Here is a 459,366-nt window from a genome sequence, read left to right on the forward strand (position 1 = left end):
GCTTGAGGCGGCTGCGGCTGCGGTCGTCGCTGCCCAGGCGCGCCTTCAGGGCCGCGTTCTCCTTCTCCAGCGCGGCGAGCCGGTCGTGCCGTTCACCGGAGTCGCGGATGGCGGAGACCGCGTTGCCGACCGGGTCGACCGCGGCCGAGACGCCGCTCTCGATCGGGCCGAAGACCGTCGCCGCGCCCTGCCGGGCCCCGTCGACGGGCGAGTCCTCCCCGCCGCGGATGTCCACCGTGATCAACGCGAACGCGATGGCGATCAGCAGCACCAGGAGCAGCCGGCTCTCTCGTGTGTCCCTCACGTGCGGCGGCCGTGCCCTTCCTCATAGGAATTCGGGAAGCCCCAGGGAAACCCGAGGGGCTGCTTTGTGGGAGCTTATGCATCTATATCAACGATCCGCCGCACGAGAGGAGATCGTCCCGTACGGCGGAATCGAAGAGTTATGTCATCTGCGTGGCTGGGCGTCCAGAACCTGCTGGAGCGCCTCGAACTCCTCGACGCACTTTCCGGATCCGAGCGCCACGCTGTCCAGCGGGTCCTCGGCGATGTGGATCGGCATGCCGGTCTCCCGGCGCAGCCGCTCGTCGAGACCGCGCAGCAGCGCCCCGCCGCCGGTCAGAACGATTCCTCGGTCCATGATGTCGCCGGACAGCTCCGGCGGGCACTTGTCGAGGGTCGTCTTGACGGCGTCGACGATCGCGTTGACCGGCTCCTCGATCGCCTTGCGGACTTCGGCGGCGGAGATGACGACGGTCTTCGGCAGCCCGGACACCAGGTCCCGGCCGCGGATTTCGGTGTGCTCGTCGGAGTCGAGGTCGTACGCCGAACCGATCGTGATCTTGATCTGCTCGGCCGTGCGCTCACCCAGCAGGAGGGAGTACTCCTTCTTGATGTGCTGGATGATCGCGTTGTCCAGTTCGTCGCCCGCGACACGGATGGACTGGGCGGTGACGATGCCGCCGAGGGAGATGACCGCGACCTCCGTGGTGCCGCCGCCGATGTCGACCACCATGTTGCCCGTGGCCTCGTGGACCGGCAGGCCGGAACCGATGGCCGCGGCCATGGGCTCCTCGATGATGTGCACCTGACGGGCGCCGGCCTGGGACGACGCCTCGATGACGGCGCGGCGCTCGACGCCCGTGATGCCCGAGGGCACACAGACGACGACCCGCGGACGAGCCAGATACCGCCGCTTGTGGATCTTCAGGATGAAGTAGCGGAGCATCCGCTCGGTGATCTCGAAGTCGGCGATCACGCCGTCCTTCAGCGGGCGGACGGCAACGATGTTGCCCGGCGTGCGCCCGATCATCTTCTTCGCTTCGGCGCCGACCGCGAGGATGCCACCGGTGTTGGTGTTGATCGCGACGACGGACGGCTCGTTGAGTACGATCCCGCGACCCCTGACGTACACCAGCGTGTTGGCGGTCCCGAGGTCGACAGCCATGTCACGGCCGATGAACGACATTGAGTTCCCCATCAGGATTCGTCTGGCCTTCCCACTAGCTTTTGAGGGCTTTTCAGGTAGGCAAAGGTGGGTGCTGTGACGTGAAGGCTTCCATCGTAGACGCGCCTTCGCGAACACTGCGGGAGGGTCTCCGCCATTGTCAGCAGATGCCGTCCGCATTCGCTTCTGGAGACGGGCGTTCGGGGACCATCGTTCCCTCGATCGCCACGCATATGCCGCAAAGTCCGGGGACCATGGCCCCCGGACCTGCCGTATGTGCTGGTGAGGTGCGGACGCTACGCCCGGCCGGGGAAGAAAATCTTCACCTCGCGCTCGGCGGACTCCTCGGAGTCGGAGGCGTGGATCAGGTTCTCCCGGACGATGACGCCGTAGTCGCCGCGGATGGAGCCGGGCGCCGCGGCGATCGGGTCGGTCGGGCCGGCGAGCGCGCGCACGCCCTCGATGACCCGCTCACCCTCGACGATCAGCGCCACGACCGGGCCGGAAGCCATGAAGTCCACCAGCGGCTCGTAGAAGGGCTTGCCCTTGTGCTCGCCGTAGTGCTGCTCCAGGGTGTCCTGGTCCAGGGTGCGCAGCTCCAGCGCGGTGATCGTCCAGCCCGCCTTGCGCTCGATGCGGCTGATGATCTCGCCGGTCAGGCCTCGACGGACGGCGTCGGGCTTGAGGAGGACGAGGGTGCGCTGGCTCACTACGGGCTCCTAGTACGTAAAGGTTTTGCGGTGGGACGAGATTACCCGGCGTGTCGGGGCGGGCGTCACGCAGCGTCAGGTGTGGAGGAACCCGCCTGGGCCGCGAATCTGGCCTTCGCCTCGTCCACCTTCCGGCCGTAGTGCACCGACGCCCACCACAGGGCCGCGAAGACGGCCCCCAGGAAGTACATGGTCGGCACGATGAACCCCGAGGCGATGAGCGCGATCTGCAGCGCCCAGCCGAGGGCCACCCCGCCCGGGCGCGTCACCAGGCCGCACAGCACCAGACACAGGAACATCGCGATGCCGCTGACCGTCCACACGGTCGTCATGGACAGGTCGGGGTCCTTCATGGCGACCAGACCGGCGAACCCGATGACGAAGAACTCGCCGATCAGGGTCGAAGAACAGAGCGTGCGCACGGGACTCAGCCCCTCCCCAGGAGCAGTCGGGCCTCGCCGACGGTGATGACGGAACCGGTGACGAGCACACCGCCGCCGGAGAACTCGCCCTCCTCCTCGGCCAGCGTGATGGCGGCCTCCAGGGCGTCGGGCAGCCGCGGCTCGACCTGGACGCGCTCCTCGCCGAACACCTCCACGGCGATGCCGGCGAGCTCGTCGGCGTCCATCGCGCGGTGGCTGGAGTTCTGCGTGACCACGACCTCGGCGAACACCGGCTCGAAGGCCTCCAGCAGCTCCCGGACGTTCTTGTCGCCGCTCGCGCCGACCACGCCGATGAGACGGCTGAACTGGAACGCCTCCCCGATCGCCTCGGCTGCCGCCCGGGCACCGGCCGGGTTGTGGGCGGCGTCCAGCACGACCGTCGGCGACCGGCGCACAACCTCCAGCCGGCCCGGCGAGGCGACGGCCGCGAAGGCCTTGCGGACCGTGTCCAGATCCAGTGCGTCGGCCCGCTGCGCGCCGACGCCGAAGAACGCCTCGACGGCGGCGAGCGCGACGGCCGCGTTGTGCGCCTGGTGCGCGCCGTGCAGCGGCAGATACACCTCGGGGTACTCGCCGCCCAGCCCGCGCAGCGTCACGAGCTGTCCGCCGACGGCCACCTGCCGCTCGACGACACCGAACTCCAGCCCCTCCCGGGCCACCGTCGCGTCCACCTCGACGGCCTTCTTCAGCAGCACCTGCGCCGCGTCGACCGGCTGCTGCGCCATGATGACCGTCGCACCCTGCTTGATGATGCCGGCCTTCTCCGTGGCGATCTCGGCGTGTGTGGTGCCCAGCCGGTCGGTGTGGTCGAGGTCTATGGGCGTGACGACGGCGACGTCCCCGTCGATCACGTTCGTCGCGTCCCAGGAGCCGCCCATGCCGACCTCGACGACGGCCACGTCGGCGGGGGCGTCGGCGAACGCCGCGTACGCCATGCCGGTGAGCACCTCGAAGAAGGACAGCCGGTACTCCTGGGAGGCGTCGACCATCTCCACGTACGGCTTGATGTCCTGGTACGTCTCGATGAACCGCTCGGGCGCCATGGGCGCGCCGTCGAGGCTGATGCGCTCGGTGATCGACTGCACGTGGGGCGAGGTGTAGCGGCCGGTGCGCAGCTCGAAGGCGCCGAGCAGGGCCTCGATCATGCGGGCCGTGGAGGTCTTGCCGTTCGTCCCCGTGATGTGGATCGACGGGTACGACCGCTGCGGCTCCCCCAGCACGTCCATCAGCGCGGCGATACGGCTGACGGAGGGCTCCAGCTTGGTCTCGCCCCACCGGGTGGCGAGCTCGGTCTCGACCTCGCGCAGGGCCTTGTCGACCTCGGGGTCGGCGGGGCGCGCGGGGATGTCGGCGTCCGGGGGGCCGCCCTGGGTGCGGAGGGTCCGGCTGCCGGCTTCGATGACCGCGAGGTCGGGGTCGCGGTCGGTCTCCTCCGCGATGATCTCGTCGAAGGGGTCGAGGGGGTCGGGCTGGTCGTCGGCGTCGTGGTCTGGAGGGAGCTCGCTCACGGGGCCCAGTCTACGGAGACCGACTGACATTGTTCGCGGTGGCTTGCGTCCCTGGGCGGCCTCGGGTCCGTGGGGGGCGCTCGCCCAGTTCCCCGCGCCCCTGAACAGCGGGGACGTGCCCCCGGGGCATGCGTGAGGCCCCCGGGCCCGACGGCTCCGGGGGCCTCACCCACCGTATGAACCCTTAACCCTGCGGCAGCCTCTCCAGCTGGGCCTGGATGCGGGCGATGTCCTCCTCCGCCTTGGCGAGGCGGGTGCGGATCTTGTCGACGACGTGGTCGGGGGCCTTGGCCAGGAACGCCTCGTTGCCGAGCTTGCCGTTGGCCTGGGACTTCTCCTTCTCCGCCGCGGCGAGGTCCTTCGCGAGGCGCTTGCGCTCGGCGGCGACGTCGATGGTGCCGGACAGGTCGAGGGCGACCTCGGCGCCGGCGACCGGGAGGGTCGCCGTGGCCGTGAAGGCGTCGCCCTCCGGCTGGAGGCGGAGCAGCTGGCGGATGGCGGCCTCGTGAGGGGCGAACCGGGTGCCGTCCAGGGTCAGCCGGGCCGGGACCCGCTGGCCGGGCTGGAGGCCCTGGTCGGCGCGGAAGCGGCGGACCTCGGTGATGACCGACTGGAGGGACTCGATCTCGCGCTCGGCGTCGGCGTCCCGGAAGCCACTGTCATTGGGCCAGTCGGCGATGACGACCGACTCGCCGCCGGTGAGCGTGGTCCACAGGGTCTCGGTGACGAAGGGGACCACCGGGTGCAGCAGCTTCAGCGTGACGTCGAGGACCTCACCGAGGACGCGCTTGGAGACCTCGGCCGCCTCGCCGCCCGCCTGGAACGTCGTCTTGGACAGCTCGACGTACCAGTCGAAGACCTCGTCCCACGCGAAGTGGAACAGGGCGTCGGAGAGCTTCGCGAACTGGTAGTCCTCGTAGAACGCGTCGACCTCGGCGACCACCGAGTTGAGGCGGGAGAGGATCCAGCGGTCGGTCGAGGACAACTTCGAGGCGTCGGGCAGCGGACCCTCGATCGTGGCGCCGTTCATCATCGCGAAGCGCGTCGCGTTCCAGATCTTGTTGGCGAAGTTGCGGGACCCCTGGACCCAGTCCTCGCCGATCGGGACGTCGACGCCCGGGTTGGCACCGCGGGCGAGGGTGAAGCGGAGGGCGTCGCTGCCGTACTTGTCCATCCAGTCCAGCGGGTTGACCGCGTTGCCGAAGGACTTCGACATCTTCTTGCCGAACTGGTCGCGGACCATGCCGTGCAGGGCGATGGTGTGGAACGGCGGGGTGCCGTCCATCGCGTACAGGCCGAACATCATCATCCGGGCGACCCAGAAGAAGAGGATGTCGTAGCCGGTGACGAGGACCGAGTTCGGGTAGAACTTCGCGAGCGACTCGGTCTGTTCGGGCCAGCCGAGCGTGGAGAACGGCCACAGGCCGGAGGAGAACCAGGTGTCGAGGACGTCGGTGTCCTGACGCCAGCCCTCACCGCTCGGCGGCTCCTCGTCGGGGCCGACGCAGACGACCTCGCCGTTCGGGCCGTACCAGACCGGGATGCGGTGGCCCCACCACAACTGCCGCGAGATGCACCAGTCGTGGAGGTTGTCGACCCAGTCGAAGTAGCGCTTCTCCATCTCCTGCGGATGGATCTTGACCTTGCCGTCGCGGACGGCGTCACCGGCCGCCTTCGCGAGCGGGCCGACCTTGACCCACCACTGCATCGACAGGCGGGGCTCGATGGTGGTCTTGCAGCGCGAGCAGTGGCCGACGCTGTGGACGTAGGGCCGCTTCTCGGCGACGATCCGGCCCTCGGCGCGCAGCGCGGCGACGATCGCGGAGCGGGCCTCCAGCCGGTCCAGGCCCTGGAAGGGGCCATGGGCGGTGATGACGGCGTGCTCGTCCATGACCGCGATGGCCGGCAGGTCGTGCCGCTGGCCGATCTCGAAGTCGTTCGGGTCGTGCGCCGGGGTCACCTTGACGGCACCGGTGCCGAACTCGGGGTCGACGTGCTCGTCCGCGACGACCGGGATGGAGCGGTCGGTCAGCGGCAGCTTGACCAGCTTGCCGATCAGGTGCTTGTACCGCTCGTCGCCGGGGTGGACGGCGACGGCCGTGTCACCGAGCATCGTCTCGGCACGGGTGGTGGCGACGACGATGGTGTCGTCCCCGTCGCCGTACTTCATGGAGACGAGCTCGCCGTCGTCGTCCTGGTACTCGACCTCGATGTCCGAGATGGCCGTCAGACAGCGGGGGCACCAGTTGATGATGCGCTCGGCGCGGTAGATGAGCTCGTCGTCGTAGAGCCGCTTGAAGATGGTCTGGACGGCCTGCGACAGGCCCTCGTCCATCGTGAAGCGCTCGCGGGACCAGGCGACACCGTCGCCCAGCCGGCGCATCTGGCCGCTGATCTGCCCGCCGGACTCGCCCTTCCACTGCCAGACGCGCTCGACGAACGCCTCACGGCCCAGGTCGTGGCGGGACTTGCCCTCCTTGGCGAGCTCCCGCTCGACGACGTTCTGCGTGGCGATGCCGGCGTGGTCCATGCCGGGCTGCCACAGCGTCTCGTAGCCCTGCATGCGCTTGCGGCGGGTCAGGGCGTCGATGAGCGTGTGCTCGAAGGCGTGCCCCAGGTGGAGCGAGCCCGTGACGTTCGGCGGCGGAATGACGATGGTGTACGGCGGCTTGTCGCTCTTGGCGTCCGCCTCGAAGTAACCCCGCTCTACCCAGCGCTCGTACAGCGGCCCCTCTACGTCGGCCGGCGCGTACTGGGTCGGCAGGTCGGTGCTGGGCGCTGGTGGCTGCTGCTGAGCGTTCTCGGTCACGGGGGTCAGTTTAGAGGTGTCACCGACCGGTCCCGAAACGCGTTTCGTTTGTAACGGTGGCGGCCCCGATGCCATGCACACGGCGGGTCTGCGCCAGGATGTCCCGAACACATAAGCATCTGGAGGGGAACCCAGACCATGAGTTACAACCAGCCGGGCCCGTACGGCGGGCAGCCCCAGCAGCCCGGTCCGTACGGCCAGCCGGGCCCGTACGGCCAGCCGCCGCAGGCGCCCCAGCCCGGTTACGGCTACCCCCAGCAGGCCCCTCCGCCCCAGCCCGGCTACGGCTACCCCCAGCAGGCCCCGCAGGGCGTCCCGCCCCAGCAGGCGCCGTACGGCCAGCAGCCCCCGTACGGCCAGCAGCCGCCCTACGGCCAGGCCCCGTACGGCGTGCCCCAGCCGCCCGCGCCCGGCGGTGGCAAGAAGAAGACCGGCATCATCGTCGGCGCGGTCGCGGTTGTGGCGGCGATCGGCGTCGGCGCGTACTTCGTGATCGGCGGGGGCGGCGGCGCGGGCGCCCTGGAGGACGACGGGCCGCACAAGCTGGCTACGCCGGCGAAGGTGCTGAGCGAGTACAACCGCATCACCAAGGACGGGGCGACCGCCGGCGACTCCACCAAGGAGCTGGAGAAGAGCGGCGTCAAGGACGGCAAGTCCGTGCTGGGCTCCTACTCCACGGTGGACCCCACCAAGTACGACCCCTCCGACCCGTCCTCGGCCGCCGCGATGGCAACGGCCAAGAGTGTCCAGTTCTTCGGTGTCTACGGAGAGGTCTCCGACCCGGAGGCCTCCCTGGACACGTTCTTCGCCAACTTCAAGAAGTCGGCCGAGAAGGACTCCTCCAGCAGCAGCGGCAGCAAGACCGAGCTGCTCGGCGAGCCGGAGGAGGCGGACCTCGACGGCGCGGTCATGAAGTGCCAGGCGGTCAAGGGCCAGAACGTCATGACCAAGAAGGAGCAGACCAACTGGTTCTGCGCCTGGGCCGACTACAGCACCATCGCCGTGGTCTCCTCCGGCACTGCCGCCGGGGACACGTCCAAGGACACGGCCATCGACATGGCGACCAAGATCCGCCCGGAGATCCGAGTGAAGGCCTGACGACGCCGAAGGCACAAAGGGAAGGGGCCCCGGTCGATGACCGGGGCCCCTTCCCTGTACGTCTGTGTCACGCCGTCTTCTGCTCGCCCGGCCCCCGCCCCCGCGCATCCCGCGGGATCAGGGTCGGGTTGACGTTCGACTGGACGACGTCCGCCGTGATGACGACCCGGGCCACGTCCTTGCGGGACGGGACCTCGTACATCACGCCCTGGAGGACCTCCTCCATGATGGCGCGCAGGCCGCGCGCGCCGGTCTGGCGGAGGATGGCCTGGTCGGCGATGGCTTCGAGGGCCTCGCGCTCGAAGTCCAGCTCCACGCCGTCGAGTTCGAAGAGGCGCTGGTACTGCTTGACGAGCGCGTTGCGCGGCTCGACGAGGATCTGGAGCAGGGCCTCGCGGTCGAGGTTGTGGACCGAGGTGATGACCGGGAGACGGCCGATGAACTCGGGGATCATGCCGAACTTGACCAGGTCCTCCGGCATGACCTCCTGGAACTGGTCCTTGGACTCCATCTCGCGCTTGGAGCGGATCTGCGCGCCGAAGCCGATGCCCTTGGCGCCCGCCCGGGACTCGATGATCTTCTCGAGACCGGCGAACGCACCGCCCACGATGAACAGCACGTTCGTCGTGTCGATCTGGATGAACTCCTGGTGGGGGTGCTTGCGGCCGCCCTGCGGCGGGACCGAGGCCGTGGTGCCCTCGAGGATCTTCAGCAGGGCCTGCTGGACGCCCTCGCCCGAGACGTCGCGGGTGATGGAGGGGTTCTCACTCTTCCTCGCGACCTTGTCGATCTCGTCGATGTAGATGATCCCGGTCTCGGCCTTCTTGACGTCGTAGTCGGCCGCCTGGATCAGCTTGAGCAGGATGTTCTCCACGTCCTCGCCGACGTAACCGGCCTCCGTGAGCGCCGTGGCGTCGGCGATCGCGAAGGGGACGTTGAGCATGCGCGCGAGGGTCTGCGCGAGGAGGGTCTTGCCGGAGCCCGTGGGACCGAGGAGCAGGATGTTGGACTTCGCCAACTCGATGCCGTCGTCACGGCCGTTCGCCCCGCCGTTCTCGCCGGCCTGGACTCGCTTGTAGTGGTTGTACACCGCTACGGAGAGGGCCTTCTTGGCGGCTTCCTGGCCGACCACGTAGCCCTCGAGGAACTCGTAGATCTCGCGGGGCTTCGGGAGTTCCTCCCAGCGCACCTCGCTGGTCTCCGCGAGCTCTTCCTCGATGATCTCGTTGCAGAGGTCGATGCACTCGTCGCAGATGTACACACCGGGCCCTGCGATGAGCTTCTTGACCTGCTTCTGGCTCTTGCCGCAGAACGAGCACTTGAGCAGATCGCCGCCGTCACCGATGCGTGCCACGGTGTGCTTCCCCTTCGCCTGGGAGACTCCTGGACGCCGACGTCCAGCGGACTCCTGGTGCTGCCTTATGTCCGACGGTACCTTGCCGGGCCCCCCGTTCGGGCCCCCCTTGGCGCGGTTCGCTTTGACGTGAACCGAGTCAAACCGTGCCAAGGGGCGGCAGACCTCACTGCCTCTCGCCTCAGCGCAGGCTCGAGTTGTCCATCTTCCGGGTGGTGATGATCTGGTCGATCAGGCCGTAGCTCAGCGCGTCCTCGGCCGTGAGGATCTTGTCGCGCTCGATGTCCTCGCGGATCTTCTCGACCGGCGTGGTGGAGTGCTTGGCCAGCATCTCCTCCAGCTGCGAGCGCATCCGGAGGATCTCGTTCGCGGCGATCTCCAGGTCGGAGACCTGACCGCGGCCGGTCTCGCTGTACGGCTGGTGGATCAGGACGCGCGCGTTCGGCAGGGCCATGCGCTTGCCCGGTGTACCGGCGGCCAGCAGGACGGCGGCGGCGGAGGCGGCCTGGCCCATGCAGACCGTCTGGATGTCCGGCTTCACGTACTGCATCGTGTCGTAGATCGCGGTGAGCGCCGTGAAGGAGCCGCCGGGGCTGTTGATGTAGACCGAGATGTCACGGTCGGGGTCCATCGACTCCAGGCACAGCAGCTGCGCCATGACGTCGTTGGCGGAGGCGTCGTCGATCTGGACGCCGAGGAAGATCACGCGCTCCTCGAAGAGCTTCGCGTACGGGTCGTACTCGCGGATGCCCTGGGAAGTGCGCTCGACGAAGCGCGGAATGACGTAGCGGGACTCGGCCTGCGGGCCGGTGTAGCGGCCCTGGGAGGCGCTCATGTCCTGCACGGCGTGCATACGGTCGTAGATCCCACTGCCGGGGAACTGGTTCACGGTGTCTCCTGAAAAGGGCTGAGGCGGTCGGCTGGGGCTGTCTGGGGTCGCTGGGGCCCGGGAGGGCTCCGTGGGCCTCACGGGGCGCCACAGGCCCCGTGGGGACCGCTCAGGCCCCGGTGCCGCCGCCGCCCGGCATGCCGGCGGCCGTGGGGATGACGTCGTCGATGAGGCCGTACTCCTTGGCCTCGAAGGCGTCGAACCAGCGGTCGCGGTCCGAGTCGCGGGTGATCTGCTCGATCGTCTGGCCGGTGTGCTGCGAGGTCAGCTCGGCCATGCGCTTCTTGGTGTGCAGCAGCCGCTCGGCGTGGATCTTGATGTCCGAGGCCGAACCGGCGAGGCCGGCGGAGGGCTGGTGGATCAGGATCTCGGCGTTCGGCAGCGCGAAGCGCTTGCCGGGGGTGCCGGCGCTGAGCAGGAACTGGCCCATCGAGGCCGCGAGGCCCATGGCGATGGTGACCACGTCGTTCTTGATGAACTGCATGGTGTCGTAGATCGCCATGCCGGCCGTGATGGAACCGCCGGGGCTGTTGATGTACAGGTAGATGTCCTTGTCCGGGTCGGCGGCAAGGAGCAGCAGCTGCGCGGTGATCTTGTTCGCGATGTCGTCGTCGACCGGCTGGCCGAGGAAGATGATCCGCTCGTTGAGCAGCCGGTTGTAGACCTGGTCGCCGAGGCCACCACCGATGGAAGGCTCGCCGGCGGCTGAGGGCATCAGATTCGTCACGTATCCACCTGCTCGTCTTACGACGGCGCCGGGCCGTCTCACGTTTCCCTAGGGGCTAGGAGCCGTTCGGGGACTCCACTGCCCTCGTATTCATGGACCCTAACGCGCGGGTCCCTTCGGGGAATCCCGGAGATGGGAGTGTTCGCCGGGGGCGTAGCGCGGTGGGCTCCGCCGGTGGGGCCGTGCCGTCTCGCCGTGGGCGGATCTTCCGGTGGGCGGCCGCGGGCGCGTGGGGGCTTGTCGCGCGGTTCCCCGCGCCCCTGGAGGCGGGCTGCCCTCGCGGGTGGCAAGAAGGCCCCGGGGCTGCACGCCCCGGGGCCTTCTCACGAACTCACCGCGACCGGGGCTCAGCCCTCGGTCTTCTCCTCGGCGGACTCGGCCGGGGTCTCCTCGGCGGAGGCCTCGGCGGACTCGGTCTCGTCCTCTTCGTCGTCGAGGTCGATGATCTCGCCGTTGGTGTCCTTGACCGTGGCCTTCTCGACCACGACGGCCAGGGCCTTGCCGCGGGCGACCTCGCCGACCAGGAGCGGAACCTGGCCGCCCTCGACGACCGCCTGGGCGAACTGGTCGGGGGACATGCCGGAGGAGGCCGCACGGCGCATGAGGTGCTCGGTGAGCTCCTCCTGGTTGACGTTCAGCTTCTCCTGCTTGACGAGCTCGTCGAGCACGAACTGGGTCTTGATGCCCTTGACCGCGGCTTCCTTGGTCTCGGCGTCGAACTCCTCCTCGCTCTTGCCCTGGATCTCCAGGTACTTCGCGAGGTCGAGGCCCATCTGGCCGAGCTGGTGGTGCTCGAGGTTGTGCTTGCGGGTGTTGATCTCGTCCTCGAGCAGTTTCTCGGGGACCGGGACCTCGACCAGCTCGAGCAGCTTCTCCAGGACGCGCTCCTGGGCCTGCGTGGCCTGGTCGTACTGCTTCATGTTCTCGAGGCGCTTGCGGCTGTCCGCGCGGAGCTCCTCGATGGTGTCGAACTCGGAGGCGAGCTGCGCGAACTCGTCGTCCAGCTCGGGCAGTTCACGCTTGGCGACCTGGGTGACCTTGACGGTGACCTCGGCCTCCTTGCCGGCGGCGGAGCCGCCCTTGAGCTCGGAGGTGAAGGTGGCCTCGCCACCGGCCTCCACGCCCTTCACGGCGTCGTCGATGCCGTCCAGCAGCTCGCCGGAGCCGATGGTGTAGGAGACGCCGTCGGCGACCCCGTCCTCCAGGACCTCGCCGTCGACCTTGGCCTGCAGGTCGATCGTGACGACGTCGCCGTCCTCGGCGGCACGCTCGACGGGGGCGGTGGAGGCGAAGCGCTCGCGCAGCTCCTCGACGGCCTTGTCGACGTCCTCGTCGGTGACCTCGACCGCGTCGACCTCGACCTCGATGCCGGAGAAGTCCGGGATCTCGATGGAGGGGCGGATGTCGACCTCGGCGGTGAAGTTCAGCGTCTCGCCGTCCTTCAGCTCCGTGATGTCGACCTCGGGCTGGCCCAGCACGCTGAGCTCGGCCTCGTTGACCGCGTCGGTGTAGAACTTGGGAAGCGCGTCGTTGACCGCCTCCTCCAGCACCGCACCGCGGCCGAAGCGCTGGTCGATGACACGGGCAGGGATCTTGCCCTTGCGGAAGCCCTTCACCGTGACCTGCTGGTTGATCTTCTTGTACGCCGCGTCGAGGCTGTCCTTGAGCTCCTCGAAGGGCACCTCGACAGTCAGCCGAACCCGGGTCGGGTTCAGGGTCTCCACGGCGCTCTTCACGGTTCGGTCTCCTTGTGGCTGACTTCTTGGTTTCTGCCGGGGCCAGAACGGCCCGGCGGATTTCGCCGCCCGGAGACTTCAGACGCTGAGACACACGGGCGTGCAGCTTGCATAGTAACGGCAGCGACTGCACCGCCCAAAAGGCGATCACGCGAGTGATCGGATGGGCGATCACGCGAGATGATCGGATGGCTGGTCGGGGTGGCGGGATTTGAACCCACGGCCTTCCGCTCCCAAAGCGGACGCGCTACCAAGCTGCGCCACACCCCGTCTGGTGCGAGACGTAGGGTACATGCCGACCGGCGGTGTGGCCGCCGCATTTCCCCAGGGTCCGCGCCGCGTCCGCTCCGGCGGGAATGCGGTGTGCGACGCAGGGGGCCGACCCGCTACGATGCCTTCAGTGCCGCGGTCACCCGACCTGCGGCGCGTGCTGTGCGGGCGTAGCTCAATGGTAGAGCCCTAGTCTTCCAAACTAGCTACGCGGGTTCGATTCCCGTCGCCCGCTCCATTCGGCTCAGGGCCGGGTCGGAGAATTACTTCTCCGACCCGGCCCTGAGTCGTGTGCGGGGGCAGCTCGGTGTCAGAGGTCGCGTACGTCGACGGTGTAGACGGAGCGGACGCCGTAGGGGATGTAGAGGGCGTCGCCGACGAGGAGGAACCGCGCCCCGGAGGTGACGAGCAGGCTGTCGACCCGGCCGCCGTCGTCGCGGCCGTCCCTCGTGTCCTCGACCTTGCCGCTGCGCGTGTTCAGGGCGACGCGAAGTGCACATGGGTGGCGGAGGCCGTCGGCGGCCCCTGCCGCTCCAGGGTGGTGTTGGATTCCCACAGCGTGCGCCCGGTGCGCGGCGAGACGGCGCGGACGCCGCCGCTGGTGCGCGTGAAGTAGACGGTGCCGCGGACCAGGTACGCCCTCGACGCCTCAACCGGCTCACCGTGCGACGGCTGGCGCGAGGCGGCGTCGATCAGGGTGAGGCCGCGGGTCATGGACACGCCGTCCGTGAACACCAGGTGTCCGCCCTGTCGGCCGAGCATCTGCAGGGAGCCCTCGGCCTCGACGATCCAGCGGGGCTTCCCGGTGGCCGGGTCGATCTCGGAGACGCTGGTCTCGGTGGTTTTCCCGGCCTGCGGCTCGGCCGTGCAGATCAGGTAGGCGCGGTCGGCCGCCGAGTCCAGGACGCAGTCGCCCTGGTCGCCCTGTGATCCGTAGAAGGTGACGACGCCCTCGGACATGCCCATGACGCGGCCGGTCTGGGTGAGGACGTCGGAGGCGGCGAACTCGGCGGCGCGGGAGATGCCGAAGTCGATGACGCGGGGGCCGTCCTCGGCGAGCATCACGTTGGCCGGCTTCTGGTCGCGGTGGACGACTCCGGCCCGGTGGATGTCGCGCAGGGCCTCGGCGAGGCCGCGCAGTCGGGGCAGCGGGAGCGGGCCGTGCTCGCGGACGTGGGTGCCGAGGTCCGCGCCCGGTATGTAGAGGGTGGCCATCCAGGGACGCGCGGCGTCGGCGTCGGCGTCCACGACGGGGGCCGTGAAGGCGCCGCTGACCTGCCGGGCGGCGGCCACCTCGCGTCGGAAGCGGGTGCGGAACTTGTTGTTGTCGGTGTAGCGGTTGTGCACGACCTTGATCGCGAGGCGCCGGCCCGAGGCCGAGCGGGCCAGGTAGACCACACCCATGCCGCCGCAGCCGAGGCGGTCCTCGATGCGGTGGCCGCCCACCTCCGCCGGGTCGGAATCGCGCCCCCGTCACGCACCGTCCTGTGGTCGGGGCGAGCGTGACCCGCCCCTCACCGGGCCCGCGGCGCGGGGCTCGGCAGGGGCGCTCGCGGACCGGTCAGAAGCTGATGGAGTTGATGGTGTCCGCTATCGAGTTGAGGAACCGGTTGATGGACGGGGCCATACCGGTCGAGGCGAGGAAGAAGCCGAAGAGGATCGCCACGATCGCCGGCCCCGCCTTGATGGATCCCCCTCTCAGCAACACCACAAGGATGATCGCCAACAGCAGCACCACAGACAGTGAAATGGCCACAACTGATCACACCCTCGGTCGGTCCGCTCTCCCGGCCCGGGGACGCGACCCCGCGCACCCCCGCCAGAACCATCGTGCCACCAACACGCCCGGGCTATGCGGCCGGTGACGCATCGACCACACGCGTGTCGCCGCCCCGCATGTGCCCCGCCCGCGCGCGGGCACCCAACAGCGTGGCGTCGCACGGCAATTCGACGGGCCACCCGCACAGGGAATTCGGCCGAACCGTTTCCGTCTCCACACAATGCGTTCGCAGCGAATTCGAATTGCTGCCACAAGCCCGGCAACAGCCCTGCGAATGAGGGGGCGAAGAGTGCTGAAGCGGACATTCCGCTGGAGTCGCCTGCTGGTCTTATGCGTCGCTTAGTCCGGAAGTATCATGACAAGCGAGGCCCAGTCGGTGCACACAATCCGCCATCGGACGATGTGTTGGCCATCACGCCGACAGCGCCGTCAACTACCCGCAATCCGGGGTACCCGCAGCGAATAGCCAGGAATCACTTCCGGCGTTTTACGAATAGCTGTCGGGAACGCTAGGGTGCCTCAGATGTTCCACGCTGCCTCGTCCCCCGCACGCGCAGCGAGGTCCCGGATCGTCTCCCCGAGCTCCTGGTGGGAGGGTCTGTGACGAACTCGCTGCGACCGAACGGCGACCGCAGGGCGCCACTTCCCCCGGCACAGTCGCCGGCGGACGGAGTGCCGAGCCCGCGCTCGCCGCAGAGCACGCAGAAGAAGAAGCAGAACGGCAAGCAGCGCGACGCGTTCTTCGACAACGCGAAGTACCTCGCGATCGTGCTGGTGGCCATGGGCCACGCCTGGGAGCCGCTCAAGAGCGACAGCCGGATACTCGAGGCGGCGTACCAGCTCGTCTACGCGTTCCACATGCCGGCGTTCATCATCATCTCCGGCTACTTCTCCCGCAGTTTCGACATGCGGCCCGACCGGCTGAAGCGACTGATCACCGGCGTCGCCGTGCCGTACATCATCTTCGAGACGGCCTATCCCCTGTTCAAGCGGGTCATCGACAACGACCCGCACCAGGAGATCAGCCTCCTCGACCCCTGGTACCTGACCTGGTTCCTGGTCGCGCTGTTCGTCTGGCGGCTGACCACCCCCATCTGGAACCTGGTGCGCCGGCCGCTGCCGCTCGCGCTGGGGCTCGCCATGCTGGCGACCGTCACCCCGGAGATCGGCGACGACCTGGACCTGCAGCGCGTCCTGCAGTTCCTGCCGTTCTTCGTGCTCGGCCTGGTCATGAAGCCCGAGCACTTCCACATGGTGCGCACCAATGCGGTGCGGATCGCCTCGGTGCCCGTGTTCGCCGTCGCCCTGGCCTTCAGCTGGTGGGCGGTGCCGCGCATGAACACCGCGTGGTTCTACCACCGGGACTCCGCGCAGGAGCTGGGCGCCCCGTGGTGGACCGGCCCGGTCATGGTGCTCGCCATGTTCGGCTGCTCCCTGGTGCTGACCGCCTGCTTCTTCGCCTGGGTGCCGCGCCGCCACATGTGGTTCACCGCCCTCGGCGCCGGCACGCTCTACGGCTACCTGCTGCACGGCTTCCTGGTGAAGGCCGGCGACTACCGCGGCTGGTTCGAGGCGTCCTGGCTGCACCACCCGGCCGGTGAGATCGCCGTGACCGCCCTCGCGGCCGCCGTGGTGACGGTGCTGTGCACCAAGCCGGTGCAGCGCGTCTTCCGGTTCGCGATGGAGCCGAAGATGGCCTGGGCCTTCAAGCGGGACGCGGCCGAGCTGGCCCGCGAACGCCAGAACGCCGAGCGCCGCGCACGCGAAAGTGAGCGTGAACGCGAGAAGGTCAACGCCTGACCCTCCGAGCGGGATTCATCCGACGAGACCGAGAAGCGCGCGCATCCGTGCGTACTTCTCGGTCAGTCGTTTCCGGGTCGCCTCGTCGAGGACCGCGAGCCGGGCCGGGTCCGCGTTGTGCGCCAGGTCCGACTCCTTCACCAGCAGCGCGCCGGGCGTGGCGAGGATCCGCGCGGCGTACGCCTCCGGCGGCTCCCCGGCCCGTTTGGTGACCGCGAGCACGATGTCCTTGGTACGGCTGCTCAAGCCGGCCCCGCGCAGCCACTGCGCGGAGAGGGCGTCGTCCTCGACCGCGTCGTGCAGCCAGGCCGCCGCGATCTGCTCCTCGTCGCCGCCCCGCGCCCGTACGCCCTCCGCCACGGCACTGAGGTGTTCGGCGTAGGGCCGTCCCGCCTTGTCGGTCTGGCCGGTGTGAGCGGCGCGGGCGGTGGCTTCGACCTGGGCCAGGGTCATCCGGGATGTCTCGGTCACCGCTCCAGTGTCTCCCCGCACGGCGCCGCCCGGGCCGGCAGGGTGGCCGCGGCCGTGCCGAGGACGGAGGACGAGGACGACGACGACGAGGATCGCGGCGGCGGGCGAGCCGTGGCCTGGCCAGGAGGACGGCCGCCGAACCCACGTGCGGAAAGCCCACCTCAGCGGGTCGCGTTGGCCGTCGGGCCCTCTCGGCAGATCAGCAGCAGGGCCCGGTCGTCGTTGACGTCCTTGGCCACGGCCTCGATGAGGTGCCAGGCGGCGCCGTGGAAGCCGCCGGCCACGTAGCGGTCGGCCTCGCCGGTGAGGCGGTCGATGCCCTCGACGATGTCACGGTCGGAGGTCTCCACCAGGCCGTCCGTGAACAGCATCAGCACGTCCCCGGGCCGCAGTGAGCCCTTCACCGGGTCGAACTGGGCGCCGTCGTACACCCCGAGCAGGGGCCCCTCGGCGGTCTTCTCCTCCCAGCGGCCGCTGCCGGCGCTGAGCTGGAGGCCCGGCGGGTGGCCCGCGGAGTAGAGCTCGTAGTCGCCGGAGTCCAGGTCGAGGACCAGGTGGATGGAGGTGGCGAAGCCCTCGTCCCAGTCCTGGCGCAGGAGGTAGCCGTTGGCGGCCGGGAGGAAGGCGTGCGGCGGGAGGGAGCCGAGCAGACCGCCGAACGCGCCGGACAGCAGCAGGGCGCGGGAGCCCGCGTCCATGCCCTTGCCGGAGACGTCGGTGAGGACGACCTCGAGCGTACGGCCGCCGTTGGTGCGCGCCGCGACCACGAAGTCGCCCGAGAAGGACTGGCCGCCCGCCGGGCGCAGCGCCATCTCGCGGTGCCAGCCGTCCGGCAGGTCGGGCAGCTCGCTCTGCACCCGGATGCGTTCGCGCAGGTCGAACAGCATGGTGCCGCCGCGCCTCCAGGGCACACCGACCCGGCTGCGGAACTGGGCCAGGAGCAGTCCGAAGAAGCCGCAGGCCGCGACCACGAGCACGACGCCGGGGGTGACCCTCGACGGGCCCTCCGTGTACGGGCCGAGCTGCACCGACTCCACGATGAGCGCCGTGGCCGCCGCCGCGTACAGGCCGAGCAGGCTGGCCGGGCGCAGCAGCAGGCCGCCCACGACGACGGGCAGGACCAGTGCGGCCGGTGAGAACCACACCGAGTTCGCCAGTGTCGCCGACGCGATCACGGGAACCGTCAGGAGCAGACCGCCCAGGGCGATCCAGTCCGAGCCGTTGCCGCGGAAGTAGTCCACGGCGGCGCGGCGCACGCCGACGCGGGCCCGGTGCCACTGCTTCTTCAACCGGGCCGTGAACGTCTCGGCTTCCGCGCGCCGCTCTCGTCCTGATGCCATTAGTTCGGGACCCTATCCATCGGACCAGCCGCTTGGCACGGGAGGTCCCACTTGTCCCCCGTCCGAGGGCCGACATCACAGTGAACTTCACAGCGCGCGGCCCTGCCGCCACCCGGGAGAAATTCCCTCGCTCGTCCCGCATTGCCCTGGTAGGCATGGCTCATGGGAACCGACGCGAACGGTCTTTTGCCCGACTTGCGAGTGCTTCAGAAGGATGATTGGGACAAGTGGTACGACACCCTGATCCGGGGCTTCGGAGGGGTGCCCGAGTCCGCCGAGGAGCGGGAGTTGTGGAACTCGCTGACCGAGTTCGACCGTTCGCTGGGTGTCTGGGACGGGGACGAGTGCGTGGGGACGGCCGGGGCGTTCAGCTTCCGGCTGACCGTGCCCGGCGGCGCGTCCCTGCCGGTGGCGGGCGTCACGATGGTCAGCGTGGCCGCCACGCATCGCCGGCGCGGCCTGCTGACGTCGATGATGCGGCGGCAGCTGGACGACGTACGCGCCTGGGGTGAGCCGCTGGCCGTGCTCACCGCGTCCGAGCCCGCGATCTACGGGCGCTTCGGGTACGGCAACGCGGCCGTGTCGCTGACCGCCGAGATCGACACGACCCGGGTCGGGCTGTCGGTGCCGGACGGTACGGATGACGTACGGGTGCGGTACGCGGTGCCGGCCGATGTGCTCGACGTGTGTGAGGCGGTGTACGCCCGGCTGGTTCCGGTACGGCCCGGGATGCTGGCCCGGCAGCCCGGCTGGGAGCGGCTCGGGGTGCTCGATCCGGAGAGCGACCGGGAGGGGGCGTCGCCCCTGCAGTGCGTGCTCGCCGAGCGGGACGGGGAGACGGTGGGGTACGCGCGGTATCGCGTCAAGCCCGAGTGGGAGCTGTCCGGGTCCAACGGCACGGTGATCGTGGAGGAGTTGGCGGGTCTTGAGCCCGCGGCGGACGCGGCGTTGTGGCGGTTCCTGTTCGGGATCGACCTGACGTCGAAGGTGACCGTGCGGGGGCGTCCGGTGGACGACGCGTGGCAGTACCTGGTGACCGACCCGCGGCGGTGCCATCCGCGGGTGCGGGACTCGCTGTACGTGCGGCCGGTGGAGGTGGGGGCGGCGCTGGCGGCGCGGACCTATCAGACGCCGGTGGATGTGGTGTTCGAGGTGGAGGACGCGTTCTGCCCCTGGAACGCCGGGCGTTGGCGGTTGAGCGGGGACGCGAAGGGCGCGTCCTGCGAGCGTACGGCGGATGCGGCGGATGTCGCCCTGTCGGTACGGGAGTTGGGTGCCGCGTATCTCGGGGGTGTGTCGCTGGCCTCGCTGGGGGCGGCCGGGCGGGTGCGGGAGCTTCGGCCGGGGGCGCTGGCGGAGGCGTCGCTCGGGTTCGGGGTGGGGGTGCCGCCGTGGCTGCCGCACGGGTTCTGACGCCCCGGGGTTGTTGAGGAGCGCCCGGGCTTTTCAGGGGCGTTGGCAGGCCGGGCACCAGAAGAGGTTGCGGGCGGCGAGGTCGGCGGTGCGGATCTCGCCGCCGCAGATGTGGCAGGGCAGGTTGGCCCTGCGGTAGACGTACACCTCACCGCCGTGGTCGTCCACGCGGGGCGGGCGGCCCATCGCCTCCGGGGTGTGCTCCGGGCGGACGGTGTCGATGCGGTTGTTGCGGACGCCCTCGTGCATGAGGTCGACGAGGTCGGTCCAGATCGCGTGCCACTCGGTGGGGGTGATGTCCTTGCCGGCGCGGTACGGGTCGATGCGGTGCCGGAAGAGGACCTCCGCGCGGTAGACGTTTCCGACGCCGGCGATGACCTTCTGGTCCATGAGGAGGGCTGCGATCGTCGTACGGCTGCGGGTGATGCGGCGGTACGCGGTGTCCGGGTCGGCGTCGTCGCGGAGGGGGTCGGGGCCGAGGCGGTCGTGTATCGCCTGCTTCTCCGGGGGTGTGATGAGGGCGCAGGTGGTGGGGCCGCGGAGGTCCACGTAGGTGGTGTCGTTCGCGACGCGGAGGCGGACGGTGTCGGTGGGGGGCGGTTCGGGGGCCGGACCGAAGGTGACCTTGCCGAAGAGGCCGAGGTGGATGTGGATCCAGTCGGTGTCGCGGAAGCCGAGGAAGAGGTGCTTGCCGTGGGCTTCGGTGTGGGTGAGTTCCGTGCCGGTGAGGAGGGCGGCGGCGGGGGTGAACTTGCCCTGGGGGCTGGTGGTGCGGGGTTTCGTGCCGAGGAAGGCGGCGGCGTAGTCCTGGGCGAGGCGGTGGATGGTGTGGCCTTCCGGCACGGGTTCTCCCTGTGATCGTTGCCCTGCTTGCCCACGTGCCTGGGCTGGTCGGTTGTTCAGGAGGCCGGGGTGGGGTTGGCTCGGGGCCTTGCCCGCCCGCCCACCCGACTCGGTTGTTCAAGAAGCTGAGGCCGAAAGGATCCGGGGCTCCGCCCCGGGCCCCGGCGGGGACTGCGTCCCCTGCACCCCTCTGGGGGCTGCGCCCTCGATCCCGGCAAGGCTTCCTACCGGACCCCCGCAGGGCTTCCTCCGCCTCGCTGGGCTTTGCCCGAGCCCCCGCAGAGCCTCCTCCCGACCCCTCACGGGGCCCGTCCCCACGGCCTCCACAGACGGCACAAGGCGGGTCCCCTGCTGGGGGACTGCGTTCCGAGGCAGGCTCGGCGGCGGGGCCGCCGGCGCCTGCTGGCCGACCGGGCGGCCCCTGCCTGCGTGCCGCGTCCGGGGGCAAGGCTCGGGTGGCCGGCGCCCACACGGGGGCGGGCCACCCGGCCCCCTGGGAAGCGCGCGGCGGCCCGGTCGCCCGGAGGGCTACTGCTGCGGGTGGTGGGGCGGGATGGGGGGCAGGTCGCCGGTCTTTTCGTAGGCCGACAGCATGTCGATCCGACGGATGTGACGTTCGTCACCGGAGAACGGCGTCGCGAGGAACGTCTCCACGAACTTCGTCGCCTCGTCCTGCGAGTGCATGCGCGCGCCCACCGCGACGACGTTCGCGTTGTTGTGCTGGCGGCCCAGGGACGCCGTCTCCTCGCTCCACGCGAGGGCCGCACGGACGCCCTTGACCTTGTTCGCGGCGATCTGCTCGCCGTTGCCCGAGCCGCCGATGACGACGCCGAGGGCCTCGGGGTCCGCGGCCGTGCGCTCCGCCGCCCGGAGGCAGAAGGGCGGGTAGTCGTCCTGGGCGTCGTAGATGTGCGGGCCGCAGTCGACGGGGTCGTGACCCGCCGCCGTCAGCCACTCGACGAGGTAATTCTTGAGTTCGTAGCCCGCATGGTCCGAGCCGAGGTACACGCGCATGGGACGAGTGTGACACGGGTGCTTCGGGGAAGGCGCGCGGGGTGGCGCTCATGAAAACCCTGGGCGAATGTGAGCCGCATTACTGAACCTCAGGAAAACCTCAAGTAACAATCTGGATTCAAAGGTTCTCCTATTCATTCGCCTCCGTTTCACTGGACCGGCTCGTACACCGCTCGTACGAGCCCCCCGTACCCCGTCATGCCGCGAAACACCCCGTTCGTGCGGCTCGCGCGGTTCCGTACGGAAGTACAACTCCCCGGCGCAAAGGAAATCCGTTCCATGACCTCGCAGCCGACCATGAACAAGACCGGAAACGAACCCGGAGGGCCCGGAGAACCCGGAGCCGAGGGATCCGGACTGCAGGCCGGGCTCAAGAACCGGCATCTCTCCATGATCGCCATCGGCGGTGTCATCGGAGCCGGACTCTTCGTCGGGTCCAGCTCCGGTATCGCCACCGCCGGGCCCGGCATCCTGCTGTCGTACGCCCTCGTCGGCACGCTCGTGGTGCTGGTGATGCGGATGCTCGGCGAGATGTCGGCCGCGAACCCGACCTCGGGTTCCTTCTCCGCGCACGCCGACCGGGCCCTGGGGTCCTGGGCCGGTTTCTCCATCGGCTGGCTGTACTGGTTCTTCTGGGTCGTCGTGCTCGCGGTCGAGGCGACCGCCGGCGCCGTGATCCTTGAGGGCTGGATACCGGCCGTGCCGCAGTGGGGCTGGGCCCTGATCGTGATGCTGGTGCTGACGGCCACCAACCTGGTCTCCGTCGGCTCCTACGGCGAGTTCGAGTTCTGGTTCGCGGGTATCAAGGTCGTCGCCATCGCCGCGTTCATCATCATCGGCGGGCTGGCCGTCTTCGGGCTTCTGCCGGGTGTGGACAGCGAGCAGGCCGGACTGAGCAACCTCACCGCGCACGGCGGCTTCCTGCCCAACGGGGCCGGCGCCATCCTCACCGGTGTGCTGCTCGTCGTCTTCTCCTTCATGGGCAGCGAGATCGCCACCCTGGCCGCAGGTGAGTCGGAGAACCCGCGGCAGGCCGTCACCAAGGCCACCAACAGCATCATCTGGCGTGTCGCCGTCTTCTACCTCGGCTCGATCGCCGTCGTCGTGTCCCTGCTCCCCTGGGACAGCAAGTCCATCGCCAAGGACGGCTCCTACGTCGCCGCGCTCGACTCCCTCGGCATCGCGCACGCCGGTCAGATCATGAACTTCATCGTGCTGACCTCGGTGCTGTCCTGTCTCAACTCCGGCCTCTACACCGCCTCCCGCATGGCCTTCTCCCTCGGCCAGCGCGGCGACGCGCCGAAGGCCTTCGCCCGCACGACCTCCAACGGCGTGCCGCGCACGGCGATCCTCGCCTCCGTCGCCTTCGGTTTCGTGGCCGTCTTCTTCAACTACAAGTTCCCGGACTCCGTCTTCCTCTTCCTCGTGAACTCCAGCGGCGCGGTCGCCCTGTTCGTGTGGCTGGTGATCTGCTTCTCCCAGCTGCGCATGCGGAAGATCATCAAGGCCGAGTCGCCCGAGAAGCTCGTCGTGAAGATGTGGCTGTACCCGTACCTGACCTGGGCGACCGCCGCGCTGATCGTCTTCATCCTCGGCTACATGCTCACCGACACCGAGCACGACGGGCGTCAGACCATCCTGCTGTCGCTGCTCGTCGCCGCCGTGGTGCTCGTCATCGCCTTCGTGAAGAACGGGATCCGTGGCCGGCGTCCGGCCGCGGACGCCGCGCAGGTCAAGGATGAGGAGCGCAGCGAGGTGTCGGCGGGCTGATCCTCCGGCCGCTCGCCGTTCGTGGTGAACGGGGGCCTGTGGTGCGTGCATCGGCACGCACCACAGGCCCCTTTTCCGTTCCCTGCCGAGCTGCCTACAGGACCGTGAAACTGTCCTTGACCTTCTCGTAGGTGGCGAGCGCCTCCTGCTCGATCTCCTCCTCGTACCACGTGTTGACCTGGTACGACTTGCCGGCCACGTTGAAGCCGAGCAGCCGGGCGTGCCAGTGGACGCCCTTCAGCGTGAACGTGTACTCCCAGACCACCGCCGGGTGGCCGCGGAACGTCGTCTCCTCCAGACGGATCTTGCGGTAGTCCTGGCCCTGGTGGGCGTTGCGCTCGGAGGTCTGCCAGGTCTCCAGCAGGTCGCCGCGGGCCAGGGAGGACTTGCCGACCAGCTCCTGGGAGCCGTCCGGGGAGGTGTAGTGCACCTCCGCCCCCGTCTTCACGTCCCGCCGCCAGCCGTCGGGCGTCGCCCAGGCGAACCCGCCCGCCTCCCGGTGCGTGCCGGGCGGCAGCGTCCGCGGCCTGGCGGTGCCCTCGACGGTCGGCCCGGGGGTGGTGCCCCCCGTGGAGTCTGCGGTGGTGGCCGGCGCGGACGCCGAGGAACCCGCGCGCGGAGTGTCGTTCCCGCCCGGCGAGCCCGATGTCGTGGCCAGCAGGATTCCCACGACCGTTCCGGCCGTGGCGAGGGTGGCCGCAGCGGCGGTGAGCACCGTACGGCGACGGGGGCGGGGTGGTCGGGGTGCGGCCGGGGCGGGTGGCCCGGGGAGTTCGCCGGGGGGCATCGGCAGGGGTGCGGGGTGGGGGCGGTGCTCGGTCTCCGCCTGGGCGCGGGTGAGGGAGACGGGGCTCGGGGGGTGGGTGGTGCCGCCGGCCCGGCTTCCGGAACGGGCCGCCACCGGCTGGACTTTCGGGGTTTTCGGGGTGGCTTCCCCGGGTGCGGTGGGTTCGAGGGGTGCGGCGGGTGTGGTGGATGTGACGGGTGTCGCGGGTGTGTGGGTGACGGGGTGGTGTGGGTCCGGGGCCGGGGCAGGGGCGGGCCTGCGAGGGTCGCGAGGCGCCGTGGGGAGGGGAGCCGGGAGGGGTGCGGGGAGGGGTGACTCCTGCGGGGGTGCGGAGACGGACGCCCGCGACCGGGATTCCGGCTCCGGGAGCGGCTGTCGCCCTCCGCGGGTCTCCGGCAGGTCGAGGGCGGGCGCGGGCTCCAAGCGCGGGCCGCACTCGCCGTCCGGCACGAACTCCGGTCCCGGCTCCTCCTCCCGCTCCTCCCCCCGCCCCGGTTCCGCATCCCCCAGCCCCACCGCGACCGTGGGTGTCGGTGCCGGATACGCCACCGGCTCCAGCGCCGTTTCCAGCGCCTCCAGGTCCGGGCGAGCCGACGGCTCCTTTGCCAGCAGGGACGTCAGGATGTCCCGCAACGGGCCCGACGCGGCGGGGAGTTCGGGCTCCTCGTACAGGACCGCGTGCAGGGTCGCCAGCGTGGTGTCGCGGGCGAACGGGGAGCGGCCGCCCAGGGCAGCGCAGAGGGTCGCGCCGAGGGACCAGATGTCGGACGGCGGGCCCTGGGGGCGGCCGGAGATGCGCTCGGGGGCCATGTAGTCGGGCGAGCCGACCAGCATGCCGACCATTGTGAGCGCCTTGGCGTCCTGGATCGCGGCGATGCCGAAGTCGGTGAGGACGACGCGCCGCCCGTGGCCGGAACCGTTGCCGTTGCCGCGTAGGGATCCGGCCATGCCGTCCGCGTGTTCCACGAGCACGTTTCCGGGCTTGATGTCGCGGTGCAGTACGCCGCGTTCATGCACCTGTCGTAGCGCGGCGACCAGACCGAGTCCGATGCGGGCCGTCTCGCCGGGGCTCAGCGGGCCCGACTCCGCGAGGATCCGTTCGAGGGAGCGGCCCGCCACCAACTCGATGACGATCCACAGGCGTTCGCCTTCGTCGACCACGTCGTAGACCCGGACGACGTTGGGGTGGTCGATCCGGGCCGTGGCCCTGGCCTCGCGCAGGGTCCGTTCGCGGCGGGTCCTGCTGTCCTCCGCGTCGAGACCGTCGATCCGCATTTCCTTGACGGCGACCTGCCGGTCGAGTATTTCGTCGGCGGCTCGCCACACCCGCCCCATTCCCCCCTGGCCGATACTTTCGACCAACCGATAGCGTCCCGTCACCAATATCCCTGGAACACCGCCACTGTTCGTATTCCCCGGCAATCCGCTGCACCCCCTCCACGACGCCGCGACCGTCTCCAGTGAAACACAACGGTCACACTTCGCGCCGTACCAGGATAGTGCGGTGAAATCTTGTGGTACCTCTTTCAGTGCTGCGAATTCAGGCGCAGCCCAGGGGGACGCAAGGGGGGACGAACATGAGTTCTCGTCGTACGCCAGTGGTCGCCGGATCGCTGGTCATGGCATCTTTCTCGGCGGTCTTGATCCTTTCCGGCCCGGCCGGGGCGGAGGACGAAGGGCCCGCAAGCGGCAAGGGGGGAAAGGCGGTTGACGCGGCACCGGCCGGGGTGAAGCTCACCACGACGCTGCCCGGGAAGATCTCGGTCGACAACGATTCCGAAAAGACGGCGATTACCGCCACGGTGAAGAACGAGGGGAGCAAGGACAGCGGGAAGATCAGGCTGTTGGTCGTCGGTTTCGACGGGATGGTCGTCAAGGGAGTCGAAGGGTGTTCGGCGATACCCGAGAACGGACTTCCGGAGGGCTCGAACAGCGGATTCGCCTGCCCGATCGACAATCTCGCGGCGGGTAAGTCGAAGTCGTACGCCGTCGACGCGACGTTCGACCTCGGCAAGACCGGGAAGATCTGTCTGCCCGTGCAGACGAGCGACGGCAAGAAGACCTTCTGGCAGCAGGGGCCGGTGCCGTTCGGCACGAGCAACCCGTCGCCGGACGCCCCGGCCACACCCCTGCTGCTCGGTACCGACAACGAGCCGGCGGGCCCGGGTGGGAAGGAACTGCCGAAGACCGGTCCGGCCCGTGATCTGCTGCCGTTGGGCGCGGCCGGTGCGTCGCTGCTCGCGGCGGGCGTGGCCGGAATGTGGTGGTCGCAGCGGCGGCGGCCGGGGGTTCGGGAGAGCTGAATCGGCCTCCTGTCGCGTCCCTTACGCAAGGAGGCCCGCCGGGGGCGGTTCGCCCCCGGCGGGCCTGACGGCAACGCCTGCGGTGTCAGCGCTTGTTCGCGAACTTCCAGGCCGTCGGCAGGGCGCCCATGGCCAGCGCGGCCTTCACCGCGTCGCCGATGAGGAACGGCGTGAGGCCGGCCGCGATCGCCGCGGTGGCGGACATGCCGGTGGCGAGGGCCAGGTAGGGCACGCCGACGGCGTAGATGATCGCCTCGCCGACCAGCATGGTGCCGGCCGTGCGCAGCACCGAGCGGTCGGCGCCGCGGCGGGCCAGGGCGCCGACGACGGTGGAGGCGAGGATCATGCCGAGGATGTAACCGAAGGAGGGGGCGACGCCCGAGGTGCCCTGCGCGAACCACGGCACGCCCGCGATGCCCGCCACGGCGTACAGCGCGAGCGCCAGGAAGCCGCGGCCGGCGCCGAGGGACGTGCCGACGAGCAGCGCGGCGAAGGTCTGGCCGGTCACCGGCACCGGGGAGCCCGGCACGGGCACGGAGATCTGGGCGGCGAGGCCGGTGAGCGCGGCGCCGCCGAGCACGAGGGCCGCGTCCCGCACTCGGGTGGGGGCACCGCCCTGCTCGAGCGCCGCCGAGAGCTTGGGGGAGGGGAGCAGGTCGGCGAGGACCTGTCCGGTGCGGGACGGTGTGGCGGCAGCGGTGCTCATGGGGACTCCGCGAGGGTGAGGGCCGGTCGGGACACCGTGACGCTATCCCAGTGCCCTCGTCGCGATCACCGTCAGCCGTCCACAAAGGCCGGGACCGGCCATTGGTCGGCTTCGAACAAAGGATGCGGGTTACAGCGAGTCAGGCGTGATGCCCGTCACGGTGATGAGGTGCCATGCGACACGGGAGCGGGAAACCGGGCCTCTGTAGGTTTCCCCCAAAGGCGCCGGGGCGGCCGTCTCGCCCGTCGGTCGCCGTCTGGGCAGTGCGGGGCCGTTTTGCTAGCGTCGCGAACATGGTTGCCCAGGCCCGGTACTTCTCGTCGCGTCGCTATGTCGACCTGCGACGCCAGGGCACGGCCACCTGTCGCCGCCTTCGGTGAGGCGGGGCGGAGGGATCCGGCCCGCCGATCGAGACGGCGCAGTGTCGGACCGGCCTCCAGGAAGATTCCCATGCCCCGTACCGCGGCTCCCCTTCTGACGTCCCCCATCCCCCGTGTCGCCGACAGCGACCGGCGCCGCACCAGCGCGAGCGTCGTCCTGCGGTCCGTGCTGGAGCACGGGCCGGTCGCGCGCAGCACCATCGCCCGGCTGACCGGCCTGTCGCCGGCGTCGGTGACCGACTACTGCGCCCGCTTCAGCGAGTTGGGCCTCATCCGCGAGTCCGCCGTGCTGCGGCGGTCCAAGGGCGTGGGGCGGCCGCATCTGCCGGTCGACCTGGACGACACCCGGTTCGTGGTGGGCGGGGTGCATGTGGCGGTGCCGTACACCACGGTCGCGCTGCTGGACCTGCGCGGACGGGTGGTGGCCCGCGGCGAGTTCAAGCACGAGGGCACCGACCCCGCCCGGGTGCTGGCCCGGGCGGCCGACGCGCTGGCGGCGCTGCTCGCCGGTGTGCCCGGCAGCAGGGCGCTGGGGGTCGGGTTCGCGGCGGGCGGCTGGGTGGACCGGGACTCGGGCACCGTCGTGGAGCATCCGCTGCTGGGCTGGCGTGAGGTGCCGGTGCGGGAGCTGCTCGGGGCGCGCACCGGCCTGCCGGTCCATGTGGACGGGCACGCGCGGGCGTTGGTGAACGCGGAGCGGCTGTTCGGGCGCGCGCGGGGCAGCGGCAGTGTGCTGCATCTGTTCGCGGGCAATGTGGTCGACGCGGCGTTCACCACCCATGACGAGGTGCACCACGGGCCGCGCTCCCAGGCGGGGGCGATCGCCCATCTGCCGGTGCCGGGCGGCACGGAGCCCTGCGACTGCGGCCGGGTGGGCTGCCTCCAGGTCGAGCTGAGCGAGCGCACCCTGTGCCGGCGGGCCCGTGCGGCGGGCATCGTCGACGGGGTGAACCCGATGCACGTGGTCGGTGCCGCGGCGGCCGGTGACCCGGTCGCGGTGCGGCTGCTGCGGGAGCGGTCGCGGCGGGTGGGCCGTGCGGTGGGGTTGCTGCTCGATGTGCTCAACCCGGAACAGGTGGTCGTGACGGAGATCGGGGCCATGTACCGGGAGGACTGCCTGACGGCGCTGCGGGAAGAGGTCGGTGCGGAGCGCGCCGCGACCGTATCGCCGATCAGTTTCCCGGATTCCGTGCTGGCGGTGGCCGGTGGTTCGGTGGCGCTCGACGTCCTCTACCGGGATCCGCTGGCCGCGTCACCTGAGGCGATTTAATTCAGAAACTCGGAATGTTGACAGGCCGGGCCGCCGACCAGGAACATCCTGTTCATGAACCCGCTCACGAGCTGTCGCACTCTCTGTTGCTGACCCGTTGACGCGCCCCCGGCGCCCCTTCACGGAGCGCCTTCTCCTTCCTTTGTGACATTCGCGTGAATTCCCTTGGCGGGCCTTTTCCCGCCCGGAATTCCGCTCGCTGTGCCTTCTTCCATACCCAGGGAGCCCTGCCATGCCCTCGTCCTCCGTTTCCGGTCCAGACCGGCGCCTGTTCCTGACCTCTCTGCTCGGCGTGACGGCCGCGGCGGCCGGACTGAGCGGCTGCGCCGACAGCAGCGTGGCGGCCGACGAGGCGGCCTCCGACGCTCCCCTGGCCTCCAAGGTCCCCGCGGGGACGAGCCTGAAGATCGCCTCGTACCAGAACGCGCAGCAACTCCAGTTCAAGCTGGCCGGGTTCCGTGATCTGCCGTTCAAGGTGTCCAACTGGCTGAACATCGGCGCGGGCCCCGATGTCATCAACGCCTTCCGCGCGAAGTCCCTGGAGGTGGCCAACAACGCCGGGATCCCGCCGATCCAGGCGCACTACCAGGGCTTCGACGCGAAGATCGTGGCGCTCAACATCACACGCAAGCCCAACTACCTCTTCGCCACCAAACCCGGCAGCGACATCCGCCGGGTCTCCGAGTTCCGCGGCAAGCGGCTCGCCTTCTCCCAGGGGCAGGCGCAGGGCGTCGTCCTGCTGCGGGCGCTGAAGAAGGCCGGGCTGACGTACGACGAGGTGGAGCTGGTGCCGCTGACCAGCAACCAGTTCCTCACCGCCCTGCAGTCCGGGCAGGTGGACATCGCCCCGCTCGGCAACACCCAGGCGCCCGCGTACCTGACGCAGTACAAGACCGCCCGCACCATCACCACGGACGTGGTGGATCTGCTGAACCTGCTGTGGGCGCCGGTGTCGGTGCTGAACGACCGGGCGAAGGCCGCCGCGGTCGCCGCGTACGTGCCGTACTGGGCGAAGAGCCAGGTGTGGACGTACGAGCACCCCGACGAGTGGAACGAGCAGTTCTACGTCGGGACGCAGAACCTGACCCTCGCGCAGGCGAAGGGGGTCACCGCGCTGGCCAACAAGCCGCTGTTCCCGCCCCGCTGGGACGAGGCGATCGCCTGGGAGCAGGAGACCGCCGATCTCCTCGCGGAGGGCGGTTTCGTGAAGAAGTTCGACGTCTCGGAGCTGTTCGACCACCGCTTCGAGTCCCTCGCGGCCAAGGCCGTGCCCGCGGAGTACCGGAGGTGACCGCCGTGACCACGACCACGCACACGACGAGCACGAGCCCGTCCGCACCGCTCGCTCCCCTCGCCGAGGAGGAGACGCGCCAGGTGCGCAGGCGCCGGCGGCTGGCTCCCGGCAAACGGCTGCCCGCCACCCGGCTCGTGGGGCCGGCCGCGGTCCTCGCGCTGTGGAGCGCCGCCTCCGCCGCCGGGCTGCTCGACCCGGGCGCGATCCCGGCTCCCTGGACGGTGCTGGAGACGGGCAGCCGGCTGTGGAGCGCCGGCACGCTGCCGGACGACATCCTGACCTCGCTCCAGCGCGCGGCCACCGGCTTCTCGATCGGCCTGGTCGTGGGGGTCCTGCTCGCGCTGGCCTCCGGGCTGACCCGGACCGGGGAAGCGCTGATCGACGGGACGGTCAATCTCAACCGGGCGATCCCCACCCTGGGTCTGATCCCGCTGTTCATCCTCTGGCTGGGCATCGGCGAGACCTTCAAGATCGCCATCATCGCGATCGTCGTCTACATCCCGATCTACCTCAACACGCACGCCGCGCTGTCCGGCATCGACAGCCGCTTCGTCGAACTCGCCGAGGTGCAGGGCCTGTCGAAGCTCCGGTTCATCCGGCAGGTCGTGATCCCCGGCGCTCTGCCCGGCTTCTTCGTCGGCCTGCGGCTCGGGGTCACCGGCTCCTGGCTGGGTCTGGTGGTGCTGGAGCAGATCAACGCCACCAGCGGCCTCGGCTACATGATGTTCCAGGCGCAGAACTACGGCCAGACGGACGTCATCCTCGTCGGCCTGGTCGTCTACGGCATCTTCGGCCTCATCTCCGACAGCGCGGTCCGTATCGTCGAACGGAGGGTGCTGTCATGGCGCCGCACACTGAGCAGCTGACCCGTCCCGCCGTACAACTGCGCGGGCTGACCCGGTCGTTCGAGGGACGCACGGTCCTCGACGGCATCGACCTCGATCTGCCCGCCGGGCAGCTGACGGCCCTCCTCGGGCACAGCGGCTCCGGCAAGAGCACCCTGCTGCGGGCGATCGCCGGACTCGACCACGGCGTCACGGGCTCCGGGCAGCTGACCGCGCCCGAGCGGGTGTCGGTGGTCTTCCAGGACTCCCGGCTGCTGCCCTGGCGGCGGGTCCTCGACAACGTGCTGCTCGGCGCGGAGGGCAAGGACGCCGGCCGCAGGGGCCGCGCGGCCCTGGAGGAGGTGGGGCTGAAGGGCCGCGAGCGGGCCTGGCCCGGCGAGCTGTCCGGCGGGGAGGCCCAGCGCGCCGCCCTGGCCCGGTCCCTGGTCCGCGAGCCGGAACTGCTGCTGGCCGACGAGCCGTTCGGGGCGCTGGACGCGCTCACCCGGATCCGGATGCACGGTCTGCTGAGGGAGCTGTGGGAGCGGCACCGGCCGTCGGTGCTGCTGGTCACCCATGACGTGGACGAGGCGATCGTGCTCGCCGACCGGGTGCTCGTCCTGGAGAAGGGCCGGATCGGCCTCGACCTCACCATCGACCGCGCGCACCCGCGGTCGTACCGCGACCCCCTGCTCGGCGAGTACCGGGAGCGGCTGCTGGCCGCGCTCGGTGTCACGGAGGACCATCGATGACCCACAGACAGCTGCACCTCAACGCGTTCCTGATGAACACCGGCCACCACGAGGCGTCGTGGCGGCTGCCGGAGAGCGACCCGTACGCGAGTGTCGACCTGGCCCACTACGTACGGCTCGCCCGGATCGCCGAGCGCGGCACGTTCGACTCGCTGTTCCTCGCCGACGGCCCGCAGCTGTGGAGCAGCGTGGGCCAGCGGCCCGCCGGGGCGCTGGAGCCGATCACGCTGCTGACCGCGCTGGCGACGGCGACCGAGCACATCGGCCTGATCGCCACGGCCTCCACCTCGTACAACTCGCCGTACAACCTGGCCCGCAAGTTCGCCACGCTGGACCACCTCAGCGGCGGCCGGGCGGGCTGGAACATCGTCACCACCGCCGGCGCCGAGGCCGCCCGGAACTTCGGTCTGGACGCCGAACCGGCACACGCCGAGCGGTACGCGCGGGCCGCCGAGTTCCTCGACGTCGCGCTGAAGCTGTGGGACAGCTGGGAGGACGACGCGATCGTCGCCGACAAGGCGGCGGGGGTGTGGGGCGACGACGCGAAGATCCACCCGCCCCGGCACCAGGGGCGCTTCTTCAGCGTGGAAGGGGCGCTCAACGTGCCCCGCTCGCCCCAGGGTTACCCGCTGCTCGTGCAGGCCGGCTCCTCCGAGGACGGCAAGCGGTTCGCCGCGCGCTACGCGGAGGCCGTGTTCACCGCCCAGCAGACCATCGAGGACGCGCGGGCCTTCTACGCCGACCTCAAGGCCCGGACGGTCGCGGCCGGCCGGGACGCCGACCACGTCAAGGTGCTGCCGGGCATCGTCCCGGTGATCGGCTCCACGGAGGCCGAGGCGCTGGCGAAGGAGCGGGTCCTGGAGGACCACATCGTGCACGCGCACGGAGTGCGCCATCTGGAGCGGCTGCTGCACCTGGAGCCCGGCACCCTCGACCTGGACGGTCAGCTCCCCTCCGACCTGCCGCCGGAGAGCGCCATCGAGGGCGCCAAGAGCCGCTACACGCTCATCGTCGAGCTGGCCCGGCGCGAGCGGCTCACCGTCCGGCAGCTGATCGGGCGGCTGGGCGGCGGGCGCGGGCACCTCACCTTCGCCGGCACGCCCGAGCAGGTCGCCGACACCATCGAGCTCTGGTTCGAGTCGGGCGCCGCGGACGGCTTCAACATCATGCCCGCCGTACTGCCGTCCGGCCTGGAGACCTTCGTCGACCACGTCGTCCCCATCCTGCGCGCCCGCGGGCTGCTGCGCACCGGGTACGGCGACGCCGGCCGCACCCTGCGGGAGCGCTACGGCCTCCCCCGCCCCGCCAACCAGCACGTCGCCGCCCCGGCTCTCGTCTGATCCACCCCCGTCCGGAAGGAACCCGTCATGACCATCGAGATCCACAAGGTCACCGCGAACATCGGCGCCCGTGTCGAGGGCGTCGACCTCACCCGGCCCCTCGGCCAGGAGACCTCCGCCGCCCTGCGCGAGGCGCTCAACGCCCACAAGGCCCTGGTCTTCGACGCGGAAGGCCTGGACGACGCCGGCCAGCAGGCCTTCGTCCGCCACTTCGGTGACATCACCACCGCCCATCCGACGGTGTCCGCCGTCGACGGCGCCCCGAACGTGCTGCCCGTCGACAGCGAGGGCGGACGGGCCGCCAACCACTGGCACACCGACGTCACCTTCGTGCTGAACCCGCCGCAGGCCACCAGTCTGCGCAGCGTCACCGTGCCGCCCTACGGCGGCGAGACGCTGATCGCCAGCTCGGCCGCCGCCTACCGCAACCTGCCGGAGTCGCTGCGGAGCCTCGCCGACACCCTGTGGGCCGAGCACACCAACGACTACGACTACGCCGTCCCCGAGGAGGACGTCGACGAGGAGCAGGCCGCCCGGCGCGCCCAGTTCACCTCGATCAAGTACCGCACGGTCCACCCCGTGGTGCGCGTCCACCCGCTGACCGGCGAGCGCGGGCTGTTCATCGGCGGCTTCGCCCAGCGGATCGTGGGGCTCTCGCCCGGCGAGTCCCGCAAGATCCTCGACCTGCTCCAGGCGTACGTCACCCGGCCGGAGAACATCCTGCGCCACCGTTGGTCGCCGAACCAGCTCGTCCTGTTCGACAACCGCATCACCCAGCACTACGCCGTCGACAACTACGACGGGCGGCCCCGGCGCCTGCACCGGGTGACCGTGGCCGGGGACATCCCCGTGGGGGTCGAGGGGAAGGAGAGCTACGTCATCGAGGGCGACGCCTCGCACTACTCACCGGTCGCCGCCTAGCCACACAGAGCGACGCGACTGTCCGGATGGTGGGATGCCTCTCCGTGTGAGCGGAGAGGCATCCGAGACTGGCGGCGTTTTTGCCTCGTACGTCTCTCACGCATAGGACGAGCCGCGCCCATGCCCAGCAGCACCACCACGGGGACTCCGCCCAGTACGGACGGCACCTCCCTGTCCCACGGCCTGAAGCAGCGCCACCTGTCGATGATCGCCCTCGGCGGGGTGATCGGAGCCGGTCTGTTCGTCGGCTCCGGTGCCGGTATCGCCGCGGCCGGTCCGTCCATCGTGGTCGCCTACGCCCTCTCCGGTGTCCTCGTGATGCTGGTGATGCGGATGCTCGGCGAGATGTCGGCCGCGTATCCGTCGTCGGGGTCGTTCTCGGCGCACGCGGAGCGGGCGATCGGCCCCTGGGCCGGCTTCACCGCCGGCTGGTCCTTCTGGGTGCTGCTCTGCACGGCCGTCGGCCTGGAGGGCATCGGCGCAGCGAAGATCGTCAGCGGCTGGCTGCCGGGCACGCCGGAGTGGGCGTGGGTCGCGCTGTTCATGGTCGTCTTCTGCGGCACGAACCTCGCGGCCGTGAAGAACTTCGGCGAGTTCGAGTTCTGGTTCGCGGCGCTGAAGGTCGGCGCGATCACCCTGTTCCTGGTGCTCGGCGTCCTGGCGATCCTCGGGATCCTGCCCGGCACGGACTCCCCCGGCGCGAGCCACCTCACGGACTTCATGCCGAACGGCGGCGAGGGCCTGGTCATCGGCCTGCTCGCGTCGGTCTTCGCCTACGGCGGCCTGGAGACGGTCACCATCGCGGCGGCCGAGTCGGAGAACCCCGTCAAGGGCGTCGCGAGCGCGGTCCGCACCGCGATGTGGCGCATCGCGCTGTTCTACATCGGCTCGATGGCCGTCATCGTCACGCTGGTGCCGTGGGACTCCAAGGAGGTCGTGGAGAAGGGACCGTACGTCGCCGCCCTCGACGAGCTCGGCATCCCGGGCGCCGGCCAGATGATGAACGTGGTCGTCCTGGTCGCCCTGCTGTCCGCGATGAACGCCAACATCTACGGCGCCTCCCGCATCGCCTACTCCCTCGTCGACCGCGGCCAGGGCCCCAAGGGGCTGGGCCGGGTCTCGGGCGGGGTGCCGCGGATCGCCGTGCTGGCGTCCTCCGTCTTCGGGTTCCTGTGCGTGCTGCTGAGCTACTGGCGGCCCGACGACGTCTTCGCCTGGCTGCTGAACATGATCGGCGCGGTCATCCTGGTCGTCTGGATCCTCATCGCCGTCTCGCAGCTGCGCCTGCGCCGCCGCCTGGAGCGCGAGGCGCCCGAGAAGCTGGCCGTGCGCATGTGGGCGTTCCCGTGGCTGACGTGGGTCGCCCTGGCCGGCATGGCCGCGGTCTTCGTCCTGATGGCCCGGGAGCCGGACACGCGGGTGCAGCTGTACTCGACGGGCGCGATGATCCTGGTCCTGGCGGCCGTGGGCTATGCCTGGCAGAAGGCACGCGCCAGGGTCCGGAGCTGATCAGCCCCGGGCCTCGGCCTGCCAGGCGGCGACCCAGGCCCGGTCAGCGGCGGCGAACGGGTGCTCGTGGCCGAGCACCCGCGCCCGGTGTTCGGACAGCTCCTTCATGATCCCGATGGCCTCGTCGGTCCTGCCCAGGCCGTGGGCGACGCGGGCGGTGAGGGAGGTGGCCGACAGGGTGAGGGGATGGTCCGGGCCCTGGAGCCGGTTCCGGTCCGCCAGCACCTGGCGGGCCATGGGTTCGGCCTCCTCATGGCGGCCGAACATGAACAGGCCGCCCGCGTAGTCGTGCCGGGCCAGCACCGTCGTGGGATGGTCCGGGCCCAGGGCACGCTCCGCAGCCTCGACCAGCGCGGGGCCCTCCTCCTCGAACTCCCTTTCCTTGCCGAGCTGGGGCAGGATCTCGATCAGCCCGCACCAGATGAACAGCGCCTCCGCGCTCTCCTCTCCGAGCACCCGCCGGTAGCCGTCCAGCGCCCGCCTGCCCCAGCTTTCGGCCTCCTCGTCCCGGTCGAGCAGATCGAGCGCCTGGGAGAGCGCGGCACAGCTGTGGAGCGTGTCCACGTCCTCGGCACCCAGCAGAGTCTCCCGGCGTTCCAGTACCTCGCGGTGTGTCGCCTCGGCCTCGGCGAACCGTCCCATCCGGAACAGTGCCGTGCCCTGAAGGTGCTGGGCGTTCAGAACCAGCCTGTGCTCAGCGCCGAGGACGCCCCGCACGGCTTCGACGACCGTGGGCGCGAGCGCCAGTGCCGCCGCGTAGTCCCCCGAGTCGTAGACCTGCCGAAGGATCCGCACCCCGAGGGTTGCGGTCCGTTCGTCCGCGGCCACCGCGAGCAGTCTCGTCGCGTGCGGGGCCAGCAGCGCGAGCCGGCTGCGGCTCTCGGGCGAGTCGGCACCCTCCTCGGGCAGGGCGGCCTCCAGGAGGGAAGCCGCCGCTTCCGCGACGGCCGCCCGCCGGTCGTCCGGCACTCCCGCGGCAACGCTGTCGAGCAGCACTCCGTGGGCCAGTACGCAGCGCGCCCCGTCCACGTTGACCAGTTCGGTCAGCGAATGGTCGATCAGCCCTTTCAGTGCTGGTTCCAACTGCTGTGCCCCGACGGCGGGTTCCAGTCCGTCGAGGGTCACCTCCCCACGGGCGACCGGCAGCAGCACGCTCAGCGGCACGGGGTCCGCCGCCAGGAACGACAGCAGCCGCAAGAGCGTCGTCGCCTCGGGAAGCCCCTGTCCGGCCAGCGCGTCCAGCGACAACTGCCAGGTGCGGCCCACCAGTTGGCGGGACTGGCTGCCGCCCCGCCCGGCCGCGCCCCGGTCGACGATCACCGTCGACTCCTCGCCGAGCTTGCGGTCGTACTCGTCCATGGACCACGACTCCAGAAGTTGGTGGGCAAGGTGGGACCCGGCGAGTGTGAGCGCGAGGGGCAGGCGGCCCAGGCGCTCGGCGACCTTCCGTGCCGACTCCACATCGCCCGCGTCCGGCGCCAGGTCGCACAGCACCTGGGCCGCCTCCTCCAGCGGCAGGAGGCCCAGGGCATGCCGGTGCACGCCCGGCCCCCGCCACAGCGGCGACGTGGCATGGCGGGTCGTGACCAGTACGGTGCCGCGACCGCTGGTCCGGAGCCACGCGCCGCTCTCCAGGACCGTCGGATCGTCGGCGTTGTCCAGGACGAGAAGCCAGGGGTCGGCGGAGTGGTCGAGGTAGTGCCAGACGAGGTCGGCGGCAGCGCGCCGGCCCGCCGCGGCGGCTGCGAGCTCACCGGCCTCCGCACCACGGTCGCCGGCCACCGCCAGCATCCCGGCGCGCAGCGACATCAGCTCGGAGGCGTTGACCCAGAAGCCGACACGGCCGTGCTCGCGTACCGCCTCGTTGAAGAGCCAGTACGCCAGCGCGGTCTTGCCGCAGCCGCCCATGCCGTACACGACGTGGACGTCACCGCCGGCTCCGGCAACCGCCGCGCCGAGCTTCTCGCGGAGTTCTTCCCGGTCGCGGAGGATGCCTGGCGCCCGGCCGACCAGGGGCATCCGCACCGAGTCCGGGGCGGCCTGCCCGGCCCCGGCCGAGGGCACGACTTGGCGTCCGAAGAGCGGTCCGCCCGCCCCGGCGCCGTAGTGATGATGATGTTCCTCGATGTACTGATCACCGGACGTCTGGAAGATCCGCCCCTGCCCCGAGGCCCGGGCGCCGAGTTCGCTCATCGTTCGGTGATGTGCTGGTCGCGGCCGGCCTGGTAGACCCGGCCGCTGCCGGAGGCCTCGGCGCGCAGCCGGACCTCCACCGTCGTGTGGGCCGGGGAGAGCTCGGGGTTCAACTCGGCGAGGATCCGGCGGAGTTCGCCGGCCACCTCGGGCCGGGCCACCAGGAGGCGGCGCAGCCTCGCCTGCCATTCGGCGGTGAGCTCGGCCTCGGTGTCGGTGTCTCCCGACTCGCGGGCGAGCAGCAGGTCCTCGCGAGTGGCCTCGAGTTCACCGCCCACGGTCTCGGCCCGGTCGGGCTGGAAGCGCCGCCAGAGGGTGAGAACTCCCTCGCGGGCCGACTCCCAGGCCTGGCCGGCCATCAGCGTCACCATCGTCGTACCCGCGGTTCTGGCGAGTTCGGCGATCTCGGGCCCCATGGCCGCCCCCCTTTCCTACGAGACCCGATAGTAGGTCGCCCTCGGTCCACTGCGCACTGCCCTTCTGCGCGCCTACCGCACCGTGACACTCTTGCTGCTAGCGTGTACTTGCAAGTTCATTGCAATAAGAGGTCCGGAGGGGATCCCGCCCATGCCCGTCTACACGTTGCCCGAGCTCCCGTACGACTACTCCACGCTCGCCCCCGTGATCAGCCCCGAGATCATCGAGCTGCACCACGACAAGCACCACGCGGCCTATGTGAAGGGTGCCAACGACACGCTGGAGCAGCTCGCGGAGGCGCGGGACAAGGAGGCGTGGGGGGCGATCAACGGGCTGGAGAAGAACCTGGCCTTCCACCTGTCCGGGCACATCCTGCACAGCATCTACTGGCAGAACATGACCGGCCCGAAGGACGGTGGCGGGGAGCCGCTGGCCGCCGACGGTGTGGGGGAGCTCGCCGACGCCATCGTCGAGTCGTTCGGGTCGTTCGCCGGCTTCAAGGCGCAGCTGACCAAGGCCGCCGCGACCACGCAGGGCTCGGGCTGGGGCGTGCTCGCCCATGAGCCGCTGAGCGGGCGGCTGATCGTGGAGCAGGTCTACGACCACCAGGGCAACGTCGGCCAGGGCGCCACCCCGATCCTGGTCTTCGACGCCTGGGAGCACGCCTTCTACCTGCAGTACAAGAACCAGAAGGTCGACTTCATCGAGGCGATGTGGCAGGTCGTCAACTGGCAGGACGTGGCGCGCCGTTACGAGGCCGCCAAGTCCCGGACGGACGTGCTGCTGCTGGCTCCCTGAGGCCGCTAGGAGCGTCCTGCCTCGTGATCGTCTTCTCACCCTTCACGGAGGCGGGCGGAAAGAAGGAGGCCCCCGCGAGGACGTGACTCGCGGGGGCCTTCCCGTGTGGGGGGTGCCCCTATGACTTTGGTCAAGGGGTGGTCGGGGTTGGTGGTTGGTAGAAGGTGCCGTCGCGGAGCATCGCGAAGAGCACGTCGGCTCGGCGTCGGGCGAGGCAGAGGATGGCCTGGGTGTGGTGCTTTCCCTGGGCGATCTTCTTGTCGTAGTAGGTGCGGGAGGCCGGGTCGGCCAGTGCGGCGAACGCGGAGAGGAAGAAGGCGCGTTTGAGCTGCTTGTTTCCTCTCCGTGAGGGCTGTTCCCCGCGGATGGAGGACCCGGAGGTCCGGGTCGCCGGAGCGAGGCCGGCGTAGGCGGCGAGGTGGGCGGCGGACGGGAACGCGGTGCCGTCACCGACGTCGATGAGGATGCGGGCTCCGGTCCTGATGCCGATGCCGGGCATGGACATCAGGACCTTGGAAAGAGGGTGGGCCTCCAGGAGTTCCTCGATCCGGTGGGCCAGCAGTTTGCGCTGGTCGAGCACGGCCTGGAGCGAGGAGGCGAGGCTGGGGACGATCAGCGCGGCCGCATCCGTGCCCGGGACGACGACGGTCTGTTCGTCCAGCGCGGAGAACACGTCGTCGATCAGCCGTTCGGCCATCCTGGGCGCCTTCGGCCGGATCAGGGTGACGAGCCGTCGGCGTCCGGCCTTGCGGATCTGGGCCGGCGAGCCGAACTGGTCCAGCAGCCTGAGCACGGCCGGGTGCTGCATGCGCGGGCCCAGGACCCGTTCCAGATGCGGGTGGATCTGCGTGAACAGGCCCCGCAGCCGGTTGGACAGGCGAGTCGCTTCGGCGGCGAGGTCGTCGTCGAAGCCGACGAGCATCTGCAGCTCGGCGATCGTCTCGTCGTCGAGGTCGACCGACCGCAGCGTGTGAGGCATTGCCCGGGCGGCGTCGGCGATGATGAACGCGTCCTTCGCGTCGGTCTTTGCCTCGCCGGGGTAGAGGTCGGCGATCCGCCGCATGGTCAGGCCGGGCAGATAGGCGACATGGCAGCCGAGCTCGCGGGCGACGGTCAGCGGCAGGGCGCCGATGGAGGCGACCTGGTCGACGATGACGAGAACGGTGCCGTGCTTGGCCTGCAGTTTGGCGAAGACCTCGCGGAGTTTGGGTTCGCTGTTGGGCAGTCTACGGTCGAAGGTCTTCTTCCCGGCCGGGGTGAGCGCGGTGGCGTGGTGTTCGCCCTTGCCGACGTCCAGGCCGAGGTAGACGTCGATGTCGCCGGTGTCGATCACGTGCGGTGTCCTCCGGTCGTACTCGTCCGGCCCTGCCACGGCACTGATCGCCACATCCACATTACGAAGAGCCTCCCGACCTGCGAAGAAGTCGGTGGTCATGCCCCTAATCAGCGGTCTGTCAGTGCCTCCGGAGCTGGTGACACCACCCCCCAGGCCATGCACTCGACAAGGGGAGGTAGTCATGCCAACTCCGAAGGCCGGTAACCCCGTTGCGGGGCTACGAAGACGGTAATGGGGGGGCCGGCGGCCCAAGCCGCCGCGCTGGGCCCCTTCGTGCTAGGGCGCATCGCTCTCGCACGGCACATTGAGTGAGAGGAGTGCGGCGGAACCGTCTGGGTTCATGCGCAGTTCGCTGATCGCCGCGTTCCGCAGCCTCGGGAGCACTCTGCGGTACTCGCCGACCGGGATCGACAGCAGCGTGCACAGCACCAGGCGCAGCAGGGTGTTGTGGGCGACGACCAGGACGCGTTCGCCGGGGTGGGCGGCGGCGATGTCCCGCAGGGCGCGCACCCCGCGGGCCGCCGCCGCCAGCGGGTCCTCGGCGCCCGGGAAGGAGTGCGCCACCGGATCGGACCGGTAGGCCGCGACCCACTCCGGGTCCTCGGCCTCGAACTCGGCGAGCGTACGGCCTTCGAGCACACCGAAGTCGCATTCCCGCAGGTGGGGTTCGCTCTGGGAGGTGAGGCCGAGGGCACGGCAGGCGGGCTCGGCGGTGGCGACGGCGCGGGACAGCGGGGACGTCCAGATCGCGTCGACGGGATGGGCACCGGCCCAGCGGCCGAGGGCCTCGGCCTGGGTGCGGCCGGTGTCGGTCAGGTCGATGTCGCTGATGCCGGCGTAGCGGTTCTCCGCGTGCCAGACGGTCTGTCCATGGCGGACCAGCAGGAGGGTCGTACTCATGACGCGGAAGTATCCCGGCTCAGCCGGCTGTGTGCGTGCGCGGCGACCGGCGCGGGCAGCCAGCCGCGGTCCCGCAAGGCGTCCACGAGACGCGCGTACGGCTCCGCGAAGGCGGCCGTGCGGCCGGGGCGGGGTTCGACGACGGTCCGGACGCGGACCATGCGCTCGGCGACGTCCGCGAGCGCCCCGGCCCCCGACGCCCCGTACGCGGCGAGCGCCGCCATGCCCAGGGCCGGTTCCGTCTGCTCGGGGACACGCGCCGGGCGGCCCAGGATGTCGGCGCGCAGCTGGTTCCAGTAGGGGCTGCGGGCGCCGCCGCCCGTGAAGGTGAGCGGGCCGTCGAGGGGAGCGCCGAGGTGGTGCAGGTAGTCCAGGCACAGGCGTTCGGCGAAGCCGACGCCCTGGAGGAGCGCGGCCCACAGGTCGGCGTCCTCCGCGGGGTCGCCCAGGATCAGCGGGGTCGCCTCCGGTGCCCGGAAGGGGAACCGCTCGCCCGGTGACACCAGCGGGTAGGCGACCGCACGGGACGGCTCGTAGGCGGCCGCCCGCGCGTCCATGCCGGGCGGGTCGGCGCCGGGGAAGCGCGCCGCGAGTGCCCCGGCCCCGACGCTCGACGCCCCGCCGGGCAGCCAGGTGCCGTCCGGGGCACGGTGGTTGTAGACCACGCCGGTGGGGTCGCGGACCGGGTCGCGGGCGGCGCCCTTCAGCACGAGTGTGGTGCCGAGCACGGAGTTCCAGGAGCCGGGCCGCAGCGCGCCCGACGCGATCTGGGCCGCGCAGCCGTCGGTCATGCCGGCGAGCACGGGTGTGCCGGCGGGGATGCCGGTGGCGTCCGCGGCGGCCGGGCCGACCTCGCCGAGGCGCGTCCCCGGGTGGACGACGTCCGGCAGCAGGGTTTCCGGAACACCCAGTTCGGCCAGGGCCGCCTCCGGCCAGTGGTCGCCGTCGAGGTCGTAGCCCGTCTTCAGGGCGTGGCTGGAATCGGCCGGGGGCGGCTCGCCCGTGAGGCGGGAGACGATCAGGTCGGGCTGGTGCGCCAGGCGCAGCGCGCCGCCGCCGTACTCCCCGAGCAGCCACAACGCCTTCGGCAGCGCCCAGGTGTCCTGGACGGCGAGCCCCGCCTGCCGGGCCCGCGCGGCCTCGGCCTTGGCCCGCCCGTCGTCGTACATCAGCGCGGGGCTCACCGGACGGCCGAAGCCGTCGGTCAGCAGGACCGTGCCGGAGGTGCCGCACACCGCGAGCCCGCCGACCGGCAGGTCCGGGGGCGCCGAGCCGAGGGCCGCCCGGGACGCCGTGCACAGCGCCGCCCACCAGCGCAGCGGGTCCTGCTCGTGCCGCACCCCGTCCCGCCGGCCGGTCAGCGGGGCCGAGCCGCTGCCGAGGACCGTGCCGTCGGCGGTGACGAGCAGCACCCGGACGCTCTGTGTGCCGAGGTCGATTCCCAGCCATCCCGCGCCCTCGTCCACCATCCGGAACCTCCCGTGCCGTCGCAGCCGGATCTGTGAACTTCTCACTGTGCCCCGATATTTTCCCGTGCGCGAGGGATTGACGCTCAACTTCAGCCGTTCCACCCTCTGTTAACGAGTCGACTCGACGTGTTAACCAGGCTCCACGCGGAGGTACGGATGGACACGCACGTGCACGACCGCCGGCGCTTCCTCGCCCTCGCCGCCGGAGCGGCGGCGGCCCCGTTACTGACGGCCTGCGGCGCCGGTTTCGGCGGGAACGACGACAAGAGCGACGGCTCGGCGGCGGACGACGTCACCGGTTCCTTCGACTGGAAGCGGGAGAAGGGCACCACCGTCAAGGCGCTGCTGAACAAGCACCCGTACACGGACGCCCTGATAGCCGACCTGAAGTCGTTCACCGAGAAGACCGGCATCAAGGTCGAGTACGACGTCTTCCCCGAGGACAACTACTTCGACAAGCTCACCGTGGACCTGTCCAGCGGGCGTGCCTCCTACGACGTCTTCATGCTCGGCGCGTACATGGTGTGGCAGTACGGGCCGCCGAACTGGCTGGAGGACCTCGGCCCCTGGATGCGCAACTCCTCGGCGACGGGCGCCGAATGGGACCAGGCGGACTTCTTCCCGAACCTGCTCCAGGCCGACCAGTGGTCCCTGAAGGCGGGCGCACCGCTCGGCCAGGGCGGGCAGTACGCGCTGCCGTGGGGCTGGGAGACGAACGTCGTCGCGTACAACACCGAGCTGTTCAGGAAGCTCGGCGTGAAGCCGGCCGAGACGTTCGACGAGCTGACCGAACTCGCCGGGACCATCAAGCGCAAGGCGCCGGGCGCCGGTTTCGACGGGATGTACGGAATCGCCGTACGCGGATCCAGGAGCTGGGCCACCATCCACCCGGGCTTCATGACGATGTACGCCCGCAACGGGCTGAAGGACTTCACCGTCGACGGCGGGAAGCTCACCCCCGCCATGAACAGCCCCGAGGCCGTCGCCTTCACCGAGGACTGGGCCCGCATGGTCAAACAGGGCGGGCCGCCGTCCTGGACGTCGTACACCTGGTACCAGTGCTCCAGCGATCTGGGTGCGAAGAAGGCCGGGATGCTGTTCGACGCCGACACGGCCGCCTACTTCCAGGCGGTGAAGGGCGCCAGCCCCGCCTCCGGGAAGATCGCCTTCCACCCGGGGCCGAAGGGGCCCGGCGGGTCGCTGGCCACCAACATGTGGATCTGGTCGCTCGGGCTGAACGCCAAGAGCAAGAAGAAGAGCGCCAGTTGGCTGTTCCTTCAGTGGGCGACCGGCAAGGAGCACCTGCGCAGGAGCGCGATCACCCACAACCACATCGACCCGGTGCGCAAGTCCGTCGCCGACGACGCCGCGTACAAGGACAAAATGCGGCATCTGCCGGGCTTCCTGGAGACCTTCGAGACGGTCGTCGACCAGACGAAGATCCAGTTCACCCCGCAGGCGCAGTTCTTCGACGCGACGACCAGCTGGGCGGCGGCCCTCCAGGAGATCTACGGCGGCAAGGCCGCGAAGCCGGTCCTGGACGGGCTGGCGGACGACCTCGCCGGCAAGGTGGGCTAGCCGTGCGGCTCGCGTTGCGGCCGTACCTCCTGATCGTCCCCGCCCTGCTGCTGACCTGCGGGATCCTCTACCCCTTCGGGCTCGGGCTGTACTACACGCTGTTCGACTTCTCGGCGAGCAAGCCGCAGCCGGACATGGTGCGGTTCGAGAACTACACGGCCGTCTTCACCCAGGAGGCGTTCTGGAACTCGGCGTGGGTGACGGTGCTGTACGCGGTGGGGGCGGCCCTCACCGAGACCGTGCTCGGCGTGGCCGTCGCCCTGCTCCTGCACCGCTCGTCCCTGCTGGGCCGGATCCTGGAGAAGATCCTGATCCTGCCGCTGATGATCGCCCCGGTGATCGCGGCGATCATCTGGAAGCTGATGCTCCAGCCGTCGGTCGGGGTGGTCAACCACCTGCTGAGGCCCTTCGGACTGGGCGGGGTGCAGTGGACCGACACCCCGACGGGCGCACTGCTGTCGTCGATCGCCGTGGACGTGTGGGTGTACACCCCGTTCGTGGCGATCCTCGCCCTCGCCGGTCTGCGGTCGCTGCCCACCTCCCCGTTCGAGGCGGCGGCCGTGGACGGCGCGGGGTGGTGGTACACCTTCCGCCGCCTGACCCTGCCGATGCTGTGGCCGTACGTCCTGGTCGCGGTGATCTTCCGGTTCATGGACTCGCTGAAGGTGTTCGACATCATCTACGCGCTCACGGAGGGCGGTCCGGGCGACTCGACGGTCGTGCTGCAGATCCGGGCGTACCTGGAGGCCATCCGCTTCCAACGCTACTCCTTCGGGATCTCCTACACGATCGTGCTGTGGGCCGTGGTGTACCTGGCCGCGATGGTGCTGGTGAAGCACCTGGGGAAGATCCAGCGGAAGGCCGCGGAGGTCACCACATGAGGAAACGCCTGGTGGGGTGGGTGTGCGACGCCGCCCTCGTCCTCTACTTCGTCTTCGCGCTGTTCCCGATCGCCTGGATGGTGATCCTCTCGCTGAAGCCGGCCGACCAGCTCTTCTCCACCTACTTCTCCTTCTCCCCCACCCTGGACGGCTACCGGACGGTCCTCGGCGACAGCGAGGGCATCCCGTTCGTGCGGTTCTTCGTCAACAGCCTCGTGGTGTCGGTCGGGGCGGTCGCGCTGTCGCTGGTGGTGGGGCTGCCGGCGGCGTACGCCTCGGCGCGGTGGCGGTTCAAGGGCTCCGAGAACCTGATGTTCACGCTGCTGTCGTTCCGCTTCGCACCCGAACTGACCGTGATCATCCCGCTGTTCGTGCTCTACCAGAAGCTCGGGCTGTTCGACACGTACGTCGGCATGGTGTGGGTGCTGCAGCTGGTCACGCTGCCGCTGATCGTGTGGATCATGCGGTCCTACTTCGCCGATCTGACACCGGAGCTGGAGCAGGCGGCCCTGCTGGACGGCTACACCCGCAAGCAGGCGTTCTTCAAGGTGGCGCTCCCGCTGGTCAAGCCGGGCATCGCGGCCGTGTCGCTGCTGGCCTTCATCTTCGCCTGGAACAACTTCGTCTTCCCGCTGATCCTCACCTCCAACGAGGCCCAGACGGTGACCGTCGGCGCCCTGTCCTTCCTCGGCGGGGACCGGCCCAAGTACAACCTCACGGCCGCCGCCGCGCTGGTGTCCGTCGTACCGCCCCTGCTGCTGGCGCTGACGATCCAGCGGTACCTGGTGCGGGGCCTGTCGTTCGGGGCGGTGAAGTCTTGATCCGGTTGAGCGGGATACGCAAGGCGTACGGGAAGACCCTCGCCCTCGACGAACTCGAACTGGAGGTCCGGGAAGGCGAGTTCTTCTGCCTGCTGGGCCCGTCGGGAGCCGGCAAGACCACGACCCTGAAAACCGTCGCCGGGCTCGAACAGCCCGACTCCGGCACGGTCGTGCTCGACGGGGAGGACATGCGGGGGGTCGAGCCGTACGACCGGGGCGTGGCGATGTGCTTCGAGAGCTACGCCCTCTACCCGCACCGCTCGGCCTACGACAACCTCGCCTCGCCGCTGCGCTCCCCCCGGCACCGGCTGCCCGCCGGCGAGGCCCGGCAGCGGATCGGCGCGATCGCCGAACTGCTCGGCATCTCGGCGCTGCTGGACCGGCCCGTGGGCCAGTTGTCCAACGGCCAGCGGCAGCGGGTCGCCCTGGGCCGGGTGCTGGTCCGCCCCGCCCGGGCCTTCCTGCTCGACGAGCCGCTCTCCCACCTCGACGCCAAGCTCCGCCAGCAGATGCGGGCCGAGCTGAAGGCGATCGGGGCCGTGCAGCACACCACCACGCTGTACGTCACGCACGACTCCGTCGAGGCGCTGGCGCTCGGCGACCGGATCGGGGTCATCCGCCAGGGGCGGATCGTGCAGACGGGGACGCGGGAGGAGATCTGGTACCGGCCTCAGGACACCGAGGTCGCGCGGGCCTTCGGCCGGCCCCGGATCAACCTGCTGCCGGGCGTGGTGACGGAGAGCGGCGTGCGCTCGGACGGCGGTGTGGAACTGCCGGTCCGGGCCCGGGCCGCACCGGGCACGGAGGTGCTGGTGGGCCTGCGTCCCCGGGACATCGCCCTGCACGGCGGTGAGGGCCATGAACTGACCGGGACCGTGTACGTCACGGAGGTGCTCGGCCGGTCCGTCGAGGTCACCGTGCGGCTCGGGTCCGGGGAGCGGCGGGTGTCGCTGGTGGCGCCCAGGGCGGACGCGGCGCGCCTTCGTGCGGACGATCCGGTGCGGCTCGTGGTCCGGCCTGAGAACCTGCTGCTGTTCGAGGCCGACCGGCCGGAGCGACCGGGACGACGGATAGAGACACAGCCATGAGCGGCAACAGCAGTGGTGGACAGCAGGGGCCCGCGGTGCGGCAGGCCGCCATGGCCGAGCAGGTGCTGGCCGACGGCTCGGCGACGGCGGCGGAGCTCGCCGAGCGGTTCGGGGTGAGCCTGATGACCATCCACCGGGACCTGGACGAGCTGGAACGGCAGGGCATCGTACGGAAGTTCCGGGGCGGGGTGACCGCGCAGCCGTCGGGGGTCTTCGAGTCGAACGTGCAGTACCGGCTGAAGAGCATGCGGGCCGAGAAGGCGGCCGTCGCCGAGCACGCGCTGCGGATGGTGGAGCCCGGGATGGCGATCCTGCTGGACGACTCCACGTCCACCCTGGAGATAGCCAGGCGGCTGCGCACGGCCGAGGTCACGCCGCTGACGGTCGTCACCAATTTCCTGGAGGCCATCAACCTGCTCTCCGGCCGGCGCGGCATCCACCTGATGGCGCTGGGCGGCGACTACGACCCGCTGCACTCCTCGTTCCTCGGGGTGTCGTGCGTGGAGGCGGTCCAGCAGCTCCGGGTGGACGTGTGCTTCGCGTCGACGTCGGCCGTGCACGGGGGTTACGCCTACCACCAGGAGCAGCACATCGTGTCGGTGAAGCGGGCGATGCTCGACGCGGCGGAGCGCAACGTCCTGCTGATCGACCACACCAAGCTCGGCCGGGTCGCCCTGCACCGGGTCGTCCCGCTGTCCCGCTTCGACACGCTCCTCGTGGACGACGGGGCGTCGCCGGAGGCACTGCGGGACCTGGACGAGCACAAGGTCCGTTACGAGGTTTGCGCGACGCCCGCGAGGGAGCCGTAGGGGCGCGCCGGTGTCGAGACCGCGAGCGCGCGGAGGCCCGAAGGGTCGAGCACGGTCGCGGTCTCGACACCGGCTGAAAGCGCCCTGGAGGCGAACGAGCCATAAAAAGGGGACGGTCATGACGGCAACGGGACTGGAGCTTCGTGAGCTGCGGAAGACCTACCGGTCGCGGGGGCGGCCTTCCGTGGACGCCGTCCGCGGGATCGACCTGACCCTGCGGTCCGGGGAGCTGCTCGGGCTGCTCGGGCCGTCCGGGTGCGGCAAGTCGACCACCCTGCGGATGATCGCCGGGCTGGAGTCCGTCACCGGCGGGGACATCCTGGTCGGCGGGGCGTCGGTCGTCGAACGGCCCGCCCAGCAGCGGAACATCGGGGTCGCGTTCGAGAACTACGCGCTGTATCCGCCGCTGTCGGTCGCGGAGAACCTGGCGTTCGGGCTGAAGGCCCGGCGCGGCGCCGCCCGCGGTGCCCGGGGTGACGTCGAGCGCAAGGTGAAGGACATCGCCGAACGGGTCGGCCTGACCGACCTCCTCGGTGCCCGCCCGGCCGGTCTCTCCAGCGGCCAGAAACAGCGCGTCTCCCTGGCCCGGGCCCTGATCCGCGAACCGGACGTGCTGCTCCTCGACGAGCCCCTGTCCCACCTGGACGCGGCCCAGCGCGACTCCACCCGCAGGGAACTCAAGCGCATCCAGAAGGACCTGGGCCACACCACGATCCTGGTCACCCACGACCAGGAGGAGGCCCTCTCCCTCGCCGACCGGATCGCCGTGATGAAGGACGGCGTCATCCAGCAGCTCGGCACGCCGTATGAGATCTACGACAGTCCGGCCAACGTGTTCGTCGCGGACTTCGTCGGCGAGCCGGCGATCACCCTGCTGCCCGGCATCGCCGGCGACGGGCACGCCCGGCTCTCCGACACGGTGCGGATCGCGCTGCCCGTGCCGGTGGGCGAGGGCCGGAAGGTGGTGGTCGGCATCCGCCCCGAGGACGTCCGCCTCACCGCCGAGGGCGGTCTGCCCGCCCGGGTCGTCGCCCATGAACCGCTCCTGGAGTCGGGCCTGGCGACTCTCGCCCTGGACGGTGTGGAACGGCATCTGGTCGTCCTCACCGATCCCGAGGTGCGGCTCGCGCACGACGAGCGGGTCCGGGTCGCCGCCGACCCCCGGCACACCCATGTCTTCGACGCCGAGACGGGAGCTTCCTTGCGATGACTGACGGAAACAGCGTGCGTGTCGTGGCCGCCGGTGACCACTTCGTCCTGCCGGCGCTGATCACGCGGGCGGTGGAGCACGAGGTGGAGCGGGCGGACGTCCGGGAGCTGAGACTGGGCTGGCCGCTGGAGCCGTTCGGGCCGGTCGCCGAGGTGCAGGAGGCCAGTGACGCCGAGGACGCGATGATCGAGGCGCTGGCCGGGGCGGAGGTCCTGGTCACGCAGATGGGCCCGGTCACCGCGAAGGTCCTCGCCGCCTGCCCGGATCTGCGGCTGGTCGTGGTCTGCCGGGGCGGGCCGGTCAACGTCAACCTGGACGCGGCCAAGGACCATGACGTGCGGGTGTGTTTCGCGCCGGGCCGCAACGCCGCGGCCACCGCCGAGTTCACCGTGGGGATGATGCTGGCCGCCCTGCGCCGCATCCCCCAGGCCCACGACCCGCTCGTCCGGCAGGGCAGCTGGGAGGGGGCGACGTACTACACCTACGAGCAAAGCGGACTGGAGCTGGAGGACCTGCCCGTCGGTCTGGTCGGGTACGGGGCCGTCGGCAGCCGGGTCGCGCGGGTGCTGTGCGCGTTCGGGGCCCGGGTGATGGTCCACGACCCGTATGTGCACGGCGAGATCCACGGCCTGCGCGTGACCTCGCTCGACGACCTCCTGCGCCGCTCCCAGGTGATCACCCTGCACGCCCGGCTGACCCCCGAGACGCGGGGGCTGATCGGCGCCCGCGAGCTGGGGCTGCTGCCGCCCGGCGCGGTCGTGGTGAACGTGGCCCGGGGCCCGCTGCTGGACGAGGGCGCGCTGTGTGACGCGCTGGAGAGCGGGCGGGTGTCGGCGGCTGCCCTGGACACCTATGAGCGGGAGCCGCTGCCGGCTCAGTCCCGGCTGCTGGGACTGGCCGAACGCGTCGTCCTCACCCCCCACTTGGGCGGGGCGTCGCGGGCGGTCGCGGAGAAGGCCGCCCGGATCGCCGCCGAAGAGGTGGGCCGCTGGGTGCGCGGGGAGCCGCTCGCACACTGTCTGACCTGAGGACCCGGAGGAGAGCCGCATGTACGTCGGTATCGATGTGGGCACGTCCATGGTCAAGGCGGCGGCCTTCGACGCCACGGGCCGTGAACTCGCCGTGGCGTCCCGCCCGGTGGAGCTCGCCCTGCACGGCGGGGTCGTCGAGCAGGACATGGAGGAGGTGTACGGGGCGGTCGTCGCGGTGCTCGGGGAGGTCACGGGGCGGGTCCCGGAGCCGGTCGAGCTGGCCGGTCTCACCGGGCAGGGCGACGGGGTGTGGCTGGTCGACGGCGAGGGCCTGCCGGTGCGGGCCGCCGCCTCCTGGATGGACGGGCGGGCGCACGAGCTGGTCGACCGGTGGCTGGCGGACGGCACGTTCGAGAAGGTGTTCCGGCGCACGGGCAGCGCGATGTTCCCGGGCTGTCCGGGCCCGCTGCTGGGGTGGCTGGACCGGCACGAGCCGAAGGCGCTGGACGCCGCGAAGGCGGCCCTGTACTGCAAGGACATGGTGTTCCAGCGGCTGACGGGGGCCGGTCCGGCGACGGATGTGTCGGACGCGTCGATGCCGTTCCTGGACCCGCGGACCCGGACGTACGACAACCGGGTCGTCGAACTGCTGGGGCTGGCGCACCGCCGGGATCTGCTCGCCCCGGTCAGTGACCCGGTCGCGACCGCGGAGGCGCGGGGCGAGGGCCTGCCGTCCGGGACGCCGGTGGCGAACGGCCCCTACGATCTGCCGGCCTGCGCGCTGGGCGCCGGGGTGACGTCCCCGGGGGACGGTCTGCTGATCGTCGGCACCTGTCTGGCCAGCCTGGTCGCCACCACCGAGCTCGATCTGAGCGGCGAACCGGCCGGTCTGTACATCTCCACCGACCGGCCCGGGCACTGGCTGCGCGCCATGCCCGCGATGGTCGGCACGGCGGCGCTGGACTGGGTGCTGTCGACGACCGGCGTGCGGCACGACGAGGTGGACGGCCTGCTGGCCGGGACGCCGCCTGGTGCGCACGGCGTCCGGGTGCTGCCGTACTTCGCGCCCTCCGGGGAGCGCGCGCCCTTCGTGGAACCCCGACTGCGCGCCGAACTCACCGGTGTCTGTCTGGAGTCGACCCGGGGCGATCTGGTCCGCGCCACCTGCGAGGGCATCGGGTACGCGGCCCGGCACTGCCTGGAGGCGGCGGGCCTCACCGGGAGCCTGGCCGTCTGCGGCGGCGGCACCCGCAGCTCCGCCTGGATGCGGCTGCTGGCCGATGTGCTCGGGCGGCCGCTGCGGATCGTGGAGGGCGAGGTCGGCGCCCGGGGCGCGGTCCTGGCGGCGGCCGAGCGGTACGGGGTCGGGCTGGACGCGCGGGCCTGGACGAAACCCACGGCGGTCGTCGAGCCGGACCCGGACCGGGCCGCCTTCTACGCGAGCGGCTACGCCGAGCACCTGGACCGGCTGGCGCAGGCCCGGGACCGGGCCCGCAAGTGAACCTGTCTTCGACAAAGGGGAGTTGCATGCAGCTCGGACGGAGATCCCTCCTGCTCGCGGCGGCCGCGGGGACCGCCGCCGCCACCACGGCCGCCCCGGCGGGCGCCGCACCCCGCGAGGGCGGCGGACCGGTCGTCATCGGCCACCGCGGCGCGGCCGGCTGGCGCCCGGAGCACACGGCGGCGTCGTACACGTATGCCGTGCAGACCGGGGCCGACTGGATCGAACCGGATCTGGTGCCGACGAAGGACCACGTGCTGGTGGTGCGGCACGAGAACGAGATCTCCCAGACGACCGACGTGGCCCGCCGGCCGGAGTTCGAGGGCCGCCGTACGACGAAGACGGTCGACGGACGGGCCGTCACCGGCTGGTTCACGGAGGACTTCACACTGGCCGAGCTGAAGACGCTGCGGGCGGTGGAGCGGCTGCCCGCGGTCCGCAACCGCAACACCGTCTTCGACGGGCGGGAAGAGGTCATGACCTTCCAGGAGGTCGTGGATCTGGCGCGGCGGCTGTCGCGGGAGCACGGCCGGACCATCGCGGTCTTCCCGGAGACCAAGCATCCGACGTACTTCCGCTCGATCGGCCTGCCGCTCGAGCCGGAACTGGCGGCCGTGATCCGCCGCAACCGGCTCGGCCGACGCGAGTGCGTCGTGCAGTCCTTCGAGCCGACGAGTCTGAAGCGGATCGCGGCGGAGCGGCTGGGCGTGCCGCTGTGGCAGGCGCTGGGCACGACGGGCGGGCCGTACGACCTGGTCGCGGCCGGTGATCCGACGACGTACCGGGACATGATGAGCCCCGCGGGACTGGCGCGGATCGCCGCGTACGCGGACTGGATCGGCCCGGACAAGGCCTCGCTCGTCGGCACGTCGCTCGTCGCGGACGCGCACGCGGCGGGGCTGCGGATCGGGCCGTACACCTTCCGCGCGGAGAACCAGTTCCTGCCGGAGCGGTTCCGGCGCGGCGGCGGAGCGAACGATTTCGGGGACGCGTTCGCGGAATACGCGCTGTACTACCGCATGGGGGTCGATGCGGTCGTAACCGACTTCCCGGACTTGGCAGTGATCGCGAGGAGGGGCTGATGACGGTGAGCCGGGCGTGCCGGACCTGCAACACCATGCAGGAGTTCCGGATGCTCAACGCCGCCGAGCGGGCGGCCGTCCGGGCGGAGAAGGGAGCCGGGCACTTCGTGGACGACTACTGGCGCTGCACCGCGGCCGGCTGCCGGTGGTACCAGCGCTATCTCAACCGTGGCGAGGACGGGCTGCTCCCGGAGGAGCTCAGGATCCAGCCCGCCCCCGCCGGGTGAGGCACAGGGGGCTTCTGATGGATCTCCGCAGTCGCGACGCTGCGGAGATCCATCGGCAGCCGCCTAAAGGTTGGAGAAGTCCGGGCCCTTGGTGCGGGTGCGCTTGATCTCGTAGAAGCCGGGCACCGAGGCCACGGCGAGGGTGCCGTCCCACAGGCGGCCGGCCTCCTCGCCCTGCGGGGCCGGGGTGACGACCGGGCCGAAGAAGGCGATCTGCTCGCCGTCGGAGCCGGGCACGGCGATGACCGGGGTGCCGACGTCCTGGCCGACCTTGTCGATGCCCTCCTGGTGAGAGGCGCGCAGCTCCGGCTCGTAGGGAGTGGAGTCCCAGTGGTCCAGGAGGGAGTCGGGCAGGCCGGCGTCCTTCAGGGCGGCGGCGACCGTCTCCTTGCCGGGGCCCTCGTCCCGGTTGTGGATGCGGGTGCCGAGCGCGGTGTAGAAGTCGCCGAGGACCTCGGGGCCCTTCTCCTGCTGGGCGGCGATGACGACCCGGACGGGGCCCCACGCCTTGGTCGCCAGCATGTCGCGGTATTCCTCGGGCAGCTCGTCCAGCCGGTTCTCGTTCAGGACGGCGAGGCTCATGACGTGCCAGCGCACCTCGATGTCCCTGACCTTCTCCACCTCCAGCACCCAGCGGGAGGTCATCCAGGCCCAGGGGCACAGCGGGTCGAACCAGAAGTCGACGGGGGTCTTGTCCGACATGTCTCTCCTCACGAGGAAACCGTTTCTCCGGCAACGCCGGTACGCGCTGCCGTCATTCCCGGCTGCCCCGCGTCAGGGGCACATGGCAGGATCGGTCCTGTTCAGCCGTACCCCACGACACTTGAGGAGTGCCGCCCGTGCCCGGTGAGAATCTGTCCCGCGACGAGGCCCGGGAGCGGGCCGCCCTGCTGAGCGTCGACGGGTACGAGGTGTCCCTCGACCTGCGGTCCGCGGTCGGCGAGGACCCCGGGGACGGGCCCCGCACGTTCCGCTCGGTCACGACGGTCCGCTTCCGCTGCAACGAGCCCGGGGCGAGCACCTTCGCGGACCTGATCGCGCCGAGTGTGACGGCCGTCTCACTCAACGGCCGTGATCTGGACCCCGGTGAGGTCTTCGACGGCTCCCGGATCACGCTGGAGGACCTGGCCGCGGACAACGAGCTGGTGGTCGACGCCCAGTGCGCCTACTCCCGCACCGGCGAGGGCATGCACCGCTTCGTCGACCCCGAGGACGGCGAGGTGTACCTGTACACGCAGTACGAGCCGGCCGACTCGCGCCGCGTCTTCGCGAACTTCGAGCAGCCCGACCTGAAGGCCCCGTACCGCTTCGAGGTGCGGGCACCCGAGGGCTGGACGGTGTGGAGCAACGGGGCCGGTGAGCAGACCGACGGGGTGTGGCGGTTCGCCGAGACCAAGCCGATCTCGACGTACATCACGTGCGTGGTGGCGGGCCCGTACCACTACGTGACGGACTCCTACACGCGTACCTTCGCCGACGGCACGACGCTGGAGATCCCGCTCGGCGCCCTGTGCCGCAAGGGCCTCGCGCCCCACTTCGACGCCGACGACGTGTTCCTGGTCACCAAGCAGGGCCTGGACTTCTTCCACGACCACTTCGACTACCCGTACCCGTTCGGGAAGTACGACCAGGCGTTCGTGCCCGAGTACAACCTGGGCGCGATGGAGAACCCGGGCCTGGTGACGTTCCGTGAGGAGTTCATCTTCCGCGGGAAGGTGACGCAGGCGTCCTACGAGGGCCGGGCCAACGTCGTCCTGCACGAGATGGCGCACATGTGGTTCGGCGACCTGGTCACCATGGAGTGGTGGGACGACCTGTGGCTGAAGGAGTCCTTCGCGGACTTCATGGGTGCGTTCGCCCTGGTCCGCGCGACCCGGTTCGTCAACGGCTGGGTCACCTTCGCCAACCGCCGCAAGGCCTGGGCCTACCGCGCCGACCAGCTGCCCTCCACGCACCCGATCACGGCCGACATCCGCGACCTCCAGGACGCCAAGCTCAACTTCGACGGCATCACGTACGCCAAGGGCGCGTCGGTGCTGAAGCAGCTCGTGGCGTACGTCGGCGAGGAGGCGTTCCTGGAGGGCGCCCGGCGCTACTTCAAGCGGCACGCCTACGGCAACACGCGCCTCGGTGACCTGCTGTCGGTGCTGGAGGAGACCAGCGGCCGGGACATGAGCGCCTGGTCGCGGTCCTGGCTCGAGACGGCCGGGGTGAACTCGCTGACCCCGCAGGTGCTGCTGGACCCGGACGGCCGGATCGAGGAGCTGGCGGTGGTGCAGGAGGCCGCCGAGTCCCACCCGGAACTGCGTCCGCACCGGGTGGCGGTGGGCCTGTACCGGGTGACGGACGGCGGTGCGCTGGAGCGGTACGCGCGCGTGGAGACCGACGTCGACGGTGCCCGTACGGTCGTGGCGGATCTGGCCGGCGCCGAGGCCCCCGACCTGGTCCTGGTCAACGACGACGACCTGACCTACTGCAAGATCCGCTTCGACGAGACCTCCCTGGCGACGCTGCGCGAGCACCTGGGCGCGATCACCGACCCGCTGGCGCGTGCCCTGTGCTGGTCGGCGCTGTGGAACATGACCCGTGACGCGCTGCTGCCGGCCCGGGAGTTCGTCGATCTGGTGCTGCGCTTCGGCGGGCGCGAGTCCGAGATCGGCGTCGTGCAGATGCTGCACGCGTGGGCGGAGTCGGCGGTCACGCACTACACGGCGCCCGCCCGGCGGGAGACGGCCGCGCGGCTGCTCGCCGAGGGCGCCCGGCGCGAGCTGTACGCGGCCGGGCCGGGCAGCGAGCACCAGCTCGCCTGGGCGCGCTTCTTCGCCCGGACGGCCGCCGCCGAGGCCGACTTCGCGCTGCTGCGGGACCTGCTCGCCGGCACGGCGGCGGTCGAGGGCCTCGACCTGGACCAGGAGCTGCGCTGGGCGTTCCTGGAGCCGCTGGCCGCGCACGGGATCGTCGACGAGAAGGCGCTGGCCGAAGAACTGACCCGGGACGACACGGCGTCCGGCAAGCGCCACCAGGTGCGCTGTCTGGCCGCCCGCCCGTCCGAGGCGGTCAAGGCGCAGGCGTGGGCGCAGGTGGTGGAGTCAGACGCGCTGTCCAACGCCATGGTGGAGGCGACCATCTCCGGCTTCTCCCAGGGCTCGCAGCGGGAGCTGATCGCGCCGTACGCGGCGAAGTACTTCGCGGCGATCGAGCGGGTGTGGTCCGAGCGGTCGATCCAGATCGGCATGCACGTGGTGCAGGGCCTGTTCCCGTCGCTCCAGCAGTCGCGGGAGACGCTGGACGCCACCGACGCCTGGCTGGACGCCCACAAGGAGGCGGCCCCGGCGCTGCGCCGGCTGGTGCTGGAATCCCGTGACGACCTGGCACGGGCGTTGCGTGGACAGGCGTGCGACGAGGCCTCTGACCATTGACTTGCACCTCGGGTGAAGCCCGAGGTTCTGGCCTTCTCCACCGGTTGCTGTGCCGCTACGCGGCACGGCTTCCGGCGGGGAGTCCATGGCTTCCTGTTTCTTCGCGCTGTGCCGGGACTGCTCCCGGTCTTACCGACGCTCCGCAGGCCGATACCGCCAGTCCGGCGGCCGTCTTCACATTGATCGCGGCGTTGGTGTCCCGGTCGTGGACAGTACCGCAGGCGGTACAGGTCCACTCCCGCACGTTCAGAGGTTTGGGTCCGTCCACGGCTCCGCAGGTGGAGCAGGTCTGGGAGGTCGGTTCGAACCGGCCGATCTTCACCAGGGTGCGGCCGTACCGGGCGGCCTTGTACTCCAGCATGTTCACGAACGACGACCAGCCCGCGTCATGAACGGACTTGGCCAGCTTCGTGCGGGCCAGTCCCGCCACCGACAGGTCCTCCACGGAGATCCCTTGGTTCTCGGAGATCAGCCTGGTGGAGAGCTGGTGGTGGAACTCACGGCGTGCGTCGGCAACTGTGGCGTGGGCACGGGCGACCTTCAGACGGGCCTTGGCTCGGTTCTTCGAGCCTTTCTGTTTGCGGGACAGCTCCCGCTGGGTCTTCTTCAGTTTCTTCTCCGCGCGCCGCAGGAAGCGCGGGGAGTCGATCTTCGTGCCGTCGGAGAGGACCGCGAAGTGCGTGAGGCCGAGATCGATGCCGATGGTGCGTTCGGTATCGGGCATCCGGGCGTCGTCGGCGACGGGGTCGGTGTCAATGACGAAGGAGGCGAAAAATCTGCCAGCCGCGTCCTTGATGACGGTGACGGAGGTGGGAGCGGCGGGCAGCGTGCGGGACCATTTCACCTTCACTGCGCCGATCTTCGGCAGGTTCAACCGCCCTTGGCCGGTGATGCTCCAGCGGGCGTTGGCGGTGAACCGGATCGACTGCCGCGTGTTCTTACGGGACTTCAATCGTGGTGCTCTCATCTTCGGTCCCTCGCGCGTGCCCTTGAGGGAACGGAAGAAGTTGCGGTACGCGGCCTCGGCGTCCCGCAGGGACTGCTGGAGCACCACCACGGAGACCTCGCCGAGCCAGGACCGTTCGACTGTCCGTTTCGCCTCGGTGATCAGCTTCCGTGACAGCTGACCGGCCGTCGGGAACGGCTGCCCGGCCTTACGGGCGTCCTCGCGAGCACGCACGGCGTCGTTGAACACGACGCGAGCGCACCCGAACGCCCTGGCCAACGCGGCCTGCTGAGCGGTGTCGGGGTACAACCTGAAGGCGTACCGGAGCTGCATGACGATCACAGTAGGCACGTCGAACCCACGTCGCCATCGGGAACATGCGAACGATGCGTCACCGTCACGAGCGGGGGCCCAGCTCCGCCACACGACAACGTGACACGGCCACAAGGTTCGTTTCACCTCCGGCCCGAAGGCCGGAGCGCTGCGCATGATGTCCAGAAATTCTGACCTGAGATCCGGGCGTTCTTCCATCGTTACGAGACGAGTGCCCTCTGAGCCGTAACCCCTGGTCCGCACCCGAACGGACCAGGGGCTTTCGGCATCCGAACACTCGTCCTTTAGCGCTGGGTTATCCGTATTTGTCGACGGACCTGTAACAGCGGTTCAAGAAGGCCCGGAGCACGGGAAATTGCGGGTCATGACCCACAACACCCCGCTCTCCCCCCGCCTCCCGCACGACCTGTCCGGCGGTGGCCGCCCCCGTGTGATGACGACCGCCCAGCTCCGCTCACACGGCGTCTCCACGGCCGAGACGAACGGGCAGTGCCGCGCGGGCGGCCCCTGGCAGCAGCTCCTCCCCGGCGTCGTCCTGCTCCACCCGGGCCCGCCGACCAGCGAGGAGCGGCTGCACGCGGTGCTGATGTACGCGGCGCGGGAACGCGGCAGCGGGGTGCCCGCCCAGCCCGGCGCGGGCCGGGCGCACGCCCCCGCCTATCCCGAGGTGATGATCACGGGCCTGGCCGCGCTGACGCTGCACGGCTTCTCCTCCACTCCCCCGCTGCCGTCCCTGGACGCCATCGACGTCCTGGTCCCGCGGCTGCGGCGGCTGCGCTCCACGGGCTGCGCGCGCATCGTCCGCACACCCGTCATGCCCGCGCCCGAGCAGGTCACGGGGGTGCCGGTGGCGCCGGTCGCCCGCGCGCTGGCCGACGCGGTGGCCGAACTGGCGGACGCCGGCGTCGTCCGCCGGCTGCTCACGGAGGCGGTCCGCGGTGGGCACTGCGACCCGACGGCGGTGGTCCGCGAGCTGAACCAGGCCCGGCTGCTGAGCCGCCCGCACGTGGTGGACGCGGTGGAGTCCCTGCTCGCCGAGGGCCGGGCACGGGCGGAGGACCGTCTGTACCGGATGGTCCACGAGTACGGCCTGCCCGACCCGGTCTGGAACGTCGACCTGCGCCTGCCCGGCGGCCCCTACCTGGGCGGCCTCGACGCGTACTGGCCCGAACAGGCGGTGGCCGTGGAGCTCGACACCCGGGCGCCCCGCCAGGACGACGACGCCCTGTGGTCCGAGTACGCCCGCAAGCGCGAGCACCTGGAGCGGCTCGGCATCACGGTCGTCCACATCACGCCGCGCAAGCTCCGCGACTCCCCGGAGCAGCAGGCGACGGTGCTCCGCACGGCCCTGATGGCCTCAGCCGACCGCGAACCGGCCGCGTACGTCGTGGTGCTGCCCCGTTAGGGAAGGACGCGGGGGCAGGACCAGGAGGGGAGAGGAGGGGCCGCCGGGCGTTCGCCGGCGGCCTCTGCTCGGCGGTCTTCCCATCGCCGGCTTCAAGGCAAATGGCGGGACCGCCTGCTCCTTTGCCGATTTCGTGCTTTCAGAAGCCGGGCAAAGGGCGCTACATGCAAGCACCACCTCGTTCTTGCGCAGGTGCACCGTGAGGATGTCAGTCACCGAAGGGAATTCGGTCATCGAAGTCAGCGTCATCTGGGAACACAGGCGGTAGCCATCCTCGTGAGCTAGCAAGCTTGAGTAGCTCTTCAGGCACCTGAACCCGGTACTTTTCGACGTAGTACGGATATGAGCTGGGCCAGAACCAAACCCCGTCCGTTTGAACACTGAGTTCCGCGACGAACGGCCTGTCAGGGTCGACTTCGTCATACACTCCGACGCCAGAAACCGTAATCTGATGCGCGTTCCGAAGGTACGAAGCGATGGATTCCACGGGGCCCGCATATTTGCCGCGGGAGTCGGCAAGCGTCGGCTGGCCAGGTTCCCCGAATTCCGTGTCGCTGTAAAACCCAGCCGGTCGGAGCTTTTCGCTCATCCTTTGTTCCCTCCCGGTTGAAACAACTTCCACTCGCCAGTCTTTCCGTACGGCTTTGGAGAGACACGCAAAACGCCGTTACCCTTGGCCCAGACTATTTCGGTCGGAGCCAACACCTTGACGCCCAGGGAGTTCGACAGGTTTTGCGCGGAAGTAGCTCCGCACGATCCCGTATTGCAGGCAATCAGGCGGATCGGCGAACCGTCCCATCCCGGGTCTTTCCTGACGAGGTTCGCAACAGTCCGGTGGCTGACGCGCTCCGCCGACCCTGATACGAAGGCAAAATTGTCCTTGGCGCCATGGATGATCACGTCATAGTAACCCTCCTTGGACAAGGCCTTCGATGCGTTGACTCCGAACTGGTCGGTGGCGAGTACGAGCTTGCCGCTCCCTGCGGACGCGGCGCCCCTTGCGGCCGCTCGGCTCCCTTCGGCGCCTCCAGCCACGCTGCCGATTCTGAGCGCGCCCCAAGCAGGCTTGATCAGATTACCCAAACCGCCAGTCAGCGCTCCGACGAGCAGGTCGGTAGGTGTCGTCGGCTGGCACTGCGCGGTGTTGATGGCCCATGTGAGCCCCATGCCAATGGCCGCGTCGGTGACAACGGCAACGCCGAGAGCTCGTCCGCCCTGCAGCCCCAGCTGTGTGGCCAGCGCGGTGCCGGCCGGGGCGAGGAAACCGCCGACTGCTCCGACGACTGCGCCTTGTCCCGTAGCGGCAGCGAAGTCGCCCCAGTCGAAGTCGTCCCTGTGGCTGAGGGCGTAGACCCCACCGCCGACGACACCGCCGATAAGAGCGCCAACGCACATCGGGCACTGGCCGGACGGATCTGACAGGTTGGCTGGGTCGTTGTCGGCGTAGTTGTACGGGGACTGGTTGGGGTTGTCCGCGGCGGACGGGATCGGGTCCTGGGTGGTGAAGCGGCGCTGGGCGGTGTCGTAGGAGCGGGCCCGGAGCTGGAGACGGTCGGGGAGGTACTGGTCCTTGTACTGGCCGGTGTAGCCGAAGGGGCTGGTTTGGCCGCCGGTGATGGTGGCTTTGCCGGTCGGGGAGCCCCAGGCGCTGTAGGTGTAGCGGTAGTTGTCCGTGCCTGCTGCGTCGTATACCGCGCTGGTGGAGTTCTGGCGGTCCTGGGTGAAGTAGTAGGTGCCGGCGGTGCGGTCCATGGAGCGGGCCGTGCCGTCGGGGTCGTAGTGGTAGTCCGCGAGCAGGGCGCCGGCTGCGTTGGTGTCGGTGGCGAGCTGCGGGAGCGGGTTGTTGATGTCCCAGCGGGATGTTCCGGCGAGCGCGTTGTTCTTGTTGACCGTGGTGCGGTTGCCGTCGGCGTCGTAGGTGAACCCGTACGTGTTGGTGCCGATGGTCGCGGACTTAAGGCGGCCCGATGGGTCGTACGCGTACGTGCCGTCGTCGTCCTTGGTCTGATTGCCGTCGTCGTCGTAACCGAAGCTCGTGGTCGTTGTGCCGCTCGTCGTCGACTGCAACCGGTCGCCGTCGTCGTAGGCGTAGGTGGTCGTGGAGCTTGAGCTCGCTGCCGTCTTGAGGTTGCCGACCTTGTCGTAGCCGTACGAGGTGCCGGCGGCGCCTGTGAGGCACGACGTGGCGGATGTGTCGGTGCACACGCGGGTCATGCGACCGGCGTCGTCGTACGCGTAGCGGGTCGGGTAGCCCGTGCCGGGCTTGTCGCCGACCAGACGGTTGTTCTCGTCATAGGTGAAGGTGTTGCTGACGGTGGGCGAGGTCAGCGTTGCCAGGCGTCCGGCCTCGTCGTACGCGCGCGTCTCGCTGCGGGCCGTGGTGGTGGGCAGGGTGACCGAGGTGAGGTTTCCCGCCTTGTCGTAGCCGTAGGAGACGGCCTTGGAGTTGGTCGTCCGGGTCTTGGTACGACCGACCTTGTCGTAGCCGTAACTTGTGGTCCGACCGTCCGGGTAGGCACGGGACTTGAGGGTGTCGTCGGTGTTCCAGACGTAGGTGAACGGCTTCGTCGCGCCCGGTGACGTGATCGTCTGGATCTTGTCGTCGTCGTCGTACGTCAGCGTGCGGCTGCCGGTGGCGTCGGTGACGGTCTTCAGGCGGCTCGCGTCGTCATAGCCGTACGTCTGAGCCGCGGTGCCGTCGGAGTACGTGATCTTCGTCGGCAGGTTGCGCGCGTCGACCGTGGTGGTGATGGTCTGCGCGCGGGCGTTGGTGTACTTGGTGCGGTTGCCGTCGAGGTCGTACTCATAGGCGACCGTCTTGCCCAGCGGGTTCTTGACCGACGTCAGCTGGCCTTCGTCGTTGTAGCCGTAGGTGCTGGTGTGCGTGTTGGCGTCGGTGCTGGTCTCGAGGAAGCCGGCCTTGTTGTAGGTGAAGGCGATCGCTCCGGTGTCCGGGGCTGTGACCTTCTTCGGTCGGTTGAGCTCGTCGTACTCGTAGACAGTCTGCTTGTTGCGGGCGTCGGTGACAGAGCCGACGTTGCCGACGGCGTCGTAGCCGGTCTTGCGCTGGTGGCCGAGCGGGTCGGTGGAAGACGTGGGATTGCCGGCCGCGTCGTAGCCGTACTTCCAGGTGTACTTCGCCGGGTCGGCGCCGGTGACGTTGCCGCGCGGGTCGACGGTGGTGGCGTGGTTGCCGTCGTCGTCGTAGGTGTAGGTGGTGCGCTCGGCTTCGGGGGAGACTTCGGCGGCCAGGTGGCTGTCGTCGTCGTACTCGTAGGTGGTGAGGTAGCCGGCCCAGGTCTTCGACGATTTCAGTCGGTTGTTGTCGTCGTAGTCCAGCGTCATGCCGTGGCCGAGGCCGTCGGTGGTCTTCACGACGCTGCCGTTGTCGTCGTAGGTGACGCTGCGGGTGTGGCTGAGTGGATCGGTGACCGACAGCGGCCGGTTGTCCGCGTCCCAGGTGAAGGCGGTGGTCTTGCCGAGCGGGTCGGTCACGGTCTTGCGGTTGCCGACCTTGTCGTATCCGACCTTCCAGGTGTACTGCTTCGGGTCGGCACCCGTGGCGTTGCCGCGGGCGGTCACCACCTGAATCTGGTTGCCGGCCTTGTCGTACGCGTAGGTGACGGTCGCGCCCCGACGGTTGGTCTCCTTGCCGAGCCTCCCGACCGGGTCATAGTCCAGGACCGTCTGCTTCAGCGCCGGGTCCGTGATCGTCTTCAGGCGGCCCGCGTCGTTGTAGGTGTAGGCCGTGACGCGCTTGGCGGCATCCGTGACCGTGCGAAGGTTGCCGAGCTCGTCGTAGTCGTAGGACGTGGTGTTGCCACGCGCGTCGGTGACTGTCTTGACACGGTTCGCGGGGTCGTACGTGTAGGCGGTCGTGTACTTGGCCGGGTCCGCGCCGGTGAGGTTGCCACGAGGGTCGACGACCGTCTTCACCTGTCCCGATGGGAAGTAGGTGTAGGTGGTCCTGTTGCCCTTCGGGGTAGTGACCGACGTCAGGTTGCCGTCGGTGTCATAGCCGTACTTCGTGGTCTTGCCACGCGGTGTGGTGACGGTTTCCAGTAGCCCCGTGGTGGCGTTGTAGCCGTACGTCGTCGTCTTGCCGAGCGGGTCCTTGACGGTGCTGACCTGGTTGGCCGTGGTGTAGCCGAAGATGTAGTCGTTGTACTCGCCGTCCGTGTAGGTGGCCACGTTGCCCTTGGCGTCGTACGTCCACTCCTCATCCGACGAGGCATTGGACCGGCTCTTCAGACGCCCCTGGGTGTCGTACTCCCACTTGGTCTCGCGGATCTCCGCATCGATCGTGCTCGTGCGGTTGAAGAATTTGTCATAGCGGTAGTAACTCTTGTTGTTCAGCGGGTCGATCTGCGTGAACAGGACGTTCTTGTAGTAGACGTCCGTCCACACGCCGCCGTCCGGAGCTGTGACGTCGACCTGGTCGAAGACACCGTTCCTCGAGTAGGTGAACTTCGTGTCGTGCCCCAAGGCGTCCGTCTGGGATGCGACCCGGCCCTGCGTGTCGTACGTGTTGAACGTGACTTGCTTGTTCCGGGCGTTCGTCACCTTGTTGACCCGGCCAGAGGCGTCGTACCCGTAGGACTCCGTCTCGCCGTCCAGGGCTGTCACGCCGGTCAGCCGGTCGCCCGTGTAGCTGTAGTCGACCACCCGGCCGTCGGACAGCGTCACCGTGTCCAGCCGGTCACCCGCATAAGCGAGTTTGGCTGCTCGGCCGACCGCGTCCGTGATGGTGGTGGGCTTGCCGCCCGTGTACGTCAGGGACAGGCCGCGGCCAGTGCGGTCCTTGACTGCGGTCAACTGGCCATTGGCATTGAAGGCGTACGTCGACTGCTCGGCGGTCGTCAGCGTGTAGCCGCTGCCATCGGTTGCCAGCTTGGAGCGGGCCTGACCTGGGGCGGTGAAGGCTCCACCAGACTTCTTGATGTACGTGTGCCGGGTGCCGCCCTCCCCGACCAACACCGCATCACCGTCGGCCTCGATCTTCAGCCGCGTTTCCCACGGCACCTGCCAGCCCTTGCCGAGCGCTCCGGTTTCGGTGTTGTCGGACGAGTAGACGCGTCCGAGCTGCAACGGAACGCCGGGAGCCGGGACCTCGGCGTCGGTGAACACCTCCGTGAAGGCGCCGGTAGCCGTATTCACGGGGTCGGCACGCATCACCGTCGTACCGGCGGCACCACTGGCGTCACCGCACACCGCGGCACATGCCGCGCCCTCGGGCAGGGACGGCACGATGTAGAACATGTTGTACGAGCCGCAGGACTCGGTGTCCGTGGGGTCGTCCGTCACGGTCGTGCAAGCCCAGATGGTGAAGCTGGGGACCTGCTGAGTGCACTCCGTGGTGGGCACGGTGAAAGACGCGTTCACCACCGGGAACACCTTGTCGGTGTTCAAGGTCGGCGCCTGGACCGTCTGCCCGAAGTCGACGAACTGAACGTCGTCGTTGCTCAGGCGACAGCCGTAGTAGTCCACCTTCCAGCGCACCTTCACCGGGTGCACCTCGGTGTCCGCGCCTCCGGACTGCCAGATCGCCGCGGAGACCTGCAAGGGCTCGCCCGGCACAGCCGCACCGATGTGGTTGCCGAGTGCCATCAGCCAACCGCCTTGCTGCGCGGCGGCGTTACCGAACGGGTCGGCCGTCACCTGATACAGGGCACCGCTGGAGTACGAAGCCGCGTCGCTGCCGGCGGCGAACGAGGCCTGGTCGATGCTGCCGCCAGGACTGCGGCGGGTGGCCGGAACACGCGAGGACATGAGTCCTGGCTTTCGCAGTTGCCGCTGATTCTGCTTCAGCAGCTTGATCTGCGCTGCCGTGGCCGGTTTGCTCTTCGTCGTCGGCAGGGCCCGCGCCCTGCTCGGCTTGGCCCGGTCCTTCGTCTGCGCCCGCCGCTCCTGCGGCGTGACGGGCTTGTGGTGCGCGGCGGGCTGCGGGCCCCGGTATCGGGCCTCGTTACTGGCACCAACGCTGGCGGTGCTGTCGGTGGCCACCTTGATCAGCCAACCGCCACCCGCCACAACGGACAGCACCAGCAGCACAATCAGCGACCGCACCCGTGCAGACGAAAACGTCAGCACTCCCCCACCCCTATCACGAAAACCACATAAGACGACACGCCTCACACACAAGTGCAAGATCATGTACGCCCCATGGTTCGACCGGCAAGAGGCAGCTGCCACTTTGGCTGATTGGCATGCACCGTACATAAGGCGCGGACTCCGGCAACTCCTGTACCGAGCCGAAGAGTTCGCAGGTGCATCCACGCCAGGCGGATCCCGCACATACAGTCCGTCCTGGCTCGATCCGGTCACTCGCGCGGACGGCACCTGTACCGGCAGGTGGGGAGGACCGGTCAACCAGGTGGCACCTCGGAGAGCCTCGGCATCCACACCCCCAGGGGGCGAGTGCGATCCAGACGCTCTTCAGCCAGATCCGATTCGTGCCGCGCCTGCGCTCTTCGGCCCAGGCCCGACGCCAGTCACCCAGTCCAGGAGCGACGGTCGGAGTGGTGAGACCTGACGTCCCTTCCGCTACCCCACTGCAGCAAGGGGGCGCATTTTCAGCCATTGGCATCGCGGCATCTTTACAGCGAAGCCCGCGCCATCGATGATCTTCCTTGCTGTTTCAGTGAACCTTACTTATGGGGTCCGGGCGCGCTGTTCAGCCAGTTCATGAGGCTTCGAGCCGCGCCAGGGCGCCGGTGACCTCGTCGACCCAGGGTCAGCGCCTTACCCCTTCCGATGATCATCGTTTGGAATCCTGTTCGAGTGGACAGCAATCCATGCTTCATACCCAATTTGGTGAATTGGGTAATATCCGTGCGGGGCCCTCGCCGGTTTATCCGGTGCTGTGATCTCCAATCGTGCGCCCATATTCGAGCGAAAAAGAGAGAAGAATGGTTAACCTCAGGCAAGGGACCGCCCTTACGCTGGCGCTAGCTGCATTGACTGTGTCCGCGCCGGCGTTTGCGATCAACGCTTCGACTGATGGCGCATATGCCTACACGTCTGGTTCCGACCACTACGCAAACGTCAAGGACACGGCGAAGGATGGTCACCCGGTAAAGGCTCAGTATTCACGAAACTTCCCGCAGGATGACGTGTCCACTCTGTGGGAGAAGCGCGGGTACGGGCATACCGCGAAGAGCGGATACGGGGGGAAGATCTGGCAGATCCGCGCCTGCGAGTACATCGACAACTGGCCTGACGACTGTAGCGCCTGGGACAACGACTGACGCAACCCAGCTTTTATACACTTCGCAGGACTCAATTAATGCACTCTGAAAATCGAGTACAGGGAAGGTTTTCGTTGAAAATCAAGAAAGTGGCGGCCGGTCTGATCGCGGCGGCGGCGCTCACCGCGTCCACGCCTGCATTTGCCGGTGAGATCGACGCAGCGACCGACGGGGCCCACGCCTTTACGTCAAGCCAACAACACTACGCAAACATCTCCGACATCAAGGCCGATGGCCACCCCGTAAAGGCTCAGTACAGCTATCCGTTCTTCGCCGAAGACGTCTACAACTTGTGGGAGAAGCGAGGCAAGGGGTACTCGAACAAGAGCGCGTACAAGACCAACCAAATATGGCGCATAAAGGCCTGCGAGTACATCAACCGTTGGCCGGATGATTGCAGCGCCTGGGACAACGACTGATGTAATGACTTTCCATGGAGTCGCGCGAAGTGTGCGTCAGCACCTCTTCGCGCGACTCTCTCTATCTAAATTGCAATGTCCGAAAGTGGAGAAGTTGAACGCGAAAGGCGAGGTACTGGAGATCTCTGATCTCGAGTACAAAGCAGGAGACCGACTGATACTTCAGGGCGTTGACTTGCGAGTCAACCCTGGAGAATCTGTCGCAATATCCGGACCCAGCGGCAGCGGTAAGTCAACCCTCCTCATGTGCATCATGGGATTGATCAGACCGGACAACGGGTCTGTGGCGCTGTGCGGCAAGAAGCTGGAGCGGCTGTCCGGCCGTAAAATGCTCCGGCACCGTCGCGAATCGGTGGGCATGGTGTTTCAGGCGGGCGAACTTCTACCGGAACTCACTCCCACGGAGAATGTTGCAATCGCAGGGATGCTCGCCGGCCTGCCGAGAGCGGAAGCATTCTCACGAGCAGCGGAGCTCTTGGACGAACTGAACGTCGGGGATACGACTGTGGGGACGGAGTCGTTGTCGGGCGGCGAAAGGCAACGTGTTGCGGTGGCTCGCGCACTGATCAACCGCCCCGCCTTGCTGCTCGCGGATGAGCCGACCGGTGCGCTGGACTCGACCAATCGGCAGATTGTCGCGGAGTTGCTTTACAGCCTGCCGGAACGTCGGCATTGCGGCCTCGTCATAGTGACGCATGACAACTTTGTTGCCGCACGGGCGCAGCGACAACTGCTTCTTCAGGACGGAGCGCTCACGCCAAGCACGGTCCAGGCGACGGGAGTTCCCGCGTGAAGCGCCGGGCCCTTGCCATTCAGCTGTTGAGCGCCGGGCGTACATCGGCGTTGTCCACCGAAAATGGGCGTATCCGATTCTGGGGAATCTTCCTGGCTGCCGGCCTGATGATGCTCGCACTGAGCGGACTGGTCCTGGCGTACGCGACGTACGAGGGCCGGGATATCCGAGGCACCTCCCGCACCCCCCATATCATTCAACCGGGCTCGGGCGACAAAGCGGTGGCGCTGTGGGCATGGGGCAGTGACGATGTGGCAGGACGTCAGCACTCTGTCACGTACATCGAACCGCTCGTTCGCGATGCTCCGTTGCCGCCTGGCCTGAGCAAGTGGCCCGAGCCAGGTGAAGCCGTACTTTCACCCGCTCTCATCAGGGCAGGGGCGCAGGAGGGGGTCAAGACCCGGTACGGGAAGCTGGCGGGCACGATCGGAAAGGCGGGATTGCAGGCTCCAGAAGAGCGCTTTGCCTATGTGCGGCCTCGAGCGAAGTTGCTCGACCGGCAGGACATGCTCCCGCTTGCGGGATTCGGTGTGCCTGCAGGATCGGCCACCGGCGTGGGAGAGAGCATGTCGGTTCCGGACCTCTCGGTCCTCACGGCCGGAGTAGCCGGATTCGTGCTGCTGCCGGCCGGTGCGCTGGTCGTGGTCAGCGCCCGCGTTGGTTCAGCGGCCCGCGAGCGCAGACTGGCCCTCTTCGAAGCGATGGGCGCGAGCCGACGTGCCAGAGCCATCTATACCCTAGGGGAAGCAGGAGTTCCAGCCACTCTTGGGGCCGTTGTCGCGGCTTCGCTGCTGCTCCCTGCATTGGTTCTCGACATCCCCTTTCCTTTGGTCGACTTCACCCTCAGCGCAGAAGACGTACAGCGTTGTGCAGCGTGGTTCGCAGGGGTCGGCATCGCCGCGGTTGTCGTCGTGCTGACGGTTGCGGTACTCCTCCATTTCAAAGGACGGAAGTCGACGAGGGCCGTCAGGCCAACAGCAGGATCTCAGCGCTTGCCTGCATGGTGGCCCTGGGTATTTCCATTCGCGTTCCTCTTCACCGTGCGCGGACCCGAGTTGGCCGGTGACGACCTTCGGCTTCCGGTCTATGCCCTGGGCGTGGCAGCTGTGCTGGCAACGCTGCCAGCCGTCATCGGCGCGCTCTGCGGTTGGCTCGGCGGTCGGCTTGCCAATGCGGGCGGGCGGTTGGGGTTCCCAGGTCTGCTGATTGCCGGACGGAGGATGTCCGCCAAACCCCGCGGAACGGTCCGCTTTGTGACCGCTTTGATCGTCATGATCGGGTTGGTTGCACAAGTACATCTGTGGACTGGGTTGTTGGGTCAGAACGCGACGCTCGCCAAGCACACCCAGGACCGGATCGGATCGACTCTGCTTTCCGTCGCTCCCTACGCTGACGCTGAACGGGTAAGAGACTTCGCTGCAGGAATGCCGGCGGACACTGAGCTGCTCCTCGTGCGGCAGACACCACCAACTGATGAGTCACCTGGGAGGATCACTCTCAGCGGGACGTGTGATGCCCTTCGCGCGCTTGAGCTGCCCTGCGAGAGTTCTCAGTTCCACCCCTCCCGTAGCGGCCTCGACCCCAGAGTCCGGGAACTCGCGCGGTGGAGCCTGGCCGGGAGCGACGGCATCGTGACCATTGCCCGGGGGCCGGTGTATGGAGCCACGGCGCGAGCAGAAGAGTCCCTCTCGCTCGTCGCGGTCTCCAATCCTGGAGAGAGCCTCTCTCTCCCTCTCCTTCGGGAACTGGCGCGAACACACCTGGCCGCGGATGCCAGTGCCGATCCACTGGGTCACAGCTGGCTGCTCGGCTCCAATGACCTTGCCTCCTCGGCCGCGTGGGTGCGACTGCTGGGTCTGATCGGAGCCTGCCTGACCGTACTGGCCATCGGCATCAGCGCACTGGCCGAGCTCCTGCGTTTCAGCCGCGAGATGGCTCCCCTGTCCGTGCTGGCCGGGGATACCAGGATCAACGGTTCCGTCGTCGCCTGGTCCTTGCTGTTCCCCGCGCTACTGGCGGCCGCGTTGGGGAGCGTCATCTCAATGTGGCTCACCACGCCCATAACCGTCGAAGGCGGGGCTCCGGTTCCAGGGAGTACATATGTCCTTCTTGGTGTCGGAGCCGGAGTGTGTGCCGTCGCACTGTGTGCTTGGGGTTGGCGATCCACGAACGAGGCCGCGCTGCGCTGGCGGCCGACCTTGGACTGATCTTGACCTGTCGGGGATCTGTCCCGAGGTCACCTGGCCCAGCGGGAGCTGGGGAGAAGCCCACCAGATCTCGGGGCTCACGGAACCAGGCCGGCCGCCCCGGGCCGTGCTAGACCCTGCCGTTCCTCAGCGCTCGCCGCAGAACTCCGCCTCGATGATCGCGTCGGTGCTCCCCGACCAGTCGCCGTTGAAGTTGACGGCGAGGGAGTGGCGGCCGTTCGCGGTGGTCACCGCGTCCGAGTTCGAGCCGTAGATCCCGCCGTCGTGGCCCCAGACGTGGACGCCGCAGCTGAGCTTGCGGTCGACCAGGCCCAGGCCGTAGCGGCTGGTGTCCCGGCTGGACTCGACCGTGGTCTTCATCTCCTTCAGCTGCTCGGGCGGGAGCAGCCGGCCGCGCAGGAGCGCCGAGTAGAAGCGGGTCAGGTCGGCGGAGCTGGAGACCATCTGGCCGGAGCCGTAGGCCAGGCGGGGGTTCAGTTCCGTGACGTCGTACGTCGGGCCCGTCGTCTCCCTGGCCAGTTGGGAGTAGCCCCGGCTGCTGGGACGGGGCAGCGTCACGCGGGTGGTGGGGACGGACGTGGAGGTCAGGTGCAGGGGGGCGATGATCCGGCGGTCGATCTCGGCGCCGTAGTCGTTGCCGGTGGCCTTCTCGATCACCCGGGCGGCCAGGAGGTAGTTGGTGTTGGAGTAGGCGAACGACGCGCCGGGCTCGAAGTACGGCCGGTTCTTCATCGCGATGGCGAGCAGGTCCTCGGGGGCCGCCTCGTCGAAGCGGTGCTTCATGAAGCCGTCCGGGGTCATGTAGGTCTGCTGGAAGCCCGGGTCCTCCAGGTAGTCGAAGATGCCGCTGGTGTGGTTCAGGAGCTGCCGGATGGTGATGCGGCCGCCGTCGTTGCCGTTGCCCCGGACCGCGCCCGGCAGCCACGTCTCCACCGTGTCGTCGAGCGACAGCCGTCCCTCCGCCTCCAGTTGGAGGACGACCGTGGCGACGAACGTCTTGGTGATGCTGGCGATGCGGTAGTGGTCCCGGGCCGAACGCGGCTTGCCCGTCTTCGGGTTGCCCACCCCGGCCGTGGCCGCCCAGGTGCCGTGGCCCCGCCGTACCGTCACCGTCACGCCCGGGACGCCGTCGGCGACCGCCGCCCGGACGGCCCGCCCGGTCGCGTCGTGGCCACCGTGTGCGGCGGCCGGGCCCGCGGCCACCGCCGGAGCCGTGAGGGCCGCCGCCAGTGCCACCGCCGTCGCCGCCGTCAGGGCCGCCGTACGCGCGCGTCTGTTCATGTCCCCGTTTCCCCCTGTCACGTCATATCGAGTTGTGTCGGGGGAGGGGACTCCGGCCGCCCTGCCGGGGGTTGACCGGCGCGGGGCGGTTGAGCGGGTTTCAGTCCTTCTTGAGCACCAGTTCGGTGTTGCGGTCCTTCGGGTCGCCGCCGAGGGTCGTGCTCGCGCCGGGGGCGTTGAGGGACAGCTCGCGGTAGAGGGCCGCGAGGCCGGTCTGGGAGAGGTCGGAGAAGTCCGTGCGGTGCGGGGCCGAGGATTCCACCAGCGTCGTGAACAGGGACATCGTGCCGTCCTTGTTGTCGGCCAGCTCAATGACCCGGGCCAGCTGCGGGAAGTCGACGTGGGAGGCGGTGGAGATCTCCCAGAAGGAGCGGCCGCCGGACGCGGAGTGCGGGGTGATGACGTTCTTGTGGATGTGGCCGTTCACCCAGGCGAGCACCCTGGGGTGGCCGCCGAGCAGGGCGAGGACCTCCTGGCCGTTGTGGCGGCGCTCGTTCGGCCTCGCCGGGTCGGTGCGCAGGTTCGTCATCGTCTTGCTGGTGTGATGGCTGAAGATCACCGCGTAGGAGTCCTCGTTGTCCCGCAGTGTCCTGTCGAGCCACGTCAGCTGGGCCGTGCCGATGGATCCCTCGTAGTGGCCGCCGGAGTCGGTGGTGTCCAGGCTGATACCGATGACGTCGTCGGAGATGCGGAAGGCGTAGTACTGGGTGCCCGTGTCCAGGTTGGCGGAGGAGTAGCCGTGGCCGGCCGGGCCGACGCCGCGGTGGGCCGGGTCCAGGTGGGCCTTCAGGTACTCGGCCCGCGTGAAGGGGGCGCGCCGCTCATCGGGGGTGACCGGACGCATGGAGCGGGCGTGGGACTTGAGGAAGTCGTGGTAGCGGACGCCTTGGGGGTCTCTGGCCTTCTTGATCTGTGCCTGGAGCTGCTGTGCCTCGGCCGCCGTCACGTTCATCAGCTTCTTGCCGCCGACGGCCAGTTCGGTGAGGTAGGAGTCGCCGTGCGAGGCGTAACAGCCCATCGGCAGCGAGTCGTGGTTGCCGACCGTGGAATACCAGGGCAGGTTGAGGCCGGGGCTGCGGACCTCCCGGATGGCGGCCTTCAGGAAGCCGTCGAGGTGCGGGAACCCGGCCTGCTTGTCGCTGTCGCGGACGGCGGCGTCGGGCTGCCAGTACTGCCTGAGGCCGCTGTTCTGGACACCCTCGTACCGGCGCGGATCACCGGAGTTGGGCGTGATGCGCCCACCGCTCATGATCTTCAGGAACCAGTCCAGCTCGGACTTGGCGTTGTTGTCCGTGTTGTCGCCGGTGGTCATGGCGAAGTGCAGCGGGGCGCCGGTGACGGGGGCGCCGCGCAGCGCGTTGATCCGCTCCACGAGCGCGATCGCGCCCTGCACGGTCAGCGCCTCGTGCGGCCGCCAGGCGTGGATGTCGGCCGAGCGCAGGTACTCCAGGCGCAGCGGATGCTGGGCGTCGATGATGTGCAGGTCGGTGAGCTGCACGAACGCGGCGAGCGCGGTACGGCGCCCGGCGCGGCCGGACTGGGGCGCGGCCAGGTCGGAGCGGACGACCCGCTGCCAGCCGGGCCCGTCGCCCAGGCGCCGGTAGCCGGAACCGGCGCGCGGGGTGGCGACGGAGGCGAGGGTGGTGCCCTTGGTGTAGGGGGCCGGCGGCGCGGCCGGTGCGCGGCGCGAGGAGGCGGCGACGGCCCCGGTGGCCTCCCCGGCGGTGGCGGCCTGGCTGTCGCTGGGCCGCAGGGCGTAGCCGACGCCCGCGGAGAGGGCGACCGCGCCGGTGGCGGCGAGGACGGAACGACGGTGGATGCCCTGGCCGGAGCCGGCGACTGAGCGTGTGCGCGACATGCGCTTCTCTCCCCGAGTGCGAACGCGTCGGCAGTGGTCACGGGGCGTTCACGACGTGAACACCCCGCTCGTACTGGATCGTTGGCACCGGGAATGACCTGCGCGTGAACGAGGCGGCAACGCGCGGCGCCGATCACCGAACGTGGATCTCGGACTGCCCTGCGCGTCGTCGCCCGCTCCGGATCCGGCCCGCGACCGGTCACGCGGCGTTCATCTTCCGGGGTACCGCACCTGGACCACCGTGCGGTCAGGCCCTACTCCAGGGCGTCGGCCAGCCGTCCGGTGACCGGGCGTTCGCGCCACATCCGCAGGGCGATGTCGACCATCGAGATCCGCACCAGCCCGGGCACGGCGTCCAGGTCCTGCCAGGCGGCGAGGTCCGTGGAACCGTTCACCTCGTTGCGCAGTTCGCCGCCGATGATGCGGGCCTCGTAGACGAACCGGACGCCGTGATGGTCGACGGGAGGTCCGAAGCCGTTGCGGAAGACGCGGTGCGAGGAGTTCACCCCGAGCAGTCCGGTCACCTCGACGCGGTACCCGGTCTCCTCCTCCACCTCCCGCCGGACGGTGTCGTAGGGATCCTCGCCGTGCTCCATGCCGCCGCCCGGCAGGACCCACTCGGGCGTGCCGTCCCAGGCGGGCGAGCGGGCGAGGAGGATCTGTCCGTCCCGGACGCATATGGCGTAGGCCGCCACCCTCAACTTCTGTCTCACTTGGGGACGTTAACCGATTTCTTCGCCACCTTCAGGACTGATGCTCACAAATCGCATCGCGGGTTTTCCCCATACATCCATTTCGTTTCGGTCAACCCTCCCCAAAGGAGTTCCCCTTGCGTAAGGCTGTGCGATCGTCCGGGCTTGCCGTTCGGGCCGTGCGCGACCACGGCCGATCGGGCCCCGGTCGCTTCCCGCTCGTTCCTTTACCTACAAGGGATGCCGATGACCCCTCCCACCCAGCGCGATCAGATATCGGGCCCGAGACGCGTGGCCCGCATCGCCGTGGCCGCCGGTCTCGTGGCCGCGCTCTCCGCGGCCGGGCCGATCCCGATGGCCTTCTCCGCCGACGGGCCGGGCACGGACGCCCCGGCGGACCCGAGCGTCAAGTCCGCGCACGCCAAGCTCGGTTCGGACGACGCCGACCTGCTCGCGGAGGCCAAGGCCGACGGCGACAAGACCGTCACGATGATGATCGCCACCGCACCCGGGAAGACCGAGCAGGTCGCCGGGCAGCTGGACGCGGTCAAGGGCGGCTCGGTGGGCCGGGCCGACGACAAGCTGGGCTACGTCCGCGCCACCGTCCCGACGGCCAAGGCGGACTCGGCGATCGCGGCCGCCGCCAAGCTGTCCTCCGTGCACGGCATCGACCTGCGCGAGGAGATCCCGCTGGACGACCCGACGCCGAGCGCGGACACCGCCAAGGGCGCCCAGGCCGCGAAGGGCACGTACCCCGCGCCGGGCAGGAAGACCCCGGCGGAGAACCCGTACAACCCGTCCTTCGAGACGGGCGCGGTCGACTTCGTCGAGGACCACCCGAAGGCGGACGGCCGCGGCGTCACCATCGGCATCCTCGACTCCGGCGTGGACCTCGGCCACCCGGCGCTGCAGAAGACGACGACCGGTGAGCGGAAGATCGTCGACTGGGTGACGGCGACCGACCCGATCATCGACGGCGACAGCACCTGGCGCCCGATGGTCACGGCCGTGTCCGGCCCGGCCTTCACCTACCAGGGCCAGTCGTACAAGGCGCCGGCCGGTTCGTACGCCGTCAGCCTCTTCAGGGAGTCGTACACCACCGGCGGCGACGCCAAGGGCGACGCCAACCGCGACGGCGACACCACCGACGTCTGGGGCGTGCTGTACGACGCCGCGACCGGCACGGTGCGGGTCGACCTGAACAACAACAACGACTTCGGCGACGACGCCCCGATGAAGCCGTACAAGGACGGCCACCAGGTCGGGTACTTCGGCACCGACAACCCGGCCACCGACATCGCCGAGCGGCAGCCGTTCGTCGTGGAGATCCGCAAGGACGTGCCCATGGACCCGCTGGGCGGCTCCTGGGTCGGAAGGAAGTCGGACTTCGTCAACATCGGCGTCATCGAGTCCGAGCACGGCACGCACGTCGCCGGCATCACCGCCGCCAACGGCCTGTTCGGCGGGAAGATGAACGGCGCGGCCCCCGGCGCCAAGCTGGTCTCCTCGCGCGCCTGCACCTGGTCCGGCGGCTGCACCAACGTCGCGCTGACCGAGGGCATGATCGACCTCGTCACCAAGCGCGGCGTCGACATCGTCAACATGTCGATCGGCGGCCTGCCCGCCCTGAACGACGGCAACAACGCGCGCAGCGAGCTGTACACGCGCCTCATCGACACCTACGGCGTCCAGCTGGTGATCTCCGCGGGCAACTCCGGCCCCGGCGCCAACACCATCGGCGACCCGGCCCTGGCCGACAAGGTCATCTCGGTCGGCGCGTCCGTCTCCAAGGAGACCTGGGCCGCCAACTACGGCTCGGTCGTGGAGAAGAAGTACGCGATGATGCCGTTCTCCTCGCGCGGCCCGCGTGAGGACGGCGGCTTCACGCCGACCCTGGCCGCCCCGGGCGCGGCGATCAACACCACGCAGACCTGGCTGCCGGGCGGCCCGGTCGCCGAGGCGGGCTACACCCTGCCGGCCGGTTACTCGATGCTCCAGGGCACCTCGATGGCCTCCCCGCAGGCCACCGGTGCCTCGGCGCTGCTGATCTCGGCCGCCAAGCAGAAGAAGATCGACCTCACGCCGGCGACCCTGCGCACGGCCCTCACCTCCACCGCCGACCACATCAAGGGTGTGCAGGCGTACGAGGAGGGCGCGGGCCTGATCAACATCCCCGACGCCTGGGACTCGATCCGCGACGACGCCACCGCCCACACCTACACGGTCAAGGCGCCGGTCGACACCGCGATCGACCAGTTCCTGAAGACCCCGGGCTTCGGCACGGGCCTCTACGACCGTGAGGGCGGCCTGAAGGCCGGCCAGAAGAAGACGTACGAGATCACCCTGACCCGTACGTCCGGCGCCGACAAGGCGATCCGGCACGAGCTGCACTTCGAGAACAACGCGGGCGGCACGTTCCGCGTCGTCGGCTCCGACGAGGTGAAGCTGCCGCTGAACCAGCCGGTGACCGTCAAGGTCCAGGCCGCGCCGAGGTCCGCGGGTCTCAAGAGCGCGATCCTCGAGGTCGACGACCCGAAGACCGAAGGCATCGACCGCCAGGTCCTCAGCACGGTCGTGGTCTCCACGCCGCTGAAGTTCACGACCTCCGCGAAGGACTCGGTGCAGCGCAACAGCTCGCACCACTACTTCGTCACCGTCCCCGAGGGCGCCAAGACCCTCGAGGTCGCGATGAGCGGGCTGAAGGACAAGAGCCAGACGCGGTTCATCTCGATCCACCCGTACGGCGTGCCGTCGGACCCGACGTCGACGATCAACTGCTACCCGAACTACAGCAACCCGGCCAACACCTGCCGCCCGGACGTGCGTTCCTACGCCGACCCGCAGCCGGGCGTCTGGGAGATCGAGGTCGAGTCGCGCCGTACGTCGCCGCTGCTGGACAACCCGTACCAGCTGGACGTCGCCGTGCTCGGCGCTGCCTTCGACCCGGAGACCGTGACCGTGCCCGAGGCGAAGGTCGGCACCCCGGCCGCCGCCTCCTGGAAGGTGACGAACGGCTTCGCCGCGCTCGACGGCAAGCTGGTCGGCGGCCCGCTCGGCTCGGCCAAGGCGGCCCGCCCCGCCATCAAGCAGGGCGAGACGCAGACCACGACGGTCGAGGTGCCCGCGGGCGCCAAGTCGCTGGACGTCGCCATCGGCGGTGTCTCGGACAACGCCGCGGACCTGGACCTCGCCGTGTACGACGCGTCGGGCACACAGGTCGGCAGCTCCGCCGACGGCGACTCGGAGGAGTCGGTCTCCATCCCCTCCCCGGCCGCCGGAAAGTACTCGATCGAGGTCGTCGGCTACTCGGTGCCCGCCGGCACCACGGAGTACGACTACCAGGACGTGTTCTTCTCCGCCTCCCTCGGCAGCGTCACCGTCGACGGGTCGGCTCCGGTGAAGCTCGGCACGGGCGACTCCGCCACGGTCTCGGGCAGCGTCACCGCCGCGGCGGCCGCTCCCGAGGGGCGTGAGTTCTTCGGCCAGGTCCAGCTGGTCAACGCGCGCGGCACGGTCGCGGGCGTGGGCAGCGTGAAGATCGAGACGGTTGTGCCGTAGCGGTACCGCGGCAGCTGTGGGGCGGGCGTCCGTGAGGGCGCCCGCCCTTTGCGCTGTCACGGGCGTGGGAAGGTGCGCGCCGTCATGGGCACGGAATGGTGCGCGAGGCGGGCAGGGCCTCGGTGATCCACGCCCGGTCGCGGGCGATCTCCTTCTCCCCCGTGGTCCACAGGTCCGGCACGGCCTGGTCGCCGGAGATTCCTACCAACACGTGGTCACCGGCCCGGAGCGAAGGCTCGACGCCGGTCTCCATCGGGAAGGTGATCCGCTTGCCGCCCTTGTCGGGCTTGTAGGAGCGCGCGACGTCGAGGGTGATCCGGTCCTGGCCGGTGCCGGGAACGGTCTCGACCTCGGCGACGGTGCCCTCGGCGACGATCCGGGCACAGGCGAGGTACCCGGCATGGCCGAGCTTGGCGTCCTCTTCGGTCCGTGGCCGGCCGGCGGAGCTGTCGGCGGCGGCCGACCCGCCCTGGTCGTCTCCGGCGCTCATGCCGTCGCTCTGCACGACGAGCCAGCCCATGCCGATCACGAGACCGGCCCCGACGGCCGCGACGAGGCCCTTCAGCGCGAGGGCCAGGGGCTCGGGCCGCTTACGCCGGACGGCCAGCGGGGTCACGGAGGCGCCGCCGGTCTCGGGTTCCGGTGCCTCCGAGGGCTCGGCGAGTGCCTGCCCGATGAGCCCCAGCTGCTCGCGCAGCAGCGCCACGTCCGCGGTCGCGGACCGGTACCCGTCCATGAAGGCGTCGCTCGCGCGGGCCTCGGGCGGTGGCTCCTCGCCGGTGATCGCCGCCATCAGCGCCGCCTCGTCGTGCCCGTCCTTGTCGTACCCGGCGGTCACGTCACACCACCTCGTCCTCGTGCAGGCGGGCGCGCAGGGCCCGTACGGCCGTGTGCAGCCGGCTCTTGACGGTGCCCTCCGGAACGCCGAGCTGCTCGGCGATGGACCGGACCGGCAGATCGGCGTAGAAGCGCAGGACGACGACCTGCCGCTGGGCGTCGGGCAGCTCGTCCAGGCCCTGGGCGACGGCGACGGACAGCACGCTGCTGTCCTCGCCGGAGGGGTGCGCCGGCTGGCGCAGGGCGGCCAGCCGCTCCCCGAGCCGCTCCTGGCGGCGCTTGGCCCGGTGCCAGTCCATGGCCAGGTTGGAGGCGACGACCGCCGCCCACGCCGACACGTCCCGCGGCGCCTCCCGGCCGCCGGCGGCCCGCTCCAGCAGCCGCAGTCGGACCTGCTGCACCCCGTCCGGCAGGTCCGACTGCGGCACCCCGCCGAGCGCGAGCACGGCCCGCACCCGGCGCTCCTGTGCCGCGTCCAGCGGATCGGCCCCGTCCCCCGGGTCGCCGCCGGCCGCCGCGTGCGCCTCCCGGCCGCGCCGTGGCCTTCCGCGCAACAGCACAAGCCACCCCCCTCACGTCGTTTCTCCTACGACGCCGGCACGCCCCGGAACGTTCGCTCACCGCGCGGCGAGTTCGGCCGGGACGGCAGAGGCGTACATCACACTTCCGTGTGGCCGGGAACGACATGGGCAGGCGAGCTTGCGGCGCACGACCCCTGTCGGACGAATTCCTCCAGCTCAGCGGGGTCGACACCGCAGGTCCGCCCCCGCAGAGTGGGACAGGCCGTCCCACTCTCCGGGCAGACCGGGGAAAGAAGTGGACAGGCGGGCCGTGGTCGGCCGCATGATGGAAAAGCCTCGGCCAAGCAACGAGTACGTGAAGAGACGCAGGAGAGGGAGTCACCGTGAGGGTCGGAATCGTCGGAGCCACCGGACAGGTGGGCACGGTCATGCGCAGGATCCTCAAGGAGCGGAACTTCCCGGTCACCGAGCTGCGCCTGTTCGCCTCGGCCCGCTCCGCCGGATCGCAGCTGGACGGCGTGACGGTGGAGGACGCGGCGACCGCCGACTACACCGGCCTGGACATCGTCCTGTTCTCGGCGGGCGGTGCCACGTCCAAGGCACTGGCCGAAAAGGTCGCCTCCCAGGGCGCCGTCGTGATCGACAACTCCTCCGCGTGGCGCAAGCACCCGGAGGTGCCGCTGGTCGTCTCCGAGGTCAACCCGCACGCGATCAAGGACCGCCCCAAGGGCATCATCGCGAACCCGAACTGCACGACCATGGCCGCGATGCCGGTCCTGCGTCCGCTGCACGACGAGGCGGGCCTTCAGGCCCTGGTCGTCGCCACGTACCAGGCGGTCTCCGGCTCCGGCCTCGCGGGCGTGGCCGAGCTGCACGGCCAGACGCAGAAGGTCGTCGCCGACGCCGACAAGCTCACCCACGACGGTGAGGCGGTCGACTTCCCCGAGCCGGGCGTCTACAAGCGCCCCATCGCCTTCAACGTGCTGCCGCTCGCGGGCAGCATCGTCGACGACGGCCTGAACGAGACCGACGAGGAGCAGAAGCTCCGCAACGAGTCCCGCAAGATCCTGGAGATCCCCGAGCTGAAGGTCTCCGGCACCTGCGTGCGCGTCCCGGTCTTCTCCGGCCACTCCCTCCAGGTCAACGCCCGCTTCGCCCGGCCGATCAGCCCCGAGCGCGCGACCGAGCTGCTGGCGGACGCCCCGGGCGTCGTCGTCACCGACATCCCCACCCCCCTCCAGGCCGCCGGCAAGGACCCGTCCTACGTGGGCCGCATCCGCCGCGACGAGACGGTGGACAACGGCCTGGCCCTCTTCGTCTCCAACGACAACCTCCGCAAGGGCGCGGCCCTGAACGCGATCCAGATCGCGGAGCTGGTGGCGGCGGAGCTCTCCGCCCGGTAGGCGGACGGCACACCCCGGCCGGGGCGGTCACCTCCCAGGGAGCGTGGCCGCCCCGGCCGTTTTCCGGTCGGGAGGAATCCGGCCCGTCCGGGCCTGCGCACCCTCGCCGCCAGAGGGGTATCCCTCGATGACGCCCCGGTCGTCGCCCGATGCGGAGCCGCCGTGGAAAGATGGCGCAACCCACCCATAACGAGGAGATGACCGCGTGCCTGGCACAAACCTGACCCGCGAAGAGGCGCAGCGGCGGGCGCAGCTGCTCACCGTCGAGTCGTACGAGATCGAACTCGATCTCTCGGGCGCGCAGGAGGGCGGCACCTACCGGTCCGTGACCACGGTGCGCTTCGACGTGACGGACGGCAACGGCGCGGAGTCGTTCATCGACCTGGTGGCGCCGGCCGTGCACGAGGTGACCCTGAACGGGGACTCCCTCGACCCGGCCGAGGTCTTCGCGGACTCCCGTATCGCCCTGCCCGGCCTGCTCCGGGGCCGCAACATCCTCCGGGTCGTCGCCGACTGCGCGTACACCAACACCGGCGAGGGCCTGCACCGGTTCGTCGACCCGGTCGACGACCAGGCCTACCTCTACACCCAGTTCGAGGTCCCGGACGCCCGCCGGGTGTTCGCGAGCTTCGAGCAGCCGGACCTCAAGGCGACCTTCCAGTTCACGGTGACGGCCCCCGAGGGCTGGACGGTCATCTCCAACTCCCCGACGCCCGAACCCCAGGGCAACGTCTGGGCCTTCGAGCCGACGCCGCGCATCTCGACGTACATCACGGCGCTGATCGTCGGCCCGTACCACTCGGTGCACAGCGTGTACGAGAAGGACGGCCAGTCCGTCCCGCTCGGCATCTACTGCCGTCCCTCGCTCGCCGAGTACCTCGACTCGGACGCCATCTTCGAGGTGACCCGGCAGGGCTTCGAGTGGTTCCAGGAGAAGTTCGACTACGCGTACCCGTTCGAGAAGTACGACCAGCTGTTCGTGCCGGAGTTCAACGCGGGCGCGATGGAGAACGCGGGCGCGGTGACCATCCGTGACCAGTACGTGTTCCGCTCGAAGGTGACGGACGCGGCGTACGAGGTGCGCGCGGAGACCATCCTGCACGAGCTGGCCCACATGTGGTTCGGCGACCTCGTGACCATGGAGTGGTGGAACGACCTGTGGCTGAACGAGTCGTTCGCCACGTACACGTCGATCGCCTGCCAGGCGGCCCACCCCGAGTCGCGCTGGCCGCACTCCTGGACCACGTTCGCCAACTCCATGAAGACGTGGGCGTACCGCCAGGACCAGCTGCCGTCGACGCACCCGATCATGGCCGAGATCAACGACCTCGACGACGTGCTCGTCAACTTCGACGGCATCACGTACGCCAAGGGCGCGAGCGTGCTCAAGCAGCTCGTCGCGTACGTCGGCGAGGACGAGTTCTTCCGGGGCGTGCAGGCGTACTTCAAGGCGCACGCGTTCGGCAACACGCGCCTGTCGGACCTGCTGGGCGCCCTGGAGGAGACCTCGGGGCGTGATCTGAAGTCGTGGTCGAAGGCCTGGCTGGAGACGGCCGGCATCAACGTGCTGCGCCCGGAGATCGAGACGGACGCCGACGGGGTCGTCACGTCCTTCGCCATCCGCCAGGAGGCCCCGCCCCTGCCGGCCGGCGCCAAGGGCGAGCCGACGCTGCGCCCGCACCGCATCGCCGTCGGTCTGTACGACCTCGACGAGGCGAGCGGCAAGGTGGTCCGCAAGGAGCGCATCGAGCTGGACGTGGACGGCGAGCTGACGGCCGTGCCGCAGCTGGTGGGGCAGCACCGCCGGGCCGTGATCCTGCTCAACGACGACGACCTGTCGTACGCGAAGGTCCGCCTGGACGAGCAGTCGCTGGCCTTCGTCACGGAGCACCTCGGCGACTTCGAGTCCTCCCTGCCGCGCGCCCTGTGCTGGGCGTCGGCCTGGGACATGACGCGCGACGGCGAGCTGGCGGCCCGCGACTACCTGTCGCTGGTGCTGTCCGGCATCGGCAAGGAGTCGGACATCGGCGTGGTGCAGTCGCTCCACCGGCAGGTGAAGCTGGCGATCGACCTGTACGCCGACCCGGCCGCCCGCGAGGCGCTGCTGGCCCGCTGGACCGACGCGACGCTGGCGCACCTGCGGGCGGCGGCGCCGGGCAGCGACCACCAGCTGGCGTGGGCGCGCGCGTTCGCGGCGACGGCCCGCACGCCGGAGCAGCTCGATCTGCTGGAGGCGCTGCTGGACGGTTCGCAGACGATCGAGGGCCTGGCCGTCGACACGGAGCTGCGGTGGGCGTTCGTGCAGCGGCTCGCCGCGGTCGGCCGGTTCGACGAGGCGGAGATCGCGGGCGAGTACGAGCGTGACCGCACGGCCGCGGGTGAGCGCCACGCGACCACGGCCCGGGCGGCCCGTCCGACGGCGGAGGCCAAGGCGGAGGCGTGGGCGTCGGTCGTCGAGTCCGACAAGCTGCCGAACGCCGTGCAGGAGGCGGTCATCGCCGGCTTCGTCCAGACCGACCAGCGTGAGGTGCTCGCCCCGTACGCGGAGCGGTACTTCGAGGTGGTCAAGGACATCTGGGAGTCCCGCTCCCACGAGATGGCCCAGCAGATCGCCGTCGGCCTCTACCCGACCGTGCAGGTCTCCCAGGAGACCCTGGACCGGACGGACGCCTGGCTGGCCTCCGCCGAGCCGACCGCGGCCCTGCGCCGTCTGGTCTCGGAGTCCCGTGCCGGTGTGGAGCGCGCCCTGCGGGCCCAGCGGGCGGACGCGGCGGCCGCCGGGGAGTAGCCCGGCTGCTTAGCGGCCCGCGGAAGGGGCGTCCGGCCTGTGCCGGACGCCCCTTCGTCCGTCCTCGGCCCGGCGGTATCAGGCCTACCGCCGGGGCGCCCCGGCGCGCAGGTCCTTCGGCTCGGCGGCGGCGTTCCTCCCGGTGACGCCGGCGGTGCGCGCCGGCCGGGCGACGAACTGCCCCGCCACGGTCGCCCCGAGCGCCAGCCCCATGCCGACCAGTTGCACCGGCGTCAGCGCCTGCCCGAGCGCCGCCCAGCCGACGACGGCCGCGGTCAGCGGGGAGAGCGGGCCGAGGAAGGTGACCTGGGTGGCGGTCATGCGGCCGATGCCGCGGAACCACAGCCAGTACGCGACGGCCGTGTTCGCGACGGCGAGGTAGAGGTAGCCGCCGGCCGCCCGGCCGTCCAGCGCCGGAGGGGCGCCCTCGGCCAGGAAGGCGAGCGGCGCGATGAGCAGGCCGCCCGCGGTGAGCTGCCAGCCGGTCAGTGCCAGCGGCCCGACCCCCTCGGGGCGGCCCCAGCGCTGGGTGAGCACGGTGCCGGTCGACATCGACGCCGTGGAGGCCACGGCCGCCAGCAGGCCGAGCGTGTCCAGCGCCCCGGCCGCCCGCAGGACGACGAGGCTGACGCCGAACGCGGCCACGGCCCCGGTCACCAGCGTGCGCGCCGACGGCCGCTGCCCGAGCAGCAGCGCCGAGAGGCCGGCCACGAACAGCGGACCGGCGGAGCCGACGACCGCCGCCAGACCGCCGGGCAGCCGGTACGCGGAGAGGAACAGCAGCGGGAAGAAGGCGCCGATGTTCAGCGCGCCGAGCACCACCGCCTTCCACCACCAGGCACCGCGCGGCAGCACCCGGGCGAGGGCGAGCAGCAGCAGACCGGCGGGCAGGGCGCGCACCAGGGCGGTGAACAGGGGGCGGTCGGGCGGGAGGAACTCGGTGGTGACCGCGTAGGTCGTGCCCCAGGAGACGGGCGCGAGGGCGGTGAGGGTGATGAGGGCCGGGCGGGAGAGGGCCATGGAGGACACCCTTCGGAGTAGGTCAGCAGAAAGTAGCTTACCGCTAAGCAACTTTCGTTCAAGCTACTTTCTTGCGGGGGACCGAGAAGCGGCTGATACTCGGGCCATGAGCGAACGCCCCGAGCAGCGCAAGGACCCCGTCGACGCGATCATCGACCAGTGGGCGACGGCCCGGCCCGACCTCGACACCACCGCCATGGAGGTCTTCGGCCGGATCAACCGGCTCTCCCACGCGATCGGGGAGCGGGTGGGGCAGGCGTACGCGAAGTTCGGCATCTCCCGCGGGGAGTTCGACGTCCTGGCGACCCTGCGCCGCTCCGGCGAGCCCTACACGCTCTCCCCCCGGCAGCTCTCCGCGACGCTGATGCTCACCACCGGCGGTATGACGGGGCGCCTGGACAAGCTGGAGCGGGCGGGTCTGCTGCGCCGCTCCCCCGATCCGCACGACCGGCGCGGGCTGCACGTCACGCTCACCGACGAGGGACTCGGACTGGTCGACGAGGCGGTCGGGGCGGGGCTGGCGGTGCAGACGGAGGCGCTCTCCGCCCTGGGCGCGCAGCGGGCCGGGCAGCTCGCCGACCTGCTGCGGGACCTGCTGGCGGGCACGGACCGGCCCTGACATGGCGAGGGCGCCGCCGCGGTCATCGCGACGGCGCCCTCGATGAGGAACGCGGGTCAGGCCTTGGCTTCGCTCTTCGCGTCGGCCTTGGTGGTGACGTTGGAGCTGGTCGGGTCCTTCTTCTGGTGCGTCTTGTCCGCGATCGTCACCAGAACGTGGATGACCAGGTAGAGCACGATGGGGGCCGCGACGAAGAGGCCCAGCGTCTCGATGACGCTCAGGCCCTGACCGGGGTCGTCACCGTCGTCGCGGGTGAGCGCGCTCGCGGGGGACGACATGAGCAGCATCATCAGCGTCGTACCGGCTGCCAGGGCGCCGGCGCGCAGGGCGTTCTTCTTGTCCACGGTGTCAAAATATCCAACGCCGACCGGGGGCGCGCGCCCGGGGTGCCGTAAGAGCCCCGGACCTCATGCGCCGCCCTCCCTGAGCACCTCCATCAGCGCGTGCAGCCGCGGTGAGGCCGCCAGGTCCTCCAGGGTCACCGGCCGCCCCTGCGCGTCCGCGATCGGCAGGCGCCAGTTCGGGTACTGGTCCCATGTCCCCGGCAGGTTCTGCGGGCGGCGGTCGCCGACGCCGTCCGGCAGCCAGACGCCGACCATGCGGGCCGGGGTGCGCAGCAGGAAGCGGTGGACGGCCTGGATCTGGGCCTCCTCCGACGAGGTGTCACCGCCGCCGCCCGTGCCGTGCAGCAGGCCGAGCCGGGAGAGCAGGGCGAGCCACTCCCCGGCGTCGGCGGCGGCCTCGGCGCGCTCATCCTCCAGGGGCCGGGTCAGCAGGCCCAGGCCGTCGCGCAGCTCGACGTGCTCACCGGTGAGGCGGGCGGCGGTGGAGGGCAGGTCGTGGGTGGTGGCGGTGGCCAGGCAGTCGGCGCGCCAGCCGTCGGGAGGCAGGGGGCGGCCGTCGCCGTCCCAGTCGCGCTCGAACCACAGCACGGAGGTGCCCAGCACGCCGCGTTCGCGCAGCGCCTCGCGCACGCCCGGCTCCACGGTGCCGAGGTCCTCGCCGATGACCGGCGCCCCGGCCCGGGAGGCCTCCAGGACGAGGACGGCGAGCATGGCCTCGGCGTCGTAGCGGACGTAGGTGCCCTCGGTGGGCGGGTGGCCCTGCGGGACCCACCAGAGGCGGAACAGGCCCATGACGTGGTCGATGCGCAGGGCTCCGGCGTAGCGGAACAGGGCGCGCAGCAGGTCGCGGAACGGGGCGTAGCCGGATGCGGCGAGGCGGTCGGGGCGCCAGGGCGGCAGGCCCCAGTCCTGGCCGCGGGCGTTGAAGGCGTCCGGCGGGGCGCCGACCGACATGCCGGCGGCGAAGTGCTCCTGCTGCGCCCAGGCGTCGGCGCCGGCGGGGTGCACGCCGACCGCGAGGTCGTGCACGATCCCGACGGGCATCCCGGCCTCGGTCCCGGCGCGCTGCGCGGCGGTGAGCTGGGTGTCGGTGAGCCAGGCGAGCCGGGACCAGAAGTCGACCCGGTCCATGAGGCCGTTGCGGGCCCGGGCCGTCTCGGCCGACCGCGGATCGCGCAGGCCCGTCGGCCAGCGGTGCCAGTCGGAGCCGTGCACCTCGGCGAGGGCGCACCAGGTGGCGTGGTCCTCCAGGGCCTGGCCCTGCTCGGCGAGGAAGTCGCAGTAGGCGGCGCGCCGGCCGGGACCGAGGGGGACCTCGCCGACCAGCTCCAGCGCCTCCCGCTTGAGCTCCCACACGGCGTCCCGGTCGATCAACGCGCCCTTGTGCAGCACCGCTTCGCGCAGTCGGCCCGCTCTGTCCAGCAGGGCGCGCAGGCGTTCGGGGTCGTCGACGTACGCGGCTTCCGGGATGTCCTCGACGCGCAGGTGCACGGGGTCGGGGAAGCGGCGGGAGGAGGGGCGGTACGGGGAGGGGTCGGTGGGGGCTCCGGGCACGGCCGCGTGCAGCGGGTTGACCTGGACGAATCCGGCGCCGAGGGACCGCCCGGCCCAGCCGGCCAGCTCGGCGAGGTCACCGAGGTCGCCCATGCCCCAGGAGCGGCGGGACAGCAGGGAGTAGAGCTGGACGAGGAGTCCGTGGGTGCGTCCCGCGGGGGTGGGCAGGCGAGGCGGGGCGATGATCAGGTGGGCGGTGGCCGTGCGGCCGACGGGGGTGGTGGCGGTCAGCCGGTGCACGCCGGGCGGGAGGCCGTCGGCGCCGGCGCGGCTCTCGCCCTGCTCGGTGTCGATCCGCAGCCGGGTCCCCTCGGGGAGCGCCGCCAGGGCGGCCGGGGGGCTGCCGCTCCAGCCGACGACGGTCGGGGGCAGCAGCCGTTCGCCCAGTTCCCTCTCGCGGGCCGCGAGCGCGGCGCGGATCGCGCCGGGCGTGCTCGCGTCCACGCCGAGGGCGGCCAGGGTCATGGTGACCGCGGTGGCCGAGGCCGCGACCGAGCGGTCCGGGGACGGACTGTAGGAAGTGGCGACGCCGTGCAGAACGGCGAGGCGGGACAGTTCCTCGGAGGGCGGGTCGGCCGGCCGGGGTGCGGTCATCTACATCCTCGAGTGGTCCGGGACGAAGGCCGGGGGCTCGCTGGTCAGGGGAGCGGCTTCGGCGAGCGGCGGCTCGCTGGTGAGGGGCTCGGCGTCGGGCAGCGGGGGCTCGCTGGTCAGCGGCAGTTCGGTGTGGGTGCTCTCGGAGCTGAAGACGCAGTAGCGGGGGTCGGCGTAGTGGGGGTCGTCGAGGTCGGCGGACGGGTCCGCCACGGGTTTGGACGGGGCCGGGAGCGGAAGGAAAGTCATCGCAGCCACGGGGGCCTCCTTTTCGGGTACGGCTTTCAACGGGTCATCGCAGCCCTACCCAGTCGGCGCGAAGGCAGACGCCCCGGGCCCAACATCGTGCTTCTGGTCACATTCCGCTTCCCTCCACACACTCAAGATTCCGGCATTTCACCCACACCGGCCACTCTCGTTGACACGTTCACCGGGCGGGTGGTGGGCTCGTCGTGCCGGTCGGACGCACCTGGAGGGGCCTGTGGGACTGCGGCGTGGGAAGCGGGCCGCGGCCCTCGCGGTCGCCGTCGTCGCCGGGAGCCTCGCGGCCCCGCCCGCCGCGACGGCGGCTCCGTCTCCACCCGGCACGACCGCGACGACCCCGACCCCCAACAGCGCCGGAGCCGGCCTCTCCGTCTGGCCGCGCCCCCAGTCGCTGCGCGCGAACGGCGCCCCCGTCGCGGTGCCCGACGAGGTCGCCCTGATCACCGACGCGCAGGCGGACCCCGCCGCGGTCGACGCCCTGCGCGAGCTGCTGCGACAGGCCGGGGCCCGCCGGATCACGGACGCGGCCGGGCCGGGCGCCCTGGTCGTGCGCGCGCGGACGGAGCCCGTACGGCGGGACGACCGCCGCGCCCTGCCCGCCGGGGGATACGAGCTGTCGGTGGGCGCGGGCGGCGTCTCCCTCACCGGCACCGGCGAGGACGGCCTCTTCCACGCCGTGCAGACACTGCGGCAGCTCCTGCGCGGCGACGGCACGATCGCGGCGGCCGTCGTCCGCGACTGGCCCGGCACCGCCGTACGCGGCATCACCGAGGGCTTCTACGGCACCGCCTGGACGCACGGGCAGCGGCTGGCGCAGCTGGACTTCATGGGGCGCACCAAGCAGAACCGCTACCTGTACGCCCCCGGCGACGACCTCTACCGGCAGGCCCGCTGGCGCGAGCCCTACCCGGCGCAGGCCCGGGCCAGGTTCCGGGAGCTGGCCGGGCGGGCGCGGGCCAACCACGTCTCGCTCGGCTGGGCGGTGGCCCCGGGCCAGGCGATGTGCTTCGCGTCGGACGACGACGTGCGGGCGCTCACGCGCAAGCTGGACGCGATGTGGGCGCTGGGCTTCCGGGCGTTCCAGCTCCAGTTCCAGGACGTCAGCTACAGCGAGTGGCACTGCGGGGCGGACGCCGACCGGTTCGGCTCCGGCCCCGAGGCGGCGGCGCGGGCCCAGGCCCGGGTGGCGAACGCGGTGGCCTGCCATCTGGCGGCGCGGCACCCCGGCGCCGCCGCACTGTCCCTGATGCCGACCGAGTACTACGAGGACGGCACGACCGACTACCGCCGGGCGCTGGCGAGCGAGCTGGCCGACGGGATCGAGGTGGCGTGGACGGGCGTGGGGGTGGTGCCCCGCACCATCACGGGCGGCGAACTGGCCGACGCACGGCGGGCGTTCGGGCATCCGCTGGTCACGATGGACAACTACCCGGTCAACGACTACGACCCCGGCCGCATCCATCTCGGCCCCTACCAGGGCCGCGATCCGGCCGTCGCGACCGGCTCGGCCGCCCTGCTGGCCAACGCCATGCAGCAGCCGGAGGCGTCCCGCATCCCCCTGTTCACCGCCGCCGACTACGCCTGGAACCCGCGCGCCTACCGGCCCGGGGAGTCCTGGCGCGCCGCGATCGCCGACCTTGCGGGCGGGGACCGGCGCCGCGAGCAGGCCCTGGCCGCGCTGGCCGGCAACGACGCCTCTTCGGTCCTGGACGACGAGGAGTCGGCGTATCTGCGTCCGCTGGCCGAGGCGTACTGGGCATCGCGCACGGCGGGCGGCGCGGGCACCGACGGCGACGCCGAGCGGCGGCTGCGCGCGGCCTTCACCGTGCTGCGCGAGCTGCCCCGGCGGCTGTCCGGAACCGGCCTCGGCTCCGAGGTGGCCCCCTGGTCGGAGCAGCTGGCGGCCTACGGCGAGGCGGGCACGGCCGCGCTCGGCATGCTGGACGCGCAGCGCGCCGGGGACGCGGCGGCGGCCTGGACGGCGTACCGCAGGCTCGGCGCGCTGCGGGCCCGGCTGGAGTCGGCACCGGTCGAGGTCGGCACGGACGTGCTGGACCCCTTCCTGCGGCGGGCGCAGAAGTCGTACGCCGCCTGGTCGGGCATCCACCACGAGCCGCCCCGCAACCCCGGTGACGGGCGCGTCCTGCGCCTTCCGCAGCCCCGGGCGCTGACCGCCGTGACGGCCCTGACCGAGCCGGGCACCGAGGGCGGCGTCGAGGTGCACGTGCCGGGGCAGGGCTGGCGCGAGGCGGGCCGGCTGGACCGGTCCGGGGCGACCGAGGTGCGGCTCGGCACCCGAGCCGACGCCCTGCGGGTCACCGGCCCCGCGCCCTCCCGCGTGCACCACCTCATCCCCTGGTTCACCGACTCGCCCGCCGTCTCCCTCGGCCTGCCCCGCGACCGGGCGGACGTCGAGACCGGCCGCACCGAGCGGCTGACCGCCCGGCTCGCGTCGCTGCGCCCCGCCGACGCCCGCGGCAGGCTGACCGCCGAGGCGCCCGAAGGCGTCCGCGTCCGGGTGCCGAAGGGCGAGCTGACCGTGCGGCGCGGCACGACGGTGGAGGTCCCGGTCGAGGTGACCGTGGAGCGCGGCACCCCGATGCGGTCGCATGAGGTCCGGCTGGGGTTCGCGGGAGCGGCCCGCACGCTCACCGTCCGGGCCGTCCCGCCCACCGGCGGCCCCGACCTGGCCCGCACCGGCACCGCCCGCTCCTCGGGCGACGAGACGCCCGACTTCCCCGCGTCGGCGGCGAACGACGGCGACCCGGAGACCCGCTGGTCGTCCCCGGTCGACGACGGCGCCTGGTGGCAGGTGGAGCTGGCCCGCCCGGCGCGGCTCGGCCGCCTCGCGCTGCACTGGCAGGACGCGCACCCCGCGTCCTACCGCGTCCAGGTCTCCCCGGACGGCCGCCGCTGGCGCACCGCCGCCGTCGTCCCGGACAGCCGGGGCGGCCGGGAGGACGTCCCCATGGACGAACGGGACGTGCGGTTCGTACGCGTCCAGGGCGACAAGCGGGCCACCGCGTACGGGTATTCGCTGTGGTCGGCGGAGGCGTACGCCGTCTCGGACTGAACCACCCTCCAGGCACGGCGGAAATTCTTCCCCGCCCACTATTCACTCAGTACATGTACTCAGTACATAATGATCGGCATGAGCACCCGCCACATCCTGCTGGGCCTGCTCGCGACGGGTCCGAGCCATGGCTACGACCTCAAGCGACGCCATGACGAACGCTTCCCGCAGGCCCGCCCGCTGGCCTACGGGCAGGTCTACACGACCCTCCAGCGTCTCGTGCGGGACGGCCTCGCCGAGGTCGACGGCACCGACTCGGACGGCGGCCCGGAGCGCACGACGTACCGCGCGACGGACGAGGGGACACGCGAACTGGCCCGCTGGGCCGGGGAGATCGCCCCGCCCGCACCGTTCGTGGCGAACGAGATCTTCGCCAAGGTCGTGGTCGCGATCCTCTCGGGCGGCGACCCGGACCGGTATCTGAGCGCCCAGCGCGCGGCCCACATGGAGCGGATGCGGGAGCTCACGGCGGTCAAGGCCGCCAAGGGAGCCGATCTCGCGACCGTGCTCTCGGCGGACTACGCCCTCAACCATCTCGACGCCGACCTCCGCTGGATGAACACCACGGCGGCCCGGCTCACCACCCTGACCGCGGAGGTCGACGCGACATGAGCAGACCCGTGCCCCTTCTCACGGCCGGTGGGATCGTCAAGGCGCACGGCCGGACGACGGCCCTGCGCGGCGCGTCGGTCGAGCTGCACGCCGGCGAGATCCTCGCCGTGACCGGCGCGAGCGGCAGCGGCAAGTCGACGCTGCTGCACTGCCTGGCCGGCATCGTCCGCCCGGACGCGGGCTCGGTGACGTACGACGGCCTGCGGCTGGAGGACCTCCCCGAGAAGCGGCTGAGCGAGCTGCGGCGCACCGAGTTCGGCGTGGTGTTCCAGTTCGGGCAGCTGATCCCCGAGCTGACGGTCCTCGACAACGTGGCCCTGCCCCTGCTGCTGGCCGGCACCGACCGGGCCGGTGCCCGGGCCCGGGCCGGTGAGTGGCTGGAGCGGTTCGGGGTGCGGGACCAGGAGGACCTGCGGCCGGGCGAGCTGAGCGGCGGCCAGGCGCAGCGGGCGGCACTGGCCCGGGCCCTGGTCACCGGACCGAGGGTGGTCTTCGCCGACGAGCCGACGGGCGCCCTGGACTCGCTGGCGGGTGAGCAGGTCATGACGGCCCTGGTCCACACCGCCCGCGAGTCGGGCACCGCCGTCCTGCTGATCACGCACGACGCCCAGGTGGCCGCGTACGCGGACCGTGAAGTCCGGCTGCGGGACGGGGCCGTGGCGGCGCTGGGGGTGACGGCGTGACGTCGCTTCGGGCCGATCTGCGCCTCGCCTGGGAACTGACCCGGGGTTCCGACCGGGGCGAGTGGTGGCGGGTGACCCTGACGGCGGCGGGGGCGGCGCTCGCGACCGGCTTCGCGCTGACCGCCGTCGCCCTCGCGTCCCTGCGCGGCTGGCGCCACGTGCCCGTCGCCTCGGGCCTGCTGAACGAGCCCGGTACGCGGTCCGGGGTGATCGCCGGCCTGCTGCTCCTGCTCGTGCCGGTGCTGGGGTTCCTCGGCCAGTGCGCCCGGATCGGGGCGGTGCACCGCGACCGGCGGCTGGCCGGGCTGCGGCTGGCCGGGGCGACTCCCTGGCAGGTGCGGCGGATCGCCGCGCTGGAGACCGGGCTCGCCTGTCTGCTGGGCTCGGCGGTCGCCACCGTCTTCTCGGTGCTGTTCCTGCTGCGCGTGTGGGACCGGCCCACGGCGCTGACCTGGGCAGGGATCGCCCTGGTCGCCGTCGCCGTACCGCTGCTGGGCGCGGCGGCGGGCGCGCTGGCGCTGCGCCGGGTGGTGGCCTCGCCGCTCGGCTGGGTCCGCAGGGTCGGTCCGCCGCGCACCGGGCGGGGGCCGGGGCTGCTGTTCCTGGCGGGGGTCGTGCTGGTCGGGGTGGTGACGCTGCTCGCCGTGCTCGGCACGTCCCCGGTCGGCGCGAACCAGCCGCATGCCGGGCCTCCACTGACGATGGCGGGTGTGGTCCTCGCGGCCGGGGCGGGCGCGGTGTGGCTCTCCGGGGCCGTGGCCAGGGCCACCGGCCGGATCCTGGCCGTCCGGGCCCGGTCGGCGGCGGTGCTGATCGCGGCGGAACGGCTGCGTGACGACCCCTGGGCGGCCGCCCGTACGCACGCGGCGGTGCTGCTGGTGACGATCGTCGGGGGCAGCTTCATGGGCGTGCGAGCGGTGATTCTCCACCATCTGCACTCCGGCAAGCCGCTCGCCGCGGGCCCCGACTACTACCTCACCGGCCTCGACCTCACGGGCGCCGCCCTCGCGGTCGCCTTCGCGATCACGGTGTCCGGCCTCGCCGTCGGCACCGCCGAGTCGCTGGCCACCCGGCGCCGGGGTCTGGCCGCGCAGGTCGCCGCCGGGGTGCCGCGCGCGGTGCTCGGCCGGGCCCTGCTGCTGGAGACCGCGCTGCCGCTGGCCCCCGCGGTGCTGCTCGCGGGCCTGGGCGGATCGGCCATCGCCGCCTCGTACGCACTCCTCGGCAACGGCGCGTTCCCCTGGGCAGCGGCCCTGCTCCCCCTCGCGGTCTACGCCACCTGCCTGCTCGCCGTGACAACCTCACTGCCCCTGCTGGACCGGTCGGTGCGACCGGGGGAGTTGCGTTACGTGTGAGGGGGCGGTGGGCCCGGTGGCGCGGTGGGCGCGGTGGCCCGGCGGGACCGGGTGACCCGGTGGGACCGGGTGGGCCGGTGGGCCCGGCGGGCCCGCGTGGCGCGGGTGGCCCGGCGGGCCGGGTGGGAGGGGCCGCCCGTGACCGGTCGGCCCCGGGGGAACGGGGGTTTCCCGGGGCCGGCAGGTCGTGGGCGGGCGGGCGCAGGGGCTTCCCGGGCCGGTGGCCCGCGCGGGCGCGGGCTCCCCAGGCCGGTGGCCCATGCGGGCGCAGGGGTTTCCCGGGCCGGTGGCCCGTGCGGGCGCGGGCTCCCCAGGCCGGTGGCCCATGCGGGCGCAGGGGCCTCCCGGACCGGCGGCCTCGGACGGGCGGGCGCAGGCGTCCTGGGCCGGTGGGCCGTGCGCGCGCGGGGGCTTCCCGGGCCGGTGGGCCGTGCGGGCGCGGGGGCTTCCCGGGCCGGTGGCCCGTACCGGCGCGGGCTCCCCAGGCCGGTGGCCCGTGCGGGTCCGCGCAAGGCGGTACCGCCGCTCGGCGGCGGTATCGCGGCAATACGAAGGCCCGGATCGTCGTCAGGCGGAAATGCCGTCGATCCGGGCCATGGCGTCCTCCGCGCCGAACGGCTGCAAGTACGGCAGCCAGCGCGGATCCCTATGGCCGGTCCCGATGATGCGCCAGGCCAGCCCGGACGGCGGGGCGGGTTTGTGGCGCAGCCGCCAGCCGATCTCGAAGAGGTGCCGATCCGCCTTCACGTGGTTGCAGCGGCGGCAGGACGCCACCACGTTGTCCCAGACGTGCTTGCCCCCGCGGCTGCGCGGGATGACGTGGTCGACGCTGGTTGCGACGCCACCGCAGTACATGCACCGGCCCCCGTCGCGGGCGAACAGCGCCCGGCGGGTCAGTGGAACGGGCCCCCGATAGGGAACCCGGACGAATCGCTTGAGCCGGACCACGCTGGGTGCGGGGACTGTGACGGTCGCGCTGTGCAGATAGGCGCCGGACTCCTCGAGGCAGACTGCCTTGTTCTCGAGGACGAGGACGAGCGCGCGGCGGAGCGGTACGACACCTAGTGGCTCGTACGACGCGTTGAGGACCAGGACATGCGGCACGGATGCCTCCTTGGACGCCGGCGGCGCGTGGCTCGCGCCGGGACGATTCGTAGCCAGTCTCCCCTCAGGCCTGGTGGAAGCGCCACCATGTCCCCGTAACGGGCTGGGAGTGTTTTCGACCACATCCCATTCATCCCCAGGATCATGGCCTGTTCAAGCCCAGGTGAGCACGGTCTCTCCTTCACACATCCGGCAAGCGCACACACAATGCCCCGTTAGTGTGGTGGTTCTGCCCCTTCGGTGACCCAGCCGTGACCTTGACCCCCCAGAACCACTGCGTCGGGGCAGACCGCTGCACCTGGAGGTACCTGCCGTGTTCCCGTCCCTCGCGGACTCCGTCCTGTCGGCCGCCGACCCGTCACCGTCGCCGACCCCCTCGGAGACCCAGTCCCCGAGAGTGCCGTCGCTCCAGGACGCTCAGGAGAGCGCGACGAACGCCGCCGGCTGGGTCGAGCAGAACTGGTCGACGTGGCTCGCGATCGGGCTCAGGGTGCTGCTCATCGTGGTGATAGCGGCGGTGCTGAGGGTCTTCGTACGGCGGGCGATCACCAAGCTGATAGACCGGATGAACCGGACCGTCCAGTCCGTGGACGGCAGCGCGCTGGGCGGACTCCTCGTCAACGTCGAGCGCCGACGGCAGCGCTCGCAGGCCATCGGCTCGGTGCTCCGCTCGGTCGCGTCGTTCCTGATCATCGGCACCGCCGCGCTGATGATCCTCGGCACCTTCCAGATCAACCTCGCCCCGCTGCTGGCCTCGGCCGGTGTCGCCGGTGTGGCGATCGGCTTCGGCGCCCGCAACCTCGTCACGGACTTCCTGTCCGGCGTCTTCATGATCCTGGAGGACCAGTACGGCGTCGGCGACACCATCGACGCGGGCGTCGCCTCCGGCGAGGTGATCGAGGTCGGCCTGCGCGTGACCAAGCTGCGCGGCGACGGCGGCGAGATCTGGTACGTCCGCAACGGCGAGGTCAAGCGCATCGGCAACCTCTCCCAGGGCTGGGCCACGGCCAACGTCGACGTCACCGTGCACGCCGGCGAGGACCTGGACAAGGTGAAGGCCACGCTGGACGAGGTCGCCGAGAAGATGAGCGCCGAGGAGCCCTGGAACGAGCTGCTGTGGGGCCCGATCGAGGTCCTCGGCCTGGACAGCGTGCTGCTCGACTCGATGGTCGTGCGCGTCACGGCCAAGACCATGCCCGGCAAGTCCCTGACGGTGGAACGCGAACTGCGCTGGCGCGTGAAGCGGGCCTTCGACGTGGCGGACATCCGGATCGTCGGCGGCGCCACGGCCCCGGCGGAGGAGCAGCCCGCGGACCCGACGGCGGGGATGGCGGCCCCGTCGGTGTACGCGAACACCACGTCCCCGCAGTCGGCGGCGGCGTCCCCGCTCGCACCGCCCACGCCGACGAGCACGACGAGCACGACGAAGTAGCCCAGCACCTCGGGGGGAGGGCGGTGTCCGGCCCTGCCGGACACCGCCCTCTTCGCGTGTCCGGGGCTGCGCGCCGCCCTGCTCATGCGTCCGGCCACACGGTTCGGCTCCCCGCCGACCGCATGTCCGACGGACGGCACCGCCCCGCCCCGCCTCTCCGCCACGCGCCCACCGCACAGCCTCCGCTGCCCGCCCCGCCGCACAGTCCGCCGCGCGCCCAGCCACCCGTCCGCCACCCGCCCCGCCGCAAGCTCCGCCGCCCCCGCCGCATGCCCGACGGAAGGCGCGCCGCCCCCTATTGACGCCCACCCCGCCCCGGGCCTACCTTCCTCCCACCGATAGGAAACTTTCCTAACAGTGATCGGAAGCACCCGAGGGAACGGTCGTCCGATGGACTTCCCCGGCTGATCACTGAGAAGCTGAGCAGCCGAAGGGCAGGTGTGGACACGCATGGCAGGAACCGCCGGCACGCCGGGCACCCCGCGCGTCCTGCGCGCCATGAACGACCGGGCCGCCCTGGACCTGCTGCTGGAGCACGGACCGCTGTCCCGCACCCGGATCGGCAAGCTCACCGGCCTGTCCAAGCCGACCGCCTCCCAGCTCCTGGCCCGTCTGGAGGCGGCGGGACTCGTCCTGGCCACCGGCACCACCGAAGGCCGCCCCGGCCCCAGCGCCCAGCTCTACGAGGTCAACCCGGCGGCCGGTCACGCCGCCGGACTCGACGTCACCCCCCAGCGGATCCTCGCCGCGGTCGCCGACATCACCGGCCGCACGGTCGGCCGCCACGAGCTGCCCACCCCCGGCCGACGCCCCGGCACCCCGGTCGTCCAGCAGGTCACCGACGCCCTGGACGGCGCGGTGAAGGCGGCCGGTCTCGCCCGGGACGACATCCACCGCCTCGTCATCGGCACCCCCGGCGCCTTCGACCCCACCACCGGCCGGCTGCGCTACGCCTCCCACCTCCCGGGCTGGCACTCCCCCACCCTGCTGGACGAGCTGGCCGCCGCCCTGCCGATGCCGTTCGAGTACGAGAACGACGTCAACCTGGTCGCGCTCGCCGAGCAGCGTCTCGGCGCGGCCCGGGGCCACGCGGACTTCGTGCTGCTGTGGAACCAGGAGGGCCTGGGCGCCGCCCTGGTGCTCGGCGGCCGGCTGCACCGCGGCTGGACCGGCGGCGCCGGCGAGGTCGGCTTCCTGCCGGTGCCGGGCACGCCCCTGGTCCGCCAGGTCACCAAGGCCAACAGCGGCGGCTACCAGGAGCTGGCCGGTTCCCAGGCCGTCCCGCGCCTGGCCCGCGAGCTCGGCATCAACGACGTCCCGCCCGGCCCGTACGCCGAGTCCGCCGCCGCACTGGTGGCCAGGGCGGCGCAGGCCGGCGACGACGCCCACCGGGATCTCCTGCGGACCTACGCCACCCGGCTCGCCACCGGTCTGGCCTCCCTGGTCTCGGTCCTCGACCCCGAGCTCGTCGTGCTGAGCGGCACGTCCCTCACCTCGGGCGGCGAACCGCTGCGCGCCCTCGTCCAGGCCGAACTGGAAGAGCTGGCCGCGTCCCGCCCCCGCCTGGTCGTGGGCGGCGTACGTGAACACCCCGTGCTGCGCGGCGCGCTGGAGAGCGCGCTCGCGACCACCCGCGACGAGGTCTTCGACACCTCCCGCTGAACCGACCCGGCCTGAACCGACTCAGGCCGAACCACTCACGCCGACCCCACCCCCCTCCCGGTAAGTCCCCTCTTCCCCCGTGCCACAGGGAGCTCCGCCATGCCCGGAACATCCAGAAAAGCGACGTTCGCTCTCGCCGCCTCCGCCACCCTCGCCCTCCTCGCCACCGCCTGCACCGGCCAGTCGGACGCGGGCGCGAGCGACGACGCGTCCCAGGAGACGACCCTCAACTTCTGGCACGCCTGGAGCGCGCCGTCGGAGGTGAAGGCCGTCAAGGACCTGGTCGCCGGATTCGAGAAGGCGCACCCCAACATCCACGTCGACGTCGTCGGCAACATGACGGACGACAAGATGAACCAGGCCCTGCGCACCGGCGGCGCCAAGGCGCCGGACGTGATCTCGTCGTTCACCACGAACAGCGTCGGGAAGTTCTGCTCCTCGGGCGCCCTGGTGGACCTCGACCCGTTCTTCGAGAAGTCCGGCGTCGACCCGGAGAAGACCTTCCCGAAGGCGATGAACGAGTACACCCGGTTCGAAGGCAATCGCTGCGCGGTCCCCCTCCTCGGCGACGCCTACGGCCTCTACTACAACAAGACGGCGTTCAAGAAGGCCGGCATCACCGCCCCGCCGAAGACCTGGTCGGAGTTCGAGCGCGTCGCGAAGAAGCTGACGATCCCCCAGGGCGACTCGTACAAGCAGCTCGGCTTCATGCCGAACTACCACGGCTGGGAGACCACCACCGAGCACTACCTCGGCCAGTTCTCCCCCACGTACTTCGACAAGGACGGCAAGTCGAACGTCGGCAAGGACCCGGCGTTCGCCCAGGCCTTCACGGTCCAGAAGAAGCTCGTCGACACGCTCGGCGGCTACCGCAAGCTGGAGACCTACCGCTCCAAGCTCGGCGACGAGTGGGGCCCCAAGCACCCCTTCCACACCGGCCAGGTCGCCATGCAGCTCGACGGCGAGTGGCGCTTGGGCATGGCCCTGGACACCAAGCCGAAGTTCGACATCGGCGTGGCCCCACTGCCCGTCCCCGACGACCAGGCCGATCAGTACGGCAAGGGCTACATCACCGGCACCATCGCCGGTATCGCCGCGACCAGCAAGAAGCAGAACGCGGCCTGGGAGCTGGTGAAGTACATGACCACGGACACGGACGCGGTGGTGAACTTCTCCAACGCCATCCACAACGTGCCCTCGACGCTCGCGGCGCTGAAGTCCCCGAAGCTGACGTACGACCCGCGCTTCAAGACGTTCCTGGAGATCGCGGCGAACCCGGACTCCACCACAGCCCCCGCCTCCGTCAACGGCGGTGTCTACCTCACCACCGTCCAGGAGTTCGGCTACGCCTACGAAAGCGGCAAGGAGACCGACCTCGAGGCCGGCCTGAAGAAGGCGGCCGCGCAGATCGACACGGACATCGCGCAGGCGAAGTAGGCCATGACCACCTCCACCTTGCGGGCGAAGCACCGCCGCTCGGCCCTGCGCACCCTCGCCTTCCTCTCCCCCTGGCTGATCGGCTTCACGGTCTTCTTCGCCTACCCCCTGATCTCCACCGTCTACTTCTCCTTCATGCGCTACGACGGCTTCAAGCCGCCCACGTGGAGCGGCACGAAGAACTGGGTGTACGTCTTCGAGCACTACCCCCTCTTCTGGCCCGCCCTGCGCAACACCCTGTGGCTGGTCGTCATCATGGTCACGCTCCGGGTCGCCTTCGGCCTGGGCGTGGGCCTGCTGATCACCAAGGTCAGGACGGCCACGGGCGTCTTCCGCACCCTCTTCTACCTGCCCTACCTGGCCCCGCCCGTGGCGGCCACGATGGCCTTCGCCTTCCTCCTCAACCCCGGTACGGGCCCCGTCAACTCCCTGCTGGAGAAGACCGGGCTCCCCACCCCCGGCTGGTTCAACGACCCCACCTGGTCCAAGCCGGCCCTCACCCTGCTCGCCCTGTGGGGCATCGGCGACCTGATGGTCATCTTCATGGCCGCCCTGCTCGACGTGCCGAAGGAGCAGTACGAGGCGGCCGAACTGGACGGCGCGACCCCGTGGCAGCGCTTCCGCTACGTGACGCTGCCGAACATCTCGCCGATCGTCATGTTCGCGGTCGTCACCGGCGTGATCCAGACGATGCAGTACTACACACAGCCGCTGATCGCCGGGAAGGTCGCGTCGGGCGTGATCCAGGGCGCGGGGACGCTGTTCGAGCCCGGCTACCCCGACAAGTCGACCCTCACCCTCCCCCAACTCGTCTACAACCTGGGCTTCCAGCGCTTCGACTACGGCTCGGCCTGTGTGGTGGCCCTGGTCCTCTTCGCCCTCTCCATGGCCTTCACGGCCCTCCTGATGCGCCGCCGGGGCGGCCTGATCCAGGCAGGTGAACGATGACGCAGGTGCTCGACAAGCCCCTGGAGCTGACGACACCCCCGTCGCCGGCGGAACGCACGGCCCACCGCAGGGCCCTGCTGGAATGGATCGCGATCCACTCCCTCGGCATCGCGGCGGCCCTCTTCTTCACGCTCCCGTTCGTCTTCGTCCTCCTCACCTCCCTCATGAGCGACAGCCAGGCGCTCAGCCGCGACCTGATCCCGCACACCTGGGAGTGGGGCAACTACGCCGAGGTGTTCGACACCCCCGGCTTCCTCACCTGGTGGAAGAACACCCTGATCTACGCGGGTCTGGGCACGGTCCTCACGGTCGTCTCCTCGATCCCCGTGGCCTACGCCCTGGCCAAGTTCCGCTTCCGCGGCCGCAATCTGGCGCTGATGCTGGTCATCTCGATGATGATGCTGCCGCCGCAGGTGATCATCATCCCGATGTACCTGTTCTGGGCGAAGCAGCTGGACCTGTCCGGCTCGCTCTGGCCGCTGATCATCCCCATGGCGTTCGGCGACGCGTTCTCGATCTTCCTGCTGCGGCAGTTCCTGACGACGATCCCCGACGAGTACGTGGACGCGGCCAAGGTGGACGGCTGCGGCGACCTGCGCACGCTGCTGAAGGTCGTTCTGCCGATGGCCAAGCCGGGCATCGCCGCAGTGGCCCTCTTCCAGTTCTTCTACGCGTGGAACGACTACTTCGGCCCCCAGATCTACGCCTCGGAGAACCCGGGCGCCTGGACGCTCTCCTACGGCCTGGAGTCGTTCAAGGGCGCCCACCACACCGACTGGAACCTCACCATGGCCGCCACCGTGCTGGTCATGGCCCCCGTGATCCTCGTGTTCTTCTTCGCGCAGAAGGCGTTCGTGGAGGGTGTCACGCTCACCGGAGTAAAGGGTTAGACCTGTATGAAACTCACCGTGGTCGGCGGAGGCTCGACCTACACCCCCGAACTCGTGGACGGCTTCGCCCGTCTGAGGGACACCCTGCCCGTCGGGGAACTGGTCCTCATGGACCCCGACCGGGACCGTCTCGACCTCGTCGGCGGCCTGGCCCGCCGCATCTTCGCCCGCCAGGGCCACGCGGGCCGCGTCACCACGACGACCGGCCTCGACGAGGCGGTGGACGGCGCGGACGCGGTCCTGCTGCAACTCCGCGTCGGCGGCCAGGCGGCCCGTCAGCAGGACGAGACCTGGCCCCTGGAGTGCGGCTGTGTGGGCCAGGAGACCACCGGTGCCGGCGGCCTGGCGAAGGCCCTGCGCACGGTCCCGGTCGTCCTGGACATCGCGGAGCGCGTCCGCCGCACCAACCCCCGGGCCTGGATCATCGACTTCACCAACCCGGTCGGCATCGTCACCCGCGCCCTGCTCCAGGCGGGCCACAAGGCGGTGGGCCTGTGCAACGTGGCGATCGGCCTGCAGCGCAAGTTCGCGGCCCTGCTCTCCGTGGAGGCCTCCGCGATCCACCTGGACCACGTCGGCCTCAACCACCTCACCTGGGAGACGGCCGTACGCCTCGGCGGCCCGGAGGGCGAGGACGTCCTGCCGAAACTGCTGGGCGAGCACGGCGACACCATCGCGGCCGACCTCCGCCTGCCCCGCCCCCTGCTCGACACCCTGGGCGTTATCCCCTCCTACTACCTGCGCTACTACTACGCGCACGACGAGGTCGTAAAGGAACTGGGCACGAAGCCGTCCCGGGCGGCCGAAGTCGCCGAGATGGAACGCCGGTTGCTCGCGATGTACGCCGACCCGGCCCTGGACGAGAAGCCGGAGCTGCTCGCCAAGCGGGGCGGGGCCTTCTACTCGGAGGCGGCGGTGGACCTGGCAGCGGCCCTGCTGGGCGGCGGCGGTTCGCCGTACCAGGTGGTGAACACGTACAACCGGGGCACGCTGCCGTTCCTCCCCGACGACGCGGTGATCGAGGTCCAGGCGGCCGTGGGGGCCAAGGGAGCGGCCCCGCTCCCCGTCCCGCCCGTGGACCCGCTCCACGCGGGTCTGATGGCCGGCGTCACGGCCTACGAGGACCTGGCCCTCCAGGCCGCCCTGCACGGCGGCCGGGACCGCGTCTTCCGCGCCCTCCTCTCCCACCCCCTCGTCGGCCAGTACGCGTACGCCGAGACGCTCACCGACCGGCTGATCGCACACAACCGGGAGCACCTCGCGTGGGCGTGACCGCACGTGTCCTCGCCATCGACGCGGGCAACAGCAAGACGGACGTCGCGGTCGTGACGGCGGACGGGGACGTCCTCGCCACGGCACGCGGGGGCGGCTTCCGTCCACCGGCCGTGGGCGTGGACACCGCGATGAACGGCCTCGCCGCGACGGTGGCGCAGGCCCTCACCGCCGCCGGGGTCACCTCGGTCACCCACGTCTCGGCGTGCCTCGCCAACGCCGACTTCCCCGTCGAGGAGGAGCAACTGGCCGCGGCGGTGCGGGAACGCGCCTGGGGCACGACGGTGACGGTCCGCAACGACACCTTCGCGATCCTGCGGGCCGGTGCCCGCGAACCTCGGGGGGTGGCGGTGGTGTGCGGCGCGGGCATCAACTGCGTGGGCATGCGCCCCGACGGCCGCACGGCCCGCTTCCCGGCCCTCGGCCGCGTCTCCGGCGACTGGGGCGGCGGCTGGGGCCTGTCCGAGGAGGCCCTGTGGCACGCGTCCCGGGCGGAGGACGGCCGCGGCGCCCCCACCGCCCTGTCCCGCACCCTCCCGGCCCACTTCGGCCTGCCCTCCATGTACGCCCTCGTCGAGGCGCTGCACCTGGAGCACGTCCCGCCGCTCCGGCGCCACGAACTGACCCCGGTCCTCTTCGCCACGGCGGCCGAAGGCGACCCGATCGCCCGGGCGATCGTGGAACGCCAGGCCGAGGAGGTGGTCTCCATGGCGGTCGTCGCCCTGACCCGCCTCGACCTCCTCACCGAGGAGACCCCCGTGCTCCTGGGCGGCGGCGTCCTGGCGGCCCGGCACCCCCAACTGCACGACCACATCGCACACTTGCTGACGGAGCGGGCCCCCAAGGCGGTACCGCAGGTGGTGACGGCGAGCCCGGTGCTCGGCGCGGCACTGCTGGGCCTGGACAGAGTCGGCTCGCGGGAGGAGGCGCAGGGGCGGTTGCGGAGGTACTACGGCGTGTGAATCACAGGCCTGTTGTGGCTCGTGCCGCACCAGCGGCACGCAGGCCCGCATCCAGGACGGCCCGCACCCGCCGACGTACGCAAGGGGCCGTGTCGGGGGGTGTCCGCCCGCAGCGGTTGGCGCGTCAACGCCAGTCAGTCGGTATGACACCCCATCGCGCCGTTCCGAAGTCGGACACCCCCCGGCGCGGCCCCGACCCACCACCCGGCGGAAGGCGCAAGCACCCGCCCCACCACCCACGGGAACCGAACCACCTGCCCGCACGTGTTCCTGGACGGGGGGTGCCGCAAGGGGTGGTGCGGGGGGCGCGCGGCACGCTGCGATCCGATCAAGATCGGGGCAAGGCCGGTGCGGATGTCGGTCCCGGCAGCGATACTTGCGGCGACGGATGACCACGGGGGAGGTCACAGTGACGTACACGCCGAAGAGCAGCCCGCCGCCACCGGGCCCCGGCCTGCCCATCCTGCCCGCCGTACCGGCCCAGCCGGCACCCCCCTCCACTCCCCCCGGCGCTGCCCCGCCCCCTGCCACACCCCCCGCCTCGACCCCCCGCCGCACCGCTTTCGCGGAGGGCTTCGACCAGCTGCGCTCCGCGGCCACGACGGAACCCGGCCGCCTGCGCATCATCGGCGCCCTGCTGGCCCTCCTCGTCGTCGCCTTCGGCGCCGTCACCGCCTGGCAGATGACCGGTCGGGCGGCCGCCGCCGACGACGTCCTCACCCGCAGCCAGCCCCTCAGCTCGGACGCGGCCGACATCTACCGCTCCCTCGCGGACGCCAACACCGCGGCGTCCAGCGGCTTCCTGGCCGGCGGCCAGGAGTCGGCCGCCACCCGCGACCGCTACGAGCGGGACATCCGCACGGCCGCCGAGAAGCTCGTCAACGCCGCGGCCAACGCCGACCCGGACTCCCCGTCCACGGCGACGATCGCCAAGCTCAACAAGCTCCTGCCGGAGTACAAGGGCCTGGTGGAGCGCGCCCGCACGTACAACCGCCAGGGCTTCCCCGTAGGCGGCGCCTACCTCCGCTACGCCAACGAGAAGATGCAGCACCAGATGCTCCCGGCGGCGGAGGACCTGTACACGAAGGAGAACCAGCGCCTCAGCGCGGACTACGCGGACGCCACGCCCTACCCCTGGGCGGCCATCGCCCTGGGCGTCGCCGCTCTGGCCGCCCTCGCCTGGGCCCAGCACCGCAACTACCGGCGGACGAACAGGGTCCTGAACCACGGCCTGGTGGCCGCCACCGCCACGGCCACGGTCGTCCTCCTCTGGCTGGTCGTCGGCCACACCCTCGCCCGCGCGGGCCTGGACGACTCCTACGACCACGGCGTCCGCTCCCTGAACGTCCTGCACGACGCGCGCATCGCCTCCCTCAAGGCCAGGGGCAACGAGAACCTCACCCTGGTGGCGCGCGGCGCCGAGACGAAGAAGGTCGGCGAACAGACCTATGACGCCTACGACTACGACTTCGGCAGGGACATCGAGGCCCTCGCCGTGAAGCTGGCGGCGGCGGAGAAGCTCGCCGACGACACCTCGGGAGAACGCCCCGTCACCGCCGCCGTGGGCAACATGACGGAGTGGAAGAAGCGCCACACCGCGGCCCGCGAGCAGGACGAGAACGGCAACTACCAGCAGGCGCTGGACCGGGTCATCGGCACCGAGGGCGCGACCGGCGAGTGCTTCGACAGCGTCGACGAGAACCTGCGCACGGCACTCGCGCACGAGGAGACGGAGTTCAAGCGCGCGGCGGGCGACGGCCGCGACGCGCTGACCGGCATGCCGGCGGGCGTGGCCGTACTCGCGGTGCTGGGCGCCGCGGGCGCGGTCGTGGGCATCGGCCGCAGGCTGTCGGAGTACCGATGAACGGGCCGGGGGCGAAGGGAGGAACGACCGTGCGAGACGCACTCAGGGGCTGGGGCGGGGTGACCGCGATGGCTGTCGTCTGCGCCCTGGTGGCGCTGGTGGCCCTCTGCCTGCCGCCGCTCACCACGACCGCCCAGAACACCACCGCGACCACCCAGACCGCCGGGACCGAGGCGGAGGAAGACTGCGAGGCCCCCGAGAAGCAGACGCTGTCCCCCTCCTCGGCCGACGGCGACACCATCCGCGCGATCAAAAACCGTACGGGCGAGAAGCGCAAGCTGATCGTCGGCGTCGACCAGAACAGCTACCGCTGGGGCTACCGCAACCCCAACAGCGGCAAGAAGGCGGAGCTCGAGGGCTTCGACATCGACCTGGTCCACCGCATCGCGAAGGACATCCTCGGCGACCCGGACGCCGTCCAGTTCAAGGCCATCCCCACCGACCAGCGCATCCCGGCCATCCAGGACGGCCGCGTCGACATGGTCGTCCGCACCATGACGATCAACTGCGACCGCATCGGCGACGTCGCCTTCTCCGCGCCCTACTTCAAGACCGGGCAGCAGGTCCTGGCCCCGAAGTCCTCCCCCGTCAAGGGCTACGACGACACGCTCGCTGACCGCAGGATCTGCACGGCGGCCGGCTCCACGGCGTTCGCCGCGCTGGAGGCGGACCAGAAGGCCGGCAAGCTCCCCGCGAGCACGGACATCTCCACCACCGTCCCGAACCAACTCGACTGCCTGGTGAGGCTCCAGCTCGGCGAGGTCGACGCCGTGGTCACCGACGGCGCCCTCGCGGCGAGCCAGGCGGCACAGGACCCGACGGTTCAGCTCAAGGGCGACGCCTTCACTGCCGAGTACTACGGCGTGGCGATGAAGAAGAGCGCGGACGATCTGGTACGCCGGGTCAACCAGATCCTGGTGGACTACCGCAAGGACACCGCGGACGGCTGGCAGGCGTCGTACGAGAAATGGCTGTCGGCAACACTGGGCAAGGATGCGAAGAAGTCGGAACCACCGGCACCGCAGTACCTCCGCACCACCTGACACCCTGCCGAACCCGCGAACACCCGCACCAGAAGACGACAGACGACACGCGACACACGACCGCAGCGAGAGGTGATCGATGGGCGTCACGGGATCCACCGGGCCGGTGATGGACCGGGACGAGGTGGACCGTGCGCTGGCGCGGCTCGGCGCGGAGCACGAGGCGATCGAGACCTCGCTCCTCGCCCTGCAGGACCACGCGGGCCGCAGACTCCTGGAGGGCGCCGAGCTCACCGGCGTCACCCGGGAGCGCTGGACGTCCACGGAGGCGTCGATCACGCTGCTGTGGACGTACTTCGACGCGTACACCGACGCGCTGCGCTCCGCCCGCGACATCCGCTCGCGCCGCCGCTGGTCCAGCCGCGAGGACCTGGTGGAGCTGACGGAGCTGCTGAACGGCGACTCGGTGACCGTCGCGGGTAGCGCCACGGCGACGGCCAACGCCCCCACCCTGCACGGCAGTCCGACGAAGCTCAGCGAGCGCTACTCGCTCGGCACGCTCGTCGACCGGATGAACGAGCTGTACGCGACGAGTCTGGACATGGTGGTCGCCGCGGACGCGGTCTGGTCGGCCCTGCCGGCCCGGATCGACCTGCTCGCCGCGGAACTCCAGCGCACCCGGCGGCTCGCGCACTCGGTCGGTGTGCGTCCGGGCGAGCACCCGGCGGGCGACGACCTGGAGCGCATCACGCGGATACTGACGAAGCTGCGCGAGCAGGTGGTCTCGGACCCGCTGGCGTTCTGGCAGGCCGCGGAGGGCAGTTCGGCACCGGGCGGCGGCCGGCCGGACACGACGGTGTACGACCGCGAGGCGCGCGCCCTGGAGGAGGTACGCCGGGAGATCGACGCCGTGCTGACCGTGCGGCAGGACGCCGAGAAGCGGATCGTGAAGCTGCGGGACATCCTCAGCCGCGCGGACCGCACGCTCGCCGAGGCGCGCACGGCACGCGGCGAAGTCCTCGCGAAGATCGCGGCGACGGAGGTGCCGGTCGTCGGCGGGCCGCCGACCGTGCTCCAGGAGCAGCTGGCGGCGGCGGCCGAGTACCGCAGGCAGGCGCAGTGGCACCGGCTGTCCCCGCTGCTGGAGTCGCTGGAACAGAAGGCCGAGGACGAACTGCTGCGCGCCCGTGAGTCGTTGACGGCGGTCACCGCCCCGCTGGCGGTCCGCGCCGAGCTGCGCGGCCGGCTCGACGCGTACAGGGCGAAGGTCGCCCGGCACGGCTTCGCCGAGGACGCGCTGCTGATCGAGCGGTACGAGAAGGCGCGCCGCATGCTGTGGAGCGCGCCCTGCGACCTGCGCGCCGCCGAGCAGGCGGTACTGCGCTACCAGCACGCGGCGGCGGAGCTGTTCGGCGCCCCGCGGGTGCCGGGGCAGGGTGGGCCCGAGGACGACCGGAGGGGGCCGGGCGCGTGAGCGACGAGGGGCAGTCCATGAGTCAGGCACCGCACGAGCCGGCGGGCGGGCCTGCGCGCACCTGCCAGCGCCCGACGTGCGAGGGCACCTACGAGGACGTGGGCGGCGGCGAACTGTACTGCGACACCTGCGGTCTGGCCCCGGTCGTCGCCGCGAACGGCGAGGTCGGCTCGCCTCCCACCGGCATCACCGCCGGGGGCAGGGGCGGCTCCCGCGGCTCCGCCGGCAGCGGCAGTTCCCGCTCCAGCGGCCGCAGTTCACGGACGTCGTCCCAGTCGTCGAAGTCCCGACGGTCGGTGTCGGGTCGCCTGTCCCGGTCGCTGTCGGGCAAGTCGACGGGCCGCTCGGTGTCGGTGCGCAGCTCCGGCTCGACCGCCGGTTCCGGCTCCCGGGGCCGGCTCGGCGCGGGTCTGGTGCAGGTGCCGCCGATCCCGCGGCCCGACCCGCGCGAGATGGTCCGGGACAACCCCGAGGTGCCCGAGCGGAAGCGGTTCTGCTCGCGCTCGGACTGCGGCGCCCAGGTGGGCCGGGCGCGCGGTGACCGGCCGGGCCGTACGGAGGGCTTCTGCACCAAGTGCGGCCACCCGTACTCCTTCGTGCCGAAGCTGACGGCCGGGGACGTGGTGCACGGCCAGTACGAGGTGGTCGGCTGTCTGGCGCACGGCGGTCTCGGCTGGATCTACCTCGCCGTCGACCGGGCGGTCTCGGACCGCTGGGTGGTCCTCAAGGGCCTGCTGGACACGGGTGACCAGGACGCGATGGCGGCGGCGATCTCCGAGCGGCGCTTCCTCGCGGAGATCGAGCACGCCAACATCGTGCGGATCTACAACTTCGTGGAGCATCTGGACCAGCGCACGGGTTCGCTCGACGGCTACATCGTCATGGAGTACGTCGGCGGCAAGTCCCTCAAGGAGATCGCCAACGCCCGCCGCACCCCGCAGGGCAGACGCGACCCGCTGCCGGTGGAGCAGGCCTGCGCCTACGGCATCGAGGCGCTGGAGGCGCTCGGGCACCTGCACAGCCGGAACCTGCTGTACTGCGACTTCAAGGTCGACAACGCGATTCAGACCGAGGACCAGCTGAAGCTGATCGACATGGGTGCGGTGCGCAGAATGGACGACGAGGAGTCGGCCATCTACGGCACGGTCGGCTACCAGGCCCCCGAGGTGGCCGAGGCGGGCCCGTCGGTGGCGAGCGACCTCTACACCGTCGCCCGCACCCTCGCCGTCATGACCTTCGACTTCCAGGGCTACACGAACGTCTATGTGGACTCCCTGCCCGACCCGGACCACATCGAGGTGTTCCGGCAGTACGAGTCGTTCTACCGGCTCCTGGTCCGGGCCACGGATCCCGACCCGGCGCGCCGGTTCGCCTCCGCGCAGGAGATGACCGAGCAGCTGACGGGCGTCCTGCGGGAGGTCGTCTCCCTGCAGACGGGCCGGGCCCGCCCCGCCCTGTCCACGCTGTTCGGACCGGAACTGCGGGTCACGGACACGGAGTTGTTCCCCCGGCTGGAGGGCGAGGTGTCCCGCCTGGGGGCGCGGCTGGTGCATGCCCGGGCCGGCGCGGGCGCTTCCGCCGCCCTGCCGCAAGCGCGGCGTCCCGGGACCCGGCAGAGCCTCGTCAAGCCCGTCGACGCCCCCGCCGCCGCCTTCGCCCTGCCCGTGCCGCGCGTCGACCCCACCGACCCCAACGCCGGTTTCCTGGCGGGCCTGATGACCTCCGCCCCCGCGGAGTTGCTCGGCGCCCTGGCAGCCGCCCCCGCCCCGTCGATCGAGACGCGGCTGCGGCAGATCCGGGCCTGGCTGGAGACCGGTGAACCGGCCGCCGCGCTGCAGGCGCTGGTCGCGCTGGAGGGCGAGCGGCCCGACGACTGGCGGGTGGTCTGGTACCGGGGCGTGGCCGCGCTGGTCACCGGCGACGACGAGGGTGCCGCCCTCGCCTTCGACGCGATCTACGACGCCTTCCCGGGCGAGATCGCGCCCAAGCTGGCGCTCGGCCTGTGCGCGGAGGTGCTGGGGCAGCTGGACAACGCCGCCGAGTACTACCGGCTGGTGTGGTCGACCGACCCGAGCCATGTGAGCGCCGCGTTCGGGCTGGCCCGCGTCCAGTTGGCGACCGGGGACCGGCGCGGTGCCGTACGGACGCTGGAGTCGGTCCCGGAGTCCTCCATCCACTACACGGCCGCCCGGGTGGCGGCGGTCCGGGCGCGGCTGCGGCAACGGACGGCGAGCGCCTCCGACGCGCCGTTCCTGGAGGATCTGACGGCCGCCGCGGCGCAGGTCGAGGCGCTGGAGGCGTACGGTCTGGATCCGGCGCGGCGGGAGCAGTTGTCGGCCGAAGTCCTCGGTTGCGCGCTCGACTGGGTACTCTCCGGGGGCCAGGGTTCCGCCCCTCCCGCCGCCGGGGGACGGACACTGCTCGGCAGTGGCCTGGACGAGCGGGGCCTGCGTTTCGGTCTGGAGCGCTCGTACCGCATGCTGGCCCGGCTGGCGCGGGGCGGCGAGGAGAGGATCGACCTGGTGGAACGTGCCAATCGTTACCGCCCCCGGACGTGGGTGTAGTTGATGTCGCAGATGCCCCAGTTGTCCGCCTGCCCGAGCTGCGAGGAACCCCTCGAGTCGGGTGACCGTTTCTGCGGCGCGTGCGGATACGACCTGTCCGCCGTGCCGGAACGGCCGGAGGACAACCCGACCATCGCCATGAACGGCTCGGTGCCCGCCCAGGGCGCTGCCGCCGGCGCGTACCCCGAGCCCCCGCCGGCGCCGCCCGCCGGCGCGGCCTGGCCCGCCCCCGGGCCCGACGGCGCGCACGCGGCGCACCTGCCGGGCACGGACTCGGGCGGCTCCGCGCTGCCGCCGGAGACACCCCCGCCGCCGAGCGCCCCGCCTGCCGCGGGCGTGCGGTTCGACCGGCCGCCGCAGCCCGACGGGCCCGCCGCGTCGCCGGAGATCTATCAGACACAGCCCGACGAGTACCTCCTCCAGGCACCGGACCCACGGGTGTCCGCCGAGCCGGCGGCGCAGCCCGCGGCCGCCGGCGGCAAGGTCTGCGTCGCCTGCCGGGCCGGCCGCGTGGACGACGACGGCTACTGCGAGAACTGCGGCCACGCCCAGCCGCGCGAACGGGACCACATGGAGCAGGAGTCCGGCCCGGTGGCCGCGGTCAGCGACCGCGGCCTGCGCCACCACCGCAACGAGGACGCGTTCGCCATCGGCACCACCGCGCTGCCCGACGGCTCCCCCGCCTCCGTCGCGATCGTCTGCGACGGCGTCTCCTCGGCGACCCGCCCCGACGACGCCTCCGCCGCGGCGTCCAAGGCGGCGGGCGACACGCTGCTGGCGGCCCTGCCGCGCGGCACCCACCCGCAGCAGGCGATGCACGACGCGATCCTCACCGCCTCGCGCGCCGTCAACTCGCTCGCCGCGGAACCCGCCACGGCCCGCGAGCAGGCCCCCCACCAGAACGCCCCCGCGTGCACCATCGTCGGCGCCGTGGTGACGTCGGGCCTGCTGATCGTCGGCTGGGTCGGCGACAGCCGCGCCTACTGGGTCCCGGTCGACCGCAGCGCTCCCCCCGCCCGGCTCACCGAGGACGACTCCTGGGCCGCACAGATGGTCGCGGCGGGCCTGATGAACGAGGCCGAGGCCTACGCCGACGAACGCGCCCACGCGATCACCGGCTGGCTCGGCGCGGACGCCTACGAACTGGAGCCGCACACCGCCGCGTTCAAGCCGGACCGCCCCGGCGTGGTGGTGGTCTGCACCGACGGCCTGTGGAACTACGCGGAGGCGGCCGACGAGATGGCCCGGATCGTCCCGCTCGACGCCGCCGTGCACCCCCTGCACAGCGCCCGCGTGCTCCTCGGCCACGCGCTGGACGGCGGGGGCCACGACAACGTAACAGTGGCGCTCGTGCCGTTCCCGGCCGTGCCCCAGGGGGCAGGATCGGCCTGAGGCCACGTACGGGGACGCCTCGGCGGACCGGAGGGGACCGGTCCGCCTACCGTCATCACCCCGCCGCGGCGGGGGCTTTGAAGGGGGATCGAAGCAGGCATGGCCAATTTCTCGAAGTCGAACGTGCCCCAGTTCTCGGTGGACGTCTACCAGAACGAGTACCTGCCGGAGGGCGCCGGCGAGGTCAACGCCATCGTCACGGTGACGGCGACCGGCGGCGGCACGATCGGCAGCGCGGTCGCGGCGCCCCACCTCTACTCGCCCGGCCAGGGCCCCTCGGCGGCCGTGGCGATCATGGTCGACTGCTCGGGGTCGATGGACTACCCGCCGACCAAGATGCGCAACGCCCGCGACGCGACGGCCGCGGCGATCGACACCCTGCGCGACGGCGTGCACTTCGCGGTGATCGGCGGGACGCACGTGGCGAAGGAGGTCTACCCGGGCGGCGGGCGGGTCGCGGTCGCCGACGCCACCACCCGCGAGCAGGCCAAGCAGGCGCTGCGCTCACTGAGCGCCGGCGGCGGCACGGCCATCGGCACCTGGCTGAAACTCGCCGACCGCCTGCTCTCCTCCGCGGACGTAGCGATCCGGCACGGCATCCTGCTCACCGACGGCCGCAACGAACACGAGTCGCCCCAGGACCTCAAGGCCGCGCTCGACGCGTGCGCCGGGCGTTTCACGTGTGACGCGCGCGGCGTGGGCACCGACTGGGAAGTGAAAGAAGTCACAGGGATCGCCTCGGCCCTGCTCGGCACCGCCGACATCGTCGCCGATCCGGCCGCGCTCGCCGCCGACTTCACGCACATGATGGAGACGGCGATGGGCAAGGAGGTCGCGGACGTCTCCCTGCGGCTGTGGACCCCGGTCGACACCACCGTGAAGTTCGTCAAGCAGGTCGCGCCGACGGTCGAGGAGCTGACCGGCCGGCGCACCGAGGCGGGTCCGCGCGCGGGCGACTATCCCCTTGGTTCCTGGGGAGACGAGTCCCGTGACTACCACGTCTGCGTCGAGGTCCCGGTGGCGGACATCGGGCAGGAGATGCTGGCGGCCCGGATCTCCCTGGTCGTTCCGCAGCCCGACGGCAGCGCCCAGAACCTCGGCGCGCAGGGTTTGGTGCGGGCCGTGTGGACGGACGACATGGTCGCGTCCACGTCGATCAACCCTCAGGTCGCCCACTACACCGGGCAGGCCGAACTGGCGCAAGTCATCCAACAAGGGCTGGATCTCCGCAAGTCTGGCGATATGGACGGAGCAACGGCCAAACTGGGCCGGGCCGTTCAGCTCGCGAGTGCCTCCGGGAACGCCGATACTGCGAAACTGCTTGCGAAGGTGGTGGACGTGGTCGACGCCGCGACCGGTACTGTGCGACTGAAGGCGAAGGTCGCGGAGGCTGACGAGATGACGCTCGAAACCCGCTCCACCAAGACCGTTCGCGTCAAGAAGTGACCTGGAAGAGATCGAAGGAGGGACGCGCCGACATGCCGACCTGCCCGAACGGACACCAGTCGGGTTCCGACGACTGGTGCGAGGTCTGCGGTCACCGCATGGCGGGTGCCGTGCCTCCGCCTCCTCCCCCGCCGCCGCCCGGTGGCTACGGCTTCCCGCCCCCCGCCGGCCAGGGTGGCCCGCAGGGCCCCGGGGGCCAGCCCGGCGGACGCCCGCCGCATCTGTCCGCCGTGCCGAACGCCGAGCCGGAGCTCTGCCCGCAGTGCCGTACGCCGCGTGAGGGCGGCGCCCCGTTCTGCGAGGAGTGCCGGTGGAACTTCCTCACGAACACGGCGACGTCGTACACCCCCGCGGCCCCGCCGCCCGGCCCGGGCGTGCGCTTCCAGCCACCGGGCCGGCAGGGCGGCCCGCCCCCCGGCCCGTCGTACGGCGGCGGTGACTCCTACGAGTACCAGGGCTCCCGCCCGTCACAGATGAACCGTCCGGCCGAGCCGATCCCGCCGTTCGGCGGCGACCCCTCGGGCCGCCCCGGCCCCGGTGGCCCCGGCGGACCCGGTGGTGCTCAGGGCGGTGGCTACGGCTACCCGCAGCCGGGCGCCGCTCCGACCTCGCCCGGCCCCGGCGGCCCTGGCGGCTTCGGTGGCCCTCCCGGTCCGGGTGGCCCTGGTGGCCCCGGCGGCTTCGGTGCCGACCCCTCCCGGCCGGTCCCGCCGCCGCCCGGTCCCGGCGGGCCCGGCGGTCCCGGCGGTCCCGGTGCTCCGCAGGCGTTCCACCAGTCCGGTCCGCCGGCCCCGCCCGGGTTCCCGCAGGAGACCCAGCGGCCTCCGCAGCAGGGCGGTCCGTCCTTCGGCGGCGGTGACGACGACTGGGTGATCTCCCCGCCGACGTCGGGCCCCGGCGGCCAGGGTGGCCCCGGCGGACCCGGTCAGGGCGGCTACGGCTACCCCCAGCCCGGCGCCACCCAGGCCCCGTCCGGCCCCGGCGGCTTCCCCCAGGCGCCGCAGGGACCCGCCACGTGGACCGCGACCATCGGTCCGGACCGCGACTACTTCATGGCGATGATGCACCGCTCCGGCCCCGAGGCCGCGGGGCTGAACCTGCCCGCGTACTCGCCCGAGCAGCAGCGCACGCTCACCGGCAACCAGCTCACCATCGGCCGCCGCCGGCACTCCACCGGCGACACCCCCGACATCGACCTGTCGACGCCGCCGGAGGACCCGGGCGTCTCGCACCAGCACGCCGTGCTGGTCCAGCAGCCCGACGGCAGCTGGGCGGTCGTCGACCAGAACTCGACGAACGGCACGACGGTCAACGGCTCGGAGGAACCGATCCAGCCGTTCGTCCCCGTACCGCTGCAGGACGGCGACCGGGTGCACGTGGGCGCCTGGACGACGATCACCATCCGCCGCGGCTGAGCCGCGGCGGCACAGGGCCGTTCACGACGGGAGGGGCCAGGCGTACGGCCCCTCCGGGTCGTCCAGCCAGGCCCACTCCCTCTCCTCGCTGACGGTGATGCCGTAGCGCTCGCGCTGCGGCCTGCCCTCCTGCTCCCAGAGCGCGTGCGCCTCCTGCGGGTCGAGGATCCCCCGGGTCAGGGCCAGCAGGAACCGGAACAGGTCGTCCTCCCGGGCCCGGTGCGGCACCCCGCCCAGCGGGACCGGCTCGCCGCCGGGCCGGCCCGCGCCGCGCAGCGGCACGAAGTAGGCGGGCGTGTGCAGGAATCGTCCCTCGGCCTGTCCGGCACCGGTGACCGTGAGCACGATCAGGCCGGTGGCGAGCGGCATGAGGATCCGGCCGCCGGGGCGGGTCTGGGCGACCCAGGCGCGCGGGACGCCGCCCAGCGCGCAGGTGGCGATGATCCGGTCGAACGGCGCGCGCTGCGGCACACCCCGGGCACCGTCACCGGTCACGACGACCGGGTGGTACCCGGCCGCGGCCAGGTGCCGGCGGGCCGACTCGGTGATCTCCGGGTCGAGATCGACGGTGGTGACCTTGTCGTCGCCCAGCCGGTGGGCCAGCAGCGCCGCATTGTAGCCGGTGCCGGCGCCGATCTCCAGGACGGTGTGGCCGTCCGCTATGCCCAGCGCGGCCAGCATGTCCGCCATCAGGGACGGCTGGCTGCTGGAGGACAGCAGCTCGCCGTCGCGCAGCCGGGTCGCCAGCGGGGTGTCCTCGTAGGCGCCCCGCATCCACCGCTCCCGCGCCTCGGGGTCGGCGCTCTCGCCCCAGCGGCGTTCGTAGCCGCCGGCGACGCCGACGTAGTAGTACGGCACGAACAGGTGCCGCGGGACCGTCGCGAAGGCGTCCCGCCAGCCAGGATCGGCGTCCAGGGCTCCGCTCGCCTCGATCCGCCGCACCAGCGCCGCCCGTGCGGCGGCGGCGAGACCGCCGAGCTCCCTGCCGGGTGCGTAACCGCCCATGTCTCCACAGTAGGGGCAGCGTCCCGGCAGCACGGGCGGGGTCCTAGGGCTTGAGTCCTATGCCGTGGCGTCTGAGACCATGGATCGCGTGAATGAGATTCGGCGCGGCACGCTTCAGGAGCAGACCTTCTACGAGCAGGTCGGCGGGGAGGAGACCTTCCGCCGGCTCGTCCACCGTTTCTACGAGGGAGTCGCCGAGGACCCGCTGCTGCGGCCCATGTACCCCGAGGAGGACCTGGGCCCGGCCGAGGAGCGCTTCACGCTGTTCCTCATCCAGTACTGGGGCGGCCCCACGACGTACAGCGACAACCGCGGCCACCCGCGGCTGCGGATGCGGCACGCGCCCTTCGCGGTCGACCGTGCGGCGCACGACGCGTGGCTGAAGCACATGCGGGTCGCCGTCGACGAACTCGGGCTCTCCGAGGAGCACGAGCACACGCTGTGGAAGTACCTGACGTACGCGGCGGCCTCGATGGTCAACACCGAGGGCTGACGGCCTTCGGGGCCCGGTCAGCGCACGCTGACGTCCAGCGCCCCGAGCCCGGCACGCCGTACGGCGATGGACCCGTACGGCGTGCGCAGCCTCAGCCACGCGCCCGACGACAGCAGCCCCAGCGGCACCCCGGGCCGCAGGAAGCCCAGGGACTGCGCCGCGTGCACGGCCCGGACGGGCAGCCGGGTGTCCCCGACCGTGCGGGACCAGATGTCCGCGCCGATCCGGTCGAGCTCGGCCCGGGTCCGCAACTCGGCGGGCAACTCCTCGGTACGGGAGCGGAACTCGGCGACGACGGCCGCGACCAGGGACCGCAGGTCATCCGGCGCGGGAAGCCCCGGCTCGGACCGCCAGCCCGCGCGGGGCGGCAGCACACCCGCCCACGGCGGCCCGGTCACCGCACCCGGCACGAGCGCCGTGCCGGCCTTCTCGTCCACCGTCTCCAGGAACTCACCCGCGGACACGGTCACGTCCAGCGTGGCCTCGAGACCCTTCTCGTACGGCTTGGCCAGCCGCACCGCCCGCACGGCGAGCACCTCGAAGGACGGCGGGCGCCCGAAGACGGCCAGTGCGGTGCCCGCCGCCTGTAGCCGCACCGCGGCGCCACGGTCGTAGTGGAGCAGCCGGGAGAGGAAGGCCGCGAGATCCGCCGCCTCCCCCTCGTCGGCGAGGTGGAGCACCGTCATGCGGCGACGGCCTCCTCCTCGGCGTCATCCATGTACGCGCGGAGGAACTCCCGCTCCTCCGCGGTGATCCGGCGCGGGCGCTGCGCCTCGAAGTCGAACGGCACGATGACCGTCGAGGCCCGCACATAGACCTGGTCGTCGTCCTTCACCTCGTAGGTGAGGGTGAAGGACGCGGCCCTTATCTCGGTGACCCACAGCTCGATGTCCACCGGGTGGTGCCGGTGGACGAGCTGCCGCTTGTAGTCGATCTCATGGCGTGCCACCACGGACCCCTGCTTGAAGTCCTTCTCCGGGCGGAACAGGAAGTCGATACGGGCTTCCTCCAGGTAGCGCAGGAACACCACGTTGTTGACGTGGCCGTACGCGTCCATGTCCGCCCAGCGCAGCGGGCAGCGGTAGATGTGCCGCAAGATCGATCAGCCCCGGGTCAGCTTCTTGTAGGTGGCGCGGTGCGGACGGGCGGCGTCCGGACCGAGCCGCTCGATCTTGTTCTTCTCGTACGACTCGAAGTTGCCCTCGAACCAGAACCACTTGGACTCACCCTCGTAGGCGAGGATGTGCGTGGCGACCCGGTCCAGGAACCACCGGTCGTGGGAGACGACCACGGCCGCACCGGGGAACTCCAGCAGCGCGTTCTCCAGGCTGGAGAGGGTCTCGACGTCGAGGTCGTTGGTCGGCTCGTCGAGGAGCAGCAGGTTGCCGCCCTGCTTGAGGGTGAGCGCGAGGTTCAGCCGGTTGCGCTCACCGCCGGAGAGCACGCCGGCCGGCTTCTGCTGGTCCGGACCCTTGAAGCCGAAGGCGGACACGTAGGCCCGGGACGGCATCTCGACCTGGCCGACGTTGATGTAGTCCAGCTCGTCGGAGACGACGGCCCACAGCGACTTCTTGGGGTCGATGTTCTCGCGGCTCTGGTCGACGTAGGAGATCTTGACGGTGTCGCCGACCTTGATGGCGCCGGAGTCCGGCTCCTCGATGCCCTGGATCATCTTGAACAGGGTGGTCTTGCCGGCGCCGTTCGGGCCGATGATCCCGACGATGCCGTTGCGCGGCAGCGTGAAGCTGAGATCGTCGATGAGCAGCTTGTCGCCGAAGCCCTTGGTGAGGTTGCTGACCTCGACGACGACGTTGCCCAGACGCGGGCCCGGCGGGATCTGGATCTCCTCGAAGTCCAGCTTCCGCATCTTGTCGGCCTCGGCGGCCATCTCCTCGTAGCGGGCCAGACGCGCCTTGGACTTGGCCTGGCGCCCCTTGGCGTTGGACCGCACCCACTCCAGCTCTTCCTTGAGCCGCTTCTGCCGCTTGGCGTCCTTCTGGCCCTCGACCTTGAGGCGGGCGGCCTTGGTCTCCAGGTACTTGGAGTAGTTGCCCTCGTAGGGGTAGAGGCGACCGCGGTCGACCTCGCAGATCCACTGGGCGACGTTGTCGAGGAAGTACCGGTCGTGGGTGACCGCGACGACGGTGCCCGGGTACTTGGCCAGGTGCTGCTCCAGCCAGTTCACCGACTCGGCGTCGAGGTGGTTGGTGGGCTCGTCGAGCAGCAGCAGGTCGGGCTGCTCCAGCAGCAGCTTGCACAGCGCGACGCGGCGGCGCTCACCACCGGAGAGGTTGGTGACGGGCCAGTCGCCGGGCGGGCAGCCCAGGGCGTCCATGGCCTGCTCCAGCTGGGCGTCCAGGTCCCACGCGTTGGCGTGGTCGAGGTCCTCCTGGAGCTTGCCCATCTCCTCCATGAGCTCGTCGGTGTAGTCGGTCGCCATCTGCTCGGCGATCTCGTTGAACCGGTCGAGCTTGCCCTTGATCCCGGCGACACCCTCCTGGACGTTCTCCAGGACGGTCTTGTCCTCGGTCAGCGGGGGCTCCTGGAGCAGGATGCCGACCGTGTAACCGGGCGTGAGGAAGGCGTCACCGTTGGACGGCTGCTCGATGCCGGCCATGATCTTCAGGATCGTCGACTTGCCGGCGCCGTTCGGGCCGACGACGCCGATCTTCGCCCCCGGCAGGAAGCTGGTCGTCACGTCGTCGAGGATCACCTTGTCGCCGTGCGCTTTGCGCGCCTTGCGCATGGTGTAAATGAACTCAGCCAAGAGAAACCGTCCGGCAGCTTGAAACTGGCAGTGGGCAGATACACCCCATCTTGCCGTACCGCCACCCCTGGGCGGAAACGCGTATGGCCGGGGAGCTCTGACCTGGGGGTTCGTGGTTGGTGGCCGAGACTCCTTTGTCACTGTCGGTCGCCGTTGGTCGGCCTCGGGCGCCCTCGCACGGCCCAGAGACGGCCCAGGAATGATCACTTGTGGGCAGCATGCGTGGGGTTGGGCCGCCGCCACGAGTGAGCGGCAGGGCTGACCGCCCTCACCCCTTGACGGGCGTGGACACGCCCGAAGCACCGCCGCACCCGGCCCTCGACAGGCCTGCGGCTACCGGTTGATCGGGATCTCGTAGACGATCTCGCAGTGAGCTGCGGGCACGACGATGTCCGCTGTCTCGACGGGGCGCCCGTCGTCGCTGTAGTACGTCCGCCGGATGTGCGTGACGAGGGCGGCCTTCTGGATGCCCAGAAGAGAGGCCTCCTCGGCCGTCGCCTGACGCGGCTCCGGCTGCTCCACCGCGTGGCTGACGTTGACGCCGATCGCTGCCATGCGGTTCACGACACCGGCCCCAGCGTGCGGGCCTCCCTCGGGGAGAACGACGAGAGTCCCTGCCGTGAGGTCGTACGGCTCCCAGCTCGTCGACAGCTGCACCGGCCTGCCGTCGGCCAGGAACTCGTATGCCGTCCTGACGCACAGATCGCCCTCGGCGATGCCCAACCGCGCAGCGATGTCTGCTGGGGCCGGCACCTTGGCGTCGGTCTTGCTCTCCCAGTCGCCTTGCTTGCCCAGAGCCTTCATATCGGCACGGAAGGGCGACTTCTCAGGCTGCTCACGCGCAGACGACCGGACGACCCGCACCCGTTGCCGGGGCTCGGCGACGTAGGTCCCCGATCCGGCGCGACCTTCCAGCACACCCTGGGAGATCAGCAGCTCCTGCGCGCGGCGAACCACGTTCTCACCGACGCCGCACTCCTGGCCGATCTGAGCGCGCGACGGCAGCCGGTCTCCCGGCTCCCACACGTGCTCCGCGATCCGCCGCCGGAGTTCGTCGGCGATGCGGAGGTAGGGCGGCTGCTCAGGCATATGGAAAATCTAGTCCACTAGCTCTAATCTAGTTAACTAGCTTCACTCAAAGTGATCGCCGGTTAACGGAGGCTGCCCTGTGCCCGATTCGGGAGTCCGCGTGGCAGCCATCGCTGCCCGGCTGTCCGACCTCGGGCTTCCCGCGCGCGTGGAGGAGCACGACCGGCATACGTCGGTCGAGGCGGAGGTACCGGACTCACTCACCGCCAACTTATGGCGGGAGGTCTTGGAAGCGGTGGCCGAGGCAGATCGGTTCGGGCTCCTCGCCACCAGCTTTAACGGCCGCACCCTTTGGGCGGTCGTAAACAAAGCGGTCCCCACGACGGGCGATGTCGGGGGACCGAGCCATCAGCGATAGGAGCTGACCAGCGTGCTCAACCGTATCCGCCGTGCCGCCTCACTCACCAGAGCGCGGTACTTCCCCAAGGGCAGGCACCGCCGCACCTTACGGCCGTCTCGGCCGACATTCGCCCCCACTTCCTCTGCATCGGCTGCCGAGCCGACGGTTGTCCTGGGCCAGACCCTCGACAGACCGAGTCACCTGCAGCTGCTCAGAGGCGAGGACACCGCACTCGTCCGTCCGTTCGTACTAGCGCACGAAGAACGCGCACGACGGCACCCGACGGTCGTCATCGCTCCCCAGCTACCGAGCGACGCCTGGTCGACTCTTATGGGGGTCCACTGATGCCCTCGCAGCGGCAGACTCTTGGCCCGGACGCCTCTGCCACGTCATACCGCTCTACTGCTTGCCGGATCGGCACGCACTACGCCTGCGCGGAGTCCTCTCCGGAATCGGCGCCGGTCGACCTTCCCTTGATCTACGAGGCGTGCGACTGCCTGTGCCACTCGGCACCCGGTCAGTCCAGGCCCGGGAGTAAGGCGGTGAGCGACTCGGCAGCCACCGGCACGCCGGCACCGAACGGAGAGATCACGGAGAGGTGCACGCAGGGATGACGACGCAGGACGAATTGAGGCTTCTCCCGTGGGCGGGGCCGGACGGCAAGCCGTGCTACTTGAGCACCGATGCCCGGGCCGGCTACGTCTCCCGCCTGGCAGACCACATCGAGGCCTTCCAACTCGGGATGGCGTCCCAACTGCTGGAGCACTCACATCAGGTACTCGACGACGAGACCGAAGACCCAGAGGAATTGAACCTTCTTGCCGCCCAGCTGAGCAGCGCACTGCGGGACGTGCTACGTGTAGCGACCAGCCGCGGACGTAGTCCCGTCGCACCTCGGCGCCCCTGACAGGCACAGTGCTGCTCAGCCACAACTGATCACAGGCGGTCGTGACCTGCAGCCGTCTTATCGATCAACGCCCTGACCTGCTGATGAGCTGTCGGTAGCTGTCGATGTTGGTCATCGTTGAGCGCCCTTCCACGGCCCCAGGACGGCCCGAGAGGGCGCTCGGGCGTCAGAGGTACGCAGCGGGAAGTGATGCTGGGGCGCGCACGGCAACTCCTCCAGGGCCCTGCGCCACACCATCACGGCCAGTCACCCTGTGCGCATTGGCAGACGCACTCAGGCATCAAAATGGGACTCGTCGCGTACGCGGTGTGGGCTTGGAGAAGCGAATCCGGTAGGCTAGGAGACATGCAAGGGCCACCTAAGTGGTCGCGGGGAGAACGCTTGGTCTGCTGCCAGACCCTTCCGATATGTCGGTTGAAGCGCCCCGGGCCTCTTAGGTGGCCCTTGCATGTCTCAACTACAGCCCCTCTGGGGGCCACCAGGGCAGAGATGTAAAGGTTGCCTCGTTGCCAAGGATCTTGAAGCCGTAGTTACGGCTGACCCCTTGGGCACTGCGGCGAATCTGATGCCGCACCCCGAGCAGATGTGACGGCTCATAGCCGCCGTACTGATCAGACCGTATCGCGGCGCTCAGCATACCTGCATATTGATCAGCGGCCTGGAGACCATCCCACTTAGCTTGATCTTGGAAAGTCGGCTGTCCCTGAAGCAGGCCCCATGGCACCCACCCAGGCCCCAGCTGAGGCTTGATCTTGAAGTATTCACAAGTAGTGCGGTGATCAAAGCCTCGCACATGCCCGAACTTGATGAGAAGGTCACGACTTCCTCCGGGCCAGTCTCGCGCCGCAAGGAGAAGTCGCTCGAGAATGATGCCGGCAGCAAAGTTGTAGAAGATCACTTGGTCGCGCCGCATCCCCGCATGTGCCGGGATCGCCGCCTTTTCAACGACGACATAGGTGATCTGAACACCCGTGAGCTGCGCAAGCTTCGTCGTCACGTACTGGCGACGAGGGTAGACCTTGACGTGATCCTTCCAGTGCAACGCCTTGCCGTGCGGCACCCTCAGGTCCCGTCGAAGCTGCGACAACGCTGCACGCATGGCGGGTTCATCTTCGTCAGCGACCAGCACAGCAGCAAAGGAAAAGAACTGAGACGCCGTGGGGGATAGCCCGCGATCGCCAGTTTCGTCTACGTACGCCCGAACGAGCCGACGCGCAGGCATCTCACTCCTCCCACTTACAATATGACGAGCCGTTAGCAGCAAGCTACACCACAAACATCGTCAGCCACCACAACATGTGGTGGCTTTTCCATTTCCACCTACTACATCTAGTGGCTGACTGTAGGTGGGGCGTTGTCTGCGGGACACGAACGGCGCCTCGTGGGCACCTAGCACCGCAGTCACCCTCGATGTGAACCGTGGGTGCAAGGGTCGCCGAGACCCGCGGGGCAGGTCTGGGGTTCCAAGGAGCGTCACCGGTCGGCCGTAGTCGTCCACCTGTGGACCGATCAGCTCCGAGCGTCAACATAGGCGTGCTACGCAGGAATCTCAATCGACTACGCAGGAAGTAGGTGAACCTACGCCAGACTTGCCGCGTTGTGATCGAAGCCGGCCACCAATCGATCAATAGCAAAAGGTGACTTGCTGATGTACTTCTTGCGTTGTAGCTTCACGCCTATGCGCTGACGGCAAATCAGTTCCCGAGGGGGGCTCCGTTGGCGTGCTCAAGGGGGGAACCTTGCCTAAGATCCACATTCCCGTGATCGGCTACATGCAGGGTGGGCGTCAGATGATGACGACCGCGATGAGCGCGCCCGACCTGGTGACGATGGTGACGAAGCCGGCCGCATGGAACCCGGTCAAGACGGATGCTCACGGTAACCGTCCTCGCGACACCGCTCACCTCAAGGGCATCGTGAAGTACCTGGAGGATGAGGAGCACTTTGTCCTTGGTGCCGCGGTGCTCTACCTGACGTCCAAGGAGGCCTCGTTCACGCCACACGCGATCCCCGGTGTTACGACGGAGTATGACGCAGCCCAGGTCGGGCTTCTCTCTGTGGATATCGGTGCCAAGTTCGATATCGGCGATGGTCAGCACCGCATCGGGGCGTACGAGGACATCGTGCAGAGCCGTGACGACGATGACCCGATCATTGAGCGGCTCAAGGACTCGGGCCAACCTCTGATCATCGTCATCGAAGACGACCACAAGCGCCGGGCGCAGGACTTTGCCGACCTTCAGCGCAACGTCAAGGCCCCGACTCAGTCGCTCGGTCAGTCCATGGACCGCCGTCAGCCGATCAACCGGGAGCTCAGCGACCTGTTCGACACCATCCCCGTGTTTGAGGATCGGGTCGAGTACCTCAAGGACAACCCCGGGAAGCTCTCCGCGAAGCTGTTCTCCTTCAAGACCGTCCGCTACGTGTCCGGGCTCCTGCTGGTGGGCAACAAGTACCGAACGCCCACGACAATGGACAAGGCGGTCAATGCTCGCTTCGAGGGGGACAGCGCGACGGAGGCACGTGCCGAATTGATCGCCTTCTGGACCGCCCTGGGTGAGATGGCGAGGTTCGCTGACGTGATCGAGGGCGAAGTGAAGGGCGCGGAACTCCGGGAGGCGACCTACCTGCTTTCGGCCGGCGTGCTCTACGCCATCGCCTTCGCCGTCTACACGGCCAACGGTGTGGCATCGCTCATGACTGACTCCGCTGACGCGGACCTCAAGGAGAAGATCGAGAACACCATCCCGCTGGCCATCAGGGCGCTGGACGACGTCGACTTTGCGCGCATCCCTGAAGAAAAGATCAAGAAGGCCACCGCGGACGAGCCGCTGACCGAAGACGACAGCATCTTCGTCGGCACCCTTATCGAGCCTGCGACCGGAAAGCTGGCAGCAGGCCGTACTGCGTGGGAAGGGGCTGGGATGAAGCTGTTGCGCGCCATCCTGGACAACGACGAGCTGTCCTTCCTGAGGCAGTAGCCACAGCGATGGTGCCCGCTCTTGAACCTGCCCTGGTTTAGACAGCGGCCTCCCGGGCCTAGCCCGCGTGCCCCCTCAGTTGGCCCTGCCCTGCGGACCGACGTCCGAAGCCGCCCGGCCATCCCGTGCCGGCCGCTCCCCCGCTGGGCATCGGCCTGTCCGCCGAAGCGGAGTGCAGCCAGGGCCTTATAGCTATGAGTCACAGGGCTCGCTTGGCGGAGCGAGAACGGGGCTGTGCCGGTGCGCGGCCACTACTCTGGGGCGGTGGCGGAAGATCGATCGCTTGAGGCAGCCGCAGGCGCCGAACCGCAGAATGATGTGCTCAGCGCCGAACAACTGAGGCGAATCACATCGTTGCATCGCGGGTTCACCTACCAGCATCTGTACGCCGTCGGCTGCCTACTGCGGCTACAGGCGGCGGAGGTCCGGCGCCTGCGCGTAGAACGCGACGAAGACGTGGAAGTGGAATTCGACAACCGCTGGCTCTACCTACAGGTCAAGACTCGTCGAGGCAACCTGACCTGGGGCGACGTGGAAGGTGCGGTCGACCAGTTCCGCAGCATTCGGGACGAGCACACGGCGGGCCGCCGCTCTGGCACCCCGTACCTGGTCGTGGTAACCAACGCGGGCTTGGGGCCGGACCTGCTCACCAGGACGCGAAAAGCGTCTTGGCCTGTGGACGTGGCGATTGTTGGGCCCGGTAGGCCTCACCCCGCAGAGACGTGGCTGCCGGCCCCAGGGAGCGACCTAGCTGCCATGTTGCAGAACTGCACTGACCAGGCTGAGCACATCCCCTTCGGGTCGCTGAGCGCCGAAACCCTGGTTTGGAAGCTCGCCGCACGCGTTCAGTACGCGTGCACCGGTGCTCACGGCCATGAGTTCGCTGCCGCAGACTTGCCGCAGTTGTACGAGCAATTCGTGGAGGAACTGCAGGCGTTTCCCCAGTTGCCCGCAATCTACCGGCACCGTAGCGGTGAGCCGGAGCTCGCGAACGACAATTCCGTGAGGTTGGTGGTCGGTTTCTCGGGGGCCGGCAAGACCACGTGGGCGGCGAACGCTGCCGCACACTGTCCCCAGCAGGTGACCTACTTCGACGTCGCCGGATACCAGGCCGCCTCCGTGCCGGGCGCGCTGGCGCGGGAGCTAGCCGCCCGGCATTTCAGGCCCGAGGCCGGTTCCTTGCCGGCCGCTGCGGGCATCGAGGTGCTGCGCGCTGTGCATACCCTGCTCGTCCAGGCAGAAATTGAGGTCGCTGTCGTCGTAGACAACGTCCACTTGCTCGAAATCGAGGATGTGCGACTGCTGGTCGATGCCTTGCCGACGGCCCGGCTGATCATGTTGGGGCATCCCCGACCGGAACAGATCCCTCTCGCCGCACACCTCGGCATATCCACGGAGTCGCTGGACGGCTGGGGCACCGACACCATCGCCGCGGTCTTCGACAGCGAAGGCTGCATCCTGGACTATGGCACCGCTCAACGTGTCCTCTCCCTCACGGCAGGCCTCCCCCTGTACGTGCTCAACTCCGCACAGTTGACCCGCACTGCATACGCCGGAGACGGTGCCGCCTTCTGCGACTCCGTGCAGGCCGAGACGCACAGCAAGGCCACGGCCCAGGAAATGATCCTGAGGCAGGTACTCGACCGCCTTGCGCCGCGTTCACGAGCTGTTGCCGGAATCCTCGCGGTCGCGGAGGTGCCTCTCACCGGCACCGAGCTCCAGCGGCTCGCGGAAGCGGTTTCCATGCGCCCTACTCATGCCGCGCAGGCTGTGCGTGACCTGTCTGGTTGGGGCTTCACGCAGGACTTCGCTGATGGCAGGGTGACGCTGCACGATGCGGTGCGTCCCGTGGCTTTGTCCGCCTCGGAGGACCTACCCGATGAGGCCGCCCAGCGGCTACGCGAAGCACTCCTCGACCTCCTGGAAGGACAGCGCGGGTTTCCGCAGGTCGGACGCTGGATGCGTTTGCTGGCCGAGACGGGCCGGATCGAGCAACTGCTCGACCTCACCACGATGGAGGCGTTCTACGAGGGTGGGTACCCCCGCGAGATCCACGCCACGATCGCGCAGACCGCCCAGGATCCCGCCCAGGACAACAGCATCCGGTTCGAAGCCCACAACGCCCTGGCCACCTTGGCCTACTCCGAAGGTGACCAGGAGGCGTACGCCAGTCACGTGAACGTCATGGAACAGCTGGCCGCAGAGGGCGGTGACAGCAGCATCGGCCCGCGGGAGAGAGTCCTCCTGGCCATTCGCCAGTTCATCCTCTACGGCCGCGCCCAGGATGCTCATCGCCTGACGGCGGCGTTCACCGCTGGCCTGGCTCAAGTGGTTAACGGATCGCGGGAGGAGCATGCTCTGCGCTACAACTTCGCCAACGGCTTGTACCAAGCGGGTGAGTTCGACCGTGCTGACGTGGTGGCGACCAGGTTGGCTGCAGACTACTGCGCCTACCTCGGTCTCAGCCCCAGCGAGCTCACCGGACCAATCATTGGTCTGGAGGCACGGGTCGGCTCCAGCGAGGACCCGGACGACTACAAGCGGCTCGCCGACTGTCTCTCGCTGTCCGTCAGGGCCCGTCGCAGTCAGGGCGTGGTCAGTGGCCCCGAGACTCTTTCGGCCATCCCAGCAATGCATCTGTACCAACTCACTGGCTGCTGGCGTCAGGCCGTCGACTCTGGACAAGAAGTGGTTGACATCCTGATGAACGCTGGCGATATGCAGCAGGCTCTGAGCATCCTCAACCGCCTACTTGCGATGGCCAAGGAGTTCAACCTGCAGGAGATGATGGTCGGCCTGCGGTCCCAGCGTGCGGTCGTCCTCGCGTGGCTCGGAGACATCGCCGCCGCCCGGGCCGAAATCGGCAGCCTGTCCGGCTACGAGGCCACTCCCGACCAAGCCGCCGACATTCGCCGCCAGAAGTCCATCATCGAATCGCTCGCCGCCCAGCAGCCCAGCTGACGGCTTGGTCCCGATCATGCAGCGTGCCGGCTCGGCTGATGCGCCTGCTCGCTGGCGCCACTCGCCGTAGCCATCTCCCGGCATCCGTGACGTTCAGCACCGCAGGTCACGGCCGTGGGTGATCAGTTGTGGCTCTGCTGAGCTGTCGGTAGTTTTTGACGTTGCTCAACGTTGAGCGCCCTTCCACGGACCGAGGACGGCCCGTGCCTAGTCGTCCGCTCCCAAAGATGGATCAGGGCCGAAGCCAGCCACATTCATTCGAGCCTGGCCCCCAGGAGGACTCGTCAATGTCCCGCGCACGCGAACGGGAATTCCTGCGTCGTGGCAGCGCACGGCCGTGTGGTAGTCGCCGTCAGCTAGATTCATCCATACAGTGCGGCTCCGGCGCTGAATGAGCGTTTGCACCCCGACGCGACCAGTGTCGTCCTCAGGGTGGCGGCTGAGATCGGTGACCACGCCGTAGATCACATGCTCACTCGTGTAAACCTTGGTCTTGAGCTGCTCCGACACGCGGTCGACGATATTGATCGCATCGCCGTTGAATTCAACCCGTGCCGGAGTGCCAGGCGGTGGGGCGGCGACGCGAGACCAGTTGAAAGATACGTCAATTGCGCTTACGGACTCGGTATTCACAACCCTGGTTAGAGCCTGGCACAGTTCGTAGGAAACTCCCTCGCCGATGGAGTCGTTGATTTCACTCCGGGTCGGTTCACGCTCGGCGCCTGCCATGTCCTCTAGTACGCCTAGTGCACGGGACATGGTGGCAGTTACTCGGCGGTCGAAGAGAGTCTCCTCTACCTGCACGTCGATGTGGTCTTGACGTGGTGAATATACATCCTCTTGAGACCGCGCCTGGCTGATAATAGGCACGATGTAGGAGCCGCGGCGGGTTTGGCCTAGACGGACTTCTCGCGCTTGGTCACGCGCCCGGGTCGGGAAGTTCCGGAAATGCCCTTGACGCCGGATGGTTGCTGCAGCGGAAGCGACACGAAGGCGCTTGGCAGAGACAAAGAGCTCGTAGCCGGATTCAAGCGGGATGGACCCGTCGCTCAGTGATGGGTGAGACGCTCTGAGATCAGTGACGTCGTGGTAAACGGTGGCAATGGCGTCGTGGACGGTCTGAACCTCCTCGGACTCGACCCTTGCCAAGTCTTGGAGGAGGATCCGTGTCCGCTTAGCGAAGTCCGGTGCGCCGGGCTTCATTGGGACTAGGACGACTTCATCCGCCGGCCCGGGGAGGCTCCACAGCTCGGCGACGTCTCCGCCCGATACGGGAGCCCACCCGGTGACCTTCAAGTAGCTGCGGATCTCTCCGGGGCCAAAGTCTGGGCCGTTGTCCACCATGTCAGTTCAACCCCAGACCAGCGCTGTTGGTCATGCGTCGCGCCGCATCGAACATGGTGCCCATGGCCTTCACGGTGAGCTCCTGGTGCTCAGGAAGGTGAATTGCGGTGGTGGAGCTGCCGGCAGCATGTCCCATGCCATGGAGAGAGGCCCAGTAGCCGTGGCAGGCAAGGACTATCGAGTCGGACTGATGGGTGACCCACCGCCCTATGTCGGGCGGAACGATGAGTAGGGCCAAGTGCCCAGGTGCTGAGCGCTCCGGGTCACGCAACTTGTCGTAGGTCTCGATGTCCAGGTCAAAGCTGTAGCCGCTCCGCACAGTGCGCGGGCTCTGGGTGCACTTGAGTTGAATATCGACCATAAGGCCTCGTGAGCGGAGAGTGACGTCTACGCCGTCTTTGTCCACATTCCAGTCACAGAGCGTGTACCCGCCTTGCGTGGCTAAGGCGTGCACGTACGCACGACTTACCTGCTCCTTCTGCCAGCTCGTCGCCTCTGCAGCCATGCCACCCCCCCCCAGGTTGCGTGATCGCGAGGATAGGCGGCCTGGGTGCGCGAGGGAATAGCGCGTGTACGGGCATGTCGGGGCTTGTGTCGTTGGTCGGCACCGAACGCCCTTCCACGCCCCAAGGGCGGCACGACCCGGAAGGGTGCTCGGCGTTGCGGTGAGGCGTCCGTGTCTTATCGGGGCGGACCGGCCGGCGTGACACGACTGCAGTACTCAACGCGCCGACGGGTCTACGGCCATACCTGGGAGGAGGCTCGGAAGAAGCTCACCGAGCTGCTCTCCAAGAGCGACCCGGGCATTCCTGCGGCCGACGCGACCGAGAGTCAGGACTCGAACCTGTGGCCAAGCGCTTAGAAGGCGCTTGGGCAGATCAGCGGGTGACCACCTCTCACCTGGCTGTCTTCGCGTGCCGAGCTTGGACGGGTGGCTACTTCGACACGCATTCGACAGACCAGGGAACGGACGTGCTGCGCATCAGTGCTCTGAGAGTTCGACGCTGGGTCGGCTGATGACTTCTAGATGGCCAAGCACGACTTCGCAGCTGGCGACAAAGTCGAAGGCCGCGTCGGGGAAGACGGTGTGATCACCATGGGAGACCCGAGCTCGCAGTCGCGCAAGACGGACCATCGTCTCAGCGACTGAGTGCGGCAGGCCCCTCGCTTGGAGCTGCCGTGCGGCCTCCTGCACGGACCGTGTACCGCCGAGCAGATCGCGGTATGCGACCTCGACAGCCCGCCAGGCAAGCATCACGGCACTATCAGGAGAACTACCGACCAGGTCCAGCGCCTGGTCGAGAGCTTCGTGTTGAGTGGAGCGTGCGCGCAAGTGAGGGCGAACAACGTTGCCAGCCTGTGAGGGCAGGGGCCTGGACGGCCGTCCGGACTCTCCTGGAGGTGACGACGAGGTTTGCTCCCGGGTTCCGTCGAACGTGCGTCGTGCTTCTTCAGCGAAGTCGATAGCGCCAGCCGGGGTCTCCAGCCGCGTCATACGGGCGAAGGCTCGCTTGAGGTGATGCCTGCACGCCCAGGCAAGCACCAACGTCACTACGGGCCAGACAAGTGCCTCAACGTATTTGAGGATCAGTTCAGCTACTGCCACGCGGCCATCTAACCGCAGCTCGACCCTGCCAGGTTGAAGTTCAACCGCTTCGTCCCGAAGCAACTTAGTGAGTGTCTGACCTTGGGCTGGCATACATTCCACCTGCTGCGATGGTCCGCAGACGTTCACAGCTGTCCGCCTCCGTTCGTCGAAGTTGTCACGCAGTTAGACACTCACCGAGGTTGCAGCGAGGGCAAAGGGCACCATGGCAGACGCACCAGGCCGTAGGCGGGTGATGCCCAGAGCATCCCCTGGAACAGGAGGGCCGGTGGGAGTCGTGTGAGGTGGCGGACCGGCCATCTTCGCGTCCAAGGCTGCAGGCGGTCGCAGAGTGTTACGTCACGGACACCCTCGGCAGCTTGCCGCTATCGGTTGTAGCCGATACCTTGAAGTAGGAGGTACAGGTAGGGCGGATCTTCGTCGCTTAAGGCGCACCGAGCGAGGAGGTGGGTCATCGAGTTGAGCGCACACCTTCGTGGGTGATCTTCGAACGGACCGATGCCCGCGCTTAGGGGGATCGACTGACCAGCAAGAGATGGCGTTTCTATAGGACCCCCGCGGGAACTGATGTCGTCAAGGAAGAGTTGACGGCACTTGGCGTGAATGCCAAGGCGGCGGTTACAGACGCAATGAAGCGTCTGACCAAGCAAGAGCATATGCCCTACGAGCAGGAGCATATTGAAGGTCGACTTCAGGCCGTCCGCGTGTTCTATGACGGCTGCACATATAGGGCGCTCTACGCTTCGGTTGGCAACCACGACGAGGTCCTCCTTGCCTTGCATGTAGTTAACAAGAAGAGTCGGAAACTTCCCTTGGCGGCAAAGAGGAAAGCTCTTAAACGTCTCAAGGACTGGGAGTCTCGCGATTAGCCTGCGGATTGGGAGCTCAGAATGACGCATCGAGATGACGTGGATGACCTTGACTTCCTCCTTGAGGAGGAAGCGGAGAACCCTGAGTTCGAGGCGGCATTTTCGGACGCCGCGCTGCGAAGCGGCCTTTTGAGGCGACTCGTATCGCGGCGCAAAGCAAGAGGGCTGAGCCAGTCAACTGTGGCTGAGCGCATGGAGACGACTCAATCCGCCGTCTCTGAACTTGAAGCTGCAGGTACTGATCCACGGCTTTCCACGCTCCAGAGGTATGCTCGCGCGATTGGCTGCCGCCTCGACGTTCGTCTGCTGGATGACGGTGGCGAGTGGCGCTTTGGTAGTGCGTATTCGACGGCACTGAGCAGGCGGACCTCTCCACATGCCGGCGGCGAATGGGTCGCCGAAGAAGAGAACGAGGGTGGATTCGCGAAACCTGTCGTCTGGGCTTCCGCAGTCTATTCACTTCGACAGGAAAGTGCAGAAAAGGGATGAATCCAGAACCGGCGGGTGCGTCGGATCGGTTTGATCAGGCGGAAAAGCTTCACGAATCAACGGAGCTCGTGGGAATTCGCCTGCAGTCGCTTGAGGCTAAGGTTCTTGATCGAGGGGCAAAGCCGCCTTATGAAGTCCAAGTCGAAATGGAACCCTCCTGCAAAGTAGGCCGCAGCTCTGTCACGTACCAGATTCACTACTCCGTCAAGGCTAAGAAGGATGATGGCCTGGTATTTGCGCTTGATTTCTCATATGAGGCTCGCTACTCGCATAGTCTAGAAAGTGTGCCCCATGAGGCGATCGCTGCGTTTGGTGACATCATCGTGCTGGCAACTCTCCATCCCTATGTGCGTGAGCTGACTCAGCGGATCAGTCTGGATCTCGGCTTCCCGGCTTTTGTCTTGGATAACCTTGACACCAAGGATCTATTTCAATTGCTGAAGCATAGAGAAGTTTATAAACGTGGGTCCAGCGAGGCTTACAAGTGACCCTGAAGGCCCGCTCGGTGTCTTCTTGCCTGCTAGGGCGGCGGAGCGGCTTTGGGCTGGAGCTGCTTTGGGGCGAGTGATCATGGCCCCGTAAGCTTCCGGCGAGTCGGGCAGTCTCTGGACCTGCCCGTTAAAGCACGACGTTGGGGCCATGATCTTCGAGGCTCGCCCCAAAGTGGCTGCCTAAAGCCGTGGAGCCGACCGCCCCAGCCACAGAGGGTGTCTCCCACTTCATGCCCGCAGCCGCCGAGCGCGCCGCCGGGCGCGGCCAGCCGGGGCGCAGACAGGAGGCAGGCCGCGCCGCAGAGGCGGCGCGCGCCCGCGCCGTGCGCGGGCACTTGATGAAGTAGGGAAACTCTTACCGCGCTGGACTGATCATCGTTGCTGACGCTTACCTACTCACGTGAGTAGGTCCCGGCTACAGTTGTGCTGGCCGACATAGCAGGACGACAGGAGCGTGCTCGCCGGATGGGACCGAAGTCGGAGCGGGTCTACCGCACGATTCGTGAGTGGATCGCTGAGGGCAGGTACTCGCCGGGTTCCAAGCTTCCGTCCGAGCGGACCATGTCGGAGGACCTGGAGATCGGCCGTACCGCTCTGCGCCAAGTGCTGGCCAGGCTGGTCGCTGAAGGGGTCGTCGAGGTACACGGCCGTAGCTCTTACCGCGTACCGGATCGATCTGTGACCACAGAAGCGCCGGCGGATGTCGAGCCATGGCGGATCCACGGTGAGCGGACGCTGTATGACAACCGATGGGTGAAGCTGAGCCTCGTCGACGTCGAGCCGCCCGGCGTCGAACGTTTCGAGCACCACGTCGTCAAGCTTCACCATGTGGCCATCGCTGCCGTCATTGACGACCAAGACCGGGTGCTCATGATGTGGCGGTACCGCTTCGTCCCTGATGCCTTCGGCTGGGAGCTGCCGGGCGGCATCGTCGACCAGGGGGAAGACCCCCTTCAGACCGCTTTGCGTGAGGTCGAGGAAGAGACCGGGTGGCGGCCGAATGCCCTGGAGCATGTCGTCACTTACCAGCCCATGATCGGTATGGTCGATTCGCCGCACGACATCTTCGTCGGTGAGGGGGCGAAGCTCGTTGGTGAGCCGACCGATCTGGAAGAGGCGGGGCATATCGCCTGGGTTCCGCTGTCCGACATCCCCGGCCTGATGGCTCGTGGTGAGCTGATGGGGTCCGGCACGTTGGTCGCCCTCCTTCATGTGCTGGCTTCGCGTGGGCCCGGCGCGTCGCCTACAACCGCTGCGTGAGCTGCTCTATTCGACGCCTGTGACGCACTGACTTGGTTCGGCTTGCCACGAGTCGGGCCTGCCGCAGGTGCTTTCGTGCCTGGTCGTACTCTCCGCGAGCCAGGTGGGCTTGGGCCAAGTCGCAGTGGAGCCCTGCCGATGCTCGGACGAACGTGGGGTCGGTCGTCTTCAGTGCGGCGTATAGGTTGTCCACGGCTTCGCCGTCGCCGATCAGCGCGAGTGCGTTCCCGCGCCACCTAGTGAGGTGGCCTTCGTTCAGGAAGATGCTCAGCATGTCCGGATCACGGGCTTCATCTCCTGCGGGCAGGTGGCGCATCGCAAGCTCAAGAGCCCGTCGGCAGTCCTCCTGGAGCCCAGCTCGGGCGCAGATCTCGGCTTCGGCTGCGTGCAGCCATGCCCTGAGCCGCGGAGACATGCCCTGCCCTCCGAGACGCTGTGCTTCTCGAACCAGATGCACCGCCATTTCGGGTCGTCCAGCGTCGCAGAGCACGTATGCCTGCTCGGCGGTGGCGTGGGCGAGGTACATGGGTTCCTCGGCCTCCTGGGCGGCGCGCTTCCCCAACTCGTAGTGTCGCCAGGCTCGTTCGACGGCTCCGACGTCAAGGGCCTGCCAGGCCGCGAGCGTTGCTGCACCGGTCAGGGCCAGAGCTACGGGGCGTCGGGTCTCCGGGAGCACGGCGAAGGTGAGGGCGTCCTCCAGCCGCGTCAGGTGGGCGGTCATCTGATCGACCAGGCTGGCGGCGCCCATCTGGCGGTCGATGGTGCGGAGCAACTCAGTCTGATCCATGAACGTCTGCACCATGGTCAGACTGACGTTTCGCGCCTCGTCGATCCGGTCTATCAGCTCGTCGTAGCCGTCTGCCATTGCGGGTGCCGGCGGCTGCGCTCCGTCTGCGAGCTCGGCGTCGGTGATGCCGAGGAGAGCACGAAGGATCTTGGCGTAGTAGCCGGAGATTGTTCGTCGGCCGTTCTCCCATTCAGAGACGTACACTCGCAAACTCGCGGTTGAGGCGACGGTGAGCATGTGCTGACGTGCATGGCGCTCGATCTCCCGCACCAGATGCTCCTGTGACCAGGCCCGTGCCGTTCTTGCTGCCCTGAGTCCACTCATGTGCTACTGCCGTTCCTCCTGGGGTTGTTGAGCCGTAACAGCAGGATGCCTCACATCGGCGCAGGTCGGGAGGGGTTAACCGGACTGGTGTTAACCCCTGTTGTCTACCGGGACGTTGCCTGGCGCGCTTTCCTGGAACCGTCGCAGTCAGGCGAGTTGAGATGCCGGGTCCGCGACAGCGCTTGACATCTGGTGCGCACCAGATGCAACCTTCTGATGCGCACCAGTTGGTGGCGCGAAGCACTCCGTGGCTTTGCTGCGGCACTCATCCACGTTCACAGGAGCGGCGACCCACCGCCAAGCAAGTACGCCGCTCCCGCCCCTCTCAAGGGAGTTCCATCATGCGTCAGATTCCCGTAGACACGTCCACCGCGACCGTGATGGTCGCCAAGGCCCCGCAGCCCAAGGTCCGTGACCGCCGGACCGGCGAGATCGCCACCGACGCCGACGGCGTCAAGCTGATGACCGTGGACGTGATGTTTGCGGCCAACGACGAGGTCGAGATCCTTTCCGTCGCCGTCCCGGAGCCCGGTATCTCCAGTGACCTGGCCATGGGCACGCCGGTGGCCCTGACTGGGCTGATCGCCCGGCCGTGGGAGAACGAGTTCAACGGCCAGAAGCGGCACGGCATTGCCTTCCGTGCGGTCGCGGTCACCTCGCTGGCCGCTACAGGCTCGGCATCCGAGGCGGCCTGATCATGACCTGGTTCATGGTCGCTGTGGTTGTGGTCGTCGCCGCTGCGGGTCTCCTGCGGTGGCGGCGCCCCGCCTGGTACTGGCTGACCTTCGGAGTCGTCCTCGCCACGGTGCGAGTACTGGTCCGGTACTCCTCGGTCATGGACGCCTGCGGGCTGACGGTCCCGCCCGCCCGCTGGCGGCTCGCTCTGGCCCGGGTAGCCAACCGGCCGGTGCCGGAGTCCCGCCCGCCGCGTATCCTGCGGCTGCGGCCTACCCGGACCGGCCTGGTTCTCCGGCTCAAGCTCCGACCGGGACAGGACGCCTTCGACGTGGCGGCTTCCACGGACCGGCTGCGGCACTCCTTCGGGATGTACGGCGTGACCTCCCGAGAGGTTCGGTCCGGTGTGGTTGAGGTGCGGATGACCGGCTACGACGTGCTCAAGCAGGTTCAGATGCCTGCCAAGACCGAGACGTGTCCGATGCGGGTGCCGGTCGCGCTGCGGGCGGACGGTTCGGTGCACTACCGCGACTACCGCGCCGTCTCCCACGGCCTCACCCTCGGCGCCACGGAGTCAGGCAAGTCGGTCTACCAGCGCAACCTGGTCGCCGGGCTCGCCCCGATGGACGTCGCCCTGGTCGGCATCGACTGCAAGCAAGGCGTCGAGTTGTTCCCGCTCGCGCACCGGTTCTCCGCCCTCGCCGATAACCCCGACACCGCCCTTGAGCTGCTCGAAGCGCTGGTGTCCCACATGGAGGAGGTCTACCAGCTCATCCGGGCTGAGCAGCGCATCAGTGTCGTGGTGCAGGATGCGGAGATCGCCGCCGACATCTGGGACCTGCCCGACGACATCCGCCCGGTGCCCGTCGTGGTCCTGGTCGACGAGGTCGCCGAACTCGCCCTGTTCGCCAGCAAGGAGGAGGAGAAGCGCCGGGACCGGATCATCACCGCCCTGGTCCGCCTCGCCCAGCTCGGCCGCGCGGCTGGCATCTACCTGGAGATCTGCGGGCAGCGGTTCGGCTCCGAACTCGGCAAGGGCATCACCATGCTCCGCGCCCAGCTCACCGGCCGCACCGCCCACCGCGTCAGCGACGAAACCTCGGCGAACATGGCCTTCGGCGACATCTCGCCGGACGCTGTCCTGGCCGCGATCCAGATCCCTGCCGAGACTCGCGGAGTGGCTATCGCCGGTGACTCGACCGGTGGTTGGCATCGCATACGTGCTCCGCACACCTCGCTGCGCCAGGCCGTGAACCTCTGCAACAAGTACGCCGACCGCACCCCCGACGTGCCTGCCCTGGCGCCGTTCCGGCCCGCGGTCGCCGCGCTGCCCTCGGCCCGGGTGCCGCTGTCCAAGACAGCCCCCGCCACCGCCTGACCTTCCCCCGCTTCACCGGTCGGCGTGACCGCTTCGCGCCAGGTCCCTACCCCCGCCATGCCTCATCACAGGAAGGAGCCGTGATGGCCCGCCCCGCTCTCCGCGTCGACGCCGTCCTGGTCCAGGCCGTCATCGCCGGGGCGCTGTCCTTCGCCCACCTCCACGACCTCGCTGCCGCTGCCGGGCAGGACGGCTGGAAAGCCTGGGCCTACCCGATCAGCGTGGACCTGCTCCTGGTTGCCTCCTGGCGGCGGCTCCGTGTCGATGGTCCGTCCCGGCTGGCCTGGTGCTGGTTCATCGTCGCCCTGTTCGCCTCCCTCGGCGCCAACGTCGCCACCGCCGGACTCCTCGACCTGACCGACGTCCCGGCCTGGCTGCGCATCCTCGTCGCCGCCTGGCCCGCCCTGGCCTTCATGGGCGGCACCCTCCTCGCCCACTCCGCCACCGACCAGGAGCCGGAACCGCCGGCACCCGCAGCCCCGGCCACCGAGCCGATTACCGAGACCGAGCCCGAGTCGCTTCCGGCGGTCGACGACACCCCGGCCCTCCCGGCCGCCGAGCCCGCCCCGGCCGCCGCTGCTCCGGCTGTGCCGGTCCCGGCCGCGCTGGTCGACCACGCCCGCAAGGTCGCCGACGACCACCACGCCCGTACCGGTGCGCCGATCGACACCGACACCCTGCGCGCCCGCCTCGGCGTCCCGCCCCAGCTGGCCGACGCCATCGCCGCCCAACTCGCCTGACCCGAAGGGAGACCCACCGTCATGCCCGCCCGTGACCACTTCCACTCCGTGATGCGGATCGGCCCGGTGCAGATCGGCACCCACCGCGACCGCCACGGCCGCACCAAGTACGCCGCTGTGTGCACTGCCGACCGCTGCGGCTGGTCCTCCGACTACGGCAGCCAGTCCGCCGCCCAGCTCGCCGCCCGCACCCACCGCTGCAAGGTCCGCTAGGAGGCCACCGCCATGGAAGTACCGCTCTGGCTCGCGCTGCTCGTCGTCGGCTACCTCGGCGTCAAGCTCGTCCGGCCGCCCGCCTGGCTCATCGCCGTCCTGCTGCTCGGCGGCTTCCTCCTCGCCGACAGCGTCCTGGCCCCCGCCATCGACACCTTCGTCAAGTAACCGCACCCGGAAGGGAGAACCGCTGATGTTCCGCCCGAGGATCCCGACCATGCCCACGCCGACCGGCCAGGTCACGCCGCCTGCCGTGGCTGAGCCGACCACCGTTGTCCCGGCCGCTCAGGTCTCGCAGCCCGCCCCGGTGGCCCCGACCCCGTCCCGGCCGACGGTTCAGCTCACCCCCGGCACGGCGCTCGCCCTTGTCGGCGGCGGCACTGCCGTGGTCCTGGTCGTCGGCGCCGTCCTGGTCTCCATGCTCCTGGCCGTCGCCATAACCGGCGCCTCGCTCGCCATCTGCGCCCTGGTGATCCGCTCCCTGGTCAACGCCGACGCCAACCGTCGCTGACCGGCTCCCGGGCGGCCTCAACCGCCAAGTCTCCGCCGCCCGGGAGCCGTGCCCCACTCCGATCTCGCAACCGGAAGGAACTCCCAGCATGACGGACCGCACCGCACCCTCGTCCCGCATATGCCCGAACTGCGACGGTCACGCCTCCGCCGCCATCACCACTGGCGGCCGCGACCCGCACGGCCACCTGCGGACCATCACCGTCGACTGCCGGGCCTGCCACGGCCTGGGCACCGTTCAGCTCCGCCCCGTGCGGGAGGGCGCCCGTGCCTGACACGCTGCTTGACCCGACCACCCTCGGCGACCTGCTGAGGGTGGCTTCGGCCTCCGACTTCGACCGCTGGCACGAGCAGATCCGCCGCACTGGCGGCTGCGCCGACCCCATCCACCTCACCGGCTGGACCGTCACCAAGGACAAGACGACCGGCGAGACCCTGCACTACTACAGCACCGAGAACGAGCCGGGCGGACGACTCCGCGTCGCCTGCGGCAACCGCCGCGCCTCCCGCTGCCCCTCCTGCGCCTGGACCTACGCGGGCGACACCTACCACCTCATCCGCGCGGGCCTGGCCGGAGATGACCGCCGCGACATCCCCACCACCGTCCGCGACCACCCCCGCGTCTTCGCCACCCTCACCGCTCCTTCCTTCGGCCCGGTCCACAACCGTCCAGACCGAGGCACCTGCCGTTGCGGCACCCACCACGCCGCCGACGATCCCGCCCTCGGTACGGCCCTCGATCCGGCCACATACGACTATGCGGGCGCCGTGCTGTTCAACAACCACGCTGGGCAGCTCTGGCAGCGCTTCACCAACCGGCTCCGCCGCGAGATAGCCGCCCGCGCTGGCATCACCCAGCGGGAGCTAAAGGAGTGCGCCCGCCTGTCCTACGGCAAGGTCGCCGAGTTCCAGAAGCGGGGCGCCCTGCACTTTCACGCCGTGATCCGCATCGACGGCCCCGACGGACCGGAAACGGCACCACCGTCCTGGGCGACGGTCGATCTCCTAGCCGACGCGATCCGTGCAGCTGCCGCGCACTCCTATACGTCGGTCTCCGTTCCCGCCGCCGATGACCAGCCCGCCCGCACCTTCCGCTGGGGCACCCAGCTCGACGTCCGGCCCGTCAAGGCCTTCGGCGACGGATCCGACATCACCGAACAGGCCGTGGCTTCCTACGTGGCCAAGTACGCCACCAAGGCCGCCGAGAACACAGGCACTCTCGACCGGCGCATCGGCGAACTCTCCGAGCTCGACCGCTACGGCGTCCCGGACCACACCCACCGCCTCATCGAGGCATGCAAGCTCCTCGACCCCCTCTACCCCGACCGGCGCCTATGGGCCTGGGCTCACATGCTCGGCTTCCGGGGCCACTTCTCCTCCAAGTCCCGTCGCTACTCCACCACCCTGGGCGCCCTCCGCCAGGCCCGTGCCGACTACCGCGCCGCACAGGACGCCGAAGCACTCGGCCTGGATGACCGCGAGCCGGACACCGTCCTGGTCCTGGCCGACTGGCAGTACGCCGGGCACGGCCACACCCCCGGCGAATCCGCCCTCGCCGCCACCATCGCCCGCGACCTCCAACTCAACCGCGAAACCGCCCGCGAAGCCCTACGCGACCAACTCACCGAAGAGGAGTGGTGACCATGGCCTCAGAGCTGCCGAACCGGTTCCTGACGCCTGAGGACCTGGTCGAGATGTTCGAGCTGCCCAGCGTCGAGACCGTCTACCAGTGGCGCCGCAAGCGCACCGGTCCCCGCGGCTTCCGAGTCGGCCGGCATCTCCGCTTCGACCCGGATGACGTGCGGGCCTGGGTGGACTCCCAGCTTGGGGAGGCTGCCTGATGGCCGGGCACATCCAGGACCGTTGGTACCGGACCGAGGTGGGCGCGGACGGCAAGACTCGCAAGGTCAAGACCGACCGCCACGGCACTGGCATGCGCTACCGCGCCCGCTACATCGGCCCGGACGGCACAGAGAAGTCGAAGAGCTTCCCGGACAAGCAGAAGCGCTTGGCGGACACCTGGCTGACCAACGTAGAAGCCGACATGGCCCGGGGGCAGTACATCGACCCGAGGGCCGCTCGCACCACCTTCCGCGAGTACACCGACCGTTGGCTGGCCGCCCTCACGACCGATCTGACCAGTAGGGCCGCCGTGGAAGGCAGGCTCCGCCTTCACGCCCTGCCCTACCTTGGAACCCGCCCCATCGGTTCCTTCCAGCCCGAGCACATCCGCGACTGGAACCGCCAGCTCGAAGACGTCGTAGCGTCCGCCCAGTACCGGCGCCTCATCTTCGACGCTGTCTCCTCGGTGCTGAACGCGGCCGTGGATGATCGTCTCCTGGCCTCCAATCCCTGCCGCGCTCGATCGGTCAAGGCTCCTCGTCCCGTGCCGTCACGTGTCCATCCGTGGACTGCGCAACAGGTCTTCGGCGTACGCTCCGGCCTCCCCGAGCGCTACCGGGCCATGGTCGACCTCGGTGCCGGGTGCGGCCTGCGACAGGGTGAGATCTTCGGCCTGGCCGTCGACAACATCGGAGACCTCGGCTGGCTCTACGTCCGCCAGCAGGTCAAGAAGGTTCGCGGCACGCTGGTCTTCGCCCCGCCCAAGCGCGGCAAGCTGCGTGACGTCCCTCTCGACCCGGAGGTGCGGGCCGCGCTCCGTGAGCACATGGCGGCCTCCCCTCCCGTCGACGTCACCTTGCCCTGGCTGACCCCGACCGGTCCCAAGGTCACGCACCGGCTCCTCTTCACGAGCGGCATCGGCGCAGCCATCTGGAGCCAGGCGTTTAACGACCAGGCATGGAAACCCGCGCTCACATCCGCCGGCATCATCCCGACCCCCGAGAAAGGCCAGCGCTACGCCGCCGCCCGCGAGCACGGAATGCATGCCCTGCGGCACTTCTACGCCTCGGTCCTCCTGGACGCTGGAGAGAGCATCAAGGCACTGAGCCTCTACCTCGGCCACAGCGACCCCGGCTTCACCCTCCGCGTCTACACGCACCTCATGCCGTCCAGCGAGACCCGTACCCGGAAAGCCATCTCCGAGATGTACAGGGCTGCCGGTCACTCTCATGACGGCCCAGAGACGCCCGACGGCCCAGAGACGGCCCAGGCTGCCTGACCCGGCCCCTCATCGGCGAGAAAACCGCTGGTGAGGGGCACTTTCATGCCCTCTCGTGGTAAGTAACACCCCATCTTGCCGTACCGCCACCCCTGGGCGGAAACGCGTATGACTGGGGGCGGCTGACCTGGGGGTTCTTGGTGGTGGCTGGGGCTCGGCGGTCACTGTCGGTCGCCTGAGGCGCCGTACGGCAACCGGTCAGGCCTCCAAGGCGGCCAGGTCCGCGCGGAGGACCACGCGTGCTGCCCGGGTCGCGTCTCCGTGGATCTGCCTGGCGGCCTGGTACTCATCTGACGCGATCGTGCGGCCCGACGCGAGCGCCTCGCGGATGTCGCGCAGCGAGTGATAGGAGCCGTCTATCGACCGGCCGGGGCCCTCGGCACCCGCACCGATGAACCCGGCCCCTGGTCGAACGGGCCGACGGCGGACCGGAGGCCGCTGTCGGCCGATGTGATCGGCCAGCGGCCCGCCGTGCGCCGCCGTCACTCCCCCGCCGCCGCCTCCTTGCGGCGCAGCACGATCAGTGTCGTCCCGCCGATCAGGACCAGGCCGATGGCGACGCCCGCGATCAGGGGGGTGATGCCGGAGCCACCCGTCTCGGCGAGGTTGGTGTCGGGGGCCGTGCCGCCCACGGTCGCCGGGCTCGGTCCGCTGAGGGTCTGGGTGGTGGTGCCGGTGTCGCTGCCGCGGGTCCGGCAGTCCAGCACCCCGGTGAAGCGCTTCGCGAGGCCGCCCGGGCCGTGAATCGTGAAGTCGTAGGCCTGGTCCTCCTGGACCGGGACCGTCACCGTCCGGGACTCGCCCGCGGCGATGGTGTGCTCCAGGCCGGCCAGTTCGAAGGTGAACGGCTCGTCGCCCTTGTTGGAGGCGATGATGTCGACGCCGCCCTCGGCGCAGTTCTTCGCCGCCGACAGCGCCGGAACCGGACCCTGCTTCGCCCAGGTCGCCCCGGCCGTCGCGGACACCGTCGACTCGCTGGAACCGGCCATGATCTGCGTCTGGCTGCGGCTCTCGGACGCGAAGGCCCGGCCGACCGGCACGGTGGTCGAGGCCTGCACGTTCAGCTCCGCCGTACCGGCTGCCGCGTCCGCGGGGACGTCGAAGAACACCTGCCCGCCGTCGGGCGTGGAGGTGACGGCCTTGCCCAGCTTGTCGACGACCCGCACGCCGCTCGTCGCGGCGTCCGCGGGCGGGGTGACCGTCGCGCTGCCGGCAGTGGTGCGCACGGTCACCGGTCCGATCCTCTCCCCCGGCCGCCCGGAGACCGCGGAGGGCTCCAGGGTGAGCGAGGCACGGGGCTCGGGCAGGTTGCGGGCGTGCTTCTCCAGGTAGTCGGCGAGCTGCTCGGCCTGCGGGTCGAGGGCGTCGACGGCGATGTCGTCCGAGTAGCGCCAGATCGCCACCTGCGTGCCGGCCGCGGCGTCCTGCTCTGTCAGCGCTCCGCGCACGCCCGCCGTGCGCGCGAGCGTCGCGAGATCGTTGACCTGCGGGTAGGAGTTCTGCAGGATCCAACGGATCTTGCCGGCATCCTTGTTGGCGCCCAGGGACGTGCCGCTCCAGGACGTCTCGTGGTATCTCGCGTCCCGCTGCGTGGGGTTGTGGAGGTCGACGCAGTAGGTCTGGAGCATGCCGCCGCCGTCGACGGACATCTCGAACAGGCCCGCCGAGATCTCCTGGTCGCCGGTGCCGGCGTGTATGACGGCCGCGCCGTACGTCTTGAGGCCGCCTATCGTCGCGGCCGCTCCGCCCTGGCTCTGCGTCGTCTCGTCGGCGGCGGCCGGGCCGGCAGAGGCCAGCCCGCCCGTGGCGACGAGCCCGGTCAGCACGGTCGCGGTGGCGAGGCGGGCCGCCGCTCGCCTGCGTACGAACAGCTCAGAGAACGAAGCAAACACCAAATTCCCCTTCGAGCAGGACCGTTGACGTGGGGGGACGGTCCCACCAGCAGAATCAGAGGACTCACCGGACACAAGAGTCCCGAGAGCCATGTCCGGCATCCTAGGGACGCCGGGGAGCCCGCCCGCCGGTCGGACGGTCGGACGAGTGATCCGAATCGGAATCGTTATCGCCAAGATCCCTGGTGAGCAGGGCGTGTCGACAAATCCACCCCTGGTCGTTCGGTACACACTCGTCGATATGCCGCAGTTCGGGCAGGCAGGCCGGTGAGTGACGTCACGTCAGCACCGCTGCCTCCGGCGGGTGTTGGGCGCGAGCGTCCCCTGGCTCGGCGGAACCATCCGGCGGGGTCTCCCAGTTGGGTTCGGGCTGCGTCGGCGAGGGCGTCGGCTCCGCCTTGCCCGCGCGCCTGAAGGCGGAGGTGCCCCAGGCCAGGTCGTGGCCGATCGCTACCGCGTCGATGTCCGCCGACGTCCAGCTCTGCCCCTCGCGCACGTCGGTACGCACCTTCAGCCTGCCCTGCACGATCACGGGTTCGCCGACCGTGAGCGACGCCGCCGTGTTCGTGGCCAGCTGGCGGTTGGCCCACACCGTGAAGAAGTTGGTGTGCCCGTCCGTCCATGTGTTCTTCTCGCGGTCCCAGTAGCGCGCGGTCACCGCCATCCTGAACCTCGCCGACGGCCCGGACGCCACCTCCCGGTACACCGGCTGCGTCGCCACCCTGCCGACCGCGCAGACCATCGTCTCGTTCATCGCGAACCCTCCCTCGCCCGGAGCACGGCACCCGCGCCGGGCCGACACGCGTACGGGCCCGTCCCGTACGGCTGTGTCTGCCAGACTGCCGCCGCCGGGCCGGGCCCGCTGAGAGCTGTGGATCACCGAACGCCTGTGGACAAGGCCGTCACCCGCAGGGGTGATGCCCCGGGGGCCTCATGGCTTCAGCGCCCCGCGTCACCGTCGGGACGTCAGGCGCGCCGAGCGTCACCGCCGTGACGCCAGGCGGCCCGCGTCACCGTCATATGGTCAGCGCCCCGCGCCACCGTCATAACGGCACGCGCGCCGAGCGTCACCGCCGTGACGCCAGGCGCCCCGCGTCACCGTCAAAGCCTCAGGCGCCCCGCCCGGCCAGGGCGCCCGTCAGCGCCCCGTCCCCACCACCCTCCCGTACTGCTCCCGGACCTCCCGGTACCGCAGCAGCTCCGCCGCCACCGGGTCCAGGACCCGGGCCCTGCCGCATCCGGCCGCCGCCTCCCGCAACCGGCGTTCCGCCTCCAGGCCGTAGCGCCGGGCCGGGCCGCGGGCGGCCATCCGGCAGCTCCACTCGATGAGCGGGCCGCCGACGATGCCGATCACCATCAGCAGCACCGGCACCCCCAGGTTCGGCGCCAGGACCCCGATGATCTGCCCCAGCAGCCACAGCCCGCCCAGGAACTGCAGGATCGTCATGGACGCCTGGATGAGGACGGCCACCGGCCACCACCCCGGGCGCGGCGGCCGCCCCGTCGGCACGCCCGCACGCGCGGTCAGCGCGTCCAGCGCCTCCGGCAGCCCCTGCGAGCCACGCACGGCGGCCTCGCGCACCGCCTGCGCCCAGGGCGCCGGCAGCCCGGCCGACGCCCGGTCGGCCACGGTCCGCACCGCCTGCTCGACCCGCTGACGGGCCGTCGCCTCCTCATCGGACTGCGTACGTCCGGGGAGCCGGCCCGTGGTGGGCTCGCCGCGGTCCTGGTACCAGCGCCACAGCCGCAGCCAGGGCGTACCGCAGGCGCGGTTGGCGTTGCGCAGCCACGCGCGCTCGGCCGCCTCACCCGCCGCCGTGGCGCCCACCGCGTCGGCGAGCCGGTCGGAGAACTCCTCGCGGGCCTGTTCGCTGAGACCGGTCCGGCGCTGCGTGGCGTAGACGGGCCAGAGCCGGGCCGCGGCGATGTCCACATCGGCCGAGATACGACGGTTCGGCGCCCCGCGTTCCGATACGAACTGGCCGAGCGCCTCGCGCAGTTCGCCGACGCCGTCCCCGGTGAGCGCGGACAGCGCGAGCACGGTCGTACCCGGTTCGCCGTACTCGCCGAGGGCGATGCCGTCCTCGTCGAGGAGCCGCCGTAGATCGTCGAGGACCTGCTCGGCGGCCTCGCCGGGCAGCCGGTCGATCTGGTTGAGGACGACGAACATGACCTCGGCGTGCGCCGCCATCGGCCGCAGGTAGCGCTCGTGGAGGACGGCGTCGGCGTACTTCTCCGGGTCGACGACCCAGATGACGGCGTCGACGAGCGCCAGGATGCGGTCCACATGCCGGCGGTGCTGTACGGCCGCGGAGTCGTGGTCGGGCAGGTCGACGAGGACGAGTCCGCGCAGCGGCGATTCGCCGTCCCCGGTCGGCAGCGGCCGACGGCGCAGCCGGGGCGGGATGCCGAGCCGTTCGATGAGGCTGGCGGCCCCGTCGCTCCAACTGCACGCGATCGGCGCGGCGGTGGTGGGGCGGCGTACGCCCGTCTCCGAAATGGTCACCCCGGCGAGCGCGTTGAACAGCTGTGACTTGCCGCTGCCGGTGGCGCCCGCGATGGCGACGACGGTGTGCTGCCCGGAGAGCCTGCGCCGCGCCGACGCCTCGTCGAGCACCCGGCCGGCCTCCGACAGCGTCCGGCTGTCGAGCCGGGTGCGGGAGAGCCCGACGAGCTCGCGCAGGGCCTCGAGCCGGGAGCGCAGCGAGCCGTCGTACACCAGGGGGGTCACCGTCTGCGGGGCGGCGGAGCGGTGGTCCGACACGGGGAACCGGTCTCCTTCGGCTGTCTCGTTGACCCGGCGTGCGATGAGTCCGTCGTCCCAGGCCGTCTCGGGCGGATCGGTACGCGGGGTGCGCTCGCTGTCCGAGCCGCCGCGGGAGGAACTGCCGACGGTCCCCGTCCCCGTTCCCGCCCCCGTCCCCGTTCCCGCTCCCGTCCCGGTCCCCGCGTTGCGGGCGTCCGGCTCGCGGGTGTCCGCCGCGGGAGTTTTTGTGGTGCGTGCGAAGGCCCGACGGCCTCTACGGGCGTCTGACTTACGGGCGTCCGGCTGACGGGCGTCCGGCTGATGGGCGCTTGTTTTGCGGGTGTCGTCGTCCGGCTGATCGGTGTGCTCGGTGGGGTCCTGGTCAGTGACGGCGGTCACCGGTCACCTCTCCTTCTGCAGTACGGACAGCGCGGCGATGAGTTCGGCCTGGGGTTCGGGGTGGACGTCGAGCGCGTCGAGCGGGGCGAGCCGGCGCTCGCGCTCGGCGTGCAGGACGCGGTCCACGTGCTCGGTGAGCAGCCGCCCGGCCCGGTCGCGCAGCCGCAGGGCGCCATGGGCGCCGATCCGCTCGGCGAGCCCCTCTCCGGCCATCCGCCCCCGCCGGCCGCCCAGCAGGGAGGTGGCGACCAGGGCGGCGACCACTTCGGGGTCGGGTGCGAGGTTGCGGTCGAGTTCGCGGACCTCCTCCTCGGCGTGCTCCTCGAGCTCCCGCCGCCAGCGCCGTACGGCGAGTCCGATGCGGTGCTCGGCGCTGTCCGCGCCGGTCTCGCGTGCGGCGAGTTCCGGGGCGGCGGACGCCGGTTCGCGCCGCCAGGCGTCGTCGACGCGCTCGTCGGCGGCGGTGACGGCGCACAGCAGCAGCGCGCTGAGGCTCTCCACAAGCGCGTCGAGGAGTTCGGCGGCGGTGCAGTCCAGGGGGAAGGCGCGCCACCGCTTGAGCGCGTCGCCGGCGAGGACCGCCCCGCTCTGCAACCGGCCCCGCACGCGCGCGTGCTCGCTGTCGTACGCCCCTTCGACGGCGGAGGTGAGCCGTAGAGCGGCGGCGTACTGCGCGGCGGCGGCACCGGCCAGCTCGGGCATGCGGGACTTGAGGGAGTCGAGGACGCCGTACGCCGTACGGGCGAGGACGTGCTGCCGGGCCGCGGGGTCCTGGGCCTGGTGGATCAGCCAGGTGCGCAGCTGGGCGACGGCGGAGGCCGGCAGGAGGCCGCCGCCCCAGGCGGACTCGGGCAGTTCGGGCACCGTGAAGCGCGGTACCTCGCCGAGCCCGGCCTTGGTGAGCAGGGCGCCGTACTGCCGTGACACCTCGTTGACGACCTGGTGGGGTACGCGGTCGAGGACCGTCACGAGGGTGACGTCGTACTCCTTGGCGGTGCGCAGCATGTGCCAGGGAACGGCGTCGGCGTAGCGGGCGGCGGTGGTGACCATGACCCAGATGTCGGCCGCGCAGATGAGTTCGGCGGCCAGGACGCGGTTGTCGGCGACCAGGGAGTCGATGTCGGGCGCGTCTAGGAGGGCGAGGCCGGGCGGGATGGTCTCGGCGGTCTCGACGCGCAGCACGCGCGCGGGGTTCTCGCCGGGGAGCAGCAGGTCGTCGGTGGATTCCTGCTGGGGCACCCACACCCGGGTGAGATCGGGCAGCACCCTCATCCCGCTGAACCAGTGGTGGTCCTCCGGATGGCAGACCAGCACGGGGGTGCGTGTCGTCGGCCGCAGCACGCCCGCCTCGCTGACCCGCCGTCCCACGAGGGAGTTCACGAGCGTCGATTTGCCGGCTCCGGTCGACCCGCCCACGACGACCAGAAGCGGCGCTTCGGGCTCCCGCAAGCGGGGCACCAAGTAGTCGTCGAGCTGCGCGAGGAGTTCGTCGCGGTTGGCACGCGCGCGTGGGGCCCCCGCCAGGGGCAGCGGGAAGCGTGCGGCGGCGACACGGTCGCGCAGGGCGGAGAGTGCGTCGAGCAGCTGAGGCCGTACGTCCAAGGTCACCACATGTGAAGAATGCCCAATTTTAGGGGAATTCTGAAGCATATGAGCATGTCTGCGCGCCGACAGAACACAAGGGACGGAAGGGACTACTGGGACACAGGCACACTCCAGGCATAACGAGTGCACAACACCCGATGCCTGGGACGCCAAAAGCGGTGCACGATTCGTACCTGCCTGCGATTATCAGGACCGCTTCACTGAACCTCCACATCGAGCCACGGAGGCGAAGCAACAGGGACATGGACGCGGGAGCCCTATCCTTGTCCCCGGCGACGTCACGGATCGGCCCACACCCGGGCACCAGGACAGAGGCCACCACACCCGGCCCCCGTAGCTCAGTGGATAGAGCAGGCGCCTTCTAAGCGCTTGGCCGCAGGTTCGAGTCCTGCCGGGGGCGCAAGTCTCCGCCCTCCCTTTGGGGAGGGCTTTTTGCTGGTCAGAGCCGTTTTCGTTGGTGCGACGAAGCCCCGGGCGCCCTCTTGGTGATCAAGGGCGGGCTCCGGGGCTGTCCGGCTGGTACCGGGTTTTTGCGGGTGGCCGTGTCGAATACGTGTCGAAGTTTCTGCGGGCCGCGAGGTCAGTCGGCGGACGGCCGCTCGGGGGGATCTCCGGCAGCTTCGAGCCGCCTCTTCAGGTCGGGCAGCTGGCCCTCAACGCAGCGGGCGTAGGTCGCCAGGAGCACGGCAACACTGTTTCCGGCCCACTCGGCCACCTGGGCGGGTGGGATCCCGTCGTTCAGCCACTTCGTCAGGCGCGTGTTCCGGTTGTCGTAGACGCGCCGTCCGGTGGGTGACTCGAAGACGTGCGGGGGCAGTACGGCCTTGCGGGCGTTGCGCCCCACTGTCTGGAGCCGGAAGGTCAGCAACGACGAGGCCGTCATCCTCGCCGGCCTAGGCGAGGTCCTCGCGATGGCCGCCGAGGTCCGCTGGGCAGTGGACCTCACCGGCACCGCCCCCGCCTTGTTGTTGGCCCTGCTCGCCGACCACGGCCAACGAGTCATCTATGTGCCGGGCCGAACGGTCAACCGCATGGCTGGCGCCTACAGGGGCGAGGCCAAGACAGATGCCCGCGACGCCTATGTCATCGCCGAAACAGCCCGTCTGCGGCAGGACTTCGCCCCCGTGAAGATCCCCACGGACCAGGTTGCTGACCTGGCTCTGCTCACGACCCACCGTTCCGACTTGATCGCCGACCGGGTCCGCCTGCTCAACCGTCTCCACGACGTGCTCACCGGCATCAGTCCCGCCCTGGAAGCGGCCTTCGACTACGCCGACCACAAGGGCGCCCTGGTCCTGCTCACCGGCTACCAGACCCCCGCAGCCCTGCGCCGCTGCGGCCAGGCCCGCCTGACGCGCTGGCTCGCCGCACGAGGCGTGCGCCACCCCGAAACGGTTGGCGCCACCGCCCTCGCCGCCGCGCATGCCCAGCACATCCAACTGCCCGGCCAAAACACGGCCGCGGGCATCACCGCAGACCTCGCCGCGCAAGTGCTGGCCCTGGACAAACGGCTCAAGCAGCTCGACCGGCAGATCAGCGACGTCTTCCACACCCACCCGCAGGCCGCCGTCACCGAGTCGATGCCCGGGATCGGTCCCATCCTCGGCGCCGAGTTCCTTGTCGCCGCGGGTGATCTGGCTTCCTACCCCGACGCCGGTCACCTCGCCTCCGCCGCCGGCCTGGTCCCCGTCGCCAAAGACTCCGGACGCCGCACCGGCAACCTCCGCCGGCCACAGCGCTACAGCCGCCGCCTGCGCAGAGTGTTCTACCTCTCCGCGCAGACCAGCATCATCCGCGACGGCCCCAACCGGACCTACTACCTCAAGAAGCGAGCCCAGGGACACAAGCACATCCCCGCCGTCATCGCCCTCGCCCGCCGCCGCACCGACGTCCTCTGGGCCCTGCTACGCGACGACCGCCCCTTCACCACCAGCCCACCAGCAAGGACACACACCGCTACAGCCGCTTGACTCGGTCATTAAGACTCCACCGACCTTGTGCCAGACCCCGCCCCACATGGAAGCTTCGACCATGCTTCGCTCTCGTCGCTGGTACGCACTCCGTTCACTGGGCTTCGGAGCACTCGCCGTCATCAGCACCCTTATCGGTGTATCCGCGAGGGATGCGGGAGTCGTCTGGCTTGAGAAGTTGATGGCCATTCTTATTGGCATAGGGCTCGCTTGGTGCCTGATCTTCCTCATGCGAGCCGTGCTACCGAACAGGTTGCGCCGTTGGGCTTTCAGACCGGTACCGGCCGAGCTGCAACGACATCGACCTGACAGCCCGAGGCCGCTTCGGCGCTCCCTAGACTGATCGAGACGCACCGACCGCTCAGGATGCGCGCGAGAGCGCCGATCAGGCCGCATTGGGCGAGGGCGGCGCTGGAGAGCCGCTGACGCGGGAGAAGGCCACACGTGCCCCTCGCATGCCCGATCGAGCGGCGACCGACCGGGAGCCCCGGGGAACCTCAGTGAGCACCCCGAGAACGCACAGCTCAGCGTCTCACCAGCTCAGCCCCGATCCGCATACGCGATCTTCCAAACTGGTGCTCCAGGATCCGAGTGCGGCGCTTGACCGGGTCATTAAAACTCCAGGCCAAAGCCGCTACGCCGACCTCAGCACATGCCATCTGGACAAGTCCGCGGGCACCCAGGCCCTCCATATCAGCGGTCCGGGAAGCTGGCCACGCCGCGTAGGACAATCCCGATCAAGAAGAGGACTGCCCCCACTGCGAGCAACTTCAGCGAGACATCGCCTGACAACGCGAAGAGGAAGAACACGCAGAAGCAGAAGAAGCCGCACCCCGAAAAGATGTGGCCGAGCCCGTGGGCCACGGGACGCAGGACCCGGCCTCGCTCCCATGGGTGGATCCAGCCGGTGGTGAGTCCCGCCACGCCCAACCCCAGCATGCCCAGAGCGAAGGCCATCATCGCCAACAGGACCACGTAGATCATCGCACCTCCCAGCGAAGATCGTGGCACGCGAACGTCCCCTCTGGTGACCTCACCTCACGACCCGTCCGACCAGCCCACCAGACCTCAGCAACCGCCCCGCCCGTAGTTCGCACCGAAGGGCACACCGCGACACCCCCGCCCGGGCCGTCTCTGGGCCGTGCGGGGGTGCTCAACGGCGACGTTTACGACTTCATGATGGCAGGATCAATGCAGGCATCGATCCCTTCGGTGCTGCGGGTGAAGTGGGATGGGCATGACGAGCCGGTGCCTCTGCGGGTGCCGCCTCGCGTCGGCTGATCTAAGAAGCGACAGGGCAGATCTGACATCACCAGCTGATATCAACGGCGGCGAACGGTGGTGCACCGAAGCAGTCGCATCTGGATCGCCAGGTGACCATCACGCCTCGTTTCGGCACGCCGCTCCCCGGAGTGATCGAACTCCTAGAGCGGGTGTCGCACCTACCTGCGATGCCGGATGTACCAACCCGCCACCAGCACGATGAGAATGGCAACGACGAAGGCCCACACGGTCGTTGCGCCGTGGTACGAGCGGTAGGCGATTAAGGCAAGCATGTCCAGGCGGATACCCCGGGCGTGCGGCTTCAGCCGATCCGTGTCGCCCGCTCCTCTGTCGAATGCAGAGGGGATGTGCCGGTGATCTCGCCAGGCGCCTTCTAAGCGCTTGGCCGCAGGTTCGAGTCCTGCCGGGGGCGCAAGTCTCCGCCCTCCCATTCGGGAGGGCTTTTTGCTGGTCAGGGCACATGCCGACCGACGCGACGAAGCCCCGGATGCCCCCTTGATGATCAAGGGCGGGCTCCGGGGCTGTCCGGCTGGTACCGGGTTTTTGCGGGTGGCCGTGTCGAAGTTCTCGGCCGACGGATCAGCCGGCGCCCGGCACCTCCAGGCCGTCGCTTGCACGGTGAGAGCCCGTCCACCCTCCTGTAAGCGTGCACGGTGGGCTGGCAGCATCTGCGCCATGGACCAAGCTTTGAAGACCTTGGAGCACGAGTTCCGTTCCGAGCCCGGGAGCTTCCTGCTGGGGCTACGAGGCGATTTGGTCTGGGATCGAGACGCCTTCTCCCGGCTGGAGAAAGCCATGCGCACTGTCTGTGAACGCTGGCAGGAAGCCGAGGAGCTTCCCCGCTGGCTGGCCGAGGGCTACTACCACGTGGCCACGGACGTTCCCTCGTGGACGGCGCACCCCAACTTCCCTCGCCCGGAACCGGCGGACTACTACACCGCCTGCATCGAGCGGCTGACGGATCTGGCGGACTGGTTCTTCCGAGGGTGGCACGCCTATATGGAGCCGCACACCTGGTCGGATCTTTAACGGCGGCCCCGCCCGGCGGCGCGCTGCGTGCGAGCGGGCGAAGGGCGGAGATGTCGTCCGCGGGCACAAGTTGGTGCCTCCGGCGGGTGGATCGGCCGGCACCGGGATGGAGGGGCACCGTCGCCGACTGGGGCCCGTGGGGGCGCGCGTGGGGTGCCCGCATCCCGTCCACACTCGACCCAGGCAGAGCCGAGCGGACGCGGCCCCTGGCGGCCAGGTCGTTCGTACAGTGGCGCGCTCCACCTGGCCGCCAGGAACCACGCCCGCTCCACATGCGTATGGGTCGACGGCGGACGGGATGGGAGCTGGGAAAGGCGCGGTAAGGGTGGCGCGGTTAGGCCCCCTTGCTTGATGAGCACGACTCTCTGGATCATGCTTGCGAGCGCGAAGACATAGGGGGCATGGACATGAAGTCACAGCGAGCACAGTTGTTTCTGTGGTGCGCGGGGGCCATGGTGCTCTTACTGGCGTTGCTGATCACGCCATGGGCTCTTGAGCAGGTAGCGCCGACGCAGCAGGACTGGAACCGACTGAGTGACATCAGTCAGACGTACGGAGCCCTGTCGGTTCCCATTTCGGCCATTGCTCTTTCGGGCGTAGCAGCATCGCTCATCTACCAGGTTCGGCAGACGAACATCGCCAACCAGGAAGCACAGCGTTCGTCACATCGGCAAATGCTCATGTACGCCTTGGAGCACCCGGAGTTCCTCGTGTGCTGGGAGCCTGTGAGTGGCATGTCAACAGTCGAGATGCGTCGACTGATCTACACCAACATGATCGTCAGTAACTGGCACTCGGATTACCTACTACGCAGGTGGAACGATCGAGAGGCGCGTGCGCGGTTCAGCGTGCACTTTCAGGGAGCAGTGGCTCGCACGCACTGGGAGAAGACAGCCTCAAACTGGCGGACGGTCGCTGAGGCTTCGGGTGACACTCGGAGAGTTCGCTTCGTTGACATAGCAGATGAGAGCTACGCGGCAGCCGCAGCAACTGGACCTGGCGTGCCGCCCGAAGCGTACTTCGCTGATCCCTCGCGAGGATCATGACTGCGGCAATGGCCCAACACCGCAGTCAGCAGCGGTCGCCGCGTTCAGCGGAGACCGGGCAGCCAGACGGGCCCAGCGCCCGGGTGGGCAGAACGCAGGTGAACGGCACTGCGCACCGTCCTACGAGGCGCCAACAGAGGGCAGCGGTGCCAGGCGTGGGTCTCTCGCTCTCATGTGATGCGGCGGAGCCAGTCCTCCACGCGTTCGCCCACCTCGCCGACCGTGGTGACGTCGCCGTGACCCGGGCACACCACCGTCTCGGGGGGCAGGGTGACGAGGCGCTCGCGGATCGACTGGATCATCGCCTGGAAGTCGGAATCCTCCGGTCCGATGGTTCCAGGGCCGCGCGAGAACAGCGTGTCCCCGGTGAAGACGCGGTGCAGCGCCGGATCGTACAGGCTTACGGATCCCGGCGTATGTCCCGGGGTATGACGTACCGTCAGGGCGGTTCCGGCGACGTCGATCACCCGGCCGTCGACGAGTTCCTCGTCGGGGACACGGCTGGGAAAGCTGCGGCGCCACAGCTCCAGGTCGTCCGGGTGCAGCATGATCGGAGCGCCGGTGCGGTCCGACAGAGCCACGGCCGCGTCGACGTGTCCGCTGTGTGCGTGGGTGCACGCGATCGCCACCACGCGGCGGTCGCCGAGCGCCGTGGCGATGACGTCCGGCTCGTGTGCGGCGTCGACCACCACCGCCTGCTCGTCGTCACCGATGATCCACACGTTGTTCTCCATCGGCGTGGCGTCGGCGTCCGGCTCGGCCACGACACCGGTCGTCACCACGCACTCGACCCGCGCGGTCACGACATCACCGCCGGGAGCGCTCGGCTGCGGGCAGTCACTCGCGCTCTGGGGTCCTTCGCCTGCCGTTCCATGGAACAGCCCCTTTCCGGATGAGGCCCTCTACTCCAGTGGACCCCGCCGGGCATGCGGCAGCAACCGGCAGGTCTTCCCCTACCGGGGTGTATACGCTGACCTGCAGGAACTCATGGCCCGTCCGCGACACGGCGGGATCGATGCCGGCCCTGCCCAGTGGCCGAGGCGACAGGTATGGGTTTGACTGAATCTGTCGGTGATCACGCTGGCGGACGGCCTGACGACGACTGGGGCAGGGTCGCATGGAGTACGACACATTCCTGGCGAAGACAGCCGAGCGGGCGGGCGTCTCCCCCGACGCTGCGGAGACCCTCACACGCGCCACCTTTGAGGTTCTCGCCGACCGGATCAGCGGAGGAGAGGCCCAGGACCTCGCGGAGCCGCTGCCGGAGCCGCTGAAGAGCTGGCTGCGCACGGACGAGGAGATCGCGAAGGGCTACGGGGCCCACTCGTTCGTCCGGCGTGTGGCGGACCGCGCGGAAGTGCCCCGCGAGCTCGCGGAGGCCGGGATCCGCGCAGTCCTGGCCACCCTGAGGGAAGCGGTCGGCGACCAGGAGTTCCGCGACGCGACCGCCCAACTGCCCGGGGAGTACGACATCCTGCTGTCCACACCCGCGGGCCCGGCCGGCGCCGGGTAACGGCCTTTTCGTCAGCCGCGCCGTTGCCGCGATCGGTTGTCTCAGCGGCTTCCGACGCCGGCTCGCCTCGGACGGACCGGAGTCGGCCTTGCGGGCCGTGGCCGCCCAGTGAGGCCCGCCGCCGCCAGCAGACCTGACCGGCTGCGTGTCTGATTGATTGGTTCGCGACGACGAAGCGGTCGGTGGCGACAGACGCCCCAGATGCCCGCCCAGGGCTGACCAACCCCTAGTGCTGGAACTCGACGACAACCGCATACGCGATCTTCCAAGCCAGGTGAGTCAGTGGTGCCGCCTAGAGTGCGTGATGTCGGCACAAGATCGAGCACCCGGGGGTGGGGCGTGGAGGAGCGCGAGCAGTTCACACTGCTGCGGATCAGCGGCAAGCACGGCGGCAGTGTCGTGGTCCAGTTGGACGACTCGTACGCCCCGGGCATCCCGGATGTGCGGGGACAGCTTCTGGTCCACAACGACTTCGTGTCCGGCGTTCACGACACCTACGTGGAGCCAAGGGACCTGGCCGGCTGGGCGCACGTATTGGACGAGGTTGCCGCGGGGCGCAACGCCGTGTGGCGCGAGGCTGCGCGAGTCGCCGAAATAGGCATCCGTCTGGACTGGCGAGAGAACGACCACGATCGAATCACGGTCACCATCGCCGACCAGCAAACCACCCGGCTGGCCATCTCCCTTGAGATGGATCGCGGCTGGATCGAGGAGCAGCGTGCCTTGCTCGAAAGACTCCGTGCCGTCTGGGCGCACCTGCTCCCGGCAGACTGAGAAACTTCAGACAGCGCTACCGTCGTCCGCAGGCGGTCGGTCGCGCCTTTCCGACATCCACGAGTGACGTCAACGGCACCGGACGCCGGCACTCTCAGGCGGTCTGGCACGCGGTCTGGCATGGCCAGTGTGCCCTATTGCCCCGCGAAGAAGCCGGTCTTCAGATCCCCGATGACGGCGTTGAGCGGATGCCCGCTCACGATGAACGGTCCGCCCCATGGCGCGCTGAGTGCGAAGAGCAGCGCCAGGCTCAGCCCGACCACACTCGCGACGCCGACGATGAGCAGCGACGTTCGCAGGCTGCTGCGGAAGACCAGGGCGCCGGAGTTCACGATCAGGGCCAGTCCGCTGACCACCAGCGTGACGACGTACAGCGACGGAACGTCACGCGAGGCGGCGGCGACGCGGGCGCGACGACTGCTGGTGACGCCGTCCAGGGAAGACAGCAGCTCCGTCCCTGCCGCACTGCCCACCTCGGGCCGGGCCGCCTCGGCGCGCACACTGCGCTCCATCCGTGCGATCGCGCCGGCGGTGGCCGAGTCGTCACCGGACTCCGCCGCTTGGCCCACCCACTCCCTGGCACGCGTGGTCTGCAGGTAGTCCAGAAGTGCCGCATGGATCGGCTCCGACTGGACGCGCGGACTTGTCGCCGCCCAGGCCAGGCGGGAGGCCGCGGCCGCCTCGTCGCTCACCAACCCCTCGGCTGCACGCAGGTAGCCGGCCTCGCTGGCCAGTGAGAGTGCCGCGAAGATCGCGAAGGCAGCACCGAGTGTGGGCATCAGAGGGGTGGCGATCTGCGGCACACGATCCCGTTCCCCCAGGGGTACGAGCATCCGGACGCCGATGCGCGCCGCGGCCGCGACCAGCAGGGCAAGGAGAAGCCCGCCCACAACCAGCACCACCGCCGGCAGCGAGGTCAACCAGTTCATCAGATCACCTACAGCGTGTTTCCACCTGCGCCCCGCGGCGGCGACGCTCGGCACCCGCGACCAGGAACATTCGTCGATCACTTTCCATGAACGCCCCATGATCACAGGTCGGAGTCCTTTGACGCTCTCGACGCCCGGCACGGCATCTCATTTCGTTGGCCTCGGTGCCGGAACGCGGCCGTACAGATTGGTCGGGTGCCGGGGAGAGCCTTCCCGCGCCGCCACCGAGGCGCGATCATGGCCCGGGGAACCGGTCCACAGGCCGTGAAAGGGGCACGACGTGCGGCTGCGATGCGCTGTACTGGACGACTTCCAGCAGGTGGCGACCGAGGCCGCCGACTGGGCGGTGGTCGCGGACGACGTGGAGGTCGTGTTCTTCGGCCGGCACATCGAGGACGAGGACGACCTGGCCGCGGCCCTGGCCGGTTTCGACGTCGTGGTGACCCTGCGCGAACGCGTGCCGTTCCCCGGGTCGTTGATCGCCCGGCTGCCCCGGCTGAAACTGATCGTCGCCTCCGGCATGCGCAACTCCGTGATCGACTACGGGGCGGCCGAGGCGCACGGCGTCACCGTGTGCGGCACGGCCAGTTCCTCCACCCCGCCGGTCGAACTGACCTGGGCCCTGCTGCTCGGCCTCGCGCGCGGCATCGTCGAGGAGAGCGACGCGATGCGCTCGGGCGGCCCCTGGCAGAGCACCGTCGGCGCCGATCTGCACGGCCGGCGTCTCGGACTGCTCGGCCTGGGGAAGATCGGCAGCCGTGTCGCGCGGGTCGGGCTCGCCTTCGGCATGCGCGTGAGCGCCTGGAGTCAGAACCTCACCCGGGAGCGCGCCGACGAGGTGGGCGTGGAACTCGCCGGTTCCAAGGAGGAGCTGCTCGCGGACAGTGATTTCGTGTCCGTGCACCTCGCCCTCGGCGACCGTACCCGCGGCCTGCTCGGCCGGGCCGAACTCGCCCTCCTCAAGCCCACCGCCTACCTGATCAACACCTCACGGGCGGCGATCGTCGTCCAGGACGCCCTCCTGGACGCCCTGCACGCGGGCCGTATCGCCGGCGCCGGCGTGGACGTCTTCGACGTCGAGCCCCTCCCCGCGGACCACCCGATGCGAACGGCACCCCGCCTCCTCGCCACCCCGCACCTCGGGTACGTCTCCCGCGCCAACTACGCGACGTACTACGGGCAGGCCGTCGAGGACATCCGCGCGTTCCTCGACGGCACGCCTGTGCGACGGCTCCCTGACGCACCCTGACGCACCCTCACGCACCCGGCCCCCGTCCGGCGGTCCCAATGGCGGGACGCGCCTGTCCAGGACGGGTGATCCGGCCATGATCGCCGTGACCACCCGTGGACGGGCGCGTTGAACGGGAAGCACGGCGGCGCCACCTGCCGTCGGCTCACCGAGTCAGAAGGAGAACGTGATGTCTCGCATCGCGAAGGCAGCCGGTGTCGCGCTCGGCACGGGTGCCGTGGTCCTCAGCGGGGCCGGCCTGGCCATGGCCGACGCGGGCGCCCAGGGCAAGGCCGTCGGGTCGCCGGGCGTCCTCTCGGGCAACGTCGTCCAGCTCCCGGTCCACGTCCCGGTCAACGTGTGCGGCAACACCGTCAACGTCATCGGCCTGCTCAACCCGGCGTTCGGCAACGAATGCGAGAACAAGAGCGAGCCCAAGGGCCACCCGGGTGGCTACGGGTACGGCTACTGATCGCACGCACCATCCCGTGCACACACGGAGAGCCCCGGCACCTCGAGCGCCGGGGCTCTCCTCGTGAACCGGGGTCGTGAACCCGGATCGTGAACCCGGATCGTGTACCGGGGCCGTGAACCCCGATCGTGTACCGGGGCCGTGAACCCCGATCGTGTACCGGGGTAGTGAACCCGGATCGCAACCCGGATCGTGTCCGTGGAGCTTCACGCGTACCGGTAGATCCGTCCGTGGTCCTCCAGCTGATCCGGCGTCACGTCCCACGGCGGCAGCTTCTCGTGCCGCGCCACGACCCGCCGGTACTGCGCACTGCCCGGAGCGGGCGGCTTCGCCGGCAGATAGCGGTGCTCCCGATGCCGCCTCTGCCAGCGGGACCACACCAGGTCGACGAAGGCGTGGTGCAGCCAGAACACCGGGTCGTTGACAGAGGCGCCGCCGACCATGGCCCCGCCGACCCAGCGGTGCACCCGGTTGTGGTTCTGCCAGGAGGCGCTGCCCCGCCCGCTCCCCCACCCCTCCAGCTTGTTGCGGAAGCCCTTGCCCGCCGTCGAGTCCCAGGGGGAGGCGTCGTAGAGCGGGTCCTTCAGGGCCCGTTCCAGATCGGCCTTGGTCGGCAGCTGGATCGGGTCGCGGGCGCGGCCCAGGTCCCGGGTGAGGAACTCCTCGTCGGTCACGCCCTCCTTGATCTTCCAGTTGCCCTCCGCGTAGGCGAACGGCCCGGTCATCACCCGGCGGTCGGAACGCCGCCCCGTGCCGCCGAGGAGGTCCGCGGTCCAGGGCGTGGACGTGGTCGTGCGGTCGCGCGTCCAGTCCCAGTACGGCACCGACACCGACGCGTCGACCCGGCGCAGCGCCTTCTCCAGGTCCAGCAGGAACTGCCGGTGCCAGGGCAGGAAGGACGGCGCCATGTGGGCCGTGCGCAGGCCCTGCTCGCCGTCGGAGGTGTAGTACTCGATGTGGGTGCGGACGAACTCGTCGTACTCGCCGCGCCGTTTCACCTCCAGCATCGCGTTCACGAACCGGCGCTTCTCGGTGCGGGTGAGGGTGCTGACGTCCTTACGCGTGTACGCCATGGGCTCCCCCGTCCAGGTGTCCCGGGGTGTGAGCGGGCAGGTCGCGCAGGCGCTGCCCGGGGCCCAGTTCGTCGACGGCGGCGCGGGTCGCCGCCAGCGGGGTGGGATAGGAGCGGTAGTGGTCGACCATGCTCAGCCAGCTGCCGTCGGCGCGGCGCATCAGGTGCAGCGGCCGGCCGTCCACGGTGACGTGCCAGTCGTCGTCACCGCCCTCCTGCTCCGGGGAGGGGATCGGCACGCCGCGGATGAGGCGACCCCGGTAGGTCTCCTCGAACATGCCGTCGCCGGCCCGCACGTCCGTGTTCTTGCCGTCGGACTCCTCGGGCCAGGCGGCCAGGGCGACGGGGACGAGCGCGGCGCCGGCCGCCGCGGCCATCAGCCCGCGCAGCACACCCCGCCGGGTGCCTCTGGCAACCCCGTCTCCCGCCGCTCCCACCGGTACTCCACCGACGCCTACGACCATGTCCTGCTCCTCGTTCCGCTCGGGCTGTCACAGCGGTAACAGCCCGAAGGCCCCCGCGGTCACCACCACGGGGGCCACACGAGAACACCCGGTGCGGTCCGGCGTCCTACAGGCCGGGGCCGATGCCCAGGTCCGCGGTCGGAACCGTCTGCACCAGCGGGGTCAGCACGCCCACCTGCGGGAGCTTGGCCTCGGGCAGGCCGAAGCCGTCGGCGTTGGGCGAGGTGAGCGGGGCGTCGACGGAGACGCCCGGGGCCAGCGTCCGCAGGTCGGAGGCGGGGGCGTCGACGCCGATGTGGTCGAAGCCGGTGCCGAGGATGTGCGGCAGGGGTGCGCGCAGGTCGGCGCCGGGCAGGCCGCCGTGGACGGGCAGCTGCGGAACGGCGCGCTCGGGGATGAGCCGGCCCTCGACATAGCGGGGTCCCTCGGGCGAGCCCGGCACCGGCACGGGGAGCTGCCCGGTGGCCTCGGGCAGTTCCACGTTGAGCGCCTTCTCGGCGCCGCCCAGCGGCAGGGGGACGGGGACCGTGCCGACCGCGGCGGCGGGGGTCGCGGCGGCGGCGCCGGCCGCGGCCGCCACACACGTCATCACTGCGGCGAGGGTTCCTCGGGTGGTCGACTTCATCTGGAGTACGGTCCCTTTCGCGTGTCGGGGGCTCAGCGTGCGTACCGAGTAACGAGCCGGGGAACCGCACCAGCGCACAATTCCCCCGACTGCCGCAGTAATACGACGGACAGGCCCCGCCGTGCGACGCGTGTGCGTCAGCTCGTCCAGAAGTCCCACCAGCGCGTGAGGACCAGCATGCCGACGACGCCGAGGTGCAGCACCGGCGGCACCCAGGTGAACTCGTCGAGGAACCGGCGCACCGCCGCGGGCGCGGGCAGGAACCCCTGGCGCACGGCGAACGACGTCACGTACCAGAACAGGGGGATCGTCGCGGCCCACGCCAGGCAGCACCACAGGCACAGCGCGTTGATCCGGTACAGCGACTCGAACTGCAGCCACGTCACGAAGCCGACGCCGAACAGGCATCCGGCGTCGAAGGCCAGCCAGTACCAGCGGGGGAAGCGGGCACCGGCCAGCAGGCTCACGCCGACGCAGATCACGATGGCGTAGGCGACCAGTCCCAGCATCGGGTTGGGGAACCCGAAGACCTCGGCCTGGTCGCTCTCCAGGACGCTGCCGCAGGACACCACCGGGTTCAGGCTGCAGCCGGGCGTGAAGTCCGGGTCCTCAAGCAGCTTGAACCTGTCGAGGGTGATGATCCAGGACGCCACCAGCCCGGCCGCGCCGGTGACGACGAGCAGCAGGGCGAACGCCCGGCCGGCGCCCGCCGTGCGCGCCCCGGCGGGCGCGACGGGGGTCACTTCGGCAGCGGAAGACCGCCGAGGAGCCCGCCGTTCGAGTTGAGCCGGGTGGTCGCGTGCTTGACGGTGCTGAGCATCGAGTCCTCGTTCTCGGTGTCGAGCGCGTTGGACTGGTGCTTGAGCGGCATCGGGTCGATGGGCTCCCTGGTGAGCGCGTTGACGGCGCCGTTGAGGCTGGTGGGGGTGACGTTGGCGGGGTCGTAGTCGGCGTGCGCGGGTGCGGCGGCACCGGCGACGACGAGTGAACCGGCAACGACGGCGGCGGCCTTCAGGGACTTCATCGAGAATCCTTTCTTCGGCGACGGATGTCACCGGCGGGGAATTCGGACGCCGTGTCCAACGATGCCCCTTCGGTGCGGAAACCCCTTCGCCAGAACCTCATATGAGTCGCTGAAACAGAAGTCGTGCCGGTCCCGGGGGCCGGCACGACGGCCGCCGGGACGGGCGCGGCTCAGGGGGCCTTCGGCAGGGAGGGCAGTCCGGCCAGGTCGGGCGCGGGCAGTTCGCTGCCGACGAGGGTCGCGGCGACGGCGTTGACGAGCCCGGTGACGACCGCGTTGACGGCGGGGGTGACCTGGGCCGCCTCATCGGAGGTGACGGCCTTGACCAGTCCGTCGGTCGCCTTCTGCAGGGCCGTCAGCGCCTCGTCCGCGAGGCCCTCGGGCACCTCGGCCGGGCCGTCGACGGGGGCGGGCAGCGTGCTGGCCTGCGGGAGCGGGCTGCTCGGGGCGGCTGCGCCCGGCGTGGTCGCCGTGGACGGGGCGTTCGCGGTCGCCTGGTCGATGGCGTCCTGCACCGAGGTGCTCAGCTTGGCCGCCTGCGAGTGCGGCAGCTGGCCGCCGTCGGCCTTGAGCACGGCGGTCAGCAGATCGGTGACCGGGACGACGACGCCGCCGAGGTCGCCCAGGCTCTCGACCTGGCCGAGCAGTGCGTCCGCGTCGGGGAGGGGGGCCCGGGAGGCCGCGTGGGTGTGTTCCGGGGCGGATGCGCTGTCGGCGGCCACGGCCGCGGGCCCGGCGACCCCGAGCAGCAGCGTGGCGCAGAGCGCGGAGGTCGCGATTCGCCGTGCGGGCAGACGCATGGGGGTTCCTTTCGGTGGTGCGTCGGATCTTGTGCCCACCGTGCGAGCGGCCGGAACGCTCCGCAACCGAGCGAACACCCAGGTCAGCGCCCCCTGCTCCCGGGTCCGCGGCGTCCCCCCTGGTGAGGCGGCGTGTGCGCGGCCCGACCGCCGGGCGGCGCGCCCGCCCCCGTTCGGGGCAACGCGAACCGGCCGCTCTCCCGCGTGGTCCCGCGGGAGAGCGGCCGGTCAGGGTTTCGAGGCGACGTCAGTCGTTCTCGCACTCGTTGCCGAACGCCGGGTTCAGCAGGCCGATGATGTCGACCGTGTTGCCACAGACGTTGACCGGGATGTGCAGCGGAACCTGGACGACGTTGCCGGACAGCACGCCCGGGGAGTGGGCGGCGGCGGCCTGCGCGCCGCTGTCGGCGGCGGCGATGCCGGTGCTGCCCGCGACAGCGGCAGCGGCAGCGGAGGTCAGGACCAGGCCCTTCGCGATACGCGACATGGAGAGGTGCTCCTTGGGGGTTGACACAAACATCCGGGCGGATGCCCGGCGCTGTGTCAACGCGTGGCGCGCACGCGAGTTGTGCCGCCAAAGGAGTGATCTCGCCGGAGGGGCAGTCTTCACCGTTCCGACACACACGCCCGGTTTTGAAGGAAAAGTACGGATAGCGTCTAGAGTCGCAAACCTCTCAACACACCCCTACAGCAAGCAAATCGCACGCAGGGACGAGAGGGGCCACCACGGTCCGCGAAGCCCTCCGGCGCGGTGGTGACCAGGTGGCCGTCCGGCTCGTTCCCCAGCGGGACGCGGCGTGCGCCGGGCGTGCTCTCGGCGCTGTCGGCACCCGGCAGTTCAGGCGCGTTCCCGCCGTCCCGAGCGCCATCCGTGAGCGAGGAAAACCGCGCATGCACCTGTCACCGACCGCACCTCCGCCACGCGTCCTCCACATCACGCAACCCGTGGACGGCGGGGTCGCCCGCGTCGTGACGGACCTGGCCGGGGCGCAGCTCGCCGCGGGCCTGCACGTCACGGTCGCCTGCCCCGACAGCCCCCTCGCGGCCCGGCTCGCGGACCTCGGCGCCCATGTGCGGCACTGGGCGGCGACGCGTGCGCCCGGGCCGTCCCTCCTGGACGAGACACGACGGCTCGCCCGCATCCTCGAGGACGTACGGCCCTGCCTCGTGCACGCGCACAGCGCGAAAGCCGGGCTGGCCGGGCGGCTCGCCGTGCGGGGCCGGATCCCGACCGTGTTCCAGCCGCACGCCTGGTCCTTCGAGGCGGTGGACGGCACCACCGCGGCCCTCGCCCGCGGCTGGGAGCGGTGGGGGGCCCGGTGGGCCGCACGGGTGGTGTGTGTGAGCGAGGCGGAGCGCCGGCGCGGGGTGGAGGCCGGGGTGCGGGGGCGGTGGAGCGTCGTCCCCAACGGAATCGACGTCGAGCGCTTCCGGCCGGCCGACGCGGCTGCCGTACGGGCGCGGCTGCTGCCGGAGGGTGACCCGCGCGGTCCGCTCGTGGTGTGCGTCGGGCGGCTGTGCCGGCAGAAGGGGCAGGACGTCCTGCTCACGGCGTGGGAGTCGGTGCTGCGGCGGGTGCCCGGGGCGCGGCTGGTGCTGGTCGGCGACGGACCGGACCACGGCCGGCTGCGGGCCCTGGCGCCCGGCTCCGTGCTGTTCGCGGGGGACGTCGCCGACGTCGTGCCCTGGTACCAGGCGGCCGACCTGGTCGTCCTGCCGTCGCGCTGGGAGGGCATGGCGCTGGCCCCGCTGGAGGCCATGGCGTGCGGACGGCCGGTGGTGGTGACGGACGTCGGCGGGGCCCGGGAGAGCCTGCCCCCGGGCCTCCTGCCGCACTGTCTGGTTCCCTCCCCGGCCCCGGCGGCACTGGCCACGGCCGTCGCCGGACTGCTGCCGGACCCGCGGCTGCGCGCCGCGCTCGGCGACCAGGGGCGTCGGCACGTCCTGTCCACGCACGACGTGCGCCGCACGGCTCAGGCGATCGCGGCCGTGTACCGCGAACTCCTGGACGCGCACGCCGTGTCCACCGAGCGCAGGGAGTCTGTCGCCTCGTGACCGCGGAAAGCACCGTTCCCACTCCTACCGGGCCGTCGCGGGATCCCGGGTATCCGCCCGTGTCGGTCCTGCCGCCGCGCGGCGCCGCGGCGGGCTTCCGCTTCCCCGACCGGCGCCCGCCGCTGCGGCCGGTGTCACCGCTGCCGCTGCTGGCCGCGGACGGCACCGCCGCGGTGCTGGGCGGGCTGGCGCTCTCCGGTGCCCAGCGCCACCCGCTGCTGCTGGCGGTGCTGGTCCTCGCCTCGCTGCTGCTGCGCCCGCCCCGGCCCGGACGCGTACCGGCCGTGCTGGACGAACTGCCCGCGGTGAGCGGCCGGGTCGCGGTGGCCTGGCTGGCGCTCGCGGCGTTCGTGGCGGCGTACACCCCGCAGCACGTGCTCTCCGCCTCGACGCTGCTCGCCGGTTTCGCGCTCCAGACGGCAGCGAGCTGTGCCGGGCGCGGCGCGGTGCACGCGTGCCGGCGCGCCGAGCTGCTGCACCGGCCGCAGGCCGCGCTGGTGGTCGGGCCCGCCGGGACCGCGCAGCGGGTGGCCGCGGCCGTGCTGCGGCATCCGCGGGACGGCGTACGGCCGGTGGGCGTCGTCACCGACGAGCCCGACGGCACCGGAGGGCTGCCCGTGCTGACCACGGGCGAGGAGGTGCAGCGGGCGCTCATCCAGAACGGGGTGCGCGAGGTGCTGGCCGTGCACCCCTCCGTGCGGGCCGGGCAGGGGCCGCTGCTGCGGGCGCTGGCCGAGTCGGGCTGCACGGTGTGGGAGGTCGACCCGGACGTGCCGTCGTTCCGGACGGGCGACCGGCTCGCCGGGTTCCCCTGCCGGCGGCTGGACCTCGGGACCGGGCGGCGCGGCAGACTCGGCAAACGGGTGCTGGACGTCGTGGTGTCGGGGACCCTGCTCCTCCTGGTCAGCCCGTGGCTGCTGCTGTGCGCGGTGGTGCTGCGGATGAGCGAGGGGCCGGGGGTCGTCTTCCGGCAGGAGCGGATCGGCAAGGACGGACGCCCCTTCACGCTGCTGAAGTTCCGCACCCACCGCCCGGTCGACGCGCACGAGTCGGCGACCCGCTGGAGCGTGGCGAACGAACGCCAGATGCCGTGGTTCTGCCGCTTCCTGCGCCGCACCTCGCTGGACGAGCTGCTCCAGCTGTGGAACGTGCTGCGCGGCGACATGAGCCTGGTCGGACCGCGTCCCGAACGCCCCTACTTCGTCGCGAAGTTTGGCCAGACCCACCCGGGCTACGCCGCCCGCCACCGGGTGCGCACCGGCATCACCGGACTCGCCCAGGTGCACGGGCTGCGCGGGGACACCTCGATCGAGGACCGGGCCCGGTTCGACAACGCCTACATCGACGACTGGTCGCTGTGGCAGGACGTCTGCATCGTCCTGCGTACGGCGGCCGCGCTCGTGCGTCCGACGGGGAGCTGAGCGCGGATGACCCGGCTTGGGGCCCAGGCGCCCGTCCTCGCGCTGCTGGCCGTCGTGGTCCTGCTCGCGCTGCCGCTGGCACCGGGCGACGAGGGCGGCGCCGGACCGGCCGACGCGGTGTCCGCGCTGGTCGTGCTGTTCTGCGCGGTGCGCCTGGTACGGGAGCGGCGGCGGCCGCTGTCGAGTGCGGCCGCCGTGGTGCTGGGACTTCCGGTGCTGGGCGTCGCCGTCGCCGCCATCGGGGCGGTGTCGCCGGGCGAGGGGCTCGCCGGCCTCGGCCGCTACCTGCAGATCTTCGTGCTGGTCCCGGCCGCCGTGCTGCTGCTGGTCCGGGACCGGGGTGACTTCCGGCTGCTGGCCTGGTCGTTCGTGGGGCTGGCGGTGTGGCAGGGGGCGGTCGGCGTGCACCAGTACGTGACCGGGACGGGTGCCTCGTACCAGGGGCGTCCGGTGCGGGCCGTCGGCACGTTCGGGGCGCAGGACGTGATGGGGATGGCCACGGTCGTCTCCCTCGGGCTGGTGTGCGCGGTGGGGCTGGCGCTGGGCAGTGCGCCGGTGCGGCAGCGGGTCGTCGCCCTCGCCTGCGTGCTGGTGCTGCTGCCGCCGCTCGCGCTGTCGTTCAGCCGCGGGGCGTGGATCGCCACGGCGGTGACGTGCGCGGTGCAGCTTCTGCTGGGCGGGCTGCGGCGGGCCTTCGCGACCGGGGCCGTGGTGGCCGCGGCGAGCGTGATCCTGGTGGGCGGCTTCGGCGTCGGTACGGCGATGCTGCAGGAGCGGATCAGCAGCATCACGCAGGTCGCCGACACGCCCGACCAGTCGGTGACCGACCGGTACACCATGTGGGCGGCGGCGACCGGAATGTGGAGCGAGCACCCGCTGACCGGCGTGGGTCTGAAGGGCTTCCCCGAACACCGTGACTCCCACGCCTCGTTGGCCCTCTCGGCGGGCAGCGACACGGAGGGCGCGGGCGCGGCCTTCCGCAAGCAGCCGCTGCTCTCCCCGCACAACATGTACCTGCTGATCCTGGCCGAGCAGGGGCTGCTCGGGCTCCTCGCCCTGGCGGGCAGCTGGCTGGCCCTCCTCCTGTGCGCGGTGCGCGCCCTGTGGCGGACCCGGCGGGCCCGCCAACCGGGCCTCGACTGCGGCCTGATCGCCTGCGGCCTGCTGGTCTGGCAGCTGACCGACTTCGCCTACGCCGACATCGGGGGCCCGTCCACCGTCCTGACGGCGATGTGCTTCGGCCTGACGGCGTGGTGGGGCCTGGCGGCCACGGCCGGCCCGGCGACGACCGACCACGACCGGCCCGGCCCGACCGCACGGGACCTGCCGGAGGAGGCACGGACCCGATGACGGTGACACCGGAACACACGAACACGGACGGCGGACCGGCGGTCCCCCGGCCCGCGAAAGAGACGACGGTCCCCCGGACCGCGACCGCGCCCGAGCCTCCGGCCGCGCCGACGGTCGCGGCAGGCACCGTGGCTCCGGCCGCTCCAGCGGTTGCAGCCGGCACCGGGACTCCGGCCACCGGGCCGACCACACCGCCCCAGGCCCCCCACACGACCGCGCACGAGCTTCCGGCCGCACCGGCGATCGCGGCAGGCACCGGGGCTCCGGCCGCTCCAGCGATCGCGGCCAGCACCGGGACTCCAGCCACCGGGCCGACCACACCGCCCCAGGCCCCCCACGCAACCGCACACGAGCCCCCGGCCGCACCGGCGATCGCGGCAGGCACCGAAACTCCGGCCACCGGGCCGACCACACCGTCCGAGGCTCCCCACGCGACCGCACACGAGCCCCCGGCCGCGCCGGCGATCGCGGCCAGCACCGGGACCCCGGCCACCCGGCCGACCACACCGCCCCAGAGCCCCCACGCGACCGCACACGAGCCCCCGGCCGCGCCGGCAGTCGCGGCAGGCACCGGAACTCCGGCCGCTCCAGCGATCGCGGTCGGCACCGGAACTCCGGCCACCGGGCCGACCACACCGCCCCAGGCCCCCCACGCGACCGCACACGAGCCCCCGGCCGCACCGGCGATCGCGTCCGGCACCGGGCCTCCGGTCGCTCCAGCGGTTGCAGCCGGCGCCGGGCCTCCGGCCACCAAACCAACCACGGCTCTCGAAGTCCCCCGCCCCTCCCCCGCGGACGCCCCCGTCACCCGTGGGTTTCTCGCCCGGGCCACCTTCCTCACCGCCGGTCTGTCCTTCGCCGGGGCCCTGCTCGGGCTCGTGCGGGATCAGGCGCTGGCGCGGATGTTCGGGGCCGGGAGTGCGACGGACGCGTTCCTCGTGGCGTGGACCGTGCCGGAGTTCGCCGCCACGCTGCTCATCGAGGACGGGCTGGCCATCGCGCTGATCCCGGCGTTCGCCCTGGCCCTGGCCCGGCGGGCGCAGGGTGCGCCCGGCGACCCGGTCCGGACGCTGGTCGCCAGTACGCTGCCCCGGCTGGCGCTGGCCTTCGCCGGTGTCGCCGCGCTGCTGGCCGCGTTCGCCCCGCAGGTCGTGCGCGTCCTGGCCCCGGGCCTGCCCGACCCCGCGCTCGCGGTGGACTGCACCCGGCTCACCGCCACCTGCGTGCTGACCTTCGGCCTCGCCGGCTACTGCAGCGCGGCCCTGCGCGCCCACCGCCGGTTCCTCGCCCCGGCGGCCATCTACGTCGTGTACAACGCCGGCATCATCACCGTCGTCCTCACTCTCGGCGCGCGCTGGGGCGTGCGCGCGGCGGCGGCCGGGGTGGCGATCGGCGGCTGTCTGATGGTCATGGCGCAACTGCCCGTGCTGGGGCGCCTGCTGCGGGTGCGACCGGTGGCCGAAGCAGGCGGAGAGGAGAGCGGCGGCCGTCGCGTCGGGGTCGCGCTGCTCGCCGCCGTGCTGCTGTTCGCGCTGTGCCGGCAGTCCCAGGTGCTGATCGAGCGGTTCCTCGGCTCCACACTGCCCTCCGGGGCCATCTCGCACCTGAACTACGCGCAGAAGATCGCCCAGATCCCCATGACCCTGTCGCTGATGCTGTGCACGGTCACCTTCCCGGTGGTCGCGCGCGCCCTGGCCGACGGGGACACCGAGCGGGCCCGGGACCGGGTGGAGCGGGACCTGGCCCTCGCCGCGAGCATGGTGCTGGCCGGTGCGTCGGTCGTCGTGGCCTGCGCCCCGCAGATCGTCGAACTGCTCTTCCAGCGCGGCGCGTTCACCGGCGAGGACACGGCGTCGACGGTACGGGTGATGCGCGTGTACGCCTTCGGGCTGCTCGCCCACACCCTGGTCGGCGCACTGATCCGCTCGTACTTCTCGGCGGGGCGCGTCACCTGGTACCCGCTGGGCGCGATGGCCGTGGGGCTCGCCGTCACCGCGGGGATCGGCGCGTCGGCGGTGGGCCCCTGGGGCGTGATGGGCATCGCCGCCGCCAACGCCGTCGGCATCACCGTCACGGCCGCCCTGCTGCTCGCCGGCATGGGCCCGCGCAGCATCCCGGTCCGCACCCGGCGCGTACTGGCCGAGCTGTCCAGGCCGTTGGCCGCCGCGGCCGTCGCCACACCCGCGGGCGCCTGGGCCGCGGGCCGGGCGGACACCCCCGTCCCCTCACTTCTCGCCGGCGGGCTCACCATCGCCGCCGTCTTCCTCCTGCTCGGCCGGGCCCTGGGCGACCAGGGCTGCGTCACCGCGCTGGCATCCCTCCGTTCCGTCTCACGAAGGCTCCCTCATGGCCGCTCCCGTTGACTCCCCGGACACCGGCACCCGCACCAGACCCGGTCCGGCCCTGTTCGTGACGATGTACCACTCCGTCGGCGACCCCACGGACGACCCCTACCGCATCACGGTCACGCCCGAGCGGCTGGACGAGCAGCTCGGCTGGTTCCGGCGGCGCGGGCTGCGGGGCGTGTCCATGGCCCAGCTGCTCGCCGCCCGGGCCCGGGGCGAGGGCCGTGACCTGGTCGGGCTGACCTTCGACGACGGCTACGCCGACTTCGTCTCCGAGGCCCTGCCCGTCCTGCGCCGGCACGACTGCGGCGCGACCCTGTTCGTGCTGCCGGGCCGGCTCGGCGGCGAGAACGCCTGGGACCCGCTGGGCCCGCGCAAGCGCCTCCTGACCGCCGACGGCGTCCGGCAGGCCGCGGCCGAGGGCATCGAGATCGGCTCGCACGGCCTCACACACGTCGACCTGACCAAGGCGGACGACATCACCCTGAAGTCGGAGACCGAGGGCAGCAGGACCGTGCTCGCGGAGCTGACGGGCGCCGCACCGGCCGGCTTCTGCTACCCGTACGGCACGCTCGACCAGCGGGCCGTCGACGCCGTACGGCAGGCCGGTTACGGGTACGCCTGCGCCATCGACCCCGGTCCGCTCGGCGGCCCGCACGCCCTGCCCCGGGTGCACATCGGCCAGAACGACACCGCCGTACGGCTGTTCCTGAAGTACCGGCTGCACCGGCTGCGCCGCCGACCCGTCGTGGAGCCGCGGTGAAGGCGCTGCACATCATCACCGGCCTGGGCGTGGGCGGCGCCGAGCAGCAACTGCGGCTGCTGCTGCGGCATCTGCCCCTCGACTGCGACGTGGTGACCCTGACCAACCCGGGCACCGTGGCCGCCGGGCTGGCCGCCGACGGGGTGCGGGTCCTGGACCTCGGCATGGCGGGCAACCGGGACCTGGGCGCGCTGCCCCGCCTGGTGCGGGTCATCCGCTCGGGCGGCTACCAGCTCGTCCACACCCATCTGTACCGGGCCTGCCTCTACGGCCGGATCGCCGCGCGCCTCGCGGGGGTCCGGGCGGTCGTGGCCACCGAGCACTCCCTCGGCGACTCGCAGATGGAGGGCCGCCCGCTCAACGCCGGGGTGCGTGCCCTGTACCTGGCGGGCGAGCGGCTGGGCCGTACGACGGTCGCGGTCTCCCCCACGGTCGCCGAGCGGCTGAAGCGCTGGGGCGTGCCCGGGCCGCGGATCGAGGTCGTGCCGAACGGCATCGACGTGGCCCGCTTCCGTTTCGACGCGGCCCGCCGCCATGACACCCGCCGCCGGCTCGGCCTGCCGGACGACGCCTATGTCATCGGCGCCGTGGGCCGCCTCGCCCCGGGCAAGCGCTTCGGCGCGCTGATCCGCGCGCTCGCGCAACTCCCCGACGACCACTGGCTGCTGCTGGTCGGCGGCGGACCGGAGGAGGACGTGCTGCGCCGCACCGCCCGCGCGGCCGGGGTGGCCCACCGGGTGCTGTTCACGGGTGAACGCCCCTGCGTCCCGGACGGCACGCCCGGCCCCGACCTTCCGTCGCTGACCTGCGCGATGGACGTCCTCGCCTCCCCATCTCCCGAGGAGGCCTTCGGCCTGGCGATCGTGGAGGCCCTGGCCTCCGGCCTGCCGGTGCTGTACGCCTCCTGCCCGGCCCTGGAGGACCTGCCGCCGTCCGCCGCCCCCGCCGCCCGGCGCGTCATGGGCGGTCCCGACACCTACGCCCGTGCCGTGACGGAGGTACGCCGCCAGGGCCCCGCGCCGCGCACGGCACCCGAGGCCGCCCGCCACTACTGCATCACCCGCAGCGCCGCCCGGCTCATGGACGTGTACGCCGCCGCGGTCTCCCGTCCCCCGTCCCCCTCCCTCCAGGAAGCCCGCACCTCATGACCGACACCCCCGCAAGGCAGCACCGCCAGGTCACCGCCCTTTCCAAGGCCCTGCCCCCCTGGTCCCTGCTCGCGGCCGGGGCCGTGGCAGGCGGTCTGCTGGGCGGCACGTACGGCCTGGTCAGGACTCCGGCGTACACGGCGACCAGCTATGTCGTCGCCGTGCCGACGGAGAAGTCCGACACGGCCACCGCCCTCGGTTTCGCCCAGGCGTACGGCCGGGTCGCCCCCCAGCTCGCGGTGCTCGGGGACGCGCAGGTGTGGGCGGGCGTGCCGGTGAAGACGCTGCGGGAGAGCGTGCGGACGGCGACCTCGCCGGACGCGCCGATGGTGTCGGTCACGGCCACCTCCTCCCGCCCGGACGAGGCCGCCGACATGGCCAACGCCGTGGCGCGGGCGCTGACCCGGCACGCGGGCGACACCGAGCAGTCCACCCACGTCGAGCTCCAGCAGTTCGCCCGGGCGGTGCCGCCCACCGAGCCGTCCTCCGCGTCGGCGGCGGTGACGGGGCTGGTCGGCGCGAGCGCGGGCGGTCTGCTGGGTGGGCTGGCGTTGCTGGTCCGGCCGCGGCGAGCAGCCGACCGCACCGGGCGGCCGGCCGCCGTGCCCGGCCCGGCCGTCGCCGCCGACACCCGCGGCCAGCTGTGACCTACACGGCGGAACTGGTCACCGACGAGCGGGCCTTCGCGGGCCTGGCCGCCGAGTGGGACCGGCTGTACCGGCGGTGCGCGTCCGCCACCCCGTTCCAGAGCCACACCTGGCTGCACTCGTGGTGGCAGTCGTACGGCGGACGCGGCCGGCTGCGGCTGGTGCTGGTCCGGCACGGCGGCGACCTCGTCGCGGCGGCCCCGCTGATGCGCGTACGGCGTCCGCTCCCGGCCCTGGTGCCGCTCGGCGGGGCGATCTCCGACTACGGGGACGTCCTGCTGGACGACGAGCACGGCGAGGGAGCCCTGGCCGCGCTCACCGGCGCGCTCGCCGCCGCGGCCCGGGCGGCGCTGATCGACCTGCGCGAGGTACGGCCGGGCGGCGCGGCCGAGCAGGTCTACGAGCGGTGGTCCGGGCCCCGCAGCCGGGTGAGCGACTCGGTGTGCCTGGAGTTGCCCGCCGGTCCGATGGGCGAGCTGCTCGCCCGGCTGCCGGCGAAGACCCAGCAGCGGCAGCGCGCCAAGCTGCGCAAGCTGGACGCGCTCGGCATCCAGCGGCATGTCGTCTCCCCCGGGGAGGTGGAGACGGCGCTGCTGCGGCTGCTGGAGCTGCACCGGTTGCAGTGGCAGGACCGGAAGGTGACGTCGGAGCACCTGCGGGCACGGTTCCGTGAGCATCTGGTGCGGTCGGTCGGGCCGATGGTGCGCGCCGGGAACGCGGTGGTCACGGAGTTCCGGCTCGACGACGAGGTCGTGGCGGTGGACGTGACCCTGCTCTCGCCCCTGCTCGCGGGCGGCTATCTCTACGGCGCGCATCCGGTGCTGCGCGAGCGCAAGGCGGACGTGGCGGCGATGCTGCTCGACTCGACCGCGACCCACATCAAGGACGGCACGCCCGCCACGCTGAGTCTGCTGCGCGGCAACGAGCCCTACAAGCACCACTGGCGTCCGCGGATGGTGGTGAACCAGCGGCTGCTGCTGGCCCGGCGGCGCACGGCGCCCCTGCTGAGGGCGGCGCTGTGCGACGTGGCCGTCCGGCGGCGGGGCAAGGAGCTGCTGCGGCGCCTGCGGAGCCGCGGTCGCGGCGGCGGCCCCTGACCGGGTCCGCCGCCGACGGCCGCGCGCTGCCGTCCCCGCTACCTGGTACGCGACCACCAGTCGAGGCGCAGGCACAGCTTGCCGCCGATCCAGTACTCGACCCAGTCGCCGAGGCTCAGCGGCGAGCAGTTCGCCGGACGCCCCGGGGTGGGCGTGGCCGGCTGCGGTGTCGGGGTGGGCGCCGGGGGCTGGGCCGGGGTGGTGGGAGCGGGCGTGGTGGGGGCCGGGTCCGGCCGGTTGTCACGGCCGAAGAGGAAGGAGCGGTAGACCTGGGAGGCCCGGGGGTTGTCGTCGCACTGCCACACGCCGTGCGGGCAGTAGTCCGTCAGCGTCTGGTACAGCGGTTTGTGCTCGTCCATCCAGGCGAGCATGCGCTTCATGTACTCGGAGTTGTCGCCGTTGCGGAACAGGCCCCACTCCGGGAAGGAGATGGCCTTGCCGTGGGCCTTGGCGAAGTCCACGTGGTGCTGGAGGCCGTAGGGCTCCTTCACCTGTTCGTCGAACGACATCCCGCGCGGCTGGTCGTAGGCGTCCATGCCGATGATGTCGACGGTGTCGTCACCGGGATAGCACTGCGTCCAGGGCACGGCGTCCCGGCCGCGGCTCGGGGTGAAGTCGAACCGGAACTTCTGGCCCGGCACCGAGCGCATGGTGGTGACGATCCGGTTCCAGTACCGCTTCCAGGACTCCGGGTCCGGCCCGCAGCGGTGGGTGTAGGTGATGCCGTTCATCTCCCAGCCGAGTACGAGGACCGTGTCCGGCACCCCCAGCTCGACCAGCCGCTCGGCGAGGGTGCGGAAGTGGTGGTCGAAGCTGCCCTCCGCGGCCTGGCGCAGCAGCCGGCGCACCTCCCCGTCGGAGAGGCCCTCCTCGTTGCGCTCCATCATCGGCACGTTGAGGACGAGCAGCCGGTCGGCCCGCTCGCGCCGCCAGTTCGCCCACACGTCGAGGAAGCCGGGCAGGCCCTCGATGTTGCTCCAGCGGTCGCCCGGCAGATAGGTGTGGCCGACGCGCAGTTCGGCACCGCCGAGCCAGGTGCTGAGCTGGGCCATCCGGGCCACGCCGCGGGGACCGTAGTCGAGGTAGGCGCCGAAGGCGGGGACCTCCGCGGCGGGAGTGGCTGAAGCCGAGGCCGAGGGCGCGGCGGATGCCGTGCCGGCCGCGGTGGGTGCCGCGGTGGGCGGTTCGGCCGGGACGGCGGGTGCCGCCGGTGTGGCCGTCGGTGCCGGTGCGGGCGGCTCGGCGTATCGCGCCGATCCCGCGCCCGCGGCGACCATGTGACCCGATGTCAGCACAGCCGTCGCGGCGACCGCCGCCGCGACGAATGCCAGCCGCCGGGACCGTGCGCGTCGCTGCTGTGTGGCCATGGCAGCCCCTCTCGCTGTTCTCCGCTTACTGACACCCAGTCATATGAATCGCCCGGGTGCCACCTTCGCTGGAGCTTTCGAGTGGCTCGCTCGGCCGCACCGGTGACCCGGTGTCACTCGGCTGGCCCGACAGAAATACGCGCTATTTACTGAGAAATGTCTAATTTGTTCCTATGACTCACATGAAGCGCACCGCCACGGTGCTTTCCAGCCTGGCCCTGAGTGTCGCCGTCCTCGGCGGCACCGCGACGGCCGCCGACACCGACCTCCTCCCCGAGGCCGCCGACCAGTCGACCTCCCGGGAGTGCGACGAGCACGACAGCCTGGGGCTGACCCTGCTGGGCATCCCGCTGCTCGGCTTCTTCTTCCCGGACCAGTGCTGACCCCACAGGCCTCACGGGTGCCGGGCGCTTGCGTCCGGCACCCTCTGTGTCAGCGATGGGCAGCGGCCCGGCCCCGCCGGTAGAGCACGACACCGCTCACGATCAGCGCGGCACTCGTGCCCGCGGCGCCGAGCAGCTCGCCGGCGCCGGTCTCGGGGAGACTGGGCGGCTGCTCCTGACCACCGGGGGGCGGCGGGGGTGTGTGCCGGTCGACCGGGGGCGTCGCCGGGGGCGTCGCCGGAGGCGTCGACTGGTGTCCGCCCGGCGGGGGTGTGTGCGGGGGTTTCGTCGGGGGCGTGTGCGGAGGCTTGGTCGGGGGCGTGTGCGGGGGCTTGGTCGGAGGCGTGTCGCCGTACCCGTAGCCGCCGTCGTCGTCCCCGTACCCGGCGTGGCTGTCGGCCCCGTCGGCGCAGGAGTTGCCGAAGGCCGGGTTGAGCGCGGCGATCACATCGACGGTGTTGCCACAGGCGTTCACCGGTACGTCGATCGGGGCCTGGACGGTGTTGCCGGACGCGGCGCCCGGCGAGCCCTTGGTGACTCCGTCGGCCGAGGTGTCGGCGAGAGCGGTGCCGCCGCACAGGGACAGGATGCCCGTCGCAGCCGCTGCCGCGACCATTCCCCTGCTCAGGGTCTGTCGCAATCTCGTGCTCTTCCTGCTCGTAGAAGTGGGAAAAGCCGGCCCCGGAACGAGCGGTGCTGTCCCGAGGCCGGCCAGGTCGCAGCCGGTGCTGCGCACGCGTTACCGCGTCAGCGGTTCAGGCACGCGTTGCCGAACGCCGGGTTCAGCAGCGCGATGATGTCGACGGTGTTGCCGCACAGGTTGATCGGGATGTTGATGGGAACCTGGATCACATTGCCGGAGAGGACACCGGGGGAACCGACGGCGGCACCCTGGGCACCCGCGTCGGCGATGGCCGGGCTGGCCATGCCCAGAGCCATGATCGCGCCCGCGGCGACGGCAGCGCTCTTCTTCATGAAGTTTCCCTTCTCTGCGGTCATGCCCACCATGACCTGCAGCCTGCAAACGAGGAATTGACGGCTGAAGAAACTGAACTACGTGCGGGCTGGGGGAATTCACCCGACTGCCCCACGAAAAGTTGACAAAGCACGGCCGGGCGGCCCACCGAATTCCACGGCGGGCCGCCCGGACTGCGTACTGGTACGGCTCAGTCGCCGTTCGCCGAAAGGACCGACAGGTCCTCCAGGATGTGGTTGAGCGCACCGTCCCGCTTGCTGTTCGTGGAGTTGTCCGCGCACTGCTGCTGGACGTGGTCCGACAGGACGGGGATGTCCTGGACCACCACGCCGATGAGGGCGGCAACGCCGACGTCGAGGTCCTGAACGGCGAGACAGGGCTTGTTGAGCGTGCCGTCCACGAGCGAGAGCTGGGGGCTCATGTCGCCCTTGGTCGCCGAGTTGCCGAACGACGACGAGGCGCCGTTCCCGTTGGCGACAGACGGTCCGGAGTCGTCCCCGACGGCAAGAGCCTGGGGAGCAGCCGCCACCGACATTCCGATGACAGAAGCGGCGGCTGCCGCGGCGACCATTGCCTTCTTGAGCACTTCGCGTTCCTTTCCTCGTAGCGACGCATGTCCTACGGCCTCATCAACCGGGCTCCGGATGAATGGTTGCGGGTGTTCACCCGGTTGGCCCGCAGCGCCGGAAAGCCCTGATAATCACCGGGAACGAAGAACACACAAACTGTCCTGGCATGGGCTGACAGGGTGATGGGGAGAAACCATGCACCGCTCAGGCAGTTGACCAGAACGCTCCGGAGGACGGGGTTTCCTCAGAAAGGACTGGTCAGTGATCAAGAAGGTTATTGCCACCGCGGCGATCGCCGCTTCCGTCATGGGAGCCTCCGCCGCCGCGGCGCCGCAGGCGCTGGCTGTCGGCGACGACAGCGGCCCCACGGCCGTGAACGGCAACGGGGCGATGCAGAGCTTCGGCAACTCGTCGACGTACGGCAACATGAGCCCCCAGATGGCGCTCATCCAGGGCTCGTTCAACAAGCCCTGCATCGCCGTGAACGACCTGCCCATCGGCGTCGGCGCGCTCATCGGTATCCCGATCCAGGACATCCCGATCCTGTCGGACCACCAGCAGCAGCAGTGTGCCGAGAACTCCACCAACGCCAAGCGCGACGGTGCGCTGGCGCACCTGCTGGAGGACGTGTCGATCCTGTCGGCGAACGGCGACTGACGCACCGGCGCCGGCACAGCGGGCGGGTCGTCGAGCAGGTGCTCGGCGGCCCGCCCCCTTCGCGTTCAGCGCGTGTTCGCGTACAGCGCCTCGATCTGCTCGGCGTAGGCCGCCGTCGCCGCCTTGCGCTTGACCTTCAGGGACGGGGTCAGCAGCCCGTTCTCCTCGGTGAACTCGCCCTCGACGAGGGTGAAGGCGCGGATCGACTCGGCGCGGGAGACGGCCTCGTTGGCGTGGTCCACGGCTTTCTGCACGTAGGCGCGCAGGCGTTCGTCTCCGACGAGGTCGGACATCGGGGTGTCGGCGGGGAGTCTGCGGACCGCGAGCCAGTGGGCGAGGGCCTCGGGGTCCAGGGTGATGAGGGCGGCGACGTAGGGGCGGTTGTCGCCGACGACGAGGCACTGCCCGACGGGCGGGCGGCTGCGCAGGCGGTCCTCCAGGACGGCCGGGGAGACGTTCTTGCCGCCGGTGGTGACGAGGATGTCCTTCTTGCGGCCGGTGATGGTGAGGTAGCCGTCCTCGTCGAGGGAGCCGAGGTCGCCGGTGGCGAACCAGCCGTCGTCCAGGACCTCCCCGGTCGCGTCCGGGTTGTTCCAGTAGGCGCCGAAGACGATGCCGCCCCGGATGAGGACCTCGCCGTCGTCGGCGATGCGGACGGCGGTGCCGGGGACCGGCAGGCCCACCGTGCCGGGGCGGGGGTCCAGGGGCGGGACGATGGTGGCGGCGGCGGTCGTCTCGGTGAGGCCGTAGCCCTCGTAGATCAGGATGCCGGCCGCGTAGAAGAAGAGGTTCAGGTCGCGGTCGAGGGGGCTGCCGCCGCTGATGGCGTAGCGCATGCGGCCGCCGAGTTCCTTGCGGATGCGGCGGTAGACCAGCAGGTCGTACAGGGCCCATGCGGCCCACAGGCCCGGGCCGGGGCCTGTGCCCTTTCCCAGGAACCTGTCCATGTGGGCCGCGCCGAAGCGGACGGCGATGCGGTGGGCGCGCTCGAAGGAGGCGCCGCGGCCGAGCTTCTCGGCGGTGGCGCGGCCGGTGTCGTGGATCTTCTCGAAGAGGTAGGGGACGCCGACCAGGAAGGTCGGGCGGAACGCCCTGAGGGCCGGGCGGAGTTCGTCGGGCTTGATGCTCGGGCAGTGGCCGATCTCGATCCGGGCCATCAGGCAGGCGATCTGGAGGGTGCGGCCGAGGATGTGGGCGAGCGGGAGGAACAGCAGGGTCGAGGCGGTGTCGCCGGTGACCTCCTTGAACAGGGGGTGCAGGAGCTCGACGGTGTTGGCGGCCTCGGCGTGCAGGTTGGCGTGGGTGAGGACGCAGCCCTTGGGGCGGCCGGTGGTGCCGGAGGTGTAGCAGAGGGTCGCCGTCGTGGCGGGGGTCAGGGCGGTGCGGCGCTTGGTGACCTCCTCGTCGGTGATGTCCCGGCCGAGGGCGGTGAGGTCGTCGAGGGCGCCGTCGTCGAGCTGCCAGATCCGCGGGGGTTCGGGGTGGGCGGCCGTGCCGGTGCGGACCGTGCCGGCGTTGTCCGCGGTCTCCGTGACGACGTACCGGGCGCCCGAGTCGCGGACGATCCACTCCACCTGGTCGGCGGAGGAGGTGGCGTAGACCGGGACCGTCTGGCCGCCGGCGGACCAGATCGCGAAGTCCAGGACCGTCCACTCGTAGCGGGTGCGGGACATCACCGCGACGCGGCCGCCCGGTTCGAGGCCGGCGGCTATCAGTCCCTTGGCCACGGCGGTGACTTCGCGGGCGAAGGCCTCCGCCGTGACGGGCTGCCAGGTGCCGTGCCGTTCGCGGCGCAGAACCACGGCATCCGGGGCCTCGGCCGCGTTGGTGTACGGGATGTCGGCGATGCTGCCGGTCGTCGGGCGGGGCGCGAGGGGAGCCACACGGGCCTCGCGGACGACTCCCCGCTCGTCCCTGACGGTCTCGGCCTTCGTGCGGATCGCCAGGCCGGTGCGCTGCTTCGCCCGTTGCAGATCCTTGCGTACGCCCATGACGGCTCCCGGTCGCGGATGAGGCTGACGTGCTGCCGTACTTACTTACTCCGAAGTAAACTTACTCGGAAGTAAGCGTAGGTCAATGGCTCCGGGTCACATCAGGCGGTTCGCGGTGGCGATCGCCTCGGCGAGCCCGCGGAGCTCCTCGCTCTCCGTGCTGTCGGCCAAGTCGTCGGCGTGGTCGGCGAGTTCGGTGAGCCGCGGGGCGTCGGGCAGGTCGCTTTCGCCGCGGCCGAGGGCGTCGGCGAAGTAGGCGGCGGTGGCGGTGGTCCGCAGGCCGCGGCCCGCGCTCCAGACGGAGTCGTCGAGGGCGTCGGTCTCCAGGTCGCCGGTCTCCTCGTGCGGGTCGCGGGTCTCGGGGTCGAGCCAGCGGACGGTGGCGGTGGCGAGGTGGCCCTCGGCGCCGGGCACGGTGCGGACGGCGTACAGGGCGGTGACGGTGTGGCCCGGGCCGACCTCGCCGCCGTCCACGCGGTCGTCGCGGAAGTCCTCGTCGGCGACGCGGCGGTTGTCGTAGCCGACGAGGTGGAACTCCTGAACCGTCTCCGGGTCGAAGGCGACCTGGGCCTTGGCGTCACGGGCGGTGAGCTCGACGTTGCGCGGGAGTTGCTGGGAGAAGACCTTGCGGGCCTCGTCGGAGTCGGACACGTAGGCGGTGTGGCCGTCGCCCCTGTCGGCGAGGCGCTCCATGAGGGCGTCGCCGTAGTCGCTGCCGACGCCGACGCCGAAGAGGGTGATGCCGTGCTCGCGGCGCTCGTCGGAGACGCGTTCCAGGATGCTGTCCGCGTCGGTGTCGCCGGTGTTGGCGAGGGCGTCGGAGATGAGGACGACCCGGTTGGTGGCGCCCTCGCGCAGGCCCTCGACGGCCGTCTCGTAGCCGGTCTCGACGCCGGCGCCGAGGTTGGTGGAGTCCTGGGTGTCCAGGTCGGATACGGCGTCCTGGATCTCGTCGCGGTTGCCGTCGAGGCGGGTCATCGGCAGGACGGTCTCGGCCTCGTCGCTGAAGGTGACGAGCGCGACCGAGTCGTCGTCGCGCAGCCGGTCCGTCATCACGGAGAGGGACTCCTGGGCGAGGTCGAGGCGGCCCGGTTCGGCCATGGAGCCCGAGACGTCGATGACGAAGGTGAGGGCGGCGGGCGGGCGTTCGCCGGTGGGCCCGGTGGTGCGGGTGGCGAGGCCGACGCGGACCAGGGACCAGTCCTCGTCGTCGGTGCGGGCGCCGTCGACGGTGACCGAGAAGCCGTCGCCGCCGGGGCGGTCGTAGTCCTGGCGGAAGCTGTTGACGAACTCCTCGGGGCGGACCGTCGACGGGTCGGGCAGCCGGCCGTCGGCGAGGGCGCGGCGGGCGTAGTCGTAGGAGGCGGTGTCGACGTCCAGGGCGAAGGTGGAGAGGTGGTCGGGGTCCTCCCGGCGGTCGTACCGTTCGTCGGCGTCCTGGCCCTCGGCCGGGGCGGGCTGACCCGCGCTGTAGTCGGGGCGGTCGGCCGCCTTGCTGCCCTCGCCGGTGTCGGCACCCCCGCTGCACGCCGTGAGCAGCAGGCCGCTCGCCGCCGTGAGCGCGAGCAGCGCTGTCCGTGTGCGGAACCGCTCCATCGTCCGTACCCCCTGCATCCGTTGACGTCGGCTTCTTGCGACTGTGACGGCGCGGGGGGCCGGAACGTGCGGTACGGGGGGTTGCGGAAGCGTCTCGAAGCGGCCACGGGGGCGGCCCTCTGAGACCGGTAGGTGACCCTCCATTGACCTACGAGACGACGTCCTTGCGGGCGAAACCGCGGAAGGCCAGGGCGAACAGCACCAGCGCGTACGTTACGGAGATCGAGGTGCCCTGGATCATGTCCGACCACTCCAGCTGGGGCCGGACGGCGTCGAGCCAGGCGTACTGCCAGTGCGCGGGCAGGAAGTGGCGCCAGTCGCCGAGGGCCGTCACCTCGTCGAGGACACTGCCGATGATCGTGAGGAACACCGCGCCGCCGACCGCGCCGAGCGGGGCGTCCGTCCGGGTCGACAGCCAGAACGCGAGGGCGGCGGTGACCAGTTGGGACACCATGATGTACGCGACGACGATCAGGATGCGCTGGGCCGCCGTGCCGGTGGACAGGCTGCCGCCGGTGGGGAGTTCGAGGGGGCCCCAGCCGTAGGCGGCCGTCCCGACGAGCAGGGCGACGACCGGGAGCAGGACCATCGCCGCGAAGCTCAGGGTGAGTCCGACGGCGAGCTTGGACCACAGCAGCCGGGCTCGGGGCACCGGGGCGGCGAGCAGATAGCGCAGGGAGGACCAGCTGGCCTCCGAGGCGACGGTGTCGCCGCAGAACAGGGCGACGGGGATGACGAGCAGGAAGCCGGCGGCTGAGAAGAGGTTGACCGCGGCGAAGTTGGCCCCGGACGCGGTCGCCGTGTCCATGAGGTTCACGCGGTTGTTGTTGCCGCCCGGGTCGCCGCCGACCTGGAAGGCGATGAGCAGGATGACCGGCAGGGCGAACAGGACACCGCCCATGACCATCGTGCGGCGCCGCTTCAGCTGCCGGACCAGCTCGACGCGGAAGGGCAGGGTGCGGCCCGCGCGGTAGCCGTCGGCGACCTCGACGGGAGGCTCGGCGAGCGTGCTCATGCTTCGGCTCCGATCAGGGTGAGGAAGGCGTCCTCCAGGCGGCGGTGCGGGCCGACCGACCGCACCGGCACGTCGAGACGTACGAGTTCGGCGATCAGACGCTGCGGGGAGCCGTCGGCGTCGAGCTGCACGAGGAGGCCCTCGTCGGTGCGCACGGCCGAGGCGACGCCCGGCAGCGCGGCGACCTTCTCCACGACGGGCCCGTCCACGGGCGCGGCCGTGCCGACGAGGAGGGTGTCGCCCGAGCCGACGATGTCCGCGACCGGGCCCGCCTGGACGAGCTGCCCGTGGTCCATCACGACCAGGTGGGTGCAGGTCTGCTCGACCTCAGCGAGGAGGTGGCTGGAGACGATGACCGTGCGGCCGGCTGCGGCGTAGCGGATCATCACCTCGCGCATCTCGCGGATCTGGGGCGGGTCGAGGCCGTTGGTCGGCTCGTCGAGGATGAGCAGGTCCGGCAGGCCGAGCATGGCCTGGGCGATGGCGAGGCGCTGGCGCATGCCCTGGGAGTAGGTGCGCACCGCGCGGGCGAGGGCGTCGCCGAGGCCCGCGATCTCCAGGGCCTCCTCCAGGTGCGCGTCCTCGGGCGGACGGCCCGTCGCGCGCCAGTACAGCTCCAGGTTCTCGCGGCCGGACAGGTGTGGCAGGAAGCCCGCGCCCTCGACGAAGGCGCCGACCCGGGAGAGGACCGGGGCGCCGGGGGCGATGGCGTGGCCGAAGACGCGGATCTCGCCGTCGTCGGGCTTGATCAGGCCCATCAGCATGCGCAGGGTGGTCGTCTTACCGGCGCCGTTGGGGCCGAGCAGTCCGAGGACCTGGCCCTTGTCCACGCGGAAGGAGAGGTCCTTGACGGCGTACCGGTCGGTGGACTTCGCGTACCGCTTGGTGAGGTCCGTGATCTGGAGCGGGACTTCGGCGAGCCCGGGGTCGGGCGGGGCGGGGGCGGCGGTGCGACGGCGGCCCGTGACGATCAGGGCCGAGGCGATCACGGCGCCGGCGATCGGCATCCACCACACCCAGGCGGGCAGCCCGCCCTGGCTGTCGCGCTGTCCCAGGGCCGACGGGACCGACAGATCGCCCTTGAGGGAGACGGTGTACGTAGCCGGGGTGACCGGGGAGGCGTAGCCGAGGTCCGTCGAGGCTAGGACCAGGCGCAGCCGGTGGCCGTCGTCGATCTCGTGGTCGATCGCCGGGAGGTTGACGGTGACGTCCTTGCCGGCCTTGGCGCCCTCGACCCTGAGGGGCGTGACGAGCTGGGAGGGCAGCACCTGCTGCATGCCGCCGCCGGGGCCGACGTCGTAGAGCTTGGCGAAGAGCACGGCGTCGTCGCCGGTGGACTTGACGTGGACGGTGGCGGTGGGCGAGCCGGTGATCTGGACGTCGTCCCGGAAGGGCTTCGACTCGAACGCGGCGAACTGGCCGGGGAAGTCGAGGGAGACGCCGATGCCGAGCGTGGAGAGCTGGCTGAGTCCGCCGGCGCCGCCGAGGCCGGGCAGGGCGGAGACGCCGGGCGGGCTGGCGCCGGGCGGGTTGTCGAAGCGCTGCTCGCGGCCGGCCAGGGCGATGGAGCGCTGTTCGGCCTCCAGGCCGGGGTAGCGGTCCGAGGTCACGCCGGTCAGGCGGGGTTCGCCGTCGCCGGAGCCCCGGCCGAGGGTGCGGGTGACGCGGAAGGCGGGGCCGGGGTCGGCGCCCTTGTCGTCCTTCAGGTAGCGGTCGAACCAGGAGGTGACGCGGCCTTCGACGCGGCCGGTCTCCATGTCGCCGCCGTCGTGCCCGCCGGCGATCCAGTCGACGTCGACGGGGGCGCCGTTGGCGTGGATCGTCTTCGCGGCCCGGTCGGCCTGGCCGAGCGGGAAGAGGGAGTCGGACTGGCCCTGCATCAGCAGGACCGGCACCTTGATGTTCCGGCCGACGGCGGACGGGGAGCGCTCTTCGAGCAGCTTGCGCGCCTCGGCGTCGGGCTCGCCCGACTCGGCGACGCGCTCGTACATCCGGCACAGCGCGGGCTCGAACTTCTCGCAGCCGCCGCCGGAGTTGACGAAGATGCCGGCCCAGAGCTTCTTGAACACGCCGTTCGGGAAGAGGGCGTCGGCGAGGTTCCAGTACGTGATCGCCGGGGCGATGGCGTCGACACGGGTGTCGTGGCCCGCGGTGAGCAGCGCGATCGCGCCGCCGTAGGAGGCGCCGGCCATGCCGACGCGGGGGTCGCCCTTCTTGTCGAGCTCGACCTGGGGCTGCTTCGCGAGCCAGTCGATGAGCCTGGAGACGTCGGCGACCTCGCCCTTCGGGTCGTTCAGCCCGATCCTGCCGTTCGACTTGCCGAAGCCGCGGGCCGACCAGGTCAGCACGGCGTAGCCGTCCCGGGCGAGGTCCTCGGCCTGCTGCCGTACGTCGTTCTTGCTGCCGCCGAAGCCGTGTCCGAGCAGGACGGCGGGGCGGCGGCGGTCTCCTGTGGAGGTGAAGAAGGAGGTGTCGATGCGGATGCCGTCGCCGGTGGGCAGGGCCCGGTCCTCGCGGTGGACCGGGGGTGTCTCGTCGTTCGCGACGGCGGTCCATGTGCCCGCGCCCGCGAGGACGACGACGGCGGCCCCGGCGGCGAGGAGCCTCCGGGGCCTCCGAAGCAGCCCGGTGAGTCCGGGCAGTCGAAGATCCATGCGTCAACGGTACGGGGTGAAGCTGTCGATGAGTTGTCGACCGTGGGTCGATACGGCACCCCTCCCAGAGGAGTACGAGGCTCCTCGGCATACCGCGTCCGCGGTACGCCGGCCAGGGACACCCGCCGCGTTCGGGATTCCGTGTCCTTGGATCGGTGGCCGGAGCACCGACCCGACATCCCTTTTATATGTGAACAATTCCCGAGAGGAGAATGGAAGCACAAACGGAGTCTCAAATTCCGCGAAAATATTCGCGATGTGATCCCCGTCACATGGGTAAAGCATTGATCAAGCGAAGTCGGCTCTTCTTATACTGTCCGGGTGGGCGATCGCTGTCCGGACGGGTGACTCCACGGACATGCCACTTCCCTTCCACATCCCGCCGGGAAGGCGCTTTCGAAGGGCCGTCCGCAGCGTCCGCGTGACCGAACAGCTAGGGGGAAGAATGCTGCACGCCACCAGGACCCACACGATGAGTCCGTACCAGCTCAGTTTCTGATCAGTAGCTCCGCCTGACGCCCGCCGCAGAGGATCTTCGCTCCACCGCATTCCTCTTTCTCGACGGCTGACATACCCACCCGCGGGACAGCTGTGCGGCCAGGTGAGCAAACAACTCTCATGCCATCGGGCGGAGTTCCGACGCCCCACCGTCGGCCAAAAACATGAGGATTGACAGGTGCCACTGAACAGTTCCTTGCGAGAGCCCCACCTCAGATTAGGGAACGATCACTTGAGAATATTGCAACTCGTCTCCCAGGGCTGCACCATGACACAGGTGGCCAGACGAATGGAGATGAGCGACCGCACACTGCGTCGTAAACTCAGGTCGATCTGCGACTGCGTCGACGTGGAAACCCCGATAGAAGCGGTGGTGTGGGCCGTGCGTCGAAGAATCATCTGATCCGGGAGCGCACGGCAGGCAGATCGATGCGGTGGCGGGTGACGGTTAGCGGAGGAAACCGTCACCCGCCGCTCTTCTTTTCCGTCCGCCGCGTCCCCGCTTCACCGCCCCCGCCCCCGGCTCCGTGACCTGTCACGCCGCCGGGCGGCCTTGCGAACCGCCGCACCCGGGCCCCGCCGGCCGTGGCCGATGCCGGTCAATTCGTTGTCCGGCGGCAGCGCCCCGCGATAGAAAGCCGGTGTGGCAGGAGAAAAGACTACATATCCGCGGGGCCGGACCTCCGCGTCGGCTGTCGACAGTCCTGTGGACTCATCGGTCGAACAGCTGCTGAACCGGCTCGGGTTGGGATCGCTGAACGCATCGGATCTCTACTCCTATCCCGGCCGGAACGACAACTGGTCAGGTATCACGGACACCGGGAACTCGGTATTCGTGAAAAGGCTCAAAGGGAACCCCAAGGAATCTCTGAAACGCTACCGGAGAATCCTGCTCTTCGAGCGCCTCGCGCGGCACGGCGCCCGCCCCTTCCCCCGCCCCGACTTTCTCGGGGGCGACGAGGAGCAGCGGCTGCTGGTGTTCCGGATGCTCGACGGCATCAGGTCCGGCAGCGAGCTCGCCGCGGACGAGGAGTTCACCGAGTCCATGTCCGCCGAAGCCGGACGGGCCCTGGCGGCGCTGCACCGGCTCCCGTACACGGCCTCGGATTTCCCGGAAGCGGATCCCCATCCGTACCCGCCGGTCGAGGACTTGCGGTCGCTTCCGCTGGAGAGCTACGTCAACGCCACCGGTGCCTTCGTCGAGGCGTGGGGGCTACTGCAGCGCGACGCGCCCCTTGTCGGGGAACTGGAACGGCTGCGGGCGACCGAGGACGGGGCCGTACGCGTGCCCGTCCACGGAGATCTGCGGCTGGACCAGTTCCTGATCACCGACACGGCGTTCTACGTCAACGACTGGGAGGAGTTCCGGCTCGGCGACCCGGCGCGCGACGTCGGATCGTACGTCGGCGAGTGGCTGCACCGAGCGGTGCTGCGCATTCCCGCACAGGAGACGGACGACGCGTTCTCGGCCGTGCTCACCCACGAGGAGGTGGTTGCGCGGGGCAGCGAGGAGCTGACCCGGGTGCTTCCGCTGATCTCCGCCTTCCACCGGGGTTACCGCGACGGCGGCGGCCCCGACGACGACGGGCTCGCGGTCCGTGCCACGTCCTACGCCGGATGGCACCTGATCGACCGTCTGATCGCTTCGACCAGGGAGAGCGGCCGGCTGTCGGCCATCGTCCGGGCCGCGGCGGGCATCGGCAGGACCGCACTACTGGATCCGCGGAGCTTCGTCTCCACGGTCGGCCTCGGGGAGGCAGCATGAGGACGGGCATCGAGGAGACCCTCCCGGCCGTCCGTCGGCCGGGACAGGCCGCCGCTGATGAGGGAGCGGTGCCGGAGCTCGCGGCCGGACTCCGCCGGGCGCTGGAGGACGTGCGGATCGCGCCGGACGGCAGGACGGCGTGGGTGCGCGATGACGAGGTGACCGCGGAGTCCGCGTCGGCGATGCGCTTCCTGCTGGCCCGCACGTTGTACGAAGTGCTGCACACCGGGCGGGGCGTCAAGGATCGGGAGGCGCCCAGGACCTTGCGCGCGCCGGACTTCGAGGCGCGGCTGGCGCAGGCGACTCCGCATCGCGAGACGGTCGCCGCGGGGATCCGCACCGGACAGCGCGCGGCCGGCGGCCGGGAGGTCGTGCAGATCGACGGTCTGCGCGTGAACGTACCGGACTCGGTCACGCTGCGGGACAGCGGACGTACGGCGGGCGATCCCGCTCGCCCGGTGGTGCGGATGAACCTCCCGTCGGCCCGCCCACTCGTCTCTCCCGGGTTCTTCCTCGTGGACAGCGGCGCGGGCCGCACCACCGGCGGCGGTGCTCTGCTGCGGCTCTATCTGAGGGTGGCCGAGGCCGACGCGGCGCCCGGGCTGTGGCATGCCGTGCTGAGCGCTCTGGAAGACCGCTCCGCGACCTACCGGGCGAAGATCATCTCCAATCCGGCGAGTCTGCCGCGCAACGACGGCATGGTCGTCTACCTGGGCAAGCGTTCCTGGGACGCCGTCGGCACCGTGGTCGAAAGCGCCCTGGCCACCGCTCTGCCGGAGGGACCCGCTCCCGCTTTCGCCCATGTGCTGGCGCCCGGGGTGACGGCCGCATGGGAGCCGAAGGACAACCGGACGGGCATGCGGGCCCTGAGCTTCGGCGAGCACCGGGCGCATGTGGTCGCGCGTGCCTTCGTGGACGCGGCGGAACGGCACCGTGAGCGTCCGACGGCCGCCGATCTGGCCTCCGCGTGTGTCGCGGCGAACGTGGATCCCGCCGACCCCGCCCGCAATCTCGACTCGGACGACTGGCCGTGGAAGACGGCCCTCCGGTCCGCGATCTGAGCCGTCCGCCGTGCCGCCGACGGCCGGCCGGATGTCACCGCACCCTGCAGGAGGTCCTTCACCATGGCCAGAGCACCACGCCCGGACGGCACGGACGAACTGCGTGTCTTCGCACAGCTGCTGAAGGGCCGTAGGGCGGCCGTCGCCGCCGCGGTGGCGCTGAGCCTGCTCTCCGCCGCCGCCACCCTCGTCCTCCCCCTCCAGGTGCGCGACCTGGTGATGGCCCTCGCCGAGGACGAACGTCCCGTCGGTCCGCTGCTGACGATGGCGGGCCTCGCGGTGGGTGCCGGGCTCGCGTCGGCGGGGTCCTCCTATCTGCTCGCCCGTGCCGGTGAGGGTCTGGTGTCCGAGGCACGGCTGCGCATCGCCTCCCACATCCTGACCCTGCCGCTGCGACGGGTCCGGCGGGAAGGGGCCGGCAACCTGGTCGCCCGGGCCACCTCCGACAGCACACAGCTGCGTTCCGTCGTGGACGTCGGCGTGGCGCAGATCCCGTCCTCGATGTTCCTGGCCGTCGGCACCCTGATCGCCATGGGTCTGCTGGACGGCGTCCTGCTGCTCGTCGTGCTCGTCACGTTCACGATCGCCGGCGTCGGCATCTTCCTGTGCGTACGGTCGATCCGCGGCGGTGTCGAACGTCAGCAGAACGCGGTCGGCACCATGTCCCAGCACATGACCGCGGCCGTGCTGTCGCTGCCCACGGTCAAGGCGTTCCTCGCCGAACGCCAGGTGGCGGCCACGCTGGGCCACAGCATCGATGACGCCCGCAAGGCCGCCGTGTCGGTCGCGCGGGTGACCGCCCTGGTCGGACCCACCATGCAGCTCGGTCAACAGCTGTCGATCGTCGCGGTGATGGTCACCAGCGGCGCCCGGCTCGCCTCCGGCGACCTGGCCGTCGGCGAGTTCGCCGCCTTCATCGTCTACCTGCTGCAACTCGTGGCACCGCTGACCCTGCTGGTCTCGGGCGTCGCCAGGATGCAGAGCGGTCTGGCGGCGCGCGCCCGCCTGAACAGCGTGCTCACGATCGCCCCGGAGCATCCCGGGGGCCTCTCCCCGGTCGAGCCGTCGCCGACGGCGTCCGCGGTGGAGTTCGAGTCGGTCACCTACCGGGACGGCGGGCGCACCCTCATCCACGGGGCGACGTTCGCGGCCCCGGCGCGCGGGCTCACCGCGATCGTCGGGCCGTCGGGGGCGGGAAAGACGACGCTGCTCGGCCTCACCGAACGCTTTCTCCTGCCGGAGTCCGGCCGCGTCTCCGTCTGCGGACTGCCCGTCGAGCAGTGGCCCCTGCACCGGTTGCGCGGCGCGATCAGCTACGTCGACCAGAGTTTCACCCTCGTGGAGGGCACGGTACGGCAGAACCTCCTGCTCGGCCGGGACGACGAGGAGGGCGCCCCGCCGGACACGGAGCTGTGGCGGGCGCTGGAGGCACTGGCGCTGCGCGACGCCGTGGAAGCGCTGCCGGACGGTCTTGACACCGAGCTGGGACGGGCCGAGGACCTGTCCGGCGGACAGCGTCAGCGGCTCGCAGCGGCCCGCGTCCTGCTGCGCGACTCACGCATCGTCCTGTTCGACGAACCGACCTCCCAACTCGACAGCGAGAACGAGGAACGGCTGCGGACGCTGATGCGCACGCTCGCGGAGGAGCGCGCGGTGCTCGTGATCGCGCACCGCATCTCCACGGTGCAGGACGCCGATCTGATCGTGGTCGTGGACGAGGGACGCACCGTCGACCGGGGCACCCACGAGGAGCTGCTGACGCGTTCCGCGCTGTACCAGGAGCTGGTGCACGGGCAGTCGCTGCGCGGCGGCGGAGCGCCCGTTCCCGCCGGGCCGGCGGTCGGGGCGGTGGTCCGGTGAGCGGCCCGGCGACCGCGGTCGAGCCGGTGGGGGCGCGGCGCCTGCTGGTGATCGGGACGGGTTCGGTCACCGCCGCGCATCTGCCTTTCTGGGCGAGCTGGCTGAAGATCGGGCACCCCGGGACGGAGGTGCGCTACGTGCTGACCGGGGCGGCCGGCAGGTTCGTCACCCGGGAGTCGCTGACCGCCATCGGCGGCTGTGACGTGCGGGCGGACCGGTGGCCCGACGAGCCGGAGCCGAGGGCGCGTCATGTGGACCTCGCGCAGTGGCCCGACACGGTCGTCGTCTTCCCGGCGACGCTGAACTACCTGGCCAGGCTTGCCCTGGGGCTGGGCGACTCGCCGTCGCTCCTCGCGCTGCAGTGCACGGGGGCGGCGATCGCGCTGGCGCCCGCGCTGCCGCCGGGTGGCGCGCAGAGCGCGGCGTACGCCGAGCACAGCCGCAAACTCAGCGCGCGGCGCAACGTGGTCGTCGTATCGCCCCACCCCGGCCGCAGCACGACCAGCGGCATGCGCGAGGCGTGGGCGCCCGCGTCCTTTCCCGACGTGCTGTCCGCGGCCGACCGGCTGCGGGCCGCGCTGGAGGAACCGGCCCCCGGCGGCCATGAAGGTCCCGAGCCGCACACCGTATCCACCCGACACCGCACGGAGGCAGCACCATGACGACCGAGACCCACCGGCCGACCGATGCCGGGGCGCATGCCGGCGGGAGCGCCGCACCGGGCGGGAACAGCAGCGCGTACGGCGAATCGCTGGCCGACGTCTACGACTCGCTCTACCCCGCCTCCGGCCAAGCCATCGACTCGATGGTCGGCTTCCTCGAGGGGCTGCGGCCCGCCCCGGCCTCGCTGCTCGAACTCGGGGTCGGCACCGGCCGGCTGGCCATCCCGCTGGCCAGGAACGGCTACCGGGTACACGGGGTGGACGCGTCCCCCGCGATGCTGACGAAACTCCACGAGAACGACTCCACCGGCCGTGTCACCACCGCGGTGGGCGACTTCAGCGCGCTGGTCGTCGAGGAGCGCTACGACCTCGTGCTCACCGCGCTCAACACCTTCTTCATGCTGCCCACCCAGGAGCAGCAGATCAGTTGCCTGCGCGGCATCCACGACGCGCTCGCGGACGACGGTGTCGCGGTCTTCGAAACCTACAACCCGCAGGTGTACCACCGGCTCACCGAGGCGACGACCCGGGTCGGTCATCTGGCGCCGGACGCGCTGCTGCTCGACACGATCCAGGTGAACCAGTCGCTCCAGTCCGTCCTGGTCGTCCACACGATCATGGGCGCGGGCGGGCTGCGGAAGGTACCCGAGGTCAGCCGGTACGCCTGGCCTGCCGAGTTCGACGTGATGGCCCGGCTCGCGGGACTGCGTGTGACGGGCCGCTGGGCCGACTGGGACCGCGGCCCGGTCACGGCCCAGTCGGAGAAGCACGTCTACGTGGTAGAGCGGCAGAACGTATAGCTACCTTGACGAGTTGATGTGTTAACGCAATACTTCAGCAAGTTAGTACATCGCTCTGGAGGTGCGACATGACGGGGCCCGCCCTGGAGGTCGACGGCGTGCGGAAGAGGTACGGCAAACGTCAGGCGGTCGCTGACATGACCTTCGGCATCCGCGCCGGTGAGCTGTTCGGCTTCGTGGGGAGCAACGGCGCGGGCAAGACCACCACGATGCGGATCATCCTGGGCGTCCTCACGCCCGACGAAGGAGAGGTCCGCCGGCACGGCCGCCCCGTCGATCTCGCCGCCCGCCGCCGGTTCGGCTACATGCCCGAGGAGCGCGGCCTGTACCCCCGGATGAAGGTCCGTGAACACCTGCGGTATCTGGGCGAGTTGCACGGCCTGCCGACGGCTGCCGCGCGGGTGGCGGCCGACCGGTGGGTCGAGCGGCTGGAGCTGTCCCGGTACGCCTCCGAGGAGGTCCAGAACCTCAGCCTCGGCAACCAGCAGCGGGTCCAGCTGGCCGCGGCGCTGGTGCACGATCCTCAGGTGCTGGTGCTCGACGAGCCGTTCTCGGGCCTGGACCCGGTGGCGGTGGACGTCATGCACGAGGTGCTCGTCGAACGGGCCGCCGACGGGGTGCCCGTCATGTTCTCCAGCCACCAGCTGTCGCTCGTCGAGCGCGTCTGCGACCGGGTCGGCATCGTCTCGGGCGGGCGTCTCATCGCCTGCGGCACGATCGAGGAGCTGAGCGAGAACGCCGACCGACGGCTGCTGGTCGACGCCCCGGAGGCGGGCGAGACCTGGACCGCGGGACTGCCGGGCGTGTCGGTCGTGAGCCGCGAGGGCTCCCGTACGCGGCTTCGCCTGGCGAAGGGTGCGGACGACCAGCGGGTCCTGCACGCGGCGCTGGCCACCGGACCGGTCCTGGCCTTCGTGTCCGAACGACCGCCGCTGTCCGACCTGTACCGCGACCTGGTGGGCGGCACCGGCGCGCACGGGGAGGGAACCGGGCGGACGCCGGACACCGGCACCACGGCAGGCGTCGGCACGACAGTGAACGACACCGACGGGGACGAGACATGAACACGGTGACACCAGCGCGGGGCGACACGCACGGCCCGGACGTCCCGGACGGAGAGGGCCTCTCGGACCCGGGTGGGGGCGCCTCCGGCCCCGGGAACAGCGGCGCGCTCCCGGCCTGCCGGGCGGTCCGCCTGGTCGCCGGGCGGGAGATCAACAGCCGGATGCGGACCCGGTCCTTCGTCCTGAGCACCCTCGGGCTGTTACTCGGCCTCGGCGTCTACGCCCTCGTCATCCTCCTCGCCGAGGACGGTCCGGCCAGGGTCGGCGTCGAGCGGGAGGTCGCGGCGATGCGCCCGGTGCTCGCCGCCGTCGCCGAGAAGACGGGCGGCGACTTCGAGTTCGTCACCGTCGACGACGACCGTGCGGACCGGATGCTGCGCGACGGGGACCTCACCGCCGTGCTCGGCGGCCCCGACGGACGCCTCACCCTCTCCGTGGAACGTGAGGTGGACGAGAACCTGCTCGGCGTCGTGCGCGCCACGGTCGCAGAGGAACGCACCACCCGGGAGCTCGAGCGCGCCGGCGTGGACCCCGTGGAGTTCAGGGAGCGCGTGGCGTCGTCCACCGTCGAGGTCCACGCACTCGAACCGTCGCAGACCAGCGCGGCCGAGCAGTTCGCACTGGTCCTGTCCTCCACCGGGCTGCTGTACTTCTTCTTCGTCTTCTACGGGATCACCCTGGCGCAGGGCGTGGTCGAGGAGAAGAGCAGCCGTGTGGTGGAGCTGCTCCTCTCGACCATCCGCCCCTGGCAGCTCCTCGCCGGGAAGCTCATCGGTGTCGCGGTGGCCGGCCTCACCCAGCTCGTGCTGCTCGGCTCAGCCGCGGTGGCGCTCGCCCAGGGCACCGGGGCTCTGACGCTGCCGACCGCGGTGGGCGGGTCGCTGGTGACGATGGGTGTCTGGTTCCTGCTCGGCTTCTTCCTGTTCGCCGCCCTGCTGGCCGCGGCCGCAGCCCGGGTCTCACGACAGGAGGACCTGCAAGGCGTGGTGCAACCGGTGATGCTGCTCATCACCATGCCGTTCGTGCTGGGCATCGCCCTGCTGAGCAAGGACGCGCACGACCCGTTGATCGAGTGGCTGTCGCTCGTACCGCCGCTCAGCCCGATCCTGATGCCGGCCCGCATGCTCCTGGGCATCGCCCCCGCATGGCAGGTCGCCCTCTCCCTGGTGCTGGCGGTCGCGGCGCTGGTGGGGATGACCCGTGTCGCCGGGCGGATGTACGCGGGCAGCGTGCTGCGCAGCGGCTCCCGGGTGCCGCTCGCCGAAGCGCTGCGGATGCGGTAGTCCCCGGCCCACGGCCGACCTCCTCCTGTCCCCCGCCCGTCCCCTGAGTCTCCCGGCAAGTCCCTGATGTCCCCGACCCCCAGCTGTCCCCGCCAATCCCCTGCTGTCCCCGGCCAACCCTGCCGAAAACCCTCGAAGGAGCACCTCATGAGCACCGCCCTGTGGATCGCCGTCGGTATCGCCGTCGTCGTCGCCGTCGTCGCCGGAATCAAGAAGAGCCGGGGCTGACCCGCCCGATCGGCTCACAGCGAGGGGCGGTGCTTGCGGGGAACCACCCCGCAGGCACCGCCCCTCGTGCCGTCAGAAGCTCAGTTCCCCGGTGGTGCCTCTGCACAGGGGCACCACCGCCCGCTCGTCGGCGACGACCACCCCGGTGACATCGGCGGGCCGGAAGAACCGGCGGGCCGCCTCGCCGACCTGGTCGGGGGACACGCCGTCCAGCAGCGGCCCCCAGTTGTGCAGCCAGTCGGCTCCGACCCCGACGTGCAGCAGGTTCGCCAGCCCGGACGCCAAGGCGCCGGGTGCCGACATCGCCGTCGCGGTGGAACCGGCCGCGTAACTCCGGGCGGCGTCGATCTCCCGTGCCGAGGGCGGTTCGGCTGCCATGCGCTCCAGTTCCTCCCTGATCACCGCGAGAGCCGCGACGGTGTGCTCGGCGGCGGTGTCGGCCTCGACCATCAGCGTCGATGCCCCCGGCACCGACTCCACTCCCGAACCGAGCTGGTAGGCGTACCCCTTGTCCTCGCGCAGGCGTGCGACCAGCCGTGAGGCGAAGGACCCGCCGAAGACCAGCTGGGCCAGGTGCAGGGCCGGGTAGCCGGGATCCGTCCGGGGCAGGGCGGGGGCGGCCAGCCGTATCACGCTCTGGACGGCCCCGGGCCGGTCCACGTGCCGCAGAGGGCCGCCCGGGAACCAGGGCGGAACCTCGGGCAGGTCGCCTTCCGGCCCGGGCTCCCACGCCCCGAACAACTCGGTGACCCAGACCAGGGCTTCCTCCGGCTCCAGATCTCCGACCAGCACGAGCACCGCGCCCCTCGCGCCCAGATGCCGCGCGTGCACTCGAGCCAGGTCGTCCCGCGTGCAGGCGGCGGCCTGTTCGGGCGTCGGCTGCCAGCGGGCGGCTCTCTCCTCGCCGTACCTGCGCCGCAGCAGTGCGTGCTGCGCGAGAGCCGCCGGCTGGTGGGTGGCCAGCCGTATGCGGCGTGCCAGCCGTTCGCGTTCGGGGGCGACCGCTTCCTCGGTCAGCCGGGGCCCGCGGAGCGCTTCGGCCAGCAGGGCGAGTACGGGAGGCAGGCCGTCGGCCATGGTGTGACCGGTCACGGTGAGCTTGCGGGCGTCGGCGGAGGCATTCAGGGTGGCGCCGTGCGCGGCCAGCGCCGCGTCGTGGTCGCCGGCGCTCCGGTGGGCGCTTCCGCGCGGCAGGAGCTCGGCCAGCAGCTGGCAGTGGGCCACCTCCCCGGGTGCCGTGGCGGCGTACGGGACGGTGAGCCGGATCTCCACCAGGGGGACGACCGGAGCCGAACACACCACGACCCGCAGTCCGTTGCCGAGGGTGAGGTCGGCGTCGGGCAGCTGCAGCCGCCCCGCCACGACACCCTTCTCCGGCCGGCTGCCGTACGAGAGGAGGTTCTTCGCCACTCCAGCGGTCATGCCGTCGTCTCCGGTGCGATGTCCCGCGGCACGGCCTGGCGTCCTGGCACGAAGCGCACGACCGCCCGGTGGGAGGCTCTGAGCCGGGCGGCCGCCCGGCTCACGTGTTCGCCCGTCACACCGGCGTGGACGAGCTCCGGCAGCGCGTGGGTCAGCTCTGCCTCACCGAAGAGCGCCTCGCGCAGGCCGAGCAACTGCGCCCGGGTGCCCGGATCGGCGAGTTCACGCATCGCCCCGGAGACCCAGCGGGCGGTCGTGGCACGCAACTGCGCGGCAGCGACCTCGTGGGCCGCCAGCGCGTCCAGGGTGCCGTCGAGCGCGTCCAGGACGTGCTCGGCGTCTCGCTCGTGCTCGTGCACGGCGAAGAGCGTCAGCAGATCCGGTCCCACCGTGTCCAGCGGCAGTCCGAAGAGACCGCAGCCCACCGACAGGCTCGATGCCCCGGCGGCCGCGGTCGGCCCTCGGCGCAGCAGGGCGTGTCCGCCCTGTCCGAGCAGCGCCGCCAGGACGAGATGCGCGAGGTAGTCCGCGCGCTCGGTGACCGGGTCCGGCATCCGGTAGCCCACCGCCACGGCGGGTGAACCGGCGTGCGGGTCGAGCACCGTGAGCCGCCGCTCCTCCTCCGGCAGGGGCTCAGGAGGATCGGCCGGCCGCACCGTCGGACGCGCCGGCAGATCCTCGAAATGCCGGCGCACCAGACGCTCCGCCGTGCGATGGTCGAAGGCGCCGGTGACGGTCACCACGGCATTTCCGGGACCGTAATGGTCGGCGAAGAACTTTTCACACAACGCAATGTCGAAGGCGGCGAGGTCGACGGTTTCGCCGTACCCGTCCCTGACGTTCTCGGAGCGCCGGTGCAATGCCCTCGGGAGCGCCCAAGGATGATTTCCATAGGGGCGATTGCGGACCATGAGCCGGATTTCCTCGTCGATCACCGCCGTCTGTGTGCGGAGGTTTCGCTCGGAAAGAGATGGCGAGCGCATTCGGTCCGCTTCGAGCGCGCACAGCATTTCCAGTGCGGAGGCGGGGGCGGCGGCATAGTAGACCGTCACGTCCTGGCGGGTCCGGGCGTCACCGAAGCCACCGGCGCGCTGCACCCGGGGCAGGTACCCCTCGGGCTCGGCCTCTTCGCCCCCGCGGAACATGAGGTGCTCGAAGAGGTGCGCCAGGCCCGTACGCCCTTCGGGTTCCGTGCGGAAACCAACGCGGTAGTGCACAGCGACGCCGATCGAAGCGCCCACGGTATTCGGTGCCAGCACCACCCGAAGGCCATTGTCCAATACCAGTCGATGCAGCTGATCTCGGCTCATCCGGGCGAGCATAGGACCGAGTCGACTACCGGCTCAACGGGGAACGTTGACCGATTGCGGACAGTGTCCGCATGCGGTCAACTCCGTTGCCATCCCGGCACCGTTCGAGGAATGGTTCTGCCACGGCCGGAGACGCGGTTGCAGAAATCGCCGATCCGGTCGCCATCACACATCCGAGAACACGGGAGTCAGCATGAACACCCAGTCCCTCATCAGCGGTTACTCCACCTACGCCGCCGCCGACGAGATCGTCCCGGCCGTGGAGGCCCCGGCCGCCACCATCACGATCACCACCTCGTCGCAGGCGTGCATCTCCGCCGCGTCCGCCGTCTCGGCCGTGTCGGTCGACAACACCTTCGACCACTCCTGCTGAACCGCGTGACCCGCTGAGACAGAGGGGCGGGTGCCCACCGCCGCAATCGGTGGGCACCCGCCCTGTCGCGCGAGAAGCTGATTCCCGCTCAGCTCCGGTTGAATCACTCGCTCTCGTCCTCGTCGTCGTCCTCGACGCCCACGCCGGACATCCCCAGGACGATGGAGGGCACGGCGGACGCGGTCAGCATGAGGGTCGTCAGCAGCGCGGGCATCCGCTCGATCACATCGGGCTGGTTCTGGAAGACGACCATGACCAGCACGACGAGCATCCCGGCGCCGACCGCGCACTGGTAGCCGATGAAGGAGACGCGGTCCCGCAGCCCGCGTTCACGTTCGTCCAGTCCCGCCTGGGGCCGCTCGGCCACACCGCGGGTCATCGAACGCAGCACGCCCCACAGCAGCAGCCACAGCACGAAGGCCACGAGCCACCAGGAGTCGGAGAAGGCGTTGCCGTCCGAGATGAGCGACAGCACCACCATGGCCGCACTCAGCACGCACAGGGAGAGCGCCACAGGACGCATCGGGCTGCGCGCCAGGTCCGTCATCTCGTTGGCTCCTTGCCGGCTCACGAGCGTTCCTCCTTGTTGTAGAGCTGGGCGGAGAGAGGGACGAAGGGTTTGCGGTTGAAGATCGCTTCCACCGGAAGCTCGAACACGTCACTGAGCCGGAACGCCAGGTCGAGACTCGGAAAGTAGTCGCCCCGCTCGATGGCACCGATGGTCTGCGGGTGCACCTCCACCAGCTTGGCCAGCGCGACGCGACTGAGGCCGCGCTCGGCGCGGAGAACTCTCAGCTGGTTGTAGATCTGCATTCCCTCGCGATGACTCACTGGGCTCATGGAAAAAACGTAGTAGAAACACAACAGTTCGTCAAGGAACAGCAACAGCTCCGGCAGATGTCAGAGCACCAGCGACATAAGGAAGGTGTCCAGCCGTGACCGCCGACAACGTGCTTCCGAGCGTGCTCGTGCCGAACATGCCGGAGACCCCGGACTCCCTGCGACCCCACACCGAGCTGGTCCGCGACATCGGAGCGCGCCGCCTGTGGACGGGGCAGTCGCTCAAGGTGGAGGCCCACCAGGCGTTCGCCCACCTCGCCGGTGCCGGGATCCGCGTCCCCGTGGGCCTCAGCGTGACTCTGATGCCGCTGCGCCACCCGTACGAGGCCGCCCTCCAGGCCCGCTCGCTCGCCCTGCTCACCGGCCTGCCCGTGGTGGCCGGCTACGGCGTCGGCTCGACGGCGTTCGTCCGCAGCCTCAACGGACGCCCGTTCGCCAGCCCGCGCACGATGGCCGGGGACTACCTGCGCACGGTTCGGGCCCTGCTGGACGGGGAGATCGTCGACCACGCGGGCGAATACCACAGCCTGCAGGGCCGGTTGATCCCCATGGAGCATCCGCGCGTGGAGGTCGGTGTGGGCGTGCTGCGCCCCAACATGGCCCGGACCGCCGGTGGCGTCGCGGATGTCGCCATCACGTGGATGACCCCACCCGCGTATGTCGCCGAGACCCTGCTGCCCGCTCTGGAGAAGGGGGCCAAGGACGGGGACCGGGACACCCGCTGCCGGGTCGCGACCGTCGTCCATGTCGCGGTGGAGCGCGAAGGCAGGGACCCGCACGCGCTCGCCTACACGGCTGCCTCCGGGCACCTCACCATGGAGCACTACACGGACATGCTGCGCCGGGCCGGCGTGCCGGTCGATCCGGCGGACCCGGTGGCCGGTGCCGCCGCCCTGGTGGACAGTGGCACGTACCTGTACGGCTCGGCCGACCACATCGCCGCCGTGTTGGAGGAGTACCGGAACGCCGGTGTGGACGAGGTGATCCTCAACTGCGCCGGAGTGCTGTTCACCGAGGGGCAGTCGGCGGCGTTGCGGGACAGCCGGGAGATCATCGAGGCGGTCGGGCGGCGCAACGGTGGCTGAGCCGGCCGGCACCGATCCGGTGGCGTCCGCGGGGCCTGCGGACACCGGACGGCCTCCTCGCGCGGAGCCCGTCACCGTACGCGAGTACGGGACCCGTTACCTGCGGATCACCGTGCGCCACCACGGGGGCGCGGGGTTCAGCTGGCTGCGCGCCCCGGGGCCGGCCCACACCGCTCCGCAGCGCCTTCCGCAGCCGGAGGCCGCCGCGGCACTGCGCCGCGTCGACGAGGCCCTCGGCGCGGCTGTGGCCCGCGATACCGCCGAAGCGCCGCGCGGCGCCCGGCTCGCCCTCGGCGAACCGGCGGACGGCACCGCGCGGGCCGGGGCGGCCCTGCCGGGCTCCGGGGTGCTCTACCGCGTATCCGGTGCCTTCTCGGTGGCACGGCTGCTGTCCTGCGGCGACGACGCCGCCTTCCGGCTCTCGGTCGACGCGCTGGCGGATCTGGGCAGGACCCTGCGACGGCTGCACCAGGAGCCGTGGGACCTCCCGGACCGGCCGCCGCACCCCGGAGTGCGACGGCTCATGGCCTGGCTCTCCGGAGAGGAGGACGCTCCGGGGACGGCCCGGCTGCGCACGCTGGCCCGTACCCGGGTCGGCCCCTCACGGTGGGCCCGGCTGACGGAGTGGTCCCGGGCCGCGGAGGAGCCACCCGGAAGCGGCGCGGTCCTGCTGCACGGAGCGCCCAGCACCGGCTGGCTGGTCCCCTCCCCTGCCGGTGGCCCCACCGCCCTGCTCACCGGCGAGGAGGTCACCGGGGGCGACCCGGCTCTCGATCTCGGCTGGACGCTCGGCGAGTTGCACGAACTGCGCGCCGCAGCCGCCCTCGGCCTCGGCTCCGCAGGAAAGGGACCACGGGTCGACTATCCGGCCGCGGCCCACGCCCTGCTCCGCGGCTACACCGGCGGTGACGGCACCGCCGCCGTCCCGCCGGGCACCGCACGCGCGGCCACCCTCCGTCTGGCCGTCCACATGCGCGACTTCGCGTCGTTCGTGGGCTGGCACGAGGACCTGCGCCACTACTGCGACCTGCTGGCGGAAGCACTCGGCGAGGACGGCGCCCCCTGTCTTCACCGGCCCAAGCCGGGGTCGTCCGCCGAGGGCCTCTGAAATCCCTGGCGGGCGCCGCGCTGCTCTCCCTGGCGCTCTCCGCCCACGGCACGACCGCCCACGCGGCCGACGGGTGGTCCGTCTCCCACGCGACGGCCACCGCGGCGGGACCGGGCCTGCCCCTCCCCCGCGAGCGGGGAGGGGCAGGCGGACGCCGTAGTCAGCTGCCGGTGGTGATCGTCGTCGCAGCCGTCACGGCGACGATCACCGCCAGTGCCTCCTCCGCTGCCCGCACGACCTCGCGCACTGCGGTCGCGGACCACCGGCCGTGGGAGATGGCCTCCATGGCCTCCCGGACCGCTCGCGCGTCGGCGTCCGGGAAGGCCAGCCGGTGCAACTTCGCGCCGTGCAGCAGGGCCACCAGGCACGCCGTGCGCTCGTCCGGCGCCGCTCCTCGAAGGACGACCTCGTCGAGCCGCTGCCGTACCGCCGCCTCCGCCGAGCCGTCCGCCTCGGGGTAGCGGCGCACGGAGAAGAGGCCGAGGACCTTCTTCTTCTCCTCCCGGACCAGACCCTTCTCGATCAGGCCCTGGTTCGCCCATGCCGCCGCGTCCGTCTTCAGCCGGGTGATCCAGTCCCTGGCTCTGCCCGGCTCGTCCCGGCCTGCGATGTCGGCGATTGCCGCGTCCAGGGCGGGATCGCCCAGCGGGGTGGCGTCGACGACGGTCACCTTGTCGTCGGTCACATCGATCCGGTCGGCCAGCGCCAGCTCCACCAGCAGAGCGGCGGAGATCGCCGGCGTCACCTTCGCCGATTCCTTCGCCGCGCCGGACTCGTCGTCCAGCGACAGGAGCAGGAGCTGCTCGCCCAGGGTCGTGGGGGTTTCCGCGGGAGGGTGCATCGGTGAGTGCATGTCCCACAGTCTCCATGAGCGACTCCCGGCCCGGCGAAGACTGGCCGATACCGGTCAGTGGACGTGCGGTCAGTGGTTGCGCGGGAAGCCCAGGTCCACGCCCGCCGGGGCGTCGGCCGGGTCGGGCCAGCGCGTGGTGACGACCTTGCCGCGGGTGTAGAAGTGCGTGCCGTCGTTGCCGTAGATGTGGTGGTCGCCGAAGAGCGAGTCCTTCCAGCCGCCGAAGGAGTGGTAGCCCACGGGGACCGGGATCGGGACGTTGACGCCGACCATGCCGGCCTCGACCTCCAGCTGGAAGCGGCGGGCCGCGCCGCCGTCCCGGGTGAAGATCGCGGTGCCGTTGCCGAACGGCGAGGCGTTGACGATGTCCAGGGCCTCCTCGTAGGTCTCGGTGCGCAGCACGGTCAGCACCGGGCCGAAGATCTCGTCCTGGTAGGCCTTGGCGGACGTGGGCACCTTGTCGAGCAGCGAGATGCCGATCCAGTGGCCGTTCTCGAAGCCGTCGACCGTGTGGCCGGTGCCGTCCAGGACGACCTCGCAGCCCTCGGCCGCCGCGCCCTCGACATAGGAGGCGACCTTGTCGCGGTGGACCTTGGTGATGAGCGGGCCCATCTCGGAGGTCGGGTCGTTGCCCGGGCCGATCTTGATCTTCTCGGCGCGCTCGCGGATCTTCTCCACCAGTTCGTCGCCGATCGAGCCGACCGCGACGACCGCGGAGATGGCCATGCAGCGCTCACCGGCCGAGCCGTAGGCGGCCGACACGGCGGCGTCGGCGGCCGCGTCCAGGTCGGCGTCCGGGAGGACCAGCATGTGGTTCTTGGCGCCGCCGAGCGCCTGGACGCGCTTGCCGTTGGCGGAGGCGGTGGTGTGGATGTAGCGGGCGATCGGGGTCGAGCCGACGAAGGAGACGGCCTTGACGTCCGGGTGCTCCAGCAGGCGGTCGACGGCCACCTTGTCGCCGTGGACGACGTTGAAGACGCCGTCGGGCAGGCCCGCCTCCGACAGCAGCTCGGCGATCTTGATCGAGGCCGAGGGGTCCTTCTCGGACGGCTTCAGCACGAAGGTGTTGCCGCACGCGATGGCGATGGGGAACATCCACATCGGCACCATCGCCGGGAAGTTGAACGGGGTGATGCCGGCGACGACACCGAGCGGCTGGCGGATCGAGGAGACGTCGACACGGCTGGCGACCTGCGTGGACAGCTCGCCCTTCAGCTGCACGTTGATGCCGCAGGCCAGCTCGACGATCTCCAGGCCGCGCGCGACCTCGCCGAGGGCGTCGCTGTGCACCTTGCCGTGCTCGGCGGTGATCAGCTCGGCGATCGCGTCCCGGTTGGCGTCCAGCAGCTCGCGGAACTTGAACAGGATCGAGGTGCGCTGGGCCAGCGAGGACTGGCCCCAGGTCTGGTAGGCCTCCTTGGCGGCGGCGACCGCCGCGTCCACCTCGTCGACCGAGGCGAACGCGACCTTCGTCGTCACCTCGCCGGTCGCCGGATCGGTCACCGGCCCGTGCGTGCCCGAGGCGCCTTCGACGGTCTTGCCGCCGATCCAGTGGTTGACGGTCTTCGTCATGGCCGGGAACTCCTTCACAGATGGCGGCGTCGGGTGGAGACGTGCCGTTCGTACAGCTCACGTGCCTTGACCGCGGACGGCCGTGTCGCGGTCTCGGCCACGGGTACATCCCACCAGGCCTGCGCGGGAGGCGCGCCCGACACTGTGTCTGCCGTTTGGGTCTCGACGTAGACACATGTGGGAGTGTCGGCCGCCCGGGCCTCGGCGAGCGCCTCCCGCAGGTCCCGGACGGTCTTCGCGCGCAGCACGCGCATGCCGAGGCTGGCCGCGTTGGCGGCGAGGTCCACGGGCAGCGGCGGCCCGGTGTACGAGCCGTCCTCGGAGGGGTAGCGGTAGGCGGTGCCGAACCGCTCGCCGCCCACCGACTCCGACAGGCCGCCGATGGAGGCGTAGCCGTGGTTCTGGATGATCAGGACCTTGATCGCGACGCCCTCCTGCACGGCCGTGACGATCTCCGTCGGCATCATCAGATAGGTGCCGTCGCCGACCAGCGCCCACACGGGCCGGTCGGGAGCGGCCAGCTTCACGCCGATGGCGGCGGGGATCTCGTAGCCCATGCAGGAGTAGCCGTACTCCAGGTGGTACTGGTCGCGCGACCGGGTCCGCCACAGTTTGTGCAGGTCGCCGGGGAGGGAGCCGGCGGCGTTGATCAGGATGTCCGACTCGTCGGCGATCTCGTCCAGGGCGCCGAGGACCTGCGGCTGGGTCGGGCGGGTGTCCGGTTCGTCCACCTCGTAGCAGGCGTCGACGCGTTGCTCCCAGCGCTCCTTGTCCTCGGTGTACTCGGTGGCGTAGCTGCCGGCGACCCGGTGCGCGTGCAGCCGCAGGGCGCCGGTGAGCTCCTGGAGGCCGCTGCGGGCGTCGGCGACCAGGGGCTGCCCGGCGAGCTTGTGGGCGTCGTAGGACGCGATGTTGAGGTTGAGGAACCGGACGTCCGGGTTGCTGAACAGCGTGCCGGAGGCGGTGGTGAAGTCGGTGTAGCGGGTGCCGACGCCGATCACCAGGTCGGCGGTGCGGGCGAGTTCGTCCGCGGTGGCGGTGCCGGTGTGGCCGACGCCTCCCACGTCCTGGGGGTGGTCGTGGCGCAGCGAGCCCTTGCCGGCCTGGGTGGAGGCGACCGGTATGCCGGTGGTTTCGGCGAACTCGGCGAGGGCCTCCTCGGCGCGGCTGTGGTGCACGCCGCCGCCGGCGACGACCAGGGGCCGCTTCGCCGAGCGGATGATCCGTACCGCCTCGGCCAGTTCCGCCGGGTCGGCGCCGGGACGCCGTACGGTCCAGACGCGCTCGGCGAAGAACTCCTCGGGCCAGTCGTACGCCTCGGCCTGCACGTCCTGGGGCAGGGCGAGGGTGACGGCGCCGGTCTCGACGGGGTCGGTGAGCACGCGCATCGCGTTCAGCGCCGAGGGGATCAGGGCCTCGGGCCGGGTGATCCGGTCGAAGTACCTCGACACCGGGCGCAGGCAGTCGTTGACCGACACATCGCCCGCGTACGGCACTTCGAGCTGCTGGAGGACCGGGTCGGCGGGCCGGCCGGCGAAGATGTCACCGGGCAGGAGCAGCACCGGCAGGTGGTTGACGGTCGCGAGAGCGGCGCCGGTGACGAGGTTGGTGGCGCCCGGGCCGATGGAGGTCGTGACCGCGTGCGTGGACAGGCGGTTCGACTGGCGGGCGTAGCCGACCGCCGCGTGCACCATGGCCTGTTCGTTGCGGCCCTGGTGGTACGGCATCCGCCCGGCGTGCTCCAGGAGCGCCTGGCCGATGCCGGCGACGTTGCCGTGGCCGAAGATGCCCCAGGTGGCGCCGATGAGCCGCTGCCGGACGCCGTCGCGTTCGGTGTACTGGGCGGACAGGAAGCGCACGAGCGCCTGTGCGGCCGTCAGCCTTGTCCTCGAGGTCATCGGTGTCCCTCCCTCTGGGTGGTCACGGATACGCGACGGCCACGGTGAACGTTCACGGGGCGGGGCCGCGTACGCCTCGTCGGGGAGACCTCCGGCGCGGGGCCGTAGCGGGCGGGGAGTTGTCGCTCGCTCTTCGCTCCTGCCAAAGCAAAGCGGCCTCCCGCGCCGGAGGCGATCTGGGTCCGGGACGTGCCCGGGAGAGGGAACGCGTGGTCTCGGGTGCTGTCGCAGGTGGGGAAGGCAGGGGTGGTCATGCGACGGCCCTCACAGCAGTCCGACGGCGGTGTCGACGGCGGCGGCCACATCGCCGTCCGCCGGGTACAGCAAGGAACGTCCCACGACCAGCCCGCACACGGTGGGCAGTTGAAGGGCGCCGCGCCACTTCTCGTACGCCCCGTCCTGGTCGTCGCCCACCTCGCCGCCCAGCAGCACGGCGGGCAGCGTGGAGGCCGCCATGACCTCGGCCATGTCGTCGGGGTTGCCGGTGACCGGGACCTTGAGCCAGGTGTAGGCGGAACTGCCGCCGAGGCCCGAGGCGATGGCGATCGACTTGGTCACGGCCTCGGCGGAGAGGTCGTTGCGGAGCCGGCCCCGTTCGTCGCGGTGGCTGATGAACGGCTCGACGAACACGGGGAGTCTGCGGGCGGCCATGGCGTCGACGGCCCGGGCGGTGGACTCCAGGGTGGTCAGCGAGCCGGGGTCGTCGTAGTCGATGCGCAGGAGCAGCTTGCCCGCGTCGAAGCCGAGGCGCTCGATGTCCTCGGGGCGGTGGCCGGTGAAGCGGTCGTCGAGTTCGAAGCGGGCTCCCTGGAGGCCGCCGCGGTTCATCGAGCCGACGACGACCTTGCCGTCGAGGGCGCCGAGCAGGAGCAGGTCGTCGAGGATGTCGGCGGTGGCGAGGACGCCGTCCACGCCGGGGCGGGACAGGGCCAGGCAGAGGCGTTCGAGGAGGTCGGCGCGGTTGGCCATGGCCAGGGCGCGGCCGCCGACGCCGAGGGCGCCGCGGGCCGGGTGGTCGGCGGCGACGATCATCAGCCGGCCGTTGTCGTTCAGCAGCGGCCGGCGGGGGCGGCGGGCGGCGGCCTCGGCGATCGCCTCCGGGCGGTGGCTGCGCAGGCGGACGAGTTCACCGACGTCGACGGTCACTGGACGGCCCCCGCGGTGACGGCCGCCTCGATCTCGTCCGGCGTGGGCATCGCGGAGGAGCACTCCAGGCGCGAGGCGACGATGGCACCGGCGGCGTTGGCGTGCCGCATGGTCTTCTCCAGGTCCCAGCCGGCCAGGAGGCCGTGAACCAGGGAACCGCCGAAGGCGTCGCCGGCGCCCAGGCCGTTCAGGACGTTCACCGGCAGCGGCGGGACCTCGGCGCTCTCGCCGGCACGGTTCACCGCGAGGACGCCCTTGGGGCCCTGCTTGACGACGGCCAGTTCCACGCCCGCGTCGAGGAGGGCGCGGGCGGCGGCGTGGGGTTCGCCCACGCCGGTGGCGACCTCCACCTCGTCGAGGTTGCCGACGGCGACGGTGGTGTGGCGCAGGGCCTCGGTGTAGAAGGGGCGCGCGGCCTGCGGGTCGGTCCAGAACATCGGGCGCCAGTCGAGGTCGAAGACCGTGGTGCCGGACCGGGCGCGGTGGGCGAGGGCGGCGAGGGTCGCGGTGCGGCTCGGCTCCTCGCTCAGGCCCGTTCCCGTGACCCAGAAGACCCGGGCCTCGCGGATGGCGTCGAGGTCGAGCTCGTGGGCGTCGATCTCCAGGTCGGGGGCCTTGGGGCGCCGGTAGAAGTACAGCGGGAAGTCGTCCGGCGGGAAGACCTCGCAGAAGGTGACCGGCGTGGGCAGGCCGGGGACCGGGGTGACCCAGCGGTCGTCCACGCCGAAGCCCTTCAGGGCCTCGTGGAGGTAGGTGCCGAAGGGGTCGTCGCCGGTGCGGGTGATCACCGCCGTCCGCCGCCCCAGACGGGCCGCGGCCACCGCCACGTTGCTCGCCGAGCCGCCGAGGAACTTGCCGAAGGACGTGACCTGCGGCAGCGGGACGCCGGTCTGGAGCGGATACAGATCCACTCCGATCCGCCCCATGGTGATCAGGTCGTACGCCATCGCGGTCCCCTCGATGCTCGGCTCTCCCCGGCTTTGTAGCCCCCTCTCGAAGCCCTGTCAATGTTTTGTCCGGACATTCGGACCAGATCGCGACAGCGCTTTCCGCTTGTCCACGTCCGTGTCAAGGCGCCCCGCCGACGCACGGGCCCGCCTCTTTGCCTCGGCTGTGTCACAAACACCTCCCTCGTGTCACGCGTGTCGCGAGTACGCGGGTCTTCCGTCACACCCGGCGCACAGGCCCTGCCCCGTATCACCGGGCGTCGTTGACCGGGCACAGGCTTGTTGATCGCCAGCGCAGCGCCCGGCTCCCCCGGACGGCCGTCCACGGCCGCCGCCGCGGTGCGCGCACGGAGGTGCACGTCATGACCGACCGAAGGCTCTGGTCCTACAAGGAGATCGCAGCGCACATCCGGGTGCAGCCCGACACCGTGCGGTCCTACCGCAAACACGGGCTGCTGCCCCCGCCCGACCACGTCGAGGGCGGCAAGCCCTACTGGTACGCCGACACGGTCCGGGCCTGGGTCGCCGCCAGGCCCGGCAACCGCCGAAGGGCCGACTGACCCGCCCCCCGCCTCGGTCCCGTGCCCCACCGCCGCGTGTGGCCCGGCCGTTCGCGCGTGTGACGGCTCCAGGTCTCGACGACCGTCAGCTCCACGGTTCGACGACCGTCAGCTCCACGGCTCGAAGACCGTCAGCTCCACGGCTGAATCACTGTCGCCCCCGCTCCCGGCGATGCCCCCATCGCCGCCAGGGCCGCGGGCACCTCGTCCAGGGCGATCGTGGACGTCACCAGCAGGTCGGGGCGGAGCACGCCGCTGCGGACCAGCTCCAGCATCGGCGGGTAGCCGTGCGCGGCCATGCCGTGGCTGCCGAGGAGCTCGAGTTCCAGGGCGATCGCGCGGGCCATCGGCACGGGGGTCGTACCGGACGGGGAGGGCAGCAGGCCGACCTGGACGTGCCGGCCGCGGCGGCGCAGGCCGTTCACGGAGGCGGCACAAGTGCCGGGCGAGCCCAGGGCGTCGAGGGAGAGGTGGGCCCCGCCGCCGGTCAGCTCGCGGACGACGGCCGCGGTGTCCGGCACGGCCCTCGCGTCGACGCAGCGCGCCGCCCCGAACCCGCGCGCCAGCTCCAGGGCACCGGGCGACACGTCGACGGCGACGACCCGGGCGCCCGCCGCGGCCGCGATCATCACGGCCGAGAGCCCGACCCCGCCGCACCCGTGCACCGCGACCCACTCCCCTGCCGCGACCCGCCCCTGCTGCACCACCGCCCGGTACGCCGTGGCGAACCGGCAGCCGAGCGAGGCCGCGGTCGCGAAGGACAGCTCCCCGGGCAGCGCCACGAGGTTCACGTCCGCGTGGTCCAGTGCCACGTACTGGGCGAAGGAGCCCCAGTGGGTGAAGCCGGGCTGGGTCTGCCGCTCGCACACCTGGTGGTCGCCCGCGGCGCAGGACGGGCAGGTGCCGCAGGCGCAGATGAACGGCACGGTGACCCGGTCCCCGGCCCGCCACCCGGTCACCCGGGCGCCCACCGCCTCGACGGTCCCGGCGAGTTCGTGCCCGGGCACGTGCGGCAGCGTGATGTCCGGGTCGTGGCCCTGCCAGCCGTGCCAGTCGCTGCGGCACAGCCCGGTGGCCTCGACCCGCACGACGACGCCGTGCTCCGCTGGCTCCGGGTCCGGGACGTCCCGCACCTCGGCAGCCTCTCCGTACCGCTCGAACACCACGGCCCGCATGGATCCACCCGCCTCTCGCTCATGCCGTGCCCGGTCCCGCGCGGGCACGGATGTGCCCCGGGGCCCCGGGCGTGCGGCGCCTCGGGGCACGCTAGTGGTGGGCCGGGGAGCGCCGCCGACCCGGGCGCCGCGTCGGCGGCAGCGTCGTGAACCGATACCCCCTAGGGGTACAGTGGGGTATGCGGGTCCTCAGCGGACCCCACAGCCCCACATGCCTCGACGAGGAGTAACGACATGACCGCCCAGACCGACACCACGGGCCCCGTCACCACCGTCTTCAAGGTGAGCGGCATGAGCTGCGGACACTGCGAGGGCGCGGTCTCCGGCGAGATCTCCCGGATCCCCGGCGTGAGCTCGGTGACGGCCGTCGCCAAGACCGGTGAGGTCACCGTCGTCTCCGCGGCCCCGCTCGACGACCAGGCCGTGCGCGACGCCGTCGACGAGGCCGGTTTCGAACTGGCCGGCCGGGCCTGAGACGCACCAGACCTGGCACTCGTACCCGTGTACGGGCCGTACGGCCGCCGCCCCGGCCCGTACGGCCCGTACCGCTTCCCCGGGCGCCCCGCATCTCCTGGAGTGAGGACATGACCAGCACCACCGCCCCGGCACCGGCCGGTCGCGAGCCGGCCCTCGCCGAGGTCGAGCTGCTCATCGGTGGGATGACCTGCGCCTCCTGCGCGGCCCGCGTCGAGAAGAAGCTCAACCGGATGGACGGTGTCACGGCCACGGTGAACTACGCGACGGAGAAGGCCCGGATCACCTGCCCCGAGGGCACCGAGGTCGCCGATCTGATCGCCACCGTCGTGAAGACCGGGTACACCGCCGAGGAGCCCGCGCCCCCGCGGGAGGAGCCCTCCGCGGCCGAGGACGGGGACGCGGACCCCGAGCCGACGGCCCTGCGCGGCCGCCTCGCCGTCTCCGCCGCCCTCGCGGTGCCGGTGATCCTGCTGGCGATGGTCCCGGCGCTCCAGTTCGACAACTGGCAGTGGCTCTCGCTCACCCTCACCGCGCCGGTCGTCGTCTGGGGCGGGCTGCCCTTCCACCGGGCCGCCTGGAGGAACGCCCGGCACGGCGCCGCCACCATGGACACCCTGGTCTCCCTCGGCACCCTGGCCGCCTTCGGCTGGTCCCTGTGGGCGCTGTTCCTCGGCGACGCGGGCATGCCGGGCATGCGGCACCCGTTCGAGCTCACGGTCTCGCGCGGCGACGGCGCCTCCTCGATCTACCTGGAGGTCGCCTCCGGCGTCACCGCCTTCATCCTGCTGGGCCGCTGGCTGGAGGCCCGCTCCAAGCGCCGTGCCGGAGCGGCGCTGAGGGCGCTGATGGAGCTGGGCGCCAAGGACGTGGCCGTGCTGCGGGACGGGCGCGAGGTGCGGATCCCGGCGCAGCGGCTGGCCGTCGGCGACCGGTTCGTCGTACGGCCCGGCGAGAAGATCGCCACCGACGGCACGGTCGTCGAGGGAGCGTCCGCCGTGGACGCCTCGATGCTGACCGGCGAGTCGGTGCCGGTGGACGTGGCGGCCGGGGACCCGGTCACCGGCGCGACTGTCAACGCGGCCGGACGGCTGGTCGTCGAGGCCACCCGGGTCGGCGCCGACACCCGGCTCGCCCGGATGGCGAAGCTGGTGGAGGACGCGCAGAACGGCAAGGCCGAGGTGCAGCGGCTCGCCGACCGGATCGCCGGGATCTTCGTGCCGGTGGTGCTGCTGATCGCCGTCGCCACGGCCGGGGCGTGGCTCGGGCTGACGGGTGACGCCGTCGCCGCGTTCACCGCCGCCGTCGCGGTCCTGATCATCGCCTGCCCCTGCGCGCTGGGCCTCGCCACGCCGACCGCGCTGATGGTCGGCACGGGCCGCGGCGCCCAGCTCGGCATCCTCATCAAGGGCCCGGAGGTCCTGGAGTCCACGCGCCGCGTCGACACCGTCGTCCTGGACAAGACCGGCACGGTCACCACCGGCCGGATGACCCTCCAGGAGGTCCACGTCGCCGAGGGCACCGACGAGAAGGAGGTGCTGCGGCTGGCCGGCGCCGTGGAGCACGCCTCCGAGCATCCCGTCGCCCGTGCGATCGCGCTGGGCGCCGAGGAGAGGGCGGGGCGGCTCCCGGACGCCGACGGGTTCGAGAACGTCCCCGGGCGAGGCGTACGCGGGCGCGTGGAGGGCCGGGACGTCGCCGTGGGGCGGCTCTTCGACGACGTGCCGGCGGAGCTGGCCCGCGCGCGGGACGAGGCCGAGCGGGCCGGGCGTACGGCCGTCCTGGCCGGCTGGGACGGGACGGCGCGGGCCGTTCTGGCCGTGGCCGACGCGGTCAAGGAGACCAGCGCCGAGGCCGTGCGCGAGCTGCGCGCCCTGGGGCTCACGCCGGTGCTGCTGACCGGGGACAACCGTGCCGTGGCCGAGACGGTGGCCGCGGCCGTGGGGGTCGAGAAGGTGATCGCGGAGGTCCTCCCCGAGGACAAGGTCGAGGCGGTACGGCGGCTGCAGGCCGAGGGGCGGGTCGTCGCGATGGTGGGCGACGGCGTCAACGACGCGGCCGCGCTCGCCGCCGCCGATCTGGGCCTGGCCCTGGGCACCGGCACGGACGCGGCGATCGAGGCGGGCGATCTGACCCTGGTCCGCGGCGATCTGCGGGTGGCCGCGGACGCGATCCGGCTCTCCCGCCGGACCCTGGGCACGATCAAGGGCAATCTCGTGTGGGCGTTCGGCTACAACGTGGCGGCGCTGCCGCTGGCCGCCGCCGGCCTGCTGAACCCGATGATCGCGGGGGCGGCGATGGCGTTCTCGTCGGTTTTCGTCGTCACGAACAGTCTGCGACTGCGGACATTCCGGTGAAGTCCCCTGAATTCCCCCTACGTTCATGGCGAACGGGGTTTGAGCCCCTCTGGAGTCGCGGGCCGGGCTCACATAAGCTCTTCACAAGGCTCGCGCATCATCCTTACGCTGGGGTCCCGGTCGGCATATCCGGGCTCTTGCGCAGCTAACGGACATATGCAAGAGACGCAGATCACAGTGATGTGAACGTAACCATCGAAGGGGTTCGAAGGTCTAAGTTGACGATGTCAGGGAGCGTCTTGGGGGGCGCCGTCTGACATCTGGGGATGTCTTGGGGGACTTCTCCAGAGATGCGTTGCCGGGGCACGTACGCCGGGAAGCTTTGAGCGGCCCTCCCGGGCGTGCGCTGTCCCGGCAGAGCGCACACCACGGCAGTACGCGTCACCACAGCAGTGCGACGAGTTCTGCTCGTTCTGCTCAACAGCGATTCAGGCGCTGTCCTCACAGACGCCCGGCCGGATCCCGTGGGGGGAATCCGAACCGGGACTGGGAAGGCGCCCTGGTCGTCGGCCCGTGGGGGGACCGACGCCGGGGCGCCTTCTTCATTGCCCGAGAAATCATGTGAGGGATCACGCGAAGCGCGCCCGCACACGCGAAAGCCCCCGCACCGGCAAGCGGATACGGGGGCCGAAGCGATGCCGCGGCTCAGCGCTCCTCGACGGGCACGAAGTCGCGCTCGACCACGCCCGTGTAGATCTGGCGCGGGCGGCCGATGCGGGAGCCCGGCTCCTTGATCATCTCGTGCCACTGGGCGATCCAGCCCGGCAGCCGGCCGAGGGCGAACAGGACCGTGAACATCTCGGTCGGGAAGCCCATGGCCCGGTAGATCAGGCCGGTGTAGAAGTCGACGTTCGGGTAGAGGCTGCGCTGGACGAAGTAGTCGTCGGAGAGCGCGTGCTCCTCCAGCTTCAGCGCGATGTCCAGCAGCTCGTCGGACTTGCCGAGGGCGGACAGCACGTCGTGCGCGGCGGCCTTGATGATCTTGGCGCGCGGGTCGAAGTTCTTGTAGACCCGGTGGCCGAAGCCCATCAGGCGGACGCCGTCCTCCTTGTTCTTCACCTTGCGGATGAAGGAGTCGACATCGCCGCCGGAGTCGCGGATGCCCTCCAGCATCTCCAGCACCGACTGGTTGGCGCCGCCGTGCAGCGGGCCCCACAGGGCGTTGATGCCGGCGGAGATCGAGGCGAACATGTTCGCCTGCGAGGAGCCGACCAGGCGGACCGTGGACGTCGAGCAGTTCTGCTCGTGGTCCGCGTGCAGGATCAGCAGCTTGTCGAGCGCGGAGACCACGGTCGGGTCCAGCTCGTACTCCTGCGCCGGGACCGAGAAGGTCATGCGCAGGAAGTTCTCGACGTAGCCGAGGTCGTTGCGCGGGTAGACGAACGGGTGACCGATCGACTTCTTGTACGCGTACGCGGCGATCGTCGGGAGCTTGGCGAGCAGGCGGATCGTGGAGAGGTTGCGCTGGCGCTCGTCGAACGGGTTGTGGCTGTCCTGGTAGAACGTGGACAGCGCCGAGACGACCGAGGACAGCATGGCCATCGGGTGGGCGTCGCGCGGGAAGCCCTTGTAGAAGTTCTTGACGTCCTCGTGCAGCAGGGTGTGCTGCGTGATGTCGTTCTTGAACGCCGAGAGCTCGTCGACGGTCGGCAGCTCGCCGTTGATCAGCAGGTAGGCGACCTCCAGGAAGGTGGAGCGCTCGGCCAGCTGCTCGATCGGGTAGCCGCGGTACCGCAGGATGCCCGCTTCGCCGTCCAGATACGTGACGGCGGATTTATACGCGGCCGTGTTGCCGTAACCGCTGTCCAGCGTCACCAGACCGGTCTGGGCGCGGAGCTTTCCGATGTCGAAGCCCTTGTCACCGACGGTGCTGTCGATCACCGGGTAGGTGTACTCGCCGTCGCCGTACCGCAGTACTACAGAGTTGTCGCTCACGTCTTCCCTCACCGACGTTGTGCCTCATCTTCGAGGTTGCCCTGACTGTCTCTACCATCCCCCACTTGGCTCAGGAGAGTGCACTCGGGGTCGACCATCGGGCCTATTGACGGCACTGAGTGCCGCCAACTTGCTCATCCTGCCCCCTGCGTTCCCCTTCTGGAAGTGTCTTGTGACCTTCACGACTCGTTTGATCGATCATTTTTCGTTGAAACCGAGCCGGAAGTCGAGTGCCGTGCACCGCCGGCCCGCCGAAACCGTGCGCACCGCCTGGCCGATCGCCTTGCGCGAACCGACGAGGACGACCAGCTGCCTGGCCCGGGTGACGGCCGTGTAGAGCAGGTTGCGCTGGAGCATCATCCAGGCGCTCGTGGTGACCGGGATGACGACCGCCGGGTACTCGCTGCCCTGGGAGCGGTGGATCGTCACGGCGTACGCGTGGGCAAGCTCGTCGAGCTCGTCGAACTCGTACGGCACCTCCTCGTCCTCGTCGGTGAGCACCGTCAGGCGCTGGTCGACGGGGTCGAGCGAGGTGACCACGCCGACGGTGCCGTTGAAGACTCCGTTCTCGCCCTTCTCGTAATTGTTGCGAATCTGGGTGACCTTGTCGCCGACGCGGAACACCCGTCCGCCGAATCTCTTCTCGGGCAGGTCGGGGCGGCCCGGGGTGACGGCCTGTTGCAGCAGGCCGTTCAGGGTGCCCGCGCCGGCCGGGCCGCGGTGCATGGGGGCGAGGACCTGGACGTCCCGGCGCGGGTCCAGCCCGAACTTGGCCGGAATGCGCCGGGCGGCCACGTCGACGGTGAGCCGCCCGACGGCCTCGGTGTCGTCCTCGACGAAGAGGAAGAAGTCCTTCATGCCGTCCGTGACCGGATGCTGTCCGGCGTTGATCCGGTGCGCGTTCGTCACCACACCGGACTGCTGGGCCTGCCGGAAGACCCGCGTGAGACGGACCGCGGGGATCGGGCCGCCGTCGGCCAGAAGGTCGCGGAGCACCTCCCCCGCGCCGACGCTGGGCAGCTGGTCGACGTCCCCGACGAACAGCAGGTGCGCCCCCGGCGGGACGGCCTTCACCAGCTTGTTGGCGAGCAGCAGGTCCAGCATGGACGCCTCGTCGACCACGACCAGGTCGGCCTCCAGCGGGCGGTCCCGGTCGTAGGCCGCGTCGCCGCCGGGCTTGAGCTCCAGCAGGCGGTGGACGGTTGAGGCCTCGGCGCCGGTGAGCTCCGACAGGCGCTTGGCGGCCCGGCCGGTCGGGGCGGCGAGCACGACCTTGGCCTTCCTGGCGCGGGCCAGCTCCACGATCGAACGGACCGTGAAGGACTTGCCGCAGCCCGGGCCGCCGGTGAGGACGGCGACCTTCTCGGTCAGTGCCAGCCTGACGGCGGCCTCCTGCTCGGGCGCGAGCTCGGTGCCGGTGCGCCCCTTCAGCCAGCCCAGCGCCTTGTCCCACGCCACGGTCCGGAAGCCCGGCATGCGGTCCTCGTCGGTGCGCAGGAGGCGCAGCAACTGGGCGGAGAGGGAGAGTTCGGCGCGGTGGAAGGGGACGAGGTAGATCGCGGTGACGGGCTCGCCGCCGTCGGGGCCCGGCACCTTCTCCCGAACGACGCCGGGGTCCTCGCCGTCCTGGGGAGGTTCGGCCAGCTCGGCCAGGCACTCGATGACCAGGCACATGTCGACCTGGAGGAGCTTCACCGCGTCCTTGATCAGCTGCTCCTCGGGGAGGTAGCAGTGGCCCTGGTCGGTGGACTGGGACAGCGCGTACTGCAGGCCCGCCTTGACGCGCTCCGGGCTGTCGTGCGGGATGCCGACGGACTGGGCGATCTTGTCGGCGGTGAGGAAGCCGATGCCCCAGACGTCGGAGGCGAGCCGGTAGGGCTGGTTCTTCACGACGGAGATGGAGGCGTCGCCGTACTTCTTGTAGATGCGCACGGCGATGGACGTGGACACCTCAACGGTCTGGAGGAAGAGCATGACCTCCTTGATGGCCTTCTGCTCCTCCCAGGCGTCGGCGATCTTCTTCGTCCGCTTGGGGCCGAGGCCGGGGACCTCGATGAGGCGCTTGGGCTCCTCCTCGATGATCCGGAGGGTGTCCATGCCGAAGTGCTGGGTGATGCGGTCGGCGAAGACCGGGCCGATGCCCTTGACCAGGCCCGAGCCGAGGTAGCGGCGGATGCCCTGGACGGTGGCCGGCAGGACGGTCGTGTAGTTCTCGACGTGGAACTGCTTTCCGTACTGCGGGTGGGAGCCCCAGCGGCCCTCCATGCGCACGGACTCGCCGACCTGTGCGCCGAGCAGGGCACCGACGACCGTGAGCAGATCGCCGCCGCCTCTGCCGGTGTCGACCCGGGCGACCGTGTAGCCGTTCTCCTCGTTGGCGTACGTGATGCGTTCGAGTACGCCTTCCAGCGTGGCCAGTCGCCGCTCGCCCGCCTGGGCGGCCCCCGCCTGATCGGTCATGATCCGACGGTACCGCCCGGGTACGACAGCACGGCCGGGCTCCGGGGAGCACGCGATCGTGCCCCCGGGGTCATCCACGCCGCACGGTCATCACTTACGGACCGGCCCGTATGACCGAGCAGGAACGAGCAGCGGCGCTTGATTCGGTCAGGGAATCCTTCGCACGCATCGCGGCGACCGCCCCGGTCCACCGTGCGTCGACTGCCGACGAAAGTCGATTGCCGTCCCGCGACCCCCGTGGGTAGCGTCCCCCGGCATGCCCCTGACGCTGCGCACCCCGCGCCTGGTTCTTGACGCCTACCGCCCGGACGACGAAGAGGACTTCGTCGCGCTGTTCCAGGACAGGAGGGTGTCCCGGTGGATGGGTGACGGGCCTGGTGCCGAGGCGGAGGACCGGGCGCTGTTCAGGCGGATCTTCAGCAAGGTGTATGCCGAGGATCTGTTCGACGTGTGGGCGGTCCGGCGTGCAGGGCTTCTGGTGGGGCACGCGGAGATCAAGCGGACCGAAGAGGTCGATGGTCACGAGATCGTCTATGCCCTGGGGCCCGAGGTCTGGGGCAGCGGGCTCGGAACGGAGCTGGCGGAGGCGCTCGTGGGTCATGGCTTCGCATCGCTCGGGCTGACCGCGGTGCACGCCACCGTCGCCGCGCAGAACGAGGCGTCGCTGCGCCTGTTGGGCAAGATCGGGTTCGAACACGTCCGGGACATCGTCGACGACGACGGCGCTGTCACGCACGTGCTGACCCGCCGTCTCCCGGTGCGCTCGTAGCGGCGCACGGGCCACAGCGCCGTCCGGCGGCTCTCCGCGTCGGGCAGGCCGGTGCGCGGACCGGGCGCGACGTCAGCAGCCAGGGGGCAGACAGGGCCGCATGACGCCTCACCGGGGCAGGGGGCGTCCGGTACCGCCCGCCCCCGAGGCGGTTCACGTCCGGCGGGTGGACGGCTGGGGCGGCAGCATCACGTCGCCGCTGCGCTTGAGCCGTTGCCAGGGCAGTCGGTAGCCGTTGATCGCGGTCAGGCAGGCCTGGACAAGGACCAAGTACATCACCTGGCGGTAGACGACCTGCTGGAGAGGGAGCGCCCACAGGGGCCGGAGCCGCTCGCCGTCGAGGTGGAAGGCGTACGCGGCACACATGGCCTGGACGGCCAGCACGCCGCTCCAGGCCAGGACCGTGGTGAGCGGGTTTCCGAACACCAGCCCGTACAGAGCCAGTATGTCGATCAGCGGCGCGAGCAGCGGGGTGAAGATCTGGAAGACGGCCAGCAAGGGCAGACCGAGGCGGCCGAAACGGCCCGCGGTGCCCCGCTCGAGAAGCGCGTGCCGGTGCTTCCACGCCGCCTGCATCGTGCCGTAACTCCATCGGTAGCGCTGGCGCCACAGTTGCCGCAGCGAGGCCGGCGCCTCGGTCCAGGCGAGTGCGTCCGGGGCGTAGCGGATCTCCCACCCCGCCCGGTGCAGGGCCATGGTGATGTCGGTGTCCTCGGCGAGGGTGTCCGCGCTCATCATCCCGGCGTCCCGCAGGGCCTGGACGCGGAACGCCCCCACGGCACCGGGGATGGTGGGCAGGCAGCGCAGCAGGTCGTACGCACGGCGGTCGAGGTTGAAGCCCATGACGTACTCGATGTGCTGCCACCGGCCGAGCAGACGCCGGCGGTTGCCGACCTTGGCGTTGCCCGCGACGGCGCCGACGTGGGGGTCGGCGAACGGCTGGACCAGGCGGCCGACGGTCGAGGGGGCGAAGACGGTGTCGGCGTCCAGCATGACGACGATGTCGTGTGAGGCGCGCAGGACACCGGTGTTGAGAGCGGAGGGTTTGCCGCCGTTGGACTGCCGGATGACGGTGACGTTCTCGAGAGCGAGGGACTGCGCGAGGTCGGCGGTGCCGTCATGGGAACCGTCGTCCACGACGATGATCTCGACGCAGTGGTCGCTCGCCGCGAGCGACCGGAGTGTCTTGGGGATGCACAACGCCTCGTCGTAGGCGGGTATGACGACGCTGACGGGCCGGGTGACGGCTCGGTGCGGGCCGGTGTGCGGGCGCCGGTAGCGACGGGCGTGGTGGCGGGCCAGGGACAGCAGGAGCACACACCGCGCGAGGACGAGCGAACCGACCACCAGCAGCAGCAGGCTGACGGCGGAGACCGCTGCCCCCGACACGGTGACAGCGGCCACGAAGATGCGGCCCTGCCACAGTTCCCCTGTTCCGACGGGGCTGGTGAGACTGTCGGTGCCCACGAGATCGGCGAGGGTGGTGAAGCGATATCCCTCGGCCTTCAGCCGGGGGATCAAGGTCTTGAGCGCCTCGACGGTCTGTGATCTGTCTCCCCCCGCGTCGTGCAGGAGGACGACCGCACCCCTGCCCGGCACGTCGGGCGTGGCCGCGTCGGCGATCGCCCGTGCGCCCGGTCGCCGCCAGTCGTTGGTGTCCTGGTCCATGAACGCCAGGACGTAGCCCTTCGCGCCCAGGCGCCGCGTCATGGCCCAGGCCGGCGCGTCGAGGGCGGAGGTCGTCGAGGAGTAGGGCATCCGCATCAGCGACGTGTTGATGCCCGCGGCCCCGGCGAGGGCGAGTTGCGTCAGCGCCAGCTCACGGTCGACGGCGCTCGCCGACTGGGCGGTGAGGTCCTGGTGGGAGAAGGTGTGCACACCGACTTCGTGGCCGGAACGGATCACACCGCGCAGCACCTCCGGGTGCCTGACGGTCTGTTGCCCGGTGACGAAGAAGGTGCCGGGCGTGCCGTAGTGGTCGAGCACGGCCCGTATGCGGGGTGTCCAGGTGGGGTCGGGGCCGTCGTCGAAGGTCAGGACGATCGTCTTGGCCGGTGCGCGAAAGGTCCGCAGGTGATCGCCGGTGGTGTCGACGACCGGGCCGCCGCCGGTGACCGTGCGGGGGACGCCGGTCGTGGAGCGCCCGCCGTGCCCTTCCTGGTCCCCGGCGAAGCCCCGCGTGGTGTACCCCTCGACCAGGAGGACGGAGGCGACGAAGGCCAGCAGGACGAGGGGAACGACGACGCGGAACCGGTGCCGCGACGACAAGGGCGCTCGCGTCCGCCGCGGACCGGGCGACCTCGGTGAGGGGCCGGGTGACCGGTAGGGGCGCCGCCGCATCAGGGGGCCTCGGCCACCGATGGGTCGGAGGGCGGGGGTGTGACACCGGACGGCGTCGAGGGGCCGGCTGCCGGCCCTGTGGGCTCGGGTGCCGGTGGCGGCGTCTGCGCCGGGGGCTCGGGTGCCGGTGGGGCAGTGGTCGGCGGAGCGGGAGAGGGCGGCGGCGGGGCGGGCGCGGTGCCGGTGCCCGGTGTGGGGGCGGGAGGAGCGGCAGGATCGCCGGGACCGGGCTGCGCGGGTGGTGTCGTTGGTGCTTGCGGTTCTGGTGTGTCAGGAGGTGCCGAGGGGTCGACGGGTGGGTCCCCCGGTACAAGGGGCGGAGCGACAGGGCCGGGCGCGCTGAACTGCGGAATGAGCAGGTTGCTCGGGCCGCCGGGTTCCGAGAGGCCCGACGCGGGGAGCTCGCCGGGTGCCGGGGGTGTCCGGCCGGGGGTGTGGGGTCCCGGTGCGGTGGGCGCCGCGATGTCGCCGGGCAGGATGGCACCCGGCGCGAAGGGCGTTGCCCCCATCAGGCTCAGCCCCAGGACCGTCATGTACGTGGCAGCACCGGCGGCCAGCCCGTAGCCGGTGCGCCGCAGATACCGCGCACGCCGACCGGAGGCGTCGACGAACACTGGAAGGCTCGGATCACCTGACGATTCCTGTCCCATATGCCTGCTTCTGGGACGAAGAAGCACCATAGCGTTCAGCGTACGCCGCTGCGGCGCGGGCGAGTTCTCCAAGAGACTCGCAAGAATTTCTTGCTCCGCCGTGCAACCCTTTCCGCCCCACGGCGGTCGTACTAGGCGTCAGGACTTCTGGAGGGGGATCTGGGGGGATCGCGGGGGTTCCTGGCGGGAGGGGAAAAGCCGAGGGGGCCCGGTCGACGGACCGGGCCCCCTCGAAACCGTTCGGACGCGCCGCGTGGGCGTCAGAAGAAGACGCCGCACCTCAGCAGGACGTTCGCGTACGGCCGTGCCTCGCCCGTGCGGACGACCAGCCGGGCGCCCGCCGACAGCTCCTTGAGGCGCTCGTGCGACACGAGGTCCAGTCCGGGGAAGTGCCCCTCCAGCAGCGCCGACGCCTCCGGATTGGCCTCCCGCAGCTCCCGCGCCGCCGTCGCCCCCTCGACGACCAGCTCGGCCAGCAGCCCGTCCAGCACCTCGGCGAACGCCGGCACCCCGGCACGGAAGGCCAGGTCCACCACCCGGGGGCCGTCGGGAATCGGCATGCCCGCGTCGCACACCAGCACCCCGTCGCCATGGCCGAGTTCGGCCAGGGCACCGGCGAGGTGACGGTTCAGTATTCCGGCCCTCTTCACGGTGCGGCGACCTCCGCCGCCGTCGGGAAGGACGCCTGCGCGCCCTCCTTCGTCACGGTCGCGGCACCCACCCGCGCCGCGTACGCGGCCGCCTCGGCCAGCGACTCCCCCGCGCCCAGCCGCCAGGCCAGCGCCGCGGTGAAGGAATCGCCCGCACCCGTCGTGTCCACCGCGTCCACCCGCACGGCCGGCACTCGCGCCACACCCTCCGCCGACGCCACCAGCGCGCCCTGTGCGCCCAGCGTCACCACCACCGACTTCGGGCCCTTGGCGAGGAGGATCCGCGCCCAGTCCTCGGGAGTGTCCCCGACGGCGGAGCCGCCCAGGATCACCTTGGCCTCGTGCTCGTTCACGATCAGCGGGTCGCAGGCCGCCAGCACCTCCCCCGGAAGGGGGCGCGGCGGGGAGGGGTTCAGCACGAACCGGCTGTCGGGCGACAGGCTCCGCACGACCTCCACCACCGTCTCCAGCGGGATCTCCAGCTGCGCCGACACCACCCGCGAGCCCTGGAAGAGACACCCTGCGGCGCTCACGTCCTCAGGGGTCAGACGGGCGTTCGCGCCGGGCGAGACCACGATGCTGTTGTCCCCGGACGGGTCGACCGTGATCAGCGCGACACCGGTCGGTGCGCCGCCCACCAGGACCCCCACCGTGTCGACGCCGGCCTCACGCTGCGACTCCAGCAGCAGCCGGCCGTGCGCGTCGTCGCCGACCCGGGCCAGCAGCGCCGTACGGGCGCCGAGCCGGGCGGCGGCGACCGCCTGGTTCGCGCCCTTGCCGCCCGGGTGGACGGCCAGGTCGGAGCCGAGCACGGTCTCGCCGGCACCGGGCCGGCGCTCCACCGCGATCACCAGGTCGGCGTTGGCCGACCCCACGACCAGGAGGTCGTAGTCGTACATGAGTTGTCTCCCCACGTGAGTGACGTGGGCGGGCGGTCACGCACCCCGTGTGCGACCGCCCGCCGTTCCCCGATGTCAGCCGCTGAAGCCGGCCACGTTCTCCTTGGTGACCACCTTCACCGGCACCTTCACCGTCTCCTCGACCTTCTCGCCCTTCAGGGCCCGCAGGGCGTTGTCCACGGCGATCCTGCCGAGCTGGGACGGCTGCTGCGCCACGGACGCGTACAGCGTGCCGCCCTCGACCGCCTTCAGCCCGTCAGGCGTGCCGTCGAAGCCCACCACCGAGACCGACGTGCCGGCCTTGGAACCCAGGGCCTTGATCGCGCCGAGCGCCATCTCGTCGTTGGCGGCGATGACGCCCTGGACGTCCGGGTGGGCCTGGAGCAGGTTGGACATCACGTCGAGGCCCTTGGTGCGGTCGAAGTCGGCGGGCTGCTGGGCGACGACCTGGATGCCCGGGAAGGCCTTGAGGCCGTTCGCGAAGCCCTGCGCGCGCTCCCGGGCCGCGGATGTGCCGGCCTGGCCCTGGAGGATCACGATCTTGCCCTTGCCGCCCAGCTTCTCGGCGACGGTCTTGGCGGCGAGTTCACCGCCGGCGACGTTGTCGGAGGCGACCAGGGCGTCCACCGGCGCCTTGTTGACGCCCCGGTCGACCGCGATGACCGGGATCTCCGCCTTGCCGGCGGCCTTGACGGAGTTGCTCGCGGCGTCGGAGTCCACCGGGTTGACGATGATCGCGCCGAGGCCGGAGCTGGTGAAGTTCTGCAGCTGGTTGGCCTGCTGGGAGGCGTCGTTCTGGGCGTCGGTGACGGTCAGGTCCACGCCCCGCTTCTCTGCCTCGGCCTGGGCGCCCGCCCGGATCTGCACGAAGAAGGGGTTGTTGAGGGTGGACAGCGACAGGCCCAGCTTCGGGCTGCTCGCGGCGGAGGAGCCGTTGTGCAGGAAGGACGTGGCGCCGACGGTCGCGACGGTGACCACGGCGGCGAGTCCGTATGTCGCCGCCTGCCTGCCCCTGCCCCCCTGGGAGGCACCGGCCACCGGGGTCGCCCCCGCCTTGCGCCGCAGCGTGTCGAAGAGCACCGCGAGCGCGATGACGACACCGATGACGACCTGCTGCCAGAACGCGGAGACGTTCAGCAGGTTCAGGCCGTTGCGCAGCACGGCCAGGATCAGCGCGCCGATGAGCGTGCCGGACGCCTTGCCGGTGCCGCCCGCGAGGGAGGCACCGCCGATGACGACGGCGGCGATCGCGTCCAGCTCGTAGCCGTCGGCGGCCTGGGGCTGCGCGGAGGAGAGCCGGGCGGCGAGGACGACACCGGCGACGGCGGCGAAGACGCCGGAGAAGGCGTAGATGGCGAGCTTCTGCTTCTTCACGCGCAGGCCGGACAGCCGCGCGGCCTCCTCGTTGCCGCCGATCGCGTACATGGAGCGGCCGATGTAGGTCCGGCCGAGCACGAAGGCCGCGATCAGCCCCATCACGATCATCACCAGGACCGGCACCGGCAGCCAGCCGCCGAGCGTGTCGCCGAGGTGGGAGACCGAGTCGGGGAAGGCGATCGGGGAGCCCTCGGAGATCACCAGGGACAGACCGCGGGCCACGGACAGCATGGCCAGCGTGGCGATGAACGGCGGGAGCTTGCCGTAGGAGATCAGGATGCCGTTGACCAGGCCGCAGACGATGCCCGTCGCTATGGCGAGCAGGACGGCGAGGAGGACCGGGACGCCCGCGGAGGTGGCGCTCCAGGCGAGGACCGTGGCGGAGAGCGCGGCGACCGAGCCGACCGACAGGTCGATGCCCGCGGAGACGATCACGAAGGTCACGCCGAAGGCGAGGATGGCCGTCACGGCCGCCTGCACACCGACGTTGAGGAGGTTGTCCGTCGTCAGGAAGTCGCCGGACAGGGCCGACATCGCGATGACGAGGACGATGAGCGCGGTGAGCGCGCCGTTGTCGAGCAGCAGGCGGCGCAGGCCTCCCGAGGCGCCACCCGCGCCCGTTGTGCTCTTGAGCGTGTCAGTGGCCACGGGAGGCCTCCGTTCCGTTCGTGGTCGTGCTCGTGGTCGTGGTCGTGGTCGCGTTCGTGGTCGTGCTCGTGTTCGTGGGGGTGCTCGTGTTCGTGGGGGTGCTCGTGTTCGTGGGGGTGCTGACGGCGAGTGCCATCACGGCGTCCTGGGTCGCCTCGTCGGCGGAGAGTTCACCGGCGATCCGGCCCTGGGCCATCACCAGCACCCGGTCGCTCATGCCGAGCACCTCGGGCAGGTCGCTGGAGATCATCAGGACGGCCGCTCCGGCGGCGGTGAGTTCGTTGACGAGCTGGTAGATCTCGACCTTGGCGCCGACGTCGATGCCGCGCGTCGGCTCGTCGAGGATCAGCACCTTGGTGTCGGCGAGCAGCCACTTGCCGATGACGACCTTCTGCTGGTTGCCGCCGGAGAGGGTGCGCACGTGCTGGCCGAGCCCGGCCATCCGCACGCCCAGCTGCCGGGCGATCCGCTCGGCGGACTCGCGCTGCCCCTTGAGGTCGACGAGGCCCGCCCGCGTGGCCGACCGCAGCGTCACCAGGCCGAGGTTCTCCTCGACCGACGCGTCCAGCACCAGGCCCTGGCCCTTGCGGTCCTCGGGCACGAGTCCGATGCCGGCGGTCATCGCCGCGTTGACGTCGTACTTGGCGATCGGGGCGCCGGAGACCTTCACGGTTCCCTTGTCGTACGCGTCGGCCCCGAAGACCGCCCGCACGACCTCGGTGCGGCCCGCGCCGACCAGCCCGGCGATGCCGACGACCTCACCGGCGTGCACCTCGAAGCCGACGTCGTGGAAGACGCCGTCCCGGGTGAGTCCCTCGACGGTGAGCAACGCGGCGCCCCGCTCGGCGCGTTCCCGCGGGTACTGCTGCTCGATGGAGCGCCCGACCATGAGCCGTACGAGCTCGTCCTCGGGTGTGGAGGCCGGGACCTGGCCGATGCTCCTGCCGTCCCGGATGACCGTCACGCGGTCGCCGAGCGCGGCGATCTCCTCGAGGTGGTGGGTGATGAAGACGATCCCGACGCCGTCCTCGCGCAGCGTGCGCACGATCGCGAAGAGCTTGTCGACCTCCCCGGAGGTGAGCACGGCGGTCGGCTCGTCCATGATCAGCACGCGGGTGTCCAGGCTGAGCGCCTTGGCGATCTCGACCATCTGCAGGCGTGCGATGCCGAGGTCGCGGACCCGCGCGCGGGGCGAGACGTCCACGCCGACCCGCCGCAGCAGGACCTCGGCGTCGGCCTCCATCCTCTTCCGGTCGATCATCCCGAACCGGCGGGGCTGGCGCCCGAGGAAGATGTTCTCGGCGACCGTCAGATCGGGGACCAGGTTGAACTCCTGGTAGATCGTGGCGATCCCGAGGCGCTCGGAGTCCTGCGCACCCTGGATGCGGGTCTCCTCGCCGCCGACCAGGATCCGCCCGGCGTCGGGGGTGTAGGCGCCGGAGAGCATCTTGATGAGGGTGCTCTTGCCGGCCCCGTTCTCACCGAGCAGCACATGCACCTCGCCCCGGCGCAGGTCGAAGTCGACGCCGTCCAGCGCGACCACGCCCGGGAAGGTCTTCCGTATGCCCTCGATGCGCAGCAACTCGTCCGCGTTGCTCACGTCGTGCTCCTTTGCACTGGGGTGGGGTTCTCACCGCACGAGCGGCGTACGACGAGCCGGGCGGGGAGCGTGACGGACTCGCCGGGCCGCCCCTCGATGCGGTCGACCAGGGCCCGTACGGCGGCCCGGCCCAGCTCGCCCGTGGGCTGGGCGATCGCGGTGATCGGCGGGTCGGTGTGCACGAACCACCGGATGTCGTCGAACGCGGCCAGCGCGAGGTCGTCCGGCACGCGCAGACCACGCGCGCGTACGGCGTCCAGGGCGCCGAGCGCCATCAGGTTGTCGGCCGCGAAGACGACCTCGGGCGGTTCGGCCAGATCGAGGAAGCCCTCGGTGACCCGGCGCCCGCTCTCGGCCTGGAAGTCGCCCTGGCCTATGTAGGCGTCGGGCAGTTCGAGGCCGAACACGGCGAGCGCCTCCCGGAAGGCCTCCACGCGCTCGCGGCCGGTCGTGGTCGCCGCCGGGCCCGCGATGATGGCGAGCCTGCGGTGTCCCAGCCGGTGCAGATGCGCCACGAGGTCCCGTACGGCGCCGCGCCCGTCCGACCGCACCACCGGCACGTCCACACCCGGGATCCACCGGTCCACGAAGACCATGGGCGTCCCGGCCCGCGCGGCGTCCAGCATCAGCGGCGAGCCGCCGTCCGTCGGGGAGACGAGCAGGCCGTCGATACGGCGGTCGAGCAGGGTGCGTACGTGGTGGTCCTGGAGGTCCGGCCGCTCGTCGGCGTTGCCGATGATGACGCTGTAGCCGAGCGCACGGGCCTCCTCCTCGACGGAGCGGGCCAGTTCGGTGAAGTAGGGGTTCATCACGTCGCTGATGACCAGGCCGAGGGTGCGGGTCTGGTCGGTGCGCAGGGAGCGGGCGACGGCGTTCGGGCGGTAGCCCAGGGTCTCGACGGCGGCCAGCACGCGGGTGCGTGCGTCGTCGCTGACCGACGGGTGGTCGTTCAGGACGCGCGAGACCGTGGCGACGGAGACGCCGGCCTCGGCTGCGACGTCCTTGATGCTGGCCACCGCCGCTCCACCTCCTTGTGGATCAGTCGTGGGAGCACCGGGCGGGTGCTCGTGGAATCGATTACATCGACGGAGGGATGGAATCGATTACACGCCGGTAAATCAAGACCCCGCCGGCACGTCGCAACCGGATCGTGATGTCGCGGGCGGCGGCGTGGCGGGTCAGGGTGGAAGGTGAAGCCCGCACCACCGAGCCTCGCCGGCCCCGTGATCCACCAGCCGGCACCACCGAGTTCCGCCGGTCCGGTGATTCGCCGGTCCTTCGCCGATGAGTTTCGCCGGTTCGGGCGGTCTCCCCTTGTATCGACCACTTGCATCGACCACTTGCATCGACCACAGGAGGAGCGCTGTGTCCCAGTTGCTGCGTGTGCAGAACTTCAACGTCTCGAGTGACGGCTTCGGTGCCGGTGAGGGCCAGAGTCTGGAGAGGCCGTTCGGCCACGCCGACCCCGGGGAGATGTTCGCCTGGGCCGGTGCGACCGCGAGCTGGCCCAACCGCACCGCCCCGGGCGGCAGTCGCGGCCTCGACGACTATCTGACGCGCGACTTCCGCAACAACATCGGCGCCGAGATCATGGGCCGCAACAAGTTCAGCCCGCAGCGCGGCCCCTGGGAAGACCACGAGTGGCAGGGCTGGTGGGGCGACGAACCTCCGTTCCACACGCCGGTGTTCGTGATGACCCACCACGAGCGCCCCTCGTTCACGCTCTCCGACACGACGTTCCACTTCGTCGGCGGGGATCCGGCCGAGGTCCTCGCCCAGGCGCGCAAGGCGGCCGGGGGCAAGGACGTCCGGCTCGGCGGCGGGGCGGCGACCATCCGGCAGTTCCTGGACGCCGACCTGGTCGACACGCTGCACGTGGCGGTCTCGCCCGACGTGGTGCTCGGGTCCGGCTCACGGCTGTGGGAGTCCCCCGAGGAACTGCTCGACCGCTTCCGCTGCGATGTCGTACCGAGTCCGAGCGGGCAGGTCATCCACCACCTGTTCTGGCGGCAGTGACGCCAGGTCAGGCGTCCTTGCCCCAGTCCAGCCGGTCGGCGAGCCCGGCGGCGGTGAAGGCGGCTTCTGGACGGGGAGGCGGGGAGCACCGGCGAAGAGCGGGCGGTGTCGACGGGGCCGAAGCGGCCGGCGAATGCTGACGTCGCCCAGGTCACGGCCGGGACCTGTGGGCGAGCCGTACCCCTCTGCTCGCCGCGACCCTCGTGACGTCCCGCAGCGACTCACTGAGCCGCAAGGCCAGGTAGTGCAGTTCCTCGCCGGTCACGCGGCGCTCCGCGAGGAGTTCGGCGGCATGCCCGAGCAGAGCGTCCGCCATGTCGATCTGCACGTCCTCGATCTCGTCGGCGAGCCGTGCGACGTAGCCGGTTCCGTCGCCCACGAGGTAGCACGGCTTGCCGTCGGCACCGGTCCACGGCAGGAGCCGCCCGGCCACCGCGCGGTCGCCCGCGCCGCCGGTCATGCGCTCGCCTCCGCCATCAGGTAGGGGCGCACCAGTCGGTTGTCCTCTCCCCGGAGCGGACGCACGTCCGGACGGTAGCAGACCGCCGGGCACACATACGGGGGCGGGGGCGGGGGCGGTGAATCCGATCGCCGGCGCTTCCCCCGAGGAGGGAAGAGGAGCCCGAGAAGCGGTTCGAGGAGTCGGGCGATGAGGTCTGCCATGTCTGTCTGCCTGCCTTCTCACCTGCGGTGACTGCGTTCTGTTCCGGATCACTCACAGAGTGGGGTCGGCGCTCGCTACCCTGCCAGGGGGTGGAGCTTGACATCGCGTCTGTCAAGAAAAGGAGTTGGCCGATGGACGAACGCCGCATGCTTCGAACACCGCGTCAGAAGTACGGGGAGGAGATTCGGCTGAGGCGGACCGCGGCCCGTCTCACCCAGGAGGAACTGGGCGACCAGGTGGTGTGCTCACCCACGCTGATCAGCCATTTCGAGGCGGGCCGGCGCCTGCCCAAGCCGGATGACGCGCAGCGGATCGACCGGGCGCTGGGGACGGACGGGTTCTTCGCGCGGTGGTTGGAGGACCTGGAGAGCACGTACGACCCCCGCTTCGCAGCCGCCGCCGAGCTGGAGCGACAAGCAACGCTGATCCAGCAATTCGCGCTCGCATTGGTCCCCGGTCTGCTTCAGACACCGGACTACGCCCGGGCCGTGTTCGCGGCTTACCGCCCCACCACCACAGAGCAGGAACTTGACAGGCAAGTTGTCATTCGAACAGAGCGTGCCCAAATCCTCGACAGACCTTCGGCTCCGGTCGTCTGGACGCTTCTCGACGAGGCCGTGCTGCGACGCGCTGTGGGCGGCTCGAAGGTCATGGCGAAGCAACTGCATAAGATCGCGGACTTGGCCGGGTCGCGACGGATTCGGCTGCACGTCCTTCCATACCGCGTCGGTGCGCATCCGCTCATGGAGAGCCTGCTCACCCTGATGAGCTTTGAGGATTCCGCTCCGGTGGCATACGTCGACGCGTACGAGACAGGACGTCTGATGGACGATCCGGCTCTGGTGAGTGCCTGTCAGACCGCCTACGCTCTGGCACTGAGCGACGCGTTGTCGCAGCAGGAGTCACTGGCCCTCGTCAGGGCGGCAGCGGAGGATCACGCGAATGATCAGCAGTGAGCGCACCGGGTGGTTCAAGTCCAGCTACAGCGGAGGCAGTCAAGCCGAGTGCCTCGAAGTCGCCCCCGGCCACCCCGATGTCCCGGTACGGGACAGCAAGACCGCCGCCGGTCCCGCCCTGGTCTTCTCGCGGAGCGGCTGGGCGGTGTTCGTCACCGCCGTCAAGGGCGGGCAGATAGGCGCCTAAAGGCTGTCCCATAACCAGCCGCGCCACTCCCTAGGACCTCGGTGCCCTCCAAGGCGGGGGGCCAAGGATCAACCCGGGAAGACTGGGACTAGGTCCTGTCCGGCGGATCATGGAGGCGTCACGGGATTAGAGTCATCGGCGCCGTATCGACGTGATCGCCGGAAGGGGCTGCTTGACGTGTGGCCGGACTCATGGGCAGTGGTGGCCGAATCAGACCGAGAGCAATGGGACTACGCGCCGCTGGAGCGTGTCGGCCCGCTGCGGTTTGGTATGAGCGTCGAGGAGGCGACCAGCGCGATGCTGACGTGCGGCCTGACGTCCGACGCCGTTGCAGAGCTCGGCAAGTTCGGCCCGTTCAAGCAGTTGCGCACGAGCTTCCGCGCGGTGGATGCCCCGTTCCACCGCGCAGACGTGGTGGCCTACTACGTCGGCCCGATGGGATTGACCTGCATCGCGGTCGACGCCCTGACCGGCCCCCAGGTCACGTTTGAGGGGATACGTCTGGTCGGCCGGCTTCCTTCCGTGCTTTCAGATGAGCTCACCACTTACTTGGAGAGCACTGACAGGACCGTCGAGATCACACCCGGCGGCGACATCGGCTCGCAGGACCTGGGCATCATGCCGTGCGCGCAGCGAGCGGGTGATGCGCTGCTGACGCGGCTGGTCTTCGGTAGGCCCAACGACTGGGCCAACACCATGAGCGACTGCATTCCGGCCGACGAAATGCTCGGACACTACTGAACTCATCCTGTGCGCAGTCGGGGACATGCAGGTTCTACTCAGGGCCTGAGCCAGAGGCGGATCGATGAGGCGGTCACGGTACCGGTGTAGACGAAGGCCCTCTTGTCGTAGCGCGTGGCTACGGCCCGGGAGTGCTTGAGCCGGTTGATTGTGCGCTCGACCTCGTTGCGGCGCCTGTACTTCTCCTTGTCGAAGCCCACGGGCCGGCCACCGTTGCTGCCGCGGCGCTGGCGGTTGGCACGCTGGTCCCTCGGCTCGGGGATGGTGTGCTTGATCTGGCGGCGGCGCAGGTGGCGGCGGTTCTGGCGCGAGCTGTACGCCTTGTCACCGCCAAGATGGTCGGGGCGAGTGCGTGGACGGCCGCCGTCCGGGCGCTTCACCCTAATCCGCTCGAGTAGCGGGATCATCTGTGGGCTGTCGCCCCACTGACCGGGGGTGAACAGCAGGGCCAGCGGGCGGAGCCCACCTTCCCCGACGAGGTGGATCTTGCAGGTCAGCCCGCCACGTGAGCGCCCGAGTCCCTCATCGGGGCGGTGTTGCCGAGGGACCGATCTTCGCTTCGGGACCCGGGGCGACCTACGCGGTGCTCCTGCCGCGTGCTGGTGGGCCCGGCAGGAGGTGGAGTCGACGCTCGCCATGCTCCAGTCGATCCGCCCCTCGCCGTCGGCATCGGCCAGGACGTCCTGGAGGATCCGATCCCAGGTGCCGTCCGCCGACCAGCGTCGGTGGCGCTCATACACGGTCTTCCAGCTGCCGAACCGCTCTGGCAGATCCCGCCATGGGATGCCCGTTCGGATTCGGAAGAGGATCCCGTTGACCACCTTCCGGTGATCGTTCCACCGCCCGCCCCGACGACCGGGTTTCGGTAGATGCGGCGCCAGTCGCGCCCATCATCGTTTGTCAGATCTCCCCGCCCCACAAGACAGACGATGATCCCAAAGCTCTGGGCTCACATGATCCGCCGGACAGGACCTAGATTCCTTGGCATGTCTTCGCATCTCAGTCATGGCGCGTCGGGAGCCCTGCGACGCTTCGCCGGATGGCTTGCTCGAGGGTCGGTGGGCCACCCGATGTTGGACGGGATCGATTACTGGGAAGAGTTGCGCGAGTCGCCCTCCCAGATGGAGGTCTGCGTCGCGATCTTCGCCAACGTCCTCGAACTGGACGAGCAGGGCGAACCAGTCAATGAAAAGTACGCGGAGCGCCGGGCTGCAACCTATCTCTACTCATACTGCACCGGGAAGCTGCCTCCTGGGGAACCGGACATCGAGCCCTGGGAGTGCAGACTTTATTGACCGCGAAGCTATTCGAGTAAGGTCGGCCTCGCCAGCAACCCCGCTCCCCTGCGTGGTGAGGCTATCCGGTGAGGGCGAGGTTGTGCAGGCGAGCGATGCCATGCATCGCGTGCTGCACTCCATCGCCTCTCAGGCGGCAGTCGCGCAGGATCTTCCAGGTCTTCATCCGGGCGAAGGTGTGCTCGACGCGGGTTCGAACCTGCTTGTGGGACCTGTTGTGTGCCTGTTTCCAGTCGGGCAGATCCTCTCCCTCGCGGCGGCGGTGCGGCATGACAAGCCCGGTACCCGGGTAGCCGCCATCGGCTATGGTCACCGTGTTGCCGACAGCGGCCTTCGCACCAGACTCCACCCAGGCCCGGCAGTCGTTGCGATTGCCTGGCAACGGCCAGCCGACCACCACGATCAGACGAGTGTCGGCGTCGATGACCACCTGATGATTGGTGGAATAGCGATAGTTCTTCGACTGCTCGGCCACCTTGTGATCCCGGGTGGGTACCAGGGTGCCGTCCACGATCAGCACCGCGTCCTTGGCGAACCGCTGGCGGGGACGCAGCGCAAACCTCGGGCCGAGCGACGCAGCGCGGTCACCAACTTGCCGAAGGCGCGGGGGCTCAGACCGGTGAACGGGGCTATCCAAGACGGCTCGGACGCCGTGATCACGCCTGACAGTCGAGATCATCGCAATGCAAGATCACTTACGGGACAGCCCTTAGGAGAGCGACCCGTTGGGGGGCGTCGCCCTGCTTGTGATCCTGACCCTGGGGGCCATCCGCGCCAATGCGGTTGCCTGTCGGGGGAACCGGTGAGGGGGTCCCGAGCGGCCGCCGGGCCACGAGGTCGTTCCGCCGCGGATGGCTCTGGGGACCTTCAAGACCAACTTCGGCGGCAGCCCTCTGATCTTCCATCCGGACGACGTTCCTGGGAAAGTGCTTCACCCCGCCCCGCAGCGTGTCAGTGGTTGCTGCGGACTCGCCGACCAAGACGGGCCCAACCGTCTGCGGCGGATGCGGCGTTGAGGTAGCGACGAAAGAGTCCGATTGCTGGACCGACAACCTTGTGGCACTGATTGCCGCCGCAGTGACTGATGGGCGCACGACACGCTGACATCGACCGCGGGGAACATCGGTACAGCGGCTAACGCTCAGCCGGTGATCATGGCGTCTAGCACAGGTGAGAGGCCCGGCGGCGGGGTTCGGCGGAAGATCCCTTACGCATACCTGCCTCCATCCGCGAGCTCACTCTGCATCCAACATGGAAACTAGGTCCCCGATAGAAGAGATACCCAGCAACGCGAATGCGGTTACGATGATACTGACCATTGTCATCCAGTAACTCGACACGGAGAGCTTCCCTTGGCGCACCTCCTCGGCCAACTTATCCGAGGCCAGAAATAGTAGAACAGAAGGGGCGAGCATCACACCGACAGCGATCGCAATCAATATAGGTGACAACGGTTCACCAGCGGGAATGCCGGTAGCGGGCCCTGCTTTCACCACTAGAATCATCCCAGCGGCAAACCCTAGGAAAATCCAGAGGAATCCGGCCCACACTGGTGTTGTGAAATACCTTTCGCCGTTGTCCTCTTTATTAGTCATCGCACCCCCGGTTTCTGTCGAGGCGGTGATTATATCTGTTCAGCTGTGCTGAGAGCCCATGATCACAAGCTTTGCGTCAACCGCTGTACCGCTGCGCCAAGTGGCCGGACATCCAGGGCCAGGTCCGGGCTTGCACCCCCTTGAGCACCGGCCTCCCGGCCCGGCGGTTGCTCTTCGGTTTCGAGGTCTGGTTGTGCGCCCAGCGACCGGGTTGCACAGTGCCGCGTCTGGCGCGAGTCCTCAGCACGGGCCAGCGGTTCGGCTTCTTGACCGCGCGTGGGCAGTCCCGGCCGCGCCGGGCCGGGAGGAGGCGTGCACGTGCCTCCCGCCCGGCCTCGGCGAAGGAACGGGTGAGCTTGGTGGCGGTCGCTCCGAGCTGGGAAGGGACGCTGCGGCGGACGATGCGGACGCACTTCAAGTTGGAGACACGGTCGGCGTCTACGACCGGACGGGCAAGCGCCGTCGCGTGGGCGAACTGGCGGATCGCGTGGTGGACCGCGAGGTAGGCCCACAGTTCCTGCCGGACACCTTCCGGGGTCCGCGACCTGATCGGCCCGCCGGGGCCGAGGTGGTTCTTGATCTCGTCGAAGGCGAGCTCGATCTCCCAGCGTTCCCGGTAGAGCGCGACCAGCTCGTCGGCCGGATACTTCCGGGCGAACAGGCACAGGGCCAGAACGAAGTACACGGCCGGCCGCGCCGGAAGGAGGCGGCGGCGCCGCTCGGCACGGTCGTGCTTGGCTATCGCCGCGTCCACCTGCTCAGCGGTGAACACCTTCGCCAGGATCCCGATCCGCACCCGCTGACCCGCAGCCCACCCCGTCACATGCAGGGCAACGATCCCCGCGGCTCAAAGGCAACTGCACTGGCCGCCCCGGCCCCCGAGGGCTGACGCGTCACGCCGACTCGTTGAGCAGCCTGCTCAGGTGCTCACGTCCGGGCTCCAGGAGGTCGGGCAGCGGAGCGGCCTCCTCGTACCAGCGCTTCTCGTACTCCCAGCAGAGCCAGCCGTCCCAGTTGTGGCGGGAGAGGACCTCGACGCATTCGGCCAGGGGCAGCACGCCCGCGCCGAGCGGCAGCGGGGTGGTGTCCTCGGCGGAGGCGATGTCCTTGACCTGGACGTAGCCGAGGTGGGGAGCGAGGGCCGCGTAGGTCTCGGAGGGCTGTTCGCCGCCGAGCCAGGTGTGCATCACGTCCCAGACGGCGCCGACCTGGCGGTGGCCGACGAGGCCGAGGATCCGCATCGCGTCGGCGGCGGTGCGGTGCGAGTCGTGGGTTTCGAGGAGGATCCGTACGCCCAGGTCATTGGCGTGTTCGGCGGCCGTTCCCAGGCGGCGGGCGGCCGTCGCGTCGGCCTCCTCGGGGGTCTGGAGGTCGAGGTCGCCGCCGGGGAAGACCCGGATGTACGGGGCGCCGAGGTCGTGGGCCAGGTCCAGGAGGGCGCGGATCTCGGCCAGGACGGGCTCGTCGTCGCCCGGCGCGGCGACCCGTGCGTAGCCCGCCAGAGCCAGGAGCTCTACGCCCGCTCCCTTGAACTCGGCCGCGACGTCGGCCCGTTCGGCGGGGCCGAGGCCGGTGTGGACCGGTTCCTCGGGATGGGTGCGCAGCTCCACGCCGTGATAGCCGTGGGCGGCCGCGAGCCGCAGGACGTCGGGCAGGGGCATGCCGGGGACACCGAGGGTGGAGAACGCCAGCTTCATGTGGACGGACCCTACCCGGCACCCCCGCCTGCGACTCCTCTTCGTCACTCAGGTGTTGCGTGGAGATCCAGTCGCCAGTCCTGGCCCGTCAGGTCCTGGCTGAAGGAGTGGTGCGGTTTCTCCGCGACCAGGACAAAACCGTGGCGCTGGTAGATGCGGCGGGCCGCGCCGAGGATGTCGTTGGTCCACAGGACGACCTCGCGGTAGCCGGTCTCGCGCGCGAAGTCGACGAGCGCCCCGACCAGGCGGTCGCCGATGCCGAGACCGCGCGCGTCCGGCTCGACGAGCAGCAGCCGCAGGCGGGCCGCGCCGGGCGTGTCGCCCCGGACGCACATCACACACCCCACCGGCCGGCCGTCCAGCTCGGCGATCCAGGTCCGCTCCAGGTGCGGGTCGTGGTCCTCGCCGTAGTCGGCGACGATCCTCGCCACCAGTGCCTCGTAGTCGGCGTCGAAGCCGTACTCGGCGGCGTAGAGCGCGGCGTTGCGCTGCACGATCCAGCCGAGGTCGCCGGGGGCCGGCTCGCGCAGGACGACGTCCTCGGGGCGCGGGGCGCGGCCGTCGCCGTCGCTGTCTCCGTTACCGTCGCCGTCGCCGTCGCCGTCGCCGTCGCCGTCGCCGTCGCCGTCGCCGAGGATCGTCCGGACGGTCCGCATGGCCTCCGCCAGCCGGGGGCGGTCCTCGGCCGGGACCGTGTCCAGCATCGACCCGACCGTCTCCCGTGCCCGCTCGTCGAGCAGGGCCGCGGCCTCCCGGCCGGGGGCGGTGAGCGTGATGCGGCGGCGGCGCGGGTCGGTGTCGGACGGGCCGCGCTGGATCAGCCCGTCCTCCTCGAACTTGTTCAGGATGCGGGTGAGGTATCCGGCGTCGAGGTGCAGCTGGGCGCGCAGGTCGGCGGCGTCCGTACGGGGAGCGTGGGCCAGCTCGTACAGGACGCGGGACTCGGTGAGGGTGTAGGGGGCGTAGAGCCGGCGGCCGTAGTCGAGGGCGCCGATGACGTTCGTGTAGAAGCGGTTGAAGGAGCGGATGTCCTGGACGGTCATTGGTCGCCTCGACCCCCGGATGTTTGACTGAGTCAGGGATTCTCGTGTCGAGCTTAGACGTCCGGGGCGGCGGGAGCCAGGCACGAGACGAACCTGACCGCCGAGCCGGCAGGAGGGGCCGGCGGCGGCCGATGAGTTTCCCCGCGCTCCGCAGTCAGTAGGGGTGTTCATGCAGGAGCGGTGTTCATGCGTCGCAGCCGCGCGTGTTGTGCGAGCGTGCGGCGACGGCAGCCGCCGAGAATCCGACACGAGATACCGAGGAACCCTCGATGCGTACTCTGATCAGCACCGCTTTCATCTCGCTCGACGGCGTCGTCGAGGCTCCGGGCGGCGAGCCCGGCTACCGGAACTCCGGCTGGACCTTCAAGCACACCGAGTTCCTTCCCGAGGCGTTCGAGATCAAGGGCCGGGAGCAGAAGGAAGCCACCGCGATGATGATGGGCCGCACCAGCTATGAGGCGTTCAGCCCCGTGTGGCCCGACATGGAGGACTTCGCCGACTACAAGGTGATGCCGAAGTACGTCGTCTCCACGACCCTCGCCGAGGAGAACCTGGTGTCGAACTGGGGCGAGACGGTGATCCTGCGCTCACTCGACGAGGTCGCCGCACTGAAGGAGACCGAGGGCGGCCCGATCATCGTCCACGGCAGCGCCTCCCTCAGCCAGGCCCTCTCCGACGCCGGCCTGATCGACCGATACCACCTGCTCGTCTTTCCGCTCCTGCTCGGTGCGGGCAAGCGGCTCTTCAGCGCCACGGACAAGGACGCCCAGAAGCTGCGGCTCGTGGAGCACGAGGCCTACGCCAACGGGCTGCAGAAGAACGTCTTCGACGTCGTCCGCTGACGAGCCCTGCCTGACGGGCGCCGGTCCGGGATGAGGCGAGGCCGTCCGGGCCGACACGACGCCCGGGGCGGCAACCGCCCTACGGTCCGGGCACCGGCACCCCGGGCCCCGTCGGGCACCGGCACCCCGGACCCCGTCGGGCGGCGGCGCCCAGGTCCCGCGCGGCCCGCGCGCCTCACGAAGCCCGCGGCACCCCCGAGGACCCGCGCACCATCAACTCCCCCCGCACCGAGGCGATCCCCCCGGGCGGTGCCTCCTCGCGTCCCATCGCGATCCGGCCGGCCCGGGCGCCGGCCTCCGTCAGCGGCAGCCGTACCGTCGTCAGCGACGGCACCGCGTCGATGCTGAACGGCAGGTCGTCGAAGCCCGCCACCGACACGTCCTCCGGGATCCGCAGGCCGGAGTCGCGCAGGGCGGCGCACGCCCCCAGCGCGACGGAGTCGTTCGCCGCGACGACCGCCGTCAGCGACGGGTCACGCCGCAGCAGCTCCAGCGTCGCCTCGTAGCCGGACCGCCGGTCGTAGCGCCCGTGCACGGTCCACCGGGGGTCCTCCTCGATGCCGTGCGCGGCCAGCGCGGCCCGGTGCCCTTCCAGCCGGTGCCGGGTGGTCGTGCGCTCCTCGGGGCCCGCGATGTAGCCGAGCCGGCGGTGGCCGAGCCCGATGAGGTGCTCGGTCAGCTCCTGCCCGCCACCGCGGTTGTCGAAGGTCAGCGCGATCGCCCCGGTCTCCGGGGCCGGCGGGCGCCCGCACAGCACGACCCGCGTCCCGGCCTGCGCCAGTTTCCGCACCTTCGCGCCCATGGCCGCCTGGTGCTCCGCGTCCTCGATCGCCCCGCCGGTCAGCACCACGGCCGCGGCGCGCTGCCGTTGCAGCAGCGTGAGATACGTCAGTTCCCGCTCCGGGGAGCCGCCCGTGTTGCAGACCACCGCGAGCCGCTCCCCGCCCGCCCGGCCGCCCGGGCCGCCGATCTCGGCCTGGATCGCGCTCGCCATGATCCCGAAGAACGGGTCGGCGATGTCGTTCACCAGGATCCCGACCAGGTCGGAGGTGGCGGCGGCCAGGGCGCTGGCAGGCCCGTTGAGCACGTAGTCCAGCTCGTCCACGGCCTTCAGCACCCGCTCCCGGGTGGACGCGGCCACGGGGTAGTTCCCGTTCAGCACACGCGACACCGTCGCGGGCGAGACCTGCGCGCGGGCCGCCACGTCCGCCAGGGTCACCGTCATCTCGTCGTCCTCCGGTCGCGCATCTCGTCTCGTCTCCGCCCTCGTACACACCTGGACCACTGGTCATGGTTCCGGGCGGAACAGCACGTCGACCGCCCCCGCCCCGACGAACCCATGGCCAAGGTTCCGTGCAGACCTTAAGCCCCCGACCCCGACTTGTTCGCCCCCTCGAACAACTCGTCCTGGTCACGGTCTTGTCCGGAGCGCGGTTCAGAGGCTAGCTTCTTCCTACATAGAAAGCGCTTGCTGCAACGCTCACCAGTCCACGGGTGCCCCAGCGGGCCGCCCGTGAAGGGTGGGGCGTACGCGGCGCGACGACCGCGTACGAAGGGAACGACGTGACACGCAAGACGGTGCGTATCGCCATGAACGGCGTGACCGGGCGCATGGGCTACCGCCAGCACCTGGTCCGCTCCATCCTCGCCCTGCGCGAGCAGGGTGGCCTCGACCTCGGCGACGGCACCGTGCTGTGGCCGGAACCGATCCTGGTCGGCCGCCGGGAACACGCGCTGAAGGCGATGGCCGAGCGGCACGGGCTGGAGCACTGGTCGACGGACGTGGACGCGGTCCTCGCCGACGAGACGGTGGACATCTACTTCGACGCGCAGGTCACCTCCGCCCGCGAGGAGGCGCTGAAGAAGGCCATCGCGGCCGGCAAGCACGTCTACACCGAGAAGCCGACCGCCACCGGCCTCGACGGCGCCCTGGACCTGGCCCGACTTGCGAACGAGGCCGGCATCAGGCACGGCGTCGTCCAGGACAAGCTCTTCCTCCCGGGCCTGCTGAAGCTGAAGCGCCTGATCGACGGCGGCTTCTTCGGCCGGATCCTCTCCGTGCGCGGCGAGTTCGGCTACTGGGTCTTCGAGGGCGACTGGCAGCCTGCCCAGCGCCCCTCCTGGAACTACCGGTCCGAGGACGGCGGCGGCATCGTCGTCGACATGTTCCCGCACTGGGAGTACGTGCTGCACGAGCTGTTCGGCCGGGTGAAGTCCGTGCAGGCGCTGACCGCCACGCACATCCCGCAGCGCTGGGACGAGAACGACAAGCCCTACGACGCGACGGCCGACGACGCCGCCTACGGCATCTTCGAGCTCGACGGCGGCACGATCGCCCAGATCAACTCCTCCTGGGCCGTCCGCGTCAACCGCGACGAGCTGGTGGAGTTCCAGGTGGACGGCACCGAGGGCTCCGCGGTCGCGGGCCTGCGCAACTGCCGCGTCCAGCACCGCAGCGCCACCCCCAAGCCGGTCTGGAACCCGGACATCCCCGCCACGGAGGTCTTCCGCGAGCAGTGGCAGGAGGTCCCGGACAACACCGAGTTCGACAACGGCTTCAAGGCCCAGTGGGAGCTGTTCCTGCGGCACGTCTACGCCGACGCCCCCTACCACTGGGACCTGCTGGCCGGTGCCCGCGGTGTCCAGCTCGCCGAGCTGGGCCTGAAGTCCTCGGCCGAGGGCCGCCGTCTCGACGTACCGGAGATCGCGCTGTGACGATCCAGCTCCCCACCGCGGACGGGGGATTCAAGGCGTACGAACCCCGCCTCGAACCCCTCGCCGTCACGACCGGCACGCCCTTCACCTCCCGTACGGTCTTCTCGGCCGCCCATGTCGTCGCCGATCCGTTCGCGGACGTCTCCCCGGACTCCCCGGCCGCCGTCGACTGGGACGCCACCCTCGCCTTCCGCCGCCATCTGTGGTCCCACGGGCTGGGGGTCGCCGAGGCGATGGACACCGCCCAGCGCGGCATGGGCCTGGACTGGGCGGGCGCGGCCGAGCTGATCCGCCGCAGCGCCGCCGAGGCCAAGGCGGTCGGCGGGCTCATCGCCTGCGGTGCCGGCACCGACCAGATCGCCTCCGGTTCGCTCGCGGAGGTCCGCGCGGCCTACGAGGAGCAGCTCGCCCTCGTCGAGCAGTCCGGCGCCCAGGCCATCCTGATGGCGTCCCGGGCGCTCGCGGCGGCCGCCAAGGGCCCCGAGGACTACCTGGAGGTCTACGGCCATCTGCTGCGCCAGGCCGGCGAGCCGGTCATCCTGCACTGGCTGGGCCCGATGTTCGACCCGGCCCTGAAGGGCTACTGGGGCTCGTCCGACCTGGACACGGCGACGGACACCTTCCTGGAGGTCATCGCCGCCCACCCGGACAAGGTCGACGGCATCAAGGTCTCGCTGCTGGACGCCCGGCGCGAGATCGACATCCGCCGCCGGCTCCCGAAGGGCGTGCGCTGCTACACCGGCGACGACTTCAACTACCCCGAGCTGATCGCGGGCGACGAGCAGGGCTTCAGCCACGCGCTGCTCGGCATCTTCGACCCGCTGGGTCCGCTGGCGGCGCAGGCGGTCCGGGTCCTGGACACGGGCGACGTGCAGGGCTTCCGCAACCTGCTGGACCCCACGGTCGGCCTCTCCCGCCACCTGTTCCGGACCCCGACCCGCTTCTACAAGACGGGTGTGGTCTTCCTGGCCTGGCTGGCGGGCCACCAGTCGCACTTCACGATGGTCGGCGGCCTCCAGTCGGCCCGCTCGCTGCCGCACTTCGCGACGGCGTACGAACTGGCCGACGGGCTGGGGCTGTTCCCCGACCCCAAGCTGGCGGAAGAACGGATGAAGACGCTGCTGAGCATGTACGGGGTGAACCAGTGAGCGGGTCCTTGGAACGTTTCTCCATCAACCAGATGACGGTGAAGCAGCTGTCGCTGCCGGAACTGGTGGACGGCTGCGCCCGGTTGGGCATCCGCAACGTGGGGCTCTGGCGCGAGCCGGTGCGGGAGCACGGCCTGGAGGCCACCGCCAAGCTGGTCCGGGACGCGGGGCTGACGGTGACGACGCTGTGCCGGGGCGGCTTCCTCACGGCGATCGACCCGGCGGAGCGCGCCGCGGCCCTGGCCGACAACCGCCGCGCGATCGACGAGGCGGCGGCGCTGGGCACGGACACGCTGGTCCTGGTCTCGGGCGGGCTGCCCGCGGGCTCGAAGGACCTGCGCGGCGCCCGGGAGCGCATCGCGGACGCCCTGGCGGAACTCGGCCCGTACGCCGAGCGGCACGGGGTCCGGCTGGCGATCGAGCCGCTGCACCCCATGTTCGCCTCGGACCGCTGTGTGGTGTCGACGCTGGCGCAGGCCCTGGACCTCGCCGAACGCTTCCCGGCGCACCAGGTCGGCGTCACGGTCGACACGTACCACATCTGGTGGGACGACACCGCGCCCGCGCAGATCGCCCGGGCGGGTGCGGGCGGGCGCATCCACACCTTCCAGCTCGCCGACTGGACGACGCCCCTCCCGCAGGGCGTCCTCACCGGCCGCGGTCAGATCGGCGACGGGTCGATCGACATGCGGGAGTGGCAGGACCGCGTGGAGGCGGCCGGGTACACCGGTGCCATCGAGGTGGAGCTGTTCAACGACGTCCTGTGGGCACGGGACGGCCAGGAGGTGCTGGCCGAGACGGCGCAGAGGTTCATCGAACACACCCGCTGACCGGGCTGCCGCACCAGGCCCGCTGCCCCGCCCCGCCTGCCATGGGGGCGGGGCAGCGGCATGTCCGGGCCGAGGGTCCCGCCCGAGCACGGCCGGCACCGGCCCCGGCATCGGCATCGGCACCGGCCCCGGCATCGGCATCGGCATCGGCATCCGGGGTGTCCCCGCCGCTCCGGATGCACCCGTCCCCCTGGCGTGACAGGCTTTTCCCAAGGACTCGGCCGGTCGTACCGCTCTCGCTTCCCCTCGCCCTGATTCGGAGAGCAGCCATGGCCGACTTCCTCGTCAACACCACCAAGTCCGGCGACCAGCTCCAGCCCGCCGCCGACGCCCTGTTCGGCACGCAGTTCCTGGAGCTGTGGTCGGACGAGAGCGACTTCGTCATCAAGGGGCAGTTCCTGGCGGACGACGGCGACAAGCTCGGGGACGAGTTCGCGGTCAGCTCGCAGCCCTCCGACGGGCCCGGAGTGCGGCCGTTGTGGCCGTCCGTGCTGTCCGCCGGGATCAGCGGCCAGTTCGCCGTATGGCTGGAGACCCCGTTCGGGACGCCCGGGCCGAGCCCCTCCGTGAAGCTCCAGCGGTTCACCGAGGGCCGGAAGTCCGGTCCGGAGACGCTCGTCACGGCGGACGCGGACCCGAAGGTCCGGCCCTGCCTCGCGTTCATGATCGACGGTGGTGTGCTGGTCACCTGGGCGAGCCGGCGGCCCGACCAGCGCATCCGCGCGCGCCGGTTCCACGCGGACGGCAGCGCGGCCACACCGGAGTTCACGGTCAGCACGACCGAGGGCTTCCACGAGAAGCCCGCGGCCTCGATCCTCACCAACGGCAACGTGGTCGTCGCCTGGTCGACGGACCCCTCGGCGATCGGCGGCGGCCGGCTCACCCTGCGGTTCTTCGACTTCGAGGGCAACCCGGTGGGCGGGGAGATCCAGCCCGACGTCGGCGGCTTCACGGGGGTCAACGCGATCACCCTGCTCGACAGCGGCCGCTTCGTCGTCGCGCACATCGAGGGCATCCAGCCCAGCGACCTGGGCAAGCCGCAGACCACGATCGCGGCCAGCATCTTCCAGCCGGACGGCACCGAGACCTTCGACATCACGGCCGGCAACCCCCGGGGCTTCACCCGGAGCTCGCCGTCGCTGTCCCGGCTGCCCGGCGGGCGCTTCCTGATGGCGTGGGTGGAGGAGAGCGCGGACACGCACGACACCGTGCCGACGGTGCTGGCCAAGATCTGCTCGGACGGCCAGGGTTCACTCGGTGACCCGGTGCGGGTCAGCACGGCCGACCCCGGGCGGCGGTCCCACACCTGCACCGCGACGGCCTTCGGCAACGGACCGGAGAGCGTGCTCGTCACCTGGGACGACGACAGCCACCTGGACGGCGACACGGGCTTCGGCGTACGGGCCCGCACGTTCCACGTCAGCCCGCCCGGAATGCTGGTCGAGGCGTCCTAGCGGCGGCCGCCGGGTCCGGCGACACCGCGGAACGGCAACGCCATCTGCTCGTCCCCGCGGGGCATCCCTTCGCCGGGCGGACGGCCGTACGGCGGGAGGAGCTGGGCGGCGAGCGGTGGATCTGCCGGCCGCCGGGACGCGGGGCGCTGCCCGCCGGGGTGGAGGTGGCGCTCGATCCGATGCCGGTGCGGCGGCTGTCCGCGCTGTGGCGGGCGGGGGCGGCGCGGCGTCCGGCCATCGTGGAGTGCGTCCGGGTGCTCGGCGAGCAGTGGCCGAAGGTGGCGGCTCAGCCGCCCCGTTGACGCCCTGGTTCCTCCCGCGTACCGACTTGCGGAAATCCGGGCCGAGTCGGGAACCCGGCCCGGACCGTGCCCGTCCAATCGCAGGCCGCAGGAGAGTCACCGCGGTGCGGTGTCGGCCCTCGCCACTGGCTGCGATCGCTGACCACCCTCTCCGCCGTACCGCGGCAGGCGGCCCCACCGCCATCGGCGCGCCCCCCTCCAACCGCGCCGGTGGCGGCCCTTCGCTGTTGCTGCGCGTTCCCTTGACTGGCAGAAACTTCCCGGATATTGGTGACCTCTTGGAAGTTTCCTTCAGTGGATCCGAGCGGATCACCTCCGGAAGGAGCGCACGTGCACGACACCGGCACGGAAAGCACGGGAAACACCGCACAGCCCTCCAGACGCACCGTCCTCGCCGCCACGGCCGGCGTCACCGCCGCCCTCGCGGCCGCCGGGCCCGCGCACGCCGCCGCCCCGGACGACAGCCGGCTGCGCGCCCTCGTCTCCCGCATGACGCTGGAGGAGAAGGTCGGCCAGCTCTTCGTGATGCGGGTCTACGGCCACTCCGCCACGGCACCCGACCAGGCCGACATCGACGCCAACCTCAAGGAGATCGGGGTCCGCACGGCCGCCGAGCTGCTGGCGAAGTACCGGGTCGGCGGCATCATCTACTTCGCCTGGGCGCACAACACCCGCGAGCCGCACCAGATCGCCGATCTCTCCAACGGCATCCAGAAGGCCTCCCTGGAGCTGCCGCGCGGGCTGCCCGTGCTCATCTCCACCGACCAGGAGCACGGGATCGTCGCCCGGGTCGGCAAGCCCGCCACGCTGTTCCCGGGGGCCATGGCCGTCGGGGCGGGCGGGTCGCGCTCCGACGCCCGGACGCTCGGCCGGATCGCGGGCGCCGAGCTGCGGACGATGGGCATCCGCCAGGACTACTCCCCCGTGGCCGACGTGAACGTCAACCCGGCCAACCCGGTCATCGGCGTACGGTCGTTCGGCGCCGATCCGCGGGCGGTGTCCGCGCTGGTGGCCGCCGAGGTCGCCGGGTACCAGGGGTCCGGGGTCGCGGCGACCGCCAAGCACTTCCCCGGGCACGGCGACACCAACGTCGACAGCCACACCGGCTTCCCGACCATCACGCACAGCCGGGAGCTGTGGGAGAAGCTGGACGCTCCGCCGTTCCGGGCGGCGATCGCCGCGGGCATCGACTCGATCATGACCGCGCATCTGATGGTCCCGGCCCTCGACGACTCCGGCGACCCGGCCACCCTCTCCCGCCCGATCCTCACCGGCATCCTGCGCGAACGCCTCGGCTACGACGGGGTCGTGGTCACCGACTCCCTCGGCATGGAGGGCGTGCGCAGCAAGTACGGCGACGCCCGGGTGCCGGTCCTCGCCCTGAAGGCGGGCGTGGACCAGCTGCTCAACCCGCCCGACCTCGCCCTCGCCTGGAACGCCGTGCTGACCGCCGTGCGCGAGGGCGAGCTCACCGAGGCCCGGCTCGACGAATCGATCCTGCGGGTGCTGCGGCTGAAGTCCAGGCTGGGGCTGTTCCGTTCGCCGTACGTCGGTCACGCAGGGGTCGACCGGATCGTCGGGACGCGGGCGCATCTGGCGGCGGCCGACCGGATCGCCGAGCGGACGACCACGCTGCTCGTCAACGAGGGGCGGCTGCTGCCGCTGTCGCGCCGCCGGTACCCCAGGGTGCTGGTCGTCGGGGCGGACCCGGCGTCGCCGTCCGGCACGACGGGACCGCCCACGGGCGTGCTCGCGGGCGCGCTGAGCGAACTGGGCTTCACCGCCACGGCCCTGTCCACCGGCACGGCCCCGTCCGCGGCGACGATCGCCAAGGCGGTCGCGGCGGCACGGGACGCGGACGCGGTGGTGGCCGCCACGTACAACGTCACCGCAGGCAGCGGCCAGAGGGCACTGGTGGAGCAGCTCGTGGCGACCGGGAGGCCGGTCGTGGCGGTGGCGATCCGCAACCCCTACGACGTGGCCCAGCTGCCGTACGCGCCGGCCTGTCTGGCCACCTACTCCTGGACCGACGTCGAACTGCGGTCCGCGGCACGGGTGATCGCCGGGCGGGTGAAGCCGCGCGGCAGGCTGCCGGTGCCGGTGCAGCGGGCGGATGATCCGGAGCAGGTGCTGTACCCCGTCGGCTACGGGCTGTCGTACTAGACGTACGCCACAGCTCGGGCGCACCACCCCCAACGTGCGCAAACCGCCCCGTGTGTCTGGCGTGCGCCCGCTACGGCGGGTCACGCTGGGCGAGCACACTCGGGGGGACGGCGATGCGCGAGCGAAGTGGTGTGGGAGTGGTCTGCGGGCTCCTGGTCCTGCTCGGTGCGTTGCTGACCGGCTGCCAGAGTCCGGCGGGAGGCGTGGCGGAGGACGGCCGGCTGGGCGAGCAGACGACCGGGAGGGCCGGGGAGAGGGCAACGGTGTCACCGGCACCGACCCGGCCGTCGGGGTACGGGGCGGTGTTCCTCGCGGTCGGCGAGTGCAGTTCGTTCGGCACGACCAGCTTCACCGAGGTGCCGTGCAGCGGTGAGCGGGCGGCGGCCCGGGTCGCGGCGCGGCACGACGGCACGGTGCGGGACGGGCCGCGCTGCCCGTCGACCACCGACTTCGTGCTGCACATCAGCGAGCCGCGGCCCGCGTCCGACGAGGACGGCGACGGGGCGGTCCCGCGGGGCTACGCCTGTATGCGCAACCTCCAGCCGCCGCACCCCGGTGACCCGGGCGGCGGGGGCGGACCCCGCACGATCGTCGGCGACTGCGTCTACGGCTCCGGCGACGGGCAGGTCCGCGAGACGGCCTGCGACGGCACGGGACGGCGCGAGCCGCAGTACAAGGTGGTCCGGGCGGTCACCGAGCGGGCCGACTGCCCAGGCCCGACCGCGCTGTACGTCCGGCTGGGCGGGAAGCGGCCCGTGGGGTGCGCCCGGCCGCTGTGACACGGCCGGGCGCACCGGCACGCCTTACGGGCGCAGCGTCATCTCACGCTGCTGGTCGCGCTTGTCGAGCTTGGCGTCGAACTTCGCCAGCGGCTTGGCCGCCTGCGGGTCGGCCTGCACCGCGCCGGGGGCGACACCGGCCCAGTCGAGGATGCGGGCGGTGGCCAGCGCCTTCTGCTCGGGCACGAGGCCCGCGACGTTGGCGCCGTGGTTCATGCCGGGGGCGGTCATGACGTAGGAGTCCTTGGCGCCCTTGCCGACGCGGAAGGGCTCCGCGCCCCACGGGTCGTTCTGGCCGTAGACGAACAGCATCTGACGGGCGTTGTGCCGGACCCAGGTGTCCACGTCGCGCATCGCCGACGGCTGGAACTTCATCGGGATGTCCCGGGGGACGAAGTTGCGCGGCGGCTGGTAGCCGTAGCGGATGTACTGCTTCTCGACGTGCGGGAAGTGGATGGTCGGCGCGCCGAGCTGGGTGCCGGCCTGGTAGTAGTACGGCGTGTACGTGGTCAGGCCCTGGTCGGCGTAGGCGGAGAAGCCGGAGATCGTGTCGACGGAGTCCCAGATGGCGTCGTCGGTGGCGTTCTTGGCGTCGGCCGGGATCTGGTCGCAGTCGGCCAGCAGGCTGTACTGCCAGAAGCCCCACACGTAGTCGAGGACGGTCGCCTCGTAGGCCTTGTCCAGGCTGCCGATGGTGGTGAAGGTGAGGCCGTTCTCCTGCGCGAAGGCGGCGTACTTCTTCTCCAGCGGCTCGCGGCGCACCAGCGCCTCGCGCTGCACGGCGTTCAGCTTGTCGCGGCACTCCTTGGTGCCGACGCGGGCGAAGAAGCGGTCGTAGGCCGAGTCCTCCTTGTTCACCACGTCGTTGGGGGCGACGTAGGCCACGACGCCGTCCATGTCCCGGGGGTAGAAGCGCTCGTAGTAGGTGGCGGTCATGCCGCCCTTCGAACCGCCGGTGGAGATCCAGTTCTTCGAGTAGATGCCCTTCAGGGCCTTGAAGACGCGGTGCTGGTCGCTGGCCGCCTGCCAGATGTCCAGCTTGGACCAGTCGGCGGGGGCGGGCCGGGACGGGGTGAAGAAGCGGTACTCCAGGGAGACCTGGTTGCCGTCCACGATCTGGGTGGGCTCGCTGCGGCGGGGCGTCGTGGAGACGTTGTAGCCGCTGGTGAAGAACACCGTGGGGCGCGAGACGTCCTTGTGCAGCACGGTGATGCGCTGCTGGAACGTGCCCTTGGAGGGCTTGTGGTGGTCGACCGGCTGCGTGTAGTTCAGGACGAAGAAGCGGTAGCCGGTGTACGGCTTCTCCTCGACCAGGCTCATGCCCGGTATGGAGAGCAGCCTCTCCTTGATGTCGGTGGTGCCGGCGGCGTCGGCGGCGGTGGCCGCTCCCGCCGTGCCCAGTGTGCCTATGAGCACCGTGAGCGCCAGCAGCCATCTGAGCGCCTTGCGCATGCGCACTCCCCTGTGAGACAGATGTGCGCCGGAAGCTAGCGGACCAACTCACCGGAGCACCAGGGGACATAGGGAAAACCCTGTGCGCGGGGGCGTGTTCACCGGGCGCGGGAGCTCAGCAGAGGATCCAGCCGGAGCTGTACTTCCCCCTGCCGACCTGCCCCTTGAGCCAGACGCAGCGGCGCCCGGCGTGCACGGTCACCGGGCCCGCGTGGTGGGCGTACGTGCCCGTGTCGACGACGGGCCGGTTGCCGCGCGCCTGCACGCTCACCGACATCTTCCGCGGGGCGCCGGGCCTCTTGGGGAGGGTGACGGCGCAGACGTAGCCGCCGCGCTTGTAGACGAGCACGGTCCCGGTGGAGAACGGCAGGGTGCGGACCTTGCGGCCGGGGCAGAGCGCGGTGGCGGCCTGTGCGTCACCTGGAGCCGCGACGGCGAGCAGGCCGGACGCGGTCAGCACGGCCAGCCCGAGCGCGAGCCGCCGGCGTATCGCTCCACTGTGCACTGTCGTCCTCCCGTACCGCGTTGTCCGCGACCATCGGCGTACGCATGTACGGACGCATGACGTATGTCGGATGGTTGCACGAGCGTTATGAAAACGCGGCGCGGCGACGCCGTTCAGCGGGACGCGCCGACCGGCTCCTCCGGCTCGGGTGCGCCGATGAAGGTCCGCCACAGTTCCGCGTACCGGCCCTCGCGTGCGAGGAGTTCCTCGTGCGTGCCGTCCTCGATGACCCGGCCGTGGTCCATGACGACGACACGGTCGGCGCGGGCGGCGGTGGTGAGGCGGTGGGCGACGACGAGGGTGGTGCGGCGGCCCGCGAGCCGGTCGGTGGCCTGATTGACCTGCGCCTCCGTGGCCAGGTCCAGGGCGGCCGTGGCCTCGTCGAGCAGCAGCACGTCCGGGTCGACCAGTTCGGCGCGGGCCAGCGCGATCAGCTGGCGCTGCCCGGCGGACAGGTTGCGCCCGCGCTCGGCGACCTGGTGGAGGTAGCCGCCCTCCAGTGTGGCGATCATGTCGTGCGCGCCGACCGCCCGGGCCGCCGCCTCGACCTGGGCGTCGGTGGCGTCCGGCCGGCCGTAGGCGATGGCGTCGCGGACCGTGCCCTGGAAGAGGTACGCCTCCTGCGGGACGACCCCCAGACGGTGCCGGTACGAGGTGAGGTCGAGGGCCCGCAGATCGGTGCCGTCGACGGTGACGCGGCCGTCGGTGGGGTCGTAGAAGCGGGCCACGAGCTTGACGAGGGTCGACTTGCCCGCTCCGGTCTCGCCGACGAAGGCGACGGTCTGCCCGGCGGGGATGCGCAGGTCGACCCCGCCCAGCGCCTCTTCACCGTCGCCGTAGGCGAAGCGCACGTCCTCGAAGGCGATGTCGCCCCGCAGGGACCGGACCTCCAGGGGCTCGTCGGCGGACTTCGTCGACGTCGGCTCCCGGAGCAGCTCCTGGATGCGGCCCAGCGACACGGTCGCCTGCTGGTAGCCGTCGAAGACCTGGGAGAGCTGCTGCACGGGCGCGAAGAACAGGTCGATGTAGAGCAGGTACGCCACCAGCGAGCCGATGGCGAGGGTCCCGTCGTCGACCCGGGCCCCGCCCACGATCAGCACGGCCGCGGCGGCCACCGAGGAGAGGAACTGCACGAACGGGAAGTACACCGAGATCAGCCACTGGCCCCGGATGCGGGCCTCGCGGTAGCTGTGGCTGCGCTCGGTGAACCGCCGCCCGCCGTCCCGCTCGCGCCGGAAGGCCTGCACGATCCGCAGCCCGGACACCGACTCCTGGAGGTCGGCGTTGACCACCGACACGCGTTCGCGGGCCAGCTCGTACGCCTTCACGCTCGCCCGGCGGAAGAAGAACGTGGCGATGATCAGCGGCGGCAGCGTCGCAAAGACGACCAGCGCCAGCTGCACGTCGATCACGAGCAGCGCGACCATGATGCCGAAGAAGGTGACGACCGAGACGAAGGCCGTGACCAGGCCCGTCTGGAGGAACGTCGACAGCGCGTCCACGTCGGTCGTCATCCGGGTCATGATCCGCCCGGTCAGCTCGCGCTCGTAGTAGTCGAGCCCGAGGCGCTGGAGCTGGGAGAAGATCTTCAACCGCAGCGAGTACAGGACCCGCTCGCCGGTACGGCCGGTCATCCGGGTCTCGCCGATCTGGGCCGCCCACTGCACGACCACCGTCAGCAGCCCGAGCAGGGCCGCCGCCCACACCGCGCCGAGCGCGGCCTGGGTGACGCCCGAGTCGATGCCGTGCCGGATCAGCACGGGCAGCAGCAGGCCCATGCCCGCGTCGGTGGCGACCAGGGCGAGGCTGACCAGCAGCGGCAGCCCGAAGCCGCGCAGCAGCCGGCGCAGGCCGTAGGACTCCTCCGGCTGGACGGCCTTCGCCTCGTCGACGTCGGGGACGTCGGTGGCCGGGGGCAGCGCCTCGACCTGGGCGAGCAGCTCGGGGGTGGCGGGGCTCTCCGCGAGGGCGGTGTCCTTGCGCTCACGGTCACCGGTCCACAGGCGTGGCGTGACCCCGCGCTCGGCGTCGAACTCGGCGTCCAGCTCGTCCCGGACGGAGGTGTCCTCCTGAGGGGAGGCGGGCTGGGTGTGGCCCGGGGAGACCGCGCCCAGCTCGTCGGGGTCGGTGAGCAGGCGCCGGTAGAGGGCGGAGCGCTCCTGGAGCTCGTCGTGGGTGCCGATGTCGGCGAGGCGGCCGCCGTCCAGGACGGCGATGCGGTCGGCGAGGTTCAGGGTGGAGCGGCGGTGCGCGATCAGCAGGGTCGTACGGCCCCGCATGACGCCCTTGAGCGCCTCGTGGATCTCGTGCTCGACCCTCGCGTCCACGGCGGAGGTGGCGTCGTCCAGGACCAGCAGCCGCGGGTCGCTGAGGATGGCGCGGGCGAGGGCGACGCGCTGGCGCTGACCGCCGGAGAGGGTGAGGCCGTGCTCGCCGACGGTGGTGTCGTAGCCGTCGGGCAGCTCGGCGATGAAACGGTCCGCCTGGGCGGCGCGGGCGGCCTTCTCGATCTCCTCCTGGGTGGCGTCCGGGCGGCCGTAGGCGATGTTGTTGCGGACCGTGTCGGAGAACAGGAAGGAGTCCTCCGGGACGAGGCCGATCGCGGCGCGCAGCGACCGGGTCGTCAGCTCGCGCACATCGTGCCCGCCGACCAGGACGGCACCGCGGGTGACGTCGTAGAAGCGCGGCAGCAGGAGGGAGACCGTGGACTTGCCGGAGCCGGAGGAACCGACGACGGCGAGGGTCTCGCCGGGGCGGATCTCGAAGGAGAGGCCGTCCAGGACGGCACTGGTCGTGCCGTGGGCCCCGTCGTAGCCGAAGGACACGTCGTCGAACTCGACCGTCGCCGGGGCGTCGGCGGGCAGGTCCTTGTGGCCGTCCTCGATCGACGGCTCGGTGTCGATCAGCTCCAGGACGCGCTCGGTGCCGGCGCGGGCCTGCTGGCCGACGGTGAGCACCACCGCGAGCATGCGGACCGGGCCGACCAGCTGGGCGAGATAGGTGGAGAAGGCGACGAACGTGCCGAGCGTGATGTGCCCGCGCACCGCCAGCCAGCCGCCGAGCGCGAGCATCGCGACCTGGCCGAGGGCGGGGACGGCCTGGAGGGCCGGGGTATAGACGGAGTTCAGGCGGATGGTGCGCAGCCGGCCCGCGAACAGCCGGCGGCCGACCTCCCGGAGCTTGCCGGTCTCCTGCTCCTCCTGCCCGAAGCCCTTCACCACGCGTACGCCGCTGACGGCGCCGTCGACCACGCCCGCGACGGCGGCGGCCTGGGCCTGGGCGTACCAGGTGGAGGGGTGCAGCCGGGTGCGGCTGCGCTTGGCGATCCACCACAGGGCGGGGGCGACGGCCAGAGCGACCAGGGTGAGCGGCACGGACAGCCACGCCATGATCGCCAGGGAGATCAGGAAGAGCATGAAGTTCCCGATGGTCATCGGGAGCATGAAGAGCAGGCCCTGGATCAGCTGGAGGTCGCTGGTGGCGCGGCCGACGACCTGGCCGGTGGACAGCTCGTCCTGGCGGCGGCCGTCGAGCCGGGTGATGGTGCCGTACATCTCGGTCCGCAGGTCGTGCTGGACGTCGAGGGCGAGACGGCCGCCGTAGTAGCGGCGGACATAGGTGAGGACGTAGACGACCAGGGCGGCGGCGACGAGGAGGCCGGCCCAGGTGGTCATGTCCTTGGTGTGGTCACTGATGACGTCGTCGATGATCACCTTGGTGATCAGGGGGACGAGGGCCATCACGGCCATGCCGGCCAGCGAGGATCCGAGGGCGAGCACGACGTCCTTCGGGTGGCGCCACGCATAGGCCCACAGTCGTCGAGCCCATCCCCGTTTCGGTGTCACACCGGTGCCTTCCGTCCGTCCTGAGCTGCCGGAAGGCGTCAACATGCGCGAGGGCGGATTTCATCCCGCCGTAACAATTCCTCCACGGGGGAGGTCGGCCGTTCCGGTGAGTGGGCCACACGGAGAGCCACTCGCCCGCCTTGTGGTCGTTTGCCCGGATATGGAAAACATTCTTCCCCCCGCCCTCTACACCATCCTCGCCTTCGTCAGGAGGCTCCTGGACGTCCTCGGCTAGGCCTCGTCAGCTCGCCGCCAGGTCCCTGTGGACGACCTTGGCCACGGCCTGGATGGTGGCGATGCCGTAGTTCATGGTGCTGTTGCCGTGGGACAGCACGGTCATCACGTAGTCGTGGCCGCCACCCTTGAACGCGCCGACGCTGTGCACCCGCCAGCCGTTCGTGGAGCGCTGCAGCCAGCCGTTCTTGACGGCCACCGAGACGCCTGAGGGCACTCCGTACGGGGTGCCCCAGCGCTGGGACGAGACGACCTGGCCCATCAGCTTGACGATGTAGGCGCGGGAGTTGTCGCTGAGGACCGCGTTCTTGGCGGTGAGGAGCTTCAGCAGCTTCTGCTCGTCGGTGACGGTGATCTGCGTCAGACCCCAGTAGCCGTTCGCTCCGGGCGTGGTCTGCGTCATGCCGGCGGCCTTGAGGAAGTTCTTGATCTTCGTCATGCCGAGCTGCTTCCACAGGGTGGAGGTCGCCGCGTTGTCCGACTTGGTGATCATCGCCTTGGCGAGGGTGTTCTCGCGGTCGGTGAGGTACCGGTTGCTCTTCTTCGCGTCCCACAGCAGCGTGGCGAGGACGGTGACCTTGACGACACTGGCCGAGTCGTAGGCGGAACTCGCGCGCAGAGTGCAGGTGGTGTCGGTGCTGCGGTCGTAGAGACCGACGGCGACCGTGCCCTTGCGGGTGGCGAGCGCGGCGGTGATGTCCTTCTTCAGCTTGGCGGCGAGCCCGGCCTTGGCGGACGTGCAGGTCACGGCCGGCGGGGCAGCGGCGGCAGGGGTGGCGGCGGCGACGAGCGGCACGAGAACGCCCGTACCCACGGCCGCCGAGAGCACTCTCGCGCGGCGGGATATCCCAGAAGTCATGCCCCCCTTGACTCCCGGACGCGAGCGAATGGTTGTAGGGGGTGACGAAGGCTTGTACGAGTCGTTACCGGAGGCCGCCCGGTTTCACAGGCGGCGGCCGGCGGGGGCTCCTCCGTCAGCTCCGAGGTCACGGCATGGGTGCGGAGGCACGGCACCGCGGTGCAGGAGAGCGACTACAGCAACAGTACGAGTACGGCCTCCGGCAACGGCTCCGAATCCTCTTCGCAGTCCGGCCAGTCCGCCGTCTACCGCCTGGACGCGTCCGACGTCAGCCGACCCGACCCGGCCGCACACCACTAAACGGCCCCGGCCTCTCGGTCCGGGGCCGTTCCCGCGTCCCGGATCATGTACACGGGTGTCCGGCGAACGGGTGAAGGGAAACGCAACGGTGGGCTACTGCCTCGAGATGAGCACCGGCGACATGAGAACGGTGGTGCGGCTCCTCACGGCGGTGGAGCGGACCGAGCAGCAGGAGCGCACACTCGCCCGGGTGCGCACGGAGTGCGAGCGGACCGACGCCCGCTTCCGGGAGCAGGGCATCGACCTCGACGTCTCCATCAGCCGGGCCCTGGAGGAGCTGATCGACGGCACCCCGAGCACCGATCTCTGCCCCGCGTACAGCTACGCCTTCTATCATGCGGTCGCGGCGCACTTCTCCGACCCCACCGACCTCGGCGCCTGGCGCCGGCCCGCGTGGTTCCGCGCCATGGACGACGAACTGGCCCGGCACGGCGTACCGTCCGACCTCCTCCCGGGCACGTTCCTGTTCAGCGGCCCGCCGCTGCGGCTGCCCCACCCCGGCGACACGGTCCCGGCGATCGGCACGCTGCCGGCCGGGGCCGCCGCCGGCCTCGCCGACGCCTACACGCGCGTCCTCGACCGTCTGGACCCCGAATTCCGGGGCGCGGCCCGCCGGTTCGTCGACGCCATGCGGTTCGAGGCGGAGGAGTGGGAGAGCGCGCGGCAGCTCGGGACGAACCCCGACACGCTGCTCTTCTGGTTCCACTGACCTCTGCCGGAACTCCTGCCGCCCACTTCCCGCCGAGACACTCGCGGTCGACAGCCTCCAGGACCTGTCCGGCCGGCGCTCACCCCAGGTGCGTGGGCGCGAACATCCGCAGCACCGCCGGGAGCAGGACCACCGAAGGCCCGGGCGCCGCGAGCGCCTTGGCGAGGTCCTGCTCCAGTGTCTCCGGAGTCGTCCTGACCCCGGGGACGCCGAAGGACTCCGCCAGGGCCACGTAGTCCGGCCGGGACAGTTCCGTCGCGGTCGCCTCGCCGAAGGCGTCGTTCATGTACTCGCGCAGGATGCCGTAGCCGCCGTCGTCCACGATCAGCCAGGTGACGTTCAGGTCGTACTGGCGGGCCGTCGCCAGCTCGGCGATGGAGTACAGGGCCCCGCCGTCGCCGGAGACGGCGAGGACCGGCCGGGTCGGATCGGCCGCCGCCCCGCCCAGTGCCGCCGGGAAGGCGTAGCCGAGACCGCCCGCGCCCTGGGCGGAGTGCATGTGGTTGGGGCCCTTGGCGTCGAAGGCCGACCAGGCCCAGTAGGCGAGGATCGTCATGTCCCAGAAGGACGGGGAGTCGGCGGGCAGCGCCCTGCGGACGGACGCCAGCACGTCCTGCTCCAGAGTGAGTTCCTGGGCGGCGATGCGCTCGCCGACCTTCGCGAGCACCTCCCGGACGCGCTCCGGGGCTCCCGGGTCATGCCGTTCGGACACCGTCTCCAGCAGCGCCTGCAGCGCGAGGCGGGCGTCCGCGTGGATGCCCAGCGCCGGGTGGTTGGACTCCAGTTTGCCGAGGTCGGCCTCGATCTGGACGACCCGGCCGCGCGGCTTGAACGTGTGGTAGTTCGAGGAGAGTTCACCGAGGCCGGAGCCGACGACCAGGAGGACGTCGGCGTCCTCCAGGAAGTCGGTGGTGTGCCGGTCCTCGATCCAGGACTGGAGCGACAGCGGGTGGTTCCAGGGGAAGGCGCCCTTGCCGCCGGGGGTGGTGACCACCGGTGCCTGGATCAGTTCGGCGAGCTGCCGCAGCTTGCCCGAGGCGTCCGCCCGGACCACTCCGCCGCCCGCGATGATCGCCGGGCGTTCGGCATGAGACAGCAAGTGGGCGGCCAGCGCCGTCAGTTCGGGGCGCGGCGGCAGCTCCTCGGGAAAGGCGTCGCCGCCCGTCACGACCGGGATCGCCGTCTCGGCGAGCAGCACGTCCTGCGGGATCTCCACCCACACCGGGCCGTGCGGGGCGGTCAGGGCCGACCTCCAGGCCGCCTCGATCGCGGAGGGGATCTGGGACTGGGTGCGGACGGTGTGGACGGACTTGACCACGCCGCGGAAAGAGGCGGCCTGGTCCGGGAGTTCGTGGAGGTAGCCGTGCCGGCCGCCGCCCAGGCCCGCCGTCGGGACCTGGCTGCTGATCGCCAGCACGGGCGCGGAGGCCGCCGCCGCCTCCTGGAGAGCGGCCAGGGAGGTCAGGGCCCCCGGGCCGGTCGACAGCAGCAGCGGCGCGGCCTCACCGGTGATCCGGCCGTAGGCGTCCGCCGCGAACCCGGCGTTGTTCTCCACCCGCAGGCCGATGTACCTCAGGTCCGAGCGGCGCAGCGCGTCGAACATGCCGAGGGCGTGCTGGCCGGGCAGGCCGAAGACGGTCGTGGCGCCCAGCCCGGCCAGCGTCTCCACGACCAGGTCTCCGCCGTTGCGGCCGGGAGGAGGATTGAGGGCGGCCTCCGTCTGGGCGGGCGTGGGGCGGAGCACCAGGTCGTGGTCGTGAGTCACTTCGCTTCCGAGTCCTTCCGGGCCGCGGCGATCTGGCGCGACATGATCGTGGTCAGTTCATAGGCGGTGTGCGACGCGGCCACCGACGTGATCTCCGCGTGGTCGTACGCGGGAGCCACCTCGACGACGTCGGCCGACACCAGGTTGCAGGATGCCAGGCCGCGCAGGATCTCCAGCAGTTCGCGCGAGGTCATGCCGCCGGCCTCGGGGGTGCCGGTGCCGGGGGCGTGGGCCGGGTCGAGGCAGTCGATGTCGATGGAGATGTACAGCGGCCGGTCGCCGATGCGCTGGCGGAGCTGGTCGGCGACCTCGTCGGCGCCGCGCCGGTAGACGTCGGCCGAGGTGACGATGCCGAAGCCCATCTTCTCGTCGTCGGTCAGGTCCTGCTTGCCGTACAGCGGGCCGCGCGTGCCGACGTGCGACAGGGCGGAGGTGTCGAGGATGCCCTCCTCGACCGCACGGCGGAACGGGGTGCCGTGCGTGTACTCGGCGCCGAAGTAGGTGTCCCAGGTGTCGAGGTGGGCGTCGAAGTGGAGCAGGGCGACCGGGCCGTGCTTCTTGGCGACCGAGCGCAGCAGGGGCAGCGCGATGGTGTGGTCGCCGCCGAGGGTCATCAGACGGGCGCCGGTGCCGAGCAGGTCGTCGGCGGCGGCCTCGACGGTCTCGACGGCCTCGTTGATGTTGAACGGGTTGACGGCGATGTCGCCGCCGTCCGCGACCTGGGCGAGGGCGAACGGGGAGGCGTCCTGCGCCGGGTTGTACGGGCGCAGCAGCCGGGACGCCTCACGGATTGCGTTGCCGCCGAAGCGGGCGCCCGGCCGGTACGAGACGCCCGAGTCGAACGGCACGCCCACGACCGCGACATCGGCCCGGCCGACCTCGTCCAGCCGGGGCAGCCGGGCGAAGGTCGCCGGCCCCGCGTACCGGGGGACGCGGGAGGAGTCGACGGGCCCGCGCGGAGTCTCGTTGCTGCTCATGAGGTAATGCTCTCTTTCCCACGCTTCATCGCGTGTGTACCGCTATGCACTGCTTGTTCTACGACTCTACTGGGGAGCGGCGACCGGCTCGGACGCGCGTTCGGGAGAGCGGCCCGCGAGCCGCTCGCGCCAGGCGGTGAGGACGGCGGCGTCGGTGGCGGGGGTGGCCAGGGAGACTGCCACGTAGGCGGCGAGAGAGGCGAGCAGGCCGTAGTAGACGGGCTCGTTGGCGAGGATGCCGTACGTCGCCATCAACACGACGACCGCGAGTCCGCCGACCACCACGGAGGCGAGGGCGCCGTACACGGTGCCGCGCTTCCAGACCAGCCCGCCCAGGATCGGCACCAGCAGTCCGCCGACGAGGAGGTTGTAGGCGACGGTCAGGGCCTCCACGACGTTGTCGATCGCGATGGCCGTGCAGATGACCGCGAGCCCCATGATCAGGATGAAGAGACGGTTGCCCTTCACCTCGTCGTGGTCGTCCGCGTTCCCGGCGGGCGCCTTGCCGAGGCCCCGCAGCCGGGACCAGATGTCGTTGTTGGCGACGGTCGCGCAGGCGATCAGCGCGCCGGAGGACGTCGACATCACCGCGGCGAGGGCGGCGGCCAGCACCAGGCCGCGCACTCCGACGGGCAGTTCGTCCTTGACGATGGTCGCGAAGGCGTCGTCCGGGCTGCCGAGCTTGGGGTACAGCACCTTGGCCGCGGTGCCGATGACGGCACCGGCGAGGGCGTAGGCGAGGCAGTAGGTGCCGGCGACGGTCCCGCCCCACTTGGCGGTGCTGTCGCTGCGGGCGGTGAAGACGCGCTGCCAGATGTCCTGCCCGATGAGCATGCCGAAGGTGTAGATCAGCACGTAGGTGAAGATCGTCTCGCCGCCGATGCCGAGCGGGTCGAAGTACTCGGTGGGCAGCTGCGCCTTCATCTCGCTGAACCCGCCCGCCTTCACGACGGCGATGGGCAGCAGCAGGAGCAGCACACCGATGGTCTTCACGACGAACTGCACCATGTCGGTCAGGGTGATCGACCACATGCCGCCGAGGGTGGAGTACGCGACGACGATCGAGCCGCCGAGGACGATGGCGACCGCGCGGTTCATGTCGAACAGGACGTCGAAGATCGTGGCGTAGGCGATGGTCGAGGTGACCGCGAGCATCAGCGTGTAGGCCCACATCACGACACCGGAGATGATCCCGGCGCGGCCGCCGCCGTAGCGCAGGTCGAGCATCTCGGAGACGGTGTAGACCTTCAGCCGGGCGATGCGGGCGGAGAAGAAGACGGACAGGGCGAGCAGGCCGAGGCCGATGGTGAAGACCATCCAGGCGCCGGACAGGCCGTACTGGTAGCCGAGGCCCACACCGCCGATGGTGGAGGCGCCGCCGAGGACGATCGCCGCCATGGTGCCGGAGTACATGGCCGGGCCGAGGCGGCGGCCGGCCACGAGGAACTCGCTCTTGGAGCGGGCGCGGCGCATGCCCCACCAGCCCATGGCCAGCATGCCGGCCAAATACACGACGATGACGGCGTAGTCGATGGCCATGAGGCCCTCCTTCGATCAGTGTCGCCGGCGGCTGACGAGGACTGACCTTAGGTGGCTGGAAAGCGACTGCGAAGTGTACGTTTCATCCATTGGAGCCGGTGCTGGATGGAGGGAACGCACACCATGCCGGAACCGGCGGTTCCGCCCACCCCGCCCGTCCCGCTGACCGCGCTGCTGGCCCGCGAGGACCTGGCACTGCGGCAGATCGCGGGACCGCCCGCCGAGGACGTCGTCGTCCACTGGGTGCACACCTCGGAGATGGCCGACCCCTATCCGTATCTGCTCGGCGGTGAGCTGCTGCTCACCGCAGGCGTGCACATCCCGCCGGGGGCGGGCCCGGAGACCTCGTACTTCGACGACTACGTCTCCCGGATCGTGGCCGCGGGCGGCGCGGCCCTCGGCTTCGGGGTGGCGCCGGTGCACGACACGGTGCCGGAGGCACTGGTCGCGGCCTGCGCCTCGCACGGCCTGCCCCTGCTGGAGGTGCCGCCCCGGACCACCTTCTCGGGCGTGGCCCGCGCGGTCTGGCAGCTGATGGCCCGGGCCCGTCTCGCCGAACTCCGCCATGTCACCGACGCCCAGCAGGGCCTCGCCACCGCCGCGTCCCGCCCCGACCCGGTCCCGTCCGTGCTCCGCCAACTCGCCCAGCGGCTGGGCGGCTGGGCGGTGCTGTACGGGCCGGAGGGGACGGAGATCGCGGGGGCGGGGCGGGAGCCCGGGGACGGGGCCCGGGGTGCGCTGACGCGGCTCGCGCAGGTGGTACGGCCTGCCGACGGCCCCGGTGAGCGGCCCGCCCCCGCCTCCGCCACCGACTCCGTCGCCGGACTGCACCTCGCCGCCTACGGTCTGGGCGCCGGGCACGGGTTCGTGCTCGGGGTCGCCGCGCCGCAGCGGACCGCCGGCGACCACACCGTCGCCTCCGTCGCGGCCGTGCTGCTGTCGTTGCTGACCGGCGAGCAGCAGAGCGGCACCGGGGCCGCCCGGTCCTCCGCGCTGGTGCGGATGCTGCTGGGCGTCTCCCCCGAGGAGGTCGCGCCGCTGCTCGGCGAGGGGCCGTGGGTCGTCGTGCGGGCCCGGCCGGACGGGGACGGCGCCCCCGACCCCGTCGCGGCCTCCGCGCTCGGCGCCGCGCTCGGGTCCGCGCTGGTCGACCCGGCGGGGGACGTCGTACGGGTCCTGGTCCCGGCCGACCGGGCGCCGGGCGCCCCGCTGCCCGGCTGGACCCTGGGCGTCAGCGCCGCCGTGGCGCCGGAGGAGTGGCCCATGGCGGACACCCAGGCCGCCCGCGCCCTGGCCCAGGCCCGCGCCACCCGCGCCCCGCTGCTCCGGCACGGCGCACGCCCCGCCCTCGCCGACCTGGTCCCGCCCGGCGAGGCGGCGGCCCACGCCCGCGCCCTGCTCGCCCCCGTCACGGCCCACCCCGCGCTCACCGAGACCCTGCGCACCTGGCTCTCCCTGCACGGCAGCTGGGACCGCACGGCCGTCGCCCTGTCCGTGCACCGCAACACCGTGCGCCAGCGCATCACCCGCTGCGCGGCCCTGCTCGCGACGGACCTCGACGACCCGGACGTACGGATGGAACTCTGGTTCGCGCTGCGGCACATCTGAGTACGGCACATCTGAGTACGTGAGCGGTGTGCCGCTGAGTACGTGACGCACGTCCCAGCGCGCGATACGCCAGGGACGCCCGCGGTCGGCTGCCTCACAATGGTTGTCATGCCGATATCCGGGACACCCAGCCGCGCCGAACTCGTCGAACACCTCGTCAGGACGCGCATCGCGGGCGACGTCGCCACCCCCCGCGAGAACAACCTCTCCCACTACCGCAAGCTCGCGAACGGCGACCGCCACTACTGGCTCGGGCTGGAACTCGGCGACCGCTGGAGCGACGAGCAGGACGTCCTCGCGGTGATGGCGGAGCGGGTCGGTGTGAACGACGACCCCGAATACCGGTACGGCCAGGACACCATCGACCCGGAGCTGACCGTCGACGGTCTGGAGCGGATGGCCGGGCGGCTGCGCAAGGCGGCGGACGGGCAGCAGCGCGTCCTGTTCGCCACCGGCCACCCCGGTGGCCTCCTCGACGTGCACCGCGCGACCGCGGCGGCGCTGCGCGCGGCCGGCTGCGAGATCGTCGTCATCCCCGACGGGCTGACGACCGAGGAAGGCTACGTGATGCAGTTCGCGGACGTGGCGGTCCTGGAGCACGGCGCCACCCTGTGGCACACCCACTCGGGCGAACCCATGAAGGCGATCCTGAAGGGCCTGGAGCGCGAGGGCCGCCCGCTGCCCGACCTGGTCGTCGCCGACCACGGCTGGGCGGGCTACGCGGGCCGGCACGGCGTCGACTCCGTCGGCTACGCCGACTGCAACGACCCGGCCCTGTTCATCGCCGAGGCCGAGGGCACGGTGCAGGTGACGGTGCCCCTCGACGACCACGTGATCAGCCCCCGCCACTACGACCCGATGACGGCGTACCTGCTGGCGGCGGCGGGGCTGGACTGACCGGCGGACGGCGGTGCCCGGCGCCCCGGGCACACCCGCGACTCGTCGAGGATGCCGTCGGCGTGGAAGCGCGAGCGCGGGTGCCACCGGGGGCAGGTCGCGCCCCAACCGGCCGAGCACTCTCAGCTCGGCGGCCGCACACGCTCAGCAGGGGAACGCGCACGGCTCAGCAGGGGGAATCCGCACGGCTCAGCGCGGAACGCGCACGACGCCCTCCTGGATGACCGATACGGCGAGCCGGCCGTCCTGGGTGTAGATGCGGGCCTGGCCGAGGCCGCGGCCGCCGGACGCCGAGGGCGACTCCTGGTCGTACAGCAGCCATTCGTCGGCGCGGAAGGGCCGGTGGAACCACATGGCGTGGTCCAGTGAGGCCCCGACGACGTCGCCGACCGCCCAGCCGCCGCGGCCGTGCGCGAGCAGGACCGAGTCGAGCAGGGTCATGTCGGAGACGTAGGTGGCGAGGACGATGTGCAGCAGGGCGCTGTCGAGCGGCCCGTCTAGCTTGCCGTTGGTGCGGAACCACACCTGGGAGTGCGGCTCGCGGGGCTCTCCGTACTGCCCGTAGGGCGGCTCCTCGACATAGCGCAGGTCGATGGCCTCGCGGGCGGCGAGGAAGTGCTCGACGACCTTGGGGTCGAGGTGGTCGTAGCCGCGGAACCGGTCCTGCGAGGTGGGCAGAGCCGCCGGGTCCGGGGCGGGCGGCATGGGCGCCTGGTGGTCCATGCCCTCCTCGTGCTCCTGGAAGGACGCGGACAGCGAGAAGATCGGCCGGCCGTGCTGGACCGCCACCACCCGCCGGGTGGTGAAGGAGCGGCCGTCGCGGATGCGCTCGACGTCGTAGACGATGGGCGCGCCGGGGTCGCCCATGCGCAGGAAGTACGCGTGGAGCGAGTGGGGCGGCCGGTCCGCCGGGACGGTACGCCCGGCGGCGACCAGCGCCTGGGCCGCGACCTGGCCGCCGAAGACCCGGGGGACCACGGCGGACCGGGACTGGCCGCGGAAGATGTTCTCCTCGATCCGCTCGAGGTCGAGCAGATCGAGGAGATCCTGGAGTGCCTGGCTCATGAAGTCAGTTGTATATGCCAGTCGTTACCGGGGGCTTACAGGCCCATGTTCTTGGCGATGATCGACTTCATGATCTCGCTGGTGCCGCCGTAGATGCGGTTGACGCGGTTGTCCGCGTACAGGCGGGCGATCGGGTACTCGTTCATGAAGCCGTAGCCGCCGTGCAGCTGGAGGCAGCGGTCGATGACGCGGTGGGCGACCTCGGTGCAGAACAGCTTGGCGCTCGCGGCCTCGGCGGGGGTGAGCTCACCGGCGTCCAGGGCCTCGGTCGCGCGGTCGGCGACGGCCTCGGCGGCGTCCACCTCGGCCTGGCAGGCGGCCAGCTCGAACTTGGTGTTCTGGAAGGAGGCGACCGTCTTGCCGAAGACGGTGCGGTCCTGGACGTACTGCTTGGCGAACCGCACGGCGGCCTTGGCCTGGGCGTAGGCGCCGAAGGCGATGCCCCAGCGCTCGGAGGCCAGGTTGCGGCCGAGGTAGTAGAAGCCCTTGTTCTCCTCGCCGAGCAGGTCCTCGACGGGCACCTTGACGTCGACGAACGCGAGCTCGGCGGTGTCGGAGGTCTTCAGGCCCAGCTTGTCGAGCTTGCGGCCGACCGAGTAGCCCTCGGACTTGGTGTCCACGGCGAACAGGGAGATGCCGTGGCGGCGGTCCTCGGCGGTCGGCGCGGAGGTACGGGCGCAGACGATCATGCGGTCGGCGTGCACGCCGCCGGTGATGAAGGTCTTGGCGCCGTTGAGGACGTAGTGCGTGCCGTCCTCGCTCAGCTTGGCGGTGGACTTCATGCCCGCGAGGTCGGAACCGGTGCCCGGCTCGGTCATCGCGATGGCCCACATCTCCTCGCCGGAGACGAACTTCGGCAGGAACCGCTTCTTCTGCTCGTCGGTGGCGAGCATCTTGAGGTACGGCAGGGCGAGCAGCACGTGCACGCCGGAGCCGCCGAACGCGACGCCCGCACGAGCGGTCTCCTCGTACAGAACGGCCTCGAACTTGTGGCTGTCCAGGCCCGCGCCGCCGAACTCCTCGGGCACGTTGATGCCGAAGATGCCCAGCTCACCGAGCTTGTAGTAGAAGTCGCGGGGCGCCTGACCCGCCGCGAACCACTCGTCGTACACCGGTACGACCTCGGCCTCGATGAAGGCGCGGATGGTCTCCCGGAACGCCTCGTGATCCTCGTTGAACACCGTACGGCGCACGCCGCCACCTCCACGACTTCGCATGTCTAAGCGCTTGCTCAGCCCAAGATACCGGCGGGTATCAACGACCGTCCAGGGTGGGGGCGGGGTAACGCTCGTCACGCCGGGGTCCGGGGCGGAGCCCCGGGGCGAGTCCAGCCTCCCGGCCGGCAGAGGCGGCGGGTGGCCGAGCGAAGGCCCCTAATCGACCGCCGCCGCAAACGCCCCCCGGGCCATCCGGTGCAACAACTCCGCCGTAGCGCCCCGCCCGGGCAACGACCCCGCCCTCCCCAGATGCGGCGTCGAGTTCAGCAACCCGAACACCGAGTGCACGGCAGAACGGGCCGCAGGCTCCCCCAACCCCGGGTACACCTCCCGCACCACCCCGACCCACAGCTCCACATACTGCCGCTGCAACTGCCGCACCATCTTCCGGTCGGTGTCCCGGAGGCGGTCCAGCTCACGGTCGTGCAGGGTGATCAGAGGCCGGTCGTCGAGCGCGAAGTCGATGTGTCCCTCGATCAGCGAGTCGAGGACCGCCTCCGCCCCACCCCCGTCCGCCTCCGCCAGCCTCCGCTTCGCCCCGGTCAGCAACTGCCCGCTGATCCCCACCAGCAGCTCCGCGAGCATCGCGTCCTTGCCCGCGAAGTGCCGGTACAGCCCGGGCCCGCTGATCCCGACCGCGGCGCCTATCTCGTCGACTCCGACCCCATGGAAGCCCCGCTCGGCGAACAGCCGAGCGGCCTCCTTGAGGATCTGCTCACGGCGGGTGGGGGCGTCGGTTCTGGTGGCCATGAAAACAATTCTAGACAGGGAGGTTAGCGGTCGTTAACCTGAAGGAAATGCGTTAACGCTCATTAACAAGGTGAGGGGACCCGCAGGATGCACGAGGCACCGGAGCTCACGAGCGCGGCAGACCCCGCGTCGGAGGCCTTTCGGGCCAACGAGGAGGGGCACCACGCCCTCGTCGAGGAGCTGCGCACCAAGCTCGCCGCCGCCGCACAGGGCGGCGGCGAGAGGGCCCGCGCCCGCCACACGGCCCGCGGCAAGCTGCTCCCCCGCGACCGCGTGGACACCCTCCTCGACCCGGGCTCGCCCTTCCTGGAGCTGGCCCCGCTCGCGGCCGACGGGATGTACGAGGGGCAGGCCCCGGCCGCCGGCGTCATCGCCGGCATCGGCCGGGTCAGCGGCCGCGAGACGGTGGTCATCGCCAACGACGCCACGGTCAAGGGCGGCACGTACTACCCGATGACGGTCAAGAAGCACCTCCGCGCCCAGGAGGTCGCCCTCGACAACCGCCTCCCCTGTGTCTACCTGGTGGACTCCGGCGGCGCCTTCCTCCCCATGCAGGACGAGGTCTTCCCGGACCGCGACCACTTCGGCCGCATCTTCTACAACCAGGCCCGCATGTCCGGCGCCGGCATCCCCCAGATCGCGGCCGTCCTCGGCTCCTGCACGGCCGGTGGGGCGTACGTCCCGGCGATGAGCGACGAGGCGGTGATCGTCCGCGACCAGGGCACCATCTTCCTGGGCGGCCCGCCCCTGGTGAAGGCGGCCACCGGCGAGGTCGTCACGGCGGAGGAGCTCGGCGGCGGCGAGGTCCACTCCCGCACCTCGGGCGTCACCGACCACCTCGCGGAGAACGACGCGCACGCGCTCCGCATCGTCCGCACCATCGTCTCCACGCTCCCCTCCCGAGGAGCACTCCCCTGGGAGGTCACGGAGGCGACGGAGCCGAAGGTCGACCCGCACAGCCTCTACGGCGCGGTCCCGGTCGACTCCCGCACCCCCTACGACGTGCGCGAGATCATCGCCCGGGTCGTCGACGGCTCCCGCTTCGCCGAGTTCAAGTCCGAGTTCGGCCAGACCCTGGTCACGGGCTTCGCCCGGATCCACGGCCACCCGGTGGGCATCGTCGCCAACAACGGCATCCTGTTCTCCGAGTCCGCCCAGAAGGGCGCCCACTTCATCGAGCTGTGCGACCAGCGCGGCATCCCCCTGGTCTTCCTCCAGAACATCTCGGGCTTCATGGTCGGCAAGGACTACGAGGCGGGCGGCATCGCCAAGCACGGCGCCAAGATGGTCACGGCGGTGGCCTGCACCCGCGTACCGAAGCTGACGGTCGTGGTCGGCGGCTCGTACGGCGCGGGCAACTACTCCATGTGCGGCAGGGCGTACTCCCCCCGCTTCCTGTGGATGTGGCCGAACGCCAAGATCTCGGTGATGGGCGGCGAGCAGGCCGCCTCGGTCCTCGCGACCGTCAAGCGGGACCAGCTGGAGGGCCGCGGCGAAGACTGGTCCGCGGAGGACGAGGACGCCTTCAAGGCCCCGATCCGCGCCCAGTACGAGCGCCAGGGCAACGCCTACTACGCGTCGGCCCGCCTCTGGGACGACGGTGTGATCGACCCGCTGGACACCCGTCAGGTCCTGGGCCTGGCCCTGACCGCGTGCGCCAACGCGCCCCTGGGTGACCCCCAGTTCGGCGTCTTCCGGATGTGAGGGGACGGACGACGATGTTCGAGACAGTACTGGTGGCCAACCGCGGCGAGATCGCCGTACGGGTGATCCGTACGCTGCGGTCGATGGGCGTGCGCTCGGTGGCCGTCTTCTCCGACGCGGACGCCGACGCCCGGCACGTCCGCGAGGCGGACACGGCGGTCCGGATCGGACCGCCCCCGGCCTCCGAGAGCTACCTCTCGGTGGAACGCCTGCTGGAGGCGGCGGCGCGCACGGGCGCCCAGGCCGTCCACCCCGGCTACGGCTTCCTCGCCGAGAACGCCGCCTTCGCGCGCGCCTGCGCCGAGGCCGGCCTGGTCTTCATCGGCCCCCCGGCGGACGCGATCGCGCTGATGGGCGACAAGATCCGCGCCAAGGAGACGGTCCAGAAGGCCGGAGTGCCGGTCGTGCCCGGCGGGCGTGACCCGGATCTGGCCGGGGCGGCCCGCGAGCTGGGCGCGCCCGTGCTGCTGAAGCCCAGCGCGGGCGGCGGCGGCAAGGGCATGCGCCTGGTGCGGGACCTGACCCGGCTGGAGGACGAGATCGCGTCGGCCCGCCGGGAGGCCCGGGCCTCCTTCGGCGACGACACACTTCTCGTCGAGCGATGGATCGACCGTCCCCGGCACATCGAGATCCAGGTCCTGGCGGACGGACACGGAAGCGTGGTCCATCTCGGGGAGCGCGAGTGCTCCCTCCAGCGCCGCCATCAGAAGATCATCGAGGAGGCGCCGAGCGTCCTCCTCGATGAGGAGACGCGCTCCGCGATGGGCGAGGCGGCGGTCCAGGCGGCCCGCTCCTGCGGCTACCAGGGCGCGGGCACAGTGGAGTTCATCGTCCCCGGCAACGACCCGTCGTCGTACTACTTCATGGAGATGAACACCCGCCTCCAGGTGGAGCACCCGGTCACGGAGCTGATCACGGGCCTGGACCTGGTCGAATGGCAGCTGCGGGTGGCGGCCGGAGAGCCCCTCGGCTTCACCCAGGAAGACGTACGGCTGACCGGTCACGCCGTGGAGGCCCGCATCTGCGCCGAGGACCCGGCCCGCGGCTTCCTCCCCTCCGGCGGCACGGTGCTGAAGCTGCGCGAGCCGCAGGGCGACGGCGTCCGCACCGACTCGGGCCTCACCGAGGGCACAGAGGTCGGCAGCCTCTACGACCCGATGCTCTCCAAGGTCATCGCCTACGGCCCCGACCGCGCGACCGCCCTGCGCAAACTCCGGGCGGCCCTGGCGGAGACGGTCACGCTCGGCGTGCAGACCAACGCCGGGTTCCTGCGCCGCCTGCTCGCCCACCCCGATGTCGTCTCCGGCGACATGGACACGGGCCTGGTCGAGCGCGAGGTCGAGGGGCTGGTCCCCACGGACGTACCGGAGGAGGTGTACGAGGCGGCGGCGGCCGTACGCCTCGAGGCCCTGAAGCCGGAGCCGGGCGGCTGGACGGACCCGTTCTCGGTGCCGAGCGGCTGGCGCCTGGGCGGCGAGCCGAAGCGGCCGGTCTTCCCCCTGCGGGTGCAGGAGCCCGTGGAGCACACCCCGCGCGGCGGGGCCACGGTCACCGCCGACCGGGTCTCCGTCACGCTGGACGGCGTCCGCCACACGTTCCACCGCGCCGCCGACTGGCTCGGCCGCGACGGCGACGCCTGGCAGGTGCGCGACCACGACCCGGTCGCCGCGTCGCTCACCCGCGCCGCCCACGCGGGCGCCGACTCGCTGACCGCGCCGATGCCCGGCACGGTGACGGTGGTGAAGGTCGCCGTCGGCGACGAGGTGAGCGCCGGTCAGAGCCTGCTGGTGGTGGAGGCGATGAAGATGGAGCACGTCATCGCCGCGCCGCACGCCGGCAAGGTCACCGAGCTGGACGTGGCCCCCGGCAGCACGGTCGCCATGGACCAGGTGCTGGCGGTCATCGCACCGCACGAGGAGGCGGCGGAATGACGGTTCCAGGGCTCCCGATGGCCGTCCCGAGCAGGGACCTGCCCACCCGCGTCCGCATCCACGAGGTCGGCGCGCGCGACGGCCTGCAGAACGAGAAGGCGACGGTCCCCACGGAGGTCAAGGCGGAGTTCATCCGCCGCCTGGCCGACGCGGGCCTGACGACGATCGAGGCGACGAGCTTCGTCCACCCCAAGTGGGTCCCCCAACTGGCGGACGCGGAGCGGCTGTTCCCTCTCGTCGGCGACCTCCCGGTGGCGCTCCCGGTGCTCGTCCCGAACGAGAGGGGCCTGGACCGCGCCCTGGCGCTGGGCGCCCGGCGGGTGGCGGTCTTCGCCAGCGCGACGGAGTCCTTCGCCAAGGCCAACCTCAACCGCACGGTGGACGAGGCACTGGCGATGTTCGAGCCGGTGGTGGCCCGCGCGAAGGCCGATGAGGTCCACGTCCGCGGCTACCTCTCGATGTGCTTCGGCGACCCCTGGGAGGGCGCGGTCCCGGTCCCGCAGGTGGTGAAGGTCTGCCGGGCGCTGCTGGACATGGGCTGCGACGAGCTGAGCCTGGGCGACACGATCGGCGTGGCGACGCCGGGCCACGTGGTCGCACTCCTGGCGGCCCTGGACGAGGCGGGCATCCCGCCCGCCACGCTCGCGGTCCACTTCCACGACACCTACGGCCAGGCCCTCGCCAACACCTTGGCGGCACTCCAGCAGGGCGTCACGACGATCGACGCGTCCGCGGGCGGCCTCGGCGGTTGCCCTTACGCGAAGTCGGCGACGGGCAACCTCGCCACCGAAGACCTCGTGTGGATGCTGCGGGGCCTCGGCATCGACACCGGAATCGACCTCGGCCGCCTCGTCGCCACCAGCGCGTGGATGGCCACCCACCTGGGCCGACCCAGCCCGTCCCGCACCGTCCGAGCCCTGTCCCACGAGGACACCGAGGAGCACTGATCACCATGGACTACCGTCTCTCCCCCGAGCTGGAGGAACTCCGCCGTACGGTCGAGGAGTTCGCGCACGAGGTGGTGGCGCCGAAGATCGGCGACTTCTACGAGCGGCACGAGTTCCCGTACGAGATCGTCCGGGAGATGGGCCGCATGGGCCTGTTCGGCCTGCCGTTCCCGGAGGAGTACGGCGGCATGGGCGGCGACTACCTGGCCCTCGGCGTGGCCCTGGAGGAACTGGCGCGGGTCGACTCCTCGGTGGCGATCACGCTCGAGGCCGGCGTCTCGCTCGGCGCGATGCCGATCCACCTCTACGGCACCGAGGCCCAGAAGCGGGAATGGCTCCCCCGCCTCTGCTCGGGCGAACTCCTGGGCGCGTTCGGCCTGACGGAGCCGGACGGCGGCAGCGACGCGGGCGCGACCCGTACGACGGCCCGTCTGGACTCCGCCACCAACGAGTGGGTCATCAACGGCACGAAGTGCTTCATCACCAACTCGGGCACGGACATCACCGGCCTGGTGACGGTCACGGCGGTCACGGGCCGCAAGCCCGACGGCAGGCCCCACATCTCCTCGATCATCGTCCCGTCCGGCACCCCCGGCTTCACGGTCGCGGCCCCCTACTCCAAGGTCGGCTGGAACGCCTCGGACACCCGCGAGCTGTCCTTCACGGACGTCCGCGTCCCGGCGGAGAACCTCCTGGGCGAGGAGGGCCGCGGCTACGCCCAGTTCCTGCGCATCCTCGACGAGGGCCGCATCGCGATCGCTGCGCTGGCGACGGGTCTGGCGCAAGGCTGTGTGGACGAGTCGATCAAATACGCCAAGGAGCGCCACGCCTTCGGCAAGCCCATCGCCGCCAACCAGGCCATCCAGTTCAAGATCGCCGACATGGAGCTGAAGGCCCACACGTCCCGCCTCGCCTGGCGCGACGCCGCGGCCCGCCTGGTCGCCGGCGAGCCCTTCAAGAAGGAAGCGGCCCTCGCCAAGCTCCACTCCTCCACGGTCGCGGTGGACAACGCCCGGGAGGCCACCCAGATCCACGGCGGCTACGGCTTCATGAACGAATACCCGGTGGCCCGCATGTGGCGAGACTCCAAGATCCTCGAAATCGGCGAGGGCACGAGCGAGGTCCAGCGCATGCTGATCGCCCGGGAGTTGGGGCTGGCGGGCTGAGCGACGGAACCGGGGCCCAAGGCCCCAGCCGACGGGCGCAGTGACTCGGATCACTGCGCCCGTTCGCATCTCCGCCTCCGCGCCCGGGCACACACCCCCCGACCCCCTGGACTTGATCTCAGGTTAGGCTAACCTAAGCCTGATTCCAGCCAAGCGGCTGTCAGCCGTGCCCGCAGTGGCTCCGTACGCACGAAAGCAGATCCCGTCATGTCGAACGCCAGAACCGCCCGTTACTCCCGCCGCGGCCTGCTCGCCGCCGGTGGTGCTCTCGGGCTCGGCGCCCTCGTGACCGCGTGTGGCAGTGAGGACTCCAAGGACGGCGGCTCGGACGCGAAGGGTGCCAAGAAGTCCGGCCCGTGGTCCTTCAAGGACGACCGCGGCAAGGCCGTGAGCCTGGACCACGTCCCCACGAAGATCGTCGCGTTCACCGGTGTCGCCGCCGCCCTGTACGACTACGGCATCGAGGTCAAGGGCGTCTTCGGCCCGACCAAGACCAAGGACGGCAAGGCAGACGTCCAGGCCGGCGACATGGACGTCAGCAAGCTGACCGTCTTCGGCAACAGGTTCGACCAGTTCAACGTCGAGCAGTACGCGGCCTTCCAGCCCGAGGTGCTCATCACCACCACCTTCGACGCCGCCGGCAGCCTCTGGTACGTCCCGCTGGCGTCCAAGGACAAGATCGCCAAGCTCGCCCCGAGCGTCGCGCTGTCGGTCTTCGACCGTCAGATGCCGAAGCCGCTGCAGCGCATGGCCGAGCTCGCCGAGTCGCTCGGCGCCGACCTGAAGGCCGCGAAGGCCGTCGACGCGAAGAAGCGTTTCGAGGCCGCCTCCGAGCGGCTGCGCAAGGCCGCCAAGTCCCGCCCCGAGATCAAGGTGCTGGCCGGTTCCGCCTCGGACGCCATCTTCTACGTCTCCGGCTCCAACTTCTCCATCGACCTGGAGTACTTCAAGGCCCTCGGCGTGAACTTCGTGGAGCCCCCGAAGAAGGCCATGGAGGCCAGCGGCGGCTGGTTCGAGAACCTCAGCTGGGAGAACGTCGACAAGTACCCGGCGGACGTCATCATGATGGACGACCGCGCCTCGACCATCCAGCCGGCCGACATCACCGAGGCGACCTGGAAGAAGCTGCCCGCGGTCAAGGCCGGTCAGGTCATCTCGCGTTCGCCCGAGCCGATCCTGTCGTACGACAAGTGCACGCCTCTGGTGGAGAACCTCGCGAAGGCCATCGAGTCGGCCAAGAAGGTCGTCTGACCCCCAAGACGGTCGCCTGACCCCCAAGAAGGTCGCCTGACCCCCAAGAAGGTCGCCTGACCCCCTCCCCTTCCTGACGTCCAGGAGCCGCACGTGACCACCGCCGTAGCCGCCCCGTTCCGCTTCTTCTCCCTCCAGGTCGTGCGGACGAGGCGGCTCGGTCCGTCTCTGGTCCGGGTCACCTTCGGGGGGCCCGATCTGCACGCCTTCCACTCCGACGGGCACGACCAGTCCCTGTCGCTGTTCCTGCCGCACCCCGGGCAGCCCGAGCCGGTCGTCCCGCTCGAACTCGGGGACGGCTGGTGGCAGGGCTGGCGTGAACTCCCGGACGGCGTACGGGCCGTGATGCGGTCGTACACCCTGCGCGCCCTGCGCCGCGACCCGGACGAGATCGATATCGACTTCGCCCTGCACGGCATCGAGCCGGGCGCCACGGTCCAGGCCGGTCCCGCCTCCCGCTGGGCCGCCCGGGCCGCCGCCGGCGACCGGGTCCTGCTCCTCGGGCCGGCCGTCGCCGACAACCGGGCGATCCGGTTCCGGCCGCCCGAGGACACCGACCTCGTCGTCGTCTGGGGCGACGAGACCGCCGTACCGGCCGCCTCGGCCATCGTCGAGGCGCTGCCCGCCGGCACCCGCGCCCGGGTCTGGCTGGAGGTCCCGCACGCCGGCGACATCCAGGACCTGGTGACAGAGGCCGACGCCGAGATCACCTGGCTGGTCCGGGAGGACAAGGGCACCGAGGGGTCCCCCATGGCCCTCGACGCCCTCCGCGCCGCCCATCTGCCCGCGGCCGAGCGGCCGTACGTCTGGATCGCCGGCGAGTCCGGGTGTGTGAAGGAGCTGCGCCGGCACTTCGTGCGCGAGCGCGGGATCGACCGCCGCAGGGTGACGTTCGTCGGCTACTGGCGGCGCGGTGTGAGCGAGGAGCAGCTGCGGGCGGAAGCGTAGCCGCAGCTCACCGGCGTTGACGTGACACGAGTGACCACCGTCACGGCAGCGCCTGCCCTTCTCTCGATCAAGTTAGGTTAGGCTTACCTAAGTTAAGGACGGAGACCAGCCCATCCCGTCCCACACCGGACTGTCCCCACCGGAGGACCCCCACATGCGCTCGCACCTGCTCAACGACACCACCGCGGAGCAGTACCGCCGCTCCGTGACCGACGGAGTCGAGCGGGTGGCCGCCAAACTCGCCGCCACCGACCGGCCGTTCACCGGCATCACCGTCGACGCGCTCGCCCCGCGCATCGACGGGATCGACCTCGACCAGCCGCTGCACGACACCGGCGCGGTGCTCGACGAACTGGAGGAGGTCTACCTCCGGGACGCGATCTACTTCCACCACCCCCGCTACCTGGCCCACCTCAACTGCCCGGTCGTCATCCCGGCCGTGCTCGGTGAGGCCGTCCTGTCCGCGGTGAACTCCTCCCTCGACACCTGGGACCAGTCGGCCGGCGGCACGCTCATCGAGCGGAAACTGATCGACTGGACGACCGAGCGGATCGGCCTCGGCCCGGCCGCCGACGGTGTGTTCACCTCCGGCGGCACCCAGTCCAACCTCCAGGCGCTGCTGCTCGCCCGTGAGGAGGCCAAGAGCGACACCCTGGCCACACTGCGCATCTTCGCCTCCGAGGTCAGCCACTTCAGCGTGAAGAAGTCCGCGAAGCTGCTCGGGCTCGGCCAGGACGCCGTGGTCTCCATACCCGTCGACCAGGACAAGCGCATGCAGACCGTCGCCCTCGCCCGCGAGCTGGAGCGCTGCAAGGACGCCGGCCTCGTCCCCATGGCCGTCGTCGCCACCGCCGGCACCACCGACTTCGGCTCCATCGACCCGCTGCCCGAGATCGCCGAGCTGTGCGAGCAGTTCGGCACCTGGATGCACGTCGACGCCGCCTACGGCTGCGGCCTGCTCGCCTCCCTGAAGCACCGCGACCGCCTCAACGGCATCGAGCGCGCCGACTCGGTCACCGTCGACTACCACAAGTCCTTCTTCCAGCCGGTGAGTTCCTCGGCCGTGCTCGTGCGGGACGCGGCCACGCTGCGCCACGCCACCTACCACGCCGAGTACCTCAACCCGCGGCGCATGGTGGAGGAGCGCATCCCCAACCAGGTGGACAAGTCCCTGCAGACCACCCGCCGCTTCGACGCCCTCAAGCTGTGGATGACCCTGCGGACCATGGGCGCCGACGGCATCGGGCAGCTCTTCGACGAGGTGTGCGAGCTGGCCCGGGAGGGCTGGCGGCTGATCGCCGCCGACCCGCGCTTCGACGTCGTCGTGGAGCCGAGCCTGTCCACCCTCGTCTTCCGCTACATCCCGGCGGCCGTCACCGACCCCGCCGAGATCGACCGCGCCAACCTCTACGCCCGCAAGGCCCTGTTCGCCTCCGGTGACGCCATCGTCGCGGGCACCAAGGTCGGCGGCCGCCACTACCTGAAGTTCACCCTGCTCAACCCCGAGACGCAGGCCTCCGACATCGCCGCCGTCCTCGATCTGATCGCCGGCCACGCCGAGCAGTACCTGGGAGAGTCCCTTGACCGCGCGTCCTGACAACCCGGCCCCTTCCCCTGCGACTCATGACTTCGTAGGGATCGGGCTCGGCCCGTTCAACCTCGGCCTCGCCTGCCTGACCGAGCCGATCGACGAGCTCGACGGCATCTTCCTGGAGTCGAAGCCCGACTTCGAGTGGCACGCGGGCATGTTCCTGGACGGCGCCCACCTCCAGACCCCGTTCATGTCGGACCTGGTCACCCTCGCCGACCCGACGTCCCCGTACTCCTTCCTGAACTACCTGAAGGAGAAGGGCCGGCTGTACTCGTTCTACATCCGCGAGAACTTCTACCCGCTGCGCGTCGAGTACGACGACTACTGCCGCTGGGCCGCGGGCAAACTGAGCAGCATCCGCTTCGGCACGACGGTCGCCGAGGTGACGTACGAGGACGAGCTCTACGTCGTGCGGACCACCGCCGGCGACATCTACCGGGCCCGTCGCCTGGTCCTCGGCACCGGCACCCCGCCCCACATACCCGAGGCCTGCCAGGGCCTGGGCGGCGACTTCCTGCACAACTCCCGCTACCTGGACAGCAAGGCGGAGCTGCGGAAGAAGGACTCGATCACCCTGGTCGGCTCGGGCCAGTCGGCCGCCGAGATCTACTACGACCTGCTCAGCGAGATCGACGTCCACGGCTACCGGCTGAACTGGGTCACCCGCTCCCCGCGCTTCTTCCCGCTGGAGTACACCAAGCTCACGCTGGAGATGACGTCCCCGGAGTACGTCGACTACTTCCGCGAGCTGCCCGAGGCGACCCGCTACCGCCTCACGGCCGAGCAGAAGGGCCTGTTCAAGGGCATCGACGGCGACCTCATCAACGAGATCTTCGACCTGCTCTACCAGAAGAACCTCGGCGGCCCCGTCCCCACCCGGCTGCTGACCAACTCCTCGCTGCACAGCGCGCGGTACGAGAACGGCACGTACACGCTCGGCTTCCGCCAGGAGGAGCAGGGCAAGGACTTCGAGCTGGACTCGCAGGGCCTGGTCCTGGCCACCGGCTACAAGTACGCCGAGCCGGAGTTCCTGGCCCCGGTCAAGGACCGCCTGGTCTACGACTCCCAGGGCAACTTCGACGTCGCCCGCAACTACGCGATCGACGTCACCGGCCGGGGGATCTTCCTGCAGAACGCCGGCGTCCACACCCACAGCATCACCAGCCCGGATCTCGGCATGGGCCCCTACCGGAACGCGTACATCATCCGCGAGCTGCTCGGCAGCGAGTACTACCCCGTCGAGAAGAGCATCGCGTTCCAGGAGTTCGCCGTATGAGCGCCACCACCGGCATCGGAACACTCACCGTCCGCCCGCTCGACCCCCTGAGGGACGCCGAGCTGCTGCACTCCTGGGTCACCCACCCCAAGGCGGCCTACTGGATGATGCAGGACGCGAAACTCCAGGACGTCGAGCGCGAGTACATGCGGATCGCCGCGCACGAGCACCACGACGCGTTCCTCGGTCTGCACGAGGGCCGGCCGGCCTTCCTGATGGAGAAGTACGACCCCCGGTACGTCGAGCTGGAAGGCCTGTACGACCCGGAGCCCGGCGACGTCGGCATGCACTTCCTGGTCGCGCCGACCGACCGGCCGATCCACGGTTTCACCAGGGCCGTCATCACAGCCGTGATGGACGAGCTGTTCGCCGACCCGCGCACCCGCCGGGTCGTGGTGGAACCCGACGTGAGCAACAAGGCAGTACATGCGCTCAACGAGGCCGTGGGCTTCGTGGCCGAGCGCGAGATCGACAAGCCGGAGAAGCGCGCGCTGCTCAGCTTCTGCACGCGTGAGCAGTACCTGGCTGCCCGAGGAGTGGCGATATGACCCTGTCCGACGCCGTGGCACACCTGTCCCCCGAGCGCTGGGACCAGGCGGGCCGCCTGCTGGTCCGCAAAGCGCTCGCCGAATTCGCGCACGAGCGGCTGATCACCCCCGAGCAGGACGGCGAGCACTACGTCGTCCGCAGCGACGACGGCCTGACCAGCTACCGCTTCTCCGCCGCCCGCCGCGCCCTGGACCACTGGCAGATCGACGCCGCCTCGATCACCCGCCACCGGGACGGCGCCGAACTCCCGCTCGCCCCCCTGGACTTCTTCATCGAGCTGCGGAAGTCCCTGGGGCTGAGCGACGACATCCTGCCGGTCTACCTGGAGGAGATCTCCTCCACCCTCTCCGGCACCTGCTACAAGCTCACCAAGCCGAACATCATGGCGGCGGAGCTGGCGCGCGGCGACTTCCAGGCCATCGAGACCGGCATGACCGAGGGTCACCCCTGCTTCGTCGCCAACAACGGCCGGCTCGGCTTCGGCATCCACGAGTACCTGTCGTACGCGCCGGAGACGGCGAGCCCGGTCCGCCTGGTCTGGCTGGCCGCCCACCGCTCACGGGCGGCCTTCACGGCCGGTGTCGGCATCGAGTACGAGTCGTTCCTGCGCGAGGAGCTGGGCGAGCGGACCGTCGAGCGCTTCCACGGCGTCCTGCGCGAGCGGGGCCTGGACCCCGCCGACTACCTGTTCATCCCGGTCCACCCCTGGCAGTGGTGGAACAAGCTCACCGTCACCTTCGCCGCCGAGGTCGCCCGGGGCCACCTGGTGTGCCTGGGCGAGGGCGACGACGAGTACCTCGCCCAGCAGTCCATCCGGACCTTCTTCAACCGGACCAGCCCCGGGAAGCACTACGTCAAAACCGCGCTGTCGGTCATCAACATGGGTTTCATGCGCGGCCTGTCGGCGGCGTACATGGAGGCCACCCCGGCGATCAACGACTGGCTGGCCCAGCTCATCGAGGGCGACCCGGTGCTGAGGTCCACGGGTCTGTCGATCATCAAGGAGCGCGCGGCGGTCGGTTACCGGCACCTGGAGTACGAGCAGGCGACGGACCGCTACTCGCCGTACCGCAAGATGCTCGCCGCGCTGTGGCGGGAGAGCCCGGTGCCGTCCCTCCGGGAGGGCGAGTCCCTGGCCACGATGGCGTCCCTGGTCCACGTCGACCACGAGGGTGCCTCGGTCGCGGGCGCACTGATCGAACAGTCGGGCCTCACCCCCACCGAGTGGCTGCGCCATTACCTCCGGGCCTACTTCACGCCCCTCCTGCACAGCTTCTACGCCTACGACCTGGTCTTCATGCCGCACGGCGAGAACGTCATCCTGGTGCTGAAGGACGGGGTCGTGCAGCGCGCGATCTACAAGGACATCGCCGAGGAGATCGCGGTCATGGACCCCGACGCGGTGCTGCCGCCGACGGTCGAGCGGCTGCGCGTGGAGGTCCCGGAGGACAAGAAGCTCCTGTCGATCTTCACGGACGTCTTCGACTGCTTCTTCCGCTTCCTCGCGGCGAACCTCGCCACCGAGGGCATCCTGGAGGAGGACGACTTCTGGCACACCGTCGCGGACGTCACCCGCGCCTACCAGGACTCGATGCCCGAACTCGCGGACAAGTTCCAGCAGTACGACATGTTCGCCCCCGAGTTCGCCCTCTCGTGCCTCAACCGCCTCCAACTCCGCAACAACGAACAGATGGTCGACCTGTCGGACCCCTCGGGCGCCCTCCAGCTGGTGGGCAACCTCAGAAATCCGATCGCGGGGTTCTGACCCCACAGCCAGACAAGCACCCCGGAGTACGGTCCTCCGGGGTGCTTGTCCTCGCGCCCCTTTGGGGGCGCGGGGAACGGCGCAGTCTTATTGGGCACGCGGGGAACTGCGCAGTCTTATCGGGGGCGCGGGGAACTGCGCAATCTTTTTGGGGGCGCGGGGAACTGCGCAGTCTTTAGGGGCGCGGGGAACTGCGCGACCAGCCCCCACGCACCCGCAGACGACTCACCGCCCCGCAGAGCCCCACGGAACCTGCGGCGACCGATACCACTCGATCCCCAGCGCATCCCACCGCTCAGCCTGCGCAGCAAGCCGCCCCTTGTACCGCTCCCAGTCATGAGAACCCGCCGAAGACCACCCCAACTCGGCAACCCCGGGCAACCGCGGAAACGCCATGAACTCCACATGCCCGGAGTTCTCCAGCGTCTCCGACCACATCGGCGCCTCGACACCCCGTACGGCCCCGTCCGGCACCCCCGGCAGATACGCCCCGGGATCCCAGTCGTAAGACCGCTTCACCTCGACGTACCCCGCCCAGGACAACCCCAGCGGCGTGTCCTTCGTGTACTTCATGTCGAGATACACCCGGTCCGCCGGGGACAGAATCAGCCCGGTCCCACTCTGCGCGGCCCTTACGACCCGCGCCTTCTCCTCGGCACTGGTGCCGTCCAGCCCCCAGTACTGCGCGAGAGCCCCCTTCGCCGGGACCGCCCCGGTCAGCTGGTGCCAGCCCACCACCGTCTTGCCGTACTTCGCGACAATCGGCTGCACGCGGTCCATGAACTTCACGTAGTCCTCATGGCTGGTGGAGTGCGCCTCGTCGCCCCCGATGTGGAGGTACCTGCCCGGCGTGAGCGCGGCGAGCTCCCGGATCACGTCGTCCACGAAGTCGTACGTGATCTCCTTGCCGGCGCACAGTGAGCTGAAGCCGACCTCGGTGCCGGTGTAGAGCGGCGGCGCGACGCCGTCGCAGTTCAGGTCGGCGTACGAAGCCAGCGCCGCATTCGTGTGGCCGGGCATGTCTATCTCGGGCACGACCTCCAGGTGACGGGAGGAGGCGTAGCGCACGATGTCCCGGTAGTCGGCCTTGGTGTAGTAGCCGCCGGGGCCGCCGCCCACCTCCGTGGAACCGCCGTAGGTGGCCAGACGCGGCCAGGAGTCGATGGCGATGCGCCAGCCCTGGTCGTCGCTGAGGTGCAGATGCAGTTTGTTGATCTTGTAGAGGGCGAGCTGGTCGATGTAGCGCTTGACCTGCTCGACGGTGAAGAAGTGGCGGGAGACGTCGAGCATGGCGCCGCGCCAGCCGTAGCGCGGGGTGTCCTTGATCGTGCCGCCGGCGACCAGCCAGGGGCCGGGCTGGACGGAGTCCTTCTCCACGGCCGCGGGCAGGAGCTGACGCAGCGTCTGCACGCCGTGGAAGAGCCCGGCGGGCTTGGCGGCGGTGATGGTGACGCCGCCCCGGCCGCTGTCGAGCCGGTAGCCCTCGGCACCGAACGGGCCGTCGGCCAGGCGCAGACGGATGCCCCCGGCGCCCTGGGCGGTGACGGGGAGGCGGTAGCCGGTCGAGGGGCGCAGGATCTTCGCGAGGTACTCGCCGACGCTCCGGGTCTCCCGGGAGCCGTCGACGCGGATGTGGGTGCCGCGGGTGATCCGGTACGGGGATCCGCCCGGGGCGACCGAGGCGGGCGCGGGGATCACCCGGTCGAGCGGGGTGGGCGATGCCGCCGGTGCCGGGGCTGCCCCGGTCACCGAGGCGGCCATCGCGACCAGCAGCAGGGAACCGAGCAGGCGGAGCGTTCTGCGGTGCTGTCTCACACGGCCATCTCTCACAAGTGTGTCCCTTCCACGAGCCGTTGAGCTCCAAGAGGTCTGGACCACTCTCTCGTGAGACGGGTGGAACAATCCACCCCATGGTGGAAATCATCCAGAAGGACGGCACGTGGGCCTTCGACGGGGACGCGCTGCGACTGACTCCCGGACGGGACAAGAACGTCAGTCTGCTGCGCAAGGAGCTGGGTGAACTGGTCGTCCCGCTCGGGGCGTTGGCGGGCATCTCGCTGGAGCAGGGCAAGAAGTCCGGGCGGCTCAGGCTGCGGCTGCGCGACGGCGCCGACCCGCTGCTGCACGCCACCGGCGGCAGGCTCACCGAGCCCCACGACCCGTACCAGCTGATCGTCGAGTCCGACCGCTACGGCGTCGCCGAGTACTTCGTGGACGAGGTCCGCAGCGCCCTGCTGCTCGACCAGGTCCCCGCCGGGCCGGTCGACGCGTATCTGCTGCCGGGCCCGTCGGTCCCCCTGTCGGTCTCCGCCGGGGACGGCACCGCCGGTTTCGACGGCGAGCGCATACGCCTGGAGTGGAACTGGAAGACGGAGGACGCCAAGGCCGCCGCCGGCGCCCGCACGCTCGCGCTCGCCGACATCACCGGCGTGGAGTGGCACCCGGCGGCCGGCCTGGAGAACGGCCACCTGCGCTTCACCGTGCGGCACGCGCCCACCAAGACCCCACCCAAGTACGACCCCAACGCCGTGGAGCTGTGGGGTTTCAAGAAGGACCCGCTGATGGCGCTGGTAGCGGCGGCGGTCCAGGCCAGGCTTCCGCACCCGGCCCGGGCCGCCGCCACGCACCCGGTGGACGCGCGAGCGGAGCTGCCTCCTCCCGCGGTCGCGTCCGCCGAGGACGACCACGACGCCCTGCTGCGCCGCCTGCGCGAGCTCGGGGAGCTGCACCGCACGGGCGTGCTGACGGACGACGAGTTCGCCCTGGCCAAACAGGCGATCCTCAAGCGGATGTAGGAGACGCGCGGCTGCTTCGCCCGGCGGGCCGTCGACGGCCCCGGTGCCGGGACGGCCGCTCGGGACGGCGGCCCGGGCGGTGGCGCCGGGCACGAACGCGCGACCCGCGGCGGCGCGAGCGTGACGGCACCGCCTCCGATCACACGGGTACGCTTCCAGGGGCTTGCCCGAAATCGGGCAGAAATCTTGCGAAACTGTCGCCGGTACCTCAGGATCTAGCGAGTGCACGACGAACTCGTTGATCATCTGACGCGGTCCACCGCCCTCGGGCGGGGCGAGGCGCTGCGCGTGATCCAGGACGTGCTCGCCTACTTCGACGAGACGACCGAGGAGTACGTCCGTCGCCGCCACCGCGAGCTCCAGGCCCAGGGCCTGGTCAACGCGGCGATCTTCGAGCGGATCGAGGCGGATCTCAAGTACCGCGCGGTGGCACCGCCGGAGCTCTCGCTCCGGCAGCTGCGGCGCATCGTCTACGGCTAGGAATACGTATATATGTGCGGAATCGTCGGTTACATCGGGAAGCGTGACGTCGCGCCCCTCCTCCTGGAGGGCCTGCAGCGTCTGGAGTACCGCGGCTACGACTCCGCGGGCATCGTCGTCACGTCCCCGAAGACGTCCGGCCTGAAGATGGTCAAGGCCAAGGGCCGCGTCCGCGACCTGGAGGCCAAGGTCCCGGCCCGCTTCAAAGGCACGACCGGCATCGCCCACACCCGCTGGGCGACCCACGGCGCCCCGTCCGACGTCAACGCCCACCCGCACATGTCGGCCGACAACAAGGTCGCCGTCGTGCACAACGGCATCATCGACAACGCCTCCGACCTGCGCCGCAAGCTGGAGGCGGACGGCGTCGAGTTCCTCTCCGAGACCGACACCGAGGTCCTCACCCACCTCATCGCCCGCTCGCAGGCGACCAAGCTGGAGGACAAGGTCCGCGAGACCCTCCGGCTGGTGGAGGGCACCTACGGCATCGCCGTCATGCACGCCGACTTCCCCGACCGGATCGTCGTCGCCCGCAACGGCTCCCCGGTCGTCCTCGGCATCGGCGAGAAGGAGATGTTCGTCGCCTCCGACATCGCCGCGCTGGTCGCCCACACCCGCCAGATCGTCACCCTCGACGACGGCGAGATGGCCACCCTGAAGGCCGACGACTTCCGCACCTACACCACGGAGGGCACCCGCACCACGGCGGAGCCCACCACGGTCGAGTGGGAGGCCGCCTCCTACGACATGGGCGGCCACGACACGTACATGCACAAGGAGATCCACGAGCAGGCCGACGCCGTGGACCGCGTGCTGCGCGGCCGCATCGACGACCGCTTCTCCACCGTGCACCTGGGCGGCCTCAACCTGGACGCCCGCGAGGCCCGGCGGATCCGCCGCGTGAAGATCCTCGGCTGCGGCACCTCGTACCACGCGGGCATGATCGGCGCCCAGATGATCGAGGAGCTGGCCCGCATCCCCGCCGACGCCGAGCCCGCCTCGGAGTTCCGCTACCGCAACGCGGTCGTCGACCCCGACACCCTCTACGTCGCGGTCTCCCAGTCCGGCGAGACCTACGACGTCCTGGCCGCCGTGCAGGAGCTCAAGCGCAAGGGCGCCCGCGTCCTCGGCGTGGTGAACGTGGTCGGCTCGGCGATCGCCCGCGAGGCCGACGGCGGCATCTACGTGCACGCCGGCCCGGAGGTCTGCGTCGTCTCCACCAAGTGCTTCACCAACACCACGGTGGCCTTCGCCCTGCTCGCCCTGCACCTGGGCCGCACCCGTGACCTGTCGGTCCGGGACGGCAAGCGGATCATCGAGGGCCTGCGCAAGCTGCCCGCGCAGATCGCCGAGATCATGGAGCAGGAGGAGGACGTCAAGAAGCTGGCCCAGCAGTTCGCCGAGTCCCGCTCGATGCTCTTCATCGGCCGCGTCCGGGGCTACCCGGTGGCCCGTGAGGCCTCCCTGAAGCTCAAGGAGGTCTCGTACATCCACGCCGAGGCCTACCCCGCCTCGGAGCTCAAGCACGGCCCGCTGGCCCTGATCGAGCCGGCCCTCCCGACGGTCGCGATCGTCCCCGACGACGACCTGCTGGAGAAGAACCGCGCCGCCATGGAGGAGATCAAGGCCCGCAGCGGCAGGATCCTCGCGGTGGCCCACCAGCCCCAGGAGAAGGCCGACGAGACGATCATCGTCCCGAAGAACGAGGACGAACTCGACCCCATCCTGATGGGCATCCCCCTCCAGCTCCTCGCGTACCACACGGCCCTGGCCCTGGGCCGCGACATCGACAAGCCCCGCAACCTCGCCAAGTCGGTAACGGTGGAGTAGAGGCCTTCCTTTAAGGGGCGCGGGGAACTGCGCGAGCAACCACGACTCACCCGCACAGGCCAACGAACATTTGGGGGCGCGGGGAACTGCGCGACAAGCCCCCACCGCCCGCACAGGCCAACGAACGAAAGCGGACCCCCACGTGCTGCCACCAAGCACGGGGGGTCCGTTTCATCGCCGGGAAGCCGCCCAACTCCCCAGCCGGCGCAGCTAACCGGTGGCCGTCACACCCCGGCCCGCAGCGCGTCGCGGAATCGCCGTGGGCCAGTGCGCCAGCATCGCGGTCGCCGCGTACCAGGCGACCGCCCCCGCGGCGACGGCGAACCAGCCGCCCACCTTCACGAGCCCGTCGTTGCCGGCGAAACTCGCGATCGCCATGAGCAACAGGGCGACGAAGAACAACCCGTACACGCCCTGACCGAGCTGATCCCCGCCCGCGAGCGTCAGGGACAGCGCCACAAGGGCGAACAACAGCAGGAACAACCCTGCCGCGTTGCCGGAGGCGGTGTCGGACACGGCCCAGGTGAACCACAGCGCCCCGAGCACCGAGAACGCCGTACCCCCCGCAGCGTCACCCTCGCGCAGGGCCACCAGCCCCGCGACGAAGAGCGCAACGCCGCCCACGTACTGGGCGATTGACACGGCGTCAGCGCCCGACACGCCGTCGATCACAGCGGTATGCCCCAGCCCGAAGGCCAACAGGGTGATTCCCAGGGCGAGTCGACCGGCCACGGTCGTGATTCCGCTTCCCGCGGAGACGTCTTTGTCCACGGCGGGCTCCCTTCGTGCATGTGCAGTTGTGCGGTGTCCCGTATATGCCCTTCACAAGGGCACAAACACCTCTACGCGCGAGTAGATTCGCATGGTGCACAAGGGAGTTGCCGCAGGAGGCCGCTCCTGCATGAACGTAGGGAATGTCGGGGAACGTCAGGGAATGACGATGACGGGCCGCTGCGCCCGCTTGGCGAGCCGCCCGGCGACCGAGCCGAAGATGCGCCCGACGATGCCGTGGGTGGAGCCGACGACGATCGCGTCGGCCTCGTACTCCCGGCCGACCTCTTCGAGTTCGTGGCAGATGTCGCCGCCGCGCTCGACCAGGATCCAGGGCACCTCGGCGAGGTAGTCCGCACAGGCCAGCTCGAGACCGAGCACCTCGGTGCGGTGGTCCGGCACGTCCACGAACACGGGCGGCTCGCAGCCCGCCCACACCGTGGTCGGCAGCCGGTTGGCGACATGGACGATGATCAGGCCCGACCCGGAGCGATGGGCCATGCCGATCGCGTACGCCAGGGCGCGCTCACTGGACGTGGAGCCGTCGAAGCCGACGACGACCCCGTGCTTGAAGGCGGGGTCGCAGGACTGGCGTGGCTCTTCCGCCGCCAGGGGCTCGGCCGCCGTGGGATCGGCGACGGGCCGCTTGCGGTCCGCGGGTTCGAAGAATTCGTGACCGGCCATGGCTGTCTCGGCGTTGTGATCCTTATACGGGAGGGACAACAGTGTGCGGCGGAGCTGTGTCCGGGAATGGTCTTCCCAACCCCATACCCCCAAGGGTACGGCGGCACGCCTCCTTAGCCCAGATCCCGCTCACGGTGCGTGCGGGTTCCAGGGAGCATGCACGAGGCACCGCCCGTAACGCAATGGTTGCTGCGCTGTACAGGCGGTTTGCACGGGATTCAATGACCCGTGGGCACGTGCGGCGATCCGGCCTGCCAGTGACCGACGCCCGGGCCACGCGTTGAACTCCGTGAGTCACGCCACAGGGAGCACCCATGTCCGCACCACGCCCCGCCGCCGAGGCGGACCGCGCGACCCCGCCGCCGCGGGACACCGCGACGGATGTGGTTCGCTGGGCTGCCTTCAGCTGCCTGCTCGTCCCGGTGGTGCTCCTCGGCTGCGGCGCCTCTCTGGCCGGCGCCGCCGGCACCGCCCTCGGGCTCGCGGCCGTCACGGGCGCCTGCCGGGTGCTGCTGCGCCAGTCCGAGCGCGGTGCGGCCCGGCTCGCGGCCGAGGACCGGGCACCCCACCGGGGCCGGCGCCACCGCACCGGAACGGGGTCGCACCGTGGCGGACGGCACACCGGAGGGGAGACACCGGTCGGCTGACCGGTTTCCGCGCACACGCACGTCGGTTTTCAGCCAACTTCTGGTACCTGCGCATCCCCCGGTCCGACCACCCCCCAACCCCCGTTCGACCTGCACGGAAAGGACCTCAGGGGGTCCGCGCACCCTACGTGGATTGGCCACCGCGACAAGGCGCACTTCCCTGCACGCCCCACGAGTGCAACGCTTCGTGATCGAATGCTTTACGCCAAGTTGCCAAGTCGACAATGCGCCGAGTGCCTAACCGGCCACTTCGGCGCAACGGCACACAGTAGATTCGATCTTGACTGTCTACGGCGGGGGACTCGTGCAGGACCGAGGGGAAACGTGCAGGAGCGACACAACCGAGGAGCCGCGACCACCGAGGGGGGCTTAGCAGTATGAGCCACGACTCCACTGCCGCGCCGGAAGCCGCGGCCCGGAAACTTTCCGGGCGACGCCGCAAGGAGATCGTCGCGGTGCTGCTGTTCAGCGGCGGCCCCATCTTCGAGAGTTCCATACCGCTGTCGGTGTTCGGGGTTGACCGCCAGGACGCCGGCGTACCGCGCTACCGACTGCTGGTGTGCGGGGGCGAGGACGGCCCGCTACGGACCACAGGGGGCCTCGAACTCACCGCACCACATGGCCTGGAAGCGATCTCACGCGCGGGCACGGTCGTCGTACCGGCCTGGCGTTCGATCACTTCTCCGCCACCGGAGGAGGCGCTCGACGCGCTGCGCCGCGCCCACGAGGAGGGCGCCCGCATCGTCGGACTGTGCACCGGCGCCTTCGTCCTCGCGGCGGCGGGCCTGCTGGACGGCCGCCCCGCGACCACCCACTGGATGTACGCACCGACGCTGGCCAAGCGCTATCCGTCGGTGCACGTGGACCCGCGTGAGCTGTTCGTCGACGACGGCGACGTGCTGACGTCGGCGGGCACGGCCGCGGGCATCGACCTGTGCCTGCACATCGTGCGCACGGACCACGGCAACGAGGCGGCCGGGGCCCTGGCCAGGCGGCTCGTCGTGCCGCCGCGCCGCAGCGGCGGGCAGGAGCGCTACCTCGACAGGTCTTTACCGGAGGAGATCGGCGCCGACCCGCTCGCCGAGGTCGTCGCCTGGGCGCTGGAGCACCTCCACGAACAGTTCGACGTGGAGACGCTGGCGGCACGGGCGTACATGAGCAGGCGTACGTTCGACCGCCGCTTCCGCTCGCTGACCGGGAGCGCTCCGCTGCAGTGGCTGATCACACAGCGGGTCCTCCAGGCGCAGCGCCTGCTGGAGACGTCGGACTACTCGGTGGACGAGGTGGCGGGGCGCTGCGGCTTCCGGTCGCCGGTGGCCCTGCGCGGGCACTTCCGCCGCCAGCTGGGTTCGTCCCCGGCCGCGTACCGGGCGGCGTACCGGGCCCGGCGCCCGCAGGGCGAGCGGCCCCAGGAGACCGAGAGCGCGCCGGGCGGTCCCGGGCCCGGCATGCCGGGCCATCCGGGCCACGCGGGGCACCATCCGGGCCAGCCCGGCCAGGCACCCACCCCGCTGCACCCGGAACACCCGGTCCCGCTGCAGTCCCGCCGTACCGCGGCGGCGAGTGCGGTCGGCCAGTCGCCGGCCCTGTCGGCGAGCCTGCCCGGGCAGCGCAGCGCGCCCTGACCCGGTAGCCGGGGCCCGCGGGGAGCATGTCTGCCCGCGGGCCCTTCGCCTTTCGCGGCACGGGCGGCCCGGCCGGTGGCGGCGGGCCGTAAGGTTAGACACATGAACGATCGCATGGTGTGGATCGACTGCGAGATGACCGGCCTCTCGCTGTCGGACGACGCGCTCATCGAGGTGGCCGCCCTCGTGACCGACTCCGAGCTGAACGTGCTCGGCGAAGGCGTGGACATCGTCATCCGGCCGCCGGACCAGGCGCTGGAGACGATGCCGGACGTGGTGCGTCAGATGCACACCGCCTCCGGGCTGCTCGAGGAGCTCCCCGGCGGCACGACGCTGAAGGACGCCGAGGACCAGGTCCTCAGTTACGTGAGGGAGTTCGTCAAGGAGCCGGGCAAGGCCCCGCTCTGCGGGAACTCCGTCGGCACCGACCGCGGCTTCCTGCTGCGCGACATGGCGACGCTGGAGAGCTACCTCCACTACCGGATCGTCGACGTCTCGTCGATCAAGGAGCTGGCGCGCCGCTGGTACCCGCGGGCGTACTTCAACAGCCCGCAGAAGAGCGGCAACCACCGCGCGCTCGCCGACATCCGCGAGTCGATCGCGGAGCTGCGGTACTACCGCGAGGTCCTGTTCGTCCCGCAGCCCGGGCCCGACTCGGACACCGCCCGGACGATCGCCGCGAAGCACGTCCTGCCTGCTCAGTAGGCGGGACGGGGGGGGCCGTAGGGGGGCGCGGGGAAAGCCGGGCGCGAGCACCCCTTCGGACCCTGTACACTTTTTCTCGGCCGGTCGGGGACATCACTGATCTCCAAGCCGGTCATGGTGGGTGTAGCTCAGCTGGTAGAGCACCTGGTTGTGGTCCAGGATGCCGCGGGTTCGAGTCCCGTCACTCACCCTCTGTATAGAGGCCGGTGATCTGCGGAAACGCAGTCACCGGCCTCTTTCGTCAGTCTGGTCCCTGCCACCTGACCTCGGAGCCGACTACCTCGGCATGACCATCCCCTGGTCCGTCACCTCGTAGCTCCGCAGGCACTCCAGGTACGCGGCCTCCGACAGGTCGTAAGGACCGCCGGCCTGCCTGTTGCAGTACTTGGACAGGATCTGGCTCTTCTGGGCAGGGGATACCCCGGCAGGCTCGTTGTTCCGCTGCTGGTTGTCCTGCGACTGGTCGTCCAACTGACCCTGCACCCACGGGCTGGGCGAAGAGGGCTCCGAGTTGTCGTCGGACCCGAGGACCGCACCCCCCAGGAAGAACGAACTCACGGCAAGGGCGACGACGCCGGCCCACAGGACCACCGGCCGCTTCCACCACGACTTCTCCATCGCCGCCAGGATGCGCTGGTACTGCGGGTCGCGCTCGTACTCGTCCCGCCAACCGTCCGGCGATCCCGCCGGGCCGGCCGCAGGAGCCCTGGACGGACGCGGGGGGAAGTCCGGGGGAAGGGACGACGAGTTCTCCACCGCAAGCTCCTCAAGCCCTGACCGGCAGCCAGTTCGCGCACAGTAAGTCGGGGGCACAGGGTAACCACGAGGCGTCCACGGCTTCTACACGCAAGACCCAACCGTGATCTGCACCTGAGTCACGCCCCGCACCTGCAGGGATGGCTGACGTGTTCACAGCCCGCGTGTTTCCAGCGTGCCGGTCGAGGGCGCGTCCGCGGGCCGGGGCTACCGTCGGCGGCATGGACGGTTCACGCCCGGGATGGCGCGCGTGTGTGCTCAGCGGGGCGGTCTTCGCCGTCTGCATGGCCGGCACCACACTGCCGACTCCCCTGTATCCCCTCTACCAGGACAAGTTCGGCTTCTCCGAGCTGACGGTCACCGTGGTCTACGCCCTGTACGCCTTCGCGGTGATCGGTGTGCTGCTGCTGGTCGGCAACGCCTCGGACGCCGTGGGCAGGCGCCCGGTGCTGCTGTGCGGCCTGGGCTTCGCCGCGCTGAGCGCCGTCTGCTTCCTGTGCGCCACCGGGCTCGGCTGGCTCTACGCGGGACGGCTGCTGTCGGGGCTGTCCGCCGGGCTGTTCACCGGCGCCGCCACGGCGTATGTGATGGAGCTGGCGCCCGAGGGCGGTGCCTCACGGGCCACGTTCGTGGCGACGGCCGCCAACATGGGCGGCCTGGGCTGCGGTCCGCTGCTCTCCGGGCTGCTCGCGCAGTATGCCTCCTGGCCGCTGTACCTGCCGTTCGTCACCCACCTCGCACTGGTGGCCGCCTCGGCCGCCGTCCTGCTGCGGCTCGCGGAGACGGTCCGGGAGCGGCAGCCGCTGCGCACCGTACGCCCGCAGCGCCCTGTTCTGCCCCCGCAGGTGCGCGCGGTGTTCGGCCCCGCGGCCACCGCCTCCTTCGTCGGGTTCGCGCTGTTCGGGGTGTTCACCTCCGTCAGCCCGGCCTTCCTCGTGGAGTCCCTGGACGTCGACGACCACGCCGTGAGCGGGCTGATCGTCGCGCTTGCGTTCTTCGCGTCAACCGCCGGGCAACTGGCGGTCGGCCGGGTCGGCGTACGGCGGTCCCTGCCGCTGGGCTGCGCCGGGCTCCTCGCCGGGCTCGCGCTGCTCGCCGGTGCGCTGCGGTGGGACCAGATGGCCCTGCTGGTCGCCAGCGCGCTCGTCGGCGGAATCGGCCAGGGCCTGGCGTTCCGCGGCGCCCTGTCCGACGTGGCCGGGGCCTCGCCCGAACATCAGCGGGCGGCGGTGATCTCGACGCTGTTCGTGGTGGCCTACACGGGCATCTCCGTCCCGGTGATCGGCGTCGGCCTGCTGACCGAGACGATCGGCCTGGAGGGGGCGGGTCTGGTGTTCATCGCCTGCATGGCCGTCCTGGTCGTGACGGCGGCGGTGTACCTGCTGCGACGACCGGAGCGGGCTCGGGTGTGAAGGCGTGAAGGTGTGAGGTCGTGGGGCCGTGAGGGCCGGGGGCCGTGGGGCCGTGAAGCCGTGCGGGCGTAGGACCGTGAAGCCCGGGGGCCGTGAAGCCGTGCGGGCGTAGGACCGTGAAGCCCGGGGGCCGTGAAGCCGTGCGGGCGTAGGACCGTGAAGCCCGGGGGCCGTGAAGCCGTGCGGGCGTGGGGCCCCCGCCGGGCCCCTGCCCGGGCGCGGGTGGTTCGACTGCATGTTCCTCTGCCGCGGGCCGTCAGCCCCTCCCGGCGCCGGGGTGCACGAGCCGAGACGGACCTCCGGGAGGCGGTGCGGAACCGGCTGTTCGTCGCCGACGGCCTGGACATCCCGCGGCGCCGGCCCGGACTGGGCCCGCAAGGCGGCGTCACGCCGTAGCCGACTCCCGCGCGCCCGTGGGCCGTTGCGTCACGACGACGACCGCGTCACCAGCTCCGTGGCCAGGACCATCTGCCGGCGCTCCAGGCCCCGGGACGCCAGCGGACGGCGGTCGGCGACCTCGGTGAGCAGGAGGTCTGTCATCCGGCGGCCCATCTCCTCGATGGGCTGGCGGACGCTGGTCAGCGGCGGTTCCATGTGGCGGGCGATGGCGGAGTCGTCGTAGCCGACGAGCGCCACGTCCTCCGGGATGCGGCGGCCCGCCTCGCGCAGCGCCCGGCGGGCGCCGGACGCGGTGACGTCGGAGGCGGCGAAGACGGCGTCGATGTCGGGGTGGCGCTCCAGCAGGGCCGCCATGGCCCGGTGTCCGCCCTCCTCCGTGAAGTCCCCCGCCTCGATCAGCCCCTCGTCCACCCCGAGGCCGGCGTCACTCACGGCCTCGCGGTAGCCGTCGACACGGCGCTGGGCACCGTAGACGTCGAGGCGGCCGGTGATGTGGGCCACCCGGCGCCGGCCCCGGGACAGCAGATGCTCGACAGCCTGGCGGGCGCCGCCGTAGTTGTCCGAGTCGACCGACGGCAGCGTCTCCGCCGACGAGCGCGGGCCGCTGATCACCGCCGGGATCTCCAGCTGGGCCAGCAGGTCGGGCAGCGGGTCGTCCGCGTGCACCGAGACCAGCAGGACGCCGTCCACGCGGTGGGCCGCCAGGTACTGGGCGAGGCGGGCGCGCTCCCGGTCGTTGCCCGCGAAGATCAGCAGCAGCTGCATCTCCGTGTCGGACAGCGCCGACCCGACGCCCTTCAGCATGTCCGAGAAGTACGGCTCCGCGAAGAACCGGGTCTCCGGCTCGGGGACGACCAGCGCGATCGCGTCCGTGCGGTTGGCGGCCAGGGCGCGGGCCGCGGTGTTGGGGACGTAGCCGAGCTCAGCGACCGCCGCCTCGACGGCCGCGCGGGTCGCGTCGCTGACCCGGGGCGAGCCGTTGATCACCCGCGAGACGGTGCCGCGACCGACACCGGCGCGCGCCGCCACCTCTTCGAGGGTGGGCCGGCCACCACTTCGGCCCCGCGCTCCGTGGGTTGCCATGGGCTCCGCCTTCCCGTCCACACCCGCACTCTGCGACTGGCCTGGAATTTAACAGGCTCGTCAGCCCTGTGATTGCCGCCGAGGGCCCACCGCCCCCGGCCTTCCACTTCGGCCGGAGGGACCGGTACGAGCGACGTCCGGACCGGCTTGATATCGCTGTCCCCGGCCTCAATCGGGCCCGTACCGGGTCCAGTTAACGGGCCTATAACTGAACGCATCTCCCTCTGTCCGGTCCCTTGACACCCCCGCCGGGACCGGGGACTCTTCAACACATCACTGGTGGGAGCGCTCCCACACTACCTGACACATACACAACCCGCACGTTCCCCGCCCGAGCCTTAAGCGCGTAAAACGGTCCGACAATGCAGTTGGCCGGGGGGTCGGCACGTCAGGGCAACAGGAGGACGACATGCGAGCACGCATCCGAACCGCCCGCAAGGCGATGGTCGTCGCGGCCGTCGCGTCGCTGGGCGCCGGGCTGCTGGCCGGCTGTGCCGACGACGGCGGAAGCGACGGCTCCGGTTCGTCGGGCGACGGCAAGGGCAAGACGACGATCACCCTGGGGCTCTTCGGCACCATGGGCTTCAAGGAAGCCGGTCTCTACGCCGAGTACGAGAAGCTCAACCCCAAGATCAAGATCGCTGAGAACGTCGTCGAGCGCAACGAGAACTACTACCCCGCGCTGCTGAACCACCTGACCACCAACAGCGGTCTGCAGGACGTGCAGGCCGTCGAGGTCGGCAACATCGCCGAGATCGTGAACACTCAGGCGGCCAAGCTCGAGGACCTCTCCAAGATTTCGGGAGTGAGCAAGAGCAACTGGCTGGAGTGGAAGTGGCAGCAGGCCACGACCAAGGACGGTCAGACGATCGGCCTCGGCACGGACGTCGGTCCGATGGCGATCTGCTACCGCACGGACATGTTCAAGCAGGCCGGTCTCCCCACCGACCCGGCGGAGGTCGCCAAGCTGTGGGCGGGCGACTGGTCCAAGCTCGTGGCGACCGGTGAGCGGTACCAGAAGAAGGCGCCCCAGGGCACGACGTTCATGGACTCCCCCGGCGGTCTGCTCAACGCGATCCTGAGCAGCGAGGAGGAGAAGTTCTACGACTCCTCCGGCAAGGTCATTTACAAGTCGAACCCGGCCGTCAAGAACGCGTTCGACCTGACCGCCGAGGCCGCCGAGAAGAAGCTGCTCGGCGCCCAGACACAGTTCCAGCCTGCCTGGGACCAGACGATCGCCAACAACAAGTTCGCCGCGATGGCCTGCCCGCCTTGGATGCTGGGCTACATCAAGGGCAAGTCGCAGCCGGACGCCAAGGGCAAGTGGAACGTGGCGGTGGCGCCCAAGTCCGGTAACTGGGGCGGCAGTTTCCTCTCCGTGCCGAAGAGCGGCAAGAACGTCGAAGAGGCCAAGAAGCTGGTCGCGTGGCTGACCGCGCCCGAGCAGCAGGCGAAGCTGTTCAAGGTGCAGGGCAGCTTCCCGAGCGCGCAGGCCGCCTACGACAGCCCCGAAGTCACCGGCGCGAAGAACGACATGACCGCTGACGCCCCGATCGGCAAGATCTTCTCCGAGGCTGCCAAGCAGATCCCCGTGCAGGTGATCGGCCCGAAGGACCAGATCATCCAGCAGGGCCTGACCGACAACGGCGTCATCCTCGTCACGAAGGGCAAGTCCGCCGAGGAGGCCTGGAAGACGGCGACGAAGACCATCGACAACAACCTGGACCAGTGACCCGGATGGCCACCCGTCACGACACCGCCGCGCCCCCCGCCAAGGAGGGGGGCGCGGCCCCGGGCCGCCCGCCCGCGGCCGGCCTCCCCGAAAAGGAGCAGCGGCGGCGCGCGCGGCTGTCCCGCCGCTGGCAGCGGGACGTGCGCTGGAGCCCGTACGCGTTCGTCTCCCCGTTCTTCCTGTTGTTCCTCGCCTTCGGTCTGTTCCCGCTGATCTACACGGGCTGGGCCTCGCTGCACCAGGTCGAGCTGACCGCGCCGACCGACATGGACTGGGTGGGGCTGCGCAACTACACCCGGATCTTCGACGACGACTTCTTCTGGAACGCGGCGAAGAACACCCTGACCATCGGCATCATCTCCACGGTTCCGCAGCTGCTGATGGCGATGGGCATCGCCCACATCCTCAACTACAAGCTGCGTGCCTCGACCTTCTACCGGGTCGCGATGCTGGCGCCGTACGCCACCTCGATCGCCGCCGCCTCGCTGGTGTTCGTGCTGCTCTTCGGCCGTGACTACGGCATGATCAACTGGGCGCTGGACTTCATCGGGATCGATCCGGTCGACTGGCAGGGCGACAAGTGGCCCTCGCAGATCGCCGTCTCGTCGATCATCATCTGGCGCTGGACCGGGTACAACGCGCTCATCTATCTGGCCGCGATGCAGGCGATTCCGCAGGACCTGTACGAGTCGGCGGCGCTGGACGGGGCCAACCGCTGGCAGCAGTTCTTTCACGTCACGCTGCCGTCGCTGCGTCCGACGATCCTGTTCACCGTGGTCGTGTCGACGATCGGGGCAAGTCAGGTCTTCGGTGAACCGCTGCTGTTCGACGCCAACAAGGGCGCGTCCGGCGGCGCGGAGCACCAGTTCCAGACGCTCGGGCTGTACCTGTACGAGCAGGGCTGGGTCAACCAGCACCTGGGCCGCGCCTCAGCGATCGCCTGGACGATGTTCCTCATCCTGATCGTCATCGGCATCGTCAACTTCGTCATCTCGCGCCGGCTGCGCGCCAGTAGTGAGGAGTTCCGGCCGTGACGACTACTGTGACGCCCCCCGAGACCGAGCCCGCCAAGGTGACCAAGCCTCCGCGCCTGCCGAAGTCCGCTCGGGCCGGCGGGCAACTGCACGGCGGCCCCGTCGCGTACGCGATCCTCGTCGTGTTCACCATCGTGTCGCTGTTCCCGCTGGTGTGGACGGCGATCGCCGCCTCGCGCGACAACCAGCGCCTGGCGCAGACCCCGCCGCCCTTCTGGTTCGGCTCCAACCTCTTCAACAATCTGGAGATCGCCTGGAAGGACGCCAATCTGGGTGAGGCGTTCCTCAACACCACGCTGGTGGCCGGAATCTCGGCGCTCACCATCGTCTGCTTGTCGACGATCGCCGGGTTCGCCTTCGCCAAGCTGCGCTTCAGGGGCCGCAACGCGATGATGCTGATCGTGATCGGCACGATGATGGTGCCGCCGCAGCTGAGTGTGATCCCGCTGTACATGATGGTCGCCAAGCTGGACTGGACCGACCAGCTCCAGGCGGTGATCTTCCCGTCGCTGGTGAGCGCGTTCGGCGTGTTCTTCATGCGGCAGTACCTGATCCAGGCGCTGCCGGACGAGATCATCGAGGCCGCCCGCGTCGACGGGGCGAGCAGCTGGCGTGTGGTGTGGCACGTGGTGTTTCCCACCGCGCGGCCCGCGATGGCCGTACTGGGCATGCTGATGTTCGTACAGACCTGGAACGACTTCCTGTGGCCGTTCCTGGTGCTGACGCAGACCGGCAGCCCGACCGTGCAGGTCGCCGTCGCGGGCCTGGGCCGCGGCTACACCCCCGACCAGTCCCTGATCATGGCGGGCGCGCTGCTGGGCACGCTGCCGCTGCTGCTGGTCTTCGCGATCTTCGGCAAGCAGATCGTGGGCGGCATCATGCAGGGCGCCGTCAAGGGCTGATCCTTCCCAGGGGGCCGGGTCAGCGCTGCTCCGGCCCCTCTTCTCCCCTCCGCCTTCTCTCTCTTCTTTCCTCTCCTCCCCCTCTTGCCGTTTCATCTCCGGTCTTCTCGACGCCCTTTGGGAGCGCTTCCATGCCTGACTCCGAGTACCCGGCCACTGCGGTGACCTTTCCCCCCGCCTTCCTGTGGGGCGCGGCGACGTCCGCGTACCAGATCGAGGGTGCGGTGCGGGAGGACGGCCGTACGCCGTCGATCTGGGACACCTTCAGCCACACGCCGGGCAAGACGGCCGGTGGCGAGACCGGTGACATCGCTGTCGACCACTACCACCGCTATCGCGACGACGTGGCGCTGATGGCGGAGCTGGGCCTGGGCGCCTACCGCTTCTCCATCTCGTGGTCGCGGGTGCAGCCGACCGGGCGGGGCCCGGCGGTGCAGAAGGGCCTGGACTTCTACCGGCGGCTGGTGGACGAGCTGCTGGCCAGGAACATCAAGCCGGCCGTGACCCTCTACCACTGGGATCTGCCGCAGGAGCTGGAGGACGCGGGCGGCTGGCCGGAGCGCGATACGGCGTACCGGTTCGCGGAGTACGCGCGGATCGTCGGCGAGGCGCTGGGCGACCGTGTGGAGCAGTGGATCACGCTCAACGAGCCGTGGTGCAGCGCGTTCCTGGGTTATGCCTCCGGGGTGCACGCCCCGGGCCGTACGGATCCGGCGGCCTCGCTGCGTGCCGCGCACCATCTGAACCTGGCGCACGGGCTGGGCGCGTCGGCGCTGCGCTCGGTGATGCCGGCCCGCAACACCGTCGCGATCAGCCTCAACTCCTCGGTGGTGCGGCCGCTTTCGCAGGATCCGGCGGATCTGGCGGCGGCCCGCAGGATCGACGACCTGGCCAACGGTGTGTTCCACGGGCCGATGCTGCACGGTGCCTACCCGGAGTCGCTGTTCGAGGCGACGGCGTCCCTCACGGACTGGGACTTCGTCCTCGACGGCGATCTGGCGCTGATCAACCAGCCGCTGGACGCGCTGGGCCTCAACTACTACACGCCCTCGCTGGTCTCGGCGGCGGACGCGTCGGCGAAGGCGCCGCGCGCCGATGGTCACGGGGCGAGCGACCACTCGCCGTGGCCGGCCGCGGACGACGTCGCCTTCCACCAGACGCCCGGCGACCGCACGGAGATGGGCTGGACGATCGACCCGACCGGTCTGCACGAGCTGATCATGCGGTACACGCGGGAGGCGCCGGGCCTGCCGCTGTACATCACGGAGAACGGCGCGGCCTACGACGACAAGATGGACTCCGACGGCCGGGTGCACGACCCGGAGCGGGTCGCGTATCTGCACGGCCATCTGTCGGCGGTCCGCCGGGCGATCGCGGACGGCGCGGATGTCCGGGGCTACTACCTGTGGTCCCTGATGGACAACTTCGAGTGGTCGTACGGGTACGGCAAGCGCTTCGGCGCGGTCTACGTGGACTACGCGACGCAGGAGCGCACGCCGAAGACGAGCGCCCGGTGGTACGGCAGGGCGGCCCGGACCGGGGCGCTGCCCGAGGCCGAGGCGGTCTGACCGACCGGGGGTACGGGGGGGCGGGGCGCGGCACGATTAGGGGAGTGCCGCGCCCCGGCCGTCTCTCGGCGGCGGGTGCCCGGCAGGAGCCGCCGGGTCGTCCCGAGTGGGCGTCAGCCCTTGTTGTCACCCGGGGTGAGGCCGCTGACGAACTGGCGCTGGAGCGCGAAGTACACGGTCAGGGCAGCGTGTTGCCGAAGTAGGGCCGTCCGCGGGGAGCTGTCAGTGGGACCGGGAGCGGTGGTAGGCGGCGGCTAGCCTGCCGGGTCGGCGCCGCCGCATCTGCCGGTGCCCTCCGCTCGCGGGAGCACGGCCGTCCAGCTGGATCCAGATGCGCACCTCGGTGCCGCCGAGCACCGAGGATCCGAGCCGTACGTCCCCGCCGGTGGACTCCGCGAGCCGGCGCACGATGTCCAGGCCGAGCCCGGTGGAGCCGTCGCTGCCGGAGCCGCGGCCCCGCGCCATCGCGGCCTCGGGGTCGGGTATGCCGGGGCCCGCGTCGGAGACGAGGACGATCACCGCGTCCTCGCCGTTGTGCACGTCGACCGCGAAGGCGGTGCCCTCGGCGGTGTGCCGGAAGACGTTCCCGAGCAGCGCGTCGAGTGCGGCGGCCAGGTCGGCGCGGGCCACGGGTATGCGCACCGGACGGTCGGCCCCGGCCACCCGCCACTTGCGGCCCTCGTCCTCCGCGAGCGCCGACCAGAACGCCATCCGCTCCCGGACCACCTCGGCCGCGTCGCACCCGGCGCCCGGACCGGCCGCGGCCGTCTGCGGTTTGGCCTCCCGGGCCGTACGGATGATGGTGTCGACCTCGCGCTCCAGCTGCTCGACGGCGGTCCGGGTCTGGTCCGCGGCCGGGCCCTCCCCGAGCGAGGCGGTGTTGAGCCGCAGCACGGTCAGGGGTGTGCGCAGCCGGTGGGACAGGTCGGCCGCGAGCTCCCGCTCGTTGGCCAGGAGCTGGACGACCTGGTCGGCCATCGAGTTGAACGCGACCGCCGCGAGCCGCAGTTCGCTCGGGCCCTCCTCGGGCACCCGGGCGCCCAGGCGGCCCTCCCCCAGGTCGTGCGCCCCCTCGACCAGGCGCTGGGCGGGCCGGACCATGCGCACGCCGAGGCGGTCGGCGACCGCGACCGAGCCGAGGATCAGCGCCACCCCGACCCCGGCGAGCACCGCCCAGGCGGTCCCCACGCCGTTGGTCACCTCGGACTCCGGCACGTACACCTCGACGACCGCGATCCTGCCGGTGCTGAGGGCGACCGGCTGGAGCAGCGTCCAGCCGCCGGTGACACCCGTGGTGGAGGCACGGCCCAGCTTCCGCACGACCGCGATGTCCGCGTCGGCGGCGCGGCGCCGCCCCAGATCGAGGGGCTCCTGGCCGTCACCCGCCGGGAGGTGCACGGCCATTCCCGCGTCGGAGCCGGCCGAGGCGACGACCCGCTCCAGCTCGTCGCGGTCGGTGGTGATGGACAGGGCGGGGGCGACGGCCGCGGCCTCCCGCTCGGCGTTGGAGAAGGCACGGTCGCGGGCCATCTCGCGGATGACGAGTCCGAGCGGCACGGCGAAGGCGAGCACGACCATGGTGGTCACCGCCAGCGACACCTTGACCAGGGCCCACCTCATCGCGGCGCCCCCGGAGGTTCGAGCTTCACGCCGACGCCCCGGAGGGTGTGCAGATAGCGCGGGCTGGCCGCCGTCTCGCCCAGTTTCCTGCGCAACCAGGACAGATGGACGTCGATGGTCTGGTCGTCGCCGTAGGACTGCTGCCACACCTCGGCGAGCAGCTCCTTGCGGGGGACGACGACGCCGGGCCGGCCGGCGAGGAAGGCGAGCAGGTCGAACTCGCGGCGGGTGAGGTCGAGTCGCGCGCCGTCCAGCTCGGCCTGGCGGCGCAGCGGGTCGACGGTCAGGCCGCCGACCCGGATCACGGGGGACGGCTCCCCTTCCGCGGCGCCGGAGCGGGCGCGGCGCAGCACGGCCGCCATCCGGGCCGAGAGGTGCTCGACCGAGAAGGGCTTGGTGAGGTAGTCGTCCGCCCCGGCGTTCAACAGCCGTACGATCTCCGTCTCGTCGTCCCGGGCCGTGGCGACGATCACCGGCACGTCCGTGATTCCGCGCAGCATCTTCAGGGCCTCGGACCCGTCGAGATCGGGCAGTCCGAGGTCCAGGATCACCACGTCGAAGCGGAAATGGGCGACCTCGCGCAGCGCCTCGAGCGCCGTCCCGACGCTGCGCACGGTGTGCGAGGCGTCGGTAAGGTGCCGGATCAGCGCCGAGCGTACGAACTGGTCGTCCTCGACCACGAGCACACTTGCCATGCGCCGCACCGTACGCCATCTCGAACAGCCGGGTGCGGGCCTGTGGACAACTCCCCGGCTGGGGACAACCGACGCTCTCAGGACGCCGATTGCGGGCCACGCGAGGGACACGTGAGGCAGTATGGCCCGCGATGCGCAGAGGACTCGTACACGTACTGGCCTGGCTGCTCGCCACGGGCGCGGCGGTCACGCTGTCGTGGTGGGGTGTCCACACGGTGATGGCGGGAACGGCCTACGATCCGCCGCGCGCCCTGCCCATCAAGGCCGCCGACGCGTCCACGCGGGAGCCGAAGGCGCTGGCCACGCCGGATCCGGAACGGACGCCTCCGGCGAAACGGCGGCAGCCGAGCACGCCTGCGCCTGCCGCGTCCGCGTCCGCGTCCGGGAGACCGGCCCCCTCCCCCACGCCGTCCTCGTCCACGTCCTCGCCCGGCACCGCCCCCGCCGCCTCCGGTCGCGTCAAGAGCTACGACACCGACGGCGGCCGGGCGGTCTTCGACCTGGGCAGGACGTCCGCCTCGCTCGTGTCGGCGACGCCCGGGGCGGGCTGGTCGATGCAGGTGTGGAAGACGGAGTCGTGGATCCGCGTGGAGTTCTCCTCGGGTGCGGACCGGGTGTCGGTGTTCTGCACCTGGCACGACGGGCCGCCGCGGGTGGAGATCGGGACCTACTGAGCGCGATGTGCCGTGATCTGCGTCCGTCGGATGCCCTCGCGGGTCATCGGAACACCGACGGGGGCGGTGCGGGTGACGCCACCGCCGCGACGTCCGTGACGGGCGCGGCGCCTCCGGTGAAGTCCGTGAGGGTCCTGCCGTGTTCGACCCGGGCGGGGTGCGGGTCGGAGGCGGCGAGCCGGGTCAGCTCGGCGACGGGCAACGGGCGGTCGGAGGCGACCAGGACCGCGTTCCCGAAGCGCTTGCCGCGCAGCACCGCCGGATCCGCCACCAGCGCGAGCTCCTCGAAACGGGCGGCGGCGGTGGCGACCTGGCCCCGCAGGTGGGCGAGCGGGGGTCCGTCGGCGAGGTTGGCGGCGTAGACCCCGCCGGGTTTGAGGGCCCTGCGCACGTCGTCGAGGAACTCGGTCGAGGTCAGGTGGGCCGGTGCGCGGGCTCCGCTGAACACGTCGGTGATGACGAGGTCGGCCCAGCCGTCCGGCACCTTGGCGAGGCCTTCGCGAGCGTCGGTGGAGCGCACCCGTATGCGCGTGTTCGGATCCAACGGCAGCTCGCGGCGGACCAGTTGGACGAGGGCGCCGTCCCGTTCGACGACCTGCTGGGTGGAGCGGGGCCGGGTGGCGGCGACGTAGCGGGCGAGGGTGAGGGCGCCGCCGCCGAGGTGCACGGCGTGCACGGGCCGGCCGGGCGGGGCGACGAGGTCGATCACGTGCCCGAGGCGGCGCTGGTACTCGAAGGACAGGTACGCCGGGTCGTCCAGGTCGACGTGCGACTGCGGGGCCCCGTCGATCACCAGGGTCCAGGCCCGGGCCCGCTCCCGGTCGGGGATCAGCTCGGCGAGCCCACCGTCAACGCTCTCGACGACAGCCTCCACACCGGCCTGCCTCCGCCGGCCGCCCTTGGACTTTCCCATGGGGTCATTATCGGGGTGGGCTGCTAAGCGGGACGTACGGCCCGGCGGCCCGGCATGTGAGGGGGGCGGCGTGTACGGCTGCCGGGGGGGCGGCTCAGGGGCCGCAGGCCGGGGGGCGACTCAACGGCACCCGCCGCGGGCGGCTCAGCGGCCGCGGGCCGGGGGTCACGCAAGCGGCAGGGGGCCGGGGCCGTCAACGGCAGGTGGCCGGGGCGGCTCAGCGGCCGCAGGCCGGGGGTGCGTGAGCGGCGGCAGACCCGGGGCGGCTCACGGCGCAGGCCGGGGGTCACGCAAGCCGCACCCGCCGCCGGCGGCTCAGCGGCAGCTGTCTGCTGCCTTGATCATTCGGGCGGCCTCCCCCAGGGCCTCGCGCAGGACCGCCGGGTCGGTCGCGAGGTCCGCCTCGCCGGGGGGCAGCAGCCAGTCCGAGCCGGCCACGGGAGGCGCGGGGGCCAGGGGCCGGCCACGCCCGTCGGTCTCCGTGCAGGTGCTGCCCGGCACGTCCCACCCGGCGGCCGTCCCCGGTGGCACCAGGAAGCCCAGGGTGTCACCGCCGTCGTCGTGCAGCACGGGTCCCACTGCCTCCCCTGGTCCGCGCCGCAGGATGTCGACCGCCTCCAGCCCCTGCCGCGCGGGCACCGTCACCACATCGCAGCCGACCGCCGGTGCACACGACGGCGTACGAGGATCGTTGATCCGGCTGGTCTCCATCCCGGCCTCCACCACGAAAACCCCTGCTTGGACGAGCGGTCGGGAGTCGGGGGCCTCCCGGTCCGCGAGGTTCAACGCGGCAGCGCGTCAACGGCTACGGCGGAAGTCAGCCGCAAAGGATGGCACTTCATGGCAGATCACGGATGAGATATCCGGTTTGTAGCCAAACCCAGCGTGGCGACTCCATCACAGCAGGTACGTTCTTGCTCGCCGGACACGGGGCCACCCATGCGGACAACTCGCAACAAGTCGCCCTGGATCCGGCATGGTTCGACGGTTCGCACGGGAGGACCCGGCCATGGCGTCGTCAACGGTGACCTCGTCTCAACCCCACCGGCCACCACGGCCGAATCTCGCCTTCCGGCGACTGCGTGGACAGCGCTCGCCGGCCGAGTTCGCCGCGGTGATCCGCCGGGCCGGGCTCGAGATCGGCGAGCAGGTCAGCTGTGACGCGCGGTACATCGGCCGGGTCGAGGCGGGCGAGATCCGCTGCCCCAACTACGCGTACGAGCGGGTGTTCCTGCACATGTACCCAGGCCGCACACTCACCGACCTGGGGTTCGCGCCCCGCTCGTCGGTACGCGGACGCCGGGCGCGCGACACCGAGGACGCGCCGCTGACGCGCACCGCGAACCCGGCGAACGCCACGAGTGAGACCAGCGGGGCGGGCGAGCCGTATGAAACGCAGAACCCGTACGACCCGCACCACCCGCACGACACCTACGAGGAGAGCGACGTGCTACGTCGCGCGTTCATGACCGGCGGAGGCGCCACGGTGGCCGCCGCCTCACTGGGGCCTGTCGGCCTCGCCCGCGACGCCTCGGCGGCACAGCGCCCCGCGCACCGCGCCGGGGCGACCGACGCGGGCGCCCTGGAAGAAGCCGTCCGCCGGATCCGGCTGCTCGACGACCGGCACGGGGCGGACGGCCTCTACCGCCGCGCCGCCGCCCCGCTGCGCGCCGCCTACGCCCTGCTGGACGCCGGGGCGACCCGGCAGACCACGGCGGACCGGCTGTACTCCGGCGCCGGTGAACTGGCCATCTCCGTGGGCTGGCTGGCCCACGACTCGGGGCGTTTCGACGACGCCCGCTCGCACTACGCGGAGGCCCTCGCGACCGCCCGGATGACCGGCGACCCCGGCCTCGAGGCGCACGCCTTCTGCAACACGGCGTTCCTCGCGCGCGACGCGGGCCGGCCCCGCGAGGCCGTGCGGGCGGCCCAGGCCGCGCAGCGCGTCGCCCGGCCCGTGGGCTCGGACCGGCTGATGTCGCTGCTCGCGCTGCGCGAGGCGGGCGGCTGGGCCGGACTGGCCGACCGCGTCGGCTGCGAGCAGGCACTGGTCCGGGCGCAGGCCTTCTTCGAGCGGGGCCCCTCGGACGCCGACCCCGAGTGGATGAGCTTCTACGGTGAGGCCGAACTGGAGGGCCTGGAAGCGCAGTGCTGGTCCACGCTCGGCGACTGGCCCCGGGCGGCACGGCACGCGCGGCGCGCCGCCGGGCTGCAGGATCCGCACTTCACACGGAACATCGCCCTCTACACGGCGGAGCTGGCGGACGACCTCGCGCGCGGTGGCCGGCCGGACGAGGCAGCGGTGGCGGGGATGCGGGTGCTGGATCTGCTGGAGGAGGTCCAGTCGTCCCGCGTCCAGACCATGCTGGCGGCGACCGCGCGGGTGCTGCTGCCGCACCGCAGGGCCTCCGGGGTGTCGGCGTTCCTGGAGCGGCACGCCTCGGCGCCGCGGAAGAAATGAGGGGTTGTCGCGGACGTCACGCCCGCGGCGCGGTGTCCGGCACGTCCTGGGCGAGGTGGCCGAGGTCGTTCCAGCTCTCGATCGCCGGCTCCCCGTAGGCCCAGCCCAGCACCGACAGCGACGTCGGGTTCAGCCGGATCCGGGCCGCGAAGTCGATCGGCAGGCCGAGCCACCGCGCCCCGATGGAGCGCAGGATGTGCCCGTGGGCGAAGACGAGGACGTCGCGGTCCTCGGAGCGGGCCCAGGAGACCACCTGGTCGGCCCGGGCCGTGACCTCGGCGAGCGACTCCCCGCCCGGGACACCGTCGCGCCAGATCAGCCAGCCGGGCCGGACGGCCTGGATGTCCGCGGGGGTCATGCCCTCGTACGCCCCGTAGTCCCACTCCAGCAACGCGTCCCAGGTACGCGCGCGGTCGCCGAAGCCGGCCAGTTCGCAGGTCTCACGCGCGCGTGCCAGCGGGCTGGTGCGCACGTCGACGCCGTCCAGACCCTCGTACGGGGCACGGTGCAGGCGCTCGCCGAGCAGCTTCGCGCCGCGCCGGCCCTCCTCCAGGAGCGGCACGTCGGTCCTGCCCGTGTGCTTGCCGGACAGGGACCACTCCGTCTGTCCGTGGCGGGCCAGCAGGATGCGCGCGGCCATGGGGAACCTTTCCGGAACGACAACGCAAGGGGAACTCCTCCATCATCGCGCACGCCCTGTGTGGGCAACCCGGGGGGCGATCTCTGCGTCTTTGAGGGCCGGAGGCGCCCCCCGGGGCGGGCGCACACACCGTAAAGTGGCACGGCCGAACGGGCTACGCGTGATGACGAAGGGGGAGGACGATCGGATGCAGCACACCGAGACACCGGGCACCGAGGCGGCGCCCCCCGCGCCCAGGCTGCGCTGGTGGACCGAGCTGCCGCTGATCCTGCTGGTGTACGCGTGCTACTCGGCCGGCCGGCTCCTGGCCCGCGGCGACGTCTCCGGCGCCGTCGACCACGGTCTGACGATCCTGCGCTTCGAGAAGGGGCTGTACCTCAACTTCGAGCACCCTCTCAACCGGCTCTTCACGCGCGAGGCCTGGATAGGCATACCCGCCGACTTCTGGTACGCGTCGCTGCACTACCTGGTCACTCCGGCCGTCCTGGTGTGGCTCTTCCGCTCCCGGGCCGTGCGGTACCGCGCCGCGCGCACCTGGCTGATGACGTCCACCCTGATCGGCCTGATCGGCTTCACCCTGCTGCCGACCTGCCCGCCCCGGCTCCTCGACGCGAGCCACGGCTTCGTGGACACGATGGCGCAGTACAGCTCGTACGGCTGGTGGGGCGGCGCGGCGAGCGCACCGCGCGGCATGGCGGACATGACCAACCAGTACGCGGCCATGCCGAGTCTGCACGTGGGCTGGGCCCTGTGGTGCGGCGTGATGCTGTGGCGCTTCGGCGGTTCGCGCATGGCGAGGACGGCCGCCGTCGGCTACCCGCTGATCACGACGATCGTGGTCATGGGCACCGCCAACCACTACTTCCTCGACGCGGTCGCGGGCGCGGCCGTCATGGGCGTCGGGCTGCTGCTGGCCCCGGTCGTGATGCGCACCGCGGACCGGGTCAAGGCACGGTTCGTGCCGCCGGCCGCACCGGTCGCGGCGGGCTCTTCCGCCGCGGGTTCCGCACGGGTCACGTCGGAGTCCCCCGCCGCTGGTTCCGCCCCCGTCGCGGCGGACCCGTCGGGTGCGGGTTCCTCGATTGTCAGTGCCGGATGCCAGACTTCCGCGGGTGAGCGAATTCCACGGCAGCGCGAGTCGCGGCTCGAAGACGGAGCCGAGCCGGGTGCCTCTCCCCAGGACGCGGGGGACGGCGCTCCGGCAGCGGCTCGCTGAGCTGCGCGGCGACGTACCCGCGAAGGCACTGGACGCGCGCGCCCTGGCGGCACTGGCCGCCAACCCGGGCTGTGCACGGCGCGCGATCCTCGACGGCGCCGGGGTGAACAAGGCGGCGCTGGCGAGCGCACTGGGCTCGCCGTCGGCCTTCGGGCAGTCGCAGTTCGCGCTCACCCGGGGCAACGCCTTCGAGGCGAAGGTCAAGGCCGACGGCGGCGCGGAGCTGCTGCGGCTGGTGCACGACAAGCTCGACCGGTCCGCCGAGCCGCCCGCCGACGCGCGCGTGCCCGACCTGACGGCGGCCGGACCCCAAGGGCGCACGGCCCGTACGGAGCTGGAGCTGCGGGAGGCCGCCGCGCACCCGGGCGTGTGGACGCTGCTGGACCATCCGATGCTCGCGCTGGACGTCGCAGGCTCGCCAGCGTTCCTGGAGCCGGACGCGGTGGTGGTGCATCCGGACGGCAGCTGGACGGTCGTGGAGATCAAGTCCTTTCCCCTGCTGGACGGTTCGGCGGACCCGGCGAAGGTCGGGGCGGCGGCCCGGCAGGCGGCGGTGTACGTGCTGGCGCTGGAGGAGGTCGCGGCCCGGCTCGGCGACGAGGGGGCTCCGGCCCCGCGGGTGCGGCACCGGGTGCTGCTCGTCTGCCCCAGGGACTTCTCCAATCTGCCGGCCGCGTCCGCCGTCGACATCCGCAAACAGCGGGCGGTGACGGCCCGCCAGCTGGCCCGGCTGACCCGCATCGAGGACATCGCCGGCACGCTCCCCGAGGGCACGTGCTTCTCGCCCGAGCTGCCCGCCGAGGAGCTGACGGCGGCCGTGGAGTCGGTCCCGGCGACGTACGCGCCCGAGTGCCTGTCCGCGTGCGAGCTGGCCTTCCACTGCCGGGCCCGGTCCCGCCAGGAGGGCGCGGTGACCTCGCTCGGGCGTCCGGTCCGCGCGGAGCTGGGCGGCCTGACGACCGTCGAGGACGTCCTGGCCGCCGCCCGCGGCGAGGCGGGCGATCCCGGCGATCCGGCCGTGGCGGCCCTGCGGCGGGCTGCCGCCCTGCGCGCCGAGGCACTGGAGGCGGCGTGTCGCTGATCTCCACCCTGGCCCGCCTCGAAGCCGTCAGCACGGGCCGCGCCCAGCCCGCCGCCACCGTCCGGCACCGGCATCTCGGCGACCGCCCGCTGGTGTTCGTGCCGCTGATCACCGCCGGTGAGGCCGGTGCCCCGCTGGGCGCGCTGGTCGGCACCGACCGGGACGCGCCGCGTCTGCTGGCCGTCCCGCAGCCCCGCGACCGCGACCTCAGGTTCGCGTTCCTGGCCGAACTGGCCGACGTGGTGCTGCCGTACGTCGACTCCTACGCCGAAGCCGTGGAGGCCGCCGAGCGCACCGAGACCGACCCGGAGACCGGCAAGCGCGTCAAGGTGGAGGTCGACCTGTGCGCGGACGCGCCACAGCTGATCGTGCCGAGCCGCGCGGGCATCGACCTGGTGCGGCTGCTCGGACGCTCGACGCGGTTCCGGCGTACGGCGGAGCAGGATCCGGAGGCTCCCTATCCGGCGCCGCCGCGGGTGCCGCTGCTCGGGCGGTGGCTGACGCACTTCGGGGAGCGGGCCCGGGTGCCCGGCTCCTCGCTGCTGCTGGCGATGACCGACGTCCTGGGCCGGCACTGGGCGACCGGGCAGTCCACCCTGGAGGACCAGCATCTGGGCGCGCTGCTCGCCTGGATCGACCCGCCGCAGGGCGTCACCGGCGCCGAGGCGGCGCTGCGCGCCGAGCTGGAGCGGGACGCGCAGGGGCAGCTGACGTGCCCGCCGGCCGGTCCGGCGACCGACCCGGCGTTCGACAACAAGCTGCTCGCCCCGGCCATCGAGCGCTACGACCGGGCCCGCACCGCCCTCGCCGCCGCCGAGGACGGGCTGGAGGCCGACGACCGGCTGGGCGCGCTGAGCGCCGCCGAGCGGGAGATCCGGGACCTGGTGCTCAGCCGCACCCGGCCCACCTGGGACGCCATCTGGCGGGGCCTCGATCTGCTGCGGGAGCTGCCCGAGGGGGCGCGGGTCGAGGAGCGGTGGACGCGCGACCGCTGGTCGTTCACCGGCCACCGCGACCGGGTGCTGGCCGGCGAGCCGCCGCAGCCGCGCCGCGACGACGCGGTCACCGCGGCGAACAAGCTCGCCACGCGCGAGCGCGAACAGGCCCGGCTGGAGGCGCAGGAGGCCCTCGACGACCCGCTGGTGATGGCGGGCCGGCGGCTGTCCGGGGAGGCGTTCGCGGGTGAGGTCACCGATGTCGTGATGGCGTACAGCGAGGGCAAGCGGCCGAGCCCGCGCCCGCTGGTCACGGTGCGTACGGACGACCGGCCGCATCTCGGCGAGCGGACGAAGGTGTACCGGTCGCTGGGCGGGAAGCCGCAGTCGGCCGAGTTCGTCGCGGACGAGGAGGACGGCGCGCTCGTCGTCCTGCGGGTCCTCGACAAGATGGGCCGCGGCAAGGAGCCCGAGCCGGGTTCGGTACCGGAGAAGGGCGACCGGGTCTGCTTCACGCTCTTCGAGCACGAGCAGCGGGGCGGCGCGAAGCTGCCCGACCCGGAGGAGACGCCGTGGACGCACGGCGGGCCGCCCGGCGAGGCGGCCCTGGAGACCGCCGACCCGGTGACCGAGGAGGATGTGCTGTGACCACGGTGTTCGACCCCTCGGCCGCCGCGGCCCGGGCCACCGACGCGATCCTGCACGACACACTGCACGGCACCGCGCGCGGTGTCGTCGTGGACTCCCCGCCGGGCGCGGGCAAGTCGACGCTGGTGGTCCGCGCGGCCCTGGAACTGGCCGGGGCCGGTCACCCGCTGATGGTGGTCGCGCAGACCAACGCCCAGGTCGACGACCTGGTCCTGCGGCTCGCCGAGAAGAACCCCGAGCTGCCGGTGGGCCGGCTGCACAGCAGCGACTCCGACCCGTACGACAAGGCGCTCGACGAGCTGCCGAGCGTGCGCAAGTCGGCCAAGGCGGCCGAGCTGGCCGGGCAGGCCGTGGTGATCTCGACGGCGGCGAAGTGGGCGCATGTGAAGGTCGACGAGCCGTGGCGGCACGCGATCGTCGACGAGGCGTACCAGATGCGCTCGGACGCGCTGCTCGCCGTGGCCGGGCTGTTCGAGCGGGCGCTGTTCGTGGGCGACCCGGGGCAGCTCGACCCGTTCGCGATCGTCGGCAGCGAGCAGTGGGCGGGCCTGACGTACGACCCCTCGGGCTCGGCGGTGACGACCCTGCTCGCGCACAACCCGGACCTGCCCCAGCACCGGCTGCCGGTCTCCTGGCGGCTCCCGGCCTCGGCGGCGCCCCTGGTCTCGGACGCGTTCTACCCGTACACGCCGTTCCGCAGCGGCACCGGCCCCGGTGACCGGAGCCTGGCCTTCGGCGTGCCGTCGGACGGCTCGGGCCCTGACCAGGTGATCGACGAGGCGGCCGAGTCGGGCTGGGGCCTGCTGGAGCTGCCCGCCCGGCACACCCCGCGCACGGACCCGGAGGCGGTCCTTGCGGTGGCGACGGTGGTACGGCGCCTGCTGGACCGCGCGGGCGCGTCGACCTCGGAGCGCTCCCCGGCCCCCTCGCCCCTCACCGCCGACCGGATCGCCGTCGGCACGGCCCACCGGGACCAGGCGGCAGCGGTCCGCGCGGCGCTGGCCGGCCTCGGCGTCACCGACGTGGTCGTGGACACGGCAAACCGGCTGCAGGGCCGCGAGTACGACGTCACGGTGGTCCTGCACCCCCTCTCCGGCCGCCCCGACGCCACGGCCTTCCACCTGGAGACGGGCCGCCTCTGCGTCCTGGCCTCGCGCCACCGGCACGCCTGCATCGTGGTCTGCCGAGCGGGGGTGACCGACCTCCTGGACGACTATCCGTCCACGGAGCCGGTCCAGCTGGGGACGGTGGTGAAGTTCCCGGACGGCTGGGAGGCGAACCACGCGGTCCTCGCACACCTGGCGGAACACCGGGTGGAGTGGCGGCCCTGATCCTGGCTGAACACCGGGTCGCCCGGCGGCCCTGATCCTGGCTGAACACCGGGTCGCCCGGCGGCCCTGAGCCGGCCGGAGCGCGGCGTGTGCCGGGAGTCGGGACGAACGACCGGTGGTGTGGCGGCCGTACCCACTACCGCGATGCCCACTTGCGCGCCCGCGAGACAATGGACGGTGGCCCGCTCCACCGGGAGGGTCAGCGCGACGTACGAGGAGGAGAAGACATGGCGGAGCCCACGCCGCGTCGGAACGAACCGCGGCTACGCCCCGCGCCCCTGCTCTTCGAGCCTGCGGAGGCGGCCTCCGACCCTGAGCACTTCTTCGACCTCGAGTCGATCGACGACCCCAGGGCCCTGCTGGCCCGGGCGACGGAGCTGACGCTGGCGTTCCGGGCCGCTGCGGACCGGGCGGTGGAGTTCCAGGCGATGGCGGCGGCGCAGCTGGCCGATCCGCGCAGGTTCGACCGGCTGACGACGGCGGACATCGCCGAGCGGGCCGAGTGGACCGAGGACTACGCCAAGAAGATGGTCGAGTTCGGGCGGGACCTGATGCGGGGCGACGCCGAGGGCCGGGGGCCCGGCGACTCCGCCTGACACGGCACGGCACGCCCCTTCCCGATCACCTGGCATATGCCAGGCGGGCAAGATACCCCCTCCCACCCCTTCCTGTCCCGATTTCCCGCAACCCTCGGGAACCGGGCGCTCACGGCGGGTACACCTGGATGCCATGAGCAGCGCATGGAACGCCTCCGATGTCACCCCGGACGGGGCCGCCTGGCTCGCTTCGGCAGGAACGTATCCGCGGAGCACGCTCGCCCTCTGGGAGGAGCGGCCGGACGCCCCGGTCGTGCTGCCCTGCGGGTCGGTCTTCGACGTGGTCAGCGCGCCCGCGATGTTCGGCCGGCGGATGCTCGACCGGCTGTGGGACGACGGCCCCGGCTCGGGCCCGGTCGCGCAGTTCCGGGGCCGGATGCTGCTGTTCGCCGCCCCGGGGACGGCTCAGCGGCTCCCCGCACTGCTGGAGTGGGAGGAGTGGGGCGACCGGGACGGCCGGGAAGCCACCCGTACGGACGCCGTGCCGCCGCTGCTGTGCCACGGCACCGGCGACGCCGTGACCGTCCCGGCCCTGTCGGAGAGCGCCTCCCCCGCCATCCCGCCGCCCGCCGGGACCACCGCCCACGCCCGTTCCGCTTCCCGCTGGCTCGTCGCCCCCGACACCCGTCAGCCCTGGCTTCCAGGCCCCGAGGTACTGCTCTGGGCGGCCGTCCGGGCGGCCCGCTCAGCGGTGCGGATTTCGATTTTTCCTCCCGCCGACCAGGATGCTAAGGTCTACGACGTCAGCAGGCGCCGCTAGCTCAGTTGGTTAGAGCAGCTGACTCTTAATCAGCGGGTCCGGGGTTCGAGTCCCTGGCGGCGCACTGTGCCGGTGGCGGCTTGTGTTCGCAGACAACGCGAACACAAGCCGCCACCGTCGTTTCTGCGCGGCTTCGCCGCGCGCCGTGGGGGCTGCGCCACCCACACCCCCGCCTCTCGGCGTTGCACCGCCGCCCTCTCAACGCCCCACCGCGATCTTCACCGTCCACGCCCCCGAAGCCGTACGCCCCTCCACCTCGATCCGCACTCCCTCCCCCGGCACCGTGAAGCTCTCCCCGATGCCGATCGGGGCGTCCGCGAGGGGCGGGTAGACGGAGTCCTCCCAGCACGCGTCCGTGCGGGGATGGGCGTCGATCACCTGGATGGGCCCGCCCCCGGACTGCGCCCCGCCCCGCACCCGGTACACGAGCACCCCCTGCCGGCAGGCGGCCACGTCGTTGCCCGCCGGCCCCCGCACCTCCAGGGCGAGCACGCTGTCGGGCCCCGTCCGGACCACCGCGAGCTTGGTGCCCCGCCCGAGCCCGAAGGGCTGCGACCCGGCGGCCCCCGTCGCCGGCATGCCCGGCCCCGCCGCCAGCGGCTCCAGGGTCAGCCGGGCGGGCCCGGCGTCCTGCACACACCGCACCTGCTTTGGATCCAGCCAGCCCAGCTTCCACTTGTGCCAGGCGAAGAGGTCGGGGGCCAGTCCGAACTGGCTGCCCATCAGGTCCCAGTCGCCGACGTGCGTGTCCCAGTCGCCCTTGCCGTCCGCGGGCCGGTGGTACAGGTCGGGCAGGTCGAACACGTGCCCGGTCTCGTGGGCGAGGACGAGCCGGTCCGGCGGGTGCTGTTCGAACACCGTCACGATCCGGCGCAGATCGGTGCCGTCGGCCCGCAGCGGACTCGTCAGGTTCACCACCTTGGTCGCGTCGGAGTCCACACCCGGCGCGTCCGGATCGGCGACGAAGTACACGACGTCGTAGCGCGAGAAGTCCACCCGCGGGTCGGCCACGGAGAGCGCGTCACGCAGGTACGCGGACCGGTGCTCGGGCTTCCAGTCGCGCCGTATGGCGTATGTGGAGGACGGCTTCGGCATCTGGATCCACTGTCGCAGCGCGTGCGGGCGCAGGGTGAAACGGCCGTAGGACGCGCGTTCGAAGAAGCGGGTGGTGGCCGGGAAATGGTCCGCGGACAGCTCCTGCGGCGTGGTCAGCGGGTGGGCGTCGGGGAAGGACAGGAAGACCATGACCGCGTTGAGGGACCGGGCCGGGCGCGGATAGGCGGCGTTCCAGGTGTCCAGGCCCTCCGAGTGGTGGGCGTCGGTCCGGGTCAGGGCGCAGGGCGCGGCGGAGTCGAGCCCGGCCGCCGAGGGACCGGCACCGAGGGAGGTGGCGGCGAGTGCGGACATCGTGGTGAACACGGCCGCGGTACTGCGCAGTCGGGCGCGCGGAAACGGACGCGGCACGGGTACCTCCGGGTACGGTTCGCGGGACACCGCACCCAGCCTGTGATGATTTGTCGTACTGCGTCCTGTTTGCCTGCACCGGTCGGGTGAAGGGGGCGAAAAATCGCGGAAGCCGACACCCCCGAAGCACTCACAGAACGTCACAACTGGTCGGGGGCCTGAAGAAGCCGTCCAGGTGCGTGCAGAAACGATCTGGCTGAAGGGCCGGTTGGCCGGGAAGACTGGACACCGGCTGGAAGGCCCTGGGGCCAGCCTCTATGATCGGCACACTTTCCTGACCTTTCCTGCACGGACAGAGATCGAATACATGCGGGAGCGAGCGGTGAGCGGAACCTCCGAAGGGCCGGCGCCCGCGGCAGACCTGGACCGGCCGGTCGTCACAGAGAGTGAGATCGACACGTCTCCCCGTACCGAGCCCCCGACCCGGCAGCCCTACCGCTCCGTCTTCACGGCCGCCCCGCTCGCCATGGCCGTCGTGGACCGGGAGGGCATGGTCGTCAGCGCCAATGGCGCGCTCGCCGCGCTGCTCGGCGGCAGCCCGGACAGGCTGGCCGGGTCCGTCGCCGCCGACCTGGTCGACCTCACCTCCGACGCCCGCACCTGGCACGCCTATCGCGAGGTGCTGCGCGGACGGCAGTCCCGGCTGCGCTGCACCCGCCGGCTGAAGCACCCGGACGGGCACTCGCTGTGGGTGCAGGTGACGGTCGCCCCGCTGCCCTCGGAGGACGGTGTGCTGCTGTCGGTCACCGACATCAGCGCCCGCCGGGAACTCCAGGCCCGGTTGCGGCACTTGCAGATGCACGACCCGGTGACCCGGCTGCCCAACCGCACGCTGTTCTTCGAGCGGCTGTCGGCCGCGCTGGAGGCGGAGTCGTACGAGCAGAGCGGCACGGGCCGGATCGGGCTGTGCTACCTGGACCTGGACGGCTTCAAGGCCATCAACGACACCCTCGGCCACCGGGTCGGGGACCGGCTGCTGGCCGCCGTCGCCGAGCGCCTCACGCGCTGCGCGGACGAGGCCGGCCACGCGCGCACCAGCATCCCGCTGGTGGCCCGGCTGGGCGGGGACGAGTTCGCGCTGCTCGTCGAGGACTCCACGGGCACCGAACAGCTGGCCGAGCTGGCCGAGTCGGCGCTGCGGGCGGTCCAGGACCCGTTCGACATCGCCGGGCAGCGGCTGTCGGTCTCGGCGTCGATCGGGGTCGTGGAGCGGCACGCGGCCGGCACCACCCCCACCGCGCTGATGCAGGCCGCCGACACCACGCTGTACTGGGCGAAGGCCGATGGCAAGGCCCGCTGGACGCTGTTCGACCCGGAGCGCAACGCGCACCGCATGACCCGCCAGGCCCTCGCCTCCACGCTCCGGCCGGCCATCGACCGGGGCGAGTTCCGGCTGGAGTACCAGCCGCTGGTCGGCATGGAGGACGACCGGCTGCACGGGGTCGAGGCGCTCATCCGCTGGAACCATCCCCAGTTCGGCGTACTGACGCCGAATCGGTTCATCGGACTCGCGGAGGAGGACGGCTCGATCGTCCCGCTGGGCCGCTGGGTGCTCCGTACGGCCTGCGGGCAGGCCCGCCGGTGGCAGCTGGACCACCCGGACGAGCCGCCGATCTTCGTCAGCGTGAACGTGGCGGTGCGGCAGGTGTGGGACTCGGACCTGGTGGCGGACGTGGCCGAGACGCTCGCCGATACCGGGCTCGCCCCGCATCTGCTCCAGCTGGAGCTGACCGAGTCGGCCGTGATGGGCTCGGCGGGGCGTCCGCTCCAGGCCCTGAAGGCGCTCAGCGACATGGGCGTGCGGATCGCCATCGACGATTTCGGCACCGGCTACTCGAACCTGGCGTACCTGAGCCGGCTGCCGGTGTCGGTGCTGAAGCTGGACGGGTCCTTCGTGCGCGGCTTCCAGTACGACGGCCGGGAGGCGGCCGCCCGCGCCAACCCGGCCGACGAGGTGGTCGTCGAGGCGATGATCCAGCTCGCGCACCGGCTCGGGCTGACCGTCACGGCCGAGTGCGTGGAGACCTCGGCGCAGGCCACGCGGCTGCGGAGCATCGGCTGCGACACCGGACAGGGCTGGCTGTACTCCCGCCCGGTGTCACCGGACCGCATCTCCGAACTGCTGGGCACGCCGGACGTTCAGGCGGGCGTCGGCAAACCGTAGGCGTCGGCGATGAGTTCGTAGGAACGCAGGCGGACGTCCCCGCCGTGCGCGTTGGCCGTGATCATCAGCTCGTCGGCGCCCGTGCGCTTGGTGAGGTCGTCGAGGCCCGAGCGGACCTCGTCGGGGGTGCCGTGGATGACGTTGGCGTTCCAGGAGTCGACGAAGTCGCGCTCCAGGGGGCTGAATTCGTAGGCCTCCGCCTCCTCCGGGCTGGGCACGAGGCCGGGGCGGCCGGTGCGCAGCCGGACCATGCTGAGGGCCGCGGCCAGCACCTGCCGGCGGGCCTCCCTCTCCTCGTCGGCGGCGAGCGCGGAGACGCCGATGACGGCGTACGGCTCGTCGAGCACGGCGGAGGGCTGGAAGGACTCGCGGTACAGGTCGAGCGCCGGGATGGTGTTCTGCGCCGAGAAGTGGTGGGCGAAGGCGAAGGGCAGCCCGAGGACACCGGCGAGGCGGGCGCTGAAACCGGAGGAGCCGAGCAGCCAGAGCGGCGGGCGGTGCGGGGACTGGACGCCGCCGGGGGACGTGGCCTGCACCGGGCCGGGGACCGCGTGGATGCGGCGGTAGGGGTGCCCGTCGGGGAAGTCGTCGTCGAGGAAGCGGGTCAGCTCGGCGAGCTGCTGCGGGAAGTCGTCCGCGCCCTCGTTCAGCCGTTCCGTGCGGCGCAGGGCGGCGGCCGTGGCGCCGTCCGTGCCGGGGGCGCGGCCGAGGCCGAGGTCGATCCGGCCCGGGGCCATGGCCTCCAGCGTGCCGAACTGCTCGGCGATCACGAGCGGGGCGTGGTTGGGCAGCATCACACCGCCCGAGCCGAGCCGGATGCGGTCGGTGTGGGCGGCGAGGTGGGCCAGGATCACGGCCGGGGACGAGGAGGCCACGCCCGGCATGGAGTGGTGCTCGGCGACCCAGTACCGGTGGAAGCCGCGGTTCTCCGCGAGTCGGACCAGGTCGACGCTGGTGCGCAGGGCGTCGGAGGCGGTGCGGCCGGCCCCCACGGTGACCAGGTCCAGTACGGAGAGGGGGACGGGGGCGCTGCCCTGTGCCGCGCCGCGAATCTCGTCGCCGGGTGTCTGGTCTGCCGCCACGGTGGGGTGCCTCCTGCTGTGGGCCGTGTGCTGTCGTACCGGATCTAACAGGGGACTGTCTCCGGTTATTCCCGGCCACGGCGCCGGGGTCCGTCAGGCGGCCTCCCGGCCCCTGCGCCCGGGTCCGTCAGGCGGCCTCCCCGCCCCTGCGCCCAGGTCCGTCAGGCGGCCTCCCGGCCCCCGCGCCCGGATCCGTCAGGCGGCCCGCTCCCCGTCGCTCGGGGCGCTGCCCTGCCGGGGCATGCGGTGCGCCTTCTCGCCGCCCCCGGCAGGTGCCGGGGGCGGCGAGGGTCAGGCCCGTGGTCTCACACCTGGACGATCGGCTCCCGCGAGAAGAGCGCCCCCAGTTCCGGCGCGTTCACCCGCCGGTCCGCCAGGCGCAGGCCCTCCCAGACCGTGACCTGGTTGGCGGTGAGGACCGGCTTGCCGAGTTCCTTCTCCAGGGCCGGGATGTGGGCCGCCGTGTGCAGGGCCGTGTCGGGCAGGAGGAGGACCTCGGCGTCGGGGTGGTCGGAGTTCCGGGCCAGGGTGAGGAGTTCGGCCTCGCCCCAGGTGCCGACCTCGGCGGCCGTGATGATGCCGGAGCTGTTGACCGACACGACCTCGACATCGGCCGCGCGCAGGAACTCCGCGAAGAGCCGCGCCACGTCCTCCGGGTACGTCGCCCCGATCGCGACCCTGCGCACCCCCAGCTCCCGCACCGCGTGCGCGAACGCGAAGGAGGTGGAGGAGGCGGGCATGCCGGCCGTCTGGGCCAGGGCGCGGACCTGCTCCTGCGCGCCGTCCCAGCCGTAGACGAAGCTGCCGCTCGTGCAGGCCCACACCACCGCGTCCGCACCGGCGTGCCGCAACTCCTGGACGCCCGCCGCGAGCCGGCCGGCGGAGCCCATCTCGAGCAGCGCGTCCACCCGGTGCGCGTCCTCACCGATGTCGGTGTGCACCAGGTCCACCCGGATGTCGCTGCCCAGCAACTGCTCGATGCGCGGATAGTCGTCCTCGGCGGAGTGGCCCGGGTAGAGAAATCCCAGCGCTGTCATGTCCAGCCTTCCTGCTGCTGCTCTTCTTCCGGCAGTACGGGACCGGGGTCCGCCCCCGGCACTGCGGGACCGGAACGCGCCGCCGGATTGATCAGCGCTTGGTACGGCCCCACCGCACGGGTACCCAGTCGGCGCAGTGCCGCCCACATCGTCACTTGGTTGGCCGAGATCACGGGGATGCGCAGCTCGGCCTCCAGCTGGGGGATCACGTCGTACGTGGGCAGGTTGGTGCAGCTGATGAACAGCGCGTCGGCGTCACCGCGGACGGCCTGCCGGGCCATGTCCACCACCTCCCGGTACGGGACCTTCCAGATGTGCCGGGTCAGGCCCATGAAGGCGCAGCCGGAGATCGTGACGCCGGCCTGGGCGACATAGGCCTCCAGCGACTGCGTCACCGACACCGTGTACGGCGTCACCAGCGCGACCCGGCGCACGTCCAGCTCCACCAGGGCCTCCAGCAGCGCGCCGGAGGTGGTGATCGCCGGTACGGCGCCGGCCCTGCTCATCGCCTCGCACATCGCCCGCTCGCCCATCATGCCGCCGACGAAGCTGCCCGACGTGCAGGCGTAGGCCACGACCTCGGGGGCGATCGCGTTGAGCGTGCGGACCGCCTCGCTCAGCGTCTCGTGCTCGCTGACCAGGCGGGCCAGATCGAGACTCACCTCGACCGGCACGAACGGTGTGCGGGTCATATGGAGCGAGACCTCGTCCGGCACCCAGCGCCACAGCTCGCGGTCGAGTGCGAAGTCGAAAGGGGCGACGACGCCGACCCCGCGCTGCGGGCTGGGCCCGCCGAGAAATGAGACGTCCATGGCAGGCACCGGCCTCACGCTGGGCAACTAGTGTGCAACGGATCGTGGGAACGCCCGTGTTGACGACGGTAGGTTCGGGTGCGAGCGTGGTCAATCCGCCCGGATCACTCCTTGGTCAACACCGGGTTAACTCGTCGTCACCCGACCGGCGCCCCGGGGCCGGCCGGCCCCGCCGAACGGCTGGAGAAACGGCTGCTCATGCCCACCCCCACGCTCCTCGTCCTGGACGCCGAACCCCTCCCCCGCCTCGGCCGCCTCACCGGCCGCGCCCGCATCGAACACACCGACGCGGCGGGGCTCGCCGAGCGCCTCCCGCGCGCGGATGTACTCCTGGTGTGGGACTTCACCTCGCGCGCCGTGCGGGACGCCTGGCCCGGCGAGGGTCCGCGGCCGCGCTGGGTGCACACGGCGAGCGCGGGTGTGGACCACCTGATGTGTCCGGAACTCGCCGCTTCCGACACGGTGGTGACGAACGCGCGCGGCATCTTCGACCAGCCGATCGCGGAGTACGTCGCCGCGCTCGTGCTGGCGATGGCCAAGGACCTGCCGAGGACCCTGGAGTTGCAGCGGGAGCGGACCTGGCGGCACCGCGAGTCGCTCAAGGTCGCCGGGAGCCGGGCCGTGGTGGTCGGTTCGGGGCCGATCGGCCGGGCGATCGCGCGCACCCTGGGGGCGCTGGACATCACGACCGCGCTGGTGGGCCGCGCCGCGCGCTCCGGCGTGCACGGTCCGGAGGACCTGGACCGGCTGCTGGCCCGCGCCGACTGGGTGATCGCGGCGGCGCCGCTCACGGACGAGACGCACGGGATGTTCGACGCCCGACGCTTCGGCCTGATGCAGCCGTCCACCCGGTTCGTCAACATCGGCCGCGGCCAGCTCGTCGTCGAGGACGCGCTCGCCGAGGCGCTGGCCAAGCGCTGGATCGCGGGTGCCGCCCTGGACGTCTTCGAGGCCGAACCGCTGCCCGCCGAGAGCCCGTTGTGGCAGGCCCCGGGCCTGATCGTGTCCCCGCACATGAGCGGCGACACCATCGGCTGGCGTGACGAACTCGGCCTCCAGTTCGTGGAGTTGTACGAACAGTGGGCGGCCGGGGAGCCGTTGAAGAACGTGGTCGACAAGCGGCGTGGGTACGTACCTGGTCACTGACGTTCCTGGGAGGGTGGATGTCCGAGCTCACCGAGCTGACCGCCGTACGGCTCCTCGAGGGGTACCGCAAGGGCGAGTGGGGTCCCGTGGAGGCGACGCGGGCGGCGCTGGAGCGGGCCGAGGCGATCCAGCCGGAGGTGAACGCCTTCGTCCGGCTGACGGCCGAAGAGGCTCTGGAGCGGGCCCGGGAGTCTCAGGAGCGGTGGCGGCGCGGTGAGCCACGGGGCCTGCTCGACGGGGTGCCGGTCACCGTCAAGGACATCCTGCTGCAGCGCGGGGCGCCGACCCTGCGCGGATCGAGGGCCGTGGATCCGGCGGGGCGGTGGGACGAGGACGCGCCGTCCGTGGCCCGGCTGCGCGAGCACGGGGCGGTCTTCATCGGCAAGACGACAACTCCCGAGTTCGGCTGGAAGGGCGTGACGGACTCGCCGCTCAGCGGGATCACCCGCAATCCGTGTGACCCTTCGCGCACCGCGGGCGGGTCGAGCGGCGGCAGCGCGGCGGCGGTGGCGCTCGGCGCGGGGCCGCTGTCGCTGGGCACGGACGGCGGCGGCAGCGTCCGTATCCCGGCCTCGTTCTGCGGGATCTTCGCGCTGAAGCCGACGTACGGGCGCGTGCCGCTCTACCCGGCGAGCGCCTTCGGCACGCTGGCGCACGTCGGCCCGATGACCCGGGACGCGGCCGACGCGGCGCTGCTGATGGACGTGATCGGGCATCCGGACTCGCGCGACTGGTCGGCGCTGTCCGCCCCGGCCGGTCCGTACACGGACGCTCTGGCGGGCGGGGTGCGCGGGCTGCGGGTGGCGTACTCGCCGTCGCTGGGCGGCCAGGTGGCGGTGCGGCCGGCGGTCGCGAGGGCGGTGCGGCGGGCGGTGGAGCGGCTGGCGGAGCTCGGCGCGTACGTCACGGAGACCGACCCGGACCTGACCGACCCGGTGGAGGCCTTCCACACCCTGTGGTTCAGCGGGGCGGCCCGGGTGACGCAGCACCTGGGCCCGCACCAGCGCGAGTTGCTGGACCCGGGCCTGCGGGAGATCTGCGCGCGGGGCGCCCGCTACTCGGCGCTGGAGTATCTGGCCGCGGTCGACGTGCGGATGGACCTGGGCCGCCGGATGGGCCGCTTCCACGACACCTACGACCTGCTCGTCACGCCGACCATGCCGCTCACGGCGTTCGAGGCGGGCGCCGAGGTGCCGAAAGGATCCGGCCACCGGCGGTGGACGGGCTGGACCCCGTTCACCTACCCGTTCAACATGACGCAGCAGCCCGCGGCGAGTGTGCCGGTCGGCACCGACGCGGACGGTCTGCCGATCGGGCTCCAGCTCGTGGCCGCCCGGCACCGGGACGATCTGGTGCTGCGGGCGGCCCACGCGCTGTTCGAGGCCCGGGTGGCGTCCGCCGGCCGGCCTACGCCCTCCGGAAGCTGAGCGACTCCCCCGCCGCTCCGGACCTCCACAGGTCGTTGCACGCCTCGGCCATGGTCTCCAGGCCGTCGACGACCTGGCCCCAGACGATGCCGGGGACCCAGCCGACATCGCCGTTCAGCAGCAGGTTGTTGCGCTCGTAGAACAGGGCCAGGTCGACGAGCGTGGTCCCGGCGCGGACCTCGCGGTCGTAGCCGTAGGCCTTGGTCCCCAACTCCGCCCCGGCGAAGGTGAAATAGCACAGGTCGCCGGGGATGGGGGTGATGGTCGGATTTTCCAGTGGTGGCTCGGTTTGGGCGAAAGGCGGGAAAAGGGCGTAGATCTCGTTGCGTGCGTACTTCGCGTGGTAGACGTCACCGGCCAGCGGAAGGGAATCCCAGACGGCCGCGCAGGTGATCGGCGCGCGGTCGTCCAGCAGCCTGGCCGTGCAGGTCACGTCGCGCTTGACCAGCGAGACTTCGATGTAGCGATCAGCCATGCCCTCCATGGGAGTGCCCACCGCCGCCCGGGTCAAGAGCGCACGGCGAGAGTGCGGGGCTTGAAAAGACCGGAATAACTCGGATGCGGTCGGGTAGCCGCGCGCCCATGGCTCCACCACAGAGAAGCCCACACAGAAGCACACCGCGAAGTCCCGAACCCATATCCGGGCCCGCCTCCGGGCCCACCCGCCGGTCGCTGCTCGCGGGGGTCGCGGCGCTCGGCGCGCTGGGCGCCGCCGGATGCAGCAGGGTCGCCACCGCGTCGGACGTCAAGGGCGGTGACCTGCTCGACCGGCTCCGGGCGGCGGGCGTCGTCCGCCTCGGCATCGCCGGCGAGATCCCGTTCGGCTTCATCGACAAGAACGGCGAGCTGACCGGCGAGGCACCGGAACTGGCCAAGGTGATCTTCAAGCGACTCGGCATCGACCGGGTGCAGCCCGTGCCGACCGAGTTCGGCTCGCTCATCCCGGGCCTGAACTCCCAGCAGTTCGACGTCGTCGCCGCCGGGATGTACGTCAACCCCGAGCGCTGCGAGCAGGTCATCTTCGCCGACCCCGACTACCAGATGCTCGACTCGTTCATCGTGCGCAAGGGCAACCCGAAGGGGCTGCACAGCTACAAGGACGTCGTCGCGAAGAAGGCGAGGTTCGCCACCGGGACCGGCTACGCCGAGATCCAGTACGCCGTCGAGGCGGGGTACAAGGAGAGCGAGATCCTGATCGTCCCGGACCAGGTCGCGGGCCTGAACGCCGTCGAGGCGGGGCGCGTGGACGTGTTCGCCGGTACGGCGCTGACCACCCGTGAGGTGGTGAAGAAGTCGTCCAAGGCGGAGGCGACCAAGCCGTTCGCGCCTCTCGTGGACGGCAAGCCGCACGTCGACGGAGGCGCCTTCGCGTTCCGGCCGACCGAGTCGAATCTGCGCGACGCCTTCAACGTGGAGCTGCGCAAGCTCAAGAAGAGCGGCGAACTCTTCCGCATCCTGCGGCCCTTCGGATTCACCCGGGCCGAGATGACGGACATGACCGCGAAGGAGCTCTGCGGCGGATGACCTCAGGACTCTGGGAACTCGTACTCAAGGGCGTCTGGGTCACGATCCAGCTCCTCGTCTGCAGCGCCCTGCTGGGCGCCGCGGTGTCCTTCGTCGTCGGCGTGGCGCGCACCCACCGGCTGTGGATCGTCCGCTTCCTCGCGGGCGTCTACACCGAGGTGTTCCGCGGCACTTCGGCGCTGGTGATGATCTTCTGGGTGTACTTCGTGCTGCCCATCGCCTTCGGCTGGCAGCTGGTGCCGCTGTGGGCGGGCACCCTCGCGCTCGGCCTGACCTACGGGGCGTACGGCTCCGAGATCGTGCGCGGCGCGCTGACCGCGGTCGACCCGGCGCAGAAGGAGGGCGGGATCGCGCTCAGCTTCACTCCCTGGCAGCGGCTGCGGCTGATCCTGCTGCCGCAGGCCGTGCCGGAGATGATCCCGCCGTTCTCCAACCTGCTGGTCGAACTGCTCAAGGGCACCGCCCTGGTGTCCATCATGGGCATGGGTGACCTGGCGTTCAGCGGCAACCTGGTGCGCCTGGCGCTCCAGGAGAGCGCGGAGATCTACACGATCGTGCTGCTGATCTACTTCGTGATCGCCTTCGCCCTGACCCGCGGCATGCGCGGTCTGGAGCGCAAGCTCAAGGCAGAGACGGGCAAGCCGGCCGGCAGCACAGCCGGCCAGGAGCTCGACCGTCCGCAGACCACCGGTGTGGGAGGTGCTGTCGCATGAAGTGGGACTGGAGCGCAGTCAGCGGCTTCATGCCGCACCTCTGGGACGGTCTGCTGGTCACCGTGCAGATCCTGGCCCTCGGTTCGCTGATCTCGTTCGCGCTGGGCCTGGTGTGGGCGCTGCTGATGCGGGTGCCCTCGCGCTGGGTGACCTGGCCGGTCGGCGTGGTCACGGAGTTCGTCCGCAACACCCCGCTGCTGGTGCAGCTGTTCTTCCTCTTCTATGTGCTGCCCGAGTGGGGCCTGGCCTTCTCGGCGCTGACCACCGGCGTCTTCGCGATCGGGCTGCACTACTCGACGTACACGATGCAGGTCTACCGGGCCGGTATCGAGGCCGTGCCGGTCGGCCAGTGGGAGGCGGCGACGGCGCTGAACCTGCCGCTGCACCGGACGTGGACGGCGGTGATCCTGCCGCAGGCCGTGCGCCGGGTCGTCCCCGCGCTCGGGAACTACGTCATCTCCATGCTCAAGGACACGCCCATGGTCATGGCGATCACGGTGCTGGAGATGCTCGGCCAGGCGCGCCTGTACTCGCAGGAGCACTTCCAGTTCACCGAGCCGCTGACGGTGATCGGCGTGGCCTTCATCGTCATTTCCTACCTGGCCTCCCTTGCCCTGCGAGCCCTGGAGCGACGCCTTGCCCACTGACACCCTCCCCAATCCCGGCACCAACCCCGACAAGACCCCCGCCCAGAGCGCCGGCGAGCTGATCCGGCTGGAGCAGGTCACCAAGCGGTTCGGGAGCAACACGGTCCTGGACCACCTGGACTTCTCCGTCGACGCCGGCAAGCACGTCACCCTGATCGGGCCGTCCGGATCCGGCAAGACGACGATCCTGCGGCTGCTGATGACCCTGCTCAAGCCCGACGAGGGCACGATCACGGTCGACGGGGAGCAGCTGTTCCCGGCCTCCGACAAGCAGGTCCGCGAGGTCCGCAAGAAGATCGGGATGGTCTTCCAGCAGTTCAACCTGTTCCCGAACATGACGGTGCTGCGGAACATCACCGAGGCGCCGGTCACCGTCCTCGGCATGTCCAAGGACGAGGCGGTGGAGCGGGCCAAGGAGCTGCTGGACATGGTGGGCCTGGCCGACAAGTGCGACGCGCACCCGGCCCAGCTCTCCGGTGGCCAGCAGCAGCGGGTGGCGATCGCCCGGGCCCTGGCGATGCGCCCGCAGGTGCTGCTCCTGGACGAGGTGACCTCCGCGCTCGACCCCGAGCTGGTGGCAGGAGTCCTCGACGTCCTCAGGGACATCGCCCGCTCCACGGACATCACGATGCTCTGTGTGACCCACGAGATGAATTTCGCCCGGGACATCTCCGACCAGGTGCTCATGTTCGATTCGGGCCGGATCATCGAGTCGGGACCGCCGGAGAAGATCTTCAGCGACCCGGAGCTGGACCGGACACGGGAGTTCCTCAGCGCAGTGCTCTGACTACGGCCCGTGAGCTGGCACAACACCCGACCCCTCACTCGAGGGCGGACTGGGGCATGCTTCTGGCACATGCCAGAGTGCCATTGCCCCAGTCCGGGGCCCCGGGAATCTTGTCAACCCCCGCTCCGCGCACGCCTTTTGCCGGTTAACCTGGAAGAGGTTCACCGACCGGATTACGGCCCTACAGCAAGCGCAGGGGGAGACCACCGTGGCGCTGAAGCACGAGCCGACCACCCCGTACCACTCGGCCCAGGAAGCACTGCGCGTCCTGGAGACGGTGGCGCGCGGTTCCAGCGGTGTCACCGACGCCGAGATAGCCCGGCACACCGGCATCACACCGGAGCGGCTGACCGCGCTCCTGCGCATGCTGCGCCGCGAGGGCTACGTGGAGCAGATCACCGACGGCGCGTACGTCACGGGCGAGACGCTGGCCCGCCTCGGCTCCGCCCAGCACCGCGAGCAGGCCCTGCGTGAAAAGCTCCAGCGCACCCTCGACCGGCTGCGCGACTCGGTGGGCGCCGCCGTCTACATGAGCCGGTACGTCGACGGCGAGATCAGCATCACCCAGTACGCCGACAGCCCGGCCGCGCCCAAGGTCAACGAGTGGGTCGACTTCCGCTCCTCGGCCCACGCCACCGCCATCGGCAAGAGCCTGCTCACCCAGCTCGACCACGCCGGGCGCCGCGACCACCTCGCCCGGCACAAGATGGCCCGCCTCACCTCGCGCACCATCACCAGCGACCGGCTCCTGCTCTCCCGCCTGGAGGCCCAGCCGCCCACCGTGCCCGTCCTGGACCTCCAGGAGTACGCGGTCGGCACGGTCTGCGCGGCCGTCCCGATCACGGCCGGCTCCTCCGTCGGCTGCCTCGCCCTGTCCCTCCCGCTCGAGCACGCCCACCGCCTGCGCCAGGCCGCCGACACCCTCAACCGCCACGCGGCGCCGGTGCTGCTCTCCATGGCGATCTAGGACCTTCCGCCGGATCTCCGCGGCGCCGCCCCCGGCCCTCGCCGGGTGGTCCGGAGCACCCCTCGGCATTGGGTATTATTTTCTCCGTCGCCCGCCGCGGAGCACGATTCCGAGGGCAGGCGAGAGTCATGCGCCGCTAGCTCAGTTGGTTAGAGCAGCTGACTCTTAATCAGCGGGTCCGGGGTTCGAGTCCCTGGCGGCGCACGGATGAGGGGCCTCTCGTGGGAGCGAGAGGCCCCTCAGCGTTTTCGGGACAGCCGCAGGTGGGTCCGCTCGGTGATCAGGACGCGGCACTCAGTCCACGGACGCGCACGGTGGTCGAGGCTCACGGCGCCACGGACGTCCGGCTGTCCACGCTGAAGACGAAGTCGCCGTACGGGCCGAAGGTCTGGCTGTACGCGGTGACGAAGCCGGCGCAGAAGACGACGATCACCCCGAGGAACGCCAGGATGCCGAGGGCGCTCACCGCCTGCCTGGCCCGGCTGGGCGCCTGGGCCGTGGCCACGACCTGGCGGCCGTCGGTGTAGTAGACCGTGACGTAGTCGCCCTCGACGGTCGTCGCGCTCCCGCCGTCCTCCTCGAAGCGGATGACCCGGCCGTCGTGTGCGATGAACTCGTAGACGTGGTGCAGGGTGGTGCGCACCGAGGTGTCGCCGTGGCCGCCGCCGACCGTGGTGAAGGTCCGCAGGCACCTGCCCTCGGCCGTCAGGCCGCTGTTCCAGGCGCCCCGGATCTGCAGCCAGCGCCGCACGACGCGGTGGGCCATGAAGAGGGCCAGGACCATGATCAGGCCGGGCACGACGTAGAAGATCACGTCCATCGCGCATCCCCCGGGGTCGGTGCGCCGGACCCGAGCGGCCGGCGTGGGAGGAACCTACCCACCCCGGCCGCACCGGTGACTCAAGAGAACCTCAGAGGTTCAGAAAGTCACGTCCGAGCAGGCGTAGAACGCGTTGGCCGTGTCGGCGATCGTCCAGACGGCCACGATGACGTGACGCCCGCTCAGCCCGGTCGGCAGCCTGCCGCTGTGGGAGAGCGAGGAGGGCGGGCGCTGCCCGTTGTACGGCACCGTGAAGAACGGGGTGAGGTTGAGGTCGGACCGGGCCAGGTTGTGGTTCTGGTTCCAGCCGGGCTTGGTGACGTAGTACTTGAAGTCGGTCGTGGCGTGCATGGCCGTGAACTGCCAGCGGAACGTGTAGTTCTGGCCGCCCGTCACCTTCGTGGCGGGCCAGGCGCCGCCGGACGGGGTGCGCGGTGCGCTGAGCTGGCTGAAGTGGCCGAGCCCGGCGTTGCATATCTGGCCGTCCGCCGGGCCGGAGCCCGGGAAGCCCTTCGGGCCCTCGACACTCTGCGGCTCCCACTGGATCGAGCCGCAGTTGGTCACGGTGCCGTTCTGGCAGAGCTTCTGCCGGCTGATGGGGAGGTCGGTGTAGCCGTGGCCGCTGGCACCGCCGGAGGAGAGCACGAGGGCTCCGGTCGTTGCCAGTCCCACCGCGGCTGCGGACAACTTGGTCCTTGTACGCATGCTGCCGCTCCTGGAGAACGTGGGGGAAGTTCGGTGAGCCGTGCGTGTAGGTCTAGACCAAGTTCGAGATTATGGGCGGTTGTTGAACATGTCCATACCAATCACGGAGCTGTTTCGCCCCGGCCGGCGCAGAACGCCACCGTCAGGTCCTTCACCAGCACCTTGCGCTCGTAGTCGTCGAGTTCCACCAGGCCCCGCATGGTCAGCCGGGTCACCGTGTCCTCCACCGAGTCCACGACCGAGGTGAGCACGCTCGCCCGGTGCTGGGCGTCCAGCGCGGCGATCCGGCGGCGGTGCATCGCGGCGGCGACCTCGGGGGCGTACTCCACACGGACCGGCTGCACCGAGAACACCTCCAGGCCGACCGGGGCCGCGTCCGCCGCCACCAGCCGGGTCAGCACCTCGCCCGCCGCGTCCCCGGCGCCCCTCGGGCCGCCCGGCATCTCCACCCGCACCCGGGCCAGTCCCGCCTCGACGCACTCGCGCAAGTACGCCTCGTGGTCCTCGACGCCCAGCATGGCCCGGGCGGTGTCCCGCACCCGCCACACCACCAGGACGACCACCCGCAGCGCGACCCCGCTCCCGTCGGCCGCGGGCACGGGCTCGCTGCGCCAGTGCCGCAGCCGCACGTCCACCCGGCGGCGCAGCAGCAGCGGATTCACCCACAGCAGACCGGAGCGCCGGACGGTCCCCCGGTAGCGGCCGAAAAGGTCCAGCACCCAGGCCCGCCCGGTACGGCCCCGGGCGAGCCCGCCGAGCCCGAACAGCCCGAGCGCCCCGGCCCCGGCGTACGCCGCCCACTGGGCGAGACCGAGCCCGGCCCCGGCGTGGACGGGCAGCCGCAGCACCTCCCCAGCGAGCGGCGGCAGCAACCCCGCCCACCAGGAGGTCGCCACGCACCCGGCCGCGCCGCAGGCTCCGGCCAGCACGCCCACCGCGCCGGGCAGCACCCGCGCGGGCCGCTCCGCCAGATCGGGATCGACCTGCGGCACCGGGCGCTTCGGGGCGGCGACCGCCGGGCGCCGCAGCCTCGGTTGCTCCCCCGTGCCCTGCCTCCGTCCGACGACGGCCGGCTTCAGCGGCACCGGCGCCGGGTCGGGGTCGTCGCGGAACAGCAGGTGGACGGGGATCTCGGTGGTGGCCTCGTTCTGGATGAGCCGGGCGGGCCGGACCGGTCCGTCGGCCGGTCCGTCGGGCTCGGACGGGTGGGAAGTGGTCGTACTCATGCGTGCCTCCAGCCTCCGCGCCAGATGCGTCACAACAGTGGTCGGTGAGGGGCCGCCCGGAAGGGCCGGGGCGGACCGAGGGCCTACGAGAAGAGGCGTCGCCAGGTCTCCGGCCCGGGGTAGCCGTCCGCCGCGCCGCCCCGCCAGCCCTGGGTGCGCTGGAAGGCCTCGACGGCCCGCCGGTCGGCCTCGCTCCAGATCGGCCCCGGCCCGACCCGGTAGAACCTGCCGAACCCCTTCAGCACGAGCTGTCTGCCCAGCTGGGTGACAAAGGTGTTGTTCGCGCCGGGGCGGAACATCGCCCGCCCCGGGTAGCCGGGGACGCCGTGGGAGGCGGGCGGCGGGCCGACCGCTCCGTCCTTGACGTCCTTGCCCTTGCCGGTGACCAGCAGCTCCCAGGTGTGCGGGCCGGGCAGTCCGTCGGCCTCCGCGCCCGTCCAGCCCTGCGCCGTCTGGAACGCCCGGGTCGCCCTCCGGTCGGCGTCGGTCCAGCGCGGCCCCGGGCCCGACGCGTAGGAACCGCCGGCCCCGCGCTCGACGAGCATGCGGCCGAGCTGCGTGACGTACTTGTTGTTCGCGCCGGGGCCGAAATACGCCGCTCCGGGGTACGGCGTGGCGGCCGGGGCGCCGGGCTGGCCGCCGTCCTTCCCGGGCACCGGCTCCTCCGGGGTCACGCCCTTGTAGCGGTAGGGCACGTACCGGTCGGAGTTGTTCCAGTAGGCGTACGGGGTGGACTGCCGGCGGGTGTGCGGGCGGGTCTGCTCGTAGGCGGTGTAGGAGGTGTGCGACGCGTCCGTCCAGCCGCCGAAAATGGTGACGTGCGAGCCTTGCTCGGGGTCGGACGCATTGTGGAACAGCAGAATGTCACCCGGCAGGAGTTCCTCCTTGGAAATCTTCTCCCCGTACTGCGCGAGGCTGCCCGTCCATTCGTTTCCGGGCAGCTTCCAGGCCATCGAGACATAGCCGGAGCAGTCCTGCCGGTAACCGTCGGACCAATAGGCGCTCATGCTGTACGGCACCTTCGCGGCGACCCAGGTCTTGGCCCGGTTGATGATGTCCGTGCGGCTGATGGCGGTGGGCTTGGGAGCGACCGGGGGCTCGGCCGGACGGCCTCGTGGGCCGTGCAGCGGGGCCGTGGCCCCCTGGGGGGTGTCGGGCTCGTCACCTGTGGGAATGCCCGGGCGGTGGGGTGCGTGCGGGGCGGCGGCGGCCGGGACGGCGTGGCCCGCGCCGAGTGCGGCCGAGGCCACGGCGGCCAGGGCGAGGGCCCGGTGCGCGGCCGGGTGGGCGCCGGCCCGGCCCGGCCAGGAATGCGGCAGGGCGCGCCGCCAGTGGACGCAGCCGGGGCAGTCGCAGTCGCTCGCGGGGTCGATTTCCGTGAATACCGGAGACTCCATGCGATTCCCCTCACACTTCCGGCGGAAAAATGCGGCGCCCATGCACCAAAGGGCGCGCGTCGTCAGTCTCGCAACTGTCCTCGGGACGCGCATGCTGACGGTCCGAATGATGTACACGGCCGCCCAGTGGGCTCCTCCCGGGCCCGGACAGGTGGTCCGGAGCACCTCCGCACGTCCTGTAGAGTTACGACGTCAGCAGGCGCCGCTAGCTCAGTTGGTTAGAGCAGCTGACTCTTAATCAGCGGGTCCGGGGTTCGAGTCCCTGGCGGCGCACAGACGGTGAAAGGCCCCTCGCAGGAGCGAGGGGCCTTATCCGTGCCCGCGAGGCACCCCTTGCCCGGCCGGACGTCTCTCTGGCCGGAACCCGGCCCGCCGCGCGTTTGGCCGGATACCCTCTCGCCATGGCAGCGCGTGACCTACAAGAGCGGATCAAGAAGCTCATCATCGACCGCCGGCTGGCCTCCGGGGCCCCGCTGCCGACCGAGCCCGCACTGATGGAGCACCTCGGCGCGAGCCGGAACTCGGTGCGGGAGGCGCTGAAGGCGCTCCAGGCGATGGGCATCGTGGAGATCCGGCACGGCTTCGGCACCTACGTCGGCCCGATGTCCCTGGCCCCGATGATCGAGGGCCTCGCCTTCCGCACGGTCGCCGGGCACTACCGGGGCGAGGACTCCCTGCTCCAGTTGCTGGAGCTGAGGGAGGCGGTGGAGACGGGGCTCGTGTCCCGGCTCGCCGGCCGGCTACCGGAAGCGGACCTCGTTGAACTGGACGCGCTCGTCGACCGTATGGAAGAGCAGGCCGCGCGCGGAGCCGGTCTCGCCGAGACCGACCGGGCCTTCCACGCCACCCTTTACCGGGGGCTGGACAACGTACTGCTGTGCGAGGTCCTGGAGGCGTTCTGGGACGCCTTCCACCGGGTCCGAACGGACCTCGGGGGCGAGCCGCAGGATCCGAAGGTGACCTGCCGGCAGCACCGGGAGATCCTCGACGCGGTGCGGTCCGGGGACTCGATGCGGGCGGAGGAGGCCATAAGGGAGCACTTCGGCAACATCCGCGCCCGCTTGTCCACAACGGCTCCACAGGGTCCCCACACCCGCCACAATGAACGCGTTTGACCGGTAACCACCGTGTTTCGCATCTTGCGATCATGATGAACGCCGTAGAACCCTGGTTTTCTGGTTACACAAGGTGTCGCGTACTCGCGGCAGTTGGGGGGATTCGGAACCGGTTGCGGCGTGGGCGGGGGTAGGGGCTCCGTTCATGAACCGATGCCAAGGGGGGCATCATGCAACCGGAAGGTCGCGTTGCCGTGTCTATAGGGTGTGGATGACGTGGTGACCGCGATCCACCACTGATACGTCTGTGAAGGTCGAGGGGGACCTGGAGCAGACGGTAAGAAGCTACGAAACACGCGGTTGTCCGCGTGTGGGGGGATGACTCATGACGTCGAGGCCCACGGGTGCCCGGCAGGAAAACGACCCGTCCCAGACCACCCAGCTCAGGGTGCCTTCGCACCGGATGAGCACGACGGGGACGTTCCGGCGGATCAAAAAGACACTGCCGAGATACGACTACGAGCACTACAGCCGGCTCGCGGGTCCCCTCACCCAGCCGGATCCGGGCAAGCCGTACAAGGTGCAGTACCGCTCGCTCATCTCGCAGGAACCGCACCGTATACGCGTGGCCCTGATGCTGGCCGCCGCCCCGGTGCTGTCCCTGGTGCTGCTGTTCTGGCTGCTCCAGCCCGAGCACTGGACCGAGCGCGACTACCCTGCCTTCGAATGGCTGCCCGCGCTCGACATGGTCATGCTCGTCTCGATCGGGCTGATCGAGTTCTTCCGCTGCATGAACGTGCTGTCGAACGCGCACGCCACGCTGGTGGCCCGCGACCCGATCCCGGTGGTGCCCGAGACCGGCACCAGAGTGGCCTTCCTCACCTCCTTCGTGCCCGGCAAGGAGCCGCTGGAGATGGTGACGAAGACCCTGGAGGCGGCCGTGAAGATCCGTCACCGGGGCCTGATGCACGTATGGCTGCTCGACGAGGGCGACGACCCCGATGTGAAGGCGGTCTGCGAGCGCCTCGGCGTGCACCACTTCTCCCGCAAGGGCGTCGCGAAGTGGAACCAGGCCAAGGGTCCGCACCGCGCCAAGACCAAGCACGGCAACTACAACGCCTGGCTCGAGGCGCACGGCGACGACTACGACTTCTTCGCCTCGGTCGACACCGACCACGTGCCGCTGCCCAACTACCTGGAGCGGATGCTCGGCTTCTTCCGCGACCCGGACGTCGGTTTCGTCATCGGCCCGCAGGTCTACGGCAACTACGACAACCCGATCACCAAGGCCGCCGAGTCGCAGCAGTTCCTCTTCCACGCGCTGATCCAGCGCGCCGGCAACCGCTACGGCTCCCCGATGTTCGTCGGCACGTCCAACGCCGTGCGCATCAAGGCGCTGAAGCAGATCGGCGGTCTGTACGACTCGATCACCGAGGACATGGCGACCGGCTTCGAGATGCACCGCCACAAGAACCCGGCGACGGGGAAGAAGTGGCGCTCGGTGTACACGCCGGACGTGCTCGCCGTCGGTGAGGGCCCCAGTGCCTGGACGGACTTCTTCACCCAGCAGATGCGCTGGTCGCGAGGGACCTACGAGACGATCATCGGGCAGTACTGGAAGGGCTGGTACTCGCTGCCGCCGAGCAAGCTCTTCAACTACACGATGATGATCATCTTCTACCCGATGTCGGCCCTCAACTGGATCCTGGCGGCGCTGAGCTGCTGCCTGTTCCTGGGCCTGGGCGCCTCGGGTGTGAACATCGACCCGGCGGTCTGGCTGATGCTCTACGGCAACGCCTCCGCCCTGCAGATCGGCCTGTACGTCTGGAACCGCCGGCACAACGTCTCACCGCACGAGCCGGAGGGCTCCGGCGGTGTGGCCGGCATGGTGATGTCCGCGCTGTCGGCGCCGCTGTACGCGAAGGCGCTGATCGACTCCATGCTGCGGCGCAAGAGCAAGTTCGTGGTCACGCCCAAGGGCGACTCGGCCAGCCCGGACCGCTGGTTCGCCACGTTCCGCTACCACTGGTACTTCATCGCGATCTTCGGCGCCTCGATCGCCGCGGGCTTCGTCTTCGGCCACTCCCACCCCGCGATGATCATCTGGGCGACGTTCGCGCTGCTGATCACCGCATCGCCGGTGTTCGCCTGGCGCTGGCAGCTGAAGCAGGACGCGAAGAAGCACGCCGCCTCCGACGAGGGCCGGCCGCAGGACCCTGCGGGAGCGCCCCGGCCCCAGCCGCTGCCCATCCCGCAGCAGCCGACCGGGCACACCCCGCAAGCGAAGCCCACGTGGGCCGCGACCCCGGGCGCACACGGGGAGGTCGGGGGATCCGACCAGACCATGCAGATCGCCCTTGGTGGACTTGGGGGACGTAAGGAATGAACGACCGTGCAGGCCGCCGCCGGGCCCGTCGACTCGCGATCGGCACGGCGGTGGTACTCGCGCTGGCCGGGATGAACGGGCCGTGGCTCTACCGCTTCAGCACCGAGAAATACCACCAGTACAAGATCAACAAGCCGGAGTACAAGGCCGCGAACGGCAAGTGGGAGATCGTCGACTTCCCCGAGGAGTACCGGCAGAACACCATCCACGCGGCGCTGCTGCGCACCGGCAAGGTGCTGCTCGTCGCGGGGTCGGGCAACGACCAGGACAACTTCGACGCGAAGAAGTTCGACACCCGGATCTGGGACCCGGTCAAGGGCACCGTCAAGAAGGTCCCCACCCCGGCCGACCTGTTCTGCACCGGCCACACCCAGCTCGCCAACGGCAATCTGCTGATCGCCGGCGGCACCAAGCGCTACGAGAAGCTCGAGGGTGACGTCACCAAGGCCGGCGGCCTGATGATCGTCCACAACGAGAACCCGGACGCCCCGATAACCCTGCCCGCGGGCACCACGTTCACCGGCAAGAAGAACGGCAAGACCTTCGTCTCCAAGGACCCGGTGCTCGTACCGCGCGCCAAGAAGGTCTTCGACAAGGCGACCGGCAAGTTCCTGCGCAACGACCCCGGTCTCGGCCGGATCTACGTCGAGGCGCAGAAGCGGGGCAAGAAGTTCGAGACGGGTACGCAGGACAACTACCGCGTGCACGGCCTGAAGGGCTCCGCCGCCAAGAACACCTACGGCATCGCGCAGAAGCTCGCCCTGGACAAGAAGGACTTCCAGGGCATCCGGGACGCCTTCGAGTTCGACCCGGTGGCCGAGAAGTACATCAAGGTCGACCCGATGAAGGAGGCCCGCTGGTACCCGACGCTCACCACCCTGAGCGACGGGAAGATCCTCAGCGTCTCCGGCCTCGACGACATCGGCCAGCTGGTCCCGGGCAAGAACGAGGTGTTCGACCCGAAGACCAAGAAGTGGACCTACACCGGCAAGGTCCGGCAGTTCCCGACCTATCCGGCGCTGTTCCTCATGCAGAACGGCAAGATCTTCTACTCGGGGTCCAACGCGGGCTACGGGCCGGACAACGTGGGCCGTGAGCCGGGCGTGTGGGACGTCGACACCAACAGGTTCTCGAAGATCCCGGGCCTGAGCGACCCCACGCTGATGGAGACGTCCGGCACGGTGCTGCTGCCTCCGGCGCAGGACGAGACGTACATGGTGGTCGGCGGCGGCGGCGTCGGCGAGTCCGAGAAGTCCAGCGAGAAGACCCGGATCGTCGACCTGAAGAAGGCGAACCCGAGCTTCGAGGACGGCCCGTCCCTGGACAAGGGCACGCGCTACCCGAGCGCCTCGGTCCTGCCCGACGACAGTGTGCTGATCTCCGGCGGTTCGGAGGACTACCGCGGCCGCGGTGACTCCAACATCCTCGAGGCGCGGCTGTACGACGCGGAGAGGAACGAGCTGAAGCGCGTCGCCGACCCGCTCGTGGGCCGCAACTACCACTCCGGTTCGATTCTGCTGCCCGACGGCCGCGTGATGTTCTTCGGCTCCGACTCGCTCTACGCCGACAAGGCCAACACCAAGCCGGGCGAGTTCGAGCAGCGCATCGAGATCTACACGCCGCCGTACCTGTACGGCGACGGGGACCAGCCTTCGCTGTCGGGCGGGCCGCAGACCATCGAGCGCGGCGGCACGGGGACGTTCACCTCGTCGGACGCCTCTCGGGTCAAGAAGGTCCGGCTGATCCGGCCGAGCGCCGCCACGCATGTCACGGACGTCGACCAGCGGTCGATCGCCCTGCACTTCAAGGCGTCCGGCGACAAGCTGACGGTGACCGTGCCGGAGAACCGGAACCTGGTCCAGGCGGGCTGGTACATGCTGTTCGTGACGGACGCCGACGGGACCCCGAGCAAGGCGCAGTGGGTCAAGGTGCCCTGACAGACAACCGGCAAGGGGCGCTCTCCGTGAGGAGAGCGCCCCTTTCGCATACGCCGGTCCGCTGTGGCGGGCCGGTCCGTCAGCCGGTGGCCTTCGCCAGCTTCAGGGCGTAGTCCCCCCACCACTGGCCCGCCTTGGGCCCGCCCTTGCACTCGCCGTCCGACTCGCCCGGACGCTTCACCCACAGATAGGCGTCGACCAGCGGGTCCGCCGTCTTCGTCGTCGGGGTCTCGCCCAGGGAGCGGCCCGGCGGGTTGCACCAGCGCTCGTCGGGGTTGCCGGCGCCGTAGGGGCCCTTGCCGTTGCGGCTGGTGTCGATGACGAAGTGCTTGCCGCCCACCTTGGCGGAGAGCTGCTTGCCGTAGGCGATGGAGTCCTTGGTGGAGTAGAAGTTGGAGACGTTCACCGAGAAGCCGTCGGCCTGGGCGATGCCCGCGCGGTTCAGGGACTCGAAGATCTGGTCGGGTTGCTGCCAGCCGGCGTTGCCCGCGTCCAGGTAGACCTTCGTGTTCTTCAGGGACTTCAGCTTGGCGACGGCGCCCTTGAGGAGGTCGTAGCGCTCCTCGTGGAACTGCTCCGGGGTGCAGCCGTCGACCAGGTGCAGCAGGGCGTCCGGCTCCAGGACGACCGTGGCGGCCCGGTCGCCGATGCCCGCGGCGACGCCGTCGAGCCACTCGCGGTAGGCGTTGCCGTCGGCGGCGCCGCCCTGCGAGTACTGGCCGCAGTCGCGGTGCGGGATGTTGTAGAGGACGAGCAGGGCCGTACGGCCGGCCTTGTCGGCGGCCTCGGTGAAGCCCTGCGTCTGCTCCTGCGGGTTGTCCGGGCCGACCCACTCGGCGACCGGCTGCTCGGCGATCTTGCGGATCTGCTCGGCGTCCTGCTTCTTGCCGGACTTCTCCAGGGCGGCGACCTGCCGCGCCGCGGTCCCGTCCGGGTTGACCCAGAACGGGGCTTTTTCCTTGGGCTGTTGGGTGATCCCGGCGCCCGCGTCGGCGCCCTTGTCCGATCCGTCTCCTCCGTCGGAGGAGGAACACCCCGTCACCAGCAGTGCCGCCCCCAGCACCGCTGCGGACATCCGCCTCCCGGCGAACGCCCCCGCCCCCCTGCTGCCGTACATCCAACTCCCCCTTGGGTGCAGCGTTCCAAGTCTCAATCCTGACATACGTCCCGCGACACCCACGAGGCAAACGCCACCTGCGCGGATGACGCAGCGCCACCGTATCGGGACTTGGCGTATCCAACCTCTAGGCCCGGGTGGCCCTTTGGTTCTAGAGTCTTCTCAGCACATGCCCGGCCTCCGGCCAGAGATTCACCCACCGTGACTCCCGTGGCCTCCCGCGCAGCTCGCCGGGTTACTCCCGCAGCCCGTGCGCGCGGTGGAGGACCGGCCCGGTCGGCGGCCTCAGGGGGAGCGGGTCGCCGACCGGGTTGGGGGGGCGTCGCCGGGCCGCACCGCCTTCGGGACTCAGAGGCCGGTTCCGGTCAGGTACGCCGAGACGACCACGTTGGCGGTGTAGCTGCGGGTCGTGCGGTCGAAGCTGCCGCCGCACGTGACCAGCCGCAGTTCGGCCCGCCCCGACTCGCGGGGCCCGTACGCCTGGTGGGCGTCGAAGCGGTCGCGGGTGAGGACCTGCACGGACTCGACGGTGAACTCGGCGACCTTGGCGTCGGCCCGGATCACCCGGATCGTCTGGCCCGGCCGCATGGCACTGACCTTGTAGAAGACGGCGGGCCGGCTGTCGGTGTCGACGTGACCGACCATCAGCGCGGTGCCGGGTGCCCCGGGGGCGACCCCTCCGGAGTACCAGCCGACCACGTCCGGCTGGTCGTACGGCGGCGGATCGGGCGCCCCGCGTGCGTCGAGGCCGCGTGCCACCACCGGGGCCTGGATGCCGAGCCCGGGGATGTCGACGCGCTGCGGCAGCGCGTCGCCCAGCGGCCGGTGCTCGGGCGGCAGCTTGATGTCCGGGGGGCGTCCGGCCGCCGCCATGTCGCCCGTGGCGGGGGCCGAGATGCCGTGCCGCATCTCGGTGACCTCACGGCCCCACAGCCACAGCCCGAGCAGCAGCACGACCCAGGCCATGCCGGTCAGCAGCCGGCCGGTGCCCGAGAAGCGTTTCTGCAGGTGATCGTGATCGTGATCGTGCATGGTCAGTCCGTTCCGCGGCCCCGGCGCAGACCGCGCCGTGCTACGACCACCGCGGCCACGCCGGCGAGCACCAGCCCGGTCACCCCCTGCGCCGCACCGGGACCGGCACCGCGCTCCTCGGCGGCGACGCGCTCGGCGGCACCGCCACCGCCGGCCTGGACGGGGGCGACGGGTGAGGCCGGGGCACCGGGCCGGTGCGAGAGGGGGGCTTCGTCGTCGGCGCCCGGAGCGGACGGCTCCCCGTCGACGCCGGGAGCGGACGGCCGGCCGCCGCCGTCGGGCGCGGGCAGTCGGCCGCTACCGCCGGCGGCGCCGGGTGCGGGCGGTTGACCGCCCGATCCGGGGGCGGCGTCGGGTGCGGGCTTGTGGCCGTCCGTCCCGGGGGCGGCGTCGGGTGCGGGCCTGTGGCCGGCCGTCCCGGGGGCGGGTGGCTGACCATCGGCTCCGGGAGCCGGGAGCGGCGCGGTCTCGTGCCCGGGAGGCGGCGCGGCCTCGTGCCCGGGGAGCGGCGCGGCGTCGGACCGTGGCGCCTTGCCGTCGCGGACGGTCAGGGTGCCGGTCTGTCGCGTGGCACCGCAGGTGACCCGCACGGCGTACGAACCCGCCTCGGCGGTGGAGCGGACGCGGCTCTCGCCGGTGAGTTCGCGTGCGCCGGTGGCGGTGAGCCGGGCGTCCGCGACGAACGCCGTCGAGGCGGCGACGGCCGTCCGCTGCGCGCAGCCGGTGACGCGGAGTGTGATGTCACTGCCGGGGGCGGGGGCCGCCGGGGTCACCGAGACGCTCCCCGTATCCGCCGCGTACGCCGCAGGGGCGAGGGCGACAGCGGCCAGGACGCCCGTACAGACAGTGACTTTCAGGGAACCCATCGTGAACCTCCAGATGCCTGGAGCCTCCCCCGCGCGGTGGGCCGCCGCATCCTCAGGGAAGCGGCGGCTGCTCCGGACGGGTGACGACGGGTTTGGCGGCGGGCCCGGGCTCCTGCCCGGCGCCGCCCGGGTTCAGACCCGGTCGACGAGGTCCGCGATCGAGTCCACGACCTGCGACGGCCGGTAGGGGAAACCGTCGACCTGGTCGGGCCGGGTCAGACCGGTGAGCACCAGGAACGTCTGCATCCCGGCCTCCATGCCGGCCAGCACGTCGGTGTCCATGCGGTCGCCGATCATCGCGCTGGTCTCGGAGTGCGCCCCGATGGCGTTCAGCCCGGTCCGCATCATCAGCGGGTTCGGCTTGCCCGCGAAGTACGGCTTCTTGCCGGTCGCCCGGGTGATCAGCGCGGCCACCGCACCGGTCGCGGGCAGCGGTCCCTCGGAGGAGGGGCCCGTCTCGTCGGGGTTGGTGCAGATGAACCGGGCGCCGCCGAGGATGAGCCGCACCGCCTTCGTCATGGCCGTGAAGGAGTACGTACGGGTCTCGCCGAGGACGACGTAGTCCGGCTCGTGGTCGGTCAGGATGTAGCCGATGTCGTGCAGCGCGGTGGTCAGCCCCGCCTCGCCGATGACATACGCCGAGCCGCCCGGCCGCTGGTCGTCCAGGAACTGGGCGGTGGCCAGGGCCGAGGTCCAGATCGACTCGATCGGCACGTCCAGGCCCATGCGGCGCAGCCGGGCGTGCAGGTCGCGCGGGGTGTACATCGAGTTGTTGGTGAGGACCAGGAAGGGCTTCCCCGACTCGCGCAGTTTCTTCAGGAAGGCGTCGGCACCGGGGATCGGTACGCCCTCGTGGATGAGCACGCCGTCCATGTCGGTGAGCCACGACTCGATGGGCTTGCGGTCTGCCATGTGCGGGATCTCCTGCCGTACGCGGTCCTGCGTGCGACCCAGCCTAGACAGTGGGCGGATCATGCGGAATGGCCTGTGTGCGGCGTCCCGACTGGCGGGACGTCCGGCTCAGCGGCGGCGGCGTGCGACGAGGAGTACCCCGCCGCCGGTGAGCAGCAGGGCCGCGGCCGCCGCGGCGACCTGGGTGCCGGTTCCGGTGGCGGCCAGTTCCTCCGCGAAGGGGAACCGGTCCTCGCGGGGCGGGACGGAGGCGCTGGAGTCGGGGCGGGGTTCCGTACCCGTGCCGGTGCCGGTGCCGGTGTCCGTGCCGGCGTCGGCGTCGGCGTCGGCGTCGGCGTCGGTCCCCGTCCCACCGCCGTCGATCCCGAACCGGTAGTCGTTCGACTGTCCGACCCAGTCGCCGTCGTCGTCGTGCCGCTGCACCACCGCGGCGTTGGCCGTGACGTCGTTGGGCACGGCGTCCGAGGTGAGGGTGAGCCGCACCTTCACGGTGACGGTTCCGCCGGGCTCGACGGTGAACCCGGCGAACCGGTCCTCCTCGTCGGCGAACGCCCCGACGAGTTCGTCCTCGCCGGTCTTCTCGAACCGCACGTGGTGGGCTTGCCCGCGGTCGAAGAACTCCAGGTGCGGCTGGGAGGGTTCCAGGGCCCGCTTGTCGTCGACGAGCACGACGACAGGGTGGATACCGGTGCAGGTCCGGTCGGTGGTGTTGGTCAGGTCGACGTACCAGGTCCCGAACCCGCCCCCGGCCGTGTAGGTGTCCGGCCCGCCGTGGATGCGGGTGGTGAGCGGGAAGGTGTGGTCGTCGGGCGCGGCACAGGAGGGCGCCGGGGCGTCCGCGTGCGCCGGGACAGCACCGGGGAGCAGGGCGGCGGCCGCCGCTGCCGCCGCCAGGCAGAGATGAGCGGGCGTGCAGAGTCGCATGATGATGTGACATTCCGCGCGGCGTGGCCGACGAGACGACTCCGGCGCGAACCGGCCCCGAACGGCGGTGCGGAACCGCCCGGTCGGCGGACAACAGGCTCCGGCGACGGCCCGGACCTCAGCGAGCCCACCATCCGATCCGCCCCACCATCCGATGCGCCCCACCGCCCGATCCGCCTCACCATCCGGTGCGCCCCACCGCCCGGTCCGCCCCACCATCCGGTCCGTGCCGCGCCTCGACCACCTCGACGTCTGACACCGGCCCGGAACGAGCGGCCCGAGCGGCACGAGCGGACCGAGCGGCACGAGCGGACCGAGCGGCACGAGCGGCACAAGCGGCACGAGTCCTACCCGCCCGGCACCCCACCCCAGCCCTCACCACGCCCGCCGGCCTGCTCCACCACCCCAGCCCTCACCACGCCCGCCGGCCTGCTCCACAGCCCCAGCCCTCACCACGCCCGCCGGGTTCCTCCACAGCCCCGCACCTCACCCGCCCCCACGCCCGAACACCGGCCCCAGCACCAGCTGGGCCGCCCCCACTGCCACGGCCCCGTCTCCGCCGGCGGCGACGCGCACCGGTACCGCGTCCTGGCCCGTTCGCCGGGACCGGGCCTCCAGCACCGCGTCGACCCCGCCCACGAAGGCCTCCGGCGCCGCCGCCACCGTACGGCCGCCGAGCAGGACGACGTCGATGTCGAGCAGCCCGACGAGATTCGCCGCGCCGGCTCCCAGCACCCGTGCCGCCTCGTCCAGATCGCCGCGCGCCACCGCGCCGAGACTCAGGGCCTCGACGCAGCCCCGGTCCCCGCAGGTGCAGTGCGGGCCGTCGAGCTGGATCACCTGGTGGCCGAACTCCCCGGCCCCGGTCCTGGCCCCGCGGTGCACGCTGCCGCCGATGACCAGCCCGGCCCCCAGGCCCGTACCGAGGTGCAGGTACACGAAGGAGCCGCCTTCGCCCCCGGCGGCCAGGCCCAGCGCCGCGGCGTTGGTGTCCTTGTCGACCACGACCGGCACCCCGAGCCGCCCGGCCAGCGCCTCCCGCAGCGGGAAGCCGTCCCACCCGGGGAATCCGGTCACCCGGTGCAGCACCCCCCGGGCGTGATCGAGCGGTCCGGGCAACGCGACGCCGACGCCGAGCAGGGATGGATCGAGCCCGGAGAGTCCGTGCCCGGAGGGCTTGTCGCCGTGGGCCGGCAACACCCCCGCCACCGCCTCCTCCACCGCTCCCAGCACGGCCTCCGCCCCCGCCCCCAGATCCAGTGCGGCCCGGCGCTCCCCCACCACGGTCCCCCGCAGATCCACGAGCACGACCCGAACCTCGTCCCGGTCCAGATGGACCCCGACCGCGTGCCCGGCCTCGGGCACCAGCCGCAGCACCGTGCGCGGCTTGCCCCCGGTGGACGCCCGGCGGCCGGCCTCCGCCACGAGCCCGTCCTCCCGCAGCCGGGCGGTGATCTTGCTGACGGCCTGCGGGGTGAGTCCGGTCCGCTCGGCGAGTTCGAGGCGGCTGATGCCCTCGTCCCCGGCCGTCCGCAGCAGGTCGAGCACCAGAGCGGCGTTGTGGCTGCGCAGGGCGAGCAGATTGACCCCGCCGCCCCCGGCCCCCGACCCGGCTCCGACTCCGACCCCGGCCGTGCCGGCCGCCCCCGCGCCTCCCGTCCCGCGCATGCCGCCCACTCCGCCCGTACGGTCGTCCGCCCTCTTCACACCCCCATTGTCCCCGGCGCTTGCACTTTGGCAACAGCGTTGCGAAAGTGGGGAGCATGACTGGCACACCCCTCGGCACAGCCTCCGGCTCGCCCCTCCGCGTCGGCCTCGTCGGCTACGGCCTGGCCGGCTCCGTCTTCCACGCCCCGCTGATCGCCGCCACGGAGGGCCTCGCCCTCGACACGGTGGTCACCTCGAACCCGGAACGGCAGCAGCAGGCCCGTGCCGAGTTCCCGGACGTCCGCCTCGCCGCCACACCCGACGAGTTGTTCGACCGGGCCGCCGAGCTGGACCTGGTCGTCATCGCCTCCCCGAACAAGACGCACGTGCCGCTCGCGAGGACCGCGCTGGAGGCCGGCCTGCCGGTCGTGGTCGACAAGCCCGTCGCGGGCACGGCGGCCGAGGCCCGCGAGCTCGCCGCCCTCGCCGAGGAGCGCGAGCTGCTCCTCTCCGTCTTCCAGAACCGCCGCTGGGACAACGACTTCCTCACCCTGCGCAAGCTGCTGAACGAGGGCGAGTTGGGCGACGTGTGGCGCTTCGAGTCCCGCTTCGAGCGGTGGCGTCCGAAGCCGAAGGGCGGCTGGCGCGAGTCCGGCGACCCCGCAGAGATCGGAGGTCTGCTCTACGACCTCGGCAGCCATGTCGTCGACCAGGCCCTGGTCCTGTTCGGTCCGGCGGCCTCCGTGTACGCGGAGACGGACATCCGCCGCCCGGGCGCCGAGACGGACGACGACACGTTCATCGCGATCACGCACACCAACGGCGTCCGCTCCCATCTCTACGTCTCCGCGACGACCGCCCAGCTCGGCCCCCGCTTCCGCGTCCTGGGCTCGACCGCCGGTTACGTCAAGTACGGCCTCGACCCCCAGGAGGCGGCGCTCCGGGACGGCCTGCGCCCCGGCCCCGGCTGGGGTGCGGAGTCCGAGTCGCTGTGGGGCCGCGTGGGCTCCGGCGAGTCCCCGCTGACCGGCGGCGGACGCGCCGAACCCACCCTCCCGGGCGACTACCCCGCCTACTATGCGGCCGTGGCGAAGGCCCTGCTGGAGGGCGGCCCCAACCCGGTGACCGCGCGGGAGGCGGCCGCCGCCCTGGACGTACTGGAGGCCGCCCGTCGTTCGGCCCTCGAGAAGGTGACGGTGACGCTGTGACCCAGAAGAGCAACCCCTCGCACAGCCAGGGGCTCACCCCGAAGTTCCACCCCGAGCTCACCCCGAGCCTGGAGGAGCTGGAGAAGCAGGAACGCCTGCTGGTGTTCCGGCAGTTCACGTACGACGACGCCTGGGCACTCGGCTCGCTCCTCGTCGAGCTGGCCCGGGAGCGGCAGGCCCCGGTCGCCATCGACATCCACCGCGCCGGCCAGCAGCTCTTCCACGCGGCGCTGCCCGGCTCCACCCCGGACAACGACGCCTGGATCGCCCGCAAGCGCCGGGTGGTCGAGCGCTACGGCTCCGCGTCCTACCTGGTCGGCGCCCGCTTCCGCGCCAAGGGCAGCACGTTCGAGGAGTCCTCGCGCCTCGACCCCGACACCTACGCGGCGCACGGGGGCTCCTTCCCGATCACCGTCGAGGGCGTCGGCGTGATCGGCGCGGTGACGGTGTCCGGGCTGCCGCAGCTCCAGGACCACCGGCTCGTGGTCGAGGCGCTGGAGCGCTTCCAGGACCTCCAGGTCCCGCACCCGGAATGACCGGGGACTCCCTCCGGTTGGCACCTGCGTACGCGTGATCAAGCGCGGCGCCCCAACCGGAGGGACCCACCGATGACCACCCCCCTGAAGGAGACCGTCGGCCGGTACGGCATCTGGAGCGTAGGTCTGCGCTCGGAGGACGCGGACCGGCGCGGGGAACGCGCCGAGGCCGCCGCCGAACTGGAGGAACTCGGCTACGGCGCCCTCTGGCTGGGCGGCAACAGCTCCGCCGCCAACGCCGCCCCGCTGATCGAGGCGACCTCGAAGCTCACGGTCGGCACCAGCATCCAGAGCATCTGGCAGCACGAACCGGACGCCGCCGCCAGGGCCTTCGCGGACCTGGAGTCGGCCCACCCGGGGCGGTTCCTGCTGGGCCTCGGGGTGAGCCACGCCAAGCGGGTGGAGCAGTACGCCCGCCCCTATTCGGCCCTGGTCGAGTACCTCGACGGTCTGGACGCCGCCGGAGTGCCGGCGGACCGGCGGCTCCTGGCCGCGCTCGGCCCGAAGTCGCTCCGGCTGGCCCGCGACCGGGCGGCGGGCTCGATCCCGTACCTGGTCACCCCGGAGCACACGGCGCACGCCCGCGAGCTCCTGGGCGAGGCCCCGCTGCTCGCCCCGGAGCTGGGCGTCGTCCCGGAGACGGATCCGGACCGGGCCCGCGCCCTGGCCCGGGAGTTCCTCGAGCTCTACCTCCCGCTGCCGAACTACACCAACAACTTCCTGCGGCACGGCTTCACCGAGGACGACCTGAAGGACGGCGGCAGCGACCGCCTGGTCGACGCCCTGTTCGCCTGGGGCGACGACACGGCGATCCGCGCGAAGATCGACGCGTTCTTCGAGGCGGGCGCGGACCATGTGGCCCTCCAGGTGGTGAACGACGAGCCGCGGGACGCCCTCCCCCGGAAGGCGTGGCGCGACGTGGCGACACTGCTGGACTGAGACTCGCCTCAGGGGCGCGGGGAACCGCGACGAGCCACGGACGGCCCGGGCCGCCGAAGCCGCGCGGTTCACCGGCCGGTGTGCGGGCCTTTCCTACTCGGCGACGACGAACCGCAGACGGCGCCGGGGCCGCGGCCCCGTGCCCCGCCGACGGGCCCGCAACTCCTGGACGAGCGCCACCAGTACGGTCAGCCCCCAGGCCAGGGAGAACCACGCCAGCTGGTCGTCCGTTCCGGCGGCCAGCCAGCTGACGCCCAGCCCGGCCAGCGTGATGCCGGAGGCCGCCACGAGAGCCGACTGCCGCCCGGAGCGCAGCGTCCGCAGAAGGCACAGGGCGGCGAGGACGAGGACCGGAACGGCGAGGACGGACATCGGCTCGTGTCCCGTGTAGTCCATGGAGACCATGGCCGACGCGGGCTCGTACTCTCCGTCGTACCCCTGCTCGAACAGCGTGTGCCCGGAGGGGTCCTCGTCCAGTTCGTAGTAGTCCTCGTAGTAGGTGCCGTAGTAGTAGAGGGAGCTGTCGAAGTCCGTGTCGCTCACGTAGACGTAGTCGCTCTCATCAGACGGCACCCCGGCGGGGACACCCGCGATGACCATGGCGCCGGCGCCCCACCACAGCAGAGCGGACGTGAGCGGGAGCCGGCGGAACGCGGCCAGTCCCAGGACCGCGACCACCGCCAGCGGCACGAGGAGGTCGCTCGACGGATCGATGTCCTGGTGGACGAGGACGACCACGGCCGAGACCAGGAGCCCCAGCAGGGCCACGGCACGATTCCCGGCCGGGAGCCGACGCCATCCGCGCCGGGACGACGCGGCCTCGGCGGCGGTCCGGTCGGGGCCGGTGCGGTCGGGGGCGGTCCGGTCGGGGGCGGTCCCGTCGGGGGCGGTGCGCTCGGGGGCAGTGGCCGTCGCCCCGGAGGATGCGGCGGGCGCTTGACCGTCCTCGTCGGGGACTGTCTCACCCGGGTCGACGACAGGACGCGGGGGCGGTGAGGTGGTGGCCTGTCTCGGCAACGACGCGGCCTGGGTGGGCTGTTCTGCCAGCACCGTCCGCCCCGGCCCGGCTTCCGACGGCGGCGGGACCGGCGGCGCGGGAGGCATCGCCGGCAGGGCCGGGACTCCGCTCCCCGCGCGGGCCAGGGCCTGCTGCATCTCCCCCATGCCGGCGAAGCGTTGCTCCCGGTCCTTCGACAGCGCCCGGAGTACGACCTCGTCGACCGCCGCCGGGATCAGCGGCCGCAGCGCGGAGGGGGCGACGGGCTCCTTGCTGATGTGCTGGTGCATCACGGCGAACGGGGAGTCGCCGCTGAACGGCGGCCGTCCCGTGAGCAGTTCGTACAGCAGGCAGCCGGTGGAGTACTGGTCGGAGCGACCGTCGACCGCTCCACCGGTCAGCTGCTCCGGTGACAGATAGGCCGGGGTCCCGACCGTCATACCGGTCGCGGTCAGGCGGGTGGTGGTCTCCGCCACCACCTTGGATATCCCGAAGTCCAGGACCTTGACCCCGTCTTCGGAGGTGAGCATGACGTTGGAGGGCTTGATGTCCCGGTGGACCAGGCCCTGACGGTGACTGTGGGCGAGAGCCTCCGCGATGCCCCGTGTGACGTCGATGGCACGCTCGACCGTGAACGGCCCCTCGGCCAGTGCGTCCGCCACCGTGCGGCCGTCGATGAACTCCATGATGAGGAAAGGGGTCGTCTCGCCGCCGTCCTGGACGTCCTCACCGACGTCGTGCAGGACGGCGATGTTGCGGTGGCTGAGCGAGGCGATGGTCCGGGCCTCCCTGCGGAACCGGACCCGGAACTCCTCGTGCCTGGTCAGCTCGGGCGGCAGGATCTTCACGGCGACGACCCGGCCGAGCTCCCGGTCCGTGGCGCGCCAGACCTGGCCCATGCCGCCACGTCCTGCTTCCTCGACCAGCTCGTAGCGCTCCGCAAGTACCCGCATGGTGCTCCCCGTTCGGCGTCAGGGTGCGAGGCCGGCGCAGGAGCCGCCGGTTCGGAGCGCGCCGTGCATCAGTCCACCCGGTCGCCAACCGTACTGGCTGATTTCCAGACATCGAGCGCTATGAGAGGCCGAACAGGAGCGCGCGCACCGCACGCGCTCCCATCGCGCTCAACTGCGCCGGGGGCGCCTTTCACCACTCAGGCGCCTTCCCGCCGCTCAGGCGTCCTTGAACTCCTGCCGCTGCCGCCCGAGCCCCTCGATCTCCAGCTCCACGACATCCCCGCTCCGCAGGAACGGCTTCGGCTCGGGCGCTCCCAGTGCTACGCCGGCCGGCGTACCCGTGTTGATCACATCGCCCGGGTACAGCGTCATGAACTGGCTGAGGTACCGCACGACCTCACCCACCGAGAAGATCTGCTCGGCCGTCGTCCCGTCCTGTTTCAGCTCCCCGTTGACCCAGAGCTTCAGGGACAGGTCCTGCGGGTCCCGGACCTCGTCCGCCGTCACGAGCCACGGGCCCAGCGGGTTGAACGTCTCGCAGTTCTTGCCCTTGTCCCAGGTCCCGCCCCGCTCGATCTGGAACTCCCGCTCGGACACGTCGTGCGCCACCGCGTACCCGGCGACATGCGCGAGCCCCTCCTCCACGGACCCCAGGTACCGCGCCGTACGCCCGATGACGACGGCCAGCTCCACCTCCCAGTCGGTCTTGAGAGCCCGCCGCGGCACGAGGACCGTGTCGTTGGGCCCGACCACGGTGTCCGGGGCCTTCATGAACACGACCGGCTCGGCGGGCGGCTCGGCGCCGGTCTCGCGCGCGTGGTCGTGGTAGTTCAGGCCGATGCAGACGATCTTGCCGATCCGTGCCAGCGGCGGCCCGATCCGCAGCCCGGCGGCGTCCAGGACGGGCAGATCACCGGCGTCGGCGGCGGCCCGGACCCGGCCGAGCGCCTCCTCGTCGGCGAGCAGCGCGCCGTCGATGTCCGCGACGACACCCGACAGGTCCCGCAGGGTCCCCTCGGCGTCGAGCAGCGCGGGCCGCTCCGCCCCCGCCGTACCGACTCGCAGCAGCTTCATGATCAGTCTCCCTCGATCGCGGGCGCCCGGCCGATGCGCGCGACCCGGGTGCGGCGGGGCAGCCATCGGAGGACTGGTCGATCCTCCAAGCTGGGAGTGCACTCCGCAATACCCCGTTCACGTACTGGACCCAGCCCCGCCCGGTCACCGGTACAGCACGGCCCGCTCGACGACACTCCACGTCGTACTAGTCACGACGTACAGCGCGGCGGCCAGCGGCACTACGGCCACGGTGACCAGCGTGAAGAACGACATGAAGGGCATCACCCTGGTCACCGCCCCCAGCCCGGGCAGCTGCTCCGCGTCACCGGCCCGGGCAGCCGGGTTCGCGGCCAGCGTGCGCTTGCTGAGCCGGTAGCTGAACGCGGCGACGCATCCGACGATCACGAACAGCCCGGCGTAGACGAGTCCCGCACCCCCGAGGACACCGCCCTGGAGCGCGTCCGTCCACCGCTCCCCGAGCGGGGCCGCGAACAACTGGTGGCCGAGCAGCCCGTTGGCCTCGCCGCCGATCGTGTCGCTGGAGAACAGGTGGTACAGCAGGAAGAACGCGGGAATCTGGAGCATCCCGGGCAGGCAGCCGGCCAGCGGCGACACCTTCTCCTCGGCGTGCAGCTCCAGCACGGCCTTCTGGAGCTTCTCGGGATCCCTGCCGTGCTTCTTCCGCAGCTCGGCGATCTTCGGCTGGAGCGCGGTGCGGGCCTTCTGGCCGCGCGCGGCGGCCCGGGACAGAGGGTGGACGAGGAGTCGTACGAGCGCGGTGAACAGGACGATCGCCGCGGCGGCGGCCGAGGCGCCGAACAGCGGCTGGAGCAGGTCGGCAAGGTGCTCGACCAGGTTGGCGAAGACGGACATGGGTGAGCCCTCCGGGGGTCTCGTCGTGCCGGAACAGGTCATGGCGGCATGACGACCCGCGCGGGGTCACCCAGGTGTGGATATGCCCCTACGCGACGGTCGCCCGGAGGGCGTGGCCGGGTGCCCGGGGCCGGGTGCGCCCCCGGGCGTCGGGATCGCGCTGCGGCAGGAAGGCGGTGCGCCGGTCCCGGTCGCGGATGGCCGTACGCACGCGGGTGCGCGGCACGGTGGGCGCGCAGCGGGAGGCGATGACGGCGCAGAGCGCGAGGGCGGACGAGGCGGCGGCGGTCGCGGCGAGCGCGACGGTGGCGGTGAGGCTGCCGGTGTCGAGCAGCGCCACCTCGACGAGGAGGAAGAGCAGCGCGAGGGCGGGACGCAGCGTGGCCCAGCTCCGGTTCACGGCTGCCCCTCCCCTTCGTACGTGCGTATGCCCTGCCGTCCGTTATACAGGACCACCCTCCCGCCCGGGCCCGCGACTTCGTACACGGGTTTGAGAAAGGTTCGTCAGAACTCTCGACAACCCACCCGTCACACCCGATGCTTCTCGTCACCAACCACGGGGCACTCCTGTGCGCCGGGCCGGGGACCGGCGTCCGCCCCCAACTCCCTTACGGAGGAGCCGTGATCCGACGCAGAAGTCTGCTGGCCGCAGCAGGCGGAACGTTCCTCGGCAGCGCCCTGGCGACGGGCACCGCGCACGCGGACGCCACCATCGCCGTCAACCCGTCGACGACGTACGGCACCTGGGAGGGCTGGGGCACCTCCCTCGCTTGGTGGGCCAACGTCTTCGGCGCCCGGGACGACTTCGCCGACCTGTTCTTCACGACCAAGTCCGTCACGTACAACGGCCGTTCCCTGCCCGGTCTGGGCCTCAGCATCGCCCGCTACAACCTCGGCGCGTGCAGCTCCGACAGCGTCGGCGGCGAGACGATGGTGACGTCGCCCAACATCCCCGCCTTCAAGCAGATCGAGGGCTTCTGGCAGGACTGGAACAACGAGGACCCCACGTCCTCGGCGTGGAAGTGGACGGCGGACGCCAACCAGCGGGCGATGCTGGTGAAGGCCACGCAGCGCGGCGCGATCACCGAGCTCTTCGCCAACTCCCCCATGTGGTGGATGTGTTCCAACCACAATCCCTCGGGCGCGGCGGGCGGCGGCAACAACCTCCAGACCTGGAACTACCGCCAGCACGCGAGCCACTTGGCGGCGACGGCCCTGTACGCGAAGAACAACTGGGGCGTGAACTTCGCGACGGTCGACCCCTTCAACGAGCCGGCCTCCACCTGGTGGACCGCGACCGGCACCCAGGAGGGCTGTCACATGGACCCGGCAGTCCAGGCGGCCGTACTCCCCCACATGCGCAGCGAGCTGGACAAGCGCGGTCTCACGGGCCTGCGCATCGCGGCCTCCGACGAGACGAACTACGACACGGCCCGCTCCACCTGGGGATCTTTCGGTCCGTCGACGAAGGCCCTGGTGTCACAGGTCAACGTGCACGGCTACCAGGGCTCGGGCGGCCGCCGCGACCTCCTCCACACGGACGTGGTCACCACTTCCCGCAAGAAGCTGTGGAACTCCGAGACGGGCGACGGCGACGGCACGGGCCTGACGATGGCCTCGAACCTCTGCCTCGACTTCCGCTGGCTGCACCCCACCGCCTGGTGCTACTGGCAGGTCATGGATCCGTCGACGGGCTGGGCGATGATCGCCTACGACGCGAACACCCTCCAGCCGACCACCGTCCAGACCAAGCATTATGTGATGGCCCAGTTCAGCCGCCACATCCGCCCCGGCATGACGATCCTGGACACGGGCGTGGACCACGCGGTGGCGGCGTACGACGCGACGGCCCGCCGCCTGGTGATCGTGGCGGTCAACACGTCCACGTCCGCCCAGACCCTCACGTTCGACCTGTCCCGCTTCGCGACGGTGACGGGCGGCTCGGGCGGCCTGGTCCCCCGCTGGAACACGGTCACGACGGGCGGCGCCGACCTCTACACGGCCCGCTCGGACATCCACTTGTCCGGCAAGTCCGTAGCTGTACCCTTCGCGGCGAAGTCGGTACAAACGCTCCAAATAGACGGTGTGACGCTCTAGATCAACGCCGGGGCGGCGGTCCGGCGCGAACCGCCGCCCCGGACGACGAGCCCGAGGGAAGCCCTGAAGTACCCGGATATCGGGTCTGGCCTGCACATCTCTCACGCTCGTCACCTCCCGGCAGTACGGTGTCCCCCATGCGCCCCGACACGCCTGCCGAAAACGTCGACCACACCGCCGAGGCGGCACGCCTGGAGCGGACCGCCGGCCTGTATCCCGAGGACGCCGAGGCCCTGCTGCTGCGGGCAGCGGCCCACTTGGAACTCTCCGGCGACCGCCCCACCGCCTCCACGCTCTACGACCGCCTGCTGTCCTCCCCGGACGGCCTGGAGAACCCCCACCTGGTACGGGCGCTCAAGGCCTCGAACCTCTGGGAGTACGGCCACGAGGCCGAGGCCCGCGCGATCATCGAGGGCGTCAGGGTGGCGGCCCCCAAGGACCCGGCCCCGTGGGTGATCGTCGCGGAGTCCCTGGAGTCCCACGACGAACTGGAAGCGGCCCACGACACCTTCACCGAGGCCGTACGCCGCCTCCTGACGGACGTCGAGGAGCCCCCCTACGCCACCCACCCCCTCCTCTTCGGCCGCCACCGGGTCCGCCGCATGCTCGGCAAGACCCACGACGAGTGGGACGCCCTCGCGGACTCGGTCCACTCCCTCCCGATCACCCTGGACGAACTCCACGACCCCAAGCGCGTCTGGTCCCTGGGCTCGGAGAACCCCGCGGAACTGGAGGCGGAGATCCTCCGCCTCCGAGCGGAACTGGGCGCGTACAGGGAGGCCCTCTCCCGCCCCTTCCCGGTGGCGATCCTGCACTGGCCGGCTCCGGAACTGACGGAACTCCTGGAGGCGTACCCGACCCTCGCATCGGAGTACCCGACCCACGAGGAACACCTCGCGACGATAGAGACGGCCCTCCGCGAACTCTCCGCCTCCGGCACCCCGAACCTGGGCATCGTCACCGGCACGGTCCCGTCCTACGAGGCCTTCGCGGCCTCGGAACTCTCCTCCCCGACCGACCCGGCACTCCTCCCCCAGTACGCGACGACGTTGGCGGCAAGGGGACGGGCGGTGGCGTGGCCCCCACAGCAGGGGGCGGCTTGCTGGTGCGGCTCGGGCGAGACGTACGCCCGCTGCCACGGCAACACGGCCTGAGACTCCACTGCCCTCGCCCAGGCGGACCACCGGCAGGTCACCGCTGAGCCGACCCGGCGTGCCCGGACCCGCTGACGCGCCCGTCACGCCGGGCACCCGCACAGCGCACAGCCCCGCCACCCACCCCGGCCCCCGCTCCCCCGGGCCGCCCGCTCGCTTCTCCCCCGTGCTGGAGCGGCCCGGGTCAAGGGTGGCCCGCAGGGCCATCGGCGCAGCCGACGCGGAACGCAGCGCAGCGGAGTGAAGCGCCCTTGAGGCGGGGCGCGGAGGCACGACACTGACCAAGAAGCGGGCGGCCTTTACAGCAACCAAGTGTCGCCAGGGTGCATACGCCGCCTGGTCAGGCTCCTACGGCCAGGTCCCACGAGACGGCTATGGGAGAACCGCCCCCGCCCTCACTCCTCCAGATCGACGCGATGCCGTGTTCCTCTAGGTATGCCTCTTGATAGAACAGCCTCATCGATCGGCACGATCAATCGGGGGAGCCTGCCTGTGTCTGAAAGCCGCACCGACGTCTCTGCCCCGGCCGATGGACTGTACGAGCAGCTGATCACCCTCCGCTTCGAGCAGCAGTTGAAGGAGCTGGCCAGCCTCGGATGGCACCCCATCAGCGAGTCGGTGGGGCCTGACTCTGTGCCGCACGTCCTAGCGCGACACATCGGGGGGACGGTTCGGCAGGTGTTGCAGAACCTTCCGGCAGAGGAGCGGGTCTACGCGGCGAACCACATCCTCGAGTCCCTCAGCACACTGCACGGCGCCAAGGAGTGGGTGGACTTGGTCGCCGACGGACCGCGCCAACTCCTCGCGATCACCCGGCAAGAGGCACCCGGCGTCTTCGCCGTTCGCCCGGGTATCCCGCTCTCCGATGCCGCTTTGATCACCAACTCGCCGGAAGATCCAAGCCTCGGTTTCGAGCTGCGTGCGGAACTCGCTACCGCCGACCGCGTGGACCTGCTGTGCGCCTTCGTGAAGTGGCATGGGCTACGGATCATTGAGCAGTCGCTCAAGGCAGCCCATGCACGAGGGGTACCGATACGGGTCATCACGACGACCTACATCGGCGCAACTGAGCGACGGGCGTTGGATCGACTCGTGCATGAGTTCAATGCGCAGGTCAAGGTCAACTACGAGACCCGCTCGACCCGGCTGCACGCCAAGGCGTGGCTGTTTCGCCGCAAGAGCGGATACGACACGGCGTACGTGGGCAGCTCCAACCTGTCCAAGGCAGCGCTGCTGGATGGCCTGGAGTGGAACGTCCGACTCTCCTCGGTCGCCACGCCTGACGTGATACGCAAGTTCGAGGCCACCTTCGACGCCTACTGGAGTGACCCGTCCTTCGAGACGTACGACCCGGAGGCCGATGGCGAACGCCTCCAGGAAGCCCTGGCTATCGCGGGCGGTACGTCATCAACGGCCGCGGCTCAGCGTGGGATCACCTTGTCCGGGCTGGAGGTACGCCCGTATCCCCACCAGCGCGACATGCTGGAGCGACTCGAAGTCGAGCGGGAGGTGCACGATAGGCACCAGAACTTGCTGGTGGCAGCTACGGGCACGGGCAAGACCGTTATGGCAGCCCTCGACTATAGAGGGCTACGCAAGAAGCACGGCCGTGACCTGCGGCTTCTCTTTGTCGCCCACCGCAAGGAAATCCTCGATCAGTCGATGAGGACATACCAAGACGTCTTGGTGGACGCGAACTTCGGCGAATCGCTACATAGTGGTGAAATCCCGGAGCGTTGGTCACATGTCTTCGCTAGCGTGCAGTCGCTGAGCACCAAGGGCCTGGACCGGCTCGCTCCGGATCACTTCGATGTGATCGTCATCGACGAGTTCCACCACGGAACCTCACCGACGTACCGAAAGATCCTCGATCATTTCCAGCCGTTGGAACTCCTGGGGCTCACCGCCACTCCTGAACGCATGGACGGCAAGAACATTCAGGACGAGTTCTTTGACGGCCGGATCGCAGCCGAAATGCGCCTGTGGGAGGCGCTCGAGAATGATCTACTCAGCCCCTTCCACTACTTCGGCATCAGCGACACGACAGACCTCAGCACGGTGGAGTGGAAGCGTGGGACGTATGACCCAACTGCGCTGAGCAACGTCTTGTCGAGCAACGTCAGACGTGCCCGGCTGGTCGTGAAGGCCGTTCGGGAAAAGCTGTCCGATCCCCACGCCATGCGAGCGTTGGGCTTCTGTGTGTCAGTAGCCCACGCTCACTTTATGGCTGAGGCCTTCCGGACAGCCGGCCTTCAGGCCATCGCCCTGTCCGGGGAGACACCGGCCGAGCAGCGTAAGCAGGCGCTGATTGACCTGGCATCGGGCAAGCTCCAAGTGATCTTCTCGGTCGACCTCTTCAACGAAGGCCTCGACATCCCTGACGTAGACACCCTGCTCCTTCTACGCCCCACGTCCAGCGCCACGGTGTTCTTGCAGCAGCTCGGCCGCGGGCTCCGCCGGTCTGAAGGCAAAGCAGTGCTCACCGTGCTGGACTTCATCGGGCAGCATCGCAAGGAATTCCGTTTCGAGAACCAGTTTCGAGCACTCACCAACCTGACACGCAAACGACTTCTGGACCACATCGAGCACGACTTCCCTCAGCTCCCCTCGGGCTGCCAGATCATCCTTGAAGAGAAGGCGAAGAAGGCGATCATCGCCAACATCAGGGATCAGATCGGCGTCAATGTCACTGCACTAGCACGCGAAGTTGCGGACTATGCAGAGCCAAGGCTCAGCCACTACCTAGACGAGAGCGGCCGTGAACTAAAGGAGCTCTACCGCGGAAGCGGCAACTCCTGGACCGGTCTGCTACGCCGTGCAGGACTACTCAAGGGTGAGGCGCCTGAAGGTGAAGCAGCGCTCCTCAAACGCGTCCCTGCATTTCGGCACGTGGACGATCCGCTGCGTGTAGCCGCATACACCCGGATGTTGGAAGATGACGCGCCTACGTACAGGGAGCTCGATGAGCAGGGACAGGCGTATGCCCGCATGCTCTTCTTCCAGCTATGGCCCCTCGGCGGAGTGACCCGCAAGGGCTTCGCCAGCTACGACTCCGGCTTCGCGACGCTGCGCAAACAGCAGGCTGTGCGCAGTGAAATCCGCCAGATGTTGGCGTACAACCTCGCTCACACGGAGCACGTCCCGATTCCCCTCCTCGGGATCGGAGACCACGCGGGGACCCCGCTGACCGTCCACGCCTCATACAGCCGCGAGGAGATACTGCCTGCCCTGGGTGCGTCTGCCATCGGCGGCTTCATGCCCGGCGACTTCCGCGAGGGCGTGAAGTGGTGCGAGTCCATGAAGACCGACGCCCTCCTGATCACCTTGGAGAAGGATGAGAAGGACTTCTCCCCTCAGACCCGCTACCGCGACTATGCCCTCAGCGAGATCCGCTTCCACTGGGAGTCCCAACACCAGATCTCGGAGACGTCCCCCACAGGCCTGCGGTATCAACGCCACGCCACTGATGGCAGCCACATCCTGCTCTTTGTACGTCGCTACAAAAGCACGGACATCGGCGGTGCCCAGCCATGGATGCTGCTTGGCCCTGCCGACTATGTGGAGCACACAGGCAGCAAGCCGATGGCCATCACATGGCAGTTGCGGCACTCGATTCCGGCTGATGTCTGGACGTACTCAGCAATCGCCGGCTGATGCCTCACAGTCCCCGGCATGGGGCACCGTGCTCGGCCTCAAAGCGCATCTGCGCTCGGTCGAGCATGTCGTCCGCGTCTCGGCCGTGGGCTCGGAACCAGTGGAGGAAGTCGGTGATCGCCGCGATCACCGTCTCTTCCGCCGCGGTCGAGGTCAATCTGCCCGCACCCACTCTGTGCTGGGGCTGCGCAGCAGCGGCGTAGTGATGCAGCAGGGCCTCGGCCCGCATCACGCTGGAGGCTTGAACGTGGCCGTCGGCCGTGGCCAGCCGGGTCGCCAGCTCACACCACGTGATCTTGCGATCCGGATGTAGCAGCACGCCCCAGCGGTCGGCGACCGCGTCCACCAGAGCCATCCCGCGCCCCTCCTCGGAGTCCGTGGCCGCGTCACGGAGAGTGGGGAGGGCACGCGTGTCAGGGTCGTGCACCTCGATGCGCAGGTGGTTGCTCTTCATGGAGACGGCCAGCGTCGCGGGGGTGCCGGACCCCACGTGAGTGATGACGTTGGAGACCAGCTCGCTGACGCACAGTTGGGCCTCGTCGACCAGGTGCTGCAACCCCCAGACACCCAGGTGCAGCCGCATGATCCGGCGCAGGGCCGCCACTTCCGCGGGTTCGGCCGTGAAGGCGATGTCCCACGGTTTGCGTGGCATGCAGACTTCCTGACTCACGCGGACCCCTTTCATCGCGGTTGACACCGCATCGACAGCACAACGTCACGGACGCTCACGGTGAGTTGCGTTCGTGACCAGAGTGCGGGGAACGCATCCCGTTATGCAATGTGCAGGAAGGGATTCCCACTTCTGAGTGATTGGCAAGCACACCCCTTGGCGCGAGACTGAACGCTCGCTACTGGGAAGAGGGTTGAGATGGCCGGATCGCCCACGGCACGCCGACGGCGCCTCTCGATCGAGCTGAAGAAGCTCCGGGAGAAGAGCGCCCTGACATGCGCTCAGGTCGGCGAGGCGCTGGATTGGAGCGGCTCCAAGGTCAACCGCATGGAGACGGGCAGCGGACGCGTCCAGCCCTCGGACATTGACGCCCTGTGCCGCTTCTACGACACGAGCGATGAACTGCGGGAGTTCCTCAAGTCACTGGCTCGACAGGCGAAAGTGCGCGGTTGGTGGCAGGTCCACGGCGCCGGCGTGCCCGAGTGGTTCAACATCTACATCGGCTTGGAGCAGGAGGCTTCGACCTTCCGCCAGTACCAGTGCGAAGTGGTCCCGGGCCTCATGCAGACCGAGGTGTACGCGTCCGAGCTTCACAAGGCTGGAGCACATATGTCCGGAGAGGACATCGCGAAGGCGGTGCAGGTACGCATGGAACGCCAAGCCATGCTGCGGCAGGCAGAAGCTCCGGACGCTTGGTTCATCGTGAACGAGGGCGCACTGCGCCACGTCATCGGTGACCGCGCCTTGATGCGGGAGCAGTTGGAACGAGTTCTGGATACTGCCGAACTGCCGACCGTGACGCTGCAGGTGCTTCCCTTCGACTCAGGGACCCGTCCGACCACCGGTTCCTTCACCATGCTGGGCTTTCCGGCCCCTGAGGATCCTGACATCGTGTACCGGGACGGCATTACGGATGCTGTGTACCTGGAGGGCGAACATCATGTACGTGAGTACACGAGGGCCTTCGACGGCCTGCGAGCGGCAGCCCTGAGTCCTCAGCGTTCGGCCCTGTTGATCGAGTCGATTTTGAAGGATTACACGTAGTGATATCGCCTGAGTCCGACGCCAGCAGCCGTCTCGCGTGGTTCCGGTCGTCCTACAGCAACGGTGCCGGAGGCGAGTGCGTGGAGTGCGTACTCACGAGCCATGGTGCTCTTGTTCGCGACTCGAAGAGGGCGGAGGCGAATGTGATCAGTGTGAGCGGCGATGCGTGGCGCTTCTTCCTCCAGCCCATGAAGGGCGCCAGTACAAGACCCTGACGCAGACGAGACCTAAGGCTTGTCCCGTAACTGCTGGTCATGGGTGAGGTACCTGGTTGCCTGAGGTGGTGAACACGCTCCGCAAGTGGTCTCGTGGCCTTTGTTCGCCGACTGCCAGCGTTGTCAGCGCCTCGGGATACGGTGCGAAGTGATGGGTCGGACGGAGATCGTGAGGGACTCGCGGCCATGGGGGGTGGGTGGGAAGGTCCCCGGCATCCAGTCCGGGACTGGATTGGTATCCGTGTCCCCACCCCCCACTCCGATCGCCGGAGTCTGGGCTGTGCGGTGAACCGCGCAGCTGGTCAACCGTGCCATTCAAAGCCCGGCCACGGGTGGGACGATCTTGGCGTGTCTGGTGTGATCACGGCGTCGGAGCCCTCCTGGATAGCCCCGTTCACCGGGCTGAGCCCGCGGCAGTTCGGCAAACTCATCACCGCACTGCGGCGCGAGGGAGCGGACCCGGTCCGCAAGGGCCGGCCGTGGAGCCTTCCGCTGGAGGACCGGCTGTTGCTGGTCGCTGCGTACTGGCGCACAAACCTCACCCTGCGCCAATTGGCGCCGTTGTTCGGGGTGTCGAAGTCCGCAGCCGACCGCTTCGTTGATCACCTCGGCCCGTCGCTCGCGCTCCAGCCCCGCAAGCGGTTCCGCAAGGACACCGTCCTGATCGTGGACGGCACCCTGGTGCCCACCCGCGACCACAGCATCGCCGAGAAATCCAAGAACTACCGTTACTCCACAAACCATCAGGTGGTCATCGACGCCGACACCCGGCTCGTCGTCGCCGTTGGCCGACCCCTTCCCGGCAACCGGAACGACTGCAAGGCGTGGGAGCTGTCCGGCGTGAAGGACGCCGTCGGCAACACCATGGTGATCGCCGACGGCGGCTACCGCGGCACCGGCCTGGTCATCCCGCACCGCCGCGAACGCGGCCAGGCCGAACTCCCGGCATGGAAAGAGGAACACAACGCCTCCCACCGCAAAGTCCGCGCCCGCGTCGAGCACACCTTCGCCCGCATGAAGACCTGGAAGATCCTCCGCGACTGCCGCCTCAGAGGCGACGGCGTCCACCACGCCATGCTCGGCATCGCCCGCCTGAACAACCTCGCCCTCGCCGGATGACCCGAAACAAAGCTGGTCAACCAGCATGCTGTAGATCATTTACCGGACAGCGCTGAGCCCAACCCCTCCTCGAACCAATACTGCTCCACCAGCTCCTCCCACTCCCCGGCATCCCCCTCGCCCACAGCAACGGTCCGTGTCTCTCCCACGAGCATGCGCACCCGCTCCCCCACCTGCATGGCCCGGCCCCTGGACGTATACACGCCCAGGACGAGGACGGTGGGCGCGTCGTCGTCGCCGTCGGCGAGGGTGAAGCTCCAGGGGATCTCGCACGGCGGGACGTGGTCGGGGTCGGGGCACAGGAGGTGTTCGATCGGGGCCTGGAGTGCGAGAGCCTCTCGCAGGGTCGGGCAGCCGTGGATCCGGATCTCGTACACCCCTGGTCGGTCTTCGGACATTGGCACTCGCACCTCCTGGTTCGAGTTCAGCCGTGCCTCCGGCTAACCCAGTTGCCCGCGTTCGATGCAGAACTCGTTGCCCTCCGGGTCCGCCATCACGACCCAGCCTCGGCCGTTCGGGAGGGTGCGGTCCGTGAGGAGGCGAGCGCCGAGGGAGACCGCGCGTTCGACCTCCTCGGAGCGGGTGCGGCCGGTGGGGCCCAGGTCGAAGTGGATGCGGTTCTTCGTCGTCTTGGCCTCCTCGACCCGGACGAAGAGGAGGCCGGGCGCGCCGTCCGGAAGTTCGATCAGGACCTCGTCGTCCCCGGGCTTGTCGATGTCGGAGACGGCATGTCCCAGGAACTCGGCCCAGAAGCGCGCCAGTTCGTAGGGCTCGCCCGTGCAGTCGAAGGTGATGTGGCGGATGGTGGGGTTCAACGTCGTCTCCCTGACCTCTGTCGGTACAGCGCTACGCACCGAAGGATGGGCGGGAAGACGGACGCTGTCGAACTATTTGACGTCCTCGGGCAGGTGATGAAGTCGTCGACTTGGCCGCCTGCGCCACGACGGCCACCCCCTGTGCGACGCGGGGTGGCCGTCGGGCGCGACGGGTTCTGGCGCCTACGGCGCCAGCGCCAGCTCCGCCCGGCCGAACAGGAGGGCGTAGCCCGGGGGGAGTTGGGCCAGGACGCGGGTGGTCAGGTCGTCGCCGATGAGGGGCGGCAGCGCGCTGAGCACTGAGCTGACGTCCCAGCGGGCGGTGGCGGAGGTGGCTCCGGGGGTGCGGGAGGCGACCTCGTCGACGAACCGCGCGGCCGTCAGCCGGTGGGTTGCCGGGATCTGGGCTGCGATCAGCCGGGCGGCCTCCTCGGGCAGGGCGCGGGCGAGGTCGACCCGTTCGTCGCCGGTGACGTGGGTGCCGAGGGCGGAGAGGACGGTACGGGTGACCCGCTCGGCCTCCGGCAGGGTGGCGTACCGGCCCGACTGCCTTACGGCATCGATCAGTTGGGGCCAGGTGACGCCGTCGGCCTGGGCGTGGGGTGTCGTGGTCACACGTGGCACTGTCGCCGTGCTCATGTGCGGGGCTTTCCTCCGGTGCGTGCGGTGGGGTGTGTGCGATGCGGTGCGTGCGATGCGGTGCGGTGCGTGCGATCGTCCTGAGCCGCGCCGCCGGGTACTCGGACGCGTACCGGCGGCGCGACTCGGTGCGGGCGGTGTGGCGAGGTCAGCCGCTGAGCTGCCTGCGCGTGTCGCCGCCCGTGATCTGGATGCGGCGGGGCTTGGCCTGCTCGGCCACCGGGATGCGCAGGGTCAGGACGCCGGACTCGTAGGAGGCGTCGATGCGCTCCGTGTCGAGCGTGTCTCCGAGGAACAGCTGGCGGGTGAAGGTGCCGGTGGGGCGCTCGGCGACGAGGGGTTCCGCGCCCTCGGGGGCCGGGGACCTGCGCTCGGCTCGGACGTTCAGGACGTTGCGCTCCACGTCCAGCTCGATCGTCTCCGGGTCGATGCCGGGGAGGTCGAAGTGGACGAAGAAGTCGTCCCCGGAACGGTAGGCGTCCATCGCCATCGCCGACGGGCGGGAGGTGGCGGGGCCGAACACCTGCTGGGTCAGTCGGTCGAGCTCACGGAAGGGGTCCGTGCGCATGAGCATCACTGGTCACTCCTCTCTTCGGACGCAGGCGGTGCGATGCCCTACGGTCTGCGTCTTCTTATATAGCTCGGGGGAGGAAAGTTGACAACCCAGGGCTCAGGTTCGGGTTTCCGAAACCTGCGGGCTAGCCTCGAGTTCCCGAGCAGGGCGTAGGACGCAGGAGGCAGACATGGCGAAGGTTCCCAGCGCGGTGGTCGCCGCGAGCGGACTCGTGGGCGGGTACGGCGTGGCCCGCTGGACCAGGCAGCGGCCGCTCGGCGGGGTGGTGCTCGCCGCGGCCGGGGTGGCGGCCGCGCGGCAGTGGCGGCAGCAGGCCGGTGGGGTGGCCGCGGGGGCGTTGTCGGCCGCGTACGTCGCCGCCTTCGCCGGGTCGCATCCGCTGGCGAAGAAGGTGGGCGCCTGGCCTGCCGTGTTCGGAGTGGCGGGAGCCGTGGCGCTGGCGTCGTGGGCGGTCGCGGACCGGCGCGGCTGACCGGCGTCGGCTGATCGGCGTCGGCTGCCGGCATCGGCTGAGCGGCATCGGCTATCGGCTGCTCTCGGTGAGTCGGCGCGGCCGGCCGGCCGGCTCACCTCACCCGACATCACGTCGAAGCCGACACCGCAAGCAAGCCGACACCGCAAGGAAGCCGACCCAACAAAGACCCGACACAGCAAAGAACCCGGCCCTGAATCCCAGGGCCGGGTTCTTCTTCGGAGCGCCGGGCAGGCCTTGCACCTGCATCTCCCCACAGGAAGTGGGGCGTCTTTCCTTGGACCACCAACGCACTGTCCGCTCACCGGACTTCCGGCGACTGGACGCAGATCAACTATAGCGCAGTTCTGTCATCCCCTGCCCCCTCCCCCGGCCGCGCCGGCCGCGCTGCCCTCGCTGCCCGCGCTGCCCTCGCTGCCCGCCGCCGTCAGCGGCTTGGCGATGTCCTCCAGGGAGCGGCGTTCCGCGTTCACCGCCAGGAGTGCCGCGACCAGGCCCGCCAGGCACATCAGCGTCGCGCCGATCGAGAAGGCGAGGACCGTGTCGCCGACGACGCCGGTCTCCGTGAGCTTGGCGAACAGGAGCGGGCCGCTGATGCCGCCGGCCGCCGTGCCGATGGCGTAGAAGAACGCGATGGACATGGCCCTGGTCTCCATCGGGAAGATCTCGGAGACGGTCAGGTAGGCGCTGGACGCGCCGGCCGAGGCGAAGAAGAGGACCGCGCACCAGCAGGCCGTCATGGTGGCCGCGCTCAGCGAACCCTGGTCGAAGAGCCAGGCCGTGCCGAAGAGGAGCAGGCCGGACAGGATGTACGTGCCGGAGATCATGATGCGCCGGCCGACCGTGTCGAAGAGCTTGCCCAGGAGCAGCGGGCCGAGGAAGTTGCCGATGGCGATGACGGCGAAGTAGTAGCCGGTGTTGCCGCTCGGGACGTCGAAGAACGTGGTCAGGATCGCGCCGAAGCCGAAGGTGATCGCGTTGTAGAGGAACGCCTGGCCGATGAAGAGGGAGAAGCCGAGGACGGCGCGCCTGCGGTAGTCGGAGAAGACCGTGCGGCCGATCTCCAGGAAGGAGATGCTGCGGCGCTGGTGGATGGTGATCTCGCCCTCGGGGCGCGGCAGCGGTTCGTCCCGCTCCTCCTGGATCCTGCGTTCGATGGAGGAGACGATGCGTTCCGCTTCGTCCTCGCGGCCGTGGATCAGCAGCCAGCGTGGGCTTTCGGGGACGTGCCGGCGCACGAGGAGGATCACCAGGGCGAGGACCGCGCCGAGCGCGAAGGTGAGGCGCCAGCCGACGTTCGCCGCGAAGATGTCCGTGTCCAGGGCGACGATCGACAGCAGCGAGCCGAAGACCGCGCCCAGCCAGAAGCTGCCGTTGATCATCAGGTCGGTGCGGCCGCGGTACTCCTTGGGGATCAGCTCGTCGATCGCGGAGTTGATGGCCGCGTACTCGCCGCCGATACCGAAGCCGGTGAGGAAGCGGAAGAGGAAGAACCACCAGGTGTCGAAGGAGATCGCGGTGAGGGCGGTGGCCGCGAGGTACACCGCCAGCGTGATCATGAAGAGCTTCTTGCGCCCCCACTTGTCGGTCAGGCGGCCCCAGAAGAGGGCACCCAGGCAGGCGCCCGCCACGTACAGGGCGGCCGCCATGCCGGTGACCTCACCGGACGTGATGGGCAGGCCGCTGCCGGGCTCGGACAGGCGGCTGGCGATGTTTCCGACGACGGTGACTTCTAGACCGTCGAGGATCCACACGGTGCCGAGGCCGATGACGATCGTCCAGTGCCAGCGCGACCACGGGAGGCGGTCGAGGCGGGCGGGGATGTCGGTGGTGATGGTTCGGCCGGTCCCGGCCTGTGCGGTGGTCATGGGCTCCCTCCTCGTCGAGCGGAACCGAGATCGGGTGCCCTGACCGGCTTCTCTTACGCCCGAAGCTTTACGCCCCCAGCGCGTGCGACACCGTGTAGATCAGCAGGCCGGCCAGGGAGCCGACGACCGTGCCGTTGATACGGATGAACTGCAGGTCGCGGCCGATGTTGGCCTCGATCTTGCGCGTGGTGTGCTCGGCGTCCCAGCTCGCCACCGTGTCCGTGATCAGGGAGGTGATCTCCTTGCGGTAGGTGGTGACGACGTAGACGGCCGCGTCCTCCACCCACTTGTCGACCTTTTCCTGGACCTTGCGCTCGGCCGCCATCCGCGAGCCCAGCGACAGCAGGGACGCCCGCACGCGCAGCCGCAGCTCACTGCGCTCGTCCTCCGCCGCCGCGACGATCATGGACCGTACGGCCGTCCAGGCGCTGGCGATGAGGTCCTGGACCTCGTCGCGGCCCAGCACCTCGCTCTTGAGCCGCTCGACGCGGGCGCGGGTGTCGGTGTCGGACTGGAGGTCGGAGGCGAAGTCGGTGAGGAACCGGTCGAGGGCGCCGCGCGCGGGGTGGCCGGGCATGTCGCGCATCTCGGTGACGAAGCGCAGCAGTTCCTTGTAGACGCGCTCGCCGACCTTCTTGTCGACGAACTTCGGGGTCCAGCCGGGGGCGCCGCCCTGCACGGCGTCCATCACGGAGTCGCCGTGCAGCACGAGCCAGTCGTGGGCGCGGGTGACGACGAGGTCGACGACGCGTTTGTGGCCGCCGTCGGCGACGACCTTCTCCAGCATCTTGCCGATGCCGGGGCCGATCTCCTGGGCGCCCGCGCGGCGGGTGATGGCCTCGCCGACCACCGCCTGGACGTCGGAGTCGCGCAGGACCGTCAGGGCGCCGCGCAGGGCCGTGGACAGCTCGGCGGTGACCCGGTCGGCGTGTTCGGGGACCGCGAGCCAGGCGCCGAGGCGGCTGCCGATGCCGACGGCGCGCAGCCGCTGCCGTACGACGTCCTCGGAGAGGAAGTTCTCCCCGACGAACTCGCCCAGGGAGACGCCCAGCTGGTCCTTCTTGGTGGGGATGATCGCGGTGTGCGGGATGGGGATGCCGAGGGGGTGCCGGAAGAGGGCGGTGACGGCGAACCAGTCCGCCAGCGCGCCGACCATGCCCGCCTCGGAGGCGGCGGCGACGTAGGCCGCCCAGGTCCCGGCACCGGAGTTGTGCGCCCATGTGGACAGGACGTAGACCAGCGCCACGAACACCAGAAGTCCGGTGGCGGTGAGCTTCATCCGGCGTACGCCGCGCTGTTTCTCCTCGTCCGCCGGGCTGAACGTCGTCATCGCGCGGTTCACGGCGCCGCCGGGGCGGGCATGCTGCCCACCGGCGACGGCACCCTTTTCTGCTGCTTTCGTCTGTTCCATCCGCTCCACCCGCTCGGTGATCCCGCACACATTGTCCCTTCCTGACCGACTCCTGGAACGGAACAGGAGTTCCCGGCGTCTGTCGGGAGGGGGGTATTGCCACGGGGTCCTGTGAACCTCCCCCGGCCCATGACGCATCATGGGCACATCAGATCGGAGCCTTGGGCTCCCATCGCCCGAGGAGAACAACACAGCATGACCCGAGGACGTGGTTACGCCCTCCTGGCCGTGGTCGTCGCAGCGATCGTGGGCCTTTCCACCGCCATCTACGTCGGCGTGGGTGCCGACGACGGCCGGCGCAACCGCAACGCCCTCGGCGACGGTCGCGCCCCTCACAACTCCGCCGCACCCGCCTCCACCGGCACCTGGGTCGGCACCTGGTCCGCCTCCCCCTCCGCCGCCGAACCCGGCACCGAGGCCACGGGCATGGCGGACCGTTCGGTCCGCAACGTCATCCACACCAGTGTCGGCGGTACGAGTGCCCGCGTGACGCTGTCCAATCTCTACGGCCAGTCGCCGCTGAGCGTCACGCGGGCGACGATCGCCGTCTCCGCGGGCAGCGGCACGGCGGCGGCACTCGCGGACACCATGCGGCAGCTGACCTTCGGCGGCGGCCCCACCGTCGTCATCCCGCCCGGCCGGCAGGTGATGAGCGACGCCGTACGGATCGTCGTCCCGCACGACTCCGACGTCCTGATCACCACCTACACCCCGGCCGGCTCCGGCCCGGTCACCTACCACCGGCACGCCCGCCAGATCTCCTACGTCGCCCAGGGCGACCACGCCCAGGACACCACGGGCACGCCGTACACCGAGCGGACCGGGTCCTGGCGGTATCTGACCGCGCTGGACCTGCTGAGCAACGAGTCCGACGGCACGGTCGTCGTCCTCGGCGACTCGCTGACGGACGGCATCACCTCCACGCCGGACACCAACAGCCGCTGGACCGACGTGCTCTCCGACCGGCTGCGCGCGGAAATCGCGGCCGGCCGGGACCTGCCCCGCTACAGCGTCGTCAACCAGGGCATCAGCGGCAACCAGGTCCTCGCCGACGGTCTCGGCCGCCCCGCGGACAACCCCAGCGGCCTGAACCGCTTCGGGCGGGACGTGCTGGAGCGGACGAACGTCAAGGTCGTCGTCATCGACCTCGGCGTCAACGACATCCTGCGCAACCCGCGGCTCGCCGACCCGGACGCGATCATCGCCGGGCTGCGCACGATGGTGGGGCAGGCCCACGCGCGCGGCGTGAAGGTGGTCGGAGCGACGCTGATGCCGTTCTACGGGCACCGGGGGTACACGGAGGCGCGGGAGGCGGTACGCCAGACGATCAACGCGCAGATCCGCGCCGGGCGGGTGTACGACGCCGTGGCCGACTTCGACCAGGCGCTGCGCGACCCGTACGACCCGCGGCGGCTGCGGGCCGACTACGACTCGGGCGACCATCTGCACCCCAGCGACAAGGGATACGCGCGGATGGCGGAGTCGTTCGACCTGGAGACACTGAAGGGGTCGGCGCCGGCGGAGCTGTGATCCCGTTCCGTCCGCAGCGTCTCGTCCGTGCCCGTCGCCTGACACAGGCGGCGGGCGCGCTGCTGCCGGGGCTCGGTGCGGCCCGCGTCCGCGGGGCTCAGCGCTCCCCGTCCAGCTCCCGCCGCCCCGCCCTGCGCTCCAGCTTCTCCTGGCGCCGCTCCTCGCGGATGCGCAGCTTCTCCGCCCGGGTCAGCTTCCGCTGCACCCCGACGCCGCCCCACAGCGCGAACCCGGTCACGATCACCCGCGGCGCGCCCGGCTCACCCGGCACGCCCTCCTCGCGGTGGTCGAAGCCGCCCATGATGCCGATGCCACGGACGACGACCTCGACCCCGGGCGGCACGATCACATCCACCCCGCCCATGATCGCGACGGCGTTGATCTCGACCTCGCGGTCCGCGAAGTCCGCCTCGCGCAGGTCGATCTCCCCGCCGCCCCAGAAGGCGAAGCAGGTGAACCGCCGGGGCATCGTCCAGCGCCCCTTGCGCTGGAAGCCGGACATCACGGCGACGGCCCACGTGGAGGACCCCTCGCCGCCGGTGATCCGCCCGGACCAGTCCGGGCCGGTGGCCGGGTCCTTCGTCAGGGACACCGCCGGGACCGTCACGCCCGCGGCCGGCAGGTCCCGGGTGATCGGCGCCAGTTCCCCGTACGTCCGCGCCTTGTACGTGGCGTCGAGCCGCTCCTCGAACTCCTCCATGTCCAGGCGCCCCTCGGCGAGGGCGTCCCGCAGGATGCCGGCGACCTGTTCACGGTCGGCGTCGGAGGCTCGGAGGTCCGGGACGGCGTCGTCGGTCATACACAGCAGCCTACGAGTTCACCCCGCCGGGGGCTACGAGATCGCCCGCTCGGCCTGTTCCCCGTACATGGTGGCGATGACCGCCTCGATGTCCGGCTCCCGCACCGACAGGTCCACCAGCGGGTACTCGGCCGCGATCCGCGCCACGAGCGGCGCCGCCGACTGCCCCGCCGGGAACGCCAGCCACTGGCGCGGGCCCTCCACACGGACGACCCGCGCGGGCGCCGGAGCGTCGATCGGCGGCAGTTCCCGCTCCAGGTCCACCACCAGGGTCCGCTCGCTCTCCCCGACCTCGTGCAGCCCGGCGAGCGGACCGTCGTACATCAGACGCCCGTGGTCGATGACCATCACCCGCTTGCACAACTGCTCGATGTCCTGGAGGTCGTGCGTGGTCAGCAGCACCGTGGTGCCGCGCTCGGCGTTCAACTCCCGCAGGAACTCCCGCACCCTGGACTTGGAGACGACGTCCAGCCCGATCGTCGGCTCGTCCAGATACAGGACCTCCGGGTCGTGCAGCAGGGCCGCCGCGATGTCGCCGCGCATCCGCTGGCCGAGGGAGAGTTGCCGTACCGGCACGTCCAGCAGGTCGCCCAGGTCCAGGAGTTCGACCAGACGGTCGAGGTTCTCCCGGTAACGGGCGTCCGGGATCCGGTACATGCGGTGCATCAGCCGGTAGGAGTCCAGCAGCGGCAGGTCCCACCACAGCGTCGTACGCTGCCCGAACACCACGCCGATGCGGTGCGCGAGCCGCGTCCGCTCCCGGGAGGGGTCGATGCCCGCCACCCGCAGCCGGCCCGCGCTGGGGGTGAGGATGCCGGTCAGCATCTTGATCGTGGTGGACTTCCCGGCGCCGTTGGGGCCGATGTAGCCGACCATCTCGCCGCGCTCCACCCGGAAGGAGATCGAGTCGACGGCCCGCACCCGCCGCCGCTCCCGCTTCATGAAGCCGGTCTTCTTGCGCACCTCGAAGACCTTCTCCACACCGTCGAGTTCGATGAACCCGCTCGCCGGCTCGATCAACCCGCTCTGCGACCCGGTCAACTCAGCTCCCTGTACTCCGGTACGAACGAAGCCCCGTCCGCCACGCCAGCCCGGCCAGGGCGCAGCAGGCCACCGCCACCAGCGGCGAGGCGAAGGCCGCCCACCCGGGCAGCCCGATCGGGTACGGCCGCTCCAGCACGTAGGCGGCGGGCACCCAGTTGACGAAGGCCAGCGGCAGCATGAAGGTCACGCCCCGCACCAGGTCCTTGCCGAACACCGACGGCGGATACTGCAACAGCGTCGTGCCGCCGTAGGTGAAGGCGTTCTGCACCTCGGCCGCGTCTTGCGCGTAGATCTGGAAGGCCGCGCCCGCAACGAACACCGCCGAGAAGATCGCCGCGCCGCTGACCACCATCACCGGCACCAGCAGCACCTTCGCCGCGCTCCAGTCGACGTCCACCGACACCAGCGCCCAGCCCAGCACCACCGCGCCCTGGGTGATCCGGCCCAGGCGGCGCAGCGCGAACCGGTCGGCCCCGACCTGCGCGAGCACCGGCGCCGGTCGCACCAGCAGCGTGTCGAAGGAGCCGTCGCGCATCCGGGCGCCCAGCACGTCCATCGAGCCGAGCACCAGGTCGGCGATCCCGAACGCCGTCGCCGACAGCCCGTAGAGGAAGGCGACTTCGGGCAGCGACCAGCCGCCCAGCGAGTCCACCTGCGAGAACATCAGCAGGATCGCCACGAAGTCCAGGCCCGTGACCGTCAGATTGCCGAACACCGTGACGACGAAGGAGGTCCGGTAGGTCATGCTGGAGCGCACCCACATCCCGGCGATCATCCGGTAGGCCCGCAACCCCTCCAGCAGGACACCGCGCTCAGCCACCCTGCACCACCACCCGCCGCGTCGCGGCCGACTGCACCAGCCGCCCCGCCGTCAGCAGGGCCACGGCCCACGCCGCCTGGAAGGCGAACGCCCGCAGCGGATCCGTCTCCCCCATCAGCACATCCGCCGGCATCTGGATCTGCGCCGCCCACGGCAGCACCCGCACGATCTCCCCGAAGACCCCCGGAAAGGCGTTCAGCGGCAGCACCATGCCCGAGAAGAAGATGCCCGTGACCACCAGGACCTGGTTCACCCCCATGCCGTCCATCAGCCAGAACACGCTCAACGCCGCCAGGTAGCGGATCGCGAAGCTGACGATCGTCGCCAGCAGCAGCGTGACCACGAACGCCGCCCACGCGGCGACCTCCGTCGGCAGCGCCATCGGGAAGAAGACCGCACCGAACAGGAACGGGATCACGCCCCTCCCCAGCATCTGGAACAACGCCCGCCCCACATCGCCCGCCAGCCACCACAGTTGAAGATCGGCCGGCCGGTACAGGTCGACGGCGATCTCACCGGTGCGGATGCGCTCCATCAGATCCTTCTCCGCGCCGCCGCCCTGGATCGCCAGCGTCGCGTACAGGCACTGCCCCAGCCACACATAAGTCACCGCCTGCGCCTGGTCGTACCCGCCGAGATGCGGCTTCTCGTCCCACAGCGCCAGATACGTGTAGACGAGGATGACGCCGAAGACCGTATTGGTGAACACCCCGGCCAGCGTGGCCGCCCGGTACGTCGCGTACCGCCGGAACCCACCCGCCGCGACGGCCGCGTACAACCGTGCCGAGCCCACATCCACCGCCCGCCTCGCCGCCCTTCCCGCCGCCCGGCACCGAAGCGCAGGAGCCTAGTGGTCCGGCGAACGGGCGTGCCACACAATTTCGGTGAGCGGCAAGGGCGCCGCGCGGCGGGTGAACACCGGCCCAGACGGTACGATCCGTTGCGTCCGCGTGGGCCGAGCCGCCCGTGGCCAGGGCGAGCAGCGTGGCGGCGGAGCCGGCCGGGCGGAGCACAGCCGCCGCCTGGATCCACGGCCGTGTCCCCCTTCGGGCGAACGTCGCGCAGGCGGGATCACGATTCGGGCAGGCGTACGCAACAGCGCGTTTGACCCCGTGCCCGCCCGCGCACCCACTCACATGCGGCCCGCCTCACCACACGGCTCACGACCCGGTCCTCGATCAGGGAACTGATCAACGGATGGGACAGTCTTCATCACAGGGGCGCAAGAGCGAGCAGAGACGTACGGGAACGACGTACGACGCGAAACAGGAGTCCGTGCACGACATGAGTGACGAGCCTCAGCCGCAGCAGCCGAACCCGGGCTGGGCATCGAGAGAGCCGCAGGCACACGCCGACGGCGACCCGGGCACGCCCGGGACCAGCGCGGCCGGGAAACCGAAGCGGACCGGCTGGCGCCGGATCATCCCGACCTGGCGCATGACGCTCGGCGCCTTCGTCATCGTCGTCCTGCTGCTGGCCGGCGGATTCCTCCTGGGCTACTCGCTGGTGAAAATCCCCCCGGCCAACGCGCTCGCCACCAAGCAGGCCAACGTCTACCTCTACGCGGACGGCTCCGTGATCGCCCGCGACGGCGAGGTCAACCGCGAGAACGTCACGCTCCCGCAGATCTCCAAGGACGCCCAGCACGCGATCCTGGCCGCCGAGGACCGCGACTTCTACACCGAGTCCGCCGTCGACCCCAAGGCCATGGTCCGCGCCGCCTGGAACACCGCCCTCGGCAAGGGCAAGCAGTCCGGCTCCACGATCACCCAGCAGTACGTGAAGAACTACTACCTGCGCCAGGAACAGACCGTCACGCGCAAGGCCAAGGAGTTCTTCATCGCGATCAAGCTGGACCGCGAGGTCAGCAAGGACCACATCCTCGAGGGCTACCTCAACACCAGCTACTTCGGCCGCAACGCCTACGGCATCCAGGCCGCCGCCCAGGCCTACTACGGCAAGGACGCCAAGGACCTCGACGCGGGCCGCGCCGCCTACCTCGCCGCGCTCGTCAACGCGCCCAGCCAGTACGACGTCGTCGCCCACCCCGAGAACCGGGGGGCCGCCGAGTCCCGCTGGAACTACGTCCTGGACGGCATGGTCAAGAAGGGCTGGCTCGACGAGTCCGAGCGCACCGGCATGAAGTTCCCCATGCCGAAGGAGTCCACCCTCTCCACCGGCATGTCCGGACAGCGCGGCTACATCGTGAGGATCGTCAAGGACTACCTCACCGAGAACAAGATCATCGACGAGGGCCGGCTCGACGCCGGCGGCTACCGCATCACGACGACCCTGCAGAAGGGCAAGCAGGACGCGTTCGTGAAGGCCGTCAACGACAAGCTGATGTCCAAGCTCGACAAGAAGAACAACAAGGTCGACACCTACGTCCGCGCCGGCGGCGCCTCCGTCGAGCCCAGGACCGGCAAGGTCGTGGCGATGTATAACGGCATCGACTACGTCAAGCAGTACACCCCCAACGCCACCCGCAGGGACTTCCAGGTCGGCTCCACCTTCAAGCCGTTCGTGTTCACCTCGGCCGTCGAGAACCACTCCGAGACCCAGGACGGCCGCGTCATCACCCCGAACACCATCTACGACGGCACCAACAAGCGTCCCGTGCAGGGCTGGACCGGCGACCCCTACGCCCCCGAGAACGAGGACCAGCGCTCCTACGGCGACATCACCGTCACCGAGGCCACCGACAGCTCCGTGAACTCGGTGTACGCGCAGATGGCCGCCGACGTCGGCCCCGCGAAGGTCAAGCAGACCGCGATCGACCTCGGTGTCCCCGAAACCACCCCCGACCTCGCCGACGGCCCCGCCATCGCGCTCGGCACCGCCACGGCCAGCGTCCTCGACATGGCGGAGGCCTACGCCACCCTCGCCAACCACGGCCGGCACGGCACGTACACGATCGTGGAGAAGGTCACCAAGGGCGGCACACCGATCGACCTGCCCGAGCGGCGCACCCGGCAGGCCGTGAGCCGCGAGGCCGCCGACACCACCACCTCGATGCTGCGCAGCGTCGTCCAGAACGGCACGGCCTCCGCCGCGCAGGCCGCGGGACGCCCCGTCGCCGGCAAGACCGGCACCGCCGAGGAGGACACGGCCGCCTGGTTCGCGGGCTACACCCCCGACCTCGCCACCGTCGTCTCCGTCATGGGCCAGGACCCGGTCACCGCCGCCCACAAGTCGCTCTACCGCGCCATGGGCCTGCCCCGCATCAACGGCGGCGGAGCACCCGCCGAGATCTGGACGCAGTACACCCAGGACGCCCTCAAGAACAAGCCCGCCAAGGAGTTCGACCTCAGGCTCCAGCCCGGCTCCGACGTCCCGCAGGCCCCCAGCAGCGAGGCCCCTGCCGACCCGACCACCGGCACCACCGACGGCGGCACGACCACCGGCGGCGAGGACACCGCCACCGAGACGCCCGACCAGAGCCCCAGCGCCCCCGAGGGGCAGACCGAGGGCCCGACCGACGGCGGCACCACCGACGGCACCACCGGCGGCGAGTCCCCCACCGGCGGAGGCACCGCGGACGGCGGCACTAGCGACGGCGGCACGACGGACGGCGGTACGGCCGACGGCGGCACCACGGAGGGCGGTGGCGGCGACACGAGCGACGGCGGCCAGACGGGCGGCCCGACCGGCCCCGGCTGGGGCGTGGTCCCGCAGGGCGCCCGCCGCGAGTAGCGCGAAGGGACCGGCCCCGGCTGGGGCGTGGTCCCGCAGGGCGCCCGCCGCGAGTAGCGCGAAGGCCGTGCCCGGCGCCGTCAGTGGCCGCCGGGCGCCTTCAGCGCCATGACGGCTCGGTGTCCGCTGGCCGCCTTCGGCGCCATGGCGGCTCAGTTGTCCGCTGGTCGCCTTCGGCGCCATGACCTCTCAGTGGCCGCTGGTCGCCTTCAGCCCCACCACGGCGACCAGCAGCAGGCACACGAAGAAGATCCGGGCGGCGGTCGCCGGCTCACCCAGCACCGCCATGCCGAACACCGCCGCCCCGGCCGCACCGATCCCCACCCACACGCCGTAGGCGGTACCGATGGGCAGGGTCTTGGCGGCCTGCGACAGCAGCAGCATGCTGGCGACGATGCCGGCGCCCGTGAGCACACTGGGCAACGGGCGGGTGAAGCCGTCGGTGTACTTCATGCCGATGGACCAGCCGACCTCGAGCAGACCGGCGACGACGAGCAGAACCCAGGCCATGACGGGCACCTCCGGGAAACGGGCTGACGGTGTCGGTGCGTCGTCTTTGCCTTGATCCCGGTACGGCGCGTCTCGTCGGGGGTTCCTCCAACGTAGCAAAGCCGCACGGCACGGCGAAGGGGCCGGTGACCAGGGCCACCAGCCCCTTTCGCACTCCTGCCGCCCGGCCCTAGAGGTACAGGCCGGTCGAGTCCTCGGCGCCCTCGAACCGGTCCGCGGCGACGGCGTGCAGATCACGCTCGCGCATCAGCACGTACGCGATCCCCCGCACCTCGACCTCGGCACGGTCCTCCGGGTCGTACAGCACCCGGTCGCCCGTCTCCACGGTCCGCACGTTCTGCCCCACCGCGACGACCTCGGCCCACGCCAGGCGCCGGCCGACCGCGGCCGTGGCGGGGATCAGGATGCCGCCGCCGGAACGCCGCTCGCCCTCGCTGGTGTCCTGCCGCACGAGTACGCGGTCGTGCAGCATCCGGATGGGCAGCTTGTCCGGATGGGTACTGTGCTCGTTTCTCTTGGCGCTCACGCCCTGAAACCTACCTGTCTTCCCCGCGAACGCACGCAGTCGGGTCAGCCCTTGCGGCGCCGCGTGCTGAACGCGAGCAGCCCGACCACGCCCACGACGACGAGCGCCACGGGCACGACCCGCTCCAGCCGCGGCGCGCCCTCCTCGTCCACGAACCGGGCCCGCACGTCCGTGACGGCCCGGTTGACCCCCACGTAGGCCCGCCCGAGGGTGTGGTCGATGTTGGAAGCGACCCTGGCCTTGGCATCCCCGACGATCGTCTTCGGGTGCACCCGCACCCCGATCTCGTCGAGGGTCTCGGCCAGGGTCGCGCGGCGGCGCCTGATGTCCGCCTCGATCTGCGCCGGGGTCCTGGTGTCCGCCGTGTCCGCCACCGTGTCGCCTTTCGAAGTCGGTGTGAAGCCTGTGCCGGACAGTCTGTCAGCTCCACGGCTCATCGCACTGCCTCGACCCCCGGTTACCCTGGTCTGATGAGCGAGCGACTCCAGCCGGGGGACGTGGCCCCTGCCTTCACCCTGCCCGACGCCGACGGCACCGAGGTGTCCCTGTCGGACCGCAAGGGCCGCAAGGTCATCGTGTACTTCTACCCGGCCGCCCTCACGCCCGGCTGCACCAAGCAGGCCTGCGACTTCACGGACAACCTGGAGCTGCTCGCGGGCGCGGGCTACGACGTCATCGGCATCTCCCCCGACAAGCCGGAGAAGCTGGCCAAGTTCCGCGAAAAGGAGTCCCTGAAGGTCACCCTGCTCGCCGACCCGGACAAGCAGGTCCTGGAGTCCTACGGCGCCTTCGGCGAGAAGAAGCTCTACGGCAAGACGGTGGTCGGCGTCATCCGCTCCACGATCGTCGTGGACGAGGAGGGCAAGGTCGAACGCGCCCTGTACAACGTCAAGGCGACGGGCCACGTGGCCAAGATCATCAAGGATCTGGGGGTCTGAGACCCCGCTGATCGCCCTGGAAGCGGCTCGTACCGGAGAGTCCGGTACGAGCCGCTCCGCTTTTCGGGCGTGACCGTCCGATAAACGGTTCGTTACTCCGTGCGAGACCGCGAACGGGTGGTCGAGGATGGAGGGCCGATTGACGTGCGGAACACACCGAGTCCATATAGCGAGGAGCGACTGGCATCTGCTGTAGCCAGTGCCCGCAACTGGGCCGATCTGATGCGACGGCTCGGCCTGAAAGCAAGCGGCGGACAGCGGCGTGTGCTGCAACGGCGGGTAGCGGAGCAGGGGATCGACACGAGTCACTTCGTCAAACGCAGCCCGTGGCGCAAGTACTCGGACTCCGCCATCGCTGAAGCCGCCTCCTCGTCATCCTCGCTGCGCGAAGTAGCGCTGAGACTGGGCGCCGACCCGGCCACCGGTACTCTGTCGCACATCCGTCGGCGCATTCACGCGGCAGGTATCGACGTCAGCCACTTCCCTGGCATCAACAGGCCCGACTTGGACCTTCCCTTCACTGCCGAGGAGCTCAAGACAGCAGCGGCTACAGCGACCAGCGTGCGCGGTGTGGCTCGCGCTCTGGGCGTCCCGGACGACAGCCGTTCGCGGGCGACCTTGAGCCGCATGCTGCGGGGACAGGGGATCGATACCAGGCACTTCTCCCACCGACGCGTATCGATCCCCGAGAACAGGCTCCGTGAAGTCGTGGCGCGCTGCACCAGCTACGCCGACGTGATGCGCGGCCTCGGTTTGGAAGTGGACGACACCAATCATCGACGGGTTCGGCGCGCGGTTTCGCGGCTCGGCCTGGATACGAGCCACTTCAGGCGCAGGGCGTGGGGTCGCCCGGAGCGCCCTGTTCCCGAGCCCTTGTATCGCCGAGTACTGACCGTGCTGCCGCCGGACGCAGGACGGACCAACAGATCTCAGCTCCACCGCGCCCTGGTTGAGATCGGAGTGCCATACGCGTGTGAGACCTGCGGCAACAATGGCGAGTGGCTGGGGCAGCCGATCACGTTGCAGATCGACCACATCAACGGCGACTGGCGCGACAACCGCCGAGAGAACCTGAGATACCTATGCCCGAACTGTCATGCGCTGACAGAGACGTGGTGCCGACAGAAGACGAAGGCACCTCTCGTCGCATAACTGGCTCTACCCGTACACTGAACGCTGCTGGTCGAGCACGATGACCGTTTTTGAGCGGCCGTGATGGAATTGGCAGTCATGCTGGGTTTAGATCCCAGTGGGTTCACGCCCGTGTGGGTTCGAATCCCACCGGCCGCACACGCACAGAGGGGCCGCCCGAGCCGGGCGGCCCCTCTCACGCATTTTCAGCCCAGCAGCTCCCGAACCACCGGCACCAACGCCCGGAACGCCTTCCCCCGGTGGCTGATCGCGTTCTTCTCCTGGGGGGTCAGCTCCGCGCAGGTCCGTGTTTCGCCCTCCGGCTGGAGGATCGGGTCGTAGCCGAAGCCGCCCGTGCCGGACGGCTCGTGGCGCAGCGTGCCCCGTAGTTGGCCCTCCACCACCCGCTCCGTGCCGTCGGGCAGGGCGAGGGCCGCCGCGCAGGCGAAGTGGGCGCCGCGGTGTTCGTCGGCGATGTCGGAGAGCTGGGCGAGGAGGAGGTCCAGGTTGGCCTTGTCGTCGCCGTGGCGGCCGGACCAGCGGGCGGAGAAGATGCCGGGGGCGCCGCCCAGGACGTCGACGCAGAGGCCGGAGTCGTCGGCGACGGCCGGGAGTCCCGTCGCCCGGGCCAGGGCGTGGGCCTTGAGGAGGGCGTTCTCGGCGAACGTCACGCCCGTTTCCTTGACATCGGGGATGTCCGGGTAGGCGTCGGCTCCGACGAGTTCGTGGGGCAGCCCGGCGTCGGCGAGGATCGCGCGAAGTTCGGTGATCTTCCCGGCGTTACGGGTGGCGAGGATCAGGCGGCTCATGCCCCCAGTATTGCCGGGGCCGGATCGTGCCCCGTCAGGGGCGCGGGGAACTGCGCGATCAGCCCCCACGCACCAGCACGCGCCCACCGACGGATACCCGGCATACGAGTAGCCCGGCCCAGCCCGCGCAGCGTTACGGCGTGCACACCTTCGTCAGTTCGCCCGCCGCGTCCGTGACGGGGCTGATGTCGGGCGTCTCGTCGCCGTTCTTGATCGAGGTGCGGACGTTGTCGACGGCCTTGTTCAGGTCGTCGACGGCCTTGCTGACGTCCGCGTTGTCGGTCTTGTCGCCGATCTCGCCGAGGTTCTGGTCGATGGAGTCGAGGGACTCGTCGACCTGGGTCGGGTCGTCGGCCGCGCTGTCGACCGCCTGCTGGAGTTCCGTGACGCTGTCGGCGATGGCGTCGGCGGTCTGGACGCAGTCCAGCGCCTTGTCGACGGCGGCGCAGCCGGTGGTGAGTCCGGCGGTCAGCGCGACGGCCGCCAGGGTGGCGGCGACGGCTGCGGTGCGGCGTCGGCGGCTCGCGGCCATGGAGCGGTCCCTCTCGTTCGGCGGGGCCGGTCGGGCCCGCGCGGCTGGCCGGGCGCACAGGGATGAGCCGTGCGCCCGTACTCCTTCAGACGCGAGTGTGCTCGGCACGGTTGCCCGCGCCGAGCACCTCGCTTGGTGTGCCTTTTACTTTTCGAGGACGGCGAGCGCGGCGCGCTGGAGGGCGGCGAGTTCGTCGCAGCCGGTGACGGCGAGGTCGAGGAGGGCGTTGAGTTCGTCGCGGGCGAAGGGTTCGGCTTCGGCGGTGCCCTGGACCTCGACGAAGCGGCCGTCGCCGGTGCAGACGACGTTCATGTCGGTGTCGGCCTTGACGTCCTCCTCGTAGCAGAGGTCGAGGAGGGGGACGCCGCCGACGATGCCGACGGAGACGGCGGAGACGGTGCCGGTGAGGGGCTTGCGGCCGGCCTTGATGAGCTTCTTGCCCTGGGCCCAGGCGACGGCGTCGGCGAGTGCGACGTAGGCGCCGGTGATGGCCGCGGTGCGGGTGCCGCCGTCGGCCTGGAGGACGTCGCAGTCGAGGACGATGGTGTTCTCGCCGAGGGCCTTGTAGTCGATGACGGCGCGCAGGGAGCGTCCGATGAGGCGGCTGATCTCGTGGGTGCGGCCGCCGATGCGGCCCCTGACGGACTCGCGGTCGCCGCGGGTGTTGGTGGCGCGGGGCAGCATGGAGTATTCGGCGGTGACCCAGCCTTCTCCGCTGCCCTTGCGCCAGCGCGGGACGCCTTCGGTGACGGAGGCGGTGCAGAAGACCTTGGTGTCGCCGAAGGAGACGAGGACGGAGCCTTCGGCGTGCTTGCTCCAGCCGCGCTCGATGGTGATGGGGCGGAGCTGCTGGGGGGTGCGGCCGTCGATTCGAGACATGCGGCTGAGCCTATCCGTACGTGCGGAGGGGCCCCTTCCCGGTGGGGAGGAGCCCGTGCGCACCGCTGACCTCGGGGGCCTGTCAGGGGTCTGTCAGGGGAGGAAGCCCGGGACGATCCCCGCTCTTCACATCATGTCTTCGATCTCCGCCGCGATGGGGTCGGCGTCGGTGCCGATGACGACCTGGATCGCGCTGCCCATCTTGACGACGCCGTGGGCGCCGGCGGCCTTCAGGGCGGTCTCGTCGACCTTGGCGGGGTCCACGACCTCGGTGCGCAGGCGGGTGATGCAGCCTTCGACCTCTTCGATGTTGTCGATGCCGCCGAGCCCGGCAACGATCTTCTCAGCCTTGGTGGCCATGTTCGTTCTCCCTGATCCGAACCGCTTTGTCGCAGTAACCCACAGTTGGCCCATCTTCGCGAGCGGCCCAGTCGTGTGTGCCGAAGGATGGCGTCACGTTCGTGCGACCGTCGAACGACTGGTCTACACCACGAGCCCGCCTCTCGACAAAAGCCCTCTGGCCGACAGCCCGAAGCCTGACGCCTGACGCCTGAAGCCCAGTTCGCGATCACGAGGTTCGATCCGGGGACTCCGGGGCGTGAGCCGGCCGAGGAGGTCGGGGACAGCGCCACGGCTTGATCGTCTCGATGGGGCGGAATTGGCGGGTTCCACTCGTTCGACCTACCGTGCTACAACTGGTCTACACCACTCACTGGTGGAGGTCGCGCGGTGACGTCCGCGTTCCCCTTTCTTTGAGACGCCGCCGTCCCCCGCTGCATTCTCCCTGGGCGGCGCCGTGCCCCCTGGAGGAAGCTCATGTCCACAGCCACAGCCGCGCCCGCGAGCCCGAAGAAGGGGTCGGCCGTGATGGCCGTCATGCAGCGCATCGGCCGCAGCCTGATGCTGCCCGTCGCGGTACTGCCCGCCGCCGCCCTGCTGGTCCGGCTCGGCAACGACGACATGCTGGGCCGTCCCGATTTCCCCGCGTTCCTGACGAAGATCGCGAGCTTCATGGCCGCGGGCGGCAACGCGATCCTCGACAACATGGCGCTGCTGTTCGCGGTGGGCATCGCGATCGGTTTCGCCAAGAAGTCGGACGGTTCCACGGCGCTCGCCGCCGTCACCGGTTACCTGGTCTTCCAGCGGGTGCTCGCCACCTTCACCGACCCGAACCAGCCGAAGGTGCCGACCGCGGTCGACGGCAAGGTCGTCATGGTGGAGAAGGCGGTCAACGCCGGTGTCCTCGGCGGTGTGGTCATGGGCATCGTCGTCGCCCTGCTCTACCAGCGCTTCTACCGCACCAAACTGCCCGACTGGGCCGGCTTCTTCGGCGGCCGCCGTCTGGTCCCGATCCTGTCGGCCTTCGCGGGTCTGATCATCGGCGTCGTCTTCGGCTACATCTGGCCGGTCCTGGGCGCGGGCCTGCACAACCTCGGTGAGTGGCTGGTGGGTTCCGGCGCCGTCGGCGCGGGCATCTTCGGTGTCGCCAACCGTGCGCTGATCCCGGTCGGCATGCACCACCTGCTGAACTCCTTCCCATGGCTCCAGGCCGGCGAGTACGAGGGCAAGAGCGGTGACATCGCCCGCTTCCTGGCCGGCGACCCGACCGCGGGACAGTTCATGACCGGCTTCTTCCCGATCATGATGTTCGCCCTGCCGGCCGCGTGCCTGGCGATCGTGCACTGCGCCCGGCCCGAGCGCCGCAAGATCGTCGGCGGCATGATGTTCTCCCTCGCGCTGACGTCGTTCGTCACGGGCGTCACCGAGCCCATCGAGTTCACCTTCATGTTCATCGCCCCGGTGCTCTACGCGATCCACGCCGTGCTGACCGGTGTCTCGATGGCGCTGACCTGGGCGCTCGGGATGAAGGACGGCTTCGGCTTCTCGGCCGGCGCCATCGACTTCGCTCTGAACCTGGGCATCGCGACCAACCCGTGGGGTCTGGCCCTGGTCGGCCTGTGCTTCGCGGCGGTGTACTACGTGGTGTTCCGCTTCGCGATCACCAAGTTCAACCTGCCGACGCCGGGCCGGGAGTCCGACGAGGAACTCGCCGAGCTGCAGAAGGCGGAGGCCAAGTAGGCCCACGCCACGCGCGAAGGCCCCGGAACCCGCTCGGGTTCCGGGGCCTTCGCGCGTGCGGGCGCTAGATCTCGTACGTCTGCCGGGGCGCGGCGAGGTCCACGGGACCGTCGTACACCTCGCGGGCGTCGGCGACGTTGACCTGGGGGTCCGTCCATGGCGGGACGTGGGTGAGCACCAGGCGGCGGGCACCGGCCCGGGCCGCCGTCTGACCCGCCTCGCGGCCGTTGAGGTGCAGGTCGGGGATGTTCTCCTTGCCGTGCGTGAACGCGGCCTCGCACAGGAACAGGTCGGCGTCCCGGGCGAGTTCGTCCAGCGCGGGGCTCACTCCGGTGTCGCCGGAGTACGTCAGGACCCTGCCGCCGTGCTCGATGCGGATGCCGTAGGCCTCCACGGGGTGGGCCACGAGCTCGGTGTGGACCGTGAACGGGCCGATCTCGAACGTGGACGGCTTGACCGTGTGGAAGTCGAAGACCTCGCTCATGGACGAGGCGGAGGGGGTGTGCGCGTAGGCGGTGGTCAGCCGGTGTTCCGTGCCTTCGGGGCCGAAGACGGGGAGGGGATCGCAGCGGCCGCCGTCGTGGCGGTAGTAGCGCGCGACGAAGTACGCGCACATGTCGATGCAGTGGTCGGCGTGCAGATGACTGAGGAAGATCGCGTCGAGGTCGTAGAGACCGCAGTGGCGCTGCAACTCGCCCAGGGCACCGTTGCCCATGTCGAGAAGCAGCCGGAAGCCGTCGGCCTCTACGAGGTAGCTCGAGCAGGCCGATTCCGCGGAGGGGAACGACCCCGAGCAGCCGACGACGGTGAGCTTCATGAAGCAGAAACCTCCGCTGGCGGGAATGTCTGAGAGGGGCGTCGGGGGTCGTGCGGTCCGTCGAGCGTAAGGCGCAAAACCTCCGGTAGCTCCTCCGCCAAGGCCTGTTGTGGGCGAACTCACCTGTGGTGTCACCGGTTCGGCTGGCAGCGCCGGGGGGTGATCCTCGCGAGGGGGGCGCGTGGCGGGGACAGCGCCGGTAACGTCTCAGTATGGACACGTCCTGGTGGCTGGCGCTCGCCGCGGTGGTGCTGCTCGCGCTCATCGCCACGCTCGTCGACGGCTGGGGCCGGGGGCGCCGGCCGTCGGCCCGGCGGGTCCGGACCGCGGCACCGGCCGCGACGCCGGAGAGCCGGCCGCAGCCGGCGGAGATCTGGTGGGCGGACGTGCCCTACGAGGACGAGGCCCGTACGAAGGACCGGCCCTGTCTGGTGCTGGCGGTGCGCGGCGAGCGGGCGACGGTCGCGAAGATCACCACCCGGTTCCGCGACGAGCGGTCCGGGGTGATCCCCCTGCCCCCTGGCTCGGTCGGTGACGCCCAGAACCGCGCGAGTTTCCTGGAGACGGACGAGCTGCGCGAGGTCCCGGTGTGGGGCTTCCGGCGGCGGGTGGGCATAGTGGATCCGGCACTGTGGAACCAGGTGCGCTATCTGGCGGGCTGAACGGGCGCCGGGGGCCGGGGGCTTCCCGGCAAGCCGAACCCGCGCGCTCCTAGGGCAGGAGCGGTCCCGGTGGCGGAACCGACGCAAGAGGCCAGAGCCCGTCGGCGAGCTGAGGGCGCGCGAAGAACCGGGGGCTTCCCGGCGAGCCGAACCCGGACCGCTCCTAGGGCAGGAGCGGTCCCGGTGGCGGAACCGACGCAACAGGCCAGAGCCCGTCGGCGAGCTGAGGGTGCGCGGAGAAGCGGAACTCGCCCCGGCGGCGGCCGGGTACGCGGCGAGGGCCGGAGTCGTGGCTCCGGCCCTCGGTAGGTCGTCGTGTCGGTCGGTGTCCCGCGTCGGCTACGCCCAGAGCTGGCCCTGGAGCGTGTCGATGGCCTCCTCCGTGGTGGCCGCCGTGTAGACGCCCGTCGAGAGGTACTTCCAGCCGCCGTCGGCGACGACGAAGACGATGTCGGCGGGCTCCCCCGCCTTGACGGCCTTCCTGCCCACGCCGATCGCGGCGTGCAGCGCCGCGCCCGTGGAGACGCCGGCGAAGATGCCCTCCTGCTGGAGCAGCTCGCGGGTGCGGGTGACCGCGTCCGCCGAGCCGACCGAGAAGCGGGTGGTGAGCACGGACGCGTCGTACAGCTCGGGGACGAAGCCCTCGTCGAGGTTGCGCAGGCCGTAGACCAGGTCGTCGTAGCGCGGTTCCGCCGCGACGATCTGGACGTCCGGCTTGTGCTCGCGCAGGAAGCGGCCGACGCCCATGAGGGTGCCGGTGGTGCCGAGGCCCGCCACGAAGTGGGTGACGGAGGGCAGGTCGGCGAGGATCTCGGGGCCCGTCGTCGCGTAGTGGGCGCCCGCGTTGTCCGGGTTGCCGTACTGGTAGAGCATCACCCAGTCGGGGTGCTCGGCCGAGAGCTCCTTGGCGACGCGTACGGCGGTGTTGGAGCCGCCCGCCGCCGGGGAGGAGATGATCTCCGCGCCCCACATGCCCAGCAGGTCCCGGCGTTCCTGCGAGGTGTTCTCCGGCATCACGCAGACGATGCGGTAGCCCTTGAGCTTCGCCGCCATCGCCAGGGAGATGCCGGTGTTGCCCGAGGTCGGCTCCAGGATCGTGCAGCCGGGGGTGAGCCGGCCGTCCTTCTCCGCCTGCTCGATCATGTGCAGGGCGGGCCGGTCCTTGACCGAGCCGGTCGGGTTGCGGTCCTCCAGCTTCGCCCAGATGCGGACGTCGGCGGACGGCGACAGCCGCGGCAGGCGCACCAGGGGGGTGTTGCCGACCGCGGCCAGGGGGGAGTCGTAACGCATCGGTGATCAGACCATGCCGCCGGCGACGGCCGGCAGGATCGTGACGTTGTCGCCGTCCGACAGCTTGGTGTTGATGCCGTCGAGGAAGCGGACGTCCTCGTCGTTCAGGTAGACGTTGACGAAGCGGCGCAGGCTGTCGCCGTCCACGATGCGGGCCCGGATGCCGGCGTGCCGGGTCTCGAGGTCGGTGAAGAGCTCGGCGAGGGTGTCCCCCGTGCCTTCCACTGCCTTCTGACCGTCGGTGTAGGTACGGAGGATGGTCGGGATGCGGACCTCGATGGCCATGGCTTCAGGGCTCCTGTCGGGAGTAGTCGGTCGGGGCGCGCGGCAGCGCAGGAACAACGGGTGGTGCGTGTGTGCAGCGCCGCGGCTCACGGCCGTTCGGCGGCAGGGACGGGCGTCAACAGATGGCGCTGGCGAGCCTGCACAGGTCGACGTGCAGCCGCGCCACGAGCAGATCGCCCGGCGTCTTTTCGCTCACGTCATGGAAAACCATGGGCTCATCGTATCGATTCCCGGTCCGGGCCCTGGAATGTGATCCCACATGCCGGACGTTTTCGGGCCGGGGAGTGAGACCGCCCTGCTCAGACCGCTCTGCTCAGACGTCCTCAGTAGGCCTCGACCACCCTGACCTCCTCCTCCGTGACCTCGCCCTCGACGATACGGAAGGAGCGGAACTGGAACTCGCCGGCACCGTCGGTGTCGGCGGTGGAGACGAGGACGTAGTGCGCGCCGGGCTCGTTGGCGTAGGAGATGTCGGTGCGCGAGGGGTAGGCCTCGGTCGCGGTGTGGGAATGGTAGATCACCACCGGCTCCTCGTCGCGGTCGTCCATCTCGCGGTAGAGCTTGAGCAGGTCGCCGGAGTCGAATTCGTAGAACGTGGGCGACATGGCCGCGTTGAGCATCGGGATGAAGCGCTCGGGGCGGTCCGAGCCCGCCGGGCCGGCGACGACGCCGCACGCCTCGTCGGGGTGGTCCTTGCGCGCGTGGGCGACGATCTGGTCGACGAGGGCCTGGGTGATGGTCAGCATGCCGGCAAGGATAAGCAGAAGGGCCGTTCCGTACCGAGGAATGGTACGGAACGGCCCATATGCCGGACGCCCTGAGCGGCAGCGGCGGGGAGTGCCACGAGTGCTCCCCGCCGCTGGGCGTCCTGGGAGAGGCTGCTCGGCAGCGCCGCCAGGGGCGCGGGGCGGTGTCGATCCGCGGCTCAGCCGCGGGGCGCGGCCAGCCACGGCGATGCCGCGGGCAGCCGCCGGCCTCGCCCGGCACCCGCCTGACAGGCTCTTCCGGCGAAGCGCCTAGCCGACCTTCTCGAACTCCGCGTCGCCGCGGCGCTCGGTGATCCGCGGGTTGCGGCTCTTGAGGACCCTCCAGCCGACGCCGAGGGCGACCGCCCAGCCGGCCGCGACGTACAGGCAGACCCGCGCGTCCTTGTCGTACGCGATCATGCAGGTCACGCCGATGAGGAAGAGGAGCGCGACCCAGCTGAAGAGCGCGCCGCCGGGAGCGGGGAAGGACGAGGCGCGCAGCCGGCCCGCGTCGACCGCTGCGCGGTAGCGGATGTGGCTGACGAGGATCATCATCCAGGTCCAGATGCCGGCCGCGGTGGCGACGGAGGTGACGTAGAGGAACGCCTTCTCCGGGACGACGTAGTTCAGGACGACGCCGATGCCCATGAGCGCGACGGAGACCGTGATGCCGACGGCGGGCGTCTTGCGGGCGTTGAGCTTGCCGAACGCCTGCGGGGCCTCGCTGTTGGCGGCCAGGTCGCGCAGCATGCGGCCGGTGGAGTACATGCCCGAGTTGCAGGACGACAGGGCCGCGGTGAGCACCACGAAGTTGACGATGCCCGCGGCGAGCGGGATGCCGATCTTGCCGAAGGCGTGGACGAAGGGGCTCTCGCCGGCGGAGAACTCGGTCCACTTCACGACGGACAGGATCACCAGCAGGGCGCCGACGTAGAAGACGATGATGCGCCAGGGCAGGGTGTTGATGGCCTTGGGCAGGGTCTTCTCGGGGTTCTCGGACTCGCCCGCGGTGACGCCGACGAGCTCGACGGCGAGGTAGGCGAACATGACGCCCTGGAGCGTCATCAGGCTGGAGCCGATGCCGTTCGGGAAGAAGCCGTCGTGCGCCCAGAGGTTGGAGACGGTGGCGGTGTCACCGGCGTCGGAGAAGCCGAGGGTGAGCACGCCGAGACCGATGACGATCATGCCGATGATGGCCGTGACCTTGATCATCGAGAACCAGAACTCGACCTCGCCGAAGATCTTGACGGAGATCAGGTTGACGCCGAAGAGCACCACCAGGAAGACCAGGGCGCTGACCCATTGCGGGATCTCGGGGAACCAGAAGTGGATGTAGATCGCGGCGGCGGTGAGCTCGGCCATGCCGGTCACCACCCACATGAGCCAGTAGGTCCAGCCCGTGACGAACCCGAAGAACGGGCCGAGGAACTCGCGGGCGTACTCGGCGAAGGAGCCGGAGACGGGCCGGTAGAGGAGCAGCTCGCCCAGGGCCCGCATGATGAAGAAGATCACGACGCCGGCGAGGGCGTACATGAGGATGATGCTGGGGCCGGCCTTGGCGATGTTCGCACCGGCGCCCATGAACAGGCCGACGCCGATGGCGCCGCCGATCGCGATCATCTGGACCTGGCGGCTGCCGAGTCCGCGCTCGTACCCCTCTTCGGAGACGTTTTCCGATTCGACCTGCGCAGAGGTCATGTGTGGTGCGCCTTTCTCCATGCCGATCCGGGCCCTCGTCGGCCTCGGATCGGGTTTCGATCCCCCCGGAATGATGGAGCTGAGCGGGCCCGGAAGCCCGCTCGTGCCTGGCCGGCGGTTGCCGGCTCGGTGGCGCACCCGGCGGAACATTCGGGTGGTGTTCTGCCGGGCGGTCGTGAAGATTTATCACGGCCGCAACACTGATCACAGGGGTGGGATGTGGCGCACCGCACAGGAAGAAGCGGACAAAACGCTTTCGAGGGGGCCATAGGACGCGGGTGCGGTGACGCGATCGTTATCCGGATTTGAGTGTCCTCTGAGCGAACACCGATCGGTCACCCAGCGGTCACAAAACCTGCACTGATCAGGCCATAAGGGTTCCGACCAGCGTCTCCTGGAGTCCACCCAGCCAGAGGTAGGCCATCACCATCGGCTTGCGGGGGTCGTCGTCCGGGAGGCGGTAGAGGAAGTCGGTGTCCTCGTCCTCGGTGATCTCCAGCCGCGAGCCGATCGCGAGCCGCAGGTCGTTCAGCGCGCCGAGCCACTGCTGCGACTCCGACGGCGACAGCTTCAGCACCGCGCCGCCCTCGCCGGCCGCGGCCGAGGAGAGCGCGTCGAGGGAGCGGATCACCGCGAGGGCGCTGTCCCGCTTGCCGGCCCGCAGGTCGTTCTCGGTGTACCGCCGGAACTCCGCGGAGTGCGCCCGCTGCTCCTCGGCGTCCCGGGGCGAGGCGGGCTCCTCGGGGTCGCTGTAGGCGTCCGGGAAGAGCCGGCGCAGCACCGGGTCGGTGGGCGGCTCGCTCGGGCCCTGTGCGAACAGCTCGGCGAGCGGGTCGTCGGGGGTGTCCTCGGCGGGGCCGGGGCCGATGAGCTCCAGGAGCTGGACGGCCAGCGACCGGATGATGGAGATCTCGACGTCGTCGAGGGCGACGGCCGCGCCGCCGCCGGGGAGCGGTTCGAAGGTTCCGGGCATGAACGCCTTTTCGCTGCTGGGCGGGGAGCTGGCTACTTGCGGTCCTGCTGGAGGGTGGCCCACAGGCCGTAGCCGTGCATGGCCTGCACGTCGCGTTCCATCTCCTCGCGGCTGCCGCTGGAGACGACCGCCCGGCCCTTGTGGTGGACGTCGAGCATGAGCTTGGTGGCCTTGTCCTTGGAGTAGCCGAAGTACGACTGGAAGACGTACGTCACATAGCTCATGAGGTTGACCGGGTCGTTGTGGACGATGGTGACCCACGGCACGTCCGGCTCGGGTACGGCGAAGACCTCCTCCGCCGACTCGGTGCGTTCGATCTCCAGGGGCGCGGGTGACGTCACACTGACCATGCTGCCACCCGAGGGGGGTAGTCGCACAAACGGGCCTGGCCGCAAGGCGATCGCGTCACCCGGGACTGCAATCGTCAGATTGACGAAATGGGGGTACGCTCCTCACCATGAACACAGCGGACCTTGGGCTGCCGGAAGAAGAAGGGCGCGAAGCGCTTCCTCGGGAGGGTGGTGGTGGGCGACGGGTGGGCGTTCCCTCGACGGCGCTCTTCACGGACCAGTACGAGCTGACGATGCTGCGGGCCGCCCTGGCGGGGGGCACGGCCGAGCGGCGGAGCGTCTTCGAGGTCTTCACCCGGCGGCTGCCGAACGGGCGCCGCTACGGCGTCGTGGCCGGCACCGGACGGGTGCTGGACGCGGTGGAGAACTTCCGCTTCGACCCGGCCGTGCTGAGCTTCCTGCGCGAGCGGGAGATCGTCGACGAGCAGACCCTGGAGTGGCTGGCGGGCTACCGGTTCCGCGGCGACATCTGGGGCTACCCCGAGGGCGAGGTGTACTTCCCGGGCTCGCCGATCATGCGGGTGGAGGGCTCCTTCGCCGAGTGCGTGCTGCTGGAGACCGTGATCCTGTCGATCCTCAACCACGACTCGGCGATCGCCTCGGCCGCCTCGCGCATGTCGGCGGCCGCCGGTGACCGGCCGCTGATCGAGATGGGCGCCCGGCGCACACACGAGCTGGCGGCGGTGGCGGCCTCCCGGGCCGCGTACGTCGGCGGTTTCGCGACCACCTCCGACCTCGCGGCGGGCTTCCGCTACGGCATCCCGACCGTCGGCACCTCCGCGCACGCCTTCACCCTGCTGCACGACAGCGAGCGGGACGCCTTCCAGGCCCAGGTGACCACGCTGGGCCGGGGCACCACCCTGCTGGTGGACACCTACGACGTCGCCGAGGCGGTCCGCGCGGCCGTCGAGATCGCCGGGACCGATCTGGGCGCGGTGCGGATCGACTCCGGCGACCTGCTGCTGGTGGCGCACCGGGTACGCCAGCAGCTCGACGAGCTGGGCGCGACCGAGACGAAGATCGTCGTGACCTCGGACCTGGACGAGTACGCGATCGCCTCGCTGGCGGCGGCACCGGTGGACGCGTACGGCGTCGGTACGCAGCTGGTGACCGGCTCCGGCCACCCGACCTCCTCGATGGTCTACAAGCTGGTCGCGCGGGCCGAGTCCGCCGACCCGAAGGCGCCACTGCTGCCGGTGGCGAAGAAGACCACCGGGGGCAAGACGTCGATCGGCGGACGCAAGTGGGCCGCGCGGCGGCTGGACTCCCACGGGGTCGCCGAGGCCGAAGTGCTCGGCACCGGGCCGGTGCCGGCCGCGCTCGCGGACCGGCAGCTGCTGGTGGAGCTGGTCAAGGGGGGCGAGGTGGTGGCGCGTGAGCCCCTGGACGCGGCGCGCGAACGGCACATGAAGGCGCGCGCGGGTCTCCCGATGTCGGCCACACAGCTCTCACGCGGGGAGCCCGTCCTTCCCACGGAGTACCTGCACGACAGCTCGGGTAGCTAGGGGGTGTTCGAACGTGCAGTGCGGTGCCCGGGGGTGTGCCGTGATGCGCCGACCGACCCGCGCCCCCTCCCGTCCGCTCCCCCTTGTCAATAGGCTCGGTGGTTCACCGGCCGGGCTTGCCGACCTCATAGCCGAAGGACACCGACCATGCGCCGCGCCTTGATCGTCGTCGATGTGCAGAACGACTTCTGCGAGGGGGGCAGCCTCGCGGTGTCCGGCGGTGCCGATGTGGCCGCCGCCGTCACGGAGCTGATCGGGCAGGCGGCCGGGTCCGGCTACCAGCACGTCGTAGCCACTCGCGACCACCACATCGCCCCCGGCGGCCACTTCTCCACCAACCCGGACTACGCCCGCTCCTGGCCCGCGCACTGCGTGGCCGGCACCGAGGGCGTCGGCTTCCACCCGAACTTCGCCCCCGCCGTCGCCTCCGGCTCGATCGACGCGGTGTTCGACAAGGGGGCGTACGCGGCGGCGTACAGCGGTTTCGAGGGCGCGGACGAGAACGGCACGCCGCTGGCCGACTGGCTGCGCTCCCGCGACGTCACCGAGGTCGACGTGGTCGGCATCGCCACGGACCACTGCGTACGCGCCACGGCGCTGGACGCCGCCCGGGAGGGCTTCCGTACGCAGGTCCTGCTGGACCTGACGGCCGGGGTGGCTCAGGAGAGCACCGAGCGGGCCCTGGAGGAGCTGCGCGGGGCGGGCGTGGAGCTGTCGGGCAAGCCGGTCGTGCAGTAGCCGCGCGGCTCCCGGCGGGCACCGCGGGTCAGGTCTGGGCCGTCGGGCGCCTGAGGAGGGCCCGGATCGGGCGCCACAGCTCCTGGACCAGGTCCGGGCTGGACGCGACACCGTTGTCGGGGGCCGTGCGCCATATCAGGCCGTCGGGGTGGTGCAGGACCGCGGTGATCTCGTCGGGGGTCGGCGGGGCGGCGTTGCCGCGCAGGTAGACCGACCGCAGACCGAGGTTGCGGAGCCTGGTCAGGGCCCGGGCGCGGTTCACGGAGTGGACGAGGACGCGGACGGCGCCGGGGCCGTCGACGGCGGGGCTGGGCAGGTTCAGTGCCACCACCACCGTGCCGTTCGGCAGCTTGCAGAAGCCTCCTGCGGCCATGCGCTCATCCCCCCGTGTCGGTCGGTGTCAATAAGAGAGCCACAGGACGCACCTAAACACGGATCGGCGGTGACCCGCCAGTGGGTCACCGCCGATGATGTTCTGACCTGCAAGGATGCGGATTACCTACCCGCGGCGCCGACCTCCAGCTCGATCGTCGAGCCGTCCTTGGCTTCCTTGAGGATCTTGATCTTCGTGTTGGTGTCAGTGATCTTGACACCCGCGGTCGGGTTCGACTCGTCGTAGTAGTCGTTCTTCCGGTCGTTGAAGACCGAGACGCCCTTCGAGCCCGGGATGTACTTCGCCACGTCCGCCTTGTGCAGCGTCATGCCGTCGGTGCGGTAGAGGCTGAACGGCGAGTCGTAGGCCTGGATGCGGTTGCGCATCAGGGTGCCGTCGGCCCACTTCAGCGCGTCCGGGTGCGAGTCGATCGGCAGGACCAGACCGGTGCCCTTGTGCCGACTGGTGTTGTTGTCGACCTGGGAGGTGTCCCACTTCCAGATCAACAGGCCGTTCTGGTACGCGTAGTGCTCCACCCAGTCCGGGCGCGCCGTGAAGCCGAAGTTGTACGGGCCGGTCTTCAGCGTCTTGTCGTAGGACACGTACTGCCGGTTCTCGGCGATGTAGTACTGCGCGTAGTCCTTGGTGAAGGACGCGCCGATGCGGGAGAAGCCGGTGGCCTTCCACGCGTCGTCCGCGGTCTCGGCGTTGTCGGAGAAGACGGGGGCGCCGTCGGCCGTCACCGTGATCGCGTCGGCCGCGAAGCCCTTCAGGGCCACGCCGCCGTCGGTCTGGTAGCGGAAGCGCAGGTCGATCTTCTTGCCGGCGTAGGCGTCGAGCGGGAAGGCGAGCTTCTTGTAGCCGTCGACCGTGCCGGTCAGGACCGGCTTGTCGCTGGCGTCGCGCTGGATCGGCTGGCCGTCCACCGTGCCGTCCACAGCGGTCCAGTTGGCGCCGCCGTCGGTCGAGACCTCGGTGTAGAGGAAGTCGTAGTTGGCCTCGATGTCGTACCAGCCGTCGAGGGTCAGCTGCGCCTTCGACTTGCCCGTCAGGTCGACGACACGCGTCAGGGTGTTCTTGAGGCTGTCACCGCTGCCGCTCCACCACTGGGTCTTGCCCTCGGCGGGGGTGACGACCTCGGTGGTGACCGCCTTCTTGGGGAGGTCGACGACCAGGGCCTGCTTGTGCTTGGTGTTGTACTCGGCGAGGCCCAGCTTGTGCCAGGAGCTGACGCCGGCCTTGGCCTTGTCGAAGTTCAGCCAGCCCAGCTGCATCTTGTCCCAGGCGGTCATGTCGCCGGGCAGGTCGCCGATCTCGTTCTTGCCGGTGCCGAGCCAGGAACCGGACGACATCAGCGTCCAGAAGCCGGTGGAGTTCTCGCCGCCCGCGGTGTCGTAGTGGTCCGGCAGACCGAGGTCGTGGCCGTACTCGTGGGCGTAGACGCCGAGTCCGCCGTTCTCGGGCTGGACGGTGTAGTCGCCGACCCAGATGCCGGTGGAGCCGATCTGCGCGCCGCCGAGCTTGTTCTGCTCGGGGCCGCTGGCGCCGGCGTCGGTGCCGAAGGCGTACCAGCGGTGGGCCCAGATCGCGTCGGTGCCCTGGGCGCCGCCGCCCGCGGACTCGTCCTCGCCGGCGTGCACGATCTGGAAGTGGTCGATGTAGCCGTCGGGCTCGTTGAAGTCGCCGTCGCCGTCGAAGTCGTAGCGGTCCCACTCGTCGAACCGGGCCACGTCGGCCTTGATCTGCGCGTCGGTGCGGCCGGCCGCCTTCTGCTGCGCGACCCAGGCGTTCAGACCGTCGCTGACGACGTTCCACACGCTGGAACAGTTGGTGTCACCGCAGGCGTTGTTGCCGTAACGGGCCTCGTTGTAGGGGACCTTGACCCAGTCGGAGACCTCGCCGTCGACCGAGTAGCGGCCCGAGGACTGCTTCTCGTAGTACGTCTTGACCGAGTCGACGCCCTTGCCGTGACCGAAGTACAGGTCCTGGAAGTACTCCTGGTCGTAGTCGGCCCTCCACGCCGTGGAGTTGTCCTTCTTGCGGTCCGGCTTGGCTATGGTGTTGTGCAGCGGGCCGGGGGTGCCGCCGTAGCGGCTGTCGACCTTGTCGCCGAACTCGACGAGGATCGTGAAGATCTTGTCGGTCTTCTCGCGGCCGAGCTCGACGTACTTGTCGTCGCCCTTCTTGCTCTTGAGCTGGACGACCTTCGAGCCCTCGCGGTTCTTGACCTTGCTCTTGCCCGATATGACCTGCTTCAGGGCTTCCTGGCGCTGAGCGTCCTGCGTCTTGCTCAGCGGGCCTTCGAGGTCGTGCTCGTCGTGGTGACGATCCGCCGGGTCATGCCGGTCCACGGTGGTGGACCGGGGGGCCGAGGCGTCGTCGGCCACCGCGTACGTCGATGCGGTGGCGGTGGCCGCCGCGAGCGCCACGCTTATGGCGGCCGCTCTGAACGTCCAGGGTCTACTGGTCACTTGAGATCCTCCCCCGCGTTCGGGCGCGCGGCAGGCAGGGTCCCGGTCATGGAAATCCGCGCGCGCGTGATCAACGCGTGTAGTCAAGTGACCACATTTGACTAGAGGTTTAGAAGAAAAGACAGACCTTGACTTGGACAAGTCAAGTGCACTATGCGGAGGCAACGTTCGTTTTGCGGACAGCGAAACGGTGGCCCCCCTGGCCCTCCCCGCCGCCCGCGCGGGCGCGTGCATATGTCCACTAGGTGGACGTCATGACTCCGTGCGCCCCCTGTGCACCGCCCTTGTTGGTTAGGTCACGCTTACCACCGGTTCCGGTCGGGCACCCTGCCGGTGAGAATGTCGGATGGCGGAACGCCCGGAAGCCGGCGTAAAGCCAGGCCGACACCGCCGTGGACCCCCACCTTCGAGGACATGATGGCCATGCCCCGTCCGACTGCCGCACAGCTCGCCTACGGTTCGTGCACCGTGATCTTCTCGACCCTCGCCATGCTGCTGCTGTCTCAGACGAGTTCGGGTCCGGGGATCGTGGTCATCTGCGTCGCGGCGCTCGCCCTCGGACTGCTGGTCGCCATGACGGTGCCGCTGCCCGGGAAGCGCCCGGCCGCGGTGGAGCAGCCCGCGCCCCAGGAGCCGCTGCGGGCCTCGGTCCCGGCGCCGGCCCCCGAGCCGGTACGCGAACGGGCGGCCTCCTGACCGCCCGTCGGCCTCCAGTCGTTCTGCGGCGCCTCACTTCGTGCTGACCACGACCGTTTTGGCCGCCTTGTCGTGCAGGCCCTGCTTGTAGGGCCGGTCGAAGTAGCTCCAGCCGCCGCAGATCGCGGTCCAGACACAGGCGCAGCAGAAGGCGAACGGGATCCACAGCACCGCGGCGCGCGCCAGCGCGTTCTGCACGGAGGGTGTCGCCCCGTTGTCCAGGTTGGCCACCCGCATGCGCAGCAGCTTCTTGCCGAGGGTCTGGCCGGTGCGCGCGATCAGGACGGTGTCGTAGGCGATGTAGAGGACGGCGGCGACCGCCGACTGCCAGAACGACTTGCTGATCTCGATGCGGTCGCTGTCCACGTCGTACTCGTTGACACCGAAGCCCCAGGTGATCAGCCAGACGACGGCACCCACCAGGATCATGTCGATGATGCGCGCGAGCGTGCGCATGACGCTGTCGCCGAGCGGGGGCATGCCGGCGAGGGGGTCGGCGGGGTGGGGACCGCCGCCGTACGGGGCACCGCCGTAGGGACCGCCTCCGAAGCCCTCGCCCGGACCGCCCGGGCCGCCGGGACCACCCGCGCCGCCGCCCCCGTACGGCGGGGGCTCGCTGCCGGAGGGCGGGCCCGTGCCCTCGGCGGGCGGCTCGTCCGGGGGTCGCTTCCGGAACGGGTCGTCGTCGGGGGGCTGCTGACCGGAGCCGGGGGGCGGTTCACTGCTCATGGCCCGAGTCGACCGCGAACCCCCCGGCTCCGCATCCGGCGGACAGCCGTCCGAGGGAGCTGAGTCCGCTCAGCGGGCGCAGCCCGCTCGCTCAGTCCTCTTAGTCCGCTCAGCCCGCCACGAAGGTGTGGGCCGCCTTGTCGTGCCAGCACTGGCGCCACGGCCGGTCGAAGAGGCACCAGGCGACGCCGACGATCCCGACCACGAGGAGACCGGGCACGCTGTACACGAGCCAGCGGCGCAGGGCCGCGCCGAACTCCGGTGAGTCGTGGGCCTCGATGTCCCGCACTTCCAGGCCCATCAGCTTCTTGCCGAGGGTGCGGCCCCACTTGGCGGTGGGCAGCACCTCGCACACGACCCCGGCGAGCAGCAGGACGGCCAGGATGATGCCGAGGTGGATCGAGGTCGTACCGTCGAGCAGCCAGACCGTGACGGTCTCGCCGGAGAGCCTGGCCGCGTCGATCTTCTCGTTGACGTGGTCGATCGCCTTGGTGCCGAGCGGCACGGCGGCCGCGGCGGTGAGGGCGGCCAGGACGACGGTGTCCAGCAGCCGGGCGGCCAGCCGCTTGCCCAGTCCCGCGGGGCGGGCCTCGGCCTGGCGCCGGGCGGCCGCCTGGAACACGTCCTCGACCGGCGGCTTCCAGGGCGCTACGGGCTGCTCGTCACCTCCACCGGCTCCGGCGAGCCGGTGCACCTGCTGCGCCCAGGAGGACTGACCGCCGCCCGGGCCCGCGCTGAGGGGAGCGCCGGAGGAGGCGGCGGCACCCGGCTGGGCGCTGCCGGGGCCCGCGGACTGCGGAGGGACGGTGGGAGCCGCCTGGGGGCGGGACAACGCGCTCGGGGCGGCGCCGGAGGCCGGCGCGGCGGTGCTCCCGGCTCCCGCCTGTGCGGCGGAGGCCCGGGCGGCGGCCGCCTTACCCGCGCCGAAGCCGGGCCCCGCGGAGCCGCTCGCCGAACCGGCCGGCCCGGCCTGCGGGCCGAAGGCGGGTCCTGACCCGGCGGGGCCGAAGGCGGACGCCGCCGCCCCACTGCCCGAGCCGGCCGGCCCGAAGCCGGAACCGGCCGCACCGCCTTGCCCGCCGAACGGGGACGCCGCCGGGTCGCCGCCGGACCCCGCCGGTCCGAAACCGGCGCCCGCGGCCCCGGCTTGAGCACCTTGACCGCCCTGCGGGCCCTGCATGCCCTGAAGACCTTGCGCGCCCTGCACGCCTTGCCCGCCTTGCGCGCCCTGCACGCCTTGCCCGCCCTGCGCGCCGAAACCGGAGGCCGCCGGACCGCTGCCCGAGCGGCTCGAGCCCGCCGGCCCGAAGCCGGACCCGCCGGCGTTCCCGCCGGAGCCAACGGAATTGCCGCCCGGGCCCGCCGCCCCGCGGCCCGGAACGTCCTGTCCCCCGGCCGGTTTCGAACCGCCGCCGCCCGGGCCCGTGCGCGGGGACACCGCGCGGAACGTCATCGTGCCGTCGTCGGGAGCGTCGGCCGCGGCCCCTGCTCCGGCCTGCCCCGTCGGACGGCGGAACACGAACGTGCCCCCCGCCGCGGCGTTCGCCTCCTGGCCGGCCGACGCGCTGTTCGCCGTGCCGTCGGTACGGGCGGACTCACCCTCGGACCGCCGGCCGGCGGGCGCCACCCTCGGGTCGCCGCTCTGCGCACCCTGCGGGGCCGCGGCCTGCGCCCCCTGCGGCGCGCCCCAGGAGACCCGGCGGTCCTTGTCGCCGCCGAAGCCGGACTGGCGGGAGCGGTCCGCGCCCCAGGCGGAGGCCGGTTCGGGACGGCTGCCGTGCTGCGCGTCGGCGGCGGACGGCTCCTCGACGGGGTCCTCGTCGAAGAAGTGCGGGCCGGTCTCCTCGACCGATGCGGCGGCGCCGGACTGCCCCGCCGCCCCCGCTCCGGGCGGCGGCGCGAGCGACTCGCCGTCCTTGGGCGCCGGACGGCTGGTGCCCGGCACCCAGGATGCGCCGTTCCAGTACCGGACATATCCAGGAATGGACGGGTCCGGGTAGTACCCTTCGCGGGGCCTGTCGTCACCGGGGGCCGGGGTTGGGGCACTCATGTCCGTCGTCCCGTATCTGCTCGAGGGCCAAATGGGGGCCTCCACATCTATCAGACGAGCGGGGGCCCCACCGCCGCTCCCACCGGACCCACCCCTTTCGAGCACCGATGTGCTACGCACCGCTCCGCGCCGCTCCGACGGGTCCCCTGCGAAAAAACTTCCGGCAAGCCGCGTAATGCCGTGGCCGTGGCCCGCTCTCTCCTTCCGACCGGCCCTCGCGGGCAGCCGTCTGGAGAAGGGAACACCGCCATGCACACCGTGGTGGAGCGGGAACTGGAGCTGAAACTCGTCCTGTCGCCGGAGCGCAGGATCCCGGTGCCGGCCCGGCTCGGGTACCTCACCGACGACCCCTACGCCGTCCACGTCACCTTCCACGTCGACACCGAGCACCCCGTGTACTGGACGTTCGCCCGGGAGCTGCTGGTGGAGGGCGTGTTCCGGCCGTGCGGGCAGGGGGACGTCCGCGTGTGGCCGACGAAGACCGAGGGGCGCAGCGTGGTGCTGATGGCGCTGAGCTCACCCGACGGGGACGCGCTGCTGGAGGCCCCGGCGGCGGCGGTGTCGGCCTGGCTGGAGCGGACGCTGCGGGTGGTGCCGCCGGGGACGGAGGGCGAACAGCTGGGCCTCGACGGCGAACTGGCCCAGTTGTTCGCCCAGTGAGGGCCCTTGGCTCAGAAGAGCTTGCCCGGGTTCAGGATGTCCAGCGGGTCGAAGGCCTGCTTGACGGCCCGCTGCATCTCCATGCCCACGGGGCCGATCTCGCGCGCCAGCCACTCCTTCTTCAGGACGCCGACGCCGTGCTCGCCGGTGATGGTGCCGCCGAGTTCCAGGCCGAGGGCCATGATCTCGTCGAAGGACTCGCGGGCGCGCCGGGACTCGTCGGGGTCCGCCGGGTCGAAACAGACCGTCGGGTGGGTGTTGCCGTCGCCCGCGTGGGCGACGACACCGATGGTGAGCTGGTACTTCTCGGCGATCCGGTCGACCCCTTCGAGCATCTCGGCGAGCCGGGAGCGGGGCACGCACACGTCGTCGATCATCGTCACACCCTTGACCGCCTCCAGCGCGGTGAGCGACAACCGCCGTGCCTGGAGGAGCAGTTCGGATTCCGCCACGTCGTCGGCGGGGACGACCTGGGTGGCCCCGGCCGCCTCGCACAGGGCGCCGACGGCGGCGAGGTCGGCGGCGGGCGCGGTGGTGTCGAACGCGGCCAGGAGCAGTGCCTCGGTGCTCTCGGGGAGGCCCATCTGCGCCATGTCGTTCACGGCCTTGACCGTCGTACGGTCCATGAGTTCGAGGAGTGACGGCACGTGGCCGCCCTCCATGATCCGGCAGACGGCGTCGCAGGCCGCGGCGGCGGAGGCGAACTCGGCGGCCAGCACCAGCTGTTCGGGCGGCTTGGGGCGCAGCCCGAGGACGGCCCGTACGACGATGCCGAGCGAGCCCTCGGAGCCGACGAACAGCCGGGTCAGGTCGTAGCCGGCGACGCCCTTGGCGGTGCGGCGGCCGGTGGACATCAGCCGCCCGTCGGCGAGCACCACGTCCAGTCCGAGGACGTACTCGGCGGTGACCCCGTACTTCACGCAGCACAGGCCGCCGGAGGCCGTGCCGATGTTGCCGCCGATGGTGCACATCTCCCAGCTGGAGGGGTCCGGCGGGTAGTACAGGCCGTGCTCGCCGACGGCCCGGGACAGGGCGGCGTTGATCACGCCGGGTTCGCAGACGGCTATGCGGTCGACCGGGTTGATCTCCAGGATCCGGTCCATCTTGGTCAGGGACAGCACGATGCAGCCCTCGGAGGCGTTGGCGGCGCCGGACAGTCCGGTGCGGGCCCCCTGCGGGACGACGGGGACGCGCAGGGCGGTGGCGGTGCGCATCACGTGCTGGACCTGTTCGGTCGTGCGGGGCAGTACGACGACGGCCGGGGAGCCGGCCGGGCAGAAGCTCGCCATGTCGTTGGCGTAGGAGACCGTGACGTCGGGGTCGGTGAGGACCGCTTCGGCCGGGAGGCCACTGAGCAGCAGGTCCACGAGGTCGCCGGTCGCTGCGGCGTCCTCGGAGGTGGGCGCTTCGATACGGCTCATGATCACAGGTTCGCACCCGGGGCCATCGGTGTGAACCCCGTCGGCGGCACCCTTCGCCTGCCCGGGCGGGATCGTCGTACTGACGCACAGTGAGCGCCATGGAGAACCAGCAGGAAGGTCCGGTGCGGCGGGAGAGAAGCCTGCGACGCCGCCGGGTGCTGATCGCCTCCGTCGCCGGGTGTGCCGTGCTGGGCGGGGTGCTGGTGCTGCTGCCGCGGGAGCGGTCCGCCGGGCCCGCGACGCCGTCACCGGGGGCCCTGGCCATGGAGGCGGTCGGCAGCGGGGTGCCGGCCGCGCTGCCCGGCCTGACGGAGCTGATCGAGGAGCGGCGGGAGGCGGTGCGGACGCACCCGCGGGACGCGGCGTCCTGGGCGGTGCTCGGGGCCGCCTATGTGGAGCGGGGGCGGCGCCTGTCGGACCCGGCGCACTACCCGCGGGCGGAGAAGGCGCTGCGGACGTCGCTGTCGGTGCGGCCGGAGCGCAACACGCCTGCCCTGGCGGGGCTTGCCGCGCTGGCGAACGCCCGCCGGGACTTCCCCGCGGCGCGCCGGTGGGGTGAGGCGGCGCTGAAGCTGGAGCCGCGGCGGTGGACGACGTATCCGCTGCTCATCGACGCCTACACCGGGCTCGGCGAGTACAAGGCGGCCAAGCGGACGCTGGACCGGCTGACCGGGCTGCGCTCCGGGCCCGCCGTGCTGGCGCGGGCCGCGGCCGTGTACCGGGACCGGGGCTGGCGGGAGGACGCGGCGGCCTCGCTGGCGGACGCGGCGGCGGGTGCGCGGGATCCCGCGGAGCGGGCCGCCTATCTGGAGCGGGCCGGGCAGCTGGCCTTCGAACGCGGGGACCTCGACGTCGCGCTGCGGCACTTCCGGGAGGCGGTCCGCCTCGACCCCGACCAGTGGGCCGCGCGGGCCGGGCAGGGCCGGACGCTGGCGGGCCTCGGCCGCACGGCGGAGGCGCTGAACGCCTACCGCGCGGCCCTCGACGGGCAGCCGTGCCCGCAGTACGCGCTGGAGCTGGGCGAGTTGTACGAGTCGCTGGGCCAGCGGGAAGCGGCCCGGGTGCGGTACGGCCTGCTGCGGGAGCGGGTGCGGCGCGCTGCCGCGGCCGGGGCCGACGAGGAGCTGGTGCTGGGCCGTTTCGAGGCCGACCACGGCGATCCGAAGGCGGCGGTGCGGCGGTTGCGCGCGCAGTGGGAACGCCAGCCGGGCACGGGGGTCGCCGACGCGCTGGGCTGGGCCCTGTACCGGGCCGGGGAGCCGGAGGAGGCCCTGCGCTTCGCGCTGAGGGCGACGTCCCCCGAGCCCGGGGGCGGGGCGCTCGACGCGGCGTCCATGTACCACCGGGGCATGATCGAGCGATCCCTGAAGCACTACGGCGCGGCCCGCCGCCACCTGACGGCGGCCCTGCGCATCAACCCCCACTTCTCCCCCCTGCACACACCCGCGGCCCGGGCGGCACTCGAGGCACTGGGAGAGCCACCGGACGAAGGCGTGCCCGAAATGGCCGGCGGGCCGGGGTAGCCGGCTACGGCCGGGCATACGCCGGGGCACCGCCACCCGGGCGACGGCAGCGCGGGCCGCGGCGGCGCGAGCGGCGGCAGTGCGGGCGGCGGCGGTGCGGCGGCGGCGCTCCGGCCCGGCTCCCCGTCCCGGCGGTGCGACACCGGCCGTGCGACGCCGGCCGTGCGACGCCGGCCGTGCGACGCCGGCCGCTGCGCGGGCCGGGCCCACCCGGCCGACAGGGCCCGGCGGGCCAGCGGGCGCGGGCCGACGGGGCGCCGCCGGGCCGGACTCCCGGGCCGCCGGGACCGCCCGGAGCCCCCTCCGACCCGCCCCGCCGAGAGACGGCGGTGGGCTGCCGGCCGGCGTCGCCGCGCCTGCTGCCGGGGCCCAGGCCCGAACCCCGAGGCGCCGCCGCCGGGCCCGGCGCCCGGGTCAGGGACGGGTAGGAAAGACCCCCGCCGACCGCCCGGCAGGGCACGGGCTCGCCCGCGCACGGGACGAGTACAGCAATCCGGCAACCCATGCCGCACACCACGACAACCGCCGCCCAGCGGGGGACGCACTCGCCGCCACGGGCCGCCGCGTGGCCTGAGGCCACAGGCCTCTCGGGCAAACGCGATGGCTGCCGCCGGGCGCGGGCACCCCGCCGGGCGGGAGCGGCGGGGCCGGGGTGTCTTCGTTGTCGCGCCGCAGGCGGTGGGTGTGCAGTGGTCGCGGGGGCGGGCGGGTGCCCCGTGACACCCGCCCGGCTCGCGACCGCCGGCGGCTACAGGTTGCCGCGGCGGGCCTGCTCGCGTTCGATCGCCTCGAACAGGGCCTTGAAGTTGCCCTTGCCGAACCCCATCGAGCCGTGGCGCTCGATGATCTCGAAGAAGACCGTCGGACGGTCCTGGACCGGCTTGGTGAAGATCTGCAGCAGGTAGCCGTCCTCGTCGCGGTCGGCGAGGATCTTCAGTTCGCGCAGGGTGTCGATCGGGACGCGGGTCTCACCGACCCACTCCCCCAGGGTGTCGTAGTAGGAGTCGGGGGTGTTGAGGAACTCGACGCCGGCCGCGCGCATCGTGCGCACCGTCTGCACGATGTCGTTGGTGTTGAGCGCGATGTGCTGCACGCCCGCGCCGCCGTAGAACTCCAGGTACTCGTCGATCTGGGACTTCTTCTTGGCGATGGCCGGCTCGTTGATCGGGAACTTGACCTTGAGCGTGCCGTCGGCGACGACCTTGGACATCAGCGCGCTGTACTCGGTGGCGATGTCGTCGCCCACGAACTCCTTCATGTTCGTGAAGCCCATGACCTTGTTGTAGAAGCCGACCCACTCGTTCATCTTGCCGAGCTCGACGTTGCCGACGCAGTGGTCGATCGCCTGGAAGGTGCGCTGCGCGGGCGGCTCGACCATCGGCCGGGCCGCGACGAAGCCGGGCAGGTACGGGCCGTCGTAGCCGGAGCGCTCGACGAGGGTGTGGCGGGTCTCGCCGTACGTGGCGATGGCGGCCAGGACGACCGTGCCGTGCTCGTCCTTCCGCTCGTACGGCTCGGCGACCGAGCGGGCGCCGTGCTCCAGGGCGTAGGCGTAGGCGGCGCGCGCGTCCGGGACCTCGATGGCGAGGTCGACGACACCGTCGCCGTGCTCGGCCACGTGCTTCGCGAGGAAGTGGCCCCAGTCGGTGGTGGGCTTGATGACCGAGGTGAGGACGAAGCGGGCGGAGCCGTTCTCCAGGACGTACGCGGCGGTCTCGCGGCTGCCGTTCTCCGGTCCGGAGTAGGCGACCAGCTTCATGCCGAAGGCGGTGGAGTAGTAGTGCGCCGCCTGCTTGGCGTTGCCCACGGCGAAGACGACCGCGTCCATTCCCTTGACCGGGAAGGGGTCGGCCTGCCGGGCGGTGTCGGGAGTGTGGTGTGTGGTCTGCGTCATAGCCGCAGGGTCTCCCCGCCCCGCAAGGTGCGCAATAGTTTCTGTTTCAGCTGGGCAATCTGTTCAGCAATACGGCCGTACCGTCGGCCTTTCTGTACAGGATGACCATGCCGGGAGGCTGCTGTGGCGATCGATCGTCTGGACGGCCGGATCATCCTGCTGCTCGCCCGGGAGCCGCGGATCGGGGTGCTGGAGATGTCCCGGCGGCTCGGGGTGGCCCGGGGCACCGCGCAGGCGCGGCTGGACCGGCTTCAGTCGAACGGAGTCATCCGCGGATTCGGTCCCGAGGTGGATCCGGCCGCGCTCGGCTACCCCGTCACGGCGTTCGCCACGCTGCAGATCCGGCAGGGTCAAGGGCCGGACGTACGGGCCCACTTGGCGACCGTGCCGGAGGTGCTGGAGCTGCACACCACCACCGGCACCGGGGACATGATGTGCCGGCTCGTGGCCCGCTCCAACGCCGATCTCCAGCGTGTGATCGACCGGGTTGTCGGTTTTGATGGCATCGTCCGGGCCTCGACGGCGATCGTCATGGAGAACCCCGTTCCGCTGCGGATCATCCCGCTCGTGGAGCAGGCCGCGGAGGAGACCTGACGTGTAGGGGTGAGCGCGTGTGAACTTCTGGGAGTACCTGGTCAACCGGCACCAGCAACTGCTCACGGACGCCTACCAGCATGCGAGCGCCGTCTTCCAGTGCATGGTCGTGGCGACGGTGCTCGGCGTGCTGATCGCCGTCGCCAGCTACCGCAGCGAGTGGGCCGGGAACCTCGCGACCACCACCACCGCCACGATCCTGACCGTGCCGGCGCTCGCCCTGATCGGTCTGCTCATCCCCATCGTCGGCCTCGGCGTGCCGCCCACGGTGGTCGCGCTGACGCTGTACGGGCTGCTGCCGGTGGTGCGCAACGCGATCGTCGGGCTGCGCGGGGTCGACCCGAGCCTGGTGGACGCGGCCACGGGCATCGGGATGTCCCGCCCGGCCCGGCTGCTGCGGGTCGAACTGCCGCTGGCCTGGCCGCCGATCCTCACCGGGATCCGGGTCGCCACCCAGATGCTGATGGGCATCGCGGCCATCGCGGCCTACGCCTCGGGACCCGGTCTCGGCAACGTCATCTTCCGCGGCCTCGCCTCGCTGGGCAGCGCCAACGCGCTCAACCAGGTCCTCGCGGGCACGCTCGGCATCATCGTCCTGGCCCTGCTCTTCGACGCCGCGTACGTCCTGATCGGACGGCTGACCATTCCCAGGGGGATCCGTGCCTGAGACCGGCAACCACGGTGCCTCCATCGAGCTGGAGAACCTGACCAAGCGCTACCCCGGGAATCCGCAGCCGGCCGTGGAGAACGTGAGCATGGAGATCAAGGCGGGCGAGGTCGTCGTCCTCGTCGGCCCCTCCGGCTGCGGCAAGTCGACCACGCTCAAGATGATCAACCGCCTGATCGAGCCGACCAGCGGCCGCATCCGTATCGGCGGCGAGGACGTCACCGACATGGACCCGGTCAAGCTGCGCCGCAAGGTGGGGTACGCCATCCAGTCCGCCGGGCTCTTCCCGCACATGACGGTCGCGCAGAACATCGGGATCGTCCCGAAGATGGTCGGCTGGCCGAAGGCACGGATCAAAGAGCGGACCGAGGAGCTGCTCGACCTCGTGGGCCTGGACCCCGGGGAGTTCCGCGGCCGCTACCCGCGTCAGCTGTCCGGCGGGCAGCAGCAGCGCGTGGGGGTGGCCCGGGCCCTGGCCGCCGATCCCCCGGTGCTGCTGATGGACGAGCCGTTCGGGGCGGTGGACCCCATCACCCGGGACCACCTCCAGGACGAGCTGATCCGGTTGCAGTACGAGCTGCACAAGACGATCGTGTTCGTCACCCACGACTTCGACGAGGCGATCAAGATCGGCGACCGGATCGCCGTGCTGCGCGAGCGGTCGCAGATCGTACAGTTCGACACCCCCGAGGCGATCCTCACCAACCCGGCGGACGACTTCGTCTCCGGGTTCGTCGGGGCCGGCGCCGCACTGAAGCGGCTGAACCTGACCCGCGTACGGGACGTGGAGATCACCGACTATCCGACGGTCACGGTCGACGACCCGCTGCAGCAGATCTTCAACCTGCTGCGGACCAGCGGCCGCGACGAGATCCTGCTGCTCGACCGGCGCCACCGCCCCTACAAGTGGCTGCGGCGCGGCGAACTGATGCGGGCCCGGGGCTCACTGGCCCGCGCCGGAACCCTGGTGCAGGCCACGGTCGGCCTGGACGCCACCCTGCGGGACGCGCTGGAGGCGGTGCTCACCGACAACGCGGGGCGGGTGGTGGTGACCGGGCGGCGCGGCGAGTACACGGGCGTCGTCGACATGGAGACGCTCATCAACTCCGTGCACGAGTTGCTGGAGGCCGACCGGCTCGACGCGATGGAGCACCAGCACGAGCTGGAGTCGCTGCGGGCCTCGCAGACGCACGCGGAGCAGGAGGGGGCCTCAGGCCCGGCGGGCGGGAACGGCCCGGGAGGAGAACGGTGACGGCCACGGAGGTCGAGGAGACGTCCGAGCCTCCGGAGGAGGCCGAGGCGCCCCCACCCGTGCACCGGCCGTCCCGCCTCACCTGGCAGAAGCTGACGTTCCTGCCGGTCGCCCTGATCGCCGTGCTGCTCGCCACCTGGCTCTGGTTCCAGCAGGCGGACCTGGACGCGCTCACCCGCAACGCCCTGTCGGGCGGCCAGGTCACCAAGGCGCTCTGGCAGCACATCCAGTTGACCGCGATCTCCACGTTCTTCGTGCTGATCATCGCCATCCCGCTGGGCATCCTGCTGACCCGCGGGGTGATGAGCCGGGCCACGCCGGTGGCGATGGCGTTCGCCAACATGGGTCAGGCGACCCCGGCGATCGGCCTGCTCGCCCTCCTGGTGATCTGGCTGGGCATCGGCCGCAGGGCCGCCCTGATCGGCATCATCATCTACGCCATCCTGCCGGTGCTCTCCAACACGATCACGGGTCTGAAGGCGAACGACCCGACCCTGCTGGAGGCGGCCCGCGGCATCGGCATGTCCCCGACGGGCGTGCTGACCCGCGTCGAACTCCCCCTCGCGGTCCCGCTGATCCTGGCGGGCGTGCGCACCGCCCTGGTCCTGAACGTCGGTACGGCGACCCTGGCGGTCTTCGGCGGGGGCGGCGGGCTCGGCGTGCTGATCACGACCGGTATCACCAACCAGCGGATGCCGGTGCTGGTGCTGGGGTCGGTCCTCACGGTGGTGCTGGCGCTGCTGGTGGACTGGCTGGCCTCGCTCGCCGAACTGCTGCTGCGGCCACGGGGGTTGCAGTCATGAGGCGGCGTGGGTGCCTGGCGGCGGCGGGCCTGCTGGTGGCGGCGGCCGGCTGCGGGCTGACCAGCGGCTCTCCCCTGACCGACGACGTGAAGCCGGGGTCGATCGGTCAGGGTGAGCCGCTGAAGGGCGCGCATCTGACGGTGACGTCGAAGTCGTTCACCGAGCAGCTGATCCTCGGCTCGATCATGGGCATCGCGTTCGAGGCGGCCGGCGCGGACGTGATCGACCGGACCGGCATCCAGGGGTCCATCGGCAGCCGCGAGGCGGTCCGCAAGGGCGACGCGGACGCCGGGTACGAGTACACGGGCACGGCCTGGATCACGTATCTCGGGCACAGCAAGCCGATCACCGATCCGCAGGAGCAGTGGGAGGCGGTGAAGAAGGAGGACGCGGGCAACGGGCTGGTCTGGCTGCCGCCGTCGAAGCTCGACAACACGTACGCGCTGGCGATGAACCAGGAGAACGCGAAGAAGTACGGCACGAAGACCATGTCGGACGTGGCGAAGCTCGCGAAGTCCGACCCGGGGGCGGTGAAGCTGTGCGTGGAGGTCGAGTTCGCGAACCGCGCGGACGGGCTGCCGGGCATGCAGAAGGCCTACGGCATGAACGTGCCGGCGCGGAACATCACGCAGATGGACACCGGGATCATCTACACGCAGACCGCCAAGGGCAACTGCACGTACGGGGAGGTGTTCACCACCGACGGGCGGATCAAGTCCATGAACCTGGTGGTGATGGAGGACGACAAGAAGTTCTTCCCCAACTACAACGCCGCACCGATGATCAACGCGAAGTCCCTGAAGGAGTGGCCGGCGATCGCGGAGGTCCTGAACCCGGTGACGGCGAAGCTGAACAACTCCGTCGCGCAGACGCTGAACGCGAAGGTGGATGTGGACGGGGAGGACCCCCACCAGGTGGCGCTGGACTGGATGGTGCAGGAGGGGTTCGTCAAGGAGTGAGTTACAAAGAAGGCGTTGCAAAGGATGCTTTGCAACGCTACCTTTGCATGGTGAGCGAGCCCGAGAACACTCCAGTACGGCAACTCGACGCCCGATCCCTGCGGGGACTGGCGCACCCCCTGCGCATCCAGCTGCTGGACGCCCTGCGTTTCGGCGGCCCGGCAACCGCCTCACAACTGGCCCAGAAACTGGGCGAGTCCAGCGGCGCCACCAGCTACCACCTGCGTCAACTGGCGGAGTACGGCTTCGTCGAGGACGCTCCCGAGCACGGCAAGGGCCGCGAACGCTGGTGGAAGGCGATCCACCACGGCATCCGTTTCGACGACTCCCTGCTGACCGACTCGGACCCGGTGGTGCGCGGAGCGGCGGACCTGTATCTGCACGAGGTCGCCACCGCGCAGACCCGGGCCCTGTCGACCTGGCTGGGCAACCGCGCGTCATGGCCCGAGGAATGGACCCGCTCCTGGGACATGAGCAGCTCGACGCTGAGCCTCACGCCCGAACTGACGCAGGAACTCGTCGAGAAGATGCACGCGCTGGTCGACACCTACCGCGACCGCGCTGCCGCCGATGACTCCGGTGTCGAGCAGGTCCGCATCCAGACCCACGCCTTTCCGATCCGAACCGACTGAGAGGTTCGCCATGCACCCGGACATCCACCTCGCCCTGCACCACGCCCGCGCCACCGAACTCCGCGCCGAGACCGAACCCCGTCCCGCACCCGGGCCCAACCTCCGTACGCGGCTGGGCTGGACCCTCATAGAAGTCGGGCTGAAGCTCGCCATCCGGCCGAGGCATCCGGTCCCCGCCCATTAGGTGGTGTCCGGCCTAGCAGCTGGGGACGGAGCCCTTCCCCGTCTCCAGGGCCACCAGTGAAGCGACCGTGCTCTTCAGCGTGGTCACCGGGATCAGCCGCAGGCCCTTCGGCAGCTCGGCGCGCGCGTCGCCGCACTCCGCCTTGGGCACCAGGAACACCGTCGCCCCGTCCCGCTTGGCGGCCTGGGTCTTGAGGGCGACGCCTCCCACCGCACCGACCCGGCCGGCCGCGTCGATCGTGCCCGTACCGGCGATGACCCGGCCGCCGGTGAGGTCCCCGCCGGTGCCGTCGCCCTCGAGCTTGTCGATGATCCCCAGGGAGAAGAGCAGCCCCGCGCTGGGCCCGCCCACGTCCGCGAGCTTCAGACTGACCTTGATGCCCTTGTCGTCGAGGTCGAGGTACCCCAGCGCGGCCTGCGTCGCCGCGTCCTGGGACTCCTTCATCTGCTCCTCGTTGTGCCGCTCGATCTCCTTGACGTTGTCCCCGCTGGGGTAGACGGAGTCCAGCGGCATGACTGCCTGGTCGGTGCGGAACCAGCTGTCGACGACGTCGGGGAGCGAGACCCGGGTGTCCGGGGAGGTCGCCTCGATGGTGGTCATCCGCAGCTCCCCCCGGGTGTCCCGGACCGGCGCACCCGAGATGGTGATTACCGGCGTGCCCTTGTTCTCGCCGAGCACGTTCGCCGTCAGCCCGGGCTGCGCCACCGAGAACGGCAACGGCGCCAGCACCGCCGTCGCGAGCAGGGCCACGACGGGCAGGGCGCAGACGGCGATGGCCTGGGGGCGCGTGAGGCGAGAGAACACGGGATCAATCTAACGCGGGCGGAGGACACGGCCGGGACCAGGGCGTCCGGGGCCCCGCGGGGAGCCCGTCGGCCCTCAGCGCAGCGCCTCCGCGACCTCGCGGGCCGCGTCGACGACCCGTGGGCCCACCCGTTCCGGTACCGCCTCGGCCAGCATCACCACACCGACGCTGCCCTCGACGCCCGTCACGCCCAGCAGCGGCGCCGCCGCTCCCCAGGCGCCCGCCTCCAGCTCGCCGTGCGTCAGCATGTAGCCCGGGTCGGTCGTCGGGTGCTGCCGGGCCGCGAGGATCGCCTTGCCGGCGGCGCCCCGGTCCAGGGGATGCCGGAACCCGGCGCGGTAGGCGACGTGATAGTCCGTCCAGGTCGGCTCCACGACGGCCACGGCCAGCGCGTCCGCCCCGTCGACCAGGGTCAGGTGCGCCGTCGCGCCGATGTCCTCGGCCAGTGACCGCAGCGCCGGCATCGCGGCCTCCCGTACGAGCGGGTGGACCTGCCGTCCCAGCCTCAGCACCCCGAGCCCGACGCGGGCACGTCCGCCGAGGTCACGGCGTATGAGGGCATGCTGCTCCAGCGTGGCGAGCAACCGGTACACGACGGTTCGGTTCACGCCCAGCCGGACGGACAGTTCGGTCACGGTCAGCCCGTGGTCCGTGTCGGCGAGCAGCTTGAGGACACGCAGTCCCCGGTCGAGCGTCTGAGAGGTCTCCGCGGTCACGACGCCCACTCCTTAGTGGTGAGGTCGGCGGCCCCTCGGTCGGCGGATGCGTCACCGAGTCCCGTCGGCAACGCGCTTCAGAGGCCGCCGATCGGTCGGCGGCCCGGCCAGTCCGGGCCGCGTCGCTTCACGGCTGCGCTCCGCGGCGGCGCTGCCACGGGGCGTGTGCGTAGCGGGACAGTAGCGAAGCAGGTTCGCTGAGCGGAAGGCTCCGTCCAGAATCCGGGCAGGGAGCGGGGTGTACTGCTCGAATTTGCGACGGTATGGCGCCCCGGCAGGGGCGCGAGGCCGTGCCGAATACACGGCTCCGCCGCGTGGGCGCGACCGGCCACGCACAAGCCGCAGCCGATGGACGACAGGAGCTCACTTCATCCGGGTCGCCCACTCCTGCACCTTGGTGATCCGCTGCCGCAGCTGCCCCGCCGTCGCCTCCGCCGCCGGAGGCCCCCCGCACACCCGCCGCAGCTCCGTGTGGATCACCCCGTGCGGCTTGCCGCTCTGGTGGACGTACGCGCCGACCATGGTGTTGAGCTGCCGCCGCAGTTCCATCATCTCCTTGTGGGAGACCACCGGCCGCCGCTCGGCGGGCATTTCGAGCAGGTCGGCTTCCTCGTCCGGCTTCTTGCGGCTGTGCGCGATCTGCCGGGCCTGCCGCTTCTGCAGCAGCAGCTGCACCTGGTCGGGTTCGAGCAGCCCCGGGATACCGAGGTAGTCCTGCTCCTCCTCGCTGCCCGGGTGGGCCTGCATGCCGAACTCGGCGCCGTTGTACATGACCCGATCGAAGACTGCGTCGGACTCCAGCGCCTCGAAGGAGAACTGCTCCTGCTCGCCGGTGTCCTCGTCCTGCTCCCGGTTCGCCTCGTCCATCTCCTTCTCGGACTCGGCGTACGGGTCCTCCTCGCCCTGCTTCTTGGGCTTGTCGAGGACGTGGTCGCGCTCGCGCTCCATCTCGTTGGCGAAGGTGAGCAGGTCGGGCACGGTCGGCAGGAACACCGAGGCCGTCTCGCCGCGCCGCCGCGACCGTACGAAACGCCCGACGGCCTGGGCGAAGAAGAGGGGCGTCGAGATGGTGGTGGCGTAGACGCCCACCGCGAGCCGCGGCACGTCGACACCTTCGGACACCATCCGCACCGCGACCATCCACCGGTCGGTGCTCGCACTGAAGTCGTCGATGTTCTTCGAGGCGCCGGTGTCGTCGGAGAGCACGAGCGTGGCCTTGCTGCCGGTGATCTCACGGATCAGCTTGGCGTACGCGCGCGCGGAGTCCTGGTCCGCGGCGATGACGAGGGCGCCCGCGTCCGGGATGGCCTTCCGCACCTCGGTCAGCCGCTGGTCGGCGGCGCGCAGCACGGCGGGCATCCACTCGCCGCGCGGGTCGAGGGCGGTCCGCCAGGCCTGGCTGATGGCGTCCTTGGTCATGGGCTCGCCGAGCCGGGCGGCGATCTCGTCACCGGCCTTGGTGCGCCAGCGCATGTTGCCGCTGTAGGAGAGGAAGATGACGGGCCGCACGACGTTGTCGGCGAGGGCGTTGCCGTAGCCGTAGGTGTAGTCGGCCGCGGACCGCCGGATCCCGTCGTTCCCCTCCTCGTACGTCACGAAGGGGATGGGGTTGGTGTCGGACCGGAAGGGCGTACCGGTCAGGGCCAGCCGCCGGGTCGCGGGCTCGAAGGCCTCCAGGCAGGCCTCGCCCCAGGACTTGCTGTCACCGGCGTGGTGGATCTCGTCGAGGATGACGAGCGTCTTGCGCTGCTCCACGCGGTTGCGGTGCAGCATGGGCCGGACACCGACACCGGCGTACGTCACGGCGACGCCGTGGTACTCCCGGCCGAGCGGCCCGGCGCTGTACTCCGGGTCGAGCTTGATCCCTATCCGCGCCGCGGCCTCGGCCCACTGCTTCTTCAAGTGCTCGGTCGGGGCGACGACGGTCACCTGCTGCACGACGTGGTGGTGCAGCATCCAGGAGGCCAGCGTCAGCGCGAAGGTCGTCTTGCCGGCGCCGGGGGTGGCGACCGCGAGGAAGTCCCGCGGCTGCTCCTGGATGTACTTCTCCATCGCGCCCTGCTGCCAGGCTCGCAGCTTGCTTGCGGTACCCCAGGGGGCGCGGCCGGGGAACGCCGGGGACAGGTGGTGCGAGGCGGAACTGGTGCCGGCGGTGGTAGTCACGGTCTCCGTTGGGGGTCGGGCGGCTCGTGCGAGGGAGCCTGACGGCTCGGCTACGTATGACAACCGGGCCACCCTACCGGCGCCCCGAGCCGCCCCACGCGCGGACCGGGCCGGGTCACCGGTGGGTGGGACCGACGTCACAGCCCTCCGGGGCGCCACGGCGACTCGCTCCGCCGGTGTACGGCCGGTGTTCCCGCAGCCCGCCGGTCTACGGCCGGTGTTCCCTCAGCCGGGTCGACACCCAGGCGCCGACGAGGGCCACCGCCGCCATCGGCAGGAACACGGCGGTGAAGGCGGCCGGGTGGGAGCCGGAGGTGTGGGTGGCCGTGTGGGACACCGCGCCGCCGCCCAGCGCGGCGAAGGCGGCGCCGCCGGCGGACAGCAGGACGACGTTGGAGAGGCCGTCGGAGATCTGCAGGGCGGCGGAGTTGCTGCCGGCCTCCTCGGGGGCGGAGAGCTTGAGCAGGAGCACGCTGGTGGAAGAGATCACGAGCCCCATCCCGAAGCAGCCGAAGGCCCAGGCGACGGCCAGGGTCCAGACGGGCACGGACTCGATCAGCACACTCGGCGCGGCGGCGACGGCCGCCGCGACCAGCAGCATCCCGAGCGTGGTCAGCCGCTCCCGGTACGGCTCCATCCGCGACCGCGACTGCACCCACGAGCCCAGCGCCCACGTGCCCCCGCCCGCGGCGAGCGAGAACCCGGCCAGCGTCGGGCTGAGCCCGCGCTGCGTGACGAGCATCAGCGGCACGAACGACTCCGCGGCGATGAAGGACCCCGCGGCGACGCCGCGCAGCAGCACGACCGACGGCAGTCCGCGCGCGGCCCGGTACGTGCCGCGTGGGAGCAGCCCGAGCACGGCGGGCACGAGCAGGGCCACGCCGACGACGCCGGGCAGCAGCGAGAGCGGACGCAGGTCCTGGGCAGCGTACTGAAGCAGCCCGGCACCGAGGGAGATACCCAGGGCTAGCCGGATACGCCGACGGTCGAAGGCGGCGTTCGGTTCGGCGGGCGGGGCGGGCGGGGCGGACGGGTCGGCCGGCGGGGCGGGCCGGTCTGTCGGCGGGGCGGGGTCCGACGTAACGGGCCGGTCGGCCGTCCCGGCAGGGTCCGGCGTGACGGGCCGGTCGGTCCTCCCGGCAGGGTCCGGCGTGACGGGCCGGTCGGCCGTCCCGGCGGGGTCCGGCGTAACGGGCCGGTCAGCCGTCCCGGCGAGGTCCGGCGTAACGGGCCGGTCAGCCGTCCCGGCAGGGTCCGGCGTAACGGGCCGGTCGGTCGTCCCGGCAGGGTCCGACGTGACACACCGGTCGGTCGTCCCGGCGGGGCCCGGCGTGACGGGCCGGTCGGCGAGGGCGGTCCGTTCCGCGGGGACGGGGAGGTCGGCACTCGGCGCCGTGGCGGGCCCGGCGGCGGTGTGCTGCGCCGGCCCGGACGCCCGGCGCCGTATCTGCGGCAGCGCGAGCGCGAGCGGGAAGACGACGAGCACGGGTATCCCCACGAACACCCATCGCCACCCCAACTGCTCGGTCACCGTGCCGGCGGCGAGCGGACCGACGATCGACGGAAGCACCCAGCTCGCGGCGAACGCGGCCATGATGGCGGGCCGCAACCGCTCCGGATAGGCCCGCCCGACCACGACGTACAGCGCGACGATCACCAGCCCGCCGCCGAACCCCTGCACGGCCCGGCCCAGGATGAACACCCACATCGTGCCGGCGGTCCCCGACAACAGCAGCCCCGCCCCGAAGGAGGCGATGCCCGTCGTCAACGGGCCGAGGGGGCCGCGCCGGTCCGACCACTGACCGGAGAGCACCATCCCGAACAGACTGGTCGTGAAGTACCCGGAGAACGCGAACGCGTAGAGGGACACCCCGTCGAGTTCCCGTGCGGCGACGGGCATCGCCGTCCCCACGGCGGTGGCCTCGAAGGCGATGAGCAGCACGACGGAGACGATCCCGACGCTCAACGCCCGGTACGCCGCCCCCAACACGCCCGCTTGCCGCTCTTCGGCAACGGAGGGCAGGTCAGCGGCCTCCACGACATCGGCATCACGCGGCTGCTTCGGGATGGTCATGCCCGCCAGCGTAAGGTCCAAGCCCCACTTTGACCCCTGTCCGAAGACGGTCCCCCTCTAGGACCTTGGTCGTACACCCCTCTCCCCGGCCACCCCCTTCATGAACGGCGTATGGCAGTCACGTTGCAGCCCCCGCGATCCCCTTGAGCCCCACCCCACCCCGCCATACGGTCACTACACCGAGTCCGACCACGGCCGCACGCCGCCCGGTTCGCACTCGCCCGGCCGTGTGCCCGAGTGGTTCAGGGGCTCGCCTGCAAAGCGAGTTACGCGGGTTCAAATCCCGCCACGGCCTCCAGCGTCAGCCCGCCGAGCAGAGCCCCCCGCTCGGGCAGAACATGACCCACGTGTAGTTGTAACCGGTCCGCACCGTCACGGGATTCGGTGCTGGTCCGTCATTGATGTAGGACCCCGTGTCGGGTGTGGCGGTGAAGGTGACCGTGGTTCCTACCTGGAAACTCGCGGTGCACGTGCCGGTCGGGTTCGGCTGCGGGTCGTTGGAGGCGTAGGGGTCCCACGCCTCCTGGTGGCAGTTGATCCCGGCCGGCTGGCTGGTGATGGTGCCGCCGCCCCAGCCGTCGCTGACGTACGCGGACAGTTGAGCGGTGGTCTGGGCCTGGGCCGGGGCCACGGAGGCGATCGCGGCGGCAGTGGCGAGCGCGGTGAGAACTCCTGTCACGCGCCAGGCGCCGGTTCTGTTCTTCCTCATGGGAGGCTCCTCGGATCGAACATCTCGACCCCTCTGACCAGCCTATTGGTCCTCTCGGGGATCTGCTACGGGAGCGCGGCCCAGGGCGCCGCCACCTCACGTCGGCCGGAGGCTCGCGGCGTGTTCGCAAACTCGTGCACAACCCCAAGTGCCTCTCAGACGTCCAGAACATGACCGGTAGCCCATGCTCCGGTCGTCGTCCCTTCCGGGGACGACGAGGAAACCCCCACGAGGAGAACCACCGTGCGCCTCCGCCCCTCGGCAGCCGTCCTGGCCGCTGCCGTGATCGCCGTTGCCGGTCCCGCTGTCGCCGCGCCCGTGGCGCAGGCCGAGGAGGGTGAGCCCGAGTTGGTCGTGTCGGCGCTGCCGTCCGCCGCTCCCAAGCCGGGCGAGGTGTACGACAAGTCCGTCACCCTCACCAACAAGGGCACGGCCGCCGTGGACGGGGTCACCTTCCGGGTGCGTCTGACGCGGGGTCTCGACTTCCCCGAGCAGGTGAAGGGCTGCACCTACTCGACCGTCAAGGACCAGGTCAGGCAGGCGGTCTGTGAGCTCGACACGGTCGTCGAGCCCGGTGCCTCGGTCACGACGCCCGTGCGGTTCAAGGCGCTGGACAAGGCCCTGATGGAGGCCGTCGAGTACGGCACGAGCGCGACCGGGGGCGCCCCGGGCGAGGGGTTCGACGACAGTTACCGGCGGCTCACCCTGACCGCGGACAACACCGCCGATCTCGTCGCCGTCGGCGAGGAGATGGAGGCGCTGGCCGGCGGGGAGCAGTCGGTCACGGCGACCCTGCGCAACGACGGCCCCGGCTGGGTGCAGAACCAGGAGAGCGACGACCTCCCGGGCCTGCTGGTGCAGATACCGCCGGGCACCGTGGCCATCGGCGTGCCGAAGGACTGCGCGCCGTTCGGGATCGACGGGCCGAGCGGGCCGCAGGGGACCACGGGCAAGCCCAAGTACGTCTGCTGGCCGCAGGACGGGACCATCGACGCCGGCCAGTCGCTGGCGTACACCTTCATGCTGAAGATCGAAAAGTCCACGCAGGACACCGAGGGTGAGATCAAGGCGTCGTCCGTCTACGGCACCGCCCCCGCGTACGACACGAACCGTGCCAACAACACGGCCATGATCGGCATCGATGTGCCGAGCGACTACGAGCCCGGGCCGAGCCCCTCGGACGGCGCCGACGGCGGCTCCGGCAACGGCGGGAACGGCAACGCCCCCGAGGGCCAGGCCGCGGGCGGCACGGGCGCCACGGCCTCCCCGTCGGCCTCGGCCTCGACCGGCACGACGACCGGCGGCTCCACCGGCACCACGACCGGCAGCACCACCGGCGGCAACCTCGCCAGCACCGGCTCCGACGGCACCCCGCTCCTCGCCGGTGCCGCGGCCGCCGCCGCGGTGCTCGGTGGCGGTCTGGTCTTCGCCGTCCGCCGCCGCGGCGCCGCCAAGTCCGCCTGACGGCAGGCCCGTCAGAGCACCCCGCCGGCCTCGTCCTGGAACGCGTCCGTCCAGTAGTGGCGGACCGTTCTGCCGGCACTCACGCCCGTCGGGTCCACCGTCGACAGGACCTGAAGCATCGTCATGGCCAGCTGGTCGTAGGTCTCGGTCGTCAGCTCGTGGGACGACTGGGCGTCGATCGCTCGCTCTCGGTGCAGGAGCCAGAGGGTGAAGGCGAGGGTCGACACGTCCGTGTTGAGCGGGTACAGCGTCGCCTCGGGTTCGCTCCAGTTCAGGACCGCGCCCGTCGCGCCGTCGATGACCAGGCTGTTGTCCTCGACCAGGTGGCCGAGGCGGATCAGCCGATGGGCCCCGGCGGGGAGTTCCGCGGGGGCGTCACCGTCGGCGTGGTACTCGGCGAGCGTCGCCAGGGGGACGTCCGTGTCCAGGGAGAAGACGTGGGCGTCCTCCGGCAGGCCCACCTCGCGCAGGAAGCGGCGGGTCGGTTCGTGCGTGAGGGTCGCGGGGAAGTCGACGTCCTCGAAGCGGACCGTCCTGCCGGGGCCGAACTCCTGGTCCAGCAGGCGGTGCGGGAGGTCCAGGGAGAGGCCGGACGCGCCGCCCCGGCCCGCCACCAGGGACAGCGGGCGGATCAGCGCCGCCATCTTCCAGAACGGGGCCGGTTCGCCGTCCGCGCCGTCGCGGAACACCGCCAGCAAGTGCTGGGACGCCTGCGCCACCGCCTTGGGGCCGTAGCGGCCCGCGTAGGAGGCGAACTGGCCGCGCAGGCCCGCCAGTTCGTCCGTGGCCTCCGCGAAGCGGACCAGCGTCCGCAGGGACGGGGCCAGGGGGCGGCGGTCCATCAGGTCGGGGCGGTCGCGCAGGACGTACGTCGTCGAGATCTCGCCCGTCGCGCCGTCGAGCAGGACCGACTCCGTCTCCAGGCCGCCGGGGCCCAGCAGTCCGCCTATCACCAGCTGCTCGCGCAGTTCCGCCGCGAGGCGGTCGTCCGGGTCGCCCGTCGAGTCGGCCACCGTGCGCAGGCCCTCGCGGCTCAGCTCGGCGAAGCTCAGCACGCCGCTGTCGCAGGGCAGTCCGGGGCCGGTCAGCCAGTGCCGCGTGGACGCGTGCGTCACCCACGGGTCCAGCTCGGACTCGGTCAGGGTGATCACCGCGGAACCGGTATCGGTCGTACTCATGGGCTCCCCCGCATGTGCTTGCTCACCGTCCCCTGGCGGAGCACGGCGGACCGCCCGGCGAAGCCCGGCAGCCGTTCCCCACTGCCCAGAACAGTACGCGCCACCACTGACAACGCCCCGGACCGGCGACGCGCGCCCGGCGACCACGCCGCGTCACCCCACAAGACGCTCGGAGCACCCCCGCGCGTTCCCTTTCCGCCCAACTGCCTCGGCCACCGCACGGAATGCCTCAGCTTCCGCCCAACTGCCTCGGCTTGCGCGCGGAATGCCTCAGCCCCGTTCCGTCACCACCGCGGCCTGGGGGCGGATCGGGAGGCGGTTCACGGGACGGCCCGTCGCGGCCCGGACGGCAGACGCGACGGCCGCCGGGGACGTCACCACCGGCACCGCGCTGACGGCCTTGGCCCCGAAGGGTGCGACCACGTCGCGTTCCTCGACCAGCCGGACGATGCGGATGTCGGGCGCGTCGAGGGCGGTCGGGAGGGCGTAGCCGGTCAGGTCGGGGTGGCGGACGATGCCGCGCGGCGTGCGGAGGTTCTCGGTGAGGGCGATGCCCACGCCCTGCGTCACACCCGCCTCGATCCGGGCGGCGAGCTGGGCCGGGTTGAGGACGCGGCCCACGTCCTGGGCGACGGCCAGTTCCACGACCCGTACGGAACCGATCTCGATGTCCACGTCCACCACCGCGCGGATCGCGCAGAAGGCCATGCCCACGAACGCGTCGCCCTGGCCGGTCTCGTTCAGCGGCTCGGTCGGGTGCGGGCGGCACTGGGCGGTGGCCCACAGTTCCTTGCCGTCCAGCGCCTCGGTGACGGTCGTGGAGAGGACCCCGTCGTACGACGTGATCTTCCCGTCGGTGATCTGGAGCAGCTCCGTCGACATGCCGAACTTGTGGGCGAGCGGCTGGAGGAGCTGGGTGCGGACCATCTTCGCAGCGCGTTCCACCGCGCCGCCCGAGACCCAGGTGTGGCGGCCGCGGCATCCCGCGCCCGCCGGGGGCTGGTCGGTGTCGACCGGCGCCACGTGCACCTCGTCGACGCCGAGCGTCTCCTGGACGATCTGCCGGGCCAGGGTGGTGAAGCCCTGGCCGGTCTCGACGGCCGCGCACAGCACCGTCGCGACGCCGTCGTGGACCTTCACGGTCGCCGTGGAGACCTCGTCCGCGCCCTCCGCGCCGAGCATGTGCACCATGCCCACGCCGTAGCCCACGCCCCGGCGCACGGCGCCCGGTTCGCCCGCGCCCTCGGGTCCGCCGGGCAGCAGCCACTCGTCCTCGGGCGTGTCCTTGGGCAGCGGCGGCAGCTCGACGTCCCGCACGGCCTGGAGAAGTTCGGCTACGGGGGCCGGGCAGGTCACGGTCTGGCCGGTCGGCAGCACGTCACCGGTCGCCAGCGCGTTGCGCAGCCGCACCTCCGCCGGATCGAGGCCGAGCTTCTTGGCGATCTTGTCCATCTGGGCCTCGTAGGCGGCGCAGACCTGCATGGCGCCTTCGCCGCGTACATGGCCGGACGGGGGGTTGTTGGTGCGTACGGCCCAGCCCTCGATGAAGGCGTTCGGGACGACGTAGGGGCCGCAGGCGAAGGCGACGGCGGCGGCCAGGGCCTCGGAGGAGGTGTCGGCGTAGGCGCCCGCGTCGAGCAGGATCTGCGCCTCGACCTTGACGAGTCTGCCCTCGCCGTCGGCGTGGTGGCGGTAGCGCAGCAGGGTCGGGTGCCGGTGGACGTGGCCGAGGAAGGACTCCTCGCGCGTGGCGGTGAGTTTCACCGGGCAGCCGGTGCGCAGCGCGAGCAGGCCGAGCGGGAGCTGGAAGCCCTGGTCCTCGCGGTCGGCGGTGGCGCCGGGCACGCCGGTCACGACGACCTTGACGCGCTCGGGTTCCAGGCCGAACGCGGCGGCGGCCGCGTCGCGGTCGGCGTGCGGGTCGGTGGAGGCGAGGTACAGCTCCACCCCGCCGTCCGGGCGCGGCACGGCGAGGCCGGCCTCGGCGCCGATGGGCGCGGGGTCCTGGCGTCCGATGCGGTACAGGCCCTCGACGACGATCTCGCCGGCCGCCTCCGGGTCGCCGTGGCGCAGCGGGATGTGCCGGATCAGGTTGCCGTCGGGGTGCAGCGGCTCCGCCTCGAAGGCCTGCTCCGGGTCGGTGACCGGGTCCAGCACCTCGTACTCGACGATGACGGCGGCGGCCGCCATGCGCGCGGTGTCCGGGTGGTCGGCGGCGACGGCGGCGATGGGCTCGCCGTGGTGGCGCACGACCTCGGAGGCGAAGACGGGGCGGTCGGCCGTGCCGCGGCCGTGCAACGGACGGCCGGGGATGTCCTCGTGGGTGACGACGGCGCGGACGCCGGGCATCTCGCGCGCGTGGGTGGTGTCGATGGACAGGATGCGCGCGTGCGGGTGCGGTGAGCGCAGGACGGCCGCCCACAGCAGGCCCTCGGCCCACAGGTCGGCGGCGTACGGGAAGGTGCCCTCCGTCTTGGCGCGGGCGTCGGCGGGCGGGAGCGAGGCGCCGATGCCGTGCGGAAGCGGTTCGGGGGCGGGCGCCGCGGCCGGGGCGGTGGCTGCTTCGTTGCTCACGCGGGGCCTCCGTCCCGGCCGTAGGGCTGGTCGTGCGCTTCTGGGGAGTGCGGTTGCGGGGTGTGCGGTTCCGGGGGCGCTCCGAAGGCCGATGCGTTCACGCCACCGGCGCCCGGGCCCGCCTGGTTCGGGATGCGGGGTTCGTCGGAGTCGCCGTCGGCGGGCGCGGAGTGGGCCTCGCGTTCGGCGACGACGTCCTTGACGGCGTCCACCACGCCCCGGTAGCCGGAGCAGCGGCACAGGTTGCCGCACAGTGCCTGGCGGGTCTCCAGCTCGCTGGGCGCCGGGTTGCCCTCCAGCAGGTCGTGCACGGTCATCGCCATGCCGGGGACGCAGAAGCCGCACTGGACGGCGCCGCAGCGCGCGAGCGCCCGCTGCACGTCCGACGGCTGCCCGTCCTCGGCCAGGCCCTCGACGGTACGGACCTCACTGCCCGCGGCGGTCACGGCGGGGACGAGACAGGACGCCACCAGTCGCCCGTCGACCTGGACGTTGCAGGCGCCGCACTCGCCCTGCGAGCAGCCGTCCTTGGCGCCCGCGAGTCCCAGCCGCTCGCGCAGCACGTACAGCAGGGACTCACCGATCCAGGCGTCGCCGACGGGGCGGTCGGTGCCGTTGACACGCAGCACGTAGGAGGCGAGGGGGTGTTCCTCCTGGGGTGCCGCGGGGGGTGCGTCGTGAGGGGCTGCCGCGGACGGGGTGGTCGCGGCGGTGGCCGGGCCCTGGTCCGGGGCCGGGTCCTCGGCCGGGGTCTCGCCGTCCGCGGTGTCCGGGCCGGTGTCGGTGTCCGCGTCCGGGAGGGGCCCGGCGGCGGGCTCGGAGGGGCCGTCGGCGGCCTCCGGAGCCCCTGGAGCGTCCTCGGACGACTCGGAGGGCGCACCGGCCTCACCGGGGCCGGGAGCGGCCTGTGAGGCGTCCTGGGCGTCCCGCGGAGGCGCGGCGGATTCGGGGTGCGCCTCGAGCACGGGCTCTCCGGGGAACCCGTCACGGGCATCGCCGTACGGCTGCCGCCCCGGCGCGTGACCGGCGGCGGACCCCTCGGGCCCGTGCTCGGCGAAGTCCGGCTGCTCGAGCCCCTGCTCGGCGAAGTCGGACGGCTCGGCGCGGTGGTCGGCGAAACGGGACGGGTCCCCCGCGGGACCCGCCACCCCGGCCTCCCCCGGCGCATACGCGGCGCCCGGCGGCTGCGGCGCGTGGCCGGCGCCCGGCGACTGCGGCACGTGGCCGTCGCCCGGCGACTGCGGCGCGTGGCCGGCGTTTCCGGAGGTCTCGGGCCCGTGGCCGAACTCCCCGGTCCGGTGCGGGGAGGTCTCCGGCCCGTGGCCGAACTGCCCGGCCCGGTGCGCGGGTCCGTGGCCGGTGTCCTCGTGCGCGCCCGGGGCGTGCGCGTCCTGCGGGTGGCGCCCGGGTCCGGCCTCCGGGCCCGCCTCCTGCGGCAGCGGCCCGGCGGCCTGCTGCCCCGGCGCGTATCCGGAGTCCGGGGCGTACCCCGTGGCGGAGGCGGCGTCGCCCTGCTCGGGACCGTGGTCCTGGGGGAAGCCCGGGCGGGCCTCCCCCTGCGCCGCCGCGTTCTGCGGGTCCTGCCCCCATGGCCGGCCCGTGGCCTGCGTCGCCCAGGGCGCGGGCGCGCCGCCGGGCAGCGTGGCCGGCGGGGTGCCGCCCCACTGCTCGACCAGTGAGGACGTGGTGAACTCGCCCGACTCGTCCGGAAGGTCGCCCCCGGCGACGGGGATGGACCACTGCCCGGTCACATCTTGGCCGGGCGCGCCTTCGGCGGCCGCCGCGGTCTCCTCGAAGGTCCACTGCCCGGTCGCCCCGGGGCTGTACGTGAACCGGTCGTCGCCGCCGGGCGGCCGTGCCGTCGCGTCGGGACCGTAAGGCGTGCCGGGTTCGTACGGCGCCTCGGTGCCGCCGTAGGACTGCTCGGGCACGTCGTGGCCCTGCTGGTGGTGCGTGCCGTGCTCGTGGCCGTGCTGCCGGTGCCCGGCGTTCGGGTCGTGCCACTGTGCCCCGTCGACGGGCGCGCCCGGCACCGGCCACGCGCCCGTGGCGGCCGGGTCGGTGCCGGCGGTCATCGCGGGGTTGACCGCTATCTGCGGCGGTACGTAGCCGTGTCCGGGCGCGGCCAGGGGGCTGTCGGCGGCCAGCAGAGCGTCGACGCCTCCCTCGGGCAGTTCGACGAAGGCGGTGGCGCCGTCGTCGTACTCGCCCTGGGGCAGCGGGTCCCAGCGGCTGCCGCCCCGGGGCGTGCCCTCTCCGTGCTGGTCGTCGCTCACGACAGTGCCCTCCCCAGTGCTCGTCGGGCCAGCGCGGCGACGGTACGCCGCAGGTGCAGTACGGCGGGCGGAAGCTGTGCGACCGAGCCGTCCTCGGCCGGCGCCGCGTCGGGGATACAGGCCGCGGCGACGTACTCGCCGAAGGCGCTCAGCGCCTCGGGGACGAGCGCGCGGTTGTTGTCCCAGTCGATGAGGCCGGCGACCCACTGCTCGGCGTCCAGGGGCCGCAGCGGCATCGGCGCTATGGCGCCCACCGCGCAGCGCACCCCCCGGCGCGCCGGGTCCAGGACCAGGGCCACGGACGCCACGGCGCGCCCCGGGCCGGTCCGGCCGGTCGCCTTGAGGAAGACCTGCGGGGCGTGCAGCAGCGGCACGCGCACGTAGCCGATGAGTTCGCCGGCGCGGAGCATGTCCATCCCGGCCAGCAGGTGCGACACGGGGATCTCCCGGCGGGCTCCGCCCGGGCCCGCGACGATCAGCGTCGCCTCCAGGGCGGCCAGCACCGGCAGCGCGTCTCCGGTGGGGGCGGCCGAGGCGATGTTGCCGCCCAGGGTGCCCGCGTTGCGGATGTGCGGCGGGCCCGCGGCGCGTGCGGCGGCGGCGAGCGCCGGGATCAGGGCCGCGAAGTCGGGGCGGCCCATGCGCGCGTGCGTGAGGCCCGCGCCGAGCAGCGCGTGACCGTCCAGGTACTGCCAGCCGCGGATCTCGCTGATCCGGCCGAGCCCCACCAGGGCGGCGGGCCTGAGCTGCCCGGAGTTGACGGCGGCCATCAGGTCGGTGCCGCCCGCGACGGGCACGGCGGCGGGCACGGCGGTGAGCGCCGCGACGGCCTCGTCCAGCGTCGTGGGCAGCGTGACGGCCTGCGCCGCCTGCGGTGCGTGCGTGGTCAAACCGGCTGCCCCTTCCCGCTGCCCCACCTGGTCCCACCTGTGCTGCCGTACGGTACGTGCTGACAGGGCGGACGTGGCAACTCTGGCACATCTTGGCGAGAGCCGAAGACACGGGTCCGCTAGGAGGCATTCGCCCACCTCACCGGCGAGATGGTCCGTTTTCGCACAGGTTCACCAGTGCATGCCGATTGGCACTTTCGGTGACCCTTGTGCGCTTTTTCCGTGGCCTGTTCGAGCTGTTCGGTCGTGACGGAGACCGCTACCGGCTGGGCGGCGGGCCGTCGACCGGGCGGCCCAGCACCCCGGGGCGCCGCTGCCAGGGCAGGGGGCCCGTGGGAGGCCGGTAGGCGACGCCCAGGGCGTCCAGCCGCCCGTAGTGCGCGGCCATACGGCGCTGGAAACCGGCGAAGTCCCGTTCCGCCGGGGCGGGCAGGGCGCTCCAGGCGACCTCCGCGAAGGCCGCGAGGCGGGGGAAGGCCTGGTAGTCCACGCGCGCGTGGTCCTCCATCACCTCGGTCCACAGGTTGGCCTGGGTGCCCAGCACGTGCCGCGCCTCCTCGGGCGTCAGCTCCGGTGGGACGGGCTCGAACCGGTAGACGTCCTCCAGGGTGCGCACCCACCCGATCGGTACCGGCTCCTCGGGGCCCGGGTCCTGACGGTGGTCCAGGTACACCTGCTGCTCGGGGCACATGACGACGTCGTGGCCGGCCCGGGCGGCGGCGATGCCTCCCGCGTAGCCGCGCCAGGAGGAGACGGCGGCGCCCTCGGCGAGCCCGCCCTCCAGGATCTCGTCCCAGCCGATCAGCCGGCGCCCCCGCGCGGAGAGCCACGCGTCGAAGTGCTTGATGAACCAGGACTGGAGCTCGTCCTCGTCCGCGAGCCCGAGTTCCCTGATCCGCTCCTGGGCCGTCTCCGACCGCCGCCACTGGTCCTTGGGGCATTCGTCGCCGCCCACGTGGACGAACTCCGAGGGGAACAGCTCGAGCACTTCCTCGAAGACGCCCTCGTAGAAGCGCAGGGTGTTGTCAGTGGGGGCGAGTACGTTCGGGTTGATTCCCCAGGTGTCCCAGACGGAGAGGGAGGTGGTGTCGATGACGTCGGTGTTGCCGAGTTCCGGGTACGCGGCGATGGCGGCCTGCGAGTGGCCCGGCACGTCGATTTCGGGGACGACGGTGATATGCCGCTCGGCGGCGTAGGCGACGATCTCGCGGATGTCGTCCCGGGTGTAGTAGCCGCCGTGCGGCTTGTCCTCCCACAAGGGCGAGGCGCGGTGGCCGGTTTTCGTGCGGGCGCGCCAGGAGCCGATCTCGGTCAGCCGGGGATGCCGCTGGATCTCGATGCGCCAGCCCTGGTCGTCCGTCAGATGGAAGTGGAAGACGTTGAGTTTGTGCGCCGCCATCAGATCGAGGTAACGCAGCACGCCTTCCTTGGGCATGAAGTGCCGCGCGACGTCGAGCATCAGGCCGCGCCAGCGGAATCGGGGAGCGTCCTGAATCGTCAGATGCGGCACGGTCCAGACGCGGTCGCGGTCGAGCGGGGCCCTGCGGTACGCGTCGGGGCCGAGGAGCTGGCGCAGGGTCTGGGCGCCCCAGAAGACACCGGCCGCGGTGCCGCCCTCGACGAGGACGCCGGAGCCGTCGCTGACGAGGCGGTACTCCTCGGGGCCGAGGCCGGGGGCCAGGCGCAGCCCGATGCCGCCCTCGGCATCGTCGGGCTCCCGCCCCTCGGGCAGCGGCAGCCCGGTGGCCTGCCGCAGGGCGGCGCCCAGCCAGTGGGCGACGCCCTGCGTCGCGGTGTCGGCGTGGAGCCGGGAGCGGCGCGTCAGCCGTACCTCGCCGGAGCCGGCGGTGGCGCTGCGGGGCGCCGGGATCAGTTCGGTCACGTCAGTCCTTCACCGCTCCGCCCAGTCCGGAGACCAGGCGCCGCTGTACGAGTACGAAGAAGACCAGGACCGGGATCGTCATGACCGTGGAGGCGGCCATGACTCCGCCCCAGTCCGGGTCGTCGGGCTTGTAGAAGACGAGCAGGGCCATCGGCAGCGTCGACTGCGCGGTGTCGCTGATGATGAACGACTTGGCGAACAGGAAGTCGTTCCAGGCGGAGATGAACGAAAACACGCTGGTGGCCACGAGACCCGGCAGGACGAGGGGGAAAAGGATCTGCCAGAGGAATCGCGCGCGGCTGGCCCCGTCGATGTACGCGGCCTCCTCCAGCGCCTCCGGAACGGCTTTCACGAACCCCCGCAGCATCCAGATCGCGAAGGGCAGCGAGAAGGCGATGTGGGGCAGGATCAGCGAGCCCAGCGTGTTCAGCTGACCGGCGTCCCGCATGAGGAAGAACAAGGGGATCGTGAGGGCTTCCACGGGCACCATCTGGGCCACGAGAAACATGATCAGAAGGGTGGTCCGCAGACGGAACCGGAATCGTGTGACGGCGGTCGCGGCGAGAAACGCGATCAGCCCGGAGGCGATCACGACACAGCCCGCGACGACGAGGCTGTTGAGGAAGTAGCGGCCGAATTCCTGCTGTCCGAAGACGCGCCGGAAGGAATCCAGGGAGGGCGCGAGCGTCCACGGCCTCGGCTCGCCGGACTCGATCTCCCCGGCCGGTTTGAAGGCGCTGAGCACCATCCAGTACAGGGGGAAGGCCACGACGACCGCGATCAGCAGGGCGGAGGCCTCGGCGGCCAGCCGGCCCGGGCGGCGCACGCGTGCGCGTGGAAGATTCACAGTTCCTCCCCCTGACGGCGCAGCAGCCGCAGATAGACCAGCGTGACGGCGAGCAGGATCAGCAGCGTCACGACGCCGATCGCGGAGCCGAGGCCGTACTGCGAGGACGCGAAGGCCTGCTGGTAGGCGTAGACGTTCAGTACGAGGTTCTGGCCGGCGATGCCGCCGCCGCCCGTCATGACGTAGATCTGCGTGAAGACCTTGAAGTCCCAGATGACGGACTGGATGGTGACGACGACCAGGATCGGCCGGAGCATCGGGGCGAGGACGGAACGCCAGATGCGCCACTGCGAGGCGCCGTCGAGGGAGGCGGCCTCCAGCACTTCGCCGGGTACGGCGCGGATGCCCGCGTACACGGTCACCATCACGAACGGGAAGGAGCACCACACCACTTCGAGCAGCACCAGGAAGAAGGCGCTGAGACGGCCGTAGGTCCAGGAGTGGTCGCCGAGGCCCAGCATCCGGTTGACCGGGCCGAAGTCGGGGTCGAAGAGGAACAGCCACACCGTGGAGCCGGTCACGGCCGGGGTCGCCCACGCGCCCAGGGCGGCCAGCATCAGCGCGAGCCGCGGTACGGCCCGCACGCGGGTCAGGAGCACGGCCAGGGCGCAGCCGACCGCGAGCGTGGAGACGACACAGCCCGCCGCGAACAGCACGGTGGCGAGCAGCACCTGCCAGAACTGCGGGTCCCCGAACAGTCCGGCGTAGTTCCCGAACCCCTCGAACGTGGCCGGCTCTCCACCGCTGACCTGCGCCTGCGTGTACCGGAAGAGGGAGATCAGCCCGAGCTGATAGATCGGGTAGACGAGCAGCCCGCCCAGCACGACGAGCGCGGGCGCGAGATACAGCCAGGGCGTCCAGCCGCCGGTGCGGTGCGCGGCCCCGCGTGCGGTGCGGCGGCCCCGTACGCCGGCGGCCGCACGCGGCGGCCCGGGGGCCGGCACGGTCGGCGCGACAGCGGCCACGGGGGTTTTCACGGAACCGCGGTCGTTCACGGGCATCACCCGGCGGAGCCGAACGCGTCGTTCATCTTCTTCGCGGCGTCGTCGGAGGCCTGCGCGACGTCCTTCTTGCCGCTGATGACCTCCTGGAACATCGTCGGCAGGACGAGGGAGGAGTCGATCTGGCCCCAGGCGGGCGACGCGGGGACGAACTTGGTGCCGGCGGACAGGGTCCGGACGAAGGGCTTCACGAACGGCTCCTGCTGGGCGACCTGCTGCCGGACGTCGGTGAAGGTCGGCAGGAAGCCCATCGCGTCGAAGAGTTCGCCCTGCGTCTTCTTCGAGGCGAGCTGCTCCATCAGCTGCACGGCGAGCGTGCGGTGGGACGTGCTCTTCAGGACGCCGATGTTGTTGCCGCCCGCGAAGGCCGGCGCGATGGAGCCGGCCTTCACACCCGGCAGCGGGACGACGGCGTACTTGCCCTTGACCTTGCCGGCCTCGACGGCGGTATGGCTGAAGTCGCCGCCGATCGCCATGCCCGCCTTGCCCGCGGCGAACGCGGAGATCGTGTCGTTGCCGCCCATGCCCGCGCACTTGGCGGCCGGGCAGTTGTCGTCGCCGAAGAGGGACGTGTACGCCTTGATGCCCTTGCGGGCCTCGGGGCTGTCGATGCCGGACGCGTACGAGCCGCTCTTGCCGTTGGCGAGTTCACCGCCGTTGGCCCACACGAACGGCATCGCGCCGTAGGTGTAGGCGCCGCCGACCACCAGCCCGTAGAGCTCGGGTTTGGCGGCGCGTATCTCGCGGGCGGTGGAGGCGAGTTCGTCCATCGTCTTCGGGACGGACAGGCCGAGCTCCTTGAAGACGTCCGTGCGGTAGTACAGGGCGCGGACGCCGACGTAGAGGGGGGCGCCGTAGAGCTTGCCGTCCACCGTCACCGACTGCTTCGCCGTGGGGTCGGTGTCCTTCGCCTCGGCCCAGTCGCCGAACTCCTTCGTGACGTCGAGGAGTCCGCCGTCCTTCACATAGCCGGCCGTGTCGGTGTTGCCGTACTCCATCACATCCGGCGCGGAGGCCGGGTCGTTGAAGGCGGCCTTGACGCGCTGGGCGCGGGTGTCGACCGGGATGTACTCGACGTCGACCTTCGTGCCCTTGTGGGCCTTCTCGAAGCCGGCGACGACGGAGTCGACGACCTTCTGCTTGGGGGCGTTGCCGACCTCCTGGAAGAGCCACACGCGCAGCGTTCCGGTCTTCTCGTCCTTGTCGGAGGAGGAGTTCGAGGAGGTCTGGGGCGCGCAGGCGGTGGCCAGGAGAGCGGCGAGCGCGGTGAGCCCGGCAAGACGGACGGACAGGTTCATGGAGTGCTCCTCCGAGGGAGTGTTGCAACATGCGCAATGAAGGTTTCGCTGTGCACAACACTCGGAGGCTAGGGACTGCATGAACACGCCCACAAGAGGTCTCAACCACTCTGTGACCGGCAGACGCACCCTGCGCAACGCCCGGACAGCACAAAAGCCTCCAGGGCGCGCAAAACGCGCCCTGGAGGCTTCACGCCCCGCGGGTCGGGCCTACTTGTCGCCCTTGCCCTTGCCGTCGTCCCCGGAGCTCATGGACTCGTAGATCTCCTTGCACATGGGACACACGGGGTACTTCTTCGGGTCGCGGCCCGGCACCCACACCTTGCCGCACAGCGCCACGACGGGGGTGCCGTCGAGGGCGCTCGCCATGATCTTGTCCTTCTGGACGTAATGGGCGAAGCGCTCGTGGTCACCGTCACCATGCGAGGTCTGCGGCGTCGGCTCAACGAGGGTCCCCGTACCAGTCCCGCGCTCGGGCTCGAGAGTGCTCATAGGGCCAAGGGTACTGAAGCTCACAGACATCAGTTGAGCGAAGGGTCGTCCGGGTACGTCGCCACCATCGCCAGCTCGCCGCGCTGGCGGCGCAGCACCTCGCGCCAGAGCCGCTCGGGAGACGGGGACGAGACGTCACCGGGCTCGGACTCGACGACGTACCACGCGCCGTCCACCAGCTCGTCCTCCAGCTGCCCCGGGCCCCAGCCGGCGTATCCGGCGAAGATGCGCAGGGAGCCGAGGGCGGAGGCCAGCAGTTCCGGCGGGGCCTCCAGATCGACCAGGCCGATCGCGCCGTGCACCCGGCGCCAGCCCAGCGGGGCGGCCTCACCCGTCGCGCCGCCGGGGACGACGGCGACCCCGAGGGCGGAGTCCAGCGACACCGGGCCGCCCTGGAACACGACACCCGGCTCCACGGCGAGATCCCCCCAGCCCTCCAGGATGTCGCCCACGTCCACCGGGGTGGGGCGATTGAGGACGACACCGAGCGAGCCCTCCTCGTCGTGGTCGAGGAGCAGCACCACCGCACGGTCGAAGTTCGGGTCCGCCAGGGCGGGGGTGGCCACGAGCAACCGCCCTGTGAGCGAGGACACCTCGGTCATGGCAGACATGATCCCGCATTCTCCCCCCGCGTGGGGAGGCAATGCGGGACCGGGAGGGAACGCAGCTCAGGGCGCACTGATGCGCCCCATGCGCACGAAAGCGGTCGTGACCCCATGTGCCCGGCACGGAACGGTTCGTGTTGTGACAGATCTATGACGTGGCTGGGTCTGACTCAGGCATACAGAAGGGGGGTGGTGGGCGATTACCCTTTCCCTCCTGGCCCCTGCCCGACTCCATGGAACGCGAGATTCATGACCGTCAACGACGATGTCCTGCTTGTCCACGGCGGAACCCCGCTGGAGGGCGAGATCCGTGTCCGCGGTGCGAAGAACCTCGTACCGAAGGCCATGGTCGCAGCGCTGCTGGGCAGCGCTCCGAGCCGGCTGCGCAATGTTCCGGACATCCGCGACGTTCGAGTCGTACGGGGTCTGCTGCAGCTGCACGGTGTGACGGTCCGTCCGGGTGACGAGCCCGGCGAACTGGTGATGGATCCGACGCGCGTGGAGAGCGCCAACGTCGCTGACATCGATGCCCACGCGGGTTCGAGCCGTATCCCGATCCTGTTCTGCGGCCCGCTGCTGCACCGCCTCGGCCACGCGTTCATCCCCGGCCTCGGCGGCTGCGACATCGGCGGCCGGCCCATCGACTTCCACTTCGAGGTGCTGCGGCAGTTCGGCGCGAAGATCGAGAAGCGGGCGGACGGCCAGTACCTGGAGGCGCCCCGGCGGCTGCGCGGTACGAAGATCGCGCTGCCGTACCCGTCCGTCGGCGCCACCGAGCAGGTGCTGCTGACGGCCGTCCTCGCGGAGGGCGTCACGGAGCTGTCCAACGCGGCTGTCGAGCCGGAGATCGAGGACCTCATCTGCGTCCTGCAGAAGATGGGCGCGATCATCGCGATGGACACCGACCGGACGATCCGCATCACCGGTGTGGACCAGCTCGGCGGCTACAACCACCGCGCCCTCCCGGACCGCCTGGAGGCCGCGTCCTGGGCGTCGGCGGCGCTGGCGACCGAGGGCAACATCTACATCCGCGGGGCGCAGCAGCGCTCGATGATGACGTTCCTGAACACCTACCGGAAGGTGGGCGGTGCCTTCGAGATCGACGACGAGGGCATCCGCTTCTGGCACCCCGGCGGCCAGCTGAAGTCCATCGCGCTGGAGACGGACGTCCACCCGGGCTTCCAGACCGACTGGCAGCAGCCGCTGGTGGTCGCCCTGACCCAGGCCACGGGCCTGTCCATCATCCACGAGACGGTCTACGAGTCCCGCCTCGGCTTCACGTCCGCGCTGAACCAGATGGGCGCGCACATCCAGCTCTACCGCGAGTGCCTGGGCGGCTCGAACTGCCGCTTCGGCCAGCGCAACTTCCTGCACTCGGCCGTCGTATCGGGCCCGACGAAGCTCCAGGGCGCTGACCTGGTCATCCCCGACCTCCGCGGCGGCTTCTCGTACCTGATCGCGGCCCTGGCGGCCCAGGGCACGTCCCGCGTCCACGGCATCGGCCTCATCAACCGCGGCTACGAGAACTTCATGGAGAAGTTGATGGAGCTGGGCGCGAAGGTGGAGCTGCCGGGGAAGGCGCTCGGCTAGACCGGACCGCAGCGGCCACGCCCGTCCGGCTGGGGGTCCGGGGGTCATCCCCCGGGCAAGCACAGCATGGAGAAGTTGATGGAGCTGGGCGCGAAGGTGGAGCTGCCGGGGAAGGCGCTCGGCTAGTCCCCCAAGCCCGTGCACGCCGAGGGGCGGCCACCTGAACCAGGTGGCCGCCCCTCGGCATGTCATGCGGCTCTCGGCGGGCTCGCGCCCCAAAGGGGCGCGGGAAACTGCGCGGCCGGCCACAGGCGGGCCCGCAGTCGCCCACGGCGCACGATGGAACGCTTACTTGCCCTTGGCGGCTTCCTTGAGCTTCGAGCCCGCGGAGACCTTCACGCTGTAGCCGGCGGGGATCTGGATGGGCTCGCCGGTCTGCGGGTTGCGGGCGGTGCGAGCGGCACGGTGCGTGCGCTCGAAGGTCAGGAAGCCGGGGATGGTGACCTTCTCGTCGCCCTTGGAGACGATGTCGCCGACGACCTCGGCGAACGCGGCCAGCACGGCGTCGGCGTCCTTGCGAGTCACCTCGGCGCGGTCGGCCAGCGCGGCCACCAGCTCACTGCGGTTCATTTTGTTACTCCCGTGTTCATCTTGCCGTTGAGGCGTCAGATCGAAGCCGATGCTGCCAGGGTCCTCGATGAGTCCCCGGACCCGGGTCCGTCGTCAGACCCTCGCGCCCAGGGACGCATCCTGCCCCTACCTGCGGCGGGAAAGCCAATCCGGCACCCGCAGGAGTCGTGAGAACACCCTTGGGGAGTCACACGAAAAGAGGGCCTGAGCCTTGCGCCACGATAGCTCCGCTGCTGACAGGGTTCTTGCGACGCGCCGGGTTCCAGGCTGCCGTGGGGTTACTCACAGTCCGGGCAGACCATGCCGTCCGGACCGCCGCAGCGGCCCGGACGGCCTCGGCCTCAGAGACCGGACGCGCTGCCCGCCCCCGCGCCGACCGCCTTGGCGGCCTCGCGCACGGCGCCGGCGACCGCGCCCGCGACCTTGTCGTTGAAGACGCTCGGAATGATGTAGTTCGGGTTCAGCTCGTCCTCGGTCACCACGTCCGCCAGGGCCGTCGCGGCGGCCAGCATCATCTCGGTGTTGACCGTCCGGGACTGCGCGTCCAGCAGACCGCGGAAGACACCCGGGAAGACCAGCACGTTGTTGATCTGGTTCGGGAAGTCCGAGCGGCCGGTCGCGACAACGGCCGCGGTCTGGCGGGCGATTGCCGGGTCGACCTCGGGGTCGGGGTTCGCAAGCGCGAACACGATGGCGCCGTCGGCCATGGCGGCCACGTCGTCGCCGTCGAGGACGTTCGGGGCGGAGACGCCGATGAAGACGTCGGCGCCGCGCACGGCCTCCTTGAGGATGCCCGTGAGGCCCTCGGGGTTGGTGTTGTCGGCGATCCAGCGCAGCGCCGAGTCGGGGGCGGCGTCCACCAGGTCCTCGCGGCCCGCGTGCACGACGCCGTGGATGTCGGCGACGACTGCGTTCTTGACGCCCGCGGCGAGCAGCAGCTTCAGGATCGCCGTACCGGCCGCGCCGGCGCCGGACATGACGACGCGGATGTTCTCGATGGCCTTGCCGGTGACGCGCAGCGCGTTCGTCAGGGCGGCGAGGACGACGATCGCGGTGCCGTGCTGGTCGTCGTGGAAGACGGGGATGTCGAGGGCCTCGCGCAGCCGGGCCTCGATCTCGAAGCAGCGGGGGGCGGAGATGTCCTCGAGGTTGATGCCCGCGAAGCCCGGGGCGATCGCCTTGACGATCTCGACGATGGCGTCGGTGTCCTGGGTGTCGAGGCAGATCGGCCAGGCGTCGATGCCGGCGAACCGCTTGAAGAGGGCCGCCTTGCCCTCCATGACGGGCAGCGCGGCCTTGGGGCCGATGTTGCCCAGGCCCAGCACGGCGGAGCCGTCCGTCACGACCGCAACGGAGTTGCGCTTGATGGTGAGGCGGCGGGCGTCCTCGGGGTTCTCGGCGATCGCCATGCACACGCGGGCGACGCCCGGCGTGTAGACCATGGACAGGTCGTCACGGTTGCGGATGGGGTGCTTCGACGCCATCTCGATCTTGCCGCCGAGGTGCATGAGGAAGGTCCGGTCCGAGACCTTGCCCAGCGTGACGCCCTCGATGCCGCGGAGTTCCTCCACGATCTCGTCCGCGTGCGCGGTCGACGACGCCGCGATGGTGACGTCGATACGGAGCTTCTCGTGGCCGGATGCGGTGACGTCGAGGCCGGTCACCGAGCCTCCGGAGGACTCCACGGCGGTGGTGAGCTGCGAGACGGCGGTTCCGCTCGCGGGCACCTCCAGCCGGACCGTCATCGAGTAGGAGACGCTGGGCGCCGTTGCCATGGCCGACTTCCTCTGCTTTCACCTGACGCTGATTTGTGCCGTCCGATCGTCGCACCTACCGCTGAGTAGCAGGTAGCCGCCCTTGATTGCGAACGTTTTGTTCGTGGAATGGGGCGGAATGGGGCAGCAAAAAGAGACCCACGTCACGTGGACGTGGGTCTCTTCTCGAGTAGGTGGCACCGACCCGCCATGCTCGCCTCGCGGCAAGTGGTCGCTCGTAGCGACGAAGGTTGGGCCCGGGGGCTTGGATCGGGCCGGCGCCACGTCCAGGCTAACAAACAGATCCCGTAAGGCCATTCCCGTACCGGTAGTTCATTTCACCGGTAAGTGGGTATCGGGTCTCACTCCCTGAGCAGGTCCGGAACTCCCGCCGCGTCGGGCTCGTCCCGGTCGGCCGAGACGACCGTGAGCTGCTGGGTGGCCCGGGTCAGCGCGACATAGAGGACGCGCAGACCGGCCGGGGACTCGTCGGCGATCTCCGCCGGGGAGACCACGACCGTCGCGTCGTACTCCAGGCCCTTGGCCTCCAGGCTGCCGAGGGCCACGACCCGGTCGCCGAGACCGGTGAGCCAGCGGCGGGCCTCCTCGCGCCGCTGCATGGCGACGACCACGCCGACGGTGCCGTCGACGCGCTCCAGCAGCCGGGCGGCCTCGTCGCGGACGGTGGCGCCCAGCGTGTCCTCGACGACGGTGAAGCGGGGTTCGACGCCGGTGGAGCGGACGGCCTTCGGCGACACGGAACCGGGCATGGCGAGGGCCAGGACCTTCGAGGCCAGTTCGGCGATCTCGGCCGGGTTGCGGTAGTTCACCGTGAGCTCGAAGCGGCGGCGGGGGCGGGTGCCGAGCGCCTCGTCACGGGCCTCGGCGGCCTCGTCCGGGTCTGACCAGGAGGACTGCGCCGGGTCGCCGACGACCGTCCAGGTGGCGTGCCGGCCGCGGCGGCCGACCATGCGCCACTGCATCGGGGTGAGGTCCTGGGCCTCGTCGACGATGACGTGGGCGTACTCGACGCGCTCCTGGGCGAGGCGTTCGGCGCGCTCGCGCTGCGACTCCTCGCGCACCGGCATCAGCTCCTCCAGGCCGGTGAGCTGGTCCAGCGGGTCCAGTTCGCGCTTCCTGCGGGGGCGGGCCGGGGCGCCGAGGATGGCCTGGAGCTCGTCGAGCAGCGCGATGTCGTGCACCGTGCGGCCCTCGCGCCGCAGCGAGCGGGCGACCTTGCGGACCTCGCCGGGGGTGAGGATCCGCCGGGCCCAGCGGCCGAGGCGCCGTTCGTCGGCCATGGCGTCCAGGACGGCCGCCGGGGTCAGCTCCGGCCACCAGGCGTCGAAGAAGGCGATGAAGGCGTCCTCGGAGGTGATGTCCTCGTCGAAGGAGGAGCGCAGCTCGGCCGCGAGTTCGGGGTCGGAGTGCCGGCCGGCCGCGCCGGACCGCTCCCACAGGGCGTCCAGGAGGAGCTTGCGGGCGCGCGGGCGCAGCAGGTTCACGGGGGCGGTACCGCCGAGGGCGGCGCGGCGGATGCCGGCGAGCTCCTCGGCCTCCAGCTCCAGGCGGCGTCCGAAGGCGACCACACGCAGCCGGGCCGGTGAATCGTTCAGCTCCAGGGCGCCGCGCGCGGCCTTGCGCAGCACCTTCAGCATGCGCGAGGAGCCCTTGGCGCGGGCCACGGACGGGGAGTCGTAGAGGGTGGCCTCGGCGCCCTCGACCAGGGAGCCGATGGCGCGGATGGCGACCTGGCCCTCCTCGCCGAGGGAGGGCAGCACGCCCTCGGTGTAGGCGACGAGCAGCGGGGTGGGCGAGACGATCAGGATGCCACCCGCGTAGCGGCGCCGGTCCTGGTAGAGGAGGTAGGCGGCGCGGTGCAGGGCGACGGCGGTCTTGCCGGTGCCCGGCCCGCCCTCGACGTACGTCACGGAGGCGGCGGGGGCGCGGATGACCAGGTCCTGCTCGGCCTGGATGGAGGCGACGATGTCGCGCATGGTGTGGCTGCGGGCCTGGCCGAGCGCGGCCATCAGGGCGCCGTCGCCGATGGCGGGCAGCTCGTCGCCGTCGAGGTACGCCGTGAGCTCGGGGCGCATCAGGTCGTCCTCGACGCCCAGCACCTGGCGGCCCTTGGAGCGGATGACGCGGCGCCGGACGACCCGGCCGGGGTCGACCGGGGTGGAGCGGTAGAAGGGGGCGGCGGCCGGGGCCCGCCAGTCGATGACCAGCGGCGTGTAGTCCTGGTCGAGGACACCGATGCGGCCGATGTGCAGGGTCTCGGCGATGTCGGCGGTGTTGTCGGGGCGTACGGCCCCTTCCGCCGGCTCGACGGCGGTGTACGCCCCGTCGGGGCCCTTCTTGCCGTCCTTGCCGGTCAGCAGGTCGATACGGCCGAAGAGGAAGTCCTCGAACTCGTTGTTGAGCCGGTTGAGGTGGATGCCCGCGCGGAAGACCTGGGCGTCCCGCTCGGCGAGTGCGCCGGGGGTGCCGACCTGGCCGCGCCGGGCCGCGTCGTGCATGAGGAACTCCGCCTCGTGGATCTTCTCCTCGAGGCGCCGGTACACCCGGTCCAGGTGTTCCTGTTCGACGTCGATCTCCCGGTCACGAACCGAGTCGTGCACCGAACCGACCGCGTCTTGTCTGTGAGCCTGAGCGGCCACCGGGCCCCCTTCTGACGTGCTGGGCAGCCGTCAACCGTACGCGAAGGGGACCCCTGGAAGCTACGGGCCGGCGGCAGGCGCGGGAAGGGTTGCCCCAATGGCGCCTGCCGTACGGCCGAACAGTCCTATGCGTCGACCTCGACCAGTCGCTTGCCGTCGAAGGTCACGACCTCGAAGTGGTCGATCTCGTTCGGATCGAAGGCGGCACCGCCCTGGACGTACAGCGGCTGCTTGGCCTTCTCGGTCTTGGCGTCGGGCAGGCCGTAGCCCCACTCCGGGACGGACCAGGAGGACAGGGTCTCGCGCTCGCCGTTCTTGCCGACCGCGACGAGGGCGCACTTGAGCGGGCCCTTGACGTTCTTCAGCTCCAGGACCATGCCCGTGCCCCAGTCCTTCTTCTGGAGGGCGACGGTGGCGGAGACCTTGGTGGTCGGGTCGGTGGCGGTGATCTTGTCGGAGATGCCCTCGAAGGCCGCCTTGGCGGGGCTCGCCGCGAGCGGGCGGTTCTCCGTGCCGCTGCCGCCGTCGCCGCCGCCGTTCGTCGCGACCGCGACGAAGGGGCCGCCGATGATCAGCGCACCGGCCGCGGCCACCATGTAGAAGCTGCGGCGGCGCTTCTGGGCGCGGCGGTCGGCGACCTCGTCGACCAGCTTCTCCACCAGGCGCGGCCTGGGCTTCGCGGACAGCGACTCGCCGATCGCGGGCGTGCTTCCGGAGCCGGGCAGATCGGCGAGGGCGGCGAGCATCGGCTCCATGCCGGCCAGTTCGTCGAGCTGCTGGGCGCACCATTCGCAGGTGGCGAGGTGGGCCTCGAAAGCGGTTGCCTCGGCGTCGTCGAGGATGCCGAGGGCGTAGGCGCCGACGGTCTCGTGCTCATTCGGCACCGGGGACTCCTGCATGGGTCCAGACATACCCATGCCTCCCGTACCGAATCCCTGGTTACCCCCGTAAACACTCATCACGCCGTCACCCCCCGCTCCTCCAGTGCCAGCTTCATCGAACGCAGGGCGTAGAACACCCTGGAGCGGACGGTTCCGCTGGGTATGCCCAGGGTCTCGGCCGCCTCGTTGACGGTACGCCCCTTGAAATACGTCTCGACAAGCACCTCCCGGTGGGCAGGGGTCAGGTCGTCGAGTGCGTCCGAGAGAGTCATCAGCCAGAGCGCCTTGTCGATCTCGTCCTCCGCGGGGATGACCTCCAGCGGCGACGGGTCGACCTCCTGCGGCCGGGCCTGCCGGCTGCGGTGGCCGTCGATGACGATGCGCCGGGCGACCGTCACCAGCCAGGGGCGTACCGATCCGGTCGCTCGATTGAGCTGACCGGCGTTCTTCCAGGCACGGATGAGCGTCTCCTGCACGACGTCCTCGGCGCGCTGCCGGTCTCCGGCGACCAGGCGCAGGACATACGCAAGCAGGGGTCCGGCGTGTTCGCGATAGAGCGCACGCATCAGCTCCTCGTCGGGTTCCGAGGGCTGGGACATGCGATGTCGGGCCCTCGGTGCTCGTTCATTGGCCACGACGGAATCCTTGCGCACGCCCACCTCCGATGTCCGGGGGTTCCCCCAGTCGGTCGCTCCCCATGCCGTACGGATGCGAGCGGTTGGGCGTTCAAAGAGACCCGACAGATTTCTTCGGGATGACGTGACGAGCGGGACATGGAGTTACATTCCCACCCCGCGTTCTTTACATATCCGCCACATCGGCAAGATCGAGCCAGGCCTTCCCTACGGTGGCGTAGGTAAACGACATGTAATCGAAATCACTTCGACTCCACGGTCGCAGAAGTCGCATTTAGGGCAGGGAAATTGAGTGCACGGACCACCCAATTCCGTTTTACGCGCGGGCGAGTGCCGCGCGGCGGCGGTGCCGGGCGACGCGTTCGCGGTTCCCGCAGACCTCACTGGAGCACCAGCGCCTCCTGCGGCCCCGGGACGTGTCGAGATACACGATGGGGCAGTTGTCCCCCTCGCACTGGCGCAGGGCCGCGCGGGCGACGGGGTCGGTCAGCAGGTCAACGGCGTCCCGGGCGACGGCCGCGAGCAGGGCGGCGCAGCCGGGCGGGCCGTCCAACCGCCGCAGCAGCTGGCCGTCTTCGCCGCGGACCGCGCGCGGGGCCGGGGGCGCGGTGCCGGCCAGGTCGTTGACCCGGGCGAGGGCGAGGTCGTACGTCGCGGCTCCCGGTCTCGGCCGGCAGCGCACCAACCGGTCGATCTGGGCGCGCAGTTCACGGAAGGCCAGCAGCCAGCCGGTGTCGGCGTGGGCCAGGGCGGTGTCCGCGGGGACGAGTCCGGAGCCGGTGATCCAGGCGCGCAGCACGTCCAGGGACTCGAGCCGTTCCTCCGGATGCGTGGTGGAGAGCAGGTCCAGGCAGATCCGCCCGGCGTCGAACCGCAGCTCGTAGGGGGCCGTGGCCGTACCCAGTGCCATGTGCCTGTCACCGCCTAGGGGTTCACCCCGTCGCGAGGGCTTCGGTGAGACGCGTCGCGTGGGACACCGACGAGAGGGCCGGTAAGCCGCTCCCTCTTACAGTGCCTGCCCGCCACGACGCCGAAAACCCCTCGCGCACACCTGGCCGCGCCGGAAACCGGCACGGGCCATCTGATCCGGCCATGCGTGGAGCGGGGCGGGGGCCGATGGGGATCCACGCAGGGCGTCCTGCCTGGGCCGGGGGGATCCGAGCGGGCCGTTCCCGCCCGGGTCGGGGCTCGCGGGGGTCGTTCCGCCCGGGCCGGGACTCGCGGTGGTCGTTCCGCCCGGGCCGTGACTAGCGGGGGTCGTTCCGCCCGGGCCGGGGGCCGCGACGTCCGGAAGCTCGCCCGCCGGCCCGCCTCACGGGGCAGAAGACGTCGTAATCCGGCTAACCCCCGGACGGGATCACGCGTCCGCGTACTTCGTCTCCGCGCTCGGGTCCAGGGCCAGGCGGTAGCCGCGTTTGACCACCGTCTGGATCAGCTTCGGCGTGCCGAGGGCCGTACGGAGGCGGGCCATGGCCGTTTCCACCGCGTGTTCGTCCCGGCCGGAGCCGGGCAGCGCGCGCAGGAGGTCCGCGCGGGCGACGACCCAGCCGGGGCGGTGGGACAGGGCGCGCAGCAGGGACATGCCGGCGGGCGGGACCGGTTTGAGGTCGCCGTCGACCAGGACGGCATGGCCCCGGATCTCCACGCGGTGCCCGGCGACGGGGAAGGAGCGCGCCCGCACGGGGAGTTCCTGGCAGAGGAGCTGGACGAGCGGGCCGAGCCGGAAGCGCTCGGGCTGGATCGTGTCGATGCCGCGGGACTGCAGCGGCAGGGCGGTGACCGGGCCCACGCAGGCCGGCAGGACGTCGTGGCTCAGCGCCGCCAGGACCTCGTCGAGCAGTCCGCGCTCCTCCGCCCGGGACAGGAGGGAAGCCGCGGCCGGGGCACTGGTGAAGGTGACCGCGTCCAGCGACCGGGCGACCGTCGCGTCCAGCAGACGGTCGACCGGCGTGATGTCCTCCGGCGGCATCCAGCGGTAGACGGGCACCCCGAGCACCTCGGCCCCGGCCTCCCGCAGCGCCTCCACGAACCCGGGCAGCGGCTCACCGTGCAGCTGGATCGCGATCCGCAGACCGTCGACGCCCTCCTCCAGCAGCCGGTCCAGCACCTCCGCCATGGACTCCGACGACGGCGACCACTCCTCCGTCAGCCCGGCCGCCCGCACCGCGCCCTTGACCTTGGGCCCGCGCGCCATGATCCGTACGCCGCCCAGCCGGGACAGCAGCTCCTCCCCGAGCCCCCAGCCGTCCGCGGCCTCGACCCAGCCCCGGAACCCGATCGCGGTCGTGGCCACGACGATGTCCGGAACCTGCTCGATGATCTCCTTCGTCGCGGCCAGCAGCTCGCTGTCGTCGGCGAGCGGCACGATCCGCAGGGCGGGGGCGTGCAGGACGGCGGCACCGCGTCGCTGCAGCAGCGCCCCGAGCTCATCGGCCCGGCGCGCGGCCGTCACACCCACGGTGAAACCCGCCAGGGGCCCGTGGTCCGGTCGCTGTTCTTCCTCGTACATGGCTCTCGTCCCGCACTCGAGTCGTCGTACTTCGTGGGTACGGCGTACCTACATGCCGATCGAGCCTGTCAACGGCTCGTGACAGGCCCGGATCGGCATCATGTCGCTGGTGTTACGTCACACCTCGGCGTAGCTGAGCTGCGACTTCGCCTCCGAGGTCGCCGTGGTGACGGGCACCCGGGGAGCCGTACGGCGAAGGTATACGGCCCAGGTGACCACGAAGCAGACCACGTAGAAGGCGAGGAAGGCGACGAACGCCCCGGTGCCCGAGCCGTAGGAGAGGAAGGACTGGCGGAAGGCGAGGTTGATGCCGACACCGCCGAGCGCGCCCACCGCGCCGATCAGTCCCATGGAGGCCCCGGACAGCCGCCGCCCGTACGCCGCGGCCTCCTCGCCCCGCAGCCCCTTGGCCAGGGCCTTGTTCTGGAAGATGCCCGGGATCATCTTGAACGTCGAGCCGTTGCCGAGCCCGCTGAGCACGAACAGCACCACGAACGCCCCGGTGAACAGCGACAGCGACTTCTCCATGGAGGCGCCGATCAGGACCGCCGTCGCGAGACCCATGGCGACGTAGTTCCACAGGCTGATCCGCGCGCCGCCGTACCGGTCGGCGAGCCGGCCGCCGAGCGGGCGGATCAGCGAGCCGAGCAGCGGGCCGATGAAGGTGACGTACGCGGCCTCCAGCGGCGTGCGGCCGAACTGGTTCTGCAGGACCTGGCCGAAGGCGAAGCTGTAGCCGATGAAGGAGCCGAAGGTGCCGATGTAGAGGAGGGACATGATCCACGTGTGGGCGTCCCGGGCGGCGTCCTTGGCGGCACCGGTGTCGTTCTTGACGTTCTCCAGGTTGTCCATGAACAGCGCGGCCAGCACGGCGGCCACGACGATCAGCGGGATGTAGACGCCGAGCAGGACGCGCGGCCCGCCGCCGGCGCCGATGATCGCGAGCGCGGCCAGCTGGATCACCGGCACGCCGATGTTGCCGCCGCCCGCGTTCAGCCCGAGGGCCCAGCCCTTCTTCCGCAGGGGGAAGAAGGCATTGATGTTGGTCATGGAGGAGGCGAAGTTGCCGCCGCCGACACCGGCGAGCAGGCCGACCAGCAGGAAGGTGGAGAAGGAGGTGCCCGGCTCCATCACGGTGAACGCGGCGACGGTCGGGATCAGCAGCATGCCGGCCGAGACGATCGTCCAGTTCCGCCCGCCGAAGACGGCGACGGCGAAGGTGTAGGGGACGCGGACGACGGCGCCGACCAGCGTGACCATCGAGGTCAGCATGAACTTGTCGGCGGGGGTCAGCCCGTACTCCGGGCCCATGAACAGCACGAGCACGGACCACAGGGTCCAGATCGAGAAACCGATGTGCTCGGACAGTACGGAGAAGAAGAGGTTCCGCCGGGCGACCTTCTCCCCGGTCTCCTTCCAGAACGTCTCGTTCTCGGGATCCCAGTGCTGGATCCAGCGTCCGCCCTTGCTCGGGGGTACGGGTGCCGTGCCAGGGCCTGTCATGACGCCTCCACTGTGCTCCGGGGCTCGGTCGTACTTCCGGTGACTGGTCCCGAAGGTAGGGAGGGCGCGTTTCCTGCCTGTGGCAGCGGGTGACCGGGAGGGAACTTTGCTCTCACCCCGCGCTCGGACGGGATGAGAGGTTCCGTGAGGCTTCCGCGTCAGTGCTGCGGGGGCTGCCAGTGGGGGTTCTGCTGGGGGTGGGGCTGGTGATACGGCGCCTGGCCGTACGGGCCCGGGGGCTGCGCGCCATAGGGGCCGGGCGCGGGCTGCCCCGGATACGGGGCTTGGGCGGGCTGCCCCGGGTACGGCGCCTGGGCGGGCTGACCCCCGTAGGGAGGCGCGGCAGGCTGACCGGGATACGGCGCCTGCGCGGGCTGACCTGCGTACGGCCCGGGCGCGGGCTGGGCGTACGACCCGGGCGGCTGCTGCCCGTAAGCCGGCTGCTGCCCGTAAGCCGGCTGCTGCCCGTAGGCCGACTGCGGCGTTCCGGTCGCCGGACCCGGCCCGCCCGGCACAGCCCCGCCGTACGGCCCGCCCCCGAACGGATTGCCCTGCCCGGGCGGCTGTGCCCCCGGCGGGAGATACCGCAGCCGCCCGCTCTCGTCCCGCACCGGCGTGAAGCCCGCCGACTGCAGCCGGGCCGCGAACTTGGCGTTGCGCTTGCGCGTCACCACCAGGCCGATGCCGAAGACCGCCATGAGCAGCAGCCACACCACACCGGCGGCGACGAAGTCGTCCGACTGCCCTCCGAACCGGAAGGCGAGGATCACACAGCCGACGCTGACGCCCAGCGCCCCGTACCCCATGCGCTTCTCGGCGTGCTTGCCGGTGAGATCGAAGTTGATGCGAGCCTTGAGCAGTTCGAAGGCGTCGGGCACGAGCGGCGGCAGGGACACGCCGTCGGCCGCGTCGGGGTACCGCGCCCAGTTCTGCCCGGCCCGGGCCCGGGCCTGAGGGCTCGGGTCGGGCAGGATCAGCATGGTGAGCGCGCCGTTGCGGCCGCTGCTCTGGCGGACGTCGGCGTACTCGTAGCCGAACTGCTGGGCGACGAAGGCCAGCCGGGCGAGCTTCTTCACGGACGCCATCGGGCTGGTGAGCTCGACCGTTTCCCCGCTCGCCATCAGCCGCAGCATCTTCTGCATCTGCCGCTTACTCATCCCACAGCTCCCCCGGGTCACTTCGTTCACAAGCGCAACCCGGGCAGTTTTCCACACCGGGGAGGGCGGGTCGAACGGGCCGGATATCCTCTAGCGGACCCGACAAGGGGAAAGGGAGAGTCCATGTCCGCTGAGTCGGGGGCCGGCCGGCCGAAGGCACCGCGTCCGCGGCGTTCCGCCGCCGGAAACGTCGCTTTCGGGGTGGGAGTGCTTCTCGTACTGGCGACGGCGACGCTGGGCGCGTACGCGGTCGTCGCCCTGCTGGGCCAAGCCGTCGACTCGGGCCCCCTGTCGAGTGCCGTGCCCGAGGAGGGGCACAACGCCCTGATCGTGGGAGGCATCGCGATCGGCGGGCTGACCGGGCTGATGCTGCCGCTGATCTTCTTCGGAATGGTGCGCGGGAACGAGCACACCCCCCGTGTGGGCCCTGTCTCCGCTGCCCGCAAGGTGCTGGCGGTGCTGGTCTTCGACGTGGTCCTGACGGTCGTGTCGTTCGTCGTCGCCCAGCTCGGGTGGCTCCTCCCGGCGCAGATCACCACGGTCGTCGCGGTCTTCGTCATCGGGTTCAGCTGGATGCCGTTGGCGATGGTGCCGTGGGAGCGGTTCGGCCTGGGTGAGGGGTTCGGGAAGCTTCGCGGCTCGTCCGCGTCACACCAGGCGCAGTGAGTCCGCCAGTTCGTCGGCGACCTTGACGAGCTCCGCGCCGAGTCCCAGGGACGTCCACAGCAACCGGCACTCCAGTGCCGTGGGGTACCGGCGCGGTAGGACGTAGTGGGCGATGCCCTCCACGACCGTTCCGCTGTCCGCCTCCGGGTCCGTCGGCTCCTGACGGTGCACGCGCAGGGCCGGCCCGAGGGGTAGCTCGACCTCGGTGAGGACCTGACCGTCGCCGAAGTACGGGCCCGGCGCGCACTCCGCCTCCGCCCGGAACGCCGTCACCGTGCGGGATTCCGCCGGGACGGTCAGCTCCCGCACCGTGTAACTCGCCACTACCGGCCCGTCCTGAGGCGCCAGTACCGCCGCACACAGGGCGCCCTGCCGGACGGCCGCGCCCCAGTACCAGAGCAGGTCCGCCGCGAAGGCCTCGTGCCACTGCTGCGGTACGTCACCGCCGAGGTGCTGCCCGGCGAGGGTGTGCGCCCAGGCCTCGGGCTTCTCGCTGCGCAGGTCCAGCACCAGCCAGTTCTGGTGGGCGGGCAGCGCGACTCGGCACTCCCGCCACTCCTCCGGATGCGTCATGCGCGCGTTCACACCCCGGCCAGCGAGGCGTCGGACCCGGTGACGTCGATCTCCGGATCGCCGCCGAACAGCCCGACGAAGCTCTTGGTGTCGGAAGCCGCGCCCGTCCCGGTGCCGCCGAGGCCCACCACGTTGTACGCCATGGCCTGCTTGAACGCGTCGGGCGTGCCGATGACGGCCAGGTCCGCCGGGTCGATGTTCTTGATGCGCGAGAGTTCGTCGACCATGCCCGGTCCCGCGTACATGCTGACCAGGCCGCGCGGACCGGCGGCCGTGTAGGCGTCACGGGCCGCCGAGAGGTTGTCGCCGACCTTGAACAGGTCGCGCCAGTTGCCGCGGATGGTCGCCAGGTCGTCCGCGAAGGAACTCGGCAGACCCCGGAAGGCCGCCCTCAGACCCACGTCGGGCAGCGCGGCCCCGGGGCGTGCTCCGGCCCGTGCCCCGACCATGGATTCGACCAGCGCGCGGCGTGCGGCCGAGTTCATGCCCGGGTTCCAGCCGCGCACGTACTGCGTGGCAGCCGTCCAGACGCGGCTGCGGCCGACAGTGGCGGCGGCCTTGGCGCCCGCCGTGAAGACCCGTCCGATACCGAACGTGGCAAGGCCCAGCACGTCGACCGCCACGTCGCTCCACGAACCGTCGCCGTTGATCGCGAGCAGCACATGGCAGACCAGTGAGATCGCCGTCATCACCAGGGCGATGGTGCCCAGCACGCCCGCCAGGGCCTGTCCGATGACGGGGATCCAGCCGACGAGCAGCGACAGCACCCCGCAGACGGCGGCGATGGCTCCCGTGATCTCGCTGACGATCTTCAGGGTGTCCCGCAGGTCGTCCAGCAGGCCGTCGTTGAGGCCGTCGCCCTCGGTGGTGTCCTGAATGCTCTTGGCCGCCTTGTCGCGGGCGTCCTTGTGACGGGTCTTCAGCTCGGCCAACTGGCCGCGCAACCCGTCCAAGCCCTCCTGCAGGTCGGTGACCGCCTTGTCGAGCTTGTCCTGTCCGGCGTCGTCGGTGCCCTTGGGCGGGTTCTCGGCCTTGCCCCTGGCCGTGGTCAGACTGCTCTGCTTCGTCTCGGCCTGAGTGAGCAGCTTGTCCGCCTCGCCCTGGATCGTCTCCAGGTCGGTTGAGTAGTCCTTGAGGGCGACTCCGGCGTCCGCGTAGCGGTCGTGGGCCTTGCTCACGGTCTTGGCCGTCTCATCGGCCTTCTCGGCGAAGGCGCGGCCTGCCTCGGAGTCCCAGCTCTCCAGGTTGCCGATGCGGCGCAGCGCGTCGGCCGTCTTGGTGATGGTCTCGGCCGTGGCCGTGAACCGGCGGGCGAGGGCCTTCATGTCGTGGACGTCGCCGGGTACGGGATCGCCGCTCTCACCGAGCACCTCCCACCGGTGGTCGGCGGGGCGGGTCACTTCTTCTTCCCCTTGCCCGTGAGCGCGTCGTACAGCGCGGTGTCGAGCTCGGTGTAGGCCTTCCCGGCCTCCTTGGCGAGGGTTCCGAGCCCCTTGATCTCCTCGATCATCTTCTTGCGGTTGTCGTCCCAGCCGTCGGAGAACTCCTGGAGCCGGTCGTGCAGCGTCTGGTGGCCGACGGTCCTGCGGTCGTAGGCGTCCATGAGCTTGTCGAGCCCTTCCAGCTCGGTCGCCACCGTCCGCAGCCCTGTTCCGGCCGTTTCGAGATCTTGCGTCGAGACCCTGAGCTTCTTGCTCACCGGCGTTCCTCCCCCGTCCGCTCCTCGTCGCGCTGCTGCCAGCGCAGGGTCGCGGCCACCGCGCCGAACAGCTCCACCATGGCGTCCGCGATCGGCTCCAGCGGCGTGCTGAACGTCAGCATCAGCACCTCGTCGCGGTCCGGGACCGGCACGAAGTACTCGACGACGGTGTCCTCGAACTCGGAGCCCAGTTTGCGCGACTGCTTGGTCCGCTCCCGCCGCAGCACCCGGGCCACGCGCCCCACGGCGGGCAGCGTCTCCAGGGTGACCTCGCCGGACCCGGCCAGGGCGGCCACGGCGTCGAGGCCGTCGACCCTCTCGTACAGGCGGGAGATCAGCAGGGAGGCCGACAGCGGGATGCCGCCCGCCTCCAGGAACGACAGGTAGAGCACCACGCCACCCTGCTCGACCGCCGCCTCGGCCGTGCCGAGCAACTGTTCCTCGGCCTTCCGGCGCAGCACCGGCTGATCGTCGACGCCCGCGAACTGGCGCTTCACCAGGGCGCTCACGGACGCCTCGCGACGGTCCGCCGGCAGCAGCGGGATACGGAACCAGTCCTCGGGCGTGATCAGCCCGAAGACCGGTGCGCGTACCCCGGTCGGCTGTGATGTCGGAGTCTGTCTCACTGTCGTTCTCTCACCCCCGCGACCCGAATGGACCCCTCGCCGGGGGCCGCTCATCACCGGCCGCCCCCGTCGATGCCGGCTCAGCTTAGCTGGCGGGAACCGACCGCCTCCGCCCCCCGCGAACCCTCGCCCGGGGCTCCTTCGTCGGCCACAACCGCGGTCTCTGCTTCGCTGCCAGGTCCTCCGCCCAGCCGAAGGTCAGGACGCAGCAGCCGATGAGGAGCCAGACCAGGATCAGTACCGGCCAGACGCTCTCCAGCAGGCCGGGGACGTGCTGCTCCAGCAGCGGGAAGCCCCACAGCTGGTCCCAGAGGGTGGCGGCGATGAGGATGCAGGTGTTGTGCCACAGGTAGATGGTCACGGCACGGGAGTTGAGGAGGGTGATCGTGCCCGCGAAGGGGCGCAGCCGGCGCGGCCACTGCGTCCAGGACGGGCTGAGGTGCAGCAGCAGGAGCACCGTGCCGAAGGACCACAGGGCCTGGGCGAGCGGCATGCTGTCGAGGTCGTTGCCGGTGCCGAAGTCGTGGTGCAGGGCGTACCAGAGGCCGGCCAGGGCGATGACGGGGGCGACGGACGGCACGATGTAGCGCGGCAGCCGCCGCAGGATGCCCTCCTGGTGGGCCATGCCGAGGATCCAGCAGGCGCCGAAGGTGGAGAAGTCCGTGAGCGCCGAGGGGATCCGATCGCCGGGCAGCGTGATCCAGACCTCCTCGAAGGCGACGGCCAGGGCGATCGGGGAGAGGATCGTCAGGGCAGGCAGGGCGCGCAGCGCCTTCAGCAGCACCGGGGAGAGCAGGACGTACCAGAGGTAGGCGCGGATGTACCAGAGCGGGCCCGCGAGGTCGGCGGCCCAGTTCTCGCCGATGAAGCCGTGGACGCCGGGCAGCCCCTCCGCGTAGGGCGGGTCGCTGAGCGGGACGATCCAGAAGGTGAGGTGGAGCAGCCACCAGCCGGGGTGCCCGTCCTCGTCCGGGCCCCAGCCCTGGAGGACCATGGCGGTGACGCCGACGACGCCGAGCAGCCACAGCGGGGGCAGCAGGCGGCGCATCCGGCCGCGGATCACCTGTACGGCCGGGCGCTTCAGCGAACGGGCCATGAGGTTCCCGGCGAGCGCGAACATCACGCCCATGGACGGGAACACCAGCGGCAGCCAGGCCCAGCCCGTCAGGTGGTACAGCACGACACGGAACAGGGCGAGGGCGCGCAGCAGGTCGAAGTACCGGTCGCGGCCGGGCTTCTTGGCGGCGGCCGGCTCGCGCGGGGCGGCCTCGGTGGCGGGGGTCGTGTGGGTGGTCATCCGACCGGCCTCCCGTCCATCTGCGGCTGCGGCGCGGAGGAACCGGCCCCGGGCAGGCCCACCGCGCCGGTGCGCCGCAGCTTCTGCCAGCGCAGCCGGCCGCCGGTGAGGGCGGTGATCCAGGACTGGAGCAGCACGACGTACATCAGCTGGCGGTAGAGGATCTGCTGGAGCGGGAGGGAGATCAGGTGGGTCATGCGTTCCTTGTCCAGGTGGAACGCGTAGGCGGCGCACACCCCTTGTACCGCGAGGACGCCCAGCCAGGCGCCGATGGTCTTCTCCGTGGGGCCGAACACCAGCCCGTACAGCAGGAACACGTCGATCAGCGGGGCCAGCAGCGGCGCCACGACCATGAACATCGACACCAGCGGCATGCCCACCCGGCCGAAGCGGCCCGAGGGGCCCCGCTCGACGAGGGACCGGCGGTGCTTCCAGATGGCCTGCATGGTGCCGTACGACCAGCGGTAGCGCTGGGACCACAGCTGCTGGACGGACTCCGGGGCCTCGGTCCAGGCGACGGCCTTCTCGGCGTACACCACGTGCCAGCCGTCCCGGTGCATGGCCATGGTGATGTCGGTGTCTTCGGCGAGCGTGTCGTCGCTCATGCCGCCGACGCGTTCCAGTGCGCTGCGCCGGAACGCCCCGACCGCGCCGGGGATGGTGGGCATGCAGCGCAGCACGTCGTACATGCGGCGGTCGAGGTTGAAGCCCATCACGTACTCGATGTGCTGCCACGCGCCGATGAGCGAGTCGCGGTTGCCGACCTTGGCGTTGCCCGCGACGGCGCCGACGCGCGGGTCGCCGAAGGGCTGCACGAGTTCACGGACGGTGGTCGGTTCGAAGACGGTGTCGCCGTCCATCATCACGATCAGGTCGTACTTGGCGTTGGCGATGCCCCGGTTGAGGGCGGCGGGCTTGCCCGCGTTGAGCTGGCGGACGACGCGTACGCCGGGCAGGCCGAGGTTCTCGACGATGCGGGCGGTGCCGTCGCTGGAGCCGTCGTCGATGACCAGCACCTCGATGGGGTGGTCGCTGGCGACGAGGGAGCGGACCGTCTGCTCGATGCACTTGGCCTCGTTGTAGGCGGGCACGAGGACCGACACCGGTTCCGTGATGGGGGCGCCCCAGCTGAAGCCGCGCCGCCGCACCCGGCGGGCGTGTGCCACGGAGAGGATCAGCATCAGCCCGAGCCGCCCGAAGACCAGCACGCCGACGACGGCGAGGCCGGCGACGAGCACCCCGGTCACGTTCTCCGAGGCCTGCACCAGAAACACCCACGCCTCGCCCTTCAGCGACTCAAGACCGGCGACCCGGGTGTGCGCGCTGGGCGCGTCGAGTGCGCCGGTGAGGGTGTGGAAACGGTAACCCTTGGCCTGCAGCCCGGAGACGTACCGGTCGAGGGCGGCCACGGTCTGGGAGCGGTCACCACCGGAGTCGTGCATCAGCACGATGGCGCCGTCGCCGTCCTTCGGCGTGGCGTTGCGGATGATCTGCTCGGCGCCGGGCCTGCGCCAGTCCTCGCTGTCGGTGTCGTTGACGACGGTGATGTAGCCCTTGCTGCCGATGTACTCGGTGACCGGCCAGGTGTTGTTGTCCATGTTCTGGGCGAACGACGAGTAGGGCGGGCGGAACAGCGAGGTGCGGATGCCTGCGGCGCCGGCGAGGGCGAGCTGGTTCTGCGACAGCTCCCAGTCGACCCGGCTCTTGCTCTGCAGGGACAGGTCGGGGTGGTTGAAGGTGTGCAGCCCGATCTCGTGGCCCTCGTCGACCATGCGCTGGACGAGGTCCGGGTAGCGGGAGGCCATGGTGCCGGTGATGAAGAAGACGGCGTGGGCGTCGTGCTTCTTCAGCACGTCGAGGACCTTCGGCGTCCAGAGCGGGTCAGGACCGTCGTCGAAGGTCAGCACCAGTTCGTGGTCCGGGAGGTCCAGGCTGGTCGCCTTCCCGCCGCGGGTGTCGATGACCGGGCCGCCCTTGAGGATGTCCTTCGGGACGCGGTCGTTCGCGGCGGGCGGTCCGACGCGGTGGTCGGCGAGGACCTCGCTGTGCACGTATCCGCGCAGCATGAGCATCGCGCCCAGCGCGACGAGCACGAGCAGCGGCAGCAACAGACGCATGGGCAGGCGCCGGCGCCTGGAGCCCCCAGGGGCTCGGGACGCGCGCCCGGAACGACGAGTACGGGATGCCATGGGTGGTGGTACTCCGGGTGGTGCGGATGGGGTCTGGAGACGGAGCGGGCGGACGGAGTGTGGAGACGGGCCCGGCCTGCGGGGACGTCGCGGTTGCGTGTCCGCTGCGCCGGCGGGCGGGTCGGTCGGAGCGGCCGGTCTCGATCGAGAGGCGGCCCCGCCGCCCCGAAGAGCCCGACCTCCTCGGCCGGCCGGGGCCGGTGGGAAGTACTCGGCCCGATGGGCGGTGCTGCTGATGCCCGGCCGGACGGGCGGCGGTGCGCTGCCCAGTCGGAAAGGCGGCGGTGCGCTGCCCGGTCGGAAAGGCGGTGGTGCAGTGCCGGATGGGCGGGTGGTGCGCTGCCCGGTCGAACAGGCGGTGGTGCAGTGCCGGATGGGCGGGTGGTGCGCTGCCCGGTCGAACAGGCGGTGGTGCAGTGCCGGATGGGCGGTGGTGCGCTGCCCAGTCGGAAAGGCGGTGGTGCAGTGCCGGATGGGCGGTGGTGCGGTACCTGCGTGGACGGGCAGTGATCCCTGCGCCCGACCGAACAGGCGGTGATGCGATGCCCGACCGGACGGGCTGTTGCCGTACCCGGCCGGATGGACTGGTGCGATGCCCGACCGGACGGGCTGGTGCCGTACCCGATCGCACGGGCTGGTGCGATGCCCGAACGGATGGGCTGGGGCCCCGCGCCCACCCGACTGGCTGGTGCCGGCCCGCCGGAGGGACGTGGTGCGGCGCCCGGAGCGGCGGGCGCCGCTTCGCGGCGCGGTCCGGGCGGCGTCGCGGTTCAGGCGGCGACGCGGTCCGGACGGCGACGCGGTCTAGGCCGCGGCGGGCGGCTCGGCGACGGGCTGCGGCTCGGCCGGCCCCTCCGCGACGGGCTGCGGCTCGGCGGGGCCCTCCGCGACCGTGCCGCCGTCGCCGTCCCCGCCGCCCGTCGTCTCCGTGGGCGCGGCCGTGGGCTCGCCCGTCGGTGTCTGGCCGGTGGCCGGCGTGCTCGGCGGGTCCGCCGGCTTGGTCGGGGCCGGGGCGGTGGCTTTGCCGCCCGGCGCCGGGGTGGTCCGGGTCGCGGTCGGCGAGGGCTTGGCGGACGTGCCGGGACGGTCGGGGCCGGCGGTGGCACCGGGTGCGGCGGCACTGGGGCCGGGCGTGGGTGCCATGGCCCCGCCGGTCGCCGGTGCGCTGCCCGGCGCGGTGACGCCGGTGTCCCCGCCCTCTCCGGTCGGTGCCGACTCCGCGGTCAGCGGCGGGCTGTCGACCTGCCCGGCCGGCGGGTTGTCGTCCTTGGCCGGCACGGGCAGCCAGGGGGCATTGGAGTTGCCCGACAGCAGCGTGGCGACGATGACGACGGCGTAGACCCCGCAGGCCAGGGCGACGGCCATGCCGATGCGGCGGTAGCGGCGGCTGCGGCGGCCGGACTCGTCGACGAAGACGGGCCGGTCGGCGGCGGCCTCGGCGCCCGGGCCCTCCTTCGCCTTCCGCAGCAAGCCTTCCCCGAGCTGCACGGCGTCGAGCTGGACGGTGACCTCGTGCGGATCGTGGGTCTGCCCGTCCGCGTCGGGGGCGGGCCCGGAGGGGCCGGCCTCCTCCGGCTCCTGCCAGGGGTCGCGGACCGCGGTCCGGCTCCCCGGTTCCGGGGCGCGCGAGTCGGCCTCGCCGTCGCTCTGCCGGGGAATGCCGCGCAGGATCTCCGTCCCGGCGGGCAGCCCGTGGCCGCTCGCCCGGACATCACGGCCGGGGAAGACCTGCGTCGCTCTTCTGTCCCGGGCTCTGCCGTCCGACGGGAGCTCTCCGGTAGCCGTAGCGGCCTCGGGCCACTCGGGTTGGGCGTCTTCTCGCCACTCTTTCACGCGCACGCACTTCCCCCCATGGGACGGATCAGGTGCGCTTGACGACCTGAGCACCCGCCGTCGGACCGGGCCCCCACCCGTCCGAACGCCCCCTCGTACCACACCGTGCTCAGGCGTCGAATGTAGCGCACGCGCAGGTTCTGTGTGGGCGCCGTGTCGAATCGTGTCAGCCGTGAGACGCCATCAGGACATCGTCTGCGGCCGGTATCCAGGTGCCCGCGGGCCTGCGCAGCCACCCCATCTCCGCAGCCAGGACGGCCGCGGCCCGGCGCAGCGCGTCGAACGCCGGGTGGGTCAGGCCCCTGCGCCACACCAGCGAGACGGGGGACAGGGGAACGGGGTCGATCAGGGGCCGCACGACCGTCGACGCGAGGGCCGGGAAGCCTACGACGGCCAGGATCGGGTTGCGTGTCCTGGCCATGATCCGCTGGAACTCCTCCTCTCCCACGGCCAGCGGGGCGGGTGGCGCGATGTCGATGCCGCGTCCCTCGAAGAGCAGCCGCGCGAGGCCGGTCCACTCCGGTGTGCGCGGGTTGCCGGCACCCGCGTAGACGCTCTCGCCGGCCAGCTCGGCGAGCGGCACGGACTCCCACGCGGCCAGCGGGTGGTCCTCGGGCAGGACGACCGCCATCGGCTCCAGCCGCACGGGCTGGTGGTCGAGCCCGGCCCGCAACGCCGGGTCCAGCCCGCCGAACCGTCCGAACGACGCGTCCAGCCGGCCGGCCAGCAGTTCACCGGCAGCTCCGGTCAGGCCGCTCTCGAAGCGGGCCATCAGCTCATGGCGAGGGGCGAGTTCCCGTGCCTCGTGCAGCACCCGGCGGGGTGTGGCCAGGCCCGGGGAGTTGAGGTCGACCAGCAGCGGCCGGACCTGGTGGAAGGCGGCGAGCAGCTCGTCCTGGGCGTGCAGCACCCGGCGGGCGTGCGGCAGCAGGCGTTCCCCGTCGGGGGTGAGCGTCACCTGCCGGGTCGTCCGCACGAACAGCTCGGTGCCCAGCTCCCGCTCCAGCCGCCGCACATCCCGGCTGAGCGCCTGCTGAGCCACGTGCAACCGCACCGCGGCCCGCGTGAAGTGCAGCTCCTCCGCCACGGTGACGAAGCCACGCAGCAGACGGGGGTCGAGGTGGGCGGCCATGCCGTGAACCTACAGCGGCCGGAGCCGCCGAGGATCTGAGATCAAGAGCCGGTCTTTTTCCCGGGCGTCTCTCCCTCGGCCGTCCGGGCCTCCGTGGCGTTCACGCCCTCCGCCCTCTGCCGGCCCTCCGCGGCGGGAGCCTGCCCCACCCGGTGCCGAGGTGCCGACCGCATCGGCGGCCTGGTCAGCGTGATCTGCCGGACGACCTGCTGGAAGCACGCCAGGGCGGCGAGGCCGGGCAGGGCGGCGGCCGCGGTGCCGAGGACGGTCCGGGGTGCCTGGACGACGCAGAGCAGTACGGCGATGAAGGAGAAGACCAGGACCACGCACCAGGAGTGCACGGCACGGCGCTGGTGCAGCGCGGCCCGCAGGACCGACAGGGAGCCGACCAGCCAGGGCCCGTACACCAGCAGGGGCCACCAGTGGCGCAGGCCCCTCGCCGCGGGGGACACGGCGACCAGGCGGAGGGGGTCGTAGGCGACCATGCCGCTCAGGAGGCTCACTGCCAGGCCGATGACGGCCGCGAGGGCGGCGACGAGGAAGCTGGTGGCGCGCAGCACGCCCGGGGCCTTGCGGGTCCGGACCTTGCGGTGCCGCCGGGGGACGTCCCGCACGGGCGGCAGTTCCTCGGTGATGTCCTGGAGCCGCCTCAAGTGGCCGTCCGGGGCCGGACCCGGGCCCGGTACCGGGGCCGGGTCCGGGGCCCGGTCCTCGTCACGGGGGGCGGGGATCCTCGCCTGCTCCCCGAGGGCCTCCTCGAGGATGAACGCCAGTTCCTCGGCGGGGTCCCAGGTCGGGTCCGGCGGGGTCAGTGGGGTGATGAAATCCCGGGCCGGAGCCCGATGCCGGCCGGTGCCCTCTACTTTGTCGTACACGGCGCGCCCCGACTATTCCGCGAGCGCGAAAGCGGGCCAATCCGTCGCACTGATCCACCGTCGTGCGAGATCCTTTTCCAGGGCGCTCATGGCGTCGATGAAATCCCGCAGAACCGGCTCCGTCACCTGCAGTGCGACCGGGCAACCCCCTCTGGTGAGCGTCCCGTTGACGGTCGCCGACGAGTGCGCTGGAGCGGGAATGTAGGTGTACGGGCCGAGCGTTACCGCCCAGCCGTCTTTCCTGGTCGCCTCGGTCATGTACCTCCTAACCGCCGCCCCACTTCGGCGGATGCGCGGCAAACGAGTGAAGGATTTTCCCGAATGAGCATCTTTTCCATGCGCCATGAGGAGCATTAGGAAACTCCATATCCCTGTATGAAGAACAGGGAGCGAATCTTTTTCGCCATTGCATTTTCGGCCGCACCCACGTGATTCACAACCCAGGTGCGTGACTGCGTACGGAACAGGTGTTGGACCGCTGGATCGCCCCCGGGTGACGGTGGGCGCATGCCGCGACTCTCCCCCTACCGCCGCCTGTTCCGCCTCCCGGGCGCCCGCGCGTTCACCGCCGGGAACCTGCTCGCACGCCTGCCGATGGGCATGTTCAGCGTCAGCGCGGTGATGATGATCGCCGGGGCCCGGGGCTCGTACGCCCTCGCCGGTGCGGTCACGGCGACGGGACTGGCGGCGACCGCCCTGGTCGCACCGTGGACCGCCCGGCTCGTCGACCGGCACGGCCAGGCGCGAGTGGCCCTGCCCGCCACGGTGATCGCCGTCCTGGGCTCCCTCTCCCTGCTGCTGTGCGTACGCCTCGGCGCCCCCGACTGGACCCTGTTCGCCTCCTACGCGGCCACCGCCACGACCCCCAACACCGGCGGCATGTCCCGGGCACGCTGGGCACATCTGCTGGCCGGCGACGCGAAGGCACTGCACACCGCCAACTCCTTCGAGCAGGCGGCGGACGAACTGTGCTTCATGCTGGGCCCGGTGCTCGCGGCCTTCCTGTGCGCGACGCTCTTCCCCGAGGCGGGCACCCTGGTGGGCGCGGTGCTGCTGCTGACCGGCATGGTCCTGTTCACGAGCCGGCGCGCGACGGAGCCCCCGGTCCGCGCGCACCTACCCGGAAGGGCGCCCCTGCGCGCCCCCGGTATCCCCCCGCTGCTCGCGGTCTGCCTGGCGATGGGCGGCGTCTTCGGCGCGACGGAGGTCGTCACGCTGGCCTTCGCCGACGCAGAGGGGCAGCAGTCGGCGGCCGGAGTCGTGCTCGCGCTCCAGGCGGCGGGCTCCTGCGTGGCGGGCCTGCTGTACGGCGCCGCGAAGCCCGCCGGTCCGGCCGCGGCCCGGCTGCCCCGGTGCGTGGCGGCGATGGCCGCGCTGCTGACCCTGCCGCTGCTGGCCGCGTCCCTCACCGGTTCGCTCCTGCTGCTGGCGGCCGCGCTGCTGGTCGCCGGGATGGCGACGGCCCCGACGATGGTGACCACCATGACGCTGGTCCAGGAGCGCACCCCCGAGGGCCGGCTGAACGAGGGCATGACCCTCGCGGTGACCGGCCTGCTCGGCGGCATCGCCTGCGGCAGCGCGATCGGCGGCTGGACGGTCGAGCACCTGACGCCGACGGCGGGCTATGTGGTCCCGGTCACGGCGGCGGCCGTGGCCCTCGCGCTGTCCCTGCGCAGCCCTTCCAATCGCTTCACCGAGTGCCTCGCACCCCATTGACGCCCTCACGCCGAAGGGCATGACAAAGGCCCCGCCGCTCGAAAGCGACGGGGCCTTTGCCCACATGGGATGAGTGGAGATGGCGGGAATCGAACCCGCGTCCAACGGTGCAGAAACAGGGCTTCTCCGTGTGCAGTTCGCTGCGATTTTCTCGGCCCCGGCGATCACGCGAACAAGTCGCCGACGGGCCCAGTCACTGTTTGATTTCCCATCGAGCCCCGTGACCGGGCTCGATGGTTTAGTTCCCTAGCTTATGCCAGGATCCGGGTCGGGAACACTCCCGGGCTGACACCCATTAAGGGTCCTTCACTCACTGCTTATCAGGCAGCGAGGGCGAAGGACTGGGAATCGCGCTTGGTATTGGCGATTATTTTTTGCGACATATGGTTTACGAGATCATTGCCGCTTCCTCGACACGCTTCCCCTGCTTCGACAGCCGTTGTCGAAACCGATCATCCCCATGTTGTGTTGACAATCCCTCCGGAGAGGGGCGCGCACCCGCTGTGGGGTGCAGTCACCATCGTACGTGACCAACGCAGGTCGATGCCAGCGTATTCCCTAGGCCCCGCGCTGCTTGCGCCGTACCGCCGCGATCGCGCGGTCGGTCTCCCGGCGGTCCTGCTTCTCACGCAGCGTCTGGCGCTTGTCGTACTCCTTCTTGCCCTTCGCCAGCGCGATCTCGACCTTGGCCCGGCCGTCCTTGAAGTACAGCGCGAGGGGCACGATGGTGTGGCCCGTCTCGCCCGACTTCGACTCCAGCTTGTCGATCTCGGCGCGGTGCAGCAGCAGCTTCCGCTTGCGCCGGGCGCTGTGGTTGGTCCACGTGCCCTGGCTGTACTCGGGCACGTGCACGTTGTGCAGCCACGCCTCGTTCCCGTCCAGCTGCACGAAGCCGTCGACCAGCGACGCCCGTCCCTGGCGCAGGGACTTCACCTCGGTCCCGGTGAGGACCAGGCCGGCCTCGTAGGTGTCGATGATGAGGTAGTCGTGCCGCGCCTTCTTGTTCTGCGCGATCAGCTTGCGCCCTTTTTCCTTAGCCATAGTGCCGCCATTTTCGCACTACGGAGGGCTCCTGCGGAAAGTCGATTACGAGGGACTCGCGAGGCCGCGCAGGACGGTCCCGGCCCGCTGGAGGGCGTCCTCGCCGGTCTCCAGGTCGGGCGTGATGCCCCGGCCGTCGACCCCGCGGCCGGAGGGGGTGCGGTAGTGCCCGACGGTCAGCTCCGCCACGGAGCCGTCGGGCAGCCGGCTCGGCATCTGCACCGAGCCCTTGCCGAAGGTGCGGGAGCCCACGACGAGCGCCCGTCCACGGTCCTGCACGGCGCCGGTGAGGAGCTCGGCCGCGCTCATCGTCCCGCCGTCGACGAGCGCGACCAGGGGTCTCGTGGTGTCCCCGCCGGACTCGGCGTGCAGGACGCGCTGCTCTCCCTCGACGTCGTAGGTGGCGACCAGGCCGCCGTCGAGGAAGGCGGAGGCGGCGGTCACGGCCTCGGTGACCAGGCCACCGGGGTTGCCGCGCAGATCGAGGACGATCCCGGCGCCGGGCGGGGACTGCCGGACGGCTTCGCGGACCTGGTGGCCGGAGCCCTTGGTGAAGGTGGCGACCTTGATGACGGTGACCCGGCCGGCGAGCTCCCGCACGGTGACGGAGTCCGTGGTGAGCTGGGCCCGGCGCAGGGTCTCGGTCCACGTGCGCGTGCCGCGCTCCAGGCCGAGGCGGACGGCGGTGCCCGCGGGGGCGTCGGTGGCGTCCCCGCGCAGTAAGGAGACGACCTCCGTGACGGGACGGCCGTCGGTCTTCTCGCCGTCGACGCTGCGCAGCAGGTCCCCGGGGCGGATCCCGGCGGTGGCGGCCGGGGAGCCGGCGCGCACCTTCGTCACCTCGATACGGCCGTCCCGCTCGCTGCGGGCCCACAGGCCGACGCCGGTGTACTCGCCGTCGAGGGACTCCTCGAACTCCTCGTACTCGCCCCGGGAGTAGACGGCGCCCCAGCGGTCACCGCTGCGGCTGACGGCGCGCTTGGCGGCCTGGATCGGGGACTTGCCGTCGGCCATGGCCTCCTCGGCGGCCCGGGCGACGTCCGCGTGGCGCCCGGCCTGTCCGGCCGAACGGGCCTCGTCCCGGGCGGACTTCCCCTCGCCCTGCGGCAACGCCCCCGTGGCCGCACCGGCGACGAGCACGCTCGTGAACACCAAGGTCAGGGCGGCCCCGCGGCGGATGCGGCGGGGCTGACAGAACGGGTCACGACCTGACATGCCGGTGAGTCTAGGACAAGGGGAAGGGCCGTACGGCTGGTTGACCGCACGGCCCCTCTTGGTATGCGTCACACCTTCAAGTACTTGCGCAGCGCGAAGAACGCGGCCAACGCGGGCATCAGAAGGCTCGTCGCGAGGATGAGCGGCAGCTTCGTGATGACGGCGTCCCAGCCGATGAAGTTGATCAGTGTCAGCTGGTCGGCCAGGGCCAGTCCGTGGTCGATGAGGAAGTACCGGGCGATCAGCAGGAATCCGCACGCGAGGGTGCCGCCGATGAGTCCGGCGACCGCGGCCTCCATGATGAACGGCGCCTGGATGTAGAAGCCGGAGGCGCCGACCAGCCGCATGATGCCGGTCTCACGCCGGCGGCTGAACGCCGAGACGCGCACGGTGTTGACGATCAGCATCAGCGCGACGACCAGCATCAGCGCCATCACCGCGCGGGCGGCCCAGTTCATGCCGTTCAGCAGCTTGAAGAGGTTGTCCAGGATGCCCTTCTGGTCCTGCACGGACTGCACGCCGTCCCGGCCGTTGAAGGCGGTCGCGATGACCTGGTACTTCTCCGGGTCCTTCAGCTTGATGCGGTACGACTCCTGCATCTGGTCCGGCGTGAGGGAGCTGGCGAGCGGGGAGTCGCCGAACTGCTCCTTGTAGTGCTTGTACGCCTGGTCCTGCGACTCGTACGTGACCGCCTGGACGACGTCCATCTTGTCGAGGTCGGCCTTGATCTGCGACTTCTGGTCGTCGGTCACCGCGCCCTTGGCGCAGTTGGGGTCGGACTCGGCGTCGCTCTTGTTGCAGAGGAAGACCGAGACGTTGACCTTGTCGTACCAGTAGCCCTTCATGGTGTTGACCTGGTCGCTCATCAGGAGCGACCCGCCGAACAGGGCGAGCGACAAGGCGACGGAGACGACGACGGCGAAGGTCATCGTCAGGTTGCGGCGGAGACCGACACCGATCTCCGACAGGACGAACTGGGCGCGCATGGCGACTGGTTATGCCTTTCCGTGGATCTCGGGTGCGGTATCAGTGCTGGTAGCCGTAGACACCGCGGGCCTGGTCGCGGACGAGGCGGCCCTTCTCCAGTTCGATGACGCGCTTGCGCATCTGGTCCACGATGTTCTGGTCGTGCGTGGCCATCACCACGGTCGTGCCCGTCCGGTTGATGCGGTCGAGCAGCTTCATGATGCCGACGGAGGTCTGCGGGTCGAGGTTGCCGGTGGGCTCGTCGGCGATGAGCAGCTTGGGCCGGTTGACGAAGGCCCGCGCGATGGCGACGCGCTGCTGCTCACCACCGGACAGCTCACCGGGCATCCGGTCCTCCTTGCCGCCGAGCCCGACGAGGTCGAGCACCTGCGGCACGGACTTGCGGATCTCGCCGCGGGACTTGCCGATGACCTCCTGCGCGAAGGCGACGTTCTCGCCGACCGTCTTGTTCGGCAGCAGGCGGAAGTCCTGGAAGACCGTCCCCAGCTGGCGCCGCATCTGCGGGACCTTCCAGTTGGAGAGGCGGGCGAGGTCCTTGCCGAGGACGTGCACCTGACCGTGGCTGCACCGCTCCTCGCGGAGGATCAGCCGCAGGAAGGTGGACTTTCCGGAGCCGGAGGACCCCACGAGGAAGACGAACTCGCCCTTCTCGACCTCCAGGGAGACATCCCTGAGGGCGGGGCGGGTCTGCTTGGGGTAGACCTTGGAGACATTGTCGAATCGGATCACGGATGCACCACGGGTCGCCGGGGGTAGATGAGCGTGACCATACGCGACCCGGGTGGGGCATCGCAGTCACCGACTGTGGTTGCGCCATGGATGTGCCGTTTTATACCGAGCCCCGAGGGGCGCGGGGGAGGTGTGCGTACAACCACAGAAAATGCGCAGCCGGGCGACGGACGCCGGAACCTGGCAAAGTGGAGGGGGGAACATTCCCACCCCCACGGACGTTGGACTCGTGGAACCGGCGCAAGGAGGGCAAGCGCATGACGTACGACCGGCTGGTGTGCGCGAACTGCGCGTCCCCCGTGAACGAGGGCCGCTGCCCCGTGTGCCGCGCGAACCGCGAGCGGCTTCAGGAGAACTTCCTCGCGGGCCTGAACCCGATGACCCTGATCGCGCTGCTGACGGTGCTGATCGCGGCGGTGGCCCTGCTGGCGCACCAGACCGCGTAGCGGCGCGGGCAGCCGCCCCCAGGCATGGCCGAGGGCCCGGAGCGATTCGCTCCGGGCCCTCGGTGTTGCGCTGTGCGCACGGGCCGTGTGGCCACGGTCCGTGCGGACGCGGCTACCGTCAGGCGGCAGCCCCGCCGCGGCCGCCCACGAGGCGCGGCAGCAGACGGAAGCCGACACCGCCGGCGATCATCGTGGCGGCGCCGATCACCAGGAAGGTGGTCTGCGCGGCACCCGTCTCGGCGAGCTCCTCGCCGTTGCCCTGGGCCTGCGGGGCCGGGGTGGAGTCCGAGCCGATCTCGGTGAGGGCGGAGGAGCCCTCCTCCTGCGGCGAGGTGCCGCCGTCGGGGTCGGCGTTGTTGCCGCCGCCGTTGTTGCCACCGTTGCCGTTGCCGCCGCCGGTGCCGTTCCCGTTGCCCGGGTTCGTCGGGGCGTCGGTCGGGGCGTCGGTCGGCTCGGTGGGCTCGCCCGTGGGCTCGGTCGGCTCGGTGGGCGCCCCGGTCGAGGGCGGCGGGGTGGTCGGCTCGCCCGTCGGGATGACGGTCGGCTCACCGGTCGGCGGCAGGGTCGGAGTGGGCGACTCGTTGGCGCACAGGATGCCGAGCAGGCAGTCCTCGGTCTCCGCGGCGGATGCGGCACCTGCGGCGGTCAGCGAGGCACCGGCGGCGATCACGGCACCGGCCGCTATCCGCGCGACACGGATCCGTGTCTTCTTCGTCATGTGGTTGCTACCCCCAGTAGCTCATCGTCATTAGGCAGCGCTCGGGGCTGTGCTCGACGGGAGCGGCTGCGGTGAAAGGGCCCCCGGTTCACATGCGCCCCAGAGACACGCATGCCGCGCTTTACCCTTCCCATTTTTCAAGAGCACGTCAAGGTCGTTTACGGCCGCCATGTCCAACTACGGGAGCTATGCCGGGAGTCTGAGCCTGTGAGTGTGATGTAAAACCCGGACATCCGAGCACAGAAAAGGCAACTACCGCCCGGGGGGCGGCAGTTGCCTTGTCGACAAACTTACTTCTCCTGCTGCTTGCGCCAGCGAATTCCGGCTTCGATGAAGCCGTCGATCTCGCCGTTGAACACAGCCTCGGGGTTGCCGACCTCGAACTCGGTACGCAGGTCCTTGACCATCTGGTACGGGTGCAGGACATAGGAACGCATCTGGTTGCCCCAGGAGCTGCCGCCGTCCTTGAGGGCGTCCATCTTGGCCCGCTCCTCCTGGCGCTGCCGCTCCAGCAGCTTCGCCTGAAGGACGTTCATGGCGGTCGCCTTGTTCTGGATCTGCGAGCGCTCGTTCTGGCAGGAGACGACGATGCCGGTGGGGAGGTGGGTGAGACGCACCGCGGAGTCGGTGGTGTTGACGCCCTGGCCGCCGGGGCCGGACGAGCGGTACACGTCCACCCGCAGTTCGGACTCGTCGATCTCGATGTGGTCGGTCTGCTCCACCACGGGCAGGATCTCCACGCCCGCGAAGGAGGTCTGCCGCCGGCCCTGGTTGTCGAAGGGCGAGATGCGCACCAGCCGGTGCGTGCCCTGCTCGACGGAGAGGGTGCCGTACGCGTAGGGCGCCTGGACGGCGAAGGTGGTCGACTTGATGCCGGCCTCCTCCGCGTACGACGTCTCGTAGATCTCGGTCTTGTAGCCGCGCTGCTCGGCCCAGCGCAGGTACATGCGCTGGAGCTTCTCGGCGAAGTCGGCGGCGTCGACGCCGCCGGCCTCGGCGCGGATGTTCACCAGCGCCTCGCGGGAGTCGTACTCGCCGGAGAGGAGGGTGCGGACCTCCATCTCGTCCAGCGCCTTCTTCACGGCCGCGAGCTCGGACTCGGCCTCGGCACGGGTGTCCGGGTCGTCCTCCTCCTCGGCCATCTCGAAGAGGACGCCCAGGTCGTCGATGCGACCGCGCAGGGCCTCGGCCTTGCGCACCTCGGCCTGGAGGTGGGACAGCTTGCTGGTGATCTTCTGCGCCTCATCGGGGTTGTCCCAGAGGGACGGCGCGGCCGCCTGCTCCTCGAGCACGGCGATGTCTGCCCTCATCTTGTCGAGGTCCAGGACGGCCTCGATCGACTCCATGGTCGAGGAGAGGGACTTGAGCTCTTCGGATACATCGACGACTGCCACGCCCTCCAGCGTAACGGCTCCGCCCGGCGGCCATCGCCGGGCGGCCGGAGCGGGCGGCTCAGGGGGTCTGCGGCGCGGAGTTCTTCGTGTCCTGGGGAGGTGCGCCGCCGCCGTCGTCGTCCGACGTGGACAGCCAGGCGCCGACGCCGATCGCCGCCGTGAGGGCGACCGCGCCCGCTCCCAGGGCCACCCGGCGGCGCCGGGCGGCGGCGCGGTTGCGGGCCGAGCCGGGGCGGGGGGTGCCCGCGGTGCGCGGGGCCCGGGCGGTGCCGTGGGCGCCGCCGGCCAGCTCGTCGGGGGCGGGGACGCGCATCGAGGTGTGGGTGTCGCGGTTGGAGTCGGCCGGCTTCGCGCCCGGCACCAGGGGGACCGCGCCCCGCCGCCGGACGCGCTCCCCGGTCGGCGCCGGTCCGGCGGGCTGCTCCTCGCCGTCGGCCTCCCGCGTGGGCTCGGTGTCCGGCTCGTCGACCTCCAGCGGGGGCATGCCCGACAGCATCGGCAGCAGTTCCCGCAGCCGGGCCCCGAGCTCCGAGGCCCGCAGCCGCGACGCCGGGGCCTTGGCCAGGCACTGCACCAGCAGCTGCCACAGCTCGTCCGGGATGCCGGGCAGCGGGACGACCGTCTCCGTGACGTGCCGGCGCAGGACCGCGCCGGGGTGGCCGCCGCCGAACGGCGTGAAGCCCGCCAGCAGCTCGTAGAGGACGGTGGCGAGCGCGTAGATGTCGACGGACGCGCGCGGGGGCAGGCCCTCGACGATCTCCGGGGCGAGGTAGTCCGGAGTGCCGATGATCTTCGTGGCCTTGGTACGGCGCGGGGTGTCGATGAGTTTGGCCACGCCGAAGTCGGTCAGCAGCGCGCGGTGTGAGCCGCCGGGGCCGAGCGGGCCCTGCATGTCCAGGAGCACGTTCTCCGGCTTGACGTCCCGGTGCACGACGCCTGCGGCGTGCGCGGCGGCCAGTCCGTCGGCGATGTCGGCCGCGATCGCGACGGCCGCCTCGGGGGCCAGGCGCCGGTCCCGGTCCAGCCGGGTGCGCAGGTCCGTGCCGCGGACGAGGTCCATGACGAGCGCCAGGTCGTTGCCGTCGACGACCAGGTCCCGCACCGACACCACGTGCGGGTGCTCCAGGCCGAGCAGGGCCGTGCGCTCCTGGACGAAGCGGCCGACGAGTTCCTCGTCGGACGAGAGGTCCTCGCGCAGCAGCTTGATGGCGACGGGGCCTTCGGGGCCCTCGCCCAGCCACACCGTGCCGGCGCTGCCCCGCCCGAGGATCTGGTGGGCGGTGTACCGGCTGCCGATCTTCCGTGCCAAGACTGCTCCTACCGACGCGTGTTGTCGCTAAAACTACGCGTCCGGAGAGCCAACCTTCACCGTGGAGGCGGAAATCACCCGCCGGGTGTCGACAAATCACCAACCCCGCGGGGCGGTTCCGGTCAGTTCGTGCCGGAACTGCTCCCGCCGAGCTTCTCGAACCAGCCGGCCACGGTGCTGAACCAGTCGGTGAGCTGGTCCCAGTAGCCCTTGCCGGTGCCGATCCACTCCTGCAGCGGGCTCAGTTCCCAGACCAGCCAGCCCGCGACGAACAGGATGACGATCGTGAACAGGCAGCCCTTCAGGCAGCCGAGTCCGGGGATCCGCATCGGGTTGGCGCTGCGCTGGCGCGGCTGCCGGGGCTCGCGCTGGGGCCGCTGCGGCTGCTGAGGCTGGGCCGGGGGCGCGGGCGGGGCGTAGCGCTGCGGCGGCTGGGGGCGCTGGGGCTGCGGGGCGTACTGCTGTGGCTGCTGCTGCGGGTGGCCGTAGCCGGGTCCGGGCGGGGGTGCCTGGCGGCGCGGGGGCTGCTGCGGCCGGGCGACCTGGCGCTGGGGGCGGCGGCGCAGCGGGTCCTCGTTCGGGTCGAGGTACTGCACCTGGGTCTGCTCGTTGCGGTCGCGGGCCGCCCGCAGCTGGTTCTGCCAGGGGTGCGGGTCCTCCGGGCCGCCCTGCTGTCCGGGGTGGCCGGGCGAGCCCGGCGGGACCGGCGGCATGACGGCGGTGGGGTCGGCGGCGCCCCGGTGGTTCATGACGGCGGTGGGGTCGGCGGCGCCGGCCGGGCCGCCGGTGTGCGGCATGACGCTGGTCGCGGCGTTCGGGTCGTACGAGCCCGCGCCCTGCGGGAGGACCTGGGTGGGGTCGGCCGCGCCCGGTGTGTCGGGCACCGGCGCGGGGGCCGGGTCGGGCACGAGGAGCATGCCGACGCCCTCGGCGGCGGCGATCTGCGCGGAGTTCGCATGCACCCCGATGCCCTCGGCGGCGACGCGCAGGCCGCGGGCGAGGTTCTCGGCGCTGGGCCGCTCGTCCGGGTTCTTGCGCAGGCAGCGCTCGATGACCGTCCACAGCGGGTCGGGGACCGTGGAGGGGCGGCGCGGCTCGGCGCTGAGGTGCTGGTGCAGGACTTCCAGGGCGGAGCCGCCGGAGAACGGCGGGCGGCCGGTGACCAGCTCGTACAGCAGGATGCCGGCGCCGTAGATGTCGACGGCGGAGGTCTGCGGGCGGCCCTCGGCGGATTCGGGCGCGACGTACGCGGGCGTGCCCACGAACTCCTGGGTGCGGGTCAGTCCCGGGGAGTCGGCGAGGCGGGCGATGCCGAAGTCGGTCAGCAGCGGGTGCATCTGCCCGTCGTACTGCTGGAGCAGGACGTTGGCCGGCTTGAGGTCGCGGTGGACGACGCCGTCGGCGTGGCTGGCGGCGAGCGCGTCGGCGATCTGGGCGGTGAGCAGGGCGGCGGCGACCGGGGTGAACGGCCCGTTCTCGCGCAGGTAGCGGTGCAGGTCGGGGCCCTCGACGAGGTCCATGACCAGCGCCAGCAGCTCGCCCTCGACGACCAGGTCACGGACCCGGACGATGTTCGGGTGGGTCAGCCGCAGCAGGACGGACCGCTCGCGCAGGAACCGCATGACGATGTCCGGGTCGCCGGCCAGCTCCTCTTTGAGGACCTTGATCGCGACGGTCTCGCCGGGCTGCCCCGGCACGGCCGCCTCGGCGCCCGCGGTCTCGCGCTGGCGGGCGCGCCAGACGGTGCCCGTGGCGCCGCGTCCGAGCGGCTCCTCGAGGAGGTACTTGCTGCCTACCGGCCGCACGTCATGCGCTCCCTGGTGCTTGCCTTGCCTGCTGGCCTGTCCGACCCACTGTAGTGCCGGGGGGCCGGGGACCGGTGTGCCGTGTTTCTGTGCGTCTCACGCAGTGGGTCCTACGGAGTGGGTCATGGGTCCTGCGTAGTGGGTCTTACGTAACGGCCGTCACAGCCGTTCGAAGGAAAGACGCTCACCTCGGTCGTGTGGTTGCCGGGAGTGAGCGTGAGTGATCTCAAGCGGTCGCCTGTGGGTCATCTCTCAGGCACTTTTGCGGGCAGAGCCGACCAATCAAGATCACCTTTTCCGGAGCGAGGGGCGCACTGTCAGTGGCAGGTGCGAGGATGCTGGCAGTACTGGCCGACGTGCTGGGGCGGGGTGGGGGACTCCGCGCCCGGGCAGAAGGGACCGCTGACGGCGATGCAGATCCGGCTGACCGTCGTAGATCCGCTGGGCCCGTCGGCGCCGGCGCGGGACCGCGCCCCGCGCAGCGACGTGCTGGTCACGGCGCCCGCCGGTACGGCGCTCGCCGCGGTGGCGTCCGCGCTCGCCCAGGTGGTCTCCGGTGGTGACGGCTCGGGCACACCTGTGCTGTACGCCGGGGAGCAGCGGCTCGACGCCCAGCGCTGCACGCTCGGCGAGCCCCCGCTGACCGACGGTGCCGTGCTGTCCGTGGGTGCGCCGGGCGAGCCCGAGCCTCATCCCGAGCTGGACGACGCCCCGGCCCAGCTCCAGGTCGTGGCCGGCCCGGACGCCGGCGGTGTCCATCTCCTGCACGGCGGTGAGATCCGCGTCGGCCGCTCCGCCGACGCCGATGTGCCGCTCGACGACCCGGACGTCTCCCGGCTGCACTGCGCGGTGACGGTGAGCGCGGACGGCCGCGTCGCGGTCGCCGACCTGGACTCCACGAACGGCACGACGGTGAACGGCGTACGGGTCGGCGGCCGGGCGGTGTCCTTCGCGCCGGGTGCGCTGCTGCGGATCGGTGAGTCGGCCCTGCGGCTGGCTCCCGCCGGGGGGCCGGGGGGCCGGGTCGAGACGACGCCGGACGGCGAGGGGCACGTGCGCGTGGCCTGCCCCGCCGGAGAGGCGGCCGCCTCGCCCGCGCCCGTGGCCGGCCCGGGGCCGGCGAGGCCCGCCGGTCCCACGCACCACTCCTACGGCTCTGCGGCCTGGGCCAGGCCCGGCGCCTCCGGGAGCGGCGCGGCCGATCCGGCCGTGGTGCCCGGGCAGGGCGGGGCCCCGCTGATCGAGAGCGAGGGCCCGGGCGCGGCGTCCGAACGGCCACGCCCTGCGGGCAGCGGCGGTGAGACCCACACGGAGGGCACTGGGAGCGGGGTGCCCGCCGGGGGTGCGGCCCGCACAGGGGACAGCCGTGGCCGGACGCCCGACCAGGGCGCCGGGAGCGGGGTACGCGCCGGGGACGGCTCGAGCGAGGTGCCGCCCCGGGGCGCCGGCCGGAGCCAGGCACCCTCTCCGGGCACGGGGCGTACGGCCCCCACCGGGGACAGCTGGAGTCAGGCGTCCGCCCAGGGCACCGGAGGCGCGGCCCACGCCGGGGACGGCTGGAGCGAGGTGCCGCCCCGGGGCGGCGGAGGTACCGGGGACCGTTGGAGTCAAGCGTCCGCCCAGGGCGGCGGAGGCGCGGCCCACGCCGGGGACGGCTGGAGCGAGGTGCCGCCTCAGGGCGGCGGACGTACCGGGGACAGCTGGAGTCAGGCACCCGCCCAGGGCACCGGAGGCGCCGCCCGCACGGGAGACGGCCGGGGCGAGGTGCCGCCCCAGGGCGCCCGGCGCGCGGGGAACGGCACGAGCCAGGCGCCCGCCCCGGGCACCGAGGACGCGGCACGTGCGCAGGCCGGAGCCGCAGGGACCGCCTTCGAGACCCACGGGACGCCCACCCGGCAGCCCGAGGCCGCTCAGGGGCCGTCTCCCCTCACTCCTCCCGGCTCCCCGGCCCGGCCGGTGGGCGGCGCCGGGGACACGCACGCGGGTGGTTCCGGGCTCGACGCGTTCGGCGTCGCGGACGGAACCGGTCCTCATCTCCGCCAGACGGACGGGCCGGCCGCCCCCGACGACCCGGCCCTGGCGGACCAGCGCTCCGGCCGCGGGCGCAAAGGCACGCCCCTCCGGGGCACCGACGTACCTCCGGGGACCCGCAGGCGCGGCGGACTCGGGGCGTGGGCCCGGCGGCTGGCCGGAGGGCGTGGCGAGCAGACCGCTCAGGCGCCCGAGGCATACGAGGACGAGCCGGCCGCCGGCGTCGCGGCCGAGCACCACCCGGTCGCCGCGCCGGCCGCCCCGGAGACCTGGCCGGACCCGGCCACGCTGCTGCTCACGGCCCTCGGGCCCGGGCCGCGGCTGTGGGAGCGCGGCTCCGGTCACCCGGAGGCGCTGGCCGTGCGCCTCGGTACGGCCGACCGGGCGGCACCGGACGGCTCGGGCCTGCTGCCCGCCGTACCCGTGACCGCCGGGCTGCGCGAGGTCGGCGCCCTGGGGCTGGCCGGGCCGCGGGCACGGCTGGCCGGGCTGACCCGCGCGGTCCTGGCCCAGCTCACCACGCTGCACTCCCCCGACGTGCTGGAGATCGTCCTGATCGCCGCGGACCGCTCGCGTTCCCTGGAGGAGCGCACCGCCGAATGGTCCTGGCTGGGCTGGCTGCCGCACGTCCGTCCGGGGCACGGGCAGGACTGCCGGCTGCTCCTGGCCCACGACCGCGAACAGGCCGCGGCCCGCATCGACGAACTCACCCGCCGCCTGGAGGACCAGCTCGCGGATGCGGCGGCCCCGGGCCCCGGCCCGGCAGGAAGCGTCGGTATGCCGACGAGCACCTCAGTGAGTGGCGGCCCGCGGTCCTCCGGCGCCGCCCCGTCCCCGGACCACTCCGTCCCCGGCCCCCGCCGCCCCTCCTGGGCCCGGGACGACGACGCCGGTGCCGACGCGGCGGCCGCCTTCCCCGGTCCGTACACCGTCGTGGTCGTCGACGGCGACCCCGGCGGCGCCGACCTGCGCAAAGCCGTCGCGCGGCTGGCGCTGGAGGGCCCCCGGGCCGGGATACACGTCGTATGCCTGGCCGAGACGGCCGCCGCCTCCCCGGCCTCGCCGGTGACGGAGACCTACGAGGCGGCCTGCGCGGTGGCACCGACCTTCCGGCAGTGCGGCGCGGTCGCGCTGCTCAGCGGGGACGTGGCGACGGCCCTGCGGCTGATGCGCGTGGCCCGGGTGGGCGGTGACGGCTCACCTGCCGGGCCTGCCGGGCCCGTCGGGCACGGCACCGTCGCCACCGTCGACGCCGTCTCCGCGGCCTGGGCCGAGCGGTTCGCGCGGGCGCTGGCGCCGCTGCGGACGGACGGCCCGGCGAGCGAGCGCCAGCCGCGCGTCTCCGCACCGCTGCCGCAGGCGGCCCGCCTGCTGGACGAGCTGGGCCTGGCGCGCGCCACCCCGGCGTCGCTGATGGCGCGCTGGGCGGACGCGGCCGACGACGCCGAGGCGCTGGGCGGCCGGGTGCGCGCGGTGCTGGGCGCCGGGCCGCGCGGCCCGGTCTGCGCGGACCTCGCGGTCCAGGGGCCGCACCTGCTGATCGAGGGCCCGCCGGGCAGCGGCCGTACGGAGCTGCTGCGGGCGGTCGTCGCGTCCCTGGCCGCCGCCGAGCGGCCGGACCGCCTCGGCATCGTGCTGGTCGACGGCCGGGGCGGCCCGGGCGCGGGCGGCGGGCACGGCGAGGGCCTGCGGGTGTGTACGGACGTACCGCATGTCACCACGCTGCTCATGGCCCACGACCCGGTCCGGATGCGGGAGTTCGCGCAGTCCCTGAGCGCCGAGCTGAAGCGGCGCGCCGAGCTGCTCGGGCGGTCCGACTTCGCCGAGTGGCACACCGGGCGGGAGCTG

Annotated in this window: 397 protein-coding genes, 9 tRNA genes, 1 other RNA gene, 5 pseudogenes and 1 riboswitch (2 of these 413 cut by a window edge); of the genes and pseudogenes, 199 read left to right on the forward strand and 213 right to left on the reverse strand. The window is 71.0% G+C overall.

Annotation, left to right across the window (positions count from 1 at the left end; all coding sequences use genetic code 11):
- The 6 genes from mreC to IGS69_RS11150 all read right to left on the reverse strand — a co-directional run.
- Positions 1–304, reverse strand: the beginning of a protein-coding gene (gene mreC / locus IGS69_RS11125) for a rod shape-determining protein MreC (RefSeq protein ID WP_031104814.1). 644 nt of this gene lie to the left of the window's left edge; only the first 304 of its 948 coding nucleotides appear in the window; it begins with the start codon at positions 302–304; its stop codon lies beyond the left edge, outside the window.
- Positions 305–448: 144 nt separating this feature from the next.
- Positions 449–1,468 (reverse strand): rod shape-determining protein, encoded by a 1,020-nt coding sequence (locus tag IGS69_RS11130; protein WP_004001297.1) that lies wholly within the window; start codon positions 1,466–1,468, stop codon positions 449–451.
- A 275-nt stretch (positions 1,469–1,743) separates the two neighbouring features.
- Positions 1,744–2,157, reverse strand: coding sequence for a nucleoside-diphosphate kinase (ndk, locus tag IGS69_RS11135; protein WP_030836243.1), 414 nt, complete (start codon positions 2,155–2,157; stop codon positions 1,744–1,746).
- Positions 2,158–2,222: 65 nt separating this feature from the next.
- On the reverse strand, positions 2,223–2,579 hold the full coding sequence (locus tag IGS69_RS11140; RefSeq protein WP_190898679.1) for a DUF4233 domain-containing protein: 357 nt from the start codon (positions 2,577–2,579) through the stop codon (positions 2,223–2,225).
- Between the two features lie 5 nt (positions 2,580–2,584).
- Positions 2,585–4,108 carry a bifunctional tetrahydrofolate synthase/dihydrofolate synthase gene (gene folC / locus IGS69_RS11145; protein ID WP_190898681.1) on the reverse strand — a complete coding sequence of 508 codons (1,524 nt, stop codon included), beginning with the start codon at positions 4,106–4,108 and terminating at the stop codon, positions 2,585–2,587.
- A 184-nt stretch (positions 4,109–4,292) separates the two neighbouring features.
- The gene (locus IGS69_RS11150; RefSeq protein ID WP_190898684.1) at positions 4,293–6,917 is read right to left on the reverse strand and encodes a valine--tRNA ligase; all 2,625 of its coding nucleotides are present in this window, start codon (positions 6,915–6,917) and stop codon (positions 4,293–4,295) included.
- Between the two features lie 138 nt (positions 6,918–7,055).
- Here IGS69_RS11150 and IGS69_RS11155 point away from each other — a divergent pair, with 138 nt between their 5' ends.
- Positions 7,056–8,015 (forward strand): hypothetical protein, encoded by a 960-nt coding sequence (locus IGS69_RS11155; RefSeq protein WP_190898686.1) that lies wholly within the window; start codon positions 7,056–7,058, stop codon positions 8,013–8,015.
- A 67-nt stretch (positions 8,016–8,082) separates the two neighbouring features.
- On the opposite strand, the gene clpX is transcribed toward IGS69_RS11155, so the two are convergent.
- The 5 genes from clpX to IGS69_RS11180 all read right to left on the reverse strand — a co-directional run bounded on the left by clpX (position 8,083) and on the right by IGS69_RS11180 (position 12,991).
- Positions 8,083–9,369, reverse strand: a complete 1,287-nt coding sequence (gene clpX / locus IGS69_RS11160) for an ATP-dependent Clp protease ATP-binding subunit ClpX (protein WP_185014232.1) — start codon at positions 9,367–9,369, stop codon at positions 8,083–8,085.
- Positions 9,370–9,550: 181 nt separating this feature from the next.
- Complete coding sequence (locus IGS69_RS11165; RefSeq protein ID WP_031107154.1) at positions 9,551–10,258, reverse strand: ATP-dependent Clp protease proteolytic subunit; 708 nt, start codon at positions 10,256–10,258, stop codon at positions 9,551–9,553.
- Between the two features lie 109 nt (positions 10,259–10,367).
- Positions 10,368–10,973, reverse strand: coding sequence for an ATP-dependent Clp protease proteolytic subunit (locus tag IGS69_RS11170; RefSeq protein WP_190904457.1), 606 nt, complete (start codon positions 10,971–10,973; stop codon positions 10,368–10,370).
- A gap of 359 nt (positions 10,974–11,332) precedes the next feature.
- A complete protein-coding gene (gene tig / locus IGS69_RS11175) occupies positions 11,333–12,721 on the reverse strand; it encodes a trigger factor (protein ID WP_190898688.1) in 1,389 nt (462 codons plus the stop codon).
- A gap of 193 nt (positions 12,722–12,914) precedes the next feature.
- A tRNA-Pro gene (locus IGS69_RS11180) sits at positions 12,915–12,991 on the reverse strand.
- A 164-nt stretch (positions 12,992–13,155) separates the two neighbouring features.
- Between IGS69_RS11180 and IGS69_RS11185 the strand changes: the two genes are divergently transcribed.
- Positions 13,156–13,229: transfer RNA gene (locus IGS69_RS11185), tRNA-Gly, on the forward strand.
- A gap of 72 nt (positions 13,230–13,301) precedes the next feature.
- Here IGS69_RS11185 and IGS69_RS11190 read toward each other — a convergent pair.
- From IGS69_RS11190 to IGS69_RS11200, 4 genes and pseudogenes are all read right to left on the reverse strand, one after another.
- Positions 13,302–13,547, reverse strand: coding sequence for a hypothetical protein (locus IGS69_RS11190; protein WP_190898690.1), 246 nt, complete (start codon positions 13,545–13,547; stop codon positions 13,302–13,304).
- On the reverse strand, positions 13,469–13,957 hold the full coding sequence (locus tag IGS69_RS34585; protein WP_332836576.1) for an outer membrane protein assembly factor BamB family protein: 489 nt from the start codon (positions 13,955–13,957) through the stop codon (positions 13,469–13,471). The genes IGS69_RS11190 and IGS69_RS34585 overlap by 79 nt, the downstream gene beginning before the upstream one ends.
- Positions 13,952–14,437: pseudogene (locus IGS69_RS34590) on the reverse strand (serine/threonine-protein kinase); the annotation flags it as partial. The gene IGS69_RS34585 and the pseudogene IGS69_RS34590, both read right to left, overlap by 6 nt.
- 115 nt (positions 14,438–14,552) lie before the next feature.
- On the reverse strand, positions 14,553–14,747 hold the full coding sequence (locus tag IGS69_RS11200; RefSeq protein WP_031107160.1) for a hypothetical protein: 195 nt from the start codon (positions 14,745–14,747) through the stop codon (positions 14,553–14,555).
- Positions 14,748–15,443: 696 nt separating this feature from the next.
- On the opposite strand from IGS69_RS11200, the gene IGS69_RS11205 reads away from it, so the two are divergent.
- Positions 15,444–16,571, forward strand: a complete 1,128-nt coding sequence (locus tag IGS69_RS11205; RefSeq protein ID WP_232543480.1) for an acyltransferase family protein — start codon at positions 15,444–15,446, stop codon at positions 16,569–16,571.
- A 15-nt stretch (positions 16,572–16,586) separates the two neighbouring features.
- Here the strand turns inward: IGS69_RS11205 and IGS69_RS11210 are convergent, their stop codons facing one another.
- A complete protein-coding gene (locus IGS69_RS11210) occupies positions 16,587–17,024 on the reverse strand; it encodes an HD domain-containing protein (protein ID WP_190904460.1) in 438 nt (145 codons plus the stop codon).
- 179 nt (positions 17,025–17,203) lie between these two features.
- Positions 17,204–18,382: a PP2C family protein-serine/threonine phosphatase gene (locus tag IGS69_RS11215; RefSeq protein ID WP_190898692.1), complete on the reverse strand. Its 1,179-nt coding sequence runs from the start codon at positions 18,380–18,382 to the stop codon at positions 17,204–17,206.
- A 162-nt stretch (positions 18,383–18,544) separates the two neighbouring features.
- Between IGS69_RS11215 and IGS69_RS11220 the strand changes: the two genes are divergently transcribed.
- Positions 18,545–19,795, forward strand: a complete 1,251-nt coding sequence (locus tag IGS69_RS11220) for a GNAT family N-acetyltransferase (protein ID WP_190898694.1) — start codon at positions 18,545–18,547, stop codon at positions 19,793–19,795.
- Positions 19,796–19,828: 33 nt separating this feature from the next.
- Here the strand turns inward: IGS69_RS11220 and IGS69_RS11225 are convergent, their stop codons facing one another.
- Positions 19,829–20,638: an Fpg/Nei family DNA glycosylase gene (locus IGS69_RS11225; protein ID WP_190898696.1), complete on the reverse strand. Its 810-nt coding sequence runs from the start codon at positions 20,636–20,638 to the stop codon at positions 19,829–19,831.
- 528 nt (positions 20,639–21,166) lie between these two features.
- On the reverse strand, positions 21,167–21,652 hold the full coding sequence (locus IGS69_RS11230) for a ribose-5-phosphate isomerase (RefSeq protein WP_190898698.1): 486 nt from the start codon (positions 21,650–21,652) through the stop codon (positions 21,167–21,169).
- A gap of 279 nt (positions 21,653–21,931) precedes the next feature.
- Between IGS69_RS11230 and IGS69_RS11235 the strand changes: the two genes are divergently transcribed.
- Positions 21,932–23,422, forward strand: a complete 1,491-nt coding sequence (locus IGS69_RS11235; protein ID WP_190898700.1) for an amino acid permease — start codon at positions 21,932–21,934, stop codon at positions 23,420–23,422.
- Between the two features lie 94 nt (positions 23,423–23,516).
- Here IGS69_RS11235 and IGS69_RS11240 read toward each other — a convergent pair whose 3' ends face one another.
- Positions 23,517–25,544 (reverse strand): serine/threonine-protein kinase, encoded by a 2,028-nt coding sequence (locus tag IGS69_RS11240; protein WP_232543756.1) that lies wholly within the window; start codon positions 25,542–25,544, stop codon positions 23,517–23,519.
- Positions 25,545–25,786: 242 nt separating this feature from the next.
- Here IGS69_RS11240 and IGS69_RS11245 point away from each other — a divergent pair, with 242 nt between their 5' ends.
- A complete protein-coding gene (locus IGS69_RS11245; protein ID WP_190898704.1) occupies positions 25,787–26,512 on the forward strand; it encodes a hypothetical protein in 726 nt (241 codons plus the stop codon).
- An 85-nt stretch (positions 26,513–26,597) separates the two neighbouring features.
- On the opposite strand, the gene IGS69_RS11250 is transcribed toward IGS69_RS11245, so the two are convergent.
- The gene (locus tag IGS69_RS11250) at positions 26,598–27,218 is read right to left on the reverse strand and encodes a biotin transporter BioY (protein ID WP_190898706.1); all 621 of its coding nucleotides are present in this window, start codon (positions 27,216–27,218) and stop codon (positions 26,598–26,600) included.
- Positions 27,219–27,668: 450 nt separating this feature from the next.
- Here IGS69_RS11250 and IGS69_RS11255 point away from each other — a divergent pair, with 450 nt between their 5' ends.
- From IGS69_RS11255 to IGS69_RS11285, 7 genes are all read left to right on the forward strand, one after another.
- Positions 27,669–28,868, forward strand: a complete 1,200-nt coding sequence (locus tag IGS69_RS11255; protein ID WP_190898708.1) for an ROK family protein — start codon at positions 27,669–27,671, stop codon at positions 28,866–28,868.
- A 232-nt stretch (positions 28,869–29,100) separates the two neighbouring features.
- Entirely contained in the window at positions 29,101–30,159 is a 1,059-nt protein-coding gene (locus tag IGS69_RS11260) for an ABC transporter substrate-binding protein (protein WP_190898710.1), read from the forward strand.
- Positions 30,156–31,028, forward strand: a complete 873-nt coding sequence (locus tag IGS69_RS11265) for an ABC transporter permease (protein ID WP_190898712.1) — start codon at positions 30,156–30,158, stop codon at positions 31,026–31,028. Before IGS69_RS11260 ends, IGS69_RS11265 begins: the two co-directional genes overlap by 4 nt.
- The gene (locus tag IGS69_RS11270; RefSeq protein WP_190898714.1) at positions 31,004–31,738 is read left to right on the forward strand and encodes an ABC transporter ATP-binding protein; all 735 of its coding nucleotides are present in this window, start codon (positions 31,004–31,006) and stop codon (positions 31,736–31,738) included. The genes IGS69_RS11265 and IGS69_RS11270 overlap by 25 nt, the downstream gene beginning before the upstream one ends.
- A complete protein-coding gene (locus IGS69_RS11275; protein ID WP_190898715.1) occupies positions 31,735–33,078 on the forward strand; it encodes an LLM class flavin-dependent oxidoreductase in 1,344 nt (447 codons plus the stop codon). The genes IGS69_RS11270 and IGS69_RS11275 overlap by 4 nt, the downstream gene beginning before the upstream one ends.
- 27 nt (positions 33,079–33,105) lie before the next feature.
- Positions 33,106–33,999: a TauD/TfdA dioxygenase family protein gene (locus IGS69_RS11280; protein ID WP_190898717.1), complete on the forward strand. Its 894-nt coding sequence runs from the start codon at positions 33,106–33,108 to the stop codon at positions 33,997–33,999.
- A gap of 120 nt (positions 34,000–34,119) precedes the next feature.
- Complete coding sequence (locus tag IGS69_RS11285) at positions 34,120–35,508, forward strand: amino acid permease (RefSeq protein ID WP_190898719.1); 1,389 nt, start codon at positions 34,120–34,122, stop codon at positions 35,506–35,508.
- Here IGS69_RS11285 and IGS69_RS11290 read toward each other — a convergent pair whose 3' ends face one another.
- On the reverse strand, positions 35,509–37,701 hold the full coding sequence (locus IGS69_RS11290; protein WP_232543481.1) for a tetratricopeptide repeat protein: 2,193 nt from the start codon (positions 37,699–37,701) through the stop codon (positions 35,509–35,511).
- Positions 37,698–38,117, reverse strand: a complete 420-nt coding sequence (locus IGS69_RS34595) for a hypothetical protein (protein WP_232543482.1) — start codon at positions 38,115–38,117, stop codon at positions 37,698–37,700. Before IGS69_RS34595 ends, IGS69_RS11290 begins: the two co-directional genes overlap by 4 nt.
- Positions 38,118–38,268: 151 nt before the next feature.
- Between IGS69_RS34595 and IGS69_RS11295 the strand changes: the two genes are divergently transcribed.
- Positions 38,269–38,916 carry a superoxide dismutase gene (locus IGS69_RS11295; RefSeq protein ID WP_190898723.1) on the forward strand — a complete coding sequence of 216 codons (648 nt, stop codon included), beginning with the start codon at positions 38,269–38,271 and terminating at the stop codon, positions 38,914–38,916.
- 130 nt (positions 38,917–39,046) lie between these two features.
- Here the strand turns inward: IGS69_RS11295 and IGS69_RS11300 are convergent, their stop codons facing one another.
- From IGS69_RS11300 to IGS69_RS11310, 3 genes are all read right to left on the reverse strand, one after another.
- Entirely contained in the window at positions 39,047–40,249 is a 1,203-nt protein-coding gene (locus IGS69_RS11300; protein WP_385865423.1) for an IS110 family RNA-guided transposase, read from the reverse strand.
- A 279-nt stretch (positions 40,250–40,528) separates the two neighbouring features.
- Positions 40,529–41,152, reverse strand: coding sequence for a histidine phosphatase family protein (locus IGS69_RS11305; RefSeq protein WP_190898725.1), 624 nt, complete (start codon positions 41,150–41,152; stop codon positions 40,529–40,531).
- Positions 41,149–42,621 carry an FGGY-family carbohydrate kinase gene (locus IGS69_RS11310; RefSeq protein WP_190898727.1) on the reverse strand — a complete coding sequence of 491 codons (1,473 nt, stop codon included), beginning with the start codon at positions 42,619–42,621 and terminating at the stop codon, positions 41,149–41,151. Before IGS69_RS11310 ends, IGS69_RS11305 begins: the two co-directional genes overlap by 4 nt.
- Before the next feature lie 156 nt (positions 42,622–42,777).
- Here IGS69_RS11310 and IGS69_RS11315 point away from each other — a divergent pair, with 156 nt between their 5' ends.
- From IGS69_RS11315 to IGS69_RS11360, 10 genes are all read left to right on the forward strand, one after another.
- The gene (locus tag IGS69_RS11315) at positions 42,778–44,199 is read left to right on the forward strand and encodes an ABC transporter substrate-binding protein (RefSeq protein ID WP_190898729.1); all 1,422 of its coding nucleotides are present in this window, start codon (positions 42,778–42,780) and stop codon (positions 44,197–44,199) included.
- A 2-nt stretch (positions 44,200–44,201) separates the two neighbouring features.
- Entirely contained in the window at positions 44,202–45,080 is an 879-nt protein-coding gene (locus tag IGS69_RS11320) for a carbohydrate ABC transporter permease (protein WP_190898731.1), read from the forward strand.
- Complete coding sequence (locus tag IGS69_RS11325) at positions 45,077–45,901, forward strand: carbohydrate ABC transporter permease (RefSeq protein ID WP_190898733.1); 825 nt, start codon at positions 45,077–45,079, stop codon at positions 45,899–45,901. Before IGS69_RS11320 ends, IGS69_RS11325 begins: the two co-directional genes overlap by 4 nt.
- A gap of 5 nt (positions 45,902–45,906) precedes the next feature.
- The gene (locus tag IGS69_RS11330; protein WP_232543483.1) at positions 45,907–46,989 is read left to right on the forward strand and encodes an ABC transporter ATP-binding protein; all 1,083 of its coding nucleotides are present in this window, start codon (positions 45,907–45,909) and stop codon (positions 46,987–46,989) included.
- Positions 46,986–47,798 (forward strand): DeoR/GlpR family DNA-binding transcription regulator, encoded by an 813-nt coding sequence (locus IGS69_RS11335; protein WP_190898737.1) that lies wholly within the window; start codon positions 46,986–46,988, stop codon positions 47,796–47,798. The genes IGS69_RS11330 and IGS69_RS11335 overlap by 4 nt, the downstream gene beginning before the upstream one ends.
- A gap of 118 nt (positions 47,799–47,916) precedes the next feature.
- On the forward strand, positions 47,917–49,008 hold the full coding sequence (locus tag IGS69_RS11340; protein ID WP_190898739.1) for an ABC transporter ATP-binding protein: 1,092 nt from the start codon (positions 47,917–47,919) through the stop codon (positions 49,006–49,008).
- The gene (locus IGS69_RS11345; protein WP_190898741.1) at positions 49,005–50,036 is read left to right on the forward strand and encodes a 2-hydroxyacid dehydrogenase; all 1,032 of its coding nucleotides are present in this window, start codon (positions 49,005–49,007) and stop codon (positions 50,034–50,036) included. Before IGS69_RS11340 ends, IGS69_RS11345 begins: the two co-directional genes overlap by 4 nt.
- 19 nt (positions 50,037–50,055) lie before the next feature.
- Positions 50,056–51,480: an FGGY-family carbohydrate kinase gene (locus IGS69_RS11350; RefSeq protein WP_190898743.1), complete on the forward strand. Its 1,425-nt coding sequence runs from the start codon at positions 50,056–50,058 to the stop codon at positions 51,478–51,480.
- A 26-nt stretch (positions 51,481–51,506) separates the two neighbouring features.
- Positions 51,507–52,562: a glycerophosphodiester phosphodiesterase family protein gene (locus tag IGS69_RS11355; RefSeq protein WP_190898745.1), complete on the forward strand. Its 1,056-nt coding sequence runs from the start codon at positions 51,507–51,509 to the stop codon at positions 52,560–52,562.
- Positions 52,562–52,789: a hypothetical protein gene (locus tag IGS69_RS11360; protein ID WP_190898747.1), complete on the forward strand. Its 228-nt coding sequence runs from the start codon at positions 52,562–52,564 to the stop codon at positions 52,787–52,789. Before IGS69_RS11355 ends, IGS69_RS11360 begins: the two co-directional genes overlap by 1 nt.
- 63 nt (positions 52,790–52,852) lie before the next feature.
- On the opposite strand, the gene IGS69_RS11365 is transcribed toward IGS69_RS11360, so the two are convergent.
- On the reverse strand, positions 52,853–53,491 hold the full coding sequence (locus tag IGS69_RS11365) for a mycothiol-dependent nitroreductase Rv2466c family protein (protein ID WP_190898749.1): 639 nt from the start codon (positions 53,489–53,491) through the stop codon (positions 52,853–52,855).
- Positions 53,492–53,628: 137 nt separating this feature from the next.
- Between IGS69_RS11365 and pepN (IGS69_RS11370) the strand changes: the two genes are divergently transcribed.
- A complete protein-coding gene (gene pepN, locus IGS69_RS11370) occupies positions 53,629–56,208 on the forward strand; it encodes an aminopeptidase N (protein ID WP_190898751.1) in 2,580 nt (859 codons plus the stop codon).
- A 55-nt stretch (positions 56,209–56,263) separates the two neighbouring features.
- On the opposite strand, the gene IGS69_RS11375 is transcribed toward pepN (IGS69_RS11370), so the two are convergent.
- Positions 56,264–57,487, reverse strand: coding sequence for an RNA-guided endonuclease InsQ/TnpB family protein (locus tag IGS69_RS11375; protein ID WP_190898753.1), 1,224 nt, complete (start codon positions 57,485–57,487; stop codon positions 56,264–56,266).
- 364 nt (positions 57,488–57,851) lie between these two features.
- On the opposite strand from IGS69_RS11375, the gene IGS69_RS11380 reads away from it, so the two are divergent.
- The gene (locus IGS69_RS11380) at positions 57,852–58,892 is read left to right on the forward strand and encodes a hypothetical protein (protein ID WP_190898755.1); all 1,041 of its coding nucleotides are present in this window, start codon (positions 57,852–57,854) and stop codon (positions 58,890–58,892) included.
- 208 nt (positions 58,893–59,100) lie between these two features.
- On the opposite strand, the gene IGS69_RS11385 is transcribed toward IGS69_RS11380, so the two are convergent.
- Both IGS69_RS11385 and IGS69_RS11390 read right to left on the reverse strand, forming a co-directional pair.
- Positions 59,101–59,481 (reverse strand): hypothetical protein, encoded by a 381-nt coding sequence (locus tag IGS69_RS11385; RefSeq protein WP_190898757.1) that lies wholly within the window; start codon positions 59,479–59,481, stop codon positions 59,101–59,103.
- Positions 59,478–65,045, reverse strand: a complete 5,568-nt coding sequence (locus IGS69_RS11390) for a DUF6531 domain-containing protein (protein WP_190898759.1) — start codon at positions 65,043–65,045, stop codon at positions 59,478–59,480. The genes IGS69_RS11385 and IGS69_RS11390 overlap by 4 nt, the downstream gene beginning before the upstream one ends.
- Before the next feature lie 755 nt (positions 65,046–65,800).
- Here IGS69_RS11390 and IGS69_RS11395 point away from each other — a divergent pair.
- The 4 genes from IGS69_RS11395 to IGS69_RS11410 all read left to right on the forward strand — a co-directional run bounded on the left by IGS69_RS11395 (position 65,801) and on the right by IGS69_RS11410 (position 69,558).
- Positions 65,801–66,139 carry a hypothetical protein gene (locus tag IGS69_RS11395; RefSeq protein ID WP_190898761.1) on the forward strand — a complete coding sequence of 113 codons (339 nt, stop codon included), beginning with the start codon at positions 65,801–65,803 and terminating at the stop codon, positions 66,137–66,139.
- Between the two features lie 74 nt (positions 66,140–66,213).
- A complete protein-coding gene (locus IGS69_RS11400) occupies positions 66,214–66,558 on the forward strand; it encodes a hypothetical protein (RefSeq protein ID WP_190898763.1) in 345 nt (114 codons plus the stop codon).
- Between the two features lie 85 nt (positions 66,559–66,643).
- Positions 66,644–67,351, forward strand: a complete 708-nt coding sequence (locus IGS69_RS11405; protein ID WP_232543484.1) for an ABC transporter ATP-binding protein — start codon at positions 66,644–66,646, stop codon at positions 67,349–67,351.
- A complete protein-coding gene (locus IGS69_RS11410; protein WP_190898767.1) occupies positions 67,348–69,558 on the forward strand; it encodes an ABC transporter permease family protein in 2,211 nt (736 codons plus the stop codon). Before IGS69_RS11405 ends, IGS69_RS11410 begins: the two co-directional genes overlap by 4 nt.
- A 126-nt stretch (positions 69,559–69,684) precedes the next feature.
- Here the strand turns inward: IGS69_RS11410 and IGS69_RS11415 are convergent, their stop codons facing one another.
- The 3 genes from IGS69_RS11415 to IGS69_RS11425 all read right to left on the reverse strand — a co-directional run bounded on the left by IGS69_RS11415 (position 69,685) and on the right by IGS69_RS11425 (position 73,410).
- On the reverse strand, positions 69,685–70,839 hold the full coding sequence (locus tag IGS69_RS11415) for a serine hydrolase domain-containing protein (protein ID WP_190898769.1): 1,155 nt from the start codon (positions 70,837–70,839) through the stop codon (positions 69,685–69,687).
- Between the two features lie 100 nt (positions 70,840–70,939).
- On the reverse strand, positions 70,940–72,697 hold the full coding sequence (locus tag IGS69_RS11420; protein WP_190898771.1) for a TIGR03767 family metallophosphoesterase: 1,758 nt from the start codon (positions 72,695–72,697) through the stop codon (positions 70,940–70,942).
- Between the two features lie 254 nt (positions 72,698–72,951).
- Entirely contained in the window at positions 72,952–73,410 is a 459-nt protein-coding gene (locus IGS69_RS11425; protein WP_232543485.1) for an NUDIX hydrolase, read from the reverse strand.
- A gap of 225 nt (positions 73,411–73,635) precedes the next feature.
- Between IGS69_RS11425 and IGS69_RS11430 the strand changes: the two genes are divergently transcribed.
- Positions 73,636–76,947, forward strand: coding sequence for a S8 family serine peptidase (locus tag IGS69_RS11430; RefSeq protein WP_190898773.1), 3,312 nt, complete (start codon positions 73,636–73,638; stop codon positions 76,945–76,947).
- 82 nt (positions 76,948–77,029) lie between these two features.
- On the opposite strand, the gene IGS69_RS11435 is transcribed toward IGS69_RS11430, so the two are convergent.
- Complete coding sequence (locus IGS69_RS11435; RefSeq protein WP_232543486.1) at positions 77,030–77,785, reverse strand: hypothetical protein; 756 nt, start codon at positions 77,783–77,785, stop codon at positions 77,030–77,032.
- Between the two features lies 1 nt (position 77,786).
- A complete protein-coding gene (locus IGS69_RS11440; protein ID WP_385865289.1) occupies positions 77,787–78,341 on the reverse strand; it encodes an RNA polymerase sigma factor in 555 nt (184 codons plus the stop codon).
- Between the two features lie 347 nt (positions 78,342–78,688).
- Here IGS69_RS11440 and IGS69_RS11445 point away from each other — a divergent pair, with 347 nt between their 5' ends.
- Both IGS69_RS11445 and pepN (IGS69_RS11450) read left to right on the forward strand, forming a co-directional pair.
- Complete coding sequence (locus IGS69_RS11445) at positions 78,689–79,708, forward strand: aspartate-semialdehyde dehydrogenase (protein ID WP_190898775.1); 1,020 nt, start codon at positions 78,689–78,691, stop codon at positions 79,706–79,708.
- A gap of 205 nt (positions 79,709–79,913) precedes the next feature.
- Positions 79,914–82,496: an aminopeptidase N gene (gene pepN / locus IGS69_RS11450; protein ID WP_190898777.1), complete on the forward strand. Its 2,583-nt coding sequence runs from the start codon at positions 79,914–79,916 to the stop codon at positions 82,494–82,496.
- An 84-nt stretch (positions 82,497–82,580) separates the two neighbouring features.
- Here pepN (IGS69_RS11450) and IGS69_RS11455 read toward each other — a convergent pair whose 3' ends face one another.
- Positions 82,581–83,516 carry an EamA family transporter gene (locus IGS69_RS11455; RefSeq protein WP_190898779.1) on the reverse strand — a complete coding sequence of 312 codons (936 nt, stop codon included), beginning with the start codon at positions 83,514–83,516 and terminating at the stop codon, positions 82,581–82,583.
- A 106-nt stretch (positions 83,517–83,622) separates the two neighbouring features.
- Between IGS69_RS11455 and IGS69_RS11460 the strand changes: the two genes are divergently transcribed.
- Positions 83,623–84,135, forward strand: a complete 513-nt coding sequence (locus IGS69_RS11460; protein ID WP_190898781.1) for a MarR family winged helix-turn-helix transcriptional regulator — start codon at positions 83,623–83,625, stop codon at positions 84,133–84,135.
- A gap of 56 nt (positions 84,136–84,191) precedes the next feature.
- On the opposite strand, the gene IGS69_RS11465 is transcribed toward IGS69_RS11460, so the two are convergent.
- The 3 genes from IGS69_RS11465 to IGS69_RS11475 form a co-directional block, all read right to left on the reverse strand.
- On the reverse strand, positions 84,192–84,479 hold the full coding sequence (locus IGS69_RS11465; RefSeq protein WP_190898783.1) for a hypothetical protein: 288 nt from the start codon (positions 84,477–84,479) through the stop codon (positions 84,192–84,194).
- A 63-nt stretch (positions 84,480–84,542) separates the two neighbouring features.
- The gene (malQ, locus tag IGS69_RS11470) at positions 84,543–86,627 is read right to left on the reverse strand and encodes a 4-alpha-glucanotransferase (protein ID WP_190898785.1); all 2,085 of its coding nucleotides are present in this window, start codon (positions 86,625–86,627) and stop codon (positions 84,543–84,545) included.
- Positions 86,628–86,885 carry a hypothetical protein gene (locus tag IGS69_RS11475; RefSeq protein ID WP_190898787.1) on the reverse strand — a complete coding sequence of 86 codons (258 nt, stop codon included), beginning with the start codon at positions 86,883–86,885 and terminating at the stop codon, positions 86,628–86,630. It lies immediately after the preceding gene.
- Positions 86,886–87,108: 223 nt separating this feature from the next.
- On the opposite strand from IGS69_RS11475, the gene IGS69_RS11480 reads away from it, so the two are divergent.
- The 4 genes from IGS69_RS11480 to IGS69_RS11495 all read left to right on the forward strand — a co-directional run bounded on the left by IGS69_RS11480 (position 87,109) and on the right by IGS69_RS11495 (position 92,614).
- Positions 87,109–89,964 (forward strand): beta-N-acetylglucosaminidase domain-containing protein, encoded by a 2,856-nt coding sequence (locus tag IGS69_RS11480; protein WP_190898789.1) that lies wholly within the window; start codon positions 87,109–87,111, stop codon positions 89,962–89,964.
- A gap of 78 nt (positions 89,965–90,042) precedes the next feature.
- Positions 90,043–90,576, forward strand: coding sequence for a PadR family transcriptional regulator (locus IGS69_RS11485; protein WP_190898791.1), 534 nt, complete (start codon positions 90,043–90,045; stop codon positions 90,574–90,576).
- Positions 90,573–91,259, forward strand: a complete 687-nt coding sequence (locus tag IGS69_RS11490) for an ABC transporter ATP-binding protein (protein WP_190898802.1) — start codon at positions 90,573–90,575, stop codon at positions 91,257–91,259. The genes IGS69_RS11485 and IGS69_RS11490 overlap by 4 nt, the downstream gene beginning before the upstream one ends.
- On the forward strand, positions 91,256–92,614 hold the full coding sequence (locus tag IGS69_RS11495) for an FtsX-like permease family protein (RefSeq protein WP_190898804.1): 1,359 nt from the start codon (positions 91,256–91,258) through the stop codon (positions 92,612–92,614). The genes IGS69_RS11490 and IGS69_RS11495 overlap by 4 nt, the downstream gene beginning before the upstream one ends.
- A gap of 567 nt (positions 92,615–93,181) precedes the next feature.
- On the opposite strand, the gene IGS69_RS11500 is transcribed toward IGS69_RS11495, so the two are convergent.
- The gene (locus tag IGS69_RS11500; protein WP_031110731.1) at positions 93,182–93,718 is read right to left on the reverse strand and encodes an HNH endonuclease; all 537 of its coding nucleotides are present in this window, start codon (positions 93,716–93,718) and stop codon (positions 93,182–93,184) included.
- Between the two features lie 313 nt (positions 93,719–94,031).
- Between IGS69_RS11500 and IGS69_RS11505 the strand changes: the two genes are divergently transcribed.
- From IGS69_RS11505 to IGS69_RS11570, 14 genes are all read left to right on the forward strand, one after another.
- Positions 94,032–95,150, forward strand: coding sequence for a mechanosensitive ion channel family protein (locus IGS69_RS11505; protein ID WP_190898806.1), 1,119 nt, complete (start codon positions 94,032–94,034; stop codon positions 95,148–95,150).
- A gap of 450 nt (positions 95,151–95,600) precedes the next feature.
- The gene (locus IGS69_RS11510; RefSeq protein ID WP_190898808.1) at positions 95,601–96,812 is read left to right on the forward strand and encodes an ROK family transcriptional regulator; all 1,212 of its coding nucleotides are present in this window, start codon (positions 95,601–95,603) and stop codon (positions 96,810–96,812) included.
- A gap of 99 nt (positions 96,813–96,911) precedes the next feature.
- Positions 96,912–98,249: an ABC transporter substrate-binding protein gene (locus IGS69_RS11515; RefSeq protein ID WP_190898810.1), complete on the forward strand. Its 1,338-nt coding sequence runs from the start codon at positions 96,912–96,914 to the stop codon at positions 98,247–98,249.
- A 3-nt stretch (positions 98,250–98,252) separates the two neighbouring features.
- Positions 98,253–99,197 (forward strand): carbohydrate ABC transporter permease, encoded by a 945-nt coding sequence (locus tag IGS69_RS11520; protein ID WP_190898812.1) that lies wholly within the window; start codon positions 98,253–98,255, stop codon positions 99,195–99,197.
- The gene (locus IGS69_RS11525) at positions 99,194–100,087 is read left to right on the forward strand and encodes a carbohydrate ABC transporter permease (RefSeq protein ID WP_190898814.1); all 894 of its coding nucleotides are present in this window, start codon (positions 99,194–99,196) and stop codon (positions 100,085–100,087) included. Before IGS69_RS11520 ends, IGS69_RS11525 begins: the two co-directional genes overlap by 4 nt.
- Positions 100,088–100,093: 6 nt before the next feature.
- Positions 100,094–101,359, forward strand: a complete 1,266-nt coding sequence (locus IGS69_RS11530; protein ID WP_190898816.1) for a 6-phospho-beta-glucosidase — start codon at positions 100,094–100,096, stop codon at positions 101,357–101,359.
- Positions 101,350–102,321, forward strand: a complete 972-nt coding sequence (locus IGS69_RS11535) for an N-acetylglucosamine kinase (protein WP_190898818.1) — start codon at positions 101,350–101,352, stop codon at positions 102,319–102,321. Before IGS69_RS11530 ends, IGS69_RS11535 begins: the two co-directional genes overlap by 10 nt.
- A gap of 409 nt (positions 102,322–102,730) precedes the next feature.
- Positions 102,731–104,185, forward strand: a complete 1,455-nt coding sequence (locus tag IGS69_RS11540; RefSeq protein ID WP_190898820.1) for a hypothetical protein — start codon at positions 102,731–102,733, stop codon at positions 104,183–104,185.
- Positions 104,182–105,228 carry a glutamate ABC transporter substrate-binding protein gene (locus IGS69_RS11545; protein ID WP_190898822.1) on the forward strand — a complete coding sequence of 349 codons (1,047 nt, stop codon included), beginning with the start codon at positions 104,182–104,184 and terminating at the stop codon, positions 105,226–105,228. Before IGS69_RS11540 ends, IGS69_RS11545 begins: the two co-directional genes overlap by 4 nt.
- Before the next feature lie 79 nt (positions 105,229–105,307).
- Positions 105,308–106,642 (forward strand): coiled-coil domain-containing protein, encoded by a 1,335-nt coding sequence (locus IGS69_RS11550; protein WP_190898825.1) that lies wholly within the window; start codon positions 105,308–105,310, stop codon positions 106,640–106,642.
- Between the two features lie 17 nt (positions 106,643–106,659).
- Positions 106,660–109,206 (forward strand): serine/threonine-protein kinase, encoded by a 2,547-nt coding sequence (locus IGS69_RS11555; protein ID WP_190898827.1) that lies wholly within the window; start codon positions 106,660–106,662, stop codon positions 109,204–109,206.
- Between the two features lie 3 nt (positions 109,207–109,209).
- Positions 109,210–110,598 (forward strand): PP2C family serine/threonine-protein phosphatase, encoded by a 1,389-nt coding sequence (locus tag IGS69_RS11560; RefSeq protein ID WP_190898830.1) that lies wholly within the window; start codon positions 109,210–109,212, stop codon positions 110,596–110,598.
- Between the two features lie 99 nt (positions 110,599–110,697).
- Complete coding sequence (locus tag IGS69_RS11565; RefSeq protein ID WP_190898832.1) at positions 110,698–112,044, forward strand: vWA domain-containing protein; 1,347 nt, start codon at positions 110,698–110,700, stop codon at positions 112,042–112,044.
- A gap of 32 nt (positions 112,045–112,076) precedes the next feature.
- Positions 112,077–113,459, forward strand: coding sequence for an FHA domain-containing protein (locus IGS69_RS11570; protein WP_190898834.1), 1,383 nt, complete (start codon positions 112,077–112,079; stop codon positions 113,457–113,459).
- 21 nt (positions 113,460–113,480) lie between these two features.
- On the opposite strand, the gene IGS69_RS11575 is transcribed toward IGS69_RS11570, so the two are convergent.
- Complete coding sequence (locus IGS69_RS11575) at positions 113,481–114,464, reverse strand: methyltransferase domain-containing protein (RefSeq protein ID WP_190898836.1); 984 nt, start codon at positions 114,462–114,464, stop codon at positions 113,481–113,483.
- A gap of 79 nt (positions 114,465–114,543) precedes the next feature.
- Here IGS69_RS11575 and IGS69_RS11580 point away from each other — a divergent pair, with 79 nt between their 5' ends.
- Complete coding sequence (locus IGS69_RS11580) at positions 114,544–114,957, forward strand: globin (protein WP_031105282.1); 414 nt, start codon at positions 114,544–114,546, stop codon at positions 114,955–114,957.
- Between the two features lie 17 nt (positions 114,958–114,974).
- Here the strand turns inward: IGS69_RS11580 and IGS69_RS11585 are convergent, their stop codons facing one another.
- From IGS69_RS11585 to IGS69_RS11600, 4 genes are all read right to left on the reverse strand, one after another.
- Positions 114,975–115,643 carry a hypothetical protein gene (locus IGS69_RS11585; protein ID WP_190898838.1) on the reverse strand — a complete coding sequence of 223 codons (669 nt, stop codon included), beginning with the start codon at positions 115,641–115,643 and terminating at the stop codon, positions 114,975–114,977.
- Complete coding sequence (locus IGS69_RS11590) at positions 115,640–116,053, reverse strand: acyl-CoA thioesterase (RefSeq protein WP_190898840.1); 414 nt, start codon at positions 116,051–116,053, stop codon at positions 115,640–115,642. The genes IGS69_RS11585 and IGS69_RS11590 overlap by 4 nt, the downstream gene beginning before the upstream one ends.
- Before the next feature lie 6 nt (positions 116,054–116,059).
- Entirely contained in the window at positions 116,060–117,724 is a 1,665-nt protein-coding gene (ettA, locus tag IGS69_RS11595; RefSeq protein ID WP_190898842.1) for an energy-dependent translational throttle protein EttA, read from the reverse strand.
- 333 nt (positions 117,725–118,057) lie between these two features.
- Positions 118,058–118,813, reverse strand: a complete 756-nt coding sequence (locus tag IGS69_RS11600; protein ID WP_190898844.1) for a GntR family transcriptional regulator — start codon at positions 118,811–118,813, stop codon at positions 118,058–118,060.
- A 79-nt stretch (positions 118,814–118,892) separates the two neighbouring features.
- On the opposite strand from IGS69_RS11600, the gene IGS69_RS34600 reads away from it, so the two are divergent.
- Positions 118,893–119,171, forward strand: coding sequence for a hypothetical protein (locus IGS69_RS34600; protein ID WP_232543487.1), 279 nt, complete (start codon positions 118,893–118,895; stop codon positions 119,169–119,171).
- Between the two features lie 592 nt (positions 119,172–119,763).
- Positions 119,764–120,060, forward strand: coding sequence for a hypothetical protein (locus IGS69_RS11605; protein ID WP_190898845.1), 297 nt, complete (start codon positions 119,764–119,766; stop codon positions 120,058–120,060).
- A gap of 457 nt (positions 120,061–120,517) precedes the next feature.
- Here IGS69_RS11605 and IGS69_RS11610 read toward each other — a convergent pair whose 3' ends face one another.
- On the reverse strand, positions 120,518–121,282 hold the full coding sequence (locus tag IGS69_RS11610; protein WP_190898847.1) for a DUF3800 domain-containing protein: 765 nt from the start codon (positions 121,280–121,282) through the stop codon (positions 120,518–120,520).
- 538 nt (positions 121,283–121,820) lie between these two features.
- Here IGS69_RS11610 and IGS69_RS11615 point away from each other — a divergent pair.
- Both IGS69_RS11615 and IGS69_RS11620 read left to right on the forward strand, forming a co-directional pair.
- Positions 121,821–123,041 carry a DNA sulfur modification protein DndB gene (locus tag IGS69_RS11615; RefSeq protein ID WP_190898849.1) on the forward strand — a complete coding sequence of 407 codons (1,221 nt, stop codon included), beginning with the start codon at positions 121,821–121,823 and terminating at the stop codon, positions 123,039–123,041.
- Positions 123,042–123,305: 264 nt separating this feature from the next.
- Positions 123,306–126,002 carry a P-loop NTPase family protein gene (locus tag IGS69_RS11620; RefSeq protein ID WP_190898851.1) on the forward strand — a complete coding sequence of 899 codons (2,697 nt, stop codon included), beginning with the start codon at positions 123,306–123,308 and terminating at the stop codon, positions 126,000–126,002.
- A gap of 207 nt (positions 126,003–126,209) precedes the next feature.
- Here IGS69_RS11620 and IGS69_RS11625 read toward each other — a convergent pair whose 3' ends face one another.
- Both IGS69_RS11625 and IGS69_RS11630 read right to left on the reverse strand, forming a co-directional pair.
- On the reverse strand, positions 126,210–127,346 hold the full coding sequence (locus IGS69_RS11625) for a hypothetical protein (RefSeq protein ID WP_190898853.1): 1,137 nt from the start codon (positions 127,344–127,346) through the stop codon (positions 126,210–126,212).
- Position 127,347: 1 nt separating this feature from the next.
- Positions 127,348–127,851 (reverse strand): DUF4365 domain-containing protein, encoded by a 504-nt coding sequence (locus IGS69_RS11630; protein ID WP_190898855.1) that lies wholly within the window; start codon positions 127,849–127,851, stop codon positions 127,348–127,350.
- 1,685 nt (positions 127,852–129,536) lie between these two features.
- Here IGS69_RS11630 and IGS69_RS35190 point away from each other — a divergent pair.
- The 4 genes from IGS69_RS35190 (at position 129,537) to IGS69_RS11650 (ending at position 132,061) form a co-directional block, all read left to right on the forward strand.
- Positions 129,537–129,821 (forward strand): type II toxin-antitoxin system RelE/ParE family toxin, encoded by a 285-nt coding sequence (locus tag IGS69_RS35190; protein WP_353784504.1) that lies wholly within the window; start codon positions 129,537–129,539, stop codon positions 129,819–129,821.
- Between the two features lie 21 nt (positions 129,822–129,842).
- Positions 129,843–130,310, forward strand: a complete 468-nt coding sequence (locus IGS69_RS11640) for a helix-turn-helix domain-containing protein (RefSeq protein ID WP_190898859.1) — start codon at positions 129,843–129,845, stop codon at positions 130,308–130,310.
- The gene (locus IGS69_RS11645; protein WP_190898861.1) at positions 130,307–130,798 is read left to right on the forward strand and encodes a protein-export chaperone SecB; all 492 of its coding nucleotides are present in this window, start codon (positions 130,307–130,309) and stop codon (positions 130,796–130,798) included. Before IGS69_RS11640 ends, IGS69_RS11645 begins: the two co-directional genes overlap by 4 nt.
- Positions 130,799–131,266: 468 nt before the next feature.
- The gene (locus IGS69_RS11650; protein ID WP_190898863.1) at positions 131,267–132,061 is read left to right on the forward strand and encodes a GntR family transcriptional regulator; all 795 of its coding nucleotides are present in this window, start codon (positions 131,267–131,269) and stop codon (positions 132,059–132,061) included.
- Here IGS69_RS11650 and IGS69_RS11655 read toward each other — a convergent pair.
- A complete protein-coding gene (locus IGS69_RS11655) occupies positions 132,045–133,085 on the reverse strand; it encodes a tetratricopeptide repeat protein (protein WP_190904465.1) in 1,041 nt (346 codons plus the stop codon). The two genes, IGS69_RS11650 and IGS69_RS11655, sit on opposite strands and share 17 nt — an antisense overlap.
- Before the next feature lie 428 nt (positions 133,086–133,513).
- Here IGS69_RS11655 and IGS69_RS11660 point away from each other — a divergent pair, with 428 nt between their 5' ends.
- The 10 genes from IGS69_RS11660 (at position 133,514) to IGS69_RS11705 (ending at position 139,809) form a co-directional block, all read left to right on the forward strand.
- A complete protein-coding gene (locus IGS69_RS11660; RefSeq protein WP_033314179.1) occupies positions 133,514–133,867 on the forward strand; it encodes an SCO3933 family regulatory protein in 354 nt (117 codons plus the stop codon).
- Between the two features lie 2 nt (positions 133,868–133,869).
- Positions 133,870–135,225 carry an FtsK/SpoIIIE domain-containing protein gene (locus tag IGS69_RS11665; protein WP_190898866.1) on the forward strand — a complete coding sequence of 452 codons (1,356 nt, stop codon included), beginning with the start codon at positions 133,870–133,872 and terminating at the stop codon, positions 135,223–135,225.
- A gap of 83 nt (positions 135,226–135,308) precedes the next feature.
- Positions 135,309–135,965, forward strand: a complete 657-nt coding sequence (locus tag IGS69_RS11670) for a DUF2637 domain-containing protein (protein ID WP_190898868.1) — start codon at positions 135,309–135,311, stop codon at positions 135,963–135,965.
- A gap of 21 nt (positions 135,966–135,986) precedes the next feature.
- Positions 135,987–136,178 carry a mobile element transfer protein gene (locus IGS69_RS11675; RefSeq protein WP_190898870.1) on the forward strand — a complete coding sequence of 64 codons (192 nt, stop codon included), beginning with the start codon at positions 135,987–135,989 and terminating at the stop codon, positions 136,176–136,178.
- Between the two features lie 12 nt (positions 136,179–136,190).
- Positions 136,191–136,346, forward strand: coding sequence for a hypothetical protein (locus IGS69_RS11680; protein WP_190898872.1), 156 nt, complete (start codon positions 136,191–136,193; stop codon positions 136,344–136,346).
- Positions 136,347–136,371: 25 nt separating this feature from the next.
- Positions 136,372–136,689: a SpdD-like protein gene (locus tag IGS69_RS11685; protein WP_190898874.1), complete on the forward strand. Its 318-nt coding sequence runs from the start codon at positions 136,372–136,374 to the stop codon at positions 136,687–136,689.
- 88 nt (positions 136,690–136,777) lie between these two features.
- The gene (locus IGS69_RS11690; RefSeq protein ID WP_190898876.1) at positions 136,778–136,963 is read left to right on the forward strand and encodes a hypothetical protein; all 186 of its coding nucleotides are present in this window, start codon (positions 136,778–136,780) and stop codon (positions 136,961–136,963) included.
- Positions 136,956–138,329, forward strand: coding sequence for a replication initiator protein RepSA (gene repSA, locus IGS69_RS11695; protein ID WP_190898878.1), 1,374 nt, complete (start codon positions 136,956–136,958; stop codon positions 138,327–138,329). Before IGS69_RS11690 ends, repSA begins: the two co-directional genes overlap by 8 nt.
- A 2-nt stretch (positions 138,330–138,331) precedes the next feature.
- Positions 138,332–138,529 (forward strand): helix-turn-helix transcriptional regulator, encoded by a 198-nt coding sequence (locus IGS69_RS11700; protein WP_031108990.1) that lies wholly within the window; start codon positions 138,332–138,334, stop codon positions 138,527–138,529.
- Positions 138,529–139,809 (forward strand): tyrosine-type recombinase/integrase, encoded by a 1,281-nt coding sequence (locus tag IGS69_RS11705; protein ID WP_190898880.1) that lies wholly within the window; start codon positions 138,529–138,531, stop codon positions 139,807–139,809. The genes IGS69_RS11700 and IGS69_RS11705 overlap by 1 nt, the downstream gene beginning before the upstream one ends.
- 482 nt (positions 139,810–140,291) lie before the next feature.
- Here the strand turns inward: IGS69_RS11705 and IGS69_RS11710 are convergent, their stop codons facing one another.
- From IGS69_RS11710 to IGS69_RS11725, 4 genes are all read right to left on the reverse strand, one after another.
- Positions 140,292–141,701 (reverse strand): Cys-Gln thioester bond-forming surface protein, encoded by a 1,410-nt coding sequence (locus tag IGS69_RS11710; protein WP_190898881.1) that lies wholly within the window; start codon positions 141,699–141,701, stop codon positions 140,292–140,294.
- 277 nt (positions 141,702–141,978) lie between these two features.
- Positions 141,979–142,455, reverse strand: a complete 477-nt coding sequence (locus tag IGS69_RS11715; RefSeq protein ID WP_190898885.1) for a single-stranded DNA-binding protein — start codon at positions 142,453–142,455, stop codon at positions 141,979–141,981.
- A gap of 384 nt (positions 142,456–142,839) precedes the next feature.
- Positions 142,840–144,846 carry a YfjP family GTPase gene (locus IGS69_RS11720; RefSeq protein WP_190898895.1) on the reverse strand — a complete coding sequence of 669 codons (2,007 nt, stop codon included), beginning with the start codon at positions 144,844–144,846 and terminating at the stop codon, positions 142,840–142,842.
- 3 nt (positions 144,847–144,849) lie between these two features.
- Positions 144,850–146,457, reverse strand: coding sequence for a dynamin family protein (locus IGS69_RS11725; protein ID WP_190898904.1), 1,608 nt, complete (start codon positions 146,455–146,457; stop codon positions 144,850–144,852).
- A gap of 321 nt (positions 146,458–146,778) precedes the next feature.
- Here IGS69_RS11725 and IGS69_RS11730 point away from each other — a divergent pair.
- Positions 146,779–146,851, forward strand: a tRNA-Arg gene (locus IGS69_RS11730).
- Between the two features lie 180 nt (positions 146,852–147,031).
- Here IGS69_RS11730 and IGS69_RS11735 read toward each other — a convergent pair.
- Positions 147,032–147,334: a hypothetical protein gene (locus IGS69_RS11735; protein WP_232543826.1), complete on the reverse strand. Its 303-nt coding sequence runs from the start codon at positions 147,332–147,334 to the stop codon at positions 147,032–147,034.
- Between IGS69_RS11735 and IGS69_RS11740 the strand changes: the two genes are divergently transcribed.
- Positions 147,240–148,421, forward strand: a complete 1,182-nt coding sequence (locus IGS69_RS11740) for an IS110 family RNA-guided transposase (protein ID WP_232543488.1) — start codon at positions 147,240–147,242, stop codon at positions 148,419–148,421. The genes IGS69_RS11735 and IGS69_RS11740 overlap by 95 nt on opposite strands.
- Before the next feature lie 693 nt (positions 148,422–149,114).
- On the opposite strand, the gene IGS69_RS11745 is transcribed toward IGS69_RS11740, so the two are convergent.
- Entirely contained in the window at positions 149,115–149,405 is a 291-nt protein-coding gene (locus IGS69_RS11745) for a hypothetical protein (RefSeq protein WP_190898908.1), read from the reverse strand.
- Between the two features lie 1,095 nt (positions 149,406–150,500).
- On the opposite strand from IGS69_RS11745, the gene IGS69_RS11750 reads away from it, so the two are divergent.
- On the forward strand, positions 150,501–150,734 hold the full coding sequence (locus tag IGS69_RS11750) for a hypothetical protein (protein ID WP_198427720.1): 234 nt from the start codon (positions 150,501–150,503) through the stop codon (positions 150,732–150,734).
- A gap of 401 nt (positions 150,735–151,135) precedes the next feature.
- Complete coding sequence (locus tag IGS69_RS11755) at positions 151,136–151,780, forward strand: DUF6082 family protein (RefSeq protein WP_190898911.1); 645 nt, start codon at positions 151,136–151,138, stop codon at positions 151,778–151,780.
- Between the two features lie 170 nt (positions 151,781–151,950).
- Here IGS69_RS11755 and IGS69_RS11760 read toward each other — a convergent pair whose 3' ends face one another.
- Positions 151,951–152,583, reverse strand: coding sequence for an MBL fold metallo-hydrolase (locus IGS69_RS11760; protein ID WP_190898913.1), 633 nt, complete (start codon positions 152,581–152,583; stop codon positions 151,951–151,953).
- A 314-nt stretch (positions 152,584–152,897) separates the two neighbouring features.
- Between IGS69_RS11760 and IGS69_RS11765 the strand changes: the two genes are divergently transcribed.
- Together IGS69_RS11765 and IGS69_RS11770 are read left to right on the forward strand one after the other, a co-directional pair.
- Entirely contained in the window at positions 152,898–153,293 is a 396-nt protein-coding gene (locus IGS69_RS11765) for a DUF2267 domain-containing protein (protein ID WP_190898915.1), read from the forward strand.
- 339 nt (positions 153,294–153,632) lie between these two features.
- Positions 153,633–154,067, forward strand: a complete 435-nt coding sequence (locus IGS69_RS11770) for a DUF5959 family protein (protein ID WP_190898917.1) — start codon at positions 153,633–153,635, stop codon at positions 154,065–154,067.
- A gap of 134 nt (positions 154,068–154,201) precedes the next feature.
- Here the strand turns inward: IGS69_RS11770 and IGS69_RS11775 are convergent, their stop codons facing one another.
- A complete protein-coding gene (locus IGS69_RS11775) occupies positions 154,202–154,996 on the reverse strand; it encodes a bestrophin-like domain (RefSeq protein ID WP_232543489.1) in 795 nt (264 codons plus the stop codon).
- Between the two features lie 280 nt (positions 154,997–155,276).
- Here IGS69_RS11775 and IGS69_RS11780 point away from each other — a divergent pair, with 280 nt between their 5' ends.
- Positions 155,277–156,245: a D-2-hydroxyacid dehydrogenase family protein gene (locus tag IGS69_RS11780; RefSeq protein ID WP_190898921.1), complete on the forward strand. Its 969-nt coding sequence runs from the start codon at positions 155,277–155,279 to the stop codon at positions 156,243–156,245.
- 169 nt (positions 156,246–156,414) lie between these two features.
- Positions 156,415–156,696: a chaplin gene (locus IGS69_RS11785; RefSeq protein WP_190898923.1), complete on the forward strand. Its 282-nt coding sequence runs from the start codon at positions 156,415–156,417 to the stop codon at positions 156,694–156,696.
- A 206-nt stretch (positions 156,697–156,902) separates the two neighbouring features.
- Here the strand turns inward: IGS69_RS11785 and IGS69_RS11790 are convergent, their stop codons facing one another.
- From IGS69_RS11790 to chpG, 7 genes are all read right to left on the reverse strand, one after another.
- Positions 156,903–157,769 (reverse strand): tyrosinase family protein, encoded by an 867-nt coding sequence (locus IGS69_RS11790; protein ID WP_190898925.1) that lies wholly within the window; start codon positions 157,767–157,769, stop codon positions 156,903–156,905.
- Positions 157,753–158,232, reverse strand: coding sequence for a tyrosinase family oxidase copper chaperone (locus IGS69_RS11795; protein WP_190898927.1), 480 nt, complete (start codon positions 158,230–158,232; stop codon positions 157,753–157,755). The genes IGS69_RS11790 and IGS69_RS11795 overlap by 17 nt, the downstream gene beginning before the upstream one ends.
- Before the next feature lie 106 nt (positions 158,233–158,338).
- Complete coding sequence (locus IGS69_RS11800; protein ID WP_190898929.1) at positions 158,339–158,857, reverse strand: hypothetical protein; 519 nt, start codon at positions 158,855–158,857, stop codon at positions 158,339–158,341.
- A gap of 137 nt (positions 158,858–158,994) precedes the next feature.
- On the reverse strand, positions 158,995–159,600 hold the full coding sequence (locus IGS69_RS11805) for a vitamin K epoxide reductase family protein (RefSeq protein WP_190898930.1): 606 nt from the start codon (positions 159,598–159,600) through the stop codon (positions 158,995–158,997).
- Positions 159,597–159,881, reverse strand: a complete 285-nt coding sequence (locus tag IGS69_RS11810; protein ID WP_190898932.1) for a hypothetical protein — start codon at positions 159,879–159,881, stop codon at positions 159,597–159,599. Before IGS69_RS11810 ends, IGS69_RS11805 begins: the two co-directional genes overlap by 4 nt.
- A 170-nt stretch (positions 159,882–160,051) precedes the next feature.
- The gene (locus IGS69_RS11815; protein WP_190898934.1) at positions 160,052–160,681 is read right to left on the reverse strand and encodes a hypothetical protein; all 630 of its coding nucleotides are present in this window, start codon (positions 160,679–160,681) and stop codon (positions 160,052–160,054) included.
- Between the two features lie 247 nt (positions 160,682–160,928).
- Entirely contained in the window at positions 160,929–161,168 is a 240-nt protein-coding gene (gene chpG, locus IGS69_RS11820; RefSeq protein ID WP_030838293.1) for a chaplin ChpG, read from the reverse strand.
- Positions 161,169–161,572: 404 nt separating this feature from the next.
- Here chpG and IGS69_RS11825 point away from each other — a divergent pair, with 404 nt between their 5' ends.
- From IGS69_RS11825 to IGS69_RS11860, 8 genes are all read left to right on the forward strand, one after another.
- Positions 161,573–162,736, forward strand: a complete 1,164-nt coding sequence (locus IGS69_RS11825) for a glycosyltransferase (protein WP_190898936.1) — start codon at positions 161,573–161,575, stop codon at positions 162,734–162,736.
- A complete protein-coding gene (locus IGS69_RS11830; RefSeq protein ID WP_190898947.1) occupies positions 162,733–164,157 on the forward strand; it encodes an exopolysaccharide biosynthesis polyprenyl glycosylphosphotransferase in 1,425 nt (474 codons plus the stop codon). Before IGS69_RS11825 ends, IGS69_RS11830 begins: the two co-directional genes overlap by 4 nt.
- Before the next feature lie 6 nt (positions 164,158–164,163).
- Positions 164,164–165,507: an O-antigen ligase family protein gene (locus IGS69_RS11835; RefSeq protein ID WP_190898949.1), complete on the forward strand. Its 1,344-nt coding sequence runs from the start codon at positions 164,164–164,166 to the stop codon at positions 165,505–165,507.
- A gap of 686 nt (positions 165,508–166,193) precedes the next feature.
- Positions 166,194–167,870: a murein biosynthesis integral membrane protein MurJ gene (gene murJ / locus IGS69_RS11840; protein WP_385864317.1), complete on the forward strand. Its 1,677-nt coding sequence runs from the start codon at positions 166,194–166,196 to the stop codon at positions 167,868–167,870.
- A complete protein-coding gene (locus IGS69_RS11845) occupies positions 167,854–168,615 on the forward strand; it encodes a polysaccharide deacetylase family protein (RefSeq protein ID WP_190898953.1) in 762 nt (253 codons plus the stop codon). The genes murJ and IGS69_RS11845 overlap by 17 nt, the downstream gene beginning before the upstream one ends.
- On the forward strand, positions 168,612–169,763 hold the full coding sequence (locus IGS69_RS11850) for a glycosyltransferase (protein ID WP_190898955.1): 1,152 nt from the start codon (positions 168,612–168,614) through the stop codon (positions 169,761–169,763). Before IGS69_RS11845 ends, IGS69_RS11850 begins: the two co-directional genes overlap by 4 nt.
- Positions 169,760–170,410 carry a YveK family protein gene (locus tag IGS69_RS11855; RefSeq protein WP_190898957.1) on the forward strand — a complete coding sequence of 217 codons (651 nt, stop codon included), beginning with the start codon at positions 169,760–169,762 and terminating at the stop codon, positions 170,408–170,410. The genes IGS69_RS11850 and IGS69_RS11855 overlap by 4 nt, the downstream gene beginning before the upstream one ends.
- Positions 170,407–171,507, forward strand: a complete 1,101-nt coding sequence (locus IGS69_RS11860) for a GNAT family N-acetyltransferase (RefSeq protein WP_190898959.1) — start codon at positions 170,407–170,409, stop codon at positions 171,505–171,507. Before IGS69_RS11855 ends, IGS69_RS11860 begins: the two co-directional genes overlap by 4 nt.
- Before the next feature lie 38 nt (positions 171,508–171,545).
- On the opposite strand, the gene IGS69_RS11865 is transcribed toward IGS69_RS11860, so the two are convergent.
- Positions 171,546–172,874: a glycoside hydrolase family 26 protein gene (locus IGS69_RS11865; protein ID WP_190898961.1), complete on the reverse strand. Its 1,329-nt coding sequence runs from the start codon at positions 172,872–172,874 to the stop codon at positions 171,546–171,548.
- Positions 172,875–173,056: 182 nt separating this feature from the next.
- Between IGS69_RS11865 and IGS69_RS11870 the strand changes: the two genes are divergently transcribed.
- Positions 173,057–173,257: a hypothetical protein gene (locus tag IGS69_RS11870; RefSeq protein WP_190898963.1), complete on the forward strand. Its 201-nt coding sequence runs from the start codon at positions 173,057–173,059 to the stop codon at positions 173,255–173,257.
- Between the two features lie 49 nt (positions 173,258–173,306).
- Here IGS69_RS11870 and IGS69_RS11875 read toward each other — a convergent pair whose 3' ends face one another.
- From IGS69_RS11875 to IGS69_RS11885, 3 genes are all read right to left on the reverse strand, one after another.
- A complete protein-coding gene (locus tag IGS69_RS11875) occupies positions 173,307–173,873 on the reverse strand; it encodes a chaplin (protein ID WP_190904466.1) in 567 nt (188 codons plus the stop codon).
- 131 nt (positions 173,874–174,004) lie between these two features.
- Positions 174,005–174,256, reverse strand: a complete 252-nt coding sequence (locus tag IGS69_RS11880) for a chaplin (RefSeq protein ID WP_190898965.1) — start codon at positions 174,254–174,256, stop codon at positions 174,005–174,007.
- 167 nt (positions 174,257–174,423) lie between these two features.
- A complete protein-coding gene (locus IGS69_RS11885; RefSeq protein WP_107455060.1) occupies positions 174,424–174,819 on the reverse strand; it encodes a rodlin in 396 nt (131 codons plus the stop codon).
- A gap of 244 nt (positions 174,820–175,063) precedes the next feature.
- Here IGS69_RS11885 and IGS69_RS11890 point away from each other — a divergent pair, with 244 nt between their 5' ends.
- The gene (locus IGS69_RS11890; protein WP_062926939.1) at positions 175,064–175,459 is read left to right on the forward strand and encodes a rodlin; all 396 of its coding nucleotides are present in this window, start codon (positions 175,064–175,066) and stop codon (positions 175,457–175,459) included.
- Between the two features lie 65 nt (positions 175,460–175,524).
- On the opposite strand, the gene IGS69_RS11895 is transcribed toward IGS69_RS11890, so the two are convergent.
- The 4 genes from IGS69_RS11895 to IGS69_RS11910 all read right to left on the reverse strand — a co-directional run bounded on the left by IGS69_RS11895 (position 175,525) and on the right by IGS69_RS11910 (position 182,715).
- Positions 175,525–177,450 (reverse strand): AMP-dependent synthetase/ligase, encoded by a 1,926-nt coding sequence (locus IGS69_RS11895; protein ID WP_190898967.1) that lies wholly within the window; start codon positions 177,448–177,450, stop codon positions 175,525–175,527.
- A 96-nt stretch (positions 177,451–177,546) separates the two neighbouring features.
- Positions 177,547–179,046: a vWA domain-containing protein gene (locus IGS69_RS11900; protein WP_232543491.1), complete on the reverse strand. Its 1,500-nt coding sequence runs from the start codon at positions 179,044–179,046 to the stop codon at positions 177,547–177,549.
- Positions 179,047–179,194: 148 nt separating this feature from the next.
- The gene (locus IGS69_RS11905; protein ID WP_190898971.1) at positions 179,195–180,061 is read right to left on the reverse strand and encodes an ABC transporter permease; all 867 of its coding nucleotides are present in this window, start codon (positions 180,059–180,061) and stop codon (positions 179,195–179,197) included.
- Positions 180,058–182,715, reverse strand: coding sequence for a CocE/NonD family hydrolase (locus IGS69_RS11910; protein ID WP_190898973.1), 2,658 nt, complete (start codon positions 182,713–182,715; stop codon positions 180,058–180,060). The genes IGS69_RS11905 and IGS69_RS11910 overlap by 4 nt, the downstream gene beginning before the upstream one ends.
- Positions 182,716–183,919: 1,204 nt before the next feature.
- On the opposite strand from IGS69_RS11910, the gene lxmK reads away from it, so the two are divergent.
- From lxmK to IGS69_RS11945, 7 genes are all read left to right on the forward strand, one after another.
- Positions 183,920–184,978 carry a class V lanthionine synthetase subunit LxmK gene (gene lxmK / locus IGS69_RS11915; RefSeq protein ID WP_190898976.1) on the forward strand — a complete coding sequence of 353 codons (1,059 nt, stop codon included), beginning with the start codon at positions 183,920–183,922 and terminating at the stop codon, positions 184,976–184,978.
- A complete protein-coding gene (locus tag IGS69_RS11920) occupies positions 184,975–186,039 on the forward strand; it encodes a T3SS effector HopA1 family protein (RefSeq protein WP_190898978.1) in 1,065 nt (354 codons plus the stop codon). Before lxmK ends, IGS69_RS11920 begins: the two co-directional genes overlap by 4 nt.
- A 63-nt stretch (positions 186,040–186,102) precedes the next feature.
- The gene (locus IGS69_RS11925) at positions 186,103–187,899 is read left to right on the forward strand and encodes an ABC transporter ATP-binding protein (protein ID WP_190898980.1); all 1,797 of its coding nucleotides are present in this window, start codon (positions 186,103–186,105) and stop codon (positions 187,897–187,899) included.
- Positions 187,896–188,561, forward strand: a complete 666-nt coding sequence (locus tag IGS69_RS11930) for a flavoprotein (RefSeq protein WP_190898982.1) — start codon at positions 187,896–187,898, stop codon at positions 188,559–188,561. Before IGS69_RS11925 ends, IGS69_RS11930 begins: the two co-directional genes overlap by 4 nt.
- Positions 188,558–189,361, forward strand: coding sequence for a class I SAM-dependent methyltransferase (locus IGS69_RS11935; protein WP_190898984.1), 804 nt, complete (start codon positions 188,558–188,560; stop codon positions 189,359–189,361). Before IGS69_RS11930 ends, IGS69_RS11935 begins: the two co-directional genes overlap by 4 nt.
- A 68-nt stretch (positions 189,362–189,429) precedes the next feature.
- The gene (locus IGS69_RS11940; RefSeq protein ID WP_190898992.1) at positions 189,430–190,425 is read left to right on the forward strand and encodes an ABC transporter ATP-binding protein; all 996 of its coding nucleotides are present in this window, start codon (positions 189,430–189,432) and stop codon (positions 190,423–190,425) included.
- Positions 190,422–191,708: an ABC transporter permease gene (locus IGS69_RS11945; RefSeq protein ID WP_190898994.1), complete on the forward strand. Its 1,287-nt coding sequence runs from the start codon at positions 190,422–190,424 to the stop codon at positions 191,706–191,708. Before IGS69_RS11940 ends, IGS69_RS11945 begins: the two co-directional genes overlap by 4 nt.
- A 300-nt stretch (positions 191,709–192,008) precedes the next feature.
- On the opposite strand, the gene IGS69_RS11950 is transcribed toward IGS69_RS11945, so the two are convergent.
- Both IGS69_RS11950 and IGS69_RS11955 read right to left on the reverse strand, forming a co-directional pair.
- Positions 192,009–193,358 (reverse strand): M16 family metallopeptidase, encoded by a 1,350-nt coding sequence (locus tag IGS69_RS11950; RefSeq protein ID WP_190898996.1) that lies wholly within the window; start codon positions 193,356–193,358, stop codon positions 192,009–192,011.
- Positions 193,355–194,668 carry a M16 family metallopeptidase gene (locus tag IGS69_RS11955; protein ID WP_190898998.1) on the reverse strand — a complete coding sequence of 438 codons (1,314 nt, stop codon included), beginning with the start codon at positions 194,666–194,668 and terminating at the stop codon, positions 193,355–193,357. Before IGS69_RS11955 ends, IGS69_RS11950 begins: the two co-directional genes overlap by 4 nt.
- A gap of 193 nt (positions 194,669–194,861) precedes the next feature.
- Between IGS69_RS11955 and IGS69_RS11960 the strand changes: the two genes are divergently transcribed.
- Positions 194,862–195,041 (forward strand): hypothetical protein, encoded by a 180-nt coding sequence (locus tag IGS69_RS11960; protein ID WP_159030605.1) that lies wholly within the window; start codon positions 194,862–194,864, stop codon positions 195,039–195,041.
- Between the two features lie 103 nt (positions 195,042–195,144).
- On the opposite strand, the gene IGS69_RS11965 is transcribed toward IGS69_RS11960, so the two are convergent.
- Positions 195,145–195,612: a hypothetical protein gene (locus IGS69_RS11965; protein WP_190899000.1), complete on the reverse strand. Its 468-nt coding sequence runs from the start codon at positions 195,610–195,612 to the stop codon at positions 195,145–195,147.
- Positions 195,609–195,881: a helix-turn-helix transcriptional regulator gene (locus IGS69_RS11970; protein WP_190899002.1), complete on the reverse strand. Its 273-nt coding sequence runs from the start codon at positions 195,879–195,881 to the stop codon at positions 195,609–195,611. Before IGS69_RS11970 ends, IGS69_RS11965 begins: the two co-directional genes overlap by 4 nt.
- Before the next feature lie 95 nt (positions 195,882–195,976).
- On the opposite strand from IGS69_RS11970, the gene IGS69_RS11975 reads away from it, so the two are divergent.
- Positions 195,977–196,966, forward strand: coding sequence for an LLM class flavin-dependent oxidoreductase (locus IGS69_RS11975; RefSeq protein WP_269783165.1), 990 nt, complete (start codon positions 195,977–195,979; stop codon positions 196,964–196,966).
- A complete protein-coding gene (locus IGS69_RS11980) occupies positions 196,959–198,074 on the forward strand; it encodes a phosphotransferase family protein (protein ID WP_190899003.1) in 1,116 nt (371 codons plus the stop codon). The genes IGS69_RS11975 and IGS69_RS11980 overlap by 8 nt, the downstream gene beginning before the upstream one ends.
- A gap of 160 nt (positions 198,075–198,234) precedes the next feature.
- Here IGS69_RS11980 and IGS69_RS11985 read toward each other — a convergent pair whose 3' ends face one another.
- From IGS69_RS11985 to iolC, 6 genes and pseudogenes are all read right to left on the reverse strand, one after another.
- Positions 198,235–198,927 carry a GOLPH3/VPS74 family protein gene (locus IGS69_RS11985; RefSeq protein WP_190899005.1) on the reverse strand — a complete coding sequence of 231 codons (693 nt, stop codon included), beginning with the start codon at positions 198,925–198,927 and terminating at the stop codon, positions 198,235–198,237.
- Between the two features lie 69 nt (positions 198,928–198,996).
- Positions 198,997–200,499 (reverse strand): CoA-acylating methylmalonate-semialdehyde dehydrogenase, encoded by a 1,503-nt coding sequence (gene mmsA / locus IGS69_RS11990; RefSeq protein ID WP_190899014.1) that lies wholly within the window; start codon positions 200,497–200,499, stop codon positions 198,997–198,999.
- Positions 200,500–200,513: 14 nt separating this feature from the next.
- Positions 200,514–202,397, reverse strand: coding sequence for a 3D-(3,5/4)-trihydroxycyclohexane-1,2-dione acylhydrolase (decyclizing) (iolD, locus tag IGS69_RS11995; RefSeq protein ID WP_190899016.1), 1,884 nt, complete (start codon positions 202,395–202,397; stop codon positions 200,514–200,516).
- Positions 202,398–202,483: 86 nt separating this feature from the next.
- Positions 202,484–202,585, reverse strand: a pseudogene (locus IGS69_RS35195) (5-deoxy-glucuronate isomerase); the annotation flags it as partial.
- Positions 202,586–202,661: 76 nt separating this feature from the next.
- Positions 202,662–203,543 carry a Cgl0159 family (beta/alpha)8-fold protein gene (locus IGS69_RS12000; protein WP_190899018.1) on the reverse strand — a complete coding sequence of 294 codons (882 nt, stop codon included), beginning with the start codon at positions 203,541–203,543 and terminating at the stop codon, positions 202,662–202,664.
- Complete coding sequence (gene iolC / locus IGS69_RS12005; RefSeq protein WP_190899020.1) at positions 203,540–204,490, reverse strand: 5-dehydro-2-deoxygluconokinase; 951 nt, start codon at positions 204,488–204,490, stop codon at positions 203,540–203,542. Before iolC ends, IGS69_RS12000 begins: the two co-directional genes overlap by 4 nt.
- Before the next feature lie 362 nt (positions 204,491–204,852).
- Here iolC and IGS69_RS12010 point away from each other — a divergent pair, with 362 nt between their 5' ends.
- The gene (locus tag IGS69_RS12010; protein WP_190899022.1) at positions 204,853–205,050 is read left to right on the forward strand and encodes a helix-turn-helix transcriptional regulator; all 198 of its coding nucleotides are present in this window, start codon (positions 204,853–204,855) and stop codon (positions 205,048–205,050) included.
- Between the two features lie 131 nt (positions 205,051–205,181).
- Here the strand turns inward: IGS69_RS12010 and IGS69_RS12015 are convergent, their stop codons facing one another.
- Positions 205,182–206,225, reverse strand: coding sequence for a zinc-dependent alcohol dehydrogenase family protein (locus IGS69_RS12015; RefSeq protein WP_190899024.1), 1,044 nt, complete (start codon positions 206,223–206,225; stop codon positions 205,182–205,184).
- Between the two features lie 234 nt (positions 206,226–206,459).
- On the opposite strand from IGS69_RS12015, the gene IGS69_RS12020 reads away from it, so the two are divergent.
- Together IGS69_RS12020 and IGS69_RS12025 are read left to right on the forward strand one after the other, a co-directional pair.
- Positions 206,460–206,699, forward strand: a complete 240-nt coding sequence (locus IGS69_RS12020; protein ID WP_190899026.1) for a heavy-metal-associated domain-containing protein — start codon at positions 206,460–206,462, stop codon at positions 206,697–206,699.
- A 110-nt stretch (positions 206,700–206,809) separates the two neighbouring features.
- Entirely contained in the window at positions 206,810–209,056 is a 2,247-nt protein-coding gene (locus IGS69_RS12025; RefSeq protein ID WP_190899029.1) for a heavy metal translocating P-type ATPase, read from the forward strand.
- A 645-nt stretch (positions 209,057–209,701) separates the two neighbouring features.
- On the opposite strand, the gene IGS69_RS12030 is transcribed toward IGS69_RS12025, so the two are convergent.
- Entirely contained in the window at positions 209,702–210,991 is a 1,290-nt protein-coding gene (locus IGS69_RS12030; protein WP_190899038.1) for a citrate synthase, read from the reverse strand.
- A 198-nt stretch (positions 210,992–211,189) separates the two neighbouring features.
- The gene (gene recD2 / locus IGS69_RS12035; RefSeq protein ID WP_190899040.1) at positions 211,190–213,451 is read right to left on the reverse strand and encodes an SF1B family DNA helicase RecD2; all 2,262 of its coding nucleotides are present in this window, start codon (positions 213,449–213,451) and stop codon (positions 211,190–211,192) included.
- A 256-nt stretch (positions 213,452–213,707) separates the two neighbouring features.
- Between recD2 and IGS69_RS12040 the strand changes: the two genes are divergently transcribed.
- Positions 213,708–214,220, forward strand: a complete 513-nt coding sequence (locus IGS69_RS12040) for a GNAT family N-acetyltransferase (protein ID WP_190899042.1) — start codon at positions 213,708–213,710, stop codon at positions 214,218–214,220.
- Positions 214,221–214,373: 153 nt separating this feature from the next.
- Here the strand turns inward: IGS69_RS12040 and IGS69_RS12045 are convergent, their stop codons facing one another.
- The 6 genes from IGS69_RS12045 to IGS69_RS12070 form a co-directional block, all read right to left on the reverse strand.
- On the reverse strand, positions 214,374–216,560 hold the full coding sequence (locus IGS69_RS12045; RefSeq protein ID WP_190899044.1) for a bifunctional polysaccharide deacetylase/glycosyltransferase family 2 protein: 2,187 nt from the start codon (positions 216,558–216,560) through the stop codon (positions 214,374–214,376).
- Between the two features lie 910 nt (positions 216,561–217,470).
- On the reverse strand, positions 217,471–217,860 hold the full coding sequence (gene rbsD, locus IGS69_RS12050; RefSeq protein ID WP_190899052.1) for a D-ribose pyranase: 390 nt from the start codon (positions 217,858–217,860) through the stop codon (positions 217,471–217,473).
- A complete protein-coding gene (locus IGS69_RS12055) occupies positions 217,857–218,759 on the reverse strand; it encodes a ribokinase (RefSeq protein WP_190899053.1) in 903 nt (300 codons plus the stop codon). Before IGS69_RS12055 ends, rbsD begins: the two co-directional genes overlap by 4 nt.
- Positions 218,760–218,834: 75 nt before the next feature.
- Positions 218,835–220,784, reverse strand: a complete 1,950-nt coding sequence (locus IGS69_RS12060; RefSeq protein WP_190899054.1) for an ABC transporter permease/substrate-binding protein — start codon at positions 220,782–220,784, stop codon at positions 218,835–218,837.
- Positions 220,774–222,384: a sugar ABC transporter ATP-binding protein gene (locus IGS69_RS12065; RefSeq protein WP_190899055.1), complete on the reverse strand. Its 1,611-nt coding sequence runs from the start codon at positions 222,382–222,384 to the stop codon at positions 220,774–220,776. Before IGS69_RS12065 ends, IGS69_RS12060 begins: the two co-directional genes overlap by 11 nt.
- Positions 222,381–223,400 (reverse strand): LacI family DNA-binding transcriptional regulator, encoded by a 1,020-nt coding sequence (locus tag IGS69_RS12070; RefSeq protein WP_190899056.1) that lies wholly within the window; start codon positions 223,398–223,400, stop codon positions 222,381–222,383. The genes IGS69_RS12065 and IGS69_RS12070 overlap by 4 nt, the downstream gene beginning before the upstream one ends.
- A gap of 349 nt (positions 223,401–223,749) precedes the next feature.
- Between IGS69_RS12070 and IGS69_RS12075 the strand changes: the two genes are divergently transcribed.
- Positions 223,750–224,400: a dihydrofolate reductase family protein gene (locus IGS69_RS12075; RefSeq protein WP_190899057.1), complete on the forward strand. Its 651-nt coding sequence runs from the start codon at positions 223,750–223,752 to the stop codon at positions 224,398–224,400.
- 151 nt (positions 224,401–224,551) lie between these two features.
- On the opposite strand, the gene IGS69_RS12080 is transcribed toward IGS69_RS12075, so the two are convergent.
- Positions 224,552–224,860, reverse strand: coding sequence for a hypothetical protein (locus IGS69_RS12080; protein WP_190899058.1), 309 nt, complete (start codon positions 224,858–224,860; stop codon positions 224,552–224,554).
- Between the two features lie 335 nt (positions 224,861–225,195).
- Here IGS69_RS12080 and IGS69_RS12085 point away from each other — a divergent pair, with 335 nt between their 5' ends.
- The 3 genes from IGS69_RS12085 (at position 225,196) to IGS69_RS12095 (ending at position 226,948) form a co-directional block, all read left to right on the forward strand.
- Positions 225,196–226,020: a helix-turn-helix domain-containing protein gene (locus IGS69_RS12085; RefSeq protein ID WP_190899059.1), complete on the forward strand. Its 825-nt coding sequence runs from the start codon at positions 225,196–225,198 to the stop codon at positions 226,018–226,020.
- On the forward strand, positions 226,007–226,207 hold the full coding sequence (locus tag IGS69_RS12090; RefSeq protein ID WP_190899060.1) for a DUF397 domain-containing protein: 201 nt from the start codon (positions 226,007–226,009) through the stop codon (positions 226,205–226,207). Before IGS69_RS12085 ends, IGS69_RS12090 begins: the two co-directional genes overlap by 14 nt.
- 201 nt (positions 226,208–226,408) lie before the next feature.
- Positions 226,409–226,948: a hypothetical protein gene (locus IGS69_RS12095; RefSeq protein ID WP_190899061.1), complete on the forward strand. Its 540-nt coding sequence runs from the start codon at positions 226,409–226,411 to the stop codon at positions 226,946–226,948.
- A 38-nt stretch (positions 226,949–226,986) separates the two neighbouring features.
- Here IGS69_RS12095 and IGS69_RS12100 read toward each other — a convergent pair.
- Positions 226,987–227,867 (reverse strand): IS5 family transposase gene (locus IGS69_RS12100; RefSeq protein ID WP_232543492.1). Its coding sequence is split into 2 segments (ribosomal slippage): positions 226,987–227,840 and positions 227,840–227,867, totalling 882 coding nucleotides; the frame shifts between segments, so codons are not numbered across the junction.
- A gap of 67 nt (positions 227,868–227,934) precedes the next feature.
- Between IGS69_RS12100 and IGS69_RS12105 the strand changes: the two genes are divergently transcribed.
- Positions 227,935–228,243 carry a DUF7677 family protein gene (locus tag IGS69_RS12105; protein ID WP_232543493.1) on the forward strand — a complete coding sequence of 103 codons (309 nt, stop codon included), beginning with the start codon at positions 227,935–227,937 and terminating at the stop codon, positions 228,241–228,243.
- 61 nt (positions 228,244–228,304) lie between these two features.
- Here IGS69_RS12105 and IGS69_RS12110 read toward each other — a convergent pair.
- The 5 genes and pseudogenes from IGS69_RS12110 to IGS69_RS12130 form a co-directional block, all read right to left on the reverse strand.
- Positions 228,305–228,912: pseudogene (locus IGS69_RS12110) on the reverse strand (transposase).
- 566 nt (positions 228,913–229,478) lie between these two features.
- Positions 229,479–229,838, reverse strand: a complete 360-nt coding sequence (locus IGS69_RS12115) for a hypothetical protein (RefSeq protein WP_190899063.1) — start codon at positions 229,836–229,838, stop codon at positions 229,479–229,481.
- 76 nt (positions 229,839–229,914) lie between these two features.
- Positions 229,915–230,661, reverse strand: coding sequence for a transposase domain-containing protein (locus IGS69_RS12120; protein ID WP_332836553.1), 747 nt, complete (start codon positions 230,659–230,661; stop codon positions 229,915–229,917).
- Between the two features lie 70 nt (positions 230,662–230,731).
- A complete protein-coding gene (locus IGS69_RS12125) occupies positions 230,732–231,535 on the reverse strand; it encodes a sugar phosphate isomerase/epimerase family protein (RefSeq protein ID WP_190899065.1) in 804 nt (267 codons plus the stop codon).
- 44 nt (positions 231,536–231,579) lie between these two features.
- Positions 231,580–232,578, reverse strand: a complete 999-nt coding sequence (locus IGS69_RS12130; RefSeq protein ID WP_190899066.1) for a bifunctional helix-turn-helix transcriptional regulator/GNAT family N-acetyltransferase — start codon at positions 232,576–232,578, stop codon at positions 231,580–231,582.
- Positions 232,579–232,847: 269 nt separating this feature from the next.
- On the opposite strand from IGS69_RS12130, the gene IGS69_RS12135 reads away from it, so the two are divergent.
- Complete coding sequence (locus tag IGS69_RS12135) at positions 232,848–233,420, forward strand: dihydrofolate reductase family protein (RefSeq protein WP_190899067.1); 573 nt, start codon at positions 232,848–232,850, stop codon at positions 233,418–233,420.
- A 175-nt stretch (positions 233,421–233,595) separates the two neighbouring features.
- On the opposite strand, the gene IGS69_RS12140 is transcribed toward IGS69_RS12135, so the two are convergent.
- On the reverse strand, positions 233,596–234,645 hold the full coding sequence (locus tag IGS69_RS12140) for a LacI family DNA-binding transcriptional regulator (protein WP_190899068.1): 1,050 nt from the start codon (positions 234,643–234,645) through the stop codon (positions 233,596–233,598).
- Positions 234,646–234,983: 338 nt separating this feature from the next.
- Between IGS69_RS12140 and IGS69_RS12145 the strand changes: the two genes are divergently transcribed.
- The 7 genes and pseudogenes from IGS69_RS12145 to IGS69_RS12175 all read left to right on the forward strand — a co-directional run bounded on the left by IGS69_RS12145 (position 234,984) and on the right by IGS69_RS12175 (position 242,811).
- Complete coding sequence (locus tag IGS69_RS12145) at positions 234,984–236,135, forward strand: Gfo/Idh/MocA family protein (protein ID WP_190899069.1); 1,152 nt, start codon at positions 234,984–234,986, stop codon at positions 236,133–236,135.
- Positions 236,132–237,283: a dihydrodipicolinate synthase family protein gene (locus IGS69_RS12150; protein ID WP_190899070.1), complete on the forward strand. Its 1,152-nt coding sequence runs from the start codon at positions 236,132–236,134 to the stop codon at positions 237,281–237,283. Before IGS69_RS12145 ends, IGS69_RS12150 begins: the two co-directional genes overlap by 4 nt.
- 32 nt (positions 237,284–237,315) lie before the next feature.
- A complete protein-coding gene (locus IGS69_RS12155; RefSeq protein WP_190904470.1) occupies positions 237,316–238,113 on the forward strand; it encodes a sugar phosphate isomerase/epimerase family protein in 798 nt (265 codons plus the stop codon).
- Between the two features lie 269 nt (positions 238,114–238,382).
- A complete protein-coding gene (locus tag IGS69_RS12160; RefSeq protein ID WP_190899071.1) occupies positions 238,383–239,567 on the forward strand; it encodes a hypothetical protein in 1,185 nt (394 codons plus the stop codon).
- A 44-nt stretch (positions 239,568–239,611) separates the two neighbouring features.
- Positions 239,612–239,869 (forward strand): annotated as a pseudogene (locus IGS69_RS12165) (LysR family transcriptional regulator); the annotation flags it as partial.
- Positions 239,870–240,199: 330 nt separating this feature from the next.
- Positions 240,200–242,032 carry a glycoside hydrolase family 3 protein gene (locus tag IGS69_RS12170; RefSeq protein WP_190899072.1) on the forward strand — a complete coding sequence of 611 codons (1,833 nt, stop codon included), beginning with the start codon at positions 240,200–240,202 and terminating at the stop codon, positions 242,030–242,032.
- 113 nt (positions 242,033–242,145) lie between these two features.
- The gene (locus IGS69_RS12175) at positions 242,146–242,811 is read left to right on the forward strand and encodes a hypothetical protein (RefSeq protein ID WP_190899074.1); all 666 of its coding nucleotides are present in this window, start codon (positions 242,146–242,148) and stop codon (positions 242,809–242,811) included.
- 24 nt (positions 242,812–242,835) lie between these two features.
- Here IGS69_RS12175 and IGS69_RS12180 read toward each other — a convergent pair whose 3' ends face one another.
- The 4 genes from IGS69_RS12180 to IGS69_RS12195 form a co-directional block, all read right to left on the reverse strand.
- A complete protein-coding gene (locus IGS69_RS12180; protein ID WP_190899075.1) occupies positions 242,836–244,263 on the reverse strand; it encodes a S28 family serine protease in 1,428 nt (475 codons plus the stop codon).
- Positions 244,264–244,378: 115 nt separating this feature from the next.
- The gene (locus IGS69_RS12185; RefSeq protein ID WP_190899077.1) at positions 244,379–244,768 is read right to left on the reverse strand and encodes a hypothetical protein; all 390 of its coding nucleotides are present in this window, start codon (positions 244,766–244,768) and stop codon (positions 244,379–244,381) included.
- A gap of 113 nt (positions 244,769–244,881) precedes the next feature.
- Positions 244,882–248,613: an ABC transporter ATP-binding protein gene (locus tag IGS69_RS12190; protein WP_190899079.1), complete on the reverse strand. Its 3,732-nt coding sequence runs from the start codon at positions 248,611–248,613 to the stop codon at positions 244,882–244,884.
- Positions 248,614–248,854: 241 nt separating this feature from the next.
- Positions 248,855–249,706: a serine hydrolase gene (locus IGS69_RS12195; protein ID WP_190899081.1), complete on the reverse strand. Its 852-nt coding sequence runs from the start codon at positions 249,704–249,706 to the stop codon at positions 248,855–248,857.
- A 388-nt stretch (positions 249,707–250,094) separates the two neighbouring features.
- Between IGS69_RS12195 and IGS69_RS12200 the strand changes: the two genes are divergently transcribed.
- Entirely contained in the window at positions 250,095–250,715 is a 621-nt protein-coding gene (locus IGS69_RS12200; RefSeq protein ID WP_190899083.1) for a DUF7691 family protein, read from the forward strand.
- Positions 250,716–250,794: 79 nt separating this feature from the next.
- Here IGS69_RS12200 and IGS69_RS12205 read toward each other — a convergent pair whose 3' ends face one another.
- From IGS69_RS12205 to IGS69_RS12215, 3 genes are all read right to left on the reverse strand, one after another.
- On the reverse strand, positions 250,795–252,480 hold the full coding sequence (locus IGS69_RS12205) for a thiamine pyrophosphate-binding protein (protein WP_190899085.1): 1,686 nt from the start codon (positions 252,478–252,480) through the stop codon (positions 250,795–250,797).
- Positions 252,477–253,457, reverse strand: coding sequence for an agmatinase (speB, locus tag IGS69_RS12210; protein ID WP_030838119.1), 981 nt, complete (start codon positions 253,455–253,457; stop codon positions 252,477–252,479). The genes IGS69_RS12205 and speB overlap by 4 nt, the downstream gene beginning before the upstream one ends.
- 66 nt (positions 253,458–253,523) lie before the next feature.
- The gene (locus tag IGS69_RS12215; RefSeq protein ID WP_190899087.1) at positions 253,524–254,996 is read right to left on the reverse strand and encodes a sodium:solute symporter; all 1,473 of its coding nucleotides are present in this window, start codon (positions 254,994–254,996) and stop codon (positions 253,524–253,526) included.
- A gap of 123 nt (positions 254,997–255,119) precedes the next feature.
- Between IGS69_RS12215 and IGS69_RS12220 the strand changes: the two genes are divergently transcribed.
- Positions 255,120–256,604, forward strand: coding sequence for a PucR family transcriptional regulator (locus tag IGS69_RS12220; protein ID WP_190899089.1), 1,485 nt, complete (start codon positions 255,120–255,122; stop codon positions 256,602–256,604).
- 108 nt (positions 256,605–256,712) lie between these two features.
- Positions 256,713–257,501 carry a phosphatase gene (locus tag IGS69_RS12225; protein WP_190899091.1) on the forward strand — a complete coding sequence of 263 codons (789 nt, stop codon included), beginning with the start codon at positions 256,713–256,715 and terminating at the stop codon, positions 257,499–257,501.
- 189 nt (positions 257,502–257,690) lie between these two features.
- On the opposite strand, the gene IGS69_RS12230 is transcribed toward IGS69_RS12225, so the two are convergent.
- The 3 genes from IGS69_RS12230 to IGS69_RS12240 form a co-directional block, all read right to left on the reverse strand.
- The gene (locus IGS69_RS12230) at positions 257,691–258,566 is read right to left on the reverse strand and encodes an acyl-CoA thioesterase (RefSeq protein ID WP_190899093.1); all 876 of its coding nucleotides are present in this window, start codon (positions 258,564–258,566) and stop codon (positions 257,691–257,693) included.
- Between the two features lie 35 nt (positions 258,567–258,601).
- Positions 258,602–259,759, reverse strand: a complete 1,158-nt coding sequence (locus IGS69_RS12235) for an acyl-CoA dehydrogenase family protein (protein ID WP_190899095.1) — start codon at positions 259,757–259,759, stop codon at positions 258,602–258,604.
- Positions 259,760–259,939: 180 nt separating this feature from the next.
- Complete coding sequence (locus IGS69_RS12240; RefSeq protein WP_190899098.1) at positions 259,940–260,533, reverse strand: SACE_7040 family transcriptional regulator; 594 nt, start codon at positions 260,531–260,533, stop codon at positions 259,940–259,942.
- An 87-nt stretch (positions 260,534–260,620) separates the two neighbouring features.
- Here IGS69_RS12240 and IGS69_RS12245 point away from each other — a divergent pair, with 87 nt between their 5' ends.
- The 10 genes from IGS69_RS12245 (at position 260,621) to IGS69_RS12290 (ending at position 273,661) form a co-directional block, all read left to right on the forward strand.
- Complete coding sequence (locus IGS69_RS12245) at positions 260,621–262,237, forward strand: carboxyl transferase domain-containing protein (RefSeq protein WP_190899101.1); 1,617 nt, start codon at positions 260,621–260,623, stop codon at positions 262,235–262,237.
- A 14-nt stretch (positions 262,238–262,251) separates the two neighbouring features.
- Positions 262,252–264,168 carry an acetyl/propionyl/methylcrotonyl-CoA carboxylase subunit alpha gene (locus IGS69_RS12250; RefSeq protein ID WP_190899103.1) on the forward strand — a complete coding sequence of 639 codons (1,917 nt, stop codon included), beginning with the start codon at positions 262,252–262,254 and terminating at the stop codon, positions 264,166–264,168.
- On the forward strand, positions 264,165–265,115 hold the full coding sequence (locus tag IGS69_RS12255; protein ID WP_190899105.1) for a hydroxymethylglutaryl-CoA lyase: 951 nt from the start codon (positions 264,165–264,167) through the stop codon (positions 265,113–265,115). Before IGS69_RS12250 ends, IGS69_RS12255 begins: the two co-directional genes overlap by 4 nt.
- Positions 265,116–265,120: 5 nt before the next feature.
- Positions 265,121–266,281: an acyl-CoA dehydrogenase family protein gene (locus IGS69_RS12260; RefSeq protein ID WP_190899107.1), complete on the forward strand. Its 1,161-nt coding sequence runs from the start codon at positions 265,121–265,123 to the stop codon at positions 266,279–266,281.
- A gap of 207 nt (positions 266,282–266,488) precedes the next feature.
- Positions 266,489–267,532 (forward strand): ABC transporter substrate-binding protein, encoded by a 1,044-nt coding sequence (locus tag IGS69_RS12265; protein WP_190899110.1) that lies wholly within the window; start codon positions 266,489–266,491, stop codon positions 267,530–267,532.
- Positions 267,533–267,625: 93 nt separating this feature from the next.
- Positions 267,626–268,480 (forward strand): siderophore-interacting protein, encoded by an 855-nt coding sequence (locus IGS69_RS12270; protein WP_190899112.1) that lies wholly within the window; start codon positions 267,626–267,628, stop codon positions 268,478–268,480.
- Between the two features lie 154 nt (positions 268,481–268,634).
- On the forward strand, positions 268,635–270,077 hold the full coding sequence (gene desA, locus IGS69_RS12275; RefSeq protein ID WP_190899114.1) for a lysine decarboxylase DesA: 1,443 nt from the start codon (positions 268,635–268,637) through the stop codon (positions 270,075–270,077).
- Complete coding sequence (locus tag IGS69_RS12280) at positions 270,061–271,347, forward strand: lysine N(6)-hydroxylase/L-ornithine N(5)-oxygenase family protein (RefSeq protein ID WP_190899116.1); 1,287 nt, start codon at positions 270,061–270,063, stop codon at positions 271,345–271,347. The genes desA and IGS69_RS12280 overlap by 17 nt, the downstream gene beginning before the upstream one ends.
- Positions 271,344–271,895, forward strand: a complete 552-nt coding sequence (locus tag IGS69_RS12285) for a GNAT family N-acetyltransferase (protein ID WP_190899118.1) — start codon at positions 271,344–271,346, stop codon at positions 271,893–271,895. Before IGS69_RS12280 ends, IGS69_RS12285 begins: the two co-directional genes overlap by 4 nt.
- The gene (locus IGS69_RS12290; protein WP_190899120.1) at positions 271,892–273,661 is read left to right on the forward strand and encodes an IucA/IucC family protein; all 1,770 of its coding nucleotides are present in this window, start codon (positions 271,892–271,894) and stop codon (positions 273,659–273,661) included. Before IGS69_RS12285 ends, IGS69_RS12290 begins: the two co-directional genes overlap by 4 nt.
- 225 nt (positions 273,662–273,886) lie before the next feature.
- Here the strand turns inward: IGS69_RS12290 and IGS69_RS12295 are convergent, their stop codons facing one another.
- Positions 273,887–275,476 (reverse strand): beta-N-acetylhexosaminidase, encoded by a 1,590-nt coding sequence (locus tag IGS69_RS12295; protein ID WP_190899123.1) that lies wholly within the window; start codon positions 275,474–275,476, stop codon positions 273,887–273,889.
- A 95-nt stretch (positions 275,477–275,571) separates the two neighbouring features.
- Between IGS69_RS12295 and IGS69_RS12300 the strand changes: the two genes are divergently transcribed.
- The 3 genes from IGS69_RS12300 to glmS all read left to right on the forward strand — a co-directional run bounded on the left by IGS69_RS12300 (position 275,572) and on the right by glmS (position 278,766).
- Positions 275,572–276,456, forward strand: coding sequence for a DUF4429 domain-containing protein (locus tag IGS69_RS12300; RefSeq protein WP_190899125.1), 885 nt, complete (start codon positions 275,572–275,574; stop codon positions 276,454–276,456).
- 222 nt (positions 276,457–276,678) lie between these two features.
- Positions 276,679–276,936, forward strand: a complete 258-nt coding sequence (locus tag IGS69_RS12305) for a hypothetical protein (RefSeq protein ID WP_030838058.1) — start codon at positions 276,679–276,681, stop codon at positions 276,934–276,936.
- A gap of 12 nt (positions 276,937–276,948) precedes the next feature.
- The gene (glmS, locus tag IGS69_RS12310; RefSeq protein ID WP_190899126.1) at positions 276,949–278,766 is read left to right on the forward strand and encodes a glutamine--fructose-6-phosphate transaminase (isomerizing); all 1,818 of its coding nucleotides are present in this window, start codon (positions 276,949–276,951) and stop codon (positions 278,764–278,766) included.
- 210 nt (positions 278,767–278,976) lie between these two features.
- Here glmS and IGS69_RS12315 read toward each other — a convergent pair whose 3' ends face one another.
- Together IGS69_RS12315 and IGS69_RS12320 are read right to left on the reverse strand one after the other, a co-directional pair.
- Positions 278,977–279,537 (reverse strand): GPR1/FUN34/YaaH family transporter, encoded by a 561-nt coding sequence (locus IGS69_RS12315; protein ID WP_190899128.1) that lies wholly within the window; start codon positions 279,535–279,537, stop codon positions 278,977–278,979.
- Between the two features lie 156 nt (positions 279,538–279,693).
- On the reverse strand, positions 279,694–280,221 hold the full coding sequence (locus IGS69_RS12320; protein WP_190899130.1) for a universal stress protein: 528 nt from the start codon (positions 280,219–280,221) through the stop codon (positions 279,694–279,696).
- Positions 280,222–280,535: 314 nt separating this feature from the next.
- On the opposite strand from IGS69_RS12320, the gene IGS69_RS12325 reads away from it, so the two are divergent.
- From IGS69_RS12325 to IGS69_RS12340, 4 genes are all read left to right on the forward strand, one after another.
- Complete coding sequence (locus IGS69_RS12325) at positions 280,536–280,868, forward strand: hypothetical protein (RefSeq protein WP_190899132.1); 333 nt, start codon at positions 280,536–280,538, stop codon at positions 280,866–280,868.
- A gap of 377 nt (positions 280,869–281,245) precedes the next feature.
- Positions 281,246–282,493, forward strand: a complete 1,248-nt coding sequence (locus IGS69_RS12330) for a helix-turn-helix domain-containing protein (RefSeq protein WP_190899134.1) — start codon at positions 281,246–281,248, stop codon at positions 282,491–282,493.
- Positions 282,494–282,595: 102 nt separating this feature from the next.
- On the forward strand, positions 282,596–283,198 hold the full coding sequence (gene orn, locus IGS69_RS12335; RefSeq protein ID WP_190899136.1) for an oligoribonuclease: 603 nt from the start codon (positions 282,596–282,598) through the stop codon (positions 283,196–283,198).
- A 117-nt stretch (positions 283,199–283,315) separates the two neighbouring features.
- A tRNA-His gene (locus tag IGS69_RS12340) sits at positions 283,316–283,388 on the forward strand.
- 86 nt (positions 283,389–283,474) lie between these two features.
- Here IGS69_RS12340 and IGS69_RS12345 read toward each other — a convergent pair.
- Positions 283,475–283,954 (reverse strand): hypothetical protein, encoded by a 480-nt coding sequence (locus IGS69_RS12345; protein ID WP_190899138.1) that lies wholly within the window; start codon positions 283,952–283,954, stop codon positions 283,475–283,477.
- Positions 283,955–284,175: 221 nt separating this feature from the next.
- Here IGS69_RS12345 and IGS69_RS12350 point away from each other — a divergent pair, with 221 nt between their 5' ends.
- Positions 284,176–285,366, forward strand: coding sequence for an MFS transporter (locus tag IGS69_RS12350; RefSeq protein ID WP_190899140.1), 1,191 nt, complete (start codon positions 284,176–284,178; stop codon positions 285,364–285,366).
- 426 nt (positions 285,367–285,792) lie between these two features.
- Here the strand turns inward: IGS69_RS12350 and IGS69_RS12355 are convergent, their stop codons facing one another.
- Positions 285,793–286,848, reverse strand: a complete 1,056-nt coding sequence (locus IGS69_RS12355) for a LacI family DNA-binding transcriptional regulator (RefSeq protein WP_190899142.1) — start codon at positions 286,846–286,848, stop codon at positions 285,793–285,795.
- A gap of 409 nt (positions 286,849–287,257) precedes the next feature.
- Between IGS69_RS12355 and IGS69_RS12360 the strand changes: the two genes are divergently transcribed.
- From IGS69_RS12360 to IGS69_RS12375, 4 genes are all read left to right on the forward strand, one after another.
- On the forward strand, positions 287,258–288,580 hold the full coding sequence (locus IGS69_RS12360) for an ABC transporter substrate-binding protein (protein ID WP_190899144.1): 1,323 nt from the start codon (positions 287,258–287,260) through the stop codon (positions 288,578–288,580).
- A gap of 5 nt (positions 288,581–288,585) precedes the next feature.
- Positions 288,586–289,614 carry a carbohydrate ABC transporter permease gene (locus IGS69_RS12365; RefSeq protein WP_190899145.1) on the forward strand — a complete coding sequence of 343 codons (1,029 nt, stop codon included), beginning with the start codon at positions 288,586–288,588 and terminating at the stop codon, positions 289,612–289,614.
- On the forward strand, positions 289,611–290,516 hold the full coding sequence (locus IGS69_RS12370) for a carbohydrate ABC transporter permease (RefSeq protein WP_190899147.1): 906 nt from the start codon (positions 289,611–289,613) through the stop codon (positions 290,514–290,516). Before IGS69_RS12365 ends, IGS69_RS12370 begins: the two co-directional genes overlap by 4 nt.
- A 131-nt stretch (positions 290,517–290,647) precedes the next feature.
- The gene (locus IGS69_RS12375; RefSeq protein ID WP_190899149.1) at positions 290,648–292,084 is read left to right on the forward strand and encodes a GH1 family beta-glucosidase; all 1,437 of its coding nucleotides are present in this window, start codon (positions 290,648–290,650) and stop codon (positions 292,082–292,084) included.
- 222 nt (positions 292,085–292,306) lie between these two features.
- On the opposite strand, the gene IGS69_RS12380 is transcribed toward IGS69_RS12375, so the two are convergent.
- A complete protein-coding gene (locus IGS69_RS12380) occupies positions 292,307–293,704 on the reverse strand; it encodes a sensor histidine kinase (RefSeq protein ID WP_190899151.1) in 1,398 nt (465 codons plus the stop codon).
- Entirely contained in the window at positions 293,701–294,399 is a 699-nt protein-coding gene (locus IGS69_RS12385) for a response regulator transcription factor (RefSeq protein ID WP_190899153.1), read from the reverse strand. The genes IGS69_RS12380 and IGS69_RS12385 overlap by 4 nt, the downstream gene beginning before the upstream one ends.
- A gap of 131 nt (positions 294,400–294,530) precedes the next feature.
- Here IGS69_RS12385 and IGS69_RS12390 point away from each other — a divergent pair, with 131 nt between their 5' ends.
- Positions 294,531–295,073, forward strand: coding sequence for a hypothetical protein (locus IGS69_RS12390; RefSeq protein WP_190899154.1), 543 nt, complete (start codon positions 294,531–294,533; stop codon positions 295,071–295,073).
- Positions 295,074–295,116: 43 nt separating this feature from the next.
- Here IGS69_RS12390 and IGS69_RS12395 read toward each other — a convergent pair whose 3' ends face one another.
- Positions 295,117–295,986, reverse strand: coding sequence for a spermidine synthase (locus IGS69_RS12395; protein ID WP_190899156.1), 870 nt, complete (start codon positions 295,984–295,986; stop codon positions 295,117–295,119).
- A gap of 315 nt (positions 295,987–296,301) precedes the next feature.
- The gene (locus IGS69_RS12400; protein ID WP_190899158.1) at positions 296,302–296,697 is read right to left on the reverse strand and encodes a hypothetical protein; all 396 of its coding nucleotides are present in this window, start codon (positions 296,695–296,697) and stop codon (positions 296,302–296,304) included.
- A 298-nt stretch (positions 296,698–296,995) separates the two neighbouring features.
- On the opposite strand from IGS69_RS12400, the gene IGS69_RS12405 reads away from it, so the two are divergent.
- Positions 296,996–298,447: a hypothetical protein gene (locus IGS69_RS12405; RefSeq protein WP_190899160.1), complete on the forward strand. Its 1,452-nt coding sequence runs from the start codon at positions 296,996–296,998 to the stop codon at positions 298,445–298,447.
- Between the two features lie 16 nt (positions 298,448–298,463).
- Here the strand turns inward: IGS69_RS12405 and IGS69_RS12410 are convergent, their stop codons facing one another.
- The gene (locus IGS69_RS12410) at positions 298,464–299,087 is read right to left on the reverse strand and encodes a histidine phosphatase family protein (protein WP_190899162.1); all 624 of its coding nucleotides are present in this window, start codon (positions 299,085–299,087) and stop codon (positions 298,464–298,466) included.
- A gap of 187 nt (positions 299,088–299,274) precedes the next feature.
- Here IGS69_RS12410 and IGS69_RS12415 point away from each other — a divergent pair, with 187 nt between their 5' ends.
- The 7 genes from IGS69_RS12415 to IGS69_RS12445 all read left to right on the forward strand — a co-directional run bounded on the left by IGS69_RS12415 (position 299,275) and on the right by IGS69_RS12445 (position 305,718).
- Complete coding sequence (locus IGS69_RS12415; protein WP_190899164.1) at positions 299,275–300,303, forward strand: phosphatase PAP2 family protein; 1,029 nt, start codon at positions 299,275–299,277, stop codon at positions 300,301–300,303.
- Complete coding sequence (locus IGS69_RS12420; RefSeq protein ID WP_190899166.1) at positions 300,254–301,384, forward strand: hypothetical protein; 1,131 nt, start codon at positions 300,254–300,256, stop codon at positions 301,382–301,384. Before IGS69_RS12415 ends, IGS69_RS12420 begins: the two co-directional genes overlap by 50 nt.
- Positions 301,375–302,967 carry a hypothetical protein gene (locus tag IGS69_RS12425; RefSeq protein WP_190899168.1) on the forward strand — a complete coding sequence of 531 codons (1,593 nt, stop codon included), beginning with the start codon at positions 301,375–301,377 and terminating at the stop codon, positions 302,965–302,967. Before IGS69_RS12420 ends, IGS69_RS12425 begins: the two co-directional genes overlap by 10 nt.
- A complete protein-coding gene (locus tag IGS69_RS12430) occupies positions 302,964–304,298 on the forward strand; it encodes an AAA domain-containing protein (protein WP_190899170.1) in 1,335 nt (444 codons plus the stop codon). Before IGS69_RS12425 ends, IGS69_RS12430 begins: the two co-directional genes overlap by 4 nt.
- Before the next feature lie 227 nt (positions 304,299–304,525).
- The gene (locus IGS69_RS12435; protein ID WP_190899172.1) at positions 304,526–304,894 is read left to right on the forward strand and encodes a hypothetical protein; all 369 of its coding nucleotides are present in this window, start codon (positions 304,526–304,528) and stop codon (positions 304,892–304,894) included.
- 133 nt (positions 304,895–305,027) lie between these two features.
- On the forward strand, positions 305,028–305,654 hold the full coding sequence (locus IGS69_RS12440) for a bifunctional DNA primase/polymerase (protein WP_190899174.1): 627 nt from the start codon (positions 305,028–305,030) through the stop codon (positions 305,652–305,654).
- Positions 305,645–305,718: transfer RNA gene (locus IGS69_RS12445), tRNA-Lys, on the forward strand. Before IGS69_RS12440 ends, IGS69_RS12445 begins: the two co-directional genes overlap by 10 nt.
- 134 nt (positions 305,719–305,852) lie before the next feature.
- Here the strand turns inward: IGS69_RS12445 and IGS69_RS12450 are convergent.
- Positions 305,853–307,148: a M6 family metalloprotease domain-containing protein gene (locus tag IGS69_RS12450; RefSeq protein ID WP_232543495.1), complete on the reverse strand. Its 1,296-nt coding sequence runs from the start codon at positions 307,146–307,148 to the stop codon at positions 305,853–305,855.
- A gap of 277 nt (positions 307,149–307,425) precedes the next feature.
- Here IGS69_RS12450 and IGS69_RS12455 point away from each other — a divergent pair, with 277 nt between their 5' ends.
- Positions 307,426–309,282: a putative bifunctional diguanylate cyclase/phosphodiesterase gene (locus IGS69_RS12455; RefSeq protein ID WP_190899176.1), complete on the forward strand. Its 1,857-nt coding sequence runs from the start codon at positions 307,426–307,428 to the stop codon at positions 309,280–309,282.
- On the opposite strand, the gene IGS69_RS12460 is transcribed toward IGS69_RS12455, so the two are convergent.
- From IGS69_RS12460 to IGS69_RS12470, 3 genes are all read right to left on the reverse strand, one after another.
- A complete protein-coding gene (locus IGS69_RS12460; RefSeq protein ID WP_190899178.1) occupies positions 309,258–310,364 on the reverse strand; it encodes an LLM class flavin-dependent oxidoreductase in 1,107 nt (368 codons plus the stop codon). The two genes, IGS69_RS12455 and IGS69_RS12460, sit on opposite strands and share 25 nt — an antisense overlap.
- A gap of 305 nt (positions 310,365–310,669) precedes the next feature.
- Positions 310,670–311,401, reverse strand: a complete 732-nt coding sequence (locus IGS69_RS12465; protein ID WP_190899180.1) for a maleate cis-trans isomerase family protein — start codon at positions 311,399–311,401, stop codon at positions 310,670–310,672.
- The gene (locus IGS69_RS12470; RefSeq protein ID WP_190899182.1) at positions 311,398–312,213 is read right to left on the reverse strand and encodes a maleate cis-trans isomerase family protein; all 816 of its coding nucleotides are present in this window, start codon (positions 312,211–312,213) and stop codon (positions 311,398–311,400) included. The genes IGS69_RS12465 and IGS69_RS12470 overlap by 4 nt, the downstream gene beginning before the upstream one ends.
- Before the next feature lie 198 nt (positions 312,214–312,411).
- Here IGS69_RS12470 and IGS69_RS12475 point away from each other — a divergent pair, with 198 nt between their 5' ends.
- Positions 312,412–313,359, forward strand: coding sequence for a D-2-hydroxyacid dehydrogenase (locus IGS69_RS12475; RefSeq protein WP_190899184.1), 948 nt, complete (start codon positions 312,412–312,414; stop codon positions 313,357–313,359).
- A gap of 17 nt (positions 313,360–313,376) precedes the next feature.
- Entirely contained in the window at positions 313,377–314,786 is a 1,410-nt protein-coding gene (locus tag IGS69_RS12480) for an amidase (protein ID WP_190899186.1), read from the forward strand.
- Here the strand turns inward: IGS69_RS12480 and IGS69_RS12485 are convergent.
- Positions 314,767–315,261 (reverse strand): DUF3830 family protein, encoded by a 495-nt coding sequence (locus IGS69_RS12485; protein ID WP_184846750.1) that lies wholly within the window; start codon positions 315,259–315,261, stop codon positions 314,767–314,769. The genes IGS69_RS12480 and IGS69_RS12485 overlap by 20 nt on opposite strands.
- A gap of 107 nt (positions 315,262–315,368) precedes the next feature.
- Here IGS69_RS12485 and ehuB point away from each other — a divergent pair, with 107 nt between their 5' ends.
- The 6 genes from ehuB (at position 315,369) to IGS69_RS12515 (ending at position 319,628) form a co-directional block, all read left to right on the forward strand.
- On the forward strand, positions 315,369–316,310 hold the full coding sequence (ehuB, locus tag IGS69_RS12490; protein ID WP_232543496.1) for an ectoine/hydroxyectoine ABC transporter substrate-binding protein EhuB: 942 nt from the start codon (positions 315,369–315,371) through the stop codon (positions 316,308–316,310).
- A complete protein-coding gene (gene ehuC, locus IGS69_RS12495) occupies positions 316,307–317,023 on the forward strand; it encodes an ectoine/hydroxyectoine ABC transporter permease subunit EhuC (protein ID WP_190899188.1) in 717 nt (238 codons plus the stop codon). The genes ehuB and ehuC overlap by 4 nt, the downstream gene beginning before the upstream one ends.
- Positions 317,020–317,670 (forward strand): ectoine/hydroxyectoine ABC transporter permease subunit EhuD, encoded by a 651-nt coding sequence (ehuD, locus tag IGS69_RS12500; RefSeq protein ID WP_190899190.1) that lies wholly within the window; start codon positions 317,020–317,022, stop codon positions 317,668–317,670. The genes ehuC and ehuD overlap by 4 nt, the downstream gene beginning before the upstream one ends.
- Positions 317,660–318,457, forward strand: coding sequence for an ectoine/hydroxyectoine ABC transporter ATP-binding protein EhuA (gene ehuA / locus IGS69_RS12505; protein WP_190899192.1), 798 nt, complete (start codon positions 317,660–317,662; stop codon positions 318,455–318,457). The genes ehuD and ehuA overlap by 11 nt, the downstream gene beginning before the upstream one ends.
- Positions 318,458–318,665: 208 nt before the next feature.
- Entirely contained in the window at positions 318,666–319,424 is a 759-nt protein-coding gene (locus IGS69_RS12510; RefSeq protein WP_190899194.1) for an IclR family transcriptional regulator, read from the forward strand.
- Positions 319,425–319,554: 130 nt separating this feature from the next.
- A tRNA-Lys gene (locus tag IGS69_RS12515) sits at positions 319,555–319,628 on the forward strand.
- A gap of 121 nt (positions 319,629–319,749) precedes the next feature.
- On the opposite strand, the gene IGS69_RS12520 is transcribed toward IGS69_RS12515, so the two are convergent.
- From IGS69_RS12520 to IGS69_RS12535, 4 genes are all read right to left on the reverse strand, one after another.
- Positions 319,750–320,244: a DUF3592 domain-containing protein gene (locus IGS69_RS12520; RefSeq protein WP_190899196.1), complete on the reverse strand. Its 495-nt coding sequence runs from the start codon at positions 320,242–320,244 to the stop codon at positions 319,750–319,752.
- 99 nt (positions 320,245–320,343) lie between these two features.
- The gene (locus tag IGS69_RS12525) at positions 320,344–320,949 is read right to left on the reverse strand and encodes a lytic polysaccharide monooxygenase auxiliary activity family 9 protein (protein WP_190899198.1); all 606 of its coding nucleotides are present in this window, start codon (positions 320,947–320,949) and stop codon (positions 320,344–320,346) included.
- A 101-nt stretch (positions 320,950–321,050) separates the two neighbouring features.
- Entirely contained in the window at positions 321,051–322,175 is a 1,125-nt protein-coding gene (locus IGS69_RS12530; RefSeq protein ID WP_190899200.1) for an SPFH domain-containing protein, read from the reverse strand.
- An 83-nt stretch (positions 322,176–322,258) separates the two neighbouring features.
- Positions 322,259–323,572, reverse strand: a complete 1,314-nt coding sequence (locus IGS69_RS12535; protein ID WP_190899202.1) for a peptidoglycan-binding protein — start codon at positions 323,570–323,572, stop codon at positions 322,259–322,261.
- A gap of 199 nt (positions 323,573–323,771) precedes the next feature.
- Between IGS69_RS12535 and IGS69_RS12540 the strand changes: the two genes are divergently transcribed.
- The 4 genes from IGS69_RS12540 to glxA all read left to right on the forward strand — a co-directional run bounded on the left by IGS69_RS12540 (position 323,772) and on the right by glxA (position 328,950).
- Positions 323,772–323,845 (forward strand) — tRNA-Lys (locus IGS69_RS12540).
- A gap of 128 nt (positions 323,846–323,973) precedes the next feature.
- The gene (locus IGS69_RS12545; protein ID WP_190899204.1) at positions 323,974–324,687 is read left to right on the forward strand and encodes a FadR/GntR family transcriptional regulator; all 714 of its coding nucleotides are present in this window, start codon (positions 323,974–323,976) and stop codon (positions 324,685–324,687) included.
- 325 nt (positions 324,688–325,012) lie between these two features.
- Complete coding sequence (locus IGS69_RS12550) at positions 325,013–327,013, forward strand: glycosyltransferase family 2 protein (protein WP_190899206.1); 2,001 nt, start codon at positions 325,013–325,015, stop codon at positions 327,011–327,013.
- Complete coding sequence (glxA, locus tag IGS69_RS12555) at positions 327,010–328,950, forward strand: radical copper oxidase GlxA (RefSeq protein WP_190899208.1); 1,941 nt, start codon at positions 327,010–327,012, stop codon at positions 328,948–328,950. The genes IGS69_RS12550 and glxA overlap by 4 nt, the downstream gene beginning before the upstream one ends.
- A 79-nt stretch (positions 328,951–329,029) precedes the next feature.
- On the opposite strand, the gene IGS69_RS12560 is transcribed toward glxA, so the two are convergent.
- From IGS69_RS12560 to IGS69_RS12585, 6 genes are all read right to left on the reverse strand, one after another.
- The gene (locus IGS69_RS12560) at positions 329,030–330,067 is read right to left on the reverse strand and encodes a glycoside hydrolase family 6 protein (protein ID WP_190899210.1); all 1,038 of its coding nucleotides are present in this window, start codon (positions 330,065–330,067) and stop codon (positions 329,030–329,032) included.
- A gap of 348 nt (positions 330,068–330,415) precedes the next feature.
- Complete coding sequence (locus tag IGS69_RS12565; protein WP_190899212.1) at positions 330,416–331,099, reverse strand: class F sortase; 684 nt, start codon at positions 331,097–331,099, stop codon at positions 330,416–330,418.
- 2 nt (positions 331,100–331,101) lie between these two features.
- Positions 331,102–331,965, reverse strand: coding sequence for a hypothetical protein (locus IGS69_RS35055; RefSeq protein ID WP_190899214.1), 864 nt, complete (start codon positions 331,963–331,965; stop codon positions 331,102–331,104).
- A gap of 132 nt (positions 331,966–332,097) precedes the next feature.
- Positions 332,098–332,877, reverse strand: a complete 780-nt coding sequence (locus tag IGS69_RS12575) for an HAD-IIA family hydrolase (protein ID WP_190899216.1) — start codon at positions 332,875–332,877, stop codon at positions 332,098–332,100.
- Positions 332,878–332,985: 108 nt separating this feature from the next.
- Entirely contained in the window at positions 332,986–333,801 is an 816-nt protein-coding gene (locus tag IGS69_RS12580) for an LPXTG cell wall anchor domain-containing protein (RefSeq protein WP_190899218.1), read from the reverse strand.
- Between the two features lie 486 nt (positions 333,802–334,287).
- Entirely contained in the window at positions 334,288–335,469 is a 1,182-nt protein-coding gene (locus IGS69_RS12585; RefSeq protein ID WP_190904473.1) for an ROK family transcriptional regulator, read from the reverse strand.
- A gap of 95 nt (positions 335,470–335,564) precedes the next feature.
- On the opposite strand from IGS69_RS12585, the gene IGS69_RS12590 reads away from it, so the two are divergent.
- The 3 genes from IGS69_RS12590 to IGS69_RS12600 all read left to right on the forward strand — a co-directional run bounded on the left by IGS69_RS12590 (position 335,565) and on the right by IGS69_RS12600 (position 338,131).
- Positions 335,565–336,656, forward strand: coding sequence for a Gfo/Idh/MocA family protein (locus IGS69_RS12590; RefSeq protein ID WP_190899220.1), 1,092 nt, complete (start codon positions 335,565–335,567; stop codon positions 336,654–336,656).
- Positions 336,653–337,192, forward strand: a complete 540-nt coding sequence (locus IGS69_RS12595) for a heme-degrading domain-containing protein (protein ID WP_190899222.1) — start codon at positions 336,653–336,655, stop codon at positions 337,190–337,192. The genes IGS69_RS12590 and IGS69_RS12595 overlap by 4 nt, the downstream gene beginning before the upstream one ends.
- Before the next feature lie 72 nt (positions 337,193–337,264).
- Complete coding sequence (locus IGS69_RS12600) at positions 337,265–338,131, forward strand: LLM class F420-dependent oxidoreductase (protein ID WP_190899224.1); 867 nt, start codon at positions 337,265–337,267, stop codon at positions 338,129–338,131.
- 93 nt (positions 338,132–338,224) lie between these two features.
- Here IGS69_RS12600 and IGS69_RS12605 read toward each other — a convergent pair whose 3' ends face one another.
- The 4 genes from IGS69_RS12605 to IGS69_RS12620 all read right to left on the reverse strand — a co-directional run bounded on the left by IGS69_RS12605 (position 338,225) and on the right by IGS69_RS12620 (position 342,410).
- A complete protein-coding gene (locus tag IGS69_RS12605; RefSeq protein ID WP_190899226.1) occupies positions 338,225–340,081 on the reverse strand; it encodes a serine/threonine-protein kinase in 1,857 nt (618 codons plus the stop codon).
- A 216-nt stretch (positions 340,082–340,297) separates the two neighbouring features.
- Positions 340,298–341,155, reverse strand: a complete 858-nt coding sequence (locus tag IGS69_RS12610; protein ID WP_190899228.1) for a fumarylacetoacetate hydrolase family protein — start codon at positions 341,153–341,155, stop codon at positions 340,298–340,300.
- A gap of 144 nt (positions 341,156–341,299) precedes the next feature.
- Positions 341,300–342,010 carry a YidC/Oxa1 family membrane protein insertase gene (locus IGS69_RS12615; RefSeq protein WP_190899230.1) on the reverse strand — a complete coding sequence of 237 codons (711 nt, stop codon included), beginning with the start codon at positions 342,008–342,010 and terminating at the stop codon, positions 341,300–341,302.
- Positions 342,011–342,098: 88 nt separating this feature from the next.
- Entirely contained in the window at positions 342,099–342,410 is a 312-nt protein-coding gene (locus IGS69_RS12620; RefSeq protein ID WP_031107255.1) for a DUF6412 domain-containing protein, read from the reverse strand.
- A gap of 221 nt (positions 342,411–342,631) precedes the next feature.
- Here IGS69_RS12620 and IGS69_RS12625 point away from each other — a divergent pair, with 221 nt between their 5' ends.
- The 3 genes from IGS69_RS12625 (at position 342,632) to IGS69_RS12635 (ending at position 348,915) form a co-directional block, all read left to right on the forward strand.
- Entirely contained in the window at positions 342,632–344,107 is a 1,476-nt protein-coding gene (locus IGS69_RS12625) for a glycoside hydrolase (RefSeq protein ID WP_190899232.1), read from the forward strand.
- Positions 344,108–344,244: 137 nt separating this feature from the next.
- Positions 344,245–345,261 (forward strand): SEC-C domain-containing protein, encoded by a 1,017-nt coding sequence (locus IGS69_RS12630; protein WP_190899234.1) that lies wholly within the window; start codon positions 344,245–344,247, stop codon positions 345,259–345,261.
- Between the two features lie 486 nt (positions 345,262–345,747).
- On the forward strand, positions 345,748–348,915 hold the full coding sequence (locus IGS69_RS12635; RefSeq protein WP_385864319.1) for a DUF3427 domain-containing protein: 3,168 nt from the start codon (positions 345,748–345,750) through the stop codon (positions 348,913–348,915).
- Positions 348,916–348,919: 4 nt separating this feature from the next.
- Here the strand turns inward: IGS69_RS12635 and IGS69_RS12640 are convergent, their stop codons facing one another.
- On the reverse strand, positions 348,920–349,567 hold the full coding sequence (locus tag IGS69_RS12640; protein WP_190899239.1) for an ATP-binding protein: 648 nt from the start codon (positions 349,565–349,567) through the stop codon (positions 348,920–348,922).
- 216 nt (positions 349,568–349,783) lie between these two features.
- On the opposite strand from IGS69_RS12640, the gene IGS69_RS12645 reads away from it, so the two are divergent.
- From IGS69_RS12645 to IGS69_RS12655, 3 genes are all read left to right on the forward strand, one after another.
- The gene (locus tag IGS69_RS12645; RefSeq protein ID WP_190899240.1) at positions 349,784–350,629 is read left to right on the forward strand and encodes a helix-turn-helix domain-containing protein; all 846 of its coding nucleotides are present in this window, start codon (positions 349,784–349,786) and stop codon (positions 350,627–350,629) included.
- Positions 350,629–350,844, forward strand: coding sequence for a DUF397 domain-containing protein (locus IGS69_RS12650; RefSeq protein WP_332836554.1), 216 nt, complete (start codon positions 350,629–350,631; stop codon positions 350,842–350,844). The genes IGS69_RS12645 and IGS69_RS12650 overlap by 1 nt, the downstream gene beginning before the upstream one ends.
- Before the next feature lie 348 nt (positions 350,845–351,192).
- Positions 351,193–351,963 carry a transposase gene (locus tag IGS69_RS12655; protein WP_190899242.1) on the forward strand — a complete coding sequence of 257 codons (771 nt, stop codon included), beginning with the start codon at positions 351,193–351,195 and terminating at the stop codon, positions 351,961–351,963.
- Positions 351,964–351,998: 35 nt separating this feature from the next.
- Here the strand turns inward: IGS69_RS12655 and IGS69_RS12660 are convergent, their stop codons facing one another.
- From IGS69_RS12660 to IGS69_RS12675, 4 genes are all read right to left on the reverse strand, one after another.
- Positions 351,999–352,361, reverse strand: coding sequence for a hypothetical protein (locus tag IGS69_RS12660; protein WP_190899244.1), 363 nt, complete (start codon positions 352,359–352,361; stop codon positions 351,999–352,001).
- A 42-nt stretch (positions 352,362–352,403) separates the two neighbouring features.
- Positions 352,404–352,778 carry a VOC family protein gene (locus tag IGS69_RS12665; RefSeq protein ID WP_190899246.1) on the reverse strand — a complete coding sequence of 125 codons (375 nt, stop codon included), beginning with the start codon at positions 352,776–352,778 and terminating at the stop codon, positions 352,404–352,406.
- Between the two features lie 183 nt (positions 352,779–352,961).
- Entirely contained in the window at positions 352,962–353,417 is a 456-nt protein-coding gene (locus IGS69_RS12670; protein ID WP_190899249.1) for a DUF2267 domain-containing protein, read from the reverse strand.
- 148 nt (positions 353,418–353,565) lie between these two features.
- Positions 353,566–353,991 (reverse strand): Hsp20/alpha crystallin family protein, encoded by a 426-nt coding sequence (locus IGS69_RS12675; RefSeq protein WP_190899250.1) that lies wholly within the window; start codon positions 353,989–353,991, stop codon positions 353,566–353,568.
- A gap of 169 nt (positions 353,992–354,160) precedes the next feature.
- Here IGS69_RS12675 and IGS69_RS12680 point away from each other — a divergent pair, with 169 nt between their 5' ends.
- Complete coding sequence (locus IGS69_RS12680) at positions 354,161–354,463, forward strand: hypothetical protein (RefSeq protein ID WP_190899252.1); 303 nt, start codon at positions 354,161–354,163, stop codon at positions 354,461–354,463.
- Positions 354,464–354,813: 350 nt separating this feature from the next.
- On the opposite strand, the gene IGS69_RS12685 is transcribed toward IGS69_RS12680, so the two are convergent.
- Positions 354,814–356,331 carry an MFS transporter gene (locus IGS69_RS12685; protein WP_190899255.1) on the reverse strand — a complete coding sequence of 506 codons (1,518 nt, stop codon included), beginning with the start codon at positions 356,329–356,331 and terminating at the stop codon, positions 354,814–354,816.
- Positions 356,332–356,398: 67 nt separating this feature from the next.
- On the reverse strand, positions 356,399–357,742 hold the full coding sequence (locus tag IGS69_RS12690) for a DUF445 domain-containing protein (protein ID WP_385864255.1): 1,344 nt from the start codon (positions 357,740–357,742) through the stop codon (positions 356,399–356,401).
- A gap of 195 nt (positions 357,743–357,937) precedes the next feature.
- Between IGS69_RS12690 and IGS69_RS12695 the strand changes: the two genes are divergently transcribed.
- Positions 357,938–359,272 (forward strand): SGNH/GDSL hydrolase family protein, encoded by a 1,335-nt coding sequence (locus IGS69_RS12695; RefSeq protein WP_190899260.1) that lies wholly within the window; start codon positions 357,938–357,940, stop codon positions 359,270–359,272.
- 106 nt (positions 359,273–359,378) lie between these two features.
- On the opposite strand, the pseudogene IGS69_RS12700 reads toward IGS69_RS12695, so the two are convergent.
- From IGS69_RS12700 to IGS69_RS12715, 4 genes and pseudogenes are all read right to left on the reverse strand, one after another.
- A pseudogene (locus IGS69_RS12700) lies at positions 359,379–360,071 on the reverse strand (DUF1707 SHOCT-like domain-containing protein); the annotation flags it as partial.
- A gap of 33 nt (positions 360,072–360,104) precedes the next feature.
- Positions 360,105–361,112, reverse strand: coding sequence for an ABC transporter ATP-binding protein (locus IGS69_RS12705; RefSeq protein ID WP_232543499.1), 1,008 nt, complete (start codon positions 361,110–361,112; stop codon positions 360,105–360,107).
- 1 nt (position 361,113) lies between these two features.
- Positions 361,114–361,935 (reverse strand): ABC transporter permease, encoded by an 822-nt coding sequence (locus tag IGS69_RS12710; protein WP_190899264.1) that lies wholly within the window; start codon positions 361,933–361,935, stop codon positions 361,114–361,116.
- The gene (locus tag IGS69_RS12715; protein WP_190904476.1) at positions 361,928–362,728 is read right to left on the reverse strand and encodes an ABC transporter permease; all 801 of its coding nucleotides are present in this window, start codon (positions 362,726–362,728) and stop codon (positions 361,928–361,930) included. The genes IGS69_RS12710 and IGS69_RS12715 overlap by 8 nt, the downstream gene beginning before the upstream one ends.
- Before the next feature lie 491 nt (positions 362,729–363,219).
- Here IGS69_RS12715 and IGS69_RS12720 point away from each other — a divergent pair, with 491 nt between their 5' ends.
- Positions 363,220–365,628, forward strand: coding sequence for a transglycosylase domain-containing protein (locus tag IGS69_RS12720; RefSeq protein WP_190899266.1), 2,409 nt, complete (start codon positions 363,220–363,222; stop codon positions 365,626–365,628).
- A gap of 189 nt (positions 365,629–365,817) precedes the next feature.
- Here the strand turns inward: IGS69_RS12720 and IGS69_RS12725 are convergent, their stop codons facing one another.
- From IGS69_RS12725 to IGS69_RS12735, 3 genes are all read right to left on the reverse strand, one after another.
- Positions 365,818–366,138 carry a DMT family transporter gene (locus tag IGS69_RS12725; protein ID WP_185014382.1) on the reverse strand — a complete coding sequence of 107 codons (321 nt, stop codon included), beginning with the start codon at positions 366,136–366,138 and terminating at the stop codon, positions 365,818–365,820.
- Between the two features lie 34 nt (positions 366,139–366,172).
- Positions 366,173–366,240: riboswitch (guanidine-III (ykkC-III) riboswitch) on the reverse strand.
- 67 nt (positions 366,241–366,307) lie between these two features.
- Positions 366,308–366,664 (reverse strand): GroES family chaperonin, encoded by a 357-nt coding sequence (locus IGS69_RS12730; protein ID WP_030837851.1) that lies wholly within the window; start codon positions 366,662–366,664, stop codon positions 366,308–366,310.
- 44 nt (positions 366,665–366,708) lie between these two features.
- Positions 366,709–367,038, reverse strand: coding sequence for a DUF3618 domain-containing protein (locus tag IGS69_RS12735; RefSeq protein WP_190899268.1), 330 nt, complete (start codon positions 367,036–367,038; stop codon positions 366,709–366,711).
- A 96-nt stretch (positions 367,039–367,134) separates the two neighbouring features.
- On the opposite strand from IGS69_RS12735, the gene bcp reads away from it, so the two are divergent.
- The 3 genes from bcp to IGS69_RS12750 all read left to right on the forward strand — a co-directional run bounded on the left by bcp (position 367,135) and on the right by IGS69_RS12750 (position 368,892).
- Positions 367,135–367,602, forward strand: a complete 468-nt coding sequence (bcp, locus tag IGS69_RS12740) for a thioredoxin-dependent thiol peroxidase (RefSeq protein WP_190899270.1) — start codon at positions 367,135–367,137, stop codon at positions 367,600–367,602.
- A gap of 144 nt (positions 367,603–367,746) precedes the next feature.
- Positions 367,747–368,754, forward strand: a complete 1,008-nt coding sequence (locus IGS69_RS12745; protein WP_232543500.1) for an HNH endonuclease signature motif containing protein — start codon at positions 367,747–367,749, stop codon at positions 368,752–368,754.
- 54 nt (positions 368,755–368,808) lie between these two features.
- Positions 368,809–368,892 (forward strand) — tRNA-Leu (locus IGS69_RS12750).
- Positions 368,893–368,939: 47 nt separating this feature from the next.
- Here the strand turns inward: IGS69_RS12750 and rdgB are convergent.
- The 4 genes from rdgB to IGS69_RS12770 all read right to left on the reverse strand — a co-directional run bounded on the left by rdgB (position 368,940) and on the right by IGS69_RS12770 (position 371,313).
- Positions 368,940–369,542: an RdgB/HAM1 family non-canonical purine NTP pyrophosphatase gene (gene rdgB / locus IGS69_RS12755; RefSeq protein WP_190899272.1), complete on the reverse strand. Its 603-nt coding sequence runs from the start codon at positions 369,540–369,542 to the stop codon at positions 368,940–368,942.
- 133 nt (positions 369,543–369,675) lie between these two features.
- A complete protein-coding gene (locus tag IGS69_RS12760; RefSeq protein WP_190899274.1) occupies positions 369,676–370,074 on the reverse strand; it encodes a hypothetical protein in 399 nt (132 codons plus the stop codon).
- 144 nt (positions 370,075–370,218) lie between these two features.
- Positions 370,219–370,953: a ribonuclease PH gene (gene rph / locus IGS69_RS12765; RefSeq protein WP_190899276.1), complete on the reverse strand. Its 735-nt coding sequence runs from the start codon at positions 370,951–370,953 to the stop codon at positions 370,219–370,221.
- A 126-nt stretch (positions 370,954–371,079) separates the two neighbouring features.
- A complete protein-coding gene (locus IGS69_RS12770; RefSeq protein ID WP_010039992.1) occupies positions 371,080–371,313 on the reverse strand; it encodes a glucose PTS transporter subunit EIIB in 234 nt (77 codons plus the stop codon).
- A gap of 456 nt (positions 371,314–371,769) precedes the next feature.
- Here IGS69_RS12770 and IGS69_RS12775 point away from each other — a divergent pair, with 456 nt between their 5' ends.
- The gene (locus IGS69_RS12775; protein ID WP_190899278.1) at positions 371,770–373,032 is read left to right on the forward strand and encodes a PTS transporter subunit EIIC; all 1,263 of its coding nucleotides are present in this window, start codon (positions 371,770–371,772) and stop codon (positions 373,030–373,032) included.
- Positions 373,033–373,096: 64 nt separating this feature from the next.
- Here IGS69_RS12775 and IGS69_RS12780 read toward each other — a convergent pair whose 3' ends face one another.
- Positions 373,097–373,849: an MBL fold metallo-hydrolase gene (locus tag IGS69_RS12780; protein WP_190899280.1), complete on the reverse strand. Its 753-nt coding sequence runs from the start codon at positions 373,847–373,849 to the stop codon at positions 373,097–373,099.
- A gap of 212 nt (positions 373,850–374,061) precedes the next feature.
- Here IGS69_RS12780 and IGS69_RS12785 point away from each other — a divergent pair, with 212 nt between their 5' ends.
- Positions 374,062–374,511, forward strand: a complete 450-nt coding sequence (locus tag IGS69_RS12785; RefSeq protein WP_190899282.1) for a type II toxin-antitoxin system PemK/MazF family toxin — start codon at positions 374,062–374,064, stop codon at positions 374,509–374,511.
- A gap of 339 nt (positions 374,512–374,850) precedes the next feature.
- On the opposite strand, the gene IGS69_RS12790 is transcribed toward IGS69_RS12785, so the two are convergent.
- The 7 genes from IGS69_RS12790 to clpS form a co-directional block, all read right to left on the reverse strand.
- Positions 374,851–375,801: a PLP-dependent cysteine synthase family protein gene (locus IGS69_RS12790; protein WP_190899283.1), complete on the reverse strand. Its 951-nt coding sequence runs from the start codon at positions 375,799–375,801 to the stop codon at positions 374,851–374,853.
- Positions 375,802–375,807: 6 nt separating this feature from the next.
- The gene (locus IGS69_RS12795; RefSeq protein WP_190899285.1) at positions 375,808–376,086 is read right to left on the reverse strand and encodes a MoaD/ThiS family protein; all 279 of its coding nucleotides are present in this window, start codon (positions 376,084–376,086) and stop codon (positions 375,808–375,810) included.
- A gap of 115 nt (positions 376,087–376,201) precedes the next feature.
- Positions 376,202–376,297 carry a putative leader peptide gene (locus tag IGS69_RS35060; RefSeq protein WP_311688247.1) on the reverse strand — a complete coding sequence of 32 codons (96 nt, stop codon included), beginning with the start codon at positions 376,295–376,297 and terminating at the stop codon, positions 376,202–376,204.
- 112 nt (positions 376,298–376,409) lie between these two features.
- Complete coding sequence (locus IGS69_RS12800; RefSeq protein WP_190899287.1) at positions 376,410–376,832, reverse strand: Mov34/MPN/PAD-1 family protein; 423 nt, start codon at positions 376,830–376,832, stop codon at positions 376,410–376,412.
- Positions 376,833–377,102: 270 nt separating this feature from the next.
- On the reverse strand, positions 377,103–378,530 hold the full coding sequence (locus tag IGS69_RS12805) for an amino acid permease (RefSeq protein ID WP_190899289.1): 1,428 nt from the start codon (positions 378,528–378,530) through the stop codon (positions 377,103–377,105).
- 364 nt (positions 378,531–378,894) lie between these two features.
- On the reverse strand, positions 378,895–379,503 hold the full coding sequence (locus IGS69_RS12810; RefSeq protein WP_190899291.1) for a DUF2017 domain-containing protein: 609 nt from the start codon (positions 379,501–379,503) through the stop codon (positions 378,895–378,897).
- A 32-nt stretch (positions 379,504–379,535) separates the two neighbouring features.
- The gene (gene clpS / locus IGS69_RS12815) at positions 379,536–379,853 is read right to left on the reverse strand and encodes an ATP-dependent Clp protease adapter ClpS (protein WP_190899293.1); all 318 of its coding nucleotides are present in this window, start codon (positions 379,851–379,853) and stop codon (positions 379,536–379,538) included.
- 107 nt (positions 379,854–379,960) lie between these two features.
- Here clpS and IGS69_RS12820 point away from each other — a divergent pair, with 107 nt between their 5' ends.
- Both IGS69_RS12820 and IGS69_RS12825 read left to right on the forward strand, forming a co-directional pair.
- Positions 379,961–381,358 (forward strand): nicotinate phosphoribosyltransferase, encoded by a 1,398-nt coding sequence (locus IGS69_RS12820; RefSeq protein ID WP_385864270.1) that lies wholly within the window; start codon positions 379,961–379,963, stop codon positions 381,356–381,358.
- Between the two features lie 147 nt (positions 381,359–381,505).
- On the forward strand, positions 381,506–382,096 hold the full coding sequence (locus tag IGS69_RS12825) for a nicotinamidase (protein WP_190899297.1): 591 nt from the start codon (positions 381,506–381,508) through the stop codon (positions 382,094–382,096).
- A 28-nt stretch (positions 382,097–382,124) separates the two neighbouring features.
- Here IGS69_RS12825 and IGS69_RS12830 read toward each other — a convergent pair whose 3' ends face one another.
- Together IGS69_RS12830 and IGS69_RS12835 are read right to left on the reverse strand one after the other, a co-directional pair.
- Complete coding sequence (locus tag IGS69_RS12830; protein WP_184558638.1) at positions 382,125–382,469, reverse strand: hypothetical protein; 345 nt, start codon at positions 382,467–382,469, stop codon at positions 382,125–382,127.
- A gap of 122 nt (positions 382,470–382,591) precedes the next feature.
- Positions 382,592–384,940 carry an immune inhibitor A domain-containing protein gene (locus IGS69_RS12835; protein WP_190899308.1) on the reverse strand — a complete coding sequence of 783 codons (2,349 nt, stop codon included), beginning with the start codon at positions 384,938–384,940 and terminating at the stop codon, positions 382,592–382,594.
- 423 nt (positions 384,941–385,363) lie between these two features.
- On the opposite strand from IGS69_RS12835, the gene IGS69_RS12840 reads away from it, so the two are divergent.
- Entirely contained in the window at positions 385,364–385,636 is a 273-nt protein-coding gene (locus IGS69_RS12840; protein ID WP_190899311.1) for a hypothetical protein, read from the forward strand.
- Positions 385,637–385,669: 33 nt separating this feature from the next.
- Here IGS69_RS12840 and IGS69_RS12845 read toward each other — a convergent pair whose 3' ends face one another.
- Both IGS69_RS12845 and IGS69_RS12850 read right to left on the reverse strand, forming a co-directional pair.
- Positions 385,670–386,365 (reverse strand): RDD family protein, encoded by a 696-nt coding sequence (locus tag IGS69_RS12845; protein WP_190899312.1) that lies wholly within the window; start codon positions 386,363–386,365, stop codon positions 385,670–385,672.
- Positions 386,366–386,474: 109 nt separating this feature from the next.
- Positions 386,475–388,415 (reverse strand): RDD family protein, encoded by a 1,941-nt coding sequence (locus IGS69_RS12850; protein ID WP_190899314.1) that lies wholly within the window; start codon positions 388,413–388,415, stop codon positions 386,475–386,477.
- A gap of 249 nt (positions 388,416–388,664) precedes the next feature.
- Between IGS69_RS12850 and IGS69_RS12855 the strand changes: the two genes are divergently transcribed.
- The gene (locus tag IGS69_RS12855) at positions 388,665–389,075 is read left to right on the forward strand and encodes an SsgA family sporulation/cell division regulator (protein ID WP_190899316.1); all 411 of its coding nucleotides are present in this window, start codon (positions 388,665–388,667) and stop codon (positions 389,073–389,075) included.
- A gap of 11 nt (positions 389,076–389,086) precedes the next feature.
- On the opposite strand, the gene IGS69_RS12860 is transcribed toward IGS69_RS12855, so the two are convergent.
- Complete coding sequence (locus tag IGS69_RS12860) at positions 389,087–390,502, reverse strand: FAD-binding oxidoreductase (RefSeq protein ID WP_190899319.1); 1,416 nt, start codon at positions 390,500–390,502, stop codon at positions 389,087–389,089.
- 92 nt (positions 390,503–390,594) lie between these two features.
- Here IGS69_RS12860 and IGS69_RS12865 point away from each other — a divergent pair, with 92 nt between their 5' ends.
- Positions 390,595–392,019 carry a tetratricopeptide repeat protein gene (locus IGS69_RS12865; RefSeq protein WP_190899320.1) on the forward strand — a complete coding sequence of 475 codons (1,425 nt, stop codon included), beginning with the start codon at positions 390,595–390,597 and terminating at the stop codon, positions 392,017–392,019.
- Positions 392,020–392,767: 748 nt separating this feature from the next.
- Here the strand turns inward: IGS69_RS12865 and hppD are convergent.
- The gene (gene hppD, locus IGS69_RS12870) at positions 392,768–393,913 is read right to left on the reverse strand and encodes a 4-hydroxyphenylpyruvate dioxygenase (protein ID WP_190899322.1); all 1,146 of its coding nucleotides are present in this window, start codon (positions 393,911–393,913) and stop codon (positions 392,768–392,770) included.
- Between the two features lie 123 nt (positions 393,914–394,036).
- On the opposite strand from hppD, the gene IGS69_RS12875 reads away from it, so the two are divergent.
- From IGS69_RS12875 to IGS69_RS12905, 7 genes are read left to right on the forward strand one after another with little or no spacing between them, the layout of a single operon-like run.
- The gene (locus IGS69_RS12875; RefSeq protein WP_185014356.1) at positions 394,037–394,507 is read left to right on the forward strand and encodes an Lrp/AsnC family transcriptional regulator; all 471 of its coding nucleotides are present in this window, start codon (positions 394,037–394,039) and stop codon (positions 394,505–394,507) included.
- A 19-nt stretch (positions 394,508–394,526) separates the two neighbouring features.
- Positions 394,527–395,174, forward strand: a complete 648-nt coding sequence (locus IGS69_RS12880) for an ABC transporter permease (RefSeq protein WP_190899325.1) — start codon at positions 394,527–394,529, stop codon at positions 395,172–395,174.
- Positions 395,167–396,426, forward strand: coding sequence for a betaine/proline/choline family ABC transporter ATP-binding protein (locus tag IGS69_RS12885; RefSeq protein ID WP_190899327.1), 1,260 nt, complete (start codon positions 395,167–395,169; stop codon positions 396,424–396,426). The genes IGS69_RS12880 and IGS69_RS12885 overlap by 8 nt, the downstream gene beginning before the upstream one ends.
- Positions 396,423–397,229 (forward strand): ABC transporter permease, encoded by an 807-nt coding sequence (locus IGS69_RS12890; protein WP_190899329.1) that lies wholly within the window; start codon positions 396,423–396,425, stop codon positions 397,227–397,229. Before IGS69_RS12885 ends, IGS69_RS12890 begins: the two co-directional genes overlap by 4 nt.
- Positions 397,226–398,188: a glycine betaine ABC transporter substrate-binding protein gene (locus IGS69_RS12895; RefSeq protein WP_190899331.1), complete on the forward strand. Its 963-nt coding sequence runs from the start codon at positions 397,226–397,228 to the stop codon at positions 398,186–398,188. Before IGS69_RS12890 ends, IGS69_RS12895 begins: the two co-directional genes overlap by 4 nt.
- A 47-nt stretch (positions 398,189–398,235) precedes the next feature.
- Positions 398,236–398,820, forward strand: coding sequence for an ArsR/SmtB family transcription factor (locus IGS69_RS12900; protein WP_190899334.1), 585 nt, complete (start codon positions 398,236–398,238; stop codon positions 398,818–398,820).
- A gap of 10 nt (positions 398,821–398,830) precedes the next feature.
- Entirely contained in the window at positions 398,831–399,004 is a 174-nt protein-coding gene (locus tag IGS69_RS12905; RefSeq protein ID WP_190899335.1) for a hypothetical protein, read from the forward strand.
- Positions 399,005–399,016: 12 nt separating this feature from the next.
- On the opposite strand, the gene IGS69_RS12910 is transcribed toward IGS69_RS12905, so the two are convergent.
- The 4 genes from IGS69_RS12910 to IGS69_RS34610 form a co-directional block, all read right to left on the reverse strand.
- Positions 399,017–399,808 (reverse strand): S16 family serine protease, encoded by a 792-nt coding sequence (locus IGS69_RS12910; protein WP_190899337.1) that lies wholly within the window; start codon positions 399,806–399,808, stop codon positions 399,017–399,019.
- Between the two features lie 75 nt (positions 399,809–399,883).
- On the reverse strand, positions 399,884–400,525 hold the full coding sequence (locus IGS69_RS12915; RefSeq protein ID WP_190899339.1) for an IclR family transcriptional regulator: 642 nt from the start codon (positions 400,523–400,525) through the stop codon (positions 399,884–399,886).
- A 363-nt stretch (positions 400,526–400,888) separates the two neighbouring features.
- On the reverse strand, positions 400,889–402,688 hold the full coding sequence (locus tag IGS69_RS12920; RefSeq protein WP_190899341.1) for a DEAD/DEAH box helicase: 1,800 nt from the start codon (positions 402,686–402,688) through the stop codon (positions 400,889–400,891).
- 208 nt (positions 402,689–402,896) lie between these two features.
- Positions 402,897–404,762: an MFS transporter gene (locus IGS69_RS34610; protein WP_232543501.1), complete on the reverse strand. Its 1,866-nt coding sequence runs from the start codon at positions 404,760–404,762 to the stop codon at positions 402,897–402,899.
- A gap of 223 nt (positions 404,763–404,985) precedes the next feature.
- On the opposite strand from IGS69_RS34610, the gene IGS69_RS12935 reads away from it, so the two are divergent.
- Positions 404,986–405,060 (forward strand) — tRNA-Cys (locus IGS69_RS12935).
- A 3-nt stretch (positions 405,061–405,063) separates the two neighbouring features.
- On the opposite strand, the gene IGS69_RS12940 is transcribed toward IGS69_RS12935, so the two are convergent.
- Complete coding sequence (locus tag IGS69_RS12940) at positions 405,064–405,471, reverse strand: hypothetical protein (RefSeq protein WP_190899343.1); 408 nt, start codon at positions 405,469–405,471, stop codon at positions 405,064–405,066.
- 243 nt (positions 405,472–405,714) lie between these two features.
- Here IGS69_RS12940 and IGS69_RS12945 point away from each other — a divergent pair, with 243 nt between their 5' ends.
- Entirely contained in the window at positions 405,715–406,935 is a 1,221-nt protein-coding gene (locus IGS69_RS12945) for an LPXTG cell wall anchor domain-containing protein (protein ID WP_190899345.1), read from the forward strand.
- 11 nt (positions 406,936–406,946) lie between these two features.
- On the opposite strand, the gene IGS69_RS12950 is transcribed toward IGS69_RS12945, so the two are convergent.
- The 10 genes from IGS69_RS12950 to IGS69_RS12995 form a co-directional block, all read right to left on the reverse strand.
- Entirely contained in the window at positions 406,947–408,113 is a 1,167-nt protein-coding gene (locus tag IGS69_RS12950; protein ID WP_190899347.1) for an SUKH-4 family immunity protein, read from the reverse strand.
- A gap of 270 nt (positions 408,114–408,383) precedes the next feature.
- Positions 408,384–410,687 (reverse strand): xanthine dehydrogenase family protein molybdopterin-binding subunit, encoded by a 2,304-nt coding sequence (locus IGS69_RS12955; protein WP_190899349.1) that lies wholly within the window; start codon positions 410,685–410,687, stop codon positions 408,384–408,386.
- Complete coding sequence (locus IGS69_RS12960; RefSeq protein WP_190899351.1) at positions 410,684–412,963, reverse strand: 2Fe-2S iron-sulfur cluster-binding protein; 2,280 nt, start codon at positions 412,961–412,963, stop codon at positions 410,684–410,686. Before IGS69_RS12960 ends, IGS69_RS12955 begins: the two co-directional genes overlap by 4 nt.
- Complete coding sequence (locus tag IGS69_RS12965) at positions 412,960–413,853, reverse strand: FAD binding domain-containing protein (protein ID WP_030837740.1); 894 nt, start codon at positions 413,851–413,853, stop codon at positions 412,960–412,962. The genes IGS69_RS12960 and IGS69_RS12965 overlap by 4 nt, the downstream gene beginning before the upstream one ends.
- Positions 413,854–414,112: 259 nt before the next feature.
- Positions 414,113–415,735 carry a beta-N-acetylhexosaminidase gene (locus IGS69_RS12970; RefSeq protein ID WP_190899353.1) on the reverse strand — a complete coding sequence of 541 codons (1,623 nt, stop codon included), beginning with the start codon at positions 415,733–415,735 and terminating at the stop codon, positions 414,113–414,115.
- A 1-nt stretch (position 415,736) separates the two neighbouring features.
- Positions 415,737–416,582 (reverse strand): carbohydrate ABC transporter permease, encoded by an 846-nt coding sequence (locus tag IGS69_RS12975; protein ID WP_190899355.1) that lies wholly within the window; start codon positions 416,580–416,582, stop codon positions 415,737–415,739.
- Positions 416,579–417,583, reverse strand: a complete 1,005-nt coding sequence (locus tag IGS69_RS12980) for a carbohydrate ABC transporter permease (protein ID WP_232543502.1) — start codon at positions 417,581–417,583, stop codon at positions 416,579–416,581. The genes IGS69_RS12975 and IGS69_RS12980 overlap by 4 nt, the downstream gene beginning before the upstream one ends.
- The gene (locus IGS69_RS12985; protein WP_190899357.1) at positions 417,583–418,881 is read right to left on the reverse strand and encodes an extracellular solute-binding protein; all 1,299 of its coding nucleotides are present in this window, start codon (positions 418,879–418,881) and stop codon (positions 417,583–417,585) included. The genes IGS69_RS12980 and IGS69_RS12985 overlap by 1 nt, the downstream gene beginning before the upstream one ends.
- 210 nt (positions 418,882–419,091) lie before the next feature.
- Positions 419,092–419,373, reverse strand: a complete 282-nt coding sequence (locus tag IGS69_RS12990) for a DUF3039 domain-containing protein (protein ID WP_190899359.1) — start codon at positions 419,371–419,373, stop codon at positions 419,092–419,094.
- 29 nt (positions 419,374–419,402) lie between these two features.
- A complete protein-coding gene (locus IGS69_RS12995) occupies positions 419,403–419,975 on the reverse strand; it encodes a YqgE/AlgH family protein (RefSeq protein WP_190904479.1) in 573 nt (190 codons plus the stop codon).
- Between the two features lie 252 nt (positions 419,976–420,227).
- Here IGS69_RS12995 and murA point away from each other — a divergent pair, with 252 nt between their 5' ends.
- Positions 420,228–421,568 (forward strand): UDP-N-acetylglucosamine 1-carboxyvinyltransferase, encoded by a 1,341-nt coding sequence (murA, locus tag IGS69_RS13000; RefSeq protein WP_190899361.1) that lies wholly within the window; start codon positions 420,228–420,230, stop codon positions 421,566–421,568.
- A gap of 288 nt (positions 421,569–421,856) precedes the next feature.
- Here the strand turns inward: murA and IGS69_RS13005 are convergent, their stop codons facing one another.
- The 9 genes from IGS69_RS13005 to IGS69_RS13045 all read right to left on the reverse strand — a co-directional run bounded on the left by IGS69_RS13005 (position 421,857) and on the right by IGS69_RS13045 (position 433,237).
- A complete protein-coding gene (locus tag IGS69_RS13005) occupies positions 421,857–422,138 on the reverse strand; it encodes an HU family DNA-binding protein (RefSeq protein ID WP_003950507.1) in 282 nt (93 codons plus the stop codon).
- Between the two features lie 341 nt (positions 422,139–422,479).
- Complete coding sequence (locus IGS69_RS13010; protein ID WP_190899363.1) at positions 422,480–423,913, reverse strand: NAD-dependent malic enzyme; 1,434 nt, start codon at positions 423,911–423,913, stop codon at positions 422,480–422,482.
- Between the two features lie 341 nt (positions 423,914–424,254).
- Positions 424,255–426,552: a HelD family protein gene (locus IGS69_RS13015; protein ID WP_190899365.1), complete on the reverse strand. Its 2,298-nt coding sequence runs from the start codon at positions 426,550–426,552 to the stop codon at positions 424,255–424,257.
- A gap of 125 nt (positions 426,553–426,677) precedes the next feature.
- Positions 426,678–427,511: an anti-sigma factor family protein gene (locus tag IGS69_RS13020; protein ID WP_269783168.1), complete on the reverse strand. Its 834-nt coding sequence runs from the start codon at positions 427,509–427,511 to the stop codon at positions 426,678–426,680.
- Positions 427,511–428,032 carry a sigma-70 family RNA polymerase sigma factor gene (locus IGS69_RS13025; RefSeq protein ID WP_010039908.1) on the reverse strand — a complete coding sequence of 174 codons (522 nt, stop codon included), beginning with the start codon at positions 428,030–428,032 and terminating at the stop codon, positions 427,511–427,513. Before IGS69_RS13025 ends, IGS69_RS13020 begins: the two co-directional genes overlap by 1 nt.
- A gap of 352 nt (positions 428,033–428,384) precedes the next feature.
- Positions 428,385–428,978, reverse strand: a complete 594-nt coding sequence (locus IGS69_RS13030; RefSeq protein ID WP_190899367.1) for a CGNR zinc finger domain-containing protein — start codon at positions 428,976–428,978, stop codon at positions 428,385–428,387.
- Positions 428,979–429,425: 447 nt separating this feature from the next.
- Positions 429,426–430,577: a uroporphyrinogen-III synthase gene (locus IGS69_RS13035; RefSeq protein WP_190899369.1), complete on the reverse strand. Its 1,152-nt coding sequence runs from the start codon at positions 430,575–430,577 to the stop codon at positions 429,426–429,428.
- A 117-nt stretch (positions 430,578–430,694) separates the two neighbouring features.
- Positions 430,695–432,080, reverse strand: a complete 1,386-nt coding sequence (locus IGS69_RS13040) for a nitrate/nitrite transporter (protein ID WP_190899370.1) — start codon at positions 432,078–432,080, stop codon at positions 430,695–430,697.
- A 158-nt stretch (positions 432,081–432,238) separates the two neighbouring features.
- Positions 432,239–433,237: a hypothetical protein gene (locus IGS69_RS13045; RefSeq protein WP_190899372.1), complete on the reverse strand. Its 999-nt coding sequence runs from the start codon at positions 433,235–433,237 to the stop codon at positions 432,239–432,241.
- A gap of 201 nt (positions 433,238–433,438) precedes the next feature.
- Here IGS69_RS13045 and IGS69_RS13050 point away from each other — a divergent pair, with 201 nt between their 5' ends.
- Positions 433,439–433,903: a hypothetical protein gene (locus IGS69_RS13050; RefSeq protein ID WP_232543503.1), complete on the forward strand. Its 465-nt coding sequence runs from the start codon at positions 433,439–433,441 to the stop codon at positions 433,901–433,903.
- On the opposite strand, the gene IGS69_RS13055 is transcribed toward IGS69_RS13050, so the two are convergent.
- The 10 genes from IGS69_RS13055 to IGS69_RS13100 all read right to left on the reverse strand — a co-directional run bounded on the left by IGS69_RS13055 (position 433,886) and on the right by IGS69_RS13100 (position 444,385).
- Positions 433,886–434,476 carry a hypothetical protein gene (locus IGS69_RS13055; protein WP_190899375.1) on the reverse strand — a complete coding sequence of 197 codons (591 nt, stop codon included), beginning with the start codon at positions 434,474–434,476 and terminating at the stop codon, positions 433,886–433,888. The two genes, IGS69_RS13050 and IGS69_RS13055, sit on opposite strands and share 18 nt — an antisense overlap.
- Positions 434,477–434,484: 8 nt before the next feature.
- Positions 434,485–435,876, reverse strand: a complete 1,392-nt coding sequence (locus tag IGS69_RS13060) for a putative T7SS-secreted protein (protein WP_190899377.1) — start codon at positions 435,874–435,876, stop codon at positions 434,485–434,487.
- Positions 435,873–436,175: a hypothetical protein gene (locus tag IGS69_RS13065; protein ID WP_107455267.1), complete on the reverse strand. Its 303-nt coding sequence runs from the start codon at positions 436,173–436,175 to the stop codon at positions 435,873–435,875. Before IGS69_RS13065 ends, IGS69_RS13060 begins: the two co-directional genes overlap by 4 nt.
- The gene (locus tag IGS69_RS13070; protein WP_190899379.1) at positions 436,172–436,801 is read right to left on the reverse strand and encodes a hypothetical protein; all 630 of its coding nucleotides are present in this window, start codon (positions 436,799–436,801) and stop codon (positions 436,172–436,174) included. The genes IGS69_RS13065 and IGS69_RS13070 overlap by 4 nt, the downstream gene beginning before the upstream one ends.
- A gap of 85 nt (positions 436,802–436,886) precedes the next feature.
- The gene (locus tag IGS69_RS13075) at positions 436,887–438,098 is read right to left on the reverse strand and encodes an acyltransferase family protein (protein WP_190899381.1); all 1,212 of its coding nucleotides are present in this window, start codon (positions 438,096–438,098) and stop codon (positions 436,887–436,889) included.
- Positions 438,095–440,287: a bifunctional polysaccharide deacetylase/glycosyltransferase family 2 protein gene (locus IGS69_RS13080; RefSeq protein WP_190899383.1), complete on the reverse strand. Its 2,193-nt coding sequence runs from the start codon at positions 440,285–440,287 to the stop codon at positions 438,095–438,097. Before IGS69_RS13080 ends, IGS69_RS13075 begins: the two co-directional genes overlap by 4 nt.
- An 804-nt stretch (positions 440,288–441,091) precedes the next feature.
- Positions 441,092–442,126 (reverse strand): hypothetical protein, encoded by a 1,035-nt coding sequence (locus IGS69_RS13085; RefSeq protein ID WP_232543504.1) that lies wholly within the window; start codon positions 442,124–442,126, stop codon positions 441,092–441,094.
- A 160-nt stretch (positions 442,127–442,286) separates the two neighbouring features.
- A complete protein-coding gene (locus IGS69_RS13090) occupies positions 442,287–443,252 on the reverse strand; it encodes a LysR family transcriptional regulator (protein WP_190899385.1) in 966 nt (321 codons plus the stop codon).
- 41 nt (positions 443,253–443,293) lie between these two features.
- Entirely contained in the window at positions 443,294–444,127 is an 834-nt protein-coding gene (locus IGS69_RS13095) for a hypothetical protein (protein WP_232543505.1), read from the reverse strand.
- Between the two features lie 12 nt (positions 444,128–444,139).
- Positions 444,140–444,385 (reverse strand): hypothetical protein, encoded by a 246-nt coding sequence (locus tag IGS69_RS13100; protein WP_184910536.1) that lies wholly within the window; start codon positions 444,383–444,385, stop codon positions 444,140–444,142.
- A 186-nt stretch (positions 444,386–444,571) separates the two neighbouring features.
- Here IGS69_RS13100 and IGS69_RS13105 point away from each other — a divergent pair, with 186 nt between their 5' ends.
- Complete coding sequence (locus IGS69_RS13105) at positions 444,572–445,843, forward strand: MFS transporter (protein ID WP_385864297.1); 1,272 nt, start codon at positions 444,572–444,574, stop codon at positions 445,841–445,843.
- 71 nt (positions 445,844–445,914) lie between these two features.
- On the opposite strand, the gene ssrA is transcribed toward IGS69_RS13105, so the two are convergent.
- From ssrA to ftsE, 5 genes are all read right to left on the reverse strand, one after another.
- Positions 445,915–446,303: a transfer-messenger RNA gene (ssrA, locus tag IGS69_RS13110) on the reverse strand.
- A 98-nt stretch (positions 446,304–446,401) separates the two neighbouring features.
- Positions 446,402–446,884 carry an SsrA-binding protein SmpB gene (smpB, locus tag IGS69_RS13115; protein ID WP_031108351.1) on the reverse strand — a complete coding sequence of 161 codons (483 nt, stop codon included), beginning with the start codon at positions 446,882–446,884 and terminating at the stop codon, positions 446,402–446,404.
- Between the two features lie 45 nt (positions 446,885–446,929).
- A complete protein-coding gene (locus IGS69_RS13120) occupies positions 446,930–448,099 on the reverse strand; it encodes a S41 family peptidase (RefSeq protein WP_190899389.1) in 1,170 nt (389 codons plus the stop codon).
- Positions 448,100–448,167: 68 nt separating this feature from the next.
- The gene (gene ftsX / locus IGS69_RS13125) at positions 448,168–449,085 is read right to left on the reverse strand and encodes a permease-like cell division protein FtsX (RefSeq protein WP_190899391.1); all 918 of its coding nucleotides are present in this window, start codon (positions 449,083–449,085) and stop codon (positions 448,168–448,170) included.
- A gap of 40 nt (positions 449,086–449,125) precedes the next feature.
- On the reverse strand, positions 449,126–449,815 hold the full coding sequence (gene ftsE, locus IGS69_RS13130) for a cell division ATP-binding protein FtsE (protein WP_003990615.1): 690 nt from the start codon (positions 449,813–449,815) through the stop codon (positions 449,126–449,128).
- A gap of 257 nt (positions 449,816–450,072) precedes the next feature.
- Here ftsE and IGS69_RS13135 point away from each other — a divergent pair, with 257 nt between their 5' ends.
- Positions 450,073–450,261 carry a hypothetical protein gene (locus IGS69_RS13135; protein ID WP_190899393.1) on the forward strand — a complete coding sequence of 63 codons (189 nt, stop codon included), beginning with the start codon at positions 450,073–450,075 and terminating at the stop codon, positions 450,259–450,261.
- 118 nt (positions 450,262–450,379) lie between these two features.
- Here IGS69_RS13135 and IGS69_RS13140 read toward each other — a convergent pair whose 3' ends face one another.
- The 4 genes from IGS69_RS13140 to IGS69_RS13155 all read right to left on the reverse strand — a co-directional run bounded on the left by IGS69_RS13140 (position 450,380) and on the right by IGS69_RS13155 (position 455,487).
- Entirely contained in the window at positions 450,380–450,979 is a 600-nt protein-coding gene (locus tag IGS69_RS13140) for a hypothetical protein (RefSeq protein ID WP_190899395.1), read from the reverse strand.
- Between the two features lie 290 nt (positions 450,980–451,269).
- On the reverse strand, positions 451,270–452,373 hold the full coding sequence (gene prfB / locus IGS69_RS13145; protein ID WP_190899397.1) for a peptide chain release factor 2: 1,104 nt from the start codon (positions 452,371–452,373) through the stop codon (positions 451,270–451,272).
- Between the two features lie 58 nt (positions 452,374–452,431).
- Positions 452,432–453,682, reverse strand: coding sequence for a serine/threonine-protein kinase (locus IGS69_RS13150; protein ID WP_190899399.1), 1,251 nt, complete (start codon positions 453,680–453,682; stop codon positions 452,432–452,434).
- Between the two features lie 122 nt (positions 453,683–453,804).
- The gene (locus IGS69_RS13155) at positions 453,805–455,487 is read right to left on the reverse strand and encodes a serine/threonine-protein kinase (RefSeq protein ID WP_190899401.1); all 1,683 of its coding nucleotides are present in this window, start codon (positions 455,485–455,487) and stop codon (positions 453,805–453,807) included.
- Positions 455,488–455,898: 411 nt separating this feature from the next.
- Here IGS69_RS13155 and IGS69_RS13160 point away from each other — a divergent pair, with 411 nt between their 5' ends.
- Positions 455,899–459,366: the 5' portion of an FHA domain-containing protein gene (locus IGS69_RS13160; RefSeq protein ID WP_190899403.1), read on the forward strand. The gene runs 711 nt beyond the window's last position; the window shows 3,468 of its 4,179 coding nt (coding positions 1–3,468); it begins with the start codon at positions 455,899–455,901; its stop codon lies off the right edge, out of view.

This window comes from Streptomyces tuirus, assembly GCF_014701095.1.
Taxonomy (GTDB): Bacteria; Actinomycetota; Actinomycetes; order Streptomycetales; family Streptomycetaceae; genus Streptomyces; species Streptomyces tuirus.

Coding starts and splice junctions, on each gene's coding strand:
- IGS69_RS11130 (WP_004001297.1), bottom strand. CDS start 1,468: ATGTCGTTCATCGGCCGTGACATGGCTGTCGACCTCGGGACCGCCAAC.
- IGS69_RS11155 (WP_190898686.1), top strand. CDS start 7,056: ATGAGTTACAACCAGCCGGGCCCGTACGGCGGGCAGCCCCAGCAGCCC.
- IGS69_RS11170 (WP_190904457.1), bottom strand. CDS start 10,973: ATGCCCTCAGCCGCCGGCGAGCCTTCCATCGGTGGTGGCCTCGGCGAC.
- IGS69_RS34585 (WP_332836576.1), bottom strand. CDS start 13,957: ATGGGCATGTCCGAGGGCGTCGTCACCTTCTACGGATCACAGGGCGAC.
- IGS69_RS11210 (WP_190904460.1), bottom strand. CDS start 17,024: ATGACCCTGGCCCAGGTCGAAGCCACCGCCCGCGCCGCTCACACCGGC.
- IGS69_RS11215 (WP_190898692.1), bottom strand. CDS start 18,382: ATGGCATCAGGACGAGAGCGGCGCGCGGAAGCCGAGACGTTCACGGCC.
- IGS69_RS11220 (WP_190898694.1), top strand. CDS start 18,545: ATGGGAACCGACGCGAACGGTCTTTTGCCCGACTTGCGAGTGCTTCAG.
- IGS69_RS11230 (WP_190898698.1), bottom strand. CDS start 21,652: ATGCGCGTGTACCTCGGCTCGGACCATGCGGGCTACGAACTCAAGAAT.
- IGS69_RS11235 (WP_190898700.1), top strand. CDS start 21,932: ATGACCTCGCAGCCGACCATGAACAAGACCGGAAACGAACCCGGAGGG.
- IGS69_RS11240 (WP_232543756.1), bottom strand. CDS start 25,544: ATGGGGCGGGTGTGGCGAGCCGCCGACGAAATACTCGACCGGCAGGTC.
- IGS69_RS11245 (WP_190898704.1), top strand. CDS start 25,787: ATGAGTTCTCGTCGTACGCCAGTGGTCGCCGGATCGCTGGTCATGGCA.
- IGS69_RS11250 (WP_190898706.1), bottom strand. CDS start 27,218: ATGAGCACCGCTGCCGCCACACCGTCCCGCACCGGACAGGTCCTCGCC.
- IGS69_RS11255 (WP_190898708.1), top strand. CDS start 27,669: ATGCCCCGTACCGCGGCTCCCCTTCTGACGTCCCCCATCCCCCGTGTC.
- IGS69_RS11260 (WP_190898710.1), top strand. CDS start 29,101: ATGCCCTCGTCCTCCGTTTCCGGTCCAGACCGGCGCCTGTTCCTGACC.
- IGS69_RS11270 (WP_190898714.1), top strand. CDS start 31,004: ATGGCGCCGCACACTGAGCAGCTGACCCGTCCCGCCGTACAACTGCGC.
- IGS69_RS11275 (WP_190898715.1), top strand. CDS start 31,735: ATGACCCACAGACAGCTGCACCTCAACGCGTTCCTGATGAACACCGGC.
- IGS69_RS11280 (WP_190898717.1), top strand. CDS start 33,106: ATGACCATCGAGATCCACAAGGTCACCGCGAACATCGGCGCCCGTGTC.
- IGS69_RS11285 (WP_190898719.1), top strand. CDS start 34,120: ATGCCCAGCAGCACCACCACGGGGACTCCGCCCAGTACGGACGGCACC.
- IGS69_RS11290 (WP_232543481.1), bottom strand. CDS start 37,701: ATGAGCGAACTCGGCGCCCGGGCCTCGGGGCAGGGGCGGATCTTCCAG.
- IGS69_RS34595 (WP_232543482.1), bottom strand. CDS start 38,117: ATGGGGCCCGAGATCGCCGAACTCGCCAGAACCGCGGGTACGACGATG.
- IGS69_RS11295 (WP_190898723.1), top strand. CDS start 38,269: ATGCCCGTCTACACGTTGCCCGAGCTCCCGTACGACTACTCCACGCTC.
- IGS69_RS11305 (WP_190898725.1), bottom strand. CDS start 41,152: ATGAGTACGACCCTCCTGCTGGTCCGCCATGGACAGACCGTCTGGCAC.
- IGS69_RS11310 (WP_190898727.1), bottom strand. CDS start 42,621: ATGGTGGACGAGGGCGCGGGATGGCTGGGAATCGACCTCGGCACACAG.
- IGS69_RS11315 (WP_190898729.1), top strand. CDS start 42,778: ATGGACACGCACGTGCACGACCGCCGGCGCTTCCTCGCCCTCGCCGCC.
- IGS69_RS11325 (WP_190898733.1), top strand. CDS start 45,077: ATGAGGAAACGCCTGGTGGGGTGGGTGTGCGACGCCGCCCTCGTCCTC.
- IGS69_RS11335 (WP_190898737.1), top strand. CDS start 46,986: ATGAGCGGCAACAGCAGTGGTGGACAGCAGGGGCCCGCGGTGCGGCAG.
- IGS69_RS11340 (WP_190898739.1), top strand. CDS start 47,917: ATGACGGCAACGGGACTGGAGCTTCGTGAGCTGCGGAAGACCTACCGG.
- IGS69_RS11345 (WP_190898741.1), top strand. CDS start 49,005: ATGACTGACGGAAACAGCGTGCGTGTCGTGGCCGCCGGTGACCACTTC.
- IGS69_RS11350 (WP_190898743.1), top strand. CDS start 50,056: ATGTACGTCGGTATCGATGTGGGCACGTCCATGGTCAAGGCGGCGGCC.
- IGS69_RS11355 (WP_190898745.1), top strand. CDS start 51,507: ATGCAGCTCGGACGGAGATCCCTCCTGCTCGCGGCGGCCGCGGGGACC.
- IGS69_RS11360 (WP_190898747.1), top strand. CDS start 52,562: ATGACGGTGAGCCGGGCGTGCCGGACCTGCAACACCATGCAGGAGTTC.
- IGS69_RS11365 (WP_190898749.1), bottom strand. CDS start 53,491: ATGTCGGACAAGACCCCCGTCGACTTCTGGTTCGACCCGCTGTGCCCC.
- IGS69_RS11375 (WP_190898753.1), bottom strand. CDS start 57,487: ATGCAGCTCCGGTACGCCTTCAGGTTGTACCCCGACACCGCTCAGCAG.
- IGS69_RS11380 (WP_190898755.1), top strand. CDS start 57,852: ATGACCCACAACACCCCGCTCTCCCCCCGCCTCCCGCACGACCTGTCC.
- IGS69_RS11385 (WP_190898757.1), bottom strand. CDS start 59,481: ATGAGCGAAAAGCTCCGACCGGCTGGGTTTTACAGCGACACGGAATTC.
- IGS69_RS11390 (WP_190898759.1), bottom strand. CDS start 65,045: ATGATCTTGCACTTGTGTGTGAGGCGTGTCGTCTTATGTGGTTTTCGT.
- IGS69_RS11395 (WP_190898761.1), top strand. CDS start 65,801: ATGGTTAACCTCAGGCAAGGGACCGCCCTTACGCTGGCGCTAGCTGCA.
- IGS69_RS11415 (WP_190898769.1), bottom strand. CDS start 70,839: ATGAACAGACGCGCGCGTACGGCGGCCCTGACGGCGGCGACGGCGGTG.
- IGS69_RS11420 (WP_190898771.1), bottom strand. CDS start 72,697: ATGTCGCGCACACGCTCAGTCGCCGGCTCCGGCCAGGGCATCCACCGT.
- IGS69_RS11430 (WP_190898773.1), top strand. CDS start 73,636: ATGACCCCTCCCACCCAGCGCGATCAGATATCGGGCCCGAGACGCGTG.
- IGS69_RS11455 (WP_190898779.1), bottom strand. CDS start 83,516: ATGGCCCTCTCCCGCCCGGCCCTCATCACCCTCACCGCCCTCGCGCCC.
- IGS69_RS11460 (WP_190898781.1), top strand. CDS start 83,623: ATGAGCGAACGCCCCGAGCAGCGCAAGGACCCCGTCGACGCGATCATC.
- malQ (WP_190898785.1), bottom strand. CDS start 86,627: ATGACCGCACCCCGGCCGGCCGACCCGCCCTCCGAGGAACTGTCCCGC.
- IGS69_RS11485 (WP_190898791.1), top strand. CDS start 90,043: ATGAGCACCCGCCACATCCTGCTGGGCCTGCTCGCGACGGGTCCGAGC.
- IGS69_RS11490 (WP_190898802.1), top strand. CDS start 90,573: ATGAGCAGACCCGTGCCCCTTCTCACGGCCGGTGGGATCGTCAAGGCG.
- IGS69_RS11510 (WP_190898808.1), top strand. CDS start 95,601: ATGGCAGGAACCGCCGGCACGCCGGGCACCCCGCGCGTCCTGCGCGCC.
- IGS69_RS11515 (WP_190898810.1), top strand. CDS start 96,912: ATGCCCGGAACATCCAGAAAAGCGACGTTCGCTCTCGCCGCCTCCGCC.
- IGS69_RS11520 (WP_190898812.1), top strand. CDS start 98,253: ATGACCACCTCCACCTTGCGGGCGAAGCACCGCCGCTCGGCCCTGCGC.
- IGS69_RS11525 (WP_190898814.1), top strand. CDS start 99,194: ATGACGCAGGTGCTCGACAAGCCCCTGGAGCTGACGACACCCCCGTCG.
- IGS69_RS11530 (WP_190898816.1), top strand. CDS start 100,094: ATGAAACTCACCGTGGTCGGCGGAGGCTCGACCTACACCCCCGAACTC.
- IGS69_RS11545 (WP_190898822.1), top strand. CDS start 104,182: ATGAACGGGCCGGGGGCGAAGGGAGGAACGACCGTGCGAGACGCACTC.
- IGS69_RS11550 (WP_190898825.1), top strand. CDS start 105,308: ATGGGCGTCACGGGATCCACCGGGCCGGTGATGGACCGGGACGAGGTG.
- IGS69_RS11555 (WP_190898827.1), top strand. CDS start 106,660: ATGAGTCAGGCACCGCACGAGCCGGCGGGCGGGCCTGCGCGCACCTGC.
- IGS69_RS11560 (WP_190898830.1), top strand. CDS start 109,210: ATGTCGCAGATGCCCCAGTTGTCCGCCTGCCCGAGCTGCGAGGAACCC.
- IGS69_RS11565 (WP_190898832.1), top strand. CDS start 110,698: ATGGCCAATTTCTCGAAGTCGAACGTGCCCCAGTTCTCGGTGGACGTC.
- IGS69_RS11570 (WP_190898834.1), top strand. CDS start 112,077: ATGCCGACCTGCCCGAACGGACACCAGTCGGGTTCCGACGACTGGTGC.
- IGS69_RS11575 (WP_190898836.1), bottom strand. CDS start 114,464: ATGGGCGGTTACGCACCCGGCAGGGAGCTCGGCGGTCTCGCCGCCGCC.
- IGS69_RS11580 (WP_031105282.1), top strand. CDS start 114,544: ATGGATCGCGTGAATGAGATTCGGCGCGGCACGCTTCAGGAGCAGACC.
- IGS69_RS11585 (WP_190898838.1), bottom strand. CDS start 115,643: ATGACGGTGCTCCACCTCGCCGACGAGGGGGAGGCGGCGGATCTCGCG.
- IGS69_RS11600 (WP_190898844.1), bottom strand. CDS start 118,813: ATGCCTGAGCAGCCGCCCTACCTCCGCATCGCCGACGAACTCCGGCGG.
- IGS69_RS11605 (WP_190898845.1), top strand. CDS start 119,764: ATGACGACGCAGGACGAATTGAGGCTTCTCCCGTGGGCGGGGCCGGAC.
- IGS69_RS11610 (WP_190898847.1), bottom strand. CDS start 121,282: ATGCCTGCGCGTCGGCTCGTTCGGGCGTACGTAGACGAAACTGGCGAT.
- IGS69_RS11625 (WP_190898853.1), bottom strand. CDS start 127,346: ATGGTGGACAACGGCCCAGACTTTGGCCCCGGAGAGATCCGCAGCTAC.
- IGS69_RS11630 (WP_190898855.1), bottom strand. CDS start 127,851: ATGGCTGCAGAGGCGACGAGCTGGCAGAAGGAGCAGGTAAGTCGTGCG.
- IGS69_RS11640 (WP_190898859.1), top strand. CDS start 129,843: ATGACGCATCGAGATGACGTGGATGACCTTGACTTCCTCCTTGAGGAG.
- IGS69_RS11645 (WP_190898861.1), top strand. CDS start 130,307: ATGAATCCAGAACCGGCGGGTGCGTCGGATCGGTTTGATCAGGCGGAA.
- IGS69_RS11650 (WP_190898863.1), top strand. CDS start 131,267: ATGGGACCGAAGTCGGAGCGGGTCTACCGCACGATTCGTGAGTGGATC.
- IGS69_RS11655 (WP_190904465.1), bottom strand. CDS start 133,085: ATGCTCACCGTCGCCTCAACCGCGAGTTTGCGAGTGTACGTCTCTGAA.
- IGS69_RS11660 (WP_033314179.1), top strand. CDS start 133,514: ATGCGTCAGATTCCCGTAGACACGTCCACCGCGACCGTGATGGTCGCC.
- IGS69_RS11665 (WP_190898866.1), top strand. CDS start 133,870: ATGACCTGGTTCATGGTCGCTGTGGTTGTGGTCGTCGCCGCTGCGGGT.
- IGS69_RS11670 (WP_190898868.1), top strand. CDS start 135,309: ATGGCCCGCCCCGCTCTCCGCGTCGACGCCGTCCTGGTCCAGGCCGTC.
- IGS69_RS11675 (WP_190898870.1), top strand. CDS start 135,987: ATGCCCGCCCGTGACCACTTCCACTCCGTGATGCGGATCGGCCCGGTG.
- IGS69_RS11680 (WP_190898872.1), top strand. CDS start 136,191: ATGGAAGTACCGCTCTGGCTCGCGCTGCTCGTCGTCGGCTACCTCGGC.
- IGS69_RS11685 (WP_190898874.1), top strand. CDS start 136,372: ATGTTCCGCCCGAGGATCCCGACCATGCCCACGCCGACCGGCCAGGTC.
- IGS69_RS11690 (WP_190898876.1), top strand. CDS start 136,778: ATGACGGACCGCACCGCACCCTCGTCCCGCATATGCCCGAACTGCGAC.
- IGS69_RS11700 (WP_031108990.1), top strand. CDS start 138,332: ATGGCCTCAGAGCTGCCGAACCGGTTCCTGACGCCTGAGGACCTGGTC.
- IGS69_RS11705 (WP_190898880.1), top strand. CDS start 138,529: ATGGCCGGGCACATCCAGGACCGTTGGTACCGGACCGAGGTGGGCGCG.
- IGS69_RS11715 (WP_190898885.1), bottom strand. CDS start 142,455: ATGAACGAGACGATGGTCTGCGCGGTCGGCAGGGTGGCGACGCAGCCG.
- IGS69_RS11735 (WP_232543826.1), bottom strand. CDS start 147,334: ATGACGGCCTCGTCGTTGCTGACCTTCCGGCTCCAGACAGTGGGGCGC.
- IGS69_RS11745 (WP_190898908.1), bottom strand. CDS start 149,405: ATGATCTACGTGGTCCTGTTGGCGATGATGGCCTTCGCTCTGGGCATG.
- IGS69_RS11750 (WP_198427720.1), top strand. CDS start 150,501: ATGCGCACTGTCTGTGAACGCTGGCAGGAAGCCGAGGAGCTTCCCCGC.
- IGS69_RS11755 (WP_190898911.1), top strand. CDS start 151,136: ATGGACATGAAGTCACAGCGAGCACAGTTGTTTCTGTGGTGCGCGGGG.
- IGS69_RS11765 (WP_190898915.1), top strand. CDS start 152,898: ATGGAGTACGACACATTCCTGGCGAAGACAGCCGAGCGGGCGGGCGTC.
- IGS69_RS11775 (WP_232543489.1), bottom strand. CDS start 154,996: ATGAACTGGTTGACCTCGCTGCCGGCGGTGGTGCTGGTTGTGGGCGGG.
- IGS69_RS11785 (WP_190898923.1), top strand. CDS start 156,415: ATGTCTCGCATCGCGAAGGCAGCCGGTGTCGCGCTCGGCACGGGTGCC.
- IGS69_RS11790 (WP_190898925.1), bottom strand. CDS start 157,769: ATGGCGTACACGCGTAAGGACGTCAGCACCCTCACCCGCACCGAGAAG.
- IGS69_RS11795 (WP_190898927.1), bottom strand. CDS start 158,232: ATGGTCGTAGGCGTCGGTGGAGTACCGGTGGGAGCGGCGGGAGACGGG.
- IGS69_RS11800 (WP_190898929.1), bottom strand. CDS start 158,857: ATGAAGTCGACCACCCGAGGAACCCTCGCCGCAGTGATGACGTGTGTG.
- IGS69_RS11810 (WP_190898932.1), bottom strand. CDS start 159,881: ATGAAGTCCCTGAAGGCCGCCGCCGTCGTTGCCGGTTCACTCGTCGTC.
- IGS69_RS11815 (WP_190898934.1), bottom strand. CDS start 160,681: ATGCGTCTGCCCGCACGGCGAATCGCGACCTCCGCGCTCTGCGCCACG.
- chpG (WP_030838293.1), bottom strand. CDS start 161,168: ATGTCGCGTATCGCGAAGGGCCTGGTCCTGACCTCCGCTGCCGCTGCC.
- IGS69_RS11825 (WP_190898936.1), top strand. CDS start 161,573: ATGCACCTGTCACCGACCGCACCTCCGCCACGCGTCCTCCACATCACG.
- IGS69_RS11835 (WP_190898949.1), top strand. CDS start 164,164: ATGACCCGGCTTGGGGCCCAGGCGCCCGTCCTCGCGCTGCTGGCCGTC.
- IGS69_RS11845 (WP_190898953.1), top strand. CDS start 167,854: ATGGCCGCTCCCGTTGACTCCCCGGACACCGGCACCCGCACCAGACCC.
- IGS69_RS11855 (WP_190898957.1), top strand. CDS start 169,760: ATGACCGACACCCCCGCAAGGCAGCACCGCCAGGTCACCGCCCTTTCC.
- IGS69_RS11865 (WP_190898961.1), bottom strand. CDS start 172,874: ATGGCCACACAGCAGCGACGCGCACGGTCCCGGCGGCTGGCATTCGTC.
- IGS69_RS11870 (WP_190898963.1), top strand. CDS start 173,057: ATGAAGCGCACCGCCACGGTGCTTTCCAGCCTGGCCCTGAGTGTCGCC.
- IGS69_RS11875 (WP_190904466.1), bottom strand. CDS start 173,873: ATGGTCGCGGCAGCGGCTGCGACGGGCATCCTGTCCCTGTGCGGCGGC.
- IGS69_RS11880 (WP_190898965.1), bottom strand. CDS start 174,256: ATGACCGCAGAGAAGGGAAACTTCATGAAGAAGAGCGCTGCCGTCGCC.
- IGS69_RS11895 (WP_190898967.1), bottom strand. CDS start 177,450: ATGGGCGTACGCAAGGATCTGCAACGGGCGAAGCAGCGCACCGGCCTG.
- IGS69_RS11900 (WP_232543491.1), bottom strand. CDS start 179,046: ATGGAGCGGTTCCGCACACGGACAGCGCTGCTCGCGCTCACGGCGGCG.
- IGS69_RS11905 (WP_190898971.1), bottom strand. CDS start 180,061: ATGAGCACGCTCGCCGAGCCTCCCGTCGAGGTCGCCGACGGCTACCGC.
- IGS69_RS11910 (WP_190898973.1), bottom strand. CDS start 182,715: ATGGATCTTCGACTGCCCGGACTCACCGGGCTGCTTCGGAGGCCCCGG.
- IGS69_RS11920 (WP_190898978.1), top strand. CDS start 184,975: ATGAGGACGGGCATCGAGGAGACCCTCCCGGCCGTCCGTCGGCCGGGA.
- IGS69_RS11925 (WP_190898980.1), top strand. CDS start 186,103: ATGGCCAGAGCACCACGCCCGGACGGCACGGACGAACTGCGTGTCTTC.
- IGS69_RS11935 (WP_190898984.1), top strand. CDS start 188,558: ATGACGACCGAGACCCACCGGCCGACCGATGCCGGGGCGCATGCCGGC.
- IGS69_RS11940 (WP_190898992.1), top strand. CDS start 189,430: ATGACGGGGCCCGCCCTGGAGGTCGACGGCGTGCGGAAGAGGTACGGC.
- IGS69_RS11945 (WP_190898994.1), top strand. CDS start 190,422: ATGAACACGGTGACACCAGCGCGGGGCGACACGCACGGCCCGGACGTC.
- IGS69_RS11950 (WP_190898996.1), bottom strand. CDS start 193,358: ATGACCGCTGGAGTGGCGAAGAACCTCCTCTCGTACGGCAGCCGGCCG.
- IGS69_RS11955 (WP_190898998.1), bottom strand. CDS start 194,668: ATGAGCCGAGATCAGCTGCATCGACTGGTATTGGACAATGGCCTTCGG.
- IGS69_RS11960 (WP_159030605.1), top strand. CDS start 194,862: ATGAACACCCAGTCCCTCATCAGCGGTTACTCCACCTACGCCGCCGCC.
- IGS69_RS11970 (WP_190899002.1), bottom strand. CDS start 195,881: ATGAGCCCAGTGAGTCATCGCGAGGGAATGCAGATCTACAACCAGCTG.
- IGS69_RS11985 (WP_190899005.1), bottom strand. CDS start 198,927: ATGCACTCACCGATGCACCCTCCCGCGGAAACCCCCACGACCCTGGGC.
- mmsA (WP_190899014.1), bottom strand. CDS start 200,499: ATGACGAAGACCGTCAACCACTGGATCGGCGGCAAGACCGTCGAAGGC.
- iolD (WP_190899016.1), bottom strand. CDS start 202,397: ATGACCTCGAGGACAAGGCTGACGGCCGCACAGGCGCTCGTGCGCTTC.
- iolC (WP_190899020.1), bottom strand. CDS start 204,490: ATGGCGTACGACCTGATCACCATGGGGCGGATCGGAGTGGATCTGTAT.
- IGS69_RS12010 (WP_190899022.1), top strand. CDS start 204,853: ATGACCGACCGAAGGCTCTGGTCCTACAAGGAGATCGCAGCGCACATC.
- IGS69_RS12015 (WP_190899024.1), bottom strand. CDS start 206,225: ATGCGGGCCGTGGTGTTCGAGCGGTACGGAGAGGCTGCCGAGGTGCGG.
- IGS69_RS12020 (WP_190899026.1), top strand. CDS start 206,460: ATGACCGCCCAGACCGACACCACGGGCCCCGTCACCACCGTCTTCAAG.
- IGS69_RS12025 (WP_190899029.1), top strand. CDS start 206,810: ATGACCAGCACCACCGCCCCGGCACCGGCCGGTCGCGAGCCGGCCCTC.
- recD2 (WP_190899040.1), bottom strand. CDS start 213,451: ATGACCGATCAGGCGGGGGCCGCCCAGGCGGGCGAGCGGCGACTGGCC.
- IGS69_RS12040 (WP_190899042.1), top strand. CDS start 213,708: ATGCCCCTGACGCTGCGCACCCCGCGCCTGGTTCTTGACGCCTACCGC.
- IGS69_RS12045 (WP_190899044.1), bottom strand. CDS start 216,560: ATGCGGCGGCGCCCCTACCGGTCACCCGGCCCCTCACCGAGGTCGCCC.
- IGS69_RS12055 (WP_190899053.1), bottom strand. CDS start 218,759: ATGTACGACTACGACCTCCTGGTCGTGGGGTCGGCCAACGCCGACCTG.
- IGS69_RS12080 (WP_190899058.1), bottom strand. CDS start 224,860: ATGACCGGCGGCGCGGGCGACCGCGCGGTGGCCGGGCGGCTCCTGCCG.
- IGS69_RS12085 (WP_190899059.1), top strand. CDS start 225,196: ATGGACGAACGCCGCATGCTTCGAACACCGCGTCAGAAGTACGGGGAG.
- IGS69_RS12090 (WP_190899060.1), top strand. CDS start 226,007: ATGATCAGCAGTGAGCGCACCGGGTGGTTCAAGTCCAGCTACAGCGGA.
- IGS69_RS12105 (WP_232543493.1), top strand. CDS start 227,935: ATGTCTTCGCATCTCAGTCATGGCGCGTCGGGAGCCCTGCGACGCTTC.
- IGS69_RS12115 (WP_190899063.1), bottom strand. CDS start 229,838: ATGACTAATAAAGAGGACAACGGCGAAAGGTATTTCACAACACCAGTG.
- IGS69_RS12125 (WP_190899065.1), bottom strand. CDS start 231,535: ATGAAGCTGGCGTTCTCCACCCTCGGTGTCCCCGGCATGCCCCTGCCC.
- IGS69_RS12130 (WP_190899066.1), bottom strand. CDS start 232,578: ATGACCGTCCAGGACATCCGCTCCTTCAACCGCTTCTACACGAACGTC.
- IGS69_RS12135 (WP_190899067.1), top strand. CDS start 232,848: ATGCGTACTCTGATCAGCACCGCTTTCATCTCGCTCGACGGCGTCGTC.
- IGS69_RS12140 (WP_190899068.1), bottom strand. CDS start 234,645: ATGACGGTGACCCTGGCGGACGTGGCGGCCCGCGCGCAGGTCTCGCCC.
- IGS69_RS12155 (WP_190904470.1), top strand. CDS start 237,316: ATGACGGTGAAGCAGCTGTCGCTGCCGGAACTGGTGGACGGCTGCGCC.
- IGS69_RS12160 (WP_190899071.1), top strand. CDS start 238,383: ATGGCCGACTTCCTCGTCAACACCACCAAGTCCGGCGACCAGCTCCAG.
- IGS69_RS12175 (WP_190899074.1), top strand. CDS start 242,146: ATGCGCGAGCGAAGTGGTGTGGGAGTGGTCTGCGGGCTCCTGGTCCTG.
- IGS69_RS12180 (WP_190899075.1), bottom strand. CDS start 244,263: ATGCGCAAGGCGCTCAGATGGCTGCTGGCGCTCACGGTGCTCATAGGC.
- IGS69_RS12195 (WP_190899081.1), bottom strand. CDS start 249,706: ATGACTTCTGGGATATCCCGCCGCGCGAGAGTGCTCTCGGCGGCCGTG.
- speB (WP_030838119.1), bottom strand. CDS start 253,457: ATGAGCAGCAACGAGACTCCGCGCGGGCCCGTCGACTCCTCCCGCGTC.
- IGS69_RS12215 (WP_190899087.1), bottom strand. CDS start 254,996: ATGGCCATCGACTACGCCGTCATCGTCGTGTATTTGGCCGGCATGCTG.
- IGS69_RS12220 (WP_190899089.1), top strand. CDS start 255,120: ATGCCGGAACCGGCGGTTCCGCCCACCCCGCCCGTCCCGCTGACCGCG.
- IGS69_RS12225 (WP_190899091.1), top strand. CDS start 256,713: ATGCCGATATCCGGGACACCCAGCCGCGCCGAACTCGTCGAACACCTC.
- IGS69_RS12230 (WP_190899093.1), bottom strand. CDS start 258,566: ATGAGCCAGGCACTCCAGGATCTCCTCGATCTGCTCGACCTCGAGCGG.
- IGS69_RS12240 (WP_190899098.1), bottom strand. CDS start 260,533: ATGGCCACCAGAACCGACGCCCCCACCCGCCGTGAGCAGATCCTCAAG.
- IGS69_RS12245 (WP_190899101.1), top strand. CDS start 260,621: ATGCACGAGGCACCGGAGCTCACGAGCGCGGCAGACCCCGCGTCGGAG.
- IGS69_RS12250 (WP_190899103.1), top strand. CDS start 262,252: ATGTTCGAGACAGTACTGGTGGCCAACCGCGGCGAGATCGCCGTACGG.
- IGS69_RS12255 (WP_190899105.1), top strand. CDS start 264,165: ATGACGGTTCCAGGGCTCCCGATGGCCGTCCCGAGCAGGGACCTGCCC.
- IGS69_RS12260 (WP_190899107.1), top strand. CDS start 265,121: ATGGACTACCGTCTCTCCCCCGAGCTGGAGGAACTCCGCCGTACGGTC.
- IGS69_RS12265 (WP_190899110.1), top strand. CDS start 266,489: ATGTCGAACGCCAGAACCGCCCGTTACTCCCGCCGCGGCCTGCTCGCC.
- desA (WP_190899114.1), top strand. CDS start 268,635: ATGCGCTCGCACCTGCTCAACGACACCACCGCGGAGCAGTACCGCCGC.
- IGS69_RS12285 (WP_190899118.1), top strand. CDS start 271,344: ATGAGCGCCACCACCGGCATCGGAACACTCACCGTCCGCCCGCTCGAC.
- IGS69_RS12290 (WP_190899120.1), top strand. CDS start 271,892: ATGACCCTGTCCGACGCCGTGGCACACCTGTCCCCCGAGCGCTGGGAC.
- IGS69_RS12300 (WP_190899125.1), top strand. CDS start 275,572: ATGGTGGAAATCATCCAGAAGGACGGCACGTGGGCCTTCGACGGGGAC.
- glmS (WP_190899126.1), top strand. CDS start 276,949: ATGTGCGGAATCGTCGGTTACATCGGGAAGCGTGACGTCGCGCCCCTC.
- IGS69_RS12320 (WP_190899130.1), bottom strand. CDS start 280,221: ATGGCCGGTCACGAATTCTTCGAACCCGCGGACCGCAAGCGGCCCGTC.
- IGS69_RS12325 (WP_190899132.1), top strand. CDS start 280,536: ATGTCCGCACCACGCCCCGCCGCCGAGGCGGACCGCGCGACCCCGCCG.
- IGS69_RS12330 (WP_190899134.1), top strand. CDS start 281,246: ATGAGCCACGACTCCACTGCCGCGCCGGAAGCCGCGGCCCGGAAACTT.
- orn (WP_190899136.1), top strand. CDS start 282,596: ATGAACGATCGCATGGTGTGGATCGACTGCGAGATGACCGGCCTCTCG.
- IGS69_RS12350 (WP_190899140.1), top strand. CDS start 284,176: ATGGACGGTTCACGCCCGGGATGGCGCGCGTGTGTGCTCAGCGGGGCG.
- IGS69_RS12355 (WP_190899142.1), bottom strand. CDS start 286,848: ATGGCAACCCACGGAGCGCGGGGCCGAAGTGGTGGCCGGCCCACCCTC.
- IGS69_RS12360 (WP_190899144.1), top strand. CDS start 287,258: ATGCGAGCACGCATCCGAACCGCCCGCAAGGCGATGGTCGTCGCGGCC.
- IGS69_RS12365 (WP_190899145.1), top strand. CDS start 288,586: ATGGCCACCCGTCACGACACCGCCGCGCCCCCCGCCAAGGAGGGGGGC.
- IGS69_RS12375 (WP_190899149.1), top strand. CDS start 290,648: ATGCCTGACTCCGAGTACCCGGCCACTGCGGTGACCTTTCCCCCCGCC.
- IGS69_RS12380 (WP_190899151.1), bottom strand. CDS start 293,704: ATGAGGTGGGCCCTGGTCAAGGTGTCGCTGGCGGTGACCACCATGGTC.
- IGS69_RS12385 (WP_190899153.1), bottom strand. CDS start 294,399: ATGGCAAGTGTGCTCGTGGTCGAGGACGACCAGTTCGTACGCTCGGCG.
- IGS69_RS12390 (WP_190899154.1), top strand. CDS start 294,531: ATGCGCAGAGGACTCGTACACGTACTGGCCTGGCTGCTCGCCACGGGC.
- IGS69_RS12395 (WP_190899156.1), bottom strand. CDS start 295,986: ATGGGAAAGTCCAAGGGCGGCCGGCGGAGGCAGGCCGGTGTGGAGGCT.
- IGS69_RS12400 (WP_190899158.1), bottom strand. CDS start 296,697: ATGGAGACCAGCCGGATCAACGATCCTCGTACGCCGTCGTGTGCACCG.
- IGS69_RS12405 (WP_190899160.1), top strand. CDS start 296,996: ATGGCGTCGTCAACGGTGACCTCGTCTCAACCCCACCGGCCACCACGG.
- IGS69_RS12410 (WP_190899162.1), bottom strand. CDS start 299,087: ATGGCCGCGCGCATCCTGCTGGCCCGCCACGGACAGACGGAGTGGTCC.
- IGS69_RS12415 (WP_190899164.1), top strand. CDS start 299,275: ATGCAGCACACCGAGACACCGGGCACCGAGGCGGCGCCCCCCGCGCCC.
- IGS69_RS12435 (WP_190899172.1), top strand. CDS start 304,526: ATGGCGGAGCCCACGCCGCGTCGGAACGAACCGCGGCTACGCCCCGCG.
- IGS69_RS12440 (WP_190899174.1), top strand. CDS start 305,028: ATGAGCAGCGCATGGAACGCCTCCGATGTCACCCCGGACGGGGCCGCC.
- IGS69_RS12455 (WP_190899176.1), top strand. CDS start 307,426: ATGCGGGAGCGAGCGGTGAGCGGAACCTCCGAAGGGCCGGCGCCCGCG.
- IGS69_RS12465 (WP_190899180.1), bottom strand. CDS start 311,401: ATGACAGCGCTGGGATTTCTCTACCCGGGCCACTCCGCCGAGGACGAC.
- IGS69_RS12470 (WP_190899182.1), bottom strand. CDS start 312,213: ATGGACGTCTCATTTCTCGGCGGGCCCAGCCCGCAGCGCGGGGTCGGC.
- IGS69_RS12475 (WP_190899184.1), top strand. CDS start 312,412: ATGCCCACCCCCACGCTCCTCGTCCTGGACGCCGAACCCCTCCCCCGC.
- IGS69_RS12480 (WP_190899186.1), top strand. CDS start 313,377: ATGTCCGAGCTCACCGAGCTGACCGCCGTACGGCTCCTCGAGGGGTAC.
- IGS69_RS12485 (WP_184846750.1), bottom strand. CDS start 315,261: ATGGCTGATCGCTACATCGAAGTCTCGCTGGTCAAGCGCGACGTGACC.
- ehuB (WP_232543496.1), top strand. CDS start 315,369: ATGGCTCCACCACAGAGAAGCCCACACAGAAGCACACCGCGAAGTCCC.
- ehuC (WP_190899188.1), top strand. CDS start 316,307: ATGACCTCAGGACTCTGGGAACTCGTACTCAAGGGCGTCTGGGTCACG.
- ehuD (WP_190899190.1), top strand. CDS start 317,020: ATGAAGTGGGACTGGAGCGCAGTCAGCGGCTTCATGCCGCACCTCTGG.
- IGS69_RS12520 (WP_190899196.1), bottom strand. CDS start 320,244: ATGGACGTGATCTTCTACGTCGTGCCCGGCCTGATCATGGTCCTGGCC.
- IGS69_RS12525 (WP_190899198.1), bottom strand. CDS start 320,949: ATGCGTACAAGGACCAAGTTGTCCGCAGCCGCGGTGGGACTGGCAACG.
- IGS69_RS12530 (WP_190899200.1), bottom strand. CDS start 322,175: ATGAGTACGACCACTTCCCACCCGTCCGAGCCCGACGGACCGGCCGAC.
- IGS69_RS12535 (WP_190899202.1), bottom strand. CDS start 323,572: ATGGAGTCTCCGGTATTCACGGAAATCGACCCCGCGAGCGACTGCGAC.
- IGS69_RS12545 (WP_190899204.1), top strand. CDS start 323,974: ATGGCAGCGCGTGACCTACAAGAGCGGATCAAGAAGCTCATCATCGAC.
- IGS69_RS12550 (WP_190899206.1), top strand. CDS start 325,013: ATGACGTCGAGGCCCACGGGTGCCCGGCAGGAAAACGACCCGTCCCAG.
- glxA (WP_190899208.1), top strand. CDS start 327,010: ATGAACGACCGTGCAGGCCGCCGCCGGGCCCGTCGACTCGCGATCGGC.
- IGS69_RS12560 (WP_190899210.1), bottom strand. CDS start 330,067: ATGTACGGCAGCAGGGGGGCGGGGGCGTTCGCCGGGAGGCGGATGTCC.
- IGS69_RS12565 (WP_190899212.1), bottom strand. CDS start 331,099: ATGCACGATCACGATCACGATCACCTGCAGAAACGCTTCTCGGGCACC.
- IGS69_RS35055 (WP_190899214.1), bottom strand. CDS start 331,965: ATGGGTTCCCTGAAAGTCACTGTCTGTACGGGCGTCCTGGCCGCTGTC.
- IGS69_RS12575 (WP_190899216.1), bottom strand. CDS start 332,877: ATGGCAGACCGCAAGCCCATCGAGTCGTGGCTCACCGACATGGACGGC.
- IGS69_RS12580 (WP_190899218.1), bottom strand. CDS start 333,801: ATGCGACTCTGCACGCCCGCTCATCTCTGCCTGGCGGCGGCAGCGGCG.
- IGS69_RS12585 (WP_190904473.1), bottom strand. CDS start 335,469: ATGCGCGGGACGGGAGGCGCGGGGGCGGCCGGCACGGCCGGGGTCGGA.
- IGS69_RS12590 (WP_190899220.1), top strand. CDS start 335,565: ATGACTGGCACACCCCTCGGCACAGCCTCCGGCTCGCCCCTCCGCGTC.
- IGS69_RS12600 (WP_190899224.1), top strand. CDS start 337,265: ATGACCACCCCCCTGAAGGAGACCGTCGGCCGGTACGGCATCTGGAGC.
- IGS69_RS12605 (WP_190899226.1), bottom strand. CDS start 340,081: ATGCGGGTACTTGCGGAGCGCTACGAGCTGGTCGAGGAAGCAGGACGT.
- IGS69_RS12610 (WP_190899228.1), bottom strand. CDS start 341,155: ATGAAGCTGCTGCGAGTCGGTACGGCGGGGGCGGAGCGGCCCGCGCTG.
- IGS69_RS12615 (WP_190899230.1), bottom strand. CDS start 342,010: ATGTCCGTCTTCGCCAACCTGGTCGAGCACCTTGCCGACCTGCTCCAG.
- IGS69_RS12630 (WP_190899234.1), top strand. CDS start 344,245: ATGCGCCCCGACACGCCTGCCGAAAACGTCGACCACACCGCCGAGGCG.
- IGS69_RS12640 (WP_190899239.1), bottom strand. CDS start 349,567: ATGCCACGCAAACCGTGGGACATCGCCTTCACGGCCGAACCCGCGGAA.
- IGS69_RS12645 (WP_190899240.1), top strand. CDS start 349,784: ATGGCCGGATCGCCCACGGCACGCCGACGGCGCCTCTCGATCGAGCTG.
- IGS69_RS12660 (WP_190899244.1), bottom strand. CDS start 352,361: ATGTCCGAAGACCGACCAGGGGTGTACGAGATCCGGATCCACGGCTGC.
- IGS69_RS12670 (WP_190899249.1), bottom strand. CDS start 353,417: ATGAGCACGGCGACAGTGCCACGTGTGACCACGACACCCCACGCCCAG.
- IGS69_RS12675 (WP_190899250.1), bottom strand. CDS start 353,991: ATGCTCATGCGCACGGACCCCTTCCGTGAGCTCGACCGACTGACCCAG.
- IGS69_RS12680 (WP_190899252.1), top strand. CDS start 354,161: ATGGCGAAGGTTCCCAGCGCGGTGGTCGCCGCGAGCGGACTCGTGGGC.
- IGS69_RS12685 (WP_190899255.1), bottom strand. CDS start 356,331: ATGACCACCGCACAGGCCGGGACCGGCCGAACCATCACCACCGACATC.
- IGS69_RS12690 (WP_385864255.1), bottom strand. CDS start 357,742: ATGGAACAGACGAAAGCAGCAGAAAAGGGTGCCGTCGCCGGTGGGCAG.
- IGS69_RS12695 (WP_190899260.1), top strand. CDS start 357,938: ATGACCCGAGGACGTGGTTACGCCCTCCTGGCCGTGGTCGTCGCAGCG.
- IGS69_RS12720 (WP_190899266.1), top strand. CDS start 363,220: ATGAGTGACGAGCCTCAGCCGCAGCAGCCGAACCCGGGCTGGGCATCG.
- IGS69_RS12725 (WP_185014382.1), bottom strand. CDS start 366,138: ATGGCCTGGGTTCTGCTCGTCGTCGCCGGTCTGCTCGAGGTCGGCTGG.
- bcp (WP_190899270.1), top strand. CDS start 367,135: ATGAGCGAGCGACTCCAGCCGGGGGACGTGGCCCCTGCCTTCACCCTG.
- rdgB (WP_190899272.1), bottom strand. CDS start 369,542: ATGAGCCGCCTGATCCTCGCCACCCGTAACGCCGGGAAGATCACCGAA.
- IGS69_RS12760 (WP_190899274.1), bottom strand. CDS start 370,074: ATGGCCGCGAGCCGCCGACGCCGCACCGCAGCCGTCGCCGCCACCCTG.
- rph (WP_190899276.1), bottom strand. CDS start 370,953: ATGTCTCGAATCGACGGCCGCACCCCCCAGCAGCTCCGCCCCATCACC.
- IGS69_RS12770 (WP_010039992.1), bottom strand. CDS start 371,313: ATGGCCACCAAGGCTGAGAAGATCGTTGCCGGGCTCGGCGGCATCGAC.
- IGS69_RS12775 (WP_190899278.1), top strand. CDS start 371,770: ATGTCCACAGCCACAGCCGCGCCCGCGAGCCCGAAGAAGGGGTCGGCC.
- IGS69_RS12780 (WP_190899280.1), bottom strand. CDS start 373,849: ATGAAGCTCACCGTCGTCGGCTGCTCGGGGTCGTTCCCCTCCGCGGAA.
- IGS69_RS12785 (WP_190899282.1), top strand. CDS start 374,062: ATGGACACGTCCTGGTGGCTGGCGCTCGCCGCGGTGGTGCTGCTCGCG.
- IGS69_RS12790 (WP_190899283.1), bottom strand. CDS start 375,801: ATGCGTTACGACTCCCCCCTGGCCGCGGTCGGCAACACCCCCCTGGTG.
- IGS69_RS12795 (WP_190899285.1), bottom strand. CDS start 376,086: ATGGCCATCGAGGTCCGCATCCCGACCATCCTCCGTACCTACACCGAC.
- IGS69_RS35060 (WP_311688247.1), bottom strand. CDS start 376,297: ATGGTTTTCCATGACGTGAGCGAAAAGACGCCGGGCGATCTGCTCGTG.
- IGS69_RS12800 (WP_190899287.1), bottom strand. CDS start 376,832: ATGCTGACCATCACCCAGGCCCTCGTCGACCAGATCGTCGCCCACGCG.
- IGS69_RS12805 (WP_190899289.1), bottom strand. CDS start 378,530: ATGACCTCTGCGCAGGTCGAATCGGAAAACGTCTCCGAAGAGGGGTAC.
- IGS69_RS12810 (WP_190899291.1), bottom strand. CDS start 379,503: ATGCCCGGAACCTTCGAACCGCTCCCCGGCGGCGGCGCGGCCGTCGCC.
- clpS (WP_190899293.1), bottom strand. CDS start 379,853: ATGGTCAGTGTGACGTCACCCGCGCCCCTGGAGATCGAACGCACCGAG.
- IGS69_RS12820 (WP_385864270.1), top strand. CDS start 379,961: ATGAACACAGCGGACCTTGGGCTGCCGGAAGAAGAAGGGCGCGAAGCG.
- IGS69_RS12825 (WP_190899297.1), top strand. CDS start 381,506: ATGCGCCGCGCCTTGATCGTCGTCGATGTGCAGAACGACTTCTGCGAG.
- IGS69_RS12830 (WP_184558638.1), bottom strand. CDS start 382,469: ATGGCCGCAGGAGGCTTCTGCAAGCTGCCGAACGGCACGGTGGTGGTG.
- IGS69_RS12840 (WP_190899311.1), top strand. CDS start 385,364: ATGCCCCGTCCGACTGCCGCACAGCTCGCCTACGGTTCGTGCACCGTG.
- IGS69_RS12845 (WP_190899312.1), bottom strand. CDS start 386,365: ATGAGCAGTGAACCGCCCCCCGGCTCCGGTCAGCAGCCCCCCGACGAC.
- IGS69_RS12850 (WP_190899314.1), bottom strand. CDS start 388,415: ATGAGTGCCCCAACCCCGGCCCCCGGTGACGACAGGCCCCGCGAAGGG.
- IGS69_RS12855 (WP_190899316.1), top strand. CDS start 388,665: ATGCACACCGTGGTGGAGCGGGAACTGGAGCTGAAACTCGTCCTGTCG.
- IGS69_RS12865 (WP_190899320.1), top strand. CDS start 390,595: ATGGAGAACCAGCAGGAAGGTCCGGTGCGGCGGGAGAGAAGCCTGCGA.
- hppD (WP_190899322.1), bottom strand. CDS start 393,913: ATGACGCAGACCACACACCACACTCCCGACACCGCCCGGCAGGCCGAC.
- IGS69_RS12895 (WP_190899331.1), top strand. CDS start 397,226: ATGAGGCGGCGTGGGTGCCTGGCGGCGGCGGGCCTGCTGGTGGCGGCG.
- IGS69_RS12900 (WP_190899334.1), top strand. CDS start 398,236: ATGGTGAGCGAGCCCGAGAACACTCCAGTACGGCAACTCGACGCCCGA.
- IGS69_RS12905 (WP_190899335.1), top strand. CDS start 398,831: ATGCACCCGGACATCCACCTCGCCCTGCACCACGCCCGCGCCACCGAA.
- IGS69_RS34610 (WP_232543501.1), bottom strand. CDS start 404,762: ATGACCATCCCGAAGCAGCCGCGTGATGCCGATGTCGTGGAGGCCGCT.
- IGS69_RS12940 (WP_190899343.1), bottom strand. CDS start 405,471: ATGAGGAAGAACAGAACCGGCGCCTGGCGCGTGACAGGAGTTCTCACC.
- IGS69_RS12950 (WP_190899347.1), bottom strand. CDS start 408,113: ATGAGTACGACCGATACCGGTTCCGCGGTGATCACCCTGACCGAGTCC.
- IGS69_RS12980 (WP_232543502.1), bottom strand. CDS start 417,583: ATGCCCGTGAACGACCGCGGTTCCGTGAAAACCCCCGTGGCCGCTGTC.
- IGS69_RS12985 (WP_190899357.1), bottom strand. CDS start 418,881: ATGAACCTGTCCGTCCGTCTTGCCGGGCTCACCGCGCTCGCCGCTCTC.
- IGS69_RS12990 (WP_190899359.1), bottom strand. CDS start 419,373: ATGAGCACTCTCGAGCCCGAGCGCGGGACTGGTACGGGGACCCTCGTT.
- IGS69_RS12995 (WP_190904479.1), bottom strand. CDS start 419,975: ATGACCGAGGTGTCCTCGCTCACAGGGCGGTTGCTCGTGGCCACCCCC.
- murA (WP_190899361.1), top strand. CDS start 420,228: ATGACCGTCAACGACGATGTCCTGCTTGTCCACGGCGGAACCCCGCTG.
- IGS69_RS13005 (WP_003950507.1), bottom strand. CDS start 422,138: ATGAACCGCAGTGAGCTGGTGGCCGCGCTGGCCGACCGCGCCGAGGTG.
- IGS69_RS13010 (WP_190899363.1), bottom strand. CDS start 423,913: ATGGCAACGGCGCCCAGCGTCTCCTACTCGATGACGGTCCGGCTGGAG.
- IGS69_RS13020 (WP_269783168.1), bottom strand. CDS start 427,511: ATGAGTGTTTACGGGGGTAACCAGGGATTCGGTACGGGAGGCATGGGT.
- IGS69_RS13025 (WP_010039908.1), bottom strand. CDS start 428,032: ATGTCCCAGCCCTCGGAACCCGACGAGGAGCTGATGCGTGCGCTCTAT.
- IGS69_RS13030 (WP_190899367.1), bottom strand. CDS start 428,978: ATGGCACTGGGTACGGCCACGGCCCCCTACGAGCTGCGGTTCGACGCC.
- IGS69_RS13035 (WP_190899369.1), bottom strand. CDS start 430,577: ATGTACGAGGAAGAACAGCGACCGGACCACGGGCCCCTGGCGGGTTTC.
- IGS69_RS13040 (WP_190899370.1), bottom strand. CDS start 432,080: ATGACAGGCCCTGGCACGGCACCCGTACCCCCGAGCAAGGGCGGACGC.
- IGS69_RS13045 (WP_190899372.1), bottom strand. CDS start 433,237: ATGAGTAAGCGGCAGATGCAGAAGATGCTGCGGCTGATGGCGAGCGGG.
- IGS69_RS13055 (WP_190899375.1), bottom strand. CDS start 434,476: ATGACGCATCCGGAGGAGTGGCGGGAGTGCCGAGTCGCGCTGCCCGCC.
- IGS69_RS13075 (WP_190899381.1), bottom strand. CDS start 438,098: ATGACCACCCACACGACCCCCGCCACCGAGGCCGCCCCGCGCGAGCCG.
- IGS69_RS13080 (WP_190899383.1), bottom strand. CDS start 440,287: ATGGCATCCCGTACTCGTCGTTCCGGGCGCGCGTCCCGAGCCCCTGGG.
- IGS69_RS13090 (WP_190899385.1), bottom strand. CDS start 443,252: ATGGCCGCCCACCTCGACCCCCGTCTGCTGCGTGGCTTCGTCACCGTG.
- IGS69_RS13100 (WP_184910536.1), bottom strand. CDS start 444,385: ATGACCGAGGCGACCAGGAAAGACGGCTGGGCGGTAACGCTCGGCCCG.
- smpB (WP_031108351.1), bottom strand. CDS start 446,884: ATGGCTAAGGAAAAAGGGCGCAAGCTGATCGCGCAGAACAAGAAGGCG.
- IGS69_RS13120 (WP_190899389.1), bottom strand. CDS start 448,099: ATGTCAGGTCGTGACCCGTTCTGTCAGCCCCGCCGCATCCGCCGCGGG.
- ftsX (WP_190899391.1), bottom strand. CDS start 449,085: ATGCGCGCCCAGTTCGTCCTGTCGGAGATCGGTGTCGGTCTCCGCCGC.
- IGS69_RS13135 (WP_190899393.1), top strand. CDS start 450,073: ATGACGTACGACCGGCTGGTGTGCGCGAACTGCGCGTCCCCCGTGAAC.
- IGS69_RS13140 (WP_190899395.1), bottom strand. CDS start 450,979: ATGACGAAGAAGACACGGATCCGTGTCGCGCGGATAGCGGCCGGTGCC.